The organism is Planctellipticum variicoloris, from assembly GCF_030622045.1.
In the GTDB taxonomy this organism is placed as follows: domain Bacteria; phylum Planctomycetota; class Planctomycetia; order Planctomycetales; family Planctomycetaceae; genus Planctellipticum; species Planctellipticum variicoloris.
The window spans coordinates 5,131,486-5,592,858 of the sequence record NZ_CP130886.1 but is presented as its reverse complement, the minus strand read 5'-3'; the positions used below and the strand labels follow the sequence as shown (position 1 = coordinate 5,592,858).

General features: G+C 64.0%; 377 protein-coding genes and 1 pseudogene (2 of these 378 cut by a window edge). 180 read left to right on the top strand and 198 right to left on the bottom strand.

Annotation, left to right across the window (positions count from 1 at the left end; all coding sequences use genetic code 11):
- Positions 1 to 2,166: the 5' portion of a PPC domain-containing protein gene (locus SH412_RS21815; protein ID WP_336520143.1), read on the bottom strand. Its footprint begins 126 nt before the window's first position; the window shows 2,166 of its 2,292 coding nt (coding positions 1–2,166); the start codon lies at positions 2,164 to 2,166; the stop codon falls past the left edge of the window.
- 347 nt (positions 2,167 to 2,513) lie between these two features.
- On the opposite strand from SH412_RS21815, the gene SH412_RS21810 reads away from it, so the two are divergent.
- The 4 genes from SH412_RS21810 to SH412_RS21795 all read left to right on the top strand — a co-directional run bounded on the left by SH412_RS21810 (position 2,514) and on the right by SH412_RS21795 (position 6,631).
- Positions 2,514 to 3,260, top strand: coding sequence for a hypothetical protein (locus tag SH412_RS21810; RefSeq protein WP_336520142.1), 747 nt, complete (start codon positions 2,514 to 2,516; stop codon positions 3,258 to 3,260).
- Between the two features lie 546 nt (positions 3,261 to 3,806).
- Positions 3,807 to 4,364: a hypothetical protein gene (locus SH412_RS21805; protein WP_336520141.1), complete on the top strand. Its 558-nt coding sequence runs from the start codon at positions 3,807 to 3,809 to the stop codon at positions 4,362 to 4,364.
- Positions 4,365 to 4,470: 106 nt separating this feature from the next.
- Complete coding sequence (locus SH412_RS21800; RefSeq protein WP_336520140.1) at positions 4,471 to 5,376, top strand: hypothetical protein; 906 nt, start codon at positions 4,471 to 4,473, stop codon at positions 5,374 to 5,376.
- Positions 5,377 to 5,596: 220 nt separating this feature from the next.
- Positions 5,597 to 6,631, top strand: a complete 1,035-nt coding sequence (locus SH412_RS21795; RefSeq protein WP_336520139.1) for an SMI1/KNR4 family protein — start codon at positions 5,597 to 5,599, stop codon at positions 6,629 to 6,631.
- A gap of 96 nt (positions 6,632 to 6,727) precedes the next feature.
- On the opposite strand, the gene SH412_RS21790 is transcribed toward SH412_RS21795, so the two are convergent.
- Entirely contained in the window at positions 6,728 to 7,366 is a 639-nt protein-coding gene (locus tag SH412_RS21790) for a DUF4058 family protein (RefSeq protein ID WP_336520138.1), read from the bottom strand.
- A 224-nt stretch (positions 7,367 to 7,590) separates the two neighbouring features.
- Here SH412_RS21790 and SH412_RS21785 point away from each other — a divergent pair, with 224 nt between their 5' ends.
- From SH412_RS21785 to SH412_RS21775, 3 genes are all read left to right on the top strand, one after another.
- Complete coding sequence (locus SH412_RS21785) at positions 7,591 to 8,076, top strand: MarR family winged helix-turn-helix transcriptional regulator (protein ID WP_336520137.1); 486 nt, start codon at positions 7,591 to 7,593, stop codon at positions 8,074 to 8,076.
- Between the two features lie 77 nt (positions 8,077 to 8,153).
- On the top strand, positions 8,154 to 8,852 hold the full coding sequence (locus SH412_RS21780) for a pirin family protein (RefSeq protein WP_336520136.1): 699 nt from the start codon (positions 8,154 to 8,156) through the stop codon (positions 8,850 to 8,852).
- Positions 8,853 to 9,011: 159 nt separating this feature from the next.
- Entirely contained in the window at positions 9,012 to 9,446 is a 435-nt protein-coding gene (locus tag SH412_RS21775) for a DoxX family protein (protein WP_336520135.1), read from the top strand.
- A gap of 121 nt (positions 9,447 to 9,567) precedes the next feature.
- Here the strand turns inward: SH412_RS21775 and SH412_RS21770 are convergent, their stop codons facing one another.
- The 3 genes from SH412_RS21770 to SH412_RS21760 all read right to left on the bottom strand — a co-directional run bounded on the left by SH412_RS21770 (position 9,568) and on the right by SH412_RS21760 (position 13,486).
- Positions 9,568 to 10,881, bottom strand: coding sequence for a PQQ-like beta-propeller repeat protein (locus SH412_RS21770; RefSeq protein WP_336520134.1), 1,314 nt, complete (start codon positions 10,879 to 10,881; stop codon positions 9,568 to 9,570).
- A 191-nt stretch (positions 10,882 to 11,072) separates the two neighbouring features.
- Positions 11,073 to 13,088: a M56 family metallopeptidase gene (locus SH412_RS21765; protein WP_336520133.1), complete on the bottom strand. Its 2,016-nt coding sequence runs from the start codon at positions 13,086 to 13,088 to the stop codon at positions 11,073 to 11,075.
- On the bottom strand, positions 13,088 to 13,486 hold the full coding sequence (locus SH412_RS21760) for a BlaI/MecI/CopY family transcriptional regulator (protein ID WP_336520132.1): 399 nt from the start codon (positions 13,484 to 13,486) through the stop codon (positions 13,088 to 13,090). The genes SH412_RS21765 and SH412_RS21760 overlap by 1 nt, the downstream gene beginning before the upstream one ends.
- Before the next feature lie 327 nt (positions 13,487 to 13,813).
- Here SH412_RS21760 and SH412_RS21755 point away from each other — a divergent pair, with 327 nt between their 5' ends.
- Together SH412_RS21755 and SH412_RS21750 are read left to right on the top strand one after the other, a co-directional pair.
- A complete protein-coding gene (locus SH412_RS21755) occupies positions 13,814 to 14,290 on the top strand; it encodes a hypothetical protein (RefSeq protein WP_336520131.1) in 477 nt (158 codons plus the stop codon).
- Positions 14,291 to 14,314: 24 nt separating this feature from the next.
- A complete protein-coding gene (locus SH412_RS21750; protein ID WP_336520130.1) occupies positions 14,315 to 15,145 on the top strand; it encodes an ExeA family protein in 831 nt (276 codons plus the stop codon).
- Between the two features lie 237 nt (positions 15,146 to 15,382).
- Here SH412_RS21750 and SH412_RS21745 read toward each other — a convergent pair whose 3' ends face one another.
- The 3 genes from SH412_RS21745 to SH412_RS21735 all read right to left on the bottom strand — a co-directional run bounded on the left by SH412_RS21745 (position 15,383) and on the right by SH412_RS21735 (position 18,494).
- Positions 15,383 to 16,060 (bottom strand): hypothetical protein, encoded by a 678-nt coding sequence (locus tag SH412_RS21745; protein ID WP_336520129.1) that lies wholly within the window; start codon positions 16,058 to 16,060, stop codon positions 15,383 to 15,385.
- Between the two features lie 94 nt (positions 16,061 to 16,154).
- Positions 16,155 to 17,276 (bottom strand): mandelate racemase/muconate lactonizing enzyme family protein, encoded by a 1,122-nt coding sequence (locus tag SH412_RS21740; RefSeq protein ID WP_336520128.1) that lies wholly within the window; start codon positions 17,274 to 17,276, stop codon positions 16,155 to 16,157.
- Positions 17,277 to 17,465: 189 nt separating this feature from the next.
- On the bottom strand, positions 17,466 to 18,494 hold the full coding sequence (locus SH412_RS21735) for a succinylglutamate desuccinylase/aspartoacylase family protein (protein ID WP_336520127.1): 1,029 nt from the start codon (positions 18,492 to 18,494) through the stop codon (positions 17,466 to 17,468).
- A 328-nt stretch (positions 18,495 to 18,822) separates the two neighbouring features.
- Between SH412_RS21735 and SH412_RS21730 the strand changes: the two genes are divergently transcribed.
- From SH412_RS21730 to SH412_RS21720, 3 genes are all read left to right on the top strand, one after another.
- On the top strand, positions 18,823 to 20,019 hold the full coding sequence (locus SH412_RS21730) for an MFS transporter (RefSeq protein ID WP_336520126.1): 1,197 nt from the start codon (positions 18,823 to 18,825) through the stop codon (positions 20,017 to 20,019).
- 336 nt (positions 20,020 to 20,355) lie between these two features.
- Positions 20,356 to 21,597 carry an NO-inducible flavohemoprotein gene (gene hmpA / locus SH412_RS21725; protein WP_336520125.1) on the top strand — a complete coding sequence of 414 codons (1,242 nt, stop codon included), beginning with the start codon at positions 20,356 to 20,358 and terminating at the stop codon, positions 21,595 to 21,597.
- 42 nt (positions 21,598 to 21,639) lie between these two features.
- A complete protein-coding gene (locus SH412_RS21720; RefSeq protein ID WP_336520124.1) occupies positions 21,640 to 21,990 on the top strand; it encodes a cupin domain-containing protein in 351 nt (116 codons plus the stop codon).
- A 74-nt stretch (positions 21,991 to 22,064) separates the two neighbouring features.
- Here the strand turns inward: SH412_RS21720 and SH412_RS21715 are convergent, their stop codons facing one another.
- Positions 22,065 to 23,204 carry a PDDEXK nuclease domain-containing protein gene (locus SH412_RS21715; RefSeq protein ID WP_336520123.1) on the bottom strand — a complete coding sequence of 380 codons (1,140 nt, stop codon included), beginning with the start codon at positions 23,202 to 23,204 and terminating at the stop codon, positions 22,065 to 22,067.
- 200 nt (positions 23,205 to 23,404) lie between these two features.
- On the opposite strand from SH412_RS21715, the gene SH412_RS21710 reads away from it, so the two are divergent.
- The 3 genes from SH412_RS21710 to SH412_RS21700 all read left to right on the top strand — a co-directional run bounded on the left by SH412_RS21710 (position 23,405) and on the right by SH412_RS21700 (position 26,462).
- Positions 23,405 to 25,480 carry an ornithine cyclodeaminase, nickel-pincer nucleotide-dependent gene (locus SH412_RS21710; protein WP_336520122.1) on the top strand — a complete coding sequence of 692 codons (2,076 nt, stop codon included), beginning with the start codon at positions 23,405 to 23,407 and terminating at the stop codon, positions 25,478 to 25,480.
- Positions 25,481 to 25,935: 455 nt separating this feature from the next.
- Entirely contained in the window at positions 25,936 to 26,157 is a 222-nt protein-coding gene (locus SH412_RS21705) for a hypothetical protein (protein ID WP_336520121.1), read from the top strand.
- On the top strand, positions 26,130 to 26,462 hold the full coding sequence (locus SH412_RS21700; RefSeq protein ID WP_336520120.1) for a type II toxin-antitoxin system PemK/MazF family toxin: 333 nt from the start codon (positions 26,130 to 26,132) through the stop codon (positions 26,460 to 26,462). The genes SH412_RS21705 and SH412_RS21700 overlap by 28 nt, the downstream gene beginning before the upstream one ends.
- Positions 26,463 to 26,520: 58 nt before the next feature.
- Here SH412_RS21700 and SH412_RS21695 read toward each other — a convergent pair whose 3' ends face one another.
- Positions 26,521 to 28,686: a sialidase family protein gene (locus SH412_RS21695; RefSeq protein WP_336520119.1), complete on the bottom strand. Its 2,166-nt coding sequence runs from the start codon at positions 28,684 to 28,686 to the stop codon at positions 26,521 to 26,523.
- 334 nt (positions 28,687 to 29,020) lie between these two features.
- On the opposite strand from SH412_RS21695, the gene SH412_RS21690 reads away from it, so the two are divergent.
- Together SH412_RS21690 and SH412_RS21685 are read left to right on the top strand one after the other, a co-directional pair.
- Complete coding sequence (locus SH412_RS21690) at positions 29,021 to 31,672, top strand: P-loop NTPase fold protein (RefSeq protein WP_336520118.1); 2,652 nt, start codon at positions 29,021 to 29,023, stop codon at positions 31,670 to 31,672.
- 612 nt (positions 31,673 to 32,284) lie between these two features.
- Positions 32,285 to 32,539, top strand: a complete 255-nt coding sequence (locus SH412_RS21685) for a hypothetical protein (RefSeq protein ID WP_336520117.1) — start codon at positions 32,285 to 32,287, stop codon at positions 32,537 to 32,539.
- A gap of 123 nt (positions 32,540 to 32,662) precedes the next feature.
- On the opposite strand, the gene SH412_RS21680 is transcribed toward SH412_RS21685, so the two are convergent.
- Positions 32,663 to 33,808: an AAA family ATPase gene (locus SH412_RS21680; RefSeq protein ID WP_336520116.1), complete on the bottom strand. Its 1,146-nt coding sequence runs from the start codon at positions 33,806 to 33,808 to the stop codon at positions 32,663 to 32,665.
- Between the two features lie 210 nt (positions 33,809 to 34,018).
- Between SH412_RS21680 and SH412_RS21675 the strand changes: the two genes are divergently transcribed.
- Together SH412_RS21675 and SH412_RS21670 are read left to right on the top strand one after the other, a co-directional pair.
- The gene (locus tag SH412_RS21675; RefSeq protein ID WP_336520115.1) at positions 34,019 to 35,071 is read left to right on the top strand and encodes a DUF1559 family PulG-like putative transporter; all 1,053 of its coding nucleotides are present in this window, start codon (positions 34,019 to 34,021) and stop codon (positions 35,069 to 35,071) included.
- 201 nt (positions 35,072 to 35,272) lie between these two features.
- Positions 35,273 to 35,593: a hypothetical protein gene (locus tag SH412_RS21670; RefSeq protein WP_336520114.1), complete on the top strand. Its 321-nt coding sequence runs from the start codon at positions 35,273 to 35,275 to the stop codon at positions 35,591 to 35,593.
- Between the two features lie 138 nt (positions 35,594 to 35,731).
- On the opposite strand, the gene SH412_RS21665 is transcribed toward SH412_RS21670, so the two are convergent.
- From SH412_RS21665 to SH412_RS21645, 5 genes are all read right to left on the bottom strand, one after another.
- Positions 35,732 to 36,868, bottom strand: coding sequence for a VWA domain-containing protein (locus SH412_RS21665; protein WP_336520113.1), 1,137 nt, complete (start codon positions 36,866 to 36,868; stop codon positions 35,732 to 35,734).
- An 84-nt stretch (positions 36,869 to 36,952) separates the two neighbouring features.
- Entirely contained in the window at positions 36,953 to 38,422 is a 1,470-nt protein-coding gene (locus SH412_RS21660) for a sulfatase family protein (protein ID WP_336520112.1), read from the bottom strand.
- Positions 38,423 to 38,722: 300 nt separating this feature from the next.
- A complete protein-coding gene (locus tag SH412_RS21655; protein WP_336520111.1) occupies positions 38,723 to 40,276 on the bottom strand; it encodes a tetratricopeptide repeat protein in 1,554 nt (517 codons plus the stop codon).
- Between the two features lie 194 nt (positions 40,277 to 40,470).
- Entirely contained in the window at positions 40,471 to 41,058 is a 588-nt protein-coding gene (locus tag SH412_RS21650) for a hypothetical protein (RefSeq protein ID WP_336520110.1), read from the bottom strand.
- 101 nt (positions 41,059 to 41,159) lie between these two features.
- Entirely contained in the window at positions 41,160 to 42,758 is a 1,599-nt protein-coding gene (locus SH412_RS21645; protein WP_336520109.1) for a type II and III secretion system protein family protein, read from the bottom strand.
- Positions 42,759 to 43,065: 307 nt separating this feature from the next.
- Here SH412_RS21645 and SH412_RS21640 point away from each other — a divergent pair, with 307 nt between their 5' ends.
- On the top strand, positions 43,066 to 43,611 hold the full coding sequence (locus SH412_RS21640; protein ID WP_336520108.1) for a hypothetical protein: 546 nt from the start codon (positions 43,066 to 43,068) through the stop codon (positions 43,609 to 43,611).
- A gap of 380 nt (positions 43,612 to 43,991) precedes the next feature.
- Here SH412_RS21640 and SH412_RS21635 read toward each other — a convergent pair whose 3' ends face one another.
- Together SH412_RS21635 and SH412_RS21630 are read right to left on the bottom strand one after the other, a co-directional pair.
- The gene (locus SH412_RS21635) at positions 43,992 to 44,426 is read right to left on the bottom strand and encodes a hypothetical protein (protein ID WP_336520107.1); all 435 of its coding nucleotides are present in this window, start codon (positions 44,424 to 44,426) and stop codon (positions 43,992 to 43,994) included.
- Complete coding sequence (locus tag SH412_RS21630; protein ID WP_336520106.1) at positions 44,423 to 46,123, bottom strand: hypothetical protein; 1,701 nt, start codon at positions 46,121 to 46,123, stop codon at positions 44,423 to 44,425. The genes SH412_RS21635 and SH412_RS21630 overlap by 4 nt, the downstream gene beginning before the upstream one ends.
- An 89-nt stretch (positions 46,124 to 46,212) precedes the next feature.
- On the opposite strand from SH412_RS21630, the gene SH412_RS21625 reads away from it, so the two are divergent.
- The 5 genes from SH412_RS21625 (at position 46,213) to SH412_RS21605 (ending at position 51,773) form a co-directional block, all read left to right on the top strand.
- Positions 46,213 to 46,959, top strand: coding sequence for a class I SAM-dependent methyltransferase (locus SH412_RS21625; protein WP_336520105.1), 747 nt, complete (start codon positions 46,213 to 46,215; stop codon positions 46,957 to 46,959).
- Positions 46,960 to 46,990: 31 nt separating this feature from the next.
- A complete protein-coding gene (locus SH412_RS21620) occupies positions 46,991 to 48,034 on the top strand; it encodes a glycosyltransferase family 2 protein (RefSeq protein ID WP_336520104.1) in 1,044 nt (347 codons plus the stop codon).
- 48 nt (positions 48,035 to 48,082) lie between these two features.
- The gene (locus tag SH412_RS21615; protein ID WP_336520103.1) at positions 48,083 to 49,756 is read left to right on the top strand and encodes a hypothetical protein; all 1,674 of its coding nucleotides are present in this window, start codon (positions 48,083 to 48,085) and stop codon (positions 49,754 to 49,756) included.
- 288 nt (positions 49,757 to 50,044) lie between these two features.
- Positions 50,045 to 51,256, top strand: coding sequence for a hypothetical protein (locus SH412_RS21610; protein ID WP_336520102.1), 1,212 nt, complete (start codon positions 50,045 to 50,047; stop codon positions 51,254 to 51,256).
- A 67-nt stretch (positions 51,257 to 51,323) separates the two neighbouring features.
- Positions 51,324 to 51,773, top strand: coding sequence for a hypothetical protein (locus SH412_RS21605; protein WP_336520101.1), 450 nt, complete (start codon positions 51,324 to 51,326; stop codon positions 51,771 to 51,773).
- Here SH412_RS21605 and SH412_RS21600 read toward each other — a convergent pair.
- Together SH412_RS21600 and pyrF are read right to left on the bottom strand one after the other, a co-directional pair.
- A complete protein-coding gene (locus SH412_RS21600) occupies positions 51,767 to 52,576 on the bottom strand; it encodes a hypothetical protein (RefSeq protein ID WP_336520100.1) in 810 nt (269 codons plus the stop codon). The two genes, SH412_RS21605 and SH412_RS21600, sit on opposite strands and share 7 nt — an antisense overlap.
- Before the next feature lie 78 nt (positions 52,577 to 52,654).
- Complete coding sequence (pyrF, locus tag SH412_RS21595; RefSeq protein WP_336520099.1) at positions 52,655 to 53,599, bottom strand: orotidine-5'-phosphate decarboxylase; 945 nt, start codon at positions 53,597 to 53,599, stop codon at positions 52,655 to 52,657.
- Between pyrF and SH412_RS21590 the strand changes: the two genes are divergently transcribed.
- Both SH412_RS21590 and SH412_RS21585 read left to right on the top strand, forming a co-directional pair.
- Positions 53,598 to 53,939 carry a zinc ribbon domain-containing protein gene (locus tag SH412_RS21590; protein ID WP_336520098.1) on the top strand — a complete coding sequence of 114 codons (342 nt, stop codon included), beginning with the start codon at positions 53,598 to 53,600 and terminating at the stop codon, positions 53,937 to 53,939. The genes pyrF and SH412_RS21590 overlap by 2 nt on opposite strands.
- A 27-nt stretch (positions 53,940 to 53,966) precedes the next feature.
- A complete protein-coding gene (locus SH412_RS21585; RefSeq protein WP_336520097.1) occupies positions 53,967 to 55,151 on the top strand; it encodes a glycosyltransferase family 4 protein in 1,185 nt (394 codons plus the stop codon).
- 520 nt (positions 55,152 to 55,671) lie between these two features.
- Here SH412_RS21585 and SH412_RS21580 read toward each other — a convergent pair.
- The 3 genes from SH412_RS21580 to SH412_RS21570 all read right to left on the bottom strand — a co-directional run bounded on the left by SH412_RS21580 (position 55,672) and on the right by SH412_RS21570 (position 59,706).
- Complete coding sequence (locus SH412_RS21580) at positions 55,672 to 56,688, bottom strand: RluA family pseudouridine synthase (protein ID WP_336520096.1); 1,017 nt, start codon at positions 56,686 to 56,688, stop codon at positions 55,672 to 55,674.
- The gene (locus SH412_RS21575) at positions 56,685 to 57,617 is read right to left on the bottom strand and encodes a tetratricopeptide repeat protein (RefSeq protein WP_336520095.1); all 933 of its coding nucleotides are present in this window, start codon (positions 57,615 to 57,617) and stop codon (positions 56,685 to 56,687) included. The genes SH412_RS21580 and SH412_RS21575 overlap by 4 nt, the downstream gene beginning before the upstream one ends.
- A gap of 295 nt (positions 57,618 to 57,912) precedes the next feature.
- Complete coding sequence (locus SH412_RS21570) at positions 57,913 to 59,706, bottom strand: ankyrin repeat domain-containing protein (protein ID WP_336520094.1); 1,794 nt, start codon at positions 59,704 to 59,706, stop codon at positions 57,913 to 57,915.
- A 245-nt stretch (positions 59,707 to 59,951) separates the two neighbouring features.
- Between SH412_RS21570 and SH412_RS21565 the strand changes: the two genes are divergently transcribed.
- From SH412_RS21565 to SH412_RS21555, 3 genes are all read left to right on the top strand, one after another.
- A complete protein-coding gene (locus tag SH412_RS21565; protein WP_336520093.1) occupies positions 59,952 to 60,083 on the top strand; it encodes a hypothetical protein in 132 nt (43 codons plus the stop codon).
- 6 nt (positions 60,084 to 60,089) lie between these two features.
- Positions 60,090 to 60,668, top strand: coding sequence for an RES family NAD+ phosphorylase (locus SH412_RS21560; protein WP_336520092.1), 579 nt, complete (start codon positions 60,090 to 60,092; stop codon positions 60,666 to 60,668).
- Between the two features lie 98 nt (positions 60,669 to 60,766).
- Positions 60,767 to 61,180 carry an antitoxin Xre/MbcA/ParS toxin-binding domain-containing protein gene (locus SH412_RS21555; RefSeq protein ID WP_336520091.1) on the top strand — a complete coding sequence of 138 codons (414 nt, stop codon included), beginning with the start codon at positions 60,767 to 60,769 and terminating at the stop codon, positions 61,178 to 61,180.
- A gap of 189 nt (positions 61,181 to 61,369) precedes the next feature.
- Here SH412_RS21555 and feoB read toward each other — a convergent pair whose 3' ends face one another.
- The 6 genes from feoB to SH412_RS21525 all read right to left on the bottom strand — a co-directional run bounded on the left by feoB (position 61,370) and on the right by SH412_RS21525 (position 68,152).
- Positions 61,370 to 63,706: a ferrous iron transport protein B gene (feoB, locus tag SH412_RS21550; protein ID WP_336520090.1), complete on the bottom strand. Its 2,337-nt coding sequence runs from the start codon at positions 63,704 to 63,706 to the stop codon at positions 61,370 to 61,372.
- Positions 63,707 to 63,749: 43 nt separating this feature from the next.
- Positions 63,750 to 63,977 (bottom strand): FeoA family protein, encoded by a 228-nt coding sequence (locus tag SH412_RS21545; protein WP_336520089.1) that lies wholly within the window; start codon positions 63,975 to 63,977, stop codon positions 63,750 to 63,752.
- A 26-nt stretch (positions 63,978 to 64,003) separates the two neighbouring features.
- On the bottom strand, positions 64,004 to 64,249 hold the full coding sequence (locus SH412_RS21540) for a FeoA family protein (protein ID WP_336520088.1): 246 nt from the start codon (positions 64,247 to 64,249) through the stop codon (positions 64,004 to 64,006).
- 321 nt (positions 64,250 to 64,570) lie between these two features.
- Positions 64,571 to 65,071: an acetolactate synthase gene (locus SH412_RS21535; protein ID WP_336520087.1), complete on the bottom strand. Its 501-nt coding sequence runs from the start codon at positions 65,069 to 65,071 to the stop codon at positions 64,571 to 64,573.
- Between the two features lie 716 nt (positions 65,072 to 65,787).
- On the bottom strand, positions 65,788 to 66,006 hold the full coding sequence (locus SH412_RS21530) for a hypothetical protein (RefSeq protein ID WP_336520086.1): 219 nt from the start codon (positions 66,004 to 66,006) through the stop codon (positions 65,788 to 65,790).
- 460 nt (positions 66,007 to 66,466) lie between these two features.
- Positions 66,467 to 68,152, bottom strand: a complete 1,686-nt coding sequence (locus tag SH412_RS21525) for a glutamine--tRNA ligase/YqeY domain fusion protein (protein WP_336520085.1) — start codon at positions 68,150 to 68,152, stop codon at positions 66,467 to 66,469.
- Positions 68,153 to 68,425: 273 nt separating this feature from the next.
- Between SH412_RS21525 and SH412_RS21520 the strand changes: the two genes are divergently transcribed.
- The 3 genes from SH412_RS21520 to SH412_RS21510 all read left to right on the top strand — a co-directional run bounded on the left by SH412_RS21520 (position 68,426) and on the right by SH412_RS21510 (position 71,971).
- The gene (locus SH412_RS21520; RefSeq protein WP_336520084.1) at positions 68,426 to 69,133 is read left to right on the top strand and encodes a zinc ribbon domain-containing protein; all 708 of its coding nucleotides are present in this window, start codon (positions 68,426 to 68,428) and stop codon (positions 69,131 to 69,133) included.
- Positions 69,134 to 69,273: 140 nt separating this feature from the next.
- The gene (locus tag SH412_RS21515; RefSeq protein ID WP_336520083.1) at positions 69,274 to 71,274 is read left to right on the top strand and encodes a sigma 54-interacting transcriptional regulator; all 2,001 of its coding nucleotides are present in this window, start codon (positions 69,274 to 69,276) and stop codon (positions 71,272 to 71,274) included.
- 406 nt (positions 71,275 to 71,680) lie between these two features.
- Positions 71,681 to 71,971, top strand: coding sequence for a hypothetical protein (locus tag SH412_RS21510; protein ID WP_336520082.1), 291 nt, complete (start codon positions 71,681 to 71,683; stop codon positions 71,969 to 71,971).
- A 259-nt stretch (positions 71,972 to 72,230) separates the two neighbouring features.
- Here the strand turns inward: SH412_RS21510 and SH412_RS21505 are convergent, their stop codons facing one another.
- Positions 72,231 to 73,043: an SDR family oxidoreductase gene (locus SH412_RS21505; RefSeq protein ID WP_336520081.1), complete on the bottom strand. Its 813-nt coding sequence runs from the start codon at positions 73,041 to 73,043 to the stop codon at positions 72,231 to 72,233.
- Positions 73,044 to 73,261: 218 nt separating this feature from the next.
- On the opposite strand from SH412_RS21505, the gene SH412_RS21500 reads away from it, so the two are divergent.
- On the top strand, positions 73,262 to 74,614 hold the full coding sequence (locus SH412_RS21500; RefSeq protein ID WP_336520080.1) for a dipeptidase: 1,353 nt from the start codon (positions 73,262 to 73,264) through the stop codon (positions 74,612 to 74,614).
- A gap of 153 nt (positions 74,615 to 74,767) precedes the next feature.
- Here SH412_RS21500 and SH412_RS21495 read toward each other — a convergent pair whose 3' ends face one another.
- A complete protein-coding gene (locus SH412_RS21495; RefSeq protein WP_336520079.1) occupies positions 74,768 to 76,249 on the bottom strand; it encodes a sigma-54-dependent transcriptional regulator in 1,482 nt (493 codons plus the stop codon).
- 275 nt (positions 76,250 to 76,524) lie between these two features.
- Between SH412_RS21495 and ispD the strand changes: the two genes are divergently transcribed.
- Together ispD and SH412_RS21485 are read left to right on the top strand one after the other, a co-directional pair.
- Positions 76,525 to 77,358 carry a 2-C-methyl-D-erythritol 4-phosphate cytidylyltransferase gene (gene ispD, locus SH412_RS21490; RefSeq protein ID WP_336520078.1) on the top strand — a complete coding sequence of 278 codons (834 nt, stop codon included), beginning with the start codon at positions 76,525 to 76,527 and terminating at the stop codon, positions 77,356 to 77,358.
- Positions 77,359 to 77,407: 49 nt separating this feature from the next.
- Entirely contained in the window at positions 77,408 to 78,898 is a 1,491-nt protein-coding gene (locus SH412_RS21485; protein WP_336520077.1) for a M81 family metallopeptidase, read from the top strand.
- An 89-nt stretch (positions 78,899 to 78,987) separates the two neighbouring features.
- Here SH412_RS21485 and SH412_RS21480 read toward each other — a convergent pair whose 3' ends face one another.
- From SH412_RS21480 to SH412_RS21450, 7 genes are all read right to left on the bottom strand, one after another.
- Positions 78,988 to 80,019 carry a DUF1559 domain-containing protein gene (locus tag SH412_RS21480; RefSeq protein ID WP_336520076.1) on the bottom strand — a complete coding sequence of 344 codons (1,032 nt, stop codon included), beginning with the start codon at positions 80,017 to 80,019 and terminating at the stop codon, positions 78,988 to 78,990.
- Between the two features lie 25 nt (positions 80,020 to 80,044).
- Positions 80,045 to 81,094: a DUF1559 family PulG-like putative transporter gene (locus tag SH412_RS21475; RefSeq protein WP_336520075.1), complete on the bottom strand. Its 1,050-nt coding sequence runs from the start codon at positions 81,092 to 81,094 to the stop codon at positions 80,045 to 80,047.
- A 32-nt stretch (positions 81,095 to 81,126) separates the two neighbouring features.
- A complete protein-coding gene (locus SH412_RS21470) occupies positions 81,127 to 82,035 on the bottom strand; it encodes a DUF1559 domain-containing protein (protein ID WP_336520074.1) in 909 nt (302 codons plus the stop codon).
- A gap of 32 nt (positions 82,036 to 82,067) precedes the next feature.
- Positions 82,068 to 82,985, bottom strand: coding sequence for a DUF1559 domain-containing protein (locus tag SH412_RS21465; RefSeq protein ID WP_336520073.1), 918 nt, complete (start codon positions 82,983 to 82,985; stop codon positions 82,068 to 82,070).
- A gap of 10 nt (positions 82,986 to 82,995) precedes the next feature.
- Positions 82,996 to 83,937: a DUF1559 domain-containing protein gene (locus SH412_RS21460; RefSeq protein WP_336520072.1), complete on the bottom strand. Its 942-nt coding sequence runs from the start codon at positions 83,935 to 83,937 to the stop codon at positions 82,996 to 82,998.
- Positions 83,938 to 84,016: 79 nt separating this feature from the next.
- Positions 84,017 to 85,165, bottom strand: coding sequence for an N-methyl-L-tryptophan oxidase (gene solA / locus SH412_RS21455; RefSeq protein ID WP_336520071.1), 1,149 nt, complete (start codon positions 85,163 to 85,165; stop codon positions 84,017 to 84,019).
- A 60-nt stretch (positions 85,166 to 85,225) separates the two neighbouring features.
- Complete coding sequence (locus SH412_RS21450; protein WP_336520070.1) at positions 85,226 to 87,787, bottom strand: U32 family peptidase; 2,562 nt, start codon at positions 87,785 to 87,787, stop codon at positions 85,226 to 85,228.
- A 414-nt stretch (positions 87,788 to 88,201) separates the two neighbouring features.
- On the opposite strand from SH412_RS21450, the gene SH412_RS21445 reads away from it, so the two are divergent.
- The gene (locus SH412_RS21445) at positions 88,202 to 90,460 is read left to right on the top strand and encodes a PSD1 and planctomycete cytochrome C domain-containing protein (protein ID WP_336520069.1); all 2,259 of its coding nucleotides are present in this window, start codon (positions 88,202 to 88,204) and stop codon (positions 90,458 to 90,460) included.
- A 36-nt stretch (positions 90,461 to 90,496) separates the two neighbouring features.
- Positions 90,497 to 91,852, top strand: coding sequence for a DUF1501 domain-containing protein (locus SH412_RS21440; RefSeq protein WP_336520068.1), 1,356 nt, complete (start codon positions 90,497 to 90,499; stop codon positions 91,850 to 91,852).
- 66 nt (positions 91,853 to 91,918) lie between these two features.
- Here SH412_RS21440 and SH412_RS21435 read toward each other — a convergent pair whose 3' ends face one another.
- Both SH412_RS21435 and SH412_RS21430 read right to left on the bottom strand, forming a co-directional pair.
- On the bottom strand, positions 91,919 to 93,394 hold the full coding sequence (locus SH412_RS21435; RefSeq protein WP_336520067.1) for a DUF1501 domain-containing protein: 1,476 nt from the start codon (positions 93,392 to 93,394) through the stop codon (positions 91,919 to 91,921).
- A gap of 234 nt (positions 93,395 to 93,628) precedes the next feature.
- Positions 93,629 to 96,541: a DUF1553 domain-containing protein gene (locus SH412_RS21430; protein WP_336520066.1), complete on the bottom strand. Its 2,913-nt coding sequence runs from the start codon at positions 96,539 to 96,541 to the stop codon at positions 93,629 to 93,631.
- Between the two features lie 255 nt (positions 96,542 to 96,796).
- Here SH412_RS21430 and SH412_RS21425 point away from each other — a divergent pair, with 255 nt between their 5' ends.
- Both SH412_RS21425 and SH412_RS21420 read left to right on the top strand, forming a co-directional pair.
- Positions 96,797 to 97,990 carry a XylR family transcriptional regulator gene (locus SH412_RS21425; RefSeq protein ID WP_336520065.1) on the top strand — a complete coding sequence of 398 codons (1,194 nt, stop codon included), beginning with the start codon at positions 96,797 to 96,799 and terminating at the stop codon, positions 97,988 to 97,990.
- 174 nt (positions 97,991 to 98,164) lie between these two features.
- Entirely contained in the window at positions 98,165 to 99,865 is a 1,701-nt protein-coding gene (locus tag SH412_RS21420; RefSeq protein WP_336520064.1) for a hypothetical protein, read from the top strand.
- Positions 99,866 to 99,990: 125 nt separating this feature from the next.
- Here SH412_RS21420 and SH412_RS21415 read toward each other — a convergent pair whose 3' ends face one another.
- Entirely contained in the window at positions 99,991 to 100,560 is a 570-nt protein-coding gene (locus SH412_RS21415) for an FtsB family cell division protein (protein ID WP_336520063.1), read from the bottom strand.
- 310 nt (positions 100,561 to 100,870) lie between these two features.
- Here SH412_RS21415 and SH412_RS21410 point away from each other — a divergent pair, with 310 nt between their 5' ends.
- From SH412_RS21410 to SH412_RS21395, 4 genes are all read left to right on the top strand, one after another.
- On the top strand, positions 100,871 to 101,413 hold the full coding sequence (locus SH412_RS21410) for a c-type heme family protein (RefSeq protein WP_336520062.1): 543 nt from the start codon (positions 100,871 to 100,873) through the stop codon (positions 101,411 to 101,413).
- A 152-nt stretch (positions 101,414 to 101,565) separates the two neighbouring features.
- Positions 101,566 to 102,081, top strand: coding sequence for a c-type heme family protein (locus SH412_RS21405; RefSeq protein ID WP_336520061.1), 516 nt, complete (start codon positions 101,566 to 101,568; stop codon positions 102,079 to 102,081).
- Positions 102,082 to 102,303: 222 nt separating this feature from the next.
- Entirely contained in the window at positions 102,304 to 103,833 is a 1,530-nt protein-coding gene (locus SH412_RS21400; protein WP_336520060.1) for a hypothetical protein, read from the top strand.
- Positions 103,834 to 103,849: 16 nt separating this feature from the next.
- Positions 103,850 to 104,077, top strand: coding sequence for a hypothetical protein (locus SH412_RS21395; RefSeq protein WP_336520059.1), 228 nt, complete (start codon positions 103,850 to 103,852; stop codon positions 104,075 to 104,077).
- A gap of 63 nt (positions 104,078 to 104,140) precedes the next feature.
- On the opposite strand, the gene SH412_RS21390 is transcribed toward SH412_RS21395, so the two are convergent.
- The gene (locus SH412_RS21390; RefSeq protein ID WP_336520058.1) at positions 104,141 to 105,040 is read right to left on the bottom strand and encodes a deoxyribonuclease IV; all 900 of its coding nucleotides are present in this window, start codon (positions 105,038 to 105,040) and stop codon (positions 104,141 to 104,143) included.
- Positions 105,041 to 105,240: 200 nt separating this feature from the next.
- Between SH412_RS21390 and SH412_RS21385 the strand changes: the two genes are divergently transcribed.
- The 5 genes from SH412_RS21385 (at position 105,241) to ilvD (ending at position 113,091) form a co-directional block, all read left to right on the top strand.
- A complete protein-coding gene (locus SH412_RS21385; RefSeq protein WP_336520057.1) occupies positions 105,241 to 106,845 on the top strand; it encodes a DUF1549 domain-containing protein in 1,605 nt (534 codons plus the stop codon).
- Between the two features lie 168 nt (positions 106,846 to 107,013).
- Positions 107,014 to 108,339 (top strand): DUF1501 domain-containing protein, encoded by a 1,326-nt coding sequence (locus tag SH412_RS21380; protein WP_336520056.1) that lies wholly within the window; start codon positions 107,014 to 107,016, stop codon positions 108,337 to 108,339.
- A 66-nt stretch (positions 108,340 to 108,405) separates the two neighbouring features.
- Positions 108,406 to 108,819, top strand: a complete 414-nt coding sequence (locus SH412_RS21375) for a hypothetical protein (RefSeq protein ID WP_336520055.1) — start codon at positions 108,406 to 108,408, stop codon at positions 108,817 to 108,819.
- A gap of 297 nt (positions 108,820 to 109,116) precedes the next feature.
- Positions 109,117 to 111,327, top strand: a complete 2,211-nt coding sequence (locus SH412_RS21370) for an FAD-dependent oxidoreductase (protein ID WP_336520054.1) — start codon at positions 109,117 to 109,119, stop codon at positions 111,325 to 111,327.
- Positions 111,328 to 111,402: 75 nt separating this feature from the next.
- Positions 111,403 to 113,091 (top strand): dihydroxy-acid dehydratase, encoded by a 1,689-nt coding sequence (gene ilvD / locus SH412_RS21365; protein WP_336520053.1) that lies wholly within the window; start codon positions 111,403 to 111,405, stop codon positions 113,089 to 113,091.
- Positions 113,092 to 113,127: 36 nt separating this feature from the next.
- On the opposite strand, the gene SH412_RS21360 is transcribed toward ilvD, so the two are convergent.
- Complete coding sequence (locus SH412_RS21360) at positions 113,128 to 114,786, bottom strand: tetratricopeptide repeat protein (protein WP_336520052.1); 1,659 nt, start codon at positions 114,784 to 114,786, stop codon at positions 113,128 to 113,130.
- Positions 114,787 to 114,963: 177 nt separating this feature from the next.
- Between SH412_RS21360 and SH412_RS21355 the strand changes: the two genes are divergently transcribed.
- The 11 genes from SH412_RS21355 to SH412_RS21305 all read left to right on the top strand — a co-directional run bounded on the left by SH412_RS21355 (position 114,964) and on the right by SH412_RS21305 (position 132,306).
- Complete coding sequence (locus tag SH412_RS21355; RefSeq protein WP_336520051.1) at positions 114,964 to 115,893, top strand: sugar phosphate isomerase/epimerase family protein; 930 nt, start codon at positions 114,964 to 114,966, stop codon at positions 115,891 to 115,893.
- Between the two features lie 80 nt (positions 115,894 to 115,973).
- Positions 115,974 to 118,307 (top strand): serine hydrolase, encoded by a 2,334-nt coding sequence (locus tag SH412_RS21350; protein ID WP_336520050.1) that lies wholly within the window; start codon positions 115,974 to 115,976, stop codon positions 118,305 to 118,307.
- Between the two features lie 416 nt (positions 118,308 to 118,723).
- On the top strand, positions 118,724 to 118,861 hold the full coding sequence (locus SH412_RS21345; RefSeq protein WP_336520049.1) for a hypothetical protein: 138 nt from the start codon (positions 118,724 to 118,726) through the stop codon (positions 118,859 to 118,861).
- Between the two features lie 160 nt (positions 118,862 to 119,021).
- Positions 119,022 to 121,226: a bi-domain-containing oxidoreductase gene (locus tag SH412_RS21340; protein WP_336520048.1), complete on the top strand. Its 2,205-nt coding sequence runs from the start codon at positions 119,022 to 119,024 to the stop codon at positions 121,224 to 121,226.
- Positions 121,227 to 121,301: 75 nt separating this feature from the next.
- Entirely contained in the window at positions 121,302 to 122,396 is a 1,095-nt protein-coding gene (gene wecB / locus SH412_RS21335) for a non-hydrolyzing UDP-N-acetylglucosamine 2-epimerase (protein ID WP_336520047.1), read from the top strand.
- A 26-nt stretch (positions 122,397 to 122,422) separates the two neighbouring features.
- Positions 122,423 to 124,189 (top strand): alginate lyase family protein, encoded by a 1,767-nt coding sequence (locus tag SH412_RS21330; RefSeq protein ID WP_336520046.1) that lies wholly within the window; start codon positions 122,423 to 122,425, stop codon positions 124,187 to 124,189.
- Positions 124,190 to 124,434: 245 nt separating this feature from the next.
- Positions 124,435 to 125,718: a glycosyltransferase family 4 protein gene (locus SH412_RS21325; protein ID WP_336520045.1), complete on the top strand. Its 1,284-nt coding sequence runs from the start codon at positions 124,435 to 124,437 to the stop codon at positions 125,716 to 125,718.
- A 162-nt stretch (positions 125,719 to 125,880) separates the two neighbouring features.
- Complete coding sequence (locus SH412_RS21320) at positions 125,881 to 126,741, top strand: GNAT family N-acetyltransferase (protein ID WP_336520044.1); 861 nt, start codon at positions 125,881 to 125,883, stop codon at positions 126,739 to 126,741.
- A gap of 105 nt (positions 126,742 to 126,846) precedes the next feature.
- On the top strand, positions 126,847 to 129,444 hold the full coding sequence (locus SH412_RS21315; RefSeq protein ID WP_336520043.1) for a DUF2339 domain-containing protein: 2,598 nt from the start codon (positions 126,847 to 126,849) through the stop codon (positions 129,442 to 129,444).
- Entirely contained in the window at positions 129,444 to 130,820 is a 1,377-nt protein-coding gene (locus SH412_RS21310; RefSeq protein ID WP_336520042.1) for a hypothetical protein, read from the top strand. The genes SH412_RS21315 and SH412_RS21310 overlap by 1 nt, the downstream gene beginning before the upstream one ends.
- Positions 130,821 to 131,157: 337 nt before the next feature.
- The gene (locus tag SH412_RS21305) at positions 131,158 to 132,306 is read left to right on the top strand and encodes a glycosyltransferase family protein (RefSeq protein ID WP_336520041.1); all 1,149 of its coding nucleotides are present in this window, start codon (positions 131,158 to 131,160) and stop codon (positions 132,304 to 132,306) included.
- A 127-nt stretch (positions 132,307 to 132,433) separates the two neighbouring features.
- Here the strand turns inward: SH412_RS21305 and SH412_RS21300 are convergent, their stop codons facing one another.
- The gene (locus tag SH412_RS21300; RefSeq protein WP_336520040.1) at positions 132,434 to 133,720 is read right to left on the bottom strand and encodes an ATP-grasp domain-containing protein; all 1,287 of its coding nucleotides are present in this window, start codon (positions 133,718 to 133,720) and stop codon (positions 132,434 to 132,436) included.
- A gap of 438 nt (positions 133,721 to 134,158) precedes the next feature.
- Here SH412_RS21300 and SH412_RS21295 point away from each other — a divergent pair, with 438 nt between their 5' ends.
- A complete protein-coding gene (locus SH412_RS21295) occupies positions 134,159 to 135,193 on the top strand; it encodes a type II and III secretion system protein family protein (protein WP_336520039.1) in 1,035 nt (344 codons plus the stop codon).
- A gap of 44 nt (positions 135,194 to 135,237) precedes the next feature.
- Here SH412_RS21295 and SH412_RS21290 read toward each other — a convergent pair whose 3' ends face one another.
- On the bottom strand, positions 135,238 to 135,450 hold the full coding sequence (locus SH412_RS21290; RefSeq protein ID WP_336520038.1) for a hypothetical protein: 213 nt from the start codon (positions 135,448 to 135,450) through the stop codon (positions 135,238 to 135,240).
- 188 nt (positions 135,451 to 135,638) lie between these two features.
- Between SH412_RS21290 and SH412_RS21285 the strand changes: the two genes are divergently transcribed.
- The gene (locus SH412_RS21285; protein WP_336520037.1) at positions 135,639 to 135,827 is read left to right on the top strand and encodes a hypothetical protein; all 189 of its coding nucleotides are present in this window, start codon (positions 135,639 to 135,641) and stop codon (positions 135,825 to 135,827) included.
- A 66-nt stretch (positions 135,828 to 135,893) separates the two neighbouring features.
- Here SH412_RS21285 and SH412_RS21280 read toward each other — a convergent pair whose 3' ends face one another.
- Positions 135,894 to 137,006, bottom strand: a complete 1,113-nt coding sequence (locus tag SH412_RS21280; RefSeq protein WP_336520036.1) for a CpaF family protein — start codon at positions 137,004 to 137,006, stop codon at positions 135,894 to 135,896.
- A gap of 212 nt (positions 137,007 to 137,218) precedes the next feature.
- Here SH412_RS21280 and SH412_RS21275 point away from each other — a divergent pair, with 212 nt between their 5' ends.
- A complete protein-coding gene (locus SH412_RS21275) occupies positions 137,219 to 138,190 on the top strand; it encodes a tRNA dihydrouridine synthase (protein WP_336520035.1) in 972 nt (323 codons plus the stop codon).
- Between the two features lie 35 nt (positions 138,191 to 138,225).
- Here the strand turns inward: SH412_RS21275 and SH412_RS21270 are convergent, their stop codons facing one another.
- Entirely contained in the window at positions 138,226 to 140,820 is a 2,595-nt protein-coding gene (locus SH412_RS21270; RefSeq protein ID WP_336520034.1) for a hypothetical protein, read from the bottom strand.
- 190 nt (positions 140,821 to 141,010) lie between these two features.
- Here SH412_RS21270 and SH412_RS21265 point away from each other — a divergent pair, with 190 nt between their 5' ends.
- Together SH412_RS21265 and SH412_RS21260 are read left to right on the top strand one after the other, a co-directional pair.
- Positions 141,011 to 141,802 (top strand): sugar phosphate isomerase/epimerase family protein, encoded by a 792-nt coding sequence (locus SH412_RS21265; RefSeq protein WP_336520033.1) that lies wholly within the window; start codon positions 141,011 to 141,013, stop codon positions 141,800 to 141,802.
- Between the two features lie 178 nt (positions 141,803 to 141,980).
- Complete coding sequence (locus SH412_RS21260) at positions 141,981 to 142,220, top strand: hypothetical protein (RefSeq protein WP_336520032.1); 240 nt, start codon at positions 141,981 to 141,983, stop codon at positions 142,218 to 142,220.
- A 151-nt stretch (positions 142,221 to 142,371) separates the two neighbouring features.
- Here SH412_RS21260 and SH412_RS21255 read toward each other — a convergent pair whose 3' ends face one another.
- Positions 142,372 to 143,001: an adenylate kinase family protein gene (locus SH412_RS21255; RefSeq protein ID WP_336520031.1), complete on the bottom strand. Its 630-nt coding sequence runs from the start codon at positions 142,999 to 143,001 to the stop codon at positions 142,372 to 142,374.
- Positions 143,002 to 143,305: 304 nt separating this feature from the next.
- On the opposite strand from SH412_RS21255, the pseudogene SH412_RS28675 reads away from it, so the two are divergent.
- Together SH412_RS28675 and SH412_RS28670 are read left to right on the top strand one after the other, a co-directional pair.
- Positions 143,306 to 144,310, top strand: a pseudogene (locus SH412_RS28675) (WD40 repeat domain-containing protein); the annotation flags it as partial.
- 108 nt (positions 144,311 to 144,418) lie between these two features.
- Positions 144,419 to 145,360 (top strand): Gfo/Idh/MocA family protein, encoded by a 942-nt coding sequence (locus SH412_RS28670; protein WP_419555823.1) that lies wholly within the window; start codon positions 144,419 to 144,421, stop codon positions 145,358 to 145,360.
- Positions 145,361 to 145,460: 100 nt separating this feature from the next.
- Here the strand turns inward: SH412_RS28670 and SH412_RS21245 are convergent, their stop codons facing one another.
- The 3 genes from SH412_RS21245 to SH412_RS21235 all read right to left on the bottom strand — a co-directional run bounded on the left by SH412_RS21245 (position 145,461) and on the right by SH412_RS21235 (position 150,226).
- The gene (locus SH412_RS21245; RefSeq protein WP_336520029.1) at positions 145,461 to 146,483 is read right to left on the bottom strand and encodes a zinc-dependent alcohol dehydrogenase family protein; all 1,023 of its coding nucleotides are present in this window, start codon (positions 146,481 to 146,483) and stop codon (positions 145,461 to 145,463) included.
- A 133-nt stretch (positions 146,484 to 146,616) separates the two neighbouring features.
- Entirely contained in the window at positions 146,617 to 148,212 is a 1,596-nt protein-coding gene (locus SH412_RS21240; protein WP_336520028.1) for an alginate export family protein, read from the bottom strand.
- Positions 148,213 to 148,444: 232 nt separating this feature from the next.
- Positions 148,445 to 150,226, bottom strand: coding sequence for a cytochrome c peroxidase (locus SH412_RS21235; RefSeq protein WP_336520027.1), 1,782 nt, complete (start codon positions 150,224 to 150,226; stop codon positions 148,445 to 148,447).
- Between the two features lie 290 nt (positions 150,227 to 150,516).
- Between SH412_RS21235 and SH412_RS21230 the strand changes: the two genes are divergently transcribed.
- Positions 150,517 to 151,650 carry a hypothetical protein gene (locus SH412_RS21230; RefSeq protein WP_336520026.1) on the top strand — a complete coding sequence of 378 codons (1,134 nt, stop codon included), beginning with the start codon at positions 150,517 to 150,519 and terminating at the stop codon, positions 151,648 to 151,650.
- Positions 151,651 to 151,740: 90 nt separating this feature from the next.
- Here the strand turns inward: SH412_RS21230 and aspS are convergent, their stop codons facing one another.
- Entirely contained in the window at positions 151,741 to 153,510 is a 1,770-nt protein-coding gene (gene aspS / locus SH412_RS21225; protein WP_419555747.1) for an aspartate--tRNA ligase, read from the bottom strand.
- Between the two features lie 357 nt (positions 153,511 to 153,867).
- Here aspS and SH412_RS21220 point away from each other — a divergent pair, with 357 nt between their 5' ends.
- The 3 genes from SH412_RS21220 (at position 153,868) to SH412_RS21210 (ending at position 156,668) form a co-directional block, all read left to right on the top strand.
- Positions 153,868 to 154,437: a Uma2 family endonuclease gene (locus SH412_RS21220; protein WP_336520024.1), complete on the top strand. Its 570-nt coding sequence runs from the start codon at positions 153,868 to 153,870 to the stop codon at positions 154,435 to 154,437.
- Between the two features lie 82 nt (positions 154,438 to 154,519).
- Positions 154,520 to 155,098 (top strand): REP-associated tyrosine transposase, encoded by a 579-nt coding sequence (locus tag SH412_RS21215; RefSeq protein WP_336520023.1) that lies wholly within the window; start codon positions 154,520 to 154,522, stop codon positions 155,096 to 155,098.
- Positions 155,099 to 155,198: 100 nt separating this feature from the next.
- Complete coding sequence (locus SH412_RS21210; RefSeq protein WP_336520022.1) at positions 155,199 to 156,668, top strand: D-arabinono-1,4-lactone oxidase; 1,470 nt, start codon at positions 155,199 to 155,201, stop codon at positions 156,666 to 156,668.
- Positions 156,669 to 156,671: 3 nt separating this feature from the next.
- Here the strand turns inward: SH412_RS21210 and bcp are convergent, their stop codons facing one another.
- On the bottom strand, positions 156,672 to 157,148 hold the full coding sequence (bcp, locus tag SH412_RS21205; RefSeq protein WP_336520021.1) for a thioredoxin-dependent thiol peroxidase: 477 nt from the start codon (positions 157,146 to 157,148) through the stop codon (positions 156,672 to 156,674).
- Between the two features lie 179 nt (positions 157,149 to 157,327).
- Here bcp and SH412_RS21200 point away from each other — a divergent pair, with 179 nt between their 5' ends.
- Together SH412_RS21200 and SH412_RS21195 are read left to right on the top strand one after the other, a co-directional pair.
- Positions 157,328 to 158,119, top strand: a complete 792-nt coding sequence (locus tag SH412_RS21200; protein ID WP_336520020.1) for an MBL fold metallo-hydrolase — start codon at positions 157,328 to 157,330, stop codon at positions 158,117 to 158,119.
- Between the two features lie 296 nt (positions 158,120 to 158,415).
- Entirely contained in the window at positions 158,416 to 159,381 is a 966-nt protein-coding gene (locus tag SH412_RS21195) for an acyl-CoA desaturase (RefSeq protein WP_336520019.1), read from the top strand.
- A 380-nt stretch (positions 159,382 to 159,761) separates the two neighbouring features.
- Here the strand turns inward: SH412_RS21195 and xylA are convergent, their stop codons facing one another.
- Complete coding sequence (gene xylA, locus SH412_RS21190; RefSeq protein ID WP_336520018.1) at positions 159,762 to 161,072, bottom strand: xylose isomerase; 1,311 nt, start codon at positions 161,070 to 161,072, stop codon at positions 159,762 to 159,764.
- Between the two features lie 231 nt (positions 161,073 to 161,303).
- Positions 161,304 to 162,299: a LysR family transcriptional regulator gene (locus SH412_RS21185; RefSeq protein WP_336520017.1), complete on the bottom strand. Its 996-nt coding sequence runs from the start codon at positions 162,297 to 162,299 to the stop codon at positions 161,304 to 161,306.
- A gap of 429 nt (positions 162,300 to 162,728) precedes the next feature.
- Between SH412_RS21185 and SH412_RS21180 the strand changes: the two genes are divergently transcribed.
- Positions 162,729 to 163,772, top strand: a complete 1,044-nt coding sequence (locus SH412_RS21180; RefSeq protein WP_336520016.1) for a TIR domain-containing protein — start codon at positions 162,729 to 162,731, stop codon at positions 163,770 to 163,772.
- A 72-nt stretch (positions 163,773 to 163,844) separates the two neighbouring features.
- Here SH412_RS21180 and SH412_RS21175 read toward each other — a convergent pair whose 3' ends face one another.
- Complete coding sequence (locus SH412_RS21175; RefSeq protein WP_336520015.1) at positions 163,845 to 166,766, bottom strand: CRTAC1 family protein; 2,922 nt, start codon at positions 166,764 to 166,766, stop codon at positions 163,845 to 163,847.
- A 191-nt stretch (positions 166,767 to 166,957) separates the two neighbouring features.
- Here SH412_RS21175 and SH412_RS21170 point away from each other — a divergent pair, with 191 nt between their 5' ends.
- Entirely contained in the window at positions 166,958 to 167,431 is a 474-nt protein-coding gene (locus tag SH412_RS21170) for a M50 family metallopeptidase (protein WP_336520014.1), read from the top strand.
- Between the two features lie 382 nt (positions 167,432 to 167,813).
- Here SH412_RS21170 and cysK read toward each other — a convergent pair whose 3' ends face one another.
- A complete protein-coding gene (gene cysK / locus SH412_RS21165) occupies positions 167,814 to 168,743 on the bottom strand; it encodes a cysteine synthase A (protein WP_336520013.1) in 930 nt (309 codons plus the stop codon).
- Between the two features lie 819 nt (positions 168,744 to 169,562).
- Here cysK and SH412_RS21160 point away from each other — a divergent pair.
- Both SH412_RS21160 and SH412_RS21155 read left to right on the top strand, forming a co-directional pair.
- Positions 169,563 to 169,946 (top strand): BlaI/MecI/CopY family transcriptional regulator, encoded by a 384-nt coding sequence (locus tag SH412_RS21160; protein ID WP_336520012.1) that lies wholly within the window; start codon positions 169,563 to 169,565, stop codon positions 169,944 to 169,946.
- Positions 169,943 to 172,114, top strand: a complete 2,172-nt coding sequence (locus tag SH412_RS21155; protein WP_336520011.1) for a M56 family metallopeptidase — start codon at positions 169,943 to 169,945, stop codon at positions 172,112 to 172,114. Before SH412_RS21160 ends, SH412_RS21155 begins: the two co-directional genes overlap by 4 nt.
- Before the next feature lie 135 nt (positions 172,115 to 172,249).
- On the opposite strand, the gene SH412_RS21150 is transcribed toward SH412_RS21155, so the two are convergent.
- On the bottom strand, positions 172,250 to 173,323 hold the full coding sequence (locus SH412_RS21150; RefSeq protein WP_336520010.1) for a choice-of-anchor A family protein: 1,074 nt from the start codon (positions 173,321 to 173,323) through the stop codon (positions 172,250 to 172,252).
- A gap of 359 nt (positions 173,324 to 173,682) precedes the next feature.
- On the opposite strand from SH412_RS21150, the gene SH412_RS21145 reads away from it, so the two are divergent.
- The 4 genes from SH412_RS21145 to SH412_RS21130 all read left to right on the top strand — a co-directional run bounded on the left by SH412_RS21145 (position 173,683) and on the right by SH412_RS21130 (position 176,414).
- Positions 173,683 to 174,504 (top strand): alpha/beta hydrolase family protein, encoded by an 822-nt coding sequence (locus SH412_RS21145; RefSeq protein ID WP_336520009.1) that lies wholly within the window; start codon positions 173,683 to 173,685, stop codon positions 174,502 to 174,504.
- Positions 174,505 to 174,599: 95 nt separating this feature from the next.
- Entirely contained in the window at positions 174,600 to 175,109 is a 510-nt protein-coding gene (locus SH412_RS21140) for a hypothetical protein (RefSeq protein ID WP_336520008.1), read from the top strand.
- Between the two features lie 349 nt (positions 175,110 to 175,458).
- Positions 175,459 to 175,764: an autorepressor SdpR family transcription factor gene (locus SH412_RS21135; RefSeq protein WP_336520007.1), complete on the top strand. Its 306-nt coding sequence runs from the start codon at positions 175,459 to 175,461 to the stop codon at positions 175,762 to 175,764.
- 2 nt (positions 175,765 to 175,766) lie between these two features.
- Positions 175,767 to 176,414: an SdpI family protein gene (locus SH412_RS21130; protein WP_336520006.1), complete on the top strand. Its 648-nt coding sequence runs from the start codon at positions 175,767 to 175,769 to the stop codon at positions 176,412 to 176,414.
- Positions 176,415 to 176,523: 109 nt separating this feature from the next.
- Here the strand turns inward: SH412_RS21130 and SH412_RS21125 are convergent, their stop codons facing one another.
- A complete protein-coding gene (locus SH412_RS21125; protein WP_336520005.1) occupies positions 176,524 to 177,129 on the bottom strand; it encodes a pyridoxamine 5'-phosphate oxidase family protein in 606 nt (201 codons plus the stop codon).
- A gap of 176 nt (positions 177,130 to 177,305) precedes the next feature.
- Here SH412_RS21125 and SH412_RS21120 point away from each other — a divergent pair, with 176 nt between their 5' ends.
- Positions 177,306 to 178,511, top strand: a complete 1,206-nt coding sequence (locus SH412_RS21120) for an AI-2E family transporter (protein WP_336520004.1) — start codon at positions 177,306 to 177,308, stop codon at positions 178,509 to 178,511.
- 12 nt (positions 178,512 to 178,523) lie between these two features.
- Entirely contained in the window at positions 178,524 to 179,012 is a 489-nt protein-coding gene (locus SH412_RS21115; protein ID WP_336520003.1) for a hypothetical protein, read from the top strand.
- A gap of 36 nt (positions 179,013 to 179,048) precedes the next feature.
- Here SH412_RS21115 and SH412_RS21110 read toward each other — a convergent pair whose 3' ends face one another.
- Together SH412_RS21110 and speD are read right to left on the bottom strand one after the other, a co-directional pair.
- Positions 179,049 to 180,440: a DUF4339 domain-containing protein gene (locus SH412_RS21110; RefSeq protein WP_336520002.1), complete on the bottom strand. Its 1,392-nt coding sequence runs from the start codon at positions 180,438 to 180,440 to the stop codon at positions 179,049 to 179,051.
- A gap of 286 nt (positions 180,441 to 180,726) precedes the next feature.
- The gene (speD, locus tag SH412_RS21105) at positions 180,727 to 181,170 is read right to left on the bottom strand and encodes an adenosylmethionine decarboxylase (protein ID WP_336520001.1); all 444 of its coding nucleotides are present in this window, start codon (positions 181,168 to 181,170) and stop codon (positions 180,727 to 180,729) included.
- 585 nt (positions 181,171 to 181,755) lie between these two features.
- Between speD and SH412_RS21100 the strand changes: the two genes are divergently transcribed.
- The 9 genes from SH412_RS21100 (at position 181,756) to SH412_RS21060 (ending at position 190,671) form a co-directional block, all read left to right on the top strand.
- The gene (locus SH412_RS21100) at positions 181,756 to 183,072 is read left to right on the top strand and encodes an ABC transporter permease (RefSeq protein WP_336520000.1); all 1,317 of its coding nucleotides are present in this window, start codon (positions 181,756 to 181,758) and stop codon (positions 183,070 to 183,072) included.
- Positions 183,073 to 183,407: 335 nt separating this feature from the next.
- The gene (locus SH412_RS21095) at positions 183,408 to 184,040 is read left to right on the top strand and encodes a hypothetical protein (protein WP_336519999.1); all 633 of its coding nucleotides are present in this window, start codon (positions 183,408 to 183,410) and stop codon (positions 184,038 to 184,040) included.
- Between the two features lie 566 nt (positions 184,041 to 184,606).
- Positions 184,607 to 184,942: a 1-deoxy-D-xylulose-5-phosphate synthase gene (locus tag SH412_RS21090; RefSeq protein WP_419555822.1), complete on the top strand. Its 336-nt coding sequence runs from the start codon at positions 184,607 to 184,609 to the stop codon at positions 184,940 to 184,942.
- 222 nt (positions 184,943 to 185,164) lie between these two features.
- Positions 185,165 to 185,620, top strand: coding sequence for an SRPBCC family protein (locus SH412_RS21085; RefSeq protein WP_336519997.1), 456 nt, complete (start codon positions 185,165 to 185,167; stop codon positions 185,618 to 185,620).
- Positions 185,621 to 185,912: 292 nt separating this feature from the next.
- The gene (locus SH412_RS21080; RefSeq protein WP_336519996.1) at positions 185,913 to 187,466 is read left to right on the top strand and encodes a hypothetical protein; all 1,554 of its coding nucleotides are present in this window, start codon (positions 185,913 to 185,915) and stop codon (positions 187,464 to 187,466) included.
- Between the two features lie 45 nt (positions 187,467 to 187,511).
- Positions 187,512 to 187,883: a hypothetical protein gene (locus SH412_RS21075; RefSeq protein ID WP_336519995.1), complete on the top strand. Its 372-nt coding sequence runs from the start codon at positions 187,512 to 187,514 to the stop codon at positions 187,881 to 187,883.
- 139 nt (positions 187,884 to 188,022) lie between these two features.
- On the top strand, positions 188,023 to 188,427 hold the full coding sequence (locus SH412_RS21070; protein ID WP_336519994.1) for a hypothetical protein: 405 nt from the start codon (positions 188,023 to 188,025) through the stop codon (positions 188,425 to 188,427).
- A gap of 31 nt (positions 188,428 to 188,458) precedes the next feature.
- Positions 188,459 to 189,472 carry a prenyltransferase/squalene oxidase repeat-containing protein gene (locus SH412_RS21065; protein ID WP_336519993.1) on the top strand — a complete coding sequence of 338 codons (1,014 nt, stop codon included), beginning with the start codon at positions 188,459 to 188,461 and terminating at the stop codon, positions 189,470 to 189,472.
- Positions 189,469 to 190,671: an NPCBM/NEW2 domain-containing protein gene (locus tag SH412_RS21060; protein WP_336519992.1), complete on the top strand. Its 1,203-nt coding sequence runs from the start codon at positions 189,469 to 189,471 to the stop codon at positions 190,669 to 190,671. The genes SH412_RS21065 and SH412_RS21060 overlap by 4 nt, the downstream gene beginning before the upstream one ends.
- Before the next feature lie 19 nt (positions 190,672 to 190,690).
- On the opposite strand, the gene SH412_RS21055 is transcribed toward SH412_RS21060, so the two are convergent.
- The 4 genes from SH412_RS21055 to SH412_RS21040 form a co-directional block, all read right to left on the bottom strand.
- Entirely contained in the window at positions 190,691 to 191,254 is a 564-nt protein-coding gene (locus tag SH412_RS21055) for a hypothetical protein (RefSeq protein WP_336519991.1), read from the bottom strand.
- A gap of 62 nt (positions 191,255 to 191,316) precedes the next feature.
- Complete coding sequence (locus SH412_RS21050) at positions 191,317 to 192,276, bottom strand: TIGR01777 family oxidoreductase (protein WP_336519990.1); 960 nt, start codon at positions 192,274 to 192,276, stop codon at positions 191,317 to 191,319.
- 165 nt (positions 192,277 to 192,441) lie between these two features.
- Positions 192,442 to 193,656, bottom strand: a complete 1,215-nt coding sequence (locus tag SH412_RS21045; protein ID WP_336519989.1) for an argininosuccinate synthase — start codon at positions 193,654 to 193,656, stop codon at positions 192,442 to 192,444.
- Positions 193,657 to 193,784: 128 nt separating this feature from the next.
- Positions 193,785 to 194,978: a TolB family protein gene (locus SH412_RS21040; protein ID WP_336519988.1), complete on the bottom strand. Its 1,194-nt coding sequence runs from the start codon at positions 194,976 to 194,978 to the stop codon at positions 193,785 to 193,787.
- A 308-nt stretch (positions 194,979 to 195,286) separates the two neighbouring features.
- Here SH412_RS21040 and SH412_RS21035 point away from each other — a divergent pair, with 308 nt between their 5' ends.
- From SH412_RS21035 to SH412_RS21020, 4 genes are read left to right on the top strand one after another with little or no spacing between them, the layout of a single operon-like run.
- Entirely contained in the window at positions 195,287 to 196,276 is a 990-nt protein-coding gene (locus SH412_RS21035) for an ABC transporter ATP-binding protein (protein ID WP_336519987.1), read from the top strand.
- The gene (locus SH412_RS21030) at positions 196,266 to 197,138 is read left to right on the top strand and encodes a hypothetical protein (RefSeq protein ID WP_336519986.1); all 873 of its coding nucleotides are present in this window, start codon (positions 196,266 to 196,268) and stop codon (positions 197,136 to 197,138) included. The genes SH412_RS21035 and SH412_RS21030 overlap by 11 nt, the downstream gene beginning before the upstream one ends.
- On the top strand, positions 197,135 to 198,088 hold the full coding sequence (locus SH412_RS21025; protein ID WP_336519985.1) for an ABC transporter ATP-binding protein: 954 nt from the start codon (positions 197,135 to 197,137) through the stop codon (positions 198,086 to 198,088). The genes SH412_RS21030 and SH412_RS21025 overlap by 4 nt, the downstream gene beginning before the upstream one ends.
- A 23-nt stretch (positions 198,089 to 198,111) precedes the next feature.
- Positions 198,112 to 198,888, top strand: a complete 777-nt coding sequence (locus SH412_RS21020) for an ABC transporter permease (protein ID WP_336519984.1) — start codon at positions 198,112 to 198,114, stop codon at positions 198,886 to 198,888.
- 740 nt (positions 198,889 to 199,628) lie between these two features.
- On the opposite strand, the gene SH412_RS21015 is transcribed toward SH412_RS21020, so the two are convergent.
- From SH412_RS21015 to SH412_RS20995, 5 genes are all read right to left on the bottom strand, one after another.
- Positions 199,629 to 201,071 carry a DUF1501 domain-containing protein gene (locus SH412_RS21015; RefSeq protein ID WP_336519983.1) on the bottom strand — a complete coding sequence of 481 codons (1,443 nt, stop codon included), beginning with the start codon at positions 201,069 to 201,071 and terminating at the stop codon, positions 199,629 to 199,631.
- 274 nt (positions 201,072 to 201,345) lie between these two features.
- Positions 201,346 to 202,338 carry a hypothetical protein gene (locus SH412_RS21010; RefSeq protein WP_336519982.1) on the bottom strand — a complete coding sequence of 331 codons (993 nt, stop codon included), beginning with the start codon at positions 202,336 to 202,338 and terminating at the stop codon, positions 201,346 to 201,348.
- A gap of 105 nt (positions 202,339 to 202,443) precedes the next feature.
- Positions 202,444 to 202,968 carry an ExbD/TolR family protein gene (locus SH412_RS21005; protein ID WP_336519981.1) on the bottom strand — a complete coding sequence of 175 codons (525 nt, stop codon included), beginning with the start codon at positions 202,966 to 202,968 and terminating at the stop codon, positions 202,444 to 202,446.
- Position 202,969: 1 nt separating this feature from the next.
- Entirely contained in the window at positions 202,970 to 203,416 is a 447-nt protein-coding gene (locus SH412_RS21000) for an ExbD/TolR family protein (RefSeq protein ID WP_336519980.1), read from the bottom strand.
- A 37-nt stretch (positions 203,417 to 203,453) separates the two neighbouring features.
- Complete coding sequence (locus SH412_RS20995) at positions 203,454 to 204,257, bottom strand: MotA/TolQ/ExbB proton channel family protein (protein WP_336519979.1); 804 nt, start codon at positions 204,255 to 204,257, stop codon at positions 203,454 to 203,456.
- Positions 204,258 to 205,161: 904 nt separating this feature from the next.
- Between SH412_RS20995 and SH412_RS20990 the strand changes: the two genes are divergently transcribed.
- Together SH412_RS20990 and SH412_RS20985 are read left to right on the top strand one after the other, a co-directional pair.
- Positions 205,162 to 205,506 carry a hypothetical protein gene (locus tag SH412_RS20990; RefSeq protein ID WP_336519978.1) on the top strand — a complete coding sequence of 115 codons (345 nt, stop codon included), beginning with the start codon at positions 205,162 to 205,164 and terminating at the stop codon, positions 205,504 to 205,506.
- Positions 205,507 to 205,959: 453 nt separating this feature from the next.
- Positions 205,960 to 206,418 carry an SRPBCC family protein gene (locus SH412_RS20985; protein ID WP_336519977.1) on the top strand — a complete coding sequence of 153 codons (459 nt, stop codon included), beginning with the start codon at positions 205,960 to 205,962 and terminating at the stop codon, positions 206,416 to 206,418.
- Between the two features lie 134 nt (positions 206,419 to 206,552).
- On the opposite strand, the gene SH412_RS20980 is transcribed toward SH412_RS20985, so the two are convergent.
- From SH412_RS20980 to SH412_RS20950, 7 genes are all read right to left on the bottom strand, one after another.
- Positions 206,553 to 207,308 (bottom strand): class I SAM-dependent methyltransferase, encoded by a 756-nt coding sequence (locus tag SH412_RS20980; protein WP_336519976.1) that lies wholly within the window; start codon positions 207,306 to 207,308, stop codon positions 206,553 to 206,555.
- Between the two features lie 84 nt (positions 207,309 to 207,392).
- The gene (locus SH412_RS20975; RefSeq protein WP_336519975.1) at positions 207,393 to 208,088 is read right to left on the bottom strand and encodes a class I SAM-dependent methyltransferase; all 696 of its coding nucleotides are present in this window, start codon (positions 208,086 to 208,088) and stop codon (positions 207,393 to 207,395) included.
- Positions 208,078 to 208,545, bottom strand: coding sequence for an Rrf2 family transcriptional regulator (locus SH412_RS20970; protein ID WP_336519974.1), 468 nt, complete (start codon positions 208,543 to 208,545; stop codon positions 208,078 to 208,080). The genes SH412_RS20975 and SH412_RS20970 overlap by 11 nt, the downstream gene beginning before the upstream one ends.
- Positions 208,546 to 208,871: 326 nt before the next feature.
- The gene (locus tag SH412_RS20965) at positions 208,872 to 210,059 is read right to left on the bottom strand and encodes a pyridoxal-phosphate-dependent aminotransferase family protein (protein WP_336519973.1); all 1,188 of its coding nucleotides are present in this window, start codon (positions 210,057 to 210,059) and stop codon (positions 208,872 to 208,874) included.
- Between the two features lie 145 nt (positions 210,060 to 210,204).
- The gene (locus SH412_RS20960; RefSeq protein WP_336519972.1) at positions 210,205 to 211,344 is read right to left on the bottom strand and encodes a 5-(carboxyamino)imidazole ribonucleotide synthase; all 1,140 of its coding nucleotides are present in this window, start codon (positions 211,342 to 211,344) and stop codon (positions 210,205 to 210,207) included.
- The gene (purE, locus tag SH412_RS20955) at positions 211,341 to 211,835 is read right to left on the bottom strand and encodes a 5-(carboxyamino)imidazole ribonucleotide mutase (protein WP_336519971.1); all 495 of its coding nucleotides are present in this window, start codon (positions 211,833 to 211,835) and stop codon (positions 211,341 to 211,343) included. The genes SH412_RS20960 and purE overlap by 4 nt, the downstream gene beginning before the upstream one ends.
- 120 nt (positions 211,836 to 211,955) lie before the next feature.
- The gene (locus tag SH412_RS20950) at positions 211,956 to 212,786 is read right to left on the bottom strand and encodes a DUF4058 family protein (RefSeq protein WP_336519970.1); all 831 of its coding nucleotides are present in this window, start codon (positions 212,784 to 212,786) and stop codon (positions 211,956 to 211,958) included.
- A 123-nt stretch (positions 212,787 to 212,909) separates the two neighbouring features.
- On the opposite strand from SH412_RS20950, the gene SH412_RS20945 reads away from it, so the two are divergent.
- Positions 212,910 to 216,476 carry a PVC-type heme-binding CxxCH protein gene (locus tag SH412_RS20945; RefSeq protein WP_336519969.1) on the top strand — a complete coding sequence of 1,189 codons (3,567 nt, stop codon included), beginning with the start codon at positions 212,910 to 212,912 and terminating at the stop codon, positions 216,474 to 216,476.
- A gap of 114 nt (positions 216,477 to 216,590) precedes the next feature.
- Here the strand turns inward: SH412_RS20945 and SH412_RS20940 are convergent, their stop codons facing one another.
- The 9 genes from SH412_RS20940 to pheA form a co-directional block, all read right to left on the bottom strand.
- Positions 216,591 to 218,954 carry a DNA translocase FtsK gene (locus tag SH412_RS20940; protein ID WP_336519968.1) on the bottom strand — a complete coding sequence of 788 codons (2,364 nt, stop codon included), beginning with the start codon at positions 218,952 to 218,954 and terminating at the stop codon, positions 216,591 to 216,593.
- Positions 218,955 to 219,334: 380 nt separating this feature from the next.
- Positions 219,335 to 219,967: a phosphopantothenoylcysteine decarboxylase gene (locus tag SH412_RS20935; protein WP_336519967.1), complete on the bottom strand. Its 633-nt coding sequence runs from the start codon at positions 219,965 to 219,967 to the stop codon at positions 219,335 to 219,337.
- Positions 219,968 to 220,217: 250 nt separating this feature from the next.
- The gene (locus SH412_RS20930; RefSeq protein ID WP_336519966.1) at positions 220,218 to 220,784 is read right to left on the bottom strand and encodes a phosphopantothenoylcysteine decarboxylase; all 567 of its coding nucleotides are present in this window, start codon (positions 220,782 to 220,784) and stop codon (positions 220,218 to 220,220) included.
- A gap of 142 nt (positions 220,785 to 220,926) precedes the next feature.
- Positions 220,927 to 221,184 carry a DNA-directed RNA polymerase subunit omega gene (locus SH412_RS20925; RefSeq protein WP_336519965.1) on the bottom strand — a complete coding sequence of 86 codons (258 nt, stop codon included), beginning with the start codon at positions 221,182 to 221,184 and terminating at the stop codon, positions 220,927 to 220,929.
- 334 nt (positions 221,185 to 221,518) lie between these two features.
- Positions 221,519 to 222,103, bottom strand: a complete 585-nt coding sequence (gmk, locus tag SH412_RS20920; RefSeq protein WP_336519964.1) for a guanylate kinase — start codon at positions 222,101 to 222,103, stop codon at positions 221,519 to 221,521.
- Positions 222,104 to 222,468: 365 nt separating this feature from the next.
- Positions 222,469 to 223,353, bottom strand: coding sequence for a YicC/YloC family endoribonuclease (locus tag SH412_RS20915; protein ID WP_336519963.1), 885 nt, complete (start codon positions 223,351 to 223,353; stop codon positions 222,469 to 222,471).
- Between the two features lie 99 nt (positions 223,354 to 223,452).
- A complete protein-coding gene (gene secG, locus SH412_RS20910) occupies positions 223,453 to 223,998 on the bottom strand; it encodes a preprotein translocase subunit SecG (RefSeq protein ID WP_336519962.1) in 546 nt (181 codons plus the stop codon).
- 110 nt (positions 223,999 to 224,108) lie between these two features.
- On the bottom strand, positions 224,109 to 224,885 hold the full coding sequence (gene tpiA, locus SH412_RS20905) for a triose-phosphate isomerase (protein ID WP_336519961.1): 777 nt from the start codon (positions 224,883 to 224,885) through the stop codon (positions 224,109 to 224,111).
- A gap of 264 nt (positions 224,886 to 225,149) precedes the next feature.
- A complete protein-coding gene (gene pheA / locus SH412_RS20900; protein WP_336519960.1) occupies positions 225,150 to 226,310 on the bottom strand; it encodes a prephenate dehydratase in 1,161 nt (386 codons plus the stop codon).
- A gap of 604 nt (positions 226,311 to 226,914) precedes the next feature.
- On the opposite strand from pheA, the gene dnaK reads away from it, so the two are divergent.
- Both dnaK and clpB read left to right on the top strand, forming a co-directional pair.
- Positions 226,915 to 228,816, top strand: a complete 1,902-nt coding sequence (dnaK, locus tag SH412_RS20895; RefSeq protein WP_336519959.1) for a molecular chaperone DnaK — start codon at positions 226,915 to 226,917, stop codon at positions 228,814 to 228,816.
- A gap of 265 nt (positions 228,817 to 229,081) precedes the next feature.
- Positions 229,082 to 231,691, top strand: a complete 2,610-nt coding sequence (clpB, locus tag SH412_RS20890; protein ID WP_336519958.1) for an ATP-dependent chaperone ClpB — start codon at positions 229,082 to 229,084, stop codon at positions 231,689 to 231,691.
- Positions 231,692 to 231,999: 308 nt separating this feature from the next.
- Here clpB and SH412_RS20885 read toward each other — a convergent pair whose 3' ends face one another.
- The 5 genes from SH412_RS20885 to SH412_RS20865 form a co-directional block, all read right to left on the bottom strand.
- Entirely contained in the window at positions 232,000 to 232,707 is a 708-nt protein-coding gene (locus SH412_RS20885) for a hypothetical protein (RefSeq protein WP_336519957.1), read from the bottom strand.
- A 27-nt stretch (positions 232,708 to 232,734) separates the two neighbouring features.
- Complete coding sequence (locus SH412_RS20880; RefSeq protein WP_336518647.1) at positions 232,735 to 233,766, bottom strand: IS630 family transposase; 1,032 nt, start codon at positions 233,764 to 233,766, stop codon at positions 232,735 to 232,737.
- Positions 233,767 to 233,860: 94 nt separating this feature from the next.
- Positions 233,861 to 234,283 (bottom strand): hypothetical protein, encoded by a 423-nt coding sequence (locus SH412_RS20875; RefSeq protein WP_336519956.1) that lies wholly within the window; start codon positions 234,281 to 234,283, stop codon positions 233,861 to 233,863.
- Between the two features lie 369 nt (positions 234,284 to 234,652).
- Positions 234,653 to 235,528: a hypothetical protein gene (locus tag SH412_RS20870; RefSeq protein ID WP_336519955.1), complete on the bottom strand. Its 876-nt coding sequence runs from the start codon at positions 235,526 to 235,528 to the stop codon at positions 234,653 to 234,655.
- The gene (locus SH412_RS20865) at positions 235,525 to 236,628 is read right to left on the bottom strand and encodes a hypothetical protein (protein ID WP_336519954.1); all 1,104 of its coding nucleotides are present in this window, start codon (positions 236,626 to 236,628) and stop codon (positions 235,525 to 235,527) included. Before SH412_RS20865 ends, SH412_RS20870 begins: the two co-directional genes overlap by 4 nt.
- 776 nt (positions 236,629 to 237,404) lie before the next feature.
- Here SH412_RS20865 and ltrA (SH412_RS20860) point away from each other — a divergent pair.
- The 8 genes from ltrA (SH412_RS20860) to SH412_RS20825 all read left to right on the top strand — a co-directional run bounded on the left by ltrA (SH412_RS20860) (position 237,405) and on the right by SH412_RS20825 (position 246,178).
- Positions 237,405 to 238,631, top strand: coding sequence for a group II intron reverse transcriptase/maturase (gene ltrA / locus SH412_RS20860; RefSeq protein WP_336518755.1), 1,227 nt, complete (start codon positions 237,405 to 237,407; stop codon positions 238,629 to 238,631).
- A 1,103-nt stretch (positions 238,632 to 239,734) separates the two neighbouring features.
- The gene (locus tag SH412_RS20855) at positions 239,735 to 240,223 is read left to right on the top strand and encodes a hypothetical protein (RefSeq protein WP_336519953.1); all 489 of its coding nucleotides are present in this window, start codon (positions 239,735 to 239,737) and stop codon (positions 240,221 to 240,223) included.
- A gap of 306 nt (positions 240,224 to 240,529) precedes the next feature.
- Complete coding sequence (locus SH412_RS20850; protein WP_336519952.1) at positions 240,530 to 241,441, top strand: homing endonuclease associated repeat-containing protein; 912 nt, start codon at positions 240,530 to 240,532, stop codon at positions 241,439 to 241,441.
- Between the two features lie 203 nt (positions 241,442 to 241,644).
- The gene (locus SH412_RS20845) at positions 241,645 to 242,967 is read left to right on the top strand and encodes an NAD(P)/FAD-dependent oxidoreductase (RefSeq protein ID WP_336519951.1); all 1,323 of its coding nucleotides are present in this window, start codon (positions 241,645 to 241,647) and stop codon (positions 242,965 to 242,967) included.
- A gap of 389 nt (positions 242,968 to 243,356) precedes the next feature.
- Positions 243,357 to 244,430 carry a DUF1559 domain-containing protein gene (locus tag SH412_RS20840; RefSeq protein ID WP_336519950.1) on the top strand — a complete coding sequence of 358 codons (1,074 nt, stop codon included), beginning with the start codon at positions 243,357 to 243,359 and terminating at the stop codon, positions 244,428 to 244,430.
- A gap of 112 nt (positions 244,431 to 244,542) precedes the next feature.
- On the top strand, positions 244,543 to 245,013 hold the full coding sequence (locus SH412_RS20835; RefSeq protein ID WP_336519949.1) for a hypothetical protein: 471 nt from the start codon (positions 244,543 to 244,545) through the stop codon (positions 245,011 to 245,013).
- Positions 245,014 to 245,641: 628 nt separating this feature from the next.
- Complete coding sequence (locus tag SH412_RS20830; protein WP_336519948.1) at positions 245,642 to 245,893, top strand: hypothetical protein; 252 nt, start codon at positions 245,642 to 245,644, stop codon at positions 245,891 to 245,893.
- 96 nt (positions 245,894 to 245,989) lie between these two features.
- Positions 245,990 to 246,178, top strand: a complete 189-nt coding sequence (locus SH412_RS20825) for a hypothetical protein (protein ID WP_336519947.1) — start codon at positions 245,990 to 245,992, stop codon at positions 246,176 to 246,178.
- A gap of 35 nt (positions 246,179 to 246,213) precedes the next feature.
- On the opposite strand, the gene SH412_RS20820 is transcribed toward SH412_RS20825, so the two are convergent.
- Positions 246,214 to 246,891: an alpha/beta fold hydrolase gene (locus tag SH412_RS20820; protein ID WP_336519946.1), complete on the bottom strand. Its 678-nt coding sequence runs from the start codon at positions 246,889 to 246,891 to the stop codon at positions 246,214 to 246,216.
- Positions 246,892 to 247,679: 788 nt separating this feature from the next.
- Between SH412_RS20820 and SH412_RS20815 the strand changes: the two genes are divergently transcribed.
- Positions 247,680 to 248,378: an alpha/beta hydrolase gene (locus tag SH412_RS20815; RefSeq protein WP_336519945.1), complete on the top strand. Its 699-nt coding sequence runs from the start codon at positions 247,680 to 247,682 to the stop codon at positions 248,376 to 248,378.
- Positions 248,379 to 248,446: 68 nt separating this feature from the next.
- On the opposite strand, the gene SH412_RS20810 is transcribed toward SH412_RS20815, so the two are convergent.
- The gene (locus tag SH412_RS20810) at positions 248,447 to 249,322 is read right to left on the bottom strand and encodes an RICIN domain-containing protein (RefSeq protein ID WP_336519944.1); all 876 of its coding nucleotides are present in this window, start codon (positions 249,320 to 249,322) and stop codon (positions 248,447 to 248,449) included.
- 324 nt (positions 249,323 to 249,646) lie between these two features.
- On the opposite strand from SH412_RS20810, the gene SH412_RS20805 reads away from it, so the two are divergent.
- Positions 249,647 to 250,591 carry a hypothetical protein gene (locus tag SH412_RS20805; protein WP_336519943.1) on the top strand — a complete coding sequence of 315 codons (945 nt, stop codon included), beginning with the start codon at positions 249,647 to 249,649 and terminating at the stop codon, positions 250,589 to 250,591.
- 20 nt (positions 250,592 to 250,611) lie between these two features.
- Here the strand turns inward: SH412_RS20805 and SH412_RS20800 are convergent, their stop codons facing one another.
- The 4 genes from SH412_RS20800 to mreB are packed head-to-tail and all read right to left on the bottom strand — an operon-like array spanning position 250,612 to position 255,435.
- Positions 250,612 to 252,873 carry a penicillin-binding transpeptidase domain-containing protein gene (locus SH412_RS20800; protein ID WP_336519942.1) on the bottom strand — a complete coding sequence of 754 codons (2,262 nt, stop codon included), beginning with the start codon at positions 252,871 to 252,873 and terminating at the stop codon, positions 250,612 to 250,614.
- A 9-nt stretch (positions 252,874 to 252,882) separates the two neighbouring features.
- Positions 252,883 to 253,425, bottom strand: a complete 543-nt coding sequence (locus SH412_RS20795) for a hypothetical protein (RefSeq protein WP_336519941.1) — start codon at positions 253,423 to 253,425, stop codon at positions 252,883 to 252,885.
- Positions 253,426 to 253,432: 7 nt separating this feature from the next.
- On the bottom strand, positions 253,433 to 254,377 hold the full coding sequence (locus SH412_RS20790; protein ID WP_336519940.1) for a rod shape-determining protein MreC: 945 nt from the start codon (positions 254,375 to 254,377) through the stop codon (positions 253,433 to 253,435).
- Between the two features lie 20 nt (positions 254,378 to 254,397).
- Positions 254,398 to 255,435: a rod shape-determining protein gene (mreB, locus tag SH412_RS20785; protein ID WP_336519939.1), complete on the bottom strand. Its 1,038-nt coding sequence runs from the start codon at positions 255,433 to 255,435 to the stop codon at positions 254,398 to 254,400.
- Positions 255,436 to 255,776: 341 nt separating this feature from the next.
- On the opposite strand from mreB, the gene SH412_RS20780 reads away from it, so the two are divergent.
- The 4 genes from SH412_RS20780 to SH412_RS20765 all read left to right on the top strand — a co-directional run bounded on the left by SH412_RS20780 (position 255,777) and on the right by SH412_RS20765 (position 260,690).
- Complete coding sequence (locus SH412_RS20780; protein ID WP_336519938.1) at positions 255,777 to 256,070, top strand: hypothetical protein; 294 nt, start codon at positions 255,777 to 255,779, stop codon at positions 256,068 to 256,070.
- A gap of 285 nt (positions 256,071 to 256,355) precedes the next feature.
- On the top strand, positions 256,356 to 257,186 hold the full coding sequence (locus tag SH412_RS20775; protein WP_336519937.1) for a class I SAM-dependent methyltransferase: 831 nt from the start codon (positions 256,356 to 256,358) through the stop codon (positions 257,184 to 257,186).
- Positions 257,187 to 257,208: 22 nt separating this feature from the next.
- Entirely contained in the window at positions 257,209 to 257,367 is a 159-nt protein-coding gene (locus SH412_RS20770) for a hypothetical protein (RefSeq protein ID WP_336519936.1), read from the top strand.
- A gap of 200 nt (positions 257,368 to 257,567) precedes the next feature.
- A complete protein-coding gene (locus tag SH412_RS20765) occupies positions 257,568 to 260,690 on the top strand; it encodes a tetratricopeptide repeat protein (protein ID WP_336519935.1) in 3,123 nt (1,040 codons plus the stop codon).
- 460 nt (positions 260,691 to 261,150) lie between these two features.
- On the opposite strand, the gene SH412_RS20760 is transcribed toward SH412_RS20765, so the two are convergent.
- Both SH412_RS20760 and amt read right to left on the bottom strand, forming a co-directional pair.
- The gene (locus SH412_RS20760) at positions 261,151 to 262,206 is read right to left on the bottom strand and encodes an HD domain-containing phosphohydrolase (RefSeq protein ID WP_336519934.1); all 1,056 of its coding nucleotides are present in this window, start codon (positions 262,204 to 262,206) and stop codon (positions 261,151 to 261,153) included.
- A gap of 2 nt (positions 262,207 to 262,208) precedes the next feature.
- A complete protein-coding gene (amt, locus tag SH412_RS20755; RefSeq protein ID WP_336519933.1) occupies positions 262,209 to 265,952 on the bottom strand; it encodes an ammonium transporter in 3,744 nt (1,247 codons plus the stop codon).
- Between the two features lie 416 nt (positions 265,953 to 266,368).
- On the opposite strand from amt, the gene thyX reads away from it, so the two are divergent.
- The 5 genes from thyX (at position 266,369) to SH412_RS20730 (ending at position 271,604) form a co-directional block, all read left to right on the top strand.
- Positions 266,369 to 267,274, top strand: a complete 906-nt coding sequence (gene thyX / locus SH412_RS20750; protein ID WP_336519932.1) for an FAD-dependent thymidylate synthase — start codon at positions 266,369 to 266,371, stop codon at positions 267,272 to 267,274.
- 158 nt (positions 267,275 to 267,432) lie between these two features.
- A complete protein-coding gene (locus SH412_RS20745; RefSeq protein ID WP_336519931.1) occupies positions 267,433 to 267,912 on the top strand; it encodes a cyanophycin metabolism-associated DUF1854 family protein in 480 nt (159 codons plus the stop codon).
- A gap of 85 nt (positions 267,913 to 267,997) precedes the next feature.
- Entirely contained in the window at positions 267,998 to 269,410 is a 1,413-nt protein-coding gene (locus SH412_RS20740) for an FAD-binding oxidoreductase (protein ID WP_336519930.1), read from the top strand.
- Entirely contained in the window at positions 269,407 to 270,357 is a 951-nt protein-coding gene (locus SH412_RS20735) for an FAD-binding oxidoreductase (protein ID WP_336519929.1), read from the top strand. The genes SH412_RS20740 and SH412_RS20735 overlap by 4 nt, the downstream gene beginning before the upstream one ends.
- The gene (locus SH412_RS20730) at positions 270,354 to 271,604 is read left to right on the top strand and encodes a (Fe-S)-binding protein (RefSeq protein WP_336519928.1); all 1,251 of its coding nucleotides are present in this window, start codon (positions 270,354 to 270,356) and stop codon (positions 271,602 to 271,604) included. The genes SH412_RS20735 and SH412_RS20730 overlap by 4 nt, the downstream gene beginning before the upstream one ends.
- A 150-nt stretch (positions 271,605 to 271,754) precedes the next feature.
- Here SH412_RS20730 and SH412_RS20725 read toward each other — a convergent pair whose 3' ends face one another.
- The 3 genes from SH412_RS20725 to SH412_RS20715 form a co-directional block, all read right to left on the bottom strand.
- Positions 271,755 to 272,498 (bottom strand): hypothetical protein, encoded by a 744-nt coding sequence (locus tag SH412_RS20725; protein WP_336519927.1) that lies wholly within the window; start codon positions 272,496 to 272,498, stop codon positions 271,755 to 271,757.
- 32 nt (positions 272,499 to 272,530) lie between these two features.
- Positions 272,531 to 272,953, bottom strand: a complete 423-nt coding sequence (locus tag SH412_RS20720; protein ID WP_336519926.1) for a type II toxin-antitoxin system HicB family antitoxin — start codon at positions 272,951 to 272,953, stop codon at positions 272,531 to 272,533.
- 394 nt (positions 272,954 to 273,347) lie between these two features.
- On the bottom strand, positions 273,348 to 274,904 hold the full coding sequence (locus tag SH412_RS20715) for an aldehyde dehydrogenase family protein (RefSeq protein WP_336519925.1): 1,557 nt from the start codon (positions 274,902 to 274,904) through the stop codon (positions 273,348 to 273,350).
- A gap of 357 nt (positions 274,905 to 275,261) precedes the next feature.
- Here SH412_RS20715 and SH412_RS20710 point away from each other — a divergent pair, with 357 nt between their 5' ends.
- Both SH412_RS20710 and SH412_RS20705 read left to right on the top strand, forming a co-directional pair.
- Entirely contained in the window at positions 275,262 to 275,996 is a 735-nt protein-coding gene (locus SH412_RS20710) for a hypothetical protein (RefSeq protein WP_336519924.1), read from the top strand.
- A gap of 157 nt (positions 275,997 to 276,153) precedes the next feature.
- The gene (locus SH412_RS20705; protein WP_336519923.1) at positions 276,154 to 279,213 is read left to right on the top strand and encodes a PVC-type heme-binding CxxCH protein; all 3,060 of its coding nucleotides are present in this window, start codon (positions 276,154 to 276,156) and stop codon (positions 279,211 to 279,213) included.
- 92 nt (positions 279,214 to 279,305) lie between these two features.
- On the opposite strand, the gene SH412_RS20700 is transcribed toward SH412_RS20705, so the two are convergent.
- From SH412_RS20700 to infC, 9 genes are all read right to left on the bottom strand, one after another.
- On the bottom strand, positions 279,306 to 279,941 hold the full coding sequence (locus tag SH412_RS20700; RefSeq protein ID WP_336519922.1) for a DUF6438 domain-containing protein: 636 nt from the start codon (positions 279,939 to 279,941) through the stop codon (positions 279,306 to 279,308).
- Positions 279,942 to 279,968: 27 nt separating this feature from the next.
- Positions 279,969 to 280,334, bottom strand: a complete 366-nt coding sequence (locus tag SH412_RS20695) for a hypothetical protein (RefSeq protein ID WP_336519921.1) — start codon at positions 280,332 to 280,334, stop codon at positions 279,969 to 279,971.
- Positions 280,335 to 280,477: 143 nt separating this feature from the next.
- Positions 280,478 to 280,951: an excisionase family DNA-binding protein gene (locus SH412_RS20690; RefSeq protein WP_336519920.1), complete on the bottom strand. Its 474-nt coding sequence runs from the start codon at positions 280,949 to 280,951 to the stop codon at positions 280,478 to 280,480.
- 495 nt (positions 280,952 to 281,446) lie between these two features.
- Positions 281,447 to 282,403: a DMT family transporter gene (locus SH412_RS20685; RefSeq protein ID WP_336519919.1), complete on the bottom strand. Its 957-nt coding sequence runs from the start codon at positions 282,401 to 282,403 to the stop codon at positions 281,447 to 281,449.
- Positions 282,404 to 282,719: 316 nt separating this feature from the next.
- Complete coding sequence (gene rpsU, locus SH412_RS20680; protein ID WP_336519918.1) at positions 282,720 to 282,917, bottom strand: 30S ribosomal protein S21; 198 nt, start codon at positions 282,915 to 282,917, stop codon at positions 282,720 to 282,722.
- Between the two features lie 256 nt (positions 282,918 to 283,173).
- Positions 283,174 to 284,175: a phenylalanine--tRNA ligase subunit alpha gene (pheS, locus tag SH412_RS20675; protein WP_336519917.1), complete on the bottom strand. Its 1,002-nt coding sequence runs from the start codon at positions 284,173 to 284,175 to the stop codon at positions 283,174 to 283,176.
- A gap of 101 nt (positions 284,176 to 284,276) precedes the next feature.
- Positions 284,277 to 284,657: a 50S ribosomal protein L20 gene (gene rplT, locus SH412_RS20670; protein WP_336519916.1), complete on the bottom strand. Its 381-nt coding sequence runs from the start codon at positions 284,655 to 284,657 to the stop codon at positions 284,277 to 284,279.
- A 55-nt stretch (positions 284,658 to 284,712) separates the two neighbouring features.
- Positions 284,713 to 284,913 (bottom strand): 50S ribosomal protein L35, encoded by a 201-nt coding sequence (gene rpmI, locus SH412_RS20665; RefSeq protein WP_336519915.1) that lies wholly within the window; start codon positions 284,911 to 284,913, stop codon positions 284,713 to 284,715.
- A gap of 248 nt (positions 284,914 to 285,161) precedes the next feature.
- Complete coding sequence (infC, locus tag SH412_RS20660; protein WP_336519914.1) at positions 285,162 to 285,680, bottom strand: translation initiation factor IF-3; 519 nt, start codon at positions 285,678 to 285,680, stop codon at positions 285,162 to 285,164.
- 449 nt (positions 285,681 to 286,129) lie between these two features.
- Here infC and hflC point away from each other — a divergent pair, with 449 nt between their 5' ends.
- Together hflC and hflK are read left to right on the top strand one after the other, a co-directional pair.
- Positions 286,130 to 287,179 (top strand): protease modulator HflC, encoded by a 1,050-nt coding sequence (gene hflC, locus SH412_RS20655; RefSeq protein WP_336519913.1) that lies wholly within the window; start codon positions 286,130 to 286,132, stop codon positions 287,177 to 287,179.
- A complete protein-coding gene (gene hflK, locus SH412_RS20650; RefSeq protein ID WP_336519912.1) occupies positions 287,176 to 288,123 on the top strand; it encodes a protease modulator HflK in 948 nt (315 codons plus the stop codon). The genes hflC and hflK overlap by 4 nt, the downstream gene beginning before the upstream one ends.
- 394 nt (positions 288,124 to 288,517) lie before the next feature.
- Here hflK and SH412_RS20645 read toward each other — a convergent pair whose 3' ends face one another.
- From SH412_RS20645 to SH412_RS20635, 3 genes are all read right to left on the bottom strand, one after another.
- On the bottom strand, positions 288,518 to 289,138 hold the full coding sequence (locus SH412_RS20645; protein WP_419555746.1) for a pyridoxamine 5'-phosphate oxidase family protein: 621 nt from the start codon (positions 289,136 to 289,138) through the stop codon (positions 288,518 to 288,520).
- A gap of 93 nt (positions 289,139 to 289,231) precedes the next feature.
- Positions 289,232 to 290,194 carry an alpha/beta fold hydrolase gene (locus SH412_RS20640; protein ID WP_336519910.1) on the bottom strand — a complete coding sequence of 321 codons (963 nt, stop codon included), beginning with the start codon at positions 290,192 to 290,194 and terminating at the stop codon, positions 289,232 to 289,234.
- Positions 290,195 to 290,313: 119 nt separating this feature from the next.
- The gene (locus SH412_RS20635) at positions 290,314 to 290,901 is read right to left on the bottom strand and encodes a carboxymuconolactone decarboxylase family protein (protein ID WP_336519909.1); all 588 of its coding nucleotides are present in this window, start codon (positions 290,899 to 290,901) and stop codon (positions 290,314 to 290,316) included.
- Between the two features lie 228 nt (positions 290,902 to 291,129).
- Here SH412_RS20635 and SH412_RS20630 point away from each other — a divergent pair, with 228 nt between their 5' ends.
- Positions 291,130 to 292,752 carry a sigma-54-dependent Fis family transcriptional regulator gene (locus SH412_RS20630; RefSeq protein ID WP_336519908.1) on the top strand — a complete coding sequence of 541 codons (1,623 nt, stop codon included), beginning with the start codon at positions 291,130 to 291,132 and terminating at the stop codon, positions 292,750 to 292,752.
- Between the two features lie 746 nt (positions 292,753 to 293,498).
- Here SH412_RS20630 and SH412_RS20625 read toward each other — a convergent pair.
- The 7 genes from SH412_RS20625 to SH412_RS20595 form a co-directional block, all read right to left on the bottom strand.
- Positions 293,499 to 294,698: a BtaA family protein gene (locus SH412_RS20625; protein WP_336519907.1), complete on the bottom strand. Its 1,200-nt coding sequence runs from the start codon at positions 294,696 to 294,698 to the stop codon at positions 293,499 to 293,501.
- A 354-nt stretch (positions 294,699 to 295,052) separates the two neighbouring features.
- Positions 295,053 to 296,216 (bottom strand): MlaD family protein, encoded by a 1,164-nt coding sequence (locus tag SH412_RS20620; protein ID WP_336519906.1) that lies wholly within the window; start codon positions 296,214 to 296,216, stop codon positions 295,053 to 295,055.
- A gap of 18 nt (positions 296,217 to 296,234) precedes the next feature.
- Complete coding sequence (locus SH412_RS20615) at positions 296,235 to 297,035, bottom strand: ABC transporter ATP-binding protein (protein ID WP_336519905.1); 801 nt, start codon at positions 297,033 to 297,035, stop codon at positions 296,235 to 296,237.
- A 13-nt stretch (positions 297,036 to 297,048) separates the two neighbouring features.
- Positions 297,049 to 297,888: an MlaE family ABC transporter permease gene (locus SH412_RS20610; protein ID WP_336519904.1), complete on the bottom strand. Its 840-nt coding sequence runs from the start codon at positions 297,886 to 297,888 to the stop codon at positions 297,049 to 297,051.
- Between the two features lie 364 nt (positions 297,889 to 298,252).
- Entirely contained in the window at positions 298,253 to 301,567 is a 3,315-nt protein-coding gene (locus SH412_RS20605; RefSeq protein WP_336519903.1) for an efflux RND transporter permease subunit, read from the bottom strand.
- A gap of 41 nt (positions 301,568 to 301,608) precedes the next feature.
- Positions 301,609 to 304,962 (bottom strand): efflux RND transporter permease subunit, encoded by a 3,354-nt coding sequence (locus SH412_RS20600; RefSeq protein WP_336519902.1) that lies wholly within the window; start codon positions 304,960 to 304,962, stop codon positions 301,609 to 301,611.
- A 32-nt stretch (positions 304,963 to 304,994) separates the two neighbouring features.
- A complete protein-coding gene (locus SH412_RS20595) occupies positions 304,995 to 306,308 on the bottom strand; it encodes an efflux RND transporter periplasmic adaptor subunit (RefSeq protein WP_336519901.1) in 1,314 nt (437 codons plus the stop codon).
- A gap of 176 nt (positions 306,309 to 306,484) precedes the next feature.
- On the opposite strand from SH412_RS20595, the gene SH412_RS20590 reads away from it, so the two are divergent.
- Positions 306,485 to 307,138, top strand: a complete 654-nt coding sequence (locus tag SH412_RS20590) for a TetR/AcrR family transcriptional regulator (RefSeq protein WP_336519900.1) — start codon at positions 306,485 to 306,487, stop codon at positions 307,136 to 307,138.
- A gap of 63 nt (positions 307,139 to 307,201) precedes the next feature.
- Here the strand turns inward: SH412_RS20590 and SH412_RS20585 are convergent, their stop codons facing one another.
- The 3 genes from SH412_RS20585 to SH412_RS20575 all read right to left on the bottom strand — a co-directional run bounded on the left by SH412_RS20585 (position 307,202) and on the right by SH412_RS20575 (position 309,263).
- Positions 307,202 to 307,489 (bottom strand): DUF1330 domain-containing protein, encoded by a 288-nt coding sequence (locus SH412_RS20585; protein ID WP_336519899.1) that lies wholly within the window; start codon positions 307,487 to 307,489, stop codon positions 307,202 to 307,204.
- A gap of 45 nt (positions 307,490 to 307,534) precedes the next feature.
- Positions 307,535 to 308,290 carry an SDR family NAD(P)-dependent oxidoreductase gene (locus SH412_RS20580; RefSeq protein ID WP_336519898.1) on the bottom strand — a complete coding sequence of 252 codons (756 nt, stop codon included), beginning with the start codon at positions 308,288 to 308,290 and terminating at the stop codon, positions 307,535 to 307,537.
- Between the two features lie 91 nt (positions 308,291 to 308,381).
- Positions 308,382 to 309,263, bottom strand: a complete 882-nt coding sequence (locus tag SH412_RS20575; protein ID WP_336519897.1) for an RNA polymerase sigma factor — start codon at positions 309,261 to 309,263, stop codon at positions 308,382 to 308,384.
- A gap of 498 nt (positions 309,264 to 309,761) precedes the next feature.
- Here SH412_RS20575 and SH412_RS20570 point away from each other — a divergent pair, with 498 nt between their 5' ends.
- Both SH412_RS20570 and SH412_RS20565 read left to right on the top strand, forming a co-directional pair.
- Positions 309,762 to 310,493 carry a leucine-rich repeat domain-containing protein gene (locus SH412_RS20570; RefSeq protein WP_336519896.1) on the top strand — a complete coding sequence of 244 codons (732 nt, stop codon included), beginning with the start codon at positions 309,762 to 309,764 and terminating at the stop codon, positions 310,491 to 310,493.
- A gap of 68 nt (positions 310,494 to 310,561) precedes the next feature.
- Positions 310,562 to 310,945, top strand: a complete 384-nt coding sequence (locus SH412_RS20565; protein ID WP_336519895.1) for a YkgJ family cysteine cluster protein — start codon at positions 310,562 to 310,564, stop codon at positions 310,943 to 310,945.
- A 26-nt stretch (positions 310,946 to 310,971) separates the two neighbouring features.
- Here the strand turns inward: SH412_RS20565 and SH412_RS20560 are convergent, their stop codons facing one another.
- The 3 genes from SH412_RS20560 to SH412_RS20550 form a co-directional block, all read right to left on the bottom strand.
- Positions 310,972 to 311,814, bottom strand: coding sequence for a phytanoyl-CoA dioxygenase family protein (locus tag SH412_RS20560; protein ID WP_336519894.1), 843 nt, complete (start codon positions 311,812 to 311,814; stop codon positions 310,972 to 310,974).
- Between the two features lie 272 nt (positions 311,815 to 312,086).
- The gene (locus SH412_RS20555; RefSeq protein ID WP_336519893.1) at positions 312,087 to 313,043 is read right to left on the bottom strand and encodes a sugar phosphate isomerase/epimerase family protein; all 957 of its coding nucleotides are present in this window, start codon (positions 313,041 to 313,043) and stop codon (positions 312,087 to 312,089) included.
- 219 nt (positions 313,044 to 313,262) lie between these two features.
- A complete protein-coding gene (locus SH412_RS20550) occupies positions 313,263 to 314,594 on the bottom strand; it encodes a right-handed parallel beta-helix repeat-containing protein (RefSeq protein ID WP_336519892.1) in 1,332 nt (443 codons plus the stop codon).
- 518 nt (positions 314,595 to 315,112) lie between these two features.
- On the opposite strand from SH412_RS20550, the gene SH412_RS20545 reads away from it, so the two are divergent.
- Positions 315,113 to 315,877 (top strand): hypothetical protein, encoded by a 765-nt coding sequence (locus tag SH412_RS20545; protein WP_336519891.1) that lies wholly within the window; start codon positions 315,113 to 315,115, stop codon positions 315,875 to 315,877.
- 87 nt (positions 315,878 to 315,964) lie between these two features.
- Here the strand turns inward: SH412_RS20545 and SH412_RS20540 are convergent, their stop codons facing one another.
- The gene (locus SH412_RS20540) at positions 315,965 to 316,810 is read right to left on the bottom strand and encodes a c-type cytochrome (RefSeq protein ID WP_336519890.1); all 846 of its coding nucleotides are present in this window, start codon (positions 316,808 to 316,810) and stop codon (positions 315,965 to 315,967) included.
- 347 nt (positions 316,811 to 317,157) lie between these two features.
- On the opposite strand from SH412_RS20540, the gene SH412_RS20535 reads away from it, so the two are divergent.
- Positions 317,158 to 318,435 (top strand): metallophosphoesterase family protein, encoded by a 1,278-nt coding sequence (locus SH412_RS20535; protein ID WP_336519889.1) that lies wholly within the window; start codon positions 317,158 to 317,160, stop codon positions 318,433 to 318,435.
- Positions 318,432 to 321,584, top strand: coding sequence for an AAA family ATPase (locus SH412_RS20530; protein WP_336519888.1), 3,153 nt, complete (start codon positions 318,432 to 318,434; stop codon positions 321,582 to 321,584). The genes SH412_RS20535 and SH412_RS20530 overlap by 4 nt, the downstream gene beginning before the upstream one ends.
- Positions 321,585 to 321,855: 271 nt before the next feature.
- Here SH412_RS20530 and SH412_RS20525 read toward each other — a convergent pair whose 3' ends face one another.
- On the bottom strand, positions 321,856 to 323,106 hold the full coding sequence (locus tag SH412_RS20525; protein WP_336518718.1) for a hypothetical protein: 1,251 nt from the start codon (positions 323,104 to 323,106) through the stop codon (positions 321,856 to 321,858).
- A gap of 88 nt (positions 323,107 to 323,194) precedes the next feature.
- Positions 323,195 to 323,449: a hypothetical protein gene (locus SH412_RS20520; protein ID WP_336518717.1), complete on the bottom strand. Its 255-nt coding sequence runs from the start codon at positions 323,447 to 323,449 to the stop codon at positions 323,195 to 323,197.
- A gap of 247 nt (positions 323,450 to 323,696) precedes the next feature.
- Between SH412_RS20520 and SH412_RS20515 the strand changes: the two genes are divergently transcribed.
- The 4 genes from SH412_RS20515 (at position 323,697) to SH412_RS20500 (ending at position 326,076) form a co-directional block, all read left to right on the top strand.
- Positions 323,697 to 324,284: a class I SAM-dependent methyltransferase gene (locus SH412_RS20515; protein ID WP_336519887.1), complete on the top strand. Its 588-nt coding sequence runs from the start codon at positions 323,697 to 323,699 to the stop codon at positions 324,282 to 324,284.
- Between the two features lie 275 nt (positions 324,285 to 324,559).
- Positions 324,560 to 324,757: a hypothetical protein gene (locus SH412_RS20510; RefSeq protein WP_336519886.1), complete on the top strand. Its 198-nt coding sequence runs from the start codon at positions 324,560 to 324,562 to the stop codon at positions 324,755 to 324,757.
- Entirely contained in the window at positions 324,744 to 325,067 is a 324-nt protein-coding gene (locus SH412_RS20505; RefSeq protein WP_336519885.1) for a type II toxin-antitoxin system PemK/MazF family toxin, read from the top strand. The genes SH412_RS20510 and SH412_RS20505 overlap by 14 nt, the downstream gene beginning before the upstream one ends.
- 124 nt (positions 325,068 to 325,191) lie before the next feature.
- Positions 325,192 to 326,076, top strand: coding sequence for an ADP-ribosylglycohydrolase family protein (locus SH412_RS20500; protein ID WP_336519884.1), 885 nt, complete (start codon positions 325,192 to 325,194; stop codon positions 326,074 to 326,076).
- Between the two features lie 71 nt (positions 326,077 to 326,147).
- On the opposite strand, the gene SH412_RS20495 is transcribed toward SH412_RS20500, so the two are convergent.
- Together SH412_RS20495 and SH412_RS20490 are read right to left on the bottom strand one after the other, a co-directional pair.
- Entirely contained in the window at positions 326,148 to 327,071 is a 924-nt protein-coding gene (locus tag SH412_RS20495) for an aminotransferase class IV (RefSeq protein ID WP_336519883.1), read from the bottom strand.
- Positions 327,068 to 328,795, bottom strand: a complete 1,728-nt coding sequence (locus tag SH412_RS20490; RefSeq protein WP_336519882.1) for a sodium:solute symporter family transporter — start codon at positions 328,793 to 328,795, stop codon at positions 327,068 to 327,070. The genes SH412_RS20495 and SH412_RS20490 overlap by 4 nt, the downstream gene beginning before the upstream one ends.
- Before the next feature lie 267 nt (positions 328,796 to 329,062).
- Between SH412_RS20490 and SH412_RS20485 the strand changes: the two genes are divergently transcribed.
- Positions 329,063 to 330,073, top strand: coding sequence for a succinylglutamate desuccinylase/aspartoacylase family protein (locus tag SH412_RS20485; RefSeq protein WP_336519881.1), 1,011 nt, complete (start codon positions 329,063 to 329,065; stop codon positions 330,071 to 330,073).
- A 21-nt stretch (positions 330,074 to 330,094) separates the two neighbouring features.
- Here SH412_RS20485 and SH412_RS20480 read toward each other — a convergent pair whose 3' ends face one another.
- The gene (locus SH412_RS20480) at positions 330,095 to 331,582 is read right to left on the bottom strand and encodes an outer membrane protein assembly factor BamB family protein (RefSeq protein ID WP_336519880.1); all 1,488 of its coding nucleotides are present in this window, start codon (positions 331,580 to 331,582) and stop codon (positions 330,095 to 330,097) included.
- A gap of 172 nt (positions 331,583 to 331,754) precedes the next feature.
- Positions 331,755 to 333,347 (bottom strand): glycoside hydrolase family protein, encoded by a 1,593-nt coding sequence (locus SH412_RS20475; protein WP_336519879.1) that lies wholly within the window; start codon positions 333,345 to 333,347, stop codon positions 331,755 to 331,757.
- Positions 333,348 to 333,610: 263 nt separating this feature from the next.
- Between SH412_RS20475 and SH412_RS20470 the strand changes: the two genes are divergently transcribed.
- The gene (locus tag SH412_RS20470; RefSeq protein WP_336519878.1) at positions 333,611 to 334,450 is read left to right on the top strand and encodes a GNAT family N-acetyltransferase; all 840 of its coding nucleotides are present in this window, start codon (positions 333,611 to 333,613) and stop codon (positions 334,448 to 334,450) included.
- A 168-nt stretch (positions 334,451 to 334,618) separates the two neighbouring features.
- Here the strand turns inward: SH412_RS20470 and SH412_RS20465 are convergent, their stop codons facing one another.
- The 3 genes from SH412_RS20465 to SH412_RS20455 all read right to left on the bottom strand — a co-directional run bounded on the left by SH412_RS20465 (position 334,619) and on the right by SH412_RS20455 (position 338,032).
- A complete protein-coding gene (locus tag SH412_RS20465) occupies positions 334,619 to 335,614 on the bottom strand; it encodes an amidohydrolase family protein (RefSeq protein ID WP_336519877.1) in 996 nt (331 codons plus the stop codon).
- A 103-nt stretch (positions 335,615 to 335,717) separates the two neighbouring features.
- Positions 335,718 to 337,064 (bottom strand): aspartate aminotransferase family protein, encoded by a 1,347-nt coding sequence (locus SH412_RS20460; RefSeq protein WP_336519876.1) that lies wholly within the window; start codon positions 337,062 to 337,064, stop codon positions 335,718 to 335,720.
- A 215-nt stretch (positions 337,065 to 337,279) separates the two neighbouring features.
- The gene (locus tag SH412_RS20455) at positions 337,280 to 338,032 is read right to left on the bottom strand and encodes a phytanoyl-CoA dioxygenase family protein (protein WP_336519875.1); all 753 of its coding nucleotides are present in this window, start codon (positions 338,030 to 338,032) and stop codon (positions 337,280 to 337,282) included.
- Positions 338,033 to 338,316: 284 nt separating this feature from the next.
- Here SH412_RS20455 and SH412_RS20450 point away from each other — a divergent pair, with 284 nt between their 5' ends.
- A complete protein-coding gene (locus SH412_RS20450) occupies positions 338,317 to 338,673 on the top strand; it encodes a co-chaperone GroES (protein WP_336519874.1) in 357 nt (118 codons plus the stop codon).
- Between the two features lie 66 nt (positions 338,674 to 338,739).
- Here SH412_RS20450 and SH412_RS20445 read toward each other — a convergent pair whose 3' ends face one another.
- From SH412_RS20445 to SH412_RS20420, 6 genes are all read right to left on the bottom strand, one after another.
- Entirely contained in the window at positions 338,740 to 339,018 is a 279-nt protein-coding gene (locus tag SH412_RS20445) for a hypothetical protein (RefSeq protein WP_336519873.1), read from the bottom strand.
- 219 nt (positions 339,019 to 339,237) lie between these two features.
- Positions 339,238 to 340,068 carry an acyl-ACP--UDP-N-acetylglucosamine O-acyltransferase gene (gene lpxA / locus SH412_RS20440; RefSeq protein ID WP_336519872.1) on the bottom strand — a complete coding sequence of 277 codons (831 nt, stop codon included), beginning with the start codon at positions 340,066 to 340,068 and terminating at the stop codon, positions 339,238 to 339,240.
- Positions 340,069 to 340,291: 223 nt separating this feature from the next.
- Entirely contained in the window at positions 340,292 to 341,218 is a 927-nt protein-coding gene (locus tag SH412_RS20435) for a type II secretion system F family protein (protein WP_336519871.1), read from the bottom strand.
- A gap of 58 nt (positions 341,219 to 341,276) precedes the next feature.
- Positions 341,277 to 342,257, bottom strand: coding sequence for a type II secretion system F family protein (locus SH412_RS20430; protein ID WP_336519870.1), 981 nt, complete (start codon positions 342,255 to 342,257; stop codon positions 341,277 to 341,279).
- Between the two features lie 77 nt (positions 342,258 to 342,334).
- Positions 342,335 to 343,669 (bottom strand): CpaF family protein, encoded by a 1,335-nt coding sequence (locus SH412_RS20425; protein ID WP_336519869.1) that lies wholly within the window; start codon positions 343,667 to 343,669, stop codon positions 342,335 to 342,337.
- Positions 343,670 to 343,906: 237 nt separating this feature from the next.
- Positions 343,907 to 344,764, bottom strand: a complete 858-nt coding sequence (locus tag SH412_RS20420) for a hypothetical protein (protein ID WP_336519868.1) — start codon at positions 344,762 to 344,764, stop codon at positions 343,907 to 343,909.
- Between the two features lie 278 nt (positions 344,765 to 345,042).
- On the opposite strand from SH412_RS20420, the gene SH412_RS20415 reads away from it, so the two are divergent.
- Positions 345,043 to 345,780, top strand: a complete 738-nt coding sequence (locus SH412_RS20415; protein ID WP_336519867.1) for a DUF480 domain-containing protein — start codon at positions 345,043 to 345,045, stop codon at positions 345,778 to 345,780.
- Between the two features lie 159 nt (positions 345,781 to 345,939).
- Here the strand turns inward: SH412_RS20415 and ettA are convergent, their stop codons facing one another.
- Positions 345,940 to 347,613 (bottom strand): energy-dependent translational throttle protein EttA, encoded by a 1,674-nt coding sequence (gene ettA / locus SH412_RS20410; RefSeq protein ID WP_336519866.1) that lies wholly within the window; start codon positions 347,611 to 347,613, stop codon positions 345,940 to 345,942.
- A 229-nt stretch (positions 347,614 to 347,842) separates the two neighbouring features.
- Here ettA and SH412_RS20405 point away from each other — a divergent pair, with 229 nt between their 5' ends.
- A complete protein-coding gene (locus tag SH412_RS20405; protein ID WP_336519865.1) occupies positions 347,843 to 349,636 on the top strand; it encodes an ArnT family glycosyltransferase in 1,794 nt (597 codons plus the stop codon).
- A 53-nt stretch (positions 349,637 to 349,689) separates the two neighbouring features.
- On the opposite strand, the gene SH412_RS20400 is transcribed toward SH412_RS20405, so the two are convergent.
- Positions 349,690 to 350,799 (bottom strand): SPFH domain-containing protein, encoded by a 1,110-nt coding sequence (locus SH412_RS20400; RefSeq protein WP_336519864.1) that lies wholly within the window; start codon positions 350,797 to 350,799, stop codon positions 349,690 to 349,692.
- Positions 350,800 to 351,149: 350 nt separating this feature from the next.
- Between SH412_RS20400 and SH412_RS20395 the strand changes: the two genes are divergently transcribed.
- Both SH412_RS20395 and ltrA (SH412_RS20390) read left to right on the top strand, forming a co-directional pair.
- Positions 351,150 to 352,493, top strand: coding sequence for a cytochrome-c peroxidase (locus tag SH412_RS20395; RefSeq protein ID WP_336519863.1), 1,344 nt, complete (start codon positions 351,150 to 351,152; stop codon positions 352,491 to 352,493).
- Between the two features lie 544 nt (positions 352,494 to 353,037).
- Positions 353,038 to 354,456, top strand: a complete 1,419-nt coding sequence (ltrA, locus tag SH412_RS20390; protein WP_336519862.1) for a group II intron reverse transcriptase/maturase — start codon at positions 353,038 to 353,040, stop codon at positions 354,454 to 354,456.
- Between the two features lie 318 nt (positions 354,457 to 354,774).
- Here the strand turns inward: ltrA (SH412_RS20390) and SH412_RS20385 are convergent, their stop codons facing one another.
- Together SH412_RS20385 and SH412_RS20380 are read right to left on the bottom strand one after the other, a co-directional pair.
- Positions 354,775 to 355,794 carry a DUF1559 domain-containing protein gene (locus SH412_RS20385; RefSeq protein WP_336519861.1) on the bottom strand — a complete coding sequence of 340 codons (1,020 nt, stop codon included), beginning with the start codon at positions 355,792 to 355,794 and terminating at the stop codon, positions 354,775 to 354,777.
- Between the two features lie 296 nt (positions 355,795 to 356,090).
- A complete protein-coding gene (locus SH412_RS20380) occupies positions 356,091 to 356,561 on the bottom strand; it encodes an RrF2 family transcriptional regulator (protein WP_336519860.1) in 471 nt (156 codons plus the stop codon).
- A gap of 341 nt (positions 356,562 to 356,902) precedes the next feature.
- Between SH412_RS20380 and SH412_RS20375 the strand changes: the two genes are divergently transcribed.
- Complete coding sequence (locus SH412_RS20375; RefSeq protein WP_336519859.1) at positions 356,903 to 357,700, top strand: SDR family NAD(P)-dependent oxidoreductase; 798 nt, start codon at positions 356,903 to 356,905, stop codon at positions 357,698 to 357,700.
- Between the two features lie 841 nt (positions 357,701 to 358,541).
- The gene (locus tag SH412_RS20370) at positions 358,542 to 359,114 is read left to right on the top strand and encodes a helix-turn-helix domain-containing protein (RefSeq protein WP_336519858.1); all 573 of its coding nucleotides are present in this window, start codon (positions 358,542 to 358,544) and stop codon (positions 359,112 to 359,114) included.
- 351 nt (positions 359,115 to 359,465) lie between these two features.
- Here SH412_RS20370 and SH412_RS20365 read toward each other — a convergent pair whose 3' ends face one another.
- The 5 genes from SH412_RS20365 to hisI all read right to left on the bottom strand — a co-directional run bounded on the left by SH412_RS20365 (position 359,466) and on the right by hisI (position 363,215).
- Positions 359,466 to 360,449 (bottom strand): aldo/keto reductase, encoded by a 984-nt coding sequence (locus SH412_RS20365; RefSeq protein ID WP_336519857.1) that lies wholly within the window; start codon positions 360,447 to 360,449, stop codon positions 359,466 to 359,468.
- Between the two features lie 99 nt (positions 360,450 to 360,548).
- The gene (locus SH412_RS20360; RefSeq protein WP_336519856.1) at positions 360,549 to 360,749 is read right to left on the bottom strand and encodes a DUF6800 family protein; all 201 of its coding nucleotides are present in this window, start codon (positions 360,747 to 360,749) and stop codon (positions 360,549 to 360,551) included.
- Positions 360,750 to 361,054: 305 nt separating this feature from the next.
- Positions 361,055 to 361,678, bottom strand: a complete 624-nt coding sequence (locus SH412_RS20355) for an amino acid kinase family protein (protein ID WP_336519855.1) — start codon at positions 361,676 to 361,678, stop codon at positions 361,055 to 361,057.
- Between the two features lie 172 nt (positions 361,679 to 361,850).
- Positions 361,851 to 362,729: an ATP phosphoribosyltransferase gene (gene hisG / locus SH412_RS20350; protein WP_336519854.1), complete on the bottom strand. Its 879-nt coding sequence runs from the start codon at positions 362,727 to 362,729 to the stop codon at positions 361,851 to 361,853.
- A gap of 102 nt (positions 362,730 to 362,831) precedes the next feature.
- A complete protein-coding gene (hisI, locus tag SH412_RS20345; RefSeq protein WP_336519853.1) occupies positions 362,832 to 363,215 on the bottom strand; it encodes a phosphoribosyl-AMP cyclohydrolase in 384 nt (127 codons plus the stop codon).
- Positions 363,216 to 363,577: 362 nt separating this feature from the next.
- Here hisI and SH412_RS20340 point away from each other — a divergent pair, with 362 nt between their 5' ends.
- From SH412_RS20340 to fliM, 3 genes are all read left to right on the top strand, one after another.
- A complete protein-coding gene (locus tag SH412_RS20340; RefSeq protein ID WP_336519852.1) occupies positions 363,578 to 364,525 on the top strand; it encodes a hypothetical protein in 948 nt (315 codons plus the stop codon).
- Between the two features lie 397 nt (positions 364,526 to 364,922).
- Positions 364,923 to 366,182: a glutamate-5-semialdehyde dehydrogenase gene (locus tag SH412_RS20335; RefSeq protein ID WP_336519851.1), complete on the top strand. Its 1,260-nt coding sequence runs from the start codon at positions 364,923 to 364,925 to the stop codon at positions 366,180 to 366,182.
- 36 nt (positions 366,183 to 366,218) lie between these two features.
- Positions 366,219 to 367,274 carry a flagellar motor switch protein FliM gene (fliM, locus tag SH412_RS20330; protein WP_336519850.1) on the top strand — a complete coding sequence of 352 codons (1,056 nt, stop codon included), beginning with the start codon at positions 366,219 to 366,221 and terminating at the stop codon, positions 367,272 to 367,274.
- Positions 367,275 to 367,323: 49 nt separating this feature from the next.
- Here the strand turns inward: fliM and SH412_RS20325 are convergent, their stop codons facing one another.
- Positions 367,324 to 367,674 (bottom strand): TfoX/Sxy family protein, encoded by a 351-nt coding sequence (locus SH412_RS20325; protein ID WP_336519849.1) that lies wholly within the window; start codon positions 367,672 to 367,674, stop codon positions 367,324 to 367,326.
- A gap of 936 nt (positions 367,675 to 368,610) precedes the next feature.
- Between SH412_RS20325 and SH412_RS20320 the strand changes: the two genes are divergently transcribed.
- From SH412_RS20320 to mnmA, 3 genes are all read left to right on the top strand, one after another.
- Positions 368,611 to 369,591, top strand: a complete 981-nt coding sequence (locus tag SH412_RS20320; protein WP_336519848.1) for an HprK-related kinase A — start codon at positions 368,611 to 368,613, stop codon at positions 369,589 to 369,591.
- Between the two features lie 3 nt (positions 369,592 to 369,594).
- Positions 369,595 to 370,803 (top strand): nucleotidyltransferase domain-containing protein, encoded by a 1,209-nt coding sequence (locus SH412_RS20315; protein ID WP_336519847.1) that lies wholly within the window; start codon positions 369,595 to 369,597, stop codon positions 370,801 to 370,803.
- Positions 370,804 to 370,883: 80 nt separating this feature from the next.
- Complete coding sequence (mnmA, locus tag SH412_RS20310; protein ID WP_336519846.1) at positions 370,884 to 372,062, top strand: tRNA 2-thiouridine(34) synthase MnmA; 1,179 nt, start codon at positions 370,884 to 370,886, stop codon at positions 372,060 to 372,062.
- A gap of 93 nt (positions 372,063 to 372,155) precedes the next feature.
- Here the strand turns inward: mnmA and SH412_RS20305 are convergent, their stop codons facing one another.
- Complete coding sequence (locus SH412_RS20305) at positions 372,156 to 373,181, bottom strand: isoaspartyl peptidase/L-asparaginase family protein (protein WP_336519845.1); 1,026 nt, start codon at positions 373,179 to 373,181, stop codon at positions 372,156 to 372,158.
- A 217-nt stretch (positions 373,182 to 373,398) separates the two neighbouring features.
- Between SH412_RS20305 and SH412_RS20300 the strand changes: the two genes are divergently transcribed.
- The 4 genes from SH412_RS20300 (at position 373,399) to SH412_RS20285 (ending at position 378,815) form a co-directional block, all read left to right on the top strand.
- Positions 373,399 to 375,102: a hybrid sensor histidine kinase/response regulator gene (locus SH412_RS20300; protein ID WP_336519844.1), complete on the top strand. Its 1,704-nt coding sequence runs from the start codon at positions 373,399 to 373,401 to the stop codon at positions 375,100 to 375,102.
- A gap of 134 nt (positions 375,103 to 375,236) precedes the next feature.
- A complete protein-coding gene (locus tag SH412_RS20295) occupies positions 375,237 to 375,473 on the top strand; it encodes a CDGSH iron-sulfur domain-containing protein (protein ID WP_336519843.1) in 237 nt (78 codons plus the stop codon).
- A gap of 53 nt (positions 375,474 to 375,526) precedes the next feature.
- Complete coding sequence (locus SH412_RS20290) at positions 375,527 to 377,488, top strand: alpha/beta hydrolase-fold protein (protein WP_336519842.1); 1,962 nt, start codon at positions 375,527 to 375,529, stop codon at positions 377,486 to 377,488.
- 76 nt (positions 377,489 to 377,564) lie between these two features.
- Positions 377,565 to 378,815 carry a hypothetical protein gene (locus tag SH412_RS20285; protein ID WP_336519841.1) on the top strand — a complete coding sequence of 417 codons (1,251 nt, stop codon included), beginning with the start codon at positions 377,565 to 377,567 and terminating at the stop codon, positions 378,813 to 378,815.
- Positions 378,816 to 379,204: 389 nt separating this feature from the next.
- On the opposite strand, the gene metK is transcribed toward SH412_RS20285, so the two are convergent.
- Entirely contained in the window at positions 379,205 to 380,386 is a 1,182-nt protein-coding gene (metK, locus tag SH412_RS20280; protein WP_336519840.1) for a methionine adenosyltransferase, read from the bottom strand.
- A 633-nt stretch (positions 380,387 to 381,019) separates the two neighbouring features.
- Between metK and SH412_RS20275 the strand changes: the two genes are divergently transcribed.
- Entirely contained in the window at positions 381,020 to 381,508 is a 489-nt protein-coding gene (locus SH412_RS20275) for an FHA domain-containing protein (protein WP_336519839.1), read from the top strand.
- Between the two features lie 87 nt (positions 381,509 to 381,595).
- Here SH412_RS20275 and SH412_RS20270 read toward each other — a convergent pair whose 3' ends face one another.
- The 6 genes from SH412_RS20270 to SH412_RS20245 form a co-directional block, all read right to left on the bottom strand.
- The gene (locus SH412_RS20270; RefSeq protein ID WP_336519838.1) at positions 381,596 to 383,635 is read right to left on the bottom strand and encodes an ABC transporter transmembrane domain-containing protein; all 2,040 of its coding nucleotides are present in this window, start codon (positions 383,633 to 383,635) and stop codon (positions 381,596 to 381,598) included.
- A 158-nt stretch (positions 383,636 to 383,793) separates the two neighbouring features.
- Positions 383,794 to 384,741: an ABC transporter permease subunit gene (locus SH412_RS20265; RefSeq protein ID WP_336519837.1), complete on the bottom strand. Its 948-nt coding sequence runs from the start codon at positions 384,739 to 384,741 to the stop codon at positions 383,794 to 383,796.
- 280 nt (positions 384,742 to 385,021) lie between these two features.
- Entirely contained in the window at positions 385,022 to 385,312 is a 291-nt protein-coding gene (locus SH412_RS20260; protein ID WP_336519836.1) for an acylphosphatase, read from the bottom strand.
- 27 nt (positions 385,313 to 385,339) lie between these two features.
- Positions 385,340 to 386,362: a class I SAM-dependent methyltransferase gene (locus SH412_RS20255; RefSeq protein WP_336519835.1), complete on the bottom strand. Its 1,023-nt coding sequence runs from the start codon at positions 386,360 to 386,362 to the stop codon at positions 385,340 to 385,342.
- Between the two features lie 83 nt (positions 386,363 to 386,445).
- A complete protein-coding gene (locus tag SH412_RS20250) occupies positions 386,446 to 387,735 on the bottom strand; it encodes an outer membrane protein assembly factor BamB family protein (RefSeq protein ID WP_336519834.1) in 1,290 nt (429 codons plus the stop codon).
- Positions 387,736 to 387,992: 257 nt separating this feature from the next.
- Positions 387,993 to 389,210 carry an alpha/beta hydrolase family protein gene (locus SH412_RS20245; RefSeq protein ID WP_336519833.1) on the bottom strand — a complete coding sequence of 406 codons (1,218 nt, stop codon included), beginning with the start codon at positions 389,208 to 389,210 and terminating at the stop codon, positions 387,993 to 387,995.
- A gap of 157 nt (positions 389,211 to 389,367) precedes the next feature.
- Between SH412_RS20245 and SH412_RS20240 the strand changes: the two genes are divergently transcribed.
- The 7 genes from SH412_RS20240 to SH412_RS20210 all read left to right on the top strand — a co-directional run bounded on the left by SH412_RS20240 (position 389,368) and on the right by SH412_RS20210 (position 394,333).
- A complete protein-coding gene (locus SH412_RS20240) occupies positions 389,368 to 389,970 on the top strand; it encodes a hypothetical protein (protein ID WP_336519832.1) in 603 nt (200 codons plus the stop codon).
- Between the two features lie 198 nt (positions 389,971 to 390,168).
- Positions 390,169 to 391,542 (top strand): HD-GYP domain-containing protein, encoded by a 1,374-nt coding sequence (locus SH412_RS20235; protein WP_336519831.1) that lies wholly within the window; start codon positions 390,169 to 390,171, stop codon positions 391,540 to 391,542.
- Positions 391,543 to 391,603: 61 nt separating this feature from the next.
- Positions 391,604 to 392,002: an Hpt domain-containing protein gene (locus SH412_RS20230; protein WP_336519830.1), complete on the top strand. Its 399-nt coding sequence runs from the start codon at positions 391,604 to 391,606 to the stop codon at positions 392,000 to 392,002.
- A complete protein-coding gene (locus tag SH412_RS20225; protein ID WP_336519829.1) occupies positions 391,999 to 392,577 on the top strand; it encodes a response regulator in 579 nt (192 codons plus the stop codon). Before SH412_RS20230 ends, SH412_RS20225 begins: the two co-directional genes overlap by 4 nt.
- 30 nt (positions 392,578 to 392,607) lie before the next feature.
- On the top strand, positions 392,608 to 393,066 hold the full coding sequence (locus tag SH412_RS20220; protein ID WP_336519828.1) for a hypothetical protein: 459 nt from the start codon (positions 392,608 to 392,610) through the stop codon (positions 393,064 to 393,066).
- Between the two features lie 115 nt (positions 393,067 to 393,181).
- The gene (locus SH412_RS20215; protein WP_336519827.1) at positions 393,182 to 393,889 is read left to right on the top strand and encodes a YggS family pyridoxal phosphate-dependent enzyme; all 708 of its coding nucleotides are present in this window, start codon (positions 393,182 to 393,184) and stop codon (positions 393,887 to 393,889) included.
- Positions 393,890 to 393,913: 24 nt separating this feature from the next.
- Positions 393,914 to 394,333, top strand: a complete 420-nt coding sequence (locus SH412_RS20210) for an NUDIX domain-containing protein (RefSeq protein WP_336519826.1) — start codon at positions 393,914 to 393,916, stop codon at positions 394,331 to 394,333.
- Between the two features lie 9 nt (positions 394,334 to 394,342).
- Here SH412_RS20210 and argS read toward each other — a convergent pair whose 3' ends face one another.
- From argS to SH412_RS20195, 3 genes are all read right to left on the bottom strand, one after another.
- On the bottom strand, positions 394,343 to 396,307 hold the full coding sequence (argS, locus tag SH412_RS20205; protein WP_336519825.1) for an arginine--tRNA ligase: 1,965 nt from the start codon (positions 396,305 to 396,307) through the stop codon (positions 394,343 to 394,345).
- An 87-nt stretch (positions 396,308 to 396,394) separates the two neighbouring features.
- The gene (gene rsfS, locus SH412_RS20200; protein ID WP_336519824.1) at positions 396,395 to 396,796 is read right to left on the bottom strand and encodes a ribosome silencing factor; all 402 of its coding nucleotides are present in this window, start codon (positions 396,794 to 396,796) and stop codon (positions 396,395 to 396,397) included.
- A 186-nt stretch (positions 396,797 to 396,982) separates the two neighbouring features.
- Complete coding sequence (locus SH412_RS20195) at positions 396,983 to 397,408, bottom strand: acyl-CoA thioesterase (RefSeq protein WP_336519823.1); 426 nt, start codon at positions 397,406 to 397,408, stop codon at positions 396,983 to 396,985.
- 170 nt (positions 397,409 to 397,578) lie between these two features.
- Here SH412_RS20195 and SH412_RS20190 point away from each other — a divergent pair, with 170 nt between their 5' ends.
- Positions 397,579 to 398,631, top strand: coding sequence for a Gfo/Idh/MocA family protein (locus tag SH412_RS20190; protein WP_336519822.1), 1,053 nt, complete (start codon positions 397,579 to 397,581; stop codon positions 398,629 to 398,631).
- Positions 398,632 to 398,645: 14 nt separating this feature from the next.
- Here SH412_RS20190 and SH412_RS20185 read toward each other — a convergent pair whose 3' ends face one another.
- The gene (locus SH412_RS20185; protein ID WP_336519821.1) at positions 398,646 to 399,803 is read right to left on the bottom strand and encodes a hypothetical protein; all 1,158 of its coding nucleotides are present in this window, start codon (positions 399,801 to 399,803) and stop codon (positions 398,646 to 398,648) included.
- A gap of 245 nt (positions 399,804 to 400,048) precedes the next feature.
- On the opposite strand from SH412_RS20185, the gene SH412_RS20180 reads away from it, so the two are divergent.
- Entirely contained in the window at positions 400,049 to 403,090 is a 3,042-nt protein-coding gene (locus SH412_RS20180; RefSeq protein WP_336519820.1) for a VWA domain-containing protein, read from the top strand.
- Positions 403,091 to 403,171: 81 nt separating this feature from the next.
- On the top strand, positions 403,172 to 404,182 hold the full coding sequence (locus tag SH412_RS20175; protein ID WP_336519819.1) for an AAA family ATPase: 1,011 nt from the start codon (positions 403,172 to 403,174) through the stop codon (positions 404,180 to 404,182).
- Between the two features lie 359 nt (positions 404,183 to 404,541).
- Here SH412_RS20175 and SH412_RS20170 read toward each other — a convergent pair whose 3' ends face one another.
- The 3 genes from SH412_RS20170 to SH412_RS20160 form a co-directional block, all read right to left on the bottom strand.
- The gene (locus SH412_RS20170) at positions 404,542 to 405,825 is read right to left on the bottom strand and encodes a rhomboid family intramembrane serine protease (protein ID WP_336519818.1); all 1,284 of its coding nucleotides are present in this window, start codon (positions 405,823 to 405,825) and stop codon (positions 404,542 to 404,544) included.
- Positions 405,826 to 405,914: 89 nt separating this feature from the next.
- On the bottom strand, positions 405,915 to 408,140 hold the full coding sequence (locus SH412_RS20165) for a prenyltransferase/squalene oxidase repeat-containing protein (protein WP_336519817.1): 2,226 nt from the start codon (positions 408,138 to 408,140) through the stop codon (positions 405,915 to 405,917).
- Positions 408,140 to 408,559: an ExbD/TolR family protein gene (locus tag SH412_RS20160; RefSeq protein ID WP_336519816.1), complete on the bottom strand. Its 420-nt coding sequence runs from the start codon at positions 408,557 to 408,559 to the stop codon at positions 408,140 to 408,142. Before SH412_RS20160 ends, SH412_RS20165 begins: the two co-directional genes overlap by 1 nt.
- Positions 408,560 to 409,001: 442 nt before the next feature.
- Between SH412_RS20160 and SH412_RS20155 the strand changes: the two genes are divergently transcribed.
- The 5 genes from SH412_RS20155 (at position 409,002) to SH412_RS20135 (ending at position 414,605) form a co-directional block, all read left to right on the top strand.
- On the top strand, positions 409,002 to 410,174 hold the full coding sequence (locus tag SH412_RS20155) for a sialidase family protein (RefSeq protein ID WP_336519815.1): 1,173 nt from the start codon (positions 409,002 to 409,004) through the stop codon (positions 410,172 to 410,174).
- 145 nt (positions 410,175 to 410,319) lie between these two features.
- Positions 410,320 to 410,574: a hypothetical protein gene (locus tag SH412_RS20150; RefSeq protein ID WP_336518717.1), complete on the top strand. Its 255-nt coding sequence runs from the start codon at positions 410,320 to 410,322 to the stop codon at positions 410,572 to 410,574.
- Between the two features lie 88 nt (positions 410,575 to 410,662).
- Positions 410,663 to 411,913 carry a hypothetical protein gene (locus tag SH412_RS20145; RefSeq protein WP_336518718.1) on the top strand — a complete coding sequence of 417 codons (1,251 nt, stop codon included), beginning with the start codon at positions 410,663 to 410,665 and terminating at the stop codon, positions 411,911 to 411,913.
- Positions 411,914 to 412,518: 605 nt separating this feature from the next.
- Positions 412,519 to 413,820 (top strand): IS4 family transposase, encoded by a 1,302-nt coding sequence (locus SH412_RS20140; RefSeq protein ID WP_419555821.1) that lies wholly within the window; start codon positions 412,519 to 412,521, stop codon positions 413,818 to 413,820.
- Between the two features lie 191 nt (positions 413,821 to 414,011).
- On the top strand, positions 414,012 to 414,605 hold the full coding sequence (locus SH412_RS20135) for a transposase (RefSeq protein WP_336519813.1): 594 nt from the start codon (positions 414,012 to 414,014) through the stop codon (positions 414,603 to 414,605).
- Here the strand turns inward: SH412_RS20135 and dnaB are convergent.
- The 6 genes from dnaB to SH412_RS20105 form a co-directional block, all read right to left on the bottom strand.
- Entirely contained in the window at positions 414,575 to 415,930 is a 1,356-nt protein-coding gene (gene dnaB, locus SH412_RS20130) for a replicative DNA helicase (protein WP_336519812.1), read from the bottom strand. The two genes, SH412_RS20135 and dnaB, sit on opposite strands and share 31 nt — an antisense overlap.
- A gap of 254 nt (positions 415,931 to 416,184) precedes the next feature.
- Positions 416,185 to 416,688, bottom strand: a complete 504-nt coding sequence (gene rplI / locus SH412_RS20125; protein ID WP_336519811.1) for a 50S ribosomal protein L9 — start codon at positions 416,686 to 416,688, stop codon at positions 416,185 to 416,187.
- 117 nt (positions 416,689 to 416,805) lie between these two features.
- Positions 416,806 to 417,315, bottom strand: coding sequence for a single-stranded DNA-binding protein (gene ssb, locus SH412_RS20120; protein WP_336519810.1), 510 nt, complete (start codon positions 417,313 to 417,315; stop codon positions 416,806 to 416,808).
- A gap of 73 nt (positions 417,316 to 417,388) precedes the next feature.
- On the bottom strand, positions 417,389 to 417,838 hold the full coding sequence (gene rpsF, locus SH412_RS20115; RefSeq protein ID WP_336519809.1) for a 30S ribosomal protein S6: 450 nt from the start codon (positions 417,836 to 417,838) through the stop codon (positions 417,389 to 417,391).
- Between the two features lie 191 nt (positions 417,839 to 418,029).
- Positions 418,030 to 418,683: an aminoacyl-tRNA hydrolase gene (gene pth, locus SH412_RS20110; RefSeq protein ID WP_336519808.1), complete on the bottom strand. Its 654-nt coding sequence runs from the start codon at positions 418,681 to 418,683 to the stop codon at positions 418,030 to 418,032.
- A gap of 27 nt (positions 418,684 to 418,710) precedes the next feature.
- Positions 418,711 to 419,361 (bottom strand): 50S ribosomal protein L25, encoded by a 651-nt coding sequence (locus SH412_RS20105; RefSeq protein WP_336519807.1) that lies wholly within the window; start codon positions 419,359 to 419,361, stop codon positions 418,711 to 418,713.
- 381 nt (positions 419,362 to 419,742) lie between these two features.
- Here SH412_RS20105 and SH412_RS20100 point away from each other — a divergent pair, with 381 nt between their 5' ends.
- Positions 419,743 to 421,083, top strand: a complete 1,341-nt coding sequence (locus tag SH412_RS20100) for a PhoH family protein (protein WP_336519806.1) — start codon at positions 419,743 to 419,745, stop codon at positions 421,081 to 421,083.
- A gap of 93 nt (positions 421,084 to 421,176) precedes the next feature.
- Positions 421,177 to 422,085, top strand: a complete 909-nt coding sequence (locus SH412_RS20095; RefSeq protein ID WP_336519805.1) for a DUF1559 family PulG-like putative transporter — start codon at positions 421,177 to 421,179, stop codon at positions 422,083 to 422,085.
- A 24-nt stretch (positions 422,086 to 422,109) separates the two neighbouring features.
- On the opposite strand, the gene glgX is transcribed toward SH412_RS20095, so the two are convergent.
- Both glgX and SH412_RS20085 read right to left on the bottom strand, forming a co-directional pair.
- Positions 422,110 to 424,542 (bottom strand): glycogen debranching protein GlgX, encoded by a 2,433-nt coding sequence (glgX, locus tag SH412_RS20090; RefSeq protein WP_336519804.1) that lies wholly within the window; start codon positions 424,540 to 424,542, stop codon positions 422,110 to 422,112.
- 172 nt (positions 424,543 to 424,714) lie between these two features.
- The gene (locus tag SH412_RS20085) at positions 424,715 to 428,848 is read right to left on the bottom strand and encodes a hypothetical protein (protein WP_336519803.1); all 4,134 of its coding nucleotides are present in this window, start codon (positions 428,846 to 428,848) and stop codon (positions 424,715 to 424,717) included.
- A 382-nt stretch (positions 428,849 to 429,230) separates the two neighbouring features.
- On the opposite strand from SH412_RS20085, the gene SH412_RS20080 reads away from it, so the two are divergent.
- Complete coding sequence (locus SH412_RS20080; protein WP_336519802.1) at positions 429,231 to 429,677, top strand: hypothetical protein; 447 nt, start codon at positions 429,231 to 429,233, stop codon at positions 429,675 to 429,677.
- Between the two features lie 135 nt (positions 429,678 to 429,812).
- On the opposite strand, the gene SH412_RS20075 is transcribed toward SH412_RS20080, so the two are convergent.
- From SH412_RS20075 to SH412_RS20065, 3 genes are all read right to left on the bottom strand, one after another.
- Entirely contained in the window at positions 429,813 to 430,421 is a 609-nt protein-coding gene (locus SH412_RS20075) for an HAD family hydrolase (protein ID WP_336519801.1), read from the bottom strand.
- Between the two features lie 723 nt (positions 430,422 to 431,144).
- On the bottom strand, positions 431,145 to 431,636 hold the full coding sequence (locus SH412_RS20070; protein WP_336519800.1) for a DinB family protein: 492 nt from the start codon (positions 431,634 to 431,636) through the stop codon (positions 431,145 to 431,147).
- Between the two features lie 151 nt (positions 431,637 to 431,787).
- Positions 431,788 to 432,141 carry a SpoIIAA family protein gene (locus SH412_RS20065; RefSeq protein WP_336519799.1) on the bottom strand — a complete coding sequence of 118 codons (354 nt, stop codon included), beginning with the start codon at positions 432,139 to 432,141 and terminating at the stop codon, positions 431,788 to 431,790.
- 365 nt (positions 432,142 to 432,506) lie between these two features.
- Between SH412_RS20065 and SH412_RS20060 the strand changes: the two genes are divergently transcribed.
- The gene (locus tag SH412_RS20060) at positions 432,507 to 433,271 is read left to right on the top strand and encodes a hypothetical protein (protein WP_336519798.1); all 765 of its coding nucleotides are present in this window, start codon (positions 432,507 to 432,509) and stop codon (positions 433,269 to 433,271) included.
- A 168-nt stretch (positions 433,272 to 433,439) separates the two neighbouring features.
- Here SH412_RS20060 and SH412_RS20055 read toward each other — a convergent pair whose 3' ends face one another.
- Positions 433,440 to 434,684, bottom strand: a complete 1,245-nt coding sequence (locus SH412_RS20055; protein WP_336519797.1) for a cyanophycinase — start codon at positions 434,682 to 434,684, stop codon at positions 433,440 to 433,442.
- 152 nt (positions 434,685 to 434,836) lie between these two features.
- Between SH412_RS20055 and SH412_RS20050 the strand changes: the two genes are divergently transcribed.
- Positions 434,837 to 435,421, top strand: a complete 585-nt coding sequence (locus SH412_RS20050; RefSeq protein WP_336519796.1) for a cob(I)yrinic acid a,c-diamide adenosyltransferase — start codon at positions 434,837 to 434,839, stop codon at positions 435,419 to 435,421.
- Between the two features lie 103 nt (positions 435,422 to 435,524).
- Here the strand turns inward: SH412_RS20050 and SH412_RS20045 are convergent, their stop codons facing one another.
- From SH412_RS20045 to SH412_RS20025, 5 genes are all read right to left on the bottom strand, one after another.
- Complete coding sequence (locus SH412_RS20045; protein ID WP_336519795.1) at positions 435,525 to 436,757, bottom strand: FG-GAP repeat domain-containing protein; 1,233 nt, start codon at positions 436,755 to 436,757, stop codon at positions 435,525 to 435,527.
- 222 nt (positions 436,758 to 436,979) lie between these two features.
- A complete protein-coding gene (locus SH412_RS20040; RefSeq protein ID WP_336519794.1) occupies positions 436,980 to 438,014 on the bottom strand; it encodes a bifunctional heptose 7-phosphate kinase/heptose 1-phosphate adenyltransferase in 1,035 nt (344 codons plus the stop codon).
- The gene (locus tag SH412_RS20035) at positions 438,011 to 439,117 is read right to left on the bottom strand and encodes a GSU2086 family protein (protein WP_336519793.1); all 1,107 of its coding nucleotides are present in this window, start codon (positions 439,115 to 439,117) and stop codon (positions 438,011 to 438,013) included. Before SH412_RS20035 ends, SH412_RS20040 begins: the two co-directional genes overlap by 4 nt.
- Positions 439,114 to 439,959, bottom strand: coding sequence for an HAD family hydrolase (locus tag SH412_RS20030; protein ID WP_336519792.1), 846 nt, complete (start codon positions 439,957 to 439,959; stop codon positions 439,114 to 439,116). Before SH412_RS20030 ends, SH412_RS20035 begins: the two co-directional genes overlap by 4 nt.
- Positions 439,956 to 440,537, bottom strand: coding sequence for a D-sedoheptulose-7-phosphate isomerase (locus SH412_RS20025; protein WP_336519791.1), 582 nt, complete (start codon positions 440,535 to 440,537; stop codon positions 439,956 to 439,958). The genes SH412_RS20030 and SH412_RS20025 overlap by 4 nt, the downstream gene beginning before the upstream one ends.
- A gap of 239 nt (positions 440,538 to 440,776) precedes the next feature.
- Here SH412_RS20025 and SH412_RS20020 point away from each other — a divergent pair, with 239 nt between their 5' ends.
- Positions 440,777 to 441,679: a hypothetical protein gene (locus SH412_RS20020; RefSeq protein ID WP_336519790.1), complete on the top strand. Its 903-nt coding sequence runs from the start codon at positions 440,777 to 440,779 to the stop codon at positions 441,677 to 441,679.
- Positions 441,680 to 441,681: 2 nt separating this feature from the next.
- Here the strand turns inward: SH412_RS20020 and SH412_RS20015 are convergent, their stop codons facing one another.
- From SH412_RS20015 to SH412_RS19995, 5 genes are all read right to left on the bottom strand, one after another.
- On the bottom strand, positions 441,682 to 442,416 hold the full coding sequence (locus tag SH412_RS20015) for a DUF3226 domain-containing protein (RefSeq protein WP_336519789.1): 735 nt from the start codon (positions 442,414 to 442,416) through the stop codon (positions 441,682 to 441,684).
- The gene (locus SH412_RS20010) at positions 442,416 to 443,564 is read right to left on the bottom strand and encodes an AAA family ATPase (RefSeq protein ID WP_336519788.1); all 1,149 of its coding nucleotides are present in this window, start codon (positions 443,562 to 443,564) and stop codon (positions 442,416 to 442,418) included. The genes SH412_RS20015 and SH412_RS20010 overlap by 1 nt, the downstream gene beginning before the upstream one ends.
- A gap of 139 nt (positions 443,565 to 443,703) precedes the next feature.
- The gene (locus SH412_RS20005; RefSeq protein ID WP_336519787.1) at positions 443,704 to 444,486 is read right to left on the bottom strand and encodes an SDR family NAD(P)-dependent oxidoreductase; all 783 of its coding nucleotides are present in this window, start codon (positions 444,484 to 444,486) and stop codon (positions 443,704 to 443,706) included.
- 13 nt (positions 444,487 to 444,499) lie between these two features.
- On the bottom strand, positions 444,500 to 445,624 hold the full coding sequence (gene truD / locus SH412_RS20000) for a tRNA pseudouridine(13) synthase TruD (RefSeq protein WP_336519786.1): 1,125 nt from the start codon (positions 445,622 to 445,624) through the stop codon (positions 444,500 to 444,502).
- Positions 445,625 to 445,767: 143 nt separating this feature from the next.
- A complete protein-coding gene (locus tag SH412_RS19995) occupies positions 445,768 to 446,667 on the bottom strand; it encodes a DUF1559 family PulG-like putative transporter (RefSeq protein ID WP_336519785.1) in 900 nt (299 codons plus the stop codon).
- Positions 446,668 to 446,904: 237 nt separating this feature from the next.
- Here SH412_RS19995 and SH412_RS19990 point away from each other — a divergent pair, with 237 nt between their 5' ends.
- Positions 446,905 to 447,252, top strand: a complete 348-nt coding sequence (locus SH412_RS19990; RefSeq protein ID WP_336519784.1) for a translation initiation factor — start codon at positions 446,905 to 446,907, stop codon at positions 447,250 to 447,252.
- A gap of 9 nt (positions 447,253 to 447,261) precedes the next feature.
- Here SH412_RS19990 and SH412_RS19985 read toward each other — a convergent pair whose 3' ends face one another.
- The 8 genes from SH412_RS19985 to SH412_RS19950 form a co-directional block, all read right to left on the bottom strand.
- Positions 447,262 to 448,167 (bottom strand): alkaline phosphatase family protein, encoded by a 906-nt coding sequence (locus SH412_RS19985; RefSeq protein ID WP_336519783.1) that lies wholly within the window; start codon positions 448,165 to 448,167, stop codon positions 447,262 to 447,264.
- Between the two features lie 186 nt (positions 448,168 to 448,353).
- On the bottom strand, positions 448,354 to 449,448 hold the full coding sequence (gene hisC / locus SH412_RS19980; protein WP_336519782.1) for a histidinol-phosphate transaminase: 1,095 nt from the start codon (positions 449,446 to 449,448) through the stop codon (positions 448,354 to 448,356).
- 213 nt (positions 449,449 to 449,661) lie between these two features.
- A complete protein-coding gene (locus SH412_RS19975; protein WP_336519781.1) occupies positions 449,662 to 450,204 on the bottom strand; it encodes an inorganic diphosphatase in 543 nt (180 codons plus the stop codon).
- A 251-nt stretch (positions 450,205 to 450,455) separates the two neighbouring features.
- Positions 450,456 to 451,193 (bottom strand): CvpA family protein, encoded by a 738-nt coding sequence (locus SH412_RS19970; protein WP_336519780.1) that lies wholly within the window; start codon positions 451,191 to 451,193, stop codon positions 450,456 to 450,458.
- Between the two features lie 56 nt (positions 451,194 to 451,249).
- The gene (locus tag SH412_RS19965) at positions 451,250 to 453,094 is read right to left on the bottom strand and encodes a GspE/PulE family protein (RefSeq protein ID WP_336519779.1); all 1,845 of its coding nucleotides are present in this window, start codon (positions 453,092 to 453,094) and stop codon (positions 451,250 to 451,252) included.
- A gap of 180 nt (positions 453,095 to 453,274) precedes the next feature.
- Positions 453,275 to 454,198: a peptide chain release factor N(5)-glutamine methyltransferase gene (gene prmC / locus SH412_RS19960; protein ID WP_336519778.1), complete on the bottom strand. Its 924-nt coding sequence runs from the start codon at positions 454,196 to 454,198 to the stop codon at positions 453,275 to 453,277.
- A gap of 181 nt (positions 454,199 to 454,379) precedes the next feature.
- On the bottom strand, positions 454,380 to 455,462 hold the full coding sequence (gene prfA, locus SH412_RS19955; RefSeq protein WP_336519777.1) for a peptide chain release factor 1: 1,083 nt from the start codon (positions 455,460 to 455,462) through the stop codon (positions 454,380 to 454,382).
- A 217-nt stretch (positions 455,463 to 455,679) separates the two neighbouring features.
- On the bottom strand, positions 455,680 to 455,949 hold the full coding sequence (locus SH412_RS19950) for a type B 50S ribosomal protein L31 (protein WP_336519776.1): 270 nt from the start codon (positions 455,947 to 455,949) through the stop codon (positions 455,680 to 455,682).
- 560 nt (positions 455,950 to 456,509) lie between these two features.
- On the opposite strand from SH412_RS19950, the gene SH412_RS19945 reads away from it, so the two are divergent.
- The 3 genes from SH412_RS19945 to SH412_RS19935 form a co-directional block, all read left to right on the top strand.
- Positions 456,510 to 457,586, top strand: a complete 1,077-nt coding sequence (locus SH412_RS19945) for a peptidylprolyl isomerase (protein WP_336519775.1) — start codon at positions 456,510 to 456,512, stop codon at positions 457,584 to 457,586.
- A gap of 283 nt (positions 457,587 to 457,869) precedes the next feature.
- Positions 457,870 to 460,734, top strand: a complete 2,865-nt coding sequence (locus SH412_RS19940) for a WD40 repeat domain-containing protein (RefSeq protein ID WP_336519774.1) — start codon at positions 457,870 to 457,872, stop codon at positions 460,732 to 460,734.
- 18 nt (positions 460,735 to 460,752) lie between these two features.
- Positions 460,753 to 461,373, top strand: partial view of a DUF1553 domain-containing protein gene (locus tag SH412_RS19935; RefSeq protein WP_336519773.1) — the 5' portion only. The gene runs 975 nt beyond the window's last position; the window shows 621 of its 1,596 coding nt (coding positions 1–621); the start codon lies at positions 460,753 to 460,755; its stop codon lies off the right edge, out of view.

The window sequence follows — 461,373 nt, the reverse complement described above, 5'->3', positions numbered from 1 at the left end:
GATGTCCGCCGTCGAGGCCTCGGGGGGAATCGTCGCGGGCGCGGCAGTGACCCCCTTGGGGAGGTTCTGCAGCGTGACCGTGACCGGACCGGAAAACGCGGGGTTGCGTGTCACATTCACTTTCACCGTGTGCTTGCCATTGCGGGCCAGCTTGCCGCCGGCGGGATCGAGAGCCGCCTGAATGACCGGCTGCAGGATCAGCCGCAGCGCCGGGGCGGGCTGGATCACGGTGGTCTTGTCCTGCTTCAGCGTTCCCTGCAGGGCCACCGTAAACTCGCCCAGCGGGGCCTTATCGGTCCCCGTGATCGCAATCTCAACTTCGTTCTTGCCCTTCTCGACCGGCTTCACCGCCACCGTGATGTTGGCCGGCACGCCTTCCTTATCGGGCGTCACGGCCAGGGTCACCGCTTCGTCGAGGCCCATGCCGCGCGTCGCCGTCACTTTGACCGTCGCCGTCAGGTGCGGTCCGAAGACCACGTCTGTCTTGTCCATGGCCAGCGCGAGCTGCGCCGGCGGCGCAATGGCGGCGGCCGTCGCCGTTTCGATCGATTCCGGCAGATAACGCAGCGTGGCGTTGCGGGCTTTGATCGGCGTGGCGACATCGGATGCCATCTGAACGTCACGGTCGCCGATCTTCGCCGTGCCCAGCAGCTTGACTGCCTGCAGGCTTCCGACCGGGGCATCGGCGGCTGCGGTGACCGTCATCACCGCCACAGTGCGGCCCGGTCCGAGGACCGTCCGGCTGGCGGTCAGCCCTGCCGGCAATCCGGGCAGGCTCAACTCAATCGGTCCGGCGAAGCCGGGCCGGGTCGCGGTGACCGTGACGGCCGCGGTTCCTCCCGCGGGAATGTTCAATGTATCGCTCGACGCCGCCAGGGTGAACGGCGTCGCGGCATCGGCGACGGCCACCCGCCAGGCGAGATCGGGGCCGCCGCGCCGGCTCAACTCTTCCACGACCAGCGCGTAGTCGCCGTCGGCGGGGAACTTCGCGGTCAGAATCCCTTCGCCGGTGCCGGTGTCTTCGACGGCGGCGACCTGACCTCCCTGGGCATTGACGACTTTCATCACCAGATCCGCCGGGGAGCCGACCTGTCGAGCGATGCCGCTGAAGACGAGCGTCTGATCCTTTTTGGCGGCGAAGACGAAACGGTCGACGTCGCCGGCCGTCTCGAATCGACCGTTGATGTCCTGCCCCCCCGACAGCCGGTTGGCTTCCTCGGGGGCGTTGTTCGGCTCCTGCTCCAGGAATTGCGGCTGAGCCGCGACCGTCAGCGACGCGAATCCGCTGCTCTGTCCGCCCGGCCGGCGCACGCTGACGGGAATTGCGGTCACGAACGGCTCGGTCGGAGCGGCCACCGTCACCGGCGGCAGGCCCTCAATTGAGCTCCCTGCGAACTGAATCGAAGCCTGCGTCCCCGCCTGCACCGCGAGCGGATAGGGAGTCGACACACAGGGGAAATCTCCAATTCGCAGACGGAATGCGCCCCCCTGGTAACGGACGTCACGCAGCTCGACGGTGTACTCTCCCGCGTCGCGGAACGTATAGGTCAGCCGGCTGTCGCCATAGATCCCCGGTGCATCGTCGTTGAACGCCAGCTCGCGTCCGCGGCCATCGAGAATGCGAATCGTGGGATCGAGGGCCGAACCGATCCGATGCGCAAGGACTTCGAAGGACAGGGTCTGACCGGCGGCGGCGGTGAACTTGTAGAACTGAGTCGTGAGATTCGCGACCGCGCCATCGACCGCGCAGGGGACGGGAATCGGCTGGGCCATCGCCATCGCAGTCGGCGCGCCCGCCTGCGCCACGGACGGCAAATCGTCAATTACGCACAGCCGCACCAGCGACGTACCATGATCGGTGACCACGCGCAGCGCATGCACGCCCACGGGCGTCTCGGCCGGCACGTTGACCGTCAGCGTCACCTTGTCGGCCGCTTTGCCGTTCTCCGGCACATCGGCCGCGAGCGTCGCTTCGACGGGGACGCTGGTCCAGAGCCCGCGGGCGCCCTGCAGATTGCCCCCCGTGAAGACCACCGCTTGCGGTCCGCCCGGCTTCAAGGCTCCCGGAACCATACCGCTGATGGTCGGCTCCTGGGCCGAGGCTGACGTCAAACAGCCAGTCAGCAGAATTGCGACAATCTGGGTGCGGGGAGTGGTCAGGGCCATGCGGCGGGAACTCCGGCGGGTCGGTCGGCGGCCAAACTGGGACCCGGTTGTCGCGGGCATTGCGACGGGACCGGAATCCGCAGATTCATCAAGCAGCGTTGATTCGTGGATGATACGTCCCGAACCGGCCAGCCGTCAAACAGAATCGGGGCCGAAACCATGAACAAACGCTTCCGCAACCCTCTTCGTTCCGAAACTCCGCCTGGAAACGCCGGGCCGCGCGGGATTGCCGTGCGGCCGCGAAGTCTCCCGTTATTCCGTACTTCCGCCAGATCCCCGTCGCCGAATTCGTCGTTGTGGTGTTCAATAACCTGCAGACCCACGACGACTTTCAGGAGAGGGACAACATGCTGCGGCATTCTCAACAGTCCTGGCGCACGCTGCGGACCGGCGGACTGCTCGCCGCCTGCCTGGCCGTGCTGACCGGCCTCTCCGGCGACGACGGCCAGGCTCCGGTCGATACGCCGGCCATCGTCGCCGCGCTGCAGCCGTGGAAGGATCTCGTCGGCGAATGGCGGGCGGTGGGGCAGGTCCGGCGGGGTTCGAACCAGGGGGCCTGGCAGGAGACGGCGGGAGTCGTCTGGGACCTGAAGAAGGAATCGACCGGGCTGCGCTGGACCGTCAAGGACGGCAAGCACTGGCAGTCGGCCCTGCTGACGTTCGATCCCGCCTCCGGAGAACACGTGCTGAGCGTCGTGCCGAAAGAGGGCGCCCCCGTCCGGTTGACCGGCCAGTGGAATCCCAAAGAGACGAAGCTTGTGCTGGAGTCTCCCCCCGCGGAGCAGGGGGAACTGCAGCGCGTCACGCTGTCCGTACAGAACGAGAACCGGGTGATCTGGCTGTTGGAGAAGAAGAACGGCCCGCAGTCGTTCTACGCCCGCGTCGCCGAGATCGGCTGCCAGCGGCAGGGAACGAAGCTGGCGGCGGTCGACAGCAACGGCCCGGAATGCATCGTGACCGGCGGCCGGGGCACGATCGCGGTGACCCACGCCGGTCAGACCTATTACGTCTGCTGCACGGGCTGCCGGGAAGCGTTCGAAGATGATCCGGAGGGGATCATCGCGGCGTGGAAGGCGAAGCGGGCAAAGAAGTAGGGCACGCTCTTGCCTGCCGAAATGCGGCTGCCTTGTCTTCGACGAACACGGAAAAACGGGGTGGCCGGCGGCTGGAGCGTCTTCGCGAAGCCCCGGCAGATGCAGGTTGACCTGAAACTCGCCTTCCAGTGAACAGCCGTCTCCGGCAGAATACGCTGGTGACCGCTATTCCACGGAAGGGAGTCAAACGTGCCGATTCGAATCGTTCTTGTACTGAGCCTCATCGCGCTGGCGACCGATGCGCGGGCACATGACGGGCCTGTCTCCGCGCTGCAGTTCGAGAATCCGCCTCAGCTCGAACTGGTGGAGATTCTGGAACGGTGGAAGACGGGATTCGGGGGTTGTGACCGGCCCGGGCGCCTTACGTTTTACCGGGTGATACAGGACGAGATCTTTTGGACTGCGAAGGAATCGCAATGTGAATTCTTCTGGGATGGAAACGGCAACTGGCAGCTCGTTGTGAATCCGTTTCGCGTCAACTCGTGGGGAGTCGTCCTGGTGCCCCGCGGATCGTTTCGCCCGCACGTCGACGCTCGATACACTCGAGTGGCCGACGACGCGAAGATGCTCGGTCAGTCTGGCAACGAATTCATTGTCGTGGATCTTGCGAGAGACAGTTTTGAGGCTTGGCCCGCTCTTCAGCGGCAGAACTTCGTTTTCAACTGGCTCGGTTTCCCGCACGCGACGTTACTGATCCGGGAGATGCCCCGGCAACTGGTTGGCCCTGGCTGGCCCGATACTCCGGGCGATTGGACCGACTCCTGGGAATGGACCGTTTTGTCGCAGAATTCGACGCTCGTCATGCTGCAGGCGAAGCCTCGTAACAAAGCAGAAAAGCGTCTCTTCAGCGAAATCCGCTGGGCCATCGCACGTCAGTTCTGGCAGACATGCGGCATGCGTGTGTTTGATCGCAACCGAAAGACAATCTCCACCTGGTATCGAACCGATGGCGATATTCAACGGATCGAAGAGTATCCAGGTCTTTCGCCCGAGCGTCTGGAAGCGGCAGGTTTTCGAAACCATTCGATACCTGGGAAACCCCGAAAGCTTCAATCACAACGCCCGGCCGATGCGCTCGTGCCGCGAAACCGGCTGGTCTGGTAGGGCAGGCTCCCGCCTGCCGGCTTGTGGCGATGAGAGCACATTGCGGCAGGCGGGAGCCTGCCCTGCTCGAATGCACTCAATCAGAGTTCCACGGAAGGAGTCAAAGATGCCGATTCGGATTGCATTTGTGCTGTCTGCGATTCTGTTCTCGTGTCATGTTCGGGGCGCTGATTCTCCGATCGCGCCGCCGAGAGCCGTTCTCGATCCGCCGGATGTTGAGCCGACTCACGAGCTGAGCGTGGCGGAAATTCTCCAGCGGTGGAAAGCGAAGTTCACGAGCGGCAGACGGCCCGGAAGCCTGGCGTTTCGTCGCGTGCGCAGGGATCTGGTGTTGAAGACGGAGAAGGCGTCGCTCTGCCGGCTCGACTGGGATGGAAAAGGCGATCTCCAGATCTCGGTAATTCCCTTTCCGGGAAATGCCGGTCATGCCCCAAAAATTGCAGTGGATGATTCGGCGGCGATCGCACGACGTGCGAACCAGGTTCTGGACGTGAATTTGGACGGCGACGAGTTTCGCTCGTTTCCGGTCCCGCAAGGGGAAAGACCCCTCCGCCGTGGTCCGATTGGGTGGAACGGAATCGACAACGCGATCTATGACTCATTCGTCGATACGGTAGTTCTGCTCACCGGGCCGGGCGGGCCGGGAGTTCCCGATCGCTGGGAAGAGCGCTGGGATTGGACCGTCATGAAGCAGGACGCCGCGCAAATCATTCTGCGTGCCGGACCGATCCCGTCAAACGAAACCGCATGGGTCAGCGAAGTACGGTGGGTCATCGAACGACCGGCATGGAAGACATGGGGCCTGCGAGTTGTGGACGCGTCGGGGAATCAGATTACGACTTGGTTTCGCGCCGATCAATTCACACCGCCGGGAGCCGTGTTCCCGCTGCTCACCACCGAACGCCTCGAAGCCGCGGGACTTCGGAATCTCTCGTTGCCGGCGGAGAAACAGAAGATTCAATCGCAACGACCGGCGGATGCGCTCGCGCCGCGGAATCGGCTGGTGTGGTAGGGCGCAAAGGCCCATCCGGCCGGGCGCGACCGGCCCTATCCACCTGCCGACACGCGGATTCCGGGCCTGGAAAGCGCCATCGGATCGAGCAGCGCCTAAACTGGTGGCAATGGGGCTGCAATGAACGCTGCTGCGAATCTTGCAAGGCGAATGGGTACGTTGACGAACTCGATTCAATCATGGCGGGCGCAGAGCAGAGCGAATTGAAAGGAACGAGTTCGTGGCCAAGAGCGTTGAAGATCTCAGAGCAAAGCTGTTTTCCGCCAAGGACGGCGGAGTGGCCCATTCAATCATCAGCAAGCTTTCCAAGGCGGCCGAGAGTGGCGACGATCAGGCGAAGAAAATGCTGGCCGACTATGCTCTGGAGGGGCCGGTCGAACACATGCGCGAAACTGCCTGCTCGACGCTGGCTCGTGCCGTCAGCGAAGCGGACAGCGACCTTTCCCAGGTCTTTCAGCGGGGCCTGACCGATCCACGCATTCGCTACTGGAGTATCCTGGGCTTCATCAAGACGTCAGGTCGGGGGGCTTACGAGGAACTGGCCAGGCTGGCTGCCGATGCAACGTTTTCTCTGGCAGATCGCGGTAAGGCGATCAAATGCCTTGCAACGCACAGCAATCAGGCCTTCGATCGGAACCTGCCCACGGATCCAGGATTTTGGAAGGAGCAAGATCTGCGAATCGCCGAGATCGCCGTCTGGGCGAAAGGCGGATTTCCCGAGGGCCAGGGTTATTCCGAGCCAGTTCGACATCCCGCGCTCGACAAACCGACGACCCCCTTTGAAAAGGTCGTGAGCCGCTTCGACAAGAAGCTGGCCGAACAGCGGAAGCAGCATCAAGACCCGGCGAATCCGACGGCATGGCTATCGCCCGCAGCGCCGGAAGATATCCAACGCATCACGGCCCGCTGGACCTTGCCCGACATCTATCTCGACTTCTTGACGAGGTTCTCGCCGATCAATGTGACAATCTCCAATCGTACGTTTTACAATCACTTGCAGTTGTTCGGTGCGAGCGAACTCATCGAGGCACAGCAGGGGTACTCCTTCAACCCCGTCGAGCAGCAACCGATTGAAGATTGGCCTCCGCACCTCCTGGTCATCGCCAGCCACAGCGGCGACCCGTTCGTGCTCGACCTGTCGAAGTCCGACGGCAACGACGCTCCCGTCGACACCGCCGAGCATGGCACGGGCTCCTGGAACTTCGGCCGAGATGCCGATTCGTTCAGCGAGTTTTTGAAAGGACTTGCGAAGTAATAACGGCGGAGCCAAACCCCGCGACGACGTGAGTTCATTCAGCATCACTCCGCAGTTAGTGTGGCAAGGAACCCATCCGGCCGGGCGCGACCGGCCCTACAAGAGCTTCCGCCACGGTTCCGGGTACGCCTGCCAGGTCGCCATGTAGGTCTCTTCCAGCGGCAGCAAAATGTACCAGCCGGGGGCGAGGAACAGCGGGGCGGACGGCAGCGGCGACCCGACGCCGCGCGGCTCGATGAAGGCCTCGACCGTTTCACCCGCGGCGTAAGCGGCGAACTGCCGCTGGTCCGCCGGCAGGGGTGTCGTGGGAGTCCCCGTCAGCCGGTCCCACAGCGCCGCATGCAATCCCTCGGGATCGAACCTCCCTGGCGGAAACAAGTCGATCAGCAGCAGATGGACGCCGGCTTCCAGAAAGTCGACCGCCTTGCCCAGAAACGCCTCCCACCGCGCCCGGCTCGACTTGTTGCCGGGCGAAACGATCTCCACGACGGCGACGACCCGGTTCCCGGAAACATGCCGGATCGTCAGCCGGTCGCGCTTGCGTTCGTAGCGCATGGTTTCAGAGGCTTGTGAGTCCGATGCCACTTCGTGAGCGATGGCCGCTGGTTCGCCGGCCGCCAGAAACTCAGACGCGAGCAGCCCTGCGTTCAAGGCTTCTGCAAGCTGGTAGATCCAGGCATTGTGGAAGTGATGAAACTGCCCGTCGGACATCCGATTCCAGTCGTGCAGGGGCATGGTTCGACTCCGGCGAAGGATCCGTTGAATCGTAAATCTGAAGCGCACCAGCGGGCAAGCCGCCAGTGGCACGCGGATGGATCACCGGGTGGTGGAAATGCGCGCTGACCCCGCCGGCCGGCACAGCCGGCCCTACAAAAAAACTCTCCCCGCACCTGTTGACAGGACGATAGTTAACGCGTAAAGTAATTTCAGACGACGCGCAGCTCGCAGGAGACGAAACGATGGCCGCCGGGAAGTTGCAGCAGGAGCTGAAGAAGCGGCAGCCGTTTGCGTCGCTGGCGCAGGAGGCTCTGCTGAATCTGTCCCGCACCACCGACCGCGTGCAGATTCAATTCGACCGGCTGTTCCGGCAGCACGGGCTGACGCCGTCGCAGTACAACATTCTCCGCATCCTGCGGGGCGAAGGAAAACCGCTGCCGATCCTGGAGATCGCCTCCCGCACGGTCACCGTGGTCCCCGGGATTACCGGACTGATCGACCGGCTGGAACAGGCCGGGCATGTGCAACGCCGTCGCTGCACCGAGGACCGGCGGGTGGTCTACGTGGAACTGCAGCCGTCGGGCCTGGCGGCCCTGGAACTGCTCGATCCGCTGGTGGCCGGCCTCGAAGCCGAGCTGGCGCAGGGGTTGAAGGCCGACGAATTGCAGACACTCAGCCGTCTGCTGGAGAAGCTGCGGGCCGGCTGGCCCTCCGACGACTCGGCCTGAACGACGTCTCTTTTTTTGGCCATATACACGACATGTAAACTATCGACGCGACAGTCACTTTCTGAAAGGAGCCTCTCATGTTCCAAGTTCGCAAAGCGGCCGACCGGGGGCATCGCCAGCACGGCTGGCTCGACACGTGGCACTCCTTCTCCTTCGGCGATTACCACAATCCCGCGGCGATGGGCTTTCACACCCTCCGCGTCATCAACGACGACCGCGTGGCGCCGGGCGAAGGCTTCGGCATGCACGGCCACCGCGATATGGAAATCCTCACCTACGTCCTCGAAGGAGAGCTGGAGCACAAGGACAGTCTCGGGCACGGCGAAGTCCTCCGGCCGGGCGAAGTCCAGCGGATGACCGCCGGGCGAGGCATCCGCCACAGCGAGTTCAACCCGTCGCCGACGACGCCGGTCCACCTCTACCAGATCTGGCTGCTGCCGCGCGAACCGGGGCTCGAACCGAGCTACGACCAGCGGCCGTTTCCCCGCGCCGATCAGCACGGGCGCTGGCGGCTGATCGCCTCTCCCGACGGCCGCGACGGGTCGCTGACGATTCAGCAGGATGCACTCCTCTGGGCTACGAACCTGGCCCCCGGCGACGAAGTCGTGGCGGCGCTCGATCCGCAGCGGGCAGCCTGGCTGCAGGTGCTGCGGGGGACGGTGGCGGTCGGCGATCAGGAACTGTCGCCCGGCGATGCGCTGGCGATTGAGAACGAGTCGGCCCTGCCGGTGCGGGCCAGCGACGACGCGGAACTGCTGCTGTTTGATCTGCCGTAAGAGTGCCGGCAAGCGAATGAGGACAGACAGGAATGTCTGTCCCACCAGAGAAATCACGGTAAGGGGTGGCCCGGACATTCCTGTCCGGGCATCTCCATCGAATCCGTAAATGTCCCGAGTGTGGGCGAAATCCGAGAACTTTTTGGTCAGGAACGAATCATGTCGAATGTTGTGCAGGGTCTGTTGAGTGTGAGCGGGCGGGTGCTCCTGTCGGCGATCTTCTTTCTCAGCGCGGTCGGGAACAAGATTCCCAACTTCAACGCGATCGCGGGCTATATGGGCTCCGAAGGGGTCCCCGTGCCGCAGGTGATGCTCGCCGGCGCGATCGTCTTCCTCATCGCAGGAAGTGCATCGCTGGTGCTTGGCCTTCGGCCGCGGATCGGAGCCGGGCTGTTGGCTGTGTTCCTGGTCCTGGCGACCTACTACTTCCATGACTTCTGGAACATCCCGGCGGAGAACGCCCAGCAGATCCAGGAGCAGACGATTCAATTCATGAAGAACTCGGCGCTAATCGGCGCGATGCTGCTGGTGATGGCCAACGGCGTCGGCGCCTGGACGCTCGACGCCCTCCTCGCCCGGCAGAAGGCTGCGTAGTGGTGCGGTAACGGAGGACTCACCGGGTGGCACGCCCTGAGTCTTCGAAGGGCGTGGTCTTCTCAAGGAGGCCGCACCCTTCGAGCATTTGACAGCCGATTTCGGCACGCGGGAGCCTGCCCTACGGATTGCCGATGCAGTACAGCCACTCCTGACGCGGGCCGTGCGAATCATCCGCCACGCGCAGGAAGAGCTGCCCGCGGCTGACGGCGGGACTGGCGAAGCCTTCCGTGCCGAGCTGGTTCTCGGCGATCTGCTCGTACCATTCAGCATTGGCCCGGAACACCGTCGTCTTCCCCGACATGTCCGTCGTAAAGATGTTGCCGCCCGATTCGACCGGCGAGACCCGGAAATTGCCGCTGATCCGGTGTTTCCAGAGCTCTTTGCCCGACTCCGCGTCGTAGCAGCGGGCGATGCCGTCGTCGTTGACCATGTAGAGCTTCCGCTCGTAAACCAGCAGCGACGGCACGTACGACTTGACGTTTTCCTTCCAGGCGACGGTGCCGTCGGACTTGACGGCGATCGTCTCCTGCTCGGGAAAACCGCCGCTGGCGATCACCAGGTCGCCGGCAATCACCGGCGACCCGACGCCGGCTTCGGCAGTCCCCGGCGTCGACCAGAGCCGGTCGCCCGTCAGCGGATCGAAGCTCTCGACGACGTTGCAGCCGCAGATCACGAGCTGATCCTTGCCCCCCAGCGTCACGACGCGGGGCGAGGCATAGCTCGACTTCGCCGGGCGCGACTTTCGCCAGACGATGTCCCCGGTGACGCGATTGAGGGCCGCCAGATAGCCCCCCTGCTGGTGATCGGCGGCCAGCAGCACGAGAGACTTGTAGAGGGTTGGTGACGCCGAATAGCCGAACTTGGACGCGAAGCTGCCGACGTCCGTCTTCCACAGCTCTTTGCCGTCGAGGTCGAGCGCAACCGCCCGGATCTTGCGGTCGTTGAGAAACACAGCAAACAGACGTTCGCCATCGCAGGCCAGCGTACTCGTCGCCTGCGTGTTCTCGGCGTGCACCGCGGTTTCGAAGTTCCCCTCGAATAACGTCGTCTGCCAGAGCTGCTTCCCGTCGGCCCGTTCGAAGCAGACCACTGACTGCTTCAGCGCCGTTTCGTCGGCCGTCTCCAGATAGACTCGTTCGCCCACGATGATCGGCGACGAATGACCGCGGCCAGGAATCTTGACCTTCCAGACGACGTTCTCCGTGTCGGTCCAGTGCGTCGGGACGGCGGGGCCGATGCCGACGCCGTCCGCGCCGGGGCCGCGCCACATCGGCCAGTCATCCGGACCGGGCAGCCACTCGGCGGCTTCTGTGACGAGCGACTCGGGCTTGGCGGAAATCTCCGTCGTCGCCGGGACGGGCGGACCGGCGGGACGCCCGCAACCGGCCAGCAGGAGCAGGTTGAACCAGACAATCATCGTCCAGGGACGCATGGAAAACTTCCTGCTGAAAGCCGCAATCGAGGTCGCCACGGATCATCCGGCGACTGCAGCCATGATTCAACAATGCCCGTTGGGGCACAAGGCGAAACGATGGTTATCGCAACCGTCATCACTCAACGAACCGGCCCCGGTCCACACGAGGTCGACCGGGGCCTTCAGTCCGTCGCATCTTGCGGACAAGATTACTTGTCGTCGCTCTTCGCCGGCGCATCGGCCGAAGCCGGGGCGTCGCTGGCCGTGTCCGCCACCGGCGTCTCCGGAGAGGGGGCGGCTTCGAGCGGTTGATCGACGTTCACGACGGCAGCCTCAGGCGCCACGCGCTCGGGAGCGACGTCGGCCCCTTTGCCCCTGTCTTCCTTCTCGCCCTCGGGACGACGCGGGCGATCGGGAGCCGGACGTAAACGGTCTGGACCACGTTCCTCCGGTCCCCGCTCGCGCACGGTGGGAGGACCGTCACGACCGGGGCCGCGCCCCTCCGGGCGTCCTTCGGGACGGCGCAGAAATTCCGGCTGATGCGGGCGGCCCGGGCCTTCGCCGTCGGGACGACGTTCGCGAACGGCCGGCGGCTGGCCATCCCGCGGCGGACCGTCGGGACGATGGATCATCTGCGGCTGGAACGGCCGCCCAGGGCCTTCGCCGCGCATGTGCGGCGGCTGGTCGCCGTGCGGACGTTCGCGAAGCTGATGGACCTCGCGACGAAGCTCGCTGACTTCGTTCTTCAAATCCCGCACGACGTCCATCACTTCCGCCAGGACTTCGCGGGGCGGGTGGAAGCCTTCGCGCCCCGGTCCGCCGTGACCGCCGAACGGGCCGCGCGGCGGACCGGCGTGGTCCATCCCTTCCCGGTGTTCCGGGGGATGCGGGCGATCTTCCGGACCGCGGCCGGGCCCGCCGCGGTGATGCTGCATCATGATCTCGCGCATCTCAGCCATGTGACGCTGCATCTTCTCCCGCGCCTCGGGGGGCAGCCCGCCCAGATCGGGGCCGTCCGGTCGTCCTTCCGGAGGACGTCGATCTTCCGGACTGCGACCCGGACCGTCGGGGCGACGGTCGCGGCCTTCGCGCAGTTCGCGGATCTCCCGCTCCTGCTGATGAATGCGGTCGTGGGCGCGTTCGAGTTCCCGACGGAGCTCCCGCAGTTTGCGTTGCTCGGGACTTTCGTCATCGTCGTCGCGGGCTTCCTTGCGATCGTCGTCGCCGATCGCCGACGGGAGCCAGCCGGGGCTCGCCATCCAGATCCCGGCGGGAACCAGCAGGGCCGCGACGCCTGCAGGCCACCAGCGGCCCGGCGAGGCCGACGTCGGCACTCCCAGGACGCGCTTGACGCGTTGCAGTAGATCCATGTGAGTGTCTCCCAGTGAGGCTGCAAACAACACGCCGGGCCGCGATATGCGGGACCGTGCGACGTACTCCAAAGCCTGGGCATACTGCAGCGGCTGCCCGATTCGGCTGACGGCCAGTTCATCACAGATCAGTTCGCGTTCCAGACGCAGACGGTTCGACATCCACCAGACCGCGGGGTGATAGAACAGACATGCCTCGACAATCCGCTGCCCCGCGTTGATCCACAGATCCCAGCGATACAGGTGCGCAAATTCATGGGCCAGGATCGATTCCAGCACCGCGGGGGGGATCGACAGCGCCCAGGCGGCGGGGAGGACCACGACTGGCCTCCACCACAGCAGGGCCAGCGGTTCGCCCACGTGCGCGGACAGCGCGACCCGTGGTGCACGCGACCAGCCGAACAGACCGGCCATCCGCCGGATGGAAATCTCCCAGCTCTCGGGAGCCGGCTTCAGGCCCCGATGCAGACGGACGACCCCCCAGCCCCCCAGCAGCAGCCGCAAACTGCACAACCCGACGCCAAACGTCCAGCCCAGCACAAGCAATCGCTGCCACGTCCAGTCGGCGGCAGGTTGCGAAACTTCAATCGCCGTCGCGGCGGCAAACTCGGCCAGCAGCCAGTCGTCCTGGGAGAGCTGCGCGGAGTCGATCCGCAGATCGCGCCACACCAGCCACGCACCGGTGACCGGCACGCACATCGTGCAGGCGGCCAGGCCGACCAGCAGCAGTCCGTATCGCCGACGAGGGTTTTTCAGCAGGATCAGGCCGATGCCGGCGAGCGCCGCAATCAGCGCCCCCTGCCAGAGAAAATGGAGCAGGGCTTCCGCAAACGGTCCGAGCCAGAGTTCGAACATTATTGAGCCTCCTCGGGCCGCTCGAACCGGGTGAGGAGCTCACGGATGGCGTTCAATTCGTCTTCCGACGGCTGCGACTGCTCCAGCAGATGGGCCACCAGCGTGCTGGTGGCGCCTCCATAGACGCGCGACCAGAGATCGGTCGCCAGTTGCGTCTGGGTGACTTCGCGGGTGACTTCCGGGCGGTAGCGAAACGCCCGGCCTTCCGGCTCGCGGGAAACGAGCCCTTTTTCGGCCATGACGTTCATCAGGCTCATGACGGACGTATAAGCCCGCGACTTCTGATCGGCCTCTTCGACTTCCACCACCTCGCGGACGGTCAACGGACCGCGCTCCCAGAGAAGCTTGAGAATCTCCAGCTCCGAGGGGGTTGGATGGGGGGTTCGTGGACGTGCCATACGTGTGCTCCGGCAGATTCCGCAACATGGGCCAATTCTACTGCGTAACCAGTAGGTGTCAACTGGGAAAACAGTAGTCTGGCTCCGGTCCTGTGAAACGGTCCCGGCGATTGTAAGTCCCCGGCCAGCCAAATGCCCATTTCGTGCGAGAAATCTCACGGTCTGTCCCATTAACCTCGCCCCTCAACGGCTTCGCGTCACTCGTGAAACAGACGCCGCGCCGGCCGCAGACGGAGCGCGGCTCATGTCGGCGACTTGGCTCGCCGATAATGCGGGAAGAGCGCCGCCGGCGTGGTGCGCAGATTGTCTGTCCGTGGAGTGTGTGGCATGGAGGTCACTGGCTCATCGGTTCCCGTCCGGGAATCCCGATCGGCCCCGTCCGTCAGTCGTCGCCTGAAGTCGCTGACGGGACTGCTTGTGGTCTGTAGCGTTGTCGGTCTTTCGTACGCCGTCTTTCAGACCTGGAAACTCGATCAAACCCCGAAGGTCGTCGACTCAACCGCGACCGACGATGTCCCTCTGAAGGTTGCGCTGGCACGCCCCGCGGAATCCGCCAGCCTCGCTCCCGTCAGACTCGCAGCGGGCGGGCGGCCGGCGCATGTTTCCACGGACAATATCGCTCAGGCCGCCTTCGAGACTGCGGAAGCAACCGAACCGGAGCCTCGGGTGCGGCAGGAACCGCTGGTCCGGGCGGCGTGGCTGACCGGCACCATTGAGGCCATCGACGAGAAAATCCAGCCGGCAGGACGACCGATGCCGACGTTCGACAATCCGTTGCGACAGCCCCCCGTCATCGACCCGTAGGCCCCGTCTCGGAGGTTCGGACCCATGTACGAGAACCACTGGCAGCTCCGACGAACGCCCTTCAGCGCGGCGACCCGGCTGGAATCGTTCTTCCCGGCTCCGTCGCAGCAGGCCGCATTGCTCAAGCTGCGATTCCTGCTCCAGCAGCAGCACGAAGGCGCCGTCATTGTCGCCCCCGCGGGGTGCGGAAAGACCTACCTCGCCGACATCGCCTGGCAACTGACGGCAGAGGACCGGGGGCCGGTCGCTTCGATTCAATATCCGCAGCTCAGCCCCGCCGAGCTGATCACCGACATCGCCGTACGGCTCGACGCCGGCGGGGACGCTCAACTCGACAGCAGCCTGGGGCTCGATTTCGTCCTTCGGCGGCTCGAAGCGCGGCTGACGGCGCTGACCGCGGAACATCGTCCGCCGGTGATCTCGATCGACGACGCCCATCTGATCGAAGACCGGCGCGTCTTCGAGTCGCTGCAGTCGCTGCTCAACCTGCATCGCCCCGGTAAGACGGAGTTTGCACTGGTCCTGTGGGGGCGGCCGGAACTGCTGGGAATGCTGCGGCGCGTCCACCGCCTCGACGAACGATTGTCGTTCGCGTGCGCCCTCCAGCCGCTGACCGAACCGCAAACCGCCGAATATGTCCGGCATCGCCTGGCCGCAGTCGGCGCCGGGCAGCCGATCTTCACGGACGACGCGTTGCGTGCCGTTTACGAACTCTCGGGCGGAATCCCGCGGCAGATCAACCGGCTCTGCGAAATGGCGCTGCTGATCGGCTACGCCGAACGCCAGTCGCAGATCGAACGACCTCAGATCGAGTCGGTCGCCGACGAGCTGCCGGGATCTCAGATCGCGGCGTGACCACGATCGATCCGCCAAGGAATTACTGACTCGGTTCCTCGGCGTACTACGGACGGCGCGCCCGTGCCGATTCACAACGCGTTCAAGAATTCCAGCGAAACGCCCAGACAGGAATGTCTGGGCCACCTTTTCCGAGAAATTCGCTTCAGGTGGGACAGACATTCCTGTCTGTCTCCAGTTCTTCGACTGGCTGCTGAAGTGTCGCATTGGCAGCGACCTGCCGGTGTCGCGTACACCTCACGCTGCTTTGCGACGTTTCTGAGTCAGCGCATAAATCCAGCCGCCGCGGAGCTTGCCGACCGTCTCCGCCGCACCGGTCTGACGCAGACAGTACGCGATCTTCTGGGCATGCCAGCGAGGAAGGCCGATTTCTCGTGCGAGGTCCGCGGTCGTAAACTCCGGCGGCAGCGACGCCGGCAGCAGGCGAATCAGATCCGTCGTCGTCCGCAGCTTGTGTCGTGAGACCACGGACTGCAGTTCGCGATCTTCCACCCGGAAGTCCCGTCCACGATTCCGCCGGCGCTTGAACGGGCAGCGGTACTCGATCTGTTCGGTCAGCAGCACTTCGAGCGTCAGCCGCGGATGCGGAAAGACCTCCACAAAGTGGACGAGGTCCGGAAACAGATCCCACAGCGTCTCATGGGCCGGGCTGAGCCGTTGACCGATCACCTCTCCCCCCGCCCGGTCCCGCTTGATCAGCAGTTTGCGGGCGGCGAGAGGTTTCACAATCGTCAGCCGGTGCCGCTCCAGCAGGCAGGCCACCTTCTTCCGCAGAGCCGATAGCGAACCCTGCTGAATCTCAATCAGCCGGCCGCGCGACACTGCATCGATACGATAACCCTCCACGGCCACCTCCTGGTCTTCCAGGCGCGTGCCGTACAGGGCTTTCAACTGACGATGCAGCGTATGTTCCATCCGGCATCTTCCGGCGACAGGCCAGGCAGGGGACCGCGCGCGAAAGATAGTCGAGACCGGGCGAGTGGGTCGAGACCAGCCGCCGCCGGTCCCGCTACGCCGACTGTTCGATCAGCGTCGATTTCACGAAGTCCTCGTTGAGCGTCACCCCCAGCCCGGGACCATCCGGAACAGTGATCCAGCCGTCGACGGCCTGGACCTTGTTGACCGTCAGTTCGTGCCGGAGCGGCGAATCCTCGACGCAATCCTCAAACAGGAACGCATCCCGGCAGGTGCTCAGCCAGTGCAGGCTGGCGGCGACGGTCACCGGGCTCGTGTAGCAGTGGTTGCACAGCCGGGCGCCAATTTCCTCGACCCGCTGGCGGATATAATTGGCGTCGGTAAAACCGTTGCGGGAGAGGTCGACCTGGTAGACGTCGAGGCAACGACCGTCGATCAACGGTCGAAACGCCTGCCGGCCGCACTCTTCTTCGCCCGACGCAATCGGCACCGGCGAGCGATCCCGCAGCCAGCGGTAACCCTCGTAGTCGTCCGGATGGAGCGGCTCTTCCAGCCAGCCGATCCGATGCTCTTCGAACGCCTTGGCCCGCTGCAGGGCGGTCCGGGCATCCCACACGCAGCCGGCGTCGATCAGCAGCGTCGCGTCGTCTCCCAGTCCCTTGCGGGCGCCGGCGACCAGATCCCGATCGACCGCTTCGCTCTGTCCCATCGGCTCCCAGCCGAACTTGACCGCCTGATAGCCCGCCTCGCGCCAGCGACGACCGATGGCCGCGGTTTCGTCGCCGTTCTTGCCGAACAAAATCGAAGCATAGGCCAGGATCTTGTCGTGCCGTTTGCCCCCCAGCAGCCGATGAATCGGCTCGCCGAAGTGCTTCCCCTTGAGATCCCACAGCGCCATATCGATGGCCGCCATCGCCGTGATCGTGGTCGACCGCCGGCCGCAGTACATCGTCCGCCGATACATCTTCTCCCACAGCCGCTCGGTATCGAGCGGGTTCTCGCCGACGAGCAGCGGCCGCAGCCCAGTGGCGATGTTGTGGCTGAACGGCGCGTCGATGACTGCCTTGACCATCTCCGGCGAAGAATCGGCTTCGCCGATTCCTTCCAGGCCATTATCAGTCCGAATGCGGATCAGCACCGAATCCTGACTGCTGGCGGTCTTCGCCTGAACGTTCTTGATGCGCAGAATCTGGCAGACGACTTCGGTGATTTTCATGGAAAGTGGCTAGTGATTAGTGGTGAGTGGCTGGTGAAGAAGCCGTAGGGCAGGCTCCCGCCTGCAGATCTGTGGCAACAATCGTGCAAGACAACTGGATGGCACGTCCCGACCTGAGGCTTTGCGAAGGGCGTGGCTTTGAGACGGGGGTAAGACCACGCCCATCGCAGACTCTGGGCGTGCCACCCACTATGGGATCACTCTTCCCACAACGACAATATGCTGCCCGCGGGGGACCGGCGCGACCCAGGCCTGGGCCAGGACAACGCCGTCGACGCCTGCCTTGCAGGGATACGGCTCCATGTCGATGTGGTCGAAATCGTGGAGCAGGCCGACGACGTCCCCCGCCTTGACCGCCGTACCGCACTCCAGCAGCGGCTCGTAATGGCCGTCGAACGGGGCGACGGTAAAGCAGGCGCGATCGACCATCTCCAGAGTTCGCTGCGTCCCATCCTTGTGATGCGCATGCGGCTCGATCGTCCCGCGGAGCAGTCCGTTGTTGATCAGTGCAGCCAGCACCCCGTGCCGGCCGTAGCGCACCCCTTCCGGATTCACCGACCGACCCCAGCCGAGCTCGGTCCCGACCGTGATCTTGCCGAGTCGTTCGGCCTCGCTCGGAAGCAACCCCGGCGTGACGTTCTGATAGACCATCAGGCTCGGCGTCCCGAACCAGCGCGCGGTCTGCTCGATCTTCTTGGCGAGTACCGGATCCTCGACCGGGTGGTAGTTGGCACAGATCGAAAACCGGGCCACGTCGCCGCCCGAGTGCAGATCCAGCACAATGTGCACCCGGGGCCAGATGTGTTGCCGGACGAACGCGGCAATCCGGTGCGTAATCCCGGACAGCGCCGGCGTCACGCCGGCCCCCTCCACGAACGCCCGATTCAGATTCACGCGATCATCGGGGCTGCTTTCGCGGGTCCCCGCCCGGAACGCCGACGGATTCAATACCGGAATGAAAATGATCCGGCCGCGGACGTCTTCGAGGCGGATTTCCTGAATCAGCTTCTTGAGGACGACCGGCCCTTCGTACTCGTTGCCGTGATTCGAGCCGAACGAGACGAGCCCTTCGCCCGGCTTGGCTTCCGGCCCCACCCAGACGGTCAACGGGATCAGGTGATCCCCCCAGATACTGTCATGTTCGAGAGCCAGCCAGTAATCCCGGCGGCCGGGGGAATCGAGATCGAGCTGATTCGGACGAGCGACGACGCGCGACATGCTGACGATACCCTCTTGCAAGGTTCTGAACCGGTTGCGGGGATCATATCACGGGAGGCTGATGGATTCACCAGAAGGAAGCTGCAAACGCCAAACATCAAGTCACGGGCGTAAAGCTCCAAATCTCAAACACCAAATCTCAACAGGACGCTGGCTTCCTGCATTTCACTGTTTTGTTGGAGTTTGGCGTTTCAGATTTGGAGCTTCGGCATTTCAACGCCCTCTGGACATCTCGTCGAATTGTGTCAACAATTCCCGCGCTGAACCTTCCTGCCGCGCACCGTGTCCTCCCTGCCGAACTGCCCGCCTCTTGGATGACGGAACCGTCATGTCTGCCTCGACCCTTGCGCCCGCGATCGCTGCGGAGCCGCTTCACGTCCGTCCGATCGCGCTGCTGACGCTCGGACATCTCCTGGTCGACCTCTGCCAGGGGCTCGTCCCCGCGCTCGTGCCGTTTCTGGTCACGCACGACGGCTACAGCTACACCGCCGCCGCCGGACTGCTGTTTGCCACGTCGGCGCTGTCGTCCGTCGTTCAGCCGCTGTTCGGCAAACTGGCCGACCGCGGCACAATTCCGGCGCTTCTTCCCGCCAGCGTCCTGCTCGCCGGGACGGCCCTCGCCCTCGGCGCGCAGGTCGCGTTCTACCCGGTCCTGCTCCTCGCCTTCGCCGCCAGCGGGCTGGGCATCGCGGCGTTTCACCCCGAAGCCGCCCGACGGACGTTTCTCGCCGCGGGGACTGCGCGCACCACGGCCATGAGCTACTTCTCGCTCGGCGGCAGCGTCGGCTTCGCCCTGGCCCCGATGCTCGGCGCCGCCCTGCTCACCAGTTACGGTCGGATCGGCATCCTGGGGATCATCGTTCCCGCCTCACTCGTCGCCGCCCTCCTGGCCTGGGAGTTCACCCGCCCGATCGCCCCTCGGGCGGCCAGGGCCGCATCCAGCATGGTCTCGCCCGGCGTCGACAACTGGAGCGGCTTCTGGCGGCTGGCCGTCAGCGTGATTGCAAGATCGATCGTCTTCTTCGGTCTCAATGCCTTCCTGGTCCTGTTCTGGAAGGAGCACTGGCGCTGCTCGCTGACCGAAGGAACGTTCGCCCTGTCGGTGTTCCTCTTCAGCGGCGTGGGAGGGACGCTCATCGGCGGCTGGTGGGCCGACCGTATCGGCCGGCGAGCCGTGATCCAGATCGGCTTCGGCCTCAGCACGCTGGCCTTCCCGCTGGTCTTTCTCGCTCCGAATCAGACCGCGAGCCTGATCTTGCTCGGTCTCGCCGCCGCCCTGTTCTTCGCCCCGTCGAGCCCCGCGGTCGTGCTCGGCCAGGAGTACCTGCCGAACCAGGTCGGCGTGGCCTCGGGCGTGACCATCGGCCTGGCAGTCAGCACCGGGGGCATGGTCGCCCCGCTGCTGGGACGGCTGGGAGACGTCGCCGGCCTGCCGGCGGTGTTCGCCGTGCTGGAAGTCCTGCTGGCGGTCTGCTTCGTCAGCACGCTGCTGCTGCCCGCCGTGCATCGCACTCGCCCGGCATAGTTGTCGCGTCGCGGAATCTCAGCAGTTCATGCTGGGGTGGCTGGGTGGCTGGGGTCGAGTCTTCGAGCCGCCAGATTCTTACCATCTCGCTGGGGGCGGCCCAAAGCCGCCGACGCCAGCCACCCGGAATGAGGCGCCATCCGTACGAAACATTACAGGAGCGCCGGTCTAGTCCCCACGAACGCGGCGCTGCGGTTTTCAGCCGAGCCGCTGCGGTTTTCCACAAATTGCTCTCTCTCAAAGACTCTCTCTTGCAATTCTGGATATAAACATCCATAATTGGCGAAACAGAGGTCGTCGCCCTTGGTTTCGCAGCCCGCCCGGAGAGAGTTCATCATGCTCAGCGAGAACACGATTCAGATTGTCAAAGCCACGGCCCCCGCGGTCGCCTCGCACGCTGAGGCCATCACCCGCCGGTTCTACTCCCTGATGTTCACGGGAAACCCGGAAGTCAAAGCCTTCTTCAATCAGGCGCACCAGCATTCCGGCGGACAGCAGCGGGCCCTCGCTGGGGCCATCTGCGCGTACGCATCCAACATCGACAATCTGGGAGCGCTCGGCCCCGCCGTCGAACTGATCGCCCAGAAGCACTGCTCGCTGGGGATCCAGGCCGAACATTACCCCATCGTCGGCAAGCACCTGCTGGTCGCCATCAAGGATGTCCTCGGGGACGCAGCCACCGACGAAGTCATCGCCGCCTGGGGCGAGGCCTACGGGTTCCTGGCCGACATCTTCATCCAGCGCGAAGCCGAAATCTATCAGGCCCAGGCCGCGGCTCCAGGGGGCTGGGCCGGCTATCGTCAGTTCGTCGTCGAGCGCAAGACGCCCGAAAGCGAAATCGTCACCTCGTTCTACCTCCGCCCGGCGGACGGCGGCCCGCTGCCCAGCTTCCAGCCCGGCCAGTACATCACGGTCAAGATCGACCATCCCACCACGCCCACGTCGCCCCGCAACTACAGCCTGTCCGACCGCCCCGATGCCGGCCACTACCGCATCAGCGTCAAACGCGAGCCGAGCCCAGTCGCGGACGCCCCCGCCGGCTTGATTTCCAACTATCTGCACGAGCACGTCCGCGAAGGGGACACGCTGCAGATCGGCCCCCCCTGCGGCGAATTCACCCTCAATCCCGCCCAGGTCAACGGCCGACCCATCGTACTCCTCTCCGGCGGCATCGGCGTCACCCCCGTGCTGTCGATGCTCAAGAGCCTTGCGGCGCAGCAGGTCTCCACGCCGGTCTATTTCATCCACGCCGCCCGCAACAGCCGAGTCCACGCGCTCGGTCAGGAAGCCCGACAGACGGCCACGGAGTGCCCGGCGATCCAGACGCACTTCCGCTACGACCAGCCGCTGGAAGACGACGTCCGCGAGCGGCGCTGCGACAGCGCCGGCGTCATCGACAACGCGCTGCTCAACGAACTGGTGCCGCACGACGACGCCGAGTTCTACTTCTGCGGTCCCAAGCCGTTCATGGTCGGTCTGTACCAGGAATTGAAGAACCGCGGCGTCGACGAAGCCCGGATCCACTTCGAGTTCTTCGGCCCGCGGCAGGATATCACGGCAGCGGGCTCCATCGCCTGAGCAGATCCATCGCGAATCGAAGCCTCACTGAGGAGTTGAATCATGGCCATTCCGCACGCACAACCGGGCGAGCTGATTGATCTTCAGCCGCTGGGAGACCGGCTCGCCGAATCCCGGACGACCGTGCTGATCAAGACGGAGGCGTTGGAAGTCATCCGGCTCGTCCTGCCCGCAGGGAAGGAACTCCCCGAGCACCGGGCGCGAGGTCCCATCACGGTGCAGGGCCTGGAAGGCCGGGTCGCCTTCCAGACCGGCGACACGAGCTGCGAACTGACCGCCGGGACGCTGATCTCCCTGCTCCCGGGCCAGCCCCACGCGCTCCAGGCGCTGGAGGATTCGTCGCTGCTGCTGACGATCGTGCTGGGCGAGAAACCGGCGCCTGGAGCAAAGTGACGTACCGGATATCGCGTTCGGGTGGCCGGGGCAGGAGCGTCATCGCGATGCCCCGGTCCTGAGCGCATTCACGATCAGACCGATCGCTTTGTCGTGCGTTTGAGTTTGCGCGGCGACTGAGCACCCGCCTGCGATTCGGCAAACGCATAGAAGTCGTGGAGCTTGGCCTGCAGCAGTTTCCGGTCCGGCAGCCGGGTCTGGTACTCGGCCACCAGCGCCGGAGAGGCCGCTCGGCTCAGTGCATACTCGACGACTTCGTGATCCCGCGTCGCGCACAGCAGGACGCCGATGGAGGGCTGCTCGTGCGGCTTCTTCACGTTGCGATCGAGGGCCTCCAGGTAGAATTCCAGCTTGCCGAGATGCTCGGGCTGAAACTCTTCGATCTTCAGCTCGAAAGCCACCAGGCAGTTGAGAGCCCGGTTGAAGAACAGCAGATCAATGGCGAAATCTCGCCTGCCAACCTGCAGCGGAAACTGCCTGCCGACAAAACAGAAGTCGCGTCCCAGTTCGATGAGGAACTTCCGGAGCTGTTCGATCAGGGCCTGTTCCAGATCGGCTTCCGAATGCTCGATCGGCAAGTTCAAGAACTCGACGAGATAGCTGTCTTTGAAAATCGCCGCCGCTTCGGGCCGAGTGTCTCGCAACGCTGGTGCGAGATTCGGTCCGGCGAGCGCAACTCGCTCGTAGAGCGCTCCATTAAGCTGGCGTTGCAGTTCCCGCAACGACCACCGCTCGATGATCGCTCTCTGCAAGTAGAACTGACGCTCTTCGTCCCGCTTACACCGACTCAGGATCGCCAGATGGTGGCTCCACGGCAATTCTCGCAACAGCGCTGCGAGTTTTGACAGATCCCGATAAGTCTCGAAGAATTGCATCATTCGCCAGAGATTACTGGCCGAAAACCCGCGTGCATTCGGCTGCTGTCGTCGAATGTGCTCGGCCAGAGCCTCGACCGTCCCCTGCCCCCAGCCCGCGCCGGCGATTCTCCGGGAAATAAACTGTCCGATCTTCCAGTACAGCTCGATCAACGCCGTATTGACCGCCGCCACGGCGCGGGTCCGCGAAGCGTCGATCAACCGCAGGACGGCCTCAAAGTCCTTGGCACTGGCTTTGGCTTTCGATACAGCCGGCGGCAGGGTCTTTCGGCGACCGGCCAGCGCGCCGGTCGATTTGCTGTCCCTTGTCGGTCGCTTCTTCGTCGGTCGCTTCTTCATGTCAACCACCCTGCATCCGTCATTGTTCCACCAACGGGCCGGCTCCGGTCTGCGAGCATAAAACATATGAACATAAAGCACTAGCCCCTCTGTGGCTGGAGAGTTGCCATCTCGAGTTCCCCGACGAATACTTCCTGCAGACGCCGCCGGTCGCCGCGCGACTCGTGCGACAGGACGTCCCGGCAGGAAGGGGAACCGCGATGGACCGGATTCTGATGTGTCCGCCCGACGGCTATGGCGTCAATTACGTCATCAACCCGTGGATGGAAGGCCAGCAGGGGCGGGTCGATCTCGGCCGCGCCCGCACCGAGTGGCAGCGGCTGCATCACGAGATCAGCGTCCGGGCTCGCGTCGAATTGATCACGCCCCCCACACTCGATGACAACCTGCCCGACATGGTCTTCACCGCCAACGCCGGGCTGATCCTCGAAGACGCCGCCGTCCTCAGCCAATTCCGCTTCGCCGAACGCCAGGGGGAAGAACCCCGCTTCTCGCGCTGGCTCGAATCGGCCGGCTTCCGCGTCATCACCCTCCCCGGCGACCGCCCCTTCGAAGGCGAAGGCGACGCCCTCATCCAGCCGGGACAGCCGCTCCTCTGGCTCGGCCACGGCGTCCGCTCCAGCCTCGAATCGGCCCCCTTCGTCGCCGAAGAACTCCGGCTCGAAGTCGTCCCGCTCCGGCTCGTCGACCCGCGCTACTACCACCTCGACACCTGCTTCTGCCCCCTCACCGACGGCCGGCTCCTCTGGCTCCCCAGCGCCTTCGACGACGCCAGCCGGAAGGTCGTCCAGCAGCGGATCTCCGCAGACCACCGCATCGAAGCCAGCGAGCGCGACGGCGAACTGTTCGCCTGCAACGCCCTGCAGCTCGGCCACGATCTGCTCCTCAACGACTGCACCCCCGCCCTGGAAGCGGCCCTCGCCAACCAGAACCTCCGCGTCATCCGCTGCCCCGTCCCCAGCTTCCTCCAGGCCGGCGGAGGCGTGAAATGCCTCACGCTCCGGCTCCAGCAGCCCTCCGTCCCGGCGAAGCGCGAAGCCGCCTGTGCCGTGCGGACCACGCAAGTCGTCCTGCGCGGACATCTCATTGATACCGGTCTGCTCAATCAGGCCGTCTCGCTCGTCGCCGACCGGGGACTCGGCTGCCGCGTCGAAAAGTTCGAACCCGGCCAGCGCCACGATCAGCATTCCATCGCCCAGCTCCGCCTGACCGCCGCCGACCCCGATGTGCTGCAGGTCGTCCTCAGCGAACTGATGTCGCTCGGCGCCCAGCCCGTCGATCCCGAAGCCGACGCCCGTCTCGAACCGGCCCCCGCCGACGGCGTCGCCCCCGAAGGCTTCTACGCCACGACGATCTACCCCACCAGCGTCCGCGTTCGCGGCGAATGGTCGCTGGCGGAGGAACAGCGGATGGACGCCGTACTGGTCGCCGGCGGCAGCCACGGGTCAGGCGTGCGATGCGCCCTGATCCGCGACCTGAAACAGGGAGATCCCGTTGTCTGCGACATCGCCGGGGTCCGCGTCGAGCCGAAGCTGGTCCGCGGCCGGGAAGGCCAGGATGCCTTCGGCTTCATGACCGGCTCCGCGAGCAGCGAACGCCGGGTGGAAACCGCCGTCCGCGAACTGGCCTGGGAGATGAAAAAGATTCGCGAACGAGGCGGCCGAATCGCCGTCGTCGGCGGCCCGGTGGTGATTCACACGGGAGGCGGTCCGCACCTTGAACGGCTGGTCCGTGCCGGCTATGTGCAGGCGCTGTTGTCGGGTAATGCCCTGGCGGTCCACGATCTCGAAAGCCAGATGTTCGGCACCAGCCTCGGCGTCGACCTCGCCCGTGGCAAGGGAGTCCACGAGGGACACACGCATCACCTGCGAACGATCAACCGCATCCGCCGGGCGGGCTCCATCGCCCAAGCGGTCGAGCAGCGCCTGGTCACCGGCGGCCTGATGCACGCCTGCGTCACGAGCGGCGTCGACGTCGTCCTCGCCGGTTCCATCCGCGACGACGGCCCCCTCCCCGACACGCTGATGGACCTGGTCGAAGCCCAGTCTGCCTATGCGAAGGCGCTCAAAGGCTGCGAAATGGTCCTGATGCTCTCGACGATGCTCCATTCCATCGGCGTGGGAAACATGACCCCGGCGGGTGTGAAGCTCGTCTGCGTCGACATCAACCCGGCGGTCGTGACGAAGCTCGCCGACCGCGGCAGCCTGGAAAGCGTCGGCATCGTAACCGACGTAGGACTGTTCCTGAACCTGCTGACACGCGAACTGCTGGGATAAGAAGCGCCAAGTGCTGAGGATCGAACGACGGAGGAGTTGCCGCCATTGTCTTCATGGGCGGCCTTCGGGTGCAGCCGTGAACTGGTGGTCGACAAATCGGCACTGTGGACGTCAAAAACTGTCGTTCCACGTCTTGAGCCCCGAAGCGGGCGACGGGCTGTAGCTACGGGTGAAACGGAGTCCGCCAACAGGCGGACGGAGTGTAACCCGTGGAACCAAACGCCCGCCGTGCGCCACCGCCCCGGATGGGGCGGCGGAACGGCAAACTTGTGAATCGGGCGGCACGCCACAGTCTCCGTCGCCCCCGGCGGGCGAAGAGCCGCACGGACGGCGGCACCAGTGGACCTCCAACGGCCAACTGCACCCGCATCCCGCACCCGCCGCAACTTCGTATCGCACAAAGCGGTCATGACGTTGTACGATGACCAACATCCAATTTCCTGAGAAAGGCTCCGATGATTCGAACCGTCGAAGGGGTGATTGACAGCGAAGGCGTGGTGCGGCTGCTCGAACCGGTTCCGCTGTCCGGCGCACGTCGTGCACTGGTCATGATCCTGGACGAGGAGCCAGCGCCCATGTCGTCAGAAACCGCTCTCTTCAGCGAGGCCGCCCTGGCGGAAGACTGGAACCGGCCCGAGGAGGACGCCGCATGGGCGTATCTGCAGCCGGAGAAATAGTCCTCGTTCCATTTCCGTTTTCGGACCTGTCGGCCACGAAAGTTCGTCCGGCAATCCGACTGGCGGACGCTGGACGAGGCGACTGGATCCTGTGCCAGGTCACCAGCAATCCTTACGGTGATCCCGAAGCCATACCTCTGGTTACCAGCGATTTTTCCCACGGGGCTATGCAGGTCTCCAGTTTCGCCCGTCCCGGTAAACTCTTTACGGCGAACGCGTCGTTGATCGGGCGATCCGTCGCCACGCTTGACGAAGCTGCTCTCCGCAAGATTGTCGATGCGATCATCGCTCTGCTTCGTCCGTGACTGACATCGGGTTTCCCAGACGAAATACACGTGACGAAAACGACCCCCACCGCCGCCCCTACCTCTCCGGCAACTTCGCCCCGTAATACACCGCCCGATGCCGATTATCGTCGAAGGCAAAGTGCAGAAACTTCCCGTCCCGGCTGACAAAGCCGTCCGGATAATTCAGCCGCCCCTTCGGTCCATCCACCGACTCCGGCGCCAGCACCCGCTGATACGGCCAAGTCTTCATCCCGTCAAAACTCACCCACAACGCCAGCGGGCTGCGATGCTTTGAGTTTGGATTGTGCAGCATCGCCACCCGGTCGCCACCCAGCGGGTAGAGGGTCGCCTTGCTGCCGGGATTGGGGACCTTCGTCACGCGGGCATACTCCGGCCAGGTCTTTCCGCCGTCTTTCGACTCGGCATAAAACAGCACGCCCCCCAGGCCGTCAGCTCGGATGATCATCGCAATCCGGCCGTCGCTCAATTCGACAATGTTGTTCTCGGCCCAGCCGTGATAGCGCTCGTTGGGAGTCAAACGGACGTCCCCGTGTTCGCTCCAGGTCTTCCCGCCATCGCTGCTGATCAGCACGCCGTTGCGGGGATTGCTGACGTAATGCCGCAGCGCACCGTGCCACGGTTTCTCCTCCGCCGGCGGGGGCGGAGTTCCCTCGGGCGGGCCAACGTAGTGCTGGAACGGCACCAAGATCCGCCCGTCGCGAGTCACAATGTGATTGCGCAGAAACGTGAAGTTCGCCAGTCGCCCGGGCGCGGGAACCGGCTGCGACCACGTCCGGCAATTGTCGTCGCTGTGCAGAACCCAGGTCTTCCAGTCCCGCCCCCACGTCTCCGAGTGCGTCGACAGAAACGCCGTGCAGCGGCCGTCACGCACCATCACCTCGGTCACGCACTGCCCGGTCGTCAACCCCGAGCGCGGTAGCCCCGTCTCCATCGGTTCGAGCTTGGACCAGGTCTTTCCTTGATCGAAACTGCGAGTGATGCCGGTGTAATTCTTCGGCGAGGGTTCAAAGTCATCCCCGGCGAGCAGAAACAGCCCCCACGACCCATCGGGAAGCTCGCGAAGCGTCGTGTCGCAGACCATTTTGTTCGGCGAGACGCCGTCATACGGAATCGCCGTCCGGTCCTGCGTAGCATCGGCCGCCGCCTGAGCGGTCCACTTTGGATCTGGGACAATTTCCCGCGGTAGCTTGGGTGCATACGCCTTGTTGACGAGCATCCGAGGCTTCGCGCCGCGCGAGTTGAACCGGCCGGCGACAAGGTCCTCTTCGCGGAACTTTGCCAGCAGAATCTCGGCGTCGGTGTGCCGGTTCCAGTCGTACAGAATGTGGATCGTGCCGTCGGGTGCCTGAATGCCGTCGGGATAGGAGACCTCCGCCCGATCGTCCAGCAGAAGCTGATGCGGCCACGTTTTGCCGTCGTCCTTCGACAGAAACGCCGTGAGACTCGACCGGCGAGGAAGCCGGACGTCGAGCGGGCCGTTCTTGACCAGCAGCAGATTCCCCGATGCCAGCCGGCGCAGGAAGAACCGCGCACTGACGTTCTGGATCGAAGCAGGCCGTGGCGTCTCCCACGTCACGCCACAGTCGGCGGAGAACGCTTCGCTGATCCCCCCCTTCGTCCGGGCCAGCATCCATAATCGGCCGTCCTTGAGTTCGACGAGCATGTGTTCGTCAAAGTCGGTGCCAGGGAAGGCGACGCCGCCCCGACGGGTCCAGGTCTGCCCTTCATCGGTCGAGGCAAAAACGTTCGCCATGCGGATGCCGTCGAGGTCGCGGTGAGCGTCCTTGAGCAAAGCGGGGCCGATGCGGTCGCGGGTCCAGAGAGAGACCGGCAGCAGCCAGTCGCCGTTGCTCAGCACCGTCGGCTTGTTGAGCGTGCAGCCGTCGGCGAAGCGGACCGGCTCGGTCCAGGTCGGCTCGACGGCGTCGGGGTTGTCGCAGCGGATGAACCAGTCCCCGGCCCGCCCGTCGAAGTAGCCCAGGCTCTGATCGAAGAAGCACCAGAGGCACCCCTTGGGATCGGTCCAGAGATTGCCGACAAGCGACCGCCGCTGGGGAGCGCCCGGCGGATCGGTCGGATCGATGACCACGCGCGGCTTCGACCACGTCGCGCCGCCGTCGTCGCTGGTAGCCAGCATGAAGAACCCATTGGGGCTGTCCCCATTGCCAACCCAGCACGCCCACAGCCGCCCGCCGGGAGTCCGCTCGATCCCGATAATCATATTGCCAACGCGAACCCGGTCATCATATTCGGGCCCAGGGGCGGTGTTGATCGAGGGTGGGGCGAGGGAGAGATCAAGGAGGGGGTCCTGGGCGGGAGCAGGAGTGGCACAAAAGAGCAGAGCGACCAACAGGAACTGCTCAAAGGCCCGGAAACAAAGTCGCCGTATGGTCATAGCAGATCCCAGCTTTTCCTGCCGCGCGCGATCCAAATACCGGCGTCCATCGTATACACTCTCACCAATCAACTCGACTCCAAAGAGGGAAGTAATGAGCCGCGTAATTAGGCATTGGATCCGAAAACTTCTCACGGGGGCATTAGCGTGGTTGCACCCGATGAGCGAAGCTGACGTACTTCGGCGTTGGATCTGCATGCTTATTACGGGAGTTGGTGCAGGCATCATCGCTCACGCAGCTTGGCGATTACATCCGAGCCTGCCGTTCGGACCGGCGTTGCAATTCATTGAAAAGCTGCAGCCTCATTGTCAGTACGCCATCGCTTTGGCAATGTCGCTACTAATCAGCTTCATTTCTCTGCAGAACGCCCCGATTGGAGGAATCGAGTGGCTTCGCAACAACTTGCGATATCCATCAGTCTGGGTCGCGCTCCTGGTTGCCTTTGGGACATTTGTTCTCTTGGAGCCCGACAGCAAGGCTTCGGACCGCATTGCCGACCTTCTGTGGACGGATTTGGCACTCGTCGTTGGAATGTTCGCTATGTCTATCGCCGTCGTTCTGATGGTCCGGACTTTTCGCGCGCAGTCGCTACCCTCCAGAACATCGCGACAACCGAGCGGTCATCCAAGCCTCAATGAAACATGGTGGGACTCTGACGCACCAGTTGAGCGCGACGCGGATGACCGATTCGGCTTCAAGCCGATTGTTGATCGTGTTGCCGCACATCTAAGCAGTGATTCAGACTTCACACTGTTTCTCGATGGACCGTACGGCAGCGGAAAATCGTCTATCCTCGCGATGGCGCGATCTCGCACTGTGGGCGAGGACAACCTAGTCATCTGCAGACTGAGCTGCTGGGATTTCCCAACTTCAGAAGACGTAATCCACTTCATCCTCGAACGGGCGGTAGAAGAGTTGGGGACCCGTGTTGATGTCACCGCGTTCAAACGGCTCCCTGCTAAGTACGGGCGAGCGATCTTTCGCGACTCTGGGTGGCTCTCGCAATTGTTCGAATTCGTACAGCTGCTCGTTCCGCAGTTTGGCCAGTCGCCAGACCGCATGATCAGCGACTTGAATCGGCTCATCCGGCAACTGAATCTCAGGTTGGTCGTGGAAATTGAAGATCTCGATCGAACCGGGCTAGATGACCGCTCTCTGCAGCCCGTGTGGGCGCTCATACATCACCTGCGCGACGCCGATCACATCAGCGTGATCGTAGCGGGCTCACCCGAAAATGATTTCGTCCGCGATGCGCAGAAGCTGTTCGACTTTGTCGAAACCGTACCCACGCTGACGGCGAGTGCCTTGCAAGACGACATCGCGCTCTTCGAGAAGAAGGTCTTTGAGCAGACGGGCGTGATCGACTGCCGCGACGGAGAGCGTCTTCCTACGCTACGTGTCCCGAACGAAGTCGAATTGGCCGCTCATCGCGCATTTAGAATGACTCTTGACGACACGCTCGATGCATTGCAGGAATTAGTAAGAACCCCGCGAGCATGGAATCTACTCCTACGAGAAACCAACGCAGACTGGGACCGTCTGGCGGGAGAGATCGACTTTGACGATTTGGTAATCGCGAACGCGCTCCGTCTCTTCGCTCGACCGGCATTCTGGTACGTCGACCAGTTTCGGGCCAAAGAGCCTCGAGGGAGGCACACAAGTCATGATAGTCGAGCGTGGAGCGAAATGATTCGCAAGGCTTGGAGGCGAGTCGCGATAGACGAAGCCTCTAAGCCGGCCGCGTGGTCCCTTGTTCGGACACTTATGGGAATCGGAATCTATCCGGAGATGGATGAGAAAGGCGAGAAGGTTCGATCAAGGCCGGAGTACTACTGCGAAGGGGACGCGGTCGTGGCGATTAGACCGCAGAGCGTGCTGTCCCACGACTTCGGTGACGAATACTGGCGGCGAATCCGCAATCGCGACCTCGGCCCGAATCCCGTCCGCGATCAAGAGCTACTGCGTCTCAACAAGGACAGCCAAATCGATCCGAATTTGAGACGAGAACTTGCAGCGGCACTGGTTGGCGACGAAGGTACTGCCAGCCGATGGAAGCGACTAACCGACGGCTGGCCGGTCACTGCTGCTCTTGAGTTGGCCGACGACGTCATCAACGAGTTGAAATCTTCGTCGGCCGAGTCAAGACGTTTCGAGGCGTTGGCAATCGTTCGACGGAGATTGCGGTCACTTACCGAAGGCGACGAATCGAAGATTTACGAGTGGATTATGCGGACGTCGATCGAGAATGCCCGTTGCGACTGGGCCGTAATGACTTGCCTCCTCGACCGATGGGCGAAAGGAGATATCGGACAGGATCAGCTGGTTTCAGCTAAAGCCCGAGAGGACCTGCTCAAGCACGTGCAGGCCACGGTTGCCGACGCGCTGCGTTCCGAAAGGCTACGTCCAATCGACTATCTGCGGCCGACAGAGGAGTGGAGTGCTCTGGCTGGAGTAGTCTCCATTGCGGGAACTTCCATCGCGCATATCACCGGGCTCGCTTCCAGCGGTCATGAATGGATTCGGGAGCTCGCGGAAGCGATTTTCGAAGAAGCACAGCAGGCCCCGACGAAATGGACGGGACACTTGATCGTTCTATTCTGGGGCGTCAATGGAATTCAGGCTGCAAAGGACGGGGCCGTACCTGCGTTCGGAGTCGATCTTTGCCGGCGTGCGTTCTCCTGGATTTCCGAGCAGCCAATCGAGCACAAAGGCTTCTGCACTGGCATGGGAGACCGCGACTGGATTCGCGGCGAAGAAGTTCTCCAGCAAGCCCGGGCATGGCTTGAAAAGGACGCGGAATCGGATCAGTGATTGTGGCCCTTCCATGACCATGCAGATCCGACGTCAACCGGACAAGTTTCTTCCAGCATTTGGGGCCACCCCGCCGATCCCCCCCACCTCGCCTTCCTCCTCACTAGCCACCAGCCACTCATCACTCCCCCCTTATGTGAATTCCGCGCAACAAAACCCCTATTATTGAAGGGGTCAAGGGAGTGCACCCGCTGGCGGTTCGCCGCACGCGTCCGGAGCGACCTCTTCACCCGGGCCCGGTCAGGGCCCACAGGCGGATTCTCCCCACGGAGAATCCGGGGCGCGCACCCTTTGTGCGCACAGCCTCGGCGCCGAGTTCATTCATCCCCCCGGACGCAAGTCCGGACGCCTGAACGGTTAATTATTCGCCAGCCGGGCCTCACGCCGGCCGGCACGGACCGTCAGCACCGACTCCGGCGAAGCAGCCCTCAACCCGCTGCCTCGCCGGAGTCTTCTGACGGAATTTCGAATCCTCTCTCGAAGCGCGCTCCCCACGTCGCCAGCGCTCGCCGTGCGCGCGGGCGCCGTCGTCGTTTTCGCTCCGTGATCCGTTCCCCCCCGGCCGCCGTTCCCGGAGCAGGCCTCTCGATTTCTCCTCCCAGAGCCCCGATCATGCCCGCCACCTGCACCCCCGAAGGTCAGCCCCTGTTGTGCCGGACCTGTCAGCGGACGGTGATTGTCGAGCCGTCCGTCCTGGCGCGGGACGTCTGCTGCCCGCGCTGCGGCAGCCTTAACTGGATGGCCGAACTGTCGCCGGCCGAATGGGTTGAGGCGCAGACCTGGCTGCGGAGCGTGCAGAGATCATGGTGGCGGAAAGTCTGGGACCGACTGGTCCAGCGGCGGCAGTCGGAAGCCAGTGCCAAGTGATCTGAGCCAGACCGGGGCATCGCGAAGACACTCCTGCCCCGCCCGCCCGCTCGCCCCCTTCTGGCTCTCGACTCTAGACTCTCGTCTCTCGACGCCTCCCGACATTTCCCCGCGCGCCCGGCCCTACGCGACGGCGTGGAAACCGAGCGGACGCGCGTGGCGGGCTTCGTCCAGACGGTTCCGGAATTCCTGCCAGACCCACGGCCAGTCCCAGGCATCCGTTTCGAGATACCGCAGAACCAGGAGCTTCTTCAACTCGTCGATCTCGGCGAACGAGCAGCCGCCGGTCGCCGCGACGACCTCGTCCAGCGGGATCTCGGCGGTGATCTCGCGGGGCCAGGCTTCGACCAGCAGACGACGGCGGAGCTGGGCGTCGGGCTGCGGAAAGTGGATCACCTGGTCGATCCGGCCGGGACGTCGGAAGGCGGGATCGAGCTCGCTCAGGCGGGCATTGGAGGTGAACAGAAACACGACGCCGTGCCGGACTTTGAGGCCGTCCAGCTCGGCGAGGAACAGGCTGTGTTCCGGCGACGTACCGCCAGTCTGGTCGCGGTGACGGAGACCGGCGTCGAAGTCGTCGAACATCACGAAGCCGGGGCTGCTGAGGTCGAACAAAGTGCTGGCCGAGCCGTGCGTGCGATGCGCTTCGAAGTTCTCGACGGTCACGTTCCGCCATTCGTAACCCCGGCTCGCAGCCTCGGCCTGCAGCCAGCGGCAGGCCATCGTTTTGCCGTTGCCGGGATCGCCCATCAGGAGCACGCCCCGTTTGACGGCGATGCCGAACCGCTTGAGGGCGGCTTCGCCCGTTTCGAGGAAACCGATCGTGTGGTCCCAGAGCCGCTTCTGCTCGTCGGGATCCATAATGGGCGAGACGGTCTGCAGAGTCGTTTCGCCAAGCCGGCGGGCGAAGCGATAGAATCGGGCATAGTCGCGCGCGGGGATCAGCCAGACCTGGTTGAACGTGTCGCCGCAGGTGCCGTCGAAAGGATTGGAAAGCCGAAGCGCGGGAATGATGCCGTTGTCGGTGCGGACTTCGACTTCCTGGAGGCCGCAGTCGACCGTCCGGCCGATGGCCCCTGAGTTGAAGGTGTAGATCGGGGGAAGGCCGTCGATGCCGAGCGTGCGCGTGAAGCGACAGCGCTGCTGCACCGCGTTGGACAGCTCCCAGTAGAGCGAGCAGGGGCGAACCGGCTCGCCCAGGATCTTCGCGGCATGTTCGAGGATGAACCGGAGGTCTTCCAGGCCGCGCTGCAGGTTCATTTCGGACATGGTGATGAATCGGGATCCGCGAGGTTTCGGTCGGAGGCAGTCAGGAAGGGACACCGCTGAACAGGGACGGGTTCGGGGGCGGCCGGGGCAAATTCCCGAGGGGAACCGCGCAGTCGGCTCTTGCAGGCCCGGAATTGTTTGCTACACTGCCAAAAATGTTTTGAGCAGTCAAAACCATCCTGGAAATCACTCGAAACAACGGTTTGTAGAATGAGAAACCACCGAAAACCCGCTGGATTCACGCTGATCGAGCTGCTGGTGGTCATCGCGATCATCGGCGTCCTGGTCGCACTGCTCCTCCCGGCCGTCCAGCAGGCCCGCGAAGCCGCCCGGCGAACCCAGTGCAAGAACAATCTGAAACAGCTCGGACTGGGGCTGCACAACTACCACGATGCCCACAACATCTTTCCCCCGGCGTACATCGGCGCAATCGGGACGGCCGGGACCGCGTTCGGCGTGACCTATCCCGACGACAACGCGAACGGACCGTCGGGGTTCGGCTGGGGAACGCTGCTCCTGCCCTACATCGATCAGGCGCCCCTTTACAACAGTCTGGACTTCACGCAGCCCTGCTGGTCCCCTGCCTTCAGTGCCGCCGCCCAGACGAAGCTGGCGGCGTTTCTGTGCCCCTCGGCCGTCGGCGGCAGCGACGGATTCGTGGTGGAACGCTGGACCAGCGGCAGCTCGGCTGCGCCGGCCAGTCCGGTTCCGTTCTCGCCGCAGTTCCGGTTCGCTCACGCGCACTACGTGACCAACGCGGGGATTCATCAGCCGTGGGGTCGGGCCCCGGCCTATTCCAACGACTTTTCGCAGTCCGAGCCGATCCCGGCGACGGGGAAGTCGGCGACGCAGGACGGGCCGTTCTACCGGAACTCGAAGATTCGCGTGGCCGATGTGATTGACGGGTTGTCGAGCACCATCTTCCTGGGTGAGCACACGTCATCGCTGAGCAATAAAACCTGGTTCGGAACGGTGCCTTACGCGGCGACCTGTCCGAAGCCGGGCTGGCCGTCCGAGTGCAACAGTGCCGGGTGCCTGGTGGGGGCGCACAGCGGGCCGGACACGCACGACCATCCGCAGGTCATCATTCACGCGCCGAACAATCCGTTCGGGCATACCGACCAGATGCACGCCGATCACGTCGGAGGCGCCCACATTCTGCTGGGGGACGGGTCGGTCCGGTTCGTGTCGCAATTCATGGACGTCTTCGCGTGGGTCGCGCTGAGCACGCGCAACGGCAGCGAAGTGGTGAGCGAGTTCTAAGCGGACTGCCCGCGGAATGTCCGGAGCAATTTGTTGGTCGGTTGGGTGGCTGGGGACGAGTCTTCGAGCCCCCAGTTTCTCGCCGACTCGCTGGGGGCGGCCCTGAGCGGCCGACCCCAGCCGCACCGATATCAGGTTCCATCGGCTTGAAGCATTGCGCCCGGCGCGCTGTCCGCAGCATCAGCGGAGAAAGGTTGAATCGTGTCCTCTAAGTTGCGGCGAATCGCGTTGCTGGTCCTGGTCGGGCTCTTCGCCGGCTGCAGCGGGACGCCGCAGGTGCTGGAGGATGAAGCGGTCTTCAAAGAGCTGGATGCGATGTTCACGGCCCTCAATTCCCGGAAGATCGAGCTGGTGGAGGACTGCCGGAAACGGTTCAGCGTGCTGAATCAGGAACGGCGATTGTCGGACGCCGGCTATCAGGCGATCGACCGGATCGCCGCCCGCGGCGTCGCGGGGGAATGGCAGCCTGCCGCAGAAGAGCTGTACCGGTTCATCCGGGCGCAGCGGAAGCCGAAGTCGTGAGGAGACGTTGAGGGTTGAGCGTTCAGTGTTGAGCGTTGAGAAACGACGCCGAACGTCGCCACGCAGCCACCCCCAGTCAGAGCCCACGAGCAAGGACGCGTTTCTCTTCCCTCTTCCCTCCTCACTAGCCACTAGCCACTAGCCACTTCTTCTCCGCCGCCGCCCCCCCACAAAGCTCTCCACCACGATGCCCCCCAGGTCATCCGCGTTGCAGTAGGCGGCGACGCCGCCGGTGACGCGGGCCATCTGCTGCACGAAATTGACGAGGTCCAGGTAGAAGTAGTCTTCGATCAGGGCGAAGCTTGAGATATGGATCCCCTCGGCGGCGCAGCGTTTGGCCTCGGCCAGGGTCACGCGCGCGGTCTGTTCGCAGGGGGGATAGATCAGCAGCAGATCGCGGCCTTCCATGTGGGCAGTCGGTTCGCCGTCGGTGATCACGATAATCTGTCGGTTCTGCGTCGACTTGCGCTGCAACGTCCGGCGGGCGAGCTGCAGACCCGCGTGGATGTTCGTGAAGTGCTGTGGCACGAAGCCTTTCGGCTGGTCGAGATTAATCCGCAACCGGACGCGGGAATCGAAGATGCTGACCGGCTTCGGCGCGGAAAGGAGCAGCTCGCGCTCGTTGACGGGGGAGGCGTATGAGTAGAAGCCGATGACTTCAATCGAGTCGCCGCGGTACTTGTCGCGGACGAGGGCCTGCAGGCCCATCGCGACTTTCTTAGCGGCTCCGTATTTTCCGTAGCGAGTCATGCTGCCGGACATATCGAGCAGCACGACCGTCGCGCAGGCCGTCTGATACTCGGTTTCGTGGACGACGAGGTCGTCTTCGGTGATCCGGATCGGCGGGCCGCCCGATTGTCGCTGGATCGCGTTGCGCAGCGTCTCGTGCAGGTTGAGGTTGGAGACGGGATCGCCGTACTGGTAGGGGCGGCTGTCCTCGTGCTGGATCTGCCCCGCCCCGCGGAAGTCGGTGTCGTGCCGGCCCAGCGATCCCCGGCCGCGCACGTCGAAGAGCTGTTCGAGGGCTTTGGTCTCGGTCCGGCGGATGCCGCGGGGGGTGATGCGGTATTTCCCCTCGCTGTCTTTTTCGACGTAGCCCTGCTTGACGAGCATGTCGATGACGTCGGGGTGCTCCTGCTCCCAGTCATTAAGGTTATCGAGCAGTTCGCCGCCGTACTGGTAGAGGTACTCGGAGAGCTTGTCGAACAGTTCGTCGGCGGATTGCGGCGAAAAGGACTGCGAACCGTCCCAGCGGGAATACTCGAAACCGGGCATCAGCGGGCACTCCGGGACCGGAAATTGGTCACGAAGTATTGTAGCCCGCCGGCCGCGTCTGCCGAGTCCCTTCGCGAATTCTCTCTATTGGGCTGGGGCGGCCGGCTGGCGAATGACTTTGGCCAGGACCTCCGGATGCTGCCCGGCGACGTCGGTCTGCGACTCGGGGTCGGTCTGCAGATTGTAGAGGCGGACCTGCTTCGAGTTCGCCGCAACAGCCGCGCGCCAGGGTCCCATCCGAACAACCTGTTCGCCGCTGGCCCCCGGTCGCTTCCAGTAGAGCACGCGGTCGGCCGGCAATTCCACGCCGCCCAGCGCCGGCCACAATGAGACGCCGTCCAGGGGGCGGGGCTTGCGTTGTGCTCGACCGATGTCGAGCAGGGTCGGCAGCAGATCCCAGGCGGCCACGGGATCGTCGCAGACGGACGACTTGGGCGACGCACCCGGGGGAACCACCACCAGCACGCTGCGGAGGGCGTCTTCCGTGAGACTGCCGTCGCCGGCCTGAGGGCTCGATTCACCGGCCAGCAGGATCACCGTATTTCCCGTGAGTTGCGCCTCGTCCAGCCGGGCGAGCAGCCGGCCGATCGCGGTATCCAGCTCTGCTACGGCCGCCCGACGTTCATCGGCTGAGTTGGACGCGCGCAGCGGCCAGGCGCAGTGCAGGAACCAGGGGCGTCGCTCGCGCGGAGGCAGGCTGCGGACGGCGTCATCGGCCAGCAATGGCAACCAGGCATGGGGCGGCTCGTCGGCCGGGCGGGGCTTGACCCGGAGTCGGCCGGTGTTGCTCCAGACGAGTTCCGGGCTCGCGGGAAGTCGCCCCGACGGGACGGCCGGGCCGAACCACTGATCGTAGCCGTGCGACAACGGCAGATCGACGACCTGGTCGGAGGGCATCCGCCAGTGGCCGTTGAAGAGCGTCGTGTAGCCGGCCTGCCAGAGGGCGGACCCGAGCGTGTGATCGTCCTTCTGCAGCAGCAGGTCGGTTTCGCGTCCCGCCCAGCGACCGCTGGTCTGTCCGGTCAGGAGGGACCACCAGGCGACTGCAGGTGTCGAACTTCCCGCGTAGTAATTCGGGAAAGTCGCGCCGCGGCGGACAAGTTGCTGCAGGTTCGGCGTCGACGGGCTGTCGGCCAGATCTGCGGCGTCGAGCTGGCTGACGGTGATCAGGAGTATGTTGACGGAGGGGCCCAGACGGACCTGCCGATTGACCTGGCGCAGCGCGTCGCGGTTCTCGGCCCGGACGCGGTCGAGCAGTTCATCGGCCTCGGTGAGCATCTCGTCGAGGCCCTGCGATTGCCCCGCTTCTTCAAAGACCGACGACGACTTGACCAGCTCGCGGAGGGCGCCGATGACGCCCGATTTCGGGGGCGGAACGGCATCGTCGGGAGGCGTACCCGGATCGGTATCGTTCGAGGACGGAGCGCCCGCGGGAGCGGCCTGGGCGTCGCCGAGGTCGACACGCCGGGCCTCAACGACCTGCGGCGGCTGTCCGCCACAGCCGGCAATGACCAACGCGAGGCAGGCCCGTATTCCGAAACGCAAGACGTTCACTTCCAGCACTCCCACTGGCATCGACGCCAATCGCCAACGCCAGCGGTTCGAACTGGGCAAGTCACGTTCCGACGTCGAGGAGATTCGGAGACGCTCCGGTGGCAGCAGATGCGCGGAACGCGAGTTCGCCGGGCGTTCAAGAATTTGGACAGTCTGTTAACGCTCGTGAGCAGCGCCGTGAAAACGACGAAAACCTCCTGCGGGGGGAGGTTTTCGCGGCCGGGTCGACTGCGGATGTCGATCGGCGATTCCGGTCCGGGATCTGGGTCGGCCCCGGACCGGCGTGTTTCTCGACAGCGATCAGTAGCCGTCAGCGAACTGGCGGGCGTTGTTCTTGAAGGCCGCCAGCGTGTCTGCGGAGGCGAACAGGTAGAGGCGATCCCGGAACCAGGTCGCATGTTCCAGAGAGCCGGAAGTGACGTCTCGACCTTCGCGAACTGCGACCACATCCAGCCCGCCCGCCACCGGAATGTAGGATTCCGGATCGACGTGGAATTCGGCCAGCGCGTCGGGTGTCGCGAAGCGATAGGTCACTCCGTTGTATTCCGCTTCCCAGGCCTCGGCGCCTTCCAGGATCTCCCGGTGGTTCCGCAGGCTGACTGGGCAGTATCCGCCCATTCCCAGAACCGTGGCGGCGGGGATCGCCGGGGTCGGAACGCGTTCGGTCGGCAGCTTCGTCTCAGGAGTCGCAGCGACCTCGGCCGCAACCGGTTCCGGAACTTCAAAGAAGTCTTCGTCCGGCGTCGTGGCGGCGGTCGCCGGGACGGCCGTCGGGGCCAGAACGCGAGTCTGGACTTCGTTGGATTCGATCTGCCAGCCGGATTCGATCGTGACCTGCGCGGCCTCGGGCTGCACGGCAAAGTCCGGATTGCCGGGCTGAATCACGGGCAGTTCGAAGGCATCGTCCGCGGGCGCCGCGGCGACAGCCGTCGGAGCTTCGGTCACGGGCAGCGGCGCTTCGAACTCCTCGGCAGGCATCGACTCGGCAATGACCGCCGGGGCTTCGACGGCCGCGGGAGCTTCGACGAAGACGGTTTCCTGCTGAGGCTCTTGGGGAATCGTCGGGAACGACAGCTCGTTAACCGCCGGTTCCTGCGTGTCCGCCTGGACAAACTCTTCGGCGGGCGACGGCGAGCTTTCGTCCGGGATGAACTGAATCGGAGCCTTCTCGACGGCGGCGGTGGTCTGCACGTCCGGCAGTCTGGGAGCCAGGCTGGCGATCGCCGCTGAGGCCGCGGCGTTGGCCGGGTCAAGTTCGAGGATTTCTTCGAAGCATGCGAGGGCCAGGTCGTCCTCGCCGCGCTGGCGATGGATATTGGCCAGGCTGGCCAGGGCGGCGGGCTCCGGGCTGAATCGCCGGAACAGGGCCAGCGACTCGTCGAACCGTCCCTGGTGACCGTAGACGAGGGCCAGATTGTTGACGGCCCGCTTGTTGTCCTTCTGCTGCGCCATCGCCTGTTCGAGATGCCGGGCGGCGGCGGTCAGATCGCCCCGCAGATATTCGGCATAGCCGGCGTCGCTGAGGATTCTGGCATCCTGCGGCGAGGCCCGGAGCGCAGTTTCAAACTGCTCGGCGGCCTGCAGGTGCGCGCCGTTCCGAGTATAGATGATGCCCAGCCTGTGAGCGTATTCGCCGTTCCGGGGAGACTCCTGCTGAAGCTGCAGATAGAGTTTCTCCGCTTTCTGCAGGTCGCCGTCCCGTTCGGACTGGCGGGCCATCTGCAGCCGCTGATCGGCGGCCTGCGGCGATTTCACGGCCGCCACGGGACGTTGTCCGGTCCCGGAGCAGCCGATCGCCAGCAAGGGCGAGAGCGCCAGGAACGCACCGCAGGCGGCGCGATTGATCCCCATCATGACAGTTCCTTCCCTGGATGGTGCGACCGCAATCCCCTCAAGCCAGATCCCCGCCAGGGCGGGTGATCTGCTGCGGCGCCCGAGACCGATGACTTCTGAGTCCGCTGGTACTGAGAAACCTGCCGATGTCTCTCCAGTTGCGCGGCCCCACGCACGGGGAACGCTTCCCGCGGGTCGCAACTGGCTCGGAGCGGCTAGTAGAAGCCGCCGCCACCCATGCCCATGCCGCCGAAGCCGCCGAAGCCGTTTCCGAAACCGCCCCACGTGCTGAAACCGGTGTTGTAGGCCCGCTCGCCTTCGAATTCTTCGAAGCCCGGAGTGAGGGCCGGAGAGACGAGCACGCGGCTTTCCGCGTCCGGCACGCCCAGAGTCACCAGGGCCTGCACGATCAGGCCGCGCCGCTGCAGGTCGAGCTCCGGATCGTTGTGAATCGGGAACCGGTGCCGCGTCCCTTCCTGAACCGACATCGAACTCGGTTCGACGAGGATCGGGAAGGGAACTTCGGCCGCGCGGGCCGCAATCTGCTTGACGTGCTCTTCGCCCGCTTTATTCAGCTTCGAGGAGTTGCCGATGAATTCGTGTTCGTGAACCACGAAGTCCGAGGCTTCCGCGTTCGTTTCGTGAGTCTGCCAGATCGGGTCGCTGATCGTCCCCAGCGGCTTCGGAGAGTAGTCTCCGAGCTGAGCGCAGTAGTTCTGCCGGAAGTTGCAGCAACCCGTGGTCAGACCGCCCACCACGGCGGAGGCGGCCACGACGGCAGCCAGCTTGTGTGAACGGTGCATGAGTCAAGCCCCCCTTTGGAAATCGGTCCGCGCCGTCTGGAGTCGCGTCCGGTTGAGAATTCCGAGTGGAATACAATCCAGCCCCCCCGGGCTGCCCGCCGCTATTCTGAAAAGCCGTGCGGTCCGTTGATGTAGTAGCAGTCGCTCGACTTGCTCGCCTTGCGGCAGTGCTTGAGATTGTCGCGATACTGCGCCCACACCGTGCTGCGGTGGTGCACTTCCTGCCGGCCTTCGATATGGCCGAAGATGAAGAACTCCAGGTCATCCGGATCGGTGACCTCCATCCCCGGCAGGATCGACGGCGCGTCTTCCGGCTCCATGGCGTGCACGAGTTCGGGACTGACCAGAACGATGAGTTCGGTTTCGTCCTTCGACGTCGTCCGGTTCGCTGTGATGGCGTTCAGAATCGGGATGCTGCCGAACAGCGGGATACGATCCACGCTGCCGCGCTGCTGTTCCTGGAGGAGTCCGGCGATGGCGAGGACCTGCCCCTCGCGAAGGTCGACGGTGGTCGAGACCGATCGCGTATCGAGGCCGAACACGCCGCCGACCGTATTCTCCTTGTTCAGCGTGCTGAACGTGGGGGCGACGTGAATCCGGATCCGATCCTTGTCGAGGACGGTCGGGGTGAACGCGAGCTGCGTTCCGTAGCCTTTGAAGGTCGTCGTCGCCGCCTGGGCGCCGCCGACGCCGACGACGGTCGGGACGGCGAATTCACCGCCCGCGATGAAGTTCGCGGGCTGCCCGCTGAGCGTCACCAGGTTCGGTTCCGCGAGAATTTTCGCAGTCCCGTTGGACGAGAGAGCCGACAGAACAAGATTAAAGCTGCTGTTGTCGAAGACGCCGCTGGCGAGGATGTTCCCCCCCGTGGTGAGCGTCGACGCCAGCGCGATGTCGTCGATATTGAACGCGAAGTTGGACCCGAGCTTGCGAATGGCGGATCGCTTGAGTTCCGCGATCCGGACCTTCAGCAGCACCTGCTTCTCGCCCGGAATTCGCAGCATGTTGACGACGGTGGCGTCCGGCAGCTTCGAGGCGTCCGGGAACGGCTGAGCGGCGTCGCCCTGGGCCGTCCAGGCCCCCTGTCCGACGCCGCCGTTGAAGGCGTTGTTCTGCTGCTGATCCGCGTTCCGGCGGATGATCGACATGATCTGCACCGCTTCCTGCTCGTCGCGAGCCTGGCCGCGGACGATCACCTTGTCGGCGACCGGGAAGAGCTGCACTTTGCTGTTGGGAAACAGCTCGTTGATCATTTCCTGGAGTTCGCCGTATTCCAGGCGACGGGTGTCGTCGACCCCTTCGTCTTTGACGACGTTCACGAGGACGCTCAGGAGCCGGGGCTGATTCTCATCGCCGATCCAGAGGGTCACGGTCGTGCTGCCGACTTCTTTGCCGATGACCTCGACTTCCTTCGCGCCATAGGCGACGAATTCCACGAGAGACGGATCGGCGACCGCGGCGCGATAGACGTCCTGCTTCAGCCGCAGGATTTTCGAGCGCCGCTTCATCACCTTCAGTTCGACTTCGGACGAGAGGACCTCGTCGACGAGATCGGTGACTTTCTCGACGGTTCCCACCGTCGAGACTTGAGCCGGCGGTTGTGCCGAGAGATCGGGGACGGTCCCCGAGAAAATCAGTCCCGCCAGCGTCGTACAAGCCGCCAGCCTCCGTCCCGACCGCCCGAATCGAGCACCCGACATGACAATCCCCTTCCCTGGAGCAGCCGACCTCGGCCCCTGCGAATATCGGCTGGACCGGGCACTCCGCTGACGCGTCGACGGCCGGTCCGCACATGGCTGCCAGGAAACTATCGGTCGTTTCACGATTCGGGATTGACTGAATGTTTCAGTTTGTTCTAACCGATTTTCACAGTGAAGGGGCACGCGTTGGCGTGCTGAGGTGCGTTTCATCCGAACGGCGCAGGCGGACGGCTTGATGGAGCCGTCCGGGTCAAACCTGCCAGCCGGATGCAGTGCCGGCGAACACCACCGGATGGGGGATATGGGGATGAGATTCTCAGCGATGATGATGCTGGCATTCAGCCTGACGGCTGCGCCTGGTCTGGCCCAGGAGATTCCGCCGGCGCCGCCGTCCGATGTGCCGGGGACGCCGGCACTGATCGGCGAGTCGCCGGTCTGCAGCAATGCGGGCGAATATGGCTTTTCGGACGCCGATTGCGACCTGAGCTGCTTCGACACGTACGATGACGCCTGGTGCGGCGCGGGCTGCTGCAACGATTCCATCTGCCATAAACGCTGCTGCTGCCGGCTCGACAGCACTGGCGACATGTATCCCCACTACCCGTATCAGCCGATGTATCACGGCTACTACTACTTCCGTCCGTACAACTGGACGATGGTCGAACGGCAGCGGAGCGCGGCGGTCGCGATGGGCTTCGACATTCGTGCTCCCTACGCCACCGGCCCGGTCTTCGGGGCCATTTACGCAGGTTTCGATCAGGGGGCTTACGCAGAAACCAAAATGTATCTGCCCCGCTTCGAGCCTAAGACTGAAGGCAAACTGCCGGAACTCGAAACATTGCTGCGAAAATAAGTCGGGCTCTTCCGCCAGCGGCTTCGCAATCGCGTCAGAACCCCGGCTCTCACTTCGAGACCCGGGGTTCTGTGCATTGTGCCGTCGCCGAGTTGCGATGCGTGAAAAGGTTCCGGCGGCCCCGTTTCATGACCGGTTTCCCGCCCCCTTCGAAAAGGTTCGCCCGACCGGTCGGGTCGTGAAACAGAGCTGCTGCGCAGCCGACGACCGGCCGCCCGACGCCCCGGATGACGATTCCGGCAGGCGAATGCTCCCGGAACCCGAATCGGGAGTCGCGAACAGAGGATTGCGCCAGTGGAAGTCGCATCGGGATCGCCATTGTCGGGCGAATCGCCGTTCCCTGTCCCCTCACAATCCGAAATCCAGGCTGACGCAATGCCCTACGGAGCGACGGCCGCCGTCTGCTCGCCGGCCGGCAGCGTCGCCCCGTCGGCGAGGACTTCGGCCCGTTCCATTAAATAGGTCTCTTCGCGGCGACGCGTTCGGGATTCGCCGTCGATGTAGAGTTGCTTCTCGGTGAGATTGAGGAATTTCGGACCGACGAACTCGGCGTTGTAGACCGCGACGGACTCGACGCCGGTCCCTTCGTTCTGAGTCTTGATCACCAGTTGCGCCGGCGTCTGATTTCGATCCAGAGTGTACAGGCCGCGCGAGACGCCGCCCCGCGTCACGACGGTCACGTAGTTGTCTTTCTCAAACTGAATGCTCAATTCCTTCGCGGTCCAGCGACCGGTCAGGTCGGGGGGGGCGAACGCTGAGCAGCCCGTCGTCGCCGACAGCGCCGCCAGGGCCAGACACCACAGAATTCGGTTCATCGACGTGTTCCTTGAGAAGGGTCGGCCGGCTGGCCGGCTGTTGGCACTGTGACATGTTGATCGCCGTTCGCGGCCAGTCCGGCGGCGGCGGGCGCAGCTCTGTGGATCAAGATCGATCCCGCCCGAAACACCACCGGGAGATTCCAGGGATACTGCCGCCGGGCGGCGTCGGGAAACGGCGGAGGAAACGAGTCGTCTTTGTGGCGACCGGGGAGGCGGGCCTGCCCCGCCGGCAGTCCGGTCGACAGGAGGTCGGTGACGACGTAGTCCGCGCCGGCGGCGCGGACCTCCTCCAGAATGCTCCGCCTTCGGTTGCGGAAGAACGCCAGGTGCGATTCGAGATATACGTAGCGCGTCGGCGGAAGCAGTTCCAGATCTCGATACAGATAGACCAGGCTGTTGTGATAGCACAGCACGTTCCGATCGTGCGCCCCATGCTCGCGGAGGAACTGCTCGGCCCGCCGCAGATCTTCCCAGTGCGGGTTATGCACCAGGGCCAGACGCTGACGGACTGCGGTCGAGCTTCCCTCCGACCAGCAGCGGGACCAGACCGCCAGACGCTCGGGGCGCAGAACCGGCGAACCGATCAGCGCCAGGGCGAGGAACACCATTGAGGCCGGCATGCGCATCGGCCACGCGGGCCAATCGCCGACCCACAGCGCGACCATCACGAACGACAGCACGACGACTGGCAGGTAGACGTAGTCGAACTGGTGCTGCAGCCAGAGCGATTGAGCCAGCCAGCCCAGCCAGATTGCGGCCAGCAGGGCGTGCAGATGTCGCTTGGCCGCGTGCGACGGCGAGCCGTCCCGGTCGCGGAACGGAGCCGTCAGCCAGAGCACCGCCGGGACAAACGCGGGCAACACCAGCAGGCTCCACGGAGCGAGACGAAACGCGGCGCCGAACAGACGGACGAGCCGCCAGTGCTCGCGTCCCGCCTGGAAATACAGGGGATTCCACTCCCGCACGGTCGACCAGAACGGTTCCCAGGCCCCCGTGGATGCCAGCCAGGCGATTCCGGCGAGCCCCACGATTCCGCCGCCGACGAGCAGTCCGACCAGATCCGTCAGGACTCGTCCGGGCTTCCGGACCAGCAGCGCGGCGAGCAGCCACGCGGCGAATCCCGGAATGGCGATGTAGGGTTTAATCCAGAAGCCGCAGGCCCAGATCGTTCCTTCGAGGAACGCCCAGGCTGCGATTGATCGCGCGGTTGCCGAGTCGGACAGCAGCCGGGCGATCTGACGCTGGCGCAGCCAGACGCCGCCGATCGCCCAGGGGAGAAGCCAGCCGTCGCGCTGGCAGTGGATCCATTCCGTTTGTGAGACGTAGCACCAGACGCAGCCGGCCACGGTCCAGGCGGCCAATGCGGGGCGGACGCCGCCGGCCTTGAACCACGAGTACAGGAGCGCCATCGCCGCGCCCCAAATCGCCAGGTCGGCGATCCGCAGGACTTCGGAGCGGAAACCGCCGACGGTTCGCACGAGCATGTGCAGCCAGACGACGCCGGGCAGATTCGGTTCCAGCATGTCACGATAGAGCACGCCCCCCTGCAGCACGTTGGTGGCCTGGAGGTCGTAGTATTCGGCGTCGTTCGTGAGGGGCAGGCAGACGAACAGGGGGCCGGCGACGACCAGCGTCAGGACCAGGGCCGTCCAGGCGGCCCATGGACGCGGCTCCCGAGAGGTCAAACCTGGCATAGACTTGTCCGACTGGTACGCCGCGTGCGTTTCCGTTGCGTTCAAGTGTTCCGTCTCCCCTGTTCTGAACCGTCCTGTCGGAAGCCGCCATGACCGCCACGATCACTCCGATGACGTCCGCCCATCTGCAGGAATTGATCGATCTCGAAGAGCGTTACTGGTGGCACATTTCCAAGCGCCGCCTGGTCGGCAGCCTGTTGCAGCGGTTCGCCCCTCCCGCGGGAAATCTCGTGGAAGGGGGAGTCGGTTCGGCACGCAACCTGCGCGAGTGGGAGCAAATGGGATACCGGGCCGAAGGATTCGACCTGATGCCCGAGTCGGTCGAGCATGCCTGTCAACGCGGTTTGACGGCCCGCGTTCACGATCTGGAACAGCCGTGGCCCGTCGAGTCCGGAAGCTGTCGCGCCGTCGTCCTGCTCGACGTGATCGAGCACACGGCGCATCCCGAAACGGTTCTGCAGCATGCAGCGGATGTACTGGCGCCGGGCGGGTGTGCAATCGTCACCGTGCCGGCCTATCCGTCGCTTTACAGCCAGTGGGATCGGCTGCTGGGCCACTACCGTCGCTACACCCGTCACGAACTGCGCCGCGAAGCGCGCGAAGCGGGGCTCAGCGTCGAGTGGCTGTCGCACTGGAATTCCGTATCACTGCCTCCCGCTCTGTTTCTGCGAACCCTCGAACGATTGACGGCCGGGAGGAAGGAGTCCGAGTTCCCGCGGGTCTCGTCGTGGCTCAACGCCGCCCTCTGCGCGGCGCTGACTCTGGAACGGCGGTTGCTTTCCTGGGTCCGTGTCCCCTGCGGACTGTCTTTAGTGGCGGTTTTGCGGAAATCCTGATGCCGTCAGGCAACATTGAGGTCGACACGTGATGCCAAATCGCCCCCCACTTGCGGAAGTTCTGGCGTCCGTCGTCCTGCCTGTTTTCAACGAATCCCAGGTTTTGCTGCGGCTCGTCGAAGCGGTCGACGACGCCTTTGCCGACCTCCCCTGCGACTATGAAATCGTCTTCGTCGACGATGGGTCCACCGACGGATCCGCCGATCTCCTCGACGACCTCGCCGCCGACCATCCGGAAATCCGCGTCGTCCATTTCTCGCGGAACTTCGGTCACCAGGCCGCCGTGCAGGCGGGACTCGTGCATGCCTCGGGGGACCTGTTGATCGTCATGGATTCCGACCTGCAGGACGACCCGGCGGCGATCCCGCGCATGATCGAACAGTGGGAACAGGGGTTCGACGTCGTCTACGCCGTCCGGACCGAGCGCAAAGAATCGTGGTGGAAGCGTTCGCTGTTTCATGCCTTCTATCGCGTGCTCAACGCGATCTCGAACACCCCCATCCCGGCGGACGCCGGGAACTTCGGCCTGATCGATCGCCGCGTCGCCGAGCAGGTCGCCCATCTGGTCGACTGCGACCGGTTCTTTCCGGGCCTGCGGCGCTGGGTCGGCTTCCGCCAGACGGGCATTCTGGTGGAGCGGCTGGCGCGTTACGACGAGAAGCCGCGCGTTTCCCTCGCGGGCCTGTTCCGCCTGGCGAAGACGGCGATCTTCTCGTTCTCGACCTTCCCGCTGACGATCTTCTACATCTTCGCCGGGCTGTCGCTGTCGGTCTTCGTCGCCGTGACGCTGTTTGCGTTGTATCACCGTCTGGTGACCGGACTGGCGATTCCGGGCTGGACATCGATCACGCTGGTTGCGGCGTTCTTTGGCGCGCTCAACGCACTGGGGATCGCCATCCTCGGCGAATACGTCACCCGGATCTTCGATCAGGTCCGGGCGCGGCCGCAGTTTATCGTCGCCCGGACGGCGAATCTGGAGGATTCCCACCGCCCGCGAATCGGCGGCGGAGTCCAATTCGACGCCCCTGTCTCGTCCGACATCGCCTGGACCCGTCGCGCCAGGGCCTCCGTCTGATCGCGGCCCGCTGACGAATTGCACGCTTCACTTTTTGCCGAGGCCTCCATGCCAGCGATTCATGACCCGGTGACGACTACGCCTGCCGTCGAACTGACTTCGGTCCTCGACGCCCGCTTCGCCGTTTCGCTCAAACACCTGCTGGCGGTCCTGTGGTTCTCCGCGTTCTACCTGTATTACGCGTTCATCCCGATTCACCATACGGACATCTGGGGCCACATCGCGTACGGCGAGTGGATGCTGTCCCACCGCGCGCTCCCCGCCGAGGATCCGTTCGTGACCCTTGCCGGCGGCGTGCCGATCACCTGCACGGCGTGGCTCGGACAGATCGTTTATGCCGTCGCCGGCGAACTGGGCGGGGTCGAAGGATATCCGTTCCTGTTCGCCCTGCTGTCGCTGATCACTTATCTGGTCGTCGCCCGCACGAGCTTCCTGCAGACCGGAGGCTTCGGCCTCGGCGTCGGACTGTCGATCTTCGCGTGGCTCCTGAACTTCTCCCGCCATCGCGTCATCCGCCCCGAAGCCTTCGGCCTGCTGGCCTGCGCCGTCCTCCTGTGGCTCCTCGTCCGCGATCGTCCCTGGAGAGCGATCCGCGGAGCTGGCGAATCCGGTCCCCGCTTTGGCCTGACGACCTGGATCGGCATGCCCGTAGTCTTCGCCCTTTGGGCGAACCTGCACGGCTCGTTCATCGTCGGACTGCTGATTCTGGGCTGCGGCCTCGCCGGTCGCGCACTGGAGGTCGCCTGGATTTCCCGCGGTTCGCTCCGGGCCATCCTGAGCGACCGCGAGCTGCGGAGCTGGCTCTGGCTGACCGAGCTGTCCTTCGCCGCCACGCTGCTCAATCCCTACGGGATGGACCTCGTCCTGAATACGATCATCTTTCCGAGCAATCCCAATCTGAATGACGTGGTCGAATGGTTCCGGCCCGACATCATGTCGGTCGAAGGACTGCTGCTCGCCGGCTCGCTGGTCTGCTGGATGGTCCTGCTGCGGCACAGCCGCGTTCCGGTAACACCGGCCCAGGTGCTGCTGATCGGCGGGTTCGCGCTGCTGGTGCTGCTCCGCGTCCGGATGATCGCGTGGTATTCGATGATTTTCGTCTACGTCGCCGCCCCGCACGTCGCCGATGTCTCCGCTCGCTGCCGCGCCTGGCTGCATTCGCTCGACCTGCCGCACGCGGACCTCGGCTGGGCCGGGCCGTCGTTCCGCTATACCGCGATCTCGCTCCTGCTCGTCTGGCTGGCGTTCGTTTTCTCGCCGGCCTCGACGCCTCTGTTCGGGGGCAAACCCCGGACGGATCGCCACCGGTACTCGCACGAAACGCCGCTCGCTCTGACGAAGTTTCTCAACGAGCATCCTCCCGTCGGACAGATCATGAATCCGCAGTGGTGGGGGGACTGGCTGGCGTTCAAGGGTCCCAGGGATCTCCAGGTCTTCATGACGACGAATGCCGTGCACGTTGCGCCGCGTCGCGTCTGGCTGGACTACCTGGCCCTCGCCCGCGGGGACGAAGGCTTCCAGCGCCGGCTGGACCGCTATCGCATCAACACGATCATCGTTCACAAGGAACTGCAGGCGCCCGCCGCCCGCCTCGCCCGCGGCCTGACCGGCTGGAAAGTCGCGTATGAGGATGATCTGGCCCTGGTGGTCGAGCGAGTGCCCGATCAACCCACCGAAGAATCTCCGGCCGCTGAAGCGACCGAAACCGCCAATGTCGAATGAAGACGAGAGAAGACGTTCAACACCTCGTTCCCAGGCTCCGCCTGGGAACACCATCTTTGGACGCTCAGCGTCCTCTGTAGCTGGCGCCTGGTTGGCTGTCGGATGTCAGACGAGGCGGAGCCTCGCAAGAGGGCGTTCCCAGGCAGAGCCTGGGAACGAGGAAATCTTCGAAGACCCTCACCCTGGCCCACTCCCACTGAAGACAGCGGGAGAGGGGACAAGACGAGAAGACGTTTCTGCTCTTTTCTGCGAAGCCCGAAGCCCGATACCCGAAGCCCGGATCCTCCCATGCCCGCTCCCCTCTCCTACGCCCGCGCCGGTCTGCTCCCGTTCGTTGCGCTGCAGATGGCTCTCTGCGCCGCAGGGGGGGCCTGGGCGGTCTCGCGGTACAACGTCCATCGGCACTTGTCGGACCTGCCGCCGTTCCGGAATGAACCGGCGGTCGTCGCGCCGCTCCGCGACGATCCCGACATGGTCTCCGACGAACGGTTGACCGCCATCCTCGACCGCCTGCAGCCGCGCCTCCGCGGCAAGCAGCCCAAGATCAACTTCGTCGATCACGCCCTCCGGTTCTGGGGCGTGAAAGCGGAGTTCGCCGATCCGCAGGCCCTCTCGGGCGCCGAAATGCGCGAACTGCTGCTCGATCACCGCGCCTTCGCCGACGCCTGGGGGCCCAAGACAGAACCGTTTCTGATTCCAGATACTCGTGGCGTCGGCGTCCGCACCCAAGAGGGACAGGCCACCGCCAGTCACTTTGACCACACCATCGCCGGGCTCGGCGAAGTCGGCACGCCGCTCGATTTCCCGGTCATCACTCCGCAAGGGGAGACCACGCTCCGGGCGATTCTCGAACGGTCGGTGAAGACGTTCAGCCTCAATCAGACCGAGTATGAATGGTCGACGCTCGCGTTCGCCCTGTACTTCGCCGACGGCGAACCGTGGATGACGACGGAAGGCCAGGAGATCACTTTCGACCGGCTCGCCGACCGTATTCTGCGCCAGAGGCTGGCCCAGGGGGTCTGCAGCGGCCAGCATCGGCTCCACTCGCTCGTCATGCTGCTCCGCATCGACGCCGAGGATCACCCGATCCTCTCGACGGAAGCCCGGCTGCGGATCACGAAGCATCTGCAGGACGTCACCGCCCGCCTGGTCCAGACGCAGAACGCCGACGGTTACTGGGACATCGACTGGGCCGGGGTCGAGCCGGAAGGCCCCGCCCGATCGGGACGCGGACCGTATGGACCGTTGTCGGATCGACTGCTCGTCACCGGTCACGTGCTGGAATGGTGGGCCCTGGCGCCGGACGAGATTCTCCCGGACACGAGCGTCCGCGTGAAAGCTGCGAGCTGGCTGTGCGATACGCTCCAGAGCCTGACCGACGCGCAGGTTCGCTCCTACTACCCGTTCCTGACGCACGCCGGTCGGGCGCTGTCGCTCTGGCGCGGCGTCGAGGCAGCCGACTGGGTGGCGGCGCATCCGGCGGGAGCGAAACCGGAGTAGTCACGGACGCCGGTGCGGATTAGGCTGCGGCGAGCCACGTTGCCGTCGACCCCGGTCTGGTCCAGTCATGGCATTCTTGATTCCCCGGAAGCCGATCCGTCCGGCCCGCTACCCGCTCTGCTTGGGGCTGGTCCTGGGGAGCATCGCCTATTGCGCCATCAGTCTCCAGACGCTGCCGTTTCTCAACAGCTTCTGGCTGGGGGAACTCCCCGTCTTCGCCGTCTGGCAGGGTCCCAAGACGACACTTGCCAAATGGATGCTCGCACACGCCGTGCAGCCAGTCATTGTGCTGCTCGGCCTTTCGCGTTCGGCGTCGCCCGACTATACGCTCGGCCGGCCGTATGGCATGGCGCTGGCCTATCTGGCACCCGCGTTGTTCGTCGCCGCGCTCGTGACGATCCGCACGCGTCTCGAGCGCCCGCATGGGATCCTGCTCGGATTGCTGCTGTGTCTGGCTGCGCTCGACTATGCGATGACCATGCTGTTCGCGAATGGTCGATTCCTGACGATCTATTGATCGCCTGCGGGACGATCGGCAGAAACCGGCGCGGTCGGCGGAGCCCCCGCGCTCCCGGTCAGCCAGCTCTGCCGCCCCGCGTCCGACACCACCTGATCCAGAATGACCATTTTCTGCCAGATGCTCCGCGACAGCCCGCTGGTCAGGTCTGCGAGTTGATCGACCGACTCCAGCGCCACCGGGTCGGGAAAATCCTGCACGTAAATCGCCCCCAGCTTGCTCACCAGCGACAGCAGCTCGTTGCAGTAGTCGAGGTAGCGATTCAGCATGAACGGCGAGAGGGTCCGCTTGGGCGACGACGGCGTCGCCGGTCCGCCGCGGAGCGTCGATTCCGGGTCCTTCGTCAACTGATGCATGTCGACGATGTGAGCGATGGCGCGGAGTTCGCGAAACGCCTCCAAGGCCCGCTGCCGCTTCCAGCGCAGTTCCAGCGACGCCAGGAACAGCATCGCCGCGCCGAGGAAAACCAGACTTCCGAGGCCGGCCTCGAAGACTTGAACGAAGTTCTCCGGGTCGAACAGCGCCCGCAGATGTTCGCGGTCGAAGTGCAACTGGCTGATCAGCATCCCCAGCACGACCGCCAGGAGCGACATTAGCAACCCGATCCCGATCCGCAGGCCGATGTTCGGCTGCCGGATCTGCTGGGCCCGGACGACCGACTCGCGGGCGATCTGGTGCAGTTCCGCGGCGACGCGGACGAGTCCCGAGTCGGGGAACCGCTCGTGAATCCGGCGTTCCAGACGCGCCACCGTCTCGACAATCTTGTCGGCCTGCAGCGTACGGTAGGGGCCCGGTTCGGGCATCAAGGCGTCCTGTCTCAGGGCCTGTTCACGCTTCAACTCACATGAGTGTTCTGGTGAGCCTCGAAGACTCGACTCACCCTACTTCTGCAGGCGTCCCGCCGGCGTGTGCTGCGCCAGGTCGGCGATCATCTGCCGGGTGGCGGCCTCCGCCGCGGCTTCCCACTTCGCGACGCCGAATTCCTCCGCCAGCTTCCCCGAACGGAAGGCGAAGTTGATCCCGCGCGAGTTATTGACGATCCCGCCGAGGCCCTCCTGGTTGAAAGCGCCGGCGACATCGGCCGCGGTCCCTCCCTGGCTGCCGTACCCCGGCACCAGCAGCGGCACGTGCGGCATCGCCGCCCGCAGCTCGACCAGCTCGCGGGGATACGTCGCCCCGACAACCGCCCCGACCGGACCGAAGCCGGAGGCGTCGGCGTGGGCGGCGGAGAGTCCTTCGACGACCTCGGCGACTTTCTGATACAGCGACTGTCCGTTCTCCAGCCGGTCTTGGAACGTCCCTGCGCCGGGATTGCTCGTCCGGACCAGCACGTAGATCCCCGCTCCCCGCTCGACGGCGACCTTGACGAACGGCTCCAGCGTGTCGCTGCCGAGGTAGGGATTGACCGTCAGAGCGTCGGCGTGCCAGGGCGTCGCCTGCGGATCGGACCCGGCGAGATACGCGCGGGCGTAGGCTTCCGCCGTGGTGCCGATGTCGCCTCGCTTGGCGTCGCAGATGACGATCAACCCGGCGGCGCGGGCGTAGCGCATGACGCGGGCCAGGGCCAGGCAGCCGTCGGGGCCGTATTCTTCGAAGAAAGCGGCCTGCGGTTTCACCGCCGGGACCAGCGGCGCGACGACGTCGATCAGCCGGACGCAGAATTCTTCGAACGCGGCCGCGGCGACGGCGGCCTCGTACGCATGGTTCTGGCGGGCGCGCGCGACGATGTCCGGCGGGAGCCAGTCGAACCGGGGATCGAGTCCCACGAGAGCCGGCGTCCCCTTCGCCCGGATGGCGGCATTCAGTCGGGTGGAAAAATGTGTCATGATGCCGCGATTGTGCCGTATCGGCGGCACGACCGACAAGCCACCGCCCCTCCGGGAATGTCCCCCAGCCATGCCCCGCCACCGCGATGACCACAACGACGACGACGACTGGAGCCCCGACTGGGACGAGGGCGGCGACGACTTCGGTTCAGACGACGACGAGGAGCCGACCATTCCCTGCCCTCACTGCCGGGCGGAAATTCACGAAGACGCCCAGCAGTGCCCGGCCTGCGGGGAGTATCTTTCGGAGGAAGACTCGCACCGTTCGAGCTATCCTCCGTGGGTCATCGCCACGGCGGTCATCGTGCTGCTGGCGGTGATCGCCACCTACGTTTTCTGACGTCACCCGCCTGATGGAATGGACTCCATGAAGAACTCGCTGCGCGCCCGTCTGGAACGACCCGCCGTCCTTGTCGGACAGCAACTCCTTGCCGCCGCGGCCCGGCTCCGCGGCCCGACGCCGTTTCCGCCGGCCGAGGTCAAGCGGGTCGTCCACGTCTCTCCGGCGTACTTTGCCGACGAGTCGATGATCGGCGGCGGCGAGCGGTACGCGCTCGAACTCGCCGCCGCGATGGCGAAACGCGTCGAAACGACGCTTCTCACCTTCGGGCCGGCGCGCCGTTCGGTCCAGCGCGGGGAGCTGCAGATCGAGATCTACCCGGCTCGCGACTTCGTGAAAGGCAAAATCTGGAACCCGCGGACCCTGGGGTTCGTCCCGGCTTTGAAGCGCTTCGACGCCATCCACTGCCACCAGCATCACACATTCGTCACCGCGACCGCCGCCTGCGCCGCCGCCGCGGCGCGAAAGCCCTGCTTTGTGACTGACCTCGGGGGGGGCGGCTGGAACCAACCCGCGACCGATCGCTACATCACCCAGTTCCTGGAAATCAGCCGGTTCGCCATTCGCCCTGGACTCGCCGACCGCTCGCAGATCATCTACGGCGCCGTGGGCCCCGGTTTCATCGACCGCCCGATCGCCCCCTGGCCGCGGCCCCGGCGGGTCCTGTTCGTCGGGCGGATCATGGCCCACAAGGGGATCGACTCCCTCATTCTCGCCGTGGATCCCGACACCGAACTGACGATTATCGGCCGGGTCTACGAAGAGCGTTATTTCGCCGATCTCCAGCAGCTCGCCGCGGGACGCAACGTCACGTTCAACACCAACGCGTCCGACGACGATCTCGCCAAAGCCTACGGCTCGGCGGCGGTGTTCGTTTTGCCGTCGGTCTACACCGACATGTACAGCAAGCCGCATCCCAAAGCCGAGCTGCTGGGGCTGGTGATGCTGGAGAGCCTGGCCTCCGAAACTCCAGTGGTCTGCACCCAGGTCGGCGGCATGCCCGAGTTCATCGACGAAGGGGTGACGGGCTTCATCGTCCCCCCGAGCGATCCGGCGGCGCTGGGCGTCCGCATCCGCGAGCTGCTGGACGACCCGGCGCGGGCGCAACAGATGGGCGCCGCCGGCCGGCGAGCGGTCCTGGAACGCTTCACGTGGGACCAGGTCGCGCTGCGCTGCCTGGCGGCTTATCGGGGGGTAGCGAATAGCGAGTAGGGAATAGTGAAAAGCCGGAGAAGAGGCGGCGCGTGAAGTTGCTGCATGGTCAAGCCATCAACGAACAAGGAAATCGCCGCTTTCATTCGGCGTTTCGGCGTGGGTGCAATGGGGCGTTGATTTTCTACCGGTGCAGACGTTCGGGAGGCTCTTCGCCCCGACGGGGCGACGGGCTGTAGCCACGGGTGGAGCGGCGGCGCGGCGTCAAAGCCGCCCGACGCGGAACCCGTGGTCCGGCCCCGAACCGAAATCCAGGAAGCCCCGGAGGGGCGAAGGAAGCGATGCCGTGCAGTCCGCGCCACAAGTTTACCGTTCCTCCGCCCCTTCCGGGGCGGTGGCGCGCGGAGGGCACCTGGTCCCACGGGTTGCACTCCGTCCGCCCGAAGGCGGACTCCGTTTCACCCGTGGCGACAGCCCATCGCCCACTTCGGGGCTCAAGACCAGGACCGACCGCTGCAAGGCCTAGAACGCCGACTTTTCGACGAGCGACCGGCCTCTTCCTTCCCGCCTTCCACGACCATCAGGCCGGGCGTTTGCCGGTTTTCGGGCGGTAGGTCCGGACGGCTTCCAGAGCCCGGGTCATGTCTGCCGGGAGGGGGGCCTCGAACGTCATCCGCTCGCCCGTCGCCGGGTGATCGAACGAGAGGCTCAGGGCGTGCAGCGCCTGGCGTTCGATATACACTTCGTCCTCTTCGGGCGGGAGGTTTTCGACAAGGTCGGACTTCCGCAGCGACGATCGGCCTTCGTAGAGGCTGTCGGCGACGATCGGGTGCCCCAGATGGTGCATGTGGACGCGGAGCTGGTGGGTCCGGCCGGTCTGCGGGCAGAGCCGCATGTAGCTGAAGCCGCGGAAGCGTTCCTGGACTTCGTAGAACGTGGCGGCGTGGCGGGCGGTCCCCCCTTCGGGGCAGACCATCATCCGCTCGCGATTGCGGTTGCTGACCCGGACGTGGGTCTCCATGTAATCGCGGTCGAAGGAGACTTCGCCCCAGACGAGGGCCCGGTACTCCTTTTCGACCGTCCGCTGCTCGAACTGTTTGCTGAGCAGGTTGTGAACCGTGTTGTCCTTGGCGACGACGAGGACGCCGGTGGTGTCGCGGTCGAGCCGGTGGACGATGCCGGCGCGGAGGTGGCCGGCGGCGTCGCTGAGCTGATCGAAGTGGAACTGCAGCGCCCCGACGAGCGTGCCGGTGTACCGGCCGCGACCCGGGTGGACGATCATATTCGCCGCTTTGTTGATGACGATGAGCTGGTCGTCGTCATACAGGACGTCGAGGGGGAGATCTTCGGCGGGGACGGTCCGGTCGGCGGATTCCGGCAGGCGGAATTCGACGACGTCGTTCACGCGCAGCCGGCGGGAGATCTTCGCGGGGAGGCCGTTGACGAAGACCTGGCCGTCGTCGATGACGCGCTGAAAGGCGGACCGGCTGAAGTTGGGGTAGAGCCGAGTGAGATAGTGATCGAGCCGCCAGCCGTGCGCCCGGACTTCTACGGTGTGCCGGATTCGATCTGCGGAAGTGGGCGCGTCGTTGCTCATTCGGGTTTGTCGGCGGGCTTTTCGTCTGCAGGAGGCTTTTCGTCGGCCGGCTTCTCCGCCGCCGGTTTTTCCGGGGCAGGCTTTTCGGCGTCGGGAGTGGTCTTCTCAGGAGCCGGGGTTTCCGGCTTCGCGGCTTCCGCCGGCTTCTCGGTGTCCGGGATCTTCTTGTCGTCGGCTGGTGCTTCCGGGGTGGTGTCGGCGGGCGGTTTGGCTCCGGCGGCGCCCGGCGAGGGGGGGAGTCCGAAGGCCTTGTCGAGATCGAAGCCGCCGGCGGCGCCGGGCAGGCCGTCCTGCGGGCGGCGGAATTCCGGGGGCTTGGGATTCTGCTTGGAGAACCAGGCGTAGAACTCTTTGCCGGAGCCGGTTTCGAGGGCCTTGATCCGCTGTTCGCTGTAGGTTTTGTAGATGCTGGTCGGGAATTCGGTCACCAGCCGCTGCCAAGTCTTGATGGCGGGTTCGGTATCGCCGTTGCTGGTCGATTCGAGGACGCGGGCGAGGCCGAAAAGAGCCCGTTCGCGAACGGGTTCGGGAGCCGCGGAACCGGCATCGAGGACTTCCTGGAAGGCGGTCTGGCAGCGTTTCATGTCGGCCAGCCCGGCTTCGCGGTCGCTGAACATCTTCGGCAGGGCTTCGTCGAGGACCAGTTCGCCTTCGCGGAGGCGGGCCCAGTAGCCCGGCGCGGTCCCTTTGAGCTTATCGGCGACAGCGCCAAACTCTTCGCTGGTGCCCGCGGCGGCGAGCTCGGTCCAGTGGGCGGCGGTGGCGTTGCTGGCGGACATGGTCCACCAGCCGCCGACGATCAGCGCCAGCAGCACCGCCGCGAAGGCGGCGGCGATGGCGATGCCGTGTTTTTCGAGGACCGTCTGCGTTTTGACCGCGAGTTTGCCGAGCTCGTGCTCGTGCAGATGGTGTCGTTCTTCGCTGTTCATCCGGGTACGTCTTCCCAGGCTATCCGGTGCGGCGAGAGCCCCGCGGACAGACCGGGGGCGCAAAATTCCGAAGTCGGGAGCATAGATGGCGCAGGAAGTTGGGTCAAGGAGAGGCGGGTTTGCGGGGGGGCTTGGTTCGGCTTGTTTCCGAACAGTGGAGGGTCCGGCAGTTCCGAGTTTTGGAGAACTTAAGTCAATCGCAGCGTCCGCTTGTGCCAGGGGCACTCTGACGCCCGAAGCGACGTCTGGGCCACCCGGTCGAGAATCTGTTCCGCTCTGGCCGCAGCTAAAAGTATCACGCCCGCTTCCGGTTCCAATCGGCGCGAGCGGCTTCAATGAGCGCGGTCATCTTCTCTTTCATACTCAGCATGACTTTGGCAAACCGAGTGAATTCTAGCGTCGGGTCCGCTCCGGCGTTCAGCAGCCGTTGAACGCACTCTTCATCGCTCACCGACGCGGCCCGCATCAACGGGGTTTCCTTGTCGTCGCTGGTCCGGTGATCGACGGCTGCGCCCCGTTCGAGCAGCAGATTGAGGCAGTCGAGGCTCCGCACGCACTGGTACAGCAGGGAGTTCCCGTCTTTGGCGGTGAGGTCCGGGTTCAACCCTGCATCCAGCAGGCAGCGCAGCAGATCCGGGTTCTCCAGTCGATCGATCTTCGGCCACTCGCCGTCCATGATTCCGCTCAGATCCCCCAGCTCGGCGACGACTTCCTCGATCTCCGCCAGCTCCTCGAACTCTTCGGGGATGTAGTCGTGCTTCAGGAGCCCCAGCAGCCGTTTGAGCGTCGGTTTCGGCCCTTTCTTTTTTCCGGGGGCAGCCGTCTTTGCCGGAACCGCCGATCCGGCCTCCTGCTGCTTTCCTTTATTCGACTTCCAGTCCACGCGGGCCTTTTCGATCACCGTCCGGATTTCCGCGTTGGAATCCAGTTTGTTCTGGATGGGCCAACTGAGTCGTACGGTCGGATTGGCCCCCGCCTTCAGCAGCCGCTGTACGGCCGGAATGCTCTCGCTGTAGATCGCGCGCATCAGCGTGGTTTCAAAGTCGCCGCCGCTCCGGCGATTGACGTTCACTCTCCGTTCGAGCAGCAGATCGACGCACTCGGGACAACCCGCACATTGCCAGAGCAGCGAATGGCCTTCAGTGTCCGTGATCTCCGGGTTCAACCCCGCCTGCAGCAGCGCCCGCACGATCGCCGGACTGCTGATGTTGTTGAACGGCCACTCCCCGTCCTGGATGCCGCTCACGTCTCCCAGCTCGCCAACGACCTGCAGGATCTCCTCGACCTTGTCCGGCGTCAGATCGTGATTCATGAGCCGGAGCAATCGCTTCAGCGTGGCCTTAGGTTTCTTCCCGGTCGCGGGGCGCTGTGAAGTTGATTCCTCTTCTGGTTCCTCATCGTCGCCGAACAGCCCGGCGATCCGGGCGAGGAATTCGTCAAAGGAACCGGCCAGCAGGTATCCGGCGGATTCCAGGTAATTGCCGTCGTCGTCGACCTCTTCCGTCTCGTGAAACCACCAGTAGACGCAGCCGAATGTTTTCGGCTTCAGCGACAGCGTGAAGACGTCCGAGCTGCCGGCAATCGGCAAGTGTCCTGCGGGAAGCAGTTTCCCGATGTTCGCCAGTTCGTACGTCAATTCGTCCCCGCCGGGTTGCGACGGCCGCAGATGAAACAGCGCGCCGACACCCACATTGTCGATGCCTGCCATGCCGGGCACCGCGACGCAATCGGGATTGGGGCGACCGCCGTTGGCGGTCAGGAGAAACTGGCGGTACTCGTCGGGAAGGGGGCCGCCGATCTGCTTTTCGAGAGACTTGATCTGCGACTCGGTTGCCTGTTTGGCTCCCTTCGCCCGGACGATTTCCAGCCGCGTCGGGTCGATCTCGATGTAGCCTTCGCGCCGCTTTTTCGCGATCAGCTTCTCCGTCTGCTCCTTCGCTTCGGCGGGAGATGGAAACGACTTCTGCGATTCCTGGAGCGATCCGCCGAGCCGGCCGAAGTGGACGATCTGGCGTTTTCCCTGTTGCTCGACGTGCCATCGTTTGCGGGATTTACCGTCGTCGAAGTAGAAGCGTCGCAGGTCGGACATGGTGGTCCTTCGCGGGGGGAGCACTGTCTGGTCGCAGGACGTGTGCTGGCCGATTGTGAGAGCGAATATGCCGGGGAGGGGGTTTGGTTTGCAACCACGAAATCGCAGCAGTTTGTCTTTCGATCACAGCGGGGTCAAAGACGGTAGGAATCGGGTTCCGACCGTACGACCGACCCGCAGGGTGGCCGGTGAGGCGGAATCGTTTGATACCGTACCGAAACTCGATACAACGCGAGTGCTGTGAGTTGCAGGATCTCGTCCGGTTGGAGATGACGGCGGAAGTACCGCGGGAGATCCTGACTCCGGCGAGCGGTTCCGCGATGGCGGTGAACGACTTCGGCATTCTGCTCGTACAGCGATGCTTCAGCCGGGAGTAGGGATTCATGGCGGGCGATCCGACATTCGATCAACTCAAGACCCGCTTGAAGCGTTTGCTTCCGACAACCGAGGCATATACCGGGAGGGTCTATCGGTCGAGTACGCCACGGTACGCCAAGGAGTCGGATCTGTTGAATGGAGCAGGAGGCCGGCGAACCGGGGGACGCTGGAATCCCGTGGGAATTGCAGTGGTGTATGCCTCCCTGACGCCTGAAACGGCCATGGCAGAGACACTGGCCCACTACCGCTATTACGCAATCGGGCTGGAAGATGCGATGCCGCGAACCTTCGTCGCAATCGATGCAAGACTGCAAGCCGTCCTGGACTTGCGTCTGGGAACAGTTCGGCAGCGCCTGCAAGTCTCCCTGGATCGAATCCTGAAGGTGGACTGGCGGAAAGAGGTCCAGGCCGGTCGGGAACCGATCACGCAGGTCCTGGGTCGGGCGGCGTCCGATGTGGGGCTGGAAGGGTTGATCGTGCCGTCCGCGGCCAGCCCCGACGGGCAGAATCTGCTGGTGTTCCCGAAGAATCTGCAAACGGGGAGCGAGCTCCGCGTGCTGTCCCCGGAGCGGCTGGCGCAGTAGCGAACCTGCAAAACTGCATGCAAATTTGCTTGACCGCCGGACGAATCAGGCCGACAATGAGTTCAGGGCGTGCTCGGTTCGGGTCGCGGAGGAACATCATGGCTGTGATCGATCGGAAGAAAACGGCGGCGAAGACACCATCCGCCCGCAAGTCGAGTCCGAAGGTCAGGAGCGTGGACGCAGCGGTCAAGGCGAACCCGGTGGTGAATCTCCGTCAACGGCTGCAACTGAAGCAGGCCGAGTTTGCCCGGCTCGTTCCCGTCTCCGTGCGATCGCTGGCGACTCTGGAGAAGGGGACGCCGCCGACGGATGTGGTCGCCCGGCGGTTGACCGAGCTCCAGCGGCTCACCAACGCCCTGTCCGAGGTCATCCAGCAGGAATCGCTGGGGACCTGGCTGCAAACGCCAAACGCCGCATTCGATGGCCTCAAGCCGCTAGAAGTCATCGATCGAGGGGAGAGCGACCGTCTTTGGATAATGATTTACTTCTTGCGGTCCGGAGTCCCTTCGTAAAGGGACGGCATTCGGTCGTGAGGCGCGCTGGCGACGGACATCGTCTCCGGCGGCCGTGCCGCCAACGACGACGGCCAGCCGCAATCCGGCACGCGAGAGCGAGCCCTACGGTGGCATTCGGAGCCGAAGCGATGCCCGACGGACGTGGACGTCCATCGTACGGGAAGAGGGGGCACGGGGCGGTTGAAATCAGCCCATCCACCAGGTGCCAACCTGGTACGTCAGCAGCGCGCCGAGGTAGGCCAGGACCGTCATGTAGACGAAGGTGAAGGCGGGCCAGGACCAGCTATTGGTTTCCCGGCGGATGATCATCAGGGTCGAGGCGCATTGGGCGCAGAGGGCGAAGAAGACCATCACCGACAGGCCGACGGGAATCGTGAAGACCGGGCGGCCGTCGGGCCAGGCGGCGGTGCGGATCGCCTGCTGCAGGCCGGGGTCGTCCTCGCCGATGTCGCCGCCGAGGCTGTAGATCGTCCCCAGCGTGGCGATGATGACTTCGCGGGCGGGGAAGGAGGCGAGGACGCCGACGCCGATTTTCCAGTCCCAGCCGAGCGGGATCACCGCCGGTTCGATGGCGCGGCCGAGCCGGCCCAGGGCGCTGTGTTCGAGCAGGCGCTCGGCTTCGGCGTTGCGGGCGTCGACTGCCTCGGTCAGCGGAGCGAGCTTCCGTTCGACGAGGCTCATCTGGATGGCGATTTCGCTGAGCTGCTCGCGCAGAGCCTCGGCCTCCATCGACGCGGAGTCCAGCGCCGCCAGATGGTGCTCGACGGTTTCGTGGGACGATTGGAGTTCGTCCCGGCTCTTGAGCGTCGCTTCCGAAGACTCTTCGAGCTGGGCGATCTGGGTCGTCAGTTGCTCTTCGAGGGTGTGATCGCCGGGGAAGTAGCTGGCGGCCCAGACGAGGATGTTGGTGGCGAAGATCAGGGTGCCAGCGCGGGCGACGAAGGCCCGGCCGCGATCGTAGACGCGGGCCAGGACCATCCGCGGGGACGGCCATTTGTAGGCGGGAAGTTCCATGACGAAGGGAGGCGTTTCCCCTTTGAGGATCGTCATGCGCAGGAGCCAGGCGACCGGGATTGCGATGAGCGCCCCGAGCGACATCGCAGCAAACAGCACCAGCGCCTGCAGGCTGATCCAGCCGCCGGCAAACGTGATTGGCGGAATCAGGGCGGCGATCAGCAGCAGGTAAACCGGCAGGCGGGCCGAGCAGCTCATCAGCGGGGCGATGAGGATCGTGACCAGGCGGTCCCGGCGGTTTTCGATGGTGCGGGTGGCCATGATGCCCGGAATGGCGCAGGCGAAGGAGGACATCAGCGGGACGAACGACTTCCCGCTCAGGCCGATGCGGGTCATCAGGCGGTCCATGAGGAAGGCGGCCCGGGCCATGTAGCCGCAGTCTTCGAGAATGGCGATGAACAGGAACAGCAGGCAGATCTGAGGGAGAAAGACCAGCACGCCGCCGACGCCGGCGATGGCGCCGTCGACAATCAGGCTGCGGAGCGGGCCGGCGGGCAGGACGCTGCGAACGGCGTCGCCCGCAAACCCGAACACCGCTTCAGTGCCATCCATCAGGGGGCCGGCGAGGGTCGAAATGGCCTGGAAGACGAGGAACATGACCACGCAGAAGACGATCAGGCCGCCGACGCGGCTGGTCAGAACCCGGTCGATCCGGTCGCTGGCGGTGACCATCCGCTGGGTAGGAGTGGTGAGGACACCGGTCAGGATTTCCTTGGCCCAGGCGTAGCGAGCCTTGGCCTCGCCGGCGGGGATGCGAAAGCCCTGGTCGCGGAGGCGCAGTCGGAGACCGTCGAGGACCGTTCCGAATTCGGTCGGCAGGGTCTGCCGATAGCCGGTTTCGACCTGCCCGCCGACGTCGAGCAGCAGGCGTTCGGCGAGGGGTCGCGGTATGGCGCCGGCCCCCCAGTCCTGCAGCCGCTGCTGCAGATCCTGCACGGCGGCCGTGAAGACCTCGGGGAAAATCCGGGGGATGGCGGGAGGCGGTCCGGAAGCGGCGCTGACGATTGCGGCTCGGACGTCGGCCAGATGCCGCTGGCGATGGGCTTCGCAGGGGATGACGGGGATTCCCAGCCGGCGGCCCAGTTCCGCGGCGTCGATTTTGAGTCCGCGGGATTCGGCGACGTCCCACATGTTGAGGACCAGGACCGTTGGCAGCCCGAGGTCGAGCACCTGGCTGACGACGTACAGGTTGCGTTCGAGGTTGCTGGCGTCGGCGATGCAGACGACGGCGTCGATGGCGCCGATATCCGCTTGCCGGCCGAGGAGGACATTGACCGAGACGAGCTCGTCGAGCGACCGCGGGGAGAGGCTGTAGGTTCCCGGCAGGTCGACGAGCTGGATCTGGACGCCGTTGTGCTGCAGCCGGCCGATTTTCTTCTCGACCGTCACGCCGGGGTAATTACCGATCTGCGCATGGACTCCGGTCAGGGCCGTGAAGAGGGTGCTCTTGCCGGTGTTGGGGTTGCCAATGACGGCGACGGTCAGGGGCCGGGCGGCGACGGAGGACATTCTCGGCAGGTTCCGATCGGCAGGGCATCCGGGGGAGGCGGGGTCAAAGGGGGGAGATGACGACGCGGGCCGCCTCGGTCCGACGGAGCGAAATGCGATAGCCGCGGACGGCGAATTCGAGGGGATCTCCCAAGGGGGCTGCGCCGAGGAATTCGATTTCTTCCCCGTCGGTGAAACCCATTTCCATCAGGCGGATGGCGACGGCGTCGTCGCCGGTGACATCTTCGATTCTCGCCCGTTGGCCGATGCGAAGCTCATTCAGGGTGGTCATGGAGGGCGGTCGCGGCGGGAGGAGAATCAGCGGGAAACTTCGACCAGCACCGTCGTCGAGTCTTCCAGTCGGAAGGACAGGCGATGCTCGTTGACGGCGAGGATGCAGGGAGAACCGGGGCGAAGCATGCGGATTTCGGCGCCCGGCTGCAGCCCCATTTCGTGGAGCCTGTGGACGAATTCCGCACGACCGTCGACTTCGAACACGCGGGCGGTTTCGCCTGCGGCGAGGAGGTCGAGCGGAACAATCTGAGAGGCGAGGGTCATCAGCATGGTGGTCAGTGCTTCCCGGGTACTGAGACTGAATCTCAATATCGGAAATTCTATCCGCGGACCGGACCAAATCCCAGATCAACGCTGCGGTATTTCGCACGGGACCGGGGGAATTCCTGGAACGGCGAGAATGACGGCCGCCTGCACGACAACGGGGCGCTCACGCGCAGAATCCGGCGATAAGCCTTTTCCGGGAAAGGGCTTGCAACTCGGCATCGGATTTCATGTCGGTGAACTTCATCGTCTCGAAATGCGTGTCCCGCGCCGGTTCAGAATCGGGCGGTTCCCGACGTTTCGCCGATGTTCGTTCTCGGCGGGGGCTTAGAACTCGTCGTCGAGGAGGTCGGATTCGGTGATGATCCGGAAACCGGCGTCGCGCAGGATCTGGGCGGCGGTATCGACGTCGTCAACATACATGGCGACGACGGATCGCCCGCGGCGGCGATAGAGTAGCGGGTAAGCGTGATGAATGTTCAACTCCGCCTTGACGAGGGCTGTGCAGACGTCGGAGAGGGGCTTTTCCGATTCGGGGAGTTCGACGCCGACGACATCGCTTTCGCTGAATAGAAAGCTCGACAGGGTCAGCTTTTCGCGACCGCGGTCGGTGTTGCTGAACATCAGGCGGACCATCGCGAAGTCGACGGAGTCGACGATGCTCAGGGCGACGACCTGCGTATCCAGATCCTCGACCAGCCGCATCAGTTCGCTGAGCCGGCCGACGCGGTTTTCGAGAAAGACACAGAATTGACGCAAGCAGGGCCAACTGCGGGCCTGCATCGTCTCCGATTCCGTAAAGTCTCCGCCCTCACGGTGTTCCGTCATTCGTGTCTGACTCCCTGTGCCTGGGAAGGAGCGACGCACCGACAGTCCCGGAGGCTGCAGGTCCGTAGATTCCCCGGCGGCGAAAATCTGTCGGGCCGGGGAATTCCCAGCGATACCTAGCCACTGTATGGCTGCGGGCCGCGCGGCGTCAATTCGACTCTCACTCCCTGAGCCGGCCCGGGTGCATCCGCCCGTTGGGTTAGTCAGGTGTGCAGGGTGAGTGAATTCCAGAAGGAGTGCCAGTCGCCGTTGAGGTCGGCGGCCTTGAGGGCGGTCATGCCCATCCCGAATGATTCACCCAGCTCCAAGGCAACGGCCTCCCGCGGCGTAGAAGGTGTTGTCAGATCAGTACTTCAACGCCACAAGGAGGCCGGGGGTGAGTTGACAGGGTGTGTTGCGAGGGGTTCTCCACGACGTGGCGTCAGCGTCTGATCACGGCGGTGGCGGAGATCACGGTCAGCGCCCGCCGGGTGGTCGTGACGTTGAGCGAGAGCTGTGGCCGTCTGCGGACGAGTACCGCCGGATCTCGCAGGCGGTGCTGGCCTGGCCGCGTACGTCCTGACGGTCCTCCCCCGTCGCGCAGCCACGGACCTGACATCAGCATTCGACGTTCCCGGGGAGGGGTGCGTTCTGCGCGCCGCCCGGCGCGGATCGCCGTTCGATGGCCGCTTGCTCTCGGACCGAGTCGACGTCGAAATGACGAGCTGATTGATGAATTATGCGGGCTGGAAACGCCGCGTATCGCCAGTGTCAAATTTTCCACTCTCGTATTGAAATTCACCACTGCCGCGACAGACCAGTTCCTGGCCGACTTCGAGTCGATAGCGCGGGACTTCCGTCAGGGCCGGTTCTCCGGCCGTCAGCAGGGCGGCCGGCGCCGCCACGAGCGCCAACACCGGCCCCGTAACGCCCGATCGAGAGTTTCGGACGAACATGATCCCTCCTCCCGATACGGACGATGTGACGCATGGCGAGAGATCTCGCACACGCACACCGAAAGTCTCAGGCCAGCAGGGGCCTGAATCGCCGCAAACGGGGAGACCTCAGCACCAGTCGCATTGCGAGCGTTTCCCCTGCGCGCAGCCGCGACTCACATGACCCGCGAATTTCTGCAGGACCTGCAGTAAGGAGACTCCAGCGAGCGTCTCCGCACGCGTCTGCAGTTTGCGAGAACCGACGGCCACCGACTGAAAGGCCCCGAAAACCACCCGCACCCGGCCGCGCAAGAAGAACGATCAACCTTCTCAGCCACCCCCAATGCGCCCCATAACAGAAGCGGAAATTCAGAAGGCCGAGCAACTTGGCTTTCGACTCCGACTCGATTGCTGAACGGCGTTGATTGACACCCGATCCGACCTGCATTCCTCTGCGAAGCCCGATCCCCGAAGCCCGACTCTACCCGCCCTTCTTCTGAATCTTCGCCCATTCGTCCTTGAGCGTCACCGTCCGGTTGAAGACCGGTTGTCCTGCGGCGCTGTCCTTGTCGACGCAGAAATATCCCAGCCGCTCGAACTGGCAGCGATCCCCCGGCTGCAGGGCTGCCAGCGCGGGTTCCAGCTTCGCGTCCGCGACCGTGACCAGCGAGTTCGGATTCAGGAAGGTTTTCCAGTCCTGGTCCTCGGGAATCTCCGCTACGTTTTCCACGCTGAAGAGATGATCGTAGAGCCGGACCTCCGCCGTCACCGCTTCGGACGCCGACACCCAGTGAATTGTGGATTTCACCTTGCGTCCGTCCGGCGCGTTGCCGCCTCGAGTTTCCGGATCGTAGGTGCAGCGCAGTTCGACGATTTCGCCGCTGGCGTCCTTGACCGCTTCCTGGCAGGTCATGAGGTAGCCATACCGCAGTCGGACTTCGCGCCCGGGTGACAGGCGGAAGAATTGCTTCGGCGGATTCTCCATGAAGTCGTCCCGCTCGATGTACAGCTCGCGCGAGAAGGGCACCTGCCGCGAACCGGCGGCGGGATCTTCCGGATTGTTGACCGCATCCAGGTGCTCGACCAGATCTTCCGGGTAGTTCGTCAGGACGACCTTGAGCGGTTTCAGCACGGCGAGAAACCGCGGCGCGCGCTTGTTGAGATCGTTCCGCACGGCGTTCTCCAGCACGACCAGATTGGTCAGGCCGTTGAAGCGAGTCACGCCGATCTCGTCGCAGAAGGCCCGCATGGCCTCGGGCGTGTAGCCCCGTCGGCGGATGCCGGCGATCGTCGGCATGCGGGGATCGTCCCAGCCAGACACGATGCCCCCCTGCACCAGTTCGAGCAGCTTCCGCTTGCTCATCACGGTGTAGGTCAGATTCAGCCGGGCGAACTCGATCTGCTGGGGGTGATAGATCTCGACGGAGTCGATCAGCCAGTCGTACAGCGGACGGTGATTTTCGAACTCCAGCGTGCAGATCGAGTGGGTTACGCGCTCGATCGAATCGCTGTAGCCATGAGCGAAGTCGTACATCGGATAGAGACACCACGCGTCGCCGGTGCGGTGGTGGTGGGCGTGCCGGATGCGATACAGGACCGGATCTCGCATCAGAAAATTTGGATGGGCCATGTCGATTTTCGCGCGCAGCACGTGAGCGCCGTCGGGAAACTCGCCGGCCCGCATCCTGCGGAACAGATCGAGGCTTTCCTCGGCGGGTCGGTCGCGGAATGGGCTGGCGGCGCCGGCTTCGCTGACGGTTCCCCGCTGTCCGCGCATTTCTTCGAGCGTCGAGCTGTCGACGTAGGCCAGCCCCTTCTGGATCAGCAGTTCCGCCCACTGGTAAAGCTGCTCGAAGTAGTCGGAGGCGTAGTGCAGGCCGTCCCATTCGAAGCCGAGCCAGCGCACGTCTTCCATGATGGAGTTGACGTACTCGGTCTCTTCTTTGGTGGGGTTCGTGTCGTCAAACCGCAGGTTGCACCGGCCGCCGAATTTCTTCGCCGTGCCGAAGTTCAGGCAGATCGACTTGGCGTGGCCGATGTGCAGGTAGCCGTTGGGTTCCGGCGGAAACCGGGTCTGCACGCGACCGTCGAAACGCCCGGTTCGGTTGTGCTCCTCGATGATCTCGTGGATGAAATTCGTGGGGGGGGCGGACTCGTCCGTAGACATGGTCAAGCAGTTCCGGATCGTGCGAGGCGTGCCGGGCGGCGGGCGGGACGGCACAAGTGTTGGTCTGCCAGGAGTTTTGTCGGAAACGGAGAGCGGATGCAAGGTCAGGCGGTTGGGGCGACTGCCCGTTGCGGGGCGGGTTCTGCAAATCCACCGTCGTCGGCGGCATGACAAGCCACCGCTGCCTGTGCCTGTTTGCTATACTTTCGCAATCGGCCTGTCCGACGCGGCGGCCCCGTTCTCGTTCCTTTGGCAATTTGCGGAGTATCCTGCATGAGCGGCATGTCAGCCGGCCTGCGGCGCCTACACGAACTGCATCTGCAGCTTCGCGAGATTCAGGAGCAGCTTGCCAAGGGCCCGCGGGAGAAGGCGGCCCGCGAGCAGACCGTTCAGAAACGCAAGGCCGAGCTGGAAGCGCAGCGCGGAATTCTGAAGCAACTCCGCTCCACGGCGGACCAGAAGAATCTGCAGCTCAAGTCCAGCGAGAGCAAGATTCTGGAGTTGGGAAACAAGCTGAATTCCGCCGGCTCGAATCGGGAATACGACATTCTCACCGGGCAGATTCAGGCGGATACCATGGCCAACAGCGTCCTGGAGGACGAGATCCTGGAGGCCCTGGACAGCGTCGACTCCGCCCAGGGCGCGGTCAAAGAGGCCGAGGGGGCGATTGTTCTCGCCGAAAGCGAACTGAAGAAGACCATCGAAGCGGTCCAGGCTCGCGAACCGGGCCTGAAGGAACGCGAAGCCGAGCTGCAGACGCAGGTCGCCGACGCCGAAAAGTTTCTGCCGCCGGACGCCGCGGGAGTCTACCGCCGGCTGGTTCAGGCTCACGGCGCCGATGCACTGGCGGCCGTCGAAGACAGCTCGTGCGGGAGCTGCTACGTCAAGCTGACGAACCAGAACCTGCTCGAGCTGCGGATGGGGAAAACGCTGTTCTGCAAGACTTGCGGACGACTGTTGTATCTCCCGGAAGATCTTTGATAATCAGGACTTCGGATTCCTGCGGATCGACGGATTTGCGGTAGCGGCAAGAATATGGCAGTCTATTAGCGACTGTTGCGTCTGGATTCGGGCGGAACGGGGAACAACGGGCCAGCGTTCCGCAGGGATTGTGGGTGTTCATGAATTCTTCGCCAAATCCGAGTGAGACGGTGTCGGCGTCGAACGACGCCGCGCTGGTGCTCCGTTCCGGTCCCCGTGAAGGGGAGCGGGTAGAGCTCTCGCCACAGCAGTTGATCACGCTCGGCCGGGCGCCGACGAATCGCATCGTCGTCTCCGACGAAATCTGCAGCCGAAACCATTGCGAGCTGTTCTTCTCGTCGGGCCGCTGGTTCATCCGGGACCTCGGCAGTCGCAACGGCACGCGAGTGCAGGGCGAACTGATTACGGGCGATGTCGAGCTCCGCCCAGGAGAAACCATTCAGCTCGGTTCGACGCTGCTGGTGTTTGTCTGGGAATCCCAGTCGAGCGGTCGCGATCCGCTCGAAGCCGACACGGCGACGAATCTTGCGCAGATGCCGGAGATTCTGGAGCGGGCGCCCCATAATCGCTATCGGTCTGCGGCGCCCGCCGCGGCGCGAGACCGCGAGAGCCGTGACCTGGGGCAGCTTTACCGTCTCGCGCTGGAAATGGGCAATGCCACGAACATGGCTCAGCTCGCCGGGATCGTGCTGGAGGCCCTGCTGGAAGGAACGCGGGCCGACATCGGCGCGGTGCTGATACTCCCGGCGGGGAAGCCGCCGAAGCCGAAGAACCTGAATCTCGTGGGCTACAAGTCGCGACTTGGCGTGGGGGGGTATCAGCAGGTTTCGGAGCACCTGACGAATCTGGTGATTTCTGATCAGGAAGCGGTCCTGGCCCGCGACCTGCATACGGATCAGAAGGTGAAGTTCAGCAAGAGTCTGAGCGACATTTGCGCTCAGAGCGTCGTGTGCGCCCCGATCAAGTCGGAAGGTGCGTTCTACGGCGTCATTCATTTGTACTGCATGGACCTGGATAATCCGCTGAAGCGGGACGATCTGGATTTCACGATCGCCGTGGCGGACCAGCTCGCTGTCGCGGTCGGGGGACTCGGCCAGCGCGATCAACTGGCGACGGGCCTGGCCCAAGCGGTCAACGAGAACCAGACGCTCCGCGAACAGCTTCAGGCGGAAACGGAGCTGGTGGGCGCCAGCCCGTTGATGATCCGGCTCCGGGAACGCATTCTCCGGATCGCTCCCACGGGGGCCACGGTGCTGATCCGGGGCGAGAGCGGCGTCGGCAAGGAACTGGTGGCGCGTGCGATTCACACCAACAGCAAACGCCGGGACGGGGCGTTTGTGACCATGAACTGCGCCGCCTTAAGTGAAAGCCTGCTGGAGAGCGAGCTGTTCGGCCATGAGAAGGGGGCGTTTACGGGGGCCGTCGGTCGGAAGATCGGCAAGTTCGAACAGGCTCACGGCGGTACGATCTTTCTCGATGAAGTGGGCGAGATGAGCCCGGCGATCCAGGCGAAGTTCCTCCGCGTGCTTGAAGGCCATGCCTACGAGCGCGTAGGGGGTGGAGTCCCGGTGCAGGTTGATGTCCGGGTGGTCGCGGCGACCAATCGCGATCTGGAGAAATCCGTCGCCGAGAACGAGTTTCGGCAGGATCTTTACTTCCGGCTGCAGGTGGTCGAGCTATTCGTGGAGCCGCTGCGCGAGCGACAGGTCGATATTCCGGTGCTGGCGAATTATTTCCTGCAGAAATTCGCCCGCAAGACCGGGCGCGCCGTGACGGCGTTTTCGGAGGAAGCGCTGGATGCGCTGGTCGACTATCACTGGCCCGGCAATGTTCGCGAATTGCAGAACACGATCGAACGGGCCGTGATCCTGTGCGCCGACACCATTGTGGAACGGCAGGATATTCAGCTTTCGGCGCTGGGAGCCGGGGGTCCGGTCGAAGCCAGGCCGTACCCGGTCGAGTCGCCGGTTGCCGGCGAGTTTCGTGCTGTCCCGCTGGAACTGATCGAGCAGGAGCACATTCTGGCGATGCTGGAATGGACCGGCTGGAACAAGTCTCAGGCGGCACAGTTGCTGGGGATCGAGCGTTCGACGCTGGACCGAAAGCTGAAGCGGTACGATGTCGAACGGCCTGCTCGGTAGATCCTGACGGAAACTCCAGAGACTTGCGGCAGGCTCTGCCGGAACAGGGAAAGTCAACCGGCAAGATATGGAAGTGGGCTGATCCGAGGCTGCGCAGAGAGGGCAAATCGCACGGTTGGAGGTGCGGTTTTGAAGAAATCTTGTTGACAATTCTCGGGGTCCGCAGAACAATGCTTCTGCCTCGACCGTGAGGCCCCTGCCTCGATTTCCCGCCTCAGCACGATGCTGGTTTCCCGTCCATCCGCCAAGGAATGGCGCCGCATTCGGCTGCAACGCGAATGCGATGACGTGGGATGCTTGTTCAGGGTTGTTGGATTTTTTTCCCTCGCACGAGGGCTTGGTGATTCTCGTGTGGGAGCTCAGTCTCCGCTTTGCGGGGACGGTCTTTTTGCGTGGAGTGAGGGGAATGTCGTTCGATTACGATGTCGATGAACTTGAGCCGGATTCCGCAGTCGAAGTCGCCGACGAAGACTTCGACCTTGAAGAGGAAGAAGTGCTTGAGTTCGACGAACTCGACTTCGAGGCGCTCGGGATTGACCCTGCCGGTCCAACGGCGGCCAAGCCCGGTTCGCCGGAAAAAGTGCTGATGCTCGCAGCCCGTTACGCAGCCGGCGTGCCTCTGTGGCACGATAAGGATTGCTACGATCACGGTCCGGGCGATCTGCTCGCCCGCCTCGCTCGGGGCGCCAAGAGCTAGCCACTGCGTGTTGCGTCCGACGGACGCATCCGACTGAACAGTTCACACAGGACCCGGTTGCTTGCTGCAACCGGGTCCTGTGGCATTCCAGGCCCCGACATGGACGCGCGGGACTCCCTCCGAACGACGTCTCGAGCTGCACTCCGACCGACCGGCGAGAGGCGGGCGAGGAGTTTTTGCCCCTTGATTCGGCCGCTTTGCGGGAATGCCGCCAAATTTGCGGGTATCCGCCGCCGGCGATGGAATCGTCATCGGCGGCTCAGGGAGTCTCGCCGGTCGCGTGGGGCGTCGTCTGTCGCGACCGTCGCTTCTGCAGTCGCGTATTGACGTGGGCGAAGTTGTGCAGCCAGCGGTCGTAGTGCTGCGTCTTGAACTGAAAGAATTCTTCCACCTCGGCGTGTGGCAGGACCAGAAACGTCTCTTTGCGCAGTGCTTCGATGACGCACTCGGCGACATGCTCCGGCGTCACCGAACTGACATGCAAGAACTGGTGAATCGGGTCTTCCAGATCGAGGAAGTCCGTCGCCACACCGGCAGGACACAGGCACGAGACTTTGAGTCCCTGGTTGCGGTAATGCACCGAGAGCCATTCCGCAAACGCCACGGAGGCGTGTTTTGTCACCGAGTAGGCGGCAGAGCCAATTTCTGTCAGCAGCCCCGCCGCAGAGGCTGTCACGACGAATGCCCCCGCTTCGCGCTCCAGCAGATGCGGCAGCGCCGCCCGCGCCAGATAGACGTGAGCCATCACATTCACCTGCCACAGCCGGTTCCAGTCGGCGTCGGGGGTTTCGACCCCTCCCTTGGCCGTGACTCCGGCGTTGGACAGCACGGCGTCCAGACGGCCGTACCGGTTGATCGTCTGCTGGACGGCATTCTGGACGTCGACCTCCTGAGACACGTCGCATTCGATCGCCAGGCCCCCGGACTCTTCGGCGACGCTCCGGGCCGCACTCAGATCACGATCAGCGATGACGATTCCGCCCGGATGCTCCTGCTGGATTCTGCGACACAAGGCGCGCCCGATGCCGTGAGCTCCGCCGGTCACCAGGACCACGCATTCGCCGAGTTCCATATCTTTTCCGCCTCCGTGCGTTGAGCCGCCCCGCCATCAAATCAAGTCGTATCAGAGTCAACGTGCCGTTCGGACGCAAGACCAATCAGCACAACATTTTCTGGAGCGGATGCCGGTCTTCACACGGGCCTCTCGCGATTGCCGCGCCGGTCTGGCATGATTGCCCGGTTGGAACTGATGATGCCTTGTCGGCCCCGCGCCCGTATCGGAACCTCGCCATGCCCCGCTCTACCTGCCGTCTCTCGCGCCGCGGCTTTCTGTCCACCACTGCCGCCGCGATCGCCTTGGCTCAGACCCATCCCGGTCACGGGGAGTCTCCCTCTGCGGAGGCGCAGTCGCGCAGCGCCGATCCGTTTCTGACGACGACCAATCCCGGAATCGTCAAAGGGCGTGAAGCGGGCCTGGGGCTGCTGCAGCCGACGCGGGCCCAGCTTGAGCATGGATTGGAGGTCCACCGCCAGTCGCTCGTTTTTGATTCGTATGGCTTCGCACCGCGTGCGGCGTTGGACGGTGCGGCGCTGATCGCCGCCGATCAGGCGGGGGCCTCGGACCAGGAGCTGGCCGATCTGCGGGAAGAAATGGGCATGATCCGCCCGGCGCAAAGCCTGGAAGAACGGAACGAATTCGCCGAAGCCCTGCGCTGCGCCGGGGTCACCTGCATTTTTCAGAATGCCGGGGAAGAGGGGCAGGATCCCCTGCGGCTGATCAAGCGACTGGCGCGATTCACCTACCTCACCGACCAGCTCCGCGAAACGCTGATGCGCGCCACCGGCCCCGACGACCTGCTGGCGGCCAAGGCCGCAGGCAAGCATTGCCTGTATCTCACCGGCAACGGCGTTCCGCTCGCCGAACGATGGGCGACGGTCGACGAAGAGCTGGGTTTCGTGCGGATCTTCTTCCAGCTCGGCATCCGGATGATGCACGTGACTTACAACCGGCGGAACATGCTCGGCGACGGCTGCGCCGAGACCGCCAACGGCGGCCTCAGCGATTTCGGGCGGGCTGCCGTCGCCGAGATGAACCGCGTCGGCGTCATCGTCGACGTCGCCCATAGCGGCTGGCAGACCAGCCTGGAGGCGGCCAAAACGTCGACAAAACCGATGGTGGCCAGCCACACGACCTGCGACGCGCTGCAGCACCACATCCGGGCCAAACCGGACGAGGTCATCCGCGCAATCTGCGATACCGGGGGCCTCGTCGGAATTTGCTGCATTCCGCAGTTTCTGGGAGGCAAGGGGGACCTCGTCGCGCTGCTCGACCACATCGACCATGTGGTCAAGACGTTTGGCATCGACCACGTCGCGATCGGCACCGATGTCGCGCATACTTCGCAATTCGCCGCCGCACCCGCGGCGAAAGGTCCGCCGAGCCGCGGTCGGCGGCGAAATCGTTTTGCCTCCCTCTGGCCGGAGGGGGCGCTCGGCGGCAATTGGCCCGGGCAGGCCTCGCTGGCCTGGACCAACTGGCCGCTCTTCACGGTCGGGCTGGTCCAGCGGGGCTACACCGACGACGACATCGCCAAAATCCTCGGTGGCAATATGCTCCGGGTGTGTCGGGCGGTGCTCAGTTAAACGAGAGTGCCGACGATTTCACGCGACCAAGAAATGTCGAATGTCGAATGTCGAAGGCGGAATGTCGAAAGAAAGACGTCGACTGGCGCGAGCCGGCGACCGCTTCATTGCATTTCTCTGCGATACCCGAATCCCGATTCCCGTGACCCGATTCTAGCTCATCAGCCCGTAGCGCTTCATCTTGTTGTACAGCGTCACCCGGCTGATGCCGAGCTCCCGTGCACTTCGAGTCCGGCTGAAGCTGTTCTTGAGCAGCGTCTGCTCAATGATGTCCCGTTCGGTGACGGCGATCTTCCCTCCCAGGCTCTTCGGCGAGGGGACTGCCGCCTCGGCGGGGCCATGATGACCCAGGATGACCGACGCATCGTTCACCGGCCCCGCATGTCCGCTGAGGATATGCGACGGAAGGTGCTCACGTCCGATGTGGCCGTCCCGGGAATAAATCACCGCTCGCTGCATCACGTGTTCCAGTTCTCGCACATTGCCGGGCCATGGATAGTCCAGCAGGGCCTGCAGCATGTCGTTGTCGATGGCATGAATCGGCGTCCCGTGCTTGACGGAGAACTGCGCGATGAACTTCTTCGCCAGTGGGATGATGTCCATCTTGCGATGCCGAAGGGGAGGAATCACGAATTTCAGCATATTGAGGCGGTAGTAGAGGTCCGGGCGGAATTTGTGCTGTTCGACGAGCGGCTGAAGTTCCAGATTGCTGGCGACGATCAGCCGGGCTTCGCAGCGCTGCGTCTGGTTGGAGCCGACTGGCTCGAATTCGCCGGTCTCGATCACCCGCAGCAGCTTGACTTGCTGTTCGAGCCCCAGGACGTCGATTTCGTCGAGCAGAATCGAGCCTCGACGGGCCGCCACAAACTTCCCTTCCTTGTCGGCGTGAGCGCTCGTGAACGAGCCCTTCACGTGTCCGAAAAGTTCGCTTTCGATCAGGTCGTTCGGTAGAGCGCCGCAGGCAACCGGCAGGAACGGATCGTTCTTGCGGGGGGAGACTTCGTGAATCAGTCGAGACAGGAATGTCTTGCCGGCTCCGGTTTCGCCGATCAACAGGATCGTCACGTCGTGGCGGGCGGCGACTTCCAGATCGGCCAGCATCTGCTGCAGTTCGGGAGAGTTCGTTTCGAAACGACGGGTCACTCCGCTCAGGACGCTGGCCGGCCGGTCTTCCACAACGGGCGACGTTACGACCGCACGGACGGGCGTTGCCACCGGCGTTCGTGGAACGGGCTCCATGACCTGGGGCGAATCGACCTGTTCGGCCAGCGGGATCAGTTGGCCGACGAGCTTGAGAAGTTCGTGGCGATCGAGAGCGCCTCGGACGAACGGCAGGCCGCCGTCGCATGCACTGCGGGCGATCAGTTCCGGACAGTGTTCTCCGGCGAGGAGTCCGATCTTCAGTCCCGGAAACCGCTGGCGGAGAGTATCGATCAGCTTCTGCTCGACAAAGCCGCCACCCGCGGCGCGGCGGAAGTCCGCCAGAATCGCTTGAGGTCGGATGTGACGCGTGAGGTCGAGAACTTCGTCCTGCGTGTCGCAGTGCCTGACGTCGGCGTGATCCCGGAGCAGTTCCGGCAGCTCACTGTTCAGTCCGGCATCTCGACTCATCACAACGACCACTGGCTTCGACATCTCGCCTCCTTAGCGCCCCGACGGGCAGATCTGGCAAACCGGTGAGCGACTCCCGAAGGGTCTTCTGGGCCGGTCTGTTCGCGGGAATTCACTCGCTGCCAAGACCGTGAAACAAATGGGGTGCCAAAGTGTTTCGTAAAACTTACGATTGCGCCGCAACTGCTTGACAGGTTGCCGGTTAAGCAATTGGAACATCGTTGATGGCGGTTTTCCGGCTGGCGTTTCACGGGGTCTTCCGGCAACGCGCCGCCGTCCGGATGTGGTGATTCGGCAACATGCTGCGAGAGGTCAACGTCGTCGGTTTGGCGGGGCTGCGCGACCGCCGGTATCATGGCGGAATTGAGGGAGATCGCATTATGGCCACATTCGCCGTCATCCTGCCCGCCGCAGGAAAAAGCAGTCGCTTCGGGCTGCATCAGCAGCAGAACAAGAAGAAAGTCTTCGTTGACCTGAAGGGCCGGCCGGTCTGGGTTCGCACGGCGGAGCACTTCGTCAACCGGGCAGACGTCGTCCAGACGATCATCGCGGTCTCCGCAGAAGACCTGGAGTGGTTCAAGGAAAAGTTCCGACCGAACCTGGCCTTCATGAATGTGGAGATCATCGCCGGCGGGGCCGAGCGGGCCGACTCCGTCGAGCGCGCCCTGGCCCGGGTGCGGGCCGATGTGGACTTTGTCGCCGTGCACGACGCCGCCCGCCCGCTGCTGGCGAAAGAGTGGATCGACGAAGTCTTCGACGCGGCCGTCCAGACTGGCGGCGCCATTCTGGCGGCCCCGGTTACGGCGACCCTCAAACGCGTCGACTCGCGGCAATCCATTGAAGAGACCGTCCCGCGCGCCGGATTGTGGGAGGCGCAGACGCCGCAGGTCTTCCGTCGCCGGATCCTCCTGGACGCTTTCGCGAAACGAGGTTCCATGCAGCCGACCGATGAGGCTCAGCTCGTGGAAGCGATCGGGGGGTCGGTCAAAGTGGTTTCGTGCTCCCGGATGAACCTGAAGATTACCACTCAGGAAGACCTGCGGATGGCGGAGGCGCTGCTGGATGCGCTCCCGAGGGAGAAGACTCTGCGGGCGCTTCATCCGTTTGCCGACGAGGATCCACTCTTCCGGTAAGCCATCCGCCACAGAATCATTGACAGCGTCTTCCTTCTGGAGCCAGGCCATGCGCATTGCGATCGGCGGCGTCTCGCACGAAACCAGTTCGTTTTCGGTTCGGCCCACAACGCTGCACGACTTCGAGACCGGCTTCGGGCTGTTTCGCGGTTCGCAGATCGTCGAACGCTTCCGTGGCGCGAACATCTGCACGGGCGGATTTCTGGAAGGGGCCGAACGCTACGGCTTCGAAGCCGTCCCGCTCCTCTGGACGTTCGCCTATCCCAGCGGAGTGATTGAGGCGGCAGCTTACGCGACTCTCAAAGCCGAATTCCTGGAACGCCTGCGGCAGGCCGAGGCGGAAGGGGGGCCGGTGGACGGCGTGCTGCTCGATCTCCACGGTGCAATGGTCGTCGAGGGGATCGACGACGGAGATGGTGACTTCGTCGAATCCGTCCGGGCCGCCATTGGGCCGGATCGTCCGATCGTCGTCACGTTCGACCTGCACGGCAATCACACGCAGCGCCGGATCGATGCCGCGACGGCCGTCATCGGCTTCGATACTTACCCGCACATTGACATGGCCCAGCGGGGACGCGAGGCTGCCGACCTGATCGTCGCCACGCTGCAGGGCAAAGTCCGTCCCGTCACCGTCCTGCGGCAGCTCCCTCTGTTCTGGAGCACGACGTCGCAAGTCACGGCCCATCCGCCGATGGACGAAGTCCTCCGCCGCGTCCATGGGCTCGAACAGCGACCGGGCATTCTGGCGGTGACCATTTCCACGGGATTCCCCTGGGCCGACGTTCCCGACGTCGGCGCCAGCGTGATCGTCGTGGCCGACGGCGACCGGGCTCTCGCCGAGCAGACCGCCGAGGAGCTCGCCGGCTGGGTCTGGGATAACCGCGAACGCTGGTACGCGCCACCCGTCGCCGTCGCGGATGCGCTGGCTCGCGGAGAAGCGGCCGGGCGATATCCCATCATTCTCGCCGATCACGCCGACAACACGGGGGGTGGCGCACCGGGCGATTCCACCGAAATCCTGCAGACGTTCCTCGACCGCGGGTTGCAGGACGCCGTGATCCTGTACATCGTCGATCCCGAAGCCGCCCGACAGGCGCATGCCGCCGGGGTCGGGGTGAAGCTGACTTTGCCGGTCGGGGGCAAGTCGGCACCGATCCAAGGGCCGCCGGTCGTCATGCAGGCCGAAGTGATGGCCCTCTCCGACGGCGACTTCACGTACGACGGCCCGATGTATGCCGGGCTGACTGGCAACATGGGTTGCTCCGCCTGGCTCAAGCAAGGTGGGGTCTCGGTGGTCGTGGTGACTGCCGCCGAGCAACCCCTCGGACCGGCGTTCGCAAAGACGCTCGGCATCGACTGCCGGGCCATGAAATACATCGCGGTGAAATCGGCCGCTCACTTCCGGGCGTCGTTCGAGCCGTTCGCGGGATCGATCATCAACGTCGACTCCCGCGCGATCCAGACCCACGAATTCCACAAGCTGCCGTACAAGAAGCGGACGCGAAAGGTTTTCCCGGTCGAAATCCCGCCGCGCGATTGAGCACGAACCATCGGCAGGGAGAGCCGGATCTTTGATGTTTCGACGATTCAATGGCAATCGAGTGGCACAGAAATTCCTGTCTGTGCGTTTTACTCCTCCGGACTCAGCCCGCCATCGCTCCGATGCCCCATCCGTCGGTACGTGTCGAAGTCGATGTTCGCGGCGAGAAACCGGACGGAGCCGTCGGCAAACAGAAAATGGGCGCCGCCCACATGCACGCTGCCGAAGCCGCCGACGACCCGGGAATAGTCCACCAGCGGCATACCGAGTTCTTCGGCCTGCGTTTCGGTGAGTTCCCAGTTGCCCGTCCACGCGGTCGTATCGGCCGGCATGCCCGGTGACGTGATAGCGGGCCGATTGATCGACAGGCCAGTGTTGCGTAACGTCGCCCGCGTTCCCGCAATCCAGCCGGCGTTCCGCAGCAGATCGCCGGTCACTTCGCCGACGGCAATCGTGCAGGCTCTCCCGTCCGTGATATCCCGCCAGCGGACGCCGCTGTTGAGAAACAGCACGCCATGCTGGTCGACGTCAATCGGCAGTTCGGTATCGTGGTGACAGCCGGCGTAGTGCGAAAGACACGTGATTCGCTGCTCCGACGCCCATTCGTCCATCGGCATCGATGGAGGGATTTCCGCATTGGGAGGCGGGATGAATGATGGATCCTCGGCGGACCCTGGCTGATACGGCAGTACCGTCTGAACCACGTTCGCCGAACTGCAAAGCAATACCCCGAGACGCGTCGCCCGCGCGACGGCATTGGCCTTCGCGTAGACCGAATGACCGAAGTCGAGTTTTCGGTACGTGCCCTGGTGCTCAAGATACGGCAGGAGCTGCGCGATCCAGCTCATGTGGTAACCCTGCATCCGGCTCAGGACGGGCGCCGTGTCGTTCACCGACCCCGGCGGCAACCGCCCGAAGGTGTGGGTGTAGCTCTGCAGCGCAAAGCCGATATTCATCAGGTTGTTGCGACACTGGAACTTCCGGGCGTTTTCGCGCGCCTGCTGGACTGCGGGCAATAGAACTCCCATCAACACGGCGATCACGCTGACTACGACGACCAGTTCGATCACCGTAAAACCGGTCGAAGGCGCAGAGCGTGGTTCTTGCCGCAACGACTTCATCGCGATCGCTCCCCGTTCCGGTCGTCTATTCAAAGCTGACCAGGTTGCCGTCGTGGCGATTGCCCAGGTTTTGATAGAGCTTCCCGTCGATGTTCTGCCCGATGAAGCGGACCGCACCATCGGCGAACAGAAAGTTCGCCCCGGCGGTGTGGAAGCTGCCGAAGCCGCCGACCCAGCGGTTCCAGTCGGTTTGCGGCAAATCCGAAGCGTTATACAGATTCGCGGATTCCAGCGTGTCGATGTTTTCCTCCCAGGCGATCTGGCCGGAGATTCCGCTCCCGCGCGTCATCGGCGGACCGGCGAGCGGCGTTCCCGTATTGCGGAGCGTGCTCCGGTTGCCGAGCATCCACCCGCCGTTCCGCACCAGGTCGCCGTTCGTCTCGCCGACGAGGATCGTCTGCGAGCGACCGTCGGCGATGTCCCGCCAGCGGACGCCGCTGTTGAGAAACAGCACCCCATTCTGCGCCGCGTCGATCAGCGCCTCGACATCGTGATGGCAGGCGGCGTAGCTGGTTTGGGTGGCGTTCCGCGGATCCCCCTGCTGTCCGCCATACATGCCGTACGAATCGAACGGTTGCGTGAGATCGCTGACGTCGACGTCCCTGGACTCCGTCTCTCCCTCGGTCTTCGGCAGCGGAATCACCAGCACCTGGGTGACGGAGTACGACGACGGGCAGAGCAGCACCGTCAGTTGCGAAGCGCGGGCCGCCGCATTGGCCGGTGCAAACACCGGCTGAGCGAAATCGACCTTGCGCCAGGTCCCCGGGGCCTCCAGGTAGGGCAGAATCTGCGTGATCCAGCTCATCGGCTGATCGTTCAACGTGTTGAGCACCGGTGCGGTCGCATTGACGCAACCCGGCGGAAAGCGATCGAACGTCTGCACGTAATGCTGCAGAGCCAGTCCGATGTTCAGAAGGTTATTCTTGCACTGCATCCGCCGGGCCCCTTCGCGGGCCTGCTGCACCGCCGGGAGCAGGAGCGAGATCAGCACGGCGATCATCGCGACGACCATGGTCATCTCGATGATTGTGAATCCGCCTCGCGGAGCCGCCGGATGCCATCGTCGATCGATCATGAACTCACTCCGTCACCGACTGGAAGGCCAACTTAGAAGTCGCCGGGGTCTTCACCGTCAGTCCGATGAATCAACGAGCGGTAGACTGCACGATTGATGTTCTGGCTGAGAAACCGGGCGCTGCCGTCGCACATCAGGAAATGCCCGCCGCCCGTGTGGAAGCTGTTAAAGCCGCCCACGTACTCAGACTGCGTCGGGTCGAGGCCGGCCTGTCCGGTCAGGGAAGGACCCCAGCCGGTCGGGACGCCTGCGTTGAGTAGAAATCCCCCGTTGCGGAGCGACGAGCGAGTCCCGGACATCCACCCGAGCGTGGCGCCGTAGTCGGCCGCCGATTCACCGATGACGAGCGTCTGTGACAGGCCGTCGGGCAGATCCCGCTCTCCCACGGAACTGTTGAGAAACAGCACGCCGTTCTGATCGACGTCGATCGGAGCTTCCACGTCGTGGTGAATTCCGAAATAGCTGGTCGGTCGGGTCTCCAGCGTCCAGACGCCGTCCTTCGAGACGAACGTGTTTGGATGAATGTGAGGATCGCTCATGCACAGCAACACCTGCGGCTGGTGCCGGCGGACGGCGTCGTGAACCGGCGCGTAGACGCTGTGCGTGAAATCGAGCTGGCGCCAGGCGGCGGACTCTTCCAGGTGGGGCAGCAATTGCGTCAGCCAGCTCATGTGATAGCCGGGGGGCGTGCTCGCAATCGGCCCGGTGTCGTTCTGCGACCCGGGGGGAAAGACGCCGTGGGCGTCGAGGTAGTTGTGCAGCGCGACGCCGAGATTGATCAGATTGGTTCGGCAGCGCGCCCGTCGGGCGGCCTCGCGGGCCTGCTGCACGGCCGGCAGGAGCAGAGCCACCAGAATCGCCATGAGCGCAGCGACGACCAGCATCTCGATCAGCGTGAAGCCGCCGCGGGAAGCCTGGGATCGTGATCGTCTCTTGGTCATTATTCGAGCCTGAGTCCGCCAGAGCCATCGAATCAAAACTCGCCGGCATCGGCCCCGTCGGCGCGGTGAATCAACGACCGATAGACGGCCGGCGCGATATTTTCGCTGAGAAAACGAATGCTCCCGTCGCCCAGCACGAAGTGCCCGCCGCCGGTGTGGTTGCTCCCGAAGCCGCCGACATAATCGGGCTGGGTCGTGTCGGGCCGCGTAGCCGCCAGAGTTGCGTTTCGCCAGTTTCGGGGAGTGATCGAGTTGATCGTTGTCCCGCCGTTGCGGAGCGAAGACCGCGTGCCGGACATCCAGCCGAGCAACGAGGACGGATCGTTATATCCTTCGCCAGCGATGAGCGTCTGGGACAGGCCGTCGGGCAGATCCCGCTCCCCCACCGAACTGTTGAGAAACAGCACGCCATTCTGATTGACGTCGATCGGAGCTTCCACGTCGTGATGAAAGCCGAAATAACTGGTCGGACGCGTCTCCAGCGTCCAGACGCCGTCTTTCGAGACAAACGTGTTCGGATGCAGATCCGGGTCACTGGGGCACAGCAGAATCGAGGGCTGATACTGTCGCACGCGGTCGTGGACCGGAGCGTAAACGCTCTGCGTAAAGTCGAGCTGATGCCAGGCGGCAGACTCGCCCAGATGGGGCAGGAGCTGCGTCAGCCAGCCCATGTGATAACCGGGGGGCAAGCTCGCAATCGGCCCGGCGTCGTTCTGCGACCCGGGGGGAAAGACGCCGTGGGCGTCGAGGTAGTTGTGCAGCGCCACGCCGATGTTGACCAGGTTCACTTTGCAGTGCGTCCGCCGGGCGGCCTCGCGGGCCTGCTGAATGGCCGGCAGCAGCAACGACACCAGAATCGCGATCAGCGCAGCGACGACCAGCAGCTCGATCAGCGTGAAGCCGCGTGCGAATCGACGGACTCGCTGTCCGGGCGTGCTGGAAATCGGCATGCAGGTCCCCTCAGAAATCGGAGACCAGTTGCCCGTCCTTGCGATCCGCCAGCCGGCGCAGCAGGCCGGGGTCGGTGCTCAGGCTGAGGAATCGGACGCTGCCATCCCCCATCAGCGCCTGCCATCCCCCCAGGTGCGCGCTGCCGAAACCGTCGGCAGGGGGCGCCGGCGGACTGGCCGGGGCGGAACTGGCGTCTCCCGCCGCTGGTACAGACTCGTCTTCAAGCGAAACTTCGATCGGGGTGATTGGCGTCGGTCGACGGTTCGTCGGTTTCGTTCCCATATTCCGGAGCGACGAGCGCGTCCCCGACAGCCAGCCGAGCTGCGGCCCGTCATCGAAGAACATCTCTCCGACGAAAATTGTATAGGTCGTTCCGTCGAGCACGTCGTCGAGCCGCACGGAGCTGTTGAGAAACATCACGCCGTTCTGGTCGACGTCGATCGGCGCCGTGACATCGTGATGGCAGCCGGCATAGCTGGTCAGCGCGGCCTGAATGGGGGGATTCGACCCCGTCACCGTCACGCGTTTCGGCAGCGACTCGGACGGGCAGACCAGCCCGGAAATCATGTGTTCTCGAACGGCGGTGTTGGCCGCGGAATAGACGCTCTGCGTCAGGTCGAGCTGCTTCCAGGCATTTCCCTGATCCAGGTACGGCAGGATCTGCGCGATCCAGCTCACGTCGTATCCGACGGGCTGATTGAGAATCGGCCCCGTTGCGTTGACCACGCCGGGCGGCAGCGTCTCGAACGCCATCTCGTAGTTGTGCAGCGCGATGCCGAGGTTCATCAGGTTGTGCCGGCACTGCGTCCGCCGGGCGGCTTCGCGGGCCTGCTGCACCCCCGGCAGCAGCATGGCGATCAGGATCGCGATGATGGCAATCACCACCAGCAGTTCGATGAGCGTAAAACCCCGGCGATTCGCCGCAGGAGCAGAGCCAGTTGCAGCAGCCATAGAACATTCCCGAGAACGGGGCGGACGTGTCGTCCCGTTCAGCGTGGCAGGAATCGGCCCGTCAATCAAGCGACAGGCTTCAGAGCGTGTCACCCGGTCCGCGAAACCGCTGTAGCCCAAGGAAGCCGATCGGCAGATCGGTCCGCCCGTCCGTCGCCAGGTCCGCCAGCGCCTGCCCCACCACCGGACAGAACTTGAACCCATGCCCCGAGAACCCTGCGGCAAAGACGACCTGCGGATGCTCGGGATGCCGGTCAATGAGAAAGTGACGGTCCGGCGAGAGCGTATACATGCAGGCCGACGTGTGATCCGGACGAGGAACGACGTCGGGCAGCACGTCTGCCAGGAATGTCTGCAGTCGAACAACGTCCTCGGAAGAGACCGTACGGTTCAACGCGGTCGGGTCGGCGACCGGTTCGGCGCCGCTGTGCTCGGCGGCCTTGATCGTTCGGCCGTCCAGACTCGGAAAGCCATAGAACGCCCCGTCGGAGTGCTCCACGTAGAACGTCGGCATGCCGGAGTCTGCTCTCGAACGGTCTGCCGGAGCCGGGAACCAGCCCGCGACTTTCCGGACGACGGTCAGCGGCAGGGACAGGTCGCGCAGCAGTTCGCCGGCCCAGGCCCCGGCGGTGATCACCAGCCGGTCAGCGACGTATTCTCCGCGATCGGTGCGGACGACCGCCTGCGCGCCGCGGACAACCCAGCTTCGAACCGGTTCGTCCTCGCGGAGGACCGCTCCGCCCGCGCGGGCCGCCGACCACTGGGCCCGCACGCACTCTTCCACCAGCAAGTAGCCCGCCTTTGGCTCGAAGACGGCCGCGTGCGACTCGGGCAGGCGAAAGAGGGGAAAGCGTCGGGCGGCGTCGTCGCGTGAAAGATCTTCCAACGACAGTCCGTGCTGCGTCGCCGCCAGCCGGGCGCCGCTCACCGCTTCGCCGTCCGACAGCCCGGCGATCAGCAGCCCGACGGGAAAATAGAGCTGCCGGCCGCAGTCTCCTTCGAGCCGGTTCCACTGCTCGTAGGCTCTCAACAGCAGCGGCACGTAGTCAGGGTGCTCGAAGTAGCACTGCCGGATGATCCGCGATTCGCCGTGCGAACTGCCGCGGTCGTGGGCCTGCTGGTGCTGTTCCAGACCCAGCACGCGCAGCCCCCGACGGGCCAGTTCCACGCAGGCGGCACTTCCCATGCCCCCCAGTCCGATCACGATGCAGTCCCAGTGCTCGGTCACAATGTGGCTCCCAGCGGTCAGGACAAGTTCCGAAGATCTCGCGGTGGTTGACGGCGTCCGTCAGAGAATCGCCAGCGGATTCCGTCGTTCTTCCAGCGTGCCGCGCGTGACACCCACGCGGTTCATCGCCTTGAGCTGCTGCCAGACATCGGGACCCCGGACCCGTCCGGCAAGCAGATCGCTGTAAATCTTCAGGGTGCTCTGGATATCGTCCGCCGTCTCTTCCAGCAGCTCAATCCGGAAGTCCCGCAGCCCCTGTTCGATGAGCGTGGGAATGACTTCCGCGGAACTTTGCGGGACGGCATTGTAAAGCGTGTTCCGACAGCCGACGTCCGCCTTGAGCGGGTGCTCCATCCCGACCCGGTCGCGCAGTTCGACCTTGTGGACATCGCAGGGCCGGCCGCAGTTCGCCTTGTTCGTCCCGGGGGACATGACCGCACAGAAGACGCAATGCTCCATGTGGAACATCGGCATGTGCTGGTGCACGACGACTTCCAGCCAGTCGGGCGGAACCACGCCGACCAGGTCGAGCAATTGTTCGCGATTCAGGTCGTACGACGCCGTCACGCGCTCGGCCCCCTGTTCCAGCAGGTACTGCACCGTCAGTTCGTTGGTCGCATTCAGCGAGAAGTCGGCGACGAACGGCAACTGGCGCTCGGCGCAGAACCGCACGCCCGCCAGGTTGCGGACCAGCAGACCATCCGGCGCGTGTTTGACCAGCGCCCGGAACAGTCCCGCCTCATCGGGCTTCTGAATGCGAAGCGTCGCCAGCCAGATCTTCGCCCCGGCCGCGCGGGCCTGCGCGACTGCTTCGCGATACTCCCGGATATCCTGGAATTCGGCGGTGATCTCCGTCGCGCCGGTCGCCAGCACGGCCCGGACCTGATCGAGAGTCCGGCAGAGCCAACGCAGTCGCGGCGCGGTCGCCTGCTGTGCCGCCCGATGCACGGCGACATCCGGCAGACTGCTCCGCAGCACGGGCAACACAGGCTCGTCGGCAATTCGGCGGGACGGCGGCGATTGCAGCGCGGCGTCGAGCCGGGCGATCAGCTCCCGCCGCAGCCCCGACAGCACGCTCATGGGGAGCATCGGCGCTCCCTCGACGACGGCGTCGAGCAGCCGAAGTTCATACGGCGTATGCCCCAATCGCGAAAGCTGTTCCCGCAGCCACATCTCGGAGACCGGATGCTTGCGGGCGACTTCCAGCGGAGCTTCCCCCTCTACAGCGACATGCTGACCGGATTCGGTCGTGGCGCTCAACCGGGGGACGTCACCCACGACGGCCCGGACAGTCATGTCGACCGGCAGTTTGCGGAGCGGGTCAGGACCCGCGAATGACTTTCGCAGCCGCTGCGTGAGCTGCGGATCGTCGGTCTTCCAGACCTGCAGGCCCGGTTCGATCCGTTCGAGGTCGAGGCTGTCGTGCATGAACGCCAGTTCGACGACGCCCGTCGTGGCGGGGGTTTCGAGGAGATGGCCGCGGCGGAACACGCCGTAGACCCGGCCTCCCTGTTCGGCCCCTGCGACGCGATCCCCTTCGAACACGAGGCCGTCGCCGCGCGAAATCGGGGCATGAATCCGTACGAGGACCCGGTCCTGCTGCACGCGAACCACCGAACCGATGCAGACGCCACGCTTTGCCGAACTGAGACCAGGCACCAACCGCTTATGGTCGTTCCCTTCCAGCCACCCGGGGGAGAAGCCGCGGGAAAAGGAGAGCTCCATCTCGCGAACATCGTCCGCGGAGAACGCGACGGGCTGGCCCGCAAACGCCGCATCGATCGCCCGGCGGTAGTGCCGGGTCATGTTGGCCACGTATTCGGGAGTCTTCAGCCGGCCTTCGATCTTGAACGAGCAGATCCCGGCCGCGAGCAGTTCCGGCGCCAACGCGTACGCCGCGAGATCCTGCGGGCTGAGCAGATACTTCACCGCTCCCAGATCGACATCTTCGCCATCGCAGATCAGCTCGTAAGGGAGCCGGCAGGCCTGCGCGCATTGCCCTCGGTTGGCGCTGCGTCCCCCCAGCGATTCGCTGGTGAGGCACTGGCCGGAGTAAGCGACGCACAGCGCTCCGTGAACGAAGGCTTCCAGCTCGACGTCGGACCGGCCGTGAATCTGATCGATCTCGCGAATCGACAGCTCCCGGGGAAGGACCACGCGCTCGATGCCCAGTTCCTCGGCGACGTTGATGCACTCGGCGCTGGTGAGGGTCATCTGCGTGGAAGCATGGATCGACAGGTCGGGGCAGATCGAGCGAATCAGCCGGACGAGTCCCAGATCCTGCACGAGGACTGCGTCGACACCGGCTGTGGCGAGTTCACGGACAGTCTGCTCGACCTCGGGCAGCTCGTTCGTGAAGACCAGCGTATTGAGCGTGACGTAGCCCTTCACCCCGCGGTGATGCAGCTCGGCCATGATCTCGGGGAGGGTCGCCAGATCCAGATTCGTGGCGCGGGCGCGGGCGTTAAAGCCGTGCGTCAGGCCGAAGTAGACCGCGTCGGCCCCGTTCTCAATCGCCGCACGGAGACAATCCCGATCCCCAGCAGGCGCAAGGAGTTCCGGCTTGCGCAGGCGGGGTGGGGCGATGGCGGCAGCAGAATCCAGGGCGGGCGAGGCGGTCATGCGCAATCCAGCGGGGCGGGGCGAGGAACGCTTCAGTATAGCCGGACGGGGGGCAGAGCGAAGCGGGACAGGGATTTCGCGCAGCGATCCGCGATTTCCGAAGGTGCCACAACTGCCACGCCGATTTCATTCGGAATGACGTCATTCTCCCGGCGCTCTCAAGAGCACCGACAGGCCTGATGACGCCCTTTCCCGTTTCACGGCGAGTTCGCCGGTGAATGCGGCAGGTGCGTTCTCAGCTTCGGGATTCTCACGGATCGGCAGGAAATGGGATATTGACATCCAATTTCCTGCCGATCAGAATCAACAGTGGAGTGCGTCGTCGATGCCCGGACTCGATACACTCGACCCCGCCTGCGAAATCCCACCCCGGACCCTGACCCGGAATCCATCCCCCCTGCGGGAGCCTGATTGATGTTCTCTCCTGCTCGGGCCGGTTCGTCGAGTTGTCGCACGTGGCTGCTGCCCCTGACGCTGGGCATGCTGGGAGTGATCCCCGCCCAAGCGCGGGCGGACGACAGGAGCGACTTCTTTGAGAAGCGCATCCGCCCGGTGCTGATTGATAAGTGCGGCGAATGCCATGCCGGGAAGACGCCCGAGGGCGACCTGAGCATTGAGCGGCTCGCCGACCTCACCAAAGGAGGCATGAGCGGGCCTGCGCTGGCCGTCGGCAAGCCGGAGTCCAGCGAACTCATCAAGCGGCTCGAAACCAGCAACAAAGAGCTGGTCATGCCCCCGGAAGAACCGCTCCCCGCGAATGTCATCGCCGACTTCAAACAGTGGATCCGCGACGGAGCCGTCTGGCCGGAATCAGCCGGCCCCATGATGGACCCCACAGCCGCCAATGAACTCCCCTGGGCCTTTCATCCGCTCCAGACGGTCAGTGTGCCCGAAGTGAAAGACGCGGCCTGGCGCCGGACGGAAATCGACCGCTTCATCCGCGCCGCTCAGGAATCGCAGCAGTTGACGCCCGTGTCTCCGGCGGACAAGCGGACGCTCCTGCGGCGGGTGACGCTCGATCTGACCGGCCTGCCGCCCACGCCGGCCGAGCGGGAAGCCTTCCTCGCCGACGAGTCCCCCGAGGCCTTTGCCAGTGTGGTCGATCGTCTGCTGGCCAGCGACGCCTATGGCGAACGCTGGGGCCGGCACTGGCTGGACCTCGTCCGCTACGCGGACACGAGCGGCGACGGGACCGACATGCCGGTCCCCGAAGCCCGCTACTACCGCGACTACGTGATCGCCGCCTTCAACCGCGACATGCCCTATGACCAGTTTCTGGTCGAACAGCTCGCCGGGGACCTTCTGGCGCAGCAGACGCCCGACGATGCGCGGAACCATGAGAAGATCATCGCGACTGGGTTCATCGCGCTGTCCCGGCGGTTTGGCAACTCGCGGAACGCGGAATACGAACTGATCGTCGACGACACCATCGACACCATGGGCCGGGCGATGCTGGGGTTGACGCTCGGCTGCGCCCGCTGCCATCACCACAAGTTCGACCCGGTGACGTCGGAAGACTACTACGGCCTGTTCGGCTACTTCCATAGCACGCTCTATCCCCACGCTGGAACCGAGCATCAGAAGGAGCGGGCCGACTTCGTTTCGCTGACGGTTCCGGAGTCGCTGAAGACCGTTTACGACTCCCCCGAAGCGTGGGCGGTCCGGGACAAACCGAAGTGCGCGGGTGATGTTCCCGTATACATGGGTGGCGATCCACGCAAGATGGGTGGTCCCGCTCCGCGGGCTTATCTGAGCGCCATCGATCCGGCGAAACCGACGATTCCCGAGGGTCAGAGCGGCCGGCTGGAGCTTGCGAAGTGGATCGCCTCGCCGACCAATCCGCTGACGCCGCGGGTGGTCGTCAATCGCATCTGGCAGTACCACTTCGGCAAAGGGCTGGTGGCGACGCCGAGCAACTTCGGCAAGCAGGCCGAGCCCGCCAGCCACCCGGAGCTGCTCGACTGGCTGGCGCGCGAGTTCATGGATCACGGCTGGTCGTTCAAGCATCTGCATCGAAAAATCGTGCTGTCGGCGGTCTACCAGCTCGGCAGCGTCGAGCAGCCGGAACAGGCGAAGCTCGACGAGGCCAACCGCTGGTACTGGCGGTTCGATCGGCAGCGGATGGATGCGGAGACGCTGCGGGATTCGATCCTCGCCGTCAGCGGGACGCTCGAACCGGGGACTGGCGGCCGGCATCCGTTCCCGCCGAATGACAAGCTGAAATTCAGTCAGGGGAATCCCTTCACCGCAATCTACGACCACAATCACCGGTCGGTCTACCTGATGGAGCCCCGGCTCAACAAGCACCCGTTCATGGCCCTCTACGACGGTCCCGATCCGAACAAGAGCACGGACGTGCGGGCCAGTTCGACGGTGGCGCTGCAGGCGCTGTCGATGATGAACGGCGCGTTTCTGCGCGAGAAATCGAACGCACTGGCGAAACGCCTCAGCGACGCGGCGCCCGCGTGGGAAGCCCGTGTGCAGCTCGCCTATGAACTGGTCCTGAACCGCCCGGCGGTAGCGGCCGAGCAGACCGAGGCGCTGCAGTATCTGGATGCGTACCAGTCTCAATTGCAGTCGGAAGGACGCACGCCGGAAGAGGCGGGTGATCTCGCCTGGGCCAGCTTTGCGCGGGTCATGCTGAGTTCGAACGAGTTTGTTTACGTCGATTGACCACGGGACGCGATTCCGAAGTGCGGAGAGTCCGACATGTCGAACGAACTTTCACGACGCGAAGTGCTGCGGCAGGCGGTGGCGGGCGCCCTGGGGCTGGGGGCTCTCGGAGCTTCGCCGCTCCTGGCCGGAACGAATCCCCTGGCGCCGCAGGCAACGCAGTTCGCGGCCCGGGCGAAGCGGGTGATTCTGTTCTTCATGCCCGGCGGCGTGTCACACGTCGATTCGTTCGATCCCAAGCCGGCCCTCCGGCGGGATCACGGGAAAGAGGTCGGTAAGGATCGAATCCTCACCGGGAGCCTGTGGGGTTCGCAGCGGTATGGGGAATCGGGACTGGAGATTTCGGACCTGTTCCCCTACACGGGCCAGTGCGCCGACGACCTGTGCCTGATTCGCTCGATGCACGGCGACAAGGGGGATCACTTTGAAGCGACGCTCAGCATGCACTCCGGCGCAATGGCGGGGACGCTGCCGGGCGTCGGGGCCTGGGTGAGCTATGGCCTGGGGACCGAGAACGCGAATCTGCCGTCGCACGTGGTGTTTGCGGAGAAGCTGCCGTATGCCGGCTCGCAGGCGTGGGATTCGAACTTTCTGCCGGCGTATCATCAGGGGACGCGGATCACGCCGGGGGCCGAGCCGATCGCCAATCTGAATCCCGATCCCGCCCTGGCCCGCTACCAGTCCCGCGAACTGGAATTGCTGGGCCGGATGAACGCCCGGCATCGCGACGCACGGCCAGGGGACGGCGTGCTCGACGCCCGGATGTACTCGTTCGAGGCGGCGGTCGGTCTGCAGAAGACGGCGCCGCAGGTCTTTGACCTGGCGGACGAATCGGAAGAGACGTTCAAACTCTACGGCATCGACCGCAACGACACGAAGAGCTTCGCCTGGCAGTGCCTGGTGGCCCGGCGGATGAGCGAGCGGGGCGTGCGGTTCATCGAGCTGATCGACAAGGGGGCCAGCGGAAACTGGGACGCGCACAGCAAGATGCAGTCCTACGACAAGCTGGCGAAGAACGTCGACCGCGGCATGGGGGCGTTGATCACGGATCTCAAACAGCGCGGCCTGCTGGATGAGACGCTGATCGTCTGGTGCACCGAGTTCGGCCGGACCCCCAGTGCCAAGAAGGACGCGGCGGACGGGCGCGACCATTACAAGGACGCCTTCACCTGCTGGCTCGCCGGCGGCGGCGTGAAGGGGGGGATGGCCTACGGCGCGACCGACGAGCACGGCATCAAGATCGTGGAGAACCCGGTCCACATCCACGACTTCCACGCCACCATCCTGCACCTGCTCGGCTTCAACCACACGAAGCTGACCTATTTCTTCTCCGGCCGCGACTTCCGCCTGACGGGTCTGGCAGGCAAGGTCGTGACGGACATTCTTGCGTAGAGCGGAAGTCTGAGATGGTTTACAGGCTCCGCCTGGGAACGCGGGTGCTGGGCGTCGAGATGTCCCCTACGCGATGATTTCGTGAATCGGTTCGATGTGCTCCACGCCGACCAGCTTTTGATCCAGGCCGCTGTAGAAGTAGGACAGCTTGTTGGGATCGAGGCCCATCTGATTCAGGATTGTGGCGTGCAGGCGCTTGACGTGCATCGGCTGGTCGACGGCGGCTGAACCGAGTTCATCGGTCGTGCCAACGCTGACGCCCCCTTTCAGGCCGCCGCCGGCCATCCACATGGTGAAGCCGTAGGAGTTGTGGTCCCGGCCGGTCCCCTTGGCGTACTCTGCCGTCGGTTGCCGGCCGAACTCGCCCCCCCAGACGACGAGCGTATCTTTCAGCATGTCGCGCTGCTTCAGGTCCTGCAGCAGGGCGGCGATCGGCTGATCGGTGTTGTAGGCGTGATAGTTGTGGTTCTTCTCGATGTCCGAGTGGGCGTCCCAGTTGTCGTCGTTGTGGGCGCCGCCCGAGTAGACCTGAATGAACCGGACGCCGCGTTCGACCAGCCGGCGGGCGAGCAGGCACTTGGTCCCGAAGTCCTTCTTTCGCGGATCGTCGAGGCCGTAGAGTTTCTGAGTGTCTGCGGTCTCCTGGCCGAAGTCGGTCGCTTCGGGGGCGCTCTCCTGCATTTTGTAGGCCAGTTCGTAGCTGGCGATCCGGGCCTGCAGATCGCTGTTACCGGGGCGGATCGAGGCGTGTTCGACGTTCTGGGCATGCAGCGCGTCGAGGAGTTCGCGCTGGGCGGCTCGCGTCATGCCGTCGCGCGGCTTGAGGTCCAGGATGGGCGCGCCCTGCGTGCGGAACGTCGTCCCCTGGTAGGTGGCGGGCATGAAGCCGCTCGACCAGTTCTTGGCGCCGCTGATCGGACCGCCGGTCGGGTCGAGCATCACCACGAAGCCGGGCAGGTTCTGGTTCTCGCTGCCGAGGCCGTAGTTGACCCACGAGCCCAGGCAGGGGAAACCGGAGAGGATCCGGCCGGAGTTCATCATCAACATGGCTGAGCCGTGAATTGGCGAGTCGGCGGTCATTGAGTGCAGGAAGGCCATATCGTCGACGTGCTGTGCGAGATGCGGGAAGAGGTCACTGACCCACTTGCCGCATTCGCCGTACTGCTTGAAGTTCCAGCGCGGCTCGACGATCCGGCCTTCGTTCTTGTGGCCGCCGCGACCGAAGGTCTTGACTGCGATCGTCTGGTTATCCCGGCCCTTCATGGCCGGTTTGTAATCGAACGTGTCGATGTGGCTCGGGCCGCCGTACATGAAGAGGAAGATCACGTTCTTCGCCCTGGGAGCGAAGTGCGGCGGTTTGGGGGCGAGCGGATTCTGCCACGGCGTTGAGCCGTCGGCCGCGACTGCCTGGCGGTCCAGAAAGCCGTCCTGATCGAGGAGGCCGGCGAGGGCCAGTCCGGCGAAGCCGCCGCCGGCCTGCCAGAGGAACTCGCGACGGGTTCGTCCGCAGAAGCCGCCGGTGGGGTGATTGTTTGAGGCCATGTCAGGTTCCTGGCTGTGTCAGGCAGGGGAGTTTTCGGAACGGAGACAACCACGAATCACACGAATGAGCACGAATCGGAGTGTCAACAATGCAGACTGATTCCTTTTTCGTGCCTTTCGCGGTTCAGTCCTTTGTGTTCGTTCGTGAGATTCGTAGTCAAGAAGCGTCCTCTGACGATTTCACGTCAGCAAGCTCGTTGAGCCACATTTCGGCAGGCGGGAGCCTGCCCTACGCTATTCCACGTAAATGAACTCGTTGAGATTGAGCACCATCAGGCAGTAGTGGTTGAAGGCTGCGTCGGGGGTCTGCTGGTGTTTTGTCTGCAGGGTTTCGATCAGTTTCCGGCCCCGGTCGATCTCGGCGGGCGTCGCCGGCCGGTCGAGGACCAGTTCGACGGCTCGCGCGATGCGGGCCGCGGGCTGTTCGCCGGCTTCGCGCTTCACGCGCGTCGCCAGCTCTTCCGCCTGCTGGTTGAAGAAGGCGCCGTTGAGCAGGCTCAGGGCCTGACCGGGCTGCGTGGTGTGGAAGCGGGCTTCGCAGGTCGTGTCGGTGTCGGGGAAGTCGAAGGTCGACAGCTCGGGGACGATCAGCGACCGCTTCACGTGGATGTAGACGCTCCGGCGGGCTTGCTCCTCGTAGGACGATTTGCCCCAGCCGCTGCCGGGCTGAGACTGACCCGCCAGGACTTCCTGAGAAATTTCCGGATAGATCCCTGGACCATACATCTTCGGGTTCAGCCGGCCGTTGACCGCCAGCACTGAGTCTCGCAGTTCTTCGGCGCTGAGACGTCGCAGGTTGTAGCGCCAGAACCAGTCGTTGCCGGGATCGCGGGCCAGGCCATCCTCCCGGCCGAGTGACGACTGCCGGTAGGTGTTCGACATCACCATCAGTTTGTGGAGCGGCTTGAGTTTCCAACCCTGGCGGACCAGTTCGGAAGCGAGCCAGTCGAGCAGCTCCGGATGGGTCGGGGGTTCGCCGAGCTGGCCGAAGTTGTTCGGCGAGCGGACGATGCCGCGGCCGAAGTGGTGCTGCCAGAGCCGGTTGACGATGACGCGGGTCGCCAGCGGATTGTCCGTCGATGCAATCCAGTTCGCCAGTTCCATTCGACGGCCCGTCGTTCGCGATCCTTCGGGACGCGATTCGACCTTCGCCGGGCCGCCTCCCAGAATCCCGAGAAAGGCGGGCTCGACCAGGTCGCCCTGCGCCTGGGGATTGCCCCGGCGGAGAATGAACGTCTCGGGGGCCGTCGGGCCGTGCTCGGTGACGCACAGGGCGTATTGATCCCACGGCTTCTCGCGTTTCGCGGCTTGGAGGGCCTCCCGGGCCTGTTCGAATTGCGCGAACCGCTCCGCCCCCAGGACTTGTTGTCCGCGGGTCTTCATCTGTTCGCCGATCGGGCTGCGGTTCCGCCCGTTGATGGCGCCGGGGGTCTGCTTCTGCAGGTCGGCGATGTCGGTGCCGTCTGCGGTCGTCGCCGAGAGGTATCGGTCGGCGAACTTGGATCCCGACCATTGCACCGACAGCCCCCTGCCTCCCTGTCCCTGGAAGTAATCCAGCCGCACGGGAACCCGGCCCTGCTTCAACGCGACCTTGACGACTTTGGGGCTTCCCACGCCATGAATGCCGTCGTATTTGAGGACTTCTTTCCCTTCGAGGACGAGCCGGACGCCATCGTCTGAGTCGACGGTAAACGTGTATTCGCCGTCCGCGGGGACCTTCAGGACGCCGGTGAAGACGAAGCCAAAGAAGTTTTCGCGGGTCGCCGGGCGGATGTCGAAGTAGGGGCGTTCGAGCCTGGCGACCGTTTCGGGTTTGAGCGCGTCGAAGTCGGGCAGTTTGTCGAATGTCTCGCGGTAGAAGCGATATTCCAGGTCGTCGAGGTCTTCCATCCCCGCTGGAGCGGCGGCGGCCTGGATCTTGCCGCGGAATTCGTTCTCGAACTCGCTGACCTGCGCCTGCAGACGATCCTGCTTTTCGCGCAGCAGTTTCACGGCGGTTTCGTACCGCTCGCGATCTCCCGGGTTCGGGAAGATCGGCTGGACGGTGTTCGGATTCTCGTAGCCGTTGGGCGTGAGATTGCGAATGAACGCTACGAAGCTGTAGTAGTCGGCCGCCGGTATGGGATCGATCTTGTGATCGTGACACCGTGCGCAATTGACCGTCATCGCCAGCAGGCCCTGGCCGATGGTGGTGACGATGTCGTCATAGCCGTCGTAGACGGCGAGCAACCGATCGGCGGGTTCGTCGTCCCAGACTCCCAGACGATAGAAGCCGGTGGCGATCAGCGAGTCGGCGGTGTCGTCGGGCAGCTCATCGCCGGCGAGCTGTTCCTTGAGAAAGCGGTCGTAGGGTTTGTCTTCGTTGAGCGAGCGGATTACGTAGTCGCGGTAACGCCAGGCGTACGGTTTCACGCCGTCGCGTTCGAAGCTGTTGGTCTCGGCGAAGCGGACGACATCGAGCCAGTGTCGCGCCCATTGTTCGCCGTAGCGTTCCGAGGCGAGCAGCCGATCGACGGCGGCCTCGTACGCGGCATCGGGATTCGCGGCGGACTCCGTTTCAAACGCCTGCATTTCGGCAAACGACGGGGGCAGGCCGGTCAGATCCACGGAGAGCCGGCGGAGCAGGGTTGCGGCTGACGCCTGCGGATTGGGAGGCAGGTTGTGCTGCTCCAGCTTTGCCAGCACGAACGCATCGATCGGATTGCGGACCCAGGCGGGATTCTGCACGGCGGGCGCTGGAGGGTCCTGCACGGGCTGAAAGGCCCAGTGCAACTGCCAGGTGGCTCCGCTGTCGATCCAGCGTTTGAGGAGATCGACCTCTTCCGGCGTCAGGGGCTTCCCCTCGGGAGGCATCCGGAGGTCGTGGTCAGTACTTGTTACTCGCTTGAGCAGTTCACTCTCGTCGGACTTGCCCGGGACGATGGCGTGCTCGCCGGATTCCAGCCGTTTGAAGGCGGCATCCCGTTCGTGCAGGTGGAGGCCCCCTTCGCCCTTGTCGGGGCCGTGGCAGGAGTAGCACTTTCGTGCGAGCAATGGGCGGATTTCCCGGCCGAAGTCGATGGCGGTGGATTGTGCGGCGACGGGAATCGTCGAGAGGTGCGCCAGAGTGAAGGCCAGGAATACCGGCGCTGAGCGAAAACACGACATTGGAAGAAGCTCGCAGTGGCGGGTCAGGCAGGCGGGAGACTGGACGGCGTGCTGCATTGTAGCAGTGTTGCGGTCCGGGGGGACCAGCTCAATGAGTTTTTCGGGCTGCCTCTTGAGACTGGTTGTCGAATCCTGAACGCTGTAACCTCGTACTGAGACATATCGCAAGGCTTTGTGAAACTGTGAAAACTAGAGTTCCACGGAACAGTCTGGCGTTCCAGACTGAGCGACCCTCGTTGAGACCTGTTACAGACCATGCCGCGCCGTCGTGTTCTGTTGATGATCGAAACTTCGCTGGTCTACGGCCGCGAGGCGCTCCGTGGCATTAATCGCTACGTCGTCGAACACGAGCCGTGGTCGGTGTATCTCGATCAGCGGGAACTGACGGCGGCTCCTCCCGAATGGTTTTCCCGCTGGGACGGCGACGGCGTGATCAGCCGGTGGACGAACACGGATCTCGCCCGGACGCTCGACCGGCGGCAGATTCCCGCGGTCGATCTGACCGACATCTACGGCGGCTTCGGTCTGCCGCACGTCTGGGCCAATCATGCGGCTGTGAGCGAGCTGGCGGCCCGGCATCTGATTGAGCGCGGGTTTCATCACTTCGCTTTCTGCGGTTTCGACCATCAGGACTGGTCCGAACGGCGGCAGGCGGGGTTCGTGGCCAGCCTGCCGATTCCCCGTGCGCAGGTCGCCATTTACAACTCGGACTGGGATTCCACCCGCGGGCCGACGTGGGACCAGCAGCAGGCGGCGCTCGGCGCGTGGCTGCAAGCTCTGCCGAAGCCGGTCGGCGTGATGGCTTGCAATGACATGCGCGGGCTGCAGGTGCTCGATGCCTGCCGCCGGTGCAATCTGGCGGTTCCCGAAGAGGTTGCCGTGATTGGCGTCGACAACGACGAACTGCTCTGCCAGCTCGCCGACCCGCCTCTGTCGAGCGTCGTACCGAATCCGCTACGGGTCGGTTACGAGGCTGCCGCTCTGCTCGACACGCTGATGCGCGGCGAGATCCCCGCCTCGACGGAGATCATTGTCGACCCGGTGGGCGTCGTGACTCGGCAGTCGACGGACGTGCTCGCGATTCCCGATCCCCAGGTTGCGGCGGCCGTCCGCTATATCCGCGAGCACGCCTGCGACGGAATTGCCGTCGCCGATGTGCTGCGGCACGTGAACGCCACCCGCAGCGTGCTCGAACGGAGCTTCCGCCGGTATCTCAACCGGTCGCCTCAGAACGAGATCCGCGGAGTGCAGCTCAAACGCGTGAAACAGCTTCTTGCGGAGACTGACCTCGCGCTGCCGCAGATCGCCGAACGGGCGGGTTTTGAGCATCCCGAGTACCTGAGCGTCGTCTTCAAGCGTGAAACGGGGCAGACGCCGGGGCAGTATCGTAAACAGACCTCGGCGTTTCCCGCGGAGAAGGGGAAAGGCCGGAGGACCGCCGGCCGCTGACCCGTCCGTTCGGCAACATCTGCCGGATAGCGCGCCAATCCGCCCGGAACAGGTCGCCGGGGACGTTCCGCAGCAGGTCCCTCGTCTTGTTGGGTCCGGCAGATTTGGCTAGTGTCCCGCTCTCCCATCGACTTTTTCAGTTTCCTTTTCCATCTCCTGCGGAATTCGCTGCAGATGAAGCAATCCTGGCTGCTCGCGTGCTGCACCGTCGCCCTGATCGGGGCCAGCGGGTGTGCATCCACCGGGAGCTCCGGCTTCTGGGCGAACCCTTTCTCCAGGCCGATCGCCAAGAACGAAAACTGCGCTCCCAAAGCGCCGGCCATCCCTCCGGGACCACCGCAGGTACCGCCAGTACCGCCGGACCAGATGGCGCAGGCCAAACCTGCGGAAGCGAAGACGGCCGGGGCCGACGAGAGCAATCCGTTTCGTAAGCCTGGCGAGATCACGCCTGCCGCCGCGACCGGGACGCCCGAGACACAGACCGTCGCGAAAATCGAGACGACGATTACACCAGCCGGCGGCAGCACGGCGGCGCTGTCGTTTCGCCCCGAAGTTCTCGCCCTGATCGACTCCGAGCTCCGCGACGCCAGCCCCGACGAAAAGGCATCCTGGTACGACCAGCTCAAGAAAGTCGACCCGGCCCTCGTTCCCGAACTTCTCCGGGTTCGCCGCCTGAGCATTCAGATTGCCGAACGCAATACGCAGGCGGAAGACACCGTCCGCTCGGCGACTGCTCAACGTCCTCAGGCGGCCGCGGACATTGTGGGCCAGGTCAATCCGTGGAGCCGGCCGGCCGGCGTGAGCCAGACTTCTCCGGCAACGTCCGGCCCCGCCGGGACCGGCATTCAACTCCTGCAGCACAACGATGCGACCGCCCCGAATCCTGTCGTCCATGCCGCCGGGGCATTTGACGATCCGCTGGCGGCGCGGCGGGTTCAGCCGGTGATGCATCAGGTCGACAACCCGGCTCTCAATGCCGCACTTCAGCCGCTGGGAGCCGCTCCGCAAGCGACCGCGACGCAGACGCCGTACGGCCTCTCTCAGCCGGCCGCCATCGGGTCAACCTCCCAGGCCAACTCTCCGGCGCGCGTCGGGCCATCCGGCGCAGCGGCCGGAACAGCGGCGACGCCGGTTGCTGCGACGAAGCCCGCCAGTCCCACCTGGAAGGCCGATCTGGATCGGATCATTTCGGTTGCCGAACAGGATGTCGCCACGGCTCAGCCCGGCGCGACCGCCGAGTCCCGCCACAGCTATCTGCGCAAGCATGTCTTCCTGCGCATGCTGTACCTGATGGCCGACCATCCGGAACGGGCGCTGACGGCGGTGCCGGAAGTGAATTCCGCCGACCAGGAATTCCTGCAGCAGCTCTTCTGGGCGGTTTCGAATTACCTCGACAGCGAACACATTCCGTCGGAACGGGACCGCGCTTCGCAGACGCTGGCCCAGCTCAACAACGCGGCTCAGCGGCTGCGCGAAAAGTCCGATCTGGAGATCCACAACCTCGCGTTCTGCGAACAGATTCAGTACTTCGGCAACTACCAGCGGTTCCCGCGCGACGAGTTCAATCCCGGCCAGGAGACTCTGCTGTATGCGGAGCTGCAGAACTTCAAGAGCGAACCGACGGGCGACGGCCAGCACCGCACCGTCCTGCGGTCATTGCTGGAGATTCTGGGCCCGTCGGGCGAAGTCCGCTGGCAGAAAGATTTTCCCGCCACCGAGGACCTCTGCCGGACGCCCCGGCGGGATTACTTCCACAATTATCAGTTCGCGATTCCGAACAACCTGCCCCTTGGCCCGCACACGCTCAAGCTGACGGTGTTCGACGAACTGAGCGGAAAAATGGCGAGCTATACGCTGAATTTTCTGGTGAGGTAGGGAGAGCGAGTAGCGAGCAGGGAATCGCGAGTCGCCAGAAACAAGAGGGCTTATCGCGAATCGCTGATCGCCGGCGTCTTCTCGCAATGCGAACTTTGTCCTCACTAGCCACCAACCACTAGCCACTATTCACTTCTTCTTCGATAGCGGCCCCAGACGCTCTGCAGAGCGCGGCCGCCGGCTTCGATCTGGCCGGCGGTCGATTCCTGCAGCCAGGTGAAGGAGACGACCACCAGCACTGCGGCGGTCAGCAGCAGCGTGTTCCGCAGGTCCCGGCTCGTGGCGACCAATTCGACGGCGGGCAAATACCAGGCGCGTGTTGCCGGGCGTTCCGCTTCGAATGTCGCTGCATGGCGGGCGTCCAGGGCCAGCTTACGATCGACGGAGATCACTTCTTCGCCGGGACGGAGGGCATCGAATTCCAGTCTCGCCATTTCAGCGGCGAATGCGGGGTCATGCTCCAGGGCTTCGACCACCCGCTCGAGCTGCCGGGCCTGTTTCTCCAGCGCCACCAACCGCATCTGATTGGCGTAGTGTTCGTCGCGCAGTTTCAGCAGCGTGGCCAGTCGCGGCGAGAGATTGACCGTGGCGAACAGCAGCGCCGCAACGACCAGTGCCATCCAGAACGCCAGCGAAATCGCCAGTCCGCCGGCCCGGCCGGCGGTGGAGTTCGGTGGAGTGTCGGAAGCGGGCATGGGAAGTGGCCGGCATGGGACGACAGGGGAACGTTCCTGCGCGCATCGACCGTCGGCCTCAACAAACTTGAGTCGACTTTCTGGCGACCCGGCCCCGTCGCGTACAAACACGGGCGCTTCGCCCGTCCCGGCAAAGCACGGACGACAAAATTGGATAAAAATATCCAGAGACTTGCCTCGGAACCCCGATCCCATCTATCCTGAGGATCAAGAATGTCCGATGGGTTTGCTGCGAAAGACCTGCCTGTCCCCCCCCGCCTGTTCCCCCCGCCCCGGCCGAGACTTCGGCCACAGTCCCCGGAGAGACGCCATGATTTCTCGACCTTGGACCCACCTGTGTATGGCCGCCGGCATTGTCGCGGTTTTCGGTGCAACCCTGGCTCTGCGGGCCGATCCACCGCAGGAGAAGCCGGCTGAAAAGGACGCGCGAGTTTCAGTTGCGGTCGCCCGCGACCGGGCGAAGTTGATGCACACAGTTTACTCTTCCACGTTGGAAGTGATGCACCATCGCTATTTCCACATCAACCGGTCCACCATACCGGCCCGCGCGATGGAGGATATTTTCGATGACATGTCCCGCCAGTCTCTTGGCAAGGCCCGCTGGATCTCCGGCAATACGAAGGCCATGAGTATCGATCACGAACCGGAGACCAGTTTCGAAAAGCAGGCGGTCCGGGAATTCACCATCGGCAAGGAAGAGCTCGAACGCGTTGAGGACGGGTACTACCGACGGGCGACCCCCATTCCGCTGTCGGGCGGTTGCGTCGGTTGCCACGCCGGACTTTCCGCAGACGCCGGCAAGACGCCCCGTTTCGCCGGTCTGGTGATCAGCATTCCGGTCAACGACGAGTGATCGGTGTCGAAGAAGCGGATTTGGGACGGCAGGTCCGGAGACTTTACGAGGGGAGTGTCGTCTCAAAGTACAGAGACCACGCCCTTCGAAGACTCCGGGCGTGCCACCCGAGTCTCCATATCTTTGAAGTCAATTACGAGGGACGCTTGGCCATGCACCGAACTCTCCTGACGCTGGTCATCGTAACCGGTCTGGCCGGCGCCATGATCGCCGCCCCGCCCAACACGAGCGAACCGGCGGCCGCGCTCCCGACCCCGGACGAAGCCCGCGGCCGGGCGGAGCTGCTGCACGACGCGCTCGGCGACCTGCTGCAGGTGGTCCATCACGAGTATTATCGTCTCGACGAAGGCCTCACGCTCCCCGCCGCGGCCTTCAGAACGGTCTTCGCCGAAGTTGCCCGCAAACGCAAAGTCGAGCTGCGCTGGCTGGCGGTCAATGCACCGCCGATGAACGTCGACCACAAGGCCGGCAGCGAGTTCGAACAGCAGGCCGTCAAAGCCCTGGCCTCCGGCGCCGAGCATTTCGAGCGGATCGAAGACGGCGTCTATCGCCGGGCGGCGCGGATCATGCTTGAATCGGAATGCCTGAAATGCCACGTTCCCAACCGCCGCAGCACTGAGGCGCGCATCGCCGCCCTCGTGATCAGCCTGCCGATTCGGGGGAACTGACCGGCGCGCCGCACGGACCTGACGGGTGTGGGTGGCCGGGGCAGGAGCGTTTTCGCGATGCGCCGGACAGGCCGAAGACCGGGGCTTCCCTTCGGTCCAGCCCCGGTCACCGTACTTGCTGGAAATCGCCTCGGCGTGCCGGAAACGCTCGCGGGGAATTCCGGACGAGCCGGGTATGATGTCAGAGGAGCCCGATCCCTGACGGACCTGAGGAGTCGCACCATGTCTTACCCTGCCAACCGTCGTCAGTTTCTGCAGACCGCCGCCCTCGGCAGCACCCTCGGCGCCGCCGCAGAGTTCGGCTTCCTGAGCGGACTGCCGCGGGTCTCCGCCCAGGAGGCGAAACTCGAAAAGGGTCTCGTTCCGTTGCGGGCCGAGATCGAGCCGTTCGTCCGGCTGATCGAAGAGACGCCCCGCAATCGCCTGCTCGAAGTGGTCGGCCAGCGGATTCACGCCGGCGCTTCATACCGTGAAGTTCTCGCGTCCCTGCTGCTCGCGGCCGTCCGCAATGTCCAGCCGCGGCCGGCTGTCGGCTTCAAGTTCCACAGCGTGCTCGTTGTGAATGCGTGCCACGTCGCCAGTCTGTCGGGCCCGGACGAAGACCGCTGGCTGCCCCTTTTCTGGGCGCTGGACTATTTCAAGTCCGCCCAGGCCGAGGAGTCTCAGAAATCCGGCTGGCACATGCAGGCCGTCGACGAGTCCAAAGTCCCCGCGGGTCCGCACGCGCGTCAGACGTTTATCGAGGCCATGGACCGCTGGGATGTGGCGCAGGCCGACGTCGCCACCGCGGGAATCGTGCGATCGCTGCCCGCCACGGAAGTCTTCGAACTGTTTGCCCGCTACGCCGCCCGCGACTTCCGCTCGATCGGTCACAAGGCGATCTTCCTGGCCAACGCCTGGCGGACGCTGCAGGTGATTGGCTGGGAATACGCCGAGCCTGTCTGCCGGTCGCTGGCGTTCGCGCTGCTGAATCACGAAGGCGAAGCCGACCCTGCAACGAGCGACCTCGCCCCCGACCGGCCCTGGCGCGAGAATTTGTCGCTCGTCGAACGGATTCCCGCCGGCTGGCTGCAGGGCAAGGTGACGGACGACGCCGCTCGTGACCAGATCACGCTGTACCGCACCGCCTCACCGGCGGAAGCGATGGCCGCAGCCGTGCGGCAGCTCGAACTTGGCGTCAGTGCTGCCAGTGTGTGGGACGGCAATTTCATCGCCTCGGGTGAACTGCTGATGCGTCAGCCCGGGATCGTCCCGCTCCACGGCCTGACCACCGCCAATGCGATGCACTTTCTGTGGCAGAACGTCGGCGACGACACACTCCGTCGGCGACTGTTGCTGCAGGCCTGCGCATTCACCAGCCTGTTCCGTGACGCGGCCGAGCGCCGGGGTAAGCTGCAGGCGCTGTCGATCGACGATGTGCTGCAGCCGAATGCTCAGCCCGGCACGGTGACGCAGGAGGCGATCTTCTCCGATGTCGGCCGGGATGGACTTTCAGCCGCTCGCAAGCTGCAGTCGTTCCTGTCGACGGGAGGCGATCCCTACGGCGTAATCGACACCGCCCGCCGGTACGTGTTCCTGAAGGGTCGGGACGCTCACGACTACAAGTTCAGCACCGCCGTGCTGGAGGACTACGGCCACGTGACACCGACGTGGCGTCCGTTATATCTGGCGTTGTCGGTGTTCAATCTGAAGGGGAGCGGGGACGGCGACAGCAATCTGGTGGCGCGGACGCGGGCGGCGCTGGGTGCGTGACGTGGAGTCAGCTCGAATGGCCGCAAAGCGTTCCGACAGCCCCTTTCCCTTTGGAGTCTGTCTGCTGTCGTTCATTCTGACGTGGACGTTCCTGGCGGCCGTTGCGAGGCCAATCTGCCATCTGGTCGGGGCCGACATCGAATCGACGCCGGGAGCATCGGATCGCCTCGGGATCGGTGTCATTCTGTGTGCGGCAGGCGTGGGTGTGCTGATCGCTCTGAGAGCTGCGCGTCGGCGCAACTGAGGAGACCGGACGACTCCGCGTTGATATGGGATTTTCTTGCGGTCCGTAATCCCGAACTGAAGCTCAGCCCTTCTTGCGCGACTTCTTCGCCGGTTCGATCAGGCCGAGCAATGTCCGCAAGTTGATGGCGTCGAAGTCTTCGCCGTCCCGCTCCCCCTTTTCGGTCTCCAGGTACATCGGGCGGTCGACGAAGCGGGGATCGTTGAGCAAGTGCCGGAAGGGTTCCAGCCCCAGGCAGCCTTCGCCGATGTGTTCATGCCGGTCGACCCGGCTTCCTTGCGGCTTCTTGCTGTCGTTGAGGTGAAATGCCCGCAGCCGGTCGACGCCGATGAGCCGGTCGAACTCGTCCATCGTCGCGGCGTACTCTGCGGGCGTCTGCAGTCCGTAGCCCGCGGCGAAGACGTGGCAGGTGTCGAAGCAGACGCCAAGCCTTTCGGGTTCGGCGACCTCGGCGAGGATCTGCGACAGTTCTTCAAATCGCCAGCCGAGGCAGCTTCCCTGCCCGGCGGTGGTTTCCAGCCAGAGATGAACTTTGACGCCGCGCGTGCGCTGGTGGGTTTCGTCGAGACCCGCGACAATTCGCTGGAGTCCTTCCTCGGCCGTTGACTTCACGCTGGCGCCGGGATGCATGACGACGCCGACGAGCCCAAGGGCCTCGGCCCGCTCGACCTCGACGACGAGGGCGTCGACCGATTTCTGCCAGAGAGCGTCATCGGGGCTGGCGATGTTGATCAGGTAGCTGTTGTGGGCGCAGGGCTGCTGGATGCCGGTTCGTGCGACAGCCTCCCGAAACAGGCGGATGTCGTCGTCCGACAGCGGCTTTCCGTTCCACTGATTGTTGTTCTTCGTGAAGATCTGGCACGTTCCCATGCCAAGGGCGGCGGCGGCATCGACAGCTTTGTAGTAGCCGCCGGCGATGGACAAATGGGAGCCGAGGAGGCGGTTGGATAAGAGTGGTTTCATGGCGGAAGAATACGGACAACCTCCCGAAGCTGCCAAGTCTGGGCAGTGGGGACGGCCAAACTGGTGGATTTCAACTAGCTTTTCCCGCACACCTCGCCAAATCCCGGATTGACCCTGAGGTTGCGTCGATTTACCTTGATGGGTTGCCTGCGGAGATTCTCCCGGGGAGGGGGAGCTTCTGAGGGGCCGGGAGTCGCTCCATGATTCACTCGATCCGTGATACCGTCCGCCTGTGGACCTGCTGTGCCGGGCTGGCGGTTGTCAGCCTGCCTCTCGCGGCCGGCGAAGTGCCGCTGCCGCAGGTCGCCCCGCTGACCTCCGCCCGGCTCGAAGAGCTGGTTCGGAAGGAGCTGGGGGACGTCGAGCTGGCGCCGCCCGTCACCGACGAGATTTTTCTCCGCCGGCTGACGCAGGATCTGGTCGGTCGGCAGCCGACGATGGACGAGCTGCAACAGTTTCTGGGCGACGCCTCCGCCGACAAACGCGATCAGGCGGTTGACCGGCTGCTGTCGAGTCCGGAGTTCGGCCGGAACTGGGCGGACTACTGGTCCGACGTGATCGCCTTCCGCACGCCTCCCCCCGAGCTGACGTTCCTCAATTACGACGCTTTCAAGGGCTGGCTGGCTCAGAAGCTCAACGACGATGCTCCGTGGGACGCCACCGTCCGCGAGATCCTGACCGCTTCGGGCAAGATCAAGGACAATCCCGCCGGGACGTTTGTCGGATTCCACCAGGGCGAAACGACGCGGCTGGCAGGCGAGACGGCCCGCGTGTTTCTGAGCCTGCAGATCGGCTGCGCGCAGTGCCACGATCATCCGTTCGACGACTGGAAGCGGGAGCAGTTCCACGAGCTGGCCGCCTATTACGCCCGCGTCTCAGTGAAGCTCCCCTGGAACGACAGCGGCGAGATCGAGATCAAGGACAAGGGGAAGGGCGAGTACGAGATGCCCAACGTCGCCGACCCGACCAAGAAGGGGGAGGTGATGACGCCGGTTTTTCTGACCGGATCGCGTTCCGACAAGGGGAAGTCCGACGCCGAGCGCCGCAAGGAGCTGGCCGAGGCGATCGCCCACCGGGACAACCCGTGGTTCGCCCGGGCCTATGTGAATCGCGTGTGGGCTCGACTGATGGGGCGCGGCTTCTACGAACCGGTTGACGACTTCGGCCCGGCTCAGACCGCCCGGCTGCAAGAGACGCACGACATTCTTGCCGCGGCTTTTCGCGACAGCGGCTTTTCCACGAAGGTTCTGTTCCGGCTGATTGTGCAGACGGAGATCTATCGCCGGGGAGCGCTGACGCAGACGGACGACGCCCCGGTCTATGCCGGTGCGCCGACGGGCAAGCTACGCGGCGACGAGGTCTTCCGCTCACTGGTGACCGCGGTTGGGCTGCCGAACGTGACGCCTGAGGCGATGAAGGCGACCAAGGACATCCGCTTTCCGCCGCCGCCGAAGAGCACGCGGGATATCGTCGCGGAGACCTTCGGCTACGATCCGTCACTGCGGCCGGAGGACATCTCCCGCACGATGTCGCAGGCGCTACTGCTCATGAATAACGATCAGATTCAGGCGCAGATCAACGCGCAGCCTGACAGCGGTACCGTCCTCAGCAAGCTGGTGGCGACGGAGGCCGACGACGCGAAGGCTGTGCAGCAGCTCTTCGTGATGAGCTTCGGCCGGCAGCCGACGGAGAAGGAACAGGGGCTGGCGCTGGGGCACGTGCGGACGGCGACGAACCGGGGCGAGGCGTATGAGGACCTGCTCTGGAGTCTGCTGAACTCGGCCGAGTTTGCTTCGCGTCGGTGAAAAGAGAAGATTTCTCGCAGAGTCGCGGAGAGAGCAGAGATCGCAGAGAAAGAAATGTCGAATGACGAAGGCGGAATGTCGAAAGGACAGATCGCGTTCTTCCTCTCGGGCTTTCCGCTTTAGGCTTTGAGCTTTCCGCTAACCACTCACTTCACAGGCAATCCATCCATGGCTCTTCCCATTCTTGACGTCGCCGTGAATCGCCAGGGGACGGTGGGTCGCCGGGGCTTTCTGCGGACGCTGGGAGTCGGGGCGGCCGGGGCGGGGCTGTTGTCCGTGGGCTGGCGCGATCTGCTGATGGCGCAGGCGGCCGAGCTGCGGAAGCAGGGGAAGTCGATGATCCTCCTCTGGATGGATGGCGGCCCCAGCCAGTTCGACACGTTCAATCCCAAGCCGGGCTCGCCCAACCAGGGGCCGGCCCAGCCGATTTCCACCAGCATTGCCGGCGTCCATTTCGCCGACTTCTGGCCGCAGACGGCGCAGATCGCCGACAAGCTGGCCGTGATCCGTTCCATGCGGACTCCGGAAGCGGAGCACGACCGGGCGATCATTCACGTCCGGACCGGCTTCCGGATCAATCCCGCCATCCGCTATCCCACGTTTGGATCGATCATCGCCCGCGAGCGCGAAGACATCGAATTCGATCTGCCGTCGTTTGTGCGTATCGGGAAGCCGCGGATCAAGACCCGTGACGTCGACGCGGGGATCATCGGCGTGCGGTACGCGTCGTTTAACGTCGACAAGGCGGGCGAGCTGCCTCCGAATACGCGGGCCACGGTGCCGGAAGCCGTCTTTCGCCGGCGTCTGGAATTGGCCGGCAAATTCGATGCGGAGTTCGCCGCCGCCGGCGGAGCGCGGGAAGTCTCCGACAAACGGGACATCTACGACCGGACGACGCGGTTCGTGCTCAGTCCCCGGCTCGACACATTTGATCTGGAGCGGGAGTCGCCGTCGCTCCGCGACGCCTACGGCCGGACGAACTTCGGCCAGGGCTGCCTGCTGGCCCGCCGGCTGGTGGAGCAAGGGGTGAGCTTTGTGGAAGTCATCAGCACCGGCGACCGGAACGACGCCGGGTGGGACACGCACAACAACGGTTTCCGCGACACGCCTTACCTGTGCGCCGAGGCCGATCCCGCGTTTGCGACGCTGGTGACCGATCTCGAGCAGCGGGGCAAGCTGGACGACACGCTGGTGGTCTGGATGGGCGAGTTCGGCCGGACCCCGAAGCTGAAGGCGGACGGCGGACGGGACCATTACTCGAAGGGCTGGGTGATGGCGATGGCGGGGGGCGGCGTCCGTCCGGGCCAGGTGATCGGCGCGACCGATCCCGACGGGATCGACGTCACCGAGCGCCCGATCGGCGTCCCGGACTTCTACATGAGCGTCTGCAAAGTCCTCGGCATCGACCCGCAAAAGGAATACCACACCAGCGACGGCCGCCCGATCAAGCTGGTCGACGAAGGCGGCGCGGTCATCGACGAACTCTTCGCCTGACGGCGGATCTTTCGCGTTCCATTCCTTTCAATTGGTTGATTTTGCACGACCTGCAGGAGTCCATGCATGTCCGCATGTGTGACTCTCGAAGATGGGCGCGTGTTCTGGCGATCGACATTATGGATGGCCAACGTTTACGATCAGATTGCGCAGTCGGTTTCAGACGAGTATCCTCAGTTCCGCCGCTGGCTGGATGACATGAGCACGCGACCGGCCCCGTTTATGGATTTCGACGTGCGCGGACTTCCAGACGAACTGCGCAAGGAGTTCCACCTCGCGGCACGTCGTTCCCGAGACCGTCGCATCAGCGAACTCGGAGAAGAGTGGACCAGCGACGGGATCACGTCCCTCCTTGATGAACTCGTCCGAATGAAAGTAAGCATCGATCGAGGAGAGCCGTCGCTGACACTTTCCCATGACACGAAGGTATATGATTACCGCGGGAACGCTGTAGACATCCATGAGATCTGGTCGGAGTGACAACAGGTCGTGCCTATGAAGAGTTTCCATGGTCGGCGATTTAACAGGAGCGCCAATTCGACATGGTCGCTATCCGCCGAAGACGGATCTATGAACGAATTCGTGCAGGTCTGCAAGAAGCGATCTCACATGCAAAGGGCGAGCAGAAACTGAAGACCACAGACTTTCCACCGACTCCGTCGAAGCCTGCCAACACTTCGGAGGCAACAAGCGAACTGGATTCCGAAGACGCATAACGTCAATGATCGGTCGTCTGAATTCATTCGCTAACAATCGTCCCCAGCCAGGAGAGTTATCTTGCTCCGGTCACTCCTGCTGACGACCTTCCTGCTCCTCATCTCCTCCGTCACACGTGCCGCCGAAACCCTCGACTGCGACCTTCTCATCGTCGGCGGCAATGAAGCAGGCGTCGCCGCGGCGGTGCAGGCGGCGCGGCTCGGCGTCCCGCGGATTGTTCTCGCCAATGACATCGAATGGCTTGGGGGGCAGTTCAGCGCTGAAGGGGTCGGCTGCATCGACGAGTGGACCGTCTATGGCGGGAAACGGGTCAACTTTCCTCGCTCGGGGATGTTCCTGGAAGTCATTCGACGGATTCGCGAACGGAACGCCGAGAAGTACGGTCTCACCAATCCCGGCAACGCCTGGTGCGGCACCGAAACGATCGAGCCTGCGGAGGCGGCCCGGATCTTCGAACTGCTCGTGGCTCCGTATCTCGACGATGACCGGCCGCCCGGCACGGGGCAGATCACTTACCTGCGGCCGTGGGAGCCGGTCCGCGTCGACGTTGAGGAGAAGACCGTTCGGGCCGTGGAGTTCGCCCGCCCCGACGATCCCCAAGTCCGCCTGACCGTCCGCGCCCGCCTGACGATCGACTGTTCCGACTGGGGCGATGTCTTCCGATTGTCGGGCGCCCGCTATGCGGCAGGTCCCGACGTGAAGTCGCGGTTCGGCGAACCCGGCGCACCGGAAGGACCGCTGGGCGAACATGAGAACGAGATGAACCCCCTGTCGTGGTGCGTCGTGCTCAAAGAGGCCGGTCGGGATGCCACGATCCCTCTCCCGCTGCATTACGATCCCCGCAGCTTCGCGGCTCTCGACAAGGTGCCGCCGTTCGTCGACACTGCAATGACTGAGGGGATTTATACGCCGGGGGGCTGGTGCGTCTACACGCATCGCCGGCTGGTCGACCGCTGGCACAACGGCCTGCCGGTCGGGACCGAGAAGACCTTTCTCAATTGGCCGACGCAGGACTACCCGCTCTACAACTTTCCGCAGCATGTCGTCGATGCGCTGGAAGCGATGGAAGCCGGAGCCTCGCGCAAGAACGTGGTCGACATGACTCCCGCCCAGCGGCGGGTCGTCTTTGACGACGCGAAGCGGCACGCGCTGGGAATGCTGCACTACCTGCAGACGAAAGTGCATGACCGCGTGGGCGACTACCCCCAGAGCTTTCGATACATGGAGCTGACCGACGAATTCGGTACGCCCGACCGGTTGCCTCCCAAGCCGTATGTGCGGGAGGGGCTCCGGCTTGAAGCCCTCTACATGCTCCGCGAACAGGATATCCGGGCCGCCGATCGGAATCCGCGCTGGGCGCGGGCCATGCCGCCCGATGCAATCTTCGGTTTTCAGTTCAACATCGACTTCCACCCCACCCGGCGGAAGTTCCTCGACGCCGGGCCGGGCGCCGCCCGCGGGCCGTGGCAGTTCGTCCATACGCCCCACCGCAACTGGCACACCGATACTGACCGGGCCATGCTGCCGCTGCGGTCGCTGATTCCCGTCGAGGTCGACGGGCTGCTGGGGAGTTCCAAGAACATCGGCGTGACGTCGCTGGTCAGCTCTGCGTTGCGGGTCCACGGCCAGATGATGCTCTGCGGGCAGGCGGCAGGTACGACTGCCTGGCTCTGCCTGCGAGACAAAATGTCGCCGCGAGAGCTGGCCCGCAACTGGCTGAAGATTCGCGAACTCCAGCAGCGACTGGTCCGCAGCCCGCAGGGTCAACCCGGCATTCTGCTCTGGCCGTATCACGATCTGTTGCCCGAAGATCTCTCGTTTGAAGCGGTCAACCTGCTGGCCGTCCGCGGGATCTGGCCCGGCGATTCCGCCAGTCTGGACTTTCAGGCGTATCGCCTGGTGAAACGGGTCGAACTGGCGGAGATCCTGAAACGGACCGCCCGGCACGTCGCGGTTCCGAATGCCGAGCCCGATCTCGCCCCCCTGACCGCCGATGGCGAACGCTCCGCCGACTGGCAGGGCCTGGCCGACGGACTGCAGGCTCTCGGAATCACCCCGAGTCCGTGTCTGACAAAGAGCGGCCCGGTCAATGAAACACGGGCGACGCTGCCGCGGTTCGAACTGGCCCGGTTCCTCTGGGCGCACGTCAAAGATCTGCCGGAGCGACTGCCGGCGACCGATCGCTATCTTCAGCCCGGCAGCGATGTCGACGGGGACGGAGTTTCCGATCTCGACGATCCGGAACCGTTCGCAAAGCAGGCCGATCGCTGAATCCCGCTCGCTGACGATTGTCGATATGATCCCGTGACGTGGATCACGTCCCAGCATCGTTCAGGAGCAGATTTCGTGCAGCCACTCAACTGGAACAGTCGGCAACTCACGCATGGGTGGCAGCGCGGCGTCACGGCCTTCTTTTACGGCCTGGGCATGTCCGAAGACGACTTCAACAAGCCCCAGGTCGGCATCGGCGTGCCGCTCCTCGAAGGCAATCTCTGTAACGTGCATGCTTACGGCCTCGCCCAGCAGGTCGCCGCGGGCTGCCGGGATGCGGGGCTGCTGGGCTTTCCCTTCGGCACGCCAGGCGTCAGCGACAACCTGACGCAGGGACTGGAAGGGGGGAGCGCCAGCCTGCCGTCGCGGAACCTGATTGCCAACTCCGCCGAGTGCGTCGTCACGGCCCACTGCTACGACGCGATGATCGGGCTGCATCACTGCGATAAGAACGGACCCGGTTTCGCCATGGCTCTGGCCCGGATGAACGTTCCCGGCCTGCTGCTCAGCGGCGGCAGCATTCACCCAGGCTGTTATCGCGGCAGGAACGTGACGATTCTTGACGTATACGACGCGCAAGCCGACGCCAGCGTCGGCGCGATCCCCCAGTCCGAAGCGGATGAGATCCGCCGGGTGGCCTGCCCGGGGCCGGGAGGCTGTGGCATCGCGGCCTCGTTCAACACGTGGGGCATTGCGATGGAAGCCATCGGGCTGATGCCGCCCCAGAGCAGTTCCATCCCCGCCATCGATCCCGGCAAGGCAGCCGATTGCCAGGCCGCCGGCGGACTGATCCGGACGCTGCTCGAACTGCAGCTCCGCCCGCGCGACATCCTGACGCGGCAGGCCTTCGAGAACGCCGCCGTCACCATCGCCGCCATCGGCGGCTCGACCAACGGCGTGATTCATCTACTCGCGCTGGCCCAGGAAGCGGGCGTGGCCTTCGATTTGCGAGACCTGCAGGCCATCTTGAAACGGACGCCGGTCCTCTGCAGCTTCGCGCCCCGCGGCACGAAGACGATGGTCGACCTGCACGAGCTCGGCGGGACGTCGGTCCTGCTGAAACACCTGTGGCGGGCCGGTCTGCTGCACGGCGACTGCCGGACCGTCACGGGGCGCACGCTGGCGGAGAACCTGGCCGATGTCGCCGATCCGCCGGCCAATCAGGAGCTGATGGCTCCGGCCGACGCCCCGTTCAAACCGTTCGCCGACATGCAGGTCTGCTTCGGCAATCTGGCGCCCGATGGCATCGTCTTCAAAGTGTCGAGCCTCAGCGAGCCGCGCTTCCGCGGTCCGGCGATCTGTTTCGACAGCGGCAAGGCGGTCGCCGACGCCGTCGAGCAGCGCCGCATCCGTCCGGGCGATGTCATCGTGCTGCGTCATCTCGGACCGGTCGCCGCGGGAATGCCGGAAGTCGTGCTCGCCGCCTCGGCGTTGTCCGTCCCGGAGCTCACCGGAAAGGTCGCGATGATTTCCGACACCCGCGTCTCCGGCATCTCGCACGGCGCGATCGGCGTGCATTGTGCCCCCGAAGCCGCGGTCGGCGGCCCGATCGCCTTCGTCCAGAACGGCGACGAAATCAGCTTCGACCTGGCGACGGGCGACATCACCTGGCACGTCAGCCACGAAGACGCGGCCGACCGACGCACCGGCTGGCAGCCGCAACCCCTCCGGCATCGCCGGGGTTTCCTGGCGGACTTCGCGGCGTCAGTGTCGCAGGCCAGCAGCGGCTGCGTCAGCCGGAATCTGCATCCCGAGTGCCGGTGACGGAGGTCATTGACTCGCCCCCGCTACGGGGCAGTTTCACTTCTTCCCTGGCAGACAATAGCACGATGACGTGAGCTGCACGTCCGCACGCTGCCATGCGGATTTGAACCGCAGCTCGACCGCATCCGCTTCGGCGGACTTGCCCTGCGCCCGCAGGCTCTCCGCCAGGCCAAACAGCGACCAGCCGTTCTCCGGGTGCTTCTTCAGGTCCGCGCGATAAACGGCTTCCGCCTCGACGAACTTTCGGGCGTCCATCAGCGTCGCCCCCAGGGCGTGCCGGACCGGTTGGATCCAGTCGGGGGGCTCGATGTACCGCAGCGCGTCCTCCCGCCGGACGGCCTCACGCAGAGCTGCCAGAGCTTCGTCGACCTTCCCTTCCCGATACAGGATCTCTCCTTCCAGCATCTGATCAGCGATCGCCAAAACGTCCGCCGCCGTATTCAGCACGAACATCGCTTCCGTCGGCAGAGCGTTCTTCGCAGTCCGAAACTTCACCTGCTCCGCCCGCGCTTCCGCCACCTGCTGCTTCGCGGCCAGCGCAACGCCACGGGCGTACAACCGGACGGCCCGGGCCACCGGGAAGTGCTCCGCCGGTTCGGGTTCCGCCAGCAGTTCGTCCCACTGGCCGAACCGCAGCGCCAGTTCGTAGGGCATGGCGTGCATGCCGTCGACGAACATGGCGTTCTGCTGCTTCCAGTCGGCGGGCATCTCCGCCAGCATGACTCGAATGGCGTGCGTCGAACGCTGGCGCTGCCCCTGCATCATCGCCGCGAAGGCCAGCATGTGATAGTTGTGGGCCATATAGTTGCGGTAGAAGTCCTGTTCCGGCTGCGCCTTCCGGTACTTTGCATCCGCGGCGATCGCCTTCTCGTTCGCCTCGATCGCCTGCTGCCACTTCCCCAACCGGACGTCGATGTGCGACGGCATATGGACCATGTGCCCCAGCCCCGGCTGCAGCTCGCGCAGCCGGTCGGCCGCTTCCACCGCCTTTTCCGGAGACGGCGAGGCCTCGACGGCATGAATGTAGAGGTGCAGCGCCAGGGGATGTTTCGGATTGAGGACCAGGACCCGGTCCAGCGTCATCAGCACTTCGTCGGTGCCGTCATTCGCAATTCCCTCCGGCGACCACTGGTTCCAGGGCTGCAGATCCATCAGAGCCTCGGCATACAGGGCTCCAATATCGGCATCGTCCGGATGCGCCTCCCAGACCTTACGCATCGCGTCGGCATAGGCCCCGTCCAGGGGCCGACGATCTTCCGGCTGCGGATTCGCGTAGCGTTTCGCCAGGGCCGCGATCAGCGCCCGCTCGACCGGCGTCGCCGCTGGACTCAACTTCTGCGCCTGCTGCAGGGCCTCCCAGGCCGCCTTGGCCTTGGGCTCGGGGACCAGCGGAAAGTTGATGTTCGGCCCGTTGGCAATTGCGATCCCCCAGTGAGGCATCGCAGCCCCGGGATCAATCGCCGCAGCCTGGCGGAATGACCGGATCGCTTCGTCATGATTGAAGGCATAAAGGAACGCCAGACCCCGGTTGAAGGACTCCTGCGCGTCCGGGGATGCCGTGGAAATTGCCCGGCCGTGCGTTCCCAGCCCGTCAAACCGCTTGACGCGCGCAGGCTCGGTCGCCGCTGCTGGGTCGGCCGCAGCCAACAGAAGCTCGACGACGGCCCATATCATGCAGCTCAGCAGATCGGACATCTCAACCTCCCGAAATCTGAAACTCATTGGCGATCAAAGCGGCCCGCGAATGTGCTGCCACTGAGTTTAACGACGGAAGTTCCGGGCAACACTCCGTTTCAGTGATAGTGAAACGCCTGCTCGGGCAGTAAGATCACGCGGAACCACCCGATTCTCAGAAAACTCCAGGAGCCGCGCATGTCGCCCCTGTCCCGTCGTACGCTCCTCGCCGCCGTCCCCGGGCTGTCCCTGCTCGCACCGGCCGCCGCACACGCCGCGCAGACACCCGCCCGCCGCCAGAGGTTCGCCGTCTCGACCTATTCCTTCTGGCAATTCCGCCATGCGGAAACTCGCGATATCGAGAAGTGCATCGACTTCGCTTCCGAAATGGGTTTCGACGGCGTCGAGATCCTGCATCGGCAGTTGGAAAGCGAGGAGCCGGGTTACCTGCAGCGGCTGAAACGGCGGGCGTTCGTCAATGGCCTGGATCTGTGCGGCTTCTCGACGCACCAGGGGTTTCTCAATCCCGACCCGGCTGTCCGGCAGAAGAACGCCGATCACACGCTGCACTGCATCGAGCTGGCCTATCAGCTCGGCATTCCGACGCTGAGAGTCAACACCGGCACCTGGGGGACGAGCAAAGACTTCGACGACCTGATGAAAAATCGCGGCATCGAGCCGCCGCGCGAAGGCTACACCGACGAAGACGGCTTCGGCTGGGTCGTCGACGGCCTCGGCAAATGTCTGGACGCGGCTGCAAAAGCCGGCGTCACGCTGGGACTCGAAAACCACTGGGGCCTCGGCCGGACGCCGGAGGGCGTGCTCCGCATCGTGAACGCACTCAACAGCCCCTGGCTGCAGGTCACGATGGATACGGGCAACTTTCTGGAAGACCCCTACGACCGGCTCGAACTGCTGGCCCCGAAAGCGGTCCTCGTGCAGACCAAGACTTACTACGGCGGAGGCCTGTGGTACACGCTCGAACTCGACTATCCACGGATCGCGAAGATGCTCAGGCAGCACAATTACCGGGGTTACGTGTCGCTGGAATTCGAGGGGAAGGCCCCGCCGCTGGAGGCGGTTCCGCAGTCGCTGGCGATGCTGCGCGCGGCGTTCGGGCAAGCGTAGGGTCCGCTGCGCGGACCGGTTATTGACAAGTCGCAGGCCGGAGCATCGGTCCGCACGGCGGACCCTACGAAAGGCACGCCATGCAGTCGTTCACGATCTTCGCGATGACCTTGATGGTCGCTGGAGGCAGTATGGTTGCGAAGGCTCAGCAGCCCGACTGGAACCCCCTGCAGGACCGGCTTTCAGCCGCAATCAAGGCCGAACTGGCGGCAAAAGAAATCCCGGCCCTGTCGATCGCCCTGGTGCAGGGACGGGACGTCGTCTGGCAGGCGGGTTTCGGTCTTGCGCGGGTGAAGGAGCAGATTCCGGCAGACGCGGGCACGATCTACCGCGTCGGCTCGGTGTCGAAGCTCTTCGCCGACATTGCCGCCATGCAGCTCGTCGAGCAGGGGAAGCTGGAGTTGGACGCGCCGATCACAAAGTGGCTGCCGGAATTCGCTCCCCGCGACCCGTTCGAAGTGCCGATCACGCTCCGGCAGCTCATGACGCATCGCTCGGGCCTCGTCCGCGAGCCCCCCGTCGGACACTACTTCGATCCTGTCGAACCCAGCCTCGCCGAGACCGTTCAGAGCCTCAATCGAACGGCCCTCGTCTATCAGCCCGAAACGCGGACGAAGTATTCGAACGCCGCGATTGCGGTGGTTGGCATGCTCGTCGAACGAGCATCGGGACTGAGCTTTGATGAGTATATCAATCGCCATGTTCTGCAATCGCTGGGCATGACCGGGACTTCGTTCGCCCTGACGCCTGCTGTTCGGGAGCGGCTCGCCGAAGCGATCATGTGGGGCGTCGACGGCCGGCAGTTTCCGGCTCCAATGTTTCAGCTCGGCACCAGCCCGGCGGGGAATCTGTACTCGTCGGTCGCGGATCAGTCGAAATTCCTGATCGCACTGCTCAACGGCGGCGCGGGAATGTCGGGCCGGCTCGTGAAGTCCGAGACCTTGGCCGCGATGTGGACGCCGCAGTTCCAGGCCGCAGATCAGCCCGGCTTCGGGCTGGGCTTTCACGTAACGAAGCTCGACGGCTCCCGGAAAGTCGGTCACGCCGGTGCAGTCTACGGCTTCGCAACGCAGCTTGCGGCCCTGCCCGACGAGAAGCTGGGCGTGATCGCTGCGGCCTCCAAAGACTGTGCCAACGGAACCGTGACGCGGCTGTCCGACTACGCCCTGCGACTGCTGCGGGCGCAGCAGCAGGGCGAGCCACTCCCGGACTATGTCCTCTCGTCCGCACTTCCCGCCGGGCTGGCCCGCGAAATGTCCGGCCGATTCGCGAACGGAGCTCGCAGTCTCGATTTCTACGACGTCAGCGAACGATTGTATGTGGTCCGGGGAGCCACGCGCCGGGAGGTCCGCGGTCTGGGCGACGGCTTCGTGTTCGACGACCCGTTCGCCTGGGGACCGGAGTTCCAGCGGACGAACGCCGATCAGCTCGTGATCGACGGCGAGACGTGGACGCGAGAAACAATCCCGCTTCCCGCCGAGCCGCCGGCGCACTGGCAGGGACTGATCGGCGAATACGGCTGGGACCACAATGAATTGTTCATCTTCGAAGATCGCGGTCGGCTGTATGCGCTGATCGAGTGGTTCTTCTTCTACCCGCTGACTGAGCTCGGTCCTTCGGAGTTCGCGTTCCCGGAGAACGCCGGGCTGTATCACGGCGAGAAACTGATCTTCAAACGGGATGCCCAGGGACGGGCGACGCACGTCGTGGCGGCCGAGGTGAAATTCGTCCGGCGGGATCTGGATCGGGAAGGCAAGACGTTTCGCATCGAACCGCAGAAGCCGATCGAAGAACTCCGGACAGCCGCCCTCGCCGCGCCGCCGCCGGTCCAGGCGCCGGACCTCAAGCAGCCGGACCTGGTCGAGCTGGCGCCGCTGGAGCCGTCGTTCAAGTTCGATATCCGCTACGCATCGGACAACAACTTCATGTCCGCGGTGTTCTACTCTGCGCCGCGGGCGTTCCTGCAGCGTCCGGCAGCGGAGGCGCTGCTGCGCGTGCACCGGCAACTGGAGCCGCACGGCTACGGCCTGCTGATCCACGACGCCTACCGGCCGTGGTACGTCACGAAGATGTTCTACGACGCGACTCCCGAGGCAATGCGGCACTTCGTGGCCGATCCGTCGAAGGGCTCCCGACACAACCGGGGCTGTGCGGTCGACCTGACTCTCTACGATCTGAAAACCGGCGCGCCGGTGCAGATGCCGTCGGGATATGACGAGTTCTCGGCCCGGGCCTATCCGGGCTACCCGGCGGGAACCAGCCGGTCCCGCTGGCTGCGGGAACTCCTCCGGCGAACGATGGAGGCGGAGGGCTTCCGCGTGTACGAGTTCGAATGGTGGCACTTCGACTTCGGCCCGTGGCGGGAGTACCCGGTGCTGAATCTGCGATTCGACGAACTGGCCGGGGAACGGTGATCTCCCGGCAGGAGAACGCACTTTGTCGCCGCGTCCAAGGCTTCAAAACCCGTCGTTCGCGGCAAAATCCGCTTTGCAATGCAAAGTGTGTGCGGTAGGATCTTCGGGATGGTGCAGTTCTTGACTGGGAGGGCGTGATGCGATTGGCGCTCATGGTGGTTCTGGCGGTTGTTCTTGGGCTGGGGGCAGGGCTCGTCTCGGGATTTCTGGCTGTGTTCGTCGGCCTCAGCCTTGCTTCGAGTCTATTCGGGGAATCCAGGCTTCTCCCTTCGCCACCCGTTGCAACGCCGGCCGCAATCGTTTGCACTGAGGTGTTGAACCCGGGATCTCCAGACGGAGTTTCCCCATCGCCGGCGTTTCAGCCACGCGAACTTGGTCGTGCAAAGTGTTTCTGTTGAATGGCGTGAGGAACGATCATGGCCCAGGCAATGACCGTGCGGCAGTCGCGCTGGGTGTGGCTGGCCTTTGGTTTCGCGTTCGCGACCGGCTTCCTGCTCGGGGCTGCATTGGCGGTCATTCTGATCGTGCAGGTTGCAATTTCTTACGCTCAGTAAACTCGCGGCGCACTGCCGTCCGTAGTCCCAGCGGCCAGCCGGGGGAGACTTGACCCGTCTAGGCGCGTTTCACACCCCCTGCTAAAACCCCGCCGCACCAGACTGCGCGGAGTTCGGCGGAATCTGCCGGTCACCCGGTCAGCTTCGTAGGGGGAGAACATTGCGGCAGATCATTCAGTCACTCAGAACTGGCGAAACTCAGCTTGTCGAAGTGCCGTGCCCGCAGGTCCGGACCGGCTGTCTGCTGATCCAGACGACGACCACGCTGATTTCCGCCGGTACCGAGCGGATGCTGCAGGAATTCGGCAAAGCGGGCTGGCTGGGCAAGGCCCGGCAGCAGCCGGAGAAGGTCCGTCAGGTGCTGGACAAGGTTCGCACGGACGGTCTTTTCACCACGTTCGAAGCCGTGACGGACAAGCTGGATCAGCCGATTCCACTCGGCTACTGCAACGTCGGACGCGTGCTGGAAGTCGGTTCGGGAGTGACGGAATTCGCCGTTGGCGACCGCGTGCTCTCGAACGGCGGCCATGCAGAAGTCGTTTCTGTTCCACGGAATCTGTGCGTCCGCATTCCCGACGCCGTGCCCGATGAAGACGCCGTTTTCGGCGTACTGGGGGCGATCGCCCTGCAGGGAATCCGGCTGCTGGAACCGACGCTCGGCGAATGCGTCGTGGTCTCCGGTCTGGGGCTGGTGGGGCTGCTGGCGGTCCAACTCCTGCAGGCGCATGGGGCCCGCGTGCTGGGAGCCGACTTCAATCCCGCTCGCCTGCAACTCGCGGCGGAGCTGGGGGCGGAAACCTGCCATCTCGGCGAGCAAGATCTGGCGGCGCGGGCCAATGTGTTTTCGCGCGGCCGGGGCGTCGACGCCGTGCTGATCGCCGCGGCGACATCGAGCGACGACCCGATCCGGCAGGCGACGGAGATCTGCCGCAAGCGAGGGCGGATTGTGCTGACGGGCGTGGCGGGGATGTCGCTGAGCCGGGATGAATTCTTCAAAAAAGAACTGTCGTTTCAGGTCTCCTGTTCTTACGGTCCGGGCCGGTATGACAGCGAATACGAAGAGGCCGGTCGCGACTATCCGGTGCCGTATGTCCGCTGGACGGAACAACGTAATTTCGAAGCCGTCCTCGACATGCTGGCGGCCGGCCGCATCACCGCCCGGCCGCTGGTTTCCCATCGGTACGCTCTGGGAGACGCCACGTCCGCCTATGCGTTGATCGGCAGTCGCGAGCCATCGCTGGGCGTGCTGCTGAACTACCCGGCCGCGGCTGAGGAGGATGTGCGTCAGACGACGATTCGCTTCGCGGCCAGCCACGCTTCGGTTGCAGACGCACGGCGAGCGCAAACGGCCCGGAGCCCGGTCATTGGATTCATCGGCGCGGGAGGCTTTGCCTCGCGGATGCTGCTCCCCGCGTTCAAGGCGGAAGGCGCCCGATTAAAGTGGGTCGGAACGCGGTCGGGGCTGAGCGGGGCGCAGGCGGCCCGCAAGTTCGGGATCGAACGGGCGACGACGGACATCGAGCAGATCCTGGCCGATCCGGAGACGGATGCGGTTGTGATCGCCACGCGCCACGATTCCCACGCTCCGCTGACCAGTCGCGCCCTGGCGGCCGGAAAGTCTGTGTTCGTTGAGAAACCGCTGGCGGTGAATGCGGATCAACTGGGCCAGGTAGAAGCGGCCGTTGCCGCGGCGAGTCGGGCTTCGCAGGTGCTCGTCGGATTCAATCGACGGTTCGCGCCGCAGATCGTCCGGATGGCGTCACTGCTGCGGACCGTCGACGAACCGAAGTCGTTCATTGCGACCGTCAATGCCGGAGCGATCCCCGCAGATCACTGGACTCAACATCCCGAGCAGGGGGGCGGGCGGCTGATCGGCGAAGGGTGCCACTTTCTCGATCTGCTGCGGCACCTTTGCGGTCATGCTATCACCGACGTCCATGCCGTCCAGCTTGGCGGGCGGCGCCCCGGACTGGTCTGCGACGACAAAGTCAGCATTTCGCTCACTTTCGCGGATGGCAGTTTTGGCGTGGTGCACTACCTGGCCAACGGTCATCGGGCCTATCCCAAGGAACGGATCGAAGTCTTCTGCGCGGAACGCGTGCTGCAGCTCGACAACTTCCGCCGGCTTTCCGGCTGGGGCTGGCGGGGCTTTTCCCGCATGAGCCTGTGGCGTCAGGACAAGGGGCATCGCGCGGAGGTGGCCGCGTTTCTGGCGGCCCTCCGGGCCGGCGGCCCGATGCCGATTCCGTTCCACGAACTTGTCGAAGTCACTCGGGCCAGCTTCGCGGCGGTGGAATCCGCCACGACTGGTCAGCCAGTCTTTTTCGTCCCAGCAGCGGCGGAGCCGCTGCGATACGCCGCGTAAATCGTTTCAAGGAACCGCGGGCCAATCTGCATTCGCATTAACTGACACACTGACCCGATCAAGGATGATCCGGCCATGCACCTGCTCCACGTCGTGGGCGCCCGCCCGAATTTCATGAAGGTTGCTCCCGTCCTGCGGGCATTGCAGCACCGACCCGGCGTACGCCAGACCCTGCTTCACACCGGGCAGCACTACGACGCCAACATGTCGGACATTTTCTTCCAGCAGCTCGGCATTCCCGCCCCGGATGTCTTTCTGGGCGTGGGTTCTGGTTCGCACGCCGTGCAGACGGCGAAGATCATGATGCAGTTCGAGGAAGCGATTCTCGACCGCCGGCCCGATTGGGTGCTGGTGTACGGCGATGTGAACTCGACGGTCGCGGCGACGCTGGTCTGCGCCAAGCTGCGGGTCCAGGTGGCCCATGTCGAGGCCGGTCTGCGTTCGTTCGACCGCGACATGCCCGAAGAACTGAACCGACTGGTGACCGATCAGCTCGCCGATCTGCTGCTGACTCCTTCGCACGACGGCGATCAGAATCTGCTGCGGGAAGGGATTCCGGCGTCGCGGATCCGCTGCGTCGGCAACGTGATGATCGACACGCTGGTCCGACTGCTGCCACAGGCCCGCCTCCCCGAAGCGCCGCTGCAGGATCGATTTGCTCTCGTGACGCTGCACCGGCCGTCCAACGTCGATGACCCTGAGATTCTTCGCGGCGTGCTGGAGACGCTCGTGGATCTCAGCGACGGCTGCCAAATGGTGTTCCCGGTGCACCCGCGGACGCGGAAAAAAATCGAAGAACTGGGCGTGCTGTTTCCGAACGAGGAGCGGTTCCTGATGCTGGAGCCGCTCGGCTATCTGGAGTGCCTGGCTCTGCAGAAACACGCCACGGCGGTCGTCACCGACTCGGGGGGCATTCAGGAAGAATCGACGTGGCTCGGCGTCCCCTGCCTGACGCTGCGGGAGAACACCGAACGCCCGGTGACGATTTCCGCCGGGACGAATCAGCTCATCGGGCGCGACATGGTCAAGCTGCGGTCGGCTCTCACTGAGATTCTCGCCGGACATGGCAAGACCGGTCGCAAGCCCCCGCTGTGGGACGGCAAGGCAGGCGAGAGGATTGCGGACATTCTGCTGGAACCGGCCCAGCCGATGCTTCGCCGGGCGGCCTGATTCCTGGAAGGAAATGACCTCGGGCCATGCACGTTCCAAACGTCTCTCGATTGCTGCGGACGATGCGGCACTTGCGATCTTCGCAGGTGTTGTGGCGGGCGCGGTACGCGCTCGAAAGACGGCTGCCGATCGCCTGGACGGCTCCGCCCGCCGATCGCGATCCGGAAGATGCGTTTGCTCAGAACAACATTCCGCGGCTGCGTCCTTCCTTTCCAGGCGTCCCGCTGTTCCATCGGGCGGGGCCCGTCGGAGCGAAGGCGGTGGAAGCGCTGACCCGGGGCGACTTCGAACATCTGCACCAGATAGTTCGACTGTCGCGACGCGATCCGGACTGGCGGAATGCGGGGGTCGAGGTCGGTCGGTTGTGGACCGTCACCCTGCACTATCACGGCTGGATCTACGATCTGGCCGAGGCCGCCGGGAACGGGCATTCCGAGGCGTGGCCGCTGCTCAAGGACTACTGGCGTCACTGGCTGTCCGAAGCGCCGTTGCGGAAGCTCGGGTCCGGACATCTGGCGTGGAACTCCTTCGCCATCGCCACGCGGATCGGCTGGTGGATTCGAGCCCTGCAGGTGCTGAAGGCGGAGCACTGGGCCGACGACCCCGATCTGCTCCGCAAGATCCTCCGCTCGCTCGTGCGTCAGGCCGATCACCTGGAGCATCACCTGGAGTGGGATCTGCGCGGGAATCATCTGCTGCGCGACGCGGTGGGGCTGGCCTGGGCGGGCCGGTTCTTCGGCGGACGGCAGGGAGATCGCTGGCTGGAAGCCGCGACAGAGCTGGCGGTCGAGCAGGCGCGCGAACAGGTTCTCGCCGACGGCGGGCACTTCGAACGCAGCCCGATGTATCACATTCATGTCATGGAAGACTTCGTCTCGCTGGCATGCCTGCTCGTCGACAGCGACGCGGTCCGTATGATTCATGACGCCTGCGGCAGCATGGCCGATTATCTACGCTGGGTGCTGGCGCCCGACGGTCAGTTTCCGCTGTTCAACGACGCCGCCTGGCATGCAGTCTGCGAACCCGAGGCGATGCTGGAAATCGTCCGCAGGATGGGCGAACCGTTTCCCGTGCTGCCGCCGCGCGGGCTGCGGCATCTGACCTCGACAGGCATTGTCGCCTGGCAGGGAAATCCGTGGACGGTCTGCTGGGATGTCGGTCCCGTCGGTCCGCAGTACCAGCCGGGCCATGCCCACGCCGACACGCTGACGCTCGACGCGTGGTGCGGCGGTCGTTCGCTGCTGGTCGATCCGGGAACGTTCTCGTACGACCGCGATGATCGCCGGCGGTACGACCGCGCCACCAGCTCGCACAACACGGTCTGCATCGACGACACCGATTCCAGCGAAGTCTGGGATATCTTCCGCGTAGGCCAGCGGGCGCAGCCGCGCAACGTGATGGCTCAGACAACTGACACGGGCTTCACCGGCTCGGCGGGGCACGACGGCTACGATTTGCTGCCGGGGCAGCCGCAGCATTCGCGGTCGGTGACCGTGGATGGTCGCGCGCTGCAGATTGTCGATACGGTGACCGGCAGGCAGCTCCATTCGCTCGCGGGAGGCTGGCTGCTGCATCCCGACTGGACGTGGGCGCCGACGGCCGACGGATGGCGGCTGGAAGCGGCGGGTTCCGCGGTCGAAGTAACAATCACGTCCGAGACCCCGCTCGACCTGCGCGTCGAACAGCGTCCGTGGCATCCGGAGTATGGCCTGGAAGTGAAGACGAACCGGCTGACGTGGCAGTGCCGGGCGGAGCTGCCCGTGCGGGTGATGACGCGGTTTGTGGTGGGGTGAAACGCAGGGACGGTATCCGAAACTCGAAACGCGAAATCCAAAAGAAGTCAAAGAAACGCAGCACTGACAGGAATGTCTTTGCCACCTGGAGTTGTCCTTTCTCCGTGTTCTCAGTGACCTCCGTGGTTCCATTCCGATTCGTGGCATTGGTGTCATTCGTGGTTCAAGCTTTGATGATTCCTAACGACTGAAGTTCGAGCGACTGGCGGCAGCCGCGACTCTGCCGCGGTCCGGGAAACGCGACCATGCACATTCTGTTTCTGACGCACTATTTCCCGCCGGAGGTCAACGCCCCGGCGTCGCGGACGTTCGAGCACTGCAGCCGCTGGGTGCAGGCCGGGCATCAGGTGACGGTCATCACCTGCGTGCCGAACTGTCCGACCGGCGTCGTCTTCGACGGCTACCGGAACGCCTGGCGGTCGGAAGAGACTGTGGCCGGCATCCGCGTGATCCGCGTTTGGTCGTGGCTCTCGGCGAACAAGGGATTTCTGGGACGAATTCTCAACTTCGTCTCGTACATGCTGACGGCCGTCTGGGCCGCGATCCGATTGCGGAAAGTCGACGTCGTGGTCGCCACGTCGCCGCAGTTCTTCTGCGGGTGGGCGGGCGTGCTGTGTCATTGGATCCGCCGCTGGCCATTCGTGCTGGAGATCCGCGACATCTGGCCCGAGTCGATCGTGACCGTCGGCGCAATGCGGCGATCCTGGACCATCCGTGTGCTCGAATGGCTGGAACTGCGGATGTACGCGGCGGCCCAGTTCATTGTGACGGTGGGTGATGGCTACCGGGATCAACTGCTGCTGCGAAAGGTTCCGCTGGCGAAGATGGCAGTGATTCCGAACGGCGTGGACCTGTGCCGGTTCCAGCCGCGCGAGCGCGACCCCGCGGTCCGACGCGAGTGGGGCGGGACCGGGAAATTCGTCTGCGCCTATGTCGGAACGATCGGCATGGCGCACGGCCTGGAAGTCGTGCTGGAGGCCGCGGACCAGTTGCGGAAGCAGGGGCGGGACGACGTCCATTTCTGGATCGTGGGCGACGGAGCAGAGCGCGCCTCGCTCGAACGCGAAGCGGCCGGGCGAGGATTGACGTCGATCCGCTTCACCGGCCTGGTGTCCAAGGACCGGGTCGAAGACGTGCTGGCCTCCTGCGATGCCTGTCTGGTCCATCTGCGGGGAACGGAGCTGTTCGGCACGGTGATCCCGTCGAAGGTTTTCGAGATCATGGCGATGAACGTGCCGATCATCATGGGCGTCCGCGGCCAGGCGCAGGAAATCGTGCTGCACGGCGCCGCCGGCATTCCGATGACGCCGGACGATCCGCAGTCGCTGATCGACTGCGTCCGCGAAATTCAGAAGCAGCGCTGCCGCTTCACGAACGGCCGGGAACACGTCGCCCAGCACTTCGACCGGGATCACCTGGCGGCCCGGATGCTGCATCTGCTGGAACGGCATGTGGGACCGGAGGTGGAGGCCGTGCCGCTGCCGGCCCTGCAGATTGCGGAGCGAGATTCGGGGCGGAAGGCGGCTTGAGGAGCTGGCGAGCAGGGAATGGGGAATCGCGACTCGCCGGAGATGCGACTTGCCGCCGGTCCCCTCGTACTCGCTGTTCGACATCGCTGTTTCGCTGGGTCGGAGTCGAGATAAAATACCCAGCGATGGAGCCGGAATGCCGAACCGACGAGGACCAGGAGAATGGTCGAAATCCCGCTGACGATTCGTCAACTGACGGCCGCCGATCTGCCGTCGGCCCTCCGGTTATCGGAGCAGGCCGGGTGGAATCAGCTTGAAGTCGACTGGCGGCGGATGCTGGAATTGGAGCCGGGCGGTTGCCTGGCCGCCGAGCGGGACGGACGTCTGGTCGGAACGACAGCCTGCTGCACGTTCGGTCCGGTCGCCTGGCTCGCGATGGTCCTGGTTGAAGAGTCGCTCCGCGGGCAGGGGATTGGTCGGCGACTGGTGGAGGCGGGGCTGGACTTCGCAGATCGGGCGGGGGCGAAGACCGTCCGGCTGGACGCGACGCTGCTCGGCCGACCGGTCTATGAACGGGCCGGGTTCGTGCCTCAGTTCGAGTTGACTCGCTGGAGCGGACGACCGGTGGCGGACGGGTTGCCCAAGCCGGGGGGGCTGTGGATCGCTCGATCGTCGTCGTCGGCGGTGCATGACGAGTTGCTGGCGCTGGATCGGCGATCGACTGGCACGGACCGGGCGAAGCTGTTGCGGCACCTGTTTGCCACGGCGCCGCCGTTGGTTGCGCGTTCTCCGGACGGTCGGATCGTCGGGTTTCTGGCAGAGCGGCCGGGACGTCTGGCGACGCAGCTCGGGCCGTGTTGCGGAACCGAGGACGCGGCGCTGGCGCTGCTGCTGGATGCCCTGCGAGAACTGGACGGAGAGTCAGTGATCGTTGATGTGCCGACCGACTCCGTAGACGTTCCTGCGTTGTTGCAACAGGCCGGGTTGTCCGTCCAGCGCCCGCTGCTGCGAATGTGCCGCGGAGAACCGGTCTGCGAGGACCGGGACTGGTTTCGGTGCAGCTACAGCCCGGAACTCGGGTGATGCCGGCGGGCGGTCGCTGGCGGGAATCCGCCTGTCGTTGGTCTCAGGCGAGCGGTAGCATGCGCTGAGCCGGGAACCGCATCTGCGCCTGCCGCATCGAAGTGAGTGTCGCTTCGCGAGACGGGCAGCGGAACGGGGATCGCTCCGGCCAGCGGGCGCGTTATGGAAGAATTCATCGGCTTTGTCCTCCTGATCTGCGTCGCTGCGGTCATCGGGGTGCCGCTGTTCGGCTTCATTCTGCTCGGACAGATCCGTCGAGATCAGACCGAGAACTTTGCCCGGCTGCAGCGGGAACTGGCGGCCCTGCGGCGCGAGCTGGTGGTCAGCCGGCTCGCCCCAGTAGAAGCGGCAGTCCCGAGAACGTCGGCCCCCCTCGCCCAACCCGCGGAGATTCTGCGCGAGACCGTCGCCGAAGGTCCGTCGCCGCTATCGCGGCTGGCGGAAGAACTTGCAAACGCACGGAAGCCACCGGTCCGGGGCGAGCCCGTCGAGCCGATCTTCGACGACGTTTCGGAAGCCGGGTCAGGCGGTCCGACGCGACCGTCCAGTCAAACGGAGGCTCTCTCGCGGCCCACACAGTCGACAGTTCCGCGAATGCCCGGACGCTTCGAGACCGCCGCCAAAGAAACGCTGCAGAAGATCTGGAGCTGGATCATTGTCGGGGAGGAATTTCTGCCGACGGGCGTGTCGATGGAGTACGCCATCGCCAGCCAGTGGCTGCTGCGGCTGGGGATTCTGATTCTCGTGGTCGGCGTCGGTTTCTTTCTGAAGTATTCCTTCGACCACAACCTGATTCATCCCGGCGCGCGTGTGGCGCTGGCGGCGATGGCCGGACTGGGGCTGCTGACCGCGGGAACCCGGCTGCTCGGGGATCGGTACCACGTCTTCGGACAGGGACTGATGGGGGGCGGGCTGGCCATGCTGTATTTCAGCGTGTTTGCGGCGGCGATCTTCTATCACCTCGTGGAACAGATGCCGGCGTTCGCGTTGATGGGGCTGATCACCGTCCTGGCGGGCGGCATCTCCGTGCGGTTCTCGTCGATGCTGATCGCCGTGCTCGGCATCCTGGGAGGATACGGCACGCCGATCATGCTCTCGACGGGCGTCGTCGATTTCGTCGGTCTGTACGGCTACATGCTGGTCCTCGGGGCTGGGGTGCTGGGGGTCTGTTACTGGAAGAACTGGCCGCTGGTCAATCTGCTGAGTTTCGTCTGCACGTATGCGCTGTATTTCGCGGCGATGCGGGATTACGAAGTCTCGCAGTTCTGGAACGTGCTGCCATTTCTGACGGCGTTTTTCGTGCTGTTTTCGACGATGACGTTTCTTTTCAAGCTGGTGAACGGCGCGCGGTCGAACCTGTTCGATCTGGCGGCCTTGCTGGTGAATGCCTTCGTCTATTTCGGCGAGAGTTACCGGCTGGTCTCGCACGCTTACAGCCGGGAATGGGCGGCGGCGGTGACGCTGGGGCTGGCGGCGTTCTACACGCTGCACGTGTATTACTTCCTGATGCGGAAGCTGGTCGATCGGGAGCTGCTGGTGAGCTTCCTGGGGCTGGCGTCGTTCTTCGTGATTGTCACGGTGCCGCTGGTGCTGTCGCGGCAGTGGATCACCGTGAGCTGGGCGCTGCAGGCGCTGGTGCTCTTGTGGATCGGCCGGCAGCTCGGTTCGCGGACGCTGCGGTATGTCAGCTTCGTGGTCTATGGCCTCGTGCTGTTCCGCTTCGCGCTGATCGATCTGCCGGGGCAGTTTGCCCAGCCGCTGGCGGCGGGGATGGCGTGGGCGGAGTACTGGCCGCACCTGATCGAGCGGCTGGTGATGTTCGGCGTGCCGGTGCTGTCGCTGGGCGGCGCCTACCGGTTGCTGCTGGGCTGGCAGGCGGATGAAGAGGCAACTGTTGGACCAGAGAACGATCTACCGGAGGTAATTCCCGCCGACTGGGCGCCGCGGGCAATCGTCGGTCTGGCGCTGGCGATGCTGTTTCTGTATCTGCACCTGGAACTGAACCGCACGGTGGGCTTCACGTATGCCCCGCTGAAACTGCCGCTGCTGACGGTGCTGTGGCTGGGATTGTGCGGTTTGCTGCTGTGGGAGGCGGTCGCGCGGAACAGCAGAGTCCTGACCGGCGCGGTTGCCGTGGGTCTGCTGGCGGTGCTGATCAAGCTGTGCCTCATCGACATCCCGGCCTGGTCGCTGGCGTCGCAATTCGTCTATGGCGGCGACTACTCGTTCCACGATGCGGCGCTGCGGCTGGTGGACTTCGGCTCGGTGATTGCGTTTTTCGGAATCGCCTGGGTCTGCGCCGGCGGCAAGCTGCGCAATGCGGAGGCGTCGACCGTGTTCGCGATCTGCGGGATGGGGACGCTGTTCGTCTTTCTGACGCTGGAGCTGAATACCTTCCTGCACGCGTTTCTCGACGGCATGCGGCCGGGAGGTGTTTCGATCCTCTGGTCGGTCTTCGCCTTCGGCTGGCTGCTGCGGGGGATCTGGCGGAACGAGCGACCGCTGCGGTATGCGGGGCTCGTGCTGTTTGCAATCGTGATCGGCAAGGTCTTCTTCCGGGACCTGGCGGAGCTGGATCAGTTCTACCGGATCATCGCCTTCATCGTGCTGGGCGTCGTAGTGCTGGCGGGCTCGTTCGTCTATCTGAAGTACCGCGAGACCTTTACCCTGCAGGCTGCGGAACCTGCCGAGGAGCCCCACTGATGCGCTGCGTCGCCGGATTCTTGCTGACGTTGCTGAGTCTGCTCCCCTGCGCCGCGGCTGATGCTCCCGGATTTCGCTGGCAGCGGGACGTCTCTCTCCCGGAAATCACCGAGACAACCGCGGTCGCTGTGCCGCTGGACGAGCCATTCTATGCGGCGACGCGCGACCGCTGGCCGGACGTCCGGCTGTACGACTCGAAGGGAAACATCGTTTCCTTCCTGATCCAGCCGGCAATGGGGACGAAAACGCGGACCGACCGGCATTCGTGGGCTGCCGAACAAACCGCGGCCCGTGTGGAGCCGGAAGGGGGCCTGGTGGTCGAACTGGCTCTCCGCGAGAAGGAGCCTCAACCGACCGGCCTTCGGATCGTCACGCCGCTGCGGGATTTCGAACACCAGGTGCGCGTCGAGTCCTCGGCCGATGGCACGACCTGGGTTTCCGCCGGTCCGCCGGGCGTGATCTTCGACTATTCGCGGTTCGTCGATGCTCGCAACGACACGGTGCCCTTCACGGCGGGCGACCATCGGCGGTTTCGCTTCTCCATCACGGATGTCACCGCCGAGCAGGAGTCGCAACTGCTGGAACTGCATCGACGGCTGCAGGGTGGCGCAGAGACGAATCGGACGGAGCGGACGACGATCGCCCGGCGGCCGTTCCGCGTGGATCGCGTGGAGTTCTATCGGGATGAAGTTCGCGCGCAGGCGACCGAGCCGCGATTGGACACGTATGAACCGGCCCGATTCACGCAGACGGAGGACGAGAAGGAGCATCGGACGCTGGTGGCGATTGAAGCGGGTCGGCAGCCGATCACCGCCCTTCGCGTCAAAACCGACGACAAGAACTTCAGCCGGAGCGTGAGGGTTGAAGCGGACGTTGATTCGGATGCCGTGCATCATGTTCAAATGACGGGAGCTTTGACATGCTTCGCGGTCGGAAGCCTCCAGAAGGAAGAGCTGACGTTGAAGCTGCCCGAAGGTCGGTGGAACCGGTACGAGGTCGCGATCGAGAACGGCGACAATCCGCCGCTGGCGATCCGTGGGGTCGAGCTCTCCGGACCGCGGTACGAGCTGATTTTTCTGGCCACCGACGGCGAGAAGTACCGGCTGGAGTATGGATCGCCGGACGCGGAGCCGGGGCGGTTTGATACGGCGGCGCTGTCGGCGGTGTTGCGTGAGGGGCCGCCGAAGGTCGCTGGGGCTTTGGCGGAGGCACGAGAGAATCTGTCGGCGCCGCTGGCGCGGTGGCGGCCCTGGAACGATCCGAACGTGCTGATCAGCGGGATCGTGCTGTTGACGCTGCTGCTGGGGTGGGGCTTGTGGCGGGCGGGTCGGCGGCTGGATGTGGCGGGGATGGAGCGAGGCGAAAAGGAGAAGTGAGCGTCTTTCGCCGTCATGGGCGAAGCAGCACGCGGCAGGAATGAAGAACCGGGAGCAGCGTGACGGCGAGAACCACGACGAAAACCAGGCAGCCGGCGAAGATGTCGATGGGGGATGGACCGAAGCGTCGCATGGCGTGGACTCCGTTGACCGGCTTGCCAATCGGTCATTCTGATCTGACGCCGGTTAGCTTGCCAGCGAAAAAAGATGTTGGCCCCGGCCTGGCCTGATGAAGACTTGATCAAGAATTCCGAACTGGTCTTGCCGGTCCGCCGGCCGCAGCGCATTAGTCTTTGTCAGCGGGGGGAATACGCCGGAGCCGGACAGGGAGGCGCTCATGGCTCGAATCTTCTACAGCATGGCGGGCGAGGGACGGGGTCACGCAGCGCGGGTCAAGACCCTCGTCGAGCAGCTTGTCCCCGAGCACGAATTCTGGCTCTTCGCGCCGGACGACGCGTACGAGTTTCTGGCTCCCGCCTGGGCGCACACCGATCTGCCGATCCACCTGATGCGAATTCCCGGCCTCCGATTCGTCTACCGCAATGGCAGGCTGGATCTCAATCGAACCATCGCCTGCGGGTTCAAGTATGCCGCGTGGGAGTTGCCGAAGGTCGCGCGCGCGATCCGGCGGCAGATCCAGGCGATTCGTCCCGACCTGGCCATCTCGGACTTCGATCCCGCGCTGCCGCGCGCTGCCCGCGTCGAAGGGGCGCCGTTGATTGCGTTCGACCACCAGCATGTGCTGGCGGCGTGCAATCTCTCCGCCTTGCCGGCCGATCTGCAGCGGCATGCCTGGTGGATGAACTGGGTCGTCCGGTGGTGCTATCCGGGGCCGCATGACGTGATCGCGTCGGCGTTCTATGCGCCGCCTCTCAAGGCCGGGTGGGAGCATGTCCGGCAGGTGGGGCCGATGATCCGTTCGGATGTCGCGACAGCCCGCACGCACGACGACGGCTATCTTGTCTCGTACCTGCGAAAATTCACGCCACGATCCGTCGTGGAAGCCCTTCTGTCCCTGGGACGCAATGTCCGTGTCTACGGACTGGGGGCAATGCCGACGATGGGCGGTCTCCGATTCTGCGAGATCGACGAGCACCGGTTTGTCGACGATCTGGCGGGCTGTACTGCCGTGATCTGTGCGGCGGGAAACCAGTTGCTCGGGGAGTCGGTTTATCTCGGCAAACCGGTCCTCGCGCTTCCGGAACCGCTGCATCACGAGCAGCTCATCAATTCGCACTACCTGCGGCAAATGGGGGTCGGGGATTTCGCGACACTGGATGCTGTGACACCCGAACTGTTGCGACGGTTTCTGGATTGCGTGCCGGCCTATCGCGCCGGGCTGGAGCATTACCGGGGCGTCTGGAACGGAACGCCGACGGCCGTGGCGGCGATTCGCGGGCGACTGGAGCAGATTTCCGCGGGAAAGTCGTCAGCCATGCCCGTTGTGGTTGAGGAAACGACGGATACCCGGCGGAACGCGGCGTAGTCGGACCACGTCGCAACACCAGCGGACCACGTCCATTCGGGGTGGCACGCCCTGAGTCTTCGAAGGGCGTGGACTTCGACGCGCAGACACGCCCATCGCAAACCCACTGGGCGTGTCACCCGGGCTGTCACGCGGCGCGGCGGATGTCTGCGTTCCCGGCGATCCGTTTGCGGAACTCGGCCGCGGTCGTCGGATCGTAGTTCGAATCTTCGAGCAGGATGTCGCCGATCTGGCGGCCAGTCCGGAGGGACTTTGCGAAGCCGTAGAGCGTATGAAGCGTCACGGCCGCGAAGGAGCCGTACTCGCCAATCTCGAGCAGGTCGCCGCGTGAGGCGACGGGCCACTCCGGGCGGATGAAACGGGCCAGTCGGGCGGGGAACTTCAACAGTGAAGCCCGGCCGGGAATCAGACCTTCCAACAGCCAGCCGATGTCGAGCAGCCGGGCGTGGGCGTGGACGCCGGGCTTCGCGGATTGTCGTTCCAGCGTGCCACCCGGGAGCTGGTTGAGGATGAGCTCAGACCAGTCGAGGCCGGAGAGGAAGCCGAGCTGAATCGCGGGGTTGGCCCGAGGATTGGCGTCGATGAGCCAGGGGGTGCCGTCGCTGCGGTCGACCAGAAAGTCGAGACCCAGAAATCCGGTCCACTCGGTGGCGCGAACCAGCTTGGCCGTGATCGCCGAAATCGCCGGATGCTCGATCGATTCGCGATGGGCGGCCGTGCCGCCGTCCTGGGGGAACGTCCGGCGGGTCCGGTAGACGACTTCCGCGTACTTGCGGCCCTTCTGGCAGTAGCAGAGAGTGAAGACCGGATCGCCGTCGATTTTCTTCTGAACGAAGGGGGGCTCGGCGCCGCGGGCGTGTTGAGATGCGGAGAGTTTGCCAAAGCTGTCGGCGAATTCGTCGGCGTTGTCGCAGTAGGTCCGGCCGACGGAGTTGTTGCTCATGGGCAGTTTGAGGACGACGGGGTAGCCCATGCGGCCGGCCGCAGTCTGCAGGCGTTCGAGATCGGGGGCGGCGACGGTCGGGGGCGAGGGGATGCCGATCTTGCCGCAGAGAGCGTCGAGGCTGGGCTTGTGGTGGAGCTGCTGCATCGTTTCGAAGGGGGGCAGAAACAGCCGCGTCCGCTGGCAGATTTCGTAGCGATTCTCGGCCAGCAGGAGCGATTCCTCGAACAGCGGTAAAAGCAGGTCGTACGGGCGGGCGTCGAGTTCCGCCAGGATGGCGTTGAGGTAGCCCTCCGGGTCCGTGCCGAGGACGGGGACGTCGACCTTGCGGGCGACCCCTTTGACGGCCTTGCCGGGTGACCAGCGGCGGCTGTCGGCGGTGGTGACTTCGCAGCCGCGGCGGACGAGATCGTGAATCAGCCGTGCGGCGAAGAACGTTCCCGAACCGGTCACAAGAATCCGCCTGGCCATCCCTGATCCCTGCTTCGATGGTGTCGTCGGCCCGCACCACGATCCTTCGTCGCGATCCGACAACACTGGATCGACTGGTTGGGAGGAAATCTGGAGTCGCGATGCTTGTAACGCGCGCAGACCGGCGGAATCTGCCGGTTGGAGGGAGATTTCACCGCTGAGACGCGGAGGACGCGGAGGACGCGGAGAAGAGAAAGAGGGGAGACAACCACGAATGGCACGAATGGACGCGAATGACGGAGCAGAGAGCGAAGCACGGAAAGCGCGGAGGAAGATACAGAAGAAGAATGAAATGGAAGGACGTGAAGCCCCTGCCGCTCCAGCGAACGAGCCGGCTTGGTGAAGGCTCGCACTGCACGCATGGCGATTGACGCATTTGCCGGTTTCTGCGATCAGTTCCCGCGGTTTGTACCCCCGTCACCTCTCACGGAAGGGATGATGATGCGCAGTCTCTTTGCTCTGTTGGTTGCGGGAGGATTTGCGTCCGGTCTGATGGCCGAGGACGCTCCGCCGACCGATCGCCTGAAACTTCTGCGGCAGGCCGTCGAACTATTGGAGGCCGCGGGGGAGAGTGAACTGGCAAAACCCGTTCGGCTGGCACTGCAGCGCGCTGAGAATGAGCAGGCATCCTCGGCCGGGCAGTTTCTGCTGCAGGTGACGGCCCTGGAGATCGATCGAGCGCGGCTTGCCGTCGACTATCCGGAGCTGGCTGCGGCGCTGTATCTCGACCCGAGTGTGATTCCTTCCGTGGGATCCGATCAGAAGTTGCTGCGGCAGCTCAAGCAACTGATTCGCGCCGATGGGCCGGTCAAGCTGGTGGCCGAGCCGTCGCTGGCGGCGACCGCTGGAAAACCTGCTACGTATCGGCAGGGGGGTGAGTTTGAGATTCCGATCCCCCCATCTCATCAGAGACCTGCGACGGCTGCCAAGAAATTCTACGGCGATCACGTCGAGGCCAAGTTGGAATGCCGTGGCAAGCAGCTCCAGGTCGAATTTTTGCTGCAGTCCAGCCGTCTCGATCAGGCCAGTGCGGTCAAGGTCAACGGCGAGCTGGTCCCGGGGCTCACGGCGATTTGTTTTCAGACTTCCGTCGAATGCCAACCGGGTGAGACACAACTCCTCACGCGGCGGCGGCCCGCCTTGCTGTATTCGCGGTCGGAAGGAAGGGGAGCAGAATCGCCTGTGATGTTGGCGGTGTTCCTGCAAATCGAAGTTGCCGCCGAGGAGACGGCACGACCCATGCCGGCGGATGCGCTGAACATTGAGAATCGACTGAGGGGCGGGCGATTGGCTGCGGCAGCATCGACGAAGACGAACGGTAATCTGGGAGAGAGTCGGCCGCGGGAGAAGGGGTATTACCTTCCCGATCACGTGCAGTACTTTCCGGCTGGCCCTGAGTCCAAGCTGACGAGCCAGATCCGCACGCTGGAACGTTACAAGGCGGAACAGCTTCAGGAGAACCAACGCAAATGAGCCGGACAGTTTGCTGCGGAGTATTGAAAGGCGATGCACCGCCTTCAGAACTCCGTCGCCGCCTCTTGATCGGCCGGATCACCGATTTGATGGCGAGCTCGAAACTCGCAGTCGAACTCATCGAGCGACTTCGTGCGACCGGATTCGACTTCCGCCAGCGCTTCGAGAAGATCCGCAACGGACCGTTCGCACCACCGCAGACCCGTGGTCGGTTGCGATGCATCGCCATGCCCCGTGGCATCAGAAGGCGTCGACATCGCCGGTTCCCGCAATGGAGATGAGAATTGGTCCCTTGGCGTGTATTATAATACCCCAACGTGTCTTGTTCAGCGACTCATCTCGACGCACAGCCATGTCTCTCGTCTACCAATTCGCGTTGGTCTCGTTGCTCGTCCTGTTTATCGGGATCTGGTAGCCGGCTGTCCGGATCTGCGGCGGCGCACGATTGGGCGAACTCGAATGGCTGCCGGTTGTGCTGGCGGTTTTTGCCGTGCCGATCATGATCGCCGATGTCTGCGCGATTCAGCCCTACCGGATCGTCGGTCACGCACTCATTGCCGGCTGGTTCGGAATCGCGGTCATCATCGACGCGGTCTGGCTGCTCCGGCGCTGGAGACGAACGCGGCAATCGTAGGGTCCGCTTTGCGGACCAATCATCTCAAGTTCATGATGCGTGAGACGACGGCCCGCTCGCCGAACCCTACTCCCTCCACACCGCAGCCGACGCATTCACGAACCGCTCAAGCCCGTACTCGCGGACTTCATCCGCGAACGTCGGACGTTCGCCGGTCGGCTGCAGGTCGGCGACCAGGCGTCCGTTGGGCAGGCGACCCTGGATGTGTGAGACGAACAGGTCGCGCAACTGGTACTGATTCGCGGCGTCCATGCCGAGCGCCTCGGTAATACGGGTCACTTTGCGCGAGCCGTCTTCCGAGTAGCGGGCGAGCTGCACGATCAGGTGGATGGCGCTGGAGACCTGGGCCCGAGCGACGTAGACAGGGAGTTCGACCTCCGACATCAGCGACAGCGTTTCGAGACGCGTGAGAGCGTCGCGCGGCGTCGTGGCGTGGACGGTCGTCAAACTGCCGGCGTGCCCGCTGAGCATCGACTGGATCATGTCGAGCGCCTCGCCGCTCCGGACTTCGCCGACGATGATCCGGTCGGGCCGCATGCGGAGCGAGGCCTTGAATAGATCGCGGATGGTGACCGATCCACGGCCGTACGCGTCGGCCTGTTGGGCCTCCAAGTACAAGGTGTGGGGCTGCGCGAGGCGGAGCTCGGAGCTGTCTTCGATAACCACGATCCGCTCTTCTTCGGGAATGGCGGTCGAGACGGCGTTCAGCAGCGACGTCTTCCCGGTGCCGGTCCCGCCCGCCACGACGATGTTTTTCTTCAAGCGAACGGCAATCTCCAGAAACTCTTTGCCGGAGGGGGACAGGCTGCCGAGGCGGATCAGATCGTCGAGGCCGAAGATGTCGCGGGCGAACTTGCGGATCGTGAAGTAGATGCCCCGTCGGGCGCTGGGGGGGAGGACCACGTGGACGCGGGAGCCGTCGGGCAGGCGGGCGTCAAGAATTGGGCGGTCGGCGTCGATTTCCCGGCCGACATACTGTGCGACGTTGTGGACGGCCGAGAGCAGGGCGTCGTGGCTGGGAAACCGGGCGTCGGTCTTTTCGAGCCGGCCCCGGCGCTCGATGTACACCTCGCTGTGGCCGTTAACCATGATTTCCGAGACCGTGTCGTCCTGAAGGTATGGCCGGAGCGGCGACAGGAAGTAGCCGACGCTGGCTTCAAAGACCGACTCGTGTGACATGGGTTGACCGTTCAGAGGGTGTCGAAAGAATTCTGAAATCCAAAGCACAAAATCCGAAATGAGCACCAAATTCGAAGCACGAAACGGCAATTGTGCGTGCGCCCGTCGATTCAAACGGCTTTTGCGTAGCGATATCAACGGCCGGACCGAATTGAGTTCCGTCCAGAATACCGTCATTCTGGGGGTTTGCAGTCCCGCCCAGAGAATTCCGCATGCGCATCGGTTCCGTCGCTGTCGCCCACCCGATCACTCTCGCCCCGATGGAGGAGCACACCAGCTATCCATTGCGAGTACTGATGAAGCAGTTTGGGGCGAGTTTGGTCTGCAGCGAGCGGATCGATGCGGTCGACGTGGCGGCCCGCGACAAGCGGGCGCTGAAGCTGTTGCAGACGGCGCCGGTCGAGCGGCCGGCCGCAGGCCAGATCAGCGGCGTCGATCCGCAGGTGATGGCCGAGGCGGCGAAGATCGTTGCCGCACAGGGATTCTCGATCGTCGATCTGAACTTCGAGTGTCCGATCCGTCGACTCGTGCAGCGCGGCGAAGGAGGGGCGCTGATGGCCGACCCGGCCGCGATTGCCCGGATCGTCGCGGCGGTGGCGAGGGCCGTGGACGTTCCCGTGACGCTCAAGATTCGCACTGGCCCCGATGCGGAACACGAAACTGCGCCGGAGATCGCCCGTCTCGCTGAGGCGGAAGGGGCCGCCGGCATTGAAGTCCATGCCCGCAGCGTGGCGCAGGCCTATGTGGGGGGGCCGGACTGGAGCGTGGTCCGGCGCGTCAAAGAAGCCGTCGCGATTCCCGTACTCGGCAGCGGCGGGATTCGAACGGCGGAAGACGCCGTGCGAGAATGGCGAGAGAGCGGAGCGGATGGAGTGGCGATCGGGCGGGGCTGCCTGGGGAATCCGTGGATCTTTCAGCAGGCCAGGTCACTGGTCCTGGGAGGTGCGCAACTCGCCCCGCCTTCGCCGACCGAACGGGCGCGCGTGCTGCTGCAGGTTGTCGAAGCGGAGTTCGAGTTCTACGGCAATCACCGGGCGCTCAAGCGATTGCCGCGGACGAGCTGCTACTTCGCCAAGTTCCTGCCGGAATTTGACCAGTTCAAATCGGGCGTGCAGAAAGTGCGATCCTTTCCCGAGTTTCGGCAACTGGTGAGGCAGCATTTTTCGAGAGTGGTCAGTGGGTAGTCGCGAGTGATCCGTGAAGAGGGAATGTTGCCGCTCTACCAGTCTTTGCCGACGGTCCAGCGGTAGTTGAGGATGCGTCGGCCCCCTTCCTGTTCGAGGCGGAGCCAGAGCTCCTTGCCGCGGAGATTGTCGGCGTCAGGCAGATGGTAGAGCTTGCGGTCCTGGCCTGTGCCGAGTTTCGTGATCGTGAATCTCTTGCGCTGCAGGCCCGGGACAAACAGGCTGCAGCGGAAGTCGAGGATCTCCGGAGGCGTCGTCTGATTCTTGACGATCTGCTCGATCTCCAGCCGGCCGTCCGGCAGCCTCCGGTCGATGACGTCAATCGTCACGTCGCCCAACCCGACCTGATATTTCTGGTGGACTTTGAAGCGATAATTCTGGTCCGCGGTAATATCGAACTCGAATACCATCCGGACTTCCCCCATCCGCGCCGTCGTCGGCAGGAGCAGGTTCACCGGGAGATCGTAGGCCTCGCCCGCGGGGAGCTGGAGTGGCCATTCGGCGGGTTCGGCGGCCCAGTCCGTCGGCAGACGGACGGTCAGACGTCCGCTCACCCCCTGCGGAAACGTGTTTCTCCCGGTGATGCGGTCGGGGTGCCAGCCGTACTCGCTCTTCATTTTGCCGCCGGCAAACTGCGCGGCGACGCGCCAACGCGCCAGGTCGGCGGACGCGCCTCGGATCAGCCGCGGCGACTCGTCGACTGGAATCACGAACTCCTGGCTGACTTCATCCCAGACGAGCGGTTTGCGACGGCCCCACGCATCGACTTCATACGGCTGACCGCCGAGGAAGAGCCGTTCGGTCGTCGGCTCGCTGGCCCAGACAAACAGAATGGCTTCGCTGTCGCGAGCAAAGACAGCGCTGCGGCTTTCGCCGGGGAAAACGAACTCCCCGAGGTAGTCCGCCCCCTGCATGGCCAGCGCAGCCGTTCGCCAGGGGAGATAGAGCTCGGTCGGCGCGCCCTCCGTCGTCAACAGCCCCTTCGTCGAGTGCATGACGTCGCCCGCAAAGACGGCCTCAGCCCCGCCGACGCGAGCGGCCAGCATAGCCCGCACGAGAAACGCCGCCCGTTCCTGAGGCGTCTCGCCAGAAAGCTGGTCCAGCCACAGTGTCACCCAGGAGGCGTACCCTTCCTTCTTGGCGGCTTCAACGGAGGGGCCGATGTCGCGGATATTGGCCCCGCCGCGGCTGGTCAGCGAGACAGCCGTCAGTGACTGGCTCTGGCGTACCGGCGGGGGAGTCGTCTGCTCCCAGGGCAGGACCAGTCGCGAACTTCTGCCGACGCCGGTGATCTCGCGATGAATCTGTTTGACGACGGCCTGCAAGTCTGGAACCCCGGCGAGGGTTGTGTCGGCATCGTCGCCGACCTGCCAGTACCGTACTGTGGCGCCGTAGCGCGCGATGACCGGATGCAGCGACGGTCCCCAGATCTCCCGCGACAGCGTGAAGACTTCGCTGGCTCGCGCATCCTGCAGTCCCAGTCGGGCAAGCAGCAGCTTGGGCGGCTCATCGAGCACGCCGACGGCGATCAGGCCGCGGGACGTCAGACGATCCAGCAGCCGATTGATCCGGGTCGTCCGCTCGGGATCGATCCCCCCCGAACTGCTCCAGACCGGCAGTTTGACCCAGTTGATGCCGGACTGCGCCGCCAGTTCCGGCAACGCTTCCCAGGTGGCAATGTCGTTGTGACGCCCCAGCGACCAGCCGAAGCCGCCGGTCGTGGAGGGGGAATCGTGAAGCTGCAGCACCGCCAGCGCCGTATCCCGCGTGATCAGGGGTTCGCCATTTCGATGGAGCACCGCCCGAACGCGATAGTATCCGGGCTGCTGAGCGTCCAGATTCCACTCAATGACCTGCAGCTCGGCGGCCGTTTCCGCCGTGACTTTCAGCGGAAACTCCTTGGTCTGAGACCCCTCGCCAAACGGGTCCGACAATTCGAACTGCAGTCGATACTGGTCGCGTGCATCGAGCCCGGACAATCGCGCGAGCAGTTTCAGCGGCTGGCTTTCGGGGTGAAAGTGGGAGAGCCGGTCCTGCTCCAGGGAGAGCCGCGGCAGTCGGCCGAGCCGAAGGTCGTCGAAGTGGACCCCCCCGGAGATTTCGACGTGTTCGCCTGGTAGCAGGTGGCAGCCGATGATGGCGTGGCGAATCTCCGGTCCGGGGAGGAGCGGACCGATCTCGATGCGAACCCATTCTCCGCGCGTTCCGACGACCGGCGCGCTGAGATGGCGGGAAACTCTCTGACGCTTATTGTCGAGCAGCGAGACCGACACCATTCCCGCCGTATCGGCGAGCCCGTCGGTCCGGATGTAGCCTTCGAGCACCAGCGTGTAGCGGGGGTCGATCCGGATCAGGGGGGAATAATAGGCGGCAGCGCCGCCGTTGGCCTCAAATTTGAGGCTCTGCTCGCTGTTGTGTCCGACGCCGCGGTCGATCTCCGACTTCACATAGAGCGGGAAGCCTTCGCCGCGTCGACGAGTCCAGTCGTCCGGCTGCCGGTCCAGATCCTGATCGTCCTTGCGTTCGAACGTGTAGTCCTGAATGTCGGCGGCGCGCGAAAACTCCGGAGCGCCGGGCGGCGGAGCCCAGGCCAGCGCGAGGTAGCAGAGGGTGGCTGACGCGACTATCATCCAGCGAAGATCCCCGCGGCGCGGTCGGGCGCAATATCAGGGGATTCATCGTCGCCGTGCATCGCCGACTGCAAGGGGCTGCCGAACGGAGCGACTGTGCGGGTGAAATCGCACGCCGGCAATCCCCGCGGCAGGCGACCCTGCCGGTCCGGCAGTCTGTGCGGGTTTGTTCGAGGAGTCTTCCAGCGTCATGCATCCCTTCCGTTTGAGCGTCGCCACCCGCTGTCTGCAGCAACCGCTGCGACAGTCGTTCCAGACTGTCGCAGGCATGGGGGCTCAGGGAATTGTGCTGGACGTCCGCCAGGAAGTCGACGCCTCCCTGCTGACGGAAACCGCCCGTCGCGATCTGCTGCACTTCGTGAGGGAGCTGGGATTGTCGGTGGCCGGAGCGGTGATTCCGACCCGTCAGCCGCTGAATGTTGAGCACGAGCTCGACCGTCGAATTCTCGCGATCAAGGGAGCGATGACGGCCGCCTGGCAGCTTCAGGCGCGCGTCTTGTGTTTCCGCGCCGGGACGATTCCCGCGGAGGAAGACTCTCCCGAGTACAAACTGCTGCTGCAGGTCCTGCAGGATCTGGCCGCCCACGCCAACCATGTGGGCGTCGCGTTGGCGCTGACGCCGGTCAACGATTCCGCCGAGAGCCTGCGCCGGTTGATTAATCAGGTGCAGACCGGGCCGCTGGGGATCGACTTCGACCCCGCCCAGTTCGCCATGACCGGCCGCAGCGTGAATGAGTCGCTCCGCGCTCTGCACGACCTGGTCTGGCACGTGCAGTTGCGGGATGGCCTGAAAGACTTTGCAGGGGGCGGCGACGAAGTCCCGGTCGGGCAGGGCGTCGTCGACTGGATCGAGGTGCTGGCGCTGCTGTCGGAAGCCGACTATCGCGGCTGGCTGACCGCGGTCCGTACTCAGGGCAACGACCGCGCCGCGGACCTGACGCGCGCCATTCAGCACGTCGGTCGAGTCCTGCTTGGCGGCTGACGCGGCTTCAGGGGCGAGTTGAGTGACGTCTCACCCGAATGACGTGTTGCTCGGTCACCTCTCGCAGTGGAATTCGACGGATTTCACGGCCTGAGTATGGCATTGACCTGCGGAAACTGCCGATTATCTTCCATGCTTTTGGTTCAGGGAATCATCTGTCAGGCGAGGGAGGGCTCCGGTGGAGCAGCGTATCCGCATCCCTGTGCGCAACAGCGGCGCGGCGGACCTGGTTGTCGTCGTCGAGCCCTGGGCTAGCGAGATTTGCTTGGCTCCCGGCGAGGTCGGTGAAGTGGTGCTGATCGGCAGCGGCTGCTCGCCGGGCCATAGTATCGAGCTTCACCCTTATGGCCTGATCTTCTGGGCTGAGGACGGCATGAATGACTTCGAGTTGTGGAAGAGCAGCGAGCGGGTCGGGTAACCAAGGCACGCCGAACGAGACGCTGCATCTGCCTGCGGCAGCATGCAGGCTTTTCGAGATTTCACGTTCTTTGAGTCCGCGCAGCAGGTGAGCCTGGTCGTTACGGCACTCGCCTCCGCTCCCAGCCGATCCGTCCCCACGCGTCTGACTTCTAATACGGCGTACTGGGCAGGCTGGCCTTCCACGCAAGCTGAATCGGGATCAGCACGCCCAGAATCGCATGCAGAACTTCTGCGGGAGTCCGTACGGCGTCGATTCGAGAGACGATTTCCGACGGGTAGCAGCCGATAACCGGCTCGGATTCTCGCGAGTAAACTTCGAACCGGTGGCGGATGATTTCTTCATTCGCGTCGTCGGAACGGTTCTCCCGAATCGCCCGGCGTTTGATGCGATCGATCATCGCTTTCTCGTCCTCGCAGACGAGATGAATGATGTGCAGCACGTTGATCGTGTCCGCGATCATTTTCACCTGCTCGGGATTCCGCGGAATGCCGTCGAGAACGAGAAATTCATCGGGCGGACGGTAGCGGGAGACGGCGATGTGGCCGTGCAGGGCCTTCTTCCAGATCCGGATCGACAGTTCATCCGGCACCAGTTGTCCGCGTGAGCTGTATTCGTAAATCTCCCGTCCTTCTGGCGAGCTGATGTTCAGCGAACGGAAGACGTCCCCGCACGACAAGTGACAGAAACCGGGAACCTGCCCCAGGATGTTCCCCTGCGTCCCCTTACCCACACCCGGAGCGCCGAACAGCAGAATCGTCGGAAAGCGACCGTCAAACATCGAAAACTCAACCTCCCCGCAGCTCCCCGGACGCCGCAAAACTCGGCGATCAACGATCTCTGCTGTCGGAATCGTAATTGGTCGACCGACCGGGCTCAATGCGGGACGTGCCGTCTGCCAGGGAGATTCGCCGATTGCTGTGCGACCGGACGACGATCGAGCTGACTTGATGTGCGAAAGCACGGTTTTGGCAGGAGCCGGCAATCATCGGGATTCTTCGATTCGTTTTGCCCCGCGAACCGTCCCGCGATAAGCTGGCAGCGTCGAATCTGCGGTCAGTCTGGACAGAACGAAGGATGCTTGAATGCTGCGTCGCCTGCTGTCGGTCACGGGGCTCCTGATCGGGGCCTGGGGATTTGCGGAAACACTTCGGGCGGAAGTTCCGCCCCTCGGGACGCCGAGCACAGCGGTCGGCGGCGTGAACGCCCTCAAATCGATCGGTCGCATCGGCGATCTCCCTGCTGCGGTCCCTGCGGTGGCGTGGTCGCCGCAGGGGGAGCTGCTGGCGATTGCGACAGGCCCCGAAGTCCGGCTCCTTTCCGGAACCGAAGTCAAATCCACGCTGACCGCCGGCAAGACGGTCCGGTCGCTCGCCTTTTCGCCGGACGGGGCGCAGCTCGCCGTCGGCATGTACCAGAAGATCGTGCTTTGGGACGTCGCGAACTCCAAGGAGCAGCGCACGCTGAAAGGTCCGCGGGCCTACGTGACCGGCCTGGCCTGGTCGCCGGATGGATTGAAGCTGGCGGCTTCCTCCGAAGACGAAGTCGCCCGGGTCTGGACGCTCGCCGGGGAAGAAGCCCCGGTCGTCCTCTCCGGTCATGCGTATCCGGTCACGGGAGTCGCCTGGTCCGCCGATGGCCAGACCGTCGCGACGGTCGCCGGCGACGACACCCGCCTCACGAAACCGGGCGAACTGAAGCTTTGGGACACGCAGACCTGGCAGGCCCGCGTCACTGCGACCGATCACAAGCAAGCGGCGCTCTGCGTTGCCTTCTCGCCAGACAGCAAGCTGGTCGCCTCCGGCGGCCTCGACGAACGAGTGATTCTCTACAATCTCCCGTCGGGCGAACCGGTCGGCTTCTACGGCGGTCACAGCCGGCCCGTGAATACGCTGGCCTTCGTCCCGAAGTCCTCGCTGATCGTTTCCGGAAGCGGCGGCGGCTTTAAGGGAATGCACGAGATCCGACTCTGGCGCAGCGACACCGGCGAAGATCTCACCGCGGAAGAAGAAGCCCACGAAGCGAAAGTGAACTCGGTCGCCGTCTCGGCAGACGGAACGAAGATCGCCGCAGGAAGCCAGGATCGGTCGGTCACGCTCTGGCAACTTCCCGGCTCGCAGTCTTCCGATCCAGTCGCCGCCGTCGCCAGCGTCGCATCGAAGGTTCTCACCGCCGTCGAAGCCCAGCCCGCTCCGAAGGTGCTGCGCGTCGGCGTAATTGGTCTCGATACCTCACACGCGCCAGCCTTCGCCAAGCTCCTCAACGATCCCGACGCACCTCCCGAACTCGCCCATTGCAAGGTGGTTGCTGCGTATCCGAAGGGGAGCCCGGACATTGAATCCAGCACGAAGCGCGTGCCGGAGTACACCAAGATCTTCCAGGACCTGGGGATCGAGATCGTCGATTCGATTCCTGCACTGCTGGAAAAGGTCGACTGCGTCCTGCTCGAAACTAACGACGGCCGGCCGCATCTGGAACAGGTTCTGCCGGTTTTGAAAGCCGGTAAGCCCTGCTTCATCGACAAGCCGATCGCCGGTTCGTTGACCGACGCTGTCGCGATCTTCGAAGCCGCGAAGAAGTACAAGGTTCCGGTCTTCTCGGCCTCCTCGCTGCGGTTCGCCGAGGGAGCCCAGAAGATCCGCGGCGGGTCGCTCGGTGATGTCTACGGCTGCGACGCCTACAGCCCGGCGTCGCTGGAAGCGACCCATCCGGATCTCTTCTGGTACGGCATCCACGGCGTCGAGACGCTGTTTACCGTCATGGGGCCGGGTTGCGAGTCGGTGACGCGTGCGCAGACGCCCGGCACTGAACTCGTCACGGGAGTCTGGACCGGCGGACGGATCGGCACCTTCCGCGGTCTCCGCCAGGGGAGCGGCTATGGCGGGACCGCCTTCGGGTCGAAGGGGATCGGCCAGATCGGTCCCTACGGCGGCTACAAGCCGCTGGCGGTCGAGTTCGTCAAGTTCTTCCGGACGGGTACGCCGCCCGTCGACGAGCAGGAAACGCTGGAAATCTACGCTTTCATGGAAGCCGCCGACGAAAGCAAACGCCAGGGAGGCGTTCCGGTCAAACTGCAGACGGTCCTCGACAAGGCGAAGGTGGAGGCTGGCAAGCGACTGAAGGAGCTGGGAGTTGAGTAGGCGTCTATCGTTGATGGTTCATGGTTGATGGTTCAGAAATGCTCTGCGATGTCATTCGGCGTCGCAGAGCCTTTCTTTTCCGGCCATCAACGATCGACGATCAACCATCGACGCTGATGACCACTTTGCCGAAATGGCTGCCGGACTTGAGATACGCGTAGGCCTCCGGAGCCTCGTCGAACGGAAACTCGCGATCAATCACCGGGTGCAACGCGCGCTCGGCGATAAACGCATTCATGGCTTCAAAGTCGGACCGAGAGCCGACGTAGATCCCGTTCATCCGCGCATTGCGGGCCACCAGTGGAAACAGGCTGGTCTGCGGGGCGCCGAACCCGGTCAACACGCCGATGAGTGCGATATGCCCGCCCGCGGCAATGCAGCCCAGCGACTTCTCCAGCGTCCCCGGACCGCCGACTTCCAGAATCTGGTCCACGCCCCGTTTGCCGGTGAATTCCCAGACATTTTTCTGCCAGTCGGGCTGCGTGCGGTAATTGACCGTCTGCCAGGCGCCGAGGGCTCGCGCCCGTTCCAGCTTGGAGTCGCTGCTGGATGTCACGATCACCTTCGCTCCGAGTGCCGTGGCGAACTGCAGTCCGAAAATCGAAACGCCCCCGGTGCCCAGGACGAGGACCGTATCGCCCGCCTGCAGACCGCCGCGAGTGGTCAGCGAGTACCACGCCGTCACCGCCGCGCAGGGCAGCGTCGCCGCCTCGGACCAGGAGAGATGGCCGGGAATGCTGACGATGCCGTCGGCAGAGAGGAGGACTTCCTCGGCGAGCATCCCGTCGAGCGTTCCCCCGAGGTCCTGTTTGTGATAGCCCATGTCGAACCGACCCGACTGCCACGTCTGAAACAGGCAGCCCGCAACTCGGTCGCCGACCTGCCAGCCGGTCACTGCGGGGCCGACGCCCACAATCTCCCCGGCTCCGTCGGACGTCGGCACGCGCCCGGCGACATCGCGCCCGGCAAGATTGTCCCGATTGACCAGATCGCGGTAATTGAGAGAGACCGCCCGCACGCGAACTTTGACCTGCCCCGGCCCCGGAGCCGGTACGTCGCGAGTCACCTTCGTCAGGCGGTACGCAGAGTCGGCGGGCTGCAGTTGCCAGGCGGCAGTGGTCATGGCGATGTCTCCTGAAATCGGTCAGCAGCGAATCTCCTTGATTGAACTGCAAACGCGACGAGAACTGAAGCCTCAGAACTCCTTTTCGAGTTCATCGACAACTGACGACGGACCAAGGACCACTGACCAGTTTTCAATACCGGAACGTCGTCTGCAGATAGAACTGCTGGGCCGTGTCCCGCGGCATCGTATCGAAGACGGCGCCGTACCAGAACCAGAAGTATCCCGCTTCGACGCTGAAGTTCTGATTGTGGTTGTACGTCGCGACCAGATCGAGCTCCTGACCGATGTCGCTGCCGGTGTTCGGCGCGCCGATGCGCGCCCCGGTGACGTTGTACAGATAGTCGTTCGAGTTGGCCTTTGAGAAGAAGTGCTGGGCGGTCAGGAAGGTCACCTTCTTGTGCGGCTTGACGGTGAATTTCCAGTTGACGTCGCTGATGTTCTGCCGGGCGATATTGTCGATCAGACCCAGGTAAGCATGCACCAGGCCGAAATATTGGAAAAAGGTGCTGTTGGTATTGCCTGCATCCGGATCTCCGTCTCCCGACGCCCAGTCGTAGTAGAACCAGAGATTTGGTTCCCACGGCAGGCTCTTCCAGGTGTGCCCCGCCCCCACGGTCACAAAGCCGGCGTTCACCCGGCGGCCGTGATCGTTGCCGAACTGATAGCCCCCTTCGACTTCGCCATGCAGCACGCCGTCGCCGCTGTAAGCGTAGTTGCCCAGCCAGCGCGTGGCGGTCAGGTAGCGGTTGCCGAGCGGATACGCGGCCAGGTTCGGACCGCCCGCGTTGTTCTGAGACGTGTGGTCCCATAGAAAGTAGGAATCGAACGTGTGGTCCTTGACCCCCTTGTAAGTCGCCCAGGCGCCAGTGAAGACGCGGTCCTGGTTGCGCGAGTCGAACGTGTTGGCGAACCGCGCCAGCGGTCCGTCGTTCGGCGTCGCCGTATTGACGGGATTGGTGACCCATGCGTCCAGATCCCAGGCTTCGCCTTTGGTGAAGACCTTGAAGCCTTCGAAGTTCCGGCGGGTGTTCGCCCAGTCGAGGGGCGAAACCAGCCGCTGCGAACCGTAGTTGAGCTCCTGCTGACCTGTCCGAATCCAGATTTTCTGGTCGTCAATCTCCAGCGGAGCGATATCCACAAAGTAGTTCAGAAGGTCCCAGCGATTCAGGTCGATCCCGGTCGGCGGCAGGTCGTTGTGGAATATCGAGGCGTCGATCATCTCGACGTAAACCCGCGCCCAGTCGGAGTGCTTGACGTCGAGATAGTTCCGCCAGCGCCACAGGTCGTACATGTTCCGGCGGGTATCTCCCTGCGGTCGGAGCCGGTTCCGCTCGTCCATGTACCGGAATCGGAGTTCGCCGCCCCAGGAGATGGTCGTGTCCGAAAGTACGTCCGACGGGAAGATCTCGTCGAGCGGGATCTCTTTCAGGTTCTCGCCCAACAGCGGCGTATGGTTGGGATCCTTCTTGTAGCTGAAGTCGTTGTCGAAGAATGTCAGCTTCCAGGGTTGAGGCGGCGGTTTTGGAGCCGCGGGCTTTGCGGCGGGGGCCGGCGTCGTCATCACCGGTTCCGGGGCGGGGACGACGTCGCCTTCTTCAGCGGTAGCTGGCGGGGCCGGTGGCGGAACGTCCTGCGCCAGCAGAGCCGACTCCAGGCCGCCGCCGAGACCCAGCAGACCCAGCAGCGCCCACCGGCGCAAGCTCGCGATTGCGCACGCTGACCTCATCCCCATCCTCCCTGAACGCGGCCGCGCAGAACGCGGACCGCGGGAATCAACTGTCCCGATGGGGGAATGCATCGGTCTTCCTTCGCTGCCGCAATGTCCGGGCAAGACCGAATTGCGGGCAACCGAAGGTGTAACGGCACTCCCCGTGACGGACGTGTGGACCGGGGGGAGTTTTCCGGAGCGACCGATCGGCAGAATCTGCCGATCGCCACTCTGCGAAGCAGGTGTTGACCTACAAACCCCGCAGGAACTCCACGAGCCGGTCCAGCTCGGCGTCGCTCAGTTTCCGCGGCAACTGATGCTCGAACTTCCGGAAGACCGCCTCCAGCGACTTCGCCCGTCCGTCGTGAAACCACGAGCTCTGGAAGCGCACGCCGCGCAGCGACGGAGGATTAAACTGCTTCCGACCGGCTTCGTCGACGAGACCCACGTCATAGGTCAGCGGCGTCGTATATTCGGGCTCCGCATGGCAGCGATCGCAGCGCAGCTCCCGGAAGAGCTTTCGACCGGCCTCGGCCACCTCCGGTCGGGCCGCGGCGATCCGAGGCGTCGCCGGCAGCGTTTCCACATACGCCGCCAGATCGGCGGCCTGCTCGTCGGTCAGAGGCTCGCCGCGCATCGTCGATTCGGTCGAAATCTGCATCTGACGTTTGAGCGACTTCACGGCGCCAGTCCAGGCATAGGGCCCGGTCTCGGCGATGCCGCGCAGGCTGAGAGTTCGCTTGCGGGTATAGTCAAAGCCGCCGTCCGTCGAATTGTCGATGAGAATGCCGGCCGTGTGCCCGTCGGTATGGCAACTCTGACAGCTCAGCCACGCGTCATGCGAGCGTGTGCCATCGTAAAACAGCCGTTCGCCGCGATCGACGGCCGTCAGCTCCGGTGCGGCCCCCAGCGCTATCCGCTGGACTTCCTGGCCCGCCGCGACGTCGATCACCGAGACCGAATCGTCCAGCGTATTCGCGACCAGCAGCGTCGCTTCATCCGGCGTGAGCGCCAGCGCGGTCGGTCGGCGACCGACCGCAACCCGCTTCCACTCAAACCCCAGGCTGCGGTCGATCGCCACTTCGTTGACGCCCGCCAGCGGCACGATCAGCTTCCCATTCGAACGCACCAGCAGTCCGGCCGGGTCGGCCCCTCCCCGCTCGACGTCGCCCAGGAACAGCGTCCGGCTCCGATCGCGCAGATCGGCGTCCGGATTGGCGACGTCGACCATGCTGACAGTCCGCACCATGTTATTGAGCAGGGTCCCCCAGTGGATGTCGTCGCGGGACGTCTCCGAGTTGTCGTGGACATACTGCTGGGCCAGCAGCAACCGGTCGCCATCGTGGGACGGCGCCAGGCCGCGAATGTTGTGCCCTGGGACCTTCTGCAACGTGGTGACACGTAGCGGCGAAAGTTCCAGCACCGCGAGCCGTCCGCCGAACGCGTCGGCGACGATCAACCGGCCGCCGTCCGAATTCCAGACGCAGGCCCGCGGACAGAACGGCAGTTCGACAGACTCAGGACGGGGAAACTCGTCGACCAAGTCCGCCGTCGACAGGACGGTCACCGTCTGCGACCAGAGCGACGCCACAGCAACCAGCGTCTGCTGCGGGTTCAACCGGACCATCGCCGGATGCTCGGCCACGCGAATCCGCCGCAGAACCTCCAGTTGTTCCGGCTCGGCGGCCGACAGCACGATCAATTCGTGAGCCGTACCGTCCAGTGCCAGAAGCTTGTCGCCGCCCCAAGGGACTACGTCGACCAGCGCGCGACCGATGTCCTGCTCGGCGACAACTCGCCCCGCCAGCCAGTCTAGAACGCTGAGACTCCCGGAGCGCTCATTGGCGACGACCACATGGCGACCGGTCCCCAGCAGCGCCAGCGCCGCCGGGCGCCGATGACGCCGCCCCGACGGTCCCTGTTCCAATTCCTCAGCAATGGTCTCCGGAACGCAAACCGTCAGCGCGACGACGCAGCAGACTGCACCGGCCAGCAAAACCTGAGCCATCACCCGCCCGCTGCACCGCCCCACGTCAGCTTCCCTTCGAAGATTCTGACCCCAGTTTGCGGGACGCGGCGGGACAAGGCAAGGATTCGTTGATGGTCGATCGTCGATGGTCAGAGAATGACGTTCATGTCTTTGGGCCAGCCGTCAACCATCAACGGCCAGGTGCCAGTCAAAAGAGGTCGCTTGAGTGTCAGTCAAAGGAGGTCATGCTGTGAGGGAAATGACCTCCCGTTCAAGGCAAGATCGATGAGCAAAAACTGCGGGACGAACTGCTCCGGAAGGCGCTGGTCGCCGCGGTTCGGCAAGGAACTTCGATGAGGGCGGTCGCGGCTCGACACGGCGTCAGTCTGGCGACGGTGCAGCGCTGGGTAGTGCGAGCCGGCGACCAGCGGCTGGATCGCGTGGACTGGTCGGAAACGCGCGGCGGACGTCGTGCTGTTCAGGCGACGCCGCCGGACGTCGAAGAGCTGGTTCTGCAACTGCGCCGGGAACTGCGAGACCAGAGCGACCTGGGCGAGTTCGGGGCTGCGGCGATTCATCGTACCCTGCTCGAACGTCAGCAGGTGCTCGGACTCGCCACGGTCCCGGCGATCCGCACCATTGGCCGCATCCTGGAACGCCGGGGAGTTCTGGACGCGGGGCGTCGTGTCCGCCGGCCTGCGCCGCCCCGCGGCTGGTATCTGGCGGAGGTCGCCGCAGGGCGGGCCGAACTGGACAGTTTCGACATCGTGGAAGGACTGGTCATCAAGGGCGGCACGGACGTGGAAGTCCTGAACGCCGTCAGCCTGCATGGCGGACTCTGCGGCAGTTGGGTGGACGACTCCTGGACCGCGAAAAAGACAGTCACAGCCCTCCTGTCGCACTGGAGCGAACACGGTTTCCCGGACTACGTTCAATTCGACAACGACACGATCTTTCAGGGGGCTCATCAGTGGCCCGACAGCTTCGGCCGCGTGACGCGGACCTGTCTGCAATTGGGGATGAAGGTGGTCTTCGCTCCGCCACGCGAAACCGGTTTTCAGGCGGCGATCGAGGCCTACAACGGACGCTGGCAGGAAAAGGTCTGGAGCCGCTTTCAGCATCAATCTCTCGCCGACGTGCGGCAACGTTCCGACCGCTTCGTCGCGGCGCGCCGGCAGCGATCGGCCAGCCGCATCGAAGCCGCCCCCACGCGCTGGCAACTGCCGTCCGGCTGGCGCCCCGACTTCTCGCAGCCGCTGTCCGGGACAGTCATCTTCCTGCGACGTACCGACGATCGAGGTCACGTGTCTCTCCTGGGACGCGACTACGCCGTGAGCGAGACCTGGCGTCATCGGCTCGTCCGTTGCGAGGTGGATCTCACCGCCGGCCGGATCCGGATCTACCAGCTCCGCCGCCGCGAACCGAGCCGGCAGCCGCTGCTCAAAAGCTACTGCTATGACGTCCCGCAGAAGCGTTTCCACGACTGACCTCTTTTGACCGACACGCCGCCATCGCGCAACAAAACAAGTGACCTCTTTTGACTGACACCTGGCCCATCAACCATCAACGATCAACCATCATCGCGGCACATCCGTCTTGATATGCAGATCCCGAAGCTGCTTCGCGTCCACGGTCGATGGCGCGCCGGTCAGCATATCCGCCGCCTTCTGCGTCTTCGGGAAGGCAATCACGTCGCGGATGTTGTCGCAGCCCGCAAACATCATCACCCAGCGGTCGAGACCCAGCGCGATTCCCGCGTGCGGAGGGGCTCCGTATCGCAGCGATTCCAGCAGGAAGCCGAACCGGTCTTCCGCATCTTCGGGCGTGATTCCGATGAAGTTGAAGACCCGCTGCTGCACGGCCGGATCGTGAATACGGACGGAGCCCGACGCGGCCTCGTAGCCGTTGCAGATCAGGTCGTACGACTGCGCCCGGATCTTGCCGGGGTCGGTGTCGAACAGCGGAATATCTTCTTCGACCGGCTGGCAGAACGGATGGTGCTCCGCCTCCCACCGCTGTTCTTCCTCGTTCCAGGCATACATCGGGAAGTCGAGCACCCAGGCGGCTTTAATCTCGCTCGGGTCGTACAGCTCCAACTCCTTGCCGAGCCGGTTCCGCAATGCGGCCAGGGCGGCGCTCGTCACCTTGGGCGTCGATGCCACGAAGAACAGCACGTCCCCTGTCTGACCTCCGAGTCGTTCGATCAGCGCCTGCTGGTGTTCCGCGGAAAAGAACTTGGCGATCGGCGAGTCGAGCTCCGTCGGCGACTTCACGCGGAAGAACGCCAGCCCCTGCGCGCCGTAGTTCTTCACGAACTCGGTCAGCTCGTCGATCGCCTTCCGGCTGTACTTCTCCGCCGCTCCGGGCGCCCGCAGTCCGCGGACCCGGCCGCCGGTCTCAATCGTCTTGGTAAACACGCCGAAGCCGCAGGCGGTCGCGATGTCCGCGACATCGACCAGCTCCATGCCGAACCGCAGATCGGGCTTGTCGGTGCCGTAGCGCTCCATCACATCCGCGTGCGTGTAGCGGGGCAAAGGCAGCTCGTGGTCGAGCCCCTTCAGCTCCTTGACCATGCGGAGGATCAACCCGTCGATCGTCTGCAGGATGTCTTCCCGCTGCACGAAAGCCATCTCGACGTCGATCTGCGTGAATTCCGGCTGACGGTCGGCCCGCAGGTCTTCGTCGCGGAAGCAGCGGGCGATCTGGAAGTAGCGGTCGAAACCGGCCACCATCAGGATCTGCTTGTAGAGCTGCGGCGACTGCGGAAGAGCGTAGAACATCCCCGCATGAACCCGGCTGGGAACCAGGTAATCCCGCGCCCCTTCGGGCGTGCTCCGTCCCAGGATCGGCGTCTCGATCTCCAGGAACTGCTTCTCGTCGAAGTAGTCCCGCACCAGCTTCGTCATCCGGTGCCGCAGGATAATGTTCGTCTGCACGTCCGGCCGCCGGAGGTCCAGAAAGCGGTGCTTCAGACGCAGCTCCTCGTTCGGCAGCGCAGTGGTGCTTGGTTCGAACGGGGGGGTCTTGCTCTTGTTGAGGACCGTCAGCTCGCGAACCAGCAGCTCGACGCCGCCGGTGCTCAGCTTGGGATTCTCCTGCCCTTCGGGCCGGCGGACCACCTTGCCAGTGACCTGAATCACATCTTCGTAACGGAGGCCGCGGGCCCACTGCTGAATCGTGTCCGCCTCGGCAAGGTCGAATTTGACCTGTGTCCGGCCGTACCGGTCTCGCAGATCGACAAACACGATGCCGGCATGATCGCGATACTTGTCGACCCAGCCGCAGAGGGTCACGGTCTGGTCGGCATGTTCCGACCGCAATTCGCCGCAGGTATGAGTCCGAAGCACGGGCGCCATTCCTCAGTACGCCGGGGCGTGCCCGGCGGGTGTTCGATTGCGGACCGTCCGCGCCTGCGGCCAGTCCGGCTGCCAGCACGGACGTCCAGTCCCGGCCGGCGGAGAGAAAGGGGAAGTATAGATCGCCGGTGCGGTTGGGGAAAGCGGAGGGGAGTCGAGAGAAGAGAGTCCAGAGTCGAGAACCAGAAAGTCGGAGCGTGCGGCCGTCTTTCTCTGGCAATCCGCGATCAGCGATTCGCGATCAGCCAATTCCTCTGGCGACTCGCTTCTCCGCCCGATTGACTCCCCCTCCCAAATCCCCGATGGTAAAGCTCCGCCCGCACTCGGAAATCCCCTCGGAGCCAGTCCATGATTCACTCCACCGCGCCGGTCACCGCCGCCGACTTCGAAGAGCTGCTGCGCGAGGGGGAACGCTGGCTCGATCTCGCTTCCGGCCGGCTCGTCCGGTTGGAGCCGCCCGACGAACTGCATGGCAACGTGGTCTACAACTTGGCCAAAGCGATCGCGGCCCATCTCCGCCGGAATTCTGAGGTTCTGGCCTGCTTCGATGTCGGCCTGCACCTCCGCCGGGGCCCGGATACGATCCACTGCCCGGCGATTTCCTGCTTCCAGACGCCCGGGCGGTTCGGCGAAGTCGAAAAACTGGTGACCGACACGCCCCCCAGCCTGGTCGTCGAGGTCGGGTCGACGCCAGACCGGCGCGAGAGCCTGTCAGACCGGCTGGCCGACTACCGGGCGGCGGGGGTCCCCGCCATCTGGGTGGTCGACACCGTCACCCGCCACGTTCACCAGCACCTGCCGGAGGGACTGCCGCGGATGCTGAAACCACAAGACACCCTGACCGGCGAACCGGTGCTACCAGGGTTTGCAATGCCTGTGGCGCAATTGTTCGCCGATCCACCGTGGGTCGGGCGGTAGGGCAGGGGGAATTGCAGTTTTCGGGTGGCATTGGTGGCCTTCAGCCACCAGTGCGATCGCGCACGGCGAGGTTCTAATCACCATGACCCAGAAACACAAGCAGGTCCGCCACTACCACGAGCCGGGAGACCTGCACGAGTTGACATTCTCGTGCTATCAGCAGTTGGCGCTGCTGACGAACGACAATTGGCGACACTTGTTGTTCCGTTCCATCGATCGAGCCGTCGAGCGTCAGCGGTACCGACTCGTCGCGTTCGTCCTGATGCCCGAGCACGTCCACCTGCTGGTTTTTCCTACGACGACTCCCGTCGAAATCGACAACTTCCTGAAGGCGATCAAGCAGCCGTTCTCAGTACGCATCAAGTCCATTCTGCTGGCGACTCAGAAGGATCTGTTGCAGAGACTCACGATTCGAGAACGTCCCGACAAGGTTGTCTTTCGCTTCTGGCAGGAAGGCCCCGGATACGATCGGAATCTCTCGTCGGAGCGGGCGGTGCGAGCCTCCGTGGATTACATTCACCTCAATCCTGTTCGACGGGGCCTCGTAGTACGGGCCAGCGACTGGAAGTGGTCCAGTGCTCGCTGGTACGAGTCGGAGGGGCGGAACGCCGATCCGGACTTGCCTCGGATTCATGGCCTGCCCTGGGAGTTTTTCACGTAGTCTGGTGTGCCGAAGCAGGCCCACCTGGCAGGGTTCGCGAGCACTGGTGGCTGAAGGCCACCAGTGCCGCCCCCAAAATAACACTTCAGAAAGCGCGCCAGTGACCGCCCTGCAAAACTTCGGCGCCAATCTCTCCTTCACCCCTCGGGCATTCTTCGTCCCCGAAACCGAGGCCGATGTTCTCGAGATCCTCGACGCTTATCGCGGACGCAACATTCGCGTTATCGGTCGGCTCCATTCCTGGAGCGGCGCCCCGGCGGGCGAAGACGTCGTCCTCGATCTGTGCAGGCTCAATTCGGTCGAGGCGACGACAATGCCGGAGGGCGTCCGTGCCCGCGTCGGAGCCGGGTGTCAGATCAAGCGGGTGCTTGAAGAACTGGAGCGGCAGGCCAACGTCACTCTCCCGACGCTGGGGCTGATTACCGAACAGGCCATCGCCGGTGCAATTTCGACCGGGACTCACGGCTCCGGCAAGCACAGCCTGTCCCATTACATGTCGGAAATTCGGGTCGCCACATACGACCCGGCGACCGGCGAACCGGTCATTCGCACAATCACTGAGGGACCGGACCTGGCCGCCGCCCGCTGTTCACTCGGCTGTCTGGGAGTGATTGTTTCTGTCGGGTTTCTGTGCCGGCTGCCCTACAACGTCGAAGAGCACTTCGAGCGCTGCGACGCGCTGGACGAAGTGCTGACTCTGGAAGTGTCATATCCGCTGCAGCAGTTCTTCCTCGTCCCCTGGAACTGGAAGTTCTGGGTGCAGTGTCGCCGGGAAACGGTAGCGCCGCGAAGCCTGCTGGCGTCGCTGTACCGGCTCTACTTCTTTGCAACGCTCGACATCAGCTTTCACGTTCTGCTGACATTTCTCCAGCAGTACCTCCGCAGTCGCCGACTGACGAAATTCTTCTATCGCCGAGTCCTCCCCTGGACTGTGATCCGCGGCTGGAAGGTCGTCGACCGGTCGCAGGAGATGCTCATCATGGAGCACGAGCTGTTCCGCCATATCGAGATCGAGGTCTTCGTCACTCGCTCACGCCTGGCGGAGTCGCTCGGCTACGTCCGCGGGCTCCTCGAATGGTGCGACGGCGACCGGTCTGGGCTCGACGAGACTCGGCAGCAGCAGCTTCGCGAACTGGGGCTGTCGGCGGAACTGGAGGCCGGCTGCGGGGCCTATCTGCATCACTACCCGATCTGCGTCCGGCGAGTGCAGCCGGACGAGACATGGATTTCGATGGCCGCCGGAGGCGACGAAGACTGGTACGCCCTCAGCTTCATCAGCTACGCCCGACCGGACGAACGGGCCGGCTTCTTTCAGTTTGCAGAGTTGCTCGCCCGCAGCATGGCCGGGCTGTTCGACGCCCGGCCGCACTGGGGGAAGTGGTGCCCGATCGAAGGCGAAACGGCTCGCCGGCTCTACCCGGAACTGGAGACATTCCGGACGATTTGCGATCAGGCCGACCCGGACGGGCGGTTTCGGAACGCGTTCGTACGGCAACGGATTTTCGGGGAGGCCGGTCAAAGCCGGGCAGAAAACACTGGCGGCCTTCAGCCGCCAGTGGCAGGCCAATGATCGCTACTCGGCCAGTTCCGCCAGCTTGGCGGCGACCGCTGCGGCGTGGCCTTCGACCTTCACGCGCGGCCAGACCGCGGCGACTTTGCCCGACTTGTCGATCAGGAATGTGGATCGCTGCAGGCCCATCGACTTCTTGCCGTACATGTTCTTTTCCACCCACACGCCGTACGTCTCGGCGAGGGCGTGATCCTCGTCGGCCAGGAGCGGGAAGGGGAGTTCGAACTTGGCGGCGAACTTCTCGTGCGAGTCGACCGTGTCGGTGCTGACCCCCAGCACGACGGTCTCCGCGGACTGGAACTGCGCCAGGTTGTCGCGGAAGTCGCAGGCTTCCGTCGTGCAGCCGGGGGTGTTGTCGCGCGGGTAGAAGTAGAGCACAACGTTCTGTTTCCCCTTGAATTGGCTCAGCTTGATGCGGCCGGCCGGGAACGCGGGGAGGTCGAATGCGGGGGCTTTATCGCCGACTTCAGGGCGGGGCATGAGAGGGCCTTTTCTGAGGAGACGCGGAAAAACTTCGGTAGATCGTAGGCACATCGCGTCGTACGGCAAGCAACTCTCCGGCAGGCGGTTGTTCTCCCGCTCCCGACCGCCTAGAATTCCGGGCTGGCGAGGATCGCTCTCCCATCTGCAAGTCTTTATCCCTGCTGGAGTTTCGCAGCATGCTCGCCCGGCGAGAACTTTTCCCCCACGTCATCGAAATGAACTATCAGACCCGCCAGCGCCTGGGGTGCTCGGTCTATCTGGTGCACGACGCGGGCGAGTGGCTGCTGATTGATATCGGCTACGAAGACACTGCCGAAGAGATCATTGAAGTCATCCGCCAGATGGACTTCTCGCTGTCGAGCTGCAAGTACCTCGTCGCCACGCACGCCGACGTCGACCATATCCAGGGGCTCAAGCGGGCTCAGGAATTACTGCCCGGCGCGCAGACGGTCGGGCACCCCGAATGCGCCCGACTGCTGGCCGCCGCCGACCGCATTGTGACCTATGCGGAGATTTCCGCCCAGGGGATCAGCATCGATCTGCCGGCGATCAAAATCGACAAACTGATCAACGAGGGGGACAAGCTGCAGGTTGGCGGCATTGAACTCGACGTCTGGAATACCCCGGGACACACCCCCAGCCAGCTCGCCTTCCGCCTGGGAAAACTCCTCCTCTCCGGGGACAACATTTACCGCGATGGCTGCGTGGGAAACATCGACGCCCACCACGGTTCGGACATCCCGGCGTTCATCACATCGCTGGAACGGATCCGCGACGCCGACGTGGAGTGGCTCCTCCCCAGTCACGGCCCGGTCTTCCGCAAGGATTCGAAGATGATCCAGAAGACGATCGACCGGCTGGAACAGTACCAGCACATGGCCGATTTCGGCACCTGCGCCGTCGACTGGCCGCTGCTCGACGAATGGGAAGACGAGCTGATCCGCGGCTTCGATCCGGCGAAGGCCTGACGGGTTCGGATCGCCGCCGGAGTGCCTGCGTGTATCCCTGCATCCACGGATGGTCACCACCGCCGTCGGATTGTGGCGAAAACGCAACGTCGTTCTGCGTCGCAACCCGTGTTCTCATAACTGGTTGCGCGGTGACAGAAGTTTGACAGACTTATGACTGCGGCCTGACACGGATTCTGCGGAAGTCGGATAGAGTTCTTCCCGTACGGCGGCGGCTCTCCGGGAGAGTTTCCGCCAGCCCGACGTAAGGATTCGCCGGGGTCTTCCTCCCGAACTCCGAAGAGCGGAAACCAAGCATGGCCACAACTCTCAAGCCCGCCCGCAAAAAGCAGCGACTGATTCCGCTGCCCCTGACCGACAAAAAGCCGACGACCAACGCCGTCCAGCAGGAAATCTTCGACGCCTTCAGTCCGAGCCGCCTCAAATGGGGCAACATCGACTGGATCGTCCTGGGCTGGATCGCCCTGATGCACGTCGGCGCCTTCGCCGCCCCGTTCTACTTCACCTGGGTCGGACTGGCGACGTTCTTCGTGCTGCACTGGCTGTCGGGCAGCATCGGCATCTGTCTGGGTTACCACCGCTACCTGTCCCACAAGTCGATGAAGCTGGCGACCCCCGCCCGGTTCTTCACGCTGTTCTGCGGCGCCTTGTCCGGCGAAGGTTCGCCGCTGTTCTGGGCGGCCTCGCACCGCCTGCATCATCAGCGCTCCGACCACGAAGGGGATCCCCACTCGCCGACCCACGGTCCCTGGTGGTCGCACATGTTCTGGCTGTTCGCCGCTCGCAACAAGCGCGAACGCAAGCTGCTGATGGAACGCTACGTACCGGATCTGATCAACGATCCGATGATGAAGTTCTTCGAAGTCATCTACTTCCCGCTGCAGATCGCCGTCGGTTTCGTGCTCTACGGCATCGGCGAAGCCACCGGCGTCGGCGGCATGTCGCTGATGCTCTGGGGTCTCTGCGCCCGCGTGATCGCCATGTACCACTCGACCTGGTTCGTGAACTCGGCGACGCACATCTGGGGCTACCGCAACTACGAAAGCCGGGATCTCTCTCGCAACCTGTGGTGGGTCGCCATCCTCGCCTACGGCGAAGGCTGGCACAACAACCACCACGCTCACCCGTCGGTCGCCCCGGCCGGCCACAAGTGGTGGGAGCTCGATCCGACCTGGTGGGCGATCAAGGCCCTGCGTTTCGTGGGCCTGGCGACCGAAGTCAAGGACCGCATCCCGACCGCGGAAACGCCGGTCGAGGGCTAGCCCCGCGATCGTCCGATCAATAACTGATTCAACAGCGGCCCGGAGCTCCCACTCCGGGCCGTTTTCGTTCGCCGGGCGGCTTGGAACGGAGAAGAGTTTGACCACGAATGACACGAATCCGCACGAATGAAGAGGAAGAAATTGAACCACGGAGAACACGAAAGTCACGGAGTTTCTGAAGAAAGATTGAGTCCTCAGAAACTCAATCGATGATGGCCTTTATTCTCCGTGTTTTCCGTGTCCTCCGTGGTTCCGCCTCTTCTCATCTTTATTCGTGCGGATTCGTGTCATTCGTGGTTCAGTCTTTTCAAGGACGAAACGACAAGGCCTCCATCCCGATGGACGGAGGCCTTGTCTCGATACGTCAGTGACCGGACCGACTACAGATAGTCGTTGATCAGATTCTCCAGCATCTCCTGGCGGCCCGATTCGTTCGGGGCGAGCTGGCCCTTTTCCAGGACGTACTTTTCCAAGTCGGCGAACGAGACCGTGCCGGCTTCGATTTTCGCCCCGATTCCTTCGTCGAAGCTGCGATAGCGTTTCTTGACGAAGCCGCTCAGAGCGCCGTCCTTGCGGATCGCCGCCGCCGTCCGGGCGCCGCGGGCGAAGGCGTCCATCCCGCCGATGTGGGCGTAGAACAGATCGACCGGCTCGAAGCTTTCCCGCCGGACTTTGGCGTCGAAGTTGATCCCGCCCGGGGCCAGCCCCTCCTGAGCGAGGATCACCAGCATGCATTGCGTCGTCAGGTAAACGTCGGTCGGGAACTGATCGGTGTCCCAGCCGAGCAGCAGATCGCCCGTGTTGGCGTCGATGCTGCCCAGCGCTCCGTTGATGCGCGAAAACTCGAGTTCGTGCATCATCGTATGACCCGCCAGCGTGGCGTGATTCGTCTCGATATTGAGCTTCACCTTGTCGGCCAGGCCGTACGTCCGGCAGAAGTTGAGGCACGCCGCCGCGTCGAAATCGTACTGGTGCTTGGTCGGCTCCTTGGGCTTCGGCTCGAACAGGAATTGTCCGGTGAAGCCGATGCTCTTCGCATGATCGACCGCCATATGCATGAACCGGGCCAGGTGGTCCAGTTCGCGCTTCAAGTCGGTGTTGTAGAGGTTGTGATAACCTTCGCGGCCGCCCCAGAAGACGTAGTTCACGCCTCCCAGATCGTGGGTCACTTCGAGCGCCTTCTTGACCTGCGCGGCGGCGTGGGCGAAGACGTCGGCGTTGCAGGTCGTGGCGGCGCCGTGCATGTAGCGCCGGTGCGAGAACAGGTTCGCAGTGCCCCACAGGAGCTGGATGCCCGTCTTCTGCTGGTGTTCTTTGAGGACCTTGGCGACGGCGTCGAGGTTGCGGTTGGACTCGGCGAGGTTGGCTCCTTCCGGAGCGACGTCGCGATCGTGGAAGCAGTAGAACGGCGCGCCGAGCTTTTCGATGAACTCGAAGGCGACTTCCACCCGCTTGCAGGCGTTGGCGACCGAGTCGCTGCCGTCATCCCAGGGACGCTGCAGCGTCGCCGAGCCGAACGGATCGGACCCGGTTCCGCGGAACGTGTGCCAGTAGCAGACGCTGAACCGCAGCAGGTCCTTCATCGTCTGGCCCTCAATCACCTCCTCGGGATTGTAGTGCTTGAAGGCGAGCGGGTTTCTGGACTTCGGACCCTCGTACGCAATTTTCGGAACTTCAGGAAAGTACGCCATCGGCGAGCCTCATTGGTGCGCTGCGGGACACGGATCCGGAAGCCGGGCGCGGTGCATCGGGCGACTTTGATCGCTGGCGCACAACGGAAATCACTTCCGGAAGACGCCGGAAAGTGTATCACCCGTCAAATCCTCTGTCAGCCGGCCATCGCGCGGCCAAAGTCACTCACGTCGTGGGATCGGCGGATGCGGAGTGGATTTCGGAGAACGCTCCGGTACGGGGAAACGCAGTTACTCCGGGAATTTCTGAGCCCCGGCGGCCTGCTGGATCAGATTCCAGAGTTTTTCGCCCAGCGGCGTGAGATCTTTTACGTCGGAATTTCCCGCAGAATGGCGACAGATGAGCTGGACCTGGGGGATGTCGGCGGGGCTGGTCGCAATCCGCTTGGGGGGGAGCAGCCCCTCGGAGCGTTCTTCGAGAGCCGACGCCCCGATCAGGCCGATCCCGAAACCGTCGCGGACATACGACAGCAGCGCAGGCCAGGCGCCGATTTCCATCACCGAATCGAACCGGTCCTGGAGCCGGGCCTCGATCAGCACGCGGTCGATTTCCTGGCGCAGACCGGCTTCGGCTTCGGGGAGGATCAGGGGGAGGCCGGCGAGCTGTTCGAAGCGGACGTCGGCGTCGGGAAGCTTAGCAAATGCCGCGTGGACCGATTCGGGCGCTTTCTTCCCGCAGACCAGCACCCAGGGATCTCTGAAGAGCGGTTCGACGACCAGGGGTCGATTGGCGATCCGGTAGATTTCATCGGCGGGGTAAGTGACCACCGCCAGATCGAGCTCGCCCGTCGCGACCCCCAGAATTCGTTCTCGCCCTGCAGCGGTCGAAACACGGAGCCTGGCGTCGGGGCGTTGCTTGCGGAACGCCAGCAGCGCTTTACGGACGAACGTCAGGACCGCGAGCTGCCCGCAGGCCAGCGAGACATCCGGCGCCAGCGCAATCCGCTCGTCGATGTCGGTCTGCAACGTCCGCGCCAGGCGGACGATCTGCCGCACCGCGGGCAGATTGCGTTTTCCTTCTTCCGTGAGAAACCAGGTCTTGCCGCGACGTTCCAGCCACGGCCGGCGGGCCTGGGGATTCGAATGCTGCAGGACGGCCAGCCGCTTGGACATGCTGGGCTGGTTGATCCCGAGAATCTCGGCGGCACGGATGGCGTCCCCGTCGCAGTCGATGACGGCGATCAGCGTCTCCAGCATGTCCAGGCTCAATCGATCAGGCCGCGGCACTGAGTGTCCTTTGTCGGGTTCGGCGGTCATCGCCGGGCGGTGCCTTCAATCGTGACGTGGAAAACCCATCGGTCACCATGTCAGAAGCCAGTTTAGCGGACGGGTTGTTGTTCGCCACTGGCGAAGGTCTGGTTCTGGTTCAGGCCGGTAGCAGCGGACTCTGCTGCGGAGTTCTTTCAAGTCGGACACCGCTCCCGAGTGACGAAAAACGGCAACGCAGGTCAGTCTTCGTCATCCGGATGCCGGTTCAAATCAAAGATCCGGAAAGTCAGTGGATGAGAATCTCCGAGGACCGGTTGACTCGGGTTCGATGTCCAGTATGCTCATACTCTCACTGCTAGCTGAGTTTTGCGGATTGGGCTTCTTCAAATGGCACGAGCGAGAAAAGTCGACACCAATGGTGAGGGCGCGAGAAGTGCGGATGCAGCCGTGCCAGCATCTTTATCGAGAAACACTCCGCTTGTCTTCATTAGTCACGATCACCGCGACGCCGATTTGGCGGAGGCGTTTGGAAATCTGTTGACGGACGCAAGCGGCGGGGTATTGCAATCTTTTCGCTCATCTGATCGAAAGGGAACTACGGGGATCGAGTTTGGCTCGGAGTGGTATAACGCAATAATGTCGAAGCTTGGAGAAGCTACCGATGTCGTTGCATTGCTGACGCAGCACAGCCTTGACAGGCCTTGGATTCTCTACGAGGCAGGGGTCGCGAAAGGAAAACTGAATTCTACGGTTCTGGGTATAGCAGTGGGAATCGACCTTGAGAAAGCGAATGCCGGACCGTTTGCTCAATTCCAGAACTGCGGGGATGACGTCGATTCACTGACGAAGCTGGTGCTGCAACTGATCAAACGGAATCCTCAAGCCTCCCCTCGTGCGGAAGCCGTCCGCCGTCAAGTTGCGGCATTTGTTGAATCCGCCGAAGGCATCAAGAAGTCACGGGGATCGAAGTCCAAGAGCGAAACACCGGTGGATCAAACGTCAGTCGCAAAGATCTTTGAAGAAGTAAAGGTCCTTGTTCGAGATCTTCCCCAGCGACTGGAGCTTCAGATTCGCGAAGACGTTTCGCACCGGCAATCACGGAGGAAGCGACGCTTCCATCCAATGATGATCCTTGAAGAGATTATGCACCACCCCTCATGGGAAGATAACAATTCAGGTCAGACAGTTGGCCTGATGGTCGTGGCCTCAATGCTTCGTGATGATCATCCGTGGTTTTTTGAACTCGTCGCAGATTTACATCGATCCGTTCAATTGGGTAACAGGAGAGCAATCGAAACGGCGCGAAACTCGCTCATGACCTCGGTTGATGTGCTTGGGCGTCGTGGACTTTTCGAAGTAGGTGGCCCAAAAGACGAGGAAATGTACTTTGTAATGCATCACATTACCGAGATCATTGAGCGAATTGGGCGAGTACCGCGAACCGGGGGGCCGAAGCGAAATACCGAGGATGATGCTGATAAATCTTCCTGATATTGGTTAGCAACTCAGGCCACTAGGAACGCTCAAAGATTCCATACGGCGTTGTAAAACGCGTGGCAGCCGTTACTCCCGCCTGAACTCAACCACCCCCCGCCCTTCAATCACCCGATACTCCCGCCCCGCAGCAACCACTCCCAGCTCTTCCTCCCGCCCCCCCGGCCAGCGGACCGTCAACTGGTCGATCTGCGTCGCCGCCCCCAGGCCAAGGATCAGCCGCTTCTCGTTCGACGCCTGATACCCATCCCCTGCTGTGAGCTGCAGGACACGTCGCTCGTCGCCAATCTCCGCGATCACCCGCGCGACGATCGGCACGCGGGCCGACGTCGTCCCCACCAGCGACAGCGCCACGAAGTTCCCGGCCGCCGACTCGTTGAGCAGCAGCGCCGACGGTTCATCGAGCGTTCCGACCGCCGCATCCGCCCGGCCGTCGCGGTTCCAGTCCAGCGTCGCCACGCTCCGCCCGATGCGGTGCCGCTCGAAGTACGGTCCCAGTTCTTTCGCGGAAAGCTCGGCGAATTTCCCGCCCCCCGTATTTCGCAGCACTTGAGTCGGCATCTCCAGCGGCTGGTTGTCGTAGGAAAAATCGTCGAGGTGGCCGTTGGCGACCAGCAGGTCCGGGTGGCCGTCCAGGTCGGCGTCGAGGAACTGCGTCCCGAACCCCAGCCAGGCAAAGCCCGGGTCGCGTAGGCCGGCCGCGCGGGTTTCGTCGGCGAACATTCCGTCGCCGATCTGCCGATAGAGGGTGTTCGATTCGCGGATATAGTTCGTGACGAACAGGTCCAGCCGGCCGTCGCCGTCCGCGTCGCCGGTCGCCACCCCCATGCAGGCCTGCGGCCGGCCGTCCGCATCAAATGCCAGTCCCATCGCCAGGGCGGACTCGGCGAACCGCGGCTGGCTCGGATCGGTCGTGAGGTTCACGAACGTATGATTCGCCACGGCGTCGTTCGCCACGAACACGTCCAGCGCCGGCGACCCCGCGAGATCCGCAATCACCAGCCCCAGTCCCTTGCCCTCGGGCGCCGCCAGACCGGCGGACAGTCCATCCAGTCGCTCGAAGCGTCCGTCGCCGAGGTTCACAAAGCAGCGATCCGCGGCCGCGGCGAAGGAACCCGGATCGCAGACGCGCCGCTTTCCATTCCGGTCGCAGATCCGCGTATGAACGTCGTCGCCGGCCAGATAGGTGACGTCATACAGATCGGGCAGGCCGTCGCCGGTCAAGTCGGCCATTGCGACGCTGGCCGTCCAGGTGTCATCGAGCGCAGCGATCTGACCGGTGAAATCGGCAAACGTCCCGTCGCCGTTGTTGCGGTAGAGCCGGTTGCGGCCGATGTTGGCCACGTAGAGATCCGCAAACCCGTCATTGTCGAAATCCCCCGCCGTTACACCCTGCCCGAAGCGAACCTCGTGCAACCCCGCAAGCTCCGTGACATCCTGACTGGCGATCCCGTGCCGATTGCGAAATAACCGGTCGAGCGGACTCCGCGTGTCGGGTTGAACGGGCCACGGGCAGCCTTGCGTGAAATAGAGATCGGGCCAGTCATCGCCGTCGTAGTCGAAAGCGGCAATCCCTCCACCCGCGGACTCGAAGATCCGCATTCCTTCCGTCGCGGGATCGGGGCTGTTGAAGTACGTAAAGGCGATTCCCAGTCGTGCGGCAGCGTCCGTGAACCGGATTCCGGCCGGCGGCTGCGCTGCAATCGCCTGAGTCGCCGGAGTCGTTGCCGACCAGTCCGGCAGCGGGAAGCGGTCGACCGGAAAGCCGATCCGTGGATCGGGGTTGAGCACGGTCCAAGGCGTCTCTGACGTGATCCGTGGTTGCAGCTTCGCCGTCAGCGACCTGACCCACGGCTCAAGCGGATTCAGCTCCTCCGCGACCCGGCACCACGCGGCGCTCTCCCACAGCCGGCCCAGTCGTTCGGTCTGCTCGGCGAGCAGCCGGATCACTTCCAGATCCCCCGGATTGCGATGCAGTTGCTCGATCGCAGCGGACAGCTCATGCAACTCATTCGCCCGCTTCAAGAATGGTCCCGCGAGCGAGTTTTCATCCAGAGCGTGCAGTTCCTTCCCGAGCCGATAGACCGCCGAGCGGGCGTTGATGTCCCGTCGAGTCGCTTCAAAGAAGCACCGCACCGCCGCTTTGGCTTGTCCCATCGCCTCCGCCCAGCGCCCCCGCAGCACCCAGATCTCGGGCAGAACCTCCGTCTCCCGCGAAACGGTCTGCTGCCATTCGGCGAACTCCGCCAGTTGATTGCGGGCCAGCAGCAGCTCGCCGCGCAGCGCCTGCGATTCCGGAAACTCGCCGGCCCCCGCAATCCACTTCGCAACGCCATCCCAGTCGTTGCGCGAGGCCGCTTCGACGGCGCTGGCCAGATGCGTCAATGGATCGTCGGGAGCATTCGCCTGACAGGTCTTCAGAAACTCCGCGTCGAGCGCCGGGCGTTCGGGGTCGGTGATGACGAGCAGCGTCCCGAGGTGCGACCGTCCGGTGCCGATCAGCTCCTGCAGCCAGGGCAACGCCGAGCGCCGCCGGCCGGAAGTCGTGTCAACAAAGGCAATCCGCTCGGCGACGGGATACGTCTTCTGATCTTTGATCGACTGCAGACTCCGCTTGGCGTCGGTCAATCGCCCCAGCGTCCGTTGAACTTCCGCCAGCGAGAAACGAGCTCGATCCCGATCGACGCCCGGTCGTTCCAGCGCCCGTTCGTAATAAATAATTGCTTCCGCCGGTCGTTCGCGAAGCGCGGCGACGTCTCCAGCGGCAAGCAGCACTTCGGGATGGTCAGGCTCCGTCGCAAGCCCCCGCGCCAGCAGCGGCTCAGCCTTCGCCAGCTCTTCGGCCTGAATGGCCTGCCGCAGCTCGACCAGTTCACCATTGGCCAGCGGCCGCGGCCCGCGGCCCGCAATCAGCCAGACGGTCAGCAAACCGCCACTTGCCAGCAGCAGTCCAGCCAGCCAGAGGACCAGACGATGGCGAGGCAAAGACATTCCCTCTCCCGGTGCTTCTTCAACCCGTTCCGTTCTGGAACCGAGTCTAGACGGAGACCTCTCCGACCGCCATCATGCCCTCGCGAGTCAGCGTTCTATGACCTCACTCAGAACGGTATTCTCCTTCTCTTCTCCGCGTCCTCCGAGTCTCCGCGGTGAATCCTCTTCTTCACTTCGTCGCCAGAGATCCCATGGAAGCCACCGCCTATCACGAAGCCGGGCATGCCCTGATCGCCACACTCCTCGGCGGGCGCGTGAAGTCCGTGACGATCACCCCCGACGATGACGACGGACCGCGGCGGTTCGGCGACACTCAGGTCCACTGGCGGCGGTCGGTCAGCGAGCGGGACCTGCACGAACATGGCATCCGGGTGGCCCTCGCCGGCCCGGTCGCGGAGATGCTCTACTCGGGCGACCCGTTTCATCCCGGCCTGGTCGCCGAATGGGCGTCGGACTGGCAGGCGGCGTGGGAACTCGCCGAGCCGTTCTTCCCCGATCACCGCAAGCGGCTGGCCTACCTGGAAGAGGTCACCTGCCAGCTCCACCGCCAGCTCGACGCCGAACCCCACTGGTCCGCCGTCGCCGCCCTCGCCGACCATCTGCTCGCCCACGAGACGCTGGAGCTGGAAGAAGTCCGCGAGATCGTCGGCGAGTGGCTGGGCTGACGGATCATCGCTGTTACAGGGTGCTATGGCCGGTCTCGGCCGCGCAGAGCAATTCAATGACCCCGACAGGGGTCAAAGACAGTCGTTGCCCCGCCCCCGCGGGAGCACTCGTCGGGGAGGAACGCAGGCTCTGCGGAGGACGGGTGGCTGGGGTCGGGCGTCTGCGACCGCCCCCAGCAAATGCAAACGGGCTTCAATTCTGGGGGCTCGAAGACTCGACCGCTGCCACCCGCCGGCAACGGATCTCTCCAAACGCAAAATCGGCGTGTTCCTCAGGAGCCAGCGGTTGAGGAGCGCTTCGCTCCGACACCCCTGGGGATGTACGCCCAAGTCCCCCCGACAATACAGCAATACAGCGTTTTGTGTCGGCCGTGCCGGACGGCTATCGGTATTCCTCAAACAGCGCTGTCGACAGGTACCGCTCGCCGGAGTCGGGCAGCACCACCACGATCGTTTTCCCGGCCGACTCCGGCCGGGCCGCGATTCGCAGCGCCACCGCCATCGCCGCCCCGCAACTGATCCCGCAGGTGATCCCTTCCTCGCACGCGAGTCGCTTGGCGATCTCCAGAGAGTCTTCGTCGGAGACGGTCTGGACTTCGTTGATCACGCTCCGGTCGAGGATGTCCGGTACAAACCCGGCCCCGAGCCCCTGGATCTTGTGCTTGCCGGGCGCTCCCCCCGACAGCACCGGACTGGAAGCCGGTTCAACTGCGACGACGTGCAGCGGGTGCTTCTTTTCGTTCTTGATGTAACGGGAGACGCCAGTGATCGTGCCGCCGGTCCCCACGCCGGCCACGAAGATGTCGACCTTCCCCTGAGTGTCTTCCCAGATCTCCGGACCGGTCGTCTTGAAGTGAATGGCGGGATTGGACGGGTTCTTGAACTGCTGGGGCATGTACCAGCCGGGTTGCTGCGACAATTCCTCGGCCTTGGCGATCGCCCCCTTCATGCCGTCGGCGCCGGGAGTGAGAATCAGGTTCGCCCCGAAGCCCTTGAGCATCATCCGGCGTTCGACCGACATCGTCTCCGGCATGGTGAGCGTCAGCGGATAGCCGCGGGCCGCACAGACAAAGGCCAGCGCGATGCCGGTGTTGCCGCTGGTCGGCTCGACGACGTGCATGCCGGGCTTCAACTGGCCGGATTCTTCGGCGTCCCAGATCATCGCCGCACCGATGCGGCACTTCACGCTGTAGGCGGGATTCCGGCCCTCGATCTTGGCCAGAACCGTGGCTCCGAGTCCTTGAGTGAGTCGATTGATCCGCACGAGCGGCGTGTGGCCAATGGAACGCGAATTATCCTCGTAAACCGGCATCGGCGAGACTCCTTCCGGGCGACATCCGCCGCGGAAATCGCATGCCGGGCGGAGAGTTAATGCAATTTGCAGTCTGGTGTATCGCAGAAAACGACGGGGGTCAACGGCAGTCGATCCGTCTGTGCTCCTCGGGTTGCGGGTCGCCCGCTGACAGATTCGCAAGGTCGCGGGATCGTCGCTGCCGCTCCGCCACGACTCGCAGACTCCCCGCACGCACTCCGACTGCGATTTCGAGGCGTCATTCAGCGAGTTGGCGACGGAACTTTGCACGTACTTGGACGGATCGTCCTTGTTCCGACGTTTTGCGTCGAATTTGCAGGCGCGTGCCCTGCGCGCGGACCGCGATCGGCTCCGGCGGGGGGAAGTCTTTTACGCTTCCCCCGCCGGAGTCCGTCTGGCGGTTTCGAATGGCCGGTGGAAGTCCCGGCGGTCCAGTCACGTTGATCAGGTTCGCCGGTCGTTTGGCCGGGTGAACGGGGAAAAGCTCGACGTCGAGGCTGTGCGCACACGGGGTGCGCCCCTCGGACTTTCCTTTCGGAAAGCCCGTCGCTGGGCCCTGATCAGGCCCGGTTTGACGGGAATCGTCCGGAACGCCGGCGGTGGCCCGCCGACGCGCATGCTCCTATGTCCCCGTCATAAATAGCGAGTTTGTTGCGCGGAATTCACATAAGAAGTGGTTGGTGGGTCGTGGATGGGGAGGACGAGACTGCTCCTCATTCGCCACCAGCCACTCCTCACTCCCTTTCCTCTTGACTCCCCCGCCCGCTCCCACGATATTTGCCTCGCCAAATTTGGAAAGCCAAATCTCAAGGAGGAAGCATGGCCCGCCCCCCCGATCCGCAGCTCACCCAGCGCGAGCTGGATGTGATGCACGTCTACTGGCGGCACGGCGATCTGACCGCCCAGGAGGCCCGCGACCTCCTTGCGAAAGCCGGCACCGACCTGGCCTACGTCACCGTCGCCAATCTGGTCCGCATCCTCGTCGAAAAGGACTGCCTCGCAGCGACCACCGACGAACGACCGTTCCGCTACCGGTCCCGCCGGTCGTTCGACGAAATCTCGCAGTCGCTCGTCGGCGATCTGCTGAAGCGGGTCTTCCAGGGGTCGCGCGAACAGCTCCTCGTGCAGCTCCTGGGCCAGAAACGACTCACCAGCCGCGAACGGGCCGTCCTCGAAGACATTCTGAAGGAGGACGGGCCATGACCGACTGGGAAGCCTCCCTCGCGGCCTGTCTGCTGCAGGTCGCCCTCGTCACAGCAGTTGCACTCGGTCTGCTGGGCCGCGTGCGACAATGGAACGGCAGCGAACGACTGAGATTGTGCCAGGCCGCGTTCGCTGGCGTGCTGCTCCTCAGCCTGCTGGCGTTCGCTCGACCGCTGCCGGGCAACTGGCCCGGCCGGATGACCGTGGCGAGTTCTGCAACGAATTCAGGCCGGGAGACGACCGTCAGCGTTCCCTCGACCGAAGCGGACTCGACGGCGAATCGCGGCATTGCGATCTCCTGGTCGCAATTGCAGGACGTGAGCCGCAGCGCTCTGTCGCTGCTGGGCGCCCGGACCGCACAGGCCGCCTGGCCGCGCTGGCGGTGGTGGGTGGTCGTTCCCTTGGCGCTGCTGGCCACGCTGGCGACTGTCCGATTGAGTCTCGCCGCGCGGCGGCTGCACGCGCTCTGGCGCGCGAGCCGGCCGTTAACCGACGACGCCCTGGCCGCGGAACTGGAATCGCTGCAGCAGCGTTACGGATTGCGCGGCCCGGTGCTGCTCCGCGAGACGTCCGCGCTGTCACAGGCCGCCGTCATTGGCTGGCGGCGACCCGTCATTCTGTTGCCGGACGACTGGCGAGACTGGTCCGCCGCCGAGCTGCGGCTGGTCCTCGCTCACGAACTGGCCCACATCCGCCAAGGAGACCTCCGCTGGCGCTGGCTGGCCGAGGTGGTCCTGGTCCTGCATGCCTGCCAGCCGCTCGTTTACTGGCTGCACCGCCGACTGGTCCTGGAGCAGGAGCTTGCCGCCGACCGCACTGCCGCCGAAGCGTGCGGCGGGGCGGCCGCCTATTTGAAAACGCTGTCAACCTTGGCGCTGCGGTGCGACATCCGCCCCGAGCGCACCACACTTGCGCCGGTCCTGACCGGCCTGCTGCTGAGGAGAGTCGAAATGTTGCAGACCAGGGAAGGTCGCACTGTCTCCACAACTCGCTTGTGGAACTGGATCAGGCCGGCGGCGCTTTGCGCCGCCATCGCCCTCGCCTGCGGGCTGCAGTTGCCCGCCGCGGAGGAGCCGGAGGAACTGGGCGACGGGAAAGCGTCGCGGGTTGTCACGGCTGAAGCCACGGAGCGGCCGCTTTCGGAACCTGCAGCCGCCTTTTCGCGGAAAATCGAGGCTCCGCTGGTGACTCCGCACGCCGACGGGGGGCTGCTGGAGGTTCATCTGAAGGAGTTTCTCAGCGGTCCGGCCGGAAAGGTGATTACCGCGGATCTCCGCCGCGGCGTGCTGGATGAGATGTTCGAAAACATCGACGAAATGATCGGCCAGACAGGAGCTGCAATTGTCAGGACTGTGCTCGATGCAATTGTCAAGAACGATGTCGAGACGATTGCGGCGGACATGCACATCATGCTTGCCTATCGGCCCGATACGCCGGACGATCATAAGCATCAACTGAGCCTCGGTGCCCGATCTCTGCGAGTGCAGATGAAGGTCAGCGGAGAGTTGACTGCTGGATTGCCGGCCGACGCCGACGCGGTTCTGCAGTTCCGCGGGATTTCCTACGTACCGGTTTCGACGGACGTCTTCACGTCGCCCGACAAGCCGTTGCGAATGTGCGCGGCCTATCCCGATCCCGGGACGCTGGTGCTGGTCTTTGGCGAGGAGGAGCTGAAGCACGTCTTTCCGGCGCAACCAGCAGTTCTGTCGCCGAATGCCGCTCGCCTGCGGCGCAGCGTCGGCGGCGGCGTGCTGACAATGGTCCTGCCCGCGGCTTCGCTGAAACGGCACAATCTGAACGACTCCGACGAACCGGGAGACAAGATCGCGAACGATCTGCTGCAGCACGCCGAAGCCGCGGCTCTGGGCGTCGACATTACGCCCGGAAACCGGTTGGCCGTCCGGATGCGCTGCTGCTATCCGAATGCCGAACAGGCCCGCGCCGCCGAGCAGCAGGCGCAGGCGCTCGCTCGACTGGCCCAGGACGCGCTCTCGAAGGTCGGGACGATCATCAAGGTTGAGAACAACGTGCAGAAACCCGTCGACGGCGGCGTGACGTTCTATCGGGAACTGCTGGCGAATCACAAGCTGTCAGTGGAAGTCCAACCGGACGGGACGGCGGATCTGGTCTTCGAGTCTTCCGGCAGCCATTGGTTTGAGCAGCAGTAACCAGCGCATCGGTCCGTGACGGCCCCTTTCGCCCAACCGCTCCCTGTTCCAGAGGTCAATTCAACGAGCAGGCCCCGCACGCCGGTAATTACGGAGTGCGGGGCCTGCCTTTGTCGATGCGATTCCTTTGACGGGTCAGATCGGGTTCGACTTTTCTGCTTCGCGTCGCCGGCGCAGACCTGCTCGTCCAAAGAACGCCGCCAGCCCGAACGCCGCCAGGGCGAATGTTCCCGGCTCCGGGACGACCGGACTGCCGGCCGGGACATTGGGATTGGGAGTCGGGGGCGGAGGAACGGGCAAAGTCCCTTGGAACAGCACATTGTGCGATTCCCCGCCTCCCGTGAAGTGACCGACGATCAGCGAACCGTTAATCTGGCCATTGCTGAAATTGACGGTGGCCTGGGGAGCCAGAATGGTCCCTTCGACGGCGATGCCCCCGAGCGTAATGCTGGTCGCGTCGGCGAAATTGTAGACGACATGCTGACGGTCGACGCCGCCGGCGAATGAGATCCCCATGTTATGCATCGAAGCAGTTCCGCCGGTGACGTTCACCACGACCGTCACGCCGGCGCCGGCCTTGATGACCAGCGTATGGGCCGCAGACAGGTCTGCCGCCGCCACGTTGAAGATGACTGTCGACCCGACCACATTCGAGCCATCGAGCGTCAGCGTTCCATATTGAGTGGTTGAGGTCCCTGTCGCCGCCAGCGACGCCAGGTAGTCCGATTCGGCCATCAGGTAATCGGCAACCTCCGAAAAGCTGAACGGGAAGGCCGTCGCCGGATTATTGGAGTCGGCATGAAAGTACCCGGGCGCCGTGTAGGTTCCTGCCACATCAACCGTCCCGCTGATCGAGCCGCCGCCGGTGAACGTGGCATTTCCGTTCACGGCGAGATTTCCTTGAATCGTCGGATTGTGCCAGTTGACGTTGCCGCCCACCAGGACGTTTCCCGTGACGCTGCCAGACTGATTGACGAAGTTCCCCCCGACGATCAGGTTGGTGGACGAAGTGCCGGCCTTGTTTCCGATCGAGTACGACGAGAACTGAGCGTTGCCGCCGACGGCGACTCGTCCTTCAATGTCGCTGTTCGTGCTCGTCAGATTCCCGAGCGTGAAGACATTGAAGTCACCGGCCGGACCGAGATTGATGAAAGCGGCTTCTGCAGAAGAGGTTACGGCAAGCAGCCCGATGGCGCAGCAGAGCAACATCCCGGCACCACGCGTGAAACTCCTGTAATGCATCGAACGACCTGATCACTTTCGAAAACTCTCGGCCTCCGACTGACGAACCGCCGCCAAGTCCGGAAATACGGCAAAATACTCCGCCGAGTGCGTGCAAATACTAATCTCCGGGCCGCCAAAAACTAGAGCCAGACTGCCCATTCCCCCAAAGAATCTGCCAGGTCGCGGCGAGATTGACGGCAAAGGCAGTTTGAGGGCCGCATTGGGGGAGGACGCCGGCGAGCGCGGAAGACGACCGCTCCCTGTTGACGGCAGTCGCGCAGCAGGTGACAGTAAACGTCACGTGTGCCGCAAACTCTCACCACTCCGTGACTTGGGAATCTTTGATGTCGTACTTGAGACTCGGCTGTCTGGCGTCCGTGGTCGCATTTCTCGTCAGCCCCGCCCTCGCCGCGGATCTGCCCCCGTTTCCTGGAAAAACTTCCGACTGGCATGGCTTCACACGGTACGACTTTGAAGTCGCCGGCAAGCCGGTGCTGGTCGTGACGCCGAAGGAAGCCGCTCCCGGGAGGCCCTGGGTCTGGCATGGCGAGTTCTTCGGCCATAAGCCCGCCCCGGACATTGCGTTGCTCGGCAAAGGGTTTCATATCGTCTACATGAGCGTCCCGGACCGGCTCGGCTCGCCCGAGGCGGTTCGCTTCTGGAACGACTTCTACGCCGAGCTGACCGGCAAATACGGCTTCGCGAAGAAGGCCGCGCTGGTCGGTCTCAGCCGGGGCGGGCTCTACTGCTACAACTGGGCGGCGGCGAATCCCGACAAAGTTGCCTGCATCTACGCCGACGCCCCGGTCTGCGACTTCAAGAGCTGGCCTGGCGGGAAAGGGAAGGGGCCGGGGAGCAAACGGGACTGGGACCTGGTCCTGTCGCAATATGGGTTCGCCAATGAGGCCGAGGCGCTGGCGTATGCCAAGAACCCGGTCGACAACCTGGCGCCGCTGGCGAAAGCCGGGGTCCCGTTGCTGCACGTCTACGGCGACGCCGACGAAGTCGTCCCGTGGGAAGAGAACACCGGCCTGGTCGCCGAGCGCTACCGGAAACTGGGGGGCGACATCACCCTGATCGCCAAGCCGGGGGTGAAGCATCATCCGCACGGCCTGGAAGACTCGACGCCGATCGTGGAATTCATTGTGAAGTCTACGAATCGGTGATTGGTGATTGGTCAGTTGTCAGTTGTCAGTTGTCAGTGGCAAAGGTGCGAGCGGACGTTCTTACTCTCAACTCTCAACTCTCAACGGACTTTCCCATGACCGTCACTGAGTGTTTCGAGCTGGCCAGTTACATTGTCACGGTCTTCGGGCTGCCGCTGGCGATCGGGACGTTCATTTACGAACAGCGGAAAGAACGCGAGAACGAAGAAGAAGAGGTCTACCTGCTCCTCTCGGATGCGTATCACGAGTTCTTGAAGCTCGTGCTGGCCAATCCGGATCTGCAGTTGCGAACGCAGTCCGCGAATTTCGATCTGACCCCCGAGCAGGAAGAGCGGCGGCAGGTCATCTTCGACATCCTGATCTCGCTGTTCGAACGGGCCTATCTGACCGCCTTCGAAGACCAGATGACGACCCGGCAGGCCCGACGGTGGCACTCATGGGACGACTACATGCGGGAATGGTGTCGGCGGGCCGATTTCCGCCGGTTGCTGCCGCGCCTGCTGCAGGGGGAAGACGAAGACTTCGCCCGTTACATCCGCCGGCTGGAACAGGAAGAGCTCCAGGCCATCCATGCGGAAAGCAAAAAGCTGACAGCGGAAGGCTGACCGCCAGAGCGTTGCGATTCGAATTAATCCGGGTGGCCGGGGCTGGAGCGCCTTCGCGATGCCCCGGTCGTCATCAACAGGGCCGAAAACTTTACGCGGACACCCGGAGCGGCATGGAGTGACGCCCGTGGAGGGTGGATAGAACCTTGCTCCTGCCGCGGTACTGGTTTCGTGAACCCCCTGCTCTCGCGGGCGAGAACGCTCTATATCTATAACTGAATTCGCGTTCATTCGTGCAATTCGCGGTTCGTATTTTCTTCCGAAGAGAGTTTGACAAGACCGAGCAGCGCGCCAATAATTCGATCAACGTCGAATTAGCTGGCGATCGAAATAGCAGGGGTGGCCGGCAGTGTTTAATGAAGCCTTCAAAGCCATCGCCGATCCCACGCGGCGGGAGATCCTGCGGATTCTGGCCAGCGGCGAGAAGTCGGCCGGCGAACTCGCCGACCAGTTCGAGATGACCAAGCCGACGGTTTCGCACCACTTTCAGGTTCTGAAAGACGCGGACCTGGTCAGTACGCGCCGGGAAGGAACGCGGATTTACTACCGGCTGAACACCACGGTCACGCAAGACCTGCTCCGCTGGATGTGGGATGCGTTCGGACAGCCGGAGGCCTCTGGTTCGAGCAAGCCCGAATCCAAGAAGAAAGCCTAGCCATGCAGCGCAAACGGGTGTGGGTGAGCTGGGGCATGATCGTGCTGATGTGCGGAGCCACCGCCGCCGTCTATTCGTGGTTGCCGGAGCGGATTCCGATTCACTGGAATCTCGAAGGCCGGGTCGACGGCTACGGCGACCGCGTCTGGGCGGTCTGGCTGACGCCGGGGATTGCCTTGCTGGTCAATCTCCTGTTCGTCGGATTGCCGTACCTCTCTCCGAAAGGGTTTCGGATGGAGGAATCCCGGCCGATCCTCGACTTCGTGGCGCAGGTCCTCACCCTGTTTTGCGTGGCCCTGCAGACGCTGACGATTTACGCCGTCTTTGAACCGGGCGTCGATGTCGGCCGCTGGATCGTCGCCAGCATTCTGCTGATGCTCGCCGGGCTGGGAAACGTGCTGGGCAAGATTCAGCGTAACTGGTTCGTCGGCATCCGCACTCCCTGGACGCTGGCCAGCGAACGGGTCTGGGCCGATACCCACCGGCTGGGGGCCTGGCTGTTTACGGCGGCGGGGATCGTGGGAACGGTCTGCGTCGTCGCGGGGTTGCCGCTGGCTGTGCCCTTTGCGCTGATCCTGATTGCGGCGCTCTCACCGGCGGTCTACTCGCTGATTCACTACAAACGGCTGGAGTCGCGGGGGCTGCTCTAGCAACCTCTCAAACACGGGATCGGGTGGCCGGGGCTGGACCGAAGGGAAGCCCCGGTCTTCAACATTCGGGGCATCGCGAAGACGCTTCTGTCCCGGCCGCCCGTTGGCCCTACGAGGCGAGCCATTCGAAGACCGGCTCGTCGTCTGGCCAACGCACCTGCAGCCTCAGATGTCCCGTGGCCCGCAGGAAGTACCAGTCGAGGCGCTCCACGCCGCCGGTCAAGACGCAGAAGTTCGGCCAGCCGGCTTCGCTCTCCTCAAGCGTCGGCAGGCGATCGCGCAGATGTTCCGGCAGATTGACGAAGGGGCCGGGCTGAACGGCGCCTGGAGCCGCCGGCGCCAGGTACTGGCGGCGCTGTTCGAGCGGGACGGCCTCCCACCGCTGCCGGGCGAGGGGGTCGCCGTGATGCAGTTGCAGCGGCCCGGCAATCCGGATCTGCACGCGTCGGGCGGGGTCGTAGAAGTGCCAGGCGCCGCGCGGCGACTGACGGATCTGTTCGACTTTCGGCGAGCGGACGTCCGTGTGACAGAACAACGTGCGACGGGCAGGATCGAACTCGCGGAACACGAGCGTCCGGACGTCGCAGCCAGCTTCGTCGACCGTCCCCAGGACCGGCAGTCGCCAGGGGTGGTTGACGTCCGCCGGCGCCTGCGCGAGCAGCTCCCAGACCCGATCCAAAATGGCCTGCGGCCGATCGAGAAGTTCGTCGAACACTCAGCCTCCTGCGCAATCTGCAGACCTGGACGTCACCGGCGGAGTTTATCGCAGGGCGACTCGATTCAGCGAGGCCGGCGTGCGGATTATGATCCGATCCGGTAGGCTCCCCGTTATCGAATCGGCAGCTTCAGCCCCGATTCTGCCCCCGTCACTCGCTCCTGCGGAAGTACTCTATGGAATCGTCAGGTCCTCCTGCCACTCCGCAGGCCGAGTGGATGGTCCGCATGGTCTCGCTCGGCGTCCTGCTGACGTTGATCGTCATTCTCGGAGTGACGTTCTATCAGGTGCTTGCGCCGTTTCTGCTGCCGCTGTTTCTGGCCGCGGTCATCGCCATCGTCTGCCAGCCGCTCCATCGACGGGTCCTGCGCAGCACCGGGCCTCGACCGGCGGTCGCCGCCGGGATCACCACGGCGCTGGTCGTCTGCGGATTCATGCTGCCCCTGCTGATTATCACCGTGCTGGCGGCCGGCCAGTTGCTGCAACTGACGGATCAGGTCACCGACCAGGTCGTTGCTCAACGAGTTCAGTCCGACAACCCGGACGAAAACGAAGCGCCCGCCAGGCCGACGACACAGGCCTGGAAGCCGGCGTTGGATGTGGTGTGGAAGAAGACCATCGACCCGGCGCTGGCCTGGTGCGACCAGTTCGTGCCGTTGAAAATCGATTCGGAGTCATTGAAAGGCCAGTTTGAGCAGAACCTGCGCGGCCTCGTCAAGAATCTGGGCGAGCGGACGTTTCAGATTGCGACGTCAACCGTGGGCTGGTTCGTCTCGCTGCTGGTCGCGTTCGGCATGTTTCTGGTCGCCCTGTACTACTTCCTGGCGGATGGCGCCGGGCTGCTGCAGGCGACGAAGCGGCTGATTCCTGTTCAGACGGAGCACCAGCAGAAGCTGGCGGAGCAGTTCGCCAAGGTCGTTCGCGCTGTGGTGCTGGCGACGTTTCTGGCCGCGTTCGTGCAGGGGCTGGCGACAACGCTGGCCCTGCAGGTCTGCGGGCTGGGGCATTTCGTTATCTTCCTGGCTCTCTCCACCGTAGCGGCCCTGATTCCCCTGGCGGGAACGTGGATCGTCTGGGGGCCGTGCGCAGTGTGGCTCGCAGCCCAGGGACACGTGGGGTCGGCGATCTGTCTGACGCTGTACGGCATCCTGGTCGTCGGGCTGCTCGATAACGTCGTTCGGACGTACGTCCTCAATACCGACGCCCAGCTTCATCCGCTGCTGGCCTTCGTCAGCGTCCTTGGAGCGCTCCAGGTCATGGGCCTCTGGGGCGTCTTTATCGGCCCGATCGTTGCATCCTGTCTCTACGCGCTGCTGCAGATCTTCAATACGGAACTGAGCGACCTGGCGACCTTGAAAAAGCAGCCTCAGGCGGAAACCTAAGGAGCGCTGACAATGGAGCCTCCCACCGACAATTCCGCAATGTCTCCGAAGGACAGCGATGAGGCCGTGATCGCGGCGGAACAGATTGCCCGCGGACGGGGAAGGCCGCAGTGGTTCGCCGGATTTCTTTCCGGAGTCGCCTGCGCCGGCGTGCTCCTCGCCGCCGTTTTGATCTGGCCCTATCTGCCTGTTTCGCAAGCGGAAGATGTCGCCATTTACCGGCAGCAGAAAGCGATTCTGGCGGAGGCTGAGGCGGCGATGGGCGATCCGGTCGCAATGAAGGCCGTCGCCGCCCGCCACAACGACGAAATGGTCGCTATGGCGAGAGATCTGACCAAGCGCCTCAGCTCGTCCTATCCGCACCGGAAGTTTCTGAGCTGGAACGCGAAATACCGGTTCGCCGAGATCACGGGTTCAGACCCGCAGAAATCCGCACAAGGTGTCAAGGACTTCGAGGCGAATCTGAAGCAGGCGGCGAAGCATCTCCGATTGAAGGACTGAGCAGGCGCCAAGCGCGATTGCCCCGAAACTCGGCGCTCAGTCTGTGATTTTCAAGTAGGTGGCGGCCTGCTTGAGATTCGCTTCGAAGTCCTTCACCGCCTGCGGCGCCTTCACCGGATCCCCGCCCACGACTTCCGCAAGCCGGTACTTGGCGTTCCACATCAGGAACTTCCGGTGCGGATAGGACGAACTGAGCCGCTTGGCCAGATCGGTTGCCATGGCTTTCGCTTCGGTATCATATTTTCCGCCGAGCGAGGCGAAGGACTTGCCCTTCTCGGCCGCCTGCATCGCGGTCAGCCATTCCTTCTGTGTCTTGTAGATCGCGATGTCCGCCCCCTGGCTGGCCGGCAGCACGAACCAGAGTCCCGCCAAGACGGCGACCGCCAGCACTCCCAGCACGGCCGGATTCTTGACCAGGGCGCCAAAGTCGATCGACGGCATCGACATGCCGCCGCCCGACGACGAAGAGGACGACTTGGACTTCTTCGGCGGGGGAGGTGCAGGACGACTGAATGCCGGGGCGCCAGCACCAAAGCTCCCCGACGAATTCCCCCAGGCGGGCGCCGACGGAGCCGGGCTGCTGAAATTCGAACTGAAACTCGATGCATAAGGGGCGGGGGGGGGCGGCGGTGCGACAGGCTCCGCAGTCGCGAAGGAGACCGGCTTTTCTTCCACGGGCTCCGGGGCAACGGGTCGCGCCGGGGTGGGCGCCGATCGACTCGGAGGAGGTGGCGCCAGTTCAGGGATGGCGCTGACCGCCTGGAACTCCCCCTGCGGTCCCTGACGAACAAAATCCTGGGCGCTGAGCTGCCCCGTTTTGATCCACCCCGTCAACTGATCCAGACCGACCGGCCCATACTGCACCCCTTTGATCGAGGCGTACCAGGCTTCGTTGACAGTCACGGGCGCATGCGACGAGCCCGTTCGCTGAGCGGGAACTTGGGGAACGACCGGTTGGCTGATGGTGGCGCTGCCGAACGACGTGTCCCGATTGATGACCGGCGCCGGCTTACGGACAACTTCCCGCTTCACTTCCTGATACGGCAACAGGGCCATCAGACGGCCAATGGAGCCGATCTTTCGCCACTTCCCGCTGGTTCCCAGACGGACTTCATCATCGGCCGCAACTTCGCCATTCTCGGCCATGCGCTGCAGCTCGTCGAACGTCAGCGGGCCAAGCTCCGTGCCGAAAGTCTTGCAATACCACTCGTCGGCATTCCGCTCGACCGTCGCTGTCGAAGTACTCTGGCTGGCCCCCTGAAACCCGAGCTCAGAATAAGAACTCGCCGGCCGCCACGCGGATTGATCGACCGGGCGGACTTCGTCATCGTCCGCGACAAGGCCTTCCTGCAGCAACTGCTGCAACTCGTCCTGCGGTACAGGGCCGAACTCCGCCCCCACGACGCGATACATCCACTGGTCAACCATCTCGACGATTCCCGAAAATCAGTTCTACGGCAATCTGCGAACCACTGCACGCTCGCGCTTCGCGGCAGATTCCGTGCCAGACGGGACGCCCGATGAGACTGCGTCTCGAATCCGGCGCGGCCGTACACACGGAATACCCGCTTCCATTGTGCCGCGTCACATGCTGATTACAAGATGAGAATGTCCGCCGAAATATGAAGATCAAATGTGCGAAGTACGAAAAAAACAGACGCCGCCGGAGGCTGACCTCCGACGGCGTCCACTTAACTCTCAGCAAGAAAGGACCTTAGGCGACAACGGCAGTCTCGTCGACTTCGTCTTCATAATATTCGATCGTATCCTGTTCCGGGACGATCTGACGCTCCCCGTCGGGGCCGATCGCTTCGTGGAACACTCCCCGCTTCAGCGTATGCAGCTCGACGCGTGTCGGGTGAAAGAACTCCCGGAACACATCCACGGCGGCCTCCGGCCGAGTGGTCTCGCCGCACGTAAACACGTCGGCGGCCAGATAGCCGAACTCCGGCCAGCTATGAACGGATAAGTGCGACTCGGAGAGGACCGCGACGCCTGTGACACCGTGCGGACTGAAGGTGTGAACATTGATGTTCAGCAGGGTCGCGTTGGCCGCTTTGACGGCGGCGAGCATCGCCTGCTTGACCCGGACAGCATCATTAATGCCGTCGTTACATCCCCACAATTCGATGATGACATGACGACCGAGGTGCTCCATCAAAACGCTCTCTTTCCACTAGTTGGGCGGTCGAGCCGCCGGCACGAAAACGAAACACATACGGGGCAACAACGCCTCATAAGGACTTCAAAATTCGAACTGCATCACCAATGCAGCTCCAGATGACGCGCCCGCGACGAGGCGGGCGAAGTTTCGTCGACCAGAGTCGACGATTCTGACCTTTGCCGACCGGAATCGGCGAACCTGACATATGGCCGACAGGCGTCGGACAGTCTGAGACAGACCACCTGCGTTGTGCGGACGGTCCGTTCCGCGGAAGCACTCGAATACGAGCGCGCATTCCTGACGACGGCCCCGCAGGTCCTGATCCTCTATTTTTTTCCTTCTGGCGACGGAAGTCAATCCTGCATAAGGGATTTTGTCGGCAGATCGACCGAAAAACACGCCTCGCCCCATCCCCTCCGGCAGTTTCTATCGGACAACCTTGTCGTCCTGCACACAATTCTCCCGTCGGGTTCCGGGATTTCTGCGTCTGCGGTATTCTCGAACCGACGCCGGATGATGGTTGATCACGCTGGTCGGCCGCCGGCGCCCGCGGCACCGTCGAGCTCCCTGGGAACCTTCATGCTCCGTTTTGCCGTCCGGAATCTCCTGAGCCGACCGCTCCGTTCCGTCCTGGCGCTGCTGGGCCTGACCGTGGCCATCATGGGGATGGTCGGACTGTTCTCCGTCAAAGCCGGCATCGATCACATGGTCGGCCAGACCTTCGGCCGGATTCCCGGCATCGCGGCGATGCAGCCCGGCGCCCCGATCCCCCTCTTCTCGCGCCTCCCGGAATCATGGGCCGCCGAAATTGCGCAGATTCCCGGCGTCCGCGTCGTCCGCTCCGAACTCTGGGTCCGGGCGCAGATCGTCGCCGGCAAAATGGCCTTCAATCCCCCCCGCTTTCTCTTCGGGACCGACATCGACCGGACCCTCGCGCTCAAGGAAGCTATCTACCGGGACGACATGATCGCCGGCCGCTTTCTGAACCTCACCGACCGGGGGACCCGCAACTGCGTCATCAGCAAACCGATCGCGGAGGAAGCCCGCAAATCCGTTGGTGACCTGCTGAGAGTCGACGGCAACGATTTCACCATCGTCGGGATCTACGAGTGCAAGTCGATGCTGCTGGATGTGGCAATCGTGCTCGATCAGCAGACAGTCCGGAAGCTGACTCGATTCGAAGACGGCGTCATCTCCTCCGCCTACATCGAACCGGACGACACCGAACACATGGATGCCCTGATGCAGACCATCCGCGACCACTTCCGCGGCCGGTCCCTCACCGCCTGGCAACCCGCCTCGGCCCAGGGAACCGGAGTTCTGAATGGCGACTCGGCGGCCGATGTTCTCTGGAGAATTATCGTCAAGCTGTTCGAACCGGAAGGCTGGAAGCCTGCGGAAGAACCCGCCGCAACGGACACGTCGACCGTCCCCGCAGGGGAAGCGGCGATTGAGATCCGCTCGGCGAAGGACTGGGGAGAGCGGATCGCCGACTTCAGCGCCGACCTGGATCTGTTCCTCTGGCTCATGACCGGCATCGGCGTGCTGATCGCGCTGCTGAGCATCCTCAACACCATGCTCATGAGCGTCTCCGAACGGCTGATCGAGTTCGGCGTCCTGAAGGCCAACGGCTGGTCGAGCTGGAACGTGCTCACGCTGATCGTCTGGGAAAGCGCCGTCCTGGGCGCCTTCGGCGGCGTCCTGGGCTGCCTGCTCGGCTGGGCAGGAACGCTGGGGATGAACTGGTATTTCCCCACCAAACTGAACCTCTACGCCAGCCCCGAACTCCTCACCTTCAGCCTCTGCTTCAGCACGGCCCTGGGCATCGCCGGCGGTCTCTACCCCGCCTTGTGGGCCGTGCGCATGAATCCCATGGACGCCATCAGAAGGGGGTAGGAGAGAGTGGCTAGTGATGAGTGGCTGGTGGCGAGTGAGGAGGAGATGCCGCAGGGCAGGCTCCCGCCTGGCGGTCTGTGCTCCATGATTGATGTTCGCTCCGGTTCCGTCACTCCGTCACGCGACGCCGGCCGGACGCCTTCATTGCAATTCACTGCCCCTTGCCATCGTGATGCGGATAGAATTGTTTCGGCACAACCGCTCGAACGTCCAGTTCTACTGACTCGGCGGCTCAATCGCCGTCAACAATTCCCAAGGCAAATCCTCCTGCCCGACCTGCGGGACTTCGAGACCGGGAAGCAGCGGAGTGACCGGCGCAGGATTGTGAGAGCACGATGGTCAGCCTGTTCGTCATCCCGGCTCGCGACGTCCCAATGGCGGTGATCCTCCGCCGGGGGCCTTCGCGCTGGTATCACGTGATCGAATGGGACACCGCGAACGACCGGTTCGTCCACGGCGCCTGGATCAAAGGAAGAATCTACGAAAACAGTTGCGATGTCTCGCCGGACGGGACTCTGCTGCTGACTTCAATCCTTCAGGGAAGTCGCGGCGGGACGGCATTCACGCACGCCTGGACCGCCGTCAGCCGCGTCCCCTGGCTGCAGGCGCTGATCCTCTGGCCGCAGGGGACGACGTACGGCGGCGGCGGGCGGTTTCGGACCAACCGCGAGGTGATGTTGCGCCCCATCTGGTGCAAGCCAACCCTGAAGACTCACCCCGATTTCCCCCTGCAGGGGATCCGGGTCGTGGAAGGGACGGCGCCCTATCCCTTGCCGAGAAACGACGTTCCTGGTGCAGACTGGTGCGGCCGCGATTTCCTGGGAAACATCCTCTCGACGCGCGGCGGTCAGCTCTTCCGCCGACGGGAGGGAGTCGACGAACTGATCGCCGACTTCACCGACCTGCAGCCCGATCCTCAACCGGCCCCGGAGTGGGCGGGGGCGCCGTTAATAGCGATGAGCAAGTAGGGCCGGGCGCGCCCGGCCGACAGGCGTGGATTGACCCCGCGTCAGGAATTCAAGACGCTGAGGCCGGTGAAACCGGCCCTGCGGGACTTCCGTTGTGTGGCGAACAGTTGGAAAGAGTTGCGCCATGGGCATCGAAACGTTTCCGCTGGCGTGGCGCTGGACTCAACAGTCGCACGCGGTACTCCCTCCCGAAGTCCTCGAATCACTGACGCCGCTATCTGAAGTCGAAGCCGAACGTCTGTACTGTCTGGGAGAAGACATTTTTCGCCAACGAACCGTTATCACTACCGTGCATCGAGCCAATGAAGATTGCGAATCGACGCGTCCCTGGCTCATGAAGCTCGGCATCGCGACAGGCGATCAAGTCTCTGTCGTGTGGGACCGTAGGACCGCGATTTCATTGCCGTGGGAAGCGTTCGTCGCATTTTGGGACGACTTCTGCTATCCGTCGAGTGATGACGTTTTTGTGTTTCCGGAGAATGGCGCGGGCTTGCTGGCATGGAGCCACGACGAAGTCTTCGAATTCGTCGATGACGCCCGCCAGGAAAGAAGCGAAAGTGTCGACCATGAAATCCCGCATCATGTACCTCGAAGACAAATCCGAGGGCCTGTCCGGCCCGGCGCGGATCGGTCGCGTCTCGTTTTCGAAGACCGGCAGCACGCTGCACTACGGCGGACGGGAGTTTCAATCGTTGAGAGGAAAGGGGATCAAGGGCAACTACATTGACGTCGAGACGGGGGACGAAGTCTGGATCTCCGGCCCCAAAAAGGACGGCAGCGACTCACTGTATGGCGGAGTGGTCGAGATCGACGAAGACATCCGCGAAGAATACTGGCTGCGGATCCGCGGGCTGCCGGAGTGCCGGGATCAGACGAGTTACCGGTCTCCAGCGAAGGATTAGGGGAGCGAAATCTGCCGCAGCGGGTGGCACGTCCCTGAGTCTGCGAAGGGCGTGTTCTTTGAGTTCCTCGACGCTCAACACTCAACGCTCAACGATTTCAAAAGCCACGCCCATCGCGGACTCTGGGCGTGCCACCCGCGCGATCGCAGTGGAACCTCGGGCCGACGACCGTCATGATGACGTTGGAACGCTTCGCCCGGCAGTATCTCTGGAGAGCGCCTCTTGTCGATTCACTTCGAACACTCGGTCGACATCCTCCGCAGTCCCGCACAGGTCTTCGCCGTCATCGACGACTTCAGCCGCACGCCGAGCTGGCTGGAGCGCTGCACCGGCCTGGAAAAGCTCAGCCCCGGTCCCAACGCGGTCGGCACGAAGCTGCGGTACGCCTACCGCGAGGGGAGCCATACCGGGGTGATGGAGGGCGAAATCACCGCCCGCGTCCCCGGCGAACGACTGACGTGCCACTATCGCGACAAATTGCTCGCCGTCACCGTCGACTTCCGCATGACCCCGACAGCGACCGGAACCCGGCTGACGCATGCGATCGAGATCGTTCCGCAGACGCTGATCGCCCGGCTGATGTCCCCGTTGATCAAGCGTCATCTCCCCGCGCAGACGACGGCGGCGATGGAGCGTCTGAAGTCGTTAATCGAAGCGGAAACGGGTTCGAACGCCTGACAGCAGAGCATTGCATCCGCACTGCACCCCGCGATAGCATCAACGTCCGTTGATCGGTCTGTGTGGAAGGAATTCCGGAAGGACTCGCCACGGAGAACGCGGAGAAAACATCCGGAGAGTGAGTAGTGATGAGTGCAAAGTGACGGAAGGCGGCAGGACTACGCTGCGACTTTCACGACTCACTTTGCATTACTCACGACTCACTTTTCACTTTCCTGAGAAGTCTCTTCTGAGCTCCGCGCCCTCCGCGGTAAACCTTTCTTCTCTCATGAAAACAAGCCGAAAGGTCTCCATGCGCACCGCCCCCTCTGTCCTGCTCTGGTGTCTCTGGCTGGCGACCTTCTCGATCTCAGCGGGAACCGCGATCGGAGCGGACGTTCCCCTCCCGCAGCCCTCCGCCACGGCCCGTCGGCTGATCGGCAATGACGCCGTCACCTTCGACGGCAAGTCCTTACCCGTCGCCGCCGTGCCGCTCGAACGTGCACTCGGAACCGGCGACTTCACCGTCGGCCTTTCGTTCCAGACCGAAGAGACCGGCACGCACGATCTGGGAGACCTCGTCAGCCTCTGGGATGCCAAAACCCGGCATGGATTTTCGCTCGGCCTGCGCAACAACACCGGCAGCACCAGCAGCCAGTCCAACTGGCGGCAACTGCAATTCGGCATCGATGCCGGGACTGAGCCGACCTGGCGCGACGAAGGCCGGCCGGGATCGGCGATCCTCGGGTTTGCATTGTGCGTTCATGATGGGCAGCTTTATGCGGGAACCTGTGAACCGGGAACAGACGAGGCGGGGCAGGTCTATCGGTACGCAGGTCCGGGAAAGTGGGAATCGCTGGGGCGGCTCGACGGCTCCAACTCCATCACGGCCCTCGCCAGCTTTGGAGGGCAGCTCTACGCAGGGACCGGGAAGTATCGGCTGGGGGGCTCGGCCCTCACGGAGTCGGAGAACCCAGCGCTTGGCGGCAAAGTCTATCGCCTCGTCAAGGCGGGCGAGTGGGAGCTCGTCGGAGACCTGACGCCGACCGAAGCTATCGCCGCCTTCGTCACGTACGGCGGAAAACTCTACGCCTCATCCCTCTACCGCCCGGCGGGCTTCTTCCGCTACGAAGGGGGCAAACAGTGGACGTCGATTCCCACGCCGGACGGCAAACGGGTCGAGGCGCTCGCGGTCCACGACGGCGCCATCTACGCCAGCAGTTACGACAGCGGTTCGGTCTACCGCTACGACGGCACGGCGTGGCAGGACCTGGGCCTCGCGGGGGCGGACAACACGCAGACGTATTCCTTCGCGACCTACCAGCGAGCCCTCCACGTGGGGACCTGGCCCAGCGGCAAGGTCTACCGGCTCGAAGCAGGTAACCAGTGGACCGACGCCGGCCGGCTGGGAGAGGAGCTGGAAGTCATGGGGATGCTCGTCCACAACGGCGTCTTCTACGCCGGTTCGCTGCCGAAGGCCGAGGTCTACCGCTACGAAGGCGACCAGAGCTGGAAGCTGCTGAAGCAGCTCGACGAAACGCCCGACGTGAAATACCGGCGGGTCTGGACGATGGCGACGTTCCAGGGCCGGCTCTTCGCCACAACGCTCCCTTCGGGGAGAATCTGGTCGATGTCGGCCGGGAGCTGCGTGACGGACGACCGGGAGCTGGGGCCGGGCTGGCACGACATCGTGGCCCAGCGGACGTCAGGCCGGCTGCGCCTGTTCGTCGACGGCCGCCTGACAGCAGAAACCGACGCCGGCCGGCTGAATCTGGCGACGGCGGGGCAGAATTTCCAAATCGGTGATGGACAGCGGGGGAGATTCGTCGGGACAATGCGAAACCTGTGGATGGACGTCGAGCGGTGACACGAGCCAGGACCGGGACAATCCGGCACAACAGGGCAGCGGGAGATGTGGCGTAAATATCAGAGGCGGCGGAGGGACTCCTGGGTTCGGCGCGTCGAAATTCTGGTCGCGGGAGTCTTCCTCGTTTCTATCGCCTGGGGGCTGACCGCCCTGTTGGGGACTCAGGACGTCTCCCTGTGGGCGCGCAGCATGCTCCCCTCCGAGCAGCGACAGCAGGTGACGACGCACTACCGCGGCGGCGATGCGAAGCCCGCAGAGCCCGCCGGTGACTCCATCGAAAACGCGCACGCCCCGTTTCCGTTTCTCGTAACAGTCGACGTCAACCAGGAAGTCGTTCCAGGCCTGGCCAGACGAACCCGCCTGTCCGTCGTCTGGTTCTTCGGCATGACGTTCCAGGTGGACTCCCGGCGGCTGTAAGTGCCGCGTTTGCTCCTGACGTCGACCGTCCCATGCACGCCGAAGCGGATCGGCCTATCCGCCCTTCCCCGGAATTGCCTATAATCCCCGGATCGTCGGGCCGGAGGCTTGGCGGGCCGGTTCCAGGAAGGATGGTGTGATGCGTGTCAGGACTGCGCTGGCAATGACCCTCTGGCTGCTGCTGGTCGGCGGCTGCGCGCTGCCCGAAACGCGGTACCTGTCGTGGTATCCTCGCCATCCCGGCGAAGAAGCCCGTTCCTACGGACTGCACGACCCGTTCCCCGACGAGAGCGCCGGACCGGAAACGGCCACGCGACCGCGGTCCTTTGTGGAGCCCCGCAGTGAGTCCAGCCGCAACCAGCAACTGGCGCAGCTCGAACAGCGCCGGCAGGCGGCGCTGGCCCGTGGCGTGGTCGCCGTCCCCCCGGGGACCGTCGTCCCCGCTGGAGCCGTCCCCGGTCAGCCCGTCTGGCAGCAGGGGCCTCCCCCGGTCGCCATCCAGCCCATCCCGGCCGGGGGCAACGCCCCGGCCTGGAATCAGTAGCCTCGGCCCAGTCGTCGCCGTACTGCTCCTGTTGATCGCAACCGGTTGTCCCGCCCTGGCCCAGCCCCTGGAAGGCCGCTCCATTGAGGCTGCCGGTCGCGAAGAAGTCACCCCCGAAGCCCAGCGGGCCATCGACGCCGGTCTGGCGGCCCTGGCCACCCGGCAGCACCCCGACGGATCCTTCGGCTCCGGCCGCGACTACCGCCGCAACGTCGCCGTCGCCGCGCTCAGCGGCATGGCCTTCCTGTCAGCCGGCAATCTCCCCGACCGCGGGCCGTACGGCGAACACGTCACGCGGACGGTGGACTTCATCCTCGCCTCGGCTCAGCCGTCGGGCTACATCATCCGCGAAGACAGCGCCCAGCACGGCCCCATGTACGGCCACGGCTTCGCCACGCTGTTTCTCGCCGAAGTCTACGGGCTCTCGCCGCGGGACGACGTCCGGACGACGCTCAAGGCCGCCGTGCAGCTCATCGTCAATTCGCAGAACAAGGAAGGGGGCTGGCGCTACGATCCCGACGGCCGCGACGCAGACATCTCCGTCACCGTCTGCCAGATCATGGCCCTCCGCGCCGCCCGCAACTGCGGTCTGCACGTCCCCAAAACCACCGTCGACCAGTGCACGGAGTATGTCCGCAAATCCCAGGTCGCCGACGGCGGCTTCCGCTACCAGCTCAGCGGTCGACCGACGAGCGCCTTTCCGCGAACCGCCGCCGGAGTCGTGGCTCTTTACAGCGCCGGCATCTACGAAGGACGCGATATCGACCGCGGTCTCGATTACATCAGCCGCTACGAGCCTCAGGGGGACATGCTGCGCTACGACGCGCACTACTACTACGGCCAATATTACGCAGTTCAGGCGATGTGGCAGGCGGGCGGCGAGCGGTGGAAACGCTGGTATCCCGCGATCCGCGGCGAGCTTATCGCCCGGCAGCTCCCCGACGGCATGTGGTCCGATCCATTGATCAATCCCGAGTACGCCACCGCCATGTCCTGCATCATCCTGCAGATGCCCAACAACTTTCTGCCGATCTTCCAGCGATGAGCCTTATGCGCCGCAGCCTCGCCGCGATTCTCCTGCTGACGCTGGCCGCCGCAGCCAGGGCGGAAGATCGCGTCACGGTCCTCGACGCCGACGGACGCGAACTGAAAGGCCCGCTGCAGGGCTGGACAAAATCGGCCATCGTCCTGAAAGACCCGCTCCCCGTCGAACAGATCGTTTCCATCGACTTCGGGCGGACCGCCGACCCGCTCAAGGCCGGCGCGGCCGCTCTGACATTCGCCAACGGTGACACCTGGTTGGCCCGGCCGATTGAAATGGCCGACGAAACGCTGAAAGTCGGCTGGGAACGCTACACCCCCTGGCCCATCCAGGTCGTTCCCCTGGAAACGCTTTCCTCATTGATTCTGGACCTGCCGGCGCCCGGCCCAGCGCGGCGAAATCTCTGGAGGGATCTCGAAACGCGATCGGGCGGCGCGGACCTCGTCGTGCTGAGCAACGGCGAACGGACCGCCGATCAGCTCCTGAGTCTGGACGGCGCCTTTGTCGAAATCGACCGCTCCGGCAATCCCATCAAGCTCGATCGCCGCCGCGTCCGGGCCATTGGCCTCGACCCCGACCTGAGCAGCTTTCCCGCAACGACGGGGCCGCGTCTGGTCTTCCGCCTCCGCGACGGCTCGCGGGTGACGGCGATCGCGGCCGAGCAGGTCGAAGGGGACGCCGTTCGCCTGCGCCTCCCCTGGCAGGCCGACGTGATCGTTCCACTGGGCGAAATCTGCCGCTGCGACGTCTTCGGACCGCGCGTCCAACCCCTGGCGGAACGGACGCCGACGTCGGTCGTTCACACGCCGTTCCTGTCGTCCAAGTGGCCCCTCGTGGTCAATCGCAACGTCTGGCGCGGACCGCTGCGGATCCGCAACCGGGAGTTCGCCACCGGTCTCGGCATGCACAGCCAGACCGTCGCCCGCTTTGCCGTCGAGCCGGGCGACCGCGAGTTCCGGGCCATCGTCGGACTCGACGACGAAGCCGCCCCCCGCGGCAGCGTCCGCTTCCGCGTCGCCGTCGACGGCCAGGACGTCTGGACCAGCCCCGAGCTGACATCCCAGTCGCCGCCGCTCGCCGTTCCGCCGGTCCCGCTCACGGGAGCCGGAGAGCTGACGCTGATCGTCGACTTCGGCGAACAGGCCGACGTCAGCGACTACGCCAACTGGTGCGACGCGGTGATTCTGCGAGGTCCGCGGTAGGGCCGGCTGTGCCGGCCGATCAAGGCCCCGGCCACAGCCACGCCAGCAGCCCCGCCGTCAGCGCCGCATAAACCGCCCCGTCGATCGTCGATTTGACCGTCGTCACCAGCGACCGCAGATACCAGATGTGAAGCTGCCACAGACCCAGCGCATACCCAGCAAACGCCGTCGTGAACGCAATCTGAACGACCTTCAGCCGGTCGCCCCCAGGCGGAATCGCCACCCCCGCCGTGTACGCCGCGAACCACGCGACGACCAGCGAGTAGACGAACCACTGCGCCAGGCTCCGGCCGATCGCCATCGGAGCGCTCGGCATGACCGTGGCCATGAAGACGGGGCCCCGTTTCATCGTTTCGACGAACTCGGGCGTTCCCATCTCCTGCATGCTGCCGGCACGAGGGGCGGAATAGTCTCCGGGCGGCAGCGCGAACGGTCGCAGTGCATCGAGCACGCGGTCTTCGTCCGGCAGCTTGAGATAGTCCCCCTTATGCCAGGGAGTCGCCATATGGATGATCGAACTGACGATGTAAACCGCCACGCCCGACAGCAGAATCGGCAGCCAGAGAGCAATAACCGTCGTCATGATCGACTCCCGGGAAGGGAGCCGGGATTATCAGTGACCGCCTGCTCAGACGCAAGTGGCGATCATTCCGTGTTCCCACGCCATCGCCGGCACAGGTCCGCCGCAGCCGTACTCCACTCCGAGAACTCAAACTCAAATCCCGACTCGCTCAGTCGCCCCGGCGTCACCCGCCGACTCTTGAGCAGCAACTCGGTCTCCGTCCGAACCAGCCAGGCCCCAAGCTCCAGCAGCACGCGCGGAGTCGGCAGCCCCAGCCGCGCACCCCACGCCCGACGCAGCAGCCCCAGAAACTCCGCGTTCGGCAGCGGCCCGGGCGACGCCACATTCACCGGACCAGCCAGTTCCTCGTGCGCGATGATCCAGCCGACCGCACGGACAAAATCCCGATCGTGAATCCACGACACAAACTGCCGGCCGTCTCCCTGGGCCCCGCCGAGTCCCCATCGCACCAGGCGCAGAAACGCATCAAACACGCCCCCCCGGTCCGGGCTCATCACCATCGCCGAACGCAGCAGCACCATCCGCGTGCCGGTCAGCGTCGCCGCAGACTCCGTCGCCGCCTGCTCCCAGGCACGCGCCACTTCAATGCTGAACCGCCACGCGTCCGGCGCATCGACCTCAGCGCCACCGATCCGGCCGGTCCGCTCGTCGTTCGGTGAGTCATACTGATGCGCATAGATCGTCGCCGTACTCGCCTGCAGCCAGACCTTGGGAGGTCGCCGCGCCGCGGCAATTGCTTCCCCGATCACGCGCGTCGACCGCACGCGGGATTCGAGCAGCTCCCGCCGGCGGGCCGGCGTATACCGGCAGTTGACGCTCCGACCAGCCAGATTGATCACAACGTCGGCCCCATCCAGTTCCGCCATCCACGGACCGGTTGAAACTCCATTCCACGCCGCAACCCTCCACGGGGCAGGTTCCGGCGAACGACTGAGCACGACAACCTCATCGCCGCGAGCCTGAAACGCCCGTGCGAGAATCGAACCCACCTGCCCCGACCCGCCCGGAATAACAATCTTCACGGCAAATCCCCCACGCACTGTTCGCGTGGAGAGTCAACCGCCGCCGGACCGGCAACTTAACCGACCGACTCCACAAAAAAAGCCCGCCAGACCGCTCACACGGCCCAACGGGCTCTGTTTCTTCTGATCTGGCTGACCGCTCTCCGCTTTCAGCCTACCACCCTGCTAATACGCTCTCGGCGTCACCCGGCCCTGCACCCGGCTCGGCAGGCCCATGATCCGCAAAAAGCCCTCGGCGTCGGTCTGGTCGTAAGCCCCGGCCGTGTCCATCGACGCGATCGCCTCGTCGTACAGGCTGTTCGGGCTCTTCCGGCTCTGCACGATCAGGTTCCCCTTGTAGAGTCCCAGCGTCACTTCGCCGTTGACCACCTTCTGAGCCTGATGATTGAACGCCATCAGAGCGTCCATCTTCGCCGTGTACCAGAAGCCGTAATAAACCATCTCGGCGATTTCCGGCGCCATCCGGTCCCGCAGATGGACCAGATCCCGGTCCAGCGTGAGTTGCTCCAGCACCCGATGCGCCTCGTACAGCACCGTCATCCCAGGCGCCTCGTAGACCCCCCGGCTCTTCATGCCGACAAACCGGTTCTCGACCATGTCGATCCGGCCCACGCCGTTCCGGCCGCCGATCTCATTGAGCGTCTTGACCACCTGCAGAGCCGACAGCGTCTTGCCGTTCACGCTCACCGGCACGCCATGCTCGAAGCGAACCGTCACCGACTCCACTTTGTCCGGCGCCTGCTGCGGCGAGACCGTCATGCCGAAGTCGACCGTGTCCACGCCGCACACCGCCGGATCTTCCAGCTTGCCCGCTTCATAAGAAATGTGCAGGCAGTTCTCGTCCGAGCTGTACGGCTTGCTCACCGACGCCTTGACGGGAATCCCCTTCTTCTCGCAGTAGGCGATCATCTCCTGCCGTCCGGCGAACAGCTCCCGGAACTTCGCAATCCGCCACGGCGCAATAATCTTCACGGCCGGATCGAGCGCCTCAGCCGCAAGCTGGAACCGGCACTGATCGTTCCCCTTGCCGGTAGCCCCGTGTGCGTAGGCGTCGGCCCCGACTTCGCGGGCCACCTGCAGGCAGACCTTCGAAATCAGCGGCCGGGCGATCGACGTCCCCAGCAGATACACCTGCTCGTACCGCGCCTGCCACTGCAGCACGGGAAACGCAAAATCCCGGCACAGCTCTTCCTGCACGTCCACAATCCGGGCCGACTTCGCCCCGTTGTCGTGCGCCTTTTTGAGAATCGCCTGGCGGTCCTCGCAGGGCTGCCCCAGATCGACGTAAACGCAATGGACGTCGTAACCTTCGTCCTGCAGCCATCCCAGGATGACCGACGTATCCAACCCGCCCGAATAAGCCAGAACACAGCTCGGCATGATAAACCCAAAGCCCCTGCGAACACCCGTTCCCCAACCGCCCGAAACCCTGTCAGGCCGCTCATTGATTGCAATGATACCGCCAGTCCCGGAACCGAACCACCACGCCCCCTTCAGTCCTCACCACACTATGGCCGGTTGATGCCGCCGGGCTCGTCGACCGGATCTGGCTGCCAGTGCGGCCACATCGCCCCCTGACCGGGCTTGAGGTCGGTCAAAACCTGTTCGCTCCGGTCGGCAAGAGCCATCACGAAGAGCTGGCGGACGCCGCCGCGCTTCGAGCCGTACAGCAGCCGCTTTCCGTCGGCGGACGGCTGCGGATGATAGTGCAACGTGCCCGCCGGCGAACTGGTGAGTTGCATAGCCCGGCCGTCGAGCGTGACCTGGAACAGCTCGACGTTGGGGCCAACCAGTGCCGTGTAGAAGACCGACTGTCCGTCCGCCGCCCAGACCGGCGTATCGCTGCTGCCGCCGTGGAAGTCGTAGACGTCGAGGAATTCGACCACGCCGCGATAGCCGTTGCGATCGGCCAGTTTCCTGAGTCCCGTCCCGTCGGCCCGGACGATGTGCGGGTGGCAGTTGTAGTGCTCGCCCGCGACAAACAGCACCCACTGGCTGTCGGGAGACCAGGTGGGGCCGAAGTTAAAGGGCTGCCCGGTCGCCACATGAACGCGGTTCTTGCCGTCGGCGTCGGCGAGGTAGATCTGATAGTTGTCGTGGTAGGCGATCCGGGACCCGTCGCGGGACCCGTTGAAGCCGTAGGTAAATCCGGTCGAGCCCTGATTGAGATCAACCTTGTTCCGGCCGTCGCGATCCATCCGAAACGGTTTCGACGTCCCATCGACGAGAGCAGTCAGCCCGAGCTTTGTCGAGTCGCCCGGCCAGAAGAAAATGCTGTTATAGAAGCTGACCCGCTCCACGGCGGTCACGTTCGTCGCCTGCCCGGTCGCGATGTCGACCAGATACGCGTCGTATAACCAGCCCTCCGCCGTGTGCCGAAACGTCTTGTGATCCTCCTCCCATTGAGCGTTCGCGGGACTCTGCCAGCCGCGGCCGACGATGGCGGTCCGCCCGTCAGGAGACCAGCCGGCGAACTGCGTCCACGTGTCCGGCTCAGTGGCAAGCTCCGGAGTGAGGAGCCGCCGCCCCGCACCATCCGCCCGAACCACCGACGCCCGCATCGTTCGCACGTTGGCATGCCGCCCGCCCGGCAGACTGGTCTGCAGTTCGGTGAAACCAATCAGCGGCTGCGGTGGTACTGGCTCGTCAGCGGCAGCCGGGACGGACATCAGCACGGCAATGAGCACAGGGAGCGATTTCATGGAGGGCCGTCCGGACGAGTGCGGGCTGAGGTTGCAACGAAGATAACGCCGCGGGACGGGGCCGGGTATTCGGGACACGGCTCTTCCCAGTTTCAATGGAGGGTGAGTCGAGTCTTCGAGGCTCACCTCCGCGATTACAAGTTGTAGTGAGCCTCGAAGACTCGACTCACCCTGCTGCTTACCCAGACGGAACTTGGAAAGAGCCGTGGTATTCGGGACGGCGTCCGTGTTCCCGCCGGGGCAGGCGGTCTACTACAATCGGCGGACGACTTTCCGGGAACGGATCGGGTTGCTGGACTGGCATGTGCATGTCGATTGATCAGAGTTCGCCGAAGGATCCGCCGCTGGTCGATTTGACCGGCGTCTCGCACTGGTACGGGACGTTTCAGGCGCTCAAGGACGTCTCATTGCAGATCGCCCCGGGAGCGGTGGGGCTGGTCGGACAGAACGGCGCCGGGAAGTCGACCCTGCTGAAACTGCTCCTGGGGCTGATGAGCCCCACCTCCGGCGGCGGAACCGTGTTGGGGTACGATCTGCGAACGCAGCAGGCCGAACTGCGCGGCCGGCTGGGATTCATGCCGGAGGCCGAGTCGCTCGTGCCGGGCGTGCGAGGCGTCGATCTGGTCGCGCTGGCCGGCGAGCTGTCGGGGATGCCCCGGCGGCAGGCCCTCCGGCGGGCGCACGAGGTCCTCTCGTACCTGGAGCTCGATGAAGCCCGCTACCGGCGCTGCGACGAGTATTCCGTCGGCATGAAGCAGCGGCTGAAGCTGGCCGCGGCGCTGGTCCACGATCCGCAACTGCTGCTCCTGGATGAACCGACGGCGGGGCTGGATCCCAAGGGCCGGGAGGCGATGCTGTCCCTGCTGAAGGCCATCGCGAACCGGCACGGCAAATCGCTGATTCTGTCGACGCATCTGCTGGGAGACATCGACCGGGTCTGCGAGCAGGTGATCATTGTGGACCGCGGACGCGTCCTGGGTGTGGGGCGGATCTCCGATCTGCGGCAGCACTGGAAAAACCGGTATCGGCTGGGCTGGCGCGGCGCCGGGGAGAGTTTTCTCAGTGCGCTGCGTGAGGCCGGCGTCACTGTCGAAAAATCGCCGCGGGCCGACGAGGCGCACGTGGAGGTTCCCGCGGAGTGGGGGAATGACCGGTTCTTCGCGCTCTCGGCCCGGCACGACGTCACCCTCTGCACGCTGGTCCCCGAGCGGGAGGATCTGCCGCAACTCTATCATCGCTTGATCGGAACGAACGGCCAGAGTGCGCCATCGCAGAGTCGAGGGACCGATGCAGATTGATCAGGCGGGGTATCGTAAATGGGACGGGCGGCTGCGCTCCCCGTGGTGGGGATGCTGGTCGCTGGTGCGCATCGGCCTGGCGCTGGTGCTCCGACGGTGGGTCTTCTGGATTCTGCTGGGTCTGGGCCTGCTGAACTTCGTCTTCAACTTCGCCTTCATCTATCTCAAAGCGACGATCACCGTCCAGAACGGCAACCTGGCCCAATTCCTCGACAACTACAAAGTGACCGGCAACGGCGAAGCCTACGCCGACTTCATGCTCGCCCAGGCCAGCATCTGCGCGCTGCTGCTCGCCTTCGCCGGTTCGACCCTCATCGGCAGCGACTACCGCCAGGGAGGCATGGTCTTCTATCTCTCGCGCGGCATCCGCAAGCAGCACTACATCGTCGGCAAACTCCTGACGATCGCGGCCCTCGTGACGCTGGTCACCACCGTGCCGGCCCTGATTCTGTTCGTCGAATACGGAACGCTGAGCAACTCACTGGCGTACTTCTACGAGAACCCCAGGGTCCTGACCGGGATTCTGGGCTACGGCGCAGTGCTGGCGGTGGTGCAGAGCCTGATGATTTTCGCCATCGCCGCCTGGGTCCCCCGCACCGTCCCGCTCGTGATGACCTGGCTCGGACTCTTCGTCCTGCTGAAGGGACTCGCGGACGCCATGCGGGCGATCGACGACAACCGCTACTGGCTGCTGCTCGGCTTCTGGGACGACATGCACCGCCTCGGGCGCTGGTGTTTCGGGTCGCTCGACGAGAACAAGATCCCCTCAGCCGGCTGGTGCCTGGCGGTGCTGAGCACCGTCTGCGCCGTCTCGTTGGTGCTGATCATCTGCCGGGTGAAGGCCGTCGAGGTGGTGAAATGAGTCTCCGATCTCCGGGCGAACCGCCGCTGGTCGAGTTCCGCGGCGCCACGAAGTGGTACGGAGCGGTCATCGGCGTCAACGACGTCAGCCTGACGCTCCAGCCGGGCATCTCCGGACTCCTCGGGCCAAACGGCGCCGGCAAGTCGACGCTGATCAAACTCCTGACCGGACAGCTACGACCCAGCCTGGGAGAAGTCTTCGTGCGCGGGGCCTCCGCCCGGTCCGCGACCGCCCGCAAATCGCTCGGCTACTGCCCCGACGCGGACGCCTTCTACGAAGAAATGTCCGGCCGGCGGTTCGTTTACACGATGGCCTGTCTCCACGGCCTGGAGCGGACGCTGGCCCGCGAGCGCACCGAAGAAGTCCTCGCCGACGTCGGCATGCTCGATCGGGCTGACCGCACGCTCAAAGGCTGTTCCAAGGGGATGCGGCAGCGGATCAAGCTGGCGCAGGCGCTGGTCCATCGACCGGAAGTGCTGATCGTCGACGAGCCCCTCAACGGCATCGATCCGGTCGGCCGGCGCGAGCTGACCGAGCTCTTCCGCCGCTGTGCCGCGCGCGGCCAGGCCGTTCTCGTTTCGAGCCACATCCTGGAAGAAATGGACGAACTGGCCGACCGCGTCGTCTTCATGGGCCAGGGGCGCGTGCTGGCCGTCGGGACGCTCCCCGAACTGCGGGCCATGTTCGCCGAACAACCGTCGCAGGTCCGGATCGAATGCCGTCAGCAGCGGGAACTGGCTTCCCGGCTGATGCAGTGCGGGCAGGTGCTGGGAGTCGAGTTGACGGGCGATGCGGAACTGCTGCTGCAGGTCGCCCGGCCGGAAGAGTTCTTCCGCCGGTTTGCCGCGCTGGTGGTAGAAGGCGGATTCGATATCGGCCGACTGGAAACCACCGACGCCACGACCGAAGCGACGTTCGCGTATGTCATGTCGGCGGCGGCAAAGTTCTGAGATTGTTCTTGCGGGAGTTGCTTGTGAAGGCTGCGTCGTCGACTCCCTGGGCCTGCTGGAGCCTGTTCGTGCTCACGCTCCGTCGGCAGCTTCTGTCGCGGCAGACGCTCGCCTGCTGCGGACTGTCGCTCCTCTGCATCCTGATCGTACTCGCCTGGTCCCGGCGGGGGGAGCCGACGGCGAAGAAGCTCGCCGAGCAGGTGCTGGTCCCGACCTTCGTGGCGTTCCTGATGCCGATCTTCGCGATCTGCTACGGGGCCTCGGGCATCGGCGGGGAGCGCGAAGACCGGACGCTGATCTATCTGCTGATCGCGTCGCTGCCGCGGTCGCTGGTCTACCTGATGAAATCGCTGGCCGCCTCGATCCTGGTCACCGCCTGGTGCACCGGGACGCTGCTGGTCATGTGCGGGCTGGCCGGAGCGCCGGGGGAAGACGTCCTCCCCGTCTTCCTGCCGGCGAGCCTGCTGGGCGGGCTCGCGTACGCCGGGCTGTTTCTGCTGCTGGGGGCGACCTTCCGCCACGGAACGATCATCTCGCTGGTCTACTGGTTCTTTCTGGAAGTGCTGTTCGGAAATTTGCCAGGCATCGTCAAACGCGTCTCGGTGGCGTTCTACGTGCGGTGTATGATCTACGACGCAGGCGAGGACATGCAGCTCGGCCCGCTCAGCCGAGTAGCCCGCGAGATGTTCGCGGCGGTGTCGGGAACGACAGCGACGGTTGCGCTCGCGGCGACAATCCTCGTGCTGCTGGTCGCGGGGATGCTGGTGTTCGAGCGCCGCGAGTATCGGGATGCGAGTTGAGGGGGGCTTCATCTCGGTGGCGCGGGCATTTTTGTCTGTGTCCTCCCCACCGCCTCTATCTCCGGTCCCCTCTCCCGCGATCTTCAGTGGGAGAGGGAGAGGATGCGCGGATGAAATCGCCGGAGATTGGGGAGATTGGGTTTGCGGGGAGAATGAGAATCTATTGCGCTCCCCCGTATCAATCCCGAGTTCGCACTCAAAGCGACGGAGCGCAACAGCGGGGGCATCGTCTGGCATTCGAGTCGGTTTGTTCAAGACACCGGTCCGAGTCGTGACGGGGTTTCTGCTGCGGAGTCGGGACACGCAGACCGGACGAGCCCGGAAAAAGTCGCGGCAAGTGCTCGACGCCCGGCTCCTCCAGCGGCAACAGCCACGCGTCATCGCCGCGCAGGCGGGAGGGGCTCGATCGGCTATCCAGCAGACCGAACTGGGGCGCCTGACGCCCCCAGGGTCAAGGCCCGCTTCATGAATCTCGCCGCAACGCTGAAGTGGGTCCGGATGGTCTTGTGGCAACTGGCGCATCCGCATCCCGTTCGCGCCGCAACATCTCTGCGGCGCGTCTGAACGAAAAGCTGGGCTGCTCGCCTGATCGGAACCCGGCAAGAGCCCTGTGTTCCGGGGTCGGCCAACTTGAATTGCTGGCTGCCGGAAGTGTGTCAGGACGCTGACCGCGAGATTCATGAACCGTCGCTGCCGAAGATTCGCTTCGGAAAACGCCGGCCCAGTCGACCTCGCTCGCCCTAGGCATCCCCGAACAACTGCGTCAGCGGCATCCCGTCCGCAATCCGCCACGGCCGGCCGGTCTGATCGTGAATCTCCGTCTGCGCGTCGAGACCGAAGCGCGAGTAAATCGTCGCGGCAAGATCCGCCGGCGTCACAGGATCGGTGGCGGGAAACTCGCCGAACGCGTCGCTCGATCCATGAACCAGGCCTCCTTGGACCCCGCCGCCGGCCAGCAGCAGCGAGTAACAGTCGGGCCAGTGATCCCGCCCCCCATCGCCGTTGATGCGGGGCGTCCGACCGAACTCTCCCATCGCCACGACCAGCGTCGAATCGAGCAGGCCGCGCTGGTCGAGGTCTTCGATCAGCGCGGCGAGGGACTGATCGGCGAGCGGCAGCAGGTGGGTCTTGTGCTGGTTGAAGCACTTGAAATGGGCATCCCAGTTCTGCCCCTGCTGGCGGAAGTCGTAGACGTTCACAAACGGAACTCCGGCTTCGACCAGCCGACGGGCCAGCAGCAGATTCTGGCCGCGCATCTGGCGTCCATAGGCCAGTTCGGCCCCGTTCCCGCCGCCGCCCCCTTCACCGACGGACAGCGGAGCAGGGCCGTAGCCGTACTTGTCGCGCAAACGGACATCTTCACGCGACAAATCGAGCGCCTGCCGCAGCTCGACCGCCTCCAGCAGCCGGCAGGCTTTGTCGTAGGCCAGGCTCCACGCATTGCTGTCGGTCGGGGCGACCGGGCCCCGCCGCTGATCTTCCAGTCGACTCAACAACTGCCGGCGCAGATCGAGCGGCGACGTCGGGCGGCCGGGCGGTGCGGAGAGCGCCCCGGCGGAGTAGGTCTTCGACTCGACGTTCACGTCGATCTGCAGCGGCGCATACGACGGCCCCAGGAAGCCCCCCGCCTGACACGGGACCTCGATCACATTGCGAAACGCCCAGGGCAGGGCGGCGTGCGGCACTTCAATCGTCGGGTCGTGCCGCAAATGCGTCAGAGTCGCCGCGTGGCAGGGGAAGAACTGCGCGATGGGTGCGAACTCTTCGCGGTCTCCCTGCGGCGACTGCCGGCCGGTGAGGGCCTCGGTCGAGGCCGAATCGTGCAGGCGATTCGTGTGATGCATGCTGCGGATGAGGCAGACTTTATGCATCAGCTTCGCCATGTGCGGCAGGTGCTCGCAGATCTGCAGACCGGGAACCGAGGTTGAAATGGGCGAGAATTCGCCCCGGATGTCGGCGGGAGCATCCGGCTTCAAGTCGTAGGTGTCGAGGTGGCTCGGACCGCCGTAGTAGAAGACGACGATGCAGGCTTTGATCTTCGCGGGGCTCGCGGTATTGCGCGTGGCCGCTGCGACCTGGGCGGACAACAGGCCGGGAAGGGAGAGACCGAGGGCGCCTCCCGTGGCAAGAAAGCGCCGACGGGGAATTGTGATTTTGCGATGATCCAGCCGACTGCCAGGCATTCCGCAGATCTCCCGTGAACCGGATCCGGATTCTAGCTGTTTTCCCGGCCGGCGGGGGAAGGATTCTTTCCAGGTCGCAAGACGATCAGGCGATCTCGAAGGGAGCAACTCTCCTCGACGTATCGCAGTGAAGAAGTGGTTGAATGCTGCGGTCAGGCGACCTCCGAATGTCGCTGCAGGACGTTCGCCATGTGTCGGCCGCGAAATTTCCTTGATGCCATCGCGCCGGGATGGCGGGCTGCCGAGATGCACGGCGGATATGGCACGCCACAAGCTACTGGCCGGCGGCGGGCGAGACGGACGATGGGCTCTCCGTCCCCATTGATGGGTGAACGCCGACGTCGGAATCCAACGACTTCATCCAGGGAAGGACATTCATTCCGGGATCTGCTGAGCCAAGTCTGCCAAAATCCGGCGGATTCGTTGGCTGCAGACTGTCAGTACGCGGCTTCCGTCCTGTTCGGTAGATCCACGTGGCCGCGGACGCCACAAGCACCACCCCGACCAGCCCGGAAAACAGCCAGCCCAGTTCATCGGCCGGACGCGGCCGTGCTGTCGAAGCGGTGTCGACCAGTCGCACTCGACCTGCCAGCAGCGGCGCGCCGCGCTGCTTGTCGAAGGCGGAATACGACATGACTTTCAGGAAATACCCCACGAAAACCACTTCGCCGCGAATATCGGTCCCCAGCGGCAACCCCGCCGGTTTGTCCAGAAATACAACAACATACGGGAGAGAACGCGATTCATCGGTCCAGCCCCAGGCTTCATACACTTCCCGTGCGCCTAGCGGATTCTCAGCGGGCTCGTATTGCAGCACCCGTCGCACGTGCATCCTCAGCCGAATCAGCTTCCCCCGGTACTTCTCGGGGTCTTCCCACAACTGCGTGAACGCCACATCCCGCAGGGCCGTCTGTTCGAGCTCCTGTGACGAACGGGTTCGGCTCCAGCCAAGCAGCCGCCAGTACGCCGCCATTTCTCGGAAGTGCAACGGACTGCGCTGTTCCATGACGGCCAGTTCGTCCTGCAGCGACTCAACTTCCTCGGGGTTCTGCTCATTCGGGCCGGCGACGACGTGCTCCGGCGCGGCTGGTGCGTTGGAAATGGATGCTGCAGGTTCCGAGGGAGTCGTTGTCGCCAGCCAGGTCCACATGCCGGGTTGGCGAAACTGAGAGTAAAGCATCCCGAGCAGGATCAGCATCAGAAGGCACGACCAGACGCGCGACAGTCCCAGCGACTGTCCAAACGGACGGACTCGTGTCGAACGCATGATGAGGCCTTTGCAACGGGATGGAATCGAAGGCATTTTCGGCGAACGGTCGAAACTTGCTTTGCCCAGTCGGCCTTCCGCGTCAGACGGGCTCCGACGGCAGCGTTATGGACCAGCCTCCATGAAACTGATCTTCTGCAGGAAAGTGCCGTCGGCCAGCTTCTGCCGCGTTGCCACATCGACGAGCTTCATCAGTTCCGAGTAGCGCAGGCGTCCGTCGACCGCAATCTGGACTCGATCAAACGGGACTTTTCCGATGCTGAAGAACGATTCCAGTCGGCGATGAATCGACCGCAACTGCGCATCGTCCAACGGGCCGTTCGACACCACTCCGTCGACAATCCGCACCTGTTGCGTCTCGCCGGCGTCATCGGCTGTCACGTGTATGAAGATGGTTTTCAGGCTGTCTTCGCCGCTCCCCGCACTGTCGGAAGCGTCGGACGGGGCCTCCACCTTCGTCTGCACGACCGGAGGCGGAAGATTGACCGCCAGTTGCCCTTCGATCGGGGCTGGCCGAAACGTCAGAATGAAAAACGTCAGCAACTGAAAGGCCATGTCCAGCATGGCCGCCAGGTTGAGCTGCACCTCTCCGGTATCTCGATGTCGACGACGTACGCGACGGCGCTTCATTTCAGCGTTGCTCCTCGCGCGTCATGGCGCTCAACTGGTAGTGATAAAAGCCATGCTTCTGGCACGTCGTGATCACGTGATTCAACAGATGAAACGTGACGGATCGGTCCGCCCGGATGACGACCGGCGTGTCGAGAGCGCCGGCCGCCGCGGCGGGTCCCTGCAGCGACCTGAGGAGCCGCGCTTCGCGCGTGAGATACTGATCGAGATCGACCGGCGCGCCGAAGATTTTGACGACCCCCTCGGAATCGATGTTGAGCACGATTGGATCTTTCCCCGACCGGGAGTCCAGGGGCCGCGCTGACCCCAGGACGGGGAGCTTCAGCGACAGATCCAGCGTCGCCCCCTTGAAGTTGATCACCAGCATGAAAAAGGTGACCAGTTGGAAGACCATGTCCAGGATTGGCGTCAGATTGGGCTCTGCGCCTTCGCTGTTGTGAGCCGACATCGCAGCGCTCCTTTTCAGAATGTTTCAGGCGCCCGACTCAGCCGGCGGTCTTGCTGCGGGCCGCGGCATAAACCTGCCGGATCAGATCGTCCGCTTGAAACTGAGCGCCGGTCGCCAGCGATGCCACGCGGTTCTTGAAAAGCGCGAAGAAGTAGATCGCAGGAACGGACAGTCCGACGCCTTCGAACGTGAGGACCAGCGCTTCCGAGATCCCGCCCGCAACCTCGCTGGGCCTGAGCTGTGTATCGGACATGGCGATCACGCTGAAGCTGGCGATCATCCCTTTCAGCGTCCCGAGCAGACCGATCATCGGTCCGAGCGATCCCAGCACCGCCAGCATGCTGATGCTCTTCTCCATCTCGATCGTGGTGAGTTCGCCGACGCGCTCGACCGCCTCCCGGGCCGGATCGATCCCCGACTGCATCTCCAGCAGGCCGGCGGAGACCATCGCCCCCAGAGCCGACTCGCTCTCCTTGGCGGACTTAAAGATCCCGTTAAAGTCCCGCGATTGCAGCAATGTTCCGAATTGCTGCGACAGCGCCTCGGGGGCGACGACTTCCGGCCGCAAGACCAGGAAGAGCTGAATCACTTTGGCCAGAAAGTAGATCGACAAAATCAGGAGCACCAGGCCGATCCAGCCCGATGTTTCGATCAGCCACATCAGCGAGGACTGGGACTCCGCAGATTCGCCGGAGGGCGTTGCAGCAGCCGGAGCGGCGGATGGAGGCTGCGTCTCCTGAGCACGCGCCGACGCGTGCCACGACGGAGTCGCCGCCGCTGCCAGTACCAGGAACAGGCAGAACCACGAAGCAGTGCGATTCGAGGGCAGAAGCAAACCCATGAGCGCGAACTTTCCTGGAAGAGAGGTGTGAGACGGCTATTTGATGTCGCCAAGCAGGCCGACCCAATGCCAACGCCGACCGACGGCAACCGATCGGTTCGCACGAAGGCGCAGCGCGATCGACCGTCGCGTCGGAGTTCTGGCCCGTGATGGTCGACCAGAATCACTAGACCACTAGTGTCCCAGACGCAAACCCCGGACGAGTCGATGCATACGCCTCATTCGTCAGCGGAATAAGGGTGCGAACGACCCCGGAATCGGGGTCCTGGCGCATGGAAACGCCGGCGGAGAACTTGCGACGACCGCGTTTAGACGCGCAGCACGCAAGGAGCGGCGTCGGCAGGCAGATGCCGCTGCTGCGGCTCGTCGACCGCACAGCAAACCGACACGGGCTGAGGCGTCGCCACCCATCCGGGAGCCTGCGCATCCACTTTTCGCAGTTGATTCGGCCCGGAGCGACTACTCTCGGCCGACTCCGTCACATCACACCGCCCCGCCAGGAGACGTGCGATCGGTCTGGAGTCGGGTGCGCTCGCAAGGCTCGATGCGCGCTCGCCCTCTGCGGACAAGCTCAGCTCGCACGACACGGCCTCCCCGCCGCCGACGGAATTTCCGACGAGCATCAGGGAGATCAAGAAAGTAGCGAACGTGGCACCCATTAACGTTAATACTAATTCCGTAGAACTTGAGCTGTCAAGTGGCAAATTCCCAAGAATGGCGGACAGTCATCGACTGTGCCGTCGGTTGCGCTCTCGTTACATGCAGCCGACGCCCACGGCATGCAATGGGCTCGCGACCTGAGGACGATGAGGCGTGCCCCCATTGACGGCGCACGTTCTGTGCGGTCTGCTGTTCGCGACGACCAGTTCATCGGATTCCGACCCTCCCGCCGTTCGGAACCTTCATGGCAACGGATGAGCAAGAGCTCGCTCGCCACCTCCTGGCCCGGCGAGATCGCGATCAGTCAGTTCTCGCATTGCTCTGGCAGTCGCGGGTGCGATATCTGGCAGTCCTCATCATTCTGAGCGGTTCCATCGGGTTGACATTCCAGACCCGGTCGCCGGAGTGGCGAACTCTCGGGATCTTCGCGGCGGGCATGGCGGCAGGCGTGCTCGCCCGCGACATCCGCTGGCTTCGCACGCTCAACCACAACAGGGCGTTCCACCGACGCATCATCGACTGGGCCAAGGTCGAAGCTCTCGCCAACGGAATCGCGCCCGAGAAACTGCGCCAAAATCCCGCAGAGTGATTCCACTCGTCGACGTTCGCAACGTCACAATGATGGTCCATGTGCTTCACCCGCCGCGGACACCACCGTCTCACCCTTCGCTGCGTCCTCCGTATTCCCTCAGCGACTCAGCGAGTGGGCTGCTCTGAAATCAGCCCTCCTCAGACTCCGCTCCAACGCTGCCATGAGAAGTCGCAGATTGAACTCCATGCAGGCCGTTCCCAACGACCATTGCCGCGGAGAGCCGCTTCGTCCGAACTCCGCCGACAATCCGCAATCGGATCACCGCAACGAACCGACGATGACTCGGCTTCAGCCATCCCGTCGAGACATCGAAAACTGTCCAGTCATCACAAGCCTTGACCCGCTCTCCGCCGACCGCTCCAATCGGGATCGGCAACGTCGCGCAACGGCAGAACGGGATCCGGCGCGTTCGTCGTGATTCCCAGCCGCCGCCAATCCGGAGCATCGCTCATGCCAACCAACACGATCCGACTTCACCGCGTCTTCAACACCTCCCCCGAAAAGCTCTATCGCGCATTCCTCGACGCGGACGCGATGGTCAAGTGGCTGCCCCCCAACGGCTTCACCGGCAAAGTTCACGAACTCGACGCCACCGTCAACGGCCGCTACCGGATGTCGTTCACGAATTTCGGCACGGGCCACAGCCACTCCTTCGGCGGTAAATACCTCGAACTGACGCCGCACGAACGCATCCGGCACACCGACGAGTTCGACGACCCGAACCTCCCCGGAGAAATGCAGACCACCATCACGCTCCGGAAAGTCTCCTGCGGAACCGAAGTGCACATCGTGCAGGAAGGCGTCCCCGAAGCAATTCCTCCCGAAGCCTGTTATCTCGGCTGGCAGGAATCCCTGATCCTCCTCGCCAAACTCGTCGAGCCCGAAATTCCCGACGCCCCGAATCCTTGAATCTCATCCGTCGGCGGGATGATTTCGACGGACTGCTGCACGCCGGGCGGCTCGAGTCTTGTCGTCCGGACTCGATTTGCCCAAGCCCGTGAATCCGCCAACCATTGGCGGATTCACGCCTTCCGCATCAACGGTCAGTCCTTGTGTCCGACGACCATGTAATGTCGCGGCATCGACTCAGTCACAATCTCCCCCCGAAAGCCCGCCAGTTCGAGTTCCTTCATGACTCGCCCCGATCCAATTCGCATCTCAGCAGGCGGCCCCGAATCGGCATCCACCTCCCAATCCACCACGACAAATCGCCCCCCCCGCTTCAGCCCCTCGTGAACCTTCCGGGCGTAGGCTTCCCGCCCCCGAATGTGGTGCCAGGTGTCCAGAGTCAACACGCACTCCACGCTGTCGGACTGTAACTCAGGATCGTCCATGCCCACCTTCCGCGGCACGATCTCCGCCGGCCCCAGGTCATCTCGGCGACTCGCCAGATAATTGATCATCGCCGCCTCGGCGTCGATGGCGATAACCGTCCCCTCTTTGCCTACCGCACGGCTGAGGCGGACCGCCATATAACCCGTCCCTGCACCAATGTCTGCGACCGTCATCCCCGGCTTCAGAGCCAGCGCCGCGACGATTTCCTCCGGGTGCTGCCACGTGTCCCGTTCAGGATCGTTCCACGTCTTCGCAAGTTCCGCAGGGTTGGCAAAGCCGTGATGATGTCCGTGATCTCCATGCTTGGCATGCGCTGCCCGGCCGGGCGCTCCTCGTTGCCAGGGCTCCCGATTGCTGGCCGCGTCGTTGTTGACTCCCGCCACGAAAGCCTCCTTCGGCCGGCCGCACCCTGCGGTGCAGGCTGCCAGCCCGAAAACGAGCAATAGAATGACACTGTTCTTCATGCGATCGCCACCGTCGATGCGACTCTCTGTGGGACGCGCCAGCAGTTCGGCGACGACCCTCCCATTCATCAATTCAGGCGCGGATCAGGCGTACGCCACCCAGCCGCGAAGGACAAAGCCGGCGTAGAACAGGCCGACATTCGAAAACCCGACTCCGCGCAACATCGCTTCATCCTGTTCCGGAGCGAGTATCGTCACGCCCGATTGAACACCCCGTCGCGCAGTTTCCGCCTGTTCGGAATCAACGCCCGAACTCTTCGCAAACGCGGCGTATCGTGCGAGCCACCGGGCACGCTCGTCGTCGCCGTGGGGAAGGCTGGCATGAACGGTGACAAACGGCGCACCACGTTTGAGACGGCGTCGAACTTCAGCCAGCGTCCGCCGCCGCTCCTCCGAATCCAGAAAGTGCAGGGTCAGCAGGCACGTTGCGCCGTCGAACGGTCCTTCCGGCGCATCGTCGATGTAGCCTGTATGGAGCCGAACCTGAGATTCCAGCGGCCCGAGGGTCTTCCTGGCCAGTTGGAGCATCTCCGAAGCCGGGTCGATACCGTCGAACTCCCAGTTGGGATGCCTTTCCGCAAACGCCTTCAGTTCCAGGCCTCCGCCAGCCCCCAGGACCAAGATCCGCGCAGCTTGAGGCGCGCTCTCGGCCAGCAGAATTGCCGACATGCGGTGCAGATCGGCAAAGCCGGGCACAAATCGTGGCGGCCCCTCAACATATTGAGCGACGAACTCAGGATCCGAGAATGCAAATGGTGTGTTGGACGACTCAGGAGGCATGAACGTGCTCCTCAAGACTGCGAGACTCGCCCCGAGCAACCAGCCGTGCATGTAAGTCGGCACTCAGCATGGCGAGCGTCACTTCACCGAGGCGCGAAAGGAGTTGTTTCTCGGCATCCTCGAACGCCTGGCAGAGAGCAGCATTCACCGCCTGTTCAACCAGGCAACCGGGGGATTCCGTCCGGTGACCGATGGCGAGCAACGCGGGACTGCCGAGTGCGGCATAAATGTCTCGCAGAGTCACCTTCGAAAGGTCGGCCGCCAACGTCCAGCCCCCGCCATGCCCTTTCTCCGATCGCACATAACCCTGCTTTCGCAGCCCGGCCATGGTTCGCCGAATCACCACCGGGTTGGTGTCCATCGCCTTGGCCAGGACTTCCGATGTGACAGGACCATCCTGCTCCGCCATGTGGAGCAAAACGTGAAGTACGCCCGACAATCGACTGTCTCGCTTCATGTAACTCATTGTGTTACATGATATGGGCGGTCGTCAAGGGACTGCCGCCAATCGCCTGATCGGCAACGTGCATTCAGGCTGGAACATCGAGCAGAGGAAGTCGTAACCATCCACCGTGGAGCGACTTAGGTCTCGTCATAATCCGTCTGAGTCCGCCCGGTCCAATTGCTGCCGAAGGAGTGTTCAACCACACGCCCCGTCGCCCCGGCCGGAAACTCCACTCGCTTGCGGCGACGTACTTGCGCCGATCGCATCCCCTCTGCGAGCAAACCCGGCTTTCGGCAACGTTCATCGCGCCGGATTCCGCACCAGCGCCGCCTCAACGACTACGACTTCCCCGCGTAAGCCCCGTTCGCCGCCGCCACTCCCGCCCCCGGCGTGACCTTCCCCCCTTGCGCCATCAGGCATCGCTCCAGCGCCGCCAGACACAACAGCACATTCGACGCCGTGCACGCCGCCCCCATCAGGCCGATCCGCCAGACCTTCCCCTTCATCGGCCCCAGCCCGCCCCCGATCTCGATGCCGAACTCGGTGAGGAGCTGCTTGCGCACCGCCGCGTCGTCGACCCCCTCCGGAATCAGCACCGCGTTCAGCATCGGCAGCCGGTGCTCTTCCGCGACGGCGTAGTCCAGACCGAGAGCCTCCAGGCCCGCCCGCAGCGCCAGATGATTCTTCCGATGCCGGGCCCAGCGGTGCTCAAGGCCCTCTTCCAGCACGCAGCGAAGCGCCTCGTGCAGGGCGTAGTTCATGTTGATGGGAGCCGTATGGTGGTAAGCCCGGTTGCCTCCCCAGTACTCCTTCACCATCTGCATATCGAGATACCAGCTCTGCACCTTCGTCTTCCGCGCATCGATCGCCGCGACCGCCCGGTCGCTGAACGTCACCGGCGCCAGACCCGGCGGACAGCTCAAGCACTTCTGCGTCCCCGAGTACGCCGCATCGATCCCCCAGTCGTCGATCTCGACCGGCATCCCCGCCAGCGACGTGACGCAGTCCATCAGGACCAGCCCCCCGTGCGCGTGGACAATCCCGGCGATCTCGGCCATCGGCTGATGGGCGCCGGTGGAAGTCTCCGCGTTCACGATTCCCAGCACCTTTGGCTTGTGCTGTTCCATCGCCGCTTCAATCTCGGCCGACGAAAACACTTCGCCGAAGGGTCGTTCGAGCTTCACGACCTGCGCACCGCAGCGGGCGGCGACGTCGGCCATCCGTCCGCCGAAAACGCCGTTGACGCAGACCACCATTTTGTCGCCCGGCTCGATCAGGTTGGCGACGCAGGCTTCCATCCCGGCGCTGCCGGTCCCGGAAACGGCGAGCGTCAGCCGGTTCTCCGTCCGGAAAACCTGCCGCAGCATGGCCTGCAGTTCGTCCATGATCTTGAGGAAGTACGGATCGAGGTGCCCGACCGTCGGGGCGGCCAAGGCCCCCAGGACGCTGGGCTCGATATCGCTGGGCCCGGGACCCATCAGGACGCGGCGGGGAGGGTGGATGGCGATGGGGAGGGGACTGGTCATGGTGAGGCCTCTTTCGGGCAGGAAAGTCGTTTTGATCAATTAACAATCAGGATTTCTGTGTGCCGCAGCCGTGTCGGCCGTGTTCATGGGCGCCATTCCACAGTTGCACGGCTGACACAGCCGTGGCACACGATTCATTGATTCCTTACTTCCGCATCAGCCGGTCGCGGGCGGTGCGGACGAGCTGTTCAGCTTCCTCGACGCTGCTGGCCAGTGCGTTGAGATGTCCCATCTTCCGACCGGCGCGGGCTTCCCGCTTGCCGTACAGATGCAGCTTGATCGCCGGATCGGCCAGCGCCGCAGACCAGTCGGGTTCGCCGTTCGCCCAGACGTCCCCCAGCAGGTTGGCCATCGCGGCGGGGGCGTGTTGGCGGGTGCCCCCCAGCGGCAGGCCGCAGATCGCCCGGACCTGCTGCTCGAACTGGCAGCTCACGTGAGCGTCGAGCGTCAGGTGACCGGAGTTGTGCGGCCGGGGGGCGGTCTCGTTGATCAGGAGGCCGCCCGACCTTGTCAGGAAGAACTCGACGCAGAGGACGCCGACGACGTCGAGAGCTTCGAGCACGTTGCGGGTGATCTCGACGGCTTCCTGAGCGACCCGCTCCGAAACGAGCGCAGGACAGACGGAAACGTCCAGAATGTGATGGCTGTGGGCGTTGCCGACGGGGCCGAAGCTGACGAACGTCCCGTCGAGCCCGCGCGCCCCGACCACTGACAGTTCGCTCTCGAAGTCGATAAATCCTTCGAGAATCGCGGTTGGCACGCCGAGCTTCGCGAATGCCGCCGCGGCCTCTGCCGCAGTGCGCACGATCGACTGGCCCTTGCCGTCGTAGCCCCAGTCGGCGGTCTTGAGGACTGCGGGCAGGCCGAGGTCTTGGATCGCTGTCTGCAGCGAGGCGTCATCCGTCACCGGCCGGAACGGTGTGACCGGCAGGCCGCGCTGGCTGAGATAGGTCTTCTCCCGCAGGCGATTCTGCGACGTGTAGAGGACATGTCCCCCCGGACGGACCGGGCAGAATTTCGCCGCGGTCTCGGCGGTGGCGGCCGGGACATTCTCGAACTCGAAGGTCATCACCGAAACCGACCGGGCGAACTCGGCGACGCGATCGAGATCCGCGTAGTCCGCCCGGATCTCGACGTCCGCCACCTGGCCGGTCGGCGTGTCGTCATCGGGCGAGAAAACGTGGACTCGGTATCCCAGCCGCCGGGCGGCGATCGCGAACATCCGACCAAGCTGGCCGCTGCCGAGGACGCCCAGCGATGCGCCGGGAAGAATGGGGCCGTTCATGGAAGCTCGTCTCCCAGCACGGCGTCGCGCTGCTGGTCGTGAAAATCGTGGAGTTTCTGGCGGAGGGCCGGGTCGGAGATCGCGAGAATCCGCACCGCCAGCAACCCGGCGTTCTTAGCCCCCGCATCGCCGATCGCCAGCGTAGCGACCGGAATCCCCCCCGGCATCTGAACGATCGAAAGGAGCGAGTCCAGTCCCTGCAGCGCCCGGCTCTGTACCGGCACGCCGAGCACGGGCAGAGACGTCTGGGCAGCGACCATTCCGGGGAGGTGAGCGGCCCCGCCGGCCCCGGCAATGATCACCTGCAGCCCGCGGGTTTCCGCCAGCTTGGCGTATTCGCACATCCAGTCGGGAGTGCGGTGGGCCGAGACGACCCGGCGTTCGTGGGGGACGCCAAACTGGGCCAGCACGTCCACCGCGTGCTTCATCGTTTCCCAGTCCGATTTGCTCCCCATGATCACTCCGACCCGGGGACTGGCAGTCGTCGACATGATTCCTCGCTCCAGAGCGCCGGCCCGTGGCCTGCACGCAATCCGCAGAGCCGTCCGCCGACGGAACGGCACAGTTTACCCGAGACGGTCCGCGGGGACGAGGACGGGGCTGTTCGCCGATCAGGCCGGCTGTCCGCCGGCCTTCCGAGCCAGAATGTTCGCCGCCCATTCCTGATACGCGGGCGCCAGCGGCGGCGTCAGGCGGTCCAGCCGGTACTCGACCCGGCGGGAGTAGAGGCCCGTGTCATAGCAGCGATCGACAGCAGCCTGCAGGTCGATCATCACCTCCCCGTCGCCGGGCAGGAGCGGAATCGGGAGTTTTGGCAATCGGGCAGGCAGAGGAATCGGATAAACCACACAATCCAGGCTCTTGTCGTATCGGTGCAGGCTCACGTGATAGTGAAAGAGCCCGGCTTTCCGTTCGATCCGCCAGCGTGGCGGCGCCGTGGTGTGCTCGCCGCCGCGGAGCAGGTCGATTTCGACAAGATGGACTTGCGCGTCCATGATCTCCCGTTGCTTGCGAAGGTAAAGCTCATTTCCTTTGCTGCCCGCCAGTTTATTCGACAGACTCAGCAGCTCGATGTGTGTCACGAGCCGCTCGCCGCCGGGGGATGCGTAAATCTCCAGAAACGATTCTCTGGTCTCGTCGTGCTCGATTTCGATCGTAACCGGCACGACGTCCACTTCGTCCAGAACTGCGGTCCTGCTCTGCTCGAGCCGATTCGTCTCGGCGGCGTCTGGCCGCCAGTCCGGTCGCAGGATCTGCACGTCCGGGCCGATGGTTCGCTCGGATGTCTCGATCCAGACTCGCGTGCCGATGCCTGCGTAGTACGAGCCCGAGAGCTGCGCATTGAGCATTTCGCTCAGTACTGTGACCAGACGATCATGGAAGTCTGGAAACACGGATGGCTGTTCGAGAAATGGGTCCATTCCGGGGAACGGCGATGGCATGCTGGAAATCCTCACTCTGGCGCGACCTGAAGCGCCGCATCCGGACTGCCCGTGGTCGCCAGCCGGCTTCCTGATTATTATCGCACCATTCCACCTCGCCGACCACCCGGGAGTTTCCCCGCGATGAATCGCCTCCGCTTCGCATTCGCCCTGTCCTGCTCGTTGCTCACCAGCCTCGCCCCCGCTCAGCAGATTCCCCACGCCCAGGACAAGCCCCCGAACGAGCCGCGCGATCCGCAAACCGCGGCGAAGATGATGACCGTCCCCGAAGGCTTCACGGTCGAAGTCGTCGCCAGCGAGCCCGACATCGTGAATCCCGTCGCAATGGCGATCGACGAGCAGGGCCGGTTCTGGATCACCGAGTCGCTGGAATATCCCCGCCGGGAACCCGGCCCCGGCCGCGATCGCGTCAAAATCCTCGAAGACACCGATGGCGACGGCAAGGCCGACAAGTTCACAGTCTTCCTCGACGGACTCAACATTCCCTCCGGCGTCCAGGTCGGTCACGGCGGCGTCTGGATCGCCAACTCCCCGGACATCCTTTTCGTCCCCGATGCCGATCGCGACGGCAAACCCGACGGGCCGGCCCAGGTTGTCGTCACCGGCTTCGGCCGGACCGATACTCACGAACTCCCGAATTCGCTCACCTGGGGACCCGACGGCTGGCTGTACGGACTCAACGGCGTCTTCAATCACAGCCACGTGAAATACTCGCCCGAGAACCCGAATTACGAGAAGGCCGGGGGTGAAAAACATCCCGGCTGGCCGCTGACCTGTGCGATGTTCCGCATCCATCCGCGGACGCGGGAGTTCCAGGTCTTCTGCGAAGGGACCAGCAACCCTTGGGGGATCGCCTTCAATGACGAGGGTGACGCCTTCGTCAGCGCGTGCGTGATCGACCATCTGTGGCACCTGGTCGAAACCGGCTATTACCACCGCCAGGGAGGGCCGTATCCGCCCCACACCTGGAAAATCGAGTCGATCGTCAAACACAAACACCAGAAAGCGGCCTATTGCGGCATCACCTGGTTCGACAGCGACGCCTACCCGGAGAAGTATCGTCGGAAGCTCTACATGGGAAACATCCACGGCGGCTGCATCAACGTGGACAGCATCCAGCGGAACGGCTCGACCTATGCGGGTTCAGGCGAGCCGGACTTTCTGACGGCCAACGACGCCTGGTTCATGCCCGTGGTCCAGAAGACCGGACCGGACGGCTGCCTCTATGTCCTCGACTGGTACGACCGCTACCACTGTTATCAGGACGCCAACCGCGACCCGGCCGGGATCGATCGCTTGAAAGGGAGGCTGTACCGCGTGCGCTACACGGGCAAAGGCGAGCCGGGCGGCGTCAGCCCCCGGAGCCTTCCGTCCGATTACGCCACTCTCTCCGACGGCGATCTCATCAAACTCCTGTCGCACGGAAACGGGTATGTCCGTGAAACCGCCCTGCGGCTGTTGCAGGAGCGGCACGATCTCCAGACGGCACTTCGCCTGATGGAACTGGTCCGTGACGAATCGACGCCTGTCGGATTGCGCCGCATGGCCTTCTTTGCCGCCACGCCGATGTTTTTTGATCTGCCCGACTGGGGTGGAGACAACCTCTGGAAGCTGCTGAATTCCAAGGATCGGACGATCGCCGCCTGGATGATCCGCACCTGCGTCGAGCAGGCGGTTCCGCGATCCATGCGTCGCGAGGGGCAGTGGGATCCCGGGACGCAGATGATGGTCGAAGAAGTGATCCTGGCGGCGCTCGAAGATCCGTCGCCGGAGGTCCGGCTGCAGGCCCTCACCTTCCTGGCGCGCCGCGTGACATCGGAGCCCCCCGGTCAGATTTACATCAGCCTCGACGAGCAACTCCTGGAAGCTTGCCGGCTCTGTGGAGACGACCCCCTGCTCCAGCGGATCGCCTGGCAGGCGATCAAGGCCTACGCCGGGCGATACCCGCGGATTCTGACTCTGCTGCTGACCGACGAAAAGATCCAGCAATCCCCTGTCGGCAAAGAACTGACGCCGCGGATCGTGGAATGGTTGCTCGCCCGACCCAAGAGTGAAATCAACCTGCTCGCAACCGTCCTGCGCACGCTGACCGAACGGCAGCAGAACGCCCCGGCCGCAAGCCTCCTCAACCAGCTTGCCGGGCGAATCCAGTCCGGCGAAATCAAAGGAGACTCGCTCCAGCAGCTCAAAGCCGCCTTCGAACCGATCCTGCAGCCCATGCTGGGTGTCGAATCTCAGCATCCGCTCCGGCTGGAAGCATCGCTGCTGGCGCTGAGCTGGAACGATCGCGGGGCGGTGGGGACTGCGCGGTCGCTGGTCCACAATCCGCAGGAATCGCCCGCCCGGCGGATCGCCGCCTATCGGGCGCTGATCGCCAGCCAGGATGGCTGCGTCGCACAGCTCGCACGCGAAATCTTCAGCAAGGGGGACGTGGAATCCCCCGCATTTCTTGGCGACGTGTTCTCGGCCCTCGGCCGATCCGAATCGCCGGAGATCGCTGACGCCGTCATCAAGGATTTCGGCAAGTTTCCAACCGACGTTCAGCCACGCGCGATCGAGTTGCTCACGCAACGACCCGCCTGGGCGAAAGTGCTGCTGAAGGCGATCGGCGACAAGAAAATCCCCGCCGCGGCAATCAACATCAACCAGGCCCGCCGACTCAATGACCTCAAAGATCCCGAACTGAAAGAGCTGCTGGCGAAACACTGGGGCCAGGTCCGCGAAGGCCGCAGTCTCGACCGCGACAAAGTCATCGCCGACATGCGCCGACTGATCCGCTCCACCCCCGGCGACGCCCGCAAGGGCCAGGAGGTCTACAAGAAAATCTGCGCCCAGTGCCACAAGATCTACGGCGAAGGAGCCGAAGTCGGCCCCGAGATCACCCTCAACGGCCGCAACGACTACACCCAGCTCCTCTCGAACGTCTTCGACCCCAGCCTCGTCATCGGGGCCGGCTACCGCAGCTACACCGTCGCCACCGACGAAGGCCGCGTCATCAACGGCCTGCTCGTCGAAGACAGCCCGCAGCGCGTCGTGCTCAAGGTCCAGGGAGGCAAGCAGGAAATCATCCCCCGCGACCAGATCGAGGACTTCAAAGTCAGCGAAATCTCGCTGATGCCCGAAGGAATCGAAAAACAGTACACGCCGCAGGAGCTCATCGACCTGTTCGCCTTCCTCACCCTCGACAAGCCCCCCGTCGACCCGACCGCCAGGCGGCTCCCCGGCGTCACCGACATCGTCCCCCGCGAATCGACCAACCCCGCCGACTTCGCCAGCATCTTCCAGGAAGTCGCCCCCGGGTTCACCAAAGTCACCTCGGGCGAAGGCGGCGTCGCCCTGCTGAAAGAATTCCGCGGCCGACCGGGCGTCGTCCGAACCCACCCCGTCAGCAGGGACCAGCCGGCAGAGGTCTCCGGCATGTTCCAGATCCCCGCGGACAAGAAAACCACCCTCGTCATCGAAGTCTCCCACGACCCCCGCGGCGACTGGCGACTCGTAATGGGCAACAGCAGCGGCCGACTGCTCGACGAAATGGTCAGCAAGGAAACCTGCAAAGACGGCTGGGTCCGCTACACCTTCGACATGACCCGCTTCGCCGGCCAGGAAATCCAGATCCGCATGTGGAACCAGGCCAACGACTGGTCCTACGAATTCGGCTACTGGGGAATGGTGGGCCTGGCCGTCGAATAACGCCTTGACCACGGAGCCGATTGTTCTCGCCAGCCGCCGCGAATCGGCAGTCGCGGCGGCTGGCAATGGTGCGCAAGGCTTTCGCCCCTGAGCCGCGACGCCGAGCTTCCCCGACTACGTCCCCGCCAGATCGAACCGCTCCGAACGCAACGTCTCCCACTCCTCCATCGTCATCACGACTTCACGCGCCTGGCTCCCGTTGTACGTGCCGACGATGCCGTCCTCGGCCATCCAGTCGACCATCCGCGCCCCGCGACCATACCCGACCCCCAGCGCCCGCTGCAGCAGCGACACGCTTCCTCGACCCTCGCGAATCACCACCTCCACCGCCTGCTCGTACAGATCGTCCCGCTCCCGCGGTTCGCTCGGCCCCTTGCCACCCTTGCCGCTCGTGTTGAGCTGCTGCAGCTCCTGGCTGTACTCCGGCTCCCGATCCGCGAAGAACTCGATCACCCGCGTCACTTCTTCGTCGCTGACGTAAGTCCCCTGCCCGCGCGTCAGATTGCTCGTCCCCGGCGCCAGGTACAGCATGTCGCCGTTCCCCAGCAGCTTGTCCGCACCCATCTCGTCCAGCACCACCCGGCTATCCACCCGGCTCGCCACCTGGAACGAAATTCGCGCCGGCAGATTCGACTTGATCAACCCCGTAATCACGTCCACCGTCGGCTTCTGCGTCGCCAGCACCAGGTGAATTCCCACCGCCCGCGACTTCTGAGCCAGTCGGATAATGTGCCCTTCGACGTCCTTGCCCGACGTCATCATCATGTCCGCCATCTCGTCGGCCACGATCACGATGTACGGCATCTGCTCCGGAATCACCTCCGCTTCTTCGCTCTCCGGATCGATCCCCAGCCGCTGCAGCACCTTCTCCTTGCCGAGCTTGTTGAAGCTGTCCAGATGACGCACGCCGACCCGCGCCAGCAGGTCGTAACGCTCTTCCATCTTGTCCACGGCCCAGCCCAGCACCGCCTCCGCCTTCTTCATGTCCGTGATCACCGGATGCATCAGGTGCGGAATCCGGCTGTAAGGACTCAGCTCGACCATCTTCGGGTCGATCATCAGCATCTTGACCTGGTCCGGCGTGCGGGTCATCAGCATCGACAGGATCAGCGTATTCAGGCACACGCTCTTACCGGTGCCGGTCCGCCCCGCGATCAGCAGGTGCGGCAGCTTGCACATATCCACGACGAGCGGCTTGCCGCTGACGTCTTTCCCCAGGAACAGCGGAATCCGCTTGTCGTCGATGTCCTTCTGGCTCGCCTCCAGCAGCTCCTTGAGCCGGACCATCACCCGCAGATCGTTCGGAACTTCGACGCCGACCGTGTTCTTGCCGGGAATCGGCGCGACGACGCGCACCGCCGGCACCCGCAGCGCAATCGCCAGATCGTCCGCCAGCGCCGTCACCTTCGACAGCCGCAACCCCGCTTCGAGTTCGAGTTCGAACTGCGTCACCACCGGCCCCGTGTCGATCTCCACGACCTTCACGTTCAGCCCGAATTCCTTGAACGTCTTCTCGAGAGTCGCTGCCGCCCCCTGCGCCTTGCTCGCCAGCGCCTCATACGGAAACTCTTCGGCTTCCTCCAGCAGATCGCTCGTCGGAAGCTGAAACTCCTTCGGCGGCTCCGCCGATTCCCCGGCGTCCAGCGCGCGAAGCGTCTCCTCCCGGAACGACTTGATTGAGACGGGAGGGTTCACCCGGATTGGCTTCCGCTCCACTTCCGCAGGCTCGGGCAGCGACAGAATCGCCGGCTCCTCTTCTTCGATCTCTTCTTTGGTCTCCATCAGCTTGATCGAAATCGGCTCCGGCTCGTCCGCAGGCGGCTCCGCCAGTTTCAGCACCGCCGGGACAGGCTCCGGTGAAACGTCCAGCGCCGGCAGCGGCGCAGCAACCGGGACTTTCGGAGCCGCAGGCCGCCGGAACGCCAGCTTCGACCACATCGTCAGCGGCAGCAGCAACAGGCCGAACAGCCAGCGCACGAGGCGGATCTCCCCCGTCAGCAGCAACCCCGCCGTCGCAAACGTCGCCAGCAGAATCAGGCTGCCCGCCGTCGAAAAATGCTTTTCCATCAGCAGCCGCGACCACGCCCCGACGTAACCGCCGTTGCCGATCAGCGATCGCGACCAGCCCTCTGGCAAAAAGAACTGCGCCGCAGCGCACACCGAAACCAGCACCAGCATCGCCCCGGTCAGTCGGACCAGCGGGTCGGACAGCGTCTCGCGCGTAAACAGCCGGATGTCGACGACCACCAGCGAAGCGAGGACGAAGTACGCGCCAAGTCCGAAAGCCAGAAACAGATGATGGGCCAGCTCGGCGCCCGTCGCGCCGCACAGATTCTGCGGGACTTCCCGCAGCGGATAGACCACCTGAGCCGGAGGATCGGCGGGGTCAAAGCTGACGAGGCTCAGCCCGAGAAAGACCGACCCGGCCAGCAGCGCCAGCGCCAGCAGATCGGTTCGGATTCGGCCGTAGTCGATCATGGTTTTCCGGACCAGCTTTCGCCGGTGCGCACGCCGAGCGCTGCGGACGAACGCCCGTCGCGCAGGGACGCAACGAACCTTCGCCGGTCGTCTTCGGACCGGATTGGCTTTTCCGCAACCAGGCGGGCGACATAGGGGAATTTCCGGACGACGCATCCATCACGCCGCAACCGTTTGTCCGACGGCCAACCTCCGCGCGGCCTGACACCGGACATCCGAAACCTAGCACACAGGCGGCGAGGCGCTGCCAAAACGCCACGCGAGCGCTGTTTTTCGGCAACCCGCCGGCCGCAGGAGTCCGGTTGTAGGGGAGTTGAGAGTTGAGAGGCGAGAGTTGAGAGGAAAACAGATACAGAACCGCGGTCAGATCCTTCTGACTCTCAACTCTCAACTCTCAACTCTCGCCCGATCCACCCCACCAGCTCCACCGCGACATCCGTCTTGCTGCCGCTGAACTGCGCCACCGTCCGTCCCGCCGGATCGATCAGCTCGACCGAATTGTTCGCGGAGCCGATCGCCGTCGGCCGGTTCAGCACGATCACGTCGCAGTTCTTCTCGCGCAGCTTGCGCAAGGCGTTCACATGGGCGTATTCATCAGATTCGAGCGCAAACCCGACAATCCACCGCGACCCCTTCTGCTGACCCAAAGCCGCCAGCACGTCGGCGGTCTCCACCAGCTCCAGCTCCAGCGAGACCCCCGTCTTCGCCAGCTTGCCCGGAAAACGCTCCCGCGGCCGGTAGTCGCACACCGCCGCCGTGGCGATCACCCCGTCGCAGCCCGGAAACAGCCGGTCACACACGGTCAGCAGGTCTTCCGTGGTCTCTACGGAGTGCACTTCGCACCCGACCGGCGGAGACAGATTGACCGGGCCGGTGACCAGCACGACCTCGTGACCGGCCGCCAGCGCCGCCTCGGCGAGGGCATAGCCCATCCGCCCGCTGCTGGCATTCGACAGATACCGCACGTCGTCCAGATACTCGCGCGTCGGCCCCGCCGTAATCAAAATCCGCATCGCGTTCCACCCTCGGCATCTCTCCCAACGCATTCAACGCCGGGTGGCACGCCCAGAGTCTCCGATGGGCGTGGTCTCAATACATTGTCGCATCCGTACGATGGACGTCCACGTCCGTCGTACCCCGCATCATCCGATCGAATCCGGCAGGCCGTCGACATGCAGCGACGGACGTGGACGTCCGTCGTACGGAATTCCCCACTCGCCGCCCGCCACGTCTTCCCACTTTGCACTTCTCATTTTGCATTTTTCACTTTGCACTGCCTTCGTCGGCCGCAGTTGCAAACAGCCCCCTGATCCGCTCCAGGAGCTCCCCCGGCTCCGCCATCCGCCCCGGCCCCACCTGCCCGCAACTGAGCCAGCCGCTCCCAGGCTCTGCCAGCAGCACACCGTCGGCCCGCAACTGAGCCAGGTTCCGCTGCACCGACGGCTTGTTCCACATCTCAGTGTTCATCGCCGGAGCGACCAGCAGCGGGCACGTGATCGTCAGCGTCAGCGTGCTCAACAGGTCCCCGGCGAATCCGTGAGCGACCTGGGCCAGAAAATGGGCGCTCGCCGGTGCGACCACCATCAGCTCGGCCCGCTGAGCCAGACCGATATGCTCCCCCCGGAAGTGCTCCTGCGGCTCGAAAATCTCACGATAGACCGGCCGGCCCGTCAGCGCTTCAAACGTCGTCGGACCGACGAACCGCGTCGCGGCGTCGGTCATCACGACCGTCACCCGCGCCCCGGCCTGTACCAGCTTGCTGCAGAGATCCGCAGTCTTATAGGCCGCGATCCCCCCCGTCACCCCCAGCAGGATCTCACGACCTTCCATCGGAGCTTCTCCGGTAGCGTGGGCTGTGCCCACCAGCAAATCGCCAGACGAAAAGAAGGCGGGCACAGCTCACCCGCGACTCCTTGTTCCCAGGCTCCGCCTGGGAACGCCCGGCTTCTCGCTTTCCGCTCTCAGCTTTCCGCTACATATCTTCCAGCGACGGACCGGCGTCGACGCGCGGCGCCGCTTCGCGCGTCCGCATCTCGCCCGACGTGTCCAGGAAAATTTTATCCTGCAGAATTTCCTGCACGACGATTTCCATCGGATTCTTGGTCTGCATCTCAACCAGCGGCCGCGCTCCGCGGTTCAACGCCACCATCCGCTTCTGGATCAGCGTCGACAGCTTGAACCGTCCGCCAACCTTGTTCACGATCCCCTCTTCCTTCAGCTCTTCCAACATCAGCAGGCTCCCTTTCGGTGGTGATTGGTCATTCGTGATTAATTCTTTGTCAGTCGTCAGTCGTCCGTGGTCAGTCGTAAAAGCCACGGCAAGACTTGTCGTTCCATCTCTTGGCTCTGGTTCGACATTCCGCCTTCGACATTCGACATTTCGTCACTTTGCATCGTGCGGTAAACTCTCAGGTCTTCTCCGCCTTCTCTTCTCCGCGACCTCCGCGTCTCCGCGGTGAACCTCTTCTCTTCAGTCTTCCGCTTTGCTCGTTCCCAGGCTCTGTCCGGGAACTCCTTTCCGTGATGCTCCGCATCGCGCTATTGAACTCTCCGGCTTTCCGCTCTCAGCTTCCCGCTTTACGCTCTTTCAGAATGCCGCGAATCTCGGCCAACGCCTGGTCCAGCTCGTCGTTGACGACCCGGTAACGATATCGATCCGCCTGCTGCAACTCCTCGGTCACCTTCCGCAATCGCCGCTGAATCACCTCTTCCGTCTCCGTCCCCCGCGCCCGCAGCCGCTGCTCGCACACTTCCAGCGAAGGGGGCTCCAGGAAAATCGTGATCGCCTCCGGGTACTGCTCCATGATCCGCAGCGCCCCCTGCACGTCAATTTCCAGAAACGACCAGCCTCCCTGCGTTTTCGCCCGCTCCAGTTCCGACTTCAGCGTCCCGTACCAGTACCCCGCCCCGAAAACCTCCGCCGTCTCCAGAAATTCTCCCCGCTCCTGGCGGGCCGCGAACTCTTCAGCACTCAGGAAATAATACGCTTCACCCTCGACTTCTCCCTTGCGCGGAGCCCGCGTCGTCGCCGAAACCGACTTGATCAGCTTCACCGGCGCGTCCTGAATCAACCGCTCCACAATGGTCGTCTTCCCGCTCCCGCTGGGACCGGACAGCACAACCACCTGAAATCCGTGATCCCCACCCACCGTTTCATTCTTCCCGTTGTGCGTGTTGCATGCAGCGAATAGGGAATCGCGAGTAGCCAGAAGGCCGATCGCTTATCGCTTATCGCCAGAACCAATTCGCCACGCGTCTGGCTCTCAACTCTTGTCTCTCGACTTATTGCGTCGTCGCGTTCTTTTCTGCGTCGTTGCGTGAAATCTTTCCTCGTTCCCAAGCTCGGCCTGGGAACGTCTTCAATGCCTTCCTCAGTCCGTAGTACCCGTCCTCTTTTTTTCGCCGCCTTCTCTTCTCCGCGTCCTCCGCGTCCTCCGCGGTGAACCGTCTTCTTCTCTTCGCCCTCTGCGCTCCGCTCTGCATCTCTGCGAGAAATCGTCGTCTTCAAATCCAGCTACTCGATATTCGCAATCACTTCCCGGATCCGCTCGATGCAGGTCTTCATGTCGACCGCCGCATGGCCGACTCCCACGTGATTGGCCTTCGACCCGATCGTGTTCGATTCGCGGAACATCTCCTGGCACAGGAACTCCAGCTTCCGACCCTGCGACGTTTTCGCCGCCAGCAGCCCCAGAAACTGTTCGATATGACTCCGCAGCCGGGTAATCTCCTCGTTGATGTCGCAGCGGTCCGCGAAAAACGCCACCTCGCGGATCAGGTTGTCCTGCTCCAGAGTGATCCCCGTCCCTTCGAGCAGCTTCTGCACCCGCTGCTGCAGCTTGTCCCGATAGTCGGTGATCACTTGCGGTGCGATCGTCACCACTTCCCCCAGCGTCTTCTCGATCGCCTCGCACTGCGTCCGCAGATCGGCCGCCATCGCCGCCCCTTCCCGCTGCCGGAATTCATCCAGCCGGACGACGGCCGCACGAACCCCCTCCTGCACGAAGGGCCACAACGCCTCCACCTGCTCCGCCGTCAGTCGCCCGTCGTCGAGCACCCCCGGCAGTTGCAGCAGCTCAGCGACGGCCGGCGTATGCGGCGCCCCCAGGTCGACCGACAGATCCCGCAACTGATTCCAGTATGACAGCATCACATCGCGATTGAGACGCGGAGCTCCCGCCCCCCCCGCCGAATCCAGGCGGATCGTCAGCGATACGGTCCCGCGCGAAATCGTCTCGCGCAGCAGCCGCTCAAGATCCGCCTCATAGTGAAAAAAACCGTCCGGGCAGCGCAGATTCAACTTGAAGTGCCGGTTGTTGATGCTGCGGAGCTCGACCGCCAGATGCCAGTCTCCCGACTGGCTCCGCGACTCTCCAAATCCGGTCATGCTCAGCAGCACGGCGACTCACCTGCAACAGGCTGGGAAAACAGCAGACCGGCGACCTCTCGGAGTGGTCGCCGGCCCCTGCAGAATTTTCAGTCGTCTGACGGTCCCGGCTTACTCCGGTTTCTTCTCTTCAGCCGCAGGTTTCTCCGGGGCTGCGTCGGGCTTGGCCTCCTCCTTCGGCTTCTCCGCCGGAGCAGGTCCATCCGCCTTCTTTTCCGCCGCTTCGGCCTCATCCGGTTTCGCGGAAGGTGCAGGCGTCTTCGCCCCTTCGACCGCCTCGGCGGCCTTGGAAGTTTCGCCGCCCGCTGCAGGTGTCGCCTTTTCGCCGGTTCCTTCGGGCGCCGATTCGTCGGTCTTCTCCGGAGCCGTCAGCACCGGCGTCGTCGACGCCTCATCGCCGCCTTCGAACCGGCCGGTCGACAGGTTCCGCAACAGCACCACGTTCATGGCGCCCAGCAGCACCCAAATCACCGCCAGCACGATCGTAATGCGGGTAAAGACGTCCCCCGCTTTCGTGCCGAAAGCACTCTGTCCGCCCGCCCCGCCCAGCGCGCCGGCCAGACCGCCGCCTCGACCGCGCTGCAGCAGCACGATGAAAATCAGGAGCAGGCTGACGAACGCCAGCAGACCCATCGTCAGATAGGGGACGATACTCATGCCGAACTCACTCCTCGTTGGACGACCGTCGCCGGGCGACGTCGCTCACGTCCCTGTGGTAGACTCATTCTGTCGGACGCCGCAGCCGGGTTGGCCGCATGCAGACCGAATTACTTGGTTTCCGCGAGCGTCGCGGCCGCGCGAATGATCGGGAGAAACAGCTCCCCCTTCAGACTCGCTCCGCCGACCAGCGCTCCGTCGACGTCAGCCAGCCCCATCAGCTCCGCGGCGTTATCCGCCTTCACGCTCCCGCCGTACAGAATTCGCATCTCTTCGGCCGCCGGCGGATTGTAACGCTTTGCCAGCCAACCGCGAATGAACAGATGCGCCGCCTGCGCCTGGTCGGGAGAAGCCGTCACGCCCGTGCCAATTGCCCAGACCGGCTCATAGGCAATCACAATCTGCCCCAGCAGGCCGACGTCAACACCCGCAAACCCGCCCGCCAACTGGGTTTCCAGCACCTGCTCGGTCTTGTTGGCCTGTCGGTCGGCCAGCGATTCGCCCACGCAGAAGATGACGCCCAGTTCCCGGGAGGCCGCCGCCACGATCTTCTTGTTAATCAGATCGTCCGTCTCGCCGAAGTGCTGACGACGCTCGCTGTGGCCCAGAATCACCCACTGACAGCCGACATCCTGCAGCATTTCGATCGCCAGCTCGCCCGTATACGCCCCGGGGGATGCGAAGTAGGCATTCTGAGCCCCCAGGCTGACCTTGCTGTCGCCCAGCGCTTCCTTGACCGCCAGCAGGTAGGGGGCCGGCGGACAAACAGCCACATCCACCCGCGGCTGGGTCTTCTGGACTTCCACGGCCACCTCGGCCGCCAGCGATTTCGCCGACGACAGCGTCGTATTCATCTTCCAGTTGCCGGCTACAAACAAACGTCGCATCTCAGCTTCCCAGTTCTGAACCCCTCGCGGGCTCATGGCCACCTCGTTCCCAGGCTCTCCCCAGGGAACGCCTTCCGGCGATGCTCTCCATCGCCCTCGATTCAAATCTCTTCAAAAACGCGCCGGACTGCTCGATAGCGTCCGTCACTCACCGAATTGAGAGCCGGAGAACTCTCCAGCAGTCGGCCGGGGCCCCGATTGCCCGGACTTCTCTGCGGCCTCAGCGTTCCGCTCTGCATCTCGGCGAAAGATCTTCTCGTCCTGCTATTCCCGAGGTTCGCTCCGGGCATACGACCCCAGCACCTCGATCCGCACCGCCGACTGAGCCATCTCGTCCAGAGCCTTCTTGACCTTCGCATCCTTCATATGACCTTCCAGGTCCATAAAGAACACATAGCCGGTCTCCGGCCCCCGCAACGGAAACGACTCAATCCACGTCAGGTTAATCTTCAACTGCTTGAAGATCATCAGCGTATCGGACAAAGCGCCCGGTTTGTGCGGAATCTGCAGCAGAACAGACGTTCGGTCCTGGCCGGTCGGCCCGACCGGCTTGTCGCCAATGACCGCAAATCGCGTGATGTTGTCTTTGTTGTCTTCAATCGACTCCGCCAGGATGTTCAGACCGTACTCGCCAGCCGCCTGTTTGCTGGCGATCGCTCCCACCCCCGGCTTGTCCCGGGCAAGCTGCGCAGCGGTGGAAGTGCTCGTCACATCGATCAATCGAGCCTGCGGCATATTGCGGCTCAGCCAGTCCCGGCACTGCGACAACGCCTGTGGCTTGCTGTAGATCTCAGTGATCTCACCCCGCGGGCACTTCCCCAGCAGATTGTGGTGAATCGCGAGCTGGATCTCCCCGCAGATCCGCAGCGGCAGCCGCGTGAACATATCCAGCGTGTCGATGATCCGACCGTCCGTGCTGTTCTCGATCGGAACGACGCCGAAATCGGCATGCCCCCGGTTCACCTCTTCGAACACGGCCGCGATCGTGTTGACCGGAATCAGATCGGCCGATTCTCCGAACCGTTCGATCGAAGCCATGTGCGTGAAGCTGAACGACGGCCCCAGATACGCCACCCGCTGCACCCGCACCTGATTGCGTACGGCGCTGATGATCTGACGGAAAATGCCGCGAACTGCCCGCGCCGGCAGCGGACCGGGATTGGCCGCCTCGATCGCCGTGAACAGATCGTCATCTTTCCGCGGGTCGTAGAGACCAGCCCGCCGATCCGGAGTCGCCTCAATCAGCTTGGCTGTCGCGGCCGCGCGCTTGTTGATCAGTTTCAGGATTTCCTGATCAAGCCGGCGCAACTCAGCCTCAGAAGCGGCGATGGCGGCCTTGGCCGCGCTGGCGGATTTCGCCGACGACGCTGACGAAACTGTCGGTCCGCTGGTCGCGCGCCGTTTAGGCAGCGGTTTCTTCGCCATTACACCGGATCTCCGCAGAAGTCCGCCTGTCGCGGAATGTGTTGCCAATACTTAGGTTACAACAATTTCCGACCACCGGAGACTCCGGCCGACGGTTCTGCGGACTCCGTTTCGCAAAGAACTCCCGGCGTGACGAACAATTCCCAGATTCCCGGAAACGCCAGTCCGCTCCGCTTTCCGTAAGTGTTTTACAGGTCGGTTTCTCCGATTGTCAAGCAGTCGGGCGACAGGTGCACAGATTGCCCCCTGAAACAGCCAACAGCCAAACTCTCGGGAGTGTCAAGTTGGCAGGCCCGCTCCAGCACCGCTCCGACGGCCGGGCTGTCATTCTGGCGGTGCTCCGCGCTCGACGTGCCAATCGGCGACCCGCCGGCGGACCGCAACCTTCGAAAGCTGCACGAGTTGCGAATTTGTGGCAAGCCTGGCCGCTCCCCGGCGCGACGTTTGCTCTTGTCCCTCACCCCAGTTCGCCACCGTCAATTCGACCGACGAAGCCCCTTGTCGCCAGCCTCCGGCACGATGTCGGCCCGGCCCCTGCGGCAAGTCCACGACTCAGCATCACACTTCGGGTGGGACCCCCGCCTGGTCCCGGGAGCAGACGACTATGGCTATTCAGGACAGGATCATCGGCATCGACCTCGGCACCACCAACTCGGTGGTCTCCATCATGGAAGGGGGCGAGGTCAAGGTCATCGCCAACCAGGAAGGCAACCGGATCACCCCCAGCGTCGTCGCCTTCACCGACAAGGGCGACCGGCTCGTCGGCGACCCCGCCAAGCGGCAGGCCGTCACCAACCCCACCAACACCATCTACTCGATCAAGCGGTTCATGGGCCGACGGCACGCCGAGGTCGAGACCGAAGAGAAGATGGTCCCCTACAAGATCGTCGGCGGACGCGACGAGTACGTGAAGGTCGACGTCAACGGCAAGACCTACACGCCCCCGGAAATCTCCGCGCTCATCCTCCGCAAGCTCAAGGAGTCCGCCGAGGCCTACCTCGGGCATACCATCACCAAGGCGGTCGTCACCGTTCCGGCGTACTTCAACGACGCCCAGCGCCAGGCCACCAAGGACGCCGGCGAAGTCGCCGGCCTCAAGGTCGAGCGGATCATCAACGAGCCAACCGCCGCGGCCCTCGCGTACGGTCTCCAGTCGAAGAAGAACGAAAAGATCGCCGTGTTCGACCTCGGCGGCGGCACCTTTGATATCAGCGTCCTCGAAGTCGGCGACGACCTCATCGAGGTCCTCAGCACCAACGGGGACACCCACCTGGGCGGCGACGACTTCGACGAAGTCCTCATCAAGCACCTCGCCGACAAGTTCCAGGCCGAGAACGGCATCGACCTCCGCAAGGATCCGATGGCCCTGCAGCGGCTCCGCGAAGCCGCCGAGAAGGCCAAGAAGGAGCTCTCCAGCAGCCAGAACACCGACATCAACCTGCCGTTCATCACCGCGGACGCTTCCGGAGCGAAACACCTCCAGATGACCGTCTCCCGCGGCGAATTCGAACGGCTGGTCGATCACCTCGTCGAACGCTGCCGCAAGCCGGTCGAGAACGCCCTCCGCGACGCCAAGCTCAAGCCCGCCGATATCGACGAAGTCGTCCTCGTCGGCGGCTCGACCCGCGTCCCGATGGTCCAGGAATTCGTTAAGAAGCTGTTCGGCGGCAAGGAACCCCACCGCGGCGTGAATCCCGACGAAGTTGTTTCGATCGGGGCGGCCATTCAGGGGGGGATCATCACCGGCGACGTCAAAGACATGGTCCTGCTCGACGTCTCCCCGCTCTCCCTCGGCCTCGAAACCGAAGGGGGCATCATGACCGTCCTCATCGAGCGCAACACCACCATCCCGGTCACCAAGAAGGAAAACTTCTCGACCGCCGCCGACGGCCAGACCGCGGTGACGATCAGCGTGTACCAGGGCGAACGCCCGATGGCGCACGACAACCGGCTGCTGAGCCAGTTCAACCTGGACGGACTCCCCCCGGCGCCGCGCGGCGTGCCGAAGATCGAAGTCACCTTCGACATCGACGTTAACGGCATCCTGAAGGTCTCCGCCAAGGACACCGCCACCGGCAAGGAGCAGTCGGTCCGGATCGAGAATTCGAGCGGGATCGACGAGAAGGAAATTGAACGGATGAAGCGGGACGCCGAGTCCCACGCTTCCGAAGACAAGCGCCGTCGCGAGCTGGCTGAGGCCCGCAACGAAGCCTCGCGGATGGTCTACGACACCGAGAAGTCGCTCAAGGAGCACGGCGACAAGGTCGACGCCTCCGCCAAGGCGGCGATCGAAGCCTCGGTGGAGAAGGTCAAGAACGCGGAGAAGGGGGAAGACCCGGCCGCGATCAAGGCCGCGACCGGCGAGCTGAGCCAGGCGATGATGGCGTTCGCCAAGATGTACGAGTCGGCCGCCGCCCAGGGGGCCGGCCCCGCCGGTGAAGACGGCCAGCCCCAGGCCGCCGCGGACGAAGGGGTCATCGACGCCGAGTTTACCAAGAAAGACTGATTGACGTAGGGTGAGTCGAGTCTTCGAGGCTCACCAGATTGACCAATCGTAGAGTGAGTCGAGTTCCGCCGAGGTGAGCCTCGCGGACTCGACTCACCCTACCTAAGACGAAGAGAAGACGAAGAGTGGTGGGTCGAGACCCACCCGATGAAGTGCGGTGAGCCTCGAAGACTCGACTCACCCTACGAAGACCGAAGACCTTTCCCTCCCGACGTCCCGTTCTGGGACTGTCACCACACTCCGTCCGGACTTAAGGAACCGCCTCATGGCTTTCCGCATGGACAAACTCACCGTCAAAGCTCAGGAGGCCGTCCAGGAGGCTCAGCAGCTTGCTGAGAACCTCGGGCATCCCCAGCTTCTGCCGCTGCATCTGTTGAAGGCGCTCCTCGACGAAGAGGGGGGCATCGTCCGGCCGCTGCTCGACAAGATCGGCGTCAAGGTCGCCCAGCTCGCCGGCATCCTCGAAGCGGACCTGAAAAAACTCCCCAAGCAGTCCGGCGGGCAGGTCTCCGCCGGGCCGGCGACGATGCAGGTCCTCAATAAGGCCTCCGATCTCGCCGATCAGATGAAGGACCAGTTCGTCTCGACCGAGCACCTGCTCCTCGCGCTGACGCAGGTCGATGACCAGGCCCAGCGGGTCCTGAAGCTCAACGGCGTCGCCGAGTCCGACGTCCTCAATGCCCTCAAAGCCGTCCGCGGGAGTCAGCAGGTGACCGATCAGAACCCCGAAGACAAGTACCAGGCCCTCGAAAAGTACGGCCGCGACCTCGTCGAAGCCGCCCGCCAGGGGAAAATCGACCCCGTCATCGGCCGCGATACCGAAATCCGCCGGGTGATCCAGGTTCTCTCGCGCCGGCGGAAGAACAACCCCGTCCTGATCGGCGACGCCGGCGTCGGCAAGACGGCCATCGTCGAAGGACTCGCCCACCGGATCGTGCTCGGCGACGTCCCTACCAACCTCAAGGACAAGCGGGTCGTCTCGCTCGATATGGGGGCTCTCATCGCCGGGGCCAAGTACCGGGGCGAATTCGAAGACCGCCTCAAGGCCGTCCTCAAGGAAGTGACCGAGGCCGAAGGCCGGATCATTCTCTTCATCGACGAGCTGCATACCGTCGTCGGGGCCGGGTCCGCCGAGGGAGCCGTCGACGCCTCCAACCTGTTGAAGCCCGCCCTCGCCCGCGGCGAGCTCCACTGCGTCGGGGCCACCACGCTCGACGAGTACCGCAAGTACATCGAAAAAGATCCCGCCCTCGAACGCCGGTTCCAGCCCGTCCTCGTCAATGAACCGAACGTCGAAGATACGATCTCCATCCTCCGCGGCCTCAAAGCCCGCTACGAATCGCACCACGGCGTGCGGATCACCGACGACGCCATCATCGCCGCGGCGACGCTGTCGGACCGCTACATCAACGACCGCTTCCTCCCCGACAAGGCGATCGACCTGGTCGACGAAGCGGGCAGCAAGCTCCGCATGGAAATGGACTCCATGCCCGCCGAGATCGACGAGGCCACCCGCCAGCTCACCCGGATGCAGATCGAAGCGGCCGCGCTCGCCAAGGAATCGAGCGCCGACAGCCAGGCGCGCCTCGCCGAGATCCGCCGGCTGATCGCCGACCGCGAGGAATCGGTCAATGTCCTCAAAACCCGCTGGCAGACCGAAAAGAACGCCCTCTCGTCCCTGCAGCCCCTCAAGCAGGAGATCGAGCAGCTCCGCACCCAGTACGACCAGGCCTTCTCGCAGGCCCAGAAAACCAACTCCAACGACGACTACGTCAAGGCCTTCCAGGCCGAGCAGCAGCTCAAAGTCGCTCACGAGAAGCTCGCCGCGGCGGAGGCCAAAGTCAGCGAAGTCGGCGGCGACCAGGCCAACCGCCTGCTCCGCGAAGAGGTCACCGAGGAAGATATCGCCAAGGTCGTCAGCACCTGGACCGGCATCCCCGTCTCCCGCATGCTGCAGACCGAACGCCAGAAACTCCTCACCATGGAAGACTTCATCCACAAGCGGATGATCAACCAGCAGGAAGCGGTCACCGCGGTCTCCAACGCCGTCCGCCGGTCGCGCTCCGGCCTGCAGGACCCCCACCGCCCGATCGGCTCGTTCATCTTCCTCGGCCCCACCGGCGTCGGCAAGACCGAGCTCTGCAAGGCGCTCGCCGAGTACCTCTTCGACGACGAAAAGGCGATGGTCCGGATCGACATGTCCGAGTTCATGGAGAAGCACTCCGTGGCCCGGCTGATCGGCGCCCCCCCCGGCTACGTCGGCTACGAAGAAGGGGGCAAGCTGACCGAAGCGGTCCGCCGGCGGCCGTATACCGTGCTGCTGCTCGATGAAATCGAGAAGGCGCATCGCGACGTCTTCAACGTCCTGCTGCAGCTCCTGGACGACGGACGGCTGACCGACAGCCACGGCCGGACGGTCGACTTCACCAACACCATCGTGGTGATGACGTCGAACATCGGCAGCCAGTTGATCCTGGATCTGAACGGTCAGGAGGACGACAAGGAGATCGAACGCCGGGTGCTGGGGGCGCTGCGGAAGGAATTCCTGCCGGAGTTTTTGAACCGGGTGGACGAGACAATCGTGTTCCACCCGTTGGGCCGGACGGAAGTGCGTCAGATCGTGGAGTTGCAACTGGCGAAGCTGCAGCAGCGTCTGGCGGACAACGATTTCACGCTGGAAGTCTCGGACGAAGCGAAGCAGGCGCTGGCAGAAGAAGGCTACGACCCGGTCTACGGCGCCCGGCCGCTCAAGCGCGTAATCCAGCAGCGTCTGCAGAACGAACTGGCCAACGCGATCCTGGGAGGCGAGTTCCCGGAGGGAAGCACGATCCGGGTGGAGTCCCAGAACGGGGAGTTCGCGTTTCGGGCGGTGTGAGGTCGCCCGAGTCCCAGCTTTCCGGGGTGCCACGGCTGGCCGCCTTGGGCAAGCATGTCTTTACGCCTCCGAGACTGCGCCTCAATGCAGTACTGCAAGGACAACACAGACATGCTCGATTACAAAAGGGACCATGACACCTCGCCGGTCTCCGGCAATGACTTGGACAGGCAGCCTCCCCCCCGCTGTAATTCGGCCACACACGGGTCGACTTGATTGCAGTTAGTCAGCCGGCAGGGCCAATTCTGGAACGGTAGGATCCGGCCTCTTTCACGAGACGAGGCGGCTCAATAATACTCAAGAAGACATTACTGGCCAGCAGTCTTTGGCAATAGCGGAGGATCGTTGGTAGTGCCAAATGACAGCTCCGGGTATTTCTGCTTCAACTCTGTCGCCAGTTCCTCAGAAAACAACCCGCCGTCAACCGCTATAGACCGCATCGACTGCATTGCCGCTAGTTTTCGGATCCCGGAAACGGAAGCCTCGGTATGCACCAGATAAACGTTATTCAGTTTGGGGAATCGACTCAGCACGGAAAGCCCGCGATCAGTTACCGATGCACGTTGCAGTCCAAGGAATTCCAATGTTTCGCCGCATCCCGCTAGGGCAGTCATCATTTCGTCAGAAACGGGCGTGGCAAACAGCTTGATTGAGCGCAAATTAGGAAAGCGTCCAATTCGCGGGGCCGTCGTGAATCTCTGATTAATCAAGTAGAGACGGGTGATTTCAGGGAGTACTGGAAAAGACTTCATAAGGTCGTTGTTCAGAGAGTTACTGCTCAGCAATAGCCGTCTAATAGTTGTGAGTTTGGAAAGCTCCTGTAACTCTGGTTCTTCCAGAGTCAAACCTTTAATCTCAAGTTCTCCGACGTTGTGTATCGACCCTACCGCTGACAATGCCTCACGCGTGTGCGGTGACTGGATAGCTATGTTGGCGGGGTATTCCTCGAAGTTGTAGGCACTGTGCGGTACCAGGCAGATTCGAAAACCCTCCTCCTGGTCTAAATCACCGGCCACGATTCTGAAACACTTCGATGGTCGTTCCTACAGCGCCGCCGGTCGCCGGTGGTTGTGTCGGCGGATGTAGGAGCGGACGTTTCGCATCAGTTGCGGCATCGTCGAGCATTTGTGGTTCCGTGTCACGTTGGCGTGTAAGTCCTCCCACGTTCGTTCGATCCGGTTGTGATCCGGACAGTACGGCGGCAGGAAGTGCAGGCGCAGCCTGCGCCCCAGCGGCGTCGCCAGACTCTCCCGCACCAGTCGGGTCGTATGGATCGCGTAGTTGTCCAGGACGACATGGATCTTCTTCGCCTGCGGATAGCGCTGCGTCAGCTCCCACAGCAGCAGTACGAACAACGCCGTGTCCTTCCGGTCGCCTTCGATCGCGATCAACTCCTTCGTCCGCGCATCCTGAGCCCCCGCCAGGTAACGCTTCTCGTTCTTCCCCGGCGTGAGAACCTGTTTCTGCTGCCCGCGGAGCATCCAGTCCTCGCCGATCTTCGGATTGAGATGGATGTCGATCTCGTCCTCCCAGACCGCCACTTCGCCCGTCGGCAGATGCGCCACCAGTTCCTCGATCTGCTCCAGACACTGCTGTTTTTCGGCCTCCGGCCACGGACACTCGACCGTTGGCTTCGGTCGTCCGCGCCGCGCCCCGATCAGCCGCAAGGCCCGGCTCATCGTCGACAGGCTGATCTTCACACTCGTCCGTCGACGGAGCGTTGTGATCAGCATCTCCCGCGTCCAGGTCGGCCGCTTCCAGCCGTCCTGCAGCGGATCGCCGGCCACGACCTCCCGCAACTGCGTCAGGTACTCCTCGGTCAGTTTCCGTGGCCCGTTGCCGCCCCGCCGGTCGAACAAACCGATCTCGCCGTCCTTCCCGTAACGCTGCTCGGTCCGATACACGGTGCTGCGACCGACCTTGAGCGAGCGGGCAATCCAGGTGGGAGAACGTCCTTCCAGTCGATGGATCACGATCAGATACCGCGTTCTCAGCCCGGCGTCCTTCAGAAACTTCAACTGCTCGGACAACCGCTGCTTGGCGCGCTCCGCCCGGGGTGAAAGAATGCCTTCCATGGGGAACTCCTTCCTTGGTTTGGAGTTGTGATACCTCCAAGGTAAGGGTTCCCCATCTCGTTTCCACTGCAATCCCTCCGCTCTGCCGCGCGCCTCACATTCGTGGCCGGTGATTTAGATACTCAATCGTCGATGCCGGCAACAATCTGCGGATAAGTTGAATCGAAGACTTCTCACCCTCAAATGCAGCCACTTGAGACTGTGCTTGCGAGAGCTGTCGCCCTAAATCACGAATAGTCGCTTCCGTTTCCTTTACGCTTTCAGCCAACGTCAATTGTTCAATTCGAAGACGTTCATTTTCGATTGCGTTGCGTTCCCGCTTGGCATCCAATAGGCCGGACCAGAATGCGATAATTACCGTCGCGAGGACAAGGAACAATGTTGGCCCAGCCTGAATTGCGGGCGGAATCCACCACCTGTAAGTTAGATTCCTGATCTCCGCATGCAGTTTCTCGAGTTCAAGTGACTGCTTGCGTAAATCGGGATTTGGGCATGAGTTCCGTTGATCAGATGACATTTCCACCTGCCTTTTTGGTTCCAGCACCTTGCTAGCAGAAACGCAGGAAATTGATCCGCGGATCAGATTGTCGCAGCGAACTTTTCAGTCTTCACCGTTTTTTCAAGAATTGAGTTGGCTACTCAAAACGTCTCCCGCCTCCGGTTCTTGTACCTCAGAAACGTCTACACTTCCATCAGTGGGTCGTGATGTGTCGCGGGATAGCGACGTCCATGGAGATTGCGTCTCCGATCCCAGCCCTCCCCCGCGCGCAGAGCACCGACCGTCTTCCCCCACTCGGACCGCCGGGCGAAGGTTCACGTCACGTCCTTCGTCGTGGGGCTACTCTATCCACCAGCGCCAGTGACAATTGTGCTTCGAACGCGCCTTTCAGGTGTCTCGAAGAGGACGAATGACGTCATCGAGTAATCGGTCGCCGGTTGCCTTTAGCATCTGAGCGGTCACGTCCAGTCCATTCAGCAGTCCAACGTCAGTAGTCTTCCAAGCATCTTTCAGTGCGTTCTCGTCGGAAAGCAGCTCTTCCAAACCGCTGCCGAGCCGGGAGAGGAGTTCGCCCTGCTTAGCGGGAAAACACTCCTCCATCGCGCGACGCCATTCGTTAATCCAAGCGGCCGTTCCGTCTCGCCCTTCGAGCCGCGCCAACGCGATGACCCGGCCCAGATCCTTGGCCGAGCGAAGGACGCCACGCATTTCGCCGGACTCGATGCGAACGGTTCCAACTTCCGGATGAGAGAGCAGATTGGCGAGGGCCATCATGGACGGCCGGGCATACTCCAGCCCAACGTCCGATGTCAGGCGGTCCATCGATGCGATTCCGAGGAACCGGAAACTGGGGAGCCCGTACCATCCGTCGTTCAGTTCGATGGGAATCCAGAGCTTGGCTTCGCCCTGGTCCTTCTGCGGTATGTTGAGGAACTCGATGAAGTACTCGCGTGATCCGGGCGGGAACAAGCGAATCGCCCGCAGGTCGGTTTCGGGCTCAGCGGTCTGCCGAGGGTAGCACTCGCTGGTATTCTGCCAGCCGTTTCCTCGCAATCGCGTTGTCATCTCCCCGCACGAGTTGGTGTCGCCCGCGGGGTGAACGACCAGGTCGGCATCCTTGGTATTGATGCCTTGGCCACCCAGTCTTGCCTTGTAGTGGTAGGCCGCCGCAAGACTCCCAGTCACGAAGAGATGCTGGCGTAGCTCCTGCGGGATGTCTTGGGCGATTCGCACAAAGAGCTGTTGTGGATCAAGCTGGTTCATGCGAGACGCGCCTCGGGACGGAGACGTGAGAGGAGCTCGTTCGCCTGGACCGTCAGCGAGAGATCATAGAGATCTAAAGCAGTCTCGACCGGATCAGCCAGCGGAATTCTTGTGCCGGGCCGTTCCACGAAGAGTGACGATGCCCGTTGCAGTATGTGGACCACGAGAACTGGCGACCTGTTGGCGTCGTCCGTCCGCTCCAGTGCGGGATCAAGTCTCTTTACGAAGCTGAGATCGAATTCGCCATCCGGCGCGTGGCACACGAGATCGATTCGTGGCGTTCCATGCAGATCGAAGTCCGGATCCCAGTCTCTCGCCGATACGACTCCTCCCATCGCGATCTTTGCGGGGTGGTTGCGCTCCAATCGCGCGAGCAGGCTCTGAGGCGATGGCTTGTCGCCAGAACGATCGCGATACCGCAGGGAACGCCGCATCTTCGGCGCCAGTGCCACCAATTCGCTCCATAACACATGAGGAAACATCCTCAGTTCGACGGATCGGCTTGATGTCGTTGTCAAATTGTCGCCGAGGGCGGAATCGTCAAGCGACTTGCGCACTGTGGGGTAACTGCAACCGACGACGCCAGCCAGTTCTCCGACGGGAATCGGGCCCTGCCTCGTGAGCCATCGGCTCAGCAGAACTTTGGCGATTTCGTAGTGTTTTTGCCCCGGGGTTTGAGGCATTGGCTCGGCTAACGCGGATTGTCCACTCTTCCATCTGTACTCGAAGTGGTCTGCGATCCTTCGCAGGAACGGTTCATTGGGTTCGACCCACGTTGCGTCGTGTTCGACGAGGATGATTGCGAGGCGGTCTGCGATCGAAGGATGAAGTACCGACTTGACAGAATTCCATTCCTTCTCAATGCGTGAGCGAGACATTCGAGTGCGCCCCATGACGAGGCACGCACGTTTTATGAACGGGGTTTCATTCAAAGACATGGCGAGTTGCATGGCAGCCGCATGCAACCCTCGACTGCCGTCCAAGACGCGTTTCACTTCGAGGACGGTCCTGCCGTCTAAGCTCCGGTAGTCAAAGGGCCCCGATTGCTCCTCAAAGGAGCCGAAGTTCGAAAGCCACCATCCATCGATTTGCTGATCCATACTCCCAGTCTAGCCGAGAGAATAGAAGTCGCAACTCAATTTTAAAGTCGCAACAACAAACGTAAGTCGCAACTGAATTCCTGGTCCTGGGGACTGCCCACCGTGCGATGCCGTCAACGTCGCAACTGAATCTCAAGAAAAATCGCAAGATATTATTGTATATAGACTTGTTGCCGCCTGGCTGGTGGGTCGCCGCAGGCAGCCCCGGTTGTACGTCTGCGTCCTACCGGGGTGGCAACGCCAGAGGAGGGTGCGTTTGCAAGTGTGTTCGAACAGGGAGGTGGAAGTCCTCCTCAGGTAGACGTTCTCCGGCCTGTAGCCGACCGAAACTGCGTCGCCGCGAGGCGGGGTGGGGAGCATCGGGAGGCGAATGGCCAGTCCGCAACGCAAGTGAACTCGATTCGGCCGGGTGGTTTGGCGAGCCTGCCCTCTTAAGGTGAAGCCCAGACCGGAGCGATCCGGAAGCCGTCGACGCTGAAGGGTAACGTGTCAAAGCGATCGGCGGAGCCATCAGGTGGTTGGAGGCGGAATGGCCGGAAGTTCGAACACATGACGCAAAGAGACCTGACCGGGAGGGACTGACCCGGTCAGGAGTCAGAGGAGCCATAGTAGCGACGAAGCCGGGTAACTCCGGGGGAGCGAAGGGCTCCAGGAAGATGGAAGGCGACATGACCAGACCAGCGGAAGTCCCACCGGCGGCAGTGCCGCGGGCTCAACAAGCCGGAACAGCGTCGCGCCTGTGGGCGTGCGCGAAACCGTGCGTCTGGACCGTGCGCATGTTGACGGCTCTCGTCGAGGGAGTGGAAGGAGGCAAATGGTTCCGGCTGTATGACAAGGTGTTCGCCGAGCGGAATCTGCTGGCGGCCCTGCAGCAGGTGGCGCGCAAGAAGGGCGCCGCCGGCGTGGATCACGTGACTGTCGACGAGTTCTCCGCACAGCTTCCAGACGCTCTCTGGCGGCTGTCGGACGCCCTCAAAGACGATACGTATCGACCGCAGGCGATCCGCCGCGTTCACATTCCCAAACCCGGCACAAGCGAGACCCGCCCCTTGGGGATTCCCACGGTGCGGGACCGCGTCGTGCAGGCGGCAGTGGTGAACGTGATCGAGCCGATCTTCGAACGCGACTTTGCCGACCAGAGTTACGGCTTCCGGCCGGGCCGCGGCTGCAAGGACGCGCTTCGACGGGTGGATCAACTCCTGAAGGCTGGCTATGTCCACGTGGTGGACGCCGACCTGAAGGGATATTTCGATTCGATCCCCCATGATCGGTTGCTGCTGCGTCTGCGGGAGAAACTGGCGGACGGCCGTGTGTTATCGCTGATCGAATCGTTCCTGACCGCAGGGATCATTGAGGACGCGAAGTCGTGGACCCCCGAGGCCGGAGCCCCGCAGGGGGCGGTCCTCAGTCCGCTGCTGAGCAACATCTACCTCGATCCGCTGGACCATCTGCTGGCCGCTGCCGGTCTGCAGATGGTGCGTTACGCCGATGATTTCGTGATCCTGTGCCGCACCGCCGCCGAGGCGTCGCACGCTCTGGATCTCGTGCGGGAGTGGGTGGCCGATAACGGTCTGACGCTGCACCCGACGAAAACGCGGATCGTCGATGTGCGTGCGGAGAGCTTTGCGTTTCTGGGGTACGAATTCGCCGGCGAAAAGCACTGGCCCCGCTCGAAGAGCCTGCAGACGTTGAAGGACACGCTGCGTCGACAGACACGTCGGACTTCCGGCGCGTCGTTGCAGCGCATCGTGTTTCGCGTGAACCGGTCGCTCCGCGGCTGGTTCGCGTACTTCCAGCACGGCAGCAGGCGCTCGGACTACAAAACCCTGGATGGCTGGCTGCGGATGCGTCTGCGGAGTCTGTTGCGTCGCCGTTGCGGCGGACGCGGCGTGGCCCGCAAACCGTCCGATTGCTTTGCCTGGCCGAACCGCTACTTCGCCGAGCAGGGGCTGTTCAGTCTCGCCGCAGCCCATGCGTTGGCCTGTCAATCCTCACGAAGGTAAACCATCAACCGGAGAGCCGGATGCGGGAGATCCGCCCGTCCGGTTCGGAGGGAGGGGAGCCCCAAGCCAATGGGGCTTCCCTACCCCTATCTGGTCCTCCCTTCGTGCCGCGAGGAAACAAACGAGGCCGACCGAAGTGGCTGCAGTGGTCGGCGACGTGGATCGGCACCTTTGCCGTCAACCTCCTGTCGCTGTGCGACACAGGTCGATCGCGGACGACCAACCTGTGCCTCCCGGACGACACAGACCGGCCGCGGCCGGGCCGCCTGGGACCCCCGGAGAGCGTGACGGATGGCATGCGATCGGGACTCCGACGGTGTGTCACCTCTCGGACCGGCGGGCGGACCGGCCCCACCCGGCGGGCCGGGGCGTTCAGTCCGCACGTGTGTTGCTGAGAAGTACCACACGGCTGTGCAGAGTGCAATGGCTCGGATCGGGCTTCGGGATTCGGGCTTCGGGCTTCGCAGAGAAGAGTTACGACGTGCGGGGCTGGGGTGGTGGGGGATGCAGTTCGCCCAACTCCCTCTTCACCCTCTTAGCCCCCCTCCAATGGAGGGGGGCCGATCGCGCACCGGGGTCCGATCCACCAACCGGGGTCCGATCGTGCAGCGGGTCCGTTCGCGCAAGGGGGCTGATCGCACGCTGTGACCGGTGAATCATGCACGGATCGGTGCACCAGGAGGGTGACCGATCCACCCCCACGGGGGACCGATCGCGCCAGGCGGACCGAATGCGCGAAGGCGTTCCGAGGGATCGCGTCCGTCAGCAGGCTTCCTCCGCGATGAGGCGTGCATTTGACGTGCGAGACGCACTTCGTGTTGTCGCCTCGCGTGCGTTGTCAGGCCCCCCTCCGTAATCGGGCCTCTTTCAATGATCGGGCCCCTTTCCCGCGCGTTGCACCCCTCCGTAAATCGGCCCCCCTCCGTGATGCCGCCTCGCGTGCGTCATTAGGCCTCCCTCCGTAATCGGCCCCCCTCCACTGGAGGGGGGCTAAGATAAGAAGAGAAGAAAAAATGCTGGGATTCCTGGTGACAGAGATGTGGACGGGCGGTACGTTATGCGGCGCAATACACAGAAGTCCACTTTTCGCGCGGAGTTCTGCCATGCGGGAGATTCATGGGGTCATGGTGACCATGACGACGTATGGGACCTGGCTGCGGGGGGATCCGCGCGGGTGGGTCGATGACGGGATCACCTACCCAGCCGATCCGGAGCTGGAGAACGCGGACCGGGAGCGGTTGAAGTATCCCGTCTATCGCTTCGATCCGAGCCGGTGGCACGAGATCGGAGGGATGCTCGGGCGGTCGCTCATCGACCGGTTGCAGCAGCGCGTGCTGGCGCTGACCGTGCAGACGTGGCACGTCCACTTCGTCGTCGGGCCGTCGCGGTGGGAGGTGCCGTGGGTCGTGAAGTGCGCGAAGGAAGCCGTCCGGTACGGACTCCGTCCGGGACGTCCGATCTGGACAGTCAAGTACGACAAGCGGTTCTGCTTCTCGACGGCGTCGCTGATGACGCGGATTGCGTATGTCGAGCGGCATAACACGGAACGGGGGTGGGCGGCGAAACCTTGGGACTTCATCGAGTTGCCGTGATGCGTTGACGGGCGGCGCCTGGCTTCTTCCGGCGCGCGGCCTCTTCCGGCGCGCGGCCTCTTCCGGCGCGCGGCCTCTTCCGGCGCGCGGCCTCTTCCGGCGCGCGGCCTCTTCCGGCGCGCGGCCCCCCTCCATTGGAGGGGGGCTAAGAGGGGGGGCGGGAGCGTGCCTTACGGGCCTCCACTGACGACTGACGACTGGCCACGGACGACTGGCCCAATTGTGAATTCCGCGCAACAAAACGGCTCTTTATGGAGGCGTCCGATATGGCGGGCTTCTCCGTGGACGTTTTCCGGGAGACGTAACATGTTGACGCGAGACGATTTGCTGCGGGCGGTGCAGGTTGTGGCGGGGAAGGTCGGGGGGGATCTGACCGTGCGGGACTTTCAGGAGGCGACGGGGATTTCTCCGTCGAAGATCGATCGGTTGTGGGGGAGCTGGACGAAGCTGCGGCTGGCGGCGGGGCTGTCGGCGCGGGGGAAGGCGAAGGCGATTTACTCGGACGAGGAGCTGTTTGAGGAGTTGAGCCGGGTGGGGGAGGTGTGCGGTCGGTTTCCGACGTGTATGGCGTTCAACCGTCATTCGGCGCGGTCGTGGCCGACGCTGGAGAGCCGGTTCGGGACGCGGGTGGAGGTCTGGCAGGCGTACTGGGGGTGGTTGCAGGGGCGGCCGGTGGAGGCGCGGCCGGGGTATCTGCGGGGTCTGCCTGCGGAGGTGAAACCGGCGGACGTGCCGGGGTTGTTGCGAGCGGGGAGCGGACGGGAGGGGATGGTGGATTTCGAGTCGGAGTTCTGGGCGGGGATTCTGGAGCCGGGGAGGACGGGGCGCGAACGGGAGGGCCGGGGGTCGGGGGCGGATGGGGCCGGTCGACGGGGGCCGTATGCGGAGTTCGAGGAGGCGGGGTTTCGGTTTGGCGACGAGGATCCGGCGGAGGTGCTGGCGGACTGGGAGGAGACGGGTCGGCGGTTGCGGGAGCTGGGGGGGAGCGGCTTGTCTTCGCGTCCCTCGCCGACGCCGGGCGCGCCGGCTGCGGAGCCTGCGTCCGCTGTCGCCGGTGAAGGCGATCCCCGGGCCGAATCCGGCGCGGAGTCGGCGTCCGGGGCTTCGGTGGCCACAGACGATTCGGTGCCGGCTGCTGCTTCGCCGGCGCCTCCGAAGCCGAAGCCGGCGCCGATTACGCCGAAGGACTGGAGTCGGTTCAAGAGGGGGCTGTATTGAGGGTGGATCGGCGGTTCGTGCTGAGGCGGGGACGCCGGGTGGTCGCGGTTGACGTCCGGGGCATCTCGGACGGGAAGCCCACAGACGGGTGGTTTTGCCGGTTAAGTCTGCCGGGGCGCCCGCGGTGATCATGCCGCAGGCGGCCTGCGCGGCTGCGCTTCGAACCTTTTGTTTTGCCGATTGTCGGCTACGATGAGGTCACTATGTCGCTTCATCGCATCGTTATTGTCGGCGGGGGATTCGCCGGCTTGAACGCCGCCCGGGCTCTGCGGGGGGCCGACGTCGACGTGACGCTCGTCGACCGTCGCAACTTTCATCTGTTCCAGCCGCTGCTGTACCAGGTGGCGACCGGGGGGCTGTCGCCGGGGAACATCGCCGCTCCGCTGCGGGCCATACTGAAACGGCAGCGCAATTGCCGGGTGCTGCTGGGGGATGTGGTCGATTTCGACCTTGCCGGTCGCAAGGTGATGCTGGCGGATGGCCACCTGGGATACGACTCGCTGATCGTCGCCGCGGGGGCCCGGACCAGTTATTTCGGGCAGGACCAGTGGGCGTCGCGGGCGCCGGGGCTGAAGTCGATCGAAGACGCTCTCGACATCCGCCGGCGGGTGCTGACCGCTTTCGAGCAGGCCGAGCGAGAAACCGATGCTGCCCGTCAGCGGGCGCTGCTGACGTTCGTGATCGTCGGAGGGGGGCCGACGGGAGTGGAGCTCGCCGGCACGCTGGCGGAGATTGCGGCTCATACGTTGCGACGCGAGTTCCGCCGGATTCATCCGCGCGACGCCCGGATCGTGCTGGTCGACCTGGCCCTGCGCGTCCTGGGGGCGTTTCCTGAGGATTTGTCGCACGAGGCGGAAAGCAAATTGCGGGAGAAAGGGGTTGAAGTCCGGCTGGGGGTGAAGGTTCAAGGCGTCGACGACGGCGGGATCACGCTGCAGGTCGGCGCGACGACCGAGCTGATTGCTGCCGAGACGGTGCTGTGGGCGGCCGGCGTTCAGGGATCGCCGCTGGGTACGACGCTCGCCAGAGCGGCTGGTTGCGAGCCGGACCGCGCGGGGCGGGTGATCGTTCAGCCGGACCTGACGTTGCCGCAGCATCCGGACGTGTTTGTGATTGGAGATCTGGCCCACTGCCTGGATGCTCGCGAAGGCGCAACGCAGGGCAAGCCGCTTCCCGGCGTGGCGCCGGTGGCGATTCAACAGGGGACTTATGTCGCCCGGCTGATCGTCGGACGCCTCAAGGGAAGACCGTCGCCTCCGCCGTTCCGCTATTTCGATTACGGCAACATGGCGACGATCGGCCGTTCGGCGGCGGTGGCTCAGCTTGGGCGGTGGAAGTTTCGCGGGCTGGTGGCCTGGCTGCTGTGGCTGTTCGTGCATCTGATGCAGATTGTCCGCTTCGAGAACCGCGTGCTGGTCCTGTGGCAGTGGGCGTGGAACTACTTCACGTTCAGCCGGTCGGCGCGGCTGATTACGGAGGTGGGGCGTGAGAAGTCTGCGGTGCAGCGCAACGTCACGGAGCGGTGAGAAATCTTCGGGTGAGCCGGGGAACGGGGTCACGTCTTCGACGCCCCCAGGTTCTCGCCCGCGCCGAGGGCCGCACAAAGCAGCCAACCCCGGCCGCTCCGAACGGGACTGATCGAATTGGATCGCTACGCAGGCGGCGGCGCGTCGCGAACAGGAGCAAAACATCGAAACGCGCACAGATAGCGTTCACGTGATTTTTTGTTGTTAACAGTACCGATGACCTTCGAGAGTCTTGCGTGAAAAAACTCCAATGTCTTGCTAAAAAAATCAATGCACGCCGAAAATCGAGCGACTAGAATTACGAGTCCCCGTTCTTGACAAATCTGCGAATCCTTGTTCTGAGGCAGCATCTATCGGCGATCAGATTTTCACTTCAACCGAGGACTCACATGATCACGAACATGCGGCGCGCTTTCACGTTGATCGAATTGCTAGTCGTGATTGCGATTATTGCGATTCTGATCGCTCTGCTTCTGCCGGCGGTTCAGCAGGCCCGCGAAGCCGCGCGGCGGACGCAGTGTCGCAATAACCTGAAGCAGATCGGTCTCGCGCTGCACAACTACGAGTCGTCCATGGGACGGTTGCCCGCAGGCTGCTCGCACGGCGGGTTTCCGCGAGGCGGAGCTGGAACCCACAGTTTCGGTCCCAGCTTTTTTGGCATGCTGCTGCCGTACCTGGATCAGGCGCCGGCGTTCAATCAGCTCACCTGGAACGGCAAATCGCCAGGATATGTGGGTGAATCCCCTGCGACCAGCGCCGGGGCTCTCAACTTTCCGGTGGCGAAGCAGGCGAATCCACCAACCATCTGCCCGTCGTTTTCATTCACCGGCAGTCAGCCGAATCGCGAGAATTACAACATCTACGCCGGAATCGCCGGCGCCGCGGACCCCGTGACCTTCGTGGAGAGCCGCGTCTATTCCCATACTCAGGGGGGCGGTACCGGAAAAGTGAGCGGGGGGGGGATGCTGGGCGTCAACTCGTTCGTCCGGTTCAGCGAGGTCACCGACGGCCTCAGCAATACGATGATGATCGGCGAGCAGGGGGGCAAGCTGATCCGCCTTGATGGCACCTACTCCTGGATGATTCCCTCGCAGGGGGCGGCGACCGCCGGGGCAACGAATATCACAGGCTGGCTCATTGGAACTCGCGAAGCCGGTCGGGTTCCCTTTCCCGATCCGACCTGCGGGACGAGCGGCAACAACGGCGGGTGCGACAACGACCACCGCTATTTCAATATCACCACGATTCGCTATCGCATCCGTCAGGAACCCTTCGCCGATACGATCTACGGTGGAATGTCGAGCTCCATGGGAGACAACAACCCGCTGGTCTCGTCCCACGTGGGCGGCGTCCATGCCCTGCTCGGAGACGGCGCGGTCCGGTTTCTCAGCGAAAACATGGATCTGGAATCGCTGAAGAAGCTGGCGACGCGCGACGACGGCCAGACGTTAGGCGATTTCTAACGCGTCAGGCCGATCGTCGCAGAACCCGCGATGCATGAAACGCTATGTACTCGGTCGCATGCACGCGGCCGAGATTTCCACATCGAACAATCTACTTCGCGGAGTCGCAATCGTGACGAAGTCTGGCTCGCAGTCGTGCTCGATGGCCCTGCTGGTCTGCTACGGATTCGCCGTCCTGTCGCTGGGATGTGGAGGCAACAGCTACGGCCCGACCGGAAAAGTGGGCGGGCGGCTCACTCTGGCGGGAAAGCCGCTCGCACCGGGCCACGCCGTTTCCTTTATGCAGATGGAGAAAGGATTCCTGGCCTTTGGTCTCACCGATGCGGACGGGGATTTCATGCTGAATTCCTGGAACAATGGAGCGATGCCGGTCGGCAAGTACAAAGTCATGATCGCACCGCCCCCCCCCGGTCCGCACGATCCCAATCAGATGACCGCCGAGGACCGTTTCGAGAAACCTGAGCTCGTCGAACCGGCCGGGAAAGCCGAATTTCCTAAGAAGTACCGGGACACGACTACCAGCGGCCTGGAATTCGAGATCCAGGAAGGGATGAACATGTTCCCGATTGACCTGACTCCGTAAGCCGTCTGGCGGAACCCAGGTATCGGCAGTCGAAAGGTCCAAGGACGGATTCGAGAATCATTTCGGCGGTTCCGACCAGCCAACTCTGCAGTCCGTAGGGCTCGGCGCGATGGCTGGGCATCTGCCGATGCGGTCGTCAATTTGGAGCGTCCACTCCGCTTCCGTCCCCGGGGACGAGCTGCAATTCTCGTGTCTCAAATCCGAGCGTCCGGCGTACAGCGAATACGCCAATTTCCTGTTTCCGGCACATGAGCAAGATCCCGTTAATTGATGGAGCGCTACAACCGCCGTTCGTCGGAATGCTGGCTGATTCCGGCGATCCCTCGTACAAAGAACGTCTCAATCGCGATCCGAGGTGGGCGTTGAGCGAGGGGAGCCGCCATTTCGAGGAACGGAGTGCCGTCTTCCAGGCGCTGCATAAGATCCCGGGCAGCTTGAAGTGTTTGGGTTTCCCAATGCGATCTTGGGAGGCATGGCGCTGTTCCGTCACGGCTTCCGGCGGTTTACCGAAGGCGTCGACGTGCTGGTGTCTCAACCGGATCTGAAACGGATTCACGAACGGCTTTAAGGGCGGGGTTACCTGCCGCCGTTCTCGCACAGCAAGAACTTGCGCGATACCGAGCTGGGCGTGCGGATTGAGTTCCTGACAGCCGGAGACTTTCCGGGAGACGGCAAACCCAAGCCCGTTGCGCTCCCGGATCCTGCCGCAGTGAGTTTTGAGGCGGAAGAGATTCGCTACATCACGCTGCCGAAGCGGGTCGAATTGAAACTGGCCTCGGGCATGACCAGCCTCGGGCGAGTGAAGGACCTGGCGGACGTGCTGGAGCTGATCAAAGTGCTGCGGTTGCCGGCGGAGTTCGCAGAGCAGCTCGATCCCTAAGTCCGCGACAAGTACCGCGAGCTCTGGCAGGAGACCGGTCGACGATTCGTTCTCATCCGCAGCGATCTGACGCTGGCGGATGCGACCTCGGATGCGTTGAGCGCCAGCGATGAACTTCTCGCCGAGATGCTGGCGGCCGGCGTCATTGGCGAGGAGTGCCGAGTTGCGGGGCGGTCGGCGGTGCGACTGGTGATAACTGATCCGGACATCGCCGCCTGCTTTGGCATGGTCGACGAGTCGGACTACTGGGACGAAGAATCCGTCGCGATTGATCTGCCGTCATAGGAGGCGTTGCGCCGCACCGGCAGTGATCCCAGCAGTTAACCTTTCGGCAATTTCCCCGCCATTCCCGCGAGCAGAAACGCCGTTACCTGCTCGGGATGCGTCAGCGAGATCACGTGGCCTCCGCCGCGGACGATCGCGTCCGGATGGCAGCCGCGAAGCGGGAAAATGGGATCTGCGTCGCCGTGAATCGCGTAGACCGGACCTTTGAGAACCGGAGTCTGCCGCCACTCAAGAATCTGACGGGCGGACCACCGCACGACGTCCGGATCTGCAGCGCCAAACAGGCGGGCGATGCCCAGCAGATGCCGGAGCGCCCGGTGGTGCGGCAGGCGGGCCGTCGCTCGGGCGGACCATTGGAGCGCTCGCAGCGGAACCGCAGGCAGCAGCGAGCGGAAGACTCTCAAGTGACGAATACGGCGCGGAATTTCGGCCGGACTGCGGACGCTGCCGATCAGAAAGACGGCGTCGGGTTGCAGACGCTGCGCCACTTCCAGCGCCACGATCCCGCCGAACGATGCTCCGCCCAGAAATCGAGGCTGCAGCGGTCGCAGTTCGTCGGCCCAGCGGCAGCAGTATGCGGCCAGATCTTCATCGGCATGCGGTTTCTGCCAGGACGGTACGACCAACCCCGGAATGTCTGTGAGCTGATGGGCAAAGACGGACTGATCAGCCGCCAGGCCGGAGAAGAGCAGCAGCGGGCAGGGGGCTGACACCGTCAGATTCCTTGGATGGCTCGCTCACGAGTCTGTCGGGTGGTCGGGGCAGGAGCGTCTTCGAAATACCCCGGTCTACCTGGACACATTTGAGACCGAGGCTTCCCTTCGGTCCGGCCCCGGCCACCCGATGTGCGACTTATCCGAGAAGCGTTTCGTCGGAGAATGCGGGCGCTCCGAGCCTGTGATTTTTCAGCCGTTCGCTTTGCACGATTCTTCGGAGGGCGCGACAACGGGCAGCAGGAATCAACCCGTCCCCGCCCTCAGTCTGCTCACGGCGTCCCCCGGTTTCAACGCCGGTGCGGGACGAGGAGGCCCAGCGGAAGAAAGGGCAGGACTCGTTCGCCCCGATGAAAGGGGACACGCCTCTCCGCAAGGGGCGTCCCGACGCCGAGATTATGCCCGGAGGGTCCGCTCCGTGACGGTTGGCGGGAAAGGGTCACAGGCTCGGCGTGCCCACCACCCCCAGCGGCAGGCAATCCGGGGTGACGGCCAATTCGACGTGCTGAGTCCGCCCCGGCGTTCCGCATGATCCGGCCGTCCCGCATCGCGGGGAGGGTGGTGATGGTCAGCGCGGTCCAGTTCGGCGGAGCCAGACCGCGGGTGCGGGTTGCCGGATGCCGCGGAGGAAACGCCGGCTGACGTTTCAGCGCCAATTTCGGCCCGGCCGCGATTGGCGTGCTGTCTGGACGAGTGCTAAAGTCAAGCTTGGACGATTCTGCAGGAAGTCATCGGGTGACGGGTTGGTCATCCTGATCGGGTCAATACTCCTCGGCCATCGGCTCACCATGAATCCCCAGGAAATCACCACGGAGCGGCTGAACGGGTCGCGTCGGATCTGGCTGCAGCCGTCCGCCGACGCAGCATGCTGCTGGATCTTCCTGGACGCAGAATTGTACCTCGATCGCGTGGGCGCAGTTCAGATTGTCGAACAACTCCTGAAGGACGGTGGCCTGCCGCCGGTCACGTTCGCGTATATTTCATCTCTCGACGCCGCCGCACGGCATCGCGACTACACGTGCAGCGACGACTATGCGACGTTTCTGATCCGGGAAGTCATTCCGTGGATTGAACAATCGCAGGGACGATTTGAGAGATACTATCTCGGAGGGCTCAGCCTGAGCGGCCTGGCGGCTGCGTATGCGCTCTGCCGCCATCCCGGCGTATTTTCAGGCGGATTGTGCCAGTCGCCGTCCGCCTGGTGGAACGACGAATGGCTGACTGCGGCGATCGCGTCGCAACCTGCCAGACCCGGACGACTGTGGGTCAGCGTCGGAAACCAGGAGCTGCAGCAGGGAGTCAGCCACCCTCCGACAGGCCTGTTCCAGCAGACCAGTCAACTCGACTCGGTCCGCCGGCTGGTTCGACAACTGGAGACGTCGTTCTCTCAAGTGCGCAGCCACGAGTACGACGGCGGACACGATCCCGCCTGCTGGGCCGCAGAACTTCCCGATGCGTTGACATGGGTGCTGGCCGGCCACGAGTGACCGGTCGCGAATCACGAGGCGCTTTGCGACGGTCCGCCTCGCTCGGCATCGTGTTCCGACACCGCCCCTTACCGACGAGCCTCAATCATCCATCGTTGCGACTTGCGTTCGTCAGGGGTGTTCTGAATCAGCCGCCCGCTGTCCGTGTCGACGTCCAGCACCAGCTTGTTCAGCCGGGACGTGATCACAACCGACTTCCCTTCTTCGGAAATCAGCCACCGCTCGTTCGCCCCGTTGCCATCTTCGCTGTACACGATCAACGGCAGGCCGGGGTTCCATGAGGATGTGGGGATGTTCAACACCTTCTTGCGATCCAGGTTGGCGATCGCCGCATGATCGTCAACGATCAGCAGACGCCACAACTGCGGTCGCCGGCCGCGGACTTCGGGCGCCACGACAACATCCCCGGCGTCCGTCACATCCAGCACCCCTCCCGTTTGTCGATTTCGTAGTAAAAACTGGAGATTGCCGAGCTTGTTCGGCGGCGGGATCGCGATCCCGTAGCCACGGACCCCGATCAGCCGCTGGCCGAGCTTCAGTTCCTCCTGCTCGGCCCGTTCGAAATCTCCCCCCTTGGAGAGGACGGTGATCTGCTTCTGGCAGGGCAGCAGCAATTGAGTGCATTGCCGGTCCAGTCGGGCGAGGTACGACGACCGCGATCCTGCGTCGACCGACGCGGGAACCACCCGCTGCTGCTTGAACTGCTCGCGCTCCGAACTCAGCCGGGATACCAGCGCAGCATTGCCGGATCGACGCGCAATCTGCTCCGCCTTGGCCAGTGCTTCCAGCATCGATTCAACCAGGGCGGCGTCGCTCTCTTCGAATCGTGCGATCGCCTCCTGGTGGGCGGCTTCCGACGCGTCGTCGGCCGGACATCGATTGTCATCGACGCCGGCCAGCAGCAGGCACGCGGTCAGAATCGGCAGGTAGCGGAGCGATTTCACGGAGCTCTCCCGATCATGCGCGCAATGAATGGGGACGGGTGTTCAAGACACGTTACTGCACTCCCATGAGGCAGGTAAAGGGGGCGTCGGGAAAACGTCGGCATCAGCGGTTCAGAATCGACGTTCCCGCCGCGGTCCGGACGCGTTTCACGCCACTCGGTGCAACTTCGCGACCTGCGGGGACTGGGGCGTTTGGCGGGATTGTGAGTTCGCACAATTCATCAAGTCGCGTGACTCTTCCAATCGATAGTTCCAGCAGTCCGCACAAGCCGGCTCTTCTGCTAACGCAAGATGCGTCGTGCGGGACGTCTGGGAAGGATCCCGATGACGACCAGTCGCTTCCGACTCCTCGCCCTGTGCGGCGTCAGTGCCGCTCTGCTGACCGGCTGCGCCTCCGGGCCGTACCAGTTCGGTCGCGGCTGGCACAATGCGCAGTCGGCGATGTGCGCCCCGCCCGTCGAGAACTCGTCGCTCGAAATCGTCGAAGGCCGGCCCAACAAGTTCGTGGATGGACTCGGCTGGGTCGTCGGCATCCCCGGCAAGCTCCTCCTCTGGGACCGGCGCGTCAACAATCACCACGTGACGGAATCGACCACCGTCGCCGTCGCCGAGTACGTGGAACGCAATCAGTTGCAGGACGTCTGCGTCCGGGTGAACCAGTACGACCCCGGCGACGAATGGCGTCGCCTGCGCGACAATCGCGAAGTCGGCGCCGGGTGGCGCTACACTGTCGGAGCGATCAGCGTTCTCGGCTACACCATCCTCCCCGGCCGCGTGTTCGGCGGCGACCGGTATAATCCCTACACGAACAGCATCTACGTCTACTCGGACGTCCCGTCGCTCGGCATGCACGCCGCCGCGTATGCCAAAGACGTCCATCGCCGGGACCTGCCGGGCACCTACGCCGCGGTCAACGAGCTGCCGCTCCTCTCGATCTGGCACGAAACGATCGCGACGAGAGACGCGCTGAGCTATCTCGAAACCACCGCCGACGCGGACGCGCAACGCGAAGGGAACCGGATCCTGCAGCCCAACTACGGCGTGCGCGTCGGCGGCGCCCTGGATTCCGCCGTCGGAGGCGGTTCTGTCCTGCAGATCGGCGGCGCATTGATCGGCCACGTCACCGGCAGAATGCAGGAACCGCGCGAACGCGGCGCGGACGCGGATCAAGACTGGGTCACCCTGTACGAAGAGCCCGACCAGCGACCGACGATCCAGACGGTCAGTTTTGAGTCGGACGCCGCCGCTCTTTCGGAGGCAGGGCGATAGGGCACAGAGCCCCGAGATTTCTAGTCGCGTCCCGCGCTCAGCGCCCCGCCCTGAATCAGACCCAGTTCGCGCATCCGCTCGACCAGTTCCCGCGCCAGCGGCGCTGCGGCTTTGCTCCCCGAACCGCCGTGCTCCAGCACCACGCAGAACGCCACCCGCGGCTGCTCGGCCGGGGCGAAGCCCGCAAACCACGCGTGATCCGGCTTGCCGCCTCCCGTCTCGGCCGTCCCGGTTTTCCCGGCGAGCGTAATCCCCGGCAACCGGGCGGTCTTGTACGCCGTCCCGCGCGGGTCTTCGACGACCAGCGTCAGTCCCTCGCGCACGGCCGCCAGCGTCCCGTGATGCAGCCCCGCAATCTTCCGCGGCTCGGGGTATGTGGCCACGGATCGAGCGAAGGAGCCGCTTTCGTCGACGAGCTGCGGTCCCTGGTTCGAGCCCAGGTGAGGCGTCACCAGCCAGCCGTCGTTGGCGATCGCCGCCATCATCCGGACGATCTGCAACGGAGTCACCATCAGCGACGACTGCCCGATCGACAGGCCGAGCGTATCGCCCGGATACCAAGGCTTCTGTCCCGGCTCGCGTTTGATGGCAGGGGAGGGGAGGTTGCCTGACTCTTCGAACGGCAGATCGATCCCCGTCGGCTGACCGATGCCGAACTGCTGCGACCAGTCGACCAGCGCCTGCGGCCCCGCCTTCCGCGCGCCGGCAAAAAAATAGACGTTGCACGACCGGCAGAGTGCGTCCGTCAGCCGCGTTTCGCCGTGCCCGACGCCGTAGTGGCGGAAGATCAGGCAGCGGTGCTGACCGGGATGGTCGAGATAGCCCCGGCAGTCGATGGCGGTGTCGGGCGTGATCTTGCCCGATTCGAGCAGCGCGACGGCGGAGACCGCTTTGTAGACCGAGCCCGGCGGCAGGGCCATGCGTGTCAGCCGGGGGAACATCGGCTTGCGGGGGTCGTCGCGGACTTCGCGCCAGCGCTCGACATCCGGCCGGATCAGCAGGTTCAGGTCGAACCGCGGCGCGGCGGCGGCGGCGAGGATGGCTCCGGTCTGCACGTCGATCGCAACGAGTGCTCCGCCCGTCGGCACAATCGACTGCGGAGCGGCCCCGGCGGTCGTTTCGTCGTCGATGGTTCCCGCCGGCGTCTCCTGCTGCAGGGCGGCATCGAGCAGCCGTTCCGCGGTCGACTGCAGTTCCGGATCGAGCGTCAGGACCAGATCCTTGCCGGACTGCGGCGCGCGGACCACTTCCGACTGGATGATCTCCCCCTGCCGGTTAAGGACCAGCCGGCGCTGCCCGCGGAGGCCATGCAGCCGGCTGTCGTAGGTCCGTTCGAGCCCGTTCCGTCCGATCGGATCGCCGACGTGGTAGTCGAGCGGATCCGACTCGCCCAGTTTTGCGCGACGTTCCTGCAGTTCGTCGTCCCGCAACGCCGTCCGGCTGCCGATCAGATGCGCCGCAAAGTCCCCGCGCGGATAGAACCGGCGCGTCTGCACCTGGATTCGCGAACCGGGGTAGCGCTCCGGATGCGCTTCGATCTCCGCCGCGGCCTCCGGCGTGATCGACGGCAGAATCACGTGATAGGTCAGCTCTTCCTTGATGACCAGCGGATCGTCCTCCCCGCGATCGGGGGCCGCCGTCAGCTCGAGGTGCAGTCGATGCCAGATCTGCTCCCACGCGGTCCGATCCCCTTCGGCCTGATCGGCGGCGGCGACTCGCTGTTCCTGGCGGGCCTCCAGTCCATCGCGCACTCGTCCGGCGATCGATTCGATGCGAGCCTGGACCTGTGCCCGCTGCTGTTCGAGTTCTTCGGGTGCGACGCCGGTAAGCCGGGCGATCTGCCGCCAGAGCCGTTGGCGCTCGCTGAGAATCCAGGCTTCCTCGGCGGCGACGCGTTCGGACTCACGCCGTTCCATCCGGCTCAATCGAGCCAGCGCCTGCTGCCGCAACCAGCGTTCGTCCGGCGGTTCCTGCAGCCAGCGATAGTGGATATGCAGCTCCTGGCGGACTTCATCGTCGGCAAGAATCGAGCCATCCGCCGCCAGGATCCGTCCGTCCCGGCTCGGGATCTCTTCGTACTCTTCGCGCAGTTGCTGAAAGACCGCCGTGAACTGGTCCGGAATCACCACCTGCAGCCAGACCAGCCGGGCGCTGATGGCGACGAGCGGGACGAGCCCCAGCAGATACAGCAGCGCCAGTCGCAGATGTGGCTGCCCGTCGGCGCTCCACTCCCCGCGGGAGCTGGCCCCTTCCGCTTCAAACTGTGGCAACCCGTTGAGCATGGAGAGAATTCAGTCGTTGAGCATTCGCCATTTGTTCTGGACGAGCGGGGCCAGCGGGCGTCCGCGGAGTGCCAGCCCCCGGACCAGAAACCGCCAGCCGAACAGCGCTGCCGCCGTCAGCAGTCCGGTCCAGAGCGCCTGCTGCGACGCGAGCCGCAGAATCTCCGCTGCCGAAATCGCCGGGGCATCTCGCCACGCTTCCAGCACGCGCCAGCCCAGCCCGTGCAGCCAGGCCGACGCGCCGACCAGCAGCCCGATCGCAGCGCTGGAGCGCGCCGGCTGTCCGCCGAGCGCCCCCTGCAGCAGCTTCGCAATTCCCGCCATCAGCAGGAGACTTTCCCCGAGCGGCCCGCCCGACAGACCGTCCCACCACAGGCCGACGACAGCCGCCCAGAGGATGGCCGCCGGCCCTTCAAACAGCAGCACGCTCGCCGCGACCGGCGCCGCGACCAGGTGCGTCTTCCAGTCGCCCCACGCCAGCGCATCGCCGGCGCCGGTCTGCACGACCAGGCAGGCGTAGGTGAGGAGCAGGAATGTCAGGTGACGCAGCATCGTGATCTCAATTGGCCAGCGGCCGATCCGGATTGAGCAAGGTCCGCAGGACTGCAACGCGGGTCAGTTCGCCGGGCAACTGTGCGGGTTCGACGCGGATCGTCCACTCGCGATCGTCGGGAGACGCCGTGGCTTCGACGACTTTGCCGTAATACAGCGGCACCGGGATCACGCCGTCCCGTTCCGCGGTATAGACAAAGTCCCCCACCCGCACCGATTCGGTTGAAGGAATCCCCTCCAACTTGCAGGTCGGTTCGCCGGTTCCGTGCAGAATGCCGGGCGCCGCAAACACCGGTCCCTGCGATGTCGCCCGGACCAGTTGCGCCCGGCCACGATAGCCGGCGTCCGTCAGCAGCAGCACGCTGCTCGACCATCGCCCCGCCTGCGCCACCTTGCCAATCACCTGCCGCCCCAGCAGCAGCGGGTCTTCCGCCGCGACGCCGCCATCCCGGCCGTAGTCGATCAGAGGGCGGAGATCGGTCAGCACCAGCGACGACTCCCGCAGGCCCTGGACGCTTCCCCCCGCCAGATATAGTCCCCGTCGCCACTCGGTCGCCGCCGCTTCCCCGAGCACGCCGACCTGCAGCAGTTGCGGGACGAGCAATCGCGCAGACGCTTCCGGCACATACGCCGCCAGCCCCGCGGGATCGCTGCTGAGTTCGGCTTCCGCCTGCAAGGCTGCCTGCGCAACCGCCGACTGCAGTTCGTCCTCCAGCCTGGCGACACGCTCTCTCAGCTCGCGGGTCTCACGGGCCGCCGCCTCTCCCGCGACCGCGTTGCGATGGTCGGCGAGCTCGCGCCACGCCTGCCGCGTCCAGCGGAGTCCTTCCAGACCCGGCCGCAGAACATCAGCCGTCAACCCGCGCCACCCGTCCGCCATCCCCGCCGGGGCGGACCGCAGGCCCAGTGCCAGCAGCGCCAGCCAGACCAGCAGCGGAACATGACGAGTCATCCAGCGCATTTGGCCCGCCGTTACAGATCCCCCGCCCCGGCTTCGAGGCTTGCCTTCCACTGATCCAGATGTTCCACGCAGATCGCCGCCCCGCGCACGACTGACCGCTGCGGATCGGCTGCCACCCGCACTGGAATCCCCAGTTGTTCCTGCAGAAACAGGTCCAGTCCGCGGAGCAGCGCCACGCCCCCCGACAGCACGAGCCCGGTATCCGCCAGGTCCGCCACCAGTTCCGGGTCGCACTGCTCCACGACCGATTTAATTCCCCCGAGCATCGTCATCAGCGGACCCTTTAGGGCCTCGCGGACTTCTTCGCTAGTGATGATCGCCTTCCGCGGCACGCTGCTGACGATGTCCAGCCCGCGCACTTCAGTCGTCTGCTCCTGGTCCAGCGGATAGGCGCTCCCGATCCGGATCTTGATCTGCTCCGCCGTCTGCGGGCCGATCCGCAGCGAAAAGTGCTGCCGGACATACTCCACCAGCGCCTCGTCCAGCTCGTCCCCCGCCGTCCGCAGCGACCGGCTTGCGACGCTCTCCCCGAGACTGAACACCGCAATCTCCGTCGTTCCGCCGCCGATGTCGCACACCAGGCTGGCCAGCGGTTCCGACAGCGGCAGCCCGGCGCCAATCCCCGCCGCCTTCGACTCCGCAATCAGATACACTCGGCCGGCCCCCGCCCGTTCCAGACTGTTGAGCACCGCCCGTTTCTCGACCGGCGTAATACTCCCCGGCACCGCGACAACCACTCGCGGCCGGAATCCAGGCGTCTGATGCGAAGCCTTCTGCAGGAAGTACCGCAGCATCGCCTCGCACAGCTCGAAATCGGTGATCACGCCGTTCCGGATCGGCTTCACCGCGGTGATCGAATCGGGAGTCCGCCCGAGCATCTGCCGGGCCAGCTTGCCGACGGCCGTACCGCGACCGAGAACGCGTCGGGTCCCCTTCTGCAGGGCGACGACCGACGGTTCATCCAGGACGACTCCACGTCCCTGGAGCGCCATCAGCGTATTGGCCGTCCCGAGATCCAAAGCGATGTCAGGACTCAGCCACGAACGCAACCGGTTCAGCATCCTTGCCTTACGTTGATTCCTGGGCCGGCCGGGCTGTCGCCTTCCCGCGACACTTTCCCCCAGCCAACCCACCCGTCGCCGCCTTGTACGCCAAACCGGCAATTCCTGCAACCCGCCTCACGCGGGCCGGCTGCCGACTCTGAGATGGGTTAAGCTGGATGCCCCTCACGGCGGCGATGGACGGAGGTCAGAAATCGATCAGCATCTGGAGAGTGGCACGCCCAGAGTCCGCGATGGGCGTGGTTCTTCGATTCCGTCACCCCCCAATCAAATTCGCAGTGAGCCCCATCCATCACCACCGTCTCTTTCTCAACTCTCAACGTCCCCCAATGCCCCGCGACCTCAAAGACCCCCGCTGGATGTACGCCAAAGCCGGCCTGCTCGTCGTTGGCGGGCTGATCGCCGGCCTGATTGTCTGGCTCGAACAGCCGACCCTCAAAGTCGCGTGCCTCCTGGCCCTGATGGTCTGGTGCTTCGCCCGCGCCTACTATTTCGCGTTCTACGTCATCGAAAAGTACATCGACCCCTCGTTCCGGTTCGCAGGTTTGAGCTCCGCAGTGCGATATCTCCTGCAGCGCCGCCGACCTCCCGACGCCAATGGCCCGGAGCGCACCGATCCGTAGAGCCGGTTTCACCCCTTTCCGGGTCGTCGCATGACTCCGACGCCGGCCACCCGACGTTTTCGCGGATTCCGTACTCGGCGACATCCACCGTTCAAAATCCGCTCTCTTCATTCGCGTCCATTCGCGCCATTCGTGGTTGTCGCCTTTTCCGTTTCCCCCCCGGAACCTGCCGCTTCATCCATGACAATCCTGGCAGGCGATTTCGGCGAATTGCCGAATCGGGTATGATTGACGCACGTTCCAAGTTCGGTCTCGGATTGCCGTTGTCTGCTCCGGAGTGACGCTATGCCCTCCTCGCGTCGATCGATTCGGCTTTCATGCGTCTTCTGCGCACTCCTCGCCGGAGCGCTGGCGCTCATCCTGTCAGGCGACTGGCTCTCCGTCGTCCGCGCCCAGGACGTCGCCGTCGAAGAAGCGCCTCCGCAGACCAGCACGAAGCTCCCCGCAGGACACCCCGGCTACTCGTTCCGCCGGGAACACGACCTCAACGGCATCGGAAAGTTCTACCTCGGCCGCGAAATCGCGCACGTCATGGGCTTCGCCGGCGTCGACTGGCTCGAACGGGACAACCGCGAACAGGAAGAACGACTCACCCTCCTCGTCGAAAGCCTCAAACTCAAACCCGGCATGGCAGTTGCTGACATCGGCGCCGGGTCCGGCGTCTTAACCCTGATGATGGCCAGCGAAGTCGGTCAAACCGGAACCGTCTTCGCCGTCGACATTCAGCAGGAAATGCTCGATCGCCTGTCGGACAAACTGAATAACCTGAATGTCAAAAACGTCAAACTCGTGCTGGGAACCGCAATGTCCCCGGAACTGGAACCCGACACCCTCGATCTCGCAATCATGGTCGACGTCTACCACGAGTTCGAATTCCCCTGGGAAATGCTGCGCAAGCTGTCCTCCGCCATCAAACCCGGCGGACGGGTCGCCTTCGTCGAGTACCGCAAGGAAGATCCCCGCGTGCCGATTAAGCTCGTGCATAAAATGACCGAAAAACAGGTCCGCCGCGAAGCCGAACGCCCTGAGTTCGGCCTCACCTGGAAAGAAACGATCGGGGTGCTCCCCCGCCAGCACATCGTCGTCTTCGAACGCAACGTCAAGCAGCCCCAGTAAGTCCTTTCAGGAAGCATCCAGCATGACCAAATCCGGCGGAAACGCCCCGCGGAAACCAGCGACCAAATTCCCGCAGTTGCAGAAGCAGATGTCCAAGAACAAGATCGCCAGGAATCTCGGACAGACTCAGACCAGCCGCATGCCGCAGCTTCCAAAGACCCAGGGCCGCCCGAGACCGTAGCGATTCACTGCTCCGGGCAGGCTGGGAGGATTGCGACGATTCTGCGGGGCAGGGCGGCCGGCCGTCGTCGGGCCGCCCCTCCCAAATGGAGTTCCTTGGCTTTAGCATGGAGGTGCAAAGCGACGACGGGCCTTGTCGGGAGTCGGATGTTCATGAGACGCGGCGTATCAAACTCCTCCAGCGCCCGAATGCTGGGAGCAATGTTACTTCTCGCGACGCTCTGCCTCGCGCAGCCCGTCGAAGCGCTTGCCCAGGACGAAGGTCTCGACGATTACAACTTCTCGGTGTCGCTTTACCGCCAGGACCGCTGGAAGGACGCCGCCGAGGCCTTCCGTAAGTACCTCAAGACGTACCCGAAGCACGACAAACGCCCGTTTGCGCAGCTCTACCTCGGCCTGACGCTGGTCAACCAGCAGGACTACAAGGCCGCCCGCGACGAACTGCGCACTTTCATTAAGGATTACCCGGAGAACACCAACATCCCCCAGGCCCGCTACCGCGTGGCCGAGTGCAGTTACCTGCTCGACGATCTCCCCACCGCTCGAACCGAGCTGGAGACTTACCTCAAAGAGCACCCCCAGGACCGGTTCGCCGATCGCGCCTGGCCGTACCTCGGAGACGTCTTCCTGCGCGAAGGAAACGCCGAGCAGGCCCTGCGGGCCTTCGATGTCGCTGTCAAAGACTATCCCAAGGGCTCGCTCGCCGAAGACGCCCGGTTCGGCCGCGCTCGCGCACTCCAGGCCCTGAAAAAGTTCGACGACGCCCTCGCTCAGTTCCAGGAGATCTCCACGGACCGCGAGGGAACCCGCGCCGCCGAAGCCCTGTTCCAGATCGGCGCACTCCAGTTCGACCGGCAGAAATTCCCCGAAGCCACCGCCGCCTATCAGGACCTGGCGAAGCGATTCCCCGAAAGCCCTCTCGTTCCGTCCGCCCAGCTCAATGCGGGCAATTCGATGTACCAGGCGGGCGAGTATCTCCGGGCCGGCAATCAGTTCGCCAAGATTCTGGACGACAAGACCCACGGTCTGACGGCCGGCTACTGGCAGGGGCTGAGTCTCAAATCCGCCGGCCAATATCCGGAAGCCGCCAAAGCCTTCGCCGCCGTCGCCGCCAGGGCGGCCGATCAGCCGCTGCTGGAAAACGTCCTGTTCCAGCAGGCGCTCTGCGAACGTCAGACCGGTGCGCTTCCCGAAGCGCTGGCCCTGTTCCAGACTGTGCTGGAGAAGTGGCCGGCCGGCGAGCACGCCGACGACAGCCTGCACGCCGCCGGGGAACTCGCTCTGGAGCTGGGGGATCTCCCCCGCGCGCAGGAACTGGTCGACCGCTTCGTGAAAGAGTTCCCGAAGAGCGGGCTGCGGATGTACCACGAGCTCCTCGCCGGCCGCCTGTTGCTGGCCCAGTCGGCGGCGGCGGTTCGTGATCAGCGCCCCGGCGAAGAAATCGGTCAGCTCTACCGCGATGCCACGCAGCGCTTCGAAAAGGTCCTGCAGGAGAGCGAGCTCCCCCGGACCAAGCTGCAGGCCCGCTACCTCCTCGCGCTGACGTTTCAGCTCCAGAGCGATCACGCTCGCGCCCTGGAATACATCGCGCCCGTCACGGAAGCCGCTCTCGCGGAAGGAGAAAAGTCCGAGTTTGCCGACGCCCTCATCGTTCAGGCCGACAGCCTGATCGCCACCCGGCAGTTCAAGCCGGCGGACGACCTGCTGCAGCGCTACCGCCTGATGAATCCCCAGGGCCGGCAGTCCGCCCGGGCGCTGTCACTGCAGGCTGTCGCGGCTGCTGGGCAGGGAGACGCCACGCGGGCGGTTTCGCTCCTCGATGACCTGCAGAAGCGATTTCCCGAATCTCCGCTGATTGCGTCGACGACGTTTCATCTGGCCGAACTCTCCGAGGGAAAGCAGGACTGGGCCGCCGCCGCCACCTACTACGAACGCCTGATCCCCCTCAGCGACGGCACCGACAACCAGGCCTTCGCCATCCGCGGACTCGCCTGGGCTCGCTACCAGATGAAGGATTTCCCCGCGGCGGCGGTCGAATTCGAGCGTGTCGTCAAAGAGTTTCCCCGCCACCGCCTGGCGGGCGAGTGCGCCTATCGACGGGGCGAAGCCCTCCGCGAAGCGGGCCAGCTCGAAGCCGCCGCCCTGGCCCACCGGGACACCCTCGCCACGTACGGACCCGCCGAACCCGCTCCACCCGGCGCCGACCAGAAAGAACCCCTCATCTTTCCTTACCTGGCCGGACTTCAAGCGGCGCGCATGCTCGGCAAGCTCGACAAACCGGCCGAAGCGGATCCGGCCTATGCAGAGGTCGCCGCGCGCTTTCCCAAAGCCGCCCACCTCGACCGGCTGCTCAACGAATGGGCTCTGTTAAACTACGCAGCCGGCTCATTCGACCGAGCCGACGAAATCTTTCGCCGGCTCGTCAGCGAAACTCCCTCCAGCGATCTGGCCGACAATGCCAGCCTCAGCCTCGCCGAAAGCGATTTGATCGCCGGCCGGTTCGATCAGGCCCGCGCGGAGTTCTCGCGCCTGGCGGACGACCCCGCCAGCGACGACGGCGTCAAAGAGCGCTCGCTCTATCAGCTCATCGTCCTCGCCGTCGACCAGCAGAAGTGGAGCGATATCCCGGTGGCGGCCGAGCGGCTCGTCAAAGATTTTCCCGAAAGCCCGCATCGCTGGTACGGCATGTATGCCCGCGCCGAAGCCCTGCTCGCCGCCGCAAAACCGAGCGAAGCTGATGTCGCGGCCGCCCGGAAATTGCTCACCGAGTTGCGAACCGCTCTCACCGACAACCCCGAAATGCGCCGCGAACCCTGGACCGGACGCGTCTGGGTGCAGCTTGCCGACGTCGCTCTGCGCCAGAAAGAATACGACCAGATCGGCGTGCTCGCCGCCGACCTGCGCAAACTCTCACCGACGTCGCCCGTGCTGTACCAGCTCGACGAGGTTCTGGGCCGGGCTCTCAAGCAGCAGGCAAAGTTCGAAGAGGCCCGCCGGGCGTTCGAACGCGTCGTCGCCGATCCCCAGGGCCGCAAGACGGAAACGGCGGCCAAAGCCCAGTTCCTGATCGGCGAGACCCTCTTCCTGCAGGAGCAATGGCACCAGGCCTTCCTGGCCTATCAGCGCGTCTACAGCACCTACGAATCCCCGGAATGGCGCGCAGCCGCACTTCTGCAGTCCGCCAAGTGCGACGAAAAGCAGAACCAGTGGAAGGAAGCCGTCGCCACCTACGAGCAGCTCGTCACCGAGTTTCCTCAATCCATGCTCGTCGCCGAAGCCCTGCAACGACAGGAAGCCGCCAAAAAGAAAGCCGGCAGCAGTTGACCGGCGGCGGGTAGGGGCCGTCGACTATGAGCGGACCCTCCGGTGCAGCCGTCCGGCTTGCTTTTCACACCCCGAAGGGGTGCAGGAGTGTAGGTGCAGCGGCGCGGCGGCAGAGCCGCCCGACGCGAAACCCGTGGTTCGGTCCCGAACCGCCAACATCGAGCCCCCGGCGGGGCGAAGGAGACGTTGGCACGCCGCCCGAGTCGCACACTTAACGTTCTTCCGCCCCTTCCGGGGCGGTGGTGCATGGGAGAAATCTCGCCCCACGGGTTGCACTCCGTCCGCCTGACGGCGGACTCCGTTTCACCCGTGGCTACAGCCCGTCGCCCGCTTCGGGGCTCAAGACGCAGAACGACCGTCTCGACATTCGAATCGCTCGTGTTTCAACCACCACAGAAGGATTGCACTCGCAACAGCCAGGCAGCTTCACCAGCATTTCTCAACGCTCAACGCTCAACGCTCAACGCTCAACGCTCAACGCTCCCAGATGCGAGTCCGTCCGGGCGGAGTTCGGCGCCGTATCGCTCAGTCGCTCCCGGATCGTATTGAACCGATCCGAAAGCTGCAGAAACGCATCCACGATCCGCGGGTCGAACTGCGTTCCCCGCCCCTCGACAATCAGCCGGATCGCTTCTTCGTGCGGGAAGGCCTCTTTATAGACTCGCTTCGTCGTCAGCGCGTCGTACACGTCCGCCACCGAGACGATCCGCGCCGCCAGCGGAATCTCTTCCCCCTCCAGCCCGTCCGGATAACCCGATCCGTTCCAGCGCTCGTGGTGCCACGCGGCGATCTCCTTGGCCATATGCAGGAACTCCGCCTGCGGAAACTTGCGGCACGCGGCTTCGAGCGTCTCCGCGCCGATCGTCGTATGCCGCTGCATGATCGCAAACTCTTCCTTCGTCAGCTTGCCCGGCTTCAACAGAACCGCGTCCGGAATCCCCACCTTGCCGATGTCGTGCAGCGGCGATGTGGAGTAAATCAGCCGGATGAAGCTCGTGTCGATCCGATTCCGGAAATCCGGATGCTGGCAGAGATGCTGAGCCAGCATTCGTGAATAGTTCCGCACCCGCTCCAGATGCTCGCCCGTCTCTGTATCGCGGGACTCCGCCAGACGCGCCAGCGCGAAGATCGCGACGTCGCGGGTCTCCATCGACAGAATCCGCTCGGCCCCATGCACGCGGGCCAGCAGCTCCGAGCCGGAAATCGGCTTGGTGACGAACGCGTCGGCCCCCGCCGTCAGCCCTTCCAGGGCCGAGTCCGTCGAGTTCCGCGCCGTCAGCAGGATCAGGTAAATGTAGTGGTCGGTCTCCGACTCCCGGATCATCCGGCAGAGATCAACGCCGGTGCAACCCGGCATATCCCAGTCCAGGATCGCCAGTTGCGCATGCCCCAGCAGCAGGTGGTCGCGCGCCTCGTTGCCGTCCGCAGCTTCCAGCACGGAATACCCCGCGGTGGTCAGCCGGTGCGCCACCACTTCACGGCAGATCTCATCATCATCGGCGACAAGGACTCGCATGACTATCGTTCCCCGACCAGCAAAGTCTCGGATTCCAGATCCAGGTTCTGTTCGTCATCCGCGGCGGAGACCTGTTCCCACCATTTCTGAAACCTCAGCACCGCCCCCTGCAACGGGTCCAGCAGCGACTCCACGTCCTCCGGCCGCGCTTCCGCCGCATGCTCGATTCGCTCCGCCGTCGCGGCGATGTCTTGAGCGGAGACCGTCGCGGCGGCCCCTTTCAACCCATGCGCCACAGTCCGCGCCCGCGGCCATGATTTCGCAATGCAGGCCAGCTCCAGTTCGCGCAGATCGGCGACGGCCCGAGCTGCAAATTTCCCCAGAATCCGCTGCTGGAACTGCATCGAACCGCCGCTGCGCTCTCGCAGCGACGCCACATCCACCGGCGCAGCCGCTGCGCGCTGCGCGAGACCGGCCTTCGTATCAGCCGGCGCTTCGGACGTCGCTCTCCGCGTCAGCACCTGCAGCAGATTCGTCCGGTGAACCGGCTTCGGTAAGAAGTCGTCCATCCCCGCTTCCAGGCACCGCTCCCGTTCACCCACCACGGCGCTGGCGGTCAGGGCCACGACCGGCGTCCGGCTCCGGCCCGTCTCCTGCTCCCAGCTTCGCAGCCGACGCGTGAACTCGAATCCGTCCATTTCGGGCATCTGGCAATCCGCCAGAATGATGGAAAACGTCTCACTCTTCGCCGCCGCCAGCCCCTCCACGCCGTTCTTGCAGATTTTCGCGCTGTACCCCAGCGAATTCAGCAGTTCCTCCACTACGATCTGGTTCACTTCGTGATCTTCAAGGACCAGCACCCGCGGATTCTCTCGCTCCCCCCCCTCCGAGCGAGAACGGCCCGATGCCTGCGACGCCTTCGTCGCAACGCGCCGTTTGAGTCCTGTCAGCACGGCGTCCAGCAACCGCGATCGACGGATCGGCTTCGACAGACTCGCCACGATTCCCCGCGCCTCCAGCTCCCGCTGCGACTGGGTCCGATCCCAGGAGATCAGCATCACCACCGGCGGCGCCGCAGCGCCCCACAGCGACTGGATGCGCGTCGCCAGCGTCAGCCCGTCCATACCCGGCAGATGCTGATCGAGCAGCAGCAGATCGAATCGTCCCGGTCCGGTGTCCTGACTCGTCAGCATGCTCCACGCGGTCTCCGCGTCCGGAGCAAGTTCCGGCTCGCAGCCCATCCACCGCAAATGATCGCGGACGATTCGCCGGTTGTCTTCGTGATCGTCCACCACCAGGATCCGCGTCTTCTGCAGGCAGACGGGCGGTTCGTCGTCGGCGTTTCTCGGCGAGATCGTACAGGGGATCGAAAACCAGAACGTCGCTCCGGCTCCGGGCTGGCTCTCGACGCGCAACCGGCCCCCCATCAGTTCGACCAGATCCCGGCAGATCGTCAGTCCCAGTCCCGATCCGCCATGCGTCCGCGCGGTCGAGGCATCCAGTTGCGAGAACGCTTCGAAGAGCTGGGCCTGCCGTTCGTGCGGAATTCCCGGACCCGTATCCGCGACTGCGAATCGGAGCTCGATGGCCTCCCCGCTCCGCGAAACGACGCTGACCTGCACGCGGACATCGCCGGATTCGGTAAACTTGATCGCATTGTTGACCAGGTTGATCAGGATCTGCCGCAAGCGTTCCGGATCGTTAATGACCAGTTGGGGCACGTCGGCGTCGATCAGCCCCAGCAGCGTCAGCCCCCGCGATTCCGCGCGATGACCGAACATTTCGACGATGTCGTCGACGACTTCCTGAAGATCGAATTCGATCCGCTCCAGCGCCAGCTTCCCCGCCTCGATCCTGGACAGATCGAGGATGTCGTTGATCACCGACAACAGCGCCTGCGCCGACGAGTGGCAGATCCGCATATACTGCGACTGCTGCGGAGAGAGCGGCGTCCCTTCCAGCAGTTCCAGCATCCCCACCACCCCATTGAGCGGCGTCCGGATCTCGTGGCTCATCCGCGCCAGGAAATTGCTCTTTGCGGCGCTCGCCGCGTCCGCCCGCTGCTTCTCGCAGACCAGTCGCTCGTTCTCTTTGCGACGCGTGATGTCTTCGACCGTCCCCTCGTAGTACAGCAACGTGCCATCCGAATGGCGAACCGCGTGCCCCGACTCCGAGATCCAGATGATCTGGCCGTCCCGCCGGTAGACTTCGGATTCGAACCCCGTGAACTGCCCGTCCTGTTCGAGCGCTGCCGCAAACTCCTGTCGCCGCCCCGGACTGACATAAACCTGCCGGCTGATGTCGGTCACGCTTGCCATCAGATCCTCGGGAGTCTCGTATCCGTAGATTCGCGCCAGCGCCGGATTCGCCGTCAGATAGTGCCCCTCCGGACTCGATTGGTAGATCCCCTCGATCGCATTCTCAAAGATCGTTCGATAGCGCTGTTCCGCCGAGCTGTGTGCGGCAATCTCCGTCTGAACCCGCTTCAGGACGCGGTTATACCGCTCGGCAATCTGTCCGACTTCGGTATGCGGTTCGACACCCACCTCTTGGGAAAAATCCCCTGTCTGCTGCTGACGCTGCATTTCGTCCAGCAGGTCTCCCAGGTCCGTCGAAGCCCCATGCTCGGCGATGTTGAGTCCCCGCAGTTCATCCTCCGGCTCGGCCCGCAGCGCCATCAAGCAGCCGGCCGCGCGACACGTCAGCCAGCCGGCGCCGAATGCGAATCCCCCGCAAACCAGCACCCCCAGCCCCTGAACTCCCAGTTGATGCCACCCGTTGCGCCCCGCGAAACCCAGTGCCTCCGGCGAAGCGAACAGCGCCACCGCCAGCGTCCCCCAGGCGCCGGCGAACCCATGCACCGGCACCGCCGAAACGGCGTCGTCGATCTTCCGCCGAATCAGCCAGGCATCCGCGAAAAAGACAATGGCCCCCGCAGCTCCGCCCACTGCGGCAGCAGCCCACGGAGCAAACACGTGACACCCCGCGGTCACGCCGACCAGTCCCCCCAGCACGCCATTCAGCATCGGTTCGATGCGCGGCTGTCCGACGAACTTCCACGCAGTCAGCCCGCCGCAAATCCCGCCGGCGGCGCCCGCGAGGACTGTGTTCAGAATTGTCCGTGCGGCCACGCCGTCGGGAGCCAGCGAGCTTCCCCCGTTGAAGCCGAACCAGCCGAACCACAACAGAAACACGCCCAGCGTCGCCAGAATCAGGTTGTGCGGGCGAATGGGGCGTGCGCCGGCGTCGAACCGCCCCCGCCGGGGGCCAATCGCCAACAGCGTCGCCAGCGCGAACCAGGCCCCCAGCGAATGCACGACCGTGGAACCGGCGAAGTCGACGAAGCCGAGCTGTCGCAGCCAGCCGGGCTGTGGACCGTCATTCCAGACCCAGTGTCCGAGCAGGGGGTAAACCAGGCACGACAGCACCGCACAGAGAGTCAGGTAGGCCCCGAACCGCATTCGTTCCGCCACCGCCCCGGAGACGATCGTCGTCGCCGTGCTGCAGAACATCACCTGGAACAGCAGAAACGCCAGAAACTTCGGTCCCGACTCCGCCCCGGGACTGAAGTGAGAAACGCCAATCCAGCCGCCTGCCGAGGCGCCGAACATCAGCCCGAATCCCACCCCCCAGAACAGCAGGCTCGACACGCAGAAGTCCATCAGATTCTTGATGGCGACGTTCACGCTGTTCTTGGCGCGGACCAGTCCCGCTTCCAGCAGACAGAATCCTGCCTGCATCGTGAAAATCAGCGCCGAACAGATCAGCACCCAGTTCAGATCGAGTTGTTCCACCGCAGCAGACATACACCTGCGCCTTGCCAGCTCCGTGCAGAGAACGAGAAGTCCCTGCCAACGCTAGCTTTTCCCGCACAGACAGCCCGGCGCCTCCTGCGCCTCGCGTTGTGAAACGGAATCATTCCGCGAGCAACTCGTAGACCATGCCGTTGCTGACGGTTACTCCGCCGGCTCTTTCTCGCGACAGACAAAGGAGTTAGGTGATCTTTTGATGCCCTTTTTCCGGCCGTCGGCCGCACGATTGGCGCAACCGGTCCAATCCCACCCGCACCCGTCGCGGCAACTTCCTTCTGCCCCGAATCCGTTTTCGGTATCGTGCCTCCAATCTCACGGAATTCTGAGGCGCGGCGAACGCGGCCCGCCCGCCACTATTTTCCCAAACGCCTGGCCGGCCGCAGGCCGGCCCCTGCGAGGAACGCGACGGCATGACGGATCGGTCCCAACTCCTGGAAGAGCTCCGCTGGAAGAAGTTCCCCGTACTCGACGACGGCTTCGTCTGTCTCGTCGATGTCATGGGGGACGACAGCGCCATCGTGCAGGCGGCCCGCGTCAGCTACGGAGCCGGAACCAAACAGGTCTCCGATGATCGCACCCTGATCCGCTACCTGCTCCGCCACCGCCATACCACCCCGTTCGAGATGGCCGAGATCAAGCTCCTCGTTCGCGTCCCCATGGACTGCTGGCGGCAGTGGATCCGCCACCGCACCGCCAATGTCAACGAGTACAGCACCCGCTACTCCGTCGCGATCGACTCCGCCCAGTCGACTCCGGAGAACGCCTGGCGCACCCAGGCCGCTCAGAACCGCCAGGGGAGCGGCGAACCCCTGCCGCTCGAACTTGGCCGCCAGCTCACCGCCGCCGAACACGAACTGCACGAACTGGCCCGCAAAGTCTACGCCGACCGTCTCGCCGCCGGCGTCGCCCGCGAACAGGCCCGCAAAGACCTCCCGCTGGCCACCTACACCGAGGCCTACTGGAAGGTCGACCTCCACAACCTGCTCCACTTCCTGTCGCTCCGAATGGACGGTCACGCCCAGGAAGAGATCCGGCTCTACTCCACCGCCATCGGCCGCAACATCATCCAGCCTCTCTTCCCGGTCGTCTGGGAAGCCTTCGAAGACTACCGCATGGGGGGCAAGTTCCTGTCCCGCCTCGACTGCGGCGTCATCACCCGGCTGACGGCCGCCGCCGCCGCCGCCGGCAAAGCCCCGCCGTTCTCCCAGGAAGAATTCCTCGCCGCCCAGGACGAATCCTGGCGCCCGCTGACCCGCAGCCGCGAACGCGACGAATGCGCCGCGAAACTCATCGACCTCGGCCTCCTCCAGGGCTGAACGGCCTCAACGAGGAAAGCCTGAAATCCGAAACGAAGCGACCGCAGGCCGCTCTCAACCTCCACCGTCTTCCCATTTTTCACTTTGCATTTTTCACTTTTCATTTTGCACTGACCGGAACACGCAGCCCGATCGTCCACTCACCCCGCGAATCAACCATGCCCCTTTCCACCCCTCCCGACCAGTTCCAGTTCCGCACGAACGAATGGGGGCAGCTCGTCCTCACCGCCGACGGCCAGGACTTTGTCGGAGTCGACCTGATCCGCTGCTTTCCCCTCTCCGACCCGGACCACTTGATCTCCGTCCTGGACGCCTCCGGATCAGAACTGACGCTGCTCGATCACCTGGATCAACTGAGCGAATCCGCCCGGACCGTCGTGCAGGCTGCTCTGGCGGAACGTGAGTTCGTCCCGGTGATTCAAGAAATCCAGTCGACCTCGGCCCCCGTCCCTCCGTGCCAGTGGACGATCGACACCGACCGCGGTCCGACCCGCATTCAGCTCGACAGCGACGACGACCTCCGCCGCCTGACCCCCGAACGCATCCTCGTCGTCGACACCAACGGCCTCCGCTACCTGATCCCCAGCATTCAAAACCTCAACCCGCACAGCCGCAGTATCTTGCGCCGCTATCTGTAACTCCGGGTCGTCTTGGCTCTCTCGGCCCCCGCACGTTACGCTGCAAGCTGCCCACTTCGCCCGAGCCGAACCCAGGACGCCCCCGATGATCCGCCCCGCAATTGATCCGCACCTGGAACGCGTCCTCCAGCAGTGCGTCACCCGCGGCAAAATCCTCACCGCCCCCGCCCAGCTCGCCGGCTACGACGCCGACGGCCTCGGCTACAAAACCTTCCGTCCCGACGCCGTCGTCATCCCCGCCAACGTCGACGAGCTCGTCTCCGTCCTGCAGCACGCCCGCGAGCTGGCCGCCCCCCTCTGCATCCGCGGCGCTGGCACCTCACTCTCCGGCGGACCGGTCGCCGCCCAGGGGGGCGTCATCGTCCACACATCAGGACTCCGCAGCGTCCGCCAGATCTGCCGCGGCGGCTTCTGGTGCGAAGTCGAATGCGGCGTCACCCTCAACCAGCTCGACGCCGCCCTCCTCCCCCACGGCGTCTTCTACCCCCCCGACCCCTCCAGCGGCCCCGTCTGCACAATCGGCGGCAACGTCGCCATGAACGCCGGCGGCGCCCACTGCTTCCGCTACGGCGTCACCAGCAACTACATCCTCGGCGTCGAAGTCATCCTCCTTGATGGCAGCCTGCACCGCTTCGGCGGACCGGCCGGCGGTCGCGGACCGTGGCGCGAGGACTGGAAACGCTTCATGGTCGGTTCTGAGGGGACCCTCGGAGCCTTCACCCGCTTCTGGCTCCGCACCCTCCCCAGGCCTGAAAAGGTCTGGACCTTCCGCGCGACGTACCCCGATCTGCTCACCGCCGAGCGGGCGATTCACGCCCTTGTCGCCCACCCGTCGTTCCCGGTCGCCATCGAACTGATGGACCCCCGCTGCGTGGCGATGGTTGAAAACAGCCATATGGCTGTCGGGCTGCCCAAAGACTGCTTCATGTTGCTGACCGAAATCGACGGTCCCGCCGCTCTCGTCGACGCCCGCGTCGAGTCGGTGGCGAAACTGCTGCGCGACGCCGGTTCGCAGGATGTCGTCTTTAGCGATGACGAGACTCAGCGGCAGAAACTGTGGAAGGCCCGCAAAGTGGCCGGCGGCCTGATGGGGCAGCTCAGCGCCGACTTTGTCGTCCAGGACGCTGTGATTCCCAAACGGGCCCTCGCCGAACTCCTCCAGCTTGTCTACGACGAAGCCGACGCCGCCGGCATCCGGGCCGTCAACGTCTTCCACGCCGGGGACGGCAACCTGCACCCCAACTTCCTGTTCGACAACCGCATCCCGGGCGAACTCGAAAAGGTCGAGCACATCGGCAAACGCCTGATGCAGCGGGTCGTCGAAGTCGGCGGGACGCTCTCCGGCGAACACGGCATCGGCAACGACAAGACGGCCTATATGCCCCTCGTCTTCGGCCCCGAGACAACCCGCCTGCAACTCGCCGTCCCGGCGGTCTTCAATCCCCGGCACCAGCTCAACCCGCTGAAGGTCTTCGCCGAAAGGCGATTTGCTCCATGAACGCGCCGCTCACTGACGCCTCCCGCTGGTTCCAGCCATTCTACGATGCGATCGACGGCGTCGTCTGCCTCCCTGCAGACGCCACCGGGGCCGACATTCGCGCCCAGGCCGGGCCGCACCACCAGCGATTTCCGTTGTTGCTGGATGACGAGGCCCCGCTGCGCGAGCAGCTCGCGGCCGCGACGTTCGCCCCCGCTTCGTCCCGCTTCGGACCGTACTGCGACAACGTCCTCGGCATGAACTGGCGACTGCCGAACGGCCATGTGGTTCGAATTGGCGAACGGGTCGTCAAAACCACCACCGGCTACGACCTCTTCCGCTTCCTGCTCCACTCGGGGGACCGCTTCGGCAGCCCCGTGGATTACGTTCTGCGGCTCCGACCGGACTGCGCCGTCTCCGGCCTCTTGCATCTGACGGGCGATGCCGTCGCTCTCCAGCGTGCGATCCCCGAGCTGCTGCAAAGCTCGTGGATGCTCTGGTACGACAGCATCGACCTGCTGGCCGCCGGCGCATCGCGTCAACTGCGGATCGCCGTGAACTGCCCGGCCGACGAATGGCCCCTGTTCGAAAGCTTCCTCAAGACGTTCGCCGCCACGCACACGCTGCGACTGCAGTCGGAACGGGATGTTCCCGCCCCGACGGATGGCTGTCCCGATCTCGTCTTCAAGACGGCCCCGGAACAGCTCCTGGCGCTGGTCGACGAAGTCAGCCGGACGCCGGAAGCCCGCTGCGTCGCCTTCTGCTACTGCGGCGTGCTGCATGTTTCTCTGCCCGCCGCGGCCCCGCACGTCACCGCCGTGCGCGTGCAGGCCCTCGTCAGTCAGCACGCCGACCGACTGCACGCAATCGGCGGCGACTGGCACTCGCGACACCTGCCGCCGCTGAAACCCTCCGCCACCGAAGCCGCCTGGATCGCCACCCTCGAACAGGAATCGCAGCGCTCGTGAACCCCGCCACCACCGAATCGCCACCGACGCCCGATCACTGCTCCTCGCCCCTCGCGGACAAGGATCTCCTTTCGAGCTGCGTTCACTGCGGCTTTTGCCTGGAAGTCTGCCCGACCTACAAGCTGACTGGCGACGAGAACAATTCGCCGCGCGGGCGGCTGCGACTGTGGCGTGAGGAAGCGGAAGGCCGGCTTGAAGTCGACCCGTGGACCGACTTTTACACCTCCGAATGCGTCGGCTGCCTGGCGTGCGAAACCGCCTGTCCTGCCAACGTCCCGTACGGCGAAATCTTCGAGCAGATCCGCCACGACCACGTCGCCACCGGCCGCGCCCGCCCAAATCTGTCGCTACGTCTCGCCGCCGCTGCGATTGTCCGACCGGCCCTGTTCAACCTCGCTTTGCTGCCGGTCCGGCTGCTGCGGAGGCTGGGCCTGTTCCGGCACCGCAACGTCTTTGCGGGCGAACCGGCCGTGCTGGAATCGACGGCGGCCTATGCCAGCCGGCTCATGCGGCAGCACCAGCCGAACGGCCCGCGCGTCGCGCTGCTGACCGGCTGCCTGATGGAGGCGCTGTTCCGCGAGATCAACTTCGCCACCGTCCGGGTACTGATCGAAAACAACGTCCAGGTCTTCGTGCCGCAGGGACAGAGCTGCTGCGGCGCGTTTCAGGAACACACCGGGCTGGAAGGAGTCGACGCCCTCCGCCAGCAGAACCGCCAGGCCTTCAGTTCCGGCGGCTTCGAAGCCGTCCTGACGAACTCGTCCGGCTGCGGCCTGGCTCTCGGCAAAGCCATCAGCGACAAGGTCCCCGTCCGCGACGTCCTCACGTTCCTGGGGGACCTTGGTCCGGTGAACCGTCCCCGCCGGACTGACAACGCGAGAGTCTACGTCGATCTTCCCTGCCACCTGATTCACGGCCAGAAGGTTCCGGGGATCCCGACGAACGTGCTGGATGCGACCGGCATTCCGTGGGAGCTCGCCCCGCTGGCCCGGGACTGCTGCGGGTCCGGGGGGACGTATCACATTCAGAAGCCCGAAAATGCACGCGAAATCCTCGCCCGCAAATCGGCGTTCCTTCAGGATGCCCCCGGCGATCCGGTGATCCTGGCGACGTCGAACCACGTCTGCATGATGCAATGGAATTCCGCGCGCACGAGCAGCCTGGTGAACCGGCCGTTCGCGGTGCGGCATGTGGTGCAGTTGCTGGATCCGGGGGAAGCCGGGCTGCAGGTGCGGCGCAATAAGTAGCCTGTACGACGAACATCCTCGTCCGTCGAGGGTCCGAAGAGCGACGAACAAGGATGTCCGTCGTACGGCAGGAGGCCGCGGGGCGGCCCCATTCGGGTGGCACTGGTGGCCTTCAGCCACCAGTGCTCTTCGCGATCAGATGGAATTCGCTCACCCCACTTCGATCAGCCCCGCGCACAGGAACACGTCTTCCCGCACCACCACGTCCGCGATCGCCGCCGCCTCGCGCCGCAACTCCGCCGATAGCGGCTTCCAGTGCTCCTGCCAGAGCCGCAGGGGACCGTACTGGACCTGGTGAATCGCATCGCTCACCAGCACCCGCTCCGCGAAAATGCCGACGGCCTGCTCCGACAATCGGCCGACGCGCAGACGGACCGCGACGACGAGCAGCGCGAGAGCGAACACCGGCTCTTCCCACGGACGATCGACTTCCATCAGCCGCCACGTGAGAAACTGCCCGATGGCTTCGTTGACCGAGGACTCCATCACCGAGGCGCTGACCAGCAATTGCGCCAACGTGGATGTCGCGCCGTCCTCGACATCAACCGCTGGTTCCACATCGGCCCTGAGCAGTGCCGCACAGACAAACAGTCGCGTCCAGTGTCCGCTGATTCCACTCGGACCGTATCCGAAGCCCGATAACCCTGGCCGCTCAGGATCGCTCCACCGCGTCAGGGCCAGCACTTCGTGGAGCCAGAATTCCATCGGCTCAGGAAGCTGCCCGGTGTCCCGGAACTGCACCAGTTGGGGAAACAGTTCGTCGGCCTGGTTTCCGTAGTCCGCCCGCGAGATCACCCGCAGCATGTCGTCATCGACGTCCCGCCGGACGCGGTCGAGGAGCGCTGTCTTCGCCGGCGGGAATGTGGCCAGCAGTTCGGGGGGGAGGATCACCATCGGGCTGGTCGCTCAAGGGAAATCAGTGTGTCTCAGGCACGCTGCTTCCGGGCTTTAGATTGTGTGCGAGGCGATGGTGTGGCGGCTTTGCTCTTCTGCCTGGTGCTTGCGGTCTGCTTCACCTTCGCTGCCTTGTCGACCCCCTCCTGCAGCCGGTCAACCACCCACGCATTCAAACTTTTCCCCGCGAGGGCTGCCGCGGTGCTCACTTCGCGATGGAGCTGCGGCGGCAGTCGCGTTACGAACTGCCCGGAATACGGCCGCTCCGGGGTCTCGCCGCGCGCCTTGCAGAAGGCCAGATAGTCGTCGATGGATTCGCGAAAGGCGGCTTCCAGCTCGTCGACGCTTCGCCCCTGAAACGTGATCACGTCGCGCGTATTGAGGACTTCGCCGTGAAAGAGACGGGCTTCGTCGTCGAACTCGACTTTGCCCATGTAGCCCTGGTATTCCATCATGGCAACACTCCCGCCTCAGTAAGAAACCGCCGCATCGACCGGACGGCGCCGTGGTCGGTTTCCTCGCCCTGTGGAGACTCGGCCTCCTGTTCACAATGTCAGAAGACGTTGGCGTCTTCAAGGCTCGACACTGGCCCACCCACCTCTCGGTCCAAGTTCCGTCCGGGCAAGCTGCAGGGTGAGTCTTTCGCCATCATTTGTTGTCGCAGAGGTGAGCCTCGAAGACTCGACTCACCCTACTTTAGGACAGCGACAAGCCGCGTTGGCCCTCCGCCTTCGTCGTGATGGGGGGGCCGTGATTAGTGCGGCGTCCGGCAGGCACTTCGTCCTGCAACAAAAAAGGCCCCCGGACCGTGCAGCGCGATCCGGGGGCCTCATCAGTCATCAGCCGCCGTTAGGCAGGATAATCCGCGACGTAGATCGCCTTGACCTGGGTGTAATCCAGGAAGGTTTCTTCGCAGTTCACGCCGCCGCCGGGGCCGCCGGAGATTCCCTGGCCGCCGTAGGGGAGGCCGTAGGCGATCGAGTTGTGGCAGTTGATCTGCCCGGTGCCGTCGCGGAACTGTTTCGCCAGCGCCACGCCGCGCTCGATGTCGCGCGTCCAGATGCTTGAACCCAGCCCGTAGGGCGAGCTGTTCGCCAGCCGCAGCGCTTCCTCCGCCGAGGAGACCGGGCAGATCGTCGCATACGTGTGGAACACTTCCAGCGGATTCACGGTCTGCCCCGGCTCCGTCCGGTAGAGCGCCGGCTTCACATAGAAGCCGTCCTTGCCGGGAACCGTCGCCTCGCCGCCGGCGAGCAATGCCTTGCCGCCGCGGGCGATCGTTTCCTGCTGGGCCTGCAGAATTCGCCGGCGCTGCGTCGGATTGATCACGGCCCCGAGCTGCGTCCCGGCGTCCGCCTGGTAGCCGATCTTCAGCCCTTTGAAGAAGGCCGTCTGGGCGTCGATGAAATCGTCGGCGATTTTGCGGTCGACGAACACGCGATGAATGGTGCAGCAGGTCTGGCCGTAGTGCTGGTTCGTGTGCCGACCGATCAGTCGGGCGACGACGGCCGGATCGGCGTCCCCCAGTACGATCGCCGCCCCGTTGCCCCCCATTTCCCGCTTCATCCGCGTGCCGTGACGATCGCAGGTCCGCAGGATGGCCTGCCCGACCCCCGGCGACCCCGTGAACGAGATATAGCGGACGCCCGGGTGCTCGGCGATGCAGTGCCCGGTGATCTCGCCCCGGCCGGGCAGCACGTTGATCACGCCCGGCGGGAAGCCGGCTTCCTTCGCCAGCTTCGCGAGATACAGGGCCGAGAGCGGCGTGTCTTCGGCCGGCTTGATCAGGATCGTGTTTCCGGAGAGCAGGGCGGGGAACATGAACCACGACGTCAGCACGATCGGGTAGTTCCAAGGAATGATGCCGGCGACCACGCCCCACGGCTCGCGGTAGGTATAGCCCTGCACGCCGTCGGCCACCTGCATCGCGGGGCTGTCCCCCATTGCGATCCGGCGGGCGACGCCGATGAAGTATTCCGCACAGGCGCGGATCTGTGCGAAATCTCCCTCGGCGAGTTCGGAGACTTTGCCGCCGTCGCGGATTTCGCAGGCCAGCAGGACGTCGCGGTCCCGTTCGCAGAGCTGGACGAGCCGGTTGACGAGTTCGATGCGCTCTTCGACATCGGCATTTTTCCAGCTCGATCCGCCGTCGCCGTCGAACGCCCGCTGCGCCGCGGCGACGGCCCGGGCGACTTCCGCTTCCCCCATTTCGCAGATTGTGGCCAGAACTTCCTGCGAGCCGGGATCGACGGTCTGGAAGGTGGCGTTCATCGAGCCGGCGATCTCTTCGCCGTCGACGATGCCGCCGAGCGGCTTGCCGCCGTTGCGGCAGAACTCGGTGAACTTGGCGGGCGTGGCGAAGGCGGCCGCGGTGAGTGCGCGAATTTCGGAGGTGGCTGTCGACATCAGTGGTGCATCCGGAAAGTGGGACAGGGAGGGAGATCGGTCCGGGATCGGAGACGCTTCGAACATACTCCTTCGGGGTTGGTCGGACAATCGGCTGCCGGAATTCCATTACGGCTCTTCCGAAGTTACATCCGGGCAAGATGTAGGGTGAGTCGAGTCTTCGAGGCTCACCGTAACTCATTAAAAAAGAGGTGAGCCTCGCGGACTCGACTCACCCTACTCTGAAACCGGGAAGGGCCGTGGGAATTCCGTCCGTTCGCGATGTGCGTGCCGCCCCGGCGCGGATTCAGCTCGAATGTCTGCAGATTTCGCGGTAGGATTTCGGCGATGCAGACTCGACGTGAAGGATCGCAGCCGATGTCGCTTCGCGAACCGTTTTTTCTCCGCGGCCAACAGAGCCGGCTCGTCCGGGCGATCTGGATGTCGCTGGCGCTGGGCGGCATGGGATTTGTCGTCGGGACGGCGTGGTTCGGCGGAGCGTGGCTCTTCGTTGAATACGGGTTCGGAGGCTTCTCGGAAGACCAGATGTTCGCGACGCTGGCGGCGTCGACCGGGGTCACGCTTGCCGCCGTCAGTCTACTGTATTCGCGCTGGTGCGGGTCGGCGCTGCCGGGAACGATCGGCCGGGCCTGCGTGATGGCGTGCGTGCCGACGGCGCCGTGGCTGGCGGGCCTGTCTTCGGAGCTGTATGACGCCGGGTGGTATCGGCCGCTGCGGGAGTGTTACACGGGTCTGGAGGACCGGTTTGAGAGCGTCTTCGACGCCTTGTCGGGGCAGTTCGTGATTCTGTTCGTCTTCACGTCATTGTGGCTGGCCTGGACGGCGGGATGCTTTCGCCCGGCGAGAGCGTGGCTGCTGATGTCCGGCCTGTCACTGCTGGCTGTGCCGCTGATGATGGCGTCGATCAACGTCTTTGACGGGATATCGTCGCTGTTTCGGGCCTGGGGATTGGCGACGTCTGTCGTGGACGTTCTGGAAATCGTGTCGATCTGTTCGTTCGGCGGACAGTTCCTGGCAGCGCTGCTGATTCCGTGGGGCATTCCGTTCTGGCGGCCGGCGGTGGTCGATCGAGCTCGCGCGGAGCAAACCTGACTCAGCAGACGAACGGCATGCCGCAGCCCGGAGGGTAGCCAGAGGGTAGTTGCCCCGCCCCCTGCGGGGTCAGTTCAAGATCAGCAACTCCCCCCGCTCCATGCCAGCAGTTATTATCAAGTGATTCACCACTGCCCAATCCATCCGGGACCAACCCATGCCCCGTCGCCTGATGTTCGCACTGGCCTGCCTGCTGAGCCTGCCGTCGTACGCCGACGAATTCCCCGCCCCTTACAACAGCGAACCGGACAGCGGCCCGGGTCCGCTCAAGCCCGAGACGGTGGCGGCGGAAATGCAGCTTCCCCCCGGCTTCCGTGCCAACGTCTTCGCGGCGGAACCCGAGGTCCAGAATCCGATCGGCATCGACTGGGACGGGCGGGGTCGGTTGTGGGTCGCCGAGAACTACACGTATGCCGAGGCGCCGCTGCGGTTCGAACTCAAGCTGCGCGACCGGCTCGTGATTCTCGCGGATACCGATGGGGACGGCCGGGCCGACGAACGCAAAGTCTTTACCGACGATCTGCAGATGCTCACCAGCGTCGCGGTCGGTCTGGGGGGCGTCTGGGTGATGTGTCCGCCGCAGTTGCTGTTTATTCCGGATCTCGATCGCGACGACCGGCCTGATGGACCGGCTCAGGTGATCCTCGACGGCTTCCGCGTTCCGCCGGAGAACTATCACAACTTTGCGAACGGGCTGCGCTTCGGGCCGGACGGCTGGCTCTATGGTCGGTGCGGGGCGTCGAGCCCCGGCGAAGTCGGCCGGCCGGGCGTCCCGGAGGAGGAACGTATTCCGCTGCGGGGGACGATGTGGCGCTATTCGCCCCACACGAAAGTCTTCGAAGCTCTCTCGTCCGGCACGACCAATCCGTGGGGACATGACTGGGATGAGAACGGCGAGCTGTTTTTCATCAATACGGTCAACGGACATCTGTGGCACGGCATCACGGGGGCGCATTTTACCCGGCCGCACACCGTCGATCCCAATCCCCGGGTTTACGAGTTGATCGACACGCACGCGGATCACTGGCACTTTGACGTCGAAGGGGGCTGGCAGAAGTCCCGCGACGGGGCGGCCAACTCGCTCGGCGGCGGACACGCTCACATCGGCTGCTGCATTCTGCAGGGGCGCCGCTGGCCTGCGGAATACCGCGGCCGGTTGCTGACGCTCAACATGCACGGGCTCCGCGCCAACACGGAACGGCTCGAACGCGAAGGTTCCGGCTACGTCGGCCGGCACGAGCCCGATCTCTTCATCGTCAAAGACCCCTGGTTCCGCGGCATGGAGCTGAGCGAAGGCCCGGACGGTGCGTTGTACGTCGCCGACTGGAGCGACACCGGCGAATGCCACGAACGGAACGGGGTCCACCGGACCAGCGGCCGGATCTACCGGATCTCGTATGACGATGAACCGGCGAAGCCGGTTCGCTTTGAGGCGGGCTCGTTGACGCTGCCGCAGCTCGTCGAGTTGCAGCTTCGTGGCGAGGAATGGTTTGTCCGGCAAGCGCGGCTGGAGTTGGAGTCTCGGATGCTCCAGCGGCGCGACATGAGTGCCGTTGTCCGGGAGCTGCAGCATGTCTGCAATCCTGGCGGCAAGGCGAGCGATGTGCTGAAGGCACTCTGGACGCTGCAGGCGCTGCACCAGAACTCGCCGCGAGCGTTGGAGACGCTGCTTTCGCATCGCGACGAACATGTTCGCGCGTGGGCCGTGCGCCTGCTGGTCGACGATTCTCCTCTCGATACGACGCTGAGCGAGCGACCGGCGGGCGCGGCGCCGGGCCAGGTTTCCGACCAGCAACTGGCAGTTCTGGTCGATCTGGCGCAAAACGATCCTTCGGCGCTGGTTCGCCTGACGCTGGCCTCCGCTCTGCAGCGGCTCACCGTCGTTCAACGTCTGAGGCTGGCGGTTCCGCTGATGGCCCATGCGGAAGACGCCGGCGATCACAATCTGCCGCTGATGATCTGGTACGGGCTGATCCCCGTCGCCGATCACGATCCCCTCGGACTTGCCCGTGCCGCCGCGGACTGCAAACTGCCGACAACCCGGCGGCTGATTGCCCGCCGGCTGGCGGAAGATGTGGAAGACCGCCCGGCGGCGTTGGAACTCCTGCTTCGCGAGACCGTCAATCGACAGGACGGTGACCTGGCCCGCGACGTCGTTCAGGGGGTCGCCGCGGCACTGATCGCCCGCCGGAAGGCTCCGCAGCCGGCGGGCTGGGACGCCTTTGTCGCGCTGGCGTCGCAGTCCGGCGACGAAGGGGTACGGAATTCCGTCCGCGATTTGAGCGTGCTGTTCGGCGACGGTCGGGCGCTGTCGGTCGTAAAGGAGATCGCCCTCGACAGCAAGGCCAGCCTGCCGGATCGCCAGGCGGCTCTGGCGACGCTGATCGACGCCCGGCCGGCGGAGCTGCGCGAGATCTGCGAGAAGCTGCTGGGGGTCCGCTTTCTCAATCCGGTGGCGGCGCGCGGCCTCAGCCTGTTCGATGACGACAAGGCCGCGGCGAAGCTCGTCGCCTCCTACAAGAGTTTTCACCACTCGCAACGGGCCGAGCTGATTGCGGTTCTCGCCGGGCGACCGCGGTTCGCCAGTGCGCTGTTGGTTGCTGTGGCGGAGGACAAAATCCCCCGCTCGGATCTCACGGCCTTTGTCGCCCGGCAGATCCACGACTTCGCCGATCCCAGACTCGATCAGTTGCTCACGCAGACCTGGGGCGAATTCCGCGACAGTCCCGCGGAGAAGAAAGAGCTGATTGCGAAGCTGAAAGCTCAACTGACGCCGGACGTGCTGGCGCAAGGGGACCGCAGCGCCGGCCGGGCGCTGTTTGCCAAAACCTGCACGGCGTGTCACAAGTTCTTCGGCGAAGGGAAGACGGCGGGGCCCGATCTGACCGGGGCGAACCGCAGCAATCTGGATTACTTGCTGGAGAACATCGTGGATCCGAGCGCCGTCGTCTCGGCCGACTTCCGCATGACGGTGCTGGCTCTCGAAGACGGTCGGGTGCTCAACGGGCTGGTCCTCAGTGAGACCGGTAACGCGCTGACGCTGCGCACGGCGACCGACACGGTGGCGGTCGATCTGGGCGACGTCGAAGAGCGCAAGACGGTGCCGCTGTCGTTGATGCCGGAGAACCTGCTGCAGCCGTACTCGCTGGAGCAGATTCGCGACCTGTTCGCGTACCTCATGACCCGGGAACAGGTGCCGCTGCCGCAAAGCGAATAGAGCGGCAAGTCCGGCTCTCGGTGCGTTGCGAGGGGCCGGCGCGCGTTGGACTGACGGGGTGGCCGGGTCGGAGTCCGCGACGACCCGGGAAATCACTTCGCTGCCGGTGTTTCCGGATCATCGACCCGACGCCACTGGATTTCATGGCGAATGTTGTCGATCGTCTGCTGAATGGCCCATAGCTCGATGGGGCCGATTTCGCTGTAGTCGCTGACAACGATCTCGCCGTCTTTCGTCGAAGCGGTAATCGTGACTGTGGCAGAGTCAATCGAATTTGCATCGTACTGCGGCTGGAACTTTGAGAACCCCAGCCGATCCATGAGATAGCAGAGTTTGCCGAAACTGAAGATATTCACTTCTCCCTCAAACGTGCCGATCTCGTCAAGATGCTGGGTCGCCGTCAGGCGGGCTTTCCCGTCGCTGTGCAGCGTCACATCGTAGACCGGGCAGTCCCCGAAGCACGGACTGCGACTCAGAGTGATCGATTTGTATGGCAGGAACGCTCGAAGAGATTCCACTTCCTCGAAGCTGAGGCCGCCCTCGAAGAGCGGACGATAGCTTGCCGGGATCGAGGACTTGTCGAGCGTTGTCGTACGGTCGGCTTTGTGTTCTGGGCGACTCTCGCAGCCAACGGCGGTCAGGAAGATCGCCGCACCAAGCGCAGTCAGCCGCCCAGCGTTGTTCGCCGAACTGCCGGCGCATCGACGATGGCTCTGGGGTCGGGACATCGCAGAAGCTCTCTTGGAAAGGAGACTTCAAACCGCTTCGGAATCGTCAGTCTCGACCATCAACGCCGACGGATCGAGCCGCGGATCGAGCGGGCCGCCGTACCAGACATTCACCCCCAGCATTCCCGCCCCGGCGAATGCATACAAAAAGTATCCCACGTACTGCGCCGGCAGGTCGTTGAGCAGCCAGCCCCGTCCTCCCGCGCAGACGCAGCCCGCTGCCAGCAGGGCGACCACCACCAGCGTTCCCCGGCGATACCCGGCCCGCTTCCGCCGGAGCCGCTCCGGATCGGTCAGAGCCTCGATCGCGTGCTGCACGGCCGCCCGTTCGTCTTGTCGCCAGCCGAGCCACATCAGCCCCAGCACAACCGGCCAGGCGACGACGGCAAACACCAGCCCCCAGACATAGTCCGGCTGCGCTTCGCCGTTCCAGAGGCTGATAGACAGGACGACGATCAGCGTAAGAAATCAGCAGGTCGCGCAGTGGAGCCGGATACAGGACGCACGCGTCGCACAGGACGGTGAAACGGCTCATCTCAGTAACCCAGGCCGAGTTCCTGGGCCTGGGCCGACAATTCGTCGAGGACTTTGAGGCGGTTCCTGTCCATCGTCCGCTTGTAGTCCATCAGGTCCCGAAAGAGGACCCGGCGATGACTGCCGACCTTTCGGTAAGGGATCTCTCCCTTTTCCAGTTGCTCGACCAGAAATGGGCGGGAGACGTTGAGGAGGTCGGCGGCTTGCTGAGTGGTCAGCTCGGCGTGGACTGGAATCAAGGTGACTGCATTTCCCTGGGCCATTTGCGTCAGAATGTCGTTCAGCAACCGAAATGCGGACGCAGGCAGGGAAACCGTCTCTTCGGGAGCGCCTTCCGACTGAATACGGAAACGCAACGGTTTTATCGACCTGGTCCCCACGAACCGCGCAAGCCGTCGGCTGCACTCCTGCGCTAACACCGTCTCATCCGGGGTTGGCGTGACAGTCTCCGGGAGATCGCTGAGCGAGTTCGCCATGATTCATTCTCCTCTTGATGAGAATTCTACTGGGCAATCGCATCAGAAGCAATAAACGCAATATTCGAAATTCGATATCGACACGATCGCTCAGACGCCACTTCCCTTTCGAATCTCCTCGCCCGGGAGGAAAGTCGAGGAGAGGTTGAAAATGCGAGTCGGGATCAGCGTGATCGAAATCTCCGCCCGCTTCACCGGTGCGAACTTCGAAGATGTTTCACCAGATGCTGGCTGCTCAACGGCCAGGTGTCTGTTAAGAGTTGCACTCCGTCCGCCTGACGGCGGACACCGTTTCACCCGTGGCGACAGCCCTTTGCCCGCTTCAGGGTTCAAGTCGCCGACCGACCGTTTCAACGTCTCCAGCACCGGCCTTTTGACGACCAATCCGCGCCTTCGCCCGGCTGAGGTTTCGCGTCGACAGGCAGTCGGCGGTCCTTCGACGGCGGAAAGAGCACTGGTGGCTGAAGGCCACCAGTGCCACCCGAAATTGGCGTCTCAGCAGTCTTCCGGACAGCACGCCAGTTGCGGCTGGGGGGCGATGACTGGCTCGGAAATCTCGGCCAGTGCGTCCTCGTCGACAGGTCGAACGCGCGGCCTGGCCGAGCCGAACTGGACCAGGCTGACCATGGCGACGATCCCCAGGACGGCTGAGACCTGCAGCAGGGTGACCTGTTCGTGGTCGGCCCAGCCCCAGAGGATGGCGCCGATCGGGACGAGATTGGTCACCATGCCGGCGAACAGGGGGCCTTGCGTCTGCACCAGGTGCATGAAGAGGCAGGTCGACAGGCCGGTGCCGAGCACGCCCAGCGTGATCACGGCGGCCAGCGACCAGGCCCACTGATCGGCGACGACCGGACGCGTGTTGGGGACGGCCATCGCGAGAGGGAGCAGCAGGAGGCCGCTGCCGAGCAGGCAGACGAGCGTCAGTTCCAGCGGGGGGACGTGCATCAGCGAGCGGCGGATCCAGTTGTTCGTGAGGGCGTAGGTCGCCGGGACCGAGAAGGCCAGCAGTACGTCGGTCCAGGGAATCTCGCGCTGCACGCCGTCCCACATCAGCAGACCCAGGCAGACGAGGGCGCCGATCACGCCGACCGTCTGCCGGGTGGTGGGGAGGATGCCGAGCATGGGGATCGAGAACAGAACGGTCAGGAGCGGGGTGAAGCCGACGGTCATGCCGACGAAGGCGCTGCCGTGGCGCGCGATGATTTCCGGCTGCAGACAATAGGGCCAGGCGAAGCCCAGGACGATGCAGCCCAGGAGCGGGAACCAGTCGGCCCGGCGGACGTGAGCCCGTTGCCTCCAGAGCCAGAACAGAGCCAGCAGGACGAGGCCGCCGGCGACGACGCGCCAGCAGCCGACGCTGATCGGCGACAGCCAGAGGGTCGCCTTTTTCATCAGGATGAAGCTGCTGCCCCAGATGAAGCAGATCACCAGAAAGAAGACGTACGGCATCGCGGGACCACCAGAGAACATCGAATCCCGCGAGCATTCTACCCGGCGGAGGGCGCCCGAGAGGCAGCCTGTCGGGAATGACACCCAATCCGGCGGCGAGTTCGGGAGACGGGCTCCCCGGAAATGGGAACAGGCCGGGGTGACCGGCCTGTTTCAGATCTCTGCGAGTCGCTGCTGAACGTCGCATTCCGGAGTCATTGGAACTCCGGCGGATCTCTGTCTGCGTGCCACAGCCGTCTCGGCGGTGCGAATTTCTCGGAACGGAGCTTCGCGATTCCCAGCTCGCCGAGCATCGGCACGCGGTCCGTTGGCAGCCTTAGCTGCCGGCGACCATGCGCTGAATGCGTGCGCGGCGTTCGGCGCGGCGGCGCGAGCGGCGGGCGGTTTCGCTGGGCTTTTCGTAGTATTCCCGGCGGCGCATTTCCTTCTTGATCCCGGCATGCTCCACCAGCTTACGAAATCGCTTCACAGCATCGCCAATCGACTCGTTCTCGCGCAGACGCAACTTGACCACAAAGTCCTCCTTCGAGGGAATCTCAGCCCCGGAACAAACGACAATCCAGACCGCTCAGCAGCGGACCATGAAGTATATCGGCCGCGCCGCAGGGCGCGAAGTGTTGGAGACGGGGAAAATGATGGATACTTTTGTGCGCTGGGGCGGCGGGTATCGGGCATCGGGATTCGGGTATCGCAGACAAGAACGCTCCGACATTGCATGTCTTTGGTCTTCTTCGCGGCTCTCCGCTTTCCGCTTCCGGCTTTCCGCTCCCTCAAAACTGCCCCAGGAACCGCAAATCGTTCGAGTAGAAGTTGCGGATGTCGCTGATACCGTGGCGGAGCATGCAGAAGCGCTCGATCCCCAGGCCGAAGGCGAAGCCGCTGACTTCTTCGGGGTCGTAACCGATGGCTGTCAGCTCGTTCGGGTCGACCATGCCGGCTCCGCCCAGTTCCAGCCAGCCGTGTTTCCAGCGGACGTCGACTTCGACCGAAGGCTCCGTGAACGGGAAGAACGACGGGCGGAAGCGGACTTCGACGTCGCCGCCGAGGTACGCCGTGGCGAACATCCGGAGGACGCTTTTGAGGGAGGCCATCGTCACGTCCCGGCCCAGCATGAGGCCTTCCATCTGGTGGAACATGCAGGAGTGGGTGGCGTCGATGGTGTCGGGGCGGTAGACGCGGCCGACCGAGACAATGCGGATCGGGGGCTGGCGCTGCTCCATGATGCGGATCTGTACGGTCGACGTCTGGCTGCGGAGAAGCATCGGCTCGGCGTTCGCCGTGGAGGCGGTCGACAGGTAGAAGTTTTCGAGGGGATCGCGGGCCGGGTGATCGTCGGGGATGTTGAGAGCCTGGAAGTTGTGCCACTCGTCTTCGAGCTCGGGGCCGTCGGCGACTTCGAAGCCGAAGCGGGCCATGATGTCCTTGAACTCGTCGATGGTCTGCGTGAGAGGGTGCCGGCGACCGAGCCGGACAGGCGTGCCCGGCAGAGTCAGGTCGATGGCGGTCGCCATCGCTTTCGGGCGGCAGAGCTCCTGCTGGCGGGTTTCCCAGCGGAGCGTCACCGCATCCTTGATTTCGTTGAAGCGTTTGCCGACGACGGGGCGCTCCTCGGGACTGGCCTTTCCGAGCAGCCCCTGGACGTCTTTGAGGCGCCCCTGCTTCTTGCCGAGAAACTCGATCCGGGCGGCTTCGAGGGCGTCGGCCGACGCGGCGGCGTCGATGGCTGCGAGAGCTTCCCGCTCGTAGCTGGCGAAGGCTTCGAGAATCTCCATGTCGGTCCTGCAGTCCGTCGGAGGTGGCGATACGAAAGCGGCGAGACGGCCCGAAGACCGTCTCGCCGGAGAATTCACAGGTTTCTGCAGTCTGGCCGCACTCAGGCGACGGGGGCCGGCTGCTTCTTGGCGGCGAGGGCGTTCTTGGCCAGCGTGGCGATTTCGTCAAAGACGAGCGGCTGATGGATGGCCAGCTCGCTCAGCGCCTTGCGGTTCAGTCCGACACCGGCGAGGGTCAGGCCGTGAATGAACCGCGAGTAGGTCACGCCGCGCATTTCGGCGGCCGCCTTGATGCGGATGATCCAGAGTGAGCGGAAATCTCGCTTGCGATTGCGGCGGTCGCGGTAGGCGAAGCAGCGATTGCGAACGACAACTTCCTTGACCGTGCGCAGCAGGTTCTTACGGGCGCCGAAGCCGCCCTTCGCTTCGCGGAAGAGCCGCTTGTGGGAGCGGTGACGGGCGACACTGAAGCAAATACGCATGTTTCGAGGACCTGTGCAAGGCGATTACAGTGAACGGCAGGGGAGGCGAAACGTATCAGACCCCGGGACGCAGGGCGTCGCGGACCATGACCGATTCCCACTTCGTGAGCACGGTATCGCCACGGAGCTGGCGCTTCCGCTTGCCGGATTTATGACTGAGCAGGTGACCCCGGAACGGGCTTTTGCACTTGATCTTGCCGCTCGCGGTCACTTTGAACCGCTTGGCCATCCCTTTGTGGGTCTTCTGCTTCGGCATTTTCTCAACATCCTTCCGGGAACGCGAAGAGCGATCCCGAGCATCATCGTCGCGGCCTGCGAATCGGGCGAGGCCGAAGTTGTCTATCAACACAATGACCCGCCGGTCCGACCCGCGGGAACCGGTGAGTATAATGCAGGTCTGCGCCGGATTTCCACCGAGCGATGGAAAAATCCGCAGCGTCCGACGCCGGGCAATCGGAGCCGCGATAACTCCTTGCACAAAAAGGAATTACCGCAACCGTCCCTTCAACTTTTCGGCGAAAGGATGGCGCTCATGCTTCGCCCGCCGTCCATTCCGGGCGGCTTCTCGACCTTGGCGACATCCTGGAGCACCTCAATGATCTCGGCGAGCATCTGGCGTCCGCGATCATGGTGGGCGTTTTCGCGGCCGCGGAAGATGACGTTGAATTTCACCTTGTCCTTGTGGCCGAGGAACTCGCGCGCCTGCTTGACCTTGAACTCGATGTCGTGCTCGCCGATTTTCGGCCGCAGGCGGATTTCCTTGATCTGCACCTGATGCTGCTTGGTGTTCGTCGAGTGCTTTTTCTTCTGTTCGTACTTGAACTTGCCGTAGTCCATGATGCGGCAGACGGGGGGGCGCTCGTTCGGCGCCACCTCAACGAGATCCAGTCCGGCTTCAAACGCCAGTCGCTGGGCCTCGGAGGTTGGAATCACCCCCAGCATTTTCCCCTCTTGATCCACCACCCGGATCGGGGACAGGCGGATCTGATCGTTCACACGATGCGTGGTTTCGATGGGTGCCATCTCCTTCCAAATAACGACGCGAATGCGGCTCGCCTGGCGTCTCATCTTTCAGCGATCAGATGAGGACGTCGGGAGGCCGCTGACTTTGAACCCGTTCACGAGAGCTGATCGGCACTTTCGGACGAAACGACCAAATGGTCCGCTTCGTCGAAACTGGCAGGGTCCAACGGGGCCGCGCCAGTATTATCTCTCAAGCTGAAGTCCGTCAACACGTTGCCGCAGAACAGCCGGAAGATCCTGGAGGGAATCGGGACGGAAAATGCGTTCACGCACTCCCGTTCGGGGGGCTGAAACGAGGCCGTCGCATAGATGTAAGGTGCGTAACCAGTGACTCTGACGGCAGTTGCGATGGATCGCCGCGATTTGTCCGGGACTGCCGGGCGGCTGATTGCGGCTGCATCGGCGACGGCCCTACAATCGGGACCTCATTTGTCCGGAAGGTCGCCCGCATGTCGAGTTCCCACGCAAGTAACGCTGCTTCGCTCCCCGGCCGGGGGCGGAACTGGTTCGTGCGCGGCTTCGCGATACTTGTTCTGGCGGCCATCCCGACGTGCCTGGTGATGGTGGATGAGACCGAGTTTGTGATCGTCGAGCGGCTCGGACGAATCGTGCAGGTTTACGATCGTCCCGCCGATCGCGGGCTGCATTTCAAGTTGCCGTGGCCCGTCGAGTCGAAGCGACGGTTCGACCGTCGGCTGCAGCTTGCAGCGCCGCCGGGCCGCGAGGTCTTTACGCGGGATCGGAAGAACATTGTCGTCGAGTCCTATATCGGCTGGAAGGTTGCGGAGTCCGCGGAGGGCGTCTCTTTGCAGGAGCGGCCGGTCGTGCGGTTCTTCCGGAGCCTGGGAGCGACGGACGTGGCGACGCTCCGACTGGGAAGCCGATTGCAGTCGATCGTGACGACGCAGGTGGGCCAGGTGGATCTGGCGGATTTGCTATCGGCCGCGGATTCGGAAGCCGCCCCGGGCGGGGGGGACGGCCCATTGGCCGAACTGTCAGGACGGGTGAAGGCGGAATTGCAGCAGCGACCGGAGGAGCCCCGACCGCTTCTCGAGCAGTGGGGGCTGGAAGTCGTGGACGTCAGGATTCGCCGGCTGAATCTGCCCGCAGGCAACCAGCAGGCGGTCTTTGAACGGATGAAGAGCGAGCGGCAGAAGATCGCCGAGCGGTATCGCAGCGCGGGACTGGCCGAGAGCCGGATGATCCGCAGCCAGGCGGACCGCCAGGCGGGAGAGTTGCTCGCGCGGGCGCAGTCGGACGCCGAGAAAATTCGGGGTGCGGGCGAGGCGGACGCATTGCGGATTCTGAATGCGGCCCACGCGGAGGACCCCGAGTTCGCGGCGCTGCTGCAGAGCCTGGAAACGACGAAGCAGGTGCTGGGCGAGAACACGACGCTGGTTCTGTCGGCTTCCAGCCAGCTCCTGAAACTGCTGACAGAGGGCCTGCCTGCGGCCGGTCGAGCGACCGTCGAGAAACCTGCACCGGAAACTCGACCGTGACGTGGTTTCCGCGACTCTGCGGCCTGCTGGTGGTCGGCTGGCTGGCCAGCGGAACCTTCGTCGTCCCGGCGGACGAAAAGGCCGTCGTACGGCGATTCGGCCGGATGCTCCCTCAGCCCCAGGCGAGCGGACTGCACTGGGATCTGCCGTGGCCGCTGGCCAGAGTGGACCGGGTCAACGTCACTGCGGCGCGGACGCTGATTCTCGGTGCGGAAACAGCAGTTTCGGCAGACCGGCTGCCAGACGTCCTGGAAGCGCGGCCCGCCTTTCTGACGGGGGACAAGAATCTGCTGCACGTGCGGATCGCCGTGCAATACCGTCTGGCGGAAGAGCATCTGGAGGATTATCTGTTCCGGCAGACGGAACCGGAGGCGCGACTTCGATTGCTGGTCGAGGCGACGGTTGCGGATCTCGTCGGGCGGAGCGGCGTGGATTTCGTACAGACGGCGGGGCTGGCGGTTCTGAACGCGCGACTGCTCGCGGATGTCCGCCAGCGGGTTGCGGAGGAACGGCTGGGACTCGAAATCGACCAGGTGACGATCGACGGCGTGGAGCCGCCGTTGCGCGTGAAGGCCGATTTTCTGGACGTGTCGAACGCGCGGGCCGATATGTCGAAGATGATCAGCGATGCGCGGACGCAGGGGGAACAGGCTCTGGCCGTCGCTCGGGCCGATGCCCGGCAGGCGCTGGATCAGGCGGAGCAGGAGCGACAGGGGCGGGTCACGGCGGCGCGAGGCGCGGCGGACCGCTTTGTGCAGCTTGCGCGGCAGATTCAGGACGATGCCCGCCGGGGTCCCCTGTCCTATGCGGAATCGCGTCGCCTGACGTTGGGACGTTTTCACGCCGACGCCGTACGGCAGATTCTGTCGCAGATTCGGGCGAAGCTGGTGCTTGACGGTTCGGCGCCGGTCGATCTGGCGCTGCCGCGGGCGAAAACTCCCTGACGAATTCGCGAGAAGTTCGCGGACGGCGTACCGGCGGCTCAATCGCCGCGCGAGGGTTCCGCGGGCGCACACAGGCGACTTCCTGTTCGATGAACCGCCGGGCGGCAGGAGTGCGGAAATCTGTGAAACTGTCAGGGGGAATGGGGCCCGACGGAGCGGGCGAACTCCCGGACGGGCGTATCGACAGGAATGCAGGCGTCGATTCGATCAGATCCTCCGCGGATCTTCGTGAAGAGCTGATCGAGCTGGGAAGGTTTCGAGATTTCGCCGCGAACAATTGTGGCGCTCATGCCAGGGTCGGGCGCTGCAACATCGAGCTCTGCCTCGCATCATCCCGCGACGACCAGCGTTGTGTCGTTCCGATCGAACTGCATGGCCAGATTCCCCTTCGAGGTCATTTGACGATCGAGGACTTCAACTTCAAGTGCTCGACTTCGGACTCCAGCTCCGCGATTCTCTGCTGAAGCTGCTCGATGACCGGGGCGATCTGCCGCTGAGCGAACCGCCGGTGGATGTGCTGGGGGCAGTTGATGTCCCAGGCGTCAATCGAAAACAAAATGGCCCGCTCGACGCGACCGGGATAGGCTGGATCTGTGAGCCGCTGCAGCAGTTCCGCGTCATTGTCAACGATTCGGGCCGTCCCCCAGACTTTTATCCGGCGGCTGTTGGCGTAGTCCATCAGGAAGAGGAACGCTCGGGAATTCTCCTCCAGATTGCCGAGCGTGATGTACTGTCGATTGCCGCCGAAGTCCGCGAAGCCGAGCGTATGCTCGTCCAGAACCTTCAGGAAGCCGAGCGGGCCGCCACGATACTGGATGTAGGGTTGGCCTTCGGCGTTCGCCGTTCCCAGGTAGAACATGTCGAGTTTGGCGAGAAATTCGGCCAGATCGGGAGTGACGACGGTCCGCCAGCCACGGCCTTGTTCCATCCGTGCATAATCTGACCTGGAACCTTTTTGAGACTGGATCGCCTTCACGGCCGGCGTGAATGCGACGTCGCTGGGGTGCTCTCGCATCGGAACGTCCTTCGAACGAAGCGGAGTGAGTTCTCGCCGGTGAAAATGCCGCGGCGCTCCCGAAACCGGAAGCGCCGCGACCATCGATCGCAGTTATTTCGGGCCGACATGCTTGCCCAGGAACTCCCGCATCCGCCCAGCGATCTCCTCGCCGCTGGTCTCCAGCGCAAAGTGCCCGGCGTCGAGCAGATGGAACTCCAGCGTCTTCAAATCCCGCTTGTACGGTTCGGCCCCCGCGGCGGGAAAGATCTGGTCATTCCGGCCCCAGACGATCAGCGTCGGCGGCTGGCGCCGGCGGAAGTATTCCTGCCACTGCGGGTACAGAGGCGGGTTGCTGCCGTAGCTGAGGAACAGGTCGAGCTGGATCTCGTCGTTCCCCGGACGGTCGAGCAGGAACTGGTCGTGAGCCGGGCCGTCCGGACTGACGAGCTCGAGGTTCGGGACGCCGTGCGTGTATTGCCACTTCGTCGCGTCGTAGGTCAGAATCCCGCGGAGGGCGTCGCGTTTTGCCGGGTCTTTCGGAGCCTGCCAGTAGGCTTTGACCGGCTTCCAGAAGTCGTTATCGAGCCCTTCCTCATAGGCGTTCCCGTTCTGCACGATCAAGGCTGTGACCCGCTCCGGATGAGCGACGGCAAGGCGGTAACCGACCGGGGCGCCGTAGTCCTGGACGTACAGGGCGTAGCGCTGCAGACCCATCTTCTCGGTGAACCCTTCGATGACCTGCGCCAGATTGTCGAAGGTGTAAGCGAACTGGTCGCGGGAGGGCATCGAGCTGTGTCCGTAGCCCGGGTAGTCCGGAGCGACGACGTGGTACTTGTCCGCGAGCGCGGGGATCAGGTTGCGGAACATCTGCGAGCTGGTCGGAAAACCGTGCAGCAGCAGGACCGTCGGAGCCTCCTTCGGGCCGGCCTCGCGGTAAAAGATGTCGAGGTCGCCAACCTTGACCGTCTTGTGAACGACGGTGGCCGGCGGTCGGGGCTCCGCACCGCTGCTGACGGAACTGGAGACAACGGCCGACAGGGCGACGAACAAAAATGCCGACAGAACGCGGACCATGAGTTTCCCCTTCGGAGGAAGTGCGGTTGGCTGCGGGATGAGAACGATTCCCGTCCCGCGCGACCGAAGCCCGGCGGCTCGGGAATGAGCCGCCGGGCTCCGGAGTTGTGACGGGTCGGTCAGGCTACCTGATTGTGGCAGGCGGACGTCGAGCACGTTTCCTGGGAGTCCGCCAGCGGCTCGGCCCTCGGGAAATCGATGTCGGTGTCGGCGACATGGTTGAAGTAGTTTGTGAAGATGTTCAGCGCCACATTGGCGACCGCCTCGGCGATCGCTGCATCGTCGAAGCCGACTTCGCGGACGGCGTCGAGATCGGCGTCCGACACCCTGCCGCGCTGGTCGACCACCTTGCGGGCGAAGCCGAGCAGGGCGTCGGTCTTCGGATCGACCGACATCCCCTGCCGGCTGTCGCGGATCTGATCGGGTGTCAGTCCCACCATCTTCCCGATCGTCGAATGGGCGGCGAGGCAGTAGTCGCAGTTGTTGGCCTGGCCGACCGTCAGCGAAATCTGCTCGCGGTACTTCGCGGAGAGCGTCCCCTTGCCGAGCGCACCGCTCAGGCCCAGGTAGCCTTCCAGGGCGGCGGGCGAGTTGGCCAGGGCCCGGGTCATGTTGGGAACGAGGCCCAGTTTGGCCTTCACGGCGTCGAGAAGATCCTTGGCCTTGCCGGTGGCGGATTCGGGAGCGATCTGAGGAATGCGGGACATGATCTGTTCCTTGGCGTGAGACTGTCGAACACGTTTTCCAGACCGAGCGAACTTCTCGTCGGTGGTGCTGGCCGATAGATTCACGTTCCGTGCCAGTCTCCGAGAAATGCCACAACCATATATGAATTAACTGGTTACGATTTGTCTGGCTTTTTTCTGACGTCAACGATATTTCGTTGTAGAACGAAAATTCGTTGACGCACCACGAAAACTCGTTAATTTCACGCGATGACAACATCATCCGGTACTTCGCCGCTGTTGGGTGATCCGAGGCAGGTCCTGCTGGAGCTGGCCGGCCGGCACCATTTGCCAGACCTGCTCCCCCTGGCGGTTCGTCGGCTGGCGGAAGGGCCGACGGTGGCGCTGGTGCGGATCTGGCTGCTCCAGCCCCCCTTCGCCGGGGATTGCGCAAAGTGCCGGCTGGCGGGCGAGTGCGACAGCCGCGAACAGTGCCTGCACCTGGTCGCCAGCGCCGGGAAGTCGCTCGCGGCTCCGGGCATGGCGTGGGACCAATTGAACGGCGGCTATCGGCGGTTTCCGATCGGCATCCGCAAGGTCGGGCACATCGCCCGCACGGGACAGTCGCTGGAAGTCCCCGATCTGCAACAGGACCAGACCTGGGTGGCCAGCCCCCAGTGGGTTCGGGACGAGCGGATCACGTCGTTCGCGGGACATCCGCTGGTCCATCGAGGAGAGGTGCTGGGCGTGATGGGACTCTTCGCGCGCGAACAGCCGGGCCCGGCCTGTTTCGAGTGGTTGCGGATGATCGCCGATCATCTGGCGGCGGCGATCGCCAACGCCCGCGCGCTCGAAGAAATCGAGTCGCTCAAGAAGCGGCTGGAGCAGGAGAACGCCTACCTGCGCGAAGAAGTCCAGCAGGGGGCGTCGTACGGCGAACTGGTGGGACAGAGTCCGGCTCTCCAGGCCGTCGCGCGGCAGATCGATCTGGTCGCGCCAACCGACTCGTCCGTGCTGATCCTCGGCGAGAGCGGCACCGGCAAGGAATTGGTGGCGCGCGAGCTGCACCGCCGGAGTCAGCGGGCCGACCGGCCGTTCATCAAAGTTAATTGCGCCGCCGTCCCGCGCGAACTCTACGAGAGCGAGTTCTTCGGACACGCGAAGGGTTCGTTTACGGGAGCGCTGCGCGATCGGGCCGGGCGGTTCGAGCTGGCGGACGGCGGCACGCTGTTTCTCGACGAAGTCGGCGAGATTCCGCTCGACCTGCAGGCCAAGCTGCTCCGCGTGCTGCAGGAAGGCGAGCTGGAGCGGGTGGGGGACGAGCGGACGCGGCGAGTCGATGTTCGCGTGATCTCCGCCACGAACCGCAAGCTGCGGGACGAGTCCGAAGCGGGTCGATTCCGGCAGGATCTGTATTACCGGCTGAGCGTGTTTCCGATCGAGCTGCCGCCGCTCCGCAATCGCGTGGAAGACATTCCGCTGCTCGCCGAGCAGTTTCTGGAACGGCTGACCCGCAAGCTGGGGCGGCGACGTCCGCGGCTGACGCTGGCCAACGTGCAGCAGTTGCAGACATATCACTGGCCCGGCAACGTCCGCGAACTGCAGCATGTGCTGGAGCGGGCTTCGATCGGCGCGACGGACGGCCGACTGCGGCTGGAGCTCCCCTCCGATCCGACGCAGCGGCCGGCGGCGAACACAGCGGCCGATGGGTCCGAACGGATTCTGACGGCTGCGGAGCTGCGCGAGTTCGAGGCGAACAATCTCCGCGCGGCCCTGCGGGCGACCGCCGGACGGATCTACGGCCCCGACGGCGCCGCGGAGCGACTGGGCATGAAACCGACGACGCTGGCCTCGCGGATCAAGGCGCTCGGGATCTCGGGGCACTCGTCGTGATGGCTGGGAACGGATACAGTGCGGGCGGCCATCGCGGCGGCGCCTTCGCGGGACTTGGAGGTTTGATCGCGGGGGGCAGCGAATGACAGTGCAAAGTGAAAAATGCAAAATGAAAAGTGCAAAGTGACGGGATTGTTGCGCGCACGGGGGCGCCGGGCGGGACTCGGGGAGTTCGCTTGACGGAGGGTTCAAGTTGGCCGGCCAGGACAGAGCGGGAACGGTCCTGAATCAACCGCTCCCGCCCCGTCTTTCGGCTGGCACTGGATCAGGTCTGACCTTGCGCGGGGACGCAACGGGAAGACTCGACGCCGAGGAATGCGCGCACAAAGTGCGCCCTGGGACCTCCCTTTCGAGAAGTCCCCCCTGGGCCCTGATCAGGCCCGCAGCCGGGATTGTGCGCTCGAGCAGCGCGGCCGTCCGCGCCGTGGATCCAGCTCGCCTCGCACCCGACAAGAGGACACGCTGACACTGGTTCGTCTGTCGTGCAAGAGCAGTTTTCGGGGAAATTCGAAAAATGCGGAAGATTTCTCGCGGAGACGCAGAGGCCGGAGGAGATCGCAGAGAGGACCGGAGCGGAACAGCCCCGTCCGTCGTACGTTCAGAGGCGGAAGGTCGGAGGAGTCGAGAGACGAGAGCCTGGAGTTGGGCGTCGGAGAAAACAAACGCTGGGGGCCTCTGGCGATCCGCGATCCGCGATAAGCCCACTTCTCTGGCTACTCGCTATTCGCTATTCGCTGCTCGCTCCCCTACCGCTTCAGATCCGCGATGCAGAAGCTGCCATAGGTGTGGACTCGGTCTTTGCTGTGCAGCTCGTTGGCCAGCGACGGGTTGTAGTGCAGCAGGCTGCCGACTTCGCGCGGCTGGCCGTCGACCTGGACCTTGAGCGTGTTGACGAAGTCCCCCTGGAGGCCGGCGCTGCGCCAGAGAATGCGGGCGTTCGGAGCGGCCCGGTCGATGATCCCCTGCCACTCCTCCGTGAGAATCTTCTTCGCCGGGTCGCGGGTCAGCCAGTCCATGTGGTCGAGCAGGATGAACCGCGTGACCGGGTGCTCGCTCTGCTTCAGGAAACCGAGGACCGAGTTGGTATGCGTCGTCACGTGGTCGGCGACGCCGTTACGAAGGGCCTGGTAACTTTCCGGTTTGCAGTATTCGGGGCAGCAGTCGGGCGTGTACTCGCCGGTCAGGTAGACCCGCCAGAAATAGTTGTCTTTGAGAGGGAGTTTCGTGAAGACCGCTTCGACGCGATCCATGACGAACTGCAGGATCCCGCCCGGATAGCTGTCGTCGATGTGCTTCCGCTGCGACGCGGGAACGCCGAGCAGCGAGAGGGTGATATCCCGTCGCATGGCCCAGCGGATCATCGGCTTCCAGAGGGCGGCGGCGAGCTTGTACTCGGTGTAAATGTCTTTCTGCTGCTGGACGCTGTCGGCGGCGAGGAGCGCGTTGACCGAGTCGCGCATTTTGGCGACCCGGTCGATGTACGTATTCACCAGCCAGGCGAACGTGCCGGAGGTCGTGCGGAAGTAGAACGACCGGCCGCGCCCCTGCGGGGAGAAGAGCTGGCCCTTGCGGTCCCAGAAGACACGGGCGTCGTTCGGCAGGTTCTTGCGGAGGTGCCGCGGGTAGAGCGTGTCCCAGTTCTCGTGCCGACCGCGCCCGAAAATCTGCCAGTAGTCTTCGTAGTCGAGATGCCGGGCGGCGGCGAGCTTGAGCTGCAGCAGGGCGTTCTGGCGCGGGTTCATATCGACGGCGTGGACGTGGCCGGCTCCGGCGAGCGCGTAGTCGAGCGCGTTGCAGCCGGCGGAGGTGATGACCACCACGCGGTCGTTCGCGGTCAGGTTCAGAGCGACGCGATCCAGGCGGGGATCTTCCCAGCACTGGTTGTAGACGATGTTGCGCCCGTGAACGAGATTAAACCAGGTTTTGCTCAGGCGCTCGGCGACCATGTTGCGTCCGGGGAACGGATCGCCGCGACTGCAGCCTGAGGCAACACGGACTCCCGGGACTCCTGCGACGGGAATTCGACCTGGCGCCGGCAGAGCCGGAACCTCTTTGCTGGAAAGGCTTTAACAGGCAGTTGCGGGGTGATCCTGGTCAAAGTGGCAAGTCAGGGCAGATTGCCCGCCCGCATGTTCGTCGAATGCGGGGCAAATCTCAACCCTCGCGGTGCGAGCGGGGGCGGGGGAAGGAGACGCCAAGACAGGACAGAAACCGCCGTTAAATTCGTGGTTCTGGGCGGCGATCCCCTGGCCTTGAGATAGCGGGGGCCAGATCGGCGGGCGGGAGCCTGCCCTACGGCGTCAGTTCTGGCCGCGGAAGAGGCCGGACTTTTGCGTCGTGGTGGCGGCGGCGGGGGTCTTGGCCGGGGTGAGGAGCTCCATGTCGCGGTGGCCGGGGCTGGGGCGGAGGGCGCCGCCGATGCCGAGGATCTCCGGGTTACGGGCGATCTTGTCGCTGAACTCTTTGAGATCGCGGATCAGCGGCTCGGCGTTGCGGAGGATGACCGCCATCGACTGGGCCGAGCGGTCCATATTCTCGTACAGCGAGGGATCGCTGGCGAACCGCTGCAGCGTGCCGTCCCCCTGGTTCACCACGCGGGCCAGCGCGTTGAGTTCGCCCAGCAGCGATTCGAGGCTGGCGAGGCTGTTGTCGAGCCGCTCGACGATCTGCGGCCCCTTCTGACCGACCGGTTCGGTGAGCTGCGACAGGTTGGCGAGATTGCGGTTGGCGTTTTCGACCGCGTGACGCGTGGCCGCGATCGTCAGGCGGGTTTCCTCGACCATTTTCGGCAGCGACGTCAGCGTCTGCTGGAGGGCCTGCTGCGCGGCGGGATTCGAGACGATCTTGTTGGCCTCGCCGATCATCGTGTTGGCGTTGTGCATCGTCGCCGTGAATTCCTGCAGGGACTCGGCGGCCCGTTCGACGATCAGCCGCAGATCGCCCCGGTTGGAATCCATCAGGCCGTTGAGGTTTTTGGCGACCAGTCGCCAGTCGTTGCTGGTGGCGGCGAAGGCGTCGAGCGTCTGCAGCGTGCGGGCTTCGAGCCGCTGGACCATTGCCAGCGGATCTGTCGCCGCCTGACCGGAAATGCGCGTGCCGGGAGCGAGAAACTCCGGGCTGGCGCCGGAGAGGAATTCCAGCGAGGTCTCGCCCAGGAGCGTACGGACGACGATGGCCTTGCTGTCTTTGCGGATGCGGGTCCCCTGTTTCACGCCGACGATCACATCGACGCCCCCCCGCTTCTCGTTGAGCTGGATGTCGGCGACGTCGCCGATCTTGATGCCGTACATGGTGACCGGCGCCGAGGGGTAGAGGCCTTCCGCGGAGGGAAGCTGGACGACGACCGGGAACTGCTCTTCGAGATGTTTGTGGAGGTCGCCGAAGCGGATCGCCATAGCGGTCCCGATCGAAATCGAGACCAGGACCAGGAGTCCGACGCGGAACTGCAGACGTCGTTCGTTCATAAAAACACCCAGCCGATTTCAGGCGGCAAACAGGTCGCGGAGTCGTTCGCCCGCTTCGCCTCGGACGAAGCAGCCGACGCAGGGATCGGTCGAGGCGAAGACCTCCTCGGGCGTCCCTTCGAAAATCACTTGAGAATCGCCCTGGGACAGCCGGGCGAAGGGTTCGAGCATCACGACGCGATCCGCGACCCGCCGGACGGTATTCATGTCGTGCGTGACGACGACGCTGGTCACGTTGTGCCGCGCCTGCGTCTGCAGAATCAGCTCGTTGATCACGTCGCTCATGACCGGGTCGAGACCGGTCGTGGGCTCGTCGTAAAAGATGATTTCGGGCGAAACGGCGAGAGCGCGGGCCAGGCCGACCCGCTTGCGCATGCCCCCCGACAGGTCCGCCGGCCGGCTTTTCCCGACATCGGGAGAGAGTCCGACTTCGCGCAGGCGTTCGGCAACGATCTGTTGAATCTCGGCGTTCGAGCGGCGGCCGTTCTCGCGGAGGCCGAAGGCGACATTCTCGAAGACGGAGAGGCTGTCGAACAGGGCCGCCCCCTGGAACAGGTAGCCGAGCCGCAGGCGGTCCCGGCGAAGTTCGTCGCGCGTCCGGTCGGCGATCGGCCGGCCGGCCCATAGGACTTCCCCCTCTGACGGTTCGAGCAGGCCGGCGAGGAGCTTGGTGGTCACGCTCTTGCCGCAGCCCGACTCGCCGATGATGACGAGGACTTCGCCGACGTGAACGCCGAAGGAGATGTCGTGCAGCACGGTCCGCGTCCCGAAGCGGCGCGTGGCATGGCGCAGTTCGAGGGCGGGAGGGGGTGCGGACATGCTCAGGCCCCTCCTACAGCAGCGACACGGGAGCGGGGAAGAGCCACCAGTACATCCGGATCAGGATCATGCCGGCGAAGAAGTCGACGACGAGGATGGCGATGAACGAATAGACGAAGGCCTGGGTCGCGGCTCGGCCGACCCCTTCGGCGCCGTTGGTGCAGTGGAAGCCGCGGTGGCAGGAAATGATGGCGATGCAGCCGCCGAACAGAATGCTTTTCAGGACGCCGGTGACGAAGTCGAAGGCGGTGATGAAGCCGTCCGAGTAATGCCAGAAGAAGTGATTGCTGATGCCGAGGAGCGGGACGCTGACCATCCAGCCGCCGAAGATGCCGATGGCGTCGGCGACGACTGTCAGGGCGGGGATCAGGCAGACGCAGGCCAGGAATCGCGGGACGACGAGGTAGGCGATCGGGTCGGCGCCGAGGGCGCGGAGGGCGTCGATCTGTTCGGTGACTTTCATCGTGCCGATCTCGGCGGCGATCGCGCTGCCGACGCGGCCGGCGAGCATCGTGGCGGCGAGGACCGGGCCGAGTTCTTTGACCAGCGTGACGTTCACGACGGCTCCGAGACGGCTTTCGAAGTGCATGATCCGGAGCGTGTCGTAGGACTGCACGGCGAGGACCATGCCGATGAAGAGCCCGGTCACCAGGATCACCGGGACGCTGAGGACGCCGATTTCGTAGAGGGTCGGCCAGAGGACCGAGCCGCGGGGGAGGCGGACGCAGAGCCAGCGGAGCATCTGCAGGAAGAACAGCACCAGATCGCCGAGGGCTTCGACCAGGGACAACGTCGCCGCACCCACGTGGTGGATGAAGGTCAGGGGCGGCGGATTGGACGTGACCGAGGCCATGCTGGCGAGTGTTCCTGGCGAGTGCGTACCGGGACGCGACGGGGGGCTCCCGTGAGCGGGGGACTCATAACGAAAACCGTGGAACGGGGCGAGGGCAGTTTTCGGCCGGGGAGGAGGCGACCGTGTTCTGGGCAGAATGCGGGAGATGAGTGACGAATGGCGGGCTCCCTGCCCGATCGCCGCCGGACCGGATGTGACGGTCGTCCGCCCCCGCTCGATCAGCGTCGAGCCTCCGAATGCGATCTGCCTGACCGACGGGAAGTCCGGGCGGCGGGCCTGCTGCGACGGGGCGTTCGCAGAGGAACGGCAATTTCCGCACAGCGCGGCACCGGTGACGCCGGCGAGTGCTTGCGGGCTGCGCCGTTCAGCTCTGCGTTGTCCGGCGGGACGAGCGCCAGTCGGTGACCGACTGGATGACGTAGTAAAAGACGGGCGTCAGAAAGATGCCGAAGAGGGTGACTCCCAGCATGCCCCAGAAGACCGCGGTCCCCAGCGTCCGCCGCATTTCAGCGCCGGCCCCCTGCCCGATCATCAGCGGCACGACGCCCAGAATGAACGCGAAGGAGGTCATGATGATGGGACGGAGTCGCAGACGGCAGGCATCGAGGGTGGCGGCTCGGCGGGACTCTCCGGCGTCGTGCCGGGCTCGGGCGAACTCGACGATCAGGATCGCGTTCTTGCAGGCGAGTCCGACGAGGACGACGAAACCGATCTGCGTGAAGATGTTGACGTCCAGATGGGCCCACAGCACGCCGGCGACTGAGCAGAGGAGGCACATGGGCACGACCAGAATCACCGCCAGCGGGAGCGCCCAGCTTTCGTACTGGGCGGCCAGGACCAGAAACACGAGCACGACGGCCAGGACGAAGGCGTACATCGCGGAGTTTCCCGCTTCGAGCTGCAGAAAGGCCAGTTCCGTCCATTCCGCCCGCATGGAGGGGAGCAGGTTTTCGTTGGCCAGAGCCTGCATTCGATCGATAGCCTGCCCGGAGCTGTAGCCGGGGGCCGCGTTCAAGTTGATCATCGCCGAGGGGTAGAGATTGTATCGGACGACCATCACCGGTCCGCTGGTTTCGTGCGGCGTGGCCACTGAGGCCAGCGGGACCATATGTCCCTCGTCGTTGCGGACTTTGAGTCGCTTGAGGTCCTCGATCTGCATGCGATAGGCCGCGTCGCCCTGTACGTTGACCTGCCAGGTGCGGCCGAAGCGGTTGAAGTCGTTGACGTACAGCGATCCGAAGTGGACTTGAAGCGTGTTGAACAGTTCGGAGATCGACACTCCCATCGCTTTGGCCGCGTAGCGGTCAATATCGAGGAACAGCCACGGGGTATCGGCGCGAAAGCTGGTGAACAGGGCCGTGAGCTCGGGCGTCTGCATCCCCTCGTCCACAATCGCGTGACTGGACTGCTGCAGCGCGGCCGAGCCGTTGTCGCCCCGGTCCTCGACGACGAGTTTGAAGCCGCCGGCGGTTCCGAGTCCGTCGACGGGGGGGGCGCCGAGGACATGGACGAGTGCGTCGGGAATCTGTTCGTCGAGAAGTTCCTTGACACTGACGGCGATCACGTCGGCGGTCAGCCCGTCGTGGGCGCGATGATGGAAATCGTCCAGCATCAGATAGAAGGATCCGAAGTTCGGCGCGTTGGCGCCGAGCAGGAGCGACTGGCCGGCGATTCCGACGGCATGGTTGACGCCGGAAATCTTGCGGACGAGTCGGTCGATGTCGCTCATGGTGGCGATCGTCCGATTCAGCGACGCGGAGTCCGGAAGCTGGACGTTGACGAGGAGATAGCCTTTGTCCTGCGCGGGAATGAAGCCGGTCGGCGTCACGTCGAAGACGTGCCAGGTGGCGTAGAGCATGCCGCCGTAGAGTCCCAGCACGATCAGATTCGTCCGCAGCAGGGCGCCGATCGTGCCGACGTAGACTCCCGTCGACACGTTGAAGGCGGCGTTGAAGACCGAGAAGAACCAGGCGAGCAGTCGATTCAGCAGTCGGGAGAGGAGCAGCGCGGCGAGCAGGGCGATCGCCGCCGCAACCCACGGCGCCAGCGCTGCCGCCGGCCATCCCGGCAGTTGCGCGAGCCACGGCTCCAGCAGCGGTCCGCCGAAGAAATAGCCCAGAGCGGCGCCGGCGATCGGGAACGCGAGCCGCGGCAGGGGTTCGTGGTGTCCGGCGACTCGCGGCTTGAGGAGCAGGACGGCGAGCGCGGGGCTGAGCGTGAGGGAGTTGAACGCGGAGATGACGGTCGAAATGGCGATGGTCAGAGCAAACTGCTGGAAGAACTGCCCGACGATCCCGGTAATGAAGACGCACGGAATGAAGACGGCGCTCAGGACCAGCGCCACGGCGACGACGGGGCCGGAAACCTCCTGCATGGCGCGAATCGCGGCGTCGCGGGGCGACATGCCGTGTTCGATGTGATGTTCGATCGCCTCAACGACAACGATGGCATCGTCGACGACGATGCCGATGGCCAGGACCAGGCCGAAGAGGGTGAGCGAGTTCAGGCTGAAGCCGAAGGCGGCCATCGCGGCGAAGGTGCCGACAATGGCGACCGGGACGGCGATCAGCGGAATCACCGCCGCCCGCCATCCCTGCAGGAAGACCAGCACGACCAGGGCGACGAGGACGACGGCGTCGCGCAGCGAATAGAAGACTTCGTTGACCGACTCCTGAATGAAAGGAGTGGTGTCGTAGACGATGGAGTAGTCGACGCCGTCGGGAAAGCGCGTGTGCAGTTCGGCCATTTTCTTCCGCACGCTGGCGGCGGTGTCGAGGGCGTTGGAGCCGGGCAATTGAAAGACGGAGAGGGCCACCGAGGCCTGACCGTCGAGCGTGCACATCTGGTCGTAGCCGAGGGCCCCGAGTTCGATGCGGGCGACGTCCTTGAGCCGGATGATGCGACCGTCGGGATCGGAGTGGAGGATCATGTCCGCGAACTGCGTGGCGTCGGTGAGCCGGCCGAGCGTGGTCATCGTGAATTGAAACGCCTGGTCGGACGGGGCGGGCGGCTGGCCGATCTGGCCGGCCGCCACCTGCACGTTCTGCTGTTCGATGGCGTGAACGACGTCGTTGGCGCTGAGGTCGAGACTCGACAGTTTGTCGGGGTCGAGCCAGACGCGCATGCTGTAGTCGCGCTGTCCCAGGAATGTGATATCGCCGACTCCGGGGAGGCGGGAGAGTTCGTCGCGAAGCTGGATGGTCGCGTAGTTGCTGAGATACAGGTTGTCGCGGTTGCCCTCGGGGGAATACAGATTGACGATCATCAGCACGCTGGGGGATTTTTTCTTGACGGTGACGCCGCGGCGCGTGACGAGAGTCGGCAGCACCGGCTGCGCGAGCGCGACCCGGTTCTGCACGAGCACCTGCGCCAGATTGAGATCGGTTCCCTGGCGAAAGGTCACCGTCAGCGAGTAGGCGCCGTCGTTGGTGCACTGCGAGGACATGTAGAGCATCCCCTCGACGCCGTTGACCTGCTGCTCGATGGGGGCGGCGACGGTATCGCTGACGACGCTGGCGTTGGCTCCCGGATAGAATGCGGAGACTTCCACGGTCGGCGGAGTGATTTCCGGGTACTGCGTGACCGGCAGCGAGAAGACGGCAATGCCGCCTGCGAGAGTGATGACGATGGAGAGCACGGACGCGAAGATCGGCCGGTCGATGAAGAACTGCGAGAACATGCTGTCGCCTCAATCTCTCTTTCCCCGTCCGTCGGGGGAGCTTATCTCTGCTTCAGAAGCTGCTCGGAGCCAGCATCTTCATCGGCTGCGGAATCGGACTGTCGATCGGGCGTTCGGGGAGCGGGCGTGCGTCGACGGTCGAGCACCCCGGCCGCTTTCCAGGCCAGTCGGCCCAGTTGCGCCGACAGGCGCCGGACCGGACCGAGTCTCAACCAGTCCAGGAGGATTGCGCCGCCGGCGCGAACGCCGGGGCTGTTGAAGAAGGACCATTCGGCGATCGAGTCGATGACGAAGAAGAAGACGGGAGTCAGGGCCAGCCCGAACAAGGTGACGCCGAGCATCCCGCTGAAGACGGCGGTTCCGAGCGCCCGCCGCATTTCGGCGCCGGCGCCGTGCGCGACGACCAGCGGTACGACGCCGAGGATGAAGGCGAACGACGTCATCATGATCGGTCGCAGGCGGAGTTCGCAGGCGTGGAGGGTGGCGTCGCGGATCGGGACGCCTTCGTGCCGTCGCGCGCGGGCGAACTCGACGATCAGAATCGCATTTTTGCAGGCCAGGCCGATCAGCACGACGAAGCCGATCTGCGTGAAGACGTTGATATCCATCTTGGCCCACGCCACGCCCGCCAGCGAGCTGAGGACGCACATCGGGACGACGAGAATCACCGCAAGCGGCAGCGCCCAGCTTTCATACAGGGCGGCGAGGACGAGAAAGACGAACACTACCGAGAACGCGAACACCAGCATGCCGGTGCTGCCGGCGGTGCGTTCCAGATAGGCCAGTTCGGTCCATTCGAAGGCCATGTGCTGCGGCAGTTCGCTCAGGCAGAGCTCCTCCATCAGGGCCAGTCCCTGCCCCGTGCTGACTCCGGGCGCGGTGTTGCCGTTGACGGCCGCCGCGGGGTACATGTTGTACCGCGTCACGACGAGGGGGCTGCTCGATTCGCGGACCGTGCAGACCGTTCCCAGCGGGATCATCTCTCCATCGCGATTGCGGACTTTGAGACGCGCCAGATCGGAAGCCTCGTTGCGGAACTGCGAGTCGGCCTGCACGACGACCTGCCAGGTTCGGCCGAACCGGTTGAAGTCGTTGACGTAGCGGGAGCCGAGGCTGCCCTGCAGCGTTCCGAAGACGTCGGCCAGCTCGACGCCGTGCTGCAGGCAGGCCGTCCGGTCGATATCGGCGTAGTACTGGGGGGAGTTGGCTTTGTAGACGGTGAAGAGCCCGGTGACGCCGGCGACCGATTCGTTGCCGCGTTGAATGATATTGTTCGTCTGCTGTTCGAGTTCCTGCAGGTTTCCTTCGCCGCGATCTTCGATCATCAGCCGGAAGCCGCCCGCCCGCCCGAGGCCGCTGACGGCCGGCGGGGGAAAGATGTTGACGAGCGCTTCCGGAAACTCGGCGGCGTAGCGTGCGCGCAGTTTGGCGAGGATCTTGTCGGACGAGAGTTCGGGCGAACGCCGGTGGTGGAAGCTGTCGAGAATGACGAACATGGAGCCGAAATTTGAGCCGTAGGCGCTCAGCATGAACGAGTTTCCGGCGACGGAGTTGACGTATTTCACGCCCGGGGTTTCGAGGGCGATTTTCTCGATGCGCGCGATGACGTCGCGCGTTCGCCGGGCGGAAGCGGCATCCGGCAACTGCACGCTGGCGAGCAGGTAGCCCTTGTCCTGCGGGGGAATGAATCCGGTGGGAAGCTGGCCGAATCCCCACCACGTCAGCCCGAGCAGTCCGCCGTAAGCGACGAGGACGAGCGCGGGGACTCGCAGCAGTCGGCCGACGAGGCCGACGTAGCCCCGGGTGCCGGTCCGGAAGGACCAGTTGAACAGCCGGAAGAACCAGCCGAGCAGCAGGTCCATCAACCGCGTCAGCAGATCCCGCTTTGCCGTTCGCGGTCGGAGCAGCAGGGCTGCGAGTGCGGGGCTCAGGGTGAGCGAATTGATCATCGACAGGATTGTCGAAATGGCGATGGTGAGTGCGAATTGCCGGAAGAACTGTCCGACGATGCCCGAGATAAAGGCGCACGGGATGAAAACGGCGCTGAGCACGAGTCCCACGGCGATGACGGGACTGGCGACTTCATCCATTGCGCGAATGGCGGCGTCGCGGGGGGCGAGGCCCCGTTCGATGTGATGCTCCACGGCTTCGACCACGACAATGGCGTCGTCGACGACGATCCCGATCGCCAGCACCAGCCCGAACAGCGTCAGGTTATTCAGGCTGAAGCCGACGGCCGCCATGGCGGCGAAGGTCCCGATGATCGCGACCGGGACGGCGATCAGGGGAATGATCGCCGGTCGCCACCCCTGCAGAAACACCAGGACCACCAGCGCGACCAGCAGCACGGCGTCGCGGAGGGCGTTGAAGACTTCCTGAATCGACTCGCGAATGAATGGCGTGGTGTCGTAGCCGATTTCGAAGGCGACCCCGTCGGGGAAGTCCCGGGCCAGTTCGTCCATTTTGGCTCGAATGAGATCGGCGGTGGCGAGGGCGTTGGCGTCCGGGAGCTGGAAGATCGCCAGGCCGATCGTCGGCTTCTGGTCGAAGCGATTGTTGATGTCCTGGCTGCGGGCGCCGAGCTCGACCCGGGCGACGTCTTTGATCCGGACCATTCCGCCGCCGCGTTCCGCGCGGACGATCACCTGTTCGAAGTCTTCTTCGCCGGTCAGGCGGCCGATGACCGAGATCGGCAACTGCCGGTCCGGCGCTCCGCTCGACGGCTGCTGGCCGATGTAGCCTGCCGCGACCTGGAGATTCTGTTCGCGGAGGGCGTTGATGACGTCGCTGACGGTCAGATTCCGAACGGAAAGCCGCTCCGGATCGATCCAGATCCGCATGCTGTAGTCGCGCTGTCCGAACAGCAGCACGTCGCTGATCCCGGGCAGTCGGGAGAGCTCGTCGCGCACGTGCATCAGCGCGTAGTTGCTGAGATAGAGCTGGTCGTAGCGGCCGTTGGGAGAGTTCAAGCTGGCGACGAGCAGGATGTCGGGCGATCGCTTCCGGGTCACGACTCCCGTGGCCCGGACGACGTCCGGAAGCTGGGGCATCGCCAGACTGACGCGATTCTGCACGAGAACCTGTGCGAGATTCAGGTCGACGCCGGGCTTGAAGGTCACCGTCAGCGTGTACGACCCGTCGCTCGTGCTCTGAGAGGACATGTAGAGCATGTCCTGGACGCCGTTGACCTGCTGCTCGATGGGGGCGGCGATCGTTTCGGAGACGACCCGGGCATTGGCGCCGGGATAGTTGCAGTCGACCTGGACTGTCGAGGGGGTGACTGGCGGATACTGGGCGATCGGCAGATTGTAGGCCGCGATCCCCCCCGCCAGCGTCACCAGAATCGAAAGGACCGATGCGAAAATCGGTCGATCGATGAAGAACCTGCAGAACATGGTCGAAGGCTCTCAATCGACGGATGGCGAGGTCAATTCTTGGCATCCGCGGGGGTCGCGCTGATCGCCGGACCAACTTCCGTCGCGAGGGATCGGGCAAGCCCGGCCCGGCTTTCGGGCGTCGTCATGGGAGGGCTGACGAGTACCTCCTGTTCGAGCGGGTCCGTTGCCGCCGTCGCGGAGACGGCTTCGTCTTTGTCGGCAAACCTGGGGATGACCGTCACGCCGGGACGAACGCGCTGGAGGCCGGTGACGATCACGCGCTCGTCGGAAGTCAGCCCTTCGGCGACGACGCGCAGTCCCGCGGAGAGTCTTCCCGCCTTGATTCTGCGATACTGGACTTCGTTCTTGTCGTTGAGAACGTAGACGAATCGCTGGCCCTGGTCGGACCCGAGCGCTTCCTCGCGAACGAGGACGGCTTCGTGCGGGAGGCCGATCGGCACCCGGACCCGGACGAACATTCCCGGAGCGAGGAGTTTGCGGGGATTCTGGACTTCCGCCCGCAACCGCAGCGTACCGGTGGTTGCGGAGACCTGGTTGTCGACGAAGTTGACCGAGCCGGTCAGCGAGAATTCGTCGTCGTCGGCCAGCGCCAGACTGACCTCGATGGCTTTGTCGCGCGCGGAAGTTACTTCTCCCTTGGCGATCAGGCGGCGGACCTGCAGCACCGTCCGTTCGTCGACGTCGAAATAGGCGTAGACGGGGTCCAGGGCGACGATGGTCGCGAGGGGAGTCACGTCGGCCTGAACCAGGTTGCCGGGGTCGACCAGACGGCGGCTGATGCGGCCTGTCAGGGGCGACTTGATCTCGGTGAACTCCAGGTTGAGTCGGGCGAGTTCGACGGCGGCCTGGGCGGCCTTCAGTTCGGCGTCGGTTTCCATGCGAAGGTATTTGACGCCGTCCAGTTCGTCGTCGGTGGTGATCTGCCGCTTGTTCAGGTCGGTCAGTCGCACCTCCTGCCGTCGACTCCGCTCGAGTCGGGCCTGCAACTGGGCTACGTTTGCTTCCGCCTCCGCCAGGGCCGCGGAGAAGGGGCGAGCGTCGATCCGAAAGAGGGGGGCGCCTTCGACGACGTCGGCGCCATCGGTGAACTGGACCTGATCCAGGTAGCCGCTCACTCGTGCGCGGAGGTCGACGATTCTGACCGGCGCGAGTCGGCCCGTGTATTCTTCGAAATCCGTGACAGTCTGTCGAACGGGAAGCGCAACAATGACTTCGGGAGGTTTTGGCGGAGCGGGAGGGGGCGCCTTTTTCTGGCACCCGGCAATGAGCGCAACTGCGGCGAAGATCGAGGCGAAGCGGACCAGCGAGCCTGCAGCCGGAGAATGAGGACAGGCGCGTGCCATAGATTCTCCCTGATGCGAGCGAAATCGAAATCGACAATGACTGACTCGTCAGTCATAATCGTGTTTAACGGAGAATTGTACCGGTCGGAATTCGATCTGCAAGGCCGCTCGCGTCGGGATCGCGAAACCTGTGTAATCCTTCATGATTGACCACTCGCGTCGGCTGGAACTCGCAGATGAGCTCGGACCCGCCTGCTGAAGATTCTCGTAAAGCCAAACGACGTCAGGAGATCGTGTCGGCGGCGACCGGTCTGTTCGCGACGCTCGGGTTCGCGAACTGCGAAATGGAGCGCGTCGCGCTGGAACTGTCGATCGCCAAGGGAACGCTTTATCTGTACTTCCGCAGCAAGCGGGAGCTGTTTCTGGCATGCGTCGACGAGGGGATGCAGAGTCTGCAAGCCAAGCTTGAGGAGTCTGTCGCCGACGTCGCCGACCCGCTCCAAAGAATTGCCCGCTCCATCTGGGTGTTTCTGGAGTTTTTCGATCATCACCCGGAGCACGTGGAGCTGCTGATTCAGGAGCGGGCCATGTTTCGGGACCGGCCGCGTCCGACGGTTTTCGTCTATCGCGAGGCCCGCAGGGCGCGGTGGCGGGAGGTGTATGCGGAGCTGATCGCCGAAGGGCGGTTCCGCAACGACCTTGCCGTCGACGATCTGGTGGACACGGTCGGAAACCTGCTCTACGGGACGATGTTTACGAACTACTTTTCGGGCCGATCGGTTCCGCTCTGCCAGCAATACCGCGCTATCGTCGAGCTCACCTTCCGGGGCGTCTTGAGCGACGCCGAGCGCGTGCGCTGGCCGGGGGCGACGCCGGGCTGGACTCATTGAGACCTGCCGAGGGCTGGCCGGAAGGACGTTGACGAGGGGTGAAGTCCGCCGGGACGATGGCGGTCACACGCCCTCGACGATCACGCCGCGGTAGACCGCGCCCCGGAACCGATGCTCGGCGGCCGCGCGATAGGCCGGGCTGTCGTACCAGTCGCGCGCCTCCTCGATGGACGGGAACTCGGCGACGACGACCCCCTCGACCTCCGGCCCTTCGAGGGTCACATGCTGTCCGTATGCGGCGAGCACCTTGATCGGGCGTCCGTCCAGCGTCGGGGGAACTTCGGACCAATAGGCCTCCAGCTCGGACCGGTCGAGCGTCTTTTCGCGTAGAAACACGATGTAAGCAGGCATTGATGGCTCCTGGAAGTTTTCCGTTTCAAAGAATGGGGTGAAACTTTATCGCAGACCGCCGGACGCAAGGATGACTTCTCCGGTCAGCCAGGCGGAGTCGTCGGAGGCGAGGAAGACTGCGATCGGCGCGATGTCCGAAGGCGTCCCGATGCGGCCGAGCGGCGTGACGGAGATCAAGTGCTTCTCGAACTCGCTTCCGACACCATATAAACCGGCCGACTGAGTGCCCTCGCTGAGCGTGGCGCCGGGATTGATTGAGTTCACCCGGATGCCGCGCGGGGCCAGTTCTCTGGCGAGCACCCGCGTGACGGCGTCCAGGGCGCTCTTGCTGGCGGCGTAGATCGAGTAGTTGGGCGGACAGGTCTGCGAGGCGGCGGAACCGATGTTGATGACGCTTCCGCCGTTCGGGCCGAAGTGTTTGAGGGACTCTTGGATCATCAGCAGCGGGCCGAGGACATTGGTGTTGAATTCGCGGTGAAATTCCTGCTCGGTGACCGATTCCAGCTCCATCGGCAGGTAGACGCCGGCGTTGTTGACGAGAATGTCGAGCGGGCCGAAGGCGGTTCGCGTTTCGTCCAGGAGGCGTGCCACGTCGGCTGGAATGGAGACGTTTCCCTGGACGGCCAGGGCCTGTCCTCCGGCGGCGGCAATCGCCTCGACCACGGCGTCCGCACCGGCCCGATCGGCGGCGTAGTTTACGACCACCGAGGCGCCGGCGGCGGCCAGGCCCGTGGCGATTCCCGCGCCGATCCCTTTTGAAGCACCGGTCACCAGGGCGATTCTGCTGTTGAGTTTGGACACGTTTCGATCTCGTTGCGGAAGGATGAAGTCGTCTGTACGACTTCATAGACACCGCGGGCGATCGACTGTGACGATGGATTGCGGAGATTTTTCAAGTGAGCTGCAGGGCCGCGCGGATTTCCGGTCGATCCAGAATGCGTCTGAGCCAGAGAGCATGATTCGCGGGCTGAAGAAACGGATGATCGCGAAAGATGGCCGCGTGTTGCCGATCCAGCAGGTCTTCGATTTCGCGAATCGTGTCCGCCGCCGCTTCCTGAATTCGCAGGAGGTGCTGCGAGGCGAAGAGAAGATGGTCGGGATCGACGTGACCATCCTGAATGAAGCCCTTCGTTTTCCTGGGACAGCGGCAGGGGTTGCTCGTGTTGACCAGGCCGCATTGGTTGTGCATGAAGCGATAGAGATCACGCCGGGCGCGGGTCAGACGCTGCCGGAAGTTGTCGGCGGAGATTTCGAGAATTTCACTGCCCACTGTGTCGCTGACTCCGAGAATTTCGCCCAGCGTGAAGATGAGTCTCTGCTCACGATCGAGGCACAGCAGCATGCCGGTCGTGCAGGCGATCTTGGCTTCTTCAACGAGCAGCGGGACATCCACGGGCACGCTCCTGGGATCGGGCAGATCCAGGTCGGGCGTGTCGTTGATCGCGGCGGCGTAGGAGGAAAAAGTCTGCGGTCGGACCTCGCCGCCGCGGCGTTTCATGTTCAGGACGTGATTGGCCGTGATGCGATAGAGCCAGGTGCGGAACTGGCTGTTTCCTTGAAACGTGCTGAGGCGGGTGACGGCCTTGATGAGGACTTCCTGAGTCACCTCTTCGGCATCCTGCGGCTGGAAGACCATGCGGACGGCGATGTTGTAGATCCAGGCCTGATGACGCAGGATCAGTTTCTCCAGGGCGTCGCGGCTGCCGGCCCGGGCCTGCTCAACCAGCTCGACGTCGTCCGAATCGTCCGCGATCTCTGCAAAGGGATTGAACATGGCTGGCTCCTCGTTCCTCGAATACCGCCGTTCTCGGTCGGGAGATGGCGTCCGGAATCTTGGACACCCGTGGAGAGGCAGTGTGACAATGCGCCGAGGCGACTGCCATGTGAGAGTCCGTCGTCAACCACGACGGTCATGGTCCGTGACGTCGAGTTGGACCACATTGGGTTGGGTACGGGCTGGCGCGGTCTTGAGTGGTTGACGCGAGGGGCTGATTCGAATTGTATCCCCGCAGGGGGCCGTCCGCGTCGTCGTTGCCCCGGTTTGCGGGGGGAGCGGCGACAGGATCTGAACCTCGCGACTTGATCGCCGCCAATCGCGTCTGTCGTGATGGCCATGTGCCAGACGAACCGTTTGTGCCTAACCGGCTGGAGGCCTTCAGTTTGCGGAGAGGGATTCGCAGCGGGGGAGAATCTGATAAACTGCCGTTGATGGGCACATGGGTTCGCACGAACTCACGTTGAATGGCGTCTCGGCAGCAAGGAGCTCCTTCCGATGAAATCCTGGTCAATCGCGATTTGTGGACTGATGGTGCTGGCGGGGCTGAGCTCCGCTGCAGCCGAAGAGAAAGCGGGAGCGGAGAAGCCGGCGCTGACCGAGGCTCAGCAGCAGGCGATCGCGACGATTAAGAAGTCGGGCGGTCAGGTGCTCGAACTGGCGCAGAACGATCCTCGGCTGGATGTCGCCTTCCACCTGTCCGATCAGAAAATCGGCGATGCGCAACTGGAGCCGCTGAAGGGGCTGCCGCAACTGGCGCAGCTCAATCTGCGGGGGACGGAAGTGACGGACGCCGGGCTGGTGTTCCTGAAGGACTCCAAGGGGCTGGTCCGCTTGCACCTGGAGAAGACCAAGGTGACCGACGCGGGCCTGGCGAATCTGAAGGGGCTGGAAAACCTCGAATACCTGAATCTGTACGGGACGGCGGTCACGGACGCCGGGCTGGAGAACCTGAAAGAACTGAAGAAGCTGCGGCATCTGTATCTGTGGCAGACGCCGGTGACGGATGCGGGCGTGGCGGCGCTCAAGGCGGCGACGCCGGGCCTGCAGATCGTCCGGGCGTTGGAGCTGGCGAAGCCGGCCGAGCCGAAGCCGGAAGAGAAAAAGGCCGAAGAAAAGAAACCGGAAGAGAAGAAAGAGGCCGAGAAGAAGCCTGAGGAAAAGAAGGCTGAAGAGAAGAAGCCCGACGAGAAGAAGCCAGAAGAGAAAAAAGAAGAGAAGAAGGAATAGTTCTGCGGACCAGTTTTGCGGCCCCGCTTCCTGGTGAAGCCGGGGCCGTTTTCGTTGAAGGACCTGCGGTGAGAACGGTGCTCGACGTGCTGCAGCCGGCGAGTTGCGACGGCTGCGGGCTGTGCTGCGAGGGGATCGGTTCGCCGGTGCTGCTGTACGCCACTCGTCCGGGCCGGCGGGAGTTTCACCCGTATCGTCCCGACGACCTGCCGGCGGAGCTGGCGGCGGAAATCGACGAGCACTTCTCGGGGTTGCTGCGCGGCCAGGAACCGCAGGAGCGGTGTCTGTGGTTTGATCCCGTGGGACGCGCGTGTCGGCACTACGAATTCCGGCCGCAGATCTGCAAGGACTACGAACTCGCCGGACCCGCGTGCCTGCTGCGCCGGGAGGAAGAACGCAGCCGAGCAGGGGGGGCCGCCACGCAGGTCAAGTGTGACGACACGGAAACGTGAACCGTCCGCTGGCGAGCGTCGGAGACTTATTGCTCCGACGGACGCGGGCGGTTGGCCCAGTGGCCGGTCGGGTCGCCGCCCCGGACCCAGACCCCTTTCTGGTTCCAGTCCATGTAGGCGTGGACATCTGCTGAGGCGTAGCGGAGCGTGAGGCCGCAGCGGCGGCGGTCGGAGTCGTTGGCCTCGGAGCCGTGCAGCAGCAGGTCCGAATGCATCGAGAACTGCCCGGCGGGGAGGACGTCGTCCACGAAAGTGCCGTATTGCTCGACGTTGTCGATCGTCTGGTTGAGGACGTTGTGCTCTTTCGGATCGCTGGGACGGAAGGTCATGCCGCCGAAGTTCTGCGAGCCGGCGACGAACCGCATGCAGGCGTTTTCCGTGTCGGCGTCGTCAATGGCCAGCCAGACGGTGACGGCTTTCGAGGGGGAGAGGGGCCAGTAACTGGCGTCCTGATGCCAGGCGACGCTTTTGCCGTCGTGCGGCATCTTGCAGAAGAAGTGCGAGCCCCAGCCGATGACGTTTTCGCCGAGCAGATCACTGACGGCGGCGACAATCCGCGGGTTGGTGAGGATATCCCAGACCGGCCCGTACTTGAGGTGGGCCGAGCTGATGGAGTAGCTGTCGCCGCCCGCAGCCACGACGCGGGCGAGCAGGTCGTCGAAGTACTGTCGGACATTGGCGATTTCGGCGGGGGAGTAAGCGGTCAGCCCTTTGATGAAGCCATCCCGGTTGAACTGGGCGACCTGCTCGGGGGTCAGCGTCTTCGGCTGCGGGTTCTGGACGGGGTGGAACCGCAGGTCGCGCGGGATCGCGGCGAGATCCGTTGAATCGAGGACGGCTTTGAAATCGGAGCGCATGGCGGTCGACATGGTGGAGACCTCGGGAGCGGATGCAGGTTGGACGTGGGACCAGTCTGGCAGGCGTGGCGGCCGGGGTCCAGTCGACTTTTCGGAAGAGTTTCCTGGAAATACGTCGCAGCAATAGGTGACGGCACGGTGAAATCCGTCAGCGTCCCACGCGTTCTCTCCCTGATTCACAATGCCCAGGAGTTGCAGGAAGCAGGGAAGATTCCGGGCACACGTGCGTGAGCTCCGTGGTTCACCTCTTCGACGTCATTCGCGTCGATTCGTGTCATTCGTGGTCAAACACCGGTCTTCACGCGATGGTTCAGGGCCGCGTTCGCTCGCAAGCCGGCCGCGCGGAAGGCGGGTTGGATCTGCTGGTAGCACCGCCGGGCGGCGGCGGCGGGGTCGTAGCCCGGCTTGCCGAAGACCTGGCCGCTCACTTCCACCACGACCGCTCCGGCATAGCCGCCGTCGCGGAGGAGTTTCAGCAGCTTCGGATAATCGGTGTGGCCGTCCCCCGGCAGAGCAAACTCGGTCTTTCCACCGACGTCGACATTGTCCTTGATATGCACAAACACGGTCTGCGGCAGCATGATCCTGGCCGACTCCGCCATGTCGAGCCCCTGACGCTCGAAGTGGCTGAAGTCGTAGGCGAGCTTAATCCAGCGGCTGCCCACCTGGTCAATCAGCCAGACAGAATCCGCCGGCAGGTGCAGCGCGTTCCCGACATGCGCCTTCACTGCGATCGTCGCCTTCTCCTCGGCGGCGATGCGAGCCCAGTCGCCGAGCAGGTCGACCATTTTTCCGCGGACGTCGTTCCACTCCGTCGGCTTGCCCCCCAGGACCGTCTCAATGACCGGCGGCGTATCACCTCCCAGGTCGTGGGCCAGTTCGGCCGCCAGCCGCAACCGGTCGAGATTGCTGCGCTGCTGCGTCGGATTCACGAGGATCGGCAGGTTTTCCATCAGGGCAGGCAGGCCGAGCGCGAGATCCTGGAGCCGCGTCCTGAGGTCCCTCCGGGCCGTGCGGTCGAGCGTTGCCGGGTCACAGTGGAAGCCAGGCATGAGCGCCAGTTCGACGCCGCTGTAGCCGATGTCCGCGCAGAGCTGCAGCGCCTGGTTCAGTGGCAGAGACTTCATGCCGTAGAGGCTGAAGCCGAAGGGGATGGCCGCCGCGGCCCGGGCGAAGGCGAACTGGCTGGTCAGGGAGGCGGCCGCGAGGGAGTGGAGAAAGGTTCGGCGGGTGAAGGGCATGGGGGCGGTCCGGTGGTTCCTGGAGGAGGAAATTCAATGCAAAATGAAAAGTGAAAAATGCAAAGTGCAAAATGGAAGAGGAAAAAGTCCTGGTTGCAGGGGGAGTTGCTCGGACTCTTGCTGCTTCGGGGAGGATTCGGGGAAGACACTGGCAGAGCCAGTGCCCCCCGAACTCAGAGTCGTTTGATGCTTTGAGTTTCGGATTTCGAGCTTTCCGCCTCACGACAGTTGCTGCACGTCCTTTGAAAAACCGTTGATCTGGTTCTCTTCGAGCCGGATGTCGCGGGTCTGGGGGCCGAGGCGGATGCCGATCCGCTGGGCGGGAGCGCGGGTTTCTTTGAGCTGATTCTGCTGCAGCGTGATCGACTCGGTGCCCCCCTGGATGTCGATCGCGATGCCGTCGTCCTTGCCGCTGTCAGTGACGGTGTTCTCTTCCAGGCGGTTCCGGTGTCCGCAGAAACCGGGGCCCCGTTCCGGGCGGAACAGGATGCCGACCGCCGTGCTGCCGGCGATTGTGTTTCGGCGGATCAGATTGTCGGTGTCGCGATGGCCGATCGAGATCCCCACGCGGTTGCCGGTGCACTGGTTCTCTTCCGCCAGGCCGTACTTGACGCCCCAGCAGAAGAAGATGCCGATGTCGTTCCGTTCGAGCCGGTTCCGGCGGATGACCGGCCGCTGCGAGCCCGAGCCGGGATGGAGCCCCAGCCCGGAGTTGTCGTGGCTGTGGCAGTCTTCGACGACGACGTCGTGGCAGATCTGCCAGCTCAGACCGTCGCCGTGGTAGTTCCTGGCCGTCACCTTGCGGAAGGCGACGTTCCGGCAGTCCTGCAGGAAGACGCAGCCGGCGTAGTTGCCGTCGAGCAGTTCGTTGTTGGCCCGGTTTCCGTCGAGCGTGATGTTCTCGACTGCGATCCGCTCGATTTCGTCCCCGGTGACGAGCGGAAACAGCGACGAGCAGGTCGATTCCCCAAGTTGCCAGAAGTTCTCGCGGAGCGCCTTGTCGAGCTTGAAGCGGTTCCCGCTGCGGGCGACGAGCGTCCGCTTGAGAATGTTCATGCCGCCGGTGTGGGGGTTCTTCGTCTTCAGGCAGACGCTGTCGCCGACTTCGAAGCCTTTGGCGTCGACGAGCGTAATTTCCTGGTCATACCAGTCGGAATCGGCGGCCAGCTTGACGGTCTGCGACGCGTTCTTGGTCAGAATGGAATCGGAACCGCTGCCGAGCAGTCGCACGCCCGACCGCAGGCGGACGGAACCCCGCAGGTGATACTCGCCGGGCAGAATCTGGACGGTCCCTCCGCCGAGACCGGCGACATAGTCGACCGCGGCCTGGAGCACCTTGTGCGACGTCCCGACGAGGTCAGCGTCCTTCGGTCCCACGGTGACGGTCAAACCCTCTTCCCACTGCGGTTCGACAGCGACATCGCCCGAGGTGGCACGCGGGTCAGTGACCTTCGGGCGGTCATCGCCGCGAAGTCGAGGAGCCGCCCAGAGAGCGGCGGTCCACGCGGCGGATGTGGTCAGAAACGAACGGCGGGAGGCGGGCGAAGGCATGGGCAGGGCTCCGGGCCGGGGAGTGTGATTGACCGGTTTGAGTGTACCACCCGGGAGGCGGAAATGCAGAGAAGATCTCGCGCAGAGACGCAGAGGGAAGAGGAGTTCGCAGAGAAAGAAGTGCCGTACGATGGGCGTCCACGTCCGTCGTTTTCGAAGGGGGTATGGTGTTGAGGACGAGACCGACGGACGAGGACGTCCGTCGTACGTTCAAGGCGGAATGTCGAACTGGAGTCGAGAGTCCAGAGTCGAGTGTCGAGAGCCGGAGAAGCAGGCGGCGCGATGGACATCCTCACTGGCGATCAGCGATCCGCGATCAGCCTTCTTCCTCTGGCGATTCGCTATTCCCTACTCGCTATTCCCTCCCGATCCATGCTGCACGCTTGCCCGCGCTCCGTTCGGGGGGGATAATCGTCAACGTGGATGCCAGACAGGACAGGGAACGCCTGCGACCGGGACGAAGCGCACGGCGCTTCAGCGTAAGACTTTGCAGCGAAGGTATTTCTGGAATGCGCAAGATGACCAAATGGCTGACCGTATGCAGTGTGGCGGCTCTCGCCGGCGCCCTGTCCATGACTGATGTGCAGGCCCAGTGGGGCGGCATCAAGGGGCGGGTGGTTCTGGACGGCGATCTGCCGACCCTCGCACCGCTGATCGCCAAAGGGGACGCCAGCGCGAAAGATGCCGCCGTCTGCGCGGTGAACGCCGTTCCCGACGAGACCGCCGTGGTCGATCCGGAGACGAAGGGCGTGGCGAATGTTGTCGTCTACCTCCGCAAGAAGCCGTCGAAGATTCATCCGTCGCTGAAGGATCCGAAAGCGGCGACGGTTCTGTACGATCAGATCGGCTGCAAGTTCGTGCCGCACGTGATCGTGGCCCAGACCACGCAGAAGGTCAAAGTCGTCTCGATGGACGCCGTGGCCCACAACACCCGCGGCACGCCGATCAAGAACATGGGCTTCAACTTCCTGCTGAGCGCCAACGACCGGACGGGGGTGGAAGTTCCTTTCGCCTCGGGCGAGTCGCTGCCGACGGAAATTCGCTGCGACATCCACCCGTGGATGAAGGGCTACTGGATGATCGTGGATCATCCCTACGCCGTGGTGACCGCCGCGGACGGTTCGTTCCAGATCGATAACCTCCCGGCCGGGGAGAACGAGTTCCGCGTCTGGCACGAAGGGGGCGGCTACGTTGAGAAGTCCCTGGAAGTGAAAGTCGCCGACGGCAAGGTGACCGAGCTGAAGCCGATCAAGGTTTCGGCGGCGAAGCTGCTGGGCAAGTAACCAGCAGAAGGCTTGAAGCGGAAAGCGGCGAGCCAGAGTAAGACCAGAGCGGCCCCGGCGGGAGTGATCCTGCCGGGGCTTTTCTGTTTACTCGGGAGACTGCTGTGCCGCGTTGTACTCTCCCAGCCGATCGGCGGGCGGCAGGTGGTCTTTCAGGACGAACTTCGGCCGCGGATGCGCGTTGACCCAGGCGGCGATGTCCAGAGCCTGTTGTTCGCTGAGATCGCGATCGTCGGGCGGCATGGCGACCTTGAGCCACGCGGCAAGTTTGTCGTTACGGGACATCCCCGCTCCCTGATTGTAGGAACGCTCCCCCCAGACGGGCGGGCCATCTTCGCCCCCCTGGCCGTCGTCGGCATGGCAGCTCGCGCACCGTTCGGCGTACAGAACCTTGCCGCGGCCGGCATCAGCCTGCGCAGCCGGCAACGCGAGGGATGGAACGCCGCGGGGTCCGAGCGGCCTGTCGGGATTCATGGCGAGAGATTCGCCGGCAGAGAGCCAGGTGATGTAGGTCGTGACGGCCACGGAAACCTCGCTCCCCAGGGGCGGTCGGACGCCGTTCATGCTCCGCATGAAGCAGTTGAGGACGCGGTCTTCGAGGGTGACGACCCGTTTTTCGCGGGGTGACCAGGCAGGATAGGCGGTGGCGACCCCCAGAAAAGTCGCCGCCTGCGGGTCCTGTCCGGCCTGCAGGTGACAGGACTGGCAGGTCAGCGCGTTGGCGACGTAGGGCTTCGACAGAGGGTGTTCGCCGGTTCGTTCGACAATCTCCCGGCCGAGCCGGACGACCTCTCCCAGCTTTCCCGGCGGCAGTATGCGCTCCGTCGTCGACTTCGGCTCCGCAGAACGCAGAGTCGTGGCCAGCGCGAACGCGGACAGTCCAATGACCATCGCGATCATAGGTCGAGAGGAGCCGGCGGGATGTCTTGCCATTTGCGACTGTCCGTTTGACGGAGGAGGCGGGGACGTTCGACGCCTCCAGTTTATCCCGCCGGGCGGCGACCTGTCCGTGAACTCGCTCACGTTCGTTTCCGCGCAATTCAGGTTCGACGTTGGGGGACGTTGGAGCGGACCCGGTGCCGGCCACTGGAGTACCGAGCCCACCCTGTTTCGCAGGCTTTCCAGATTTCCTATTTTGAAATTGCGAAGATCGGAGTTTTCGGAAGACTGCGCACGGGTTACACTCTGCGCCAATTCGCGCGGGCCGTGCCAACTCCGATAAACCCCTGAATCGGCGCAGCCTGTCTGGCTTCGCGCGAAGTTACGGAAAGGATGCCGTTGTGCCGTTTCGGCCCCTCCGTTTTTTTCATGCCGCCAGCCTCCATCTCGACGCTCCGCTCCGCGATGTCGCGGGGCTGAAAGACGACGTGCGCGAACTCGTCGGCACGGCGACGCTGACCGCGTTCCGGCGACTCGTCGACGCCGCGATTGAGCGGCAGGTCGATGCCGTCCTGTTGACGGGCAACACCTTCGATGCATCGGTCGGCAGTCTGACCGCTGAAGTGGCGTTGCGGCAGGGGCTGGAGCAGCTCGACGCTGCCGACATCCCCGTCTTCGCAACGCCGGGGCCGCAGGATCCGGCCGCGGCGTGGGATGAGATCCCCGGTCTGCCCGAAAACCTGACCTTATTCTCTTCCGCCGGTGAAGACGCTGTCGATCTGACCGACGGCGGGAAGCTGCTGGCGACGATCTGGCCGGTCGCCTGGCACAGTTCCGTTCATCCGCCGGAACTCGACCGGCTGATGGCGGGGAGGCTGGCTAAACCCGAGACGCGTCCCTATTCGATTGGCCTGCTGATGGCCGATCCGACACGGGAAAACAGCCCGAACCGTCCGTGGAGCGGGACCGCGTTTGCTTCGCTCAATTACCTGGCGGGGGCCGACTGGGCCGGGGATGGCGCGTGGCCGCTGACGGAGGCGGTCATCGGACGCCCGGCCGGTCCGCAGGGTTTATCGCAGCGCGAGACCGGCAGCCGGGGGGGCATCCTGATTGAAGCGGATGAAGAAGGCCACAGCCGGACGACGCTGGTGCCGCTCGCACCCGTTCGCTGGGAACGGCTGGTCGTCGAGCTGACGGGGATTCGCGATGAGAACGAGCTGCTGGAGCGGATGATCGGCTTGCTGGACCAGATTCCGCGGCAGGTCGGCGAGCAAGTCCGGATGATCGAATGGTCGTTCCGGGCCGCTCCCGAACGGGATCTCCATCTGGAAGAAGAACGGGTGGCGGCGACGGTCGCCAACAGCCTGACCGGGCTGACGGATGAGGCGAAGGGACTGCGGTACGTGCACCGTGTGCTGCCGTCGGGGCCGGAATCGGGACTGCCGACGCAGCGCCAGGCGGAGCTGTGGAAGGAGTTCGAAGCTTCGCTGCAGCGACTTCCCGCCGTCGAACCGGCTCAGCTGCGGCAGATGCTCTCCGAACTGCAGTTTCCGGATGTGAATGTCGCCGGTCGGATGGAACGCTGGCTGGATCGGCTGGACGCCGTCGAGGTTTCGTCGCAGGCCCGACGGCTGGGTTGGCGCTGGTTTGCCGGCGCGCTCGGAGGGGAGCCGCGATGAAGCTCACCGGGCTGGAGATCGAAAACTACGGCGTCTGGCAGCACTTCCGGCAGTCGCTGCATCCTTCGGGCCTGACCGTTTTTTACGGGCCCAACGAGGCCGGCAAAACCACGCTGCTGCGCTTCATGCGGGGCGTCCTTTACGGCTTCCGCAACGACGACCGGCCGGGGCTCCGGCGGCGCTTCAAGCCCGGCCCGCGGAGCGGGTTCCTGCGACTGGAGCACAACCAGACGCCCTACGAACTGCATCGCAGCAGTCCGGGTGAAGAGCCCGGCGCGCTTTCGATCGCTGGTGTCGAACCAGGCCCCCGGACCGACAATCTCCTGCAAGAAATTCTGCACGGCGCCGACGAAAAACTGTTCGAATCGGTCTTCGCCGTCGGTCTGATGGAGCTGCAGCAGTTCGCGACGCTGACCGAAGACGAGGTCGCCCGGCACCTGTATGCGATGACGCTTGGCCCGCAGGGCCAGCTTTTGATGAATCTCCCCGACCGGATTGAAGGGGAACGGCGGGCGCTGATCGATCCGAAGACGCTCGGCGGCCGGGTGACTGCGCTGCTCAAGCGTCGCGAAGATCTGGTGCAGCAGACGTCCTCCGGGCGCAAGCAGCGGGATCGGCATCGAGAGCTGCTCCGCCAGCGGGGCGATCTGGAAACGAAGATTGCGCGGGAGCGCTCTGAGCATGCCCGGCTGCAGCAGCATCAGCGCGGGCTGCAGTTCATGGAGCGGATCTATCAGCCGTGGCAGCTCGTGCGCGAGCTGCAGCGGGAGCTCGATTCGCTCCCCGACTTGCGCGGTTTCCCCGCGGACGGGCTGCAGCGGCTCGACCGGCTGGAAACCGATCTGGCGAACGCGACGAAAACCCGCGAGCGGCTGCTCCAGGAAGCTCGCGAGCAGGCCGATCGCATTCAGGCCATCGGCCGGGACCCCGAGATTCGCAAGTTCGGCGGGGCGATCGCCTTCCTCTGCGAGCAGCGGCCCTTCATTCGCGAGTCCGACGAGCAGGTGACCGAGCAGACTGCCCGGCTCGACAAGTCCGACGCGGCCCTCCAGCAGATGCTGGCGGAACTGGGACCGACGTGGACCGTCGAACGGCTCGACGCCGTGCAGGATTCGCCCGAGGCCCAGGCGACGCTGGTGACCGAATCGCGGATCTATCAGCACGCGGTGGTCGGGACCCGCCGGCGGCAGAAGCGGTACAAACGCCAGGCGGCCGCCTGCCAGGACCGCGAGCTGTCGTTGCGGACGGAGCTGATGGACCTGGGGGTCCACGGGGACTCGCTCGACGAGCCGCTGGAAGTTGCTCACGAGCGGCTCGAACAGCTTGTCGACCTCGGCAAGCAGCAGTTGCGGCTCGCGGAGCTTAAGCACCGCAGCGATGCGATTGACGAACAGCTCGAATCATTCCACGACCGGATGGGCTTGCCCGACTGGGTTTACGGCGTGCTGGTTCTGTTCGGCCTGGCGGGTGCAGGACTGGTCGTGGCGGGCTTGACCGCTTCGGTGAAGCATGGCTGGATCGTCGGCCTGATCTACATCGTGCTGGCGGTTCTCGCAACGAGCATCACCTGGGCCATCAAGAGCCACTACGACGGTGAAATGCAGGATGCGGTCAACGACCTGCGGGAACAGCGGCGGACGAACGAATCGCGAATTCGCTCGGTGGAGGCTCAGATCCGGGAGATCATCGAAAGCTGCGACCTGACGCCAAAGCGTCAGACCGAAGAGCGCATGGTCGACGCCACGGACGGCGAGCTGATTTCGCAGGCGGCCAGGCGGCTGGCGAGTCTGGAACAGGCTCAGCAGGAGTATAAGCGGATTCAGGAGGTTCGTCGGCAGCTCAGCGCCGTCCGCGGCAGACTGCAGTTACAGCAGCGCGAGCTGGCCGGTTCCCGGCAGCGCTGGTGCCAGACGTTGAAGGGGCTGGGGCTCGATGAAACCGTCGACATCGCCGCGGCGTTCCGGCATCGCGAGAAGGTGGCCGAGGCCCGCGAACAGCGTCGCGTCAGCCTGGCGATCCGGGAAGAGCTGCAGCGGTCGCGGCAATCGTGGGATCGCTTCCGTCGACAGACGGAAGCCCTCGGCCGGCGGATGGCGGACCCGACCAAGGACTACGGCAAGCCGTTGGCCCTGGTCGAGCGCTGGGAACGCGAGCTGCGGACGGCCCAGGAGAACCGCCAGGAGCGCAAACGGCTGATCAAGGAGCAGCAGGCGCGACGGCAGGAGGCGGGCGAGTGGCAGCGGCGGATTGACAAGCTCGAAGAAGAGACCGAAGCCCTGCTGGCGCTGGCCTCGGCGACCGACCGTAAACATCTGGAGCAACGGCTGGCGCAGCGCGACCGCCGGAAGCAGGTCGAAGTCCTGCTGGAACAGGCCAACCGCGAGCTGGCCACGGCCGCCCAGTCCGATTCCGACATGGCCATCGTCGAAGAAGACCTGGCCCGATTCCGCCCGCAGAACAACAAGGAAGAGCTCAAGCGAACCAAGCAGGAGATCGAGGACGTCGAGCTGACGCTGCAGGATCTCTTCGAGCAGCTTGGCACCGTGAAGCAGGAACTGAAGACGCTGGAGGCCGACCGCAGCAGCAGCCGAACGCGGCAGGAGCTGGCGCTGGTCGAGCAGGAACTGGCGGAGAGCCTGACCCGCTGGTCGGCGGCCTCGCTGGTCGGCGAAGCGGTCGAAGACGTCGGAGAGCGGTTCGAGAAACTCAACCAGCCGGAAATGCTCGCGGCGGCAGTCCCGTTCCTGAAGCGGCTGACCTGCGGCAAGTATCACCGCCTCTGGGCGCCGCTCGGCCGCCGGCACATCTACGTGGAAGACGACCAGGGGCATTCGTTCCCGGCGGAGATGCTCAGCGGCGGCACGCGCGAGCAGCTCTTCCTGTCGATCCGCCTGGCGATGGTGCGGGCGTTTTCGCGGCAGGGGCTCGAACTGCCGATGATTCTCGACGACGTGACAGTCAACTTCGACGAGACCCGGGCCCAGGCGGCGGCGGAGACGCTGGTCGACTTCGTCCGGGACGGCCAGCAGCTCATCGTCTTCACGAGCCACCAGTTCTTCGCGACGATGTTCCAGTCGTACGGCATCGAGCCGGTTTATCTGCCGTCGCGGAATACGCCGGAGCCGACGGAAGAGCGGCTGGCGGGGTGAGAAAATACGAAGAAGGATTCACCGCGGAGGCGCGGAGGACGCGGAGAAGGCGAAGACTGAGAAGATCCGGAAAGTGAAAAGTGAGTAGTGCAAGATGGAAGAGATGTCGCTGATTCGAGAATTGCGTTGACCTCGTTCCCAGGCTCCTGCCTGGGAACGTCGCCTTTGGACGCTCTGCGTCCGCTTCCCTTCGCGCCCGCGGGATGGCAAAGAACGAGGCAGAGCCTCGGAAGAGGGCATTCCCAGGCGGAGCCTGGGCTGCGCGAAATCGTCAATTGTTGGCGGTCCCGGTTGATCCGGCTTTTGTTCCTGGAAGGACGGGGAGGGCCTGGCGGCGCTGGGCTGTCAGCGACTTGCCTAAGTGGTCGTCGATCCACGCGAGCAGGTCGCGATGCCGCACGGCGTTCAGGGCTTCGCAGATCTTTTCCTCGCTGATCCGCACGACCGACGCGGCCATCCCCAGAATCAGTTTCGTAAAGCCGCCGCGGCTGTGCTGGCCCTGCAAACGCTTGCCCTTGCCGATCAGCGATTCCAGCACTTCGCTGCTGGCCGGCAGACTCTGTCCGGGGAGCACGCCGCTCGACTGCTCGCTCACGAACTCCACCAGCCGCGCCGCCGCACGCTCACCGGCAGGCGTTCGGGCCACCGTCTCCAGTTGCCGGCGCAGCGTCTCGCCGGCGGCGGCGTGGTAGCCCGCCACGCGCAGGAACTCCAGCATGTGGTCCTTGACCGCCTGCAAGTCGTTCCAGTCCACGAGCGCCTCCCGGAAGTCGCGGATCCAGCCGAACTTCTCCTCGAGCCGCGTCAGGTCGAGACCCGCGGGACGTTCGGCCGCGGGCGTGTCGATCAGCCGCAGCATGCGGGCGCCCCAGCCGATCAGCGGCCCCAAGTTCAAGTAACGCCCTTTGACTTTCTGCGTGGGGGGAGCAAGGTGTCCGAGTTCCGTCTGCTTCACCCGTGGCTGCGTCTGCCCGCAGTGTTTGACGAACGCGATCCACCGCGGATCGGCGAGCAGTTCGTGCTTGAGCACGATCGCCGTCTTGTGGGCGATGTCGTGCAGCACCTGCGTCGTCGGGTGCTGTTCGCGGAAACGCTGAGCGCCGCCGAGAAGATCCGAACCCTCGTCGCTGAGGATGGCGGCCGGCACGCCGACCAGCCCGGCCGCAGCCGCGAGCTGCCGCTGGACGATCTCGCCGCTGGATTTTTCGACCGGCTGCAGCGCCAGCAGCGTCAGATCCTGGTGCGTCAGCGGCGCCGTCAGCGCTTTCCACGCCGACAATCGCAGCCCCGCGATGACCAGACACTTCCGCGACCCCAGTTGCAGCGTGTGGTCGACGAGGAACACCCAGTCGGCGGCGAATTCCTTGGGCCGCCGCAACTCGTGCAGTCCCAGCCGCAGCAGCCACGCTTCCGCAGTATTGGCCGCAGGAGCCCCCCGGAACTGGGGCAGGCTGTCCCGCAGCAGTTCGACCACCGCCCGGCAGCCGCGAAAGCTGACCGCTCCGGCCAGACAGAACTGCAACGTCAGGCCGATGGCCGCTGCCGAATACGCATGATGGGCCGGTCGGACGGCGTCCGGGAGGGGGCCAGGGGCTGCGTCGGCGACCCGGTCAGCGCCCGGATTTTAAGGCGGCGATCTCACGTTCCAGGTCCGCCGCGCGGCGTTCGGCCGCGGCGGCCCGCGTGCGCCACATCGCGCGGCTCTTCTCGACGGCGCGGGTCTGGTTCTGCAGGAGCTTGCAGGTTCGCTTCCACTGGCCGGACTTCGCCTTCCACCGATTGCGACTCCGCTCGAAGAACCGCACCAACTTGCCCGCCGGCGACGAATACCGGGCGACGGCTGTTTCGCTGGTTTCGCAGGTCATGACGTTCCTCCTTGAACAAAAAGCCCAGTGGAACAAAAACGCGACGATTCGCCGAGGCCAATTGCCCCTGAAAACGACGGATTTCGCGCAGCCCAGGCGGAGCCTGGGAACGAGTGGCGCTGGCTTTCTCTCTCTTCTCCGCATCCCCTGTTGCTGAATTTTCTTCGAACACTTCCGCAACGGGCTTGACGGCCTGCCGCTACCAGAGTTCCAACTTCAGTGGGGTTTCTTCCACTGGAGACGTTCCATGCGGCGAGACGAACTGCTCAATGCGCTGATCTGCGATCGCGGGCTGACTTCCTATCTCGAAATCGGCTGCCATCAGAACGCCACGTTCCGCGCGGTCGAGTGCGCGGAGAAGGTCGGCGTCGATCCGCTTCGCGGCGGGACGCTGCGACTGACGTCGGACGCGTTCTTTTCCCAGAACGAGCGCACGTTCGACCTGATTTTCATCGACGGCCGGCACACGTTTGCGCAATCGCTGTGCGACGTCTGCAACAGCCTGGGGGTGCTGAATCCGCGCGGCGCGATCGTCCTGCACGACTGCCTGCCGAAAACGGAAATGCAGCAGATGCCGACTCCGCAGCCGCGGATCTGGACGGGCGAAGTCTGGAAGACGCTGGCGGTGGTCCGGACGTGGCCCCACGTGGATGCGGCGGTCCTCGACGACGACTGGGGGCTGGGGGTGATTCTGCCGCGGCCGAACACCGACCGGCTGCGCATCCTGCCGGAACTGAGCTGGGAGACGTACCGGGACCAGGGGAAGGCGCTGCTGCAGGTGGTGGACGACGCGGGGATGGCGGCGTTTCTGGGGGAAGGTGAGAGTGCAAAGTGAGAAATGCAAAATGAAAAGTGCGAAGTTGGAAGAGAGTTCGTTGGCGGGCGCGTAGCTTGGGTGGCACGTGCCTGAGGATTTGCGAAGGGCGCGTCTTTGGGTTGTTGTGGCAGGATGCCGGGCGTATTGAGGACTCCGGGGAATGCCGAACGGACCACAGATCCGGTTGACATACGTTCTCGGACCGCTATTCTGAGGTTGGCAAATCTCGACGAGTTCGATCACCAAATGCGCCGACATTGATTGGACGCTCGATTGAAATCGATGGCCTTCCGATGACAGATTCCGCACGGCAGATCCTGCAGGCTTTTGATGAGCTGAGTTCGGACGATCGACGTGAAGTCGCGGTTGCCGTGCTGCGCCGCGTTCTGACTGATGTGCCGGGTGAACTGTCCGACGACGCGCTCGTCCGTCTTGCCGAGGATCAGTTCCTGGAGCTCGACGCAATCGAGAGCCAGCATGCGGAACCCTGACCGCGGTGAAGTCTGGCTGGTGGATCTGGGGCTGGCCGCCAAGACTCGGCCCTGCCTCGTGCTGAGCATCCCCGCGACGGAGGACACCGACCGGGCTCTGGTGACGATGATTTCGAACACTACCAGTGTGCGCGGCTCGCGATTTGAGGTTCAGGCTCCCGCGCCGTTTCTCAAGCACGGCGCCTTTGATGCCCAGAACCTTGTGACGATTCCGGCTGCCAAGTTGATTCGTCGCCTGGGAGTTCTGGACGAAGGGCAACTTGAATCGGTCGTGGCGGTAGTGAGTCATTGGTTGGGACTCAACCGCTGAAACGCGGTAGAATCAGCTGGTGCGAACACATCTGGCAATCGAATGCGGCGCCGGCTGGCGGTTAAGTTCCAGGAACATCGCCGATACAGGTGAATTGAAACCGAGCTCGTTACGAAGGCGTCGTTTGGAAGCGTTTTTCCAGTCCGATTGCATCCTCGGCTGCCTGCTGGGCGGGGCACTCGGTGATGCGCTTGCCGCACCCTTTGAGAACTGCGTAGTCGGGACTGCGTTCGAGGTTCAGTCGTTTCTGCGCATCACTGACGACACTCAACTGACGCTGGCTACCTGCGAGGCGATCATTGCGGCGGGTAGAGCCGATCCCGCAGCCATCGCTGCCCGGTTCGCCACTTGGCATTGCGGACGACGTATTACCGGCCTGGGCTCCAGCACTCTCAAATCATTGACCGAACTGGCCGCCGGCGGACATTGGGCGCTGGTGGGAGCGACCGGTGAACGATCGGCTGGCAACGGTGCGGCAATTCGCGTTGCACCGCTCGCGTTCCTGTTGAATCCGGACGATCTGGCTGATCGGCGGACGCTTCGCGACGTCTGCCGGATCACGCATCACAATGACGAATCTTACGTCGGAGCACTGGCAATGCTCCTCGCCCTTCAGAAAATCGCCTGCGACCAGCCGCGAGTTGACGACTTTATGTCGCAACTCGCCGAAGCGCTGCCGGACTCGCGGATGCGAGATCGCTTCGTGCAAATCGCGGAAGACTCGCCGACCGTTCTCGAGTACGCGACTCGCTTCGGTGCGACCGGCTACGTCGTTGACTCGGTCCCGCTGGCGATTCTCGCCGCGACACAGGCGGTGGAGTTTCTGCCGATGATCCAGCAGATTGTCGCTTGCGGTGGAGATGTGGATTCAATTGGCGCGATGGCCGGCCAGCTTCATGGTGCCAGGCATGGAACGGCATCTCTGCCGCGGGAACTGCTGACGCGAATCAACGAAGCGCACGCCATGCAAGTAGTCTTTGAGGACTTCGCGTCGACATTTCAGGTGTGAACCCCGGACCGGGGCTTCGCGAAGACGCTCCAGCCGCCGGCCACCCATCGCATTCTCCCGCTTTCTCTTCTTCAGCCGAGCTGCGCCAGGGCCTGGGCGACGATGTCGACGCCTGCGAGTTCGCTCCAGGCCTGCAGCAGCGACTTTGTCATCGGGCCGACCTGGCCGTCGCCCACCGGCAGACCGTTGAATTTTGTGGCGGGCATGATGCAGTAGGGGGTGCTGGTGAAGAAGACTTCGTCCGCCGTGTAGAGATCGTACGGCAGCAGCCGGGTCTCGCGGGCCGGGAAGCCCAGTTTGCCGGCGAGTTCCAGCACCGTCTGCCGGCTGAGCCCTTCCAGGCAGTTCTCCGACGTCGGCGTCAGCAGTTCGCCGTCCCGGACCGCGAAGATGTTGCCCCCCTTGTTCTCGGCGACGAAGCCGTGGATGTCGAGAATCACGCACTGGGCGTCCGGATCGACGAGCCGGGTTTCGGAATCGGCGAGCGTGTAAGCCATCCGGCTGCGGTTCTTGATCCGGGCGTCGAGCGCCTGCGAGGGAATCATCCGGCTCATCGAAGTCACCGCGTGACAGCCTTCGCGGTAGAACTTCGCCCAGCCGCGCAGATCGAGGTGCGCGGTGAAGATCATGATCGTCGCCGAGTGCGACTGCTGCGGGTTTGAGCCGGGTATGGAGACGCCGGCCGAGATGTTGTGGACGATCCAGACGTCGTCGCCAGCCTTCAGCAGCGGACGGTTGGCTTCGAAGACTTCGAGCGTCGTCTCCAGCAGGTTCGCTTGCGTCATGCCGGGGTTGATGCGGGCGACCTTCAGCGAGCGGTAGAGCCGGCGGATGTGCTCTTCCAGACGGAAGGGCTGGCCCGCGAATGTGCGGGTCGATTCGGTGACGGCGTTGCCGAGCATGACGGCGCTGTCGAAGATTGAAATCTTCGCGTCGTCCTCTGGAAGCAACTGTCCGGAAACGTAGGCCAGGCGGGGGGGCGGGGTTTGGCTCATGTCGAGGAGGTTCCAGAAGCGGGAGAGCGGCGCGGCAGGAGCAGACTGACCGCCGTGCCGACTCCCAGGTTGACGATGATCGCGGCCAGCGCGATCCACTGAAAGCTGATCGGGTCCTGCGCCGTTTCGGTCACGACGCCTGTCGTCTCGTGGACCGTGTGGACGACCTCGGTGCCGACGAGGGCGGGATCGAAGCCATAGTGCGAGAGCCAGACGACGAGCGGCCCGGAGAAGGCGATGGCCGCGGCGGTCAGCGTGCCGGTGATCGCGCCCAGCCAGACGCCGAGCGGTCGGGCGAAGGGAATGAACAGGGCGAAGACGAACAGGCAGAAGATGGGGGTCGTCAGCAGGTTGGAGGTTTTCTGGGTCATGGCGGTGATGTTGCCGGGAATCGCCCCCATGAACGAGCTGCCGACGACGACGAACAGGCCGATGGAAAAGGCCAGAATCTGCGAAGCCCGGACGTGGCCCGTCTCAGACTTGGGTTTGAAGCCGAATCGATCGAAGAAGTCGGTCATCACGACGGCGGTGATGGAGTTCACGCCGGAATCGAGGCTGGACATTGCCGCGGCGAACATCCCCGCGACCACCAGGCCGGAGATGCCGGGGGGGAGGTGGTAGGCGATGAACATGGGAAAGATATTGTCGGCGTCGGCGCTCAGTCGCATGCCTGCCGGGAGGCGATCGGGATGGGCCTGGAAGTAACCCAGCAGCGCGAAGCCGACCAGTCCCAGGGTCAGTCCGACGATGACGGAGCAGGAAAGTTGAATCGCCAGCGCCCGGCGGGCGGCGCGGGCGTCGGTGGTGGCCATGAACCGCTGGACCGAGGTCTGATCGCCGCCGGCGGTGCAGACGTGCCAGATCAGCAGCGACAACCCGCTGCCGATGAGGCTGACGCGAACCTTGGGATCGAAGCTGATCAGCGGCTGCTGGTCCCAGTGGGGCTGCCAGGCGAGCGGGAACCAGCCGAAGCCGCCGAAGTCCCAGGTGATCAGGCCCAGGACGACCAGCGCTCCGCCGTAGAGCAGCATGGCCTGCATGAAGTCGGTGACGACGACCGCCCGCAGGCCCCCCATCGAGGTGTAGATGATGGTCACAATACCGGTTACAACGGCGACGAGGGGGATCAGTTGCTGGTCGCGCCCCTGAATCACCGCGTCGTTGTCGATCATGACCACCAGGGCCTTGGCGGTCAGGTACATCAGCAGCGACATCCAGACCAGCCGCAGCGCTATGAACATCACCGCCCCCAGCAGGCGGACGCTGAGGCCGAGTTTGGCTTCGAGCAGTTCGTAGGCGCTGGTCACGCGATGCCGCATGTAGACCGGCAGCAGCCAGAAGCCGACCAGCAGGTAGACGAACGGGTAAGCCAGCAGCGTGGCGAGGAAAACGGGGCCTTTTCCCAGAGTTTCGCCCGGCATGGAGAGGTACGAGATGGTGCTCAGCAGAGTGGCGAAGAGCGACACGCCGATCAGCAGCGGATTCATGTGGCCGCTGCCGATGAAATACTCGGAGGTCGTTTCCTGCCGGCGGCTGTAATACCAGCCGAGCGCTAGCGTCGCGACGCCGTACAGGCCGATCAGCACCCAGTCGATGGCGACCAGCCCCCCGGCGGAGCCGGTCGCCTCCTGCACGGACTGTTCCGACCCGTATGCCGACGTTCCGAACGACAGGACCGTGAGAAGTGCGATCAGAACCATCGTCGCGATGCGGGTCTGTGCCATTGAGCCGGAGTTCCTCGGGCCGGACGAGCGGACAAGTCGTGGAGGCAGAATCACATCTGTCCGGCCGGGACGCAAGACCCTGCCGGAAAATTGGCGAAGAACCCCTTGGCACATGTGTGACCGCGGGACCTGACGCATGGTCGAAGTTGCGGCCTGCCCCCCGCGCACTGGAAAAAAACAGACAGTCTGTGTATTTGTTCCATGCTCAGTCAGTGATTGACAGACCGTCTGTCGCGACCGGTTTGTTCCCGATGCGAGTTCCTCGTCATGCCTCTCCGGCTGCGGGAGTTTTTCACGGATGCCCCCGGTCCCCACCTGCTCATTACGGGCGCGGTGCACGGGGACGAATTTGAGCCGATTGCGGCGATTCGAAGGCTCATCGATCTGTTTGAGATCGCCGCGGATGAGCATCGGCTGCAATGCGGCCGGCTGACGCTGGTCCCGATCGTCAACGAAGGGGCCTTTCTGCGCGGACAGCGGACAGCGGCCGACGGTCTGGACCTGGCCCGGGTCTGTCCCGGCGATTCCCAGGGGAGCGAAACGCTGCAGACCGCCGCGGCACTCAGCGCGCTGATCCGGACAGCCGACTCCTACATCGACCTGCATTCCGGCGGGACGACCTTCGCGGTCTCGCCGCTGGCGGGGTATGTGCTGCATGCCGATCCCGCCGTGCTGGAAGCTCAGCGCCGGATGGCGCGGGCCTTCAATCTGCCGATCATCTGGGGCACCTCGCCAAACCTCGAAGGTCGGTCGTTGTCCGTGGCGCGCGACGCCGGTATCCCGGCGATTTACTGCGAGTACCTGGGATCGGCACGTTGCGATCCGGAGGGGGTGCGGGCCTATGTGGACGGCTGCCTGAATGTGATGGCCGAACTGGGAATGCTGATCCGCAAGCCGCCGTTGAGCCGGATTGGCCATGTGGTGGAAGATCCCCGCGACAATTCCGGGCACCTGCAGGTCTGCAATCCGTCGCCGGTGGACGGCTATTTTGAGCCGCGAATCGAACTCGGAGACTTTGTTCCGGCCGGGGGATCGCTGGGGACGGTGACGGATGTCGCAGGAATTCAGCGCCACGAGATGCGGGCGGCTGCGCCCGGGATCGTGATCCTGTTGCGGACTTTTCCCCGCGTGCTGAAGGGGGAGTCGGTCGCTGTCGTCATGGAGGATCCGACGTGGGGACACACCGATAACGTCCGTGCCCGGATTCTGCGGCAGATTGACGGTCTGAAAATTGGGATTCCCGGACCGCAGTTCGAATTTCTCGAAGAGAACGAATAGCCAGATTCGTCGAACGGGCGACTATTTAGCCGGGGCCTCCGCAAACGCCATCAGCTTCGTCCGCGTGCGGACGAACAATCTGCCGTCGGCGATGGCGGGGGTGCCGATCACCGGGTCTTCCAGATCGTTGACCGCCAGCACGTTGAGCTTCGGTCCGCTTTCCATCACGACGACCTGGCCGTTCTCGCCGCCGATGTAGATCTTCCCGTGGGAGTAGATGGGCGAGGCGAAGTAGTTGCCTTCGCTCCCGAGCCGGCCCGGGCCGAAGAGGCTGTTGCCTGAGGAGGCATCGAAGCAGGTGGCGATGCCGCCGCATTTGATCAGCAGCATGCGACCGTCGGCCACGAGGGGCGAGACGATGTGGTCGGTGTACTTGGTGGGATGTTTCCAGAGGATGTGCGTTGCGGAGACGTCGCCGCGCCCGCCGCCCCGGACGGCGAGGATCTGTTCGTCCGCGGCGGTCTCGGCGTCATAGCGGGCGCCGGCAAAATTGCCGGGGAAGAGAAAGGCCTGGTCGAGCTCTTCCCCTTCGAGCTGGCCGTCGCCGTTTTTGTCGCCGCGGTCGAACGTCCGCTTGAAGAAGGCTTCGGGGATTGGCCGCTTGCCGACGAAGGCCTGAATCTCGTCCTTGGAGAGCTTGCCGTCGCTGTTGCCGGTCTCGACCCGATCGACGGATGCGAGCCACTGATTCGCGATGCCGCCGCTCTGCTGCGAGATGTAGATGACGCCGTCCTGGACGACGGGCGTGGTTTTGATGTTCCTCAGCAGCGTGCGTGCGTGCCAGAGACGCTTTCCGGTGAGAGGGTCGTAGCCGATCAGCAGGCCGGTGCCGGCCACGATCAGTTCGTCGCCGGCGTCCGTCGGACAGATGACGGGATGGGAATAGTTGACCGCCATCTCCGAGCGGTCTTCTTTCCACTTCAATTCGCCGGTTCGCTTGTCGAAGGCGTGGATCGCCGGATTGAGGTCGTCGTCCTGCAGGAAGATCACCAGGTCCTTGTAGAGGATGGGGGACATTCCCGGACCCCACTTGAAAACGAAGAAGGGCACAGGCAGCTCCTGCCGCCAGACGTCTTTCCCGGTCTTCGCATCGACGGTCAGCAGGCCCAGCGTGCTGAAGTAGAAGTAGACGCGCTCGGCGTCTGCGGCGGGGGTCGTCGAAGCGTGGCTGTTCGTCAGGTGAATCTCGGCCAGGTCCCCGGCCGGCCAGGTCCGCTCCCAGATCTTCTCACCCGATTTCGCATCGTAGGCGAACAGCCCGACCGTTTCCGGGTTGACCATCGCTGAGACAAACACCCGCCCGGCGGCGACAATGGGGCAGCCGATGCCGTCGCCGATTTCCGCCGACCAGGCCAGGTTCTTCTCCAGTCCGAATTCGACGGGGGGCGACTTCTCGGAGGTGGAGATCCCGCTGCTGTTGGGGCCGCGGAACTGTGGCCAGTCGTCGGCCTGGAGAGAGGCCGTCGCGCAACAGACCCCCAGGGCAACGGTCATCCAGAGACGTGGCATGCGGGATTCCTTTTCAATCGGGAACCAGATTCCTGACGATGCCGATAATACAACAGCGGGAGTTGATGCGACACCCGGTAGGGGTCGATTCGTCGCCAGCCTTGCCCCGGACAAGGATGTCCGGGCTACGTCGCCTGACGCAGGACGGACATCCTTGTCCGTCCGAGACTTTTCAACTCACGAACTGCAGCGCATACAAGTCCGCATCCTTCAACAGGAATCGCAGCCGGATCGGCTGCCCGGCGAGCGCGCTGACGTCGCTGCCGTTCTTCCACGTCACGGTCCGGTTCAACGTGTCGCCGAAGATCGGCTGGCACTCGTCGAGGGTGAAGCCTGGCAGGGGTTGACCGGCGGCATCCTGCAGTTCGACCTGCAGTCCGCCCGCGGCGGAGGATGCGAAGTTGAGGGTGAGCTGCTTCCCGATAAAGGTCAGCGGTCGCGTCACCAGTTCGCCCCCCGTCAGTGGCGCCTCGATGGAGACGAAGCCGTCGAGCCGCAACGTGTATCGTCGCAGCGCACTGCTGTTGCCGGTCCAGTAACTTTCGGTGGCGTAGAGCGACAGCTCGTTCGGCGCTCCCGGCAGGGCAGACTTTGTTTCGACGGGGTGCCAGGCAATGTACTGGTGCCCGTAGTTCCATGTCCCTTCACGTTCGATGCCGGGGAGTAAAAACGCCTCGTTCCAGCGCTGGAACTGCACGCCGTCCCGACTGGCCATGAACAGCCCTTCGGTGACGGCGGTGCCGTAGCGCATGGTTGCTGAAGCTCGAAGTTCGCGGTGTTCGAGTTCGGGCAGGGCCCGCATCGAATCCGACCAGCCGCGATCGACGTAGCGGGTCGGGAAGCCAATCAGCAGGTGCGGAGCGCGATGGTACGGTTTGATCTGGTTGGTGTAGATCTGCTCGTGAGGGGAATCGATGTAGGTTAGGTCGGACAGATCGGTCCAGTGCAGGAAGTCTTTCGAGCGGGCTGTGCGGATGGCCCGCAGCCCGGAGGGATTCCAGTTCTTCTCGTCAGTCGTGCCCGCGGTGAAATACCGCCAGTAGGCCCGATACTCGCCCCGTTCCGGATCGAAGAACGCCAGGTTCTGGGAGTCGAATGCACCGTCGGTGATCACGGGAGCGTCGCTCATCGGTGACCAGTGCAATCCGTCGGGGGACTGAAACGGCAGCAGTCCTTTGGGGCTGTTGGAGCGCAGAATCGCCTTGTAGCGGGCCTCGGGCGGGGCCGCGGGATTCTCGTCCTTGAAGATGGCGGGGTGACCGGCGTCGGGATTCACGTTCCCGACGTGTTCGCTGGTGATCACGATGTTATTGGCCTTGGAGCCGCGGAACTCGTGCAGGCCCAGATCGGGCTTCCGCCAGTGGATGCCGTCGTCGCTTTCGGCATAGCAGCAGTAGAGGGGATGAGTGCTGGTATTGACCTTCCCCTGCGACACTTCGAGATGCCAGGCCTTGTAGTACATCCGGTAGAGCGGCCCGTCCTGGAACAGGCTGTGATAGCCGCTCCCGGTCCCTTCCCACGGGGCGTCGTGTTCCAGCACGATCTCCTGAGGCTGCGGGTGATGCAGCCGCTGCCGGGCGCCGCCGGTCATGCGGTCGATCAGCAGGTTGTCGACAAACAGTTCGCGACGGGAGCCGATGGCGACGGGTGCGGAATTGTTCGGTTCGGCGGCGGAGGTTGTCCGGGGGCTCGCGACGGCCGCGGCGGCTCCGAGTGCTGCGGTGGACTGGAGCCATGCGCGGCGGGAGAGGGCGGGATTGGTCATAGCGTCGTGCTCCATGACGAGGACGGAACCGGAGGATGAGCCGTCCAGACTAGGGGCTGAGCGGTCGACGCGAAAGAGGCGGAAAAAACTTTGACCGGATCGCCGCATGCGCGGAGCGAGGTCGCGCGTCAGGACCTGCCACCTCAGGAAGGTCCCGTCCGAACCGAACCTGTTCCAGTCTCGCCTGTCACTGCATGACGTCTCAGGTGACTGGGGATCGAAAGGGATTGGCCGGCGGTATCGCCACGCCGCGGAGGCAGATTATGAACGTCGTGAGGCATTCCGGACTGGAACGTTGGCTGGAAGAGGTCTCCGAGCCGCTCTATCGCCATGAGGCGGAGCACAGTCTCCTGTTGGGACTGGCCGGGGAGTATCTCGCGGGCTCTGATCCGATTCCCGAGGGGCTCGGAGCGTGGTCGGTGCACGATCGGGGGCAGCCGGTCGGCGCCGCGCTGGTGACTCCGAACAACATGATTATCAGTCGGATGCCTGACGAGGCCGTCCATCGGCTGATTGAGTCACTGGGAGAGCAGGGAATCGAGTTGCCGGGCGTCGTCGGATCGGCCGAAGCCGCGGCGGCGTTCGCGAAGGGCTGGGCGAACACCTCGGGAAGGACTGCCGTCTTGCGGATGAGCCAGTGTCTGCAGTCCTGTCGCAATGTGGCCTGGAGGCACCGGTCGCCGGGAGTTTTCCGCGCGGCGGAGGCGGCGGATATTCCTGTGCTCACGGAATGGGCCAGGGCCTTTGAATGCGAGGTGCACGGCGAGGAGGCGAAGCACGATCTGGAACCGGGCGTCCGACGACGAATTGAGAAGGGGAGGTCTTTCGTCTGGGAGGTCGCCGGGATCGTCGTATCAAACGCTTCGATCGGTCGGCCGACCCGGTCGAGCATCACGGTGAACTTCGTGTATACGCCATCGGAGCAACGCGGACGGGGCTTTGCGACGTCATGCGTCGCGGAGGTGACAGGGCGACAGTTGCATGCGGGGCGGCGGTTCTGCTGTCTCTACACGGACGCGTCGAATCCGATCTCCAATGCCGTCTATTCAAAGATCGGCTATCGGAAGGTCTGCGATTCGGCGTGGTGGGTCTTCAAGGACTGATCGGCGGCAGCGGTCTCGTGGCGGGTGGCCCGGCTGAAGGCCGGGCGGCTTTGCCGCAAGAGGCCGCAGTTGGACTTTCATCGGCCCGGATGCCATCCACCACTTCGCGGCTCAAACTGCGGCCTCGTGTCGCTGTGCGATCCCGCCTGCAGCGGGACCACTCCGGATTCAGGTCAGCCCAAACAGTTTCCGCGCGTTGTTGCTGAAGACGTCCTCCACCTGCGCATCGCTCAGCCCCGTCGCCATCGCAGCCACTTTCAGCGTCCGCAGGGCCTCATGCCCGACCAGGCTGAGTTGCAGGTCGGCGTACGGCACCGAGAGCTGCGTATTCTCGGCGGAAATCCAGAAGAAGGTGTCGCCCAGCGCCACGCATCGCCCGCGAAGATGCGAGACCGGAAAGTCGGATCCGTAGAGGAGCCGATCGTGGCCCAGCGTGCGGATGATCGCCTCGTGAGCGCCGGAATCTGTTACCGCTGAAGAATCGAACCAGACGTTGTCCAGCCCCCGGAGCGAGTCGATCCCCAGCAGCGTGTGGTGCGGGTTAAACCCGCGGGCGGAGTGGGCGAGGATCAGCCGCAGGTTGGGATACGTCCGGCAGTACCGCTGGATCGTCGCCTGGTTTCGCTCGTCTGCCAGCGCCCGCGACAGCACCATGTGCAGCGTGATCGACAGCCCTTCTTCATGCGCGACCTGCACCTGCGGTTCGGGCAGATAATCCTCAATGATCGATTGAAACGTCGGCTTTGTCGGGGAATAGATGTGGTAGCACTTCAGGCCGACGAAGCCGTGGCGGCGGACGGTCTCGCGGATGAACTCGGGGTCGTCGGTTGGCAGGACCAGCATCTGGCCGCGCGAGCCGCGTTGCTTCTGCAGCTCATCCGCAAGGAACTGGTTCGCGGCGGCCACATCGACGCCGACGAAGGGATAGGGAAAGAAGAGCCCCTCCGTCGCTCGGCCGGGTGTTAATTCGTTGATGCAGCGCTGAAACTCGACCGCCCCGGCCCGGGCCGGTCCGTTGCGGACGAGATCGGGAACGGAATCCGCCGGAAAGTGCTCGACCGCGTACCAGTGGGAGTGGGCGTCGAAGATCCGGTCGGGAACGAAGCTGTCGAGCTCGCGGGCGAACAGCTCGCGATCGGCGTCGGTGACTTCCCAGTCGCGCATGACTCGGCCTCCATCCCTTCTTGTCGAACGCGTCAGGTTTCCGGGGCATCCCACTGGCCGTGGCACACGGACTCTCGTTCTGAGCCCGCGACCTCATCGGCGGTCACTTTACCAATCGACGGAACGCATCCTGCTGGACGTCGCACTCCAGCCGTCGCTCGACGGAGTTCGAGTCGAGGGCGTCGCGAATGATCGCAAACGTCTCGCCGGCCGCCTTGACGGTCTGTTCCAGTTCGGCTGGGCCCTGGGCGGCGTTCAGATAGAACGACGCGTAGCCGTGACAGCCGCGTTTCGCCATTTCCTGGATATAGAGCGTCGTGACCTGGCTCTTCAGGACTGGATCCTCAATCGCGAACTGCAGCGAGGGATGGACGTCGACGCCGGCGCACTTCACCGCCAGCCCGGCCTGTTCGCCGGCGGCGTTCAAGCGGCATTTGAGTTCCGCGCCGAATCGCCAGAGCTGCTCTGGAACATTTCGCCGGTGGACTTCGCGGAGAGTCGTCAGTGCAGCCTGCAGGCCGAGGGTGTCGCTCCAGTAGGTGCTGGAGATAAACATGCGGCCCGCCGGTTCCATCACCTCGCGTTTCCCGACGACGGCGGCCATCGGATAGCCGTTCGACAGCGATTTGGCAAAGACCGCCATGTCGGGCGTGACTCCCAGATGCTTCTGAGCCCCTCCGGTGCCGTATCGCAATCCGGCGGAGACTTCATCGAAGATGAACACCGCGCCGTGTTCGCGGGCGAGGTTCGCGACCCCCTGGAGGTACCCGGCCGGAGGAATCTCCGACCGGAGCGGTTCCATGATCACTGCCGCGACTTTGCCGCGGTGCCGGTCGAGCAGTTCGCCGAGCGCCGGCAGGTCGCCGAAGGCAAAGGGGAGGGCGGTCCCCGCCAGCGCCTGCGGTACGCCGATCGGCTCGATTCCTGGAAAGAGATGCCCGTTCAGGCTCGCCTCTTCAGCCAGATTGGCGGCCAGGTACCAGTCGTGCCAGCCGTGGTAGCCGCAGAACAGAACCAGATCGCGCCCGGTGACGCCGCGTGCGATCCGAACGGCGATCGCGCAGGCTTCGCCGCCGCACTTGGCGTACCTGGTCATCTCTGCGCAGGGGATAAACTTTGCCAGCTCGTCGGCCAGCTCGATTTCCAGTTCGTGGTTGACCGAATACATGGTCCCCAGAGCGATCTGGCCGCGGACCGCCTCATCGACGACCGGATCGGCGTAGCCCAGCAGGATGGCTCCGATGCCGCTGATCCAGTCGATGTACTCGAAGCCGTCGACATCCCAGAAGCGTGCGCCGCTGGCGCGCGTCGCGTAGACGGGAGAGACGCCATAGGCCACCCGGTTGGGCCGTCGGCTGACGAGCTGGGTCCCGCCCGGAATCCGCTCCAGCGCCCGCCGATACAACTCCATCGAACGGGGAACGCGAGACGGCCGGGCAGGGACATTCATGGGCAGAGCTTTCCGAGGGGCGAATGGAGGGTGCAGGGAGTCGCGAATCGCTGGAGTTTTGTCAGTGGTCAGTGGTCAGTGGACTGGGTCGACAGCTCTGGCACAAGTTCTCTCTCGGTCTCTTGGCACTTGGCTCTATGCACTCGGCGATCGGTTCGACATTCGACATGACTTCTCGCTGCGTCTCCGGCCCCTGCGATTGGATGTTCCAGCGCCTACGTCTTCAATCCGAGCGCCGCGTGCTGAACTTGAGCGGCCTCCCGATAGCGGCCATAGGCCACTTCGTCCCGCCGGCAACTGACGCCACGGAAGACGATCGCAAAACTCCGCCGGTTCCTCACCGGGGACCGATTGGCGTCGGCCCGATGAATCGTGTTGCCGTGGTGGATCACCGCGTCTCCCGGCTCCAGGAGAATCGGAACCTCGTGCGCATAGTCCTCGGGACCGTAGTCGGTGATCCCCTGAGAGAATCCGAGCGTCTGCGTCCGTCCGTGCGGTCGAACGCCCCGGCGGTGCGACCCGGGGACATACCGCAGGCAGCCGTTTTCTTCGTCAACGGAGTCGAGGGCCAGCCACATGGTCAGCACCTGGGGCGGCGTCAGGCAGAAGTAGTAATTGTCCTGGTGGGGGGGCGTGGCGTGGTTCGTTCCCGGCGGTTTGTTGAACCACTCCGTTCCCTGGCCGCGGGCTTCTTCGCCGAGCAGGCGCTCGGCGACCGACTTCCAGACCGGATGATTGGCGTAGTCGGCAAAAAACGGATCATGCTCCATGTGCTGAAGCTGCTTGAGAGTCTCCGGCCGGCTGCGGTCGTCGTAGAAGGCGTCCGCATCCGCCAGGTCGGGGACGACATGCCGGATGTATCGATCCAGGTTCTGTTGCAGCAGGGTCAGGTCGGCTCCCGGCAGCAACTGGCGGATGACAACATAGCCCTCGGAGTCATACTGCGACCGGCAGGCGTCGTGGGACACGTTGAGTCCTCGGCAGGGTTTTCGAAAGGAAACTCTCTCCATCCGTGGGAATCATCGCCGAAATTGCGGTGCATAAGCAACCGCCATTGCGTTCGAAATCTTGTCGGTTCGATCGATGAACGGTCGCGTCGCCTCCGCTGGACCTTCCTGGAGTTCGCGCTAAAATATGACGAAGCGCAGACCGTGGCGAGAGGCCGTCGGGTTCCTTCCCGCGGCCTCGATCCCTTGGATTGATGACCCTCATGGCTCAGATCGACCGCGATCGACCTGCTGGAGCGAGCCCTTTGGCCGAATTTGTGGAACCTCTCGGAAAGCGGATCCTGATCCGCAAGGACGAGAGTCGTCAGCGCACCCGCGGAGGGATCGTCCTGCCGGATCAGGCCGAGATCCCGACGATTACCGGCCGAGTCGTGGAAATCAGCGTCCAGATCGAACGGGATCTCGATTTCCCGGTCAAAAAGTACGACAAGATTCTGTTCCACCCGAAGAACGCGATCCCGGTCGACCTGGAGTCGGATAATCTCCTCTTCGTGGTGCCGATCGAAGACGTCGTGGCCGTATTCCGGCGTTCCGAGCCGCGAAATCCCCGGAAGTCCCGCAAAGAGCGCGAAGTCGAACCGCCATCCGACGATGAGGAATAGAGCGGTTCTGACGATTGGGTCGGCGTCGGAATTCGGCTGTCCGAAGGCTGCGGCTCCCGATCGCGCTCAATTGGAGTCGGTTGAGCCGGGAATCACGGCGAGACGCGGGGCGGTGCAGGGGGCCGACATCCAGGTATTGATGGCGGCTTCGATCTGCTGGACCTGGAGATGGAACTGCAGCGACTGCAGTTCCCAGCGGTCCTGGGCCAGGGAGACGAACCGGTCCAGCCGCGTCTGCTGTTCGAAATTCTGTTCGAGTCGTCGACAGAGGAGCCGGAGGGATTCGTCGAGTCTCTGGAGCAGTTGAGGGGAGGCGGGAGAGCGTGAATCCGCGACCGATTGCATGTCGAACTCCGGAGATGGAGGGAAGTTTTTTGGGAAGCAGGCGACCCTTCCATCGACCTGGTCGATCGCGGAGCTTGATCGATCTGGCGAGAGTTTTCCGGCGGCGCAGACTGCTCCGCGGCTGACCCTCCGGCAATTGTGGCAAACCTTACGACTGGTACGAGCTGCTTCCGCGGACGGGGCGAGGACCAGTAATTGGTAATTTCACGGAGCGGCGGACTACTCAACGGTCGTTGGTTCGCCGCCATCGGGCAGATCGCTTGCCCCCTTGCGCGGGCCGCCGTGCGCTCCGATCCCCCGCCGGGAGGGGTGCTTCAGGAAGTGCAGAATCGTCCGGCCGGCGTTGGTCTGGACAGTCGATTCAAACTCCTGCACGGCAGCGCTCAGGCTCGTCGGGACGCAGTAGAGCCGGCGGAACATCGCCTTCACCTCGCGGCGCTCCGCGGGGTCCATTCCGGCCCGGCGCATGCCGATGGTGTTGACGCCGACGCACCAGCCGGGGCCGTCGACCATCATGCAGGGGGGGACGTCCTGAACAATTTTGGCCAGGCCGGCGATCATCGCCAGTTCGCCCACCCGGACAAACTGGTGGACCGCGGCGTTCCCGGAGATGACGGCACGTCGGCCGACTTCGACGTAGCCGCCGAGCAGCGAGCCATTGACGAGCATGACATCGTCGCCGACGCGGCAATTGTGACCGACATGGGCATGCGCCATGACGAAGCAGCGTTCGCCGACGACGGTCGCCGTCCCTTCCGCCGTCCCGCGATGGATGGTGACGTATTCCCGCAGGATCGTTTCCGCTCCGATGTGGCACTCGGTCGGGCTGCCCTTGTAGGCCCGATCCTGCGGCAGGTCGCCGACGATGACTCCGGCGTGAAGGCGGCAACCGGGGCCGATGGAGGTTCGGCCGAGGAGGTGCACATGGGGGCCGATGACGGCAGCGGCGCCAATTCGTACAGGGCCGTCAATTACAGCGTAGGGGCCGATTTCGGCAGAAGGATCGACTTCTGCCCGCGGATCGATGACCGCGGTCGGGTGCACCGGCATGCCACATTCTTCCCTGAAATCCGGCATCGAACCCGCTGATATGGGAGGTTCACATCATGCGGCCTGCGGATGGAACCCTTCCATCCGCGGCACCTGGAAACGGAGGTTATCGACGCACTCTGCGAAGAATACCGCGGAACGCCAAATCTGGGAACACCGGGTTGCCGGTCGCAACCCGTTATCCAGGAGCATTTTGCAGAGAAACTGTACGGAACTCGTTCGACTACATCATGTCCCGCATGAACTTGATGGCCGCGGGGCCGACGAGGACCACGAACACGCCCGGGAAGATGAAAATCACGAGCGGAAAGAGCATCTGGACCGCGGTCTTCTGGGCCTTTTCTTCTGCGATCTGCCGGCGTTTGACCCGCATGGCGTCCGACTGGACCCGCAGGGCCTGTGCGACGGAGGAGCCGAATTTGTCCGCCTGAATCAGAATGGCGACCAGGGCCTTCACGTCGTCGACGCCTGTCCGGACGCCGAAATCGTGCAGCACCTCCCGGCGGCTGCGGCCCATCTGAAGCTGCAGCAGGCACATATCAAGTTCTTCGCACATTTCCGGCGCCGTGTCGTTCATTTCCTCGGCGACGCGCCGCATGCCGGCGTCGAGTCCGAGACCCGCTTCGACGCAGACCACCAGCAGGTCGAGGGCGTCGGGCAGCGACAGGAAGATGGCTTGCTGGCGTTTCGACTTCAGATACCAGAGGACGACGGCGGGGAGGTAGAACCCGATGCCTCCGGCAAGGACGAGCGCGGTCAGGCCGCTTTGAGTCACGCCGTACTTCCAGGCGCCGATGCCCCCGCCGATCACGAGTCCCACAACCATCAGGGAGAGCTTGGCGGCGAGGTAGATCTGGGGCGCGGCCGGATTGAGAAATCCGGCGTTGGCGAGCTTTACTTTCAGGTTGTTCTGTTCGAGTTCGGTCTGGGGCTGAAGTGCCCGCGAGAGTGCCGGAGCGGCCTTTTCGAACAGCGCTCCCATGCCCCTGGCTTCGTTGCCGCGTCCGCGGTTGACGGGGTTTTTCAGGTAGTCCAGCCGTTCGGCGGCGCGGTCGCTGCCGCCGCTCAGTGCAGACATGACCGCCCAGATGGCCAGCGTGATGGCGCCGAACACAACATAGGGGAGCAGCGTCGGGAAATCGATGTCCATAGTCGACTCGCAGCAATTCGAAAAGTGGGTGTTCGTCAGACGGGGCGTCGCACAGCGACTACACCTTGATGTCGATAATTTTTCGGATGACGATGGCGCCGAGAATCTGCATGACGATCGCGCCGCCGATCATCTTCTTGCCGATTTCCGTCGTGAACAGGAGCATGACGTAGTCCTGGTTCAGGTAGTACACGGCGAAGAAGATGGCGATCGGCATGGCCATCAGCACCACGCCGCTCAACCGACCTTCACCGGTCAGAGCCTGCACGGCGCCGAGGATTTTGAAGCGTTCGCGGACGACGTAGCTGATTTTGTCGAGGATTTCGGCGAGATCGCCGCCGGTCTGCCGCTGGATGGCGACCGCCGTGGCGAAGAACTTGAGGTCGAGATTCGGCATTCGCTTGACCATGTTCTTGAGCGCCTGTTCGACCGGCACGCCCAGGTTCTGTTCTTCGAAGGCGATACCGAACTCGGTCCCGACCGGCGCCGGCATTTCCTCCGCCACCATGTTCAAGCCGGAGTTCAGGCTGTGGCCGGAGCGCAGAGCGCGGGCGATCAGCTCCAGCGCTTCGGGCAGTCGTTTGGCAAACGCGTTGAACCGGCTCTTGCGGCGCCACGACAGCCAAATCATCGGCAGCACGGCCAGGACGATCGCGGCGACGGGGTAGAGCGGCGCCGGCGCCTTCGCGATCATGGCCGCCGCGACCCCCAGCAGTCCCGCCAGGACGCTGATTCCGAGAAACTGCTCGAAGGAAATCGGCGAATCCGCCTGCTGAAAGTAGAGGCCCAGGTTCGAAAAGCGACGGGAGATCGCATTCGACGCGCCGGAGAAGACCCCCGCCCCGGCGGCCATGAGGTCTTCCTTCATCAGGCCGCGGTTTTCCGGCTCGTCCGGCGGCTTCTGGCCGGCGAGCGCCTGCAGGCGATCTTCCAGGTTGGAGTCGCCGACCGCGCCGAATATGACAAACAGCGCGGTCGCCAGGGCGCCCACTGCGAGAAAAGCCGACAGCGAGATCAGAATCACGGGGTCGAGCGACATCGCTGCAACCTTCCTTCAAGAACGAAAAACGTAAAACTCGCCACTGACCACTGACAACGGACCGCTGGCTGCTGCGATCAGCAGCGTCCCAGGTTTCGATGGCCGAACAGATTCGCGGGCAGACGGACGCCGGCCGATTCCAGCCGTCCCATGAACGACGGACGAACGCCCGTCGCTTCGAAGTGTCCGAAGGCCCGACCATCCTCGCCGATGCCGTCCTGGACGTAGACGAAGATGTCCTGCATCACGACCGTGTCCTGTTCGAGGTTCAGCACCTCGGTGATCGCCGTGACGCGGCGCGGCCCGCCCTGCAACCGGTTGACCTGCAGCACGAGGTCCACGGCGGCCGCGAACTGCTGACGCAGGGCTTTGAGCGGGATTTCGAAGCCGCCCATCGAAATCATCGTTTCCAGACGAGACACCGCGTCTCGCGGGGTATTCGCGTGAATGGTCGTCATCGAGCCTTCGTGGCCCGTATTCATGGCCTGCAGCATGTCCAGCGATTCCGGACCGCGGCATTCGCCGATGATGACGCGGTCGGGACGCATTCGCAGGGCGTTCTTCACGAGATCCGTCGCGTTGACGCGACCTTTGCCTTCGATGTTGGCGGGACGCGTTTCCAGCCGCAGGACGTGATCCTGCTGGAGCTGGAGCTCCGCGGCGTCTTCGATGGTGATGACGCGCTGGTCGTTCGGAATGAAGCTCGACAGCGTGTTGAGCAGCGTCGTCTTGCCGGAGCCGGTGCCGCCGCTGATGATCAGGTTCAGCCGCGCCTTCACAGCCCCTTCCAGGAGCAGCGCCATTTCCGGCGAAAAGGCCTTGAAGCGGAGCAGATCCTCCAACGCCAGCGGCTTCGAGCCGAAACGCCGGATCGTAATCGACGGTCCGTCGAGGGCCAGCGGCGGAATGATGGCATTGAGTCGCGAACCGTCGGGGAGCCGGGCGTCGACCATCGGCGACGTTTCGTCGACGCGTCGACCGACGCGGGAGACGATCCGGTCGAGAATCTGCAGCAGGTGCTGATTGTCGCGGAAGGTGACTTCAGACCGCTGAATCCGTCCGTTCTTTTCGATGAAAACGTGCTTCGGGCCGTTGATCATGATGTCCGCGACCCCCTGCTCTTTGAGCAGGATTTCGAGCGGACCGTAGCCGAAGGTTTCGTCGAGGACTTCCTCGATGAGGCGTTCGCGTTCAGCGCGGTTGAGGAGCGGATTTTCGCTGTCGCACAGGTGTTCGATGACCAGGCGGATTTCCCGCCGGAGGGAATCGCCTTCCAGATCGCCGACGCGGGAGAGGTCGAGCTTTTCGACCAGCTTGCTGTGGATCAGCCGCTTGAGCGTTTCAAATTCTTCTTCGGTGGGAGGACCGCTGCGACCTGAGCGCGGGGCGGTGTACGTGTTGGGCGCGGCCATGGGGGGACTGACTCCAAGTCTTTCGATCGACCATGTGGTTCGAGGGCTCGTCGTGCACCGGATCCCGCCAATGCACCAGCCTCCAACCGAGCCCGCTGTGCAACCCTAGCTCACAACCGGGAGGGTTGCGGAAAAGAAACATCCCCGGAGATCCACTCCGGCCGTCCCAGCCGGTCGGACGGGGCGGATTGTGTGGGTTGTGGGGGATTTACTGCCGGGGGATCGTCGCCGCGGCCGTCATTCCCCTGCTGCCAACCCCTCGTCCGTAAACTTGGGTTGCCGCGCGTAGAACTGGCTGAGGTCCAGTTTTCCCTGTGACTCCGCCTCGATGAGCTGCAGTCGCTGCTCCAGACGCTGCAGGCGGACTTCGAGCTGCGGGTGGATTTTGAAGCTTTCGTCGTGCGACTTCGGTCGTGGGACGGCGGGATAGCCGAGCTGCCGCTGGAGCGCTCCGAACAGGTACAGCGGATCTTTCCCCCGGTTCGCCCTGGCGATTCGTCCTTCCTGCCGGCCGAACAGCACGGCCGCCGCGCCGGGCTCGACGCCGTTCCGCCGGCGCTCCTCGACGGCGAATTCGGACCGCGCATAGATAAGGTCTGAGAATTCGGACATCCCCAGTCCCTGCAGGACCTGGAGAATCCATTCCTTCCATTCGGCGTCGTAGAGCGGGTCGACGGCCATGGCGCGCATGCCGCGGTCGTAGCCGAGCCGGTTCCGGGCGAGGCACTCAAACTGATAGACAAACAGCCCGGCGGGGGTGGCCCCTTCGCTGCGATAGCGGGCTTCGCGTTCGAGGACCTGCAGCGCGATCCGCTGATCGAACTTCGCCCGGTCCTCTTCCGACTTCTCCATCACGTAGGTCTGGAACGGCGTGAAGTAGTGCGACAGGTGGGCCATCCCGGCGCTCAGCCGCCCGTGGAGCAGCAGTTCGCCGCGAATGACGTCGAGCGCCATCGGCAGCCGGGTGGTGGCCAGAATTTCCTCGCGGAGGTTCTCCAGGATCTCCTGGGCCGGCTGGTTCTCTTCGAGACGCTCGTAGAACGTCCGGAAGAAGTACGCCTGTTCGATGTATTCTTCTTTGTCGAGCACAGGCATCGGGGTGTCGTCCTGCTGCGGGAGCTGCTGTTCGCGTTCCCGTCCAGACTGGCCGCGAAATCGTCGAAACGCAATACTCACTGGCAGAGAAGAAATGTCGAATGACGAAGGCGGAATGTCGAACGGAAGGCAGCCAGAAGTCTAGAGACAAGTGTCGAGAGCCAGATGGGAATGCTGCTCTTCGCGGCAGTCTTGTTCTGGCGATCGGCGATTCGCGATCAACTCTCTTCGTCTGGCTATTCCCGAATCCCTATCCCCTTCCCCCAGGAGTCCGCACCGTGGCCGAGAGTTCGATGGAGAAGATCCCCCTGCCGGAGCTGTCACGGAAGCAGCGACGCGTCCTCGGCGTACTGCTCGAGAAGGGCTTCACCACTCCCGACCAGTATCCGCTGACGCTGAAGGCCACGACCACCGGCTGCAATCAGAAGAATAACCGGGATCCCGTCAGCGCCTACGACGAAGACACCGTCGCCGACACGCTCGGCCAGTTGAACCGGATGGGTTTCGTCGGCGTCCTGCACCCGGAAAGCGGACGGACCGAGCGCTACCGCCACTACATGCGCCACCGCACCGACCTCACCGAACATCAGCTCGCGGTTCTGACGGAACTACTGCTCCGCGGCAAACAGCAGCCGGGCGAGCTTCGGACGCGGGCGAGCCGGATGGCCCCGATCGACTCCCAGGAAGAATTGCGGATCGCGCTGCAGGGACTGATGGATCTCGGACTGGCCCGCGCCAACGGCTCGCTGGAACGCCGCGGGGTCGAGGTCGATCACAACCTCTACCCGGCCAACGAGAATCACGACGCGCTGTCGGTTCTGACGGATGAGCCGGCGGCTCCCCCGGAAAGCCGGCCCGCAGCCGCTGCTCCGCGCGCGGCCGCCGCCGATTCCAGCCGGGCGTCAGCCCTGGAAGAGACCGTCGAAGATCTGCGCACGCAGATGGTCGAGCTGCGCGACCTGGTCAGCCGGCTGCAGGACGAGATGTCGGACCTGCGCCGGCAGCTTGGGGCGTGAGGCGAAAGCGAATCGCGAGCAGGGAGTCGCGAATCGCCGGAAGAAGAGGCTGATCGCCGATCGTCAATCGCTGATGCCAGACAGGCGAGTACTCTCCGCCTGTCTGGCTCTCGACTCTTGTCTCTAGACTCCTGGCTGCCTTCCGTTCGACATTGGCCGCTATGTTCCCAGCTTCTTATACCGGATCCGGTGCGGCTGCTCGGCGTCCGCTCCGAGTCGCTGCTTGCGCAGAGATTCGTAGGTCTGGTAGTTTCCTTCGTGCCAGACGACTTCGCTGTCTCCCTCGAATGCCAGAATGTGCGTCGCGACCCGGTCCAGGAACCAGCGGTCGTGGCTGATGACCACGGCGCAGCCGGAGAAGTTCAGCAGGCCTTCTTCCAGCGAGCGCAGCGTTTCGAGATCGAGGTCGTTGGTCGGTTCGTCGAGGAGGAGCAGGTTGCCCCCGACGGTCAGCGTCTTCGCCAGCAGCAGCCGGTTCCGCTCGCCGCCCGAGAGGTACTTCACCTGCTTCTGCTGATCCGGCCCCTTGAAGTTGAACTTCCCGCAATAGGCCCGGCTGTTGATCGTCACGTTGCCGTAACGGAGGATGTCGTTGCCGCCGGAGATGTTGTCGTAGACGGTCTTCTCGCCGTCCAGGCTGTCCCGGTTCTGCTCGACGTACGCGAGCTTGACGGTGTTGCCGACGGTCACCGTTCCGGAATCCGGTTTCTCTTCGCCCATGATCAGCTTGAAAAGCGTGGTCTTACCGGCCCCGTTCGGGCCGATGATTCCGACAATCCCGGCGGGGGGGAGGCGGAACGACAGGTCTCCATACAGCAGCTTGTCGCCGAAGCCTTTGGCGACCTTGTCGAAGACGACGACGGTGTCGCCCAACCGCGGACCGGGGGGGAACTTCAGCTCGATCGATTCGTCGCGGGATTCCTGCTCCTCGGCGAGCAGCTTTTCGTACGCCTGCAGACGGGCCTTGCTCTTGGCCTGACGGGCTTTCGGGGACATCCGGACCCATTCCAGTTCCCGTTCGAGCGTCTTCTGGCGATTGGACGCCTGCTTCTCCTCTTTGCGGAGCCGTTCGTGCTTCTGCTCCAGCCAGGAGGAATAGTTCCCCTTCCAGGGCATGCCGCGGCCCTGGTCCAGCTCCAGAATCCACTCGCAACTGTTGTCGAGGAAGTACCGGTCGTGCGTGACTGCCACGACCGTTCCCCGGTAGTCGTGCAGGTGCCGTTCGAGCCAGGAGACGGACTCTGCGTCCAGGTGGTTGGTCGGTTCGTCGAGCAGCAGCAGATCGGGCTGGCGTAGCAACACCTTGCAGAGCGCGATCCGCCGGCGCTCACCACCCGACAGCGTGCCGACTTTTGCATCGAACGGGGGGAGTCGCATGGCGTCGGCGGCAATATCGAGCTCGCGGTCGAGTTCCCACAGGTTCTCGGCGTCGATCTGCTCCTGGATTTTCCCCTGTTCTTCGATCAGCTTGTCCATTTCGTCCGCGTCGGGGCCTTCGCCGAAGCGGTTGTTGATTTCGTCATACCGCACGAGCAGCGCCCGCTTGGCGGCGACGGCCTCGTTCAGCTCGTCCAGGACGGTGTTTTCGGGGGTGAGTTTCGGTTCCTGCGGCACATATTCCGCGACGAAGCCGGGGGTCAGCTTCGCGGTCCCCATAAAGTCCTTGTCTTCTCCGGCCATGATCCGCAGCAGGGTGCTTTTGCCCGCGCCGTTGGGGCCGAGGACGCCGATCTTGGCGCCGGGGTAGAAGGAGAGCCAGATGCCTTTCAGGACTTCGTTCTTGCCGTGGAATTTGTGAAGGTCTTCCATCTGGAAGATGTACTGTTCGGCCATGATTTCGGAGACGATCGTAACAGGGGGATAATGCGGGGCGGACCCCACACCGGCGTGGGGTCGGGGAATTGTACCGGTGAGCCGACCAAACGTCAGGTGAGCGGATGCCTGCTGAATTGACCGGCTTTACCAGCCTTGCAACAAGGCTGGCTCCGCCCGACACTCACATGGCGACAAGTTGATTCGTTTCTTTCTTTGAATCCCCATGGCGACTGAGAACTCCGCGACCGTGCTCATTTCTCCCGCCCGCCAGGTGCTGGTCTGGCTGGTCGGTCTGGCCGTCGCCGCTCTGGGCGTGCTGGACCTCGTTGCGGAATGGGACGCCAATCTGGCGCTGGTGCAGTTCATCATCCTGTTGCTGGCGCCGATCGCCTGGATGATCCGCCCTGCGGCGGTTCGCGCCGCGCGCGAGTGGCCGCCGTCGCTCCTCCGCAGTTGGGGGCTGGCCCTGCTGTGCGCCGGCGCCTCGCTGGGAATGCACGTGGCCGTCGGAACGCCGCAGAAGGATCTGCCGCCAGCCTATCACGACGAATACAGCTATCTGTTTCAGGCGCAGACGTTGCTCGCTGGCCAATGGTCGTTTGCCAGTCCCCCGGTTCAACCAGAACTGTTCGACCAGATGCACGTGCTCAATGAAGGCCGGATGGCGAGCCGGTACTTCCCCGGAAACGGTCTCTGGCTCGCGCCCTTTGTCGCGCTCGGCCACCCGATCTGGGGGATCTGGCTAGCGGGAGTCGTCTCGACGATTCTCGTCTTCTGGATCGGGCGCGAGCTTGGCGGCGACGGGACCGGTTTCGTCGCGGGGCTGCTTTGCGGAGTCTCTCCCGGAATCGCGGTCTTCGGGAACTTGCTCCTGGCGCACCAGGCGACGCTCCTGGGATTATCCCTGTTTCTCTGGGGGATGGTCCGTCTTCAGGCGCGGCGGCAGCCCGGCGATGCTCTCTGGGCGGGCCTTGGGCTCGCGTTTGCGATGCTCTGTCGCCCGGCGACCGCTGCCGGCGTCGGCTTTCCGTTCGGCGTCTGGGCGATCCTGTTTCTGCTGTTTCCCCGATTCATGACCGGTGAGCCCGCCTCGATTTGCCGCCGGATCGGCGTATTGCTGGGCCTGGGCCTCCCGCTGCTGGTCGGTTTTGCAGTGATCTTTTCCTACAACCAGGCGATTACCGGGAGCGGGTGGAAGTCGACATATCAGGTCTACACCGACATCTACACCCCCCGGCACGTCTACGGATTCAATAACGTGGTCCGGGGCGAGCAGCATCTGGGACCGAAAGTCATCGACAGCTACGACCGCTGGACGGAGAATCTGACGCCCGAACTCGCCGTCCAGAATGCCTTCGTCCGGATTCTGGCAAGCTGGCAATGGACGTTCGATATTCTGCCGCTGGCAATGACTGCCGCGGCCTGCCTGGTGGTTCCGCTGGGACGCTGGAAATGGGTCCTGGCGTCGATCATTTCCCTGCACGCGATTCACGTTCCCTACTGGTACGCCGGCATTCTCGGCTGGCACTACGTCTACGAATCCTGCACGCTGTGGCTGATGCTCCTGGCGGGGCTGACGACCCGTTTCGCGGCCGACTGGCGCACGCGATACTATCCCGCGATGCCGTGGTGGTGGGCGACTCTGCTGCTGGCGAGCTGGTGGGGCGCCTGCTGGGGACTGCCGGGTCTGGACTCCCCGCGACTGCAGCGCGGGCTCTCGACGATTCTCTACCCGAAGCGGAAGCACGCTGAATTTCGGCGGTGGGTGGAATCGATCGTGACCGACCGCCCGGCCCTGGTCCTGGTGGCGCCGGACCCCGAGGATACGCACCTCGACTTCGTCGTTAACCGGGCCGGACTGACGGACGATCTCCTCTTTGGGCGTTTTCGTCCGGGACGGACGGATCTCGAGTCCGTCGTCCGGGACTTCCCCGACCGGGCGGTCTACCTCTGCCGCCCGGACGGCTCGCAGTTCGTGCAGCTTTCCCGCACACGGAAGGGGGGAGTCGAGAGTCGAGAGTCGAGAGCCAGACGGGAATGACGGGATCGCGGCCGTCATTGTCCGGCGATCCGCGATAAACCCTCTGCTCCGTCCTACATTGGCGGCGGGGGGGGCGGAGTCATGCTCTGGAACAGCGGCGACCATTGCGGAAGCTGGTTCGCGGCTGTCCAGCCGGGCAGCGTCGGCGACCAGAGCATGGTCGTCGGCGTAATCTGCCCCGACGCGATTCCCTGCTGAATCTGATCCGGACCGAACGGCCCTTGAGTCTGACCGTTGACCGCCACGTGCCAGACCGAGGTCGGTGGCGGGGGAGGGGGGGCCATCATCGGCGTACCGACGGCCGCACCGCCGGCTCCCATGCCCATCATCCGCCCGGCCATTGCCACACCCATGCCGAGCCCCAGCCCTTCGCCGGCGCCGCCGGGGTGCTTGGCCGACTCGAGCATCGCCGTCCCGAACTGGTACTGCTGGTACTTCTGCATATCGCCGACGATTCCCATGCTGCTCCGCGTGTCGAGCGCCTTTTCGACTTCTTCGGGGAGCGAGATATTCACGATCTGCAACATGGGGATGTCGAGACCGTACTCGTCGTCGACGCGCTGCTTGACGTAGTTCTGCAGCTCGACCGAAAACTCTCGATAGTGGGCCGCCAGATCGAGGGCCGCGATCTGCTTTTCGCCGAGCATGTCGGCGAACGCGGTCGTGATGATCGATCGCAGCAGTTCTGAGATTTCCTCGGCGTTGACCTCGGCGTTGGTGCCGACCAGTTCCTCCAGGAGTGCCTTCGGGTCGACCGCTTTGACGGCGTAGGTGCCGAAGGCGCGCAGGCGGATCGGGCCGAACTCCGGGTCGCGGAGCATGATTGGATTGGGGGTGCCCCACTTCAGATCGGTGATCTGGCGGGTGCTGACAAAGTAGACCTCCGACCGGAACGGGCTGTTGAAGCCGTATTTCCAGCCGGCGAGCGTGCTCAGAATCGGCAGGTTCTCGGTGTTAAGAGTATGCGTGCCCGGCTCGAAGACGTCGGCCAGCTTGCCGCGATGGACGAACGCCGCGAGCTGACCGGGGCGGACGATGAGTTGCGCCCCCTGCTTGATTTCGTTCTGGTAGCGGGGAAAGCGCCAGACGAGGGTGTGTTTCGAATCATCGAGCCACTCGATGATGTCAATCAGTTCTCCGCGCAGCTTGTCGAACAGACCCATCGTAGTGGTCCTTCCCGGAAAGTTGCCCCGTCCACGTTCGCGTCAGGAACGCCGCCCGCAGACATGTTCTGCCGAAATCCGCGCCGATTCAACCTGCCGGGGGATTCGGCCGGTCAAGAAACGGGAAATGCGGGACGTCGGATCAGAAGGATTTTTCGCGGAGAGCGCGCAGGCGAATATGGAAGCCGGCAATCGCCCGTGCGACGTCCCTTTGCCGGCGACATGCAGAAGGGACTCCCGAATTCGAGAACCCATCAGAAAAGTCTGCTGAGTCGTGGTGGTCAGTCGCCGCCAGGCGGTAAAATTGACGCCAAGGCTTTGCAGACTGATCCTAATCTCGGGAGGGTTCGATGATTCGCCGTAATGTGCTGTCTTTGTTCATGCTGGGACTGGCTGTGGCCTGTGCGGGCTGCGGAAAGCAGGAGTCTGCAACCGGGGGAGCCAGCCCTGTAGAGACGCCGGCGCCCGAACAGAAAGCGACGGAACTCGCGCCTCCGGTCCAGCCGGCGGAGCCGCAAGTCGCGCTCTCGACGTCGGTTACGCTCGGCGATCCATCGCTGACGTCGGGGATTCCGGGTGAGGGGCCGCTGACCGTCGCTCAGATTCAGGCCTGGCTGGCGACGCCGGGCGTTCACGAGCCACTCGACATCAATCTCCCCCTGGGGCTCAGTCTGGGGACCAGTCAGATGGTCGGGCTCGATTCGAACCCGATGACCCGGGCCAAGATCGAACTGGGCCGGCAGCTCTATTTTGAAGGTCGCATGTCGTCGGACGGCTCGATCAGTTGCGCGAGCTGCCACGATCCGGATCAGGGCTTTGCCGCACACACGCAGTTCGGCGTGGGGGTCAACGGTCAGACCGGCAACCGGAATTCTCCGACGGCGTACAATCGAATTCTCAGCGGCGCCCAGTTCTGGGACGGCCGGGCCGGCAGTCTGGAGGAACAGGCGGTCGGACCGATTCAGAACCCGATTGAAATGGCCCACACGCACGAAAAGTGCGTGGCATGCCTCGCCGGCATTGAAGGCTATCGGCTGCAGTTTGAAGCGGTCTTCGGGAAGGACTCGGTCAACATCGACAACGTCGGCAAGGCGCTGGCGACGTTTGAGCGGGCCATCGTGACCGGCCCTTCGCCCTACGACTATCAGGCCGCGATTCAGCCGCTGCTCAACCAGTACAAGACCGAAGAAGACCTTGCGGAATTGAAGGAAGACGACGCGGAACTGTATGCGAAATACGAAGAGCTGAAGAGCGCCGTCGAGGCCCACCCGATGTCCGAAAGCGCTCAGCGCGGCCAGAAGCTGTTCTTCAGCCAGGAGGTCAACTGCACCGCCTGCCACGTGGGGGCGAACTTCGCCGACGAGAAATACCACAACCTGGGGGTCGGCATGGACGCGGAGAAGCCCGATCTGGGCCGGTTCGAAGTGACGAAGAAGGAAGAAGACAAGGGGGCGTTCAAGACGCCAACGATCCGCAACGTGGAATTCACCGCCCCCTACATGCACGATGGCAGCCAGAAGACGCTGGAAGAGGTCGTCGAGTGGTACGCCAAGGGGGGGCACCCGAATCCGCACCTGAGCGACAAGATCAAGAAGCTGGAGCTGACGGCTCAGGACAAAGCCGATCTGGTGGCGTTCATGAAGTCGACCAGCGGCCCGTTCCCGGTCGTCGAAAAGGGGCGGTTGCCGGAGTAACGCCTGCTGACGGCATGAAGTGACGCAGAACAGCGGCGACCGAAAGGTCGCCGCTGTTGTTGTTTGCCAGGCATGTTTTGAATCTCGGAGATGCAAGTTCTCTGCGGGCCGTTGTGACCGGAACCGCGAGGCTAGGTCAGGGTGTTCGTCGCGAGGCGAAATCTGAAGGGAACCGATGCCAAAACTCGGACTCGACGTACAGAAATCGGATACAAGGCCGTTCACACGGGGTAACGCGGCAATGGACGCGGACGCCCGATAGTCACTCGGACGTGTGAGCGGTAGATCCGGCGGGGCCCGAGGGAAAGATTCAAGGCTTAACCTGGGAGGTCTCCTGCTCTGCGAAGGCGATCTTCGCTATTCATGCGGCAACGTGTGGAGATGGGGTGGGAGAAGTCAGCCGAGGTCGTAGTAGTGTTGGGCCGTCGATCCGCTCGGTCGAGACACTGACCCTAAAGGGCAGAAACAGCCAGGGACCGCAAGATCGCCCCGCCAGCACGAAGGACCGAATTCGTTGATGCAAGGAGCAGTCGGGAACGACTCGATGAGCGTGGAGCAGCAGCAAGGCGGAGAATACCAGCGGACCTTCAACTTCGAAGGTGCGGAGGAGTTTCTGCGCCCCGGCCAGAACGGCGAGGACGGCATCCAACCTGTTCGGTGCGAGGAGCGGCAATCGCTCACGGCGTTGACCCCAGCACGAGCCTTGACCGCAAGTCTGATGGAGGAGGTGACCAGCCGTGAGAATTTGAACCGAGCGTACCGCCGCGTGCTGGCGAACAAGGGGGCTCCGGGAGGGGACGGGATGACTGTCCAGCATCTGAAGACCTGGATCGCCGAACACAAGACGGCGCTCATTGCCTGTCTGTTGGACGGAACCTATCAACCACAACCGGTCCGTGGGGTGGAAATCCCGAAGCCCGGGGGCGGGGTGCGACAATTGGGCATCCCGACCGTGGTGGACCGTCTGGTGCAACAGGCCATCCTGCAAGTGTTGGAACGACTCCTGGACCCGACATTCTCAGCGTCAAGTTTTGGCTTTCGCGCGGGACGCGGGGCGCACCAGGCACTGGCGCAAGCCAGTCGCTATGTGGCGGAGGGCCGCACCATCGTGGTGGACCTCGACCTGGAGAAGTTCTTCGACCGCGTCAATCACGACATCCTGATGTCGCGTCTGGCTCGTCGGATTGCCGACCCGCGTCTACTGCGGATCATCCGCCGCTTCCTGGAAGCGGGGTTGCTGCAGCACGGCGTGTGTATCGAACGACACGAGGGGACGCCTCAAGGGGGACCGTTATCCCCCTTGCTGGCGAACCTGCTCCTGGACGATTTGGACCAGGAACTCGAACGGCGGGGACACAAGTTCTGTCGGTACGCCGACGACTGCAATATCTACGTGCGGTCGCAGGCAGCGGGAGAACGAGTGCTTTCGACAGTGACACAGTTCCTGGAAGGGCGCTTGCGACTGCGAGTCAATCCGGCGAAGAGTGCGGTGGCTCCCGTGCAGGAACGGAAGTTCCTGGGACATCGGCTCCTGCCCGACGGCACGCTGACCATCGCCCCGAAAAGTCTGGAGCGTGCGCAGGATCGCGTCCGCGAAATCACTCGTCGCAACCGAGGCGTCAGCCTTGACCAACAGATCCAGGAACTCAACTCCTTCCTGACAGGCTGGGTGACGTACTTTCGCCATGCGAAAGCGCGGTCCGCTCTGGCAGAACTGGGCGGTTGGGTTCGGCGGAAACTGCGGTGCGTGCGACTGAAACAGCGGAAGCGGGCCAAATCGATCACCGACTTCCTGCACGATCTGGGTGTTCCCTGGAACCGTTGCTGGACGACGGCGGCGAGCGGCAAAGGCTGGTGGCGGATGGCTCACACCCCCGCTGCCCAGCAAGGCATGAGCAACGCCTGGTTCCAATCTCTGGGACTGGTCGATCCTCTGGAAAGATACTTACGGCTCCAACATTAACGGAAACCGCCGGATACGATGAGTACGTCCGGTGGTGTGGGAGGACGGCGGGGGCAACCCCGCCTCCTACCCGATCTGGGTTGGTTGAGAATGCATTGAGGTAGCTCCATGTGAGCCCGGCATGGGTGGCCGGGGCAGGAACGTCTTCGCGATGCCCCGGCTTTCACCGCACCGGGGTTTCCCTTCGGTCCAGCCCCGGCCACCCGCCGCTCGGATCGCGGGAAATTGGATTGCAACGAAAACAGCCCGCCCGATTCCCATTGGGACCGGGCGGGCTGACCGACAGCGGCTGCGAGCGCTGTGCCGCTGAAGGCGTCTTCAGAATTCCCCGAGAACCTCTCCGCCAGACCGAGTGCCCAGGCCACGCCAGATCTGTAGATCGATATTGTCACTGAACGATCGGACTGTCCCGTCGGCCAGTAGCGAGTTGACGATGCCCGTGTGATAGCTGCGGGAAGTAACGACCGAATAACTGGCGGCCGTGGTGCTGGAACCCTCCTGGCGAGAAGCGAAGTCGCAATCGAACGTGACGCCGGAATAGACGAACAGGACTTTCAGGTTCGGGTTCATCGTCGTCGTAAAGCCGCTGTGGTGGGAATGTCCGTTGGCCCATTCCGTGTGGCCGGTGCCATCCTGGGTGGCGACCTGCAGGCGGTCGGTGACACCGACGGCGACCGCCGCGAGCACGTCGCTGATGTTCTGCGGAATGACTGTCGAAGGAGGAGCGGCATTTCGCGTGTAGGCCTGCCAGGACTTCACTTCGCTGGCCATCAGGGTGTTGCTCAACCCGTCAGTGATATCGCCGAACTTGACCGAGGAGTTGGGAAAGAACAGCCCGTTTCCCCCCTGGCCGGTCGTCGGGTCGTAGACGAACCAGGTCCCGAAGTTGAACCCGTAGTTTGTGCAGTAGAGACTGACTCCCGACGCGGTTCGGGCCAGATCGCTTTTGGCGTCCGACGGGCAGACGTAGCCGGGAACGCGATTGCCGCTCACGACCGCCGCGTTGACCGGGTCCGACCAGCCTTTCTGCAGGTCAATTTTGTTGTAGAAGTTGGCCTGGTCGATGTAGGGCATGATCCGACCATGGACCGACCAGGAACTGTTCCCCGTCACGGTCGGACTGATCGCCATGCTCGGAGGGAGCCGGCCGAATGTCGATTCGTAGTTGTGCAGCGCCAGGCCGATCTGCTTCAGATTGTTCTTGCACTGCGTTCGGCGGGCGGCTTCGCGGGCCTGCTGGACCGCGGGCAGGAGCAGTGCGATCAGGATCGCGATGATCGCAATGACAACCAGCAGCTCGATGAGGGTGAAACCGGATCGCGAACGGGATCTGCGCATGAAGAGTGCCGTCTCAAGCAGATGAACGGATGGGCCGAAGTTTACAGGGCCGTAAGCAATTGCCGTTCCATCTCCGGCGTTCGCAGGCGCATAGGGGATTTCGATAGGAGTGCTGGAATTTGACGCCGCGCGGCCGGCGGGAAAATCACCGGGGCGGCGAGTTTGTCGCCGCGCGGTGTGCGTCTCGCCGGTATCCTGCGACCGCAACTCACGATCTCAGCGGGCGAACCGGCCGGTTGAGGCCGACGCCTCAGCAGCGAATTCCGGGTGCGAAAGCTTCACGGTCGAGATCGTACTCAACCGGGCTCGCCGGCCTGTCCAACGGGACTCGGCGATTCATCGATCGCGGATTCACACAGCGGGATGCTGGCGCCCGGGGCGGCGAGGACTTCGGAGAGTCGCGTATTGGCGAAAGCGCTTTCCACTTCCGCCATGGCGTCGTCGAGCCGGCGGTGTAACGGACAGAGATTCTTCCCGTGCGTCGACAGCCCGAGCGGGCAGGTGTGGATCCGCTGGATCGGCTCGACGGCATTGACGACTTGCAGAATCGTCACCTGGTCGGGAGTGTGAACCAGCGTCATGCCTCCCCCCACGCCGCGCTGAGAATGGACCAGTCCGGCCCGGACCAGGCTCTGCAGCACCTTGGACAGGTAGGCCTTGGGGACGTGGGTCGCTTCGGCGATCTGATCGGTGGTACGTGCTTCGCGAGAACTGGCGGCGAGATGCACCATCGCGCGGAGTGCATATTCGACCGTTTGTGAAAGCATCAGCAGCACACCTTGGCAGACGCAGCCGCACATTGGCGGAGAAGCGGATCGGAAGCTCCAATTTTGGGCCTGATCGGGTTGCAGGTCAATTCGGAATCCTCGATCCAGTCGCCGGGAGAGTCGCTCCGGACCCCGCACAAACTCTCCACAGTCCTTCACTTGCACTCATTTCTCGACCTCCTGCCCGCGGGAGGCATCGTCCCTTTTTTTCCGTCCGGCGAAGCCGTACGATCTTCTGACGTCTTGGATCTCACTCAGGAGAGGGGGCCCCGGAGTGTCTTCCGGCGGCAGCCCGGCCGTGGCCAGGCAGGGCCGAGTCGACCTCTCACGGAATGTCCCGGGTGTGGAAACTGCTCGCTGACCGTTGGGCCCTGGTAACAGGCGCCTCCGCCGGAATCGGAGCGGAGTTCGCCCGCCAGCTTGCTGCGCGAGGAATGCACCTCGTTCTTGTGGCTCGCCGAGCCGAGTTGATGGAAGAGCTGGCCGCGGAACTGCACGCAAAGCACGCCACACGTTGCGAGATCATTGCCGCGGATCTTTCGGCCGCAGGCGAAGTCGAGCGAGTCGTTCAGGAATTGACGAAACGGGGCGTCACCGTCGATCTGCTGGTGAATAATGCCGGTTTCGGCGTCGTCGGGGAGGTCGATCAGGCAGAGGTCCCTCGTCTGCTGGAACTGATCCGGCTCAATATCTCCGCCCTGACCGAACTGACCTATCGACTGCTGCCGGGCATGCTTGCGCGCCAGTTCGGGGCGATTCTGAACGTGGCGTCGCTGTCGGCCTTTCAGCCGGTCGCCTACATGGGGGTGTATGCGGCGAGCAAGGCGTACGTGCTGCATCTGAGCGAAGCGCTCGCCAGCGAAGTCGGAGGGCGGGGCGTCCTGGTCTGCGCAGTCTGTCCCGGCGTGACGCGCACGGCCTTTTTCGATCTGGCAGGGGCTCCGGGCTGGCTGCAGAAGCATTCGTCTCAGACCCCCGAACAGGTTGTCCGCGTCGGGCTCCATGCTCTTGGCCGCGGCCGCTGGGTGATTGTCCCAGGCTGGCGCAATTATTTTCTGACGCTGCTGGTCCGGATCGCTTCCCGTCGGCGGGTGGTGAAAGAATCGATGCGATTCTTCCGGCCGCGCGGCCGGAAGTAGCCGCGGCATATAAAGAGGTCTCCTCGCTCGGGCGAGAGGCGAAGTCCCGCCACGGGAGTTGCAAGCCCGTTTCACGGGATGCGACGCCGTGGTTCATCAAGAATTCCTTGTGGGCGATCATTTTCGGCGGATTGTGCCGGATTTACGGATTCTGACGCCAGGTCCCGATCGGGCCTGAAGATTCTGTCGTACCGATTGGATGCCCTGGGGCGCGCCTGCGGAAAACGCGACCTAGGATTGTGGAAGTGGTGAGGCGGGTTCTCCAGTCCGCTTCCCATCGTTAAAGCTGGCAGCTTTGAGGGACTTTGCGGCTGAAATGCGGGTTTCGGGGCGTTTTCTCCGAGGCTGGCACGGCTCTTCAAAGTGCTCTTGACAAAGACCCTCAAGTCACAGAACCGCGTAGGACGAAAGTAGAGGTCAGACGGTTCGCACCGGTCTGACTTGGAACACGCCCGATAACGGTTTGAACCAGTTCAGCGAGAAACGGCGGCGCACCGTCTGGGGGGCAGGACAACTTCGAGTTTCGTCTCACCATCCAGAACCGGATGCGCGGATTGCGTTCGGTCCTCCCCCAACGGGACATCGGCCACGGATCAGGTCGATCGCTCCCGACGAAGACAAATCCCGACCGTACAGACCCAGGATGCACAAGCCTGTCGTCGGCGCCCGCAGCGCCGCCTACCGGTGGAACGTGTGTCGACGCGTCCGTTTCCCAGAACGGACGTGGCCTTGCAAGCAGACCCGGCAGGCTAGGACAGCCACGCATCGTACGAGGGTGAAGATCCGGAGGGTCGCGACGCCCTTCTGTGTGACACAATTATTGGTGATTGGAGAGCCCGCGATGAGAACGATCTTCACTACTGGCCAAGTAGCAAAGATCTGCAAAGTTGCTCCGCGCACCGTCAGCAAATGGTTTGACTCCGGACGGCTGCGTGGTTACCGAATCCCCGGATCGCAGGACCGTCGCATCCCGCGCGAACACCTGATCCGGTTCCTGAAGGAGCATGGTATGCCCCTTGGGGAACTTGAGGATGAGGCCATGGGCAAGTTGCTGCTGGTCGGCGTCGAGTCTACGGTGCGCCTTGCGCTCACCGAACTGATGCCGCCCGAAGACTACAAAACCGAGTTCGCCGGGAGCGGCTTTGAAGCCGGCATCCAGGCCGAATCGCTGCACCCCGATTGCGTGGTGATCGATTTCGGCATGGGCCGTCACGAAGCGACCCTGATCGCCCAGAACCTCCGCAAGAACAACGACTACGCGGATGCCGTTCTGGTCGCGCTGCTCAACGACGAAGATACCGCCAGCGGTATCGATCGTTCGATCTTCAACGAGACGTTCCGGAAGCCTTTCGACGCAGCCCTGCTCGCCGAACGCATCCGGACCCTCGTCGGTCGGAAAAAGCAGCTCGTCTGAGCAAAACTCTCACGGACCGGCCGATTGCGGCGCCCGCAGGGACTGCAGGCTCCGTATCTCATTCCCGGACTGTGCGAAATGCCGAGAGGCGTCCAAGATGGACGCCTCTTCGCTTTTTGATTCGTCCTCAATCGGCGGAACCGGTTGGGATTTCATCGTGCGGCGGGTGACCGGCGTCAGATTCGCGGCTTCCCGGACGTCGAAGTTGCCGACCCAGCCGCTCCAACGCATCCCTCAATGAGACACTTCCGGCTCACGAGGGTTCGCGCGGGGGCGTCCCGGCAACTGGTACTTCGGCTTCCGCCAATTGCTGAGACGTAGACTGCGCAAATCGGCCGGCGGGAGACAACTCTACCGGACCGCCGGGCGGGAAGCGACCGGGCCGCGCGCGGCAATGGCGGCGTCGATGGCGGCGATCTCGGCGGGCGACAACATCCAGTTCATTGCCGCCGCGTTGTCACGGATCTGATCCGGACGCTTGGCGCCGCAGAGCGCCACCGTGATCCCCGGGCGCTGAATGGTCCAGTTCACCACGACCTGAGCCACCGAGACATTTCTTGCGGCGGCGATGGGTCGCAGGCGGTCGAGGAAATCCTGGTTCTTCTCCCACTCGTCGCCCTGAAACATCGGGTACTTCCGACGTCCGTCGCGCGCGTCGAACTGAAAATCTCGCGGCAGTTTACCGGCGAGCAGCCCCTTCATCAGCGGCCAGTAGACCATCGTCGAGACGTCGTTGTCGATGCACCAGGGGAGCTGGGCGGTTTCGATTTCGCGCTGCAGCATGTTGTAGTGCGGCTGGAAGGCGCTGATCGGGCACTCTGCGTGGAACTCCCGGAGCTGCTCCAGGGAAAAATTCGAAACGCCGACGCTGCGAATCTTGCCCGCGTCCAGCAGCGTGCGGAAGGCTCCGGCAGACTCGGCCACTGGAACGCTCGGATCGGGTCCGTGCAGATAGTGCAGATCGATGACGTCGACGCCGAGCCGCGCGAGGCTTTCGTCGCACTGTCGCAGCAGCGTCGCCGGCCGGCCGTCGCGGACCTGCTTCCTTTCCTCGTTCCAGGCGATGCCACCCTTGGTGGCGATGACGACCTGGTCGCGCAGGGGGCGGAGCACGCGGCCGACCAGGCGTTCGCTTTCGCCGTCGTAGCCGTAGCAGTAGGCCGTGTCGAAGAAGTTGATTCCCGCCTCGACGGCCGCCGCCACGGTGGCGAGGCTGTCCGCCTCGGTAACGTCGATGCTGGTAATGCCGGCGATCGGCCAGCAGCCCATCGCGACCGGCGTGACTCCGAGGTCGGTCCGTCCGATTCGACGGCGTGGAAAAACGCTGCCTGTCATAACCCGGCACCTCCGAAACGCCGCCCCGAAAAACGATCGAGCCCACCGGCGCAACCGCCGACGGGCTCTTCTGAAATCTGCGTTCGCGAAACCGCGAAACTACTTCGCCTTCTGGGCGTCCTTCAGCTCGGCGGCGCGCTCTTCCAGGTTGAAGAACGGGCTCATCCGGCGGACCTTCGCCGCGATCACTTCCTTGTCCGCATGGCTGGTGGCCTTTGCGTACCGGGCGGTGAACTTCTTCAACTGAACTTTGCGCTTCCGGCTGCGAGCAAGCTCGCGATCGCGTTCGATACGGGGCATAGCTGAATTCTTGTCCGAAACCGATGAATGGAGAACTGGCTGAGACTAACGCAGCTTCTTATGGCAAGTCTTGCAACGAATGCGGAAGCCAACCAGCTTCCCGCACTTCTCGCACCGCCGAGCCTTGCGAGCCTTCACCAACTTTGTACGCGGCCGAAGAACCATAACTGACCTCAACTCACACGAAAAACCGGCCCGTGCAGCGGGTCCGGTGGAACGGGGAAGTTTAACGGCTGCCCGGCCGACCTGCAAGCAACTCGCCCGCGTCGTTTTGCCGGCGGAGCTCGCTCGCGGGAAGTTGGCGATCAGTCACCCCGGACAGGAACTCCAAGATCTAGCCAGGGAACGACTTCCGACGAAGCGAGCTGCAGCGAAAGCCACGCCACGCGGGGCAACTGGCCGGCAATTCCCGGAAAGTACGGATCGATCAGTTCCGACTGGCTGGCAGCCGTCAGCCGCTGACCCAGCGGGGCAAGGGGGACCTTCACGAGGACCAGTTCCTCGGCGGGCCAGCGCAGCGCAGTCCACGCCGCCAGAGAATCGCTGGTGACGTCCCAGTTGTGGGGCGGCGCGTCGTCCAGCCCCGCTTCTTCCCTCCGGAGAAACGGTTCGGGATCAAGGATGGCCCGCTGTCCGTCTCGCCAGGCCGCATGCGCCTCGTCGCGGTCGGCGACCAGACGTGTCCTCGGCAAAACGGCCGCCCAGAAGCGGGCTGTCAGTCCGAGAGCCGCGATCGCCAGCCAGTGAGAAGTCTCTTCCGTCAGCCCGTGGTCCAGATGCCACTTCCGGACAAGATCGGCCGCCGGCCCGCCCCCAGGAAAGAGCAGGCAGTCGCGAGAATCCATCGTCGACAGCCACCGACGGACGCGGTCGATGCCGCCGGGAAATGTCAGCCCGCTCCCGCCGAGTTTGATGATCGTCGTTGGCATCGGCGCGCTCAGATGGCGACGTCAGGTCGCAAATCACGCCCGTCGGCGAACTCAGGGCGTGCCCCCAATCACTCTTTCCATCGCCGCCGAATCCGGCATCCACGACTCACCCGTCTCTGAGTCGGCAGCGTCGCCGCCCCCGGCGGCTCGGCAGAAGTGCCGCCCGTGGCGATCAGTCGATAATCTTATTGATTGCGTATTCGACGATGCCGCAGGCGCCGGCGATTTTGAGTTTCGGGATAATCGTGCGGACCTGGGCTTCGTCGAGGATGGTGTTGACGTCGACCCAGTCGGGATCGGACAGTCCCGAGACCGTTGGCTTCTGCAGGGCGGGAAGAGTCGCCAGGACGGCCTGCAGGTCTTTCCGGTGGACGTTCATCATCAGGCCGACCTTGCCTTCGGCGGCGAGGCACGAGCGGAGCATCAGCGAGATGTTCTCCAGTTTGGCTCGCTTGGCTTCGCTCTTCCAGGAGTCCTGATTCGCAATGAAGCGAGTCGTGCTCTGCAGGACTTCTTCGACGATCCGGAGGTCATTGGCCCGCAGCGAGCTGCCGGTCTCGGTGACTTCCACGATGGCGTCGGCCAGCCGCGGCGGTTTGACTTCCGTAGCGCCCCAGGAGAACTCGACCGTGGCGTTGACGCCGTGTTTCGCGAGATAGCGCTTCGTCAGACCGACCGCTTCGGTCGCGATCCGTTTCCCTTCAAGATCCTTGACGGACTTGACCGGGGAGTCGTTGGGGACGCAGAGGACCCAGCGGACCGGCCGCCGGCTGACCTTGGAGAAGACCATCTCGCAGATTTCGTGGACGTCGGCTTCGGATTCCAGGACCCAGTCGTGCCCGGTGATCCCGGCGTCCAGGATCCCCTGTTCGACATAGCGGGCCATTTCCTGGGCGCGGATCAGCAGGCACTCGATTTCGGGGTCGTCGATTTCGGGGTAGTACGACCGCGACGGGAACTTGATCGTGTACCCCGCCTTCTTGAACAGCTCCGCGGTCGCTTCCTGCAGACTGCCGGCGGGAATTCCCAGCTTGATCAACTTGTCGCTCATTCGAATGTGGTCCGTGGTCAGTAGTCTGTGGTCAGTGGCCGGAACCGTGACCCGGGTGTCTTTCCCTTGTCTGGCTCTCGACTCTCGTCTCTCGACACTCGGCTATTTCTTGTAAACCGCCTTGGGATCGAAGACCCGGTCCCCTTGCACGGTGACGGCGCCGGATTGAGGGTCGATCTGGCGGAAGAAGCAGCTTCGATATCCTTCGTGGCAGGCGGCGCCGCCGATCTGGTGGACTTTGACCAGCAGCGTGTCGGCGTCGCAGTCGAAGTAAATCGCCTTCAGTTCCTGGACGTTGCCGCTTTCTTCACCCTTGCGCCAGAGCTTCTGTCGACTTCGGCTGAAGTAGACGACGCGTCCGGTCCGGAGCGTCTCTTCGTACGCTTCGCGATTCATGTAGGCGAGCATTAGGACATCGCCGTTACCGGCGTCCTGGGCGATCACAGGGATCAGGTCACACTTTGAAAAGTCAGGTCCGTCAGCCACGCGTCCGTCCGGTCTTTAAGCCATTGGTGGGGGAGTTCTGGTTTCCGGTTCCCGGACACGTCAACGATGCCAATGGCTCGCGGCCGGGCCGGAAAAGCCCTCAGAATACCGTGCCCCGGCTGCGCTCGCCAACCGACGCGTACCAACGGCACCTGTTTGAGGCGGCTTTCCGTCAAAGCGTCCGGTTCGTCTCGAAAATCTTGCCCGACGCGCAGGCGCTGCGTACAAACTCGTACAGCCGGACTTCACAAAATGAGCTAACCTGCACTTGTGGCTCAGGTTCGTGCGAGGTAGCCTGGAAGATATCAACGAACGCCTGCGCGTGAGAGGGCTCTCCGCGGACCAGGGACAGGGACGCTATCATGAGGTTGTGGCGACTGCTGGCTGTGATAATCGCGGGAATTCTCGCGGGCTCTGCGTCTGAAACGCTTGCCGGTGACGAACTTGGTTCGTGGGAAGACATTCGAGTCTCTCCCGTCGAAGTTCGCGTCTATCCGATTCTGGACCTGGTAACGGCCCCCGGCACCCACCAGCGGGTGGTGATCGCGGACGGCGGATCGTCAGGGCGGGTTGCGATGGCTCGTCCGGATGCCAGTCCGGTTCTGGAGGATCTCCGCAAGTCCACGGATCGTCGCTACTGGTCCGAGCATGGCGGTCCGGGAGTCGTGCAGTTTCATGAAGACACCTTTTCTTTGATCGTAACGACGTCTTCTGACGGCCATGCCGCAGTTGCCGGCAGCCTCGCGGCTCAACGCCAGCGGCGTCCGCCGAGCGTGCGGGTCTCTGTCCGTCGGTTTGGAGGCTTAGGAAGTACGCTACCCGAGGCCCTGAAGCTGCTGCTGGACCCGACGGGGAGCGGTCGGCTGCTGCCGGAGCAGGTTGAGCGGCTCCAGAGTTTGCTCCGCGATCAAACCTTCGCCATTGAAGAAACGGCGCCGCCGATGGTTCTGGTGGACCGCAGCGCCGGGGAAGTTCATTGGGAGCGGACAACGGCTCATCCGATGTCGGTCGGGGTCGCGGTGGGTGTTTCCCCGGATCGTCGGCAACTCACCGTTCCGGTGGAAGTTGGCGGAAATGCCCAGCGGATGGCCAGCCAGCTCCCGCAACCGGAGTGGGTCAACGCTCCGCTGGCTGACGGGGGAGCGTGGCTGCTGGACCTGAACCGGCCGGGTCGCGAACCGCGACTCCCGATGTTAGTCCTTGTTCAGACACAGGTTGTGGCGGATCAGCAGAGCCTGGCGCAGTCGCTCAACACGACGATCATTCCTCCCCCGCCTCCCGCCGATGCCTTTCCCGGCGCTGACGAATAGTGCTTTGTCACAACCAGGATTTCGGGAAGAGGGACTCGCGAACAGGGAGTCGAGAATCGCCAGTATGTGCCGAGCAGCGATTTTCTCTGCGCCATTCCCGATTCGCTCAGTTGATGACCCTGATCTTCCGGTGTGACAGAGCGCCAGGCGTCGGATTGCCGCCCGGCGCTGCATTCCGTCGAAAATCCATCGCCGCCGAACGGGATCTCCACGCAGAATCCCATTTCCAAGTCGGCAGCGGGGCCGCCCCCGGCGGCCGGTCTGGGTTGACACAAGTTGTGAATTGGTCGATATTTCGCGGGGTTTGGCCCCTGCGAAACATTGCGCTGTGGGTGAACCTGTAAAGGGCGGTTGGGCTCTGCTCGAGCACCCTCCCCGCAATGGTGAAGTAGCTACGATGTCCGACTGGCAGCAGTACGCCCGTACCCTGGGCGACAAGGCACGATGCGCAGCGCGAGTCCTCGCGACCGTAACCGGTGCGCAGAAGCGGGTATGGCTGGAGCATGCGGCCGACCAGCTCGTTGTTCGCGCCGGCGAGATTGTGGCGGAGAACTCCAAGGATCTAGCGCGCGCTCCCGAGTACGGCTTGTCGTCGGCCGCCGTTGACCGATTGACACTGAGTCGACCGCGCGTGGAAGGGATGGCTGCCGCGCTCCGCGAAGTTCTGCTCCTGCCGGATCCCGTCGGACAGGTGCTCGATGGCGAGATTCGCCCGAACGGACTGTCGGTCTCTCGCATCCGTGTCCCGCTGGGGGTGGTGTTCTTCATTTACGAGAGCCGGCCCAACGTCACTGTTGATGCCGCGGCGTTGTGCGTGAAGAGCGGCAATGCCGTCATCCTGCGCGGAGGCAAAGAAGCCCTGCACAGCAATCTGGCGCTGTACCGCGTGTTGAGCGACTCGCTTGCAGCGGTCGGACTGCCGGCTGACGCCGTGCAACTCGTCAATACGGCCGATCGCGAAGTTGTCGGCGAACTGCTGAAATTGAGCGACAAAATCGACGTGACGATTCCCCGCGGCGGCAAGTCGCTGATTGAACGCGTCGCCGCGGAAGCCCGGATGCCGGTGATTAAACACTTCGACGGCGTGTGCCACGTTTACGTCGACGCATCCGCCGATGTCGAGATGGCCGTCGGAATTCTCCGCAATTCCAAGTGCCAGCGTCCCGGCGTCTGCAACGCCGCGGAGTGCGTCCTGGTGCACCGCGAGATCGCGGATCGCTTCTGGGCCGTTGCCGGGCCGATGTTGAAGGGAGAGAACGTCGAAGTCCGCGGTTGCCCGGAAACCGTCCGTCGGTTTCCGTCGGCTCGAGCGGCGACCGAGGCCGACTATCGGACCGAGTACCTGGATCTGGTTCTCTCTGCCAAGGTTGTGGACAGTCTTGAGGCCGCAATGCAGCACATTGAGGAATATGGCTCGCATCATACCGAGTCGATCGTCACCAATTCTCAGTCGGCGACAGAGCGCTTCCTTGCGGCGGTCGATTCTGCGGCAGTCATCGTCAACGCAAGCACACGGTTCAATGACGGAGGCGAATTGGGTCTCGGGGCGGAGATCGGGATCAGTACGGATAAGTTTCACGCCCGCGGACCGTGCGGTCTGCGGGAGCTGACGAGCTATAAATGGATCGTACGCGGCAGCGGTCAGGTGCGGGAATAGCGACCGCAGTCAATCGCGTGACAGGAGACCCCAGGGATGGGCGACGTCCTGAGTCAGTCCGAAGTCGAGTCGCTGCTGGCAGCGCTTGATCCTCATACCTCGCAGGGACCCTCTGCGAAGCCGCAGCGTCGCGTCGATTCCAATATCCAGCTCAGCCTTTACGATTTCAAACGTCCGGAACGTGTCAGCAAGGAGCAGATGCGGGCCTTTCAGGCCCTGCACGAAGGATTCAGTCGCGAGTTCGGCGCGGCTCTCAGCGGCATGCTGCGCGCCATCGTCGAAGTCAAACTGATCAGCGTCGACCAGCTCACGTACAGCGAGTTCGTGTTCAGCCTGGAAAACCCGACCTGCTTCAATCTGCTGCAGGCGGACGAACTCGACGGCCATCTGATCCTCGATCTCAACCCCTCGATCATTTTTCCGATCATCGACCGGTTGCTGGGGGGCGGAAAGCAGTCCGCCAGTTACGACTTTCCAAACCGACCGCTGACGGAAATCGAGCTGCAGCTCGTTTCGCGGATCACCACGCTCGCCATTCAGGGACTGGAGAACGCCTGGGCGAACGTGGCGAAATTGAAGCTCCGCGTCAGCCAGGTCGAAAGTAATCCGCAGCTCGTGCAGATCGTTCCGCCGAACGAAGTCGTCGTCCTCGTCAGCTTTGAAATCAGCATGGGCGAGTCTCGCGGGATCATGAATCTCTGCATTCCGTTCAATACGATCGAGCCTCTGTCGGGCAAGCTGTCGACCGATTCCTGGTCGGCCTATACCCGTAAGCAGCTCGACCCTCGCCAGAAACTGAATCTCGAAACCGGCCTGGCCCGCGCCGCCGTGCGGCTCGTCATCCACCTCGCGGGAACAAAGATCTCGACGGGAGAACTTGCAGGTCTGGAAATCGGCGACGTCATCATGACGGAGACCGGCGCGAATTCGGCCGCGCAGATTCTCGTCGAAGGGACGCCGATGTTTGAGGCGTTTCCCGGCGTGCTCAAAGGCCACAAGGCGGTCCGGGTCGGTCAGCAGCTCATGAAGCCCCGCGAACTGATCGAGCGGCAGCTTGGAGTGGCGGCGCCCGTGACGCCGCCAAAGAAGTAGCCAATTTGAAAGCAGCGAGGGGCAGTCCTGTCGGCCGCTTTTCGAGGGGTCAGTCGATCGGCGGCTGCGTTCGCTTCGGAGGAAGCGTCCGGACGAGCCGGATGGCCTTTTCGACCCACTCGGCGAGTTCTTCGTCGTTGTCGAGAGCGCCGATCTCGATCATGACCCAGCCTTTCATGGGGCGTCCCGTGATATCGAAAGGCTTGATCCCCGCGACCTTTAAGGCGTCCTCGGCCTGGTGGACCCCCAGGCGGACAACCAGATACTCCTTCCAGACGCCGACGCCGACGTGGCCGTTCAAGAGGAAGGCTGCGCCGCCGAACATGGATTTCTCGACAATCCCCCGGCGGGGGGCGACGAGCGTTCGAACTCGTGCGGCGAGGGCCACGTTGTAGGCCATTTGACTTCCTTCAACAGAATGGCGGGCTGGCAGCAACTTGATTCTAGCGGGTTGAACCCTCCACGCGAACCGGATCGAGGCGATTTGTTCACGGCCCTCGGGTTCGTCGGAAATGTTTTTGGGAAAAGGAGTTGTAGGCTCTTCGGGGTCTGCCTTGCCGCGACGATTTTCATCTGAACCGGGTCGAAGGCCGGGGCCGTTGCGGCGGTCTTCCGAGGGAGATTGAGAATCTTGGGTGAACTGGTGGAAACCCCGGTGCCGATTCTTGTTGCGTCCGGTCTCCTCGGGGGCTAGACTTGACGCGCTGGATGGGATATCCGGGTGAAATCGATACCGATTCGTCGGGGCGATCCTTCATCGAAGGCGGGCGGTCATCAGTCGCTGGACTCCGTTCGCATACGAAAAGGTGCTTGTAATGGAATCTGAGAAAATTCTGGCTGCTGAACCTGCCGCGAGTCCGAGTCCGGCTCCCGTGGACGGTGCTCGGCGGACGTCGCGTCGGCAGGAAATCCGAGCAGCGCTGCTGGCGGTGCCCGCGGTACTGACGCTGACCCGCACCGCAAGTGCTACTGATGACCCGAGCTGTGGCACTGGCTCTGTCTGTTCGGCGTAGCGACAGAGTGACTTTCGGCACGCCAATTGAATTGGTTGCCTCTAAATGAGTTTGCGGTCCCTTGATGGAGATGAGTTGCTCTGGCATACGTGGGGCGACTCATCCTCTTGGGTGGTTTATCACGTGCCGTCTCAACAGACTCACGTCATGGATGAGTTGTCGGCATTCGTTCTCCGTTCAATTGTGGATGGAAGCACGTCTGCCGAGCAGATCGCTGGGCAAATTGTTGGAGAATTCGGTCTGACGGCTTGCGACGCACGCGCCGCCGTTGGTTATCTTACCAACGTCGTGGTCAGGTTTTCCGAAGCCGGACTCATTTCGGGATGGTCCGCGTGATTGTCAGAGACTTGACGTCAGCGGAACTGACGGACCGTCTCGGAACAACGGGACTGGCAATCAGAACTGGGCCCTTCGTTTCTCGCATTCGAAGTGATATTCCCCATGTTGCCCGCGGAATTGCTGACCTGTACAGCGACTTTCCGGTCATCGATTCGCTGTTCACCGACTTCGAGTTGAACGTCGTCGGACCGCGCGGAATTCGTTCTTGGGTCGCTCCTCGCGCTTACGTGTTGCTCCGCGGTCAAGTACGCCCGGTTCTACCCGCATTTGAACCATACAAAGCCTCAGTCTTTCTCGAATGGGGACTGAATCATGCAATTTACTCTCAGGTCAATTCCTATTTGATCTTGCACGCCGCAGTGCTTGAGCGGGCTGGCAGAGCAGTCGTGCTCCTCGGAGTGTCCGGCTCCGGAAAGAGTACTCTGTGCGCCGCGCTTGCCGTTTCAGGATGGCGACTGCTGACCGATGAATTGGCGCTGATCGACCTGAAGTCGACGTCGATCATTCCCATCGCTCGGCCGATTAGCCTGAAGAACGAGTCGATCGACGTGATTCGCCAAATGTCAGCGAATTCGGAATTCGGTCCCCGCGTCGTGACCCGACGAAAGGGACTGGTTTGTTGCATGCGGCCTCCCTCCACCAGCGTCATTCAAATGGACCAATCAGCGGATCCGGCCCTGCTCGTCTTTATCAGGCACGATTCGAATGTCGACCTTGCGATCAAGGAGGTATCGCGAGCGGCAGCGTTCCCGGATCTCGTCAAGAGCTCGTTCAATTATGAGAAGCTCGGGGCGAAGGGATTTCGAACTCTCTGCCGAGTGATGGATCGGGTCGAGTGTCGTCAACTAGTCTACGGTGACCTTCCCGCAGCGATTAAGTATTTTGAAGAGTCGATTGACCTCCTTCGTCCGGCCGGACACGATTTTGTGTGCAGGACCTCTCTGCCGCATTACAGATCAACTTGAAAAATGACGGTCACCGCGGTCAACAAGTCGATGGACGAAACGGTCGCTGCAACGCTCGCTTGGTCCGGCGGGCCATCGCCCGAGCTGGGCTGCGATCTGATTCTCCGTATGCTCCATCACCCGGAGTGCCTCCAGACTCTCTCGATCGAAGAATGGGGGCGACTAATCCCGATCGCAAAGGTTCTCGGACTTTGGCCCCGAATCTGCGTGCTCGTACGAGATCAGAAGCTTGAGACGAACGTCCCGGAACCGGTTCACCAGCACCTGCAATCCGCAATTACTGCCGCCGATGCTAATGAGGCTGTGATCCGCTGGGAAATCACTCGCCTCCAGGAGGCATTGGCCGAGGTGAGCGATCCGGTCGTCGTGTTGAAAGGCGCTGCATTTCTCCTATTGGGATTTCAGTTCGCCAGGGGAAGGCAGTTTGGAGATGTTGATATCCTCGTCCCTGAATCGGGATTGGCTGCCGTTGAAACGGCACTCCGCCGTCGTGGATGGGTTTCCAACGAAAAGAGGCCGCTGGATCGGCTGTACTATCGACGCTGGCTGCATGAAATTGCACCGATGTGGCATGTCAATCGGCAAGTGCCGCTCGATGTCCACTTTTCGATCATTCGTTCGAAGGATCGTGTCAGTTTCGATCCGCGACCTTTGTTTTTCGATGCGGTTTCTATAGCGGAGTCCCCTCTCAAGGTTCTCCATCCGACTGACATGTTCCTTCATGCGACAGCGAATCTGTTTCGAACCGGCGAGTTTGATCACTTGCTCCGAGATCTCTGGGACCTGCGGGAACTCGTTGTTCACTTGGAACGAGAACCGGGTTTCTGGGACCGAACGGTGAATCGTGCCGTCTCGTTGAATCTGCGTCGGGAGTGCTTCCTTGCCGTTCGTTACCTCAACGTGATTTGCGGCCTTGCTGCACCAGAAACGGTGAAGAACGCCACTTCCGGTTGGGGACCCAGCTCGTTGTCTCTATCGTTCTATGATGCCTTGGTGCGACGATGTTTATTCCCACAAACACTTAGTCGAATTGATCATGGCCGCAATCTGGCTTTGACGATTCGAGAATGGTGGCCTCCACCCCGTCTGCGCACTGTCTTCTCGTATCTCTTCTGGCGCAAACGCCTGCCGACGTTTCCATTCGACGGTGGTCCCCACAAGCCCCATGCCGATCCTGACGATGAGCTGCGCAGACGGAATCTCCCGTACTGAGTCTTCTCAGACCTGTGAGATGAGCTGCGGTCGTCTAGACTGATCCGCTGAGTTCCCTCCTTTTGTCGAAGGCTTTGTGCGTGTCCCGCATCGTCCTCGCAATGTCTGGTGGCGTCGACAGTTCCGCCGCCGCGGTCCTCCTCAAGGAGCAGGGCTGCGACGTGATCGGACTCTTCATGCGCTCCGGCGCCACCGACGACTACGCCTGCCACACCGGAATCGGACCGGCGTTGCCGATCGTCACCGCCAAGGCCAATAAGCAGGGCTGCTGCAGCGCCTCCGACGCGGCGGACGCCCGCCGGGTGGCCGATCTGCTCGACATCCCCTTTCACTCGCTGAACTTCGAGAATGCATTCGGGCGGATCAAGGACTACTTTGCTGACGAGTATCTGGCCGGCCGGACGCCGAACCCTTGCGTGATGTGTAACAACTGGCTGAAGTTCGGCAAGCTGTGGGATTTCGCCCGCCAGGTCGGAGCGGATGCGATCGCCACAGGGCACTATGCCCGGCTCAGAGACATCGGCGAAGACCAGCCCGCCCTCGTGAGGGGGCTCGACCCGGGCAAGGACCAGTCGTACGTGCTGGCGGGGATTTCTCGTGACCTGCTGGGACGAATTCAATTCCCGGTGGGGAACTACACCAAGCCGGAAATTCGCGAACTGGCCGCCCGGGCCGGACTGCGCGTGGCGACCAAGCCGGACAGCCAGGAAATCTGCTTCGTGCCGGACAATGACTACGCGGGTTTCCTCCGGCGACACCGGGGGGAATTCGAGACCGCCGGCGAGTTCGTCGATCCCGCCGGGCGAGTTCTCGGGCGGCACGCGGGCTATGAGCATTTCACGATCGGGCAGCGGCGCGGGCTGGGGATCACGTTCGGCGAACCACGCTTTGTCATCCGGATAGATGCCGAATCAAAGCGAGTCGTGCTTGGAACGAAAGAAGATCTGGCGTGCGAGTCGCTGGTGGCCGACCGGGTCAACTGGCTCGCACCGGACCTGCCTGAGCCGATGCGCTGTCTCGCGCAGATTCGCTATCAACACACGGCGGCGCCCTGCACTGTAACCCGCGAAGACGCCGAGCGGGTGCGCGTGACGTTTGACGAGCGGCAATCAGGCGTTGCGCCCGGTCAGGCGGTCGTGTTCTATGCTCACGATCGCGTTCTGGGCGGCGGCTGGATCGCTGCCAGCGGAGACGCAGGAAGATCTCTCGCAGTGACGCCGCGGGAAGAGGCGTTCGCCGAGAAAACCGAGAGTCCTTAAGAGCGCTGCCCTGACGCCAACTCTGTACTTGCGCCGCCGTTCCCGGCTGGCACTGTCTGCCTTCAGCCGCCAGTGCATTCCTGCTGGTCGCCGCTACTCCTCGTAGAGCCGGATTCGGATCTGGCCGTCGCTCGTGATGCTGCCGCGATAGAGCCCTTCGGAGTTGTAGGCGGTGGCGAAATTCCCTTGGGGATCGAGGCAGATCGAGGCCCCTTCGCCGCCGGCGTCTTTGAGCTGTCGGTTGATGACGTCTTCGGCGGCGTCTTTGATGCTCGCCCCGCGGTACTTCACCTGGGCGACGATTTCGTGAGAGACGGCGTAGCGGATGAAGAATTCGCCGTGTCCCGTGCAGGAGATTGCCCCCGCCGCGTTGTCGGCGTAGGTCCCGGCGCCGATGATCGGGGAATCCCCGACGCGACCGGCCATCTTGTTGGTCATGCCGCCGGTCGATGTGCCGGCGGCGAGGTTTCCGTGCGCGTCGAGCGCCACGGCGCCGACGGTGCCGTACTCGGATTTCTTCGGCGGCAATGCCGGCAGTTCGCCGGTGCGGGTTTTCGCATCCGCTTCCTTCTTCCAGATGTCGCGAATGGAGTTCCAGCGCTCTTCGGTCCAGAAGTAGGAGGGATCGACGATTTCGAGCCCCTGTTGCGTGGCAAAGATCTCGGCGCCGCGGCCGACGAACAGCACGTGTTTCGACTTCTCCATGACCGCGCGGGCGGCGGTGATCGGGTTCTTGACAATGGTGACACCCGCGACGGCGCCGGCCTTCTTCGTCCGACCGTCCATGATGCTGGCGTCGAGCTCATTGCGGCCCTCGTGCGTGAAAACGGCTCCCTTGCCGGCGTTGAGCAGCGGCGAGTCTTCCATCACACGAATGGCGGTTTCGACGGCGTCGAGGCTCACGCCGCCGGATTGGAGGCGTGCGCGCCCCGCCTGGAGAGCTTCCGTCAGGAGGGCGCGGAGTTGCCGGTCGAGTTCGGGCGTCATGTCTTTCTTGTCGGCGCCGGTGCCGCCGTGAATGCCGAGGACCACGTGCGGGACGACATCGTCGCCTGCGTGAATCGAATCTGCCGCCAGCGCCGTCACAATCAGGCCTCCCCAGAGCCAGGCAATTTGCATGATGGTTGTCCCGTGCGGGTGTCCGGTTCAGAACGGCGGAAAGTATAGCGGAGGGAAGGGTGGCTGGTGATGAGTGGCGAGCGACCCGCGCGGAAAAGCCGTTGGAGGGACTCGGTGCGTGCGAATTCGGGAGACGAACGGATCGAAGATTGCTGGTCGCTGGATCTGACCCTATAATCCCAGCCGACTCTTAAAATCAGGCATGCGGCAGGATTCGGTGTCAAATTCGTCGCGGATCTTCGTCCTTGGTGCACGGGCGGATGCGGACCATCCCGTGCTGCGGCAACTGCGGGACCAGTTTGAGCTGGTCACCGCGGGCGCGGCTGAAGGTCCGTTGATGCCCGGCGTGGCGAACGACTTCGCCGCCGTCTGCGTCGTTGGTGATCGGCTCGACGCGGCGCCCCTGTGGCCTGTCCTGGAATCCCTGCTGCGACAGTTGCCCGAAGGAGTCGCGGCGCTCGATTCCACCTTTTGCGTCCGCTGGTGCAACGACCAGTTCGCAGGAATGATCGGGCGCGAGGGAGTCCTGGGAAGGGGATTTCTGGAGATCCTCGGGGACGCCGAGATCCTCGGCCCCGACTTCGCCCCGCTGCAGACGGCGCTCGGTGCCGGCGAGGCGGCCCGGACGACGGTGCGGGTGAGCGAGAAGACGTATTTCGAGCTGCATGCGGCGCCGGTGTTTTTTCGGCGGGCCGGCGACGCGGAGCTGATCGTCGTCACCGTGCGGGATATTTCTGAAGATGTGCTGCACCGGCAAAAGCTGAATGCCATTCATCAGGCGGGAATGGAATTGGGCGATCTGTCGCCGGAAGACATTCTGGAGATGTCCGTCGACGACCGCGTCGAATTGCTCAAGCAGAAGATCGTGCAGTTTACGAATGAAGTGCTTGAGTTTGAGACGGTGGAAGTTCGCCTGCTGGACCGGCACACGAAACAGCTCGAGCCGCTGCTGAACGTCGGCATGACCGACGAGGCGGCCCACCGCAAGCTCAAGGGTGAGCCGACGGGCAACGGCGTCACGGGGTTCGTTGCGGCGACCGGGAAGAGCTATCTCTGCGACGACACCAGCCGGGATCCGCTGTACTTGCCCGGCGCTCCGAACGCGCGGAGCTCGATGACGGTGCCGCTGGTGCTGCACGACGAAGTGATGGGGACGTTCAACGTCGAGAGCGCCCAGCCGGGAGCGTTCAGCGAGGAAGACCTGCAGTTTCTGGAACTGTTCTCGCGCGACGTGGCGATCGCGCTCAATACGCTCGAACTGCTGGCCGCGGAAAAAGTCTCGACGGCGACCGAGAGCACGACGCTGATTCTTCGGGAAGTCGCCCGCCCGATGGACGAGATTCTCAACGACACGACCTGGATTCTCGACCGCTATATCGGCCACGATCCTGCCGTCGCGGAACGGCTGCAGCGGATCCTGAAGCACACCCGCGGCATTCGCCAGCTCATTCACAAGGTGGGAGAAAACATCTCCCCCCGCATGCAGAAAGCGATCTCGGCCGGGCCGCAGCGGACGAAGCTGCGCAACAAGCGGATTCTCGTCGTCGACAGCGACGAGACCGTCCGCCTGGCCGCTCACGAGCATCTGGGACGCTTCGGCTGCGAGGTGGAGACCGCTCACAACGGCGAAGAAGCCCTGCTGATGGTCCGCACGTTCCACTACGACGCCGTGATTGTGGATATTCGCCTGCCCGACATGACCGGCTTCGACTGCTTTACCAGACTGCGGGAAGTCAGCGAACATCTGCCGGTGATTTTCATGACCGGCTTCGGGTACGACCCGCATCACTCGATCGTCAAGGCCCGCCAGGCGGGGCTCAAATCGGTCCTCTACAAGCCGTTCCGGCTCGACCAGTTGCTCAAGGAAGTCGAAGCGACGGTCGGCGGCCCGGACGAACCCGGCGGCAAATCTCAGGGCTGAATCTGCAGCGACCGCGCCTCGCGGGCTCTGCCGGAACGTCGCCGACGTCCGATCGGCGGCTGCTGAGGAATTGTTCCAGGCCCCCGCGTCGCGTATGCTTTTTCTGTCGGAACAGATGTCGAGGGGACCGCTGCATGGGTGATGTCGTGATCAAGACCCGCGAGAACGGGCCTCTGCTGGTGACGGGCGACTTCACGCTGATCGATCAACATGGGCAAAAGTTCGACCTCGGCGGGCAGCCGAATGTCGCCCTCTGTCGCTGCGGCGGGTCGCGGAAGCGTCCGTTCTGTGACGGTTCCCACCGGTATAACGGCTTTCAGGCCGGGGAGCTGGCGAATCAGCCGCCGACGGAATCTGCTCCGCCGGCCTGACAACTTGAGACTTTTCGGGCCACGATCCGACGACTCTGCGATGGGATGATGGAATGACGCGACAGATTCTGGCGGTGGTTTTGCTGGGCGGGCTGGGGAGCGTGGCAGCGGCCCAGCCCGCCGATCCTGCGGCGGTCGTCGCCGAGTTGAAACCGCAGATCGCCGAGCAGCTCAAGCGACTGCAGGATCGACTGGAGAGCCTGTCGGCGTCTCAGGCTGACGATCCGCAGGCCCTGGCCGAAGTCTCCGTTTATGCCAAGGCCGCCGACTGGCTGTTGCGGCACAACGAATTTCATAAGCCGGATTACGCCAAGTGGGCGCTGACGGCGCTCGAAACCGGCCTCAAGCGGGCGGACCTGCTCGCCGAAGGCAAACAGCCCTGGCGGACAGGCGCCGGTTCGCGGATTCTGGCTTACGTTTCCCGGGTCGACGGTTCGGTTCAGCCATTTGCGGTCACCCTGCCGGCGGAGTTCGATCAGTCGCCCGGCAAGCGCTGGCCGGTGCATCTCGTTCTGCATGGGCGAGGGGATACGCTCAACGAGGTCTCTTTCATCCGACAGCACGACGGCAAGCCGCTCAAGGAACAACCCGCCTGGATTCAGCTCGACGTCTTCGGTCGGACGAACAACGCTTACCGCTGGAGCGGCGAGACCGATGTGTTCGAGGCGCTGCACGCGCTGAGCCGGCTGTATCGGATCGATGATCGCCGGGTGACGCTCTGGGGCTTCTCGATGGGGGGCGCGGGGGCGTGGCACCTGGGGCTGCAGCATCCCGACCGCTGGTCCTCCGTCGGGGCGGGGGCGGGATTTGTGGACACGGTCAAGTACCTGAATTTGAAGGAGCCTCTGTCTCCGCTGCACCAGAAACTGGTGCGGATTTACGATGCCGTCGACTACGCGGCGAATGCCTTCGACGTGCCGATCATCGGGTACGGCGGTGAGCTGGACAAGCAATTGCTGGCTGCGAAGACGATGACCGACCTGGGCAAAGCCGCCGGTGCGCCGATCCCGCTGCTGATCGGACCGGGAGTCGAGCACAAGTGGCATCCGGACAGTCTGAAGGAGTTCATGGCTTTTCACGCCGAACATACGGCGAAGGGCAAGCCGAAGTTTCCGGAACCGTTCGAACTCAAATTCGTGACTTATACTCCGCGGTACAATTCCTGCTTCTGGGCGACTCTGGAGGAGCAGATCGAGCCGTATGCAGAAACTCGGATTGAAGGAAAGCTGGACGGTCAGGACGACAAGCTGAAGGTCGCGACGCGAAACGTGGCGGCGTTCCAGATCGACCGGAACGTGGCGGAGACGATTGCGATCGACGGGAATCCGCCGACGGCGTTGCGCACCGCCGCCGAAGGACTGCTTCCAGGCGTGGTCTTCGTGCATGAAGGCGATCGCTGGCGGGCGCTCGATCACCGGTCGTCGATCAAGTTCTTCGAGAACGGCGATCGGCGAAAGCGGCACGGTCTGCAGGGGCCGATCGACGACGCCTTCATGGACTCCTTCGTCTGCGTCAAGCCGACGGGGACCGCCTGGCACGGCGAGCACGCCGCCTATGCGGAGTGGTCGCTGGAACGGTTCGAGCACGAGTACGATAAGTGGCTGCGCGCCCGGCTGCCGGTCGTTAACGACACGCAGTTGACGCCGGAGCAGATTGTTGAAAACCACCTGGTCCTGTTCGGGGACCCGGGCTCCAACGCGGTGCTGGCGAAAGTGATCGACCGGCTGCCGATCCGGTGGACGAAGACCGAGCTCGTCGTCGCGGGAAAAACCTATGACCCGCAGACGCACGCAGTCGTGCTGGTTTTTCCGAATCCGCTGAACCCGCACAAATACGTGGTGATCAACTCGGGACACACGTTCCACGAGACGGAGTTCAGGGCGAGCAACGCCACGCTGTACCCTCGGCTGGGGGACATTGCGGTGCTGAAGTTTTCCCGTCAGTCCAGCGGCGCGTATGCGGAGGAAGCCGCCTGGGCCGATGTGTTTGATGCGGGCTGGAATCTGACGGAGTAGCGCAGGCGATCCGCGGGCCTGCGACGATCAGGATCGTCAGTATCACTCGGAGTCCAACATGCAGGAACTCAGACGAATGCAAACCTCGAGCGGGCGGTTGCTGCTGGCCGCCGGCGTCATGTTTGGTCTGATGACCGCCCAGCCGGCGTGGGCGCAGGGCTCGCGGACGAAAGCCGCACCGCGGGGCAAGGCGGCCGAGACGGCTGACGGACCGCAGACCTGCACGTCGAAGAATTTCGTCGTCCACACGGACCTGACGAAGGAAGAGGCCGAAGATCTGCTGGTCCGCCTGGAGACGATGCTGGTCCTGATCTCCAAGTACTGGGGCCGGCCGAATTCGCAGCTCGTCGAGATGTACGTCGTGAAAGATCTCAAGAAGTGGCCGCCGGGCTCGCTCGACCCGCGCGGCCTGGAGAGTATTGAAACGGGAGGGGGCGTCACACTGGGGCAGACGCTGGAGAACCGGGCGACGGGCGAGGCGCTGGCGGCAAAGGCAGTTGTCTACGCGGTCGCCGATCATGGGACGCCGCAGCACGAAGCGGTTCACGCATACTGTCAGCTCAACTTCGGGCGGACCGGTCCGGTCTGGTATTCGGAGGGAATGGCTGAGATGGGGCAATACTGGAAGGACAAGGACAGTGCGGTCAACTGCCACGAGGTGGTCGTCAAGTATCTGAAGTCCGAAGAGCCCAAGACGCTCCGGGAACTGGTCTCGCCCAACCAGACGACCGGGGATAGCTGGCAGAACTATGCGTGGCGGTGGGCGCTGTGTCATCTGCTGGCCAACAACACGAATTATGCTCCGCGTTTCCGTCCGCTGGGGCTGGCTCTGCTGGCGAACAAGCGGACCAGCTTCGAAGACGTCTACGGCCCGATGGCCGAGGAGATCAGCTTCGAGTATCTGTTCTTCCTGGAACACTTCGACCGGGGCTACCGCGCCGACCTGTGCAGTTGGGACTGGAAGACAAAGTTCACCGCGGTGCGCGGGAATGCCAGCGCCGTCTGCAAAATCGACGCCAACCAGGGCTGGCAGGCGTCGCGTCTGCTGGCCAAAGAGGGCGAGACCTACAGTTACACGGCGACGGGCGAATGGAAGCTCGGCAAGGATGGCGAGCCGCAGACGGCCGCCGGTGATTCCGAAGGCCGGGGCGTGCTCGAAGGAATTTACTTCGAAGACTACAAGCTGTCGGAGCCGTTTTCGCTGGGCGACAGCGGCGAATTCACAGCGACTCAGGACGGCAAGCTGTTTCTGCGGTGCAAAGACGCCTGGCACGAGCTCGGCGACAATTCGGGCGAGATGGCCGTGAGAATCAAGAAGGCGAAGTGAGGCAGGGAAGAAGCGAATCGCCAAATCACCGGCATCGATTCTGAAACAGTCCGTCTGTTCGTCTTGTCCCCTCTCCCGCTGTCTTCAGTGGGAGAGGGCCAGGGTGAGCGTCTTCGAAGATGTCAAAGTGCCAGCCACGGAGAAAGGACGGCGTGCCTCACAATCGTGGCCGGTGATTTAGGAGAAGGCTGATCGCTGATCGCCAGAGAAGAATGCCCTGTACCCCGGCCTCCTGAGCCCCACCAGGGGCGAACTACTGTAGCCCAGTGGCGTAAGCCCCGGGCGCGACCTGCAGATCGCGGGGACAAATCCCCCCCGACCCCGCCAATGACAACGGGGAGCCATGCTGGCTCCCCGTCGCGTTCATTCGTCGAGTCGGCTAACGGTGCTCAGACCGTGGCGAACTGCGGCTTGAAGTTGTCGCTCCCCAGACCGGCTGCCTTGCGGAGATCGGCGGCCTTGCTGACCGCTTCCCAGGTGAAGTCGGCGTCGCTGCGGCCGAAGTGGCCGCCGCTGGCGGTCTTCTGATAGATCGGCCGGCGGAGCTGGAGCGATTCGATAATCCCCAGCGGATTCAGCCGGAAGTGCTCGCGGACGAGGGCCACGATCTTCTCTTCGGGAACCACTGCCGTGCCGTTGGTTTCGACATGGACGCTGACCGGCTCCGCGACGCCGATGGCGTAGGCGAGCTGGACTTCACATTCGCTGGCCAGGCCCGCGGCGACGATGTTCTTGGCCACGTGGCGGGCCATGTAAGCGGCCGAGCGGTCGACCTTCGTGGGGTCCTTTCCGCTGAAGGCGCCGCCGCCGTGCCGGCCCCAGCCGCCATACGTGTCGACGATGATCTTGCGGCCGGTCAGGCCCGTGTCGCCGTGCGGCCCGCCGACGACGAAGCGGCCGGTCGGATTGATGTGGTACTTGGTGTTTTTGGAGAGCAGATGTCCCGGGACGGACTTATTGATGACTTCGCTGGTGACGAAATCCGAAATCTGCTGCTGCGTCGCCTTCTCGCTGTGCTGCGTCGAGAGGACGATCGCGGAGATGCCGACGGCGCGGTTCTGGTCGTCGTACTCGACGGTGACCTGGCTCTTGCTGTCCGGACGGAGCCAGTCGACCTCGCCCTTCTGGCGGGCTTCGGTGATCCGGTTGATGATGCGATGCGCCAGGGCGATCGGCAGCGGCATGTACTCTTCGGTCTGGTTGCATGCGTAGCCGAACATCAGTCCCTGGTCGCCGGCGCCGTCGCGGTCGACGCCCATGGCGATGTCCGGGCTCTGGCTGTGCAGTTTGACAAGGACTTCGCAGGTATCGGCGTTGAAGCCGATGTCGTCGCTGGTGTAGCCGACTTCGCGGCAGACCTTGCGGGCGATTGCGGTGTAGTCGACCTGGGCCTTGGTGGTGATTTCTCCGGCGAGGCACAGGAAATCTGTGGTGCAGAGCGTTTCACAGGCCACGCGGGAGCGGGGATCCTGCGCCAGCAGGGCATCGAGAATGCCGTCGGACACCTGATCGGACAATTTGTCCGGGTGGCCCATGCTCACGGATTCACTGGTGAAGAAATAGTTCGACATGCTGACGTCGGCTCCCAACCCGGCGGCCGCCCTGACGGCGCCTCGCTGCCCCAAACTCAACCCGGACTCGCTGCCGGAAAGCCTGAATTGTAGGGTGCCGGGGAACGTCTCACAACTGACTGGCTGCGGTGCAAAAAAGACAAGCGGCCGGGGGGTGAGTCCGGCCGCCTGTCACGCAGAGAGATCGCGAGTGTTCGAGTTTCCGCAGGCGTCCGGGCGTCAAACCGGCTGCGAGCCTGCAGGAACCTGGAGATCGCTGGTACCACGAAGCAGTTTCTGCGCCCGAGCGTCAGCCATTGAACCGAAAGACTTCGAGATTGTTGTTCGCAACGCCGTAAGCCGCTATCTCAGAATAGTTTACAGGTTGATCGAGTCGCTCGATACGACCGAAAGCGTACTCCGGGCGGCCCTTCGCGGAGTTTCCGGGTGGCAACGGCGGTGCTCGCTTTGTGGCGGATCGGCAACAGACTTGCGGGCTTGCAGCAGTGGCGCGGGGCTTTGAGGCCCGTTGGGATTTTCAGGCGGGGAACTGGTAGTTTTCATCGATTGACGAGGCTATGGACGGGCGTACGATAGATCCGCGGTCCTGAATCGATTCGATCCGTCGCCATTGCCGGAACTTTTGGATCTGATATGGCAGAGACTACGACTTACGGCGAGCTGATCCCGACGGGGGGAGGCGATCCCATTCCGTTATTGAAAACCCGGCTCCTGGTCGGTCGACGCAGTCGCTGCGATATTGTGCTCGACTACCCGAATGTTTCATCGCAGCACAGCGAGCTGGAACTGATCAACGGGTACTGGCACGTTCGCGACCTCGGGAGCCAGAACGGCACGAAGGTCAACGGCGACCGGGTCGCCGAACGGTTCCTGAAGCCCGGCGACGAGCTGGCGTTCGCCAAGTACCGTTTCGAAGTCAGCTACACGCCCGACCCGTCGGCCCCGCCTCCGCCGATTGAAGACAATCCGTTCGAACATTCGCTGATGGAGAAAGCGGGGCTCGAACGACGACGGCCCGATCGTCCGAAAACCGCGCCCGTCGCACCCAAGCCGCTGCCGAAAAAGCCGTCTCATCTGAAAGACGACGACGACAAGGCGCTGGAGTGGCTCAGCGGGGAGTAGGAGAATCGTTGAGCGTTGAGGGTTCAGCGTCGAGGAGAACTCAGTTCGCGTTCTTTGTCGACGCTCATCGCTCGACCCTCAACGATCTCACTTCCGGAACTCGTTGAAGTGCAGGTACTCCCAGTGCCGGTAGATCGGTGACTGGGTGACGAGCGCGGATTGAGGGCCGACGGCGGCCACCTGGCCGCGATCGAGGACGATGACTTCATCGACACGCTTGAGGGTCGAGAGCCGGGAAGGAAGGAAAATCACCGTTCGTCCCGGCAGCAGCCGCTCGTAGGTATCGGAGAGCCACGCTTTGGCGTCTTCGTCGAGCGACTGCTGAGGCTCTTCGACGATGAGGACCGCCGGGTTGCGGAGGATTGCGCGGGCCAGGCTGAGTCGGAACGCCTGACCCGCATCGAGATCGCCTGTCGCTCCCCCGAGGACTGTTTCATAACCGTTGGGCAGTCGAACGATGAAGTTGTGGGCGTGCGCGGTCTTGGCGGCGTCAGTGGCCTGCTGGAGCGTGATCTCGGGATTCCCGGCCCGCAGGTTGTCGAAAACCGTGCCGTAGAACGGAGCGTCTCCACCGGTCACATAAAGCGTTTCCGCACGAAGCGATTCGAGCGTCGCCCAGGCGATGTCTTCGCCGTCGTACAGGACTCGCCCCTGCTGGGGTTCGATGAAGCGGGGAAGCAGGCTGGCCAGGGCGCGCGCTTCCAGCGGATCGATGGAAACGAAGGCGTAGGATTTGCCCGCGATCAGTCGCAGGTCGACGCGGTCGAGCAGCTTGTGCTTGTCGGCGTCCGCATAATGGACGTTGTCAAAGTGGAGCGTCCGGGACAGCGGCTGGAGGAACTTGGCGCCGACCGCCTGGCCGACGGAGGGAGTCTGATCGAGATTCCGGTAGATCGCGGTCGCGGCAACAGCGATCTGGCTGCGGATCTCCGGGAGCTGCCACAGGGCATCGACTGCGCGCAATCCGAGGGCCACCGCCGCGAGGAAGACCGCTGCGCCGCCAACGGACAGTTCGTCGGGGTTTACCAGACCGCGGGCGACGAGCAGAAACAGCAGGAACAGGATCAGGGCCGTTCCGATGAGGGGCGCGACCAGACCGACCCAGAGGGTGTTGTCTTCGGTGCGTACAGCGCGGCGGAAATTCTCCGCGTACCGGTGCAGGTGCCCTTCGAACTGCGCCTGCTCGGTCTGTTCGAGCGAGTAGGCGCGGACGAGCCGGGAGTTGGTCAGCGATTCGCTGAGGATGCGGACTTCGGACAGGGAGCGATCTTCGGCGAGCTGCCGGTCATGAGCCGCACGGGCTCGGAATCGCTGAACGAGGTAGTAGAGCATGCCGAGAGGCACGATCCACTGCAGCGTCAGCCAGAGGTCGACGCCGATCGCCACCAGCAGGACCGCGATGAGCTCGACCGGATAGCGGACGCTGCGGGTAATCCAGTCGAAGAGCCCCTGTTGAACGACGTTCGTCTGAACCGTAAAGAGGCGGGCGGCTTCCGCTCCGCCATTCCCGCTGAGATCTTCCGGGCCGAGCCTGAGCGACTGCCGATGGAGGCTCTTGCGGATGCGGGTGGTGACCGCCAGCGCCGTCCGGCGGCTGAGCATTCGAAGCCGGGAGAGGCAGAAAACCCGCAGCAGATACCAGCCGGCGCCGACCGCCAGCAGGAAAATCAGGGCCGAGCCGTTGCTGCGAACGGCGGGCGTCCGGCGGAATCCGAGGCAGATCAACCTTCCCCAGCCCTTGTCGTGGACGCGCCACAGGCTGGGAAGTATGCCCTGATCGTCGAATGTGTAGACCGTGCGCGGTGGAGGCTGATCTGGCGGCAGGGAGCCCTCGTCGCCGTCCTTTGCCGGGCCTTCCGCCGGATTGGCTGGAAGGGGATCGGCGGCGGCAACGGGGTCCGGGAGATCGAGACCCGTCAGTTGTTCGAATTCCAGCGATTCATCCGGGGTCAATGACACCGAGAGCCGGCCGCGCTCCGCCATCAGGCTGACCAGCAGTCCGGCATGGACGAGCAGCATCGCCAGGCTGATCGAGGCGACGATGGCATAGGCCAGTGCGACGGCCGCCGTACCGCGGAAGAGATCGCGATTGGCGAATGTGCGGCTGAAGGCGTTGGGGGTGGACACGATGGAGCTTCCCGGCTGGCGGATTCCGAACGCAGCCTCCCTGTTCCGGCAAATTCCGACCGGCTTAACCCCGACGGATGCCTCCGTGTCCGCCTTCAAAATTCCCGATGCGACGTGTGTACGAGGACCAAACGTTCCGGCCGGTAGCACGGCTCCTGTCAGGCCAGGTCGCGGTCTTCAAACAGGATGAATGCGAGCAGAATCGCCGCGGCGCAGTAGCACAGACCGTAGAGAGCGGCCGATCCGATATAAATCGGCGGGACCAGATCGCCGGTGGCGACGGCCGCCGACGTGTTGAACAGCTCCAGCGACGGCAGCAGGGTCGCGATAAAGCGGGCCATGAAGGTGACGAATTCGAGTTGTCCGAGCCCCGACTGGACGAGCTGCGGGGTCAAGTGGCCGATCACGAAGACCGCGAAGCAGACCGTGAGGTTAACGACCATCGGCAGCCGGGTCGAGATCGCCACGCTGACGGCGGAGAGGACGGCGATTTCCATAAACAGCAGCAGCAGACCCGGAACGACCTGCGTCACTGCGGCCCAGCACTCGGCAGGCGTCGGGGGCGTCGCCGCAGAAGCTTCTTTGGCGTCGTACCCGACCTTGTAGTAAATCAGCGCCAGAAACAGGATGGCGAGGGGAATCAGATAGATCAGGACCGCCTGCAGGATGCCGATGTATTTTCCAAGAACGAACTGCCGACGGTTGATCGGCTTCGACAGCAGAGTCATCGCGGTCTTGCCTTCGATTTCGTCGGCGATGCTCGTGCTGGCGGTCCAGATGGCGATCAACAGGCCGGAAATCAGCAGCGTGGCCAGCCCGCAGTCCTTGAGCATCTTGATGTCGTCGCCCAGCGTGAAGAACGGAAGGACGGTGTTGATCAGCAGCACGACCGCAGAAATGATCAGGGCCAGCAGAAAGACTGGCTGACGGATGGCTTCCTTGGTCGTCGCGCGGGCGATGATGCCGGCTTTGGTCGTAAAGCGTAATGCGGCCAGCGCTCCCAGGAACGCAATGCATCCGACCCCGACGAGGATCCAACTCAGGCGATCAATCGTCCCGGCGCCTTCTGCCGCCGCAAGGACTCCCGAAGACAGCACCGACTGCATATTCATGGCTTCCCCGAATGTCAGTATCGAAAACGAATGATGGATGACACGAGACAGGTTTCGAGCCGTACGATCCGCGCTCTCGCGTCGGCCACGGCACCCCGGTTACGCCTGCGGCGGCCGGATCGCTGGCGAATTTCTTCAGTCGGGTGCATTCCCTTGCAGAGTTCTCCACTGTAACGCAGCAGTGCGAGCGAAGGAAACCACCGAAGTCGATCCCCACCCGGATCCGGGGCCGGGGCGATCTTGCGAGGCGGTGCGACCGGAACACGCTGTCAGGTCAGGAATACCGAATCTGGAAGCCGGTGCAGTCAGGGGGCGGGGCGACCGTCTCCTCGTCGATTCGGACGATCTTGCCGCCCATCCGGCGGTGGAGCTCGCCCCGGAACTCGTTGATATCCGTCAGGAGGCCGACGACGAGCAGTTCGACGGTTCCGTCGGACCGATTGCGGACGTAACCTTCGACGGCATAACGGACTGCGATCGACGCTGTCGTGGCGCGGAAGCCGACCCCCTGGACTCGGCCGTGGTAGATGCAGCGCAGGCAGCTTAGGCTGGACGGCTCGTCCATGGCGGAATTTCCTGCGGGAATCGGTTGCTATTTGACGGCGAGCGTGGCGTCGAGCGGGGAAGGGGTCCGGCAGCCGGATACCCGCGAAAATCCGACCGATTTCAGCAAGTCTTCATATTCCGAGAGCGTCCGCTCCTTACCCTCGGTGCACGTCAACATGTTCAAAGACTGCATGAGCGCCCACCGCGGGCCGTCCCGTTCCTCGGTGATCAATTTCTCGGCGATCAGCAGCGCGCCCCCCTCGGGGAGACGTGCGTAGATCTTCTCCAGCAGACGGATGATCTTTTTCTCGTTCCAGTCGTGGAGAATCCGGCCGAGGGCGTAGAGATCTCCCTCAGGCAGCTCGTCCTGGAAGAAATCGCCTGGCACGAGCTGGATTCGGTCGGCGACGCCGGAACCGTCGATCGTCGTTCGGGCCAGCGGCATCGCGTCCGGCAGATCGAAAACGGTCGCCTGCAGGTGCGGATAGCGTCGACAGGCCGCGATCGCAAGATGCCCCGTTGCTCCTCCCAGATCGACCAGTCGGTGATACCCGGAGAGGTTGAACGCTCCCGCCACGTGGGGAGAACTGATCAGACCGTAGCCGTTCATCCCCATCAGAAACTCGTGCAGCGACTCCTCAGTCTTGAAGAAACTGGCGAAAATCGGGCCATCCCAGCCATAGGTCTGCTGCCAGCGATGCGTTCCCTCGCGCACCGCGTCTTCGAGATTCGACCAGAGCTGCCACATCACCGTGTTGGAGAAGTTGATGTAGCCGGTCAGCCGCTGAGGACTTTGCTGGCAAAGATAGGCCGTGGCCGTTGGCGTATTTCCATAGGCGTCGCCTTGTCGCTCCAGGAGCTGCAGGCAGACGCAGGCGTCCAGCAGCCGGCCGAGGGCGTCTTCGTTGGCTGCGAGCGATGCCGTCAAGGATTGCAGCGTCTGCGGCCCGTCGGCGAGCGTGTCGAAGACGCCGAGCGAGACCGCGGCGAACATGGTCTTGGAGCGGCGGAAAGCTTCCATCAGATCAAGTACGACCGACGGATCGGCGGGGGTCAGGTCGTCGGCCATCAGAATGCCTCCGGAAATGAAACGGACGGTTGCAGAATGAGCCTGCCACCGTCCGCGATGGGCGCCACTTCGATGCGAAAGATCTATTTCTGCCGGATCGCCCAGAGATGCTGGTAGGTTCGCAGGTAGATCGTCCCGTTGGAGATGGCCGGGGAGGAAGAAATGTCTTCACCCAGGTCATTCTCGGCAAGCACTTCAAACTTTGGCCCCGCCTTAATGACGTTGACCTTGCCGTCACGAGCGACGAGGTACAGCTTTCCGTCGGCCAGGACAGGCGAAGCGCGGTGGCGCTGACGATGCGTCCGCTCGAAGTAGATCTCCTGGCCCGAGGCCGCGTCCAGCACGTTGAGGTTGCCGTCCTGCATGCAGAGATACACCAGTCCGTCGGCGATCAGCGGCGACGGGACGTCCGGAGTCCGCTCCCAGGTCCAGAGGTGGAATTCCGGCTTGCGGGTGATGTCGCCCGCGCCGTCCGGCTTCAACGCGAGGACCGGTCCCTTTTTCGCCGTCGGGACGACAATCAGTCCCGGAATCGACACCGGCGAGGCCACGAACCGCAGGGTCGGGTCGTAGTTTCCTTTGCGGTTGAGCTCGCCGCAACGCCAGATTTCCGAGCCGTCGCTGAGACGATGGGCCACGATGAAGTCGGCCCCGTGCGTCAGCAGATACTTCTGCCGATCGTCCTGATAGATGACCGGCGACGCATACGAGTGCTCGTTCTCGGCATACGCATCGCTGGGACGATCGACCCTCCAGATCTGCTTGCCGGAACCTGCTTCCAGCGCCACCACGCAGGCTTCGCGGGTTTTGGCGTCTCCTTCGCCGTGGATGAGCTGCAGATACAGGATGCCTTCATCCAGCACGGGGGTCGACGTCATGCCGAACTGAATCGAGAACTTGCCATACCGCTCCTGGAGGTCGACTTTCCAGATCTCCTGCCCCGCGAAATCGAAGCACGCCAGCTTGCCGTCGGCCATCATGGACCAGACCAGCTTGCCGTCGGTCAGCGGCGAGTTCGACGCCGAGTTCCCTTCGTCTCCACGGACGTTCTTATTCCCCCCGGAGATCTGCCGTTCCCAGAGGGACTTGCCGGTCGTATCCATTGCCAGCAGCAGCAGGTCGCCGTTGTCATTGACCGTGGTCAGGAAGATCCGGTCGCCCCAGATCACCGGCGTCGATCCTGCGGGGCCCGGCAGTCGGACTTTCCAGGCCACGTTCTTGTCCGGGCCGAACGCGGCCGGCAGATTTTTCTCGTCTGAGATTCCGTTGCTGTGCGGACCGCGCCAGCTCGGCCAGTTTTCCGCGGAAAGCGGTGCGGCGGTCACCAGCGTCAGCAGACAGACGACAGAGAGCCGCGACGTCACGGAATGCATGTCCGGAATCCTTAACTTCGGATGAGCATCGGTAGCGATTGATATCAATCGCCAGTGTGCCGCCGGAGGAGCAGGGAGTCAACGAGTCTGGGGCGACGGCGGGGAGAAGATTTCACGCGAGGGCGGACGGTGGACGCGACGGAGCAACAGAGTCGTTGAAGGATGAACATGGCCCAACGCGACATGCTTGATGTGGAGCGCGTTGACATTCTCCAGAAGCTGGTGCGGGCGTCTCTGTGAAGTTGTGCGATGACCTGTCAGCGTTCCACATGCTCGGAACTGACGACGCAGTTTCGCTCATCAAACAGGTTCAAGTAGTAGACCTTCGCGTCAGCCGGAATCTCGGCGGTCACGCGTCGCGTGGCAGCGTCGATCGTGGCGGGAGCGGCTTCCCACTTGCGATCCTGCCAACGGCCGGTGTCGCGTGTGAAGGTCAGTTCGGCCTTGGAGAGCGCGACCGACGACTCGAAGTCCACCCACGCGACCTGGTCAGTGACACCCTGTTTGACGACCTTTGGCAGGGACTTTTCGCCGCGGAGGATGTGGTTGGCCATGACGTGGATTTCCTCGGGATTCTCCCCCGCCGGGCCGTGGCCATGGGGCATGCGGATACGGAGGCAGAGGGTCCGCGGGCCGGTCGGCAGGCGGTAGGATTTCTGCCAGGAATCGGGCGGATAGGCGAAGTCGTTGGTGCCGTTGACCCACAGCATGGGCATCGCGGATTGCCCCAGGTAGATCGACGGATCCCATTGCCTGAGCCAGAGTCCGGCTTGCTCCGGACCGAGTTTCTCAAACGCGGGCAGCCAGGCGGAGTTGTCTCCCAGGTAGCCGCAGCCATAGACCGGTGCGGCAAACTGAAAGCGATTGTCGACGCCTGCGACGATACACGTCAGGTAGCCGCCCCAGGAAATGCCGGTGACGCCGATCCGGCCGGCATCGACGCGCGGGTCGGCTCGGAGCAGCGAGTGGCCGAGGGCCGCCGCGCTGACAGCCTGCCAGGTCCACTGGTCTTCTATCGGAGTTTCGAGCTGGCCGAAGCTGGCGTCCCAGCCGGGCGGCCCGCCATGCTCGTGGCGCTGCCATTTTCCATAAGTGCCAACCGGGACGCAGCCGCAGAGATCCATGGCGATGGCGGCGTAACCGCGGGACGTCCAGACTTTGACCCAGCGGTCGAACGCGGTTCCTCCTCCGCCGTGGATCAGGACCATTGCGGGAAATTTCTTGTCGGGCTGGGCGGGATCGGCGGCCGGAAAGCCGGTGTAGGCAAAGACTCGCGTGGGGCGGCCCTGGTACGGGGCGCCTTCGTAAAAGAACGCTTTGACGTCGGGGACCTGCAGATCATCCGCCGGAAAAGTGGCGGGAACCTTTGAGAGTGCGGCCAGATCAAAGCGAACGCCGTTGACAGGTTGAGTCTGGGCGAATGCCGCGCTGGCCGTGGCGAGACAAAACGTGAACAGAATGACGAGACGGCGCATGAGTTTGCTCCGGCGAGGAGGAGACATCGATCCGGGCACAGCGTACGGAAAGTTGCACACCGCGGCCAGCACTCGCACAGGGGTGGCGGCCAGGTGTTGAAACGATTAGGTTCAGGGCTCTCGGAAGCGGCTTCGCGGACTGGAGTGAGCCTGGACGATGAGTCGAAATCCAAACGACTGGCGAATTCGCCCGGCCCCGTTTTCGGCGTATGCGTCGGCGGTCTCATCATTTCTGGCGGTGGGGCTGGGGGTTCCGATTCTTTTCGTCGGTTGCCTGATGGTGTTCGGGCGGCAGATCGAACAACTTCCCGCGGGGATTCAGCGCCTGATCGGGCCGGGCGTTCCTCTGATGGCGCTGTTGCTGGCCTCGCTGTCGGCGTTCAGCGCGTTTCGGCAGGCCAGAATCAAGGCGGCGAAGGCTCTTGCGGCACAGGGACGAAAGGTCGTTCCGAAGGTCTGGTGGCGTCGACCGGGAATCGTGCAACCGCTGTCGACAGTTGGAAGCGGGCTGATCGGAGCGGCGATCGGCTTCGTGCTTTCCGCTTCGCAACTCGATCGATCGTTCTTTCTGATCGCTGGCGGATTCCTGGGACTGCTGGGCGGGTTCTTCGGGAGCGCGCTTTATCTGCTGGCGGTGGGAGGCTATGAGCCGCCCGAAGTCGTCGGCGGCCTGGCCGAAAAATCCTGTCCCGGCTGCGGCGAGCCTCTGGCGGCCGATGTCCGGACCTGCCCGCTGTGCGGAGCGGCGATGGCGCAGTAGTCGCCGCTCCCGCCGGCCGCGCCCGTCAGGATCGCTACAACCGTCGCCGTCCTTCCAGTCGGCTTAAGAACGCGGGGGGATGTTGCCAAAAAACATCCGCCCCGGCGGGGCTGTGCTAGCGTAGAGACAGACTGACTGGGACTCCCGGGCTGCGCATCTCGCCTCAGGTTCCTGGCGTTCTGCCTTCAGGATCATTTCATGCCTGTCGTAACTTCCCCCCAAACTCCCGATGCCGTCGTCGCCTCCCCCGGAGGGGCGGGAAAGGACGAAGGCGGTCGGGTCGACATTCGACTCGACGAATTAATCGTCGGTCGTCCGCTGAAGTTTCCGATCTACGATCCGCGCGGCACGCTGTTGCTCGCCGAGGGGAAAATGATCTCCTCGGACTTCAAACGACTTCTGAAACAAAGGGGAATTTCGTCGGTCCAGGTCAATGCCGCCGATTCGGCCCGCTTGAAGCTGACTCGAACCGCCGACACCCCGGCGTCGGGCCTGGTGCTTGATATGGAGGTGGCCGCTGCGCTGGACCGAGTCATCGATTCGGGTCTGCTCTCGGTACAGAATCGCGGTAAGGCGGTCAAAGCCGATCTGAAGATCCACGGTCGGACCGCTTACGACCAGGTGAAGAAGGAAGAGCAGTCTCAACGGCAGTCGGCGAAATCGGAGCACCTGGGCAATCTGATGAAGGATGTCCTGCGCGGGAAGACCGTTTCAACATCCTCGATCTCGCAAGCTGCGGTCGAGTCGCTGGCCGACATGGCGGACGATGCGGACTGCATGCTGGCCGTCGCGATGGAGGCGCATGCGAAGGAGGGGCTGGCTGAGCATTCTTTGAAGATGGCGACGCTGGCCATGGCGATCGGCATTGAGATGGGGCTCGATGAAGACAATTGCAAACGGGTGTATGTCGCGGGAATGGTCCACGACTGGGGCCTGGCGAAGCTGCCCGAAGAGGTTGTCTGTCCGCGTCAGCCGTACACGGCAAGCGATTACTTTGAATTCAAGAAACACCCGATCCTGACGGCTGAAATTCTGCAGCGGATGATCGACATTCCGTCGATGGTGGCGGTGGTGTCGTACCAGGTTCACGAGCGACCGAATGGCAAGGGATATCCGCGCGGAAGAACCGGGGAACGCATTCATCAGTTTGCGCGGATTCTTTCGGCGGCAGACGCCTATTCGCACCTGACGAGCCCGAAGCCCTGGCGGCCGGCTCTGGCTCCCTATGCGGCGATGGAATGCCTGATCCGGCTGGCGAAAACCAAGGACCTGGATCCGGACGTCGTCCGTACGTTCCTGAAGCTGATGACGCTGTTTCCGATCGGGAGCTACGTGACTCTGGACGACGGCAGCATCGCACGCGTCCTCCGCAAGAATGGCGAAAACTATACATTGCCGATCGTGCAGATCGTCGAAGACGCCAATGGCGATCCCGTGCCGGCCAATCTGCCGGAATCGATTGTCGATCTGTCCGACGCGCCGGTCAAAATCGTCCAGGCGCTGCCGACTCCCGGAAGCGACGAGATTCTGCTGACCGACGAGATCCTGGAAGAGATCCGCGGTCAGCTCTGAAGTTCTAGAACGGCATCACTGGCGGCTTTGGTCGGCTCCTGCCGGCGGAGAGAGAGGAATCGTGTCGATCGAATACCACGAGTTCGTCCCGGCGGAGACCTTGCATCGTCTCGACGACGATCTGGAGTTCCTGCAGGAGATGGTGGCGATGCTGCCGGAGCAGACCGCCGATGGCCTGAACCGGCTGGAAGAAGCGCTGCAGAGAAAGAACGTCGGAGAGCTCCAGGAATCCGCTCATCGCTTCAAAGGTTCCGTGGCCATTCTGTCGACGGGGCGGCTCTACCATCTGTTGCGCCGCATCGAAACGGCAAATGACGCGGAATCTCTGCACACGGGAGCGGCGCTCCTGCCAGAAGTTGTCGACGCCGTCGAAGCGCTGAGTCGCGAGCTCGATCATTTCCTTCGAAGCCAATGCTCCCCTGCCGGAGACCCCGGGTCAGAAGCGCAGGTGTCGGCATGAAAATCCTGATTGTCGACGATGTCGGTTACAGCCGGCACTACCATTCTCGAATGCTGCAGAAGTTCGGCTACGACACCGTCATCGCGGAAACCGGTCCGCAGGCCCTGCGTCTGCTGGAGCGGGATTCGTCGATCGACGCGGTCCTGACCGACCTGCTCATGCGGGACATGGACGGTCTGGAACTCTATTCCGCAGCCCAGACCATCAACCGAATGACCGATGCAGGGAACGCGGAGTCTCCGGCATTTATCATGATGACCGCCGCCCGTCCGGGCAGTAATGCGCAGCCGCGTGACCTGGAAAAAATCCGCGTCGCCAAGCAGGTGGGCTTCGTCGACGTGCTGTTCAAGCCGATCGACCCGGAACTGCTGCAACGGACCCTTGAGACCATCAAGTATGCCCGATCGAAAGTGAATGAAACCGTCGACCTCGGCGGCCTGTCGCAGCGGCTCACGGAAACGATCGGCAAGATACTCAGCGGGCAGGATGCCGCAACGGCGCAGCGGCTGACCGACGAACTGCATTCTGCCCTGCAGCGACTGGAACCGATGCTGGCGCCGGTCGGAGCAAAGTAGAACTCGATTGCGTGGAAACTTCACCACGGATTGAAGTTTGAGAAAAAGGTCGTGATCGTGGCGATTTTGAGCATCGAAGACTACTCGGTGGCGCATCAGCGGGCCGCTGAGCGCGTACTGGAAAAGCTGCAGCGTCTCGATGCGCGAATCGCGACAAAGTATGGACGCGAACGCCGGCACCTGCGACAGGCGGTGCGCTGCGTGCTCGAGATCCACATGCTGCCGAAGCTCCGGACGTCGGACGGATCCCCGTTCCGCGCCTATTCGGTGGACGTGTCTCAGAGCGGCGTCGGATTCATCGCCCCTGCAGAAATTTACGACGACCAGGTCTGCGTCGGCGTGCCCGGGAAAGAGGGCCGGCACAACTGGTTCCTGGCGGAGATTGTCCGGAAACGTCAGGTTCCGGAGGAGATGTTCTGGGAGTACGGGGCCGTGCTCCTGGCACGCGTCGACAACCCGGTTCCGATCCAGGCCGAGCCGGCGACCTGACCAGATCGGGGTTGAATCCGGGCGTTGGCGTCGAGGCGGCCGGCCCCGTAAGATCATCGGGGTATGGTGCTGATGTTTGTCGCGCCAGCAGTTCCTCCGCTCAGAATTCCGCTGTATGCCGTCCGAATCGATTCGTGAGATTGTCTCCCGGAACCTCGCGGAAGTGCAGGGGCGAATCGCCTCTGCGTGTGATCGCTCCAGCCGATCTGCCGAAACCGTGCGCCTCGTGGCCGTTACCAAGTACGCCGAGTTGTCATGGATTCGCGAGCTCGTCGATCTCGGTCAGATGGACCTGGGAGAAAGCCGGCCGCAGCAACTGGCGGCTCGTGCCGCGGAATTCCCGGGCCGGGTGCAGTGGCACCTGATCGGCCATCTCCAGCGGAACAAGGCGGCTCTGGTGCTGCCCAGGGTCGCGCTGATCCACTCTGTGGACTCGCTCCGGCTGCTGGATCAGCTCGAAAAGGAGGCGCAGTCGCTGACGCTGCAGCGGGATGTGCTGCTGGAAATCAACGTCTCGGGAGAAGCCTCCAAAGACGGCCTCGCCCCCGCTGATGCGCTGGATCTCGCCGATCGACTTCAGCGGCTGGAGTGGATCCGTCCGCGCGGGCTGATGACGATGGCCCCGCTGCTCGACAACCCCGAGGGAGCCCGGCCCTTCTTTCGTCGCCTGCGGGAATTGAGAGATGAACTGCAGCAGCGCGCAGGACTGCCGCTCCCCGAATTATCGATGGGCATGAGCGGCGACTTCGAACCCGCGATCGAAGAGGGCGCGACGCTGGTGCGAATCGGCAGCCGTCTGTTTTCCGGACTGCAGCGGGAATAGACTCCCACCGGAATGTGAGACGCAATGCGAGAATCTGCGGGAACTTTGCTGTATCGACGCGAAGGGGACGAGTGGCAGGTGCTGCTCGTCCATCCCAGCGGGAACTACAACCGCAGAGCCCCCTGGTCAATTCCCAAGGGTGAGCCCGACGCCGATGAGAGCCACGAGGCCGCCGCCCGCCGGGAAACGCGGGAAGAGACCGGCGTGATCGCCGGCGATCTCTTTCCGCTGGGCGAGACGATTCTGCAGAAATCGCGGAAACGGATCACCGCATTTGCCGGGGCCGCACCCGCCGCGGCGACGCCAACCTGCGCCTCGTGGGAAGTCGACCGGGCGGAGTTTGTCGCGCTCGACCGCGCACGGGAACTGCTGCATCCGGACCAGGCAGTCTTCATCGACCGGCTATGGGAACTTCTTCGGCAGAAACCTTCATCGCCCGCCTGACAGCCGGCGCTACATCTGCTCCGCGACGCCGATCCCCAGCAGTTCGAGTCCCTGCTTGAGCACGCGCGCCGTCAGATCGCACAGCAGCAGCCGGCTCTGCCGCAGCGCCTCGTCTTCCTCTCTGAGGACCGGGCAGTTCTCGAAGAAGCCGGCGAACGCGTTCGCGGTTTCATAGAGGTACTGTGTGAGCTGGTTCGGGCGGTAGTCCACAGTCACATCGGCCAGGGCTTCGCCGAACCGGTTGAGCTGCAGCGCCAGCGTCCGTTCCTGCGGTGCTCCGAGCTGGATTTCGGGGGGCTTCAACCGGAGTGGCGCGGGGTCGATGCCCCCTTTGCGGAAGATGCCGTTGACCCGGGCGTACGAGTATTGAATATAGGTCGCCGTGTCCCCCGTCTTGGCGAGCATTTTCTCCCAACTGAAGACATAGTCGCTGTCGCGGTTGTGGTGCAGGTCGGCATAGATGATGCCGCCGATGCCCACTGTCTCCGCGACGAGCGCCCGCTGCTCGGGGCTCAGTTCCGGGTTCGGTTTCTGATTGTCGTTTTCATCGACGATCTGCCGCGCGCGCTCGACCCCTTCGTCGAGGAGTCCTTCGAGACCGACCGTATCGCCGGACCGCGTCTTATAGGGTTTGCCGTCGGGACCCATGATCGTCCCGAAGCTGACGTGTTTGAACTCGGTGCGGTCGTACCCCATCCGCCCGGCGGTTTCGATCAGCAGCGCAAAGTGCTCCGACTGCCGGGCGTCGACGACATACAATATTGCGTCAGCCTTCAGCGTTTCGACGCGATAGCGGATCGTCGCCAGGTCGGTGGTGGCGTACGTAAACGCGCCATCCTTCTTGCGGACGATAAAGGGGGCTTCGCTGGTCTTGCTGAACACGCAGATGGCCCCGTCGCTCTCGCGGGCCAGACCGCTCTTCGTCAGCTCCTCCACAATCCCGGCGAGCATCGGGTTGTAGTAGCTCTCCCCGAGCGCCATGTCGAACGAGATCCCCAGCCGACGATACATCCCCTCCAGGGCCGCCAGGCACTGCGGCAGGAACTCGTGCCAGAGCCGGTTGTTCTCGGCGTCGCCGGCATGCAGCTTCGCGGTCTCCTTGCGGGCCAGCTCGGCGATCTGCGGGTGCGACTCCGCCAGCGACTTTAAGACGGCGTCGCTGTCGACGATTTCCCGCTTCTTCAGCGCCGACGCAATTTCGTCCTTCAGACTGGCGACATCCGACCGAGTCTTCTTGGCGGCTTTCTGGAGGTCCTTATCCTTCGGCTGTGCGGCGGCTGCGGCGTCCGCGGTCACGGCCGCCTGCTCCTTCTGGGCGAGCGTTTCCCGCAGCTTCGGCAGGTCGTTGCCGAGCGTGTGGTAGTCCGAAAGTTGATTGACCAGCCGATACAGCCGGGAGAGTTCGCGAACCGGTTCCTGCTGGTACGCGGCGGCGTCTCTGAAGTGCTTGTAACCGTAAATGATCATGCCGAACTGGGTGCCCCAGTCGCCGACGTGGTTGTCGCTGAGAACGACGTGCCCGAGAAACTTCAGAATGCGGTACAGCGAGTTGCCGATCACCGTGCTGCGCAGGTGGCCGACGTGCATCGGCTTGGCGACGTTGGGGGACGAGTAGTCGACGATGTACTTGCGCGGCGCGGCGACAGGGGCGACGCCGAGTCGCTCGCTGCCGGCGATTTCGCGAGTCGCCGCCGCCAGCCGGTCGGTCTTGAGCCGGAAATTGATGAACCCCGGCCCGGCAACTTCGGGCGGCTCGCAGAGATCGGCGACCTCCAGCGATGCGACGATCTGCGCGGCGAGATCCCGCGGCGAAGCTCCCCGCTGCTTGGCCAGCGCCATCACGCAATTGGCCTGGAAATCCCCGAACCGACCGTCCTGCGTCGGGCGGAGCATCTGGGTGTAGACGTCCGGAGTTTCCGTCAGGTCGGCGAGGGCTCCATGCAGTCGCGTCCGCAGTTCGGCCAGGAAATTCATTGCCGGAAATCCCCGTCGGGCTCGTGAAATGAAACGGCCCGGCGGAGGATGCCGGGACGCTTGGGATTGCTGGTCAGCTCTGGTGAGCTACTCGTCCGCGTCCATCTGCTGCAGGTGCTGCTTCCAGTCGACCCGGCGAGCGTCGGCCCACAGGCCTTCGAGGTCGTACATCGCGCGGGCCTCGGGGAGGAAGGCGTGGACAACGATGTCGCCGTAGTCCTGGAGTTGCCAGGAACTTGCCGATTCGGCCCCTTCGGTCCCGAGCGGCCGGTTGCCGCGAGCCTTCATCATGACGCGAATTTCGTCCAGCAGAGCCGTCATGGCTCGCGGGTTGGTTGACGTCGAGATGACAAAGTAATCGACGATGGGGGTGATCGCCGTCAGATCCAGGACGACGGTTTCCCTGCCACGGAAGTCTTCAGCAAGCTTGGCGCAAAGGCAGGCTTCATTGAGACTTCGGGCTTGCTGCTTCGTCAGTGTGGCAGGCATGGTCGGGCGATCGATCCTCAGAAAACTGGCCAGCCGGAACCCGACCAACGGGTCAGAGGCTGCGCGTCAATGGAGAGGACACGCGCCCGGCCGTTCAGGTTCCCGGCCTCGCCAGCAAACCGGCATGGTCGCGGATTGCGGGGAGAGTTGCAAGGGAATCGTCGAATCCGGCGGCCGATCGGCCGCTCAGAGCCCTGCGGCCCGATCGAGTTTTTCCGCATAATCGGCCGGCATGTCTGCCGACTTCATGCCGGTGTCGGGAGACATGATGCAGAAGACCGTTTTCATCTCGCCGCTTGCGAGGTGGATCTCGTCTCGGAAGAATTCGTAGGCGATTGTCAGGGATCGGGCCGTCCGGCGAGTGATTGTCAGCCGAACTTCGATGACATCTTCGTAGCGGGCAGGGGCGTCAAACGAACAGCTCGTCGCGACACGCGGCCAGCCGAATTTCGTCCCGTCCGGCAAGAATCCGACGATTTTAAGGCCGAGCGATCGAAAGAACTCGTGCTCGGCCTGCTCCATATAGCGGTAGAAGTTGGCAAAATGGACGATCCCGGCGAGATCGGTCTCGCAGAACTCGACCCGGCGGGTTGTGCGGAAATGGCAGCTCATGGGCACACGATAGTCGCCCGAAGGGCCGAACGGCAATTGGAACGGGTTCCGGTCGCATGCAACCCGGCCGCCCAGCCGTTATCCTGTGTGATTCGCAACGACGCCCCGCCGGGTGGACTTGCGGCAGCGCCCGAGGATCGCTGCCGATCTTCTGAACCAACGAGAACAGCATGAGTGGCGACAGTCTGCGGATCGGTATCGTGGGGGCGGGGGACAACACCCGCCGACGGCACATTCCCGGCTTGCAGGCCGTGCCGGGAGTCGAAATTGTCGGTGTCGCGAACCGGACGTCCGAATCGTCCGAACGGGTGACCGCCGAATTCGGCATCCCCCGGACGTACCCGGACTGGAAGTCGCTCGTCGCCGATCCGACGATCGACGCCGTCGTAATCGGGACCTGGCCGAACCTGCATTGCGAAGTGACCTGTGCGGCCCTGGCCGCCGGCAAGCATGTCCTGTGCGAAGCCCGCATGGCTCGGAATCTGGCGGAAGCGCGCCAGATGGAAGCGGCCGCTGCGGCGCATCCGGACCGCGTCGCCATGCTGGTCCCCAGCCCGTTCGGGCTGGAGTGCGACGCCGAGATTCAGGCCATCCTGCACGACAAGGGAATCGGCGATCTGCGCGAAGTCGTGGTGATCGGGGCCGACGACCAGTTTCTGGACTTCACGGAGTTTCTGCACTGGCGGCAGGACGCCGAGATCAGCGGTCGCAATGTGCTGACGCTGGGAATTCTGCACGAAACCGCGCTGCGCTGGTCGCCTCAGCCGACGCGAGTCTTCGCTCAAACCCAGCTCTTCGAGCCGACCCGCCCCAATCCCGCGGGCGCCGGGACTGTGCCGGCGACCGTCCCGGACAGCGTGCAGGTGCTGACCCAGTACGAGAACGGCGCGCGCGGGATCTACCACTTCAGCGGGATGGAGATCCACGGTCCCGGAAAACAGATCCATCTTTACGGCAGCCGGGGCACGATCAAAGTGCTGTTTGGGCAGCACGACCGGCTGTTCTTCGGGCGTCGCCCCGATGCGGAACTGCGGGAAATCAGTATTCCTGCAGAGAAACTGGGCGGATGGCGGGTTGAAGCCGAGTTCGTGGGAGCGATCCGCGGGCAGGAACCGGTCAAGTACACGACGTTCGCCGACGGCGTCCGCTACATGGAGTTCGTCGATGCGGTGGCTCGCAGTGCAGCAGCCGATCTCCCGCTGAGCCTGCCACTCGGCGAATAACTGGTCGTGGCTTGTCAGGCTGAAGTTGATGGTCGGAACAGAATCGCCGCAGACGCATGTCCGCACGGACCGGCGGCGATCTGGTCCGGCGATGTCGGCACGGTTCGGCTCACCCTGAGGTCATAGATTTCGCAGATCTGTCGAACCAGGATCGACTCGCCGAGTCCGGGCCGTTCCGTAGCGGACCCGTGCCACCAGAACCCGCACTCGCCGGGCTGCATCAGGCGACGCAGCCCCAGGCTGAGCCGGCCCATCGTCCAGCGGGCGTTGATATCCTGCAGCGGACGCCAGGCGGGCTCGCCATCTGCCGATCGGTAGCACATCACGTCGATGCCCAGCGGCCCGAAGTATCCGATTTCCTGCGCCCGTCGAGCTGCGTTCTTGCAGACTTCAATGGTGGACGCTGGAACGATCTGAGTTGTCGCGAGAGCGACTGGAGGAGCAAACCAGCTCCCGCGGTACTGCCCGCCGGCGTTCGACAGCAGCGGCACACAGCCCAGCAGGACGGGAGTTCCGGAGCGGGGAACGTCGAACTGCAGGCCGACTTCGAAAACCCGGTCAACCCAGGGTTCGAAGAACACCAGCCCGTCTTCGGCAAGTCGCTTGCGGATCCAGCCCTCGGCCGGTGTCGCGAGCGGACCGCTGCCGAGCAGCCGTTCCCGACCGGCCATGCCGAACTGCGCCTTAACCACCCACCGCGGGCGTTCGTTGGGAGCGGACAGCAGGTTCAGACGTTGTTCGACATCGGACATCGAGGCTGCAGGACCTGCCCCCGGCAGTGCGATGTTCCACGCATGTTCCAACCGGCTCGAAAACTCACGAGAATTCGCCGTGGCGACCGCAGCCGCGGATGGAGCATCAGCCGTCCAGCCCCGTTCCAGGCTGAGGACTCTGAGCCGATCCGTCCAGCCCCAGGGAACGCATTCAATCGGCCCCGGCAGCCGGGCAGGTTGCATCGTTCCCGTCACTCGCGGCAGTCCTGCTTCCGCGGCAGCTCGAAAAAAATCAGAGTGAACCGGCTCCGGCGTCCACAGGACGTCCCCGTCTTCAGCAATCGCCAGCCAGGCGGTCGACAACTCGGCGTTGAGCCGGCTGAGGCGGGCTGGCGTTTGGGCCGCGGAGTCGACGAGCTGGTGCTCGAAGTCGAAATTGGGAACGAAGAGGCGTGGCATCGGAATATCCCGGATCAATTCGTGCAGGCGTTTGGACTCCACTCTTACACCGCGGCGCGTCCCTGACGGAACTGAAACGGCTGTCGCAATGTCCGGTTGCGCGGGAAGGCGGACGAAGCGCCAGTCGAAGTCCCGCCACGAATTTCGCACGGCTCGCTTGTCAGCCAGCGCGTCGATCTGGTTATGCTGTTCAGTGTCGCTGCGTGGCGTGGTCGCCCGTTCTCACTTCCCGGTTTCCAATACCGATGTCCGCCTCTCGTCGTCCCCGGCGTCGATTCGCACGGCTGCACAGCGCGTGGCAGTCAGTCTTTCCCCGTCCGCGGCAGCCCATCACGTGGCGCAGCGCCTGGCCTGCAGTCGCCTTTCTTGTGCTGTTCGCTGTCGTCTGCGTGCTCCTGGAACGCGGCCATGTGCTGATGTTCGCCCGACCGTGGCGGCTGGGATTCGCCGTTCTCGGGGTCTGGGTCTGGTGGATGTACGCCGCCGGCTGGTCCGGACTCCCGCGCATCCGCGGAGCGATTTCGTGCGGCCTGCGGCTGGGACTGCTGGCCGTCCTGGTGATGGTGCTCGCCGAACCGCGGGCAGTTCGCACGCGCGATGTCCTGTCTGTCGTCTACCTGATGGATGTCTCCGACTCCATCAAGAGTGAAAGCGCCGACCAGTCCTTCCGGTACATCACCTCCGCGATCGAGAAGAAACCCGGCAAGGATGAAGCCGGGCTGATTGTTTTCGGCAAGACCCCTGCCGTCGAACTGCCGCCTCGACAGAGTTTTCCCTTCGACAACGCTCTGAACACGCAGGTCGACCGTGGTTCGACGAACGTCGAGCAGTCCCTGTCGCTCGGGGCGGCGATGCTCCCCGAGGACAACCAGGGCCGACTCGTCCTCCTCAGCGATGGCGTGCAGACCGAGGGGAACCTGTCGCGGATTCTCGACGACCTCAAGTCGCGGGGCGTCGCTGTCGACGTTCTCCCGATCGACTATTCCTACGATCACGAAGTCTGGCTGGAACGCCTCGAACTGCCGGGGGCGGTCAAGCTGGGCGAGAAGTACGAAGCCGCCGTCATCCTCTCGGCAATGAGCGCCGGCGAAGGGGTGCTCAAGCTGCGGGAAAACGGCGAACTGATCGGCGAGGCGCCGATCAAGTATCAGGAGGGAAAGAACCGCTTCACATTGCCGATTTCCCTGCGAAACGCCGGCTACTACGAGTACACCGCCACCATTGAAACGGATCGCGATCAGGACAGCCTCGCGCAGAACAACACCGTGCTGAACTACATCTTCGTCGAAGGAGCCGGCAAGATTCTGCTGGTGACCGACCCGCTGGGAGACGAACGGGACTGGAAGAAACTCGAACAGGCGATTAAGGAAGGCGAACGGGCGGTTCAGATGATCGGGGCGGACGAGTTTCCGCGCGACGCGGCGTCGCTGCTCCCCTACGACGCCGTGATCTTCGTTAACGTCGCCCACGATCTGTTCGACGCGATCCAGCTCCACTCCCTCAAGGAAGCCGTCTTCAATTATGGCTGCGGCTTTCTGATGGTGGGCGGACCGAACAGCTTCGGCCCGGGAGGCTACCATCGGACCGCGGTCGAAGAGATTCTGCCGGTCTCGATGGATGTCACCCATAAGAAAGTCCTCCCCAAAGGGGCGCTGGCGATCATTCTTCACACCTGCGAATTCCCCGAGGGGAACACCTGGGCCAAGCGGATCACCAAGCAGGCCGTCAAGGTGCTGGGCGCCCAGGACGACGTCGGCGTGCTGATCTACGGACCGGGCGGAGAGGACTGGGTCTTCAAACTGACGCCAGCCGGCAAATACGACGAACTGGTGCCGCTGATTAACTCCGCGGAGCCGGGAGACATGCCCAGCTTTGCCCGGACAATGCAGCTTGGGCTCGATGAGCTGAAACTGAATGACGCGTCGTCCAAGCATATGATTATCATCTCTGACGGCGACCCCCAGCCACCCCCGCCGCCGCTCGTGGCGGATTTCATCAAGAACAAGATCAGCGTTTCGATGGTGGCGATCTTTCCGCACGGCGGGAACGATATTTCCGCGATGCGCGGCATCGCCACGTCGACCGGCGGACGTTACTACTTCCCGCAGGATCCCAACCAGCTCCCGGCAATTTTTATCAAGGAATCGAAGACCCTGAAGCGGAGCATGGTGCAGCTCAAGCGGTTCACCCCCGAGGTGGGCTTTGTATCGCCGGTCCTGAAGGGGATCGACGGACTGCCCGAACTGGGGGGCTACGTCATCACGACCCGCAAGCCGCACCCCGCGATGGTCGTTCTGGAAGGGCCGCAGGAAGAAGGGGAAGACGAAGGCTCCGAGCGCGACCCGATTCTGGCAATCTGGCAGCACGGTCTCGGCAAGACCGCCGCCTTCACATCGGATCTTTCGCCGAGCTGGGGCGCCGACTGGACCCGCTGGGGCAAATATCAGGCGTTCGTGACGCAGCTCCTGACCGAAATCTCCCGCGTCCGCAAGGAAGGCCATCTGCGGATGTCGACCTACACCTCCGGCGGCGACGGCGTGATCGTCATCGAAGATTTTCACACCGAGGAAGCGTTTCTGACGGTCAACGCACGAGTCACCGGACCGGGGCAAAAGGTCGAAACTCTGGCATTTCGCCAGGTCGGCCCCAGACGCTATGAGGCCGCCTTCCCGCTCTGGGGGCACGGGCGCTACCATGTCACCGCCCAGGGGACGGGCGGCGAGCGGAGCGACAACGTCTTCGGCGGATTCGTCGTCTCCTACTCGCCGGAATACCTGCGGTTTCGCTCGAACCGAACGGCCTTGGCGGACATTGCCGCCCGTACGGGGGGGCGGGTTCTCAGCGGCGACCCGGAAAAGGACAACGTCTTTGCCACAGACCGGGAATCCCGCCGCAGCACCCGGCCGGTGTTTGACTGGTTCCTGATGGCTCTGGCGATCCTGCTGCCGCTGGATGTGGCGCTGCGTCGAGTTCAACTGGACTGGTCGACGATCAAGAGCTGGGTCGGGCTCGATCGCCGTCAGACGTCGACCGCGACGATGGGGACGCTGCTGCAACGGAAAGAAGCCGTCGCCAGCGAATTGCGATCAAAACGGGAAGAACGACCATTCCAGCCCCCGCCGGCAGGCGCGCCGCCGCCTCGGCCGACCGGCAAGGCTGCGGCGACGCCTGAATCTCCGCCGCAGCAGGCTGAAACGCCCCCGACCGGAGAAGGCGGGAGCGATAAGCCGACATCCACGACCGAGCGTCTGCTGGCGCTCAAGCGCAAGCGGGATGAACCGAAGTAATCGTCCTTTACGAGATTTCGACGCAGTCTCATTCGACACCGCCTTACTTGCCGGCTGCATGCCGGATCGTTGGAGAAGAAGATGGTCGCGACACTTGAAGAGGCTCAGCTCCTGCAGGAGGAAGCCCGCCAGTTTCAGCAGGATTTTCTTGCCGCTCGCGAGGCCATCGGCCGTGTGATCGTCGGCCAGGGCCGCGTGATCGACGCCGCCCTGATCGCGGTCTTTGCCGGAGGGAACCTGCTGCTGGAAGGGGTCCCGGGACTGGGCAAGACCGAGCTGGTCAAAGCCCTCTCGCGAGTCCTCGATCTCGATTTTCGGCGCATTCAGTTCACTCCCGATCTGATGCCCGCTGACATCATCGGCACGAACATCATGTCGAGCGACGACCACGGCCGCTACCAGTTCGAGTTCCGCAAGGGGCCGATCTTCACGCAGTTGCTGCTCGCCGACGAAATCAATCGCGCGTCCCCCAAGACGCAGTCCGCCCTGCTGGAAACGATGCAGGAAGGCTCCGTCACGACCGGCGGCGTCATCCATCAGCTCAAACAGCCGTTCTTCGTCCTCGCGACGCAGAATCCACTGGAACAGGAAGGAACCTATCCGTTGCCCGAAGCGCAGCTCGATCGGTTCATGTTCAAAGTGGTTGTCCCCTTTCTCAATCGAGCGGAGCTCAACGACGTCGTCAGCCGGACGATTCTCAAGTCTCCCGTGGATCTGTCCAAACTGCTGGACTCCGACCAGATTCTGCAGTTCCGCAAGACTCTGGAGAAAGTCGTCGTCACGGACGCCGTTCGGGACTACGCCGTCCGGCTGGTCCTCTCGACACATCCGGACTCGGAGTTCGCCCCCGAGCGCGTGAAGCAGTTCGTCAAGTGGGGCGCCAGCCCGCGGGCGGCCCAGGCGCTGATCCGCGCGGGACGCGTCCGGGCCCTGGCAGACGGTCGTCCGCACGTCGCCTTCGAAGACATCCGTTCGTTCGCGAACGAAGTCCTCCAGCACCGCGTCCTCCTCAATTACGACGGCCAGGCCGAGAGCCTGAATCTCGGCGAACTCGTCCAGGAATGCGTCCGGTCATTGCCCGAGACGGCTTGAAGAGACGGATTTCCCGCAGAGCCGCAGAGAGTATGAGGAGGCCGCAGAGAAGACCCAGATTTTCACGCGACGGGTGAAATATCGAATGACGAAGGCGGAATGTCGAAACGAAGACCGCCGTGATCCAGAAATACAGAGACCGATTGAGAACGCAGCAGCCTGACTCTGGCGATCAGCAATTCGCGATAAGCCTTCTTCTCTGGCTTTTCCCTACTCGCTATTCCCTGTTCGCTTCTTCAACGAAGGCGGAATGTGTCGGCCAAGTGCTGAGAGACATGTGCCGTTTGACGAAAACAATGCTCGCGCAGCAGCTTTGCCACTGACAACTGACGACGGACCACTGACCCACCTCGTGCAACCTACATCGTCCGGCCTTCAACCGCGCTCTCGGGCGAATCGGGATCCACAGCCGGCAGTTTTCCGCCACGCTCCGGGCGGGTCAGCTCCGGGAACGAGAGGTCGATCCCCTGGTTCAACCGAAAACGTTGCAGCTCCGTTTCCGAAAGCGCATCGTCCGGCGCGGGTCCGTCGCGCGTGATGCGGACGCTCCGGGGCGGCTGCTTGAGGAGCTCGCGGATCGCGGGAGCCCGATCGCCGAAGATCGCCGCCAGTTCCTCGACCCCCTGGGGCTGCGAGACCGCCCACCGCCACCACAATTCACGCGCCTGTTCCTGCAGACCGGCGTTCGAAGGATTCGCCTGCACGCCCTGCAGGGCAGTCGTCCAGGCCAGATCAGGACGGCCGGTGCGGAACTGCAGCGCCGACAGCTCGCGCCAGGCCCCCGGCAACCGGGGATCCCACGCAACCGCCTGAGCGAACTGGTTCTCCTTGAGGGCCGGATCGGTCTGGCGATCCGCCACAAACCAGTGGTAACGACCGTTCCAGAACGGATGGCACGCCAGCCACCACGCGGGAACGACCAGCGCATGGGCCGCGATCAGGCCGACGACCGCCATTTCCCGGCGGGCGGGGCGGACGGTCGCAACCCAGCCGACCAGAAATCCGTAACCCAGTCCGACGAAATGGGCCAGATTGGCGAACGACACAATTCCCAGCGACGTCAGGACCACTCCGAGAACCAGAAAGCCGACGCCCCCCTGGATCATCGAATCCGTGAGCTCGTCCTGTAATTCGCGGTCGTCCTTTCGCAGCGCCCAGAGCGCCCCGAAAATCGCGCAGATCACCCCCGAATACCCGATCGCATTGTTTCCGATCAGAAACTCCGGCAGCAGCGAAACGGCCGCCGCGCTCAAAACGAACAGCCCCATCCACAGCGCGACGAACCGGCGTTCGAGCCAGGGACTCAGAAACCAGACGGCCGACAGATTGCAGAGCAGGTGGATCAGGTCGCCGTGATGGAACGAGCAGGCGGGAATGCGCCACCACTCTCCGTTCCACAGATCGAGCGGGCCGAAGAATTCCGGCTCGATCACGCGGATCTCATGGCCGTCGTCCAGCACGCGGACCCGCGACGAGACCGCCCCGAGGCGGCGCTGCAGTTCCGAGGAATCGCCACATCCGAACAGCGGTCCCCCGTGCGTGTATGCGAAAACGACCACGCACAGCGCAATCGAAATCGTCGTGACGGGAAACTCCCGCCACTTCAGTCGCAAGGAAAAATTGTCGGTACCAGTGGGAGCCATCGACTCGCTCGCGGATGAAACGCCGTCCGATTGTCGGCGAACCGCTGAGTCTAGCAGAACCGCGGCCCCGATTGGACCGAACGCAGGGGCTACTGGGGTTCGCGCTGCTGATGCAGCGGCAGGAACCGGTAATAAACCTCCAGCGACAGCGTGCAGAACGTCGTCGAATACAGCCGGCCCCCCAGCCCGCCCCACGGATCGACCGGATCCCACGTCCCCGCCATCGGCCCCGTCTTCCGCTGCTCGGAAATCAGCGAATCCCGCAGCGCGTCGTTCCACTCGTTCCAGGGCTGCCCGCCGTGCTGGAACATCGACAGCGTGCCGTAGTACCAGTAGTAATAATTGGGCGCGGAACGCTTCGGCAGGTGTTCGAGCAGGAACTGCGAAGCCTCGCCGCTGGCCTGCGACGTCCGCCGGAGGCCGTACATCTGCTTGCAGAACCACGCTTCCGCAGTCATCGCGGGACGGGGAGGATCGCTGTCGCTGAAGTACCCCGCCAGCCCGCCGTTCCGGTCCTTCTGTCCCCGCGCGTCGCGGCTGCGGTCGCGGAGAAACTCGAACATCCCCCGCTGCGTCGCCACCGGGGCCTCGATCCCGGCCATGCCGGCGCTCTTGATCGCCATGAGCTGCCAGCCGAACATGCTCATATCGCTCCGCTTGTCGTTGCTGTACCGCCAGCCTCCGTCCGAATTCTGCATCAGCGAAATGTAGTGGACCGCCCGCATCACCGCCTGTCGCAATTCGGGCCGGCCGTTCGGATCCTCCTGCATGCCGACCGCCTCCGCCAGCGCGTAAGCCGCCATCCCGTGAGAATACATGGCGTCGTAGTACGTCGCCTTCCCCCCCAGATAGCCGTCTTCGCGCTGCTGCGAGATCAGCCAGTCGACAGCCTTGTTAATGACTTCCGTGTACTGGCCTTCGTCCTGGGTATACCCGGCCCCCAGGAAGCAGAGGATCGCCATTCCGGTCAATCCCGTGTCCGCCTCTGTGCCGCTCCCTTTGCGGTCGTGTCCCTCGGGATCCTTGGCCTGGAAACCGCCGCCATGCTTCGACGAATCCCAGAAGCCTTCCGGTTCCTGGTTTTTCGCCAGCCACAGCAGCGCCAGCTCCACGGATTTCTCGGACGACTCGGTCCCGCCGTTCTTCACCGCCGACTGCAGCCGCTTCTCCAGCCGCCGGAGCTTGTAGGTCTCCGCCGGATCCTGCGTCCGGGCCGGCGACATCGCCGGCCCCGTCGACCGGACGACCTCCGGGGCGACCCGTTCGGTCGACGGGAGCGTCGATCTCGCCGCCCGCGAAGCGATCAGCGTTTCCTGCGGGACCGTTGCGGGATCGGGCGCGGACGTCGACCGGGCGGGATCGGGCAGCGGCATCTCCGACGGCCTGGTCGGCTGCGGAGTCGATCGCGTAAAACGGGATGCGCTGCTTTCCGGCGTATTCGTACTCGTCGCCCGATCGCCGTCCCCGACCCCCAGATCAGGCGTCGGCGCAGCCGCCTGGCCGGCTTTGCGCTGGATCATGTCCGCCTCAATTCCGAGCGCCTTGGGAATCGAATCGTCCTCAGTCTGCGTCAGCGGAATGGTGAGAGCCGTCGGATCCAGCGTCGCCTGATCCATCCGCTGCGCAGCGCCGCGCGACGGCAGCAGTTCCGGCACGTCGAGCTCGGGCCTTGGACGCTCCTGACGCTCGGGTCTGACAGACAGCGACGGGAGCGATGAGGCGGACGGCAGCGATGGGGCTTCGGCTTCCAGCGTGGCTGCCGGGAGCGGGCGGTTGCGATCGACCGAGGCCAGCAGTTCGGGAGTCGTCGGTTGCTCCGGCGGACGGACCGGCATGGGGAGTTCCGGCCGCTCGAACGGCGCTTCGGGCGCTCGCGGCTCATCGGTCTGCGGTAAGTCCATCTCCTCGGGAGGCCGTTCGATGCGCGCGACCTGCAGTTGCGGGACGTCCAGCGGACGCTGCCAGACCGGAGTGGTTCCCGGCTCGTCGTAGGGCTGAGGTTCGTCGCTCTCCAGGAAGGCCCGCTGAAGCGGAGTAATGACGTCCTCTTCCTGGACCGGGGCAGGTCGATGGAGCCGGGACTGCTCCGCCACCGTGGCCCAGCCAAGTCCAAAACAGCAATGCAGCAGCAGCGAGAGCACGAATGACTTTGCCAATGCATGCCGCTCGCCCCAGCGGGTGCTCAGCATCGTCAGCAACTGCACCGTGGCGAAGATCGAGCAGCCGACCAGGGCGCCGCGCAACAGCATCGTTCCCGTAGTGGCCTCGGGACCACCCGAAATCAGCAGCGCCAGACGGTTCAGCCACTCCGGCATCAGGGAGCCTCCCCGAGCGGTCGATGCGCCAGCGAAATATTGCGAATGCCCGCCCTCCGGCAGGTCGACATCACGTCCATCACCGGTTGATAGCGCCCCTCCCCGGCCCCGCGAATCACCACCATCTGATTTGGATAATTCTCCCGCGCCCGGATCAGCGACTCTTCCAGCGCCGCCAGGCTGAGAACCTGATTGCTCACGGAGATCACTCCCTCCGCCGTCAGGTTCACCACGATTTCGTCGGGCTGTTCGGTCAGTGGCGCGGCCTCCGCGACCGTCGGCAACTCAATGTCGTATTGCCGTTCGTCCGACGAGAACTGAGCGCCGACCATGAAGAAGTAGACGAGCAGCAGCACGACGTCGAGCATCGACGTCAGATTGATCGTCGGTTCTTCAAGCTCGGGAGTTTTGAGCGGCATGCCGGCGACCTCTGTGGCCCTGCAGGACGAGGCGCAAACCCCCAGCCCTCCAGGTGACTCCGCATGATAACACATCGCCCGGAAACGCCAGACCCCGGAATTCGACCGGCAGATTCTGCCGGTCATGAACACATTCGAGAACGTGCATGGAATCCGGGAGGATGACACGCGTCGGCCCGAAGGCAGTCGAGAGTCTAGAGATGAATGTCGAGAGCCAGCCAAGCCAACTGTATGCAGCCCCTCTCTCTCTAGCGACTCGCCATTCTCTGTTCGCAACTTCAACAAATAACGCCCAAACGGGCAAACTTTCTCTACGGACCACGGTCCACTGACAACTGACAACTGACAACTGACCAATCTCCCCGGTTCGCTCCGGGCGGATTCTTGCGGTATCTTGCAGCGGACATTTCCCGAGCCCACCTCTCCTGCGGGATCGACCGCCATGATTCGCATGTTCAGTGTCGTCGGCCTGCTGTTCGTCGCGTCGGCCGCCGGAGCGGCCGAGCCGGAGTTCTCATCCGAGCTGATCTTCCCCCTCAATCCACGCCACAACCATGCCCCCGGGGTCGCCGAACTGGCGGATGGTTCGCTGTTCGTGACGTGGTATCGCGGCTCGGGAGAGCGAAAGGCCGACGACGTCGAAGTCCTGGGGGCCCGCCGCCCGGCGGGGTCGACCACCTGGAGCGAGGAGTTCCCGATCGCCGACACCCCGGGCTTTCCCGACTGCAACACCTGCCTGATGGTCGACGCGCGCGGGCGACTCTGGGTGTTCTGGCCGGTCATTCTGGCGAATACCTGGGAATCGTGTCTGACGCGGTTTCAGGTTGCCGACCAGCCGGTTGGAACAGGCGCGCCGAACTGGAGTCGTAGTGATTTCATCCTGCTCAAGCCGGCTGACTTCGGCGAACGCGGGCGGGCTGAACTCGATGGCCTGGTGGCAAAGCTGCCGATCCCGCCGACCGGTCAGCTCAAGGGGGCGATCGACGACGCCCGCGTCAAACTGGGGGACAAGCTCTACCAGCGTCTCGGCTGGCAGCCGCGCTGCAAGCCGACCGTCCTCCCCTCGGGCCGGATCCTGCTCCCGCTCTACAGCGACACGTTTTCGATTTCCCTCATGGCGATCAGCGACGACGAGGGACAAACCTGGCATGCCTCCGAGCCGCTGCTCGGCTTCGGCGCCATTCAGCCGGCGGTCGTCCGTCGGAACGACGGCACGCTCGTGGCCTACATGCGCGAGAACGGCCCGCTCAACAAAATCCGCGTCTGCGAATCCGCCGACGAGGGCGAAACCTGGGGACCGGTCGGCACGATCGACCTCCCCAATCCCGGCTCGGGACTCGACGCCGTCCGACTGCAATCCGGAGCGTGGCTGCTGGTCTACAACGACCTCGTCGAGGGACGACGGAGCCTGGCGGTCTCACTCTCGGACGACGAGGGGAAAACCTGGTCGCACACCCGGCACCTCGAACGGCAGGAGTCCGGGCAATACCACTACCCGGCGATCATCCAGGCCAAAGACGGCCGAGTTCACGTCGTCTACAGCTATTTCGTCGAAGGCGGCAAAAGCATGAAGCACGCTCAGTTCAACGAAGCCTGGGTCCGCGCCGGAAAATGAGCGGATCGTTGATCGCGAATCGCCAGAACCCCTCGTTCCCAGGCTCCGCCTGGGCTGCGCGAAATCCGTCGTTTTCAGGGGCAATTGGCCTCGGCGAATCGTCGCGTTTTTGTTCCACTGGGCTTTTTGTTCAAGGAGGAACGTCATGACCTGCGAAACCAGCGAAACAGCCGTCGCCCGGTATTCGTCGCCGGCGGGCAAGTTGGTGCGGTTCTTCGAGCGGAGTCGCAATCGGTGGAAGGCGAAGTCCGGCCAGTGGAAGCGAACCTGCAAGCTCCTGCAGAACCAGACCCGCGCCGTCGAGAAGAGCCGCGCGATGTGGCGCACGCGGGCCGCCGCGGCCGAACGCCGCGCGGCGGACCTGGAACGTGAGATCGCCGCCTTAAAATCCGGGCGCTGACCGGGTCGCCGACGCAGCCCCTGGCCCCCTCCCGGACGCCGTCCGACCGGCCCATCATGCGTATTCGGCAGCGGCCATCGGCCTGACGTTGCAGTTCTGTCTGGCCGGAGCGGTCAGCTTTCGCGGCTGCCGGGCGGTGGTCGAACTGCTGCGGGACAGCCTGCCCCAGTTCCGGGGGGCTCCTGCGGCCAATACTGCGGAAGCGTGGCTGCTGCGGCTGGGACTGCACGAGTTGCGGCGGCCCAAGGAATTCGCCGCCGACTGGGTGTTCCTCGTCGACCACACGCTGCAACTGGGGTCGCGGAAGTGTCTGGTCATCGCGGGGCTGCGATTGTCGGCGTGGAAAGCGCTGACGGCGCCGCTGACGCACCAGGATCTGACGCTGCTGGCGCTGCAGCCGGTCGAAAAATCCAGCGGCGAGATCGTCCAGCGGCAGCTCGCGGCTGCGGCCGGGCTGGTCGGCGTGCCGGCCGCCATCCTCAGCGACGAGGGTTCGGATCTTCTCGGCGGCGCTCAGCGTTTCCGCGAACAGCACCCGACGACGCAGGTGCTGCACGACATCGCCCACAAGACGGCGATCGTGCTCAAGCACGAACTGCTCGCCGATCCGCGGTGGATCGCGTTCGTCAAACACTGCGGGCAGACGCAGCCACGGGTGAAGCAGACGGAACTCGGACACCTTGCTCCCCCCACGCAGAAAGTCAAAGGGCGTTACTTGAACTTGGGGCCGCTGATCGGCTGGGGCGCCCGCATGCTGCGGCTGATCGACACGCCCGCGGCCGAACGTCCCGCGGGTCTCGACCTGACGCGGCTCGAGGAGAAGTTCGGCTGGATCCGCGACTTCCGGGAGGCGCTCGTGGACTGGAACGACTTGCAGGCGGTCAAGGACCACATGCTGGAGTTCCTGCGCGTGGCGGGCTACCACGCCGCCGCCGGCGAGACGCTGCGCCGGCAACTGGAGACGGTGGCCCGAACGCCTGCCGGTGAGCGTGCGGCGGCGCGGCTGGTGGAGTTCGTGAGCGAGCAGTCGAGCGGCGTGCTCCCCGGACAGAGTCTGCCGGCCAGCAGCGAAGTGCTGGAATCGCTGATCGGCAAGGGCAAGCGTTTGCAGGGCCAGCACAGCCGCGGCGGCTTTACGAAACTGATTCTGGGGATGGCCGCGTCGGTCGTGCGGATCAGCGAGGAAAAGATCTGCGAAGCCCTGAACGCCGTGCGGCATCGCGACCTGCTCGCGTGGATCGACGACCACTTAGGCAAGTCGCTGACAGCCCAGCGCCGCCAGGCCCTCCCCGTCCTTCCAGGAACAAAAGCCGGATCAACCGGGACCGCCAACAATTGACGATTTCGCGCAGCCCAGGCTCCGCCTGGGAACGCACTCTTCAGACGCTCCGCGTCCTCTTCTTCTTCGCCTTCCGGCTTCTCCTCACTCACCACTCCCCACTCACCACATCTTCGATCTTCTCCTCCCCATCCACCATCCACTAACCACAATCCACTCCAGCCTTTACAACAATCCGCGCAACAAACCCCCTATTTATGAAGGGGTCAAGGAAGTGCACTCGTGTCTGCGGACCTCCGCAGGCGTCCGGAATGACCCCTTCACCCGGGCCTGATCAGGGCCCAGCGACGGGCCACTCGCAAGAGTGGTCCGAGGGGCGCACCCCGTGTGCGCACAGCCTCGACGTCGAGCTTTTCCCGTTCACCCGGCCGCAAGACCGGCGAACCTGATCAAGTGTTTGAAACGCCGGGACTTCCACCGGTGCAACATCACCGCCAGACGGACTCCGGCGGGGAGAACGTAAAAAACTCCCCCGCCGGAGCCGATCGCGGTACGTACGGTGGGCGCCTTTTTGCTTAGGGCAGGCTCCCGCCCAATCTCGTTCGGCACGCTTTTTGCGCAGGCCGATTGAGATTGTAGTCTTTCTCCCTGCGGAGGGAGTGGCGATGGCGGAGAAGGGGCTGACGGAGGAGGAGCGGCGGGAGCTGATTGGTCCTTTGGCCGGGACCGTCCTGCTGCGGCGCATCTTTCCGCTGCTGCAACGATTGGCTCCCTGCGGGACAGAACGCGACACCGCTCGCAACCGGCAGCTGTTCTACAGCCAGTATGCCGCGCTCCTCCTGATCGGCTTCTTCAACCCCGTTCTCAAGTCCGCCCGGGCGCTCGTCGCAGCCTCGGGACTGAAAAAGGTCCAACAGCTCGCCGGCGGGCAAAAGGTCTCGGCCGGGGCCTTCTCCGAGGCCTCGTCCGTCTTCGATCCCTCGCTCCTGGAAGGACTCGTTCACGAACTCCGCCGCCAGTTCGCCCGGCATCAGTTCCGCGTGAGCCGCAGCGGTCGGCTGGGACGCCTTCCCAACCCGATCGTCGAACGTCTCGTCGCCGTCGACGGGACCGTGCTGTCGGCCTTGCCGCAGATCGCCGCCCGGCTGGGACGCGGTTCTCAAGGCCAGTGGCGGCTGCACACCCAGCTTCGCATTCACGACCAGAGGGTCGTGGCCTCGACCCTCACCGAGGAGCCGGCCAAAGGGCCGCACTCCGAGCGCGCCGTCACGCTCCAGCAGATCCAGGCCCGCGAACCGCAACCCGCCGGTGCGCCGGGAGACCTTTATATTCTGGACCGGGGCTATCGCTCGGCCGTGGTGTTCAACGAACTGGTCGAAGCCCGCTGCGACTACGTCTGCCGGCTCAATCGCGGGGACGGTCGCGTGGTCGAGGGACCGGTCAACGACGCGAACGGTCATGCGGTTCAACTCCCCGCGCTCACCGAAGCCGATCGCGCCGCGGGGGTCGTGGCGGATGAACTGATCGCGCTGGGCGGCGGCAGCGGAGCCAGTCCCGCAAGAACCAATCACGTCGTGCGGCGGATCACCGTCGAGCCAGTGCCCGGTCGACCAAGTTCGGCAAGGCAGGGGCGGCTTCGCAGCGACCAGACCGGGCGGGAAGGCCTGATCCTGGCCACGACGCTGCTGGATCTCCCGGCCGAACAGGTGGTGCTAATCTATGAATGCCGGTGGCAGATCGAGCTGTTCTTCCGGTTTCTGAAGCAGGTGCTGGGCTGCCAGCAACTGCTCTCGGCGAAGACGCGGGGCGTGGAGATCCAGCTCTACTGTTCGCTGCTCGCCGGGCTGCTCCTGGCCCTGGCGACGGGAGGCCACCTGTCGCGTCGAGCGTATGAAATGGTCTGTCTCTACATGACCGGCTGGGCCGACGACGAAGAACTCCTCGCCGCCTTCCCCCAGCCGCCATAGATTATGCAAGCACCGTGCCGAACGAGATTGGGCCCCCGCCTGCCGTCTTCAGTCTTCAGCCCCGCCAGCGTCTTCTCTCTTCTCTCGATCCACAACCCACCATCCATTCCAACGGCCCGTGCCGCCGCCGTTGATTCTGCGACCGGCGGTTGTCCGGGGGGGCGCGGCGCCTGTGGTCCCTGGTGACGAGCGTGCGCGATCCGAGGCGGCTCAGCGACCGGCAGGTGGCCGAGATCTATCGCCGACGGGGGAGCATCGAGCCGTTCTTGCGGGACTTCACGCAGCCCTGCGGGTGCGGCAAACTGCGGAGCCACAAGGCCGAGCATGCCGCGTGCGAACGGATCTGGTCGCTGCTGGGGCTGCGGGCGCTGCTGCTCTACGCCCGCCAGCCGCAGCCGGAGTCCGACGACGACCCATCGACGAGCGTGGCCCGCGTGCTGCGTGCATTCGGCCGGGCGCCACCGCAGCCGGATCTGCGTCCTGCCGCGGGGAAAACGCTGACGGCACGGCTGTCGACGGCACTCGTCGACCGGTCCGATCGTCGCGACAAACGGAGTCGGGGCTCCCCTCGCAAGCAATACGAACCGCCCGCGAAGCCCCCGCAGATCCCAACCGCAACCGCCGACCAGCGACTACAAGCGCCAACGCCCGCACCAGGTTCGACACGAAAAGGGTTTACCACGCAGCGCGGCATCCGAATTGCGGCCCGTCTGCCCCTCACTGACCGCCAGCCACGGATCACTGATCACTTCTTTCAGAACCCCGGCTCCATCATGTTGCTGTAGTCGGCGAAGCGCATCTGGTCGCGGATCCAGGTCAGATTCACAATGCCGGTGGGGCCGCTGCGGTGCTTGGCCACGACCACTTCCGCCAGGCCAGGGCGGTCCTGGGGATCGTACGCGTCCGGGCGATGCAGAAACATGACGATGTCCGCGTCCTGCTCGATGGCCCCGCTTTCGCGAAGATCCGCCAGCCGCGGCCGCTTGTCCTCGCGCAGCTCGACGCCGCGGTTGAGCTGCGACAGCGCGATCACCGGAACCATGTTTTCCTTGGCGATCCCTTTCAGCCGCCGGGTGATGCCGGCGATCTGCTGCTCGCGCGGCTGCCGTTTGTCCTCTGGTTCGATGAGCTGCAGGTAGTCGATAACGATCACCCCCAGCTTGTCGCGCCGCTTCAGCCGGCGGGCAATCGCGCTGATCTGAGCCACGGTCCGTCCCGGCTGATCGTCGATAAACAGCGGCAGCTTGCTCAGCTCGTTGGAGGCTTCGAGCAGCGCGTGCCGCTCGGCGTCGTCCAGTTCGCCCTTGCGGAGCCGGTGACCGTCCAGCCGGGCGCGAATGCACAAGAACCGCTCGGCAAGCTCCAGCTTCGACTGCTCAAGACTGAAGATCAGCACGCCGGCGCCCGCCTCCGAGGCGATCGCCTCGGCGATATTCACCACGAACGCCGTCTTTCCCATCGACGGGCGGGCGGCAAGAATCACCAGCTCTGTCGGCTGCATGCCGTTGGTCTGGCGATCCAGATCGCTGAAGCCGGTCGTCAGGCCGCTGATCGAGCCGTCCTTGTCGAACCGCGTGTTGATGCGGTCCAGCGTATCCAGCATGATTTCGTCCATGCCGATCTTCTGCGCCGACTCCTGCGACTCCAGAATCTGAAACACGCCCCGCTCGGCCTTCTGCAGCACGTCCTCGGTATCGTCGGTCCCCTCGTAGCAGTCCCGGAGAACCTCGGTGCAGACCTGCGTCAGGCTCCGCTGAATCCAGCGGTCGCGGACGATCTTGGCGTACTCGCGCACGTGGGCCGCGTGCGGAACGGTCTCCAGAATCTCCAGCAGATACGTGACTCCGCCCACCTCGTCGAGCTGCTGCCGGCGATCGAGCTCTTCCGCGAGCGTCACTGCGTCGATGCCGCGCACGCCGTTCTCGTAGAGCTTCAGAATCCCCGTGTAGATGAGCTGGTGCGCATCGCTGTAGAAGTGCGCGGCGATCAGCGTATCGGCGACCTCGTCGATCGCATTGTTCTCGAGCAGAATGCTCCCCAGCACGCTCCGCTCCGCGGCCAGATTCTGCGGCGGGAGCCGACCTTCAAAAGCGTCCGACGTCCGTGCCATGCCCCGTCCTTTGGCGAATGTCTTCTGATCCATGCGTGCCCCGAAGAAGCGAGAGATGCTGCGGCCCCGGCGGCCAAACGCCCCGGGGTCTCGCGAAGACGCTCCAGCCCCGGTCAGCCGACCCGTGTGCCGGCGAACTACCCTACCAAGTCGACGCGGCCGCTCAAGAACTTTCGAGCGCAATCCGCCAATGCAAATCGCCCGCGGACTGATGCCGCGGGCGATCGTGGAAATCTCGCGAGATTCTGCGGGATCTACTTCTTGGCGGCCGGAACCACCCAGACCTTCACCTCGGTCTTCACTTCCGGATGGAGCTGCACACGCACGGTGTACATCCCCAGTTCCTTGAGCGGTCCATCCAGCTTAATGTGATCGGTCTCGACGGCGTAGCCGGCGGCCTTCAGGGCCTTGCTGATGTCCGGACCCATGATTGAGCCGTACAGGTGGCCTTCCTCGTTCGCGTTGGCTTCGAGGGTCACGCTGTACTTGCTGATCGCGTCGGCCCGCTTGACCATATCGGCCATCCGCTGCTTGCGGAGATCTTCGATCTGCTCGCGATGCCGTTCCACATTCCGCTTATTCATGGCGGTGGCGACCGTCGCGAATCCTTGCGGAATGAGATAGTTCCGGGCATGGCCGGGCTTGACCTTGACGATCTCCCCCTGCTTGCCAAGGAATTCCACGTCTTCAGCCAGAAGCAGTTCCACCTGACGGGAAGTGCGGGGCATGCCGGATGCGGTGACGTTCTTGCGAGCCATGATTTCTGTCTTTGGTGATTGGTGATTCGTTATTTATAGTCAGTTGATTGGTGTTTGTGATGGTCGGCGGTCATGGAATCCGTCCTGGCACTCGACTCCAGACTCTCGTCTCTCGACTTAAAATGGAACTTCGTCATCCGGCGGACCCCCGCCGTACCCGTAATCGGAAGTGCTGTCAGAAAACGATTCGCTTCCCGCGTCCTGCGGCTGTTGCTGCTGCGGAGCTGCCGGGCGTCCGGAATCCCGACGCTGTCCGCCGCCGCCGCCACCCTGACCGCCGCCGCCATCGCTGCGGCTGCCGAGCATCTGCATCGACTCACCGATCACCCGCAGCTTGCTGCGCTTCTGACCGGTCTCCTTATCGTCCCACGTATCGAGCTGGAGTCGACCTTCGATCAGCACCGGCCGGCCCTTCGCGAGGTATTCCCCCGCCACTTCGGCCTGCCGCCCCCACAGCGTCACGTCAACAAACGTCGTCTCTTCCCGGCGGGAATTGGTCTGCTTATCGAACCACTGCCGACTGACAGCCATCCCGATTTCCGCCACCGCAGTCCCGCCAGGCGTGTAACGCACCTGCGGATCGCGAGTCAGATTGCCGACGAGAATCACTTTGTTGAAACTGGCCATGAGGTGTGCTCCCGTTGCTGTGACTCACACCACAGCCGAACCCATCGGCCCGGCTGAAACTCGATCGCCACATTTAGCGATCCCGGTCTCCGCGATCGCCGCGATCACCCCGATCCCGGTCGCCACGCTCCGGACGCTCCCCTTCAGGACCGCCGTCCCGCTCCTTCTGCTCGGGACTGTGGATCGTGCCGTCGTTCTGAGTGAGGGCCTCGACCATCGCGTCGAAAATCACCGGGGGGTGACGGATCACCAGGTGCCGCAGGATCGACTCGTTCAGCTTACCCAGCCGATCGAGCTCGCCCATCTGGCCGCCGTCCATCTTGAAGCAGGTGAGGTAGTACAACCCCTTCCGCTGCCCCTTGATCGGATAACACAGCTTTCCGTCCTGCCACGGACGGGAAGCCACGATCGTCGCACCACAACGTTCGAGCAGACTCTGCAAACCCTGCTGCACGCCGTCGGGGTCCGACGCGAAGCGGTTGCTGTCCAGAACGAACATTCCCTCGTACATGTACTCGGTCAAAATCTATTCCTCCGCAATCCCAGTCCGCCGGTCTGCTGGCAGCCGGTGGATTTCGCCTGTTGTAACCGATTTCTCGTCAAATGCAACGCCGCACTTCGCCAACCGTCTCTCGGCCGGCCCGCCGGCGGATTGTTCACTCATTCTCCGGCGGCTGTCAGTCTCCGTCGCCGTCTGTCTGCCCCGATTCCGACCTATTCGCTCTTTCCCGACGACTTCGAACCATTGTCGCCCGGTTGATTGTATCGGTTCATCGCCGTTGTCATCCCGTCGTTCGCCCACACTTCCGCCGCATCGGCGGCGAGCTGCAGCGAAACGTCGATTAACTCCTGCTCATCCCGGCGAAACTGACTCAACACGTAGTCGGCCGCGTCCATCTGGCCGGGCGGACGCCCGATTCCAAATCTCAGCCTGGGCACCGCGTCGGAACCCAGCGCCTTCAAAATGTCCGCCAGCCCCTTCTGTCCGCCCGCCGTCCCCGACGCCCGCAGCCGGAGCTGGCCCGACGGCAGATTCAAATCATCACACACCACCAGCACGTCTGACGGCGCCGTATGGTAAAACTTCACAATCTGCTGCACGCTTCGCCCGCTCAAATTCATGAACGTCTGCGGCGCAACAAGCAGCAGCTTCTCCTGACGACAGACAATCTCGATCAGCTCGGCGTCAAACCGCGTCTTCGCCCGGCCCCCCTGCCAGCGCCGCGCCAGCTCCGCCAGCACCTCGAAACCGATGTTGTGTCGTGTCCCCGCGTACTTCTGTCCCGGATTTCCCAGCCCAACCACGATCTTCATGTTGAGCAGAGCCCCGCAGACCAGCCACCCTCCAAAGATTTCCGCGCCGGTCATGCCGCCACGGCCGCACCCGTCGACGGGCTACTTCTTCTTCGGAGCATCTTTCGAGTCGCCGGCTTCGGCCGCCTTCTTGCCGACAACTTCCGGCTCGGCAGCCCCCATCTCGCCGCCCGCATCGTCCTTCACCTGCACCTGGATCACATGCACGACGACCGTATCGGCGGGTACGCGTACGTGAATCCCTTCCGGGATCTCCAGATCGCTGACGTGAACCGTCTGGCCGAGCTGCAGATTGCCGATCTTCACCTGAATGCTGTCCGGAATCAGGTAAGCCAGGCAGTCGATCGACAGCTTGTGCAGCGGTTGTTCGAGCATGCCGCCGGACATGACGCCCGGAGCCGTTCCCTTCAGTTCGATCGGCACTTCGATCTGAACGCGCTCGTTCGGGTCGACGCGGAACAGGTCGATGTGCGTAATGTCGATGCCGAAAGCATCCCACTGAATCTCGCGGACAATCGCTTTGTCGTGGCGGCCGTCCAGCTCCACGTCGACGACCTTCATGCCGTCGAAAATCAACGGTCGCAACACGCGGCTCTCGATCGAAATCGGTTCCGGCGTGGCGTTATGGCCGTAGACATTCCCGGGGACCAACCCCTGACTCCGCAGCCGTCGACAGGCCGCCGACCCCAACTGAGAACGCTTCTGCACGACCAGCTTGGCTTCTCTCGCCATGGCGCTCGATGCCTTTCCACTCGACTCAAAAAATTCTAAACGCCGTCCGCTCGAGAGACGCCGGACCGCGGTTGCTCTCAGAAGCGTGCTGCAACTGGTTGAATCCCGCGGATTCCAGTCGCTGCAACTCATTGGCTTGGCAGGAATTAGGCTCCGTGCAGGCGGATAATCCACCCGGCGCAGGAGCCAGCCCGCCAAAACCGGAACGGGAGAGTCTATCGCAGGGCCGGGCGGACTGCAAGAAAGCGGCACAAGGACGAACGTCGTGCGCCGATGTTCACCGACTCTTCACCAATGGTCTTGACGCCTCGATTCCCGCAGGGGTAGGGTGGTTTTCGCGACGAACGGATCACGTCTCGCCCAACAGACATGGAGGTGCCGATGCCCGAAGTCCCGGCCGTTCAGACCAAACTGTTCGTGCTCGACACCAATGTCATTCTGCACGATTCTGGTTGCTTCCGGAACTTCGAAGACAACGACGTCGTCATCCCCATCACCGTCCTGGAGGAAATCGACAAGTTCAAAAAGGGCAACGACGACATCAACTTTCAGGCCCGGGCGTTCGTCCGCCAGCTCGATGAACTCACCGGCGACCTGGTGTCGCCCGAGGGGGTGCCGCTCGGTCCGGGACTCGGGTCCATTCGCGTCGTCCTCGGCGGCGAGTTCAGCGATCAGCTTCGCGAAGCCTTTCTGTCGGATTCTCCCGACCACCGCATTCTCAACACCGCCCTCACGCTGCAGCGGAACGAAACCTCCCGCCCCACGATCCTCGTCACCAAAGACACCAACCTGCGGATGAAGGCCAAGGCGCTGGGCCTGCCCGCCCAGGATTACAGCACGGACAAAGTCGAAAGCGTCCAGAAACTCTACACGGGCCGCCGACTGATCACCGACATGCCCTCCGAACTGGTCGACGCGTTCTACGCCGGCATGAGCGGCCGGGTGCCGCTGAGCCAGGTGCCGCAGGTGACCGAACCGGTCGCCAACGAAAATTTCATCCTCCGCAACGGGTCCAAGTCGGTTCTGGCCACCTACAAGGCCGCGGACCAGACGCTGCATCGCGTGGAGAAAACGCCGACCTACGGCATCATGCCGCGCAATTCCGAGCAGGCGTTCGCGCTGCGGGCGCTCACCGACGACGACATCAAGCTCGTCTCGATGACGGGGAAACCCGGCTCCGGCAAAACGCTGCTGGCCCTTGCCGCCGCCCTCGATTGCCGCCAGCGCTACCGCCAGATCCTGCTGGCCCGTCCGGTCGTCCCCCTCAGCAACCGCGACCTCGGCTTCCTGCCCGGCAACATCGAAGCCAAGCTCGACCCCTACATGCAGCCCCTCTTCGACAACCTGACCGTCATCCGCCACCAGCTCGGCGACAGCGAAGCGTCGCAGCGGATCCAGGATATGCTCGAAAACCACAAGCTCGAGATCACCCCGCTCGCCTACATCCGCGGCCGGAGCCTGCAACGGGTCTTCTTCATCGTCGACGAAGCGCAAAACCTCACGCCTCACGAAGTGAAGACGATCATCACGCGGGCCGGCGAAGGAACCAAGATCGTCTTCACCGGCGACATCCGCCAGATCGACCATCCCTATCTCGACTCCCGGTCGAACGGGCTGAGCTACCTCATCAGCCGGATGGTCGGCCAGCCGATCTACGCCCACATCTCGCTCGAAAAAGGCGAGCGCTCGGCCCTGGCGGAGCTGGCCAGCGAGCTGCTCTGAACGTCCCGGACAGGTGATTGCGGCGACTTCGGGCAGGGCGTATGGTGAACGTCCCTTTGTCAGACGTGATTCCACGCAATCAGGAAGTCGCTCATGCCGCAATGCCCCGTCTGCGCGGAGCACGTTCCCGCCAGTGCCCGAATCTGCCCGCATTGCGAATCGCGGCTCGGCAAGCCCCGGTCGCACGACGACGCTGACGACGAGATCGAGGACTACGAAGATGCTCCTTCACGTCGTCGGTCCGCGAAATCGATGAATCGCAACCATTCTTCGGGCGTGCCGGTCTGGGTCTTCGTGCTGATCGCTCTCGGCTGCGTGCCGCTCCTCTGCTGCCCGGTCGGTCTCGCACTGATCCTGCCCGCAGTCCAGCAGGCCCGCGAAGCGGCCCGCCGGACGCAGGTCAAAAATCATCTCAAACAGATCGGGCTGGCCGAGCACAACTTTCACGACTCGTTCAATCAATTTCCGCCGCGCGGAGGCGAACGACTGCCCCCCGGCCAGCAGCCGCAGTCGTGGATGACCGACATTCTGCCGTTCGTCGGGCAATCCCCCCTCTATAACACGCTCGACGTGTCGAAGACCTGGGACGCGAACCCGGTGCAGGCAGGTTTCCAGACGCCGCTGGCGGTCTATCTCAATCCCTCGCTCCCGCCGATGCAGCCCGACTCGCGCGGCTACGCCGTCGCCCATTTCGCCGGCAACGCGGCCCTCGTCACCCCTCTCGGAGGCATGCACCTGCGCGACATCCGCGACGGTTCGTCCAGCACGATCCTGGCGGGGACCGTCGACGGCGGTTTCAAACCGTGGGCCGACCCCTCCAATCTCCGCGACGCGGCGGCTGGCCTCGGCGGCGGCCCCGACGCGTTCGGCTCGCCGCACCAGGGAGTCGTGCTCGTGGTGCTGGCGGACGGATCCGTCCGCGCACTCTCCAACGCGCTCGACCCCGACATTCTGCGCAAGCTCGGCGACCCCAACGACGGGGAGCAAATCCCCCCATACTGAGTCCGGCGCGCGATCGGCCGGCGGTTATTCGTTGAGCCGGGGAATCAGGACCACTACCGTGCGCGAGGCCACGGGATACGTCGATCCCGGAGCCAGCGGCTGCTCGTGCCCCGGCGTCGCGATGTCGAGCGGCGACGGGAGCGAAGTATCCATCGCCACGCACCAGTGGCACCCCTGGGGGGGCGCCGGCGGGCGGAACGTCAGCTCGCCCCAGAACATATTGAACGCGGCATACACCGTGTCGGCCGGACCGCCGTTCTGCAGATGGACGTGCATCGCCAGAGACCGGCTGCGCGCCGACCAGTCCGGCTGCCGCGGCTCCGTGCCATGCCAGGTGACTTCGAATCGTTCCCCGTGGAGTCCTTCGGCGCCGACGTGGCGGACGTGCCGCAGGGCCGGGTGTCGGGCGCGGAAGGCGATCAGCTCCCGGCAGAAGCGGAACAGATCGGCGTTGGACTCGATGAGCGTCCAGTCGAGCCAGGTCAACGGGCCGTCGTGACAGTAGGCGTTGTTGTTGCCGTGCTGGGTCCGCCCGCATTCGTCCCCCATCAGCATCATGGGGACCCCCTGGCTCAGGAACAGGATGGCCAGCGCGTTGCGCATCTGCCGTCGGCGCAGCGACGCAATCAGCGCGTCGTCCGTCGGGCCTTCGACGCCGCAGTTCCAGGAGTTGTTGTCGTTCGCCCCGTCCAGTCCGTTTTCGCCGTTGGCGGCGTTGTGCTTCTCGTTGTAACTCACCAGGTCGGCGAGCGTGAAGCCGTCGTGGCAGGTCACAAAATTGACCGACGCCGCCGGTCCGCGGGTGGGGTAAATATCGGGCGACCCAATGAGCCGCTGGACCATCTCTCCGACCATGCCGTCGTCCCCTTTGAGGAACCGGCGGACGCAGTCGCGGTACTTGCCGTTCCACTCCGCCCAGCGGCCGTACGACGGGAATGTCCCGACCTGATACAGTCCGCCGGCGTCCCAGGCCTCAGCAATCAGCTTGGTCCGGCTGAGTATCGGATCCATGGCAAGCGCTTCGAGGAGCGGCGGATTCGCCAGCGGAGTCCCGTCCGGCGCCCGGCCCAGAATGCTGGCCAGATCGAAGCGGAACCCGTCGATGTGGAACTCGGAGACCCAGTACCGCAGGCAGTTGATGACGAAATCCCGCACGACGGGATGGTTGCAGTTGAGCGTGTTGCCGCAACCGCTGAAGTTCAGATAGGTCCCGTCCGGCCGCAGCATGTACCAGGTGCGGTTATCGAGTCCTTTGAAGGAAATCGTCGGGCCATCCTCGCCCATTTCGGCCGTGTGATTGAAAACGACATCGAGAAAGACCTCGATCCCGTTGCGATGCAGCGCCTTCACCAGCGCCTTGAACTCGTCGACCTGCATGCCGACCGGCCCCGATGCGGCGAACGACGCCTTGGGAGCATGGAAGCCGACCGTGCTGTAACCCCAGTAATTGAACAGTCGCTCGCCGGTGACGGCGTTGATCCGCGTGACTTCGAGTTCGTCGAATTCGAAGATCGGCATCAGTTCGACGCAGTTGACTCCCAGCTCCTTCAGATAGGGGATCTTCTCGCGCAGCCCGGCGAACGTGCCCGGGAAGCGAACGTCGGACGAGTGGCTGCGGGTAAAGCCCCGCACGTGCATTTCATAGATGACCAGTTCTTCGAGCGGAAGCCCCAGCGCGTGGTCCCCTTCCCAGTCGAAATCCTCCGGAACGATCTGCGCCCAATAGGGTTGAGGCCCGCAACTCGATGAGACGCCCCACACGTCCCGCCCGCCGATCGAACGGGCCGAAGGATCGAGCAGGATGACTGATGGATCGAATCGGAGGCGGTCGGTCGGATCAGACGGACCCGCCACGCGAAAGCCATACTCAATTTCATCCGGGTCGATGTCGAACACGGTAATGGCGTAGACGTCCCCGATGCGGAACTCGGGAGGGATCGGAATCTCCACCAGCAGCCGGCACGTTCCCCGCTCGCGCAGCACCAGATTCACCGACGTGGCGTGCTGGGAAAAGATGGAAAAATTCACCCCGCGCGCAACCGGCGTGGCCCCGAACGGAAACGGAAACCCGCGCCTCAACGCGTACTCGCCGAAATACCGCGTGGGGTAGACGTCGATGCGGGGCATCGGGGCGATATGCGGCCGGCGCTCGGGAAGGACCGGCTCTTCAAACAGGCGCAGAAAGCCGACGGCATCGGCGAGGTTCAGCACATCCTTCGAAACATTCCGGATGGCGAGAATGCCCCCCTGCGCGTGGACTTCATGCGTCAGCAGCAACAGCATCCGCAGGCCGATGCTCGAGACAAACGTCACCGAGGAAAAATCCAGCACCAGGTGGCAATCGGGACGGACCTGGTCGACGAGCCGCTTGCGCTCCTCCGTCGTGATGGAGCTGTCCAGCCGTCCGACGAACTTGATGACGGTTTCCTCGGCGTCCTGCCGAATCTCGACTGGCACTCCAGACTCTCCCCGACGTCCCGGACGTCCGTTTTTTTGTCACCAGCGAGAGACGCATGGCCGGGGCAGGAGCGTCTTCGCGATGCCCCGAATCATTCAATCACCGGGGCGGCGATTCGGTCCGGCTTCGCCCACCCGACATGGACCTGATAGGAATTTCCACAGAACAGTGTCACTTTTTCGGAGGCTTTGCGGCGGCGGGCGTCCGCTTCGACAACCCGCGCGTAAACGCCTCGTACGCTTCGCGATACTCGGCAGGCGGGGCGCTCCGACGCGAGTCGGATTGCGGCAATTCCCGCGTCGGCTGAGACTCGCCCGAGCGGACGGCGTTACTCTTGCGCAAATCGATCTGTCGGAGCATCTCTTCGAACTGCATCTGCCGAGCCCGGTCGACGGGCGTTTCCGCCGGCTGCTGCTGCAGTTGCTTCGCGAGCCGGTCGGACCAGCCCTTTAGCTGATCCTCAGTCCAGCCGAGTTTCTCCAGCAGTTCCGGGTTCACTTCGCCCCGATCCAGATCGTCCTGCAGCTTGCGCAGCACCAGTTCCGCGGCCTGCCGGTTGTAGTCGGGGTCCGGAGCATCGCCGGGACCGACTTCCGGTCCATCCGACGCGCCCGTCGATCCCGTCCCCCCCTGGCCGCCGGTTTTCGGAGCGTTCTGAGACGGCCCCTGAGAAGGCGCGCCCCCGGGATTCTCCCCCGGTTTTCCTCCCGCCGGACTGCCGCCGCCTTTCTTGCCTCCCGACTGCTTGCCGCCGCCGGGCTGTTCGCCTCCCTTCTCGCCCCCCTTCTGACCGGGTTCTTGACCCTCGGGTTGCGGAGCGCCTCCTTCTTCGGCCTTGCCTTCGGGTTGATCGCCTGCCGGCTTCTCGCCAGCGGGTTTCTCACCGGGCTTGGCGCCCGGCTTAGTGCCGGTCTCTGACGACTCGCCCGGCATCGGGGCGCCCTCGGGCGGGTCGGTTCCTTCCCCAGTCTGTCCTGGTTTTCCGCCAGCAGCCGGCTTGGGTTTTGAACCCGGCTGACCCGGTTCGGCCGGCTGGTCCCCTTCCGCATCTCCGTCGCCCGGTTTCGGCGCACCACGTTCTCCCGGCTTGGTCGAACGTCCGTCGCCGGGCTTGGCGTTCTTCGTTTCCTGTTTGGGATCGCCCCCCTGCCGGCTGCCCGGCTTCGAGGTCGAATCCCCTTTCCCGGGACCCTCACCTGTTTCCTTGCCGCCCGGCTCTCCGGGCGGACTCTCGGGGCTTTCTCCCGGCTCACCGGCTCCTGCCGGGTCTTTGGAAGTCTGACCGGACGGGGGCTGCGCGGACTTCGGTCTGGCGGATTGCGGATCGCCGGGCTTGCCACCCTTGGGTTCGCCGCCCGACGGATTCTGGTCCGCAGATTTCCCGGGCGGATTGCTCGCCGTTTCGTCGTACGCCTTCTCGGCCGGCTTCGCGCCGGCCGGGTCCCCTTGGCCCGGCATCGGTTCCGCAGCGGTCCCCTTGCCAGGCGTTCCTTTCGGATCTCCCGGACGCTTGCCCGGCTCCGGCTTGTCCGCCGACTCCCCCTCCCCGCCCGGCTGCTTCTCGCCCTCAGCAGGCGTTCCAGTCCCCTTAGGCGGGTCGGCCGATTTCTCACCGGTCTTCGAGGTCGTCCCGGACTTTCCGTCCGGCATCTTTTCGCCCGGCTTCGTTCCTTCTTTCCCCGGTTTGTCTTCCGGTTGGCTCGCCGATGGCCCTGGCTGATCGCCTGTCGGCGAATCGGCCGACTCAGGCTTCCCGGTCGATGCTCCGGGCTTCTCACCAGGCTTGTTTCCTGGCTTCGCTCCGGGCTGTTCGCCAGGAGCCTGGCCAGGCCGGTCGCCGGGCTGCTCTGGCTTCTCGCTCCCCTTCGCAGGCTTCTCTCCCGGTTTGCTTGCGGACTTCCCCGGCTGGTCGGGCTTGTCCGACGACTTTTCGCCGTCCGGTTTCGTGCCCGGTTTCTGCTCTGTACCGGGGCGTTTCCCCCCCGGCTGTTTCTCGGCGCCGGGTTGCGGCTTGTCGCCAGGCTCAGTTCCGGTCGGCTGGGAATCGGGCTGATCGGCGCCAGTCTTCGGCGTGGTCTGTTTGCCGGGCCTCTCAACCGACTGATCGCCCGTACCACGGTCGCCGGGCTGTTTCTCGCTCCCCGGTTGATCGCCCGGTTTCTGCTTCGCTCCCGGCTGCGACTGATCCCCCGCCCCGCCCCCTTTCGGAGTCCCCGGCATCGGCGGCTTCTTGCCCGGTTTGTTCTCTGGCTGATTGGCCGGCGGCTGATCGCCCTCACTGGGCTTCGACGGATCTTTCTGCGGCGGCTTGTTGAGCTGTTCGTTGAGCAGCTTCAGGACTTCCTGATCGTCCTCGCCCTTCGGGCTCAACGGCTGCCGCTCCTCGTTCTTTCGATCTTCGGGCTTGCCACCCGTCGCCTCGCCCGGCCGGCCCGCCTCGCCCGGTTTTCCCGGATCGGGTTCCGTGCCGGGACCTTTCTCCTGGCCGTCCGGCTGTTGACCGGCGTTCGGATTCCGCGGCGGCTCGCCCGGCGGACGCTCCTCGCCGGGAGCGGGCTCAGGCGGTATCGGGGCGCGCGGATCGCTGTCGGACGCGTCCTGCGGCCGGCCGTCGCGTCCCTCGCGATTCTGCTCGGCGGACGCGTCCGCCAGTTGATCTTCCTGCTTCTTCTTCTCGTCCGCGAGCTGCTGGCGAACTTCCTCGTCGGAGACCGGCTTCGAAACGGTGATCTTCAGCTTGGGTGTGTTCTTGCGATTCGGACGCGGCTGGCGGTTGTCGGTCGCCTCGACCCAGAACGCCACTGTATCCCCTGGCATCAGGCCGAACGGCTCCAGGTTCAACTCGCTGCGGAGCAGCGTCTGCGGACGCCCGCCCGGCGACAAAGGCTGCACATGAATCACTTCTCCCGCCTTCTCGACCTGCAGCCGGATCGGTCCCAGTTCGAAGTCGGGGTCCTTCGCCTGCACGATCAGCGGAATCACCGCATTCGCCGGCGCTTCCAGATCGCGTTCCGGCTGGAGCAGGACCACTTCGGGCGCCTGATCCGGACGGACCTTCAGGCTGTAGACCGTGGGGTCCTTCTCGGTCAGCCCATCCTCAGTGTGGCAACGGATCGAGTAGTAACTGATCGCCTCGCCGGTTGCGGGGAGTTTGAGCGTCCATTCGCCTCGGAGCTGTCGACCTTCGACGACGTGCAGGGCCAGCTCTTCGCCATTCGGCCCTTCGGCCGGCTTGTCGCGGAACTCGATCTTCGCGCTGCGGATCTCCCGGTTCGTCCGGGCCTGCAGCACAACTTTCGCCCCCTCCCAACTGTCGATGTTCCCCCCCGTCAGGACCTGCGGCTCAAGCTGCATGTAGGGGGGGAACTCCAGTCGGAGCTGTTCGATCGTCGCCGACGGCGGCTGCTCGACGGCGACGCGATAGGTCTCGGAGACTGCATCGCCCGCCACCACGCGGTAGGTGAAATCCTGCAGCACCCCTTTGCCGTTCTCACCCCAGATCGACCCCGTATATCGGCCGCTCCCTTCCTGTTCCGGACGGAGCGCCACCGGCTGGTCGAGGTATTTCTGGTCCGCCGTGCTGTAAAGCACCTGGGCTTCCGGTGGCAACTGCCCCCGCAGCTCGACGGTCACCTCCAGCGGCAGTTCCGCCGTCGCTTTCGTGCTGCCCGGCGTGACCGAGAAAATCTCCGTCCGCGTGGCGACGGCGACGTTGCTGGTCGGCAGCACGCGCCACAGCGACGCGGAAATCTTCTTGGGAGAAAGCAGGGCATACAGGCAGAGCGACACCACCACGATCAGCAGCCCATAGCTGGCCCGCATCAGACCGCGATGATCCACCGCCTGCGTCAGGTCCATTTCCGACAGCCGGACCGCAGTCTGCCGCTGCAGCGTCTTGAGGACGGCCGGATTGATCGTCCGTCCGGCGTCGCGCAGATCGATCAGATTCAGCAGGCTGCTGTGCAGTCCGGGCTCGGCCCGTTCGAGTTCGCGGGCCGCGTACAGGCGGTTGATCCGCTTCAGCCACGGCCGGACGAGCTTCATGAACAGCCAGGCGCCGGTCCCGGCCAGCCAGACGAACAGGAGCACCGTCCGCGTCAACCGGTTGAATCCGCCGGGAATCACCCACTGGTCGAGGACGACGAAGACGAACAGGTAGCCCAGAAACCCGGCGACCACGGCTGCGCCGGCGGTCAGCAGGTCGGTCCAGCGGATGGAGGACCGGGTTTTTTCGAGCTGGAACTCGACGTATTCGTCAAAGTCCACATATTGCGACGAGTTTCCCGGCGGAGCGGTCGTCGACATGGGAGATTCTCTCAAGCAGCGGTTCAATCGCCGCGCGGGCGTTCCGCGGGCGGAGACAGGCGACTCTCTATTCTATCGACCGCCAGGCGGCAGGAGTGCCGAAATCTGTGAAACCGTGAGGGTGAACGGGGTGGGTCGGGTTCGGGGGATTGGAGATGATCGGGTGCATGTGTATATGCGGCAAGGTGCGAAATCCGAATCCCGACTGGAGGCGGGCAATGCGGAGTCGCCAGACCGGAATCGTTCGGCCGGATGGGCTCCGCTCCGTGCCACGGAATCTGGCTTTCCGGTGATTGCACATCCTGAGAAAGTCCTTGACGATTGCTGGCGGGCCGATGAACCTGTCGGGAAGCGCACTGCCGACGATCCTGGAGAGTCTGCCATGCTTCCGCGACAGCTCATGAGCCGGGACGACTACGACCGGTTCATGCGGGCGACGTTCTACTACGATCCGGCACTGAGAGGGACGCCCGCCGAAGAGGCGATCTGCAAGCGGCACGAGGCGCTGGCCGAGGCCTTTGCCAGGCTGCTCAAGTCGCGCGGCCTGTCGAGTCTGGACGACGTGTATGTGCTCTATGACTTCTTCCGGACGAAGCTGGTCTTCCTGAACTTCGTCGGCGACACGCAGTTGATCGCCGAGGAGCTGGCCGCCGAACTGCTGCAGCGTCCCGAGTGGTCCGATTTCGGGTTCGTGATGTCAGCCGGGGATCATGAGCCGATGCTGCTGGACGGCGACGTGGAGTGCATCACTCGCGACCGGATTCTGGTGGCGCCGAAGGAGTCGGCGGGCGATTCGTGCGGCATTGAAACCCGGAAGCGCCTTGAATGAGCGAGAAGTGAATGGGAGTCGCGAACGGCCGGAGGAAGAAGCTGATCGCTGATCGCCAGGAGCAGATGCCGCCCACGAGAACTTCTCTGGCTCTGGACTCTCGTCTCCAGACTCTCGACGTCTTCTCCGCGTCCCCTACAGCAGCTTCACCCGCCGGACCTGCAACTGCTTCTTCAGCCGGTCGACGTCGGTAAACACCTCGGCGTCCAGGCCGAATTTGCGCCCGGCTTCGACATACAACGGAATGTCGTCGGTGTAGAAGCATTCCTGCGGCACGCAGTGAATGACTTCCAGGGCCTGCTCGAAAATCGCCGGCTCCGGTTTGATCGCCCCGGCCTCGTACGAGACCACGAACCGGTCGAAACGATTCAGCACGTCGAACCGCTTCTTGATGAACTCGAAATGCCACACGCTCGTGTTCGACAGCAGCACCAGCCGATAGCCGTTCTTCTTCAGTCCGTCGAGCACCGGCACAATTTCGCGGTTCAATTCGAAAATGTCCGACGCGGCATCGATCAGATCCTGGAACTCGACTCCCTTGCCGACGATCTCCTGGAATCGACGGTGAAAGTCCTCCGCGGACATCAGCCCCCGCTCGAAATTCCATTGCACGCCGGAGTCCAGCAGCAGGCGACGAATGTCGTCGCCGCTCCGTCCGCACAACAGCCCCATCTGCTGGCACATCCGGTCGTGGCTGAAGTGGACCAGCACGTTGCCCATGTCAAAAAGAAACGAACGAATCACCGGGAAGAACCTTTCGAACGGTGCCGGTTGGGCGGTCAGTGAGGCCGGCCGGGTGCATCCGCTAATTGGCGGGCGCGGGTTTGGACAAAAGAATACTCTTGATGGGGTGTGCATTTCCGATTGCGGGATTGGGAACTTCGCGAACCCAAGCAGGGCATCCCATGCTGGTTCAGATTACGGTGAAAATTGACGGGGGGGAAGTCGAGATGGTGGAGCGCGAACTGCCGGGATCGGCGGCGGCGGCGATGGAAGAGGCGTTGCGCGAGGTCGGGCCGCGATCGGGCCGGATGGTGAGTTCTGCTGCGGACGGCACCGGGCCCTTGGCGAAACGAGTCTGTCAACTGGCGACATTTCCCCCAATTGGCGGAACTGATTCAGGATCGGCATGGACTGGGGGGGCGGGGCGGGCGCGAATGTTTAGGGGAGATCGCGCAGGATGTGGGGACTCACGCCGAACGGTTGAGGCAAGCAGAAGCCGGTCGTTGTCGCGGCCGGATCTGCGTTCTGCCGCGGGGAAAACGCTGACGGCACGGCTGTCGACGGCACTCGTCGACCGGTCCGATCGTCGCGACAAGCGGAGTCGGGGTTCCCTCCGCAAGAAATACGAACCGCCCGCGAAGCCCCCGCAGATCCCAACCGCAACCGCCGCCCAGCGACTACAGGCGCCAGCGCCCGCACCAGGTTCGACACGAAGAGGGTTAACGGCGCAGCGCGGCATCTGCGTTACATCACGACCGGCTTGCCCAGCGCCCGACGGACGGGGACCGCCTGGCCGGCATGCATCATCGGATGGGTGGCGATCAGCAGAAAGATCGATCCGACCGTCGGGAAGACCTTCCGGTAATCCTCGGGAGACGGCGCGTCGAGATCTTCGTCGGAGAACGTGGCCAGGGCCGCCAGCGTTGCGGCGTTGGTTTTCTCGAACAGCTCCAGATACGTCTGCAGCGAACAGAACTTCGCCGGATCGTCTTCGCCCGCGGCGGTCTTGCTGTGCTGTTCGACAAATCCCTGCGGCAGCTCTGCGGCAGCGCCCGGCTTGATGGCGTTCAACAGGTGGGCTTCGGATGAAATCAGATGTCCGAGCTGCCACGCCAGGTGGTTGCAGCCTTTTCCGGGTCGATTGAGCAACTCCACATCCGTGAGGTCGCCGACGTATGCCTTGAGCACGAACGTGCTCATTTCCAGCGTGCCGCGAATTGCGTCATGGGTGTTCAAGATGACCTCCAGCCCCGGGGATTGAAAGAGTCCTCGTCATCGTACTGGCAGCCCTGAAGCGATACAACGAGCCCCCCCGGGCGCAAGCGGCACGGGGCGGACTCAGGAAGCCGTAACCTATGGGCAATCGCCGCATCCTCGCAGTCGTCGATTATTCGCGGAGCCAGGCCCACGCGGCGTCGATGTCGCTGACGTCGAAGTACCGGATCTTCGCCATCGTGAACGGCTTGCAGATCGCGGCCATCCACTTCTCCCAGGCCTTATCACCGACCAGCGCAATCCGGTCGAACTTCGTGCAATGCGTCGTGGCGAACTTTGTGTCGTCCCACAGCGCGTGCATGTCCCAGCCGTGAAAGTCGTGGAACCATGCCAGCAGTCGGACTTTGCCCTCGCTCGCCGAGGTGTCGATGACCGGCACGAACAATTTGTAGTCCTCGTCGTGCAGTTTGCCCGACAGCTTGAAACCGAGGACTTTGCCGGAACTTTCGGGAAGCTGCTCGATCATTTGAGACTCCTGAATTCTGTGACTGCGAACGCTCGCGGCGCAACCAGGCCGGACACTCGATCGAAGGCCCGCTCCGCCGGTTGCCGGAAGAGCGATCGACCCGTTCCGGATTATTGCAGCATCGACGTGTCCGATGCGAGGGTCAACCTGGCGATCTCAGGTTCGCGAATTCTCCATGAAATTCCACGCGCCCGATCAAGCGCGATTCGCCGGCAGGCTGAATTGCGGCAGTTTCCGCTCCGCCCCGACGGAAGTCGGCCGGCGCAATGTTGTGGTCGAACTGGTTCCCTGCCGTTACACTGACCCTCCGGAGGGGCGGATGACCGCCGCCCGTGCGCCCGAACCCCGTTCGACGAGCCGCCGCCATGTCCCCCGTCGTTCCCCCGCCGCGCGCCGCGTCACTTTTCGGTCCCACGTCGTCCCTCCCCGATTACGAACATCCGCCCGTCGTCGAAGTCGTCCTCTGCGTCCACTGGGAGTCGCCGCTTGCGGAAGTCGGCGAAATCGCCAGAAACCTGCAGCCCACGCTCGGTGCCGAGTGGACCGTCGCTCCGGAGGCCGAGCACGGCGTCTGGACCTTGAACAACCTGCTCCAGGACGGTCGGATCCGCCTTGGCCGCCAGGCGCTCAGCGTGAGCTGGCTGGGCTATGAAGGGGGCCGCTATCCCCACTACGAATCGCTCCGCGACAGCTTCGTCGCAGCATGGGTCGCGCTGCAGGGCTGCCGCTCCGAGTTGAAAGCTGCCGCGTGGAGCGTCGGCTACATCAATCGCATCCCTCAGGGAACCGTCTGGCAGACTCCCGCCGACTGGACCTTCTGCCGGCTGATTCCGCCACTGCAGATTCCCACGTCCGCGACAGGCGTCAGTCAACTCTCGCTGCGCTGGACCTGGCCGCTCCGCGACGATCGAGGTGAATTGACCGCGGACGTCTCGCAGGGACCAGCCGTCGAAGGTCAGCCCGACTGCCTCTGGCTGTCGCTGCGAAGCGCCGGCCCGGCGACCGACTGCGAGACCGGGCTCCTCGACGGCCTCGACTTCGGCCGGCAGACGATCGTGCGGACGTTTCGCGAACTGATGACGCCGGAAGCCAACGCCTATTGGGGTCTGCTGGGGCGACCGACGCCGTAGTGTCGTAACGTCGAATCTGCGGATTTTCTCTTGGAGCAACTGGGTGACTGGGGTCGAGTCTTCGAGCCCCCAGATTCTTGCCACCTCGCTGGGGGCGGCCCAAAGCGACCGACCCCAGCCACCCGATATCGTTCCCCACTGCATAAGACAGCCACAGGAATTGGGGCCTCACCGATAGAGCGGTCCCTGGATCGCGATCGGGCGGATGTCGAGCCGGACGTTGAGAACGGTATAAGGATCCCCGATTGCCTCCGGCGATTCCCAGCTCACCGTCCCCGGGCCGCGTTGAAACCGGAATTCGAAGCCGGGCGTCGATCCCTCGCGGGCGGCAGCGCCGTCGAACGCCAGACCGATTGCCTCCTCGTGGGGGCTGTCGACAAGCTTGTACATCAGGTCCAGCAACTGCGTGTTGCCGAAGATATCGCTGTAGAACTGCTTGTGCTGGTAGTACGGCTTGAAGCCCGGCGCCCGCGGATCGATCCGGTGTTCGTCTCGCTTTTGAGTCGCCACGCCGACCTGCCGCCCGCGGAGATCAAGGGTGTCGCCGTGACTGAGATAGTGCAGCAGAATGTTCCTGGTGTTGAATCGCGGCTCGTCAGAATCAATCACGGCGGTGGAAGCGTCCATGACGACGACGCCACGATAGCCGACGACGCGCGCCCGCTGGCCCTGTTCGATCACCAGCGCCGTGTCCTCGTCGATGCCCAGTCCATACGGAAAGCCATACGTCTGCATCGCCACCAGCGACCGGCCGAACCGGCCGCGCGTCAGAAAATGCTGGTCGACAAACCAGTCCGTCGGCAGAAAACCCAGCCCGCGATCGACCTCCCGCCCCATCCGGGCGCCGTGCTGCAGTACGGGCAGTATCTGCTCCGCATCAATGAACATGATCCGGCTCATAATCGCCGTCCCGGCGCTCGTCCCGGCAACGAGCCCCCCCCGCTGATAGACGTGCCGGATCGCCTGCAGCAGCGGCGTTTCAACGCCATCCTCCCCCACCAGTACCCGGCGATAGCGGGCCTGTTCGCCGCCGGCGAGGAACACCGCATCCGCCCCTCTGACCCGCTCGATCCACTCCGGGTCGCGGACCACCTGACGGTCATCCACGTCCGGCAGGAACGGAGAGGCTGGGACGACGAACGGTTCGAGACCCAGCGTCCGCAGGTGAGCGGCGAACAGCCGGCCAGTCCGCTCGGGAAAGGAACTGGCCGTCGGAAAGACCGCCACCTTCCCCCCTTTGCCCCCCGCCAGTCGAGTCAGCTCCGACCACAGCAGCTCGTTCGAGTCCCGCTCGGAACCGCCGATCAACATCAACGAACCGCGCGGCGCTGCGGGCTCCTCTGCGGACGCGACGGCCGCCGGCAGCAGCAGGCAGCACCCACAGACCAGGACGCAAACGGTGTGGCCCGACATGAACTCGCTCCGGTACAAACTCCTGATTCCAGCGGGCGTCAGCCTGCCGGATCAGCCGCTCGCTTTCAATCGCCGCCCGATCCCGGGCTGGTCATTCGGCGCGAGCCTGCAACAATACCCGCCTGACCGATCACGGACGCAAGGACTGCTGCATGGTGTACTTGAATCGCATTTATACGAAGAGCGGCGACGCCGGAGAAACGTCGCTGGGAGATGGCCGGCGAGTCCCCAAGACGCATCCGCGGATCGGGGCCTACGGCGGCGTCGATGAGCTGAACTCGGTCCTGGGCGTCGCCATCGCCGCCGGTCTGCCCGATGCGATGCAGGCCATGCTGATGCACATCCAGAACGATCTGTTCGACCTGGGGGCGGACCTCTGCGTCCCCGAGAGCGACACGCCCCCCGAATACCCGCCCCTCCGCGTGACCGAGCCGCAGGTGACCCAGCTCGAACGCTGGATCGACGCCGCGACCGACCAGCTCGAACCGCTCACCAGCTTCATCCTGCCCGGCGGCAGCCCCGCCGCCGCCCACCTGCATCTGGCCCGCACAGTCTGCCGGCGGGTCGAGATCGGCGTCCTGGATCTCGTCGCCCGCGAACGGGTCAATCCGCAGGCGGTCATCTACCTCAACCGCCTCTCCGACCTGCTCTTCGTCCTCGCCCGCCTCGCCAACGACGGCGGCAAAGCCGATGTGCTGTGGACGCCGGGAAAACATAGGGAAGTGGCTAGTGATTAGTGGCTGGTGGCTAGTGAGAAGAAAAAAGAAGCAGAGGGCGGCTCGAACGCATGGTTCGGCCGCCCTCTGCTCTGGCGATCCGCGATGCACGATCCGCGATAAGCTACCTCTTCTGCAGCAAGACGTTCGTGCCCTTCTTGTTTGACAGCACGATGTCCGGCAGCTTGTCGCCGTCGAAGTCGCCGAAGTAATACTGCGTTCCCACGCCGGTGTCGTTGCCGGCGTCGATCTGGTGCCGGACGAACTTCTGCGGCTGGCCTTTCGTCTTGAGGATTTCGTACCAGACCATGATGACCGGGGCGCCCGGCTCGGGATCTCCCTTGGAGCCGTGGGCGTAGAACCGCTTGCCCGTGATCAGATCCTTGACGCCGTCGCCATTGACGTCCTGGTAGTGCAGGGCATGCGTCTGCGAGAAGGTCCCGTCGATCACATGCTGCTTGAACTTCGGATCGGGCGATCCGCCGAGGTTTTCGAACCACCAGACGCCGATGTGGTGGGCGGCGCTCATCAGCAGATCCATGTCGCCGTCGCCATCGAGGTCATCGACGTGGATGTCAGAACCCGTCTCCGGATCGCCGACGCCATCCCCTTTCAGAACGTGCTTGTGCAGCGTCCACGGCCCCTGACCCGGCTTGGCCGGCTGTTCCCACCAGCCGTGGGGAATGACGATGTCCTGCCGGCCGTCGCCGTTGACGTCTCCGACCCCCAGGCCGTGGTAATAGCGGTGGCCGAGCTGCGGTCCGAGCGGTTCGTCGTTGACCTTCGTGTACGTCCACTTCTCGCGGGCTTTGTCCGCCGCGGGAATCTCCAGATAACCGATCATCTGCTCGGTCTCGGACGACATCACCAGTTCCGGCTTGCCATCGCCGGTCATGTCGGCGAACTGCGGGGACTCGTTGGCCGCGCTGTGCCAGATTTCATACTGGTTCCACGGACCGGGCTTGTTCTGCGGATTCTCGAACCAGTGGCAGGGAATGCCGGGAAAGCCGATGACGATGAGATCCTGCCAGCCGTCTCCGCTGACATCGTACGCCCACAGCGCAAAGCTCCGGCTGTACCCGCCGTCGCCGATGTACCGCTTGACGCCGTCGGCCCGATACTCATGCATCGTCCACGCGCCGGCCTTGTAGAGCTTCTCGTCCCCCGGGTTCTCGTACCAGGCTTCGCCGTTGACCACGTCGAGCCGGCCGTCCTTATTGATGTCGGCGACAGTGACGCCTTCGGAGCGGAAGATGTCTTCGAGAGCGATCCGCTCCCACTTGACCGGCGTATCGTCCGCGACGGCCAGCGTCGTGCAGGCCGCGATCAGCGTCAAACCCAGAACGAAGCAATGCATACGGTGCTCCTCGGAAGTGTTTCTTGTCAGTTCGGGATGGGGTTCAGTGTAGCCGGGCGGGGATCGGCGTGCACGGTGGAAGCTGGGGAGAGTGAGAATGTCGAAAGGAAGAGGCTGATCGCTTATCGCTGATCGCGAATCGCCAGACGGGGGGAGGCTTTGCTCGCGATTTCCGTTCTGGCGATCAGCGACCCGCGATAAGCGATCAGCCCATTTCTCTGCCTACTCGCTTCTCATTACCCCCTCCTCCAACAGTTCCGCCAGTTGCGCAACTGACGCCGTGCCTGTCGTGCCGAGCTGGTGGATCACCAGCGATGCGCCGGTCATGGCGAGCTGCATGGCTTCGGGGATGTCGGCTCCGCCTGCGAGGGCTGCGGTCAGGTTGGCCATCGTGGCGTCGCCGGCCCCCACGATGTCGATCGGACCGCGGACCGGATAGGACGGAATGTGCTCGGCCGGTCGGCCCGGCGCTGCTCCGACGATTCCCTGCTCGGCGAGCGTCACGAAGACCGGCTGGCCGTTTTTTGTCGCCAGCTCCGCCGCCTGGGCCTGCACGGCCTGCAGCGATTCCGTGGCCGATCCGCTCAGCTTGGCCAGTTCGGCGGCGTTCATCTTGAATCCCAGCGGGGGAAAATGCTGCACGCCGCGGCGGCTGTCAGCGAGGACCAGCAGATCGGGCCGGCCGACGACCGCGGCGCGGGCGGCATTCGCCACGGGGCCGCTCACGACGCCCGTTTCCGCAATGTCGACCTGGTCCATCAGGATCATCGCGTCGACCCGGCCCGCCAGCGCCGCCACCCGCGACGCCAGGTCCCGTTGCAGTTCCTCCGGAGTCTCCGTCCAGTTCTTGGAGTCGAGCCGGTTCAGTTCCCGCGGCGGCTGTCCCGCCTCCAGGACCAGCGGTTTGCAGTACACGAACGTCCGACGCAAAGGCGTCGTCACAAAGTGCTCAAGATTGACGCCAGGCTGGGCCGCGAGAGCCCGCTTCAACTCGAAACCTTCACCGTCCTCGCCGCAGAAGCCGACCGCAAAGATCTCACCGATCCCCAGCGCCACGAGATTATTGAGGATCGTCCCTGCCGCTCCCGGCTGGCTGCGGACGCGCACGACGTTATGGACCGGCAGTCCGGTTTCGATCGAGATTTCGGACCGGGCGGGGTCGATCTCCAGATACCGGTCAAGGCAGAAGTCGCCGACGATGGCGATCTTGAGGTCCCGATACCGGCCGGTGATCTGCTGGAATCGTTCGCGATTCATGCGCGGTTCAACTCGTGGTACAGGTTGTGGATGAAGGTCGCGTTGTCACATTGCAGATAATGCATCGCCCCCCCCATGCGGGAGTAGCTCTTGCAGAACCGGAGGTAGTAGGCGGCGTTGGTCTTGGGCGGCTCCCCCTGCGTCCAGTCCCAGTTGCCGCCGTCCTGCAGATCGACCACGTAGATCGAATGATCGCGCACGACCGGCCGGCCGCTCTGCAGCCGGAGGTTATTGACGCAACTGATGCTCTTCTCGAAGACCTGCGGTCCCATGATCGCCGAGCCGACCGAGAGCACCACGCCGCCGTCGAGCCCTTCGACCGAGCCGCCGAAGAGTTTGAAGTCCCACTCGGCCCCCCGGCCGATCGCGCTGCCGCTGAAGACCGGGTGATTGGCGATAATGTCGTAGCCGATGCCGGGGTGAACCGTCAGCGGGACGTTGTGCTTCCAGGCCTGGGCCAGGATCGACGCATGCTTCCAGCGGTGATTGATCGCAATCCGACCGGCCGGCCAGCCCTGGCTCCGCATGGCCTGCAGCAAGTCGGCCCGTGCAGACGTCAGCGGATGGGCCGGCTCCGCGGAGATCGCCGCGGCTAATTCTTCGATCGAAGGGAGCACGACGCCATCTTCGTGAATCAGCCGGCCGAGCCCTCGACCGTAGCCGAGGCCATCCAGCGCCCCGGCCATGATCGCCAGGTGAATGTTGGTCGCGGTTTCGTGCCAGGTGCCGAACGTGCCGCTGGCGACGTTCATCTCGACGCTCTCGGTCGACGCGCCGAACCAGGCGTACTCCCAGTCGTGAATCGTCCCGGCCCCGTTGGTCGCCAGGTGCGTCAGCCAGTCGTTGCCCATCATCCGGGAAAGAATCTGCGCGGACCCGTTTCGCAGCAGGTGCGCTCCGTAGATCAGCATCACCGACGCCCCGCGCTGACGGGCGGCCCGGATTCTGGCCGCACAGTCCTGGATCGTCGGGATCAGCCGTTCCGGGCAGGCCTTCGGAGGCTGATCGGGATCGATCAGTATCTCATCCGCCCGCGTCAGGCTCTGCCGTTCGCTGAGCGGGAAGACTTTCAATTTGCTGAGATCGAGCGGTGTGACGTTCATACCGTCCGTCCCAGCAGATAATCGACCAGTGCGATTGCATCGCGGTAATCGGGGAGCACGACGTTTGCCCCGACCCCCAGGAGTCGTTCTCGCTTCCAGGGGTCGATCCTGCCGGATCCGTTCGCGGCCTCGTCGGTCGCCATCGCGACCGCGAAGCCGCCGACCTCGTGCGTGTTCTGGATCTCGACGTACCCGTCGCCGAACGACAGCAGATGGCCGCCGGGGATCTGGTTCTCCTGCAGGATCTTGTCGATGATCATCTTCTTGGAGAACTTGGCGAAGTCGTCTTGAGCACCGTAGACGTGCGGGCCGAAATCGTCGAGGACCCCCAGCAGCTCGGCTTCCCGCCGGACGGCGTATTCGTCGGTGCCGCTGGCCAGATACAGCGTCAGGCCGCAGGCCTTCAGGTGATCGAGGAACGGCCGGGCGGCATGGACCAGATACTCGTCGCGCGGAATCGACCCGTCGGCGATGCCCGAAGTCCGGTTCGCGATTTTCAGTTCCAGCCGGCGGAGGTACTCGTGCTTGTACCACAGCGGTTCGCGGGGCTCGCCCCCCCGTTCCTTGACGCGCTCGGCGAGCTGCATCATCTGATAGATCGTCTGCTTGCCGTTGAGACTCATGATGTCGTCGAGGACCAGTTTTTCGAGCGACTCGTCGGTGTCCGACGGCAGTCGCGGCAGCATCTCGACGAACATCCCGACCATCACTTCGGGCCAGCCCTGCCGAATCAGCGACAAGGTGCCGTCGAAGTCGAACAGGACGTGGCTGATTTCCGGACGGGGCGTCAGCGGAGCGGGGAGTTCGGCGCTGGGCCAGCGTGGATTGTTTGACAGGTTCATGCCACCACCCCGGCAGTCTGCTCCATGAAGGCATAGGCCAGCATGTGGCAGATCGTCATCTGGGCGTCTTCGACGCGGCCGTAGTGAGTGTCCGGCACGACGAGGACGTGCTCGCAGATCTCAGCGAGACTACCCCGTTTCGCCCCGACCAGTCCCACGGTGTGGACGCCGTTCTCACCGGCCCACTTCATGGCCTTGACCAGGTTGGGCGAATTGCCGCTGACGCTCATGCAGAGGGCGACGTCGCCGGGCTGGGCGTAGTTCTGAAGCTGCCGGAGGTAGACGTCTTCGTAGGCGTAGTCGTTCCCGAGCGCCGTCATCCAGGCGGTGTTGTCGTTGAGCGACAGGATGCGGAACCGCTTGCCGAGGGCGTCGGAGGAACCCTTGCCGACGTCGGTCACAAAGTGCGACGCATTCGCTGCACTGCCGCCGTTGCCGAACACAAAGACCTGCGAGCCCTTGGCGTGGGCGTCGCGGAGCAGATCGATGATCGCGGCGACCTGATCGAGGGGCAGGGCGGCGTAGACTTCGCGCTGCTTCGTGACATAGTCCTGCAGCCAGGTATCGAGCGTAGACATCGTGGAGTCCGGGTTTCCTGAGCGGCCGATCAACTGCGGAGATTCCCCACCACGCCGGGGGGATTTCCGCGAGGAACCGGCATTGTAGCCGGTTCCTCCGGCGCTGTCTGGCGAGCCGAAATTCTCGCGGGATTGTGAATCCCCTCACAGACGCCCACCGCTGACCGCCGCGAGAATCTCTGCAATCATCGGCAGGTCGTCGACCGGCCGGTCTGGTTCCATATCCCGGAGAAAGCGTCATGTCCTTTCCGTCTGTCGTGCGGTGGTGTCTGGCGAGTCTGGTCGTGCTGGGACTGGCGGCGCAGCCGGGACTGGCCGCGAAGAAATCGGCAAGCGGGGTGATCACTCAGCCGCGATTCAACCCCGCCGCAGAACGCGTGGAAATGTTCGCTGCGATCGAGGAGGGCCGGATCTCTGCAAAGTTGATCCCCCGCAACGCCCTAGGCGGAAACGTCCTGCTTGAAAACAAGACCGATCAGCCGCTGACGATTGAGCTTCCCGCCGCGGTGGTCGGGACGTCGATCCACAACCAGTTCGGCGGCGGTTTCGGCGGTGGCGGCGGACTTGGGGGAGGCGGATTGGGAGGCGGATTGGGAGGCGGCCAGGGAGGGCTCGGCGGCGGGCAGGGGGGCGGTCAGCAGTCCGTCGGCGGCGGATTTGGAGGAGGGCAGGGGGGACTTGGCGGCGGTCAAGGAGGAATTGGCGGTGGCGGCGGAGTCGGCGGCGGCCTGGGGGGAGGTTTCTTCTCGATTCCCGCCGGCAAGCGAGTTTCGATTCCGCTGACGTCGGTCTGCCTGGAGCACGGCAAACCCGAACCGAGCCAGACCAGCGACTACGTCCTGGTGCCGGTGGATCAATTCAGCACCGACCCCGTCCTCCCTGAACTGCTCTCCCTCGTGTCGAGCGGCCGAGCATCGGCCGAAGCCGCCCAGGCCGCGGCGTGGCATGTGAGCAACGGGATGTCGTGGGACGAACTGCAGGCCAAGCGACGCATTCGTCTGGGGGCTGGTTCGTCACCATACTTCAGTGAAGCTCAACTCGCGGAGGCGAAGCGAATTGTGGAATCCGCGATGAAAGCGGCGAAAGCGCGGGGGACGGCTCCCGAGCCGAAGAGGGAGATTCGGAGCGGGCGGGTGGAGTGAGGTCAGGCGATCTGGAAAAGCGTCTTGAACCAGGCGACGAACTGCTGCGCGACCGGGCTGTCGTGCTGGAGATACCGGGCGCGGATGGCGGTGCCGTACGGCCGCCCGGGATTCTCCTGCCACGCCAGCCAGCAGGCCAGATCCGCCTTCAATCGGTCGATGTCGCGATAACCGGCGCCATGATGAGACTTCGCGGCCTTGGTGCAGGCCTGAGCGAATTCGTACAGCGGCGCCGGGAAGCCTTCGTCTGACTTGGGGACCAGCGTCGCAAGGAACGTTTCCAGGGCTCCGGCATCTTTGTTATTCGGCATCAGCCATACGCCGATGCGCGTCTTGTACTCCTGTGAAATGCCGATGAACCCCTCTCCGGGCATGACTTGAAGCTGTTCGACGGGAACTGCTGGATCATCAAGTGTTGTGACGGACGAAGCCGCCAGCCTCTCGCGAATGGCAATCCAGCGGTCTGCCGGCGACTCATCGGCATCGAGAACAAAGCCAACGACCCCGCCCGCCTGAATTTTCACTTCCTCACGAATGCTCGTCAGCAGGGCCTCGACGCCGTCTGCATGACGCGAGGAATCACCGCTGTCACTGATCGCAGCATCGAATTCCGGGTACGTTGCCGGCCACGGTTTGTGGTCGTAGTCAATGCCATGCCTGATCAACAAGTTGATCAGTGAGTACTGATCGTTCTTGCCTTCGACATGAATCTTGACACGGGAGAGTCGCTGCGCCATCAGCGGATCTCCGATTCACGCAGCATGGCACGAGCGAACTCTTCGCCGCTCAAGCTTACCGCCTTCTTGATCGCCCGCTCGATGCGATGGACGGCCACGTGCTCCGCCAAGTCCGGATCGGCCGCGATGGCATCCTGCAGACCATTCAGGCAATCCAGACTGTGCGTCGTCGCAAAGACCTGCACGTCGAGTTCCTGAGCGGCCTTGATAACCATGCGCCACATTTCTCCAAGTTTGGAATAGTGGAGGCCAGTGTCGATTTCGTCGATCGCTAGAAAACCGCCGGCAGTCGAACCAATCGCAATCCCGAATCCCAGCAGTCGGCCAACTCCTTCGCCGTACCAACCTAATGGGGTTCGTATGCCGTCCACTTCGAGCAGGACGCCAAGTCGACTGTTGCTCTGCGTTCCCTCTTCCGTCAGGAAGAATACCCGACTTAACTCAGGAAGAATGATTTGCAGCGTCTGCTCAACGAACCGTTCTCGATTCCGCTCAACAAGGAGATTCCAGCCTCTGCGCATGGCAATCGGTCGCATTCCACGCGCTGACAGGAAGCCGACCGGCAATTCGTCTGATCTGTTCAGAAGAGTTGTTCGATTCGCCGCATCCAACCAGTTGCTTGATACCAGCCATCCGCCAGCTTGAAGCATCGAGATAGATTGGTGAACCTCACCATCTGGTCTAGACTCGGCGACATATGCCTCTCGACCCTCGTCGACAAGCAGGTTCTGATGAGGGAATACTCCTGCGCTTGAGAGCGATTCGACCGTTCCAAGACTAAGCGTGATGTCACGATCAATCCCCGCCGAAAGTCGAACTTGCCCTGGCCGAGCTAAGTTGTGAGCGCCAAAGAGGCTTTTCATTGGCACGGCAAGGTGCTCAACATACGCGCTTCCGTTGAGTTCGCGATCGTCGGACGAGTCTGTTGGCGACAACTCGCGCCGAACTGCTCGCGACTCGCCTCTCTCATGAAGTAGCCTTGCCACAGCCAAGGGCCTGCCTTCTGCCAATAGCAGACAAGCCGCCTCCAGCACGCTCGTCTTCCCGCAGTTGTTGTCCCCCACCAGCAGATTGACCCGCGCCAGGCCGTTGAGCTGGTACTTGTCGAAACTGCGGAAGTTCTCAATCGTCAGATCGCGGAGTAACACGGCGGCGGACCTTGCTGAACGGACGGACTTGTCTGCGACTGAGGCGGCTGCGGTGAGCCTCGAAGACTCGACTCACCCTACGGACCCTGCGTCGAAAGTATCGCCCGGAAAAGACGTTCTGTCCACGGGCGTTCTCGGCTTACCAGACCGTATAGCCCCCGTCGATCACGATCGCCGCACCCGTCATGTACCGGGACGCGTCGCTCGACAGGTAGACCGCCAGCGGACCCAGATCCTCCGGTTCCCCGAACTTCCCCGCCGGGATCTGCGCCAGCGACTTTTCGATGATCGTCGGATCCAGACGCTGCCAGCGCTGGTTCGGTTCGGTCATGAAGCCCCCCGGGCAGATCGCGTTGACCGTGATCCCGTGAGGCGCCCAGTCGGCCGCCGCCGCCTTCGTCAGGTGGATCACTGCGGCCTTGGAGGTCTCGTAGCTCCGCCCGCCGATGCCGCGGTTGATCACCATCCCTGAGATTGAGGCGATGTTGATCACCCGGCCGCCCTGGCCGCGGGCCAGCATGGCGCCGCCGATGTGCTTCAGACACAAAAACGTGCTCGTCAGGTTGAGGTCGAGGATCTGCCGCCACTCGTCGAGCGTCTGCTCGTGCAGCGGCACGTTGATCCGCCGGCCCCCGACGTTGTTGATCAGAATGTCGAATGGTCCATGCTCGGCGAGCGCCGCCTGGCAGACCCGCTCGCAATCCTCGGGCGAGCCGATGTCGCCGAGCATACTGTGCGCCGTCCGCCCCAGCTTCCGGATGTCGGCCGCCGTCGCTTCCAGGCTGGCCGCGTCGCGACCGACCAGGACGACATCGGCGCCCGCGTCCGCAATGGCCAGCGCCATCTCGCGCCCCAGCCCCCGGCTCCCGCCGGTGATGAACAGTTTCTTTCCATCCAGTCGAAACGCATCGGCGAGTGCCATGGTCGGTCAACCTTTATTCGGAGTCTTCGGCAGCCTCGTTCTCAGCCGCCTCGTCGGGGTTTGAAGCCGCGCCAGCGGGGGCGTTGCGGAGGAACTCGCGCAACAGCGTGGTCGCATACACGCCCGACGGCAACGTAAACTCGAATCGCAGTCCCTCCGGTTCCCCGGCAATCCGCAGATCCGCCGGCCGGATGGTCAGCGCCCGGCGGGTGCCGGAGAGCAACTGGCTGAACCCGCCAAACTGCTCCGGCGTCAAACCATGCTCCTGCAGGACGCGGGTCTCGCGATCGGCCGGGAGGCCGGTGGGGGCCTTCATCTTCGGGCCGAACATCGGGCCGGTGGGGACGATCTCGCCGGCGTCGCAGCGCGGCTGTTCCACGGCCACATCCTCGACGACGAACTTCCCGCCCGATTCGACGACTTCCATCACGTCGCCGAGGAGGACCGTCTGCAGCAGTCCGTCGCGAATGCGTTCGGCGAGGACTGCGTTGAAGAGCTGCGACTGCGCCGCCGAGAGGGCGAATTTCAGCAGGAACCGGCGTCGCGAGAACGGAATGTCGCGCGGCGTCTGCCGGCCGGTCAGGAGGTCGAGCCCAAGCTGCAGCGTTTCGCGATCGCGCCCGAAGCGCTGCTCGCCGTAGTAGTTGGGAAAGCCGACGCGTGACAGTTCGGCGGCGATGGCCTGGGCCCGCTCGGCGTCACCCGGTTCGACATCCCTCACCAGCAGCGAAAACCGGTTGCCGCGGAGATGCCCGGTGCGGAGCTTGTTGCCGTGCTGGACGGCTTTGAGAACGTGGATCCGGTCGGTCTCCAGTTCGGGGATGAGTTCGGCGCAGCGGGCGGGGACCGACAGGTACTGCCGGGTGACGGCGAACCGGTCTTTGAGGCCGGCGACGCCGATGTCCCGGGGCGAGATCCCCAGGCTGCGGGCCACATGCCGTGTGAGCTGTTCCGCGGCGACGTCCCGTTTTTCGATCCAGAGGAAGAGGTGTTCGCCGGTTCCGGAGGGTTCGTAGGCGGGGAGTTCTTCGACGACGAAGTCTTCCGGCGTGGCTTTGAGCTGGCCGGAGATGCCGGGCAGGGCGGCGGTCAGGCGGGGCCAGTCAACGAGATCGGGGAGCTGGGGGGCGGTTTCCATGCACGCAGGATACCGCTCGCCACGCTCGACAGGGAGCCCGCCGGGTGGCACGTCCCTGAGGCTTTGCGAAGGGCGTGTCTTTCCCCTTCGGCAATCGGTCCGACCACGCCCATCGGCGGACCTCTGGGCGTGCCACCCCAGAACTAAAACTCTCCGAGCACTTCGCCGCCCGCGCGCGTACTCAGTGACTGGTACAGCCGGAAGTCCATGTTCTCGCTCAACCCGCGAACCGAACCGTCCCCCATCAGAAAGTTCGCGTACCCCACATGCGGCGCCGACACATCCCGATCGTCGCTTCGCGGGTCGTTGGGGACGTTGCCGGTCTGGAACAATACCATGTGCCCGTGGTCGTCTTCCGGTTCGTCCCACTGGCGGACCGCGCAGCACCAGGTCGTTTCGTATTCGAAGTGCACGCCGTGGCTGCCGGCCCGGCGGAACGGGCCGTTTTCGCGTTCGCCGCACAACAGCGTATTGCTCAGCCCGTCCGTCACGTCGCCGAACCGCGTCCTGCTGTTCCGGCTGAACATCCCCAGCCGCTGTTCCTGATCGTCGTCGAGATCCGGCGGACCGAAATTCGCCACGAAACTTCCCATCGCGTAGCGCTCGGGCGCGGGCCCCATTTCAATCATCCGCTCGTGCGAGACGCTGTCGTTCGGACAGAGAAACACCGGCAGCCGGACCTCGCGCGGCGTCTCGTTGACCGCCGCAAACACCGCAACACTGAAATTGAACTGGCCGTACAGCGGCGCCTGTTCGAGAAACGGCAGCACCATCGCACCCCAACTGAACCCCGAACCGTTAGCCGCCGGCGAGTAGCTGTTGTCCGGGCGATACACGTAACCGGGCGGAAGCGTTCCGTGCGCGTCGTGATAGTTGTGCAGCGCCAACCCCATCTGCTTCAGATGATCCCGGCACTGTGTCCGGCGGGCGGCATCGCGGGCCTGCTGCACCGCAGGCAGCAGCAGCCCGATCAGGACGGCGATGATCGCAATCACCACGAGCAGTTCAATCAGCGTGAAACCGTTTCGACGTTGCGAGGGCATCGTGTTTCTTCCCGTTGAGCGAGCGCGAACGACCCCGTCGTCGTTCTCTCCGACGGCAAGGGTCCACGATTGAACCATGCTCCCGGCGGGGATTCCACGCCCGGCGGCAACTTCGGCGAATCTTCACAGGCCCCCCGGCCCGGAGCTTGCCGCGCCCCCCGCCAGCCGGCATCGTAGTCGTCGGCATCGAAGACATTGGAGAGTCGGCAAGCGGCCGCTGGACAGGGATCGCAGAGCATGGGACTGCTGGCAGGAACCGCGTGGGATCGACCGCCGCAGTGCGAGCGCTGCGGCCAGTTGGAAAGTGCATGCCAGTGTCCGCCCGCAGCGGCCCCGAGCTCCCTCGTTCCGCCCGAAAAACAGACCGCACGTCTGTCCGTCGAACGCCGCAAAAAGGGGAAAGTCGTCACGGTGATCCGCGGACTCGCTCCCGAAGCCAACGATCTCCCCGCTCTGCTCACCCGACTCAAAAACGCCTGCGGCGCCGGCGGCGCGATCGAAGACGACGGCCTCGAAATTCAGGGAGATCAGCTCGACCGCCTGCGGAAACTGCTCGCGGAATTCGGCTACAAGGTCCGCGGCTAAGGCCTCTCATCAGTCCTTCAACCCCACCGCGTGGCCATCCAGTTCCCACGCCGGGTCGATCGGAATTCCGAGATGCGTCAGTGCCGTGGGCACGATGTCAACCTGGCTCGTCGGCTCCTCCGATCTCCCCCGCAGCGCCGACGCACCACTGACGATCAGAAAGACCCGGCGGATTTCCGGCTTGTCGTGTCCGCCGCCGTGGCCCGTCCCCAGTCCGCCGTGATCCGTGCAGACGATGGCCAGCCAGTCTTCTTCAGCGTACGTTTTGCGGGCCTTCAACCCGCTGAGGACTCGGCCGATCTGCGTGTCAACTTCTTCGATCGCCGCCACATACTGCGGCACTTTCGGATGGAACCCGTACTTGTGGCCGGTCTCGTCGACGTTGCCCAGATAGAGCACTACGGCGTCCGGATCCTGTGTCTTCAGCACATCCAGCAGAGCATCGGTCGCCTGCCGATCTCCGCCGAGGTAGTCGCCCGGCTTCTCTCCGCCAAAGTGCCGCCCGTCGTCGGCGCCCGAAACGATCTTCGACTTGATCGGCTCCCAGGTGGTCAGCGAGACGGTCTTTGCGTCGGGGCGGACCTGCTTGAGGCGAGTGAAGAAGTGCGGGAACTTGTCGTAGTTCGAGCCTTTGAACGAGTTGTCGAGGACGCCGTGCTTGTCCGGCCAGACACCGGTGAGCTGGTTCGACCATCCGGGGCCGCTGATCGTGTCGGCCTTCGTCGGACGCGGACAGACGATATCGGTGTCGGCAAAGTAAATCCCGTCCGCAATCAGGCCGTCGATATTCGGCGTTTTCGCCGCCGCCAGCGCATCGGACCGACAGCCGTCGATTCCGATAAACAGCACCTTCTTGACCGGCTTGCCGTCGGCCGCGAAGCAAAGTCCCAGGCAGGCGAGCGCGATGCGAAGCATGAGCGGACTCCGGTCAACGTAGTTGGTCTGTGGCCGGGGCAGGAGCGTCTGCGCGATGCCCCGGTCTGCTCGCGTGATCAAAAACCGGGGCGTCCCTTCGGTCCAGCCCCGGCCACCCGACTCGGTCCTGAATCGGCGACTCCAGCCAACCCCATTGCCGGCCCGACGTCAATCCCCGCGACCGCTTCACGCCGATTTCATCGTCCGGGTGATCTCGCCGAGAGCTGTCAGCAGCGCGTCGATTTCTGCGTCGGTGCCGACCGTGATTCGCAGTCCGTCGAGCCGTCCATCTGCGGCCCAGGCGACATCGGGGAACGCCATGTACCGGACCAGGATCTTCCGGGCCTTCAGCCCCTCGTAGATCTCCTTGTGCCGTCCGGTCGGATGGCTGCACCATACGAAGTTGGTCTGGCTGGGAACCGGCGCAAAACCGAGCGACTGCAGTCCTGCAAACATCCTCGTTCGCGTGGCGCGAATCCGCTCGACGTTGGCCTCCATCCACGCCTGATCCTCAATCGCCGCCGTCGCCGCCGCGAGCGCGATCGAATCGCAGTTGTAGCTGTCTTTCACCTTCCGCATCCCGGCGATCAGATCCGGGTGCGCGATGGCGAATCCAAACCGAATCCCCGCCAGGCTGTACGACTTGCTGAAAGTCCGGGTGACAATGATCTGCCGCCCGGCAGAACCGCGCAGAATCTCGGCGCGGTGCGGGTTGTCGGCAAAGTCTCCGTAGGCTTCGTCGAGCACCAGCACGCCCGCCGGCGGAACGAGGGCTTCGATCTCGGCGTCGGTCCAGCGATTCCCGGACGGGGAATTGGGATTTGGCACGAAGATCAGCTTGGACCGCTCAACCACGCCGCGCGTCGTCGTCGGATCCCACGACCAGTCGGGCTGGAGCAGAATCCGTTCGTGCCGGGCCCCCTGCAGATCGGCGAGCGTTTCGTAGAGAATGTAGCTCGGGTACGGATAGGCGATCAGATCCGGACCATCGGCGAACGATCGGGTGATTATCGTCAGGTTCTCGTCGCTCCCGTTGGCTGGCAGAATCCAGTCGGGATCGACGCCAAACACCTCCCCCGCCGCCCTGCGAAACGCCTTCGCCAACGGATCGGGATACAGGTTCAGCCGACCGTGCGCCGCGGCGGTGATCGCCGCCACAACCCGCGGCGAGGGCGGGTAGGGGTTCTCATTGGTATTGAGCTTGATCCAGCCCGCTTCCTGCGGCTGCTCGCCAGGCACATACCCGGCAATCCGATCGATATCAGGTCGAAAGAGGCTCATAAACTTCAATTCAATCCATCAGACTCACAACTCGAAGGGTGGCCGGGGCTGGAGCGTCATCGCGAAGCCCCGGACTTGTCGAACGGAAAGCGGAAGGCAATTCTCGGAAAGCCAGACTCCGCTTCTTGAATTCTCCGATCAGTCTCGGCATCCCGCGGCCATCGAGTCTCATCCGTCAACACGGCTGCTACGCGGCAGCCCGTGCGGCCAGCACTAGCGGAAGCCGCGGCGGCGGGAGGTGCTGTAGCGTTCGAGGGATTCGAGGATCACCGGAAAGGCGGTTTTTGCAGACGTCAGGTCGTCGACTTCCACAGACTTCCCTTCCAGTATCTTGTAGTCCTGGAAGAACCGGCGAATCATCGACAGCCGGTGCGGCGGCAGCTCGGACGCTTCATAGAACGGATTGAACTCGGGATCGTGCGTGGCGATGGCCAGGACTTTGTGATCCTTCTTGCCGGAGTCGATCATCGTCATCAGGCCGATCGCGCGGGCTTCGACGAGCGTCAAGGGATCGACCGGCTCCTGGCAGAGGACCAGCACGTCCAGCGGGTCGTCGTCTTCGGCGAGGGTCTGCGGAATAAAGCCGTAATTGGCGGGATAGTAAACGGCGGAGTGCAGCATGCGGTCCAGCCGGAGCAGCCCCGTTTCCTTGTCGAGCTCGTACTTGACGCTGGAACCCCGGGGAATCTCGATGACCGCCGTGAACTCGATCGGCAGCTTTTCACCGGGGGTCACGTCGTGCCAGGCATGAGTCATACTATGCTCTCCAGACCGGTCTGGGCGTTGGGACACGTCTTGTCTCCAGAAGTTCGCCCGTGGGCAGGTCTCTCAACAGTCCTCGTCGAATTTCCGGGGCACGTGCCGCCTGGATCAGTTGCCCGGTCAGAGCTGGCGAGGAAGGACGCTCGACCGTCGCAGCCAGTCTACCTTCCGCAGCCGGACCGCGGTATCGCGGGACGCTCGGTCTGGAGAAGTTCTTCGGGCGGCCGTCGCGCCAATCGGATTCTTCAGAATCCGGGAGACGCCTGTCCCCCACCCGGACTGCCGCTCCCCCCGGTCGGCGCCACCGGCCGGAAGATCGGCGCCGGTGCAACCGGAGCAATTCCACCACCGGCAATCTGATCCCGCCGCGCGGCATACCGGATGGGGAACGACGGCCAGACTTTATTGGGATACGGGTTGCCGGGATCGCCGACGGCGAAATACGGGCCGTCAAACATGTGCGGAATCAGCTCGTTCTTCTCGTTGACGAATCGAAAATTCGCCAGCGACTTTTCCGAGACGTACTGCGTGAATCCCAGCCACCGTCGATCGAGGTTCAGTCCGAAAAACGTCGGCCCCTCCGCCTTGAACCCCAGATACTCGCGGGGAATGACCGCGGTGTGCACTGCGGTCAGCAGGATCGCCGCCGTCAGCAGGCCCGTTGCGGCGGCGAACGCCCACCGCCCGATCGATTCCGCCATATCCGGCAGCGTGATGAAAATCGGGGCAATCCGCTCGGTCGACATTCGCAGCGCAAACACGAACCCGGCAAACAGACCAACCAGTGCGATCGAATCGGCGTGGTTCCGATAGTCCTGCGGCAGAACCGACTGCAGCACCACCGCCAGCGGCTCAAAAAAGTTCATCGCCAGCAGCCCCGACAGCAGCGTGCAGAGGAAGACCAGCGCCGCCCCCCACACTCCTTCGCTGGCGACGCACCACGTCACCAGTCCGATCACCACCAGCATCAGCAGATCGATCATGGTCCGTCCGTCACATCAGGAACGCAGTCGTGGGTCTTGGGATCACTGGTTCGGGACTACTTGGCGACGCGTCGCAGCTCTTCCAGCGACGTCGTCCCCTTGACCACCAGCCGCAGACCCTCTTCGATCATATACAGCATGCCGTTCTTGCGAGCCTCCGCCTTGATCGCCGCCAGATTGGGCGTCTCGCGAATCATGTCCCGCAGCCGGTCCGTCATCACCAGCAGCTCGAACACACCCATTCGACCGAAATAACCCATGCCGCTGCACGTCGGACAGGCGTTGCCCGACTTCGGCGGACGGTAGAACTTGTCGACCTTCTCCGCGGGGAGACCGAGCGTGTGCAGCAGTTCGACGTCGGGCCGGTAAGGCTCCCGGCAGTCTTCGCACAGCTTCCGCACCAGCCGCTGCCCCAGAATTGCCGACAGTGAACTGGCCAGCAGAAACGGCTCGACCCCCAGATCGATCAGCCGGAACAGCGCCGTTACCGTATCGTTGGCGTGCAGCGTCGAGAAGACCATGTGCCCCGTCGTCGAAGCCTGACACGCGATCTTCGCCGTTTCCGCATCCCGGATTTCGCCCACCAGCAGCACGTCGGGATCCTGCCGCAGCACGCTCCGCAGCGAACCGGCGAACGTCTGTCCCGCCTTGGTGTTGATTTCGATCTGCGTGACGTTCGCCATCTTGTATTCGACCGGATCCTCGATCGTAATAATGTTGCTTTCGAGCGCGTCGATCTCCTGGAGCGCCGCATACAGCGTCGTCGATTTGCCGGCCCCCGTCGGACCGCAGCTCAAAAACATCCCGTGCGGCTGATGGACGATTTCCGCCACCTGCTCCATGAGCTGCTTGCGCAAGCCCAGCATCGGCAGCGTTTTGACCGAACTCCCCTGGTCCAGAATACGCAGACTCATCTTCTCGCCGAACTGCACCCCCTGCGTCGCCACGCGGAAGTCGATCTGCCGCCCCTCGGTCTCTGCCCGGAAACTCCCGTCCTGCGGCTTCCGACGCTCCGTAATGTCCATCGCCCCCAACACCTTGAAGATGTTGATGATCGCATCGCCCGTCGAGCGATCGAACGGCTCCGCCGGATACATCACGCCATCGACGCGCAGTCGGACGGCGATTTCGTCTTCCTTCGGCTCCAGATGGATATCCGTCGTCCGTCGCAAGATCGCGTCGTAAATCAGTTCCCGGGCCGCCAGATACCCTCCCGACGACTCGACCTGCTTGCTGCGGTCGACCTCGCCGGCCCCCTTTCCCGACTTGCCGATCAGCCGGATCGGCGGCCCCCCGATCGCCTCGCGCACTTCCCGCGTGCCGAACTTGATCCCCAGGCGACCCAGCAGCCGCAGTCCGACGGATTTCAAATGCCGGGGAGTCAGCACCTTGCCCGAATCGGGCACGCGCTGGTTGCGCTCATAGACATACAGACCCATCGGCAGCGCGTACGCCGTCGTCATGACCAGAAACGCCACCGGAAACGCCGGCATGCACAGCGCCAACACGAATCCCGCCGTGCCGCCGAACAACGCGATCGTGTTCCAGAACATCGGCCGGACCTTCAGCCCGTGCGCGTCTTCATCGATCCATCGGCAGGTCCAGACCCACAGGAAGAACAGCCCCACCAGATAAATCAGCCGGAACCAGCCGAAGTAAAAGCCCGTCAGCGTCGGGTTCGCAAAAGAGTTGCCGCGAAAGAACCCCGTCGGCGGAGCCGGGAACCTCCCCGCAGACGTCCCCCCCACGACCGGCGCAGGGGGCGCCGCCGGAGTTGCAACCCCCGCCGGAGTGGGTGGCGGCTGCGCCCCGGCCGGGGCCGTGAGCGCCAACAACAGCATCCCCGCCAGTAGCACGTAAGCTGGCAGGGAAACCGTGCGCAATTGGATTGCGTACCCCATCACTGCGTTGATCCCGGATGCGAGGTGCCGTCGAACGGTTGCGAATTTCGCCGACCTGGCCGCAGAACGAGTGTAGAGCACCCGCCGCGACGCCGCAACAAATGTGCAAGCCTCGTCGCCCACCGTCGTAGAAATACTGGTCAGCGCGATTCGAGAGCCCACGGCCCCCGCCGCGCCCCCTCATTTCCGCCGCGCCAGCAGCACCCGCGCCTGGCCGGCCAGATCGTTCTGCACGCGCACCTCGTCGTATTCCGACACGCCCCGCGCCAGCTCGCACAGCCGCTCGGACTGTTCCGGCGAAAACTCCACCAGCAGCCAGCCCCCCGGAACCAGATGCCGCGGCCCCTCCGCCAGGATCCGCCGGAGCAGGTCGAGGCCGTCGCCTCCCCCATCCAGCGCCAGCCGCGGCTCGTGCCGCCGGACGTCGCCCGCCAGCGTCTCAATCTCCGCCGTGGGAATGTAGGGAGGATTGCTCGCAATCACGTCGAACGTCGCACCAGCCGGCACTGCGGCAAACAGATCCCCCGGCAGCAGCTCGACCCGGTCGCCGACCTGATGGGTCTCGACGTTTTTCCGGGCGATCGTCAGGGCGGCGGCGCTGAGGTCCGTGGCGGTCACTTTCGTGGCAGGGCAGTTCTTCGCGACCGAAATCGCGATGCATCCCGATCCCGTGCAGAGATCGAGCACCCGCGCCCCCGCTTTCCCTTTCACCAGGGAAATGACCTCCAGCACCAGCGTCTCCGTGTCCGGCCGCGGAATCAGCACGTCCGCAGTCACCGCGAAGTCGAGGCTGAAGAACTCGCGGTGTCCGACGAGGTAGGCGACCGGCTCCGCATTTGCCCGCCGCTGCACCAGCTCCCGCATCTGCGCCCGCACCGCATCCGACAGCGGCTGATCGTAGTCCGTATACAGCCCGATCCGCCGGCACTTGCGGGCGTGAGCCAGCAGCACTTCGGCGTCCAGCCGGGGCGTCTCGCTCCCATGCTTCTGCAGGTGCTGCGTCGTCCATTCCAGCACCTTCCGCACGGTCCAGGCCGGCTGAGCGGCCGCTCCAGCAGCCGGCGCGCTCCCTTCCGCAGATCGAGGCTCCGGATCAGACATCATTGGCCCTTCCGTGGCTCATTACGCGAAGCACGAAATCCGAAACTCGAAATCCGAAACAAGCACCAAATCTCGAAATTCCAAACGCCAGCGTTTCCACGAACCCGTTCAAGCCGAACTCGTTTTCTGCTTTGAGCGTTTGGACTTGTTTCGGATTGCGTGCTTCGAGTTTCAGATTTCCCGGTCAAGCTGTCGCCAGCCCCTGCGTCCCCTTCAGCCGTTCTTCCCGATCAAACTGCAGCAGCGGCTGAATCAGGTCGTCCATGTGCCCCATCATGATCTGATCGAGCTTGTGAATCGTCAGCCCGATGCGATGGTCAGTCAATCGATTCTGCGGGAAGTTGTAAGTCCGGATCCGTTCGCTCCGATCGCCCGATCCAATCAGCGTCCGCCGCTGCTCGGAACGCGCTTCGTGCTGCTGACCCATCCGCAGTTCAAACAACTTGCTCCGCAGCACGCGCAGCGCCTTGGCCCGATTCTTGTGCTGGCTCTTCTCGTCCTGAATCCGCACCACCAGCCCCGTCGGCAAGTGCGTCATCCGGACCGCCGATTCCGTCTTGTTGACCTTCTGACCCCCAGGCCCCCCCGCCCGCATTGTATCGATCTGCAAATCCTCGTCGCGGACTTCGACGTCCACTTCGCCGACTTCGGGCATCACGGCGACGGTGGCGGCGCTGGTGTGAATCCGGCCCTGCGTCTCGGTCTCCGGCACCCGCTGCACCCGGTGCCCGCCGCTTTCGAACTGCAACTGGTGGTAAGCCCCCTCTCCGGTAATCGACAGCGAGACTTCCTTAAAGCCTCCCAGCTCCGTTTCCGAGAGATCCATCACTTCGTACTTCCAGCCCCGCATGTCGACGAACCGCGTATACATGTTGAAGAGGTCCCTCGCAAACAGCGCCGCCTCGTCGCCGCCGGTCCCCGCCCGGATTTCCATGATCAGGCTCCCGCGCGTCAGCGAGTCCCCCGCCGTCACCATGTCTTCCAGCTCGGTCCGCAGCGCATCGTACTGCTGCTCCAGTTCGTGCAGCTCGTGCGCGGCGTATTCGCGCGTCCCCGGATCCGTCTCCGCCTCCAGCAGCTCCTTCGTCGCCGCGACGTCGGCTTCGAGACCGTTGAAGCGTCGCACCGACAGCGCCACCTTCCCCAGACCGCCGTGCTCCCGCTGCAGCTCGACCATCTTCTGCGTGTCCGCCAGGATCTCCGGATCCTGGAGCATCTTCTCGACTTCTTCGTAGCGCGTCAGCTTGGCTTGCAGCGTCGGAAACATGGCGGTTCCACCGGCCGGCGCAATCGCCGGTTCGTCGTTTGAGGCTCGGAAACGGCCGCGGGCGGCAGGCATCAAATGCCGCGACGCGGCGAAAGAACCGGGTCAGCCCCGTTCCGTCGGCCGCGTCGCATATGCATCGCGAGGCAGGTTCGGTCGGCTCCCGGAGCACGTCGTCCACAGTCGGTCCACCCGACGGACAACAGACTCCCGGAGGACGCTAGGCCTGCTCTCCCTTCTGATTCCGCTGATCCCAGTTGTACTTCTTCTGGAACTTCTCGACGCGACCGGCGATATCCAGGAACTTCTGCTTCCCCGTAAAGAACGGGTGCGACGCCGAGCTGATGTCCACAGTCACCAGCGGCAACGTCCGACCTTCATACTCGGTCGACTTCTCGGTACGGATCGTCGATCGCGTGAGGAACTGCGTCCCCGTGGACGAATCCTGGAACACGACTTCGCGATACTCGGGATGAATGCCGGATTTCATAATCTCACCAGGGGCTGGTCGACCGCCAGATGCGGACCGACGGAGTCTGCACGGGACTGAAGCCGGACGTTCCCCGCTGTCCCGGCACGGGGATCGAATAGTGTAGTCGGATCCCGCCGACTCTGACAAGGGTCGCCGAACCGACATTAGCGCCGCAGGGAACGCAGGACCAACACAATCACCGCACAGAGGGCGCCGCGGAGCCCCGCCGCTTCGGGTATTGTTCGCCATAACAGTTCACTGCGCATGCAATTGCGTCGAGTCTCGGCCGGCGAGTGAAAATTGGTCATCTCGGCGACTGGCTTGGATCGGAGCGAGGCGGAGCCTCGATAAGACCGGTTCCCAGGCAGAGCCTGGGAACCAGAAGTTGCCGCCATTCTCTTCACTTGCCACTCGCCACCAGCCACTAATCACTCGTCCCCCCTCGGCTTTCCCGAAACCGAACTTGACCCGATTTTTCGTGAAACCTATAAGTCGCGCCGTGCCACGGATGGCGGCGACTCGCGGGTCTCGCGAGCCTGTCCAGGCAACTTCTGAGTCGGGTTCGGGGAGATCGAGTCATGGGTGAAGCTAAGCACCTCGCGACGGCCGCTGCTGGCGGGAAACGCTGGTGGCTGGTTCTCGGCGGCGCCGCGGGTGCCGTCGTTGCTGGAGTCCTCTTGATGCAGTCCTGGCGCGCTCAGCCGGGGCAGGCCGCCACCGAGCCCGCCGGCCAGAAAGCCACTGCCAAAGCTCTCGCCCGCGTCGGCAAAGACACCATCCCCTACGACCTCGTCGCCGCCGAATGCGTCACCCGCCACGGCAAAGAAGTCCTCGACGACCTGATCAACCGCATGATCATCCAGCAGGCCTGCGAAGCCAATAACCTGGTCGTCACCGAAGAAGACGTCACGGCCGAAGTCAACCGCATCGCCAAACGCTTCAACCTCGACCCCCAGGGCTGGTACGCCATGCTCCAGGCCGAGCGGAACCTGTCCCCCCAGCAGTACCGCCAGAGCGTCATCTGGCCGATGCTCGCCCTCCGCAAGCTCGCCGGCGAACAGGTCGACATCACCGAAGAAGATCTCAACAAAGCCTTCGTCCGCAACTACGGACCCCGCGTCAAGGCCAAGATGATCCTCCTCGACCGCCTCAACCAGGCCCAGGAATGCTGGGAAGCCGTCAACAAGGCCCCCGCCGAATTCGAACAGCTCGCCCAGAAGTACTCCGTCGACGCCAACAGCCGTTCGCTCGGCGGCGCCGTCCCCCCGATCCCGCGCTTCTCCGGCTCCGACGAACTGGAAAAGGCCGCCTTCAAGCTCAAGGAAGGCGAAATCTCCGGCATCGTCCAGATGGCCTCGAATCGCTACGCCATCATCAAGTGCGAAGGCCGCACCGAACCCATCGTGACCGACATCGAAGAAGTCAAAGACGGCCTCTACGACGAAATCAAGGAAGCCAAGATCCAGCAGTCCGTCGCGCAAGTCTTCGAAAAACTCAAGAAGGAAACCCGCGTCGACAACTACCTGTCCGCCACCTCCAGCGGCCCCCAGGACCGCTCCGTCATCAGCGGCTCCAACATTCAGCAGACCGGCGCCACTCAGGCCGCGCCGATCCGCCGCGCCGCCAACACCGGCCGCGCCACCCTCGACAACTGAACCGGTTCGAAGTCGAAGACAACCCGCTGCCATCAACGGCGACCAGCCCCTCTCCTCTGGTCGCCGTTCTTTTTTTTAGTCGAGAGACGAGAGTCTAGAGTCGAGAGCCAGACAGGACTGGCGACGTGGCCGATCGTGTCTGGCTCTCGACTCTCGACTCTCGACTCTCATCTCAATTCCCCTTGCCGGGCCGGCGTCGCGACTGTTAGGCTGACATTTGTCCCGTCTGCCATCTGTCCTGTACCCGGCTTCGTTCGTCCGTCGTCTCCCAGCGGGGGTTCCCATGTCGGTTCGGTGGCTCATCGCGCTGAGCACCCTCGCGGCCGCCTGGTCGCCGTGGTCGGACGGCGTCTGCGCCGAATCGCCCGGCGGCGCGGAACCCGCCAAGTACGCCGCCGCCGCTCGCACCGAAGACGAAACCACTCTCGCGGTCCGCACTCTCGCCTGGTCCGCCGACGGTCACTGGATGGCCGCCGGCTTCGGAGCCCCCGACACCCGCGGTCGACTCCGCGTCTGGGACCTCCAGCGCCGACGCCAGGTCGTCAGTCAGGCGTCCGTTCGCGGCGTCGCCTCCGTGGCCCTCAGCGCCAATGGCCAGCGCGTCGCCTGGTCGGGCTGGGATCACGTCGTCCACCTGGCGACCCTCGGTCCCCAGGGAATCGCCGACGAGCGCGAGATCCCCGCCGGCTCCCGCGTCGTTCGCCTCGCCCTCTCCCCCGACGGCCGCAAACTCGCTACCGCCAGCGACGGCGCCGAACTCCGACTGTGGGACGCTGCCACCGGAACAGAGCTGAAACGCTGCACCGGCGACGTCTTCCGCCTGCAATGCGTCGCCTTCTCCCCCGACGGCCTGATGCTCGCCGCCGGCGGAGGCGGCTTCTCCGAACCAATCTTCGGCCGCGCCGCCCTGTGGGACGCCGAGACCGGCGAGCAGATTCTCGCCCTCGAAGGCCACACCAGCCCCGTGATGAGCGTGGCCTTCTCGCCCGACGGCGAAGACCTGGCGAGCGCCGGCATCGATAATACCGTCCGCATCTGGTCGGTCGAGTCCGGCGCGCTCCGGCGTGGATTTATGCCCCACAGCCGCACGATCGCCGACCTGAGCTATTCCCCCGACAGCCAGTATCTCGCCACCGCCAGCTACGACGGTCAGGCGGCCATCCTGAATCCCCTGACGGGGGACCGGGTGAATGTTCTCTCGGATGCCGGCGAGATGGTTCACTGCGTCGCGTTTTCTCCGGACGGTCATACGCTGGCCTACGGCGGCGCCGACGGCCGCGTCCGCTTCTACGATCTCAATACCGACGTCTCCGCGCCCGCCTTCGTCGGCGAAGAAGCCTCCCCTCCCATCATCACCGATCTCGACTGCTCCCCCGACGGTCGCTGGCTGGCCCTGGCCGGCGAAGACGGCATCGTGCAGCTCCGCGATCTCGAAAGCGGCGACCTCCTCCAGATGCTGACCGGCCACGAAGACGTCGTGACCGCCGTCGCCTTCTCCCCGAACGGGCAGCAACTCGCCAGCGCCAGCTTCGACGGGACCGTCCGTCTCTGGAATCCAACGGCCGTGAAGACCGTCCTGACCCTCTCCGGTCACGCAAGCTGGGTCCTCGGCGTCGCCTGGAGCCACGACGGCCAGCGTCTCGCCACCGGCGGATATGACCGCTCCGTCCGCATCTGGGATGCGGTCTCCGGTCGGCAGCTTGCGACGCTGGAAGGCCACTCGGCCTCGGTTCACTCCGTCGTCTGGTCTCCCGATGATCGCTTCGTCGCCTCCGCCAGCGGCGATCGCTCCGTCCGGATCTGGGATGTCGCCCGGCAGGCATCGACGGCGGAGCTGAAGGGGCACTCCGCGGCCGTCCGCTCGGTCGACTGGCATCCTTCCGGCGACTGGCTCGCCAGCGCCGCCGAAGACGGCGAACTGCGCCTCTGGTCCCCCGAAGGCAACTCGCTCCACACCGAAGAGAACGCCGGCGGCATGCTCTGGAATGTCACCATCTCCCCGCGCGGCAAAACCCTGGTCGCCACCGGCCGCGCAGGTTTCGCCCGCCTCTGGACCATCGACGGGCAAACGCTCGTCGAACCGCAAGACCTGACCGGCGGCAACGAAATCCTGACCACCGTCGCCTACGCTCCGCAGGCGAAAGAAATCCTCACCGGCGGCTACGAACGCCTGGTCCGCCGCTACCCCGCCACAGAGGCCGTCACCGACGCCATCGCCCGCATGTCAGTCGAAAACTCCGTCTGCCGCGTCGCCCTCTTCGGACCGCAGGACGGGCAGCTCTGGACCGGCGACCATGCCGGCAAGCTGAAACGCTGGAACTGGCGGGAAGGAAAACTCGAAGACACGCTCACGGCCGATCCCGCCGGCGTCATGCGCGCCCTCCTCGCTCCCGATGGTCGCTGGCTGGCCACCAGCGGCGCAGACGGCAACGTCCGTCTTTGGGCGCCCGACGGTAAAGAGCCTTTGGCAGTCCTCGAAGCCCATCGCCGGGAAGCCGCGGCCCTGGCGATCACCCCCGACGGCAAACGGCTCTTCTCGGGGGGAGGCGACAACATCATTCGCATGTGGAACGCCGAGAACCGCCGCACCCTCAAACGCTGGCCGCAGAACCTCCCCATCACCTCGCTCGAAGTCTCCCCCGACGGCCAGTGGCTCCTCTCCGCCACCGGCAACTGGCGCTCCTACAAGACCCCCGGCGAAGTCACGCTCTGGGACACTGCAAAGGGGCAGTTCATCGGCAAGTTCCCCGGCCACGCCGCCGAAGTGAAGTCCGCCGTCTTCTCCCTCGACGGCAGCCAGGTCGTCTCCGGCTGCTCCGATCAGAAAGTCCGCATTTTCAACCGCGAATCGCAGGCACTGGTCCGGGAGTGGGAGCTGCAGACCGTCGTCACTCGCGTCCTCTGCCTCCCCGATGGCCAGACCCTCCTCACCGGAGACCTCAACGGCCGCCTCGAACTCTGGGAACTTTCCACCGGCAACCGCATCCGCCAGTTCGGCGACCATCAGGACAAAATGATCTACGGCCTGTCCGTCTCCCCCGACCGGCAGTGGCTCGCCACCTGCGGCGGTGACGGGCAGGCTCAGATCTGGCCTCTCAAGGATCTGTTGATCGCTCCTCTCGTCGGGCTGTCGACCGCGAAGCCCTGACGCCTCGGAGACTCCTCCATGCGACGTATAACTCCCTGCTGCCGGATCGCCCTGACGCTCCTCGTGATCGCTGCCGGACTTCGCACGGCCCGCGCCGATGAAGTCCAGGCCACAGCCAACCTCATCGACCGTCACATTGAGGCCCGCTGGAAGATCGACGGCGTCGTCCCCGCGGAACTCTCCGACGACGCCGAGTTTTTTCGCCGGATCAATCTCCACATCGGCGGCGTCATCCCCACGGTCTGGGAAGTCCGCAGCTTTGTCGCCGATCCCACTCCCGACAAACGCCGCCAGGCGGTCGAACATCTCCTCAGCGGCCCCCGTTACATCGCGCATTTCACGTCGACCTGGCGCAAGGTGATGCTCCCCGAAACGGAGACCGACCCCAATCTCCGCGCACTGGCCCCCGAGTTCGAAGGCTGGCTCCGCCAGCGGCTGATCGACAACACCTCCTACGACCGCATGGTCCGCGAGCTGCTGACCGCCCCCTTGTCCCGTTCCAACGCCATGACGATGGGAAACACCGGTCGCGAAGCGACCCCTGCGGGGTTCTTCGCCGCCAAAGAAATGAAACCGGAAAACCTGGCCGCCGGGTCCGCCCGTACCTTTCTCGGCGTCCGCATCGACTGCGCGCAGTGC

What these genes read in the sequence shown, in the direction of transcription:
- SH412_RS20460 (WP_336519876.1), bottom strand. Translation starts at nt 337,064, where the DNA reads ATGAATGTCCCTGCCCGGCCGTCTCGCGTTCCCCGTTCGATGGAGTTG.
- SH412_RS20635 (WP_336519909.1), bottom strand. Translation starts at nt 290,901, where the DNA reads ATGTCCCGCATTCCTCAGATCGCTCCCGAATCCGCCACCGGCAAGGCC.
- SH412_RS20570 (WP_336519896.1), top strand. Translation starts at nt 309,762, where the DNA reads ATGAAATCCTGGTCAATCGCGATTTGTGGACTGATGGTGCTGGCGGGG.
- SH412_RS20925 (WP_336519965.1), bottom strand. Translation starts at nt 221,184, where the DNA reads ATGTTGGAAGAGCTGAAGGAAGAGGGGATCGTGAACAAGGTTGGCGGA.
- SH412_RS20540 (WP_336519890.1), bottom strand. Translation starts at nt 316,810, where the DNA reads ATGGCAAGACATCCCGCCGGCTCCTCTCGACCTATGATCGCGATGGTC.
- SH412_RS20575 (WP_336519897.1), bottom strand. Translation starts at nt 309,263, where the DNA reads ATGTTCAATCCCTTTGCAGAGATCGCGGACGATTCGGACGACGTCGAG.
- pyrF (WP_336520099.1), bottom strand. Translation starts at nt 53,599, where the DNA reads ATGACACATTTTTCCACCCGACTGAATGCCGCCATCCGGGCGAAGGGG.
- hisC (WP_336519782.1), bottom strand. Translation starts at nt 449,448, where the DNA reads ATGAGCCTCTTTCGACCTGATATCGATCGGATTGCCGGGTATGTGCCT.
- SH412_RS21030 (WP_336519986.1), top strand. Translation starts at nt 196,266, where the DNA reads ATGCAGATTGATCAGGCGGGGTATCGTAAATGGGACGGGCGGCTGCGC.
- ssb (WP_336519810.1), bottom strand. Translation starts at nt 417,315, where the DNA reads ATGGCCAGTTTCAACAAAGTGATTCTCGTCGGCAATCTGACTCGCGAT.
- SH412_RS20800 (WP_336519942.1), bottom strand. Translation starts at nt 252,873, where the DNA reads ATGCTCAACGGGTTGCCACAGTTTGAAGCGGAAGGGGCCAGCTCCCGC.
- SH412_RS20095 (WP_336519805.1), top strand. Translation starts at nt 421,177, where the DNA reads ATGCCGCAATGCCCCGTCTGCGCGGAGCACGTTCCCGCCAGTGCCCGA.
- SH412_RS20470 (WP_336519878.1), top strand. Translation starts at nt 333,611, where the DNA reads ATGAACGTCGTGAGGCATTCCGGACTGGAACGTTGGCTGGAAGAGGTC.
- SH412_RS20365 (WP_336519857.1), bottom strand. Translation starts at nt 360,449, where the DNA reads ATGACAGGCAGCGTTTTTCCACGCCGTCGAATCGGACGGACCGACCTC.
- SH412_RS21305 (WP_336520041.1), top strand. Translation starts at nt 131,158, where the DNA reads ATGGCTCGAATCTTCTACAGCATGGCGGGCGAGGGACGGGGTCACGCA.
- SH412_RS21720 (WP_336520124.1), top strand. Translation starts at nt 21,640, where the DNA reads ATGGCCATTCCGCACGCACAACCGGGCGAGCTGATTGATCTTCAGCCG.
- SH412_RS20195 (WP_336519823.1), bottom strand. Translation starts at nt 397,408, where the DNA reads ATGAGCTGCCATTTCCGCACAACCCGCCGGGTCGAGTTCTGCGAGACC.
- SH412_RS21760 (WP_336520132.1), bottom strand. Translation starts at nt 13,486, where the DNA reads ATGGCACGTCCACGAACCCCCCATCCAACCCCCTCGGAGCTGGAGATT.
- metK (WP_336519840.1), bottom strand. Translation starts at nt 380,386, where the DNA reads ATGTCGAACTATTTCTTCACCAGTGAATCCGTGAGCATGGGCCACCCG.
- SH412_RS21045 (WP_336519989.1), bottom strand. Translation starts at nt 193,656, where the DNA reads ATGCCGAGCTGTGTTCTGGCTTATTCGGGCGGGTTGGATACGTCGGTC.
- SH412_RS21405 (WP_336520061.1), top strand. Translation starts at nt 101,566, where the DNA reads ATGCACCGAACTCTCCTGACGCTGGTCATCGTAACCGGTCTGGCCGGC.
- ettA (WP_336519866.1), bottom strand. Translation starts at nt 347,613, where the DNA reads ATGGCCGAACAGTACATCTTCCAGATGGAAGACCTTCACAAATTCCAC.
- SH412_RS21145 (WP_336520009.1), top strand. Translation starts at nt 173,683, where the DNA reads ATGTCGTACTTGAGACTCGGCTGTCTGGCGTCCGTGGTCGCATTTCTC.
- SH412_RS21645 (WP_336520109.1), bottom strand. Translation starts at nt 42,758, where the DNA reads ATGTCGGGTGCTCGATTCGGGCGGTCGGGACGGAGGCTGGCGGCTTGT.
- SH412_RS20595 (WP_336519901.1), bottom strand. Translation starts at nt 306,308, where the DNA reads ATGGCACGCGCCTGTCCTCATTCTCCGGCTGCAGGCTCGCTGGTCCGC.
- secG (WP_336519962.1), bottom strand. Translation starts at nt 223,998, where the DNA reads ATGAGTATCGTCCCCTATCTGACGATGGGTCTGCTGGCGTTCGTCAGC.
- SH412_RS21740 (WP_336520128.1), bottom strand. Translation starts at nt 17,276, where the DNA reads ATGAAAATCACCGAAGTCGTCTGCCAGATTCTGCGCATCAAGAACGTT.
- SH412_RS20265 (WP_336519837.1), bottom strand. Translation starts at nt 384,741, where the DNA reads ATGCAGTCGGTGCTGTCTTCGGGAGTCCTTGCGGCGGCAGAAGGCGCC.
- SH412_RS20245 (WP_336519833.1), bottom strand. Translation starts at nt 389,210, where the DNA reads ATGCGCCGTCTCGTCATTCTGTTCACGTTTTGTCTCGCCACGGCCAGC.
- SH412_RS20725 (WP_336519927.1), bottom strand. Translation starts at nt 272,498, where the DNA reads ATGGTGATCCTCCCCCCCGAACTGCTGGCCACATTCCCGCCGGCGAAG.
- SH412_RS20210 (WP_336519826.1), top strand. Translation starts at nt 393,914, where the DNA reads ATGCGAGAATCTGCGGGAACTTTGCTGTATCGACGCGAAGGGGACGAG.
- SH412_RS21330 (WP_336520046.1), top strand. Translation starts at nt 122,423, where the DNA reads ATGCACGTTCCAAACGTCTCTCGATTGCTGCGGACGATGCGGCACTTG.
- SH412_RS20945 (WP_336519969.1), top strand. Translation starts at nt 212,910, where the DNA reads ATGAATCGCCTCCGCTTCGCATTCGCCCTGTCCTGCTCGTTGCTCACC.
- SH412_RS21395 (WP_336520059.1), top strand. Translation starts at nt 103,850, where the DNA reads ATGGCCGCAAAGCGTTCCGACAGCCCCTTTCCCTTTGGAGTCTGTCTG.
- SH412_RS20250 (WP_336519834.1), bottom strand. Translation starts at nt 387,735, where the DNA reads ATGCATTCCGTGACGTCGCGGCTCTCTGTCGTCTGTCTGCTGACGCTG.
- SH412_RS21390 (WP_336520058.1), bottom strand. Translation starts at nt 105,040, where the DNA reads ATGAAACCACTCTTATCCAACCGCCTCCTCGGCTCCCATTTGTCCATC.
- SH412_RS20155 (WP_336519815.1), top strand. Translation starts at nt 409,002, where the DNA reads ATGATTCGCATGTTCAGTGTCGTCGGCCTGCTGTTCGTCGCGTCGGCC.
- SH412_RS20235 (WP_336519831.1), top strand. Translation starts at nt 390,169, where the DNA reads ATGCCTGTCGTAACTTCCCCCCAAACTCCCGATGCCGTCGTCGCCTCC.
- SH412_RS20315 (WP_336519847.1), top strand. Translation starts at nt 369,595, where the DNA reads ATGACGGTCACCGCGGTCAACAAGTCGATGGACGAAACGGTCGCTGCA.
- SH412_RS20760 (WP_336519934.1), bottom strand. Translation starts at nt 262,206, where the DNA reads ATGCGAGTCCTTGTCGCCGATGATGATGAGATCTGCCGTGAAGTGGTG.
- SH412_RS21625 (WP_336520105.1), top strand. Translation starts at nt 46,213, where the DNA reads ATGACCGCCACGATCACTCCGATGACGTCCGCCCATCTGCAGGAATTG.
- SH412_RS21400 (WP_336520060.1), top strand. Translation starts at nt 102,304, where the DNA reads ATGTCTTACCCTGCCAACCGTCGTCAGTTTCTGCAGACCGCCGCCCTC.
- SH412_RS21175 (WP_336520015.1), bottom strand. Translation starts at nt 166,766, where the DNA reads ATGTCTTTGCCTCGCCATCGTCTGGTCCTCTGGCTGGCTGGACTGCTG.
- SH412_RS21385 (WP_336520057.1), top strand. Translation starts at nt 105,241, where the DNA reads ATGATTCACTCGATCCGTGATACCGTCCGCCTGTGGACCTGCTGTGCC.
- SH412_RS21705 (WP_336520121.1), top strand. Translation starts at nt 25,936, where the DNA reads ATGATTCGAACCGTCGAAGGGGTGATTGACAGCGAAGGCGTGGTGCGG.
- SH412_RS20430 (WP_336519870.1), bottom strand. Translation starts at nt 342,257, where the DNA reads ATGTCGCTCGACCCCGTGATTCTGATCTCGCTGTCGGCTTTTCTCGCA.
- rsfS (WP_336519824.1), bottom strand. Translation starts at nt 396,796, where the DNA reads ATGCCTGCCACACTGACGAAGCAGCAAGCCCGAAGTCTCAATGAAGCC.
- SH412_RS21640 (WP_336520108.1), top strand. Translation starts at nt 43,066, where the DNA reads ATGAGATTCTCAGCGATGATGATGCTGGCATTCAGCCTGACGGCTGCG.
- SH412_RS20530 (WP_336519888.1), top strand. Translation starts at nt 318,432, where the DNA reads ATGAAGCTCACCGGGCTGGAGATCGAAAACTACGGCGTCTGGCAGCAC.
- SH412_RS20140 (WP_419555821.1), top strand. Translation starts at nt 412,519, where the DNA reads ATGGCGGAGAAGGGGCTGACGGAGGAGGAGCGGCGGGAGCTGATTGGT.
- SH412_RS20045 (WP_336519795.1), bottom strand. Translation starts at nt 436,757, where the DNA reads ATGCATTGCTTCGTTCTGGGTTTGACGCTGATCGCGGCCTGCACGACG.
- speD (WP_336520001.1), bottom strand. Translation starts at nt 181,170, where the DNA reads ATGGAGCACCTCGGTCGTCATGTCATCATCGAATTGTGGGGATGTAAC.
- SH412_RS20055 (WP_336519797.1), bottom strand. Translation starts at nt 434,684, where the DNA reads ATGTCGGGCCACACCGTTTGCGTCCTGGTCTGTGGGTGCTGCCTGCTG.
- SH412_RS21170 (WP_336520014.1), top strand. Translation starts at nt 166,958, where the DNA reads ATGGAAGCCACCGCCTATCACGAAGCCGGGCATGCCCTGATCGCCACA.
- SH412_RS21245 (WP_336520029.1), bottom strand. Translation starts at nt 146,483, where the DNA reads ATGACCACTGCCGCCTGGCAACTGCAGCCCGCCGACTCTGCGTACCGC.
- SH412_RS21360 (WP_336520052.1), bottom strand. Translation starts at nt 114,786, where the DNA reads ATGTCCGATCTGCTGAGCTGCATGATATGGGCCGTCGTCGAGCTTCTG.
- SH412_RS21580 (WP_336520096.1), bottom strand. Translation starts at nt 56,688, where the DNA reads ATGAGCAACGACGCGCCCACTTCCGCAGATCGAATCCGGCACACCGTA.
- SH412_RS20615 (WP_336519905.1), bottom strand. Translation starts at nt 297,035, where the DNA reads ATGTCCGCACCCCCTCCCGCCCTCGAACTGCGCCATGCCACGCGCCGC.
- SH412_RS21715 (WP_336520123.1), bottom strand. Translation starts at nt 23,204, where the DNA reads ATGAAGAAGCGACCGACGAAGAAGCGACCGACAAGGGACAGCAAATCG.
- rpmI (WP_336519915.1), bottom strand. Translation starts at nt 284,913, where the DNA reads ATGCCGAAGCAGAAGACCCACAAAGGGATGGCCAAGCGGTTCAAAGTG.
- SH412_RS20960 (WP_336519972.1), bottom strand. Translation starts at nt 211,344, where the DNA reads ATGAACGGCCCCATTCTTCCCGGCGCATCGCTGGGCGTCCTCGGCAGC.
- SH412_RS20255 (WP_336519835.1), bottom strand. Translation starts at nt 386,362, where the DNA reads ATGGCCGACGACCTGACCCCCGCCGATCCGTCGGTCGTACTTGATCTG.
- rplT (WP_336519916.1), bottom strand. Translation starts at nt 284,657, where the DNA reads ATGCGTATTTGCTTCAGTGTCGCCCGTCACCGCTCCCACAAGCGGCTC.
- hmpA (WP_336520125.1), top strand. Translation starts at nt 20,356, where the DNA reads ATGCTCAGCGAGAACACGATTCAGATTGTCAAAGCCACGGCCCCCGCG.
- SH412_RS20335 (WP_336519851.1), top strand. Translation starts at nt 364,923, where the DNA reads ATGTCCGACTGGCAGCAGTACGCCCGTACCCTGGGCGACAAGGCACGA.
- SH412_RS20765 (WP_336519935.1), top strand. Translation starts at nt 257,568, where the DNA reads ATGTTACTTCTCGCGACGCTCTGCCTCGCGCAGCCCGTCGAAGCGCTT.
- SH412_RS21375 (WP_336520055.1), top strand. Translation starts at nt 108,406, where the DNA reads ATGTCCGCATGTGTGACTCTCGAAGATGGGCGCGTGTTCTGGCGATCG.
- SH412_RS21465 (WP_336520073.1), bottom strand. Translation starts at nt 82,985, where the DNA reads ATGCCGATTTCCAGCACGCCCGGACAGCGAGTCCGTCGATTCGCACGC.
- SH412_RS20490 (WP_336519882.1), bottom strand. Translation starts at nt 328,795, where the DNA reads ATGGCACAGACCCGCATCGCGACGATGGTTCTGATCGCACTTCTCACG.
- SH412_RS21610 (WP_336520102.1), top strand. Translation starts at nt 50,045, where the DNA reads ATGCCCGCTCCCCTCTCCTACGCCCGCGCCGGTCTGCTCCCGTTCGTT.
- lpxA (WP_336519872.1), bottom strand. Translation starts at nt 340,068, where the DNA reads ATGCCGGTGCACCCGACCGCGGTCATCGATCCGCGGGCAGAAGTCGAT.
- SH412_RS21295 (WP_336520039.1), top strand. Translation starts at nt 134,159, where the DNA reads ATGATGCGCAGTCTCTTTGCTCTGTTGGTTGCGGGAGGATTTGCGTCC.
- SH412_RS20605 (WP_336519903.1), bottom strand. Translation starts at nt 301,567, where the DNA reads ATGTTCTCGCAGTTCTTCATCGACCGGCCGATCTTCGCGTCCGTGCTC.
- SH412_RS20340 (WP_336519852.1), top strand. Translation starts at nt 363,578, where the DNA reads ATGAGGTTGTGGCGACTGCTGGCTGTGATAATCGCGGGAATTCTCGCG.
- SH412_RS20985 (WP_336519977.1), top strand. Translation starts at nt 205,960, where the DNA reads ATGCCAACCAACACGATCCGACTTCACCGCGTCTTCAACACCTCCCCC.
- purE (WP_336519971.1), bottom strand. Translation starts at nt 211,835, where the DNA reads ATGTCGACGACTGCCAGTCCCCGGGTCGGAGTGATCATGGGGAGCAAA.
- SH412_RS21070 (WP_336519994.1), top strand. Translation starts at nt 188,023, where the DNA reads ATGCGTGTCAGGACTGCGCTGGCAATGACCCTCTGGCTGCTGCTGGTC.
- SH412_RS20875 (WP_336519956.1), bottom strand. Translation starts at nt 234,283, where the DNA reads ATGTCATCTGATCAACGGAACTCATGCCCAAATCCCGATTTACGCAAG.
- clpB (WP_336519958.1), top strand. Translation starts at nt 229,082, where the DNA reads ATGGCTTTCCGCATGGACAAACTCACCGTCAAAGCTCAGGAGGCCGTC.
- SH412_RS21095 (WP_336519999.1), top strand. Translation starts at nt 183,408, where the DNA reads ATGGTCAGCCTGTTCGTCATCCCGGCTCGCGACGTCCCAATGGCGGTG.
- SH412_RS20240 (WP_336519832.1), top strand. Translation starts at nt 389,368, where the DNA reads ATGAGTCGAAATCCAAACGACTGGCGAATTCGCCCGGCCCCGTTTTCG.
- SH412_RS20620 (WP_336519906.1), bottom strand. Translation starts at nt 296,216, where the DNA reads ATGAACGAACGACGTCTGCAGTTCCGCGTCGGACTCCTGGTCCTGGTC.
- SH412_RS20150 (WP_336518717.1), top strand. Translation starts at nt 410,320, where the DNA reads ATGACCTGCGAAACCAGCGAAACAGCCGTCGCCCGGTATTCGTCGCCG.
- SH412_RS21710 (WP_336520122.1), top strand. Translation starts at nt 23,405, where the DNA reads ATGGACCGGATTCTGATGTGTCCGCCCGACGGCTATGGCGTCAATTAC.
- SH412_RS20060 (WP_336519798.1), top strand. Translation starts at nt 432,507, where the DNA reads ATGTCCCCCGTCGTTCCCCCGCCGCGCGCCGCGTCACTTTTCGGTCCC.
- SH412_RS20305 (WP_336519845.1), bottom strand. Translation starts at nt 373,181, where the DNA reads ATGCAAATTGCCTGGCTCTGGGGAGGCCTGATTGTGACGGCGCTGGCG.
- SH412_RS20845 (WP_336519951.1), top strand. Translation starts at nt 241,645, where the DNA reads ATGTCGCTTCATCGCATCGTTATTGTCGGCGGGGGATTCGCCGGCTTG.
- SH412_RS21450 (WP_336520070.1), bottom strand. Translation starts at nt 87,787, where the DNA reads ATGACCGCCTCGCCCGCCCTGGATTCTGCTGCCGCCATCGCCCCACCC.
- SH412_RS20505 (WP_336519885.1), top strand. Translation starts at nt 324,744, where the DNA reads ATGCGGAACCCTGACCGCGGTGAAGTCTGGCTGGTGGATCTGGGGCTG.
- bcp (WP_336520021.1), bottom strand. Translation starts at nt 157,148, where the DNA reads ATGCCCCGCCCTGAAGTCGGCGATAAAGCCCCCGCATTCGACCTCCCC.
- SH412_RS20185 (WP_336519821.1), bottom strand. Translation starts at nt 399,803, where the DNA reads ATGCCACGCCTCTTCGTTCCCAATTTCGACTTCGAGCACCAGCTCGTC.
- SH412_RS20260 (WP_336519836.1), bottom strand. Translation starts at nt 385,312, where the DNA reads ATGGACGAGCCGTCCAGCCTAAGCTGCCTGCGCTGCATCTACCACGGC.
- SH412_RS20815 (WP_336519945.1), top strand. Translation starts at nt 247,680, where the DNA reads ATGAATCCCCAGGAAATCACCACGGAGCGGCTGAACGGGTCGCGTCGG.
- SH412_RS21475 (WP_336520075.1), bottom strand. Translation starts at nt 81,094, where the DNA reads ATGATCGATCGACGATGGCATCCGGCGGCTCCGCGAGGCGGATTCACA.
- SH412_RS20015 (WP_336519789.1), bottom strand. Translation starts at nt 442,416, where the DNA reads ATGGCGCAGCGACTCTCCCGTGTCAAGATTCATGTCGAAGGCAAGAAC.
- SH412_RS20740 (WP_336519930.1), top strand. Translation starts at nt 267,998, where the DNA reads ATGATCCGCCCCGCAATTGATCCGCACCTGGAACGCGTCCTCCAGCAG.
- SH412_RS20970 (WP_336519974.1), bottom strand. Translation starts at nt 208,545, where the DNA reads ATGAAGCGAGACAGTCGATTGTCGGGCGTACTTCACGTTTTGCTCCAC.
- SH412_RS20640 (WP_336519910.1), bottom strand. Translation starts at nt 290,194, where the DNA reads ATGGTCCGCGTTCTGTCGGCATTTTTGTTCGTCGCCCTGTCGGCCGTT.
- SH412_RS20370 (WP_336519858.1), top strand. Translation starts at nt 358,542, where the DNA reads ATGAGAACGATCTTCACTACTGGCCAAGTAGCAAAGATCTGCAAAGTT.
- fliM (WP_336519850.1), top strand. Translation starts at nt 366,219, where the DNA reads ATGGGCGACGTCCTGAGTCAGTCCGAAGTCGAGTCGCTGCTGGCAGCG.
- SH412_RS21575 (WP_336520095.1), bottom strand. Translation starts at nt 57,617, where the DNA reads ATGAACAGCGAAGAACGACACCATCTGCACGAGCACGAGCTCGGCAAA.
- SH412_RS20355 (WP_336519855.1), bottom strand. Translation starts at nt 361,678, where the DNA reads ATGCCAACGACGATCATCAAACTCGGCGGGAGCGGGCTGACATTTCCC.
- SH412_RS21015 (WP_336519983.1), bottom strand. Translation starts at nt 201,071, where the DNA reads ATGCCTGGCAGTCGGCTGGATCATCGCAAAATCACAATTCCCCGTCGG.
- SH412_RS21090 (WP_419555822.1), top strand. Translation starts at nt 184,607, where the DNA reads ATGAAATCCCGCATCATGTACCTCGAAGACAAATCCGAGGGCCTGTCC.
- SH412_RS21140 (WP_336520008.1), top strand. Translation starts at nt 174,600, where the DNA reads ATGACCGTCACTGAGTGTTTCGAGCTGGCCAGTTACATTGTCACGGTC.
- SH412_RS21160 (WP_336520012.1), top strand. Translation starts at nt 169,563, where the DNA reads ATGGCCCGCCCCCCCGATCCGCAGCTCACCCAGCGCGAGCTGGATGTG.
- SH412_RS20425 (WP_336519869.1), bottom strand. Translation starts at nt 343,669, where the DNA reads ATGGCCGCGCCCAACACGTACACCGCCCCGCGCTCAGGTCGCAGCGGT.
- argS (WP_336519825.1), bottom strand. Translation starts at nt 396,307, where the DNA reads ATGAATTTCCTGGCCGAACTGCGGACGCGACTGCATGGAGCCCTCGCC.
- SH412_RS19990 (WP_336519784.1), top strand. Translation starts at nt 446,905, where the DNA reads ATGGGACTGCTGGCAGGAACCGCGTGGGATCGACCGCCGCAGTGCGAG.
- SH412_RS21555 (WP_336520091.1), top strand. Translation starts at nt 60,767, where the DNA reads ATGGCTGTGATCGATCGGAAGAAAACGGCGGCGAAGACACCATCCGCC.
- SH412_RS21345 (WP_336520049.1), top strand. Translation starts at nt 118,724, where the DNA reads ATGGCCCAGGCAATGACCGTGCGGCAGTCGCGCTGGGTGTGGCTGGCC.
- truD (WP_336519786.1), bottom strand. Translation starts at nt 445,624, where the DNA reads ATGGAAACCGCCCCCCAGCTCCCCGATCTCGTTGACTGGCCCCGCCTG.
- SH412_RS20880 (WP_336518647.1), bottom strand. Translation starts at nt 233,766, where the DNA reads ATGGAAGGCATTCTTTCACCCCGGGCGGAGCGCGCCAAGCAGCGGTTG.
- SH412_RS20165 (WP_336519817.1), bottom strand. Translation starts at nt 408,140, where the DNA reads ATGCCGGAGTGGCTGAACCGTCTGGCGCTGCTGATTTCGGGTGGTCCC.
- SH412_RS19945 (WP_336519775.1), top strand. Translation starts at nt 456,510, where the DNA reads ATGGGTGAAGCTAAGCACCTCGCGACGGCCGCTGCTGGCGGGAAACGC.
- SH412_RS21570 (WP_336520094.1), bottom strand. Translation starts at nt 59,706, where the DNA reads ATGTCCGACCTGCGACGCTTCTACTTCGACGACGGTAAATCCCGCAAA.
- SH412_RS20745 (WP_336519931.1), top strand. Translation starts at nt 267,433, where the DNA reads ATGCCCCTTTCCACCCCTCCCGACCAGTTCCAGTTCCGCACGAACGAA.
- SH412_RS21810 (WP_336520142.1), top strand. Translation starts at nt 2,514, where the DNA reads ATGCTGCGGCATTCTCAACAGTCCTGGCGCACGCTGCGGACCGGCGGA.
- xylA (WP_336520018.1), bottom strand. Translation starts at nt 161,072, where the DNA reads ATGGCGTACTTTCCTGAAGTTCCGAAAATTGCGTACGAGGGTCCGAAG.
- SH412_RS20510 (WP_336519886.1), top strand. Translation starts at nt 324,560, where the DNA reads ATGACAGATTCCGCACGGCAGATCCTGCAGGCTTTTGATGAGCTGAGT.
- SH412_RS21735 (WP_336520127.1), bottom strand. Translation starts at nt 18,494, where the DNA reads ATGTCGCGCGTCGTCGCTCGTCCGAATCAGCTCGATCTCGATTCCCCC.
- SH412_RS20170 (WP_336519818.1), bottom strand. Translation starts at nt 405,825, where the DNA reads ATGGCTCCCACTGGTACCGACAATTTTTCCTTGCGACTGAAGTGGCGG.
- SH412_RS20495 (WP_336519883.1), bottom strand. Translation starts at nt 327,071, where the DNA reads ATGAGCCAAACCCCGCCCCCCCGCCTGGCCTACGTTTCCGGACAGTTG.
- SH412_RS21480 (WP_336520076.1), bottom strand. Translation starts at nt 80,019, where the DNA reads ATGAAGTCGTTGCGGCAAGAACCACGCTCTGCGCCTTCGACCGGTTTT.
- SH412_RS20870 (WP_336519955.1), bottom strand. Translation starts at nt 235,528, where the DNA reads ATGAACCAGCTTGATCCACAACAGCTCTTTGTGCGAATCGCCCAAGAC.
- SH412_RS21215 (WP_336520023.1), top strand. Translation starts at nt 154,520, where the DNA reads ATGACCCAGAAACACAAGCAGGTCCGCCACTACCACGAGCCGGGAGAC.
- SH412_RS20515 (WP_336519887.1), top strand. Translation starts at nt 323,697, where the DNA reads ATGCGGCGAGACGAACTGCTCAATGCGCTGATCTGCGATCGCGGGCTG.
- SH412_RS21220 (WP_336520024.1), top strand. Translation starts at nt 153,868, where the DNA reads ATGATTCACTCCACCGCGCCGGTCACCGCCGCCGACTTCGAAGAGCTG.
- SH412_RS20100 (WP_336519806.1), top strand. Translation starts at nt 419,743, where the DNA reads ATGCCCGAAGTCCCGGCCGTTCAGACCAAACTGTTCGTGCTCGACACC.
- SH412_RS20710 (WP_336519924.1), top strand. Translation starts at nt 275,262, where the DNA reads ATGTCGCTTCGCGAACCGTTTTTTCTCCGCGGCCAACAGAGCCGGCTC.
- pheA (WP_336519960.1), bottom strand. Translation starts at nt 226,310, where the DNA reads ATGGCGAAGAAACCGCTGCCTAAACGGCGCGCGACCAGCGGACCGACA.
- SH412_RS21460 (WP_336520072.1), bottom strand. Translation starts at nt 83,937, where the DNA reads ATGGCTGCTGCAACTGGCTCTGCTCCTGCGGCGAATCGCCGGGGTTTT.
- SH412_RS21635 (WP_336520107.1), bottom strand. Translation starts at nt 44,426, where the DNA reads ATGAACCGAATTCTGTGGTGTCTGGCCCTGGCGGCGCTGTCGGCGACG.
- SH412_RS20560 (WP_336519894.1), bottom strand. Translation starts at nt 311,814, where the DNA reads ATGTCGACCGCCATGCGCTCCGATTTCAAAGCCGTCCTCGATTCAACG.
- SH412_RS21745 (WP_336520129.1), bottom strand. Translation starts at nt 16,060, where the DNA reads ATGGAACATACGCTGCATCGTCAGTTGAAAGCCCTGTACGGCACGCGC.
- SH412_RS20465 (WP_336519877.1), bottom strand. Translation starts at nt 335,614, where the DNA reads ATGCGCGACTGGGAAGTCACCGACGCCGATCGCGAGCTGTTCGCCCGC.
- SH412_RS20590 (WP_336519900.1), top strand. Translation starts at nt 306,485, where the DNA reads ATGAGCTCGGACCCGCCTGCTGAAGATTCTCGTAAAGCCAAACGACGT.
- SH412_RS20850 (WP_336519952.1), top strand. Translation starts at nt 240,530, where the DNA reads ATGTTGACGCGAGACGATTTGCTGCGGGCGGTGCAGGTTGTGGCGGGG.
- SH412_RS20555 (WP_336519893.1), bottom strand. Translation starts at nt 313,043, where the DNA reads ATGCCCTTCACCCGCCGAACCTTTCTCCACTCCCTCGCGGCCGCCTCC.
- SH412_RS20715 (WP_336519925.1), bottom strand. Translation starts at nt 274,904, where the DNA reads ATGTCGACAGCCACCTCCGAAATTCGCGCACTCACCGCGGCCGCCTTC.
- SH412_RS21495 (WP_336520079.1), bottom strand. Translation starts at nt 76,249, where the DNA reads ATGTCGAAGCCAGTGGTCGTTGTGATGAGTCGAGATGCCGGACTGAAC.
- SH412_RS21775 (WP_336520135.1), top strand. Translation starts at nt 9,012, where the DNA reads ATGTCGAATGTTGTGCAGGGTCTGTTGAGTGTGAGCGGGCGGGTGCTC.
- SH412_RS21630 (WP_336520106.1), bottom strand. Translation starts at nt 46,123, where the DNA reads ATGCCAGGTTTGACCTCTCGGGAGCCGCGTCCATGGGCCGCCTGGACG.
- SH412_RS20975 (WP_336519975.1), bottom strand. Translation starts at nt 208,088, where the DNA reads ATGCCTCCTGAGTCGTCCAACACACCATTTGCATTCTCGGATCCTGAG.
- SH412_RS21110 (WP_336520002.1), bottom strand. Translation starts at nt 180,440, where the DNA reads ATGGTTGACCAGTGGATGTATCGCGTCGTGGGGGCGGAGTTCGGCCCT.
- SH412_RS20445 (WP_336519873.1), bottom strand. Translation starts at nt 339,018, where the DNA reads ATGCAATCGGTCGCGGATTCACGCTCTCCCGCCTCCCCTCAACTGCTC.
- SH412_RS21290 (WP_336520038.1), bottom strand. Translation starts at nt 135,450, where the DNA reads ATGTCGACGCCTTCTGATGCCACGGGGCATGGCGATGCATCGCAACCG.
- rplI (WP_336519811.1), bottom strand. Translation starts at nt 416,688, where the DNA reads ATGGCTCGCAAGAACGTCACCGCATCCGGCATGCCCCGCACTTCCCGT.
- SH412_RS20865 (WP_336519954.1), bottom strand. Translation starts at nt 236,628, where the DNA reads ATGGATCAGCAAATCGATGGATGGTGGCTTTCGAACTTCGGCTCCTTT.
- SH412_RS21005 (WP_336519981.1), bottom strand. Translation starts at nt 202,968, where the DNA reads ATGAAGCGCCGTCGCGTACGTCGTCGACATCGAGATACCGGAGAGGTG.
- SH412_RS20030 (WP_336519792.1), bottom strand. Translation starts at nt 439,959, where the DNA reads ATGAACCTGTCAAACAATCCACGCTGGCCCAGCGCCGAACTCCCCGCT.
- SH412_RS20080 (WP_336519802.1), top strand. Translation starts at nt 429,231, where the DNA reads ATGCTTCCGCGACAGCTCATGAGCCGGGACGACTACGACCGGTTCATG.
- SH412_RS20225 (WP_336519829.1), top strand. Translation starts at nt 391,999, where the DNA reads ATGAAAATCCTGATTGTCGACGATGTCGGTTACAGCCGGCACTACCAT.
- SH412_RS21240 (WP_336520028.1), bottom strand. Translation starts at nt 148,212, where the DNA reads ATGAGGTCAGCGTGCGCAATCGCGAGCTTGCGCCGGTGGGCGCTGCTG.
- SH412_RS20585 (WP_336519899.1), bottom strand. Translation starts at nt 307,489, where the DNA reads ATGCCTGCTTACATCGTGTTTCTACGCGAAAAGACGCTCGACCGGTCC.
- SH412_RS20035 (WP_336519793.1), bottom strand. Translation starts at nt 439,117, where the DNA reads ATGAACGTCACACCGCTCGATCTCAGCAAATTGAAAGTCTTCCCGCTC.
- SH412_RS20050 (WP_336519796.1), top strand. Translation starts at nt 434,837, where the DNA reads ATGGTGTACTTGAATCGCATTTATACGAAGAGCGGCGACGCCGGAGAA.
- SH412_RS20285 (WP_336519841.1), top strand. Translation starts at nt 377,565, where the DNA reads ATGCAAACCTCGAGCGGGCGGTTGCTGCTGGCCGCCGGCGTCATGTTT.
- SH412_RS21695 (WP_336520119.1), bottom strand. Translation starts at nt 28,686, where the DNA reads ATGATTATCGGGATCGAGCGGACTCCCGGCGGGCGGCTGTGGGCGTGC.
- SH412_RS19975 (WP_336519781.1), bottom strand. Translation starts at nt 450,204, where the DNA reads ATGACTCATGCCTGGCACGACGTGACCCCCGGTGAAAAGCTGCCGATC.
- SH412_RS21615 (WP_336520103.1), top strand. Translation starts at nt 48,083, where the DNA reads ATGCCAGCGATTCATGACCCGGTGACGACTACGCCTGCCGTCGAACTG.
- SH412_RS21685 (WP_336520117.1), top strand. Translation starts at nt 32,285, where the DNA reads ATGCCCGCCACCTGCACCCCCGAAGGTCAGCCCCTGTTGTGCCGGACC.
- SH412_RS20700 (WP_336519922.1), bottom strand. Translation starts at nt 279,941, where the DNA reads ATGTCCCGACCCCAGAGCCATCGTCGATGCGCCGGCAGTTCGGCGAAC.
- SH412_RS20325 (WP_336519849.1), bottom strand. Translation starts at nt 367,674, where the DNA reads ATGGCCTACAACGTGGCCCTCGCCGCACGAGTTCGAACGCTCGTCGCC.
- SH412_RS21585 (WP_336520097.1), top strand. Translation starts at nt 53,967, where the DNA reads ATGAAGAACTCGCTGCGCGCCCGTCTGGAACGACCCGCCGTCCTTGTC.
- SH412_RS21675 (WP_336520115.1), top strand. Translation starts at nt 34,019, where the DNA reads ATGAGAAACCACCGAAAACCCGCTGGATTCACGCTGATCGAGCTGCTG.
- SH412_RS21255 (WP_336520031.1), bottom strand. Translation starts at nt 143,001, where the DNA reads ATGTTTGACGGTCGCTTTCCGACGATTCTGCTGTTCGGCGCTCCGGGT.
- SH412_RS19995 (WP_336519785.1), bottom strand. Translation starts at nt 446,667, where the DNA reads ATGCCCTCGCAACGTCGAAACGGTTTCACGCTGATTGAACTGCTCGTG.
- SH412_RS21265 (WP_336520033.1), top strand. Translation starts at nt 141,011, where the DNA reads ATGCATCCCTTCCGTTTGAGCGTCGCCACCCGCTGTCTGCAGCAACCG.
- cysK (WP_336520013.1), bottom strand. Translation starts at nt 168,743, where the DNA reads ATGCCGGTTTACGAGGATAATTCGCGTTCCATTGGCCACACGCCGCTC.
- SH412_RS20805 (WP_336519943.1), top strand. Translation starts at nt 249,647, where the DNA reads ATGACGACCAGTCGCTTCCGACTCCTCGCCCTGTGCGGCGTCAGTGCC.
- SH412_RS20720 (WP_336519926.1), bottom strand. Translation starts at nt 272,953, where the DNA reads ATGATGGAATACCAGGGCTACATGGGCAAAGTCGAGTTCGACGACGAA.
- SH412_RS20780 (WP_336519938.1), top strand. Translation starts at nt 255,777, where the DNA reads ATGCCCCGCGACCTCAAAGACCCCCGCTGGATGTACGCCAAAGCCGGC.
- SH412_RS20775 (WP_336519937.1), top strand. Translation starts at nt 256,356, where the DNA reads ATGCCCTCCTCGCGTCGATCGATTCGGCTTTCATGCGTCTTCTGCGCA.
- SH412_RS21195 (WP_336520019.1), top strand. Translation starts at nt 158,416, where the DNA reads ATGGCCACAACTCTCAAGCCCGCCCGCAAAAAGCAGCGACTGATTCCG.
- feoB (WP_336520090.1), bottom strand. Translation starts at nt 63,706, where the DNA reads ATGTCCTCCGTCGCCGCCCGGCCCCTGACCGTCGCCGTCATTGGCAAC.
- SH412_RS20935 (WP_336519967.1), bottom strand. Translation starts at nt 219,967, where the DNA reads ATGCGGATTTTGATTACGGCGGGGCCGACGCGCGAGTATCTGGACGAC.
- tpiA (WP_336519961.1), bottom strand. Translation starts at nt 224,885, where the DNA reads ATGCGACGTTTGTTTGTAGCCGGCAACTGGAAGATGAATACGACGCTG.
- SH412_RS21275 (WP_336520035.1), top strand. Translation starts at nt 137,219, where the DNA reads ATGCGCATCGGTTCCGTCGCTGTCGCCCACCCGATCACTCTCGCCCCG.
- SH412_RS21485 (WP_336520077.1), top strand. Translation starts at nt 77,408, where the DNA reads ATGCGCATTGCGATCGGCGGCGTCTCGCACGAAACCAGTTCGTTTTCG.
- SH412_RS20065 (WP_336519799.1), bottom strand. Translation starts at nt 432,141, where the DNA reads ATGATCGAGCAGCTTCCCGAAAGTTCCGGCAAAGTCCTCGGTTTCAAG.
- SH412_RS21280 (WP_336520036.1), bottom strand. Translation starts at nt 137,006, where the DNA reads ATGTCACACGAGTCGGTCTTTGAAGCCAGCGTCGGCTACTTCCTGTCG.
- prfA (WP_336519777.1), bottom strand. Translation starts at nt 455,462, where the DNA reads ATGTTTCCGACGCTGCAAGCCAAGCTGACGCGCTACGAAGAAGTCGAG.
- SH412_RS21000 (WP_336519980.1), bottom strand. Translation starts at nt 203,416, where the DNA reads ATGTCGGCTCACAACAGCGAAGGCGCAGAGCCCAATCTGACGCCAATC.
- SH412_RS21505 (WP_336520081.1), bottom strand. Translation starts at nt 73,043, where the DNA reads ATGGAACTCGGCGAATGCGTGGTCCTGGTGACCGGCGGAGCTCACGGC.
- SH412_RS21355 (WP_336520051.1), top strand. Translation starts at nt 114,964, where the DNA reads ATGTCGCCCCTGTCCCGTCGTACGCTCCTCGCCGCCGTCCCCGGGCTG.
- ltrA (WP_336519862.1), top strand. Translation starts at nt 353,038, where the DNA reads ATGAGCGTGGAGCAGCAGCAAGGCGGAGAATACCAGCGGACCTTCAAC.
- SH412_RS21415 (WP_336520063.1), bottom strand. Translation starts at nt 100,560, where the DNA reads ATGCCCGCTTCCGACACTCCACCGAACTCCACCGCCGGCCGGGCCGGC.
- SH412_RS20040 (WP_336519794.1), bottom strand. Translation starts at nt 438,014, where the DNA reads ATGAATCGCGAACGATTCCAGCAGATCACCGGCCGGTATCGGGACCTC.
- SH412_RS20085 (WP_336519803.1), bottom strand. Translation starts at nt 428,848, where the DNA reads ATGTCGACGACCGCTCCGCCGGGAAACTCGTCGCAATATGTGGACTTT.
- SH412_RS20360 (WP_336519856.1), bottom strand. Translation starts at nt 360,749, where the DNA reads ATGCCCCGTATCGAACGCGATCGCGAGCTTGCTCGCAGCCGGAAGCGC.
- SH412_RS21750 (WP_336520130.1), top strand. Translation starts at nt 14,315, where the DNA reads ATGTACGAGAACCACTGGCAGCTCCGACGAACGCCCTTCAGCGCGGCG.
- dnaB (WP_336519812.1), bottom strand. Translation starts at nt 415,930, where the DNA reads ATGGCACGGACGTCGGACGCTTTTGAAGGTCGGCTCCCGCCGCAGAAT.
- SH412_RS20630 (WP_336519908.1), top strand. Translation starts at nt 291,130, where the DNA reads ATGACAACATCATCCGGTACTTCGCCGCTGTTGGGTGATCCGAGGCAG.
- SH412_RS20995 (WP_336519979.1), bottom strand. Translation starts at nt 204,257, where the DNA reads ATGGGTTTGCTTCTGCCCTCGAATCGCACTGCTTCGTGGTTCTGCCTG.
- SH412_RS21300 (WP_336520040.1), bottom strand. Translation starts at nt 133,720, where the DNA reads ATGGCCAGGCGGATTCTTGTGACCGGTTCGGGAACGTTCTTCGCCGCA.
- pth (WP_336519808.1), bottom strand. Translation starts at nt 418,683, where the DNA reads ATGACCGGCGCGGAAATCTTTGGAGGGTGGCTGGTCTGCGGGGCTCTG.
- SH412_RS21435 (WP_336520067.1), bottom strand. Translation starts at nt 93,394, where the DNA reads ATGGCCTCAAACAATCACCCCACCGGCGGCTTCTGCGGACGAACCCGT.
- SH412_RS21080 (WP_336519996.1), top strand. Translation starts at nt 185,913, where the DNA reads ATGCGCACCGCCCCCTCTGTCCTGCTCTGGTGTCTCTGGCTGGCGACC.
- SH412_RS20990 (WP_336519978.1), top strand. Translation starts at nt 205,162, where the DNA reads ATGGCAACGGATGAGCAAGAGCTCGCTCGCCACCTCCTGGCCCGGCGA.
- SH412_RS21055 (WP_336519991.1), bottom strand. Translation starts at nt 191,254, where the DNA reads ATGACGACGGTTATTGCTCTCTGGCTGCCGATTCTGCTGTCGGGCGTG.
- hflC (WP_336519913.1), top strand. Translation starts at nt 286,130, where the DNA reads ATGTCGAGTTCCCACGCAAGTAACGCTGCTTCGCTCCCCGGCCGGGGG.
- SH412_RS21430 (WP_336520066.1), bottom strand. Translation starts at nt 96,541, where the DNA reads ATGTCGTGTTTTCGCTCAGCGCCGGTATTCCTGGCCTTCACTCTGGCG.
- SH412_RS20190 (WP_336519822.1), top strand. Translation starts at nt 397,579, where the DNA reads ATGAGTGGCGACAGTCTGCGGATCGGTATCGTGGGGGCGGGGGACAAC.
- pheS (WP_336519917.1), bottom strand. Translation starts at nt 284,175, where the DNA reads ATGGAGATTCTCGAAGCCTTCGCCAGCTACGAGCGGGAAGCTCTCGCA.
- SH412_RS20275 (WP_336519839.1), top strand. Translation starts at nt 381,020, where the DNA reads ATGGCAGAGACTACGACTTACGGCGAGCTGATCCCGACGGGGGGAGGC.
- SH412_RS20520 (WP_336518717.1), bottom strand. Translation starts at nt 323,449, where the DNA reads ATGACCTGCGAAACCAGCGAAACAGCCGTCGCCCGGTATTCGTCGCCG.
- SH412_RS20400 (WP_336519864.1), bottom strand. Translation starts at nt 350,799, where the DNA reads ATGGGTCTGTTCGACAAGCTGCGCGGAGAACTGATTGACATCATCGAG.
- SH412_RS20950 (WP_336519970.1), bottom strand. Translation starts at nt 212,786, where the DNA reads ATGCCATCGCCGTTCCCCGGAATGGACCCATTTCTCGAACAGCCATCC.
- SH412_RS20395 (WP_336519863.1), top strand. Translation starts at nt 351,150, where the DNA reads ATGATTCGCCGTAATGTGCTGTCTTTGTTCATGCTGGGACTGGCTGTG.
- SH412_RS21350 (WP_336520050.1), top strand. Translation starts at nt 115,974, where the DNA reads ATGCAGTCGTTCACGATCTTCGCGATGACCTTGATGGTCGCTGGAGGC.
- SH412_RS20550 (WP_336519892.1), bottom strand. Translation starts at nt 314,594, where the DNA reads ATGCCTTCGCCCGCCTCCCGCCGTTCGTTTCTGACCACATCCGCCGCG.
- SH412_RS21310 (WP_336520042.1), top strand. Translation starts at nt 129,444, where the DNA reads ATGCGCTGCGTCGCCGGATTCTTGCTGACGTTGCTGAGTCTGCTCCCC.
- SH412_RS19970 (WP_336519780.1), bottom strand. Translation starts at nt 451,193, where the DNA reads ATGATCGATCTGCTGATGCTGGTGGTGATCGGACTGGTGACGTGGTGC.
- SH412_RS20690 (WP_336519920.1), bottom strand. Translation starts at nt 280,951, where the DNA reads ATGGCGAACTCGCTCAGCGATCTCCCGGAGACTGTCACGCCAACCCCG.
- SH412_RS21010 (WP_336519982.1), bottom strand. Translation starts at nt 202,338, where the DNA reads ATGCGTTCGACACGAGTCCGTCCGTTTGGACAGTCGCTGGGACTGTCG.
- SH412_RS21785 (WP_336520137.1), top strand. Translation starts at nt 7,591, where the DNA reads ATGGCCGCCGGGAAGTTGCAGCAGGAGCTGAAGAAGCGGCAGCCGTTT.
- SH412_RS21515 (WP_336520083.1), top strand. Translation starts at nt 69,274, where the DNA reads ATGAATTCTTCGCCAAATCCGAGTGAGACGGTGTCGGCGTCGAACGAC.
- SH412_RS21510 (WP_336520082.1), top strand. Translation starts at nt 71,681, where the DNA reads ATGTCGTTCGATTACGATGTCGATGAACTTGAGCCGGATTCCGCAGTC.
- SH412_RS20610 (WP_336519904.1), bottom strand. Translation starts at nt 297,888, where the DNA reads ATGGCCTCGGTCACGTCCAATCCGCCGCCCCTGACCTTCATCCACCAC.
- SH412_RS20735 (WP_336519929.1), top strand. Translation starts at nt 269,407, where the DNA reads ATGAACGCGCCGCTCACTGACGCCTCCCGCTGGTTCCAGCCATTCTAC.
- SH412_RS20980 (WP_336519976.1), bottom strand. Translation starts at nt 207,308, where the DNA reads ATGAAGAACAGTGTCATTCTATTGCTCGTTTTCGGGCTGGCAGCCTGC.
- SH412_RS20320 (WP_336519848.1), top strand. Translation starts at nt 368,611, where the DNA reads ATGGTCCGCGTGATTGTCAGAGACTTGACGTCAGCGGAACTGACGGAC.
- SH412_RS21680 (WP_336520116.1), bottom strand. Translation starts at nt 33,808, where the DNA reads ATGTCCGAAATGAACCTGCAGCGCGGCCTGGAAGACCTCCGGTTCATC.
- SH412_RS19965 (WP_336519779.1), bottom strand. Translation starts at nt 453,094, where the DNA reads ATGGGGTACGCAATCCAATTGCGCACGGTTTCCCTGCCAGCTTACGTG.
- SH412_RS21650 (WP_336520110.1), bottom strand. Translation starts at nt 41,058, where the DNA reads ATGCACCGTTCACACAAGCTGGCTGCCGTCGTGGCCGCCTCCGCCGTG.
- SH412_RS20705 (WP_336519923.1), top strand. Translation starts at nt 276,154, where the DNA reads ATGCCCCGTCGCCTGATGTTCGCACTGGCCTGCCTGCTGAGCCTGCCG.
- SH412_RS21115 (WP_336520003.1), top strand. Translation starts at nt 178,524, where the DNA reads ATGGAGCCTCCCACCGACAATTCCGCAATGTCTCCGAAGGACAGCGAT.
- SH412_RS20625 (WP_336519907.1), bottom strand. Translation starts at nt 294,698, where the DNA reads ATGGTCGCCGAGCGCCTGAGCAAAACCTGGTTTAATCTCGTTCACGGG.
- SH412_RS20005 (WP_336519787.1), bottom strand. Translation starts at nt 444,486, where the DNA reads ATGGCACTCGCCGATGCGTTTCGACTGGATGGAAAGAAACTGTTCATC.
- SH412_RS21800 (WP_336520140.1), top strand. Translation starts at nt 4,471, where the DNA reads ATGCCGATTCGGATTGCATTTGTGCTGTCTGCGATTCTGTTCTCGTGT.
- SH412_RS20020 (WP_336519790.1), top strand. Translation starts at nt 440,777, where the DNA reads ATGTCCTTTCCGTCTGTCGTGCGGTGGTGTCTGGCGAGTCTGGTCGTG.
- SH412_RS21380 (WP_336520056.1), top strand. Translation starts at nt 107,014, where the DNA reads ATGGCTCTTCCCATTCTTGACGTCGCCGTGAATCGCCAGGGGACGGTG.
- SH412_RS20685 (WP_336519919.1), bottom strand. Translation starts at nt 282,403, where the DNA reads ATGCCGTACGTCTTCTTTCTGGTGATCTGCTTCATCTGGGGCAGCAGC.
- SH412_RS20965 (WP_336519973.1), bottom strand. Translation starts at nt 210,059, where the DNA reads ATGACCAGTCCCCTCCCCATCGCCATCCACCCTCCCCGCCGCGTCCTG.
- SH412_RS20160 (WP_336519816.1), bottom strand. Translation starts at nt 408,559, where the DNA reads ATGCCGCTCAAAACTCCCGAGCTTGAAGAACCGACGATCAATCTGACG.
- SH412_RS21470 (WP_336520074.1), bottom strand. Translation starts at nt 82,035, where the DNA reads ATGACCAAGAGACGATCACGATCCCAGGCTTCCCGCGGCGGCTTCACG.
- SH412_RS20485 (WP_336519881.1), top strand. Translation starts at nt 329,063, where the DNA reads ATGCCTCTCCGGCTGCGGGAGTTTTTCACGGATGCCCCCGGTCCCCAC.
- SH412_RS21730 (WP_336520126.1), top strand. Translation starts at nt 18,823, where the DNA reads ATGTCTGCCTCGACCCTTGCGCCCGCGATCGCTGCGGAGCCGCTTCAC.
- wecB (WP_336520047.1), top strand. Translation starts at nt 121,302, where the DNA reads ATGCACCTGCTCCACGTCGTGGGCGCCCGCCCGAATTTCATGAAGGTT.
- amt (WP_336519933.1), bottom strand. Translation starts at nt 265,952, where the DNA reads ATGTCTGCTGCGGTGGAACAACTCGATCTGAACTGGGTGCTGATCTGT.
- SH412_RS20420 (WP_336519868.1), bottom strand. Translation starts at nt 344,764, where the DNA reads ATGCCTGTGCTCGACAAAGAAGAATACATCGAACAGGCGTACTTCTTC.
- SH412_RS21620 (WP_336520104.1), top strand. Translation starts at nt 46,991, where the DNA reads ATGCCAAATCGCCCCCCACTTGCGGAAGTTCTGGCGTCCGTCGTCCTG.
- SH412_RS20600 (WP_336519902.1), bottom strand. Translation starts at nt 304,962, where the DNA reads ATGTTCTGCAGGTTCTTCATCGATCGACCGATTTTCGCATCGGTCCTT.
- SH412_RS21655 (WP_336520111.1), bottom strand. Translation starts at nt 40,276, where the DNA reads ATGATGGGGATCAATCGCGCCGCCTGCGGTGCGTTCCTGGCGCTCTCG.
- SH412_RS20770 (WP_336519936.1), top strand. Translation starts at nt 257,209, where the DNA reads ATGACCAAATCCGGCGGAAACGCCCCGCGGAAACCAGCGACCAAATTC.
- SH412_RS20290 (WP_336519842.1), top strand. Translation starts at nt 375,527, where the DNA reads ATGACGCGACAGATTCTGGCGGTGGTTTTGCTGGGCGGGCTGGGGAGC.
- ltrA (WP_336518755.1), top strand. Translation starts at nt 237,405, where the DNA reads ATGTTGACGGCTCTCGTCGAGGGAGTGGAAGGAGGCAAATGGTTCCGG.
- SH412_RS19940 (WP_336519774.1), top strand. Translation starts at nt 457,870, where the DNA reads ATGTCGGTTCGGTGGCTCATCGCGCTGAGCACCCTCGCGGCCGCCTGG.
- dnaK (WP_336519959.1), top strand. Translation starts at nt 226,915, where the DNA reads ATGGCTATTCAGGACAGGATCATCGGCATCGACCTCGGCACCACCAAC.
- SH412_RS19985 (WP_336519783.1), bottom strand. Translation starts at nt 448,167, where the DNA reads ATGCTTCGCATCGCGCTCGCCTGCCTGGGACTTTGCTTCGCGGCCGAC.
- infC (WP_336519914.1), bottom strand. Translation starts at nt 285,680, where the DNA reads ATGGCACCCATCGAAACCACGCATCGTGTGAACGATCAGATCCGCCTG.
- SH412_RS20855 (WP_336519953.1), top strand. Translation starts at nt 239,735, where the DNA reads ATGCGGGAGATTCATGGGGTCATGGTGACCATGACGACGTATGGGACC.
- SH412_RS21530 (WP_336520086.1), bottom strand. Translation starts at nt 66,006, where the DNA reads ATGTTCGTCCGAAACTCTCGATCGGGCGTTACGGGGCCGGTGTTGGCG.
- SH412_RS20180 (WP_336519820.1), top strand. Translation starts at nt 400,049, where the DNA reads ATGTCCGCCTCTCGTCGTCCCCGGCGTCGATTCGCACGGCTGCACAGC.
- SH412_RS21425 (WP_336520065.1), top strand. Translation starts at nt 96,797, where the DNA reads ATGCCGCGCCGTCGTGTTCTGTTGATGATCGAAACTTCGCTGGTCTAC.
- SH412_RS21525 (WP_336520085.1), bottom strand. Translation starts at nt 68,152, where the DNA reads ATGTCTACGGACGAGTCCGCCCCCCCCACGAATTTCATCCACGAGATC.
- SH412_RS21520 (WP_336520084.1), top strand. Translation starts at nt 68,426, where the DNA reads ATGAGCGGCATGTCAGCCGGCCTGCGGCGCCTACACGAACTGCATCTG.
- SH412_RS20295 (WP_336519843.1), top strand. Translation starts at nt 375,237, where the DNA reads ATGGGTGATGTCGTGATCAAGACCCGCGAGAACGGGCCTCTGCTGGTG.
- SH412_RS21075 (WP_336519995.1), top strand. Translation starts at nt 187,512, where the DNA reads ATGTGGCGTAAATATCAGAGGCGGCGGAGGGACTCCTGGGTTCGGCGC.
- SH412_RS21060 (WP_336519992.1), top strand. Translation starts at nt 189,469, where the DNA reads ATGAGCCTTATGCGCCGCAGCCTCGCCGCGATTCTCCTGCTGACGCTG.
- SH412_RS21790 (WP_336520138.1), bottom strand. Translation starts at nt 7,366, where the DNA reads ATGCCCCTGCACGACTGGAATCGGATGTCCGACGGGCAGTTTCATCAC.
- SH412_RS21545 (WP_336520089.1), bottom strand. Translation starts at nt 63,977, where the DNA reads ATGACCACCCTGAATGAGCTTCGCATCGGCCAACGGGCGAGAATCGAA.
- SH412_RS20840 (WP_336519950.1), top strand. Translation starts at nt 243,357, where the DNA reads ATGATCACGAACATGCGGCGCGCTTTCACGTTGATCGAATTGCTAGTC.
- SH412_RS21155 (WP_336520011.1), top strand. Translation starts at nt 169,943, where the DNA reads ATGACCGACTGGGAAGCCTCCCTCGCGGCCTGTCTGCTGCAGGTCGCC.
- SH412_RS21560 (WP_336520092.1), top strand. Translation starts at nt 60,090, where the DNA reads ATGGCGGGCGATCCGACATTCGATCAACTCAAGACCCGCTTGAAGCGT.
- SH412_RS21445 (WP_336520069.1), top strand. Translation starts at nt 88,202, where the DNA reads ATGTTCTCTCCTGCTCGGGCCGGTTCGTCGAGTTGTCGCACGTGGCTG.
- SH412_RS20645 (WP_419555746.1), bottom strand. Translation starts at nt 289,138, where the DNA reads ATGCGAGAGCACCCCAGCGACGTCGCATTCACGCCGGCCGTGAAGGCG.
- SH412_RS20025 (WP_336519791.1), bottom strand. Translation starts at nt 440,537, where the DNA reads ATGTCTACGCTCGATACCTGGCTGCAGGACTATGTCACGAAGCAGCGC.
- SH412_RS20435 (WP_336519871.1), bottom strand. Translation starts at nt 341,218, where the DNA reads ATGGACATCGATTTCCCGACGCTGCTCCCCTATGTTGTGTTCGGCGCC.
- SH412_RS21600 (WP_336520100.1), bottom strand. Translation starts at nt 52,576, where the DNA reads ATGCCCGAACCGGGCCCCTACCGTACGCTGCAGGCCGACAAGATTGTC.
- SH412_RS21755 (WP_336520131.1), top strand. Translation starts at nt 13,814, where the DNA reads ATGGAGGTCACTGGCTCATCGGTTCCCGTCCGGGAATCCCGATCGGCC.
- SH412_RS21440 (WP_336520068.1), top strand. Translation starts at nt 90,497, where the DNA reads ATGTCGAACGAACTTTCACGACGCGAAGTGCTGCGGCAGGCGGTGGCG.
- SH412_RS20795 (WP_336519941.1), bottom strand. Translation starts at nt 253,425, where the DNA reads ATGCTGCGTCACCTGACATTCCTGCTCCTCACCTACGCCTGCCTGGTC.
- SH412_RS21500 (WP_336520080.1), top strand. Translation starts at nt 73,262, where the DNA reads ATGCCCCGCTCTACCTGCCGTCTCTCGCGCCGCGGCTTTCTGTCCACC.
- SH412_RS21690 (WP_336520118.1), top strand. Translation starts at nt 29,021, where the DNA reads ATGAGCGAAGCTGACGTACTTCGGCGTTGGATCTGCATGCTTATTACG.
- SH412_RS21120 (WP_336520004.1), top strand. Translation starts at nt 177,306, where the DNA reads ATGGAATCGTCAGGTCCTCCTGCCACTCCGCAGGCCGAGTGGATGGTC.
- SH412_RS21325 (WP_336520045.1), top strand. Translation starts at nt 124,435, where the DNA reads ATGCACATTCTGTTTCTGACGCACTATTTCCCGCCGGAGGTCAACGCC.
- SH412_RS21665 (WP_336520113.1), bottom strand. Translation starts at nt 36,868, where the DNA reads ATGCCCGGTTTCGAGTATTCCCGCTGGGACGGTTCGCAGTCCTTTTCG.
- SH412_RS21540 (WP_336520088.1), bottom strand. Translation starts at nt 64,249, where the DNA reads ATGCTGATGACCCTCGCCTCTCAGATTGTTCCGCTCGACCTCCTCGCC.
- SH412_RS21200 (WP_336520020.1), top strand. Translation starts at nt 157,328, where the DNA reads ATGCTCGCCCGGCGAGAACTTTTCCCCCACGTCATCGAAATGAACTAT.
- SH412_RS21700 (WP_336520120.1), top strand. Translation starts at nt 26,130, where the DNA reads ATGGGCGTATCTGCAGCCGGAGAAATAGTCCTCGTTCCATTTCCGTTT.
- SH412_RS21770 (WP_336520134.1), bottom strand. Translation starts at nt 10,881, where the DNA reads ATGCGTCCCTGGACGATGATTGTCTGGTTCAACCTGCTCCTGCTGGCC.
- SH412_RS21410 (WP_336520062.1), top strand. Translation starts at nt 100,871, where the DNA reads ATGATTTCTCGACCTTGGACCCACCTGTGTATGGCCGCCGGCATTGTC.
- SH412_RS20385 (WP_336519861.1), bottom strand. Translation starts at nt 355,794, where the DNA reads ATGCGCAGATCCCGTTCGCGATCCGGTTTCACCCTCATCGAGCTGCTG.
- SH412_RS20480 (WP_336519880.1), bottom strand. Translation starts at nt 331,582, where the DNA reads ATGCCACGTCTCTGGATGACCGTTGCCCTGGGGGTCTGTTGCGCGACG.
- SH412_RS21040 (WP_336519988.1), bottom strand. Translation starts at nt 194,978, where the DNA reads ATGAAATCGCTCCCTGTGCTCATTGCCGTGCTGATGTCCGTCCCGGCT.
- SH412_RS20790 (WP_336519940.1), bottom strand. Translation starts at nt 254,377, where the DNA reads ATGACTCGTCATGTTCCGCTGCTGGTCTGGCTGGCGCTGCTGGCACTG.
- thyX (WP_336519932.1), top strand. Translation starts at nt 266,369, where the DNA reads ATGACGGATCGGTCCCAACTCCTGGAAGAGCTCCGCTGGAAGAAGTTC.
- SH412_RS21270 (WP_336520034.1), bottom strand. Translation starts at nt 140,820, where the DNA reads ATGATAGTCGCGTCAGCCACCCTCTGCTACCTCGCGCTGGCCTGGGCT.
- SH412_RS20475 (WP_336519879.1), bottom strand. Translation starts at nt 333,347, where the DNA reads ATGACCAATCCCGCCCTCTCCCGCCGCGCATGGCTCCAGTCCACCGCA.
- hisG (WP_336519854.1), bottom strand. Translation starts at nt 362,729, where the DNA reads ATGAGCGACAAGTTGATCAAGCTGGGAATTCCCGCCGGCAGTCTGCAG.
- SH412_RS21320 (WP_336520044.1), top strand. Translation starts at nt 125,881, where the DNA reads ATGGTCGAAATCCCGCTGACGATTCGTCAACTGACGGCCGCCGATCTG.
- SH412_RS21150 (WP_336520010.1), bottom strand. Translation starts at nt 173,323, where the DNA reads ATGTTGCTCTGCTGCGCCATCGGGCTGCTTGCCGTAACCTCTTCTGCA.
- SH412_RS20105 (WP_336519807.1), bottom strand. Translation starts at nt 419,361, where the DNA reads ATGGCGAGAGAAGCCAAGCTGGTCGTGCAGAAGCGTTCTCAGTTGGGG.
- SH412_RS21420 (WP_336520064.1), top strand. Translation starts at nt 98,165, where the DNA reads ATGAAGCAATCCTGGCTGCTCGCGTGCTGCACCGTCGCCCTGATCGGG.
- SH412_RS19950 (WP_336519776.1), bottom strand. Translation starts at nt 455,949, where the DNA reads ATGAAATCCGGCATTCATCCCGAGTATCGCGAAGTCGTGTTCCAGGAT.
- SH412_RS20930 (WP_336519966.1), bottom strand. Translation starts at nt 220,784, where the DNA reads ATGGAAGGTCGTGAGATCCTGCTGGGGGTGACGGGGGGGATCGCGGCC.
- SH412_RS21025 (WP_336519985.1), top strand. Translation starts at nt 197,135, where the DNA reads ATGAGTCTCCGATCTCCGGGCGAACCGCCGCTGGTCGAGTTCCGCGGC.
- ispD (WP_336520078.1), top strand. Translation starts at nt 76,525, where the DNA reads ATGCTGCGAGAGGTCAACGTCGTCGGTTTGGCGGGGCTGCGCGACCGC.
- SH412_RS20380 (WP_336519860.1), bottom strand. Translation starts at nt 356,561, where the DNA reads ATGCTTTCACAAACGGTCGAATATGCACTCCGCGCGATGGTGCATCTC.
- SH412_RS20545 (WP_336519891.1), top strand. Translation starts at nt 315,113, where the DNA reads ATGACCAAATGGCTGACCGTATGCAGTGTGGCGGCTCTCGCCGGCGCC.
- SH412_RS21765 (WP_336520133.1), bottom strand. Translation starts at nt 13,088, where the DNA reads ATGTTCGAACTCTGGCTCGGACCGTTTGCGGAAGCCCTGCTCCATTTT.
- SH412_RS21535 (WP_336520087.1), bottom strand. Translation starts at nt 65,071, where the DNA reads ATGACGGAACACCGTGAGGGCGGAGACTTTACGGAATCGGAGACGATG.
- prmC (WP_336519778.1), bottom strand. Translation starts at nt 454,198, where the DNA reads ATGATGTCTGATCCGGAGCCTCGATCTGCGGAAGGGAGCGCGCCGGCT.
- SH412_RS21230 (WP_336520026.1), top strand. Translation starts at nt 150,517, where the DNA reads ATGAGGGCGGTCGCGGCTCGACACGGCGTCAGTCTGGCGACGGTGCAG.
- SH412_RS21605 (WP_336520101.1), top strand. Translation starts at nt 51,324, where the DNA reads ATGGCATTCTTGATTCCCCGGAAGCCGATCCGTCCGGCCCGCTACCCG.
- SH412_RS21035 (WP_336519987.1), top strand. Translation starts at nt 195,287, where the DNA reads ATGTCGATTGATCAGAGTTCGCCGAAGGATCCGCCGCTGGTCGATTTG.
- SH412_RS21780 (WP_336520136.1), top strand. Translation starts at nt 8,154, where the DNA reads ATGTTCCAAGTTCGCAAAGCGGCCGACCGGGGGCATCGCCAGCACGGC.
- SH412_RS21590 (WP_336520098.1), top strand. Translation starts at nt 53,598, where the DNA reads ATGATGCCGCGATTGTGCCGTATCGGCGGCACGACCGACAAGCCACCG.
- SH412_RS21100 (WP_336520000.1), top strand. Translation starts at nt 181,756, where the DNA reads ATGCTCCGTTTTGCCGTCCGGAATCTCCTGAGCCGACCGCTCCGTTCC.
- SH412_RS20215 (WP_336519827.1), top strand. Translation starts at nt 393,182, where the DNA reads ATGCCGTCCGAATCGATTCGTGAGATTGTCTCCCGGAACCTCGCGGAA.
- SH412_RS20940 (WP_336519968.1), bottom strand. Translation starts at nt 218,954, where the DNA reads ATGATCGACTACGGCCGAATCCGAACCGATCTGCTGGCGCTGGCGCTG.
- SH412_RS21130 (WP_336520006.1), top strand. Translation starts at nt 175,767, where the DNA reads ATGCAGCGCAAACGGGTGTGGGTGAGCTGGGGCATGATCGTGCTGATG.
- SH412_RS20175 (WP_336519819.1), top strand. Translation starts at nt 403,172, where the DNA reads ATGGTCGCGACACTTGAAGAGGCTCAGCTCCTGCAGGAGGAAGCCCGC.